Annotated in this window: 430 protein-coding genes, 2 tRNA genes, 10 pseudogenes and 1 riboswitch (2 of these 443 running past the window's edge); of the genes and pseudogenes, 192 read left to right on the top strand and 250 right to left on the bottom strand. The window is 65.7% G+C overall.

Translation table 11 applies throughout. From position 1 onward, the window contains the following. Positions 1-326 carry the 5' portion of a response regulator gene (locus CLV01_RS29635; protein ID WP_257221353.1) on the bottom strand. Its footprint begins 310 nt before the window's first position, so 326 of the gene's 636 nt are visible here — the first part of the coding sequence; it begins with the start codon at positions 324-326; its stop codon lies off the left edge, out of view. 196 nt (positions 327-522) lie between these two features. On the opposite strand from CLV01_RS29635, the gene CLV01_RS17215 reads away from it, so the two are divergent. Next, positions 523-804, top strand: a complete 282-nt coding sequence (locus CLV01_RS17215) for an H-NS family nucleoid-associated regulatory protein (RefSeq protein WP_099735309.1) — start codon at positions 523-525, stop codon at positions 802-804. Positions 805-1,034: 230 nt separating this feature from the next. After that, on the top strand, positions 1,035-1,295 hold the full coding sequence (locus CLV01_RS28845) for a hypothetical protein (protein ID WP_143290034.1): 261 nt from the start codon (positions 1,035-1,037) through the stop codon (positions 1,293-1,295). On the opposite strand, the gene CLV01_RS28840 is transcribed toward CLV01_RS28845, so the two are convergent. The 3 genes from CLV01_RS28840 to CLV01_RS17205 all read right to left on the bottom strand — a co-directional run bounded on the left by CLV01_RS28840 (position 1,285) and on the right by CLV01_RS17205 (position 3,163). Beyond that, positions 1,285-1,629, bottom strand: a complete 345-nt coding sequence (locus CLV01_RS28840) for a hypothetical protein (RefSeq protein WP_143290035.1) — start codon at positions 1,627-1,629, stop codon at positions 1,285-1,287. The genes CLV01_RS28845 and CLV01_RS28840 overlap by 11 nt on opposite strands. A 243-nt stretch (positions 1,630-1,872) precedes the next feature. After that, entirely contained in the window at positions 1,873-2,952 is a 1,080-nt protein-coding gene (locus tag CLV01_RS17210; protein ID WP_257221352.1) for a hypothetical protein, read from the bottom strand. Between the two features lie 16 nt (positions 2,953-2,968). After that, complete coding sequence (locus CLV01_RS17205) at positions 2,969-3,163, bottom strand: hypothetical protein (protein ID WP_180288417.1); 195 nt, start codon at positions 3,161-3,163, stop codon at positions 2,969-2,971. A gap of 294 nt (positions 3,164-3,457) precedes the next feature. On the opposite strand from CLV01_RS17205, the gene CLV01_RS17200 reads away from it, so the two are divergent. Beyond that, positions 3,458-6,253 carry an IPTL-CTERM sorting domain-containing protein gene (locus tag CLV01_RS17200; RefSeq protein WP_257221351.1) on the top strand — a complete coding sequence of 932 codons (2,796 nt, stop codon included), beginning with the start codon at positions 3,458-3,460 and terminating at the stop codon, positions 6,251-6,253. A gap of 50 nt (positions 6,254-6,303) precedes the next feature. Here the strand turns inward: CLV01_RS17200 and CLV01_RS29630 are convergent, their stop codons facing one another. Next, positions 6,304-6,624, bottom strand: a complete 321-nt coding sequence (locus tag CLV01_RS29630; RefSeq protein WP_257221350.1) for a hypothetical protein — start codon at positions 6,622-6,624, stop codon at positions 6,304-6,306. Between the two features lie 21 nt (positions 6,625-6,645). Next, the gene (locus CLV01_RS29625; protein WP_257221588.1) at positions 6,646-7,086 is read right to left on the bottom strand and encodes a phage terminase large subunit; all 441 of its coding nucleotides are present in this window, start codon (positions 7,084-7,086) and stop codon (positions 6,646-6,648) included. Between the two features lie 97 nt (positions 7,087-7,183). Between CLV01_RS29625 and CLV01_RS17190 the strand changes: the two genes are divergently transcribed. The 7 genes from CLV01_RS17190 to CLV01_RS17165 all read left to right on the top strand — a co-directional run bounded on the left by CLV01_RS17190 (position 7,184) and on the right by CLV01_RS17165 (position 10,946). Further along, a complete protein-coding gene (locus tag CLV01_RS17190) occupies positions 7,184-7,816 on the top strand; it encodes a hypothetical protein (protein WP_180288416.1) in 633 nt (210 codons plus the stop codon). A gap of 172 nt (positions 7,817-7,988) precedes the next feature. Beyond that, a complete protein-coding gene (locus tag CLV01_RS17185; RefSeq protein ID WP_099733701.1) occupies positions 7,989-8,282 on the top strand; it encodes an H-NS histone family protein in 294 nt (97 codons plus the stop codon). 119 nt (positions 8,283-8,401) lie between these two features. Then, complete coding sequence (locus CLV01_RS28835) at positions 8,402-9,163, top strand: hypothetical protein (RefSeq protein WP_143290036.1); 762 nt, start codon at positions 8,402-8,404, stop codon at positions 9,161-9,163. 255 nt (positions 9,164-9,418) lie between these two features. Beyond that, positions 9,419-10,060, top strand: a complete 642-nt coding sequence (locus CLV01_RS17180) for a DNA adenine methylase (RefSeq protein WP_257221349.1) — start codon at positions 9,419-9,421, stop codon at positions 10,058-10,060. 219 nt (positions 10,061-10,279) lie between these two features. Further along, positions 10,280-10,462, top strand: a complete 183-nt coding sequence (locus CLV01_RS17175) for a hypothetical protein (protein WP_099733702.1) — start codon at positions 10,280-10,282, stop codon at positions 10,460-10,462. A gap of 14 nt (positions 10,463-10,476) precedes the next feature. Further along, complete coding sequence (locus CLV01_RS17170; protein WP_099733703.1) at positions 10,477-10,701, top strand: hypothetical protein; 225 nt, start codon at positions 10,477-10,479, stop codon at positions 10,699-10,701. Further along, on the top strand, positions 10,698-10,946 hold the full coding sequence (locus tag CLV01_RS17165; RefSeq protein ID WP_099733704.1) for a pyocin activator PrtN family protein: 249 nt from the start codon (positions 10,698-10,700) through the stop codon (positions 10,944-10,946). The genes CLV01_RS17170 and CLV01_RS17165 overlap by 4 nt, the downstream gene beginning before the upstream one ends. Positions 10,947-10,962: 16 nt before the next feature. Here the strand turns inward: CLV01_RS17165 and CLV01_RS28830 are convergent, their stop codons facing one another. Genes CLV01_RS28830 through CLV01_RS17155 form a run of 3 tightly spaced genes read right to left on the bottom strand, consistent with a single transcriptional unit; the run spans position 10,963 to position 13,676 of the window. Next, positions 10,963-11,685, bottom strand: a complete 723-nt coding sequence (locus CLV01_RS28830; RefSeq protein ID WP_143290037.1) for a hypothetical protein — start codon at positions 11,683-11,685, stop codon at positions 10,963-10,965. After that, positions 11,686-12,738 carry a ParA family protein gene (locus CLV01_RS17160; RefSeq protein WP_099733705.1) on the bottom strand — a complete coding sequence of 351 codons (1,053 nt, stop codon included), beginning with the start codon at positions 12,736-12,738 and terminating at the stop codon, positions 11,686-11,688. It lies immediately after the preceding gene. Positions 12,739-12,776: 38 nt separating this feature from the next. Then, on the bottom strand, positions 12,777-13,676 hold the full coding sequence (locus tag CLV01_RS17155) for a site-specific integrase (protein WP_099733706.1): 900 nt from the start codon (positions 13,674-13,676) through the stop codon (positions 12,777-12,779). 274 nt (positions 13,677-13,950) lie between these two features. Here CLV01_RS17155 and dusA point away from each other — a divergent pair, with 274 nt between their 5' ends. From dusA to rsxB, 3 genes and pseudogenes are all read left to right on the top strand, one after another. After that, positions 13,951-14,961, top strand: coding sequence for a tRNA dihydrouridine(20/20a) synthase DusA (gene dusA, locus CLV01_RS17150; protein WP_082001451.1), 1,011 nt, complete (start codon positions 13,951-13,953; stop codon positions 14,959-14,961). A gap of 168 nt (positions 14,962-15,129) precedes the next feature. After that, positions 15,130-16,503 carry a polyhydroxyalkanoate depolymerase gene (locus CLV01_RS17145; protein WP_034393218.1) on the top strand — a complete coding sequence of 458 codons (1,374 nt, stop codon included), beginning with the start codon at positions 15,130-15,132 and terminating at the stop codon, positions 16,501-16,503. Positions 16,504-16,526: 23 nt separating this feature from the next. Then, a pseudogene (gene rsxB, locus CLV01_RS17140) lies at positions 16,527-17,242 on the top strand (electron transport complex subunit RsxB). Between the two features lie 108 nt (positions 17,243-17,350). Here the strand turns inward: rsxB and CLV01_RS17135 are convergent. After that, positions 17,351-18,889: a methyl-accepting chemotaxis protein gene (locus CLV01_RS17135; RefSeq protein ID WP_099733707.1), complete on the bottom strand. Its 1,539-nt coding sequence runs from the start codon at positions 18,887-18,889 to the stop codon at positions 17,351-17,353. Between the two features lie 188 nt (positions 18,890-19,077). Here CLV01_RS17135 and dapC point away from each other — a divergent pair, with 188 nt between their 5' ends. The 15 genes and pseudogenes from dapC to CLV01_RS17060 all read left to right on the top strand — a co-directional run bounded on the left by dapC (position 19,078) and on the right by CLV01_RS17060 (position 37,350). Beyond that, positions 19,078-20,283: a succinyldiaminopimelate transaminase gene (dapC, locus tag CLV01_RS17130; protein ID WP_013802542.1), complete on the top strand. Its 1,206-nt coding sequence runs from the start codon at positions 19,078-19,080 to the stop codon at positions 20,281-20,283. A 51-nt stretch (positions 20,284-20,334) separates the two neighbouring features. Beyond that, positions 20,335-21,159 carry a 2,3,4,5-tetrahydropyridine-2,6-dicarboxylate N-succinyltransferase gene (dapD, locus tag CLV01_RS17125; protein WP_012205450.1) on the top strand — a complete coding sequence of 275 codons (825 nt, stop codon included), beginning with the start codon at positions 20,335-20,337 and terminating at the stop codon, positions 21,157-21,159. A gap of 180 nt (positions 21,160-21,339) precedes the next feature. Beyond that, positions 21,340-22,509, top strand: a complete 1,170-nt coding sequence (locus CLV01_RS17120) for a PilT/PilU family type 4a pilus ATPase (RefSeq protein ID WP_012205449.1) — start codon at positions 21,340-21,342, stop codon at positions 22,507-22,509. Between the two features lie 86 nt (positions 22,510-22,595). Then, positions 22,596-23,756, top strand: a complete 1,161-nt coding sequence (dapE, locus tag CLV01_RS17115; RefSeq protein ID WP_034393204.1) for a succinyl-diaminopimelate desuccinylase — start codon at positions 22,596-22,598, stop codon at positions 23,754-23,756. Positions 23,757-23,776: 20 nt separating this feature from the next. Further along, positions 23,777-24,730 (top strand): annotated as a pseudogene (gene prmB, locus CLV01_RS17110) (50S ribosomal protein L3 N(5)-glutamine methyltransferase); the annotation flags it as partial. A 24-nt stretch (positions 24,731-24,754) separates the two neighbouring features. Beyond that, complete coding sequence (locus tag CLV01_RS17105; protein WP_012205446.1) at positions 24,755-25,753, top strand: LysR family transcriptional regulator; 999 nt, start codon at positions 24,755-24,757, stop codon at positions 25,751-25,753. A gap of 175 nt (positions 25,754-25,928) precedes the next feature. Beyond that, the gene (locus CLV01_RS17100; RefSeq protein ID WP_099733709.1) at positions 25,929-27,527 is read left to right on the top strand and encodes an AMP-binding protein; all 1,599 of its coding nucleotides are present in this window, start codon (positions 25,929-25,931) and stop codon (positions 27,525-27,527) included. Between the two features lies 1 nt (position 27,528). Then, entirely contained in the window at positions 27,529-28,752 is a 1,224-nt protein-coding gene (locus CLV01_RS17095) for an acyl-CoA dehydrogenase family protein (protein WP_099733710.1), read from the top strand. A 41-nt stretch (positions 28,753-28,793) separates the two neighbouring features. Beyond that, positions 28,794-29,813 (top strand): tripartite tricarboxylate transporter substrate binding protein, encoded by a 1,020-nt coding sequence (locus CLV01_RS17090; RefSeq protein ID WP_012205443.1) that lies wholly within the window; start codon positions 28,794-28,796, stop codon positions 29,811-29,813. Between the two features lie 94 nt (positions 29,814-29,907). Continuing rightward, entirely contained in the window at positions 29,908-31,971 is a 2,064-nt protein-coding gene (locus CLV01_RS17085) for an ABC-F family ATP-binding cassette domain-containing protein (RefSeq protein WP_063326238.1), read from the top strand. Between the two features lie 256 nt (positions 31,972-32,227). Beyond that, positions 32,228-33,175 (top strand): MurR/RpiR family transcriptional regulator, encoded by a 948-nt coding sequence (locus CLV01_RS17080; protein WP_257221348.1) that lies wholly within the window; start codon positions 32,228-32,230, stop codon positions 33,173-33,175. Then, complete coding sequence (locus CLV01_RS17075; protein ID WP_099733712.1) at positions 33,172-34,209, top strand: amino acid ABC transporter substrate-binding protein; 1,038 nt, start codon at positions 33,172-33,174, stop codon at positions 34,207-34,209. Before CLV01_RS17080 ends, CLV01_RS17075 begins: the two co-directional genes overlap by 4 nt. A gap of 20 nt (positions 34,210-34,229) precedes the next feature. Further along, the gene (locus CLV01_RS17070) at positions 34,230-35,279 is read left to right on the top strand and encodes an ABC transporter permease subunit (protein WP_099733713.1); all 1,050 of its coding nucleotides are present in this window, start codon (positions 34,230-34,232) and stop codon (positions 35,277-35,279) included. Positions 35,280-35,296: 17 nt separating this feature from the next. Beyond that, on the top strand, positions 35,297-36,379 hold the full coding sequence (locus CLV01_RS17065; RefSeq protein ID WP_099733714.1) for an amino acid ABC transporter permease: 1,083 nt from the start codon (positions 35,297-35,299) through the stop codon (positions 36,377-36,379). Further along, positions 36,376-37,350: an isoaspartyl peptidase/L-asparaginase family protein gene (locus CLV01_RS17060; RefSeq protein WP_099733715.1), complete on the top strand. Its 975-nt coding sequence runs from the start codon at positions 36,376-36,378 to the stop codon at positions 37,348-37,350. Before CLV01_RS17065 ends, CLV01_RS17060 begins: the two co-directional genes overlap by 4 nt. 717 nt (positions 37,351-38,067) lie before the next feature. Here the strand turns inward: CLV01_RS17060 and phbB are convergent. From phbB to CLV01_RS17045, 3 genes are all read right to left on the bottom strand, one after another. Further along, complete coding sequence (gene phbB / locus CLV01_RS17055; RefSeq protein WP_012205436.1) at positions 38,068-38,805, bottom strand: acetoacetyl-CoA reductase; 738 nt, start codon at positions 38,803-38,805, stop codon at positions 38,068-38,070. A gap of 212 nt (positions 38,806-39,017) precedes the next feature. Next, positions 39,018-40,199 carry an acetyl-CoA C-acetyltransferase gene (locus CLV01_RS17050; RefSeq protein ID WP_013802555.1) on the bottom strand — a complete coding sequence of 394 codons (1,182 nt, stop codon included), beginning with the start codon at positions 40,197-40,199 and terminating at the stop codon, positions 39,018-39,020. Positions 40,200-40,322: 123 nt separating this feature from the next. Further along, the gene (locus CLV01_RS17045; RefSeq protein WP_034393177.1) at positions 40,323-42,215 is read right to left on the bottom strand and encodes a PHA/PHB synthase family protein; all 1,893 of its coding nucleotides are present in this window, start codon (positions 42,213-42,215) and stop codon (positions 40,323-40,325) included. A gap of 141 nt (positions 42,216-42,356) precedes the next feature. Here CLV01_RS17045 and CLV01_RS17040 point away from each other — a divergent pair, with 141 nt between their 5' ends. Continuing rightward, positions 42,357-42,692 (top strand): hypothetical protein, encoded by a 336-nt coding sequence (locus CLV01_RS17040; protein WP_013802557.1) that lies wholly within the window; start codon positions 42,357-42,359, stop codon positions 42,690-42,692. On the opposite strand, the gene pgeF is transcribed toward CLV01_RS17040, so the two are convergent. Then, positions 42,612-43,469, bottom strand: coding sequence for a peptidoglycan editing factor PgeF (gene pgeF, locus CLV01_RS17035; RefSeq protein ID WP_099733716.1), 858 nt, complete (start codon positions 43,467-43,469; stop codon positions 42,612-42,614). The two genes, CLV01_RS17040 and pgeF, sit on opposite strands and share 81 nt — an antisense overlap. Further along, positions 43,466-44,131: a maleylacetoacetate isomerase gene (maiA, locus tag CLV01_RS17030; protein ID WP_013802559.1), complete on the bottom strand. Its 666-nt coding sequence runs from the start codon at positions 44,129-44,131 to the stop codon at positions 43,466-43,468. The genes pgeF and maiA overlap by 4 nt, the downstream gene beginning before the upstream one ends. A gap of 133 nt (positions 44,132-44,264) precedes the next feature. On the opposite strand from maiA, the gene CLV01_RS17025 reads away from it, so the two are divergent. The 3 genes from CLV01_RS17025 to CLV01_RS17015 all read left to right on the top strand — a co-directional run bounded on the left by CLV01_RS17025 (position 44,265) and on the right by CLV01_RS17015 (position 48,794). Further along, positions 44,265-44,960, top strand: a complete 696-nt coding sequence (locus CLV01_RS17025; RefSeq protein WP_034393172.1) for a fumarylacetoacetate hydrolase family protein — start codon at positions 44,265-44,267, stop codon at positions 44,958-44,960. A 147-nt stretch (positions 44,961-45,107) separates the two neighbouring features. After that, on the top strand, positions 45,108-45,671 hold the full coding sequence (locus CLV01_RS17020) for an NUDIX hydrolase (RefSeq protein WP_065346996.1): 564 nt from the start codon (positions 45,108-45,110) through the stop codon (positions 45,669-45,671). 252 nt (positions 45,672-45,923) lie between these two features. After that, a complete protein-coding gene (locus tag CLV01_RS17015) occupies positions 45,924-48,794 on the top strand; it encodes a chemotaxis protein CheW (protein WP_099733717.1) in 2,871 nt (956 codons plus the stop codon). A gap of 70 nt (positions 48,795-48,864) precedes the next feature. On the opposite strand, the gene CLV01_RS17010 is transcribed toward CLV01_RS17015, so the two are convergent. The 5 genes from CLV01_RS17010 to CLV01_RS16990 all read right to left on the bottom strand — a co-directional run bounded on the left by CLV01_RS17010 (position 48,865) and on the right by CLV01_RS16990 (position 60,374). Then, positions 48,865-49,872, bottom strand: coding sequence for a patatin-like phospholipase family protein (locus tag CLV01_RS17010; protein ID WP_012205427.1), 1,008 nt, complete (start codon positions 49,870-49,872; stop codon positions 48,865-48,867). Next, the gene (gene ligA, locus CLV01_RS17005) at positions 49,872-51,983 is read right to left on the bottom strand and encodes an NAD-dependent DNA ligase LigA (protein WP_099733718.1); all 2,112 of its coding nucleotides are present in this window, start codon (positions 51,981-51,983) and stop codon (positions 49,872-49,874) included. The genes CLV01_RS17010 and ligA overlap by 1 nt, the downstream gene beginning before the upstream one ends. A 47-nt stretch (positions 51,984-52,030) precedes the next feature. Then, the gene (locus CLV01_RS17000) at positions 52,031-53,377 is read right to left on the bottom strand and encodes a cell division protein ZipA C-terminal FtsZ-binding domain-containing protein (protein ID WP_065346993.1); all 1,347 of its coding nucleotides are present in this window, start codon (positions 53,375-53,377) and stop codon (positions 52,031-52,033) included. A gap of 57 nt (positions 53,378-53,434) precedes the next feature. Continuing rightward, on the bottom strand, positions 53,435-56,962 hold the full coding sequence (gene smc / locus CLV01_RS16995; protein WP_013802566.1) for a chromosome segregation protein SMC: 3,528 nt from the start codon (positions 56,960-56,962) through the stop codon (positions 53,435-53,437). 133 nt (positions 56,963-57,095) lie between these two features. Beyond that, the gene (locus CLV01_RS16990) at positions 57,096-60,374 is read right to left on the bottom strand and encodes a bifunctional diguanylate cyclase/phosphodiesterase (protein WP_099733719.1); all 3,279 of its coding nucleotides are present in this window, start codon (positions 60,372-60,374) and stop codon (positions 57,096-57,098) included. Positions 60,375-60,914: 540 nt separating this feature from the next. Between CLV01_RS16990 and CLV01_RS16985 the strand changes: the two genes are divergently transcribed. From CLV01_RS16985 to prpF, 3 genes are read left to right on the top strand one after another with little or no spacing between them, the layout of a single operon-like run. After that, on the top strand, positions 60,915-61,895 hold the full coding sequence (locus tag CLV01_RS16985; RefSeq protein ID WP_013802568.1) for a tripartite tricarboxylate transporter substrate binding protein: 981 nt from the start codon (positions 60,915-60,917) through the stop codon (positions 61,893-61,895). A gap of 49 nt (positions 61,896-61,944) precedes the next feature. Beyond that, positions 61,945-64,572: a Fe/S-dependent 2-methylisocitrate dehydratase AcnD gene (acnD, locus tag CLV01_RS16980; protein WP_099733720.1), complete on the top strand. Its 2,628-nt coding sequence runs from the start codon at positions 61,945-61,947 to the stop codon at positions 64,570-64,572. Next, entirely contained in the window at positions 64,572-65,768 is a 1,197-nt protein-coding gene (gene prpF / locus CLV01_RS16975; RefSeq protein WP_099733721.1) for a 2-methylaconitate cis-trans isomerase PrpF, read from the top strand. The genes acnD and prpF overlap by 1 nt, the downstream gene beginning before the upstream one ends. Positions 65,769-65,802: 34 nt before the next feature. Here prpF and CLV01_RS16970 read toward each other — a convergent pair whose 3' ends face one another. After that, on the bottom strand, positions 65,803-66,735 hold the full coding sequence (locus CLV01_RS16970) for a pyridoxal-phosphate dependent enzyme (protein WP_099733722.1): 933 nt from the start codon (positions 66,733-66,735) through the stop codon (positions 65,803-65,805). Between the two features lie 67 nt (positions 66,736-66,802). On the opposite strand from CLV01_RS16970, the gene CLV01_RS16965 reads away from it, so the two are divergent. Both CLV01_RS16965 and CLV01_RS16960 read left to right on the top strand, forming a co-directional pair. Beyond that, a complete protein-coding gene (locus tag CLV01_RS16965; RefSeq protein WP_099733723.1) occupies positions 66,803-67,741 on the top strand; it encodes a LysR family transcriptional regulator in 939 nt (312 codons plus the stop codon). A 109-nt stretch (positions 67,742-67,850) separates the two neighbouring features. Further along, a complete protein-coding gene (locus CLV01_RS16960) occupies positions 67,851-68,354 on the top strand; it encodes a GNAT family N-acetyltransferase (protein WP_065347807.1) in 504 nt (167 codons plus the stop codon). Positions 68,355-68,388: 34 nt separating this feature from the next. On the opposite strand, the gene CLV01_RS16955 is transcribed toward CLV01_RS16960, so the two are convergent. Together CLV01_RS16955 and prpR are read right to left on the bottom strand one after the other, a co-directional pair. Then, complete coding sequence (locus tag CLV01_RS16955) at positions 68,389-69,417, bottom strand: hypothetical protein (RefSeq protein WP_099733724.1); 1,029 nt, start codon at positions 69,415-69,417, stop codon at positions 68,389-68,391. Between the two features lie 181 nt (positions 69,418-69,598). Further along, a complete protein-coding gene (prpR, locus tag CLV01_RS16950; protein WP_373681057.1) occupies positions 69,599-71,641 on the bottom strand; it encodes a propionate catabolism operon regulatory protein PrpR in 2,043 nt (680 codons plus the stop codon). A gap of 176 nt (positions 71,642-71,817) precedes the next feature. On the opposite strand from prpR, the gene CLV01_RS16945 reads away from it, so the two are divergent. The 3 genes from CLV01_RS16945 to CLV01_RS16935 are packed head-to-tail and all read left to right on the top strand — an operon-like array spanning position 71,818 to position 74,773. Next, positions 71,818-72,813 (top strand): Bug family tripartite tricarboxylate transporter substrate binding protein, encoded by a 996-nt coding sequence (locus tag CLV01_RS16945; protein ID WP_088164875.1) that lies wholly within the window; start codon positions 71,818-71,820, stop codon positions 72,811-72,813. 44 nt (positions 72,814-72,857) lie between these two features. Then, the gene (locus CLV01_RS16940) at positions 72,858-73,868 is read left to right on the top strand and encodes a Bug family tripartite tricarboxylate transporter substrate binding protein (protein ID WP_099733726.1); all 1,011 of its coding nucleotides are present in this window, start codon (positions 72,858-72,860) and stop codon (positions 73,866-73,868) included. A gap of 44 nt (positions 73,869-73,912) precedes the next feature. Then, positions 73,913-74,773, top strand: coding sequence for an isocitrate lyase/PEP mutase family protein (locus CLV01_RS16935; protein WP_016445909.1), 861 nt, complete (start codon positions 73,913-73,915; stop codon positions 74,771-74,773). 41 nt (positions 74,774-74,814) lie between these two features. Here CLV01_RS16935 and CLV01_RS16930 read toward each other — a convergent pair whose 3' ends face one another. Next, positions 74,815-75,411, bottom strand: a complete 597-nt coding sequence (locus tag CLV01_RS16930) for a TetR/AcrR family transcriptional regulator (protein WP_099735121.1) — start codon at positions 75,409-75,411, stop codon at positions 74,815-74,817. Positions 75,412-75,533: 122 nt separating this feature from the next. On the opposite strand from CLV01_RS16930, the gene CLV01_RS16925 reads away from it, so the two are divergent. Then, the gene (locus tag CLV01_RS16925; protein ID WP_063326259.1) at positions 75,534-76,754 is read left to right on the top strand and encodes an MFS transporter; all 1,221 of its coding nucleotides are present in this window, start codon (positions 75,534-75,536) and stop codon (positions 76,752-76,754) included. Positions 76,755-76,788: 34 nt separating this feature from the next. Here CLV01_RS16925 and CLV01_RS16920 read toward each other — a convergent pair whose 3' ends face one another. Further along, a complete protein-coding gene (locus tag CLV01_RS16920) occupies positions 76,789-77,670 on the bottom strand; it encodes a LysR family transcriptional regulator (protein ID WP_034393130.1) in 882 nt (293 codons plus the stop codon). Positions 77,671-77,784: 114 nt separating this feature from the next. Between CLV01_RS16920 and CLV01_RS16915 the strand changes: the two genes are divergently transcribed. Then, positions 77,785-79,329 (top strand): MFS transporter, encoded by a 1,545-nt coding sequence (locus CLV01_RS16915; protein WP_099733727.1) that lies wholly within the window; start codon positions 77,785-77,787, stop codon positions 79,327-79,329. A 92-nt stretch (positions 79,330-79,421) separates the two neighbouring features. Here the strand turns inward: CLV01_RS16915 and CLV01_RS16910 are convergent, their stop codons facing one another. From CLV01_RS16910 to CLV01_RS28825, 3 genes are all read right to left on the bottom strand, one after another. Further along, on the bottom strand, positions 79,422-80,003 hold the full coding sequence (locus CLV01_RS16910; RefSeq protein ID WP_012205408.1) for a Fe-Mn family superoxide dismutase: 582 nt from the start codon (positions 80,001-80,003) through the stop codon (positions 79,422-79,424). Positions 80,004-80,331: 328 nt separating this feature from the next. Then, positions 80,332-81,669, bottom strand: a complete 1,338-nt coding sequence (xseA, locus tag CLV01_RS16905) for an exodeoxyribonuclease VII large subunit (RefSeq protein WP_099733728.1) — start codon at positions 81,667-81,669, stop codon at positions 80,332-80,334. After that, positions 81,666-81,917, bottom strand: a complete 252-nt coding sequence (locus CLV01_RS28825; protein ID WP_143290038.1) for a hypothetical protein — start codon at positions 81,915-81,917, stop codon at positions 81,666-81,668. The genes xseA and CLV01_RS28825 overlap by 4 nt, the downstream gene beginning before the upstream one ends. A 147-nt stretch (positions 81,918-82,064) precedes the next feature. Between CLV01_RS28825 and CLV01_RS16900 the strand changes: the two genes are divergently transcribed. From CLV01_RS16900 to adk, 6 genes are all read left to right on the top strand, one after another. Next, entirely contained in the window at positions 82,065-82,697 is a 633-nt protein-coding gene (locus CLV01_RS16900; protein WP_012205406.1) for a MotA/TolQ/ExbB proton channel family protein, read from the top strand. Positions 82,698-82,728: 31 nt separating this feature from the next. After that, positions 82,729-83,154, top strand: a complete 426-nt coding sequence (locus CLV01_RS16895; protein ID WP_012205405.1) for an ExbD/TolR family protein — start codon at positions 82,729-82,731, stop codon at positions 83,152-83,154. Positions 83,155-83,167: 13 nt separating this feature from the next. Then, on the top strand, positions 83,168-84,184 hold the full coding sequence (gene lpxK, locus CLV01_RS16890) for a tetraacyldisaccharide 4'-kinase (protein ID WP_099733729.1): 1,017 nt from the start codon (positions 83,168-83,170) through the stop codon (positions 84,182-84,184). A gap of 64 nt (positions 84,185-84,248) precedes the next feature. Further along, entirely contained in the window at positions 84,249-84,431 is a 183-nt protein-coding gene (locus CLV01_RS16885) for a Trm112 family protein (RefSeq protein WP_012205403.1), read from the top strand. A 67-nt stretch (positions 84,432-84,498) separates the two neighbouring features. Then, positions 84,499-85,296 carry a 3-deoxy-manno-octulosonate cytidylyltransferase gene (gene kdsB, locus CLV01_RS16880; RefSeq protein WP_099733730.1) on the top strand — a complete coding sequence of 266 codons (798 nt, stop codon included), beginning with the start codon at positions 84,499-84,501 and terminating at the stop codon, positions 85,294-85,296. Between the two features lie 264 nt (positions 85,297-85,560). Beyond that, the gene (gene adk, locus CLV01_RS16875) at positions 85,561-86,217 is read left to right on the top strand and encodes an adenylate kinase (protein ID WP_012205401.1); all 657 of its coding nucleotides are present in this window, start codon (positions 85,561-85,563) and stop codon (positions 86,215-86,217) included. Positions 86,218-86,309: 92 nt separating this feature from the next. Here the strand turns inward: adk and CLV01_RS16870 are convergent, their stop codons facing one another. Next, positions 86,310-87,299: an asparaginase gene (locus tag CLV01_RS16870; RefSeq protein ID WP_099735122.1), complete on the bottom strand. Its 990-nt coding sequence runs from the start codon at positions 87,297-87,299 to the stop codon at positions 86,310-86,312. Between the two features lie 98 nt (positions 87,300-87,397). On the opposite strand from CLV01_RS16870, the gene lexA reads away from it, so the two are divergent. From lexA to CLV01_RS16850, 4 genes are all read left to right on the top strand, one after another. Beyond that, a complete protein-coding gene (lexA, locus tag CLV01_RS16865; protein ID WP_012205399.1) occupies positions 87,398-88,072 on the top strand; it encodes a transcriptional repressor LexA in 675 nt (224 codons plus the stop codon). A 162-nt stretch (positions 88,073-88,234) separates the two neighbouring features. Then, positions 88,235-88,657 carry a hypothetical protein gene (locus CLV01_RS16860; RefSeq protein WP_099733731.1) on the top strand — a complete coding sequence of 141 codons (423 nt, stop codon included), beginning with the start codon at positions 88,235-88,237 and terminating at the stop codon, positions 88,655-88,657. Positions 88,658-88,913: 256 nt separating this feature from the next. Then, positions 88,914-89,390, top strand: a complete 477-nt coding sequence (locus CLV01_RS16855) for a sigma-70 family RNA polymerase sigma factor (RefSeq protein ID WP_099733732.1) — start codon at positions 88,914-88,916, stop codon at positions 89,388-89,390. A 4-nt stretch (positions 89,391-89,394) separates the two neighbouring features. Continuing rightward, on the top strand, positions 89,395-90,366 hold the full coding sequence (locus tag CLV01_RS16850) for a FecR domain-containing protein (RefSeq protein ID WP_099733733.1): 972 nt from the start codon (positions 89,395-89,397) through the stop codon (positions 90,364-90,366). Between the two features lie 47 nt (positions 90,367-90,413). On the opposite strand, the gene CLV01_RS16845 is transcribed toward CLV01_RS16850, so the two are convergent. Both CLV01_RS16845 and crcB read right to left on the bottom strand, forming a co-directional pair. Further along, positions 90,414-90,971: an AAA family ATPase gene (locus tag CLV01_RS16845; protein WP_099735123.1), complete on the bottom strand. Its 558-nt coding sequence runs from the start codon at positions 90,969-90,971 to the stop codon at positions 90,414-90,416. A 178-nt stretch (positions 90,972-91,149) separates the two neighbouring features. Continuing rightward, entirely contained in the window at positions 91,150-91,536 is a 387-nt protein-coding gene (gene crcB, locus CLV01_RS16840; protein ID WP_034393102.1) for a fluoride efflux transporter CrcB, read from the bottom strand. An 81-nt stretch (positions 91,537-91,617) separates the two neighbouring features. Continuing rightward, a riboswitch (Fluoride riboswitch) is annotated at positions 91,618-91,681 on the bottom strand. Between the two features lie 113 nt (positions 91,682-91,794). Here crcB and CLV01_RS16835 point away from each other — a divergent pair. The 3 genes from CLV01_RS16835 to CLV01_RS28820 all read left to right on the top strand — a co-directional run bounded on the left by CLV01_RS16835 (position 91,795) and on the right by CLV01_RS28820 (position 93,303). Continuing rightward, positions 91,795-91,998, top strand: a complete 204-nt coding sequence (locus CLV01_RS16835; protein ID WP_043821082.1) for a hypothetical protein — start codon at positions 91,795-91,797, stop codon at positions 91,996-91,998. 107 nt (positions 91,999-92,105) lie between these two features. Next, complete coding sequence (locus CLV01_RS16830; protein ID WP_099735124.1) at positions 92,106-92,636, top strand: DUF4124 domain-containing protein; 531 nt, start codon at positions 92,106-92,108, stop codon at positions 92,634-92,636. A 436-nt stretch (positions 92,637-93,072) separates the two neighbouring features. Next, positions 93,073-93,303, top strand: coding sequence for a hypothetical protein (locus CLV01_RS28820; RefSeq protein ID WP_143290039.1), 231 nt, complete (start codon positions 93,073-93,075; stop codon positions 93,301-93,303). Between the two features lie 72 nt (positions 93,304-93,375). On the opposite strand, the gene CLV01_RS16825 is transcribed toward CLV01_RS28820, so the two are convergent. Then, the gene (locus CLV01_RS16825; protein ID WP_306563451.1) at positions 93,376-94,029 is read right to left on the bottom strand and encodes an SOS response-associated peptidase; all 654 of its coding nucleotides are present in this window, start codon (positions 94,027-94,029) and stop codon (positions 93,376-93,378) included. A 118-nt stretch (positions 94,030-94,147) separates the two neighbouring features. Here CLV01_RS16825 and CLV01_RS16820 point away from each other — a divergent pair, with 118 nt between their 5' ends. The 5 genes from CLV01_RS16820 to CLV01_RS16800 are packed head-to-tail and all read left to right on the top strand — an operon-like array spanning position 94,148 to position 95,658. Further along, entirely contained in the window at positions 94,148-94,639 is a 492-nt protein-coding gene (locus CLV01_RS16820) for an HNH endonuclease signature motif containing protein (protein ID WP_013802144.1), read from the top strand. Positions 94,640-94,686: 47 nt separating this feature from the next. Then, complete coding sequence (locus CLV01_RS16815) at positions 94,687-94,965, top strand: hypothetical protein (protein WP_043821078.1); 279 nt, start codon at positions 94,687-94,689, stop codon at positions 94,963-94,965. A 20-nt stretch (positions 94,966-94,985) separates the two neighbouring features. After that, entirely contained in the window at positions 94,986-95,195 is a 210-nt protein-coding gene (locus tag CLV01_RS16810; RefSeq protein WP_017406858.1) for a hypothetical protein, read from the top strand. A gap of 8 nt (positions 95,196-95,203) precedes the next feature. Continuing rightward, positions 95,204-95,446, top strand: a complete 243-nt coding sequence (locus CLV01_RS16805; protein ID WP_099733735.1) for a hypothetical protein — start codon at positions 95,204-95,206, stop codon at positions 95,444-95,446. 5 nt (positions 95,447-95,451) lie between these two features. Beyond that, a complete protein-coding gene (locus tag CLV01_RS16800; RefSeq protein ID WP_043821074.1) occupies positions 95,452-95,658 on the top strand; it encodes a hypothetical protein in 207 nt (68 codons plus the stop codon). 9 nt (positions 95,659-95,667) lie between these two features. Here the strand turns inward: CLV01_RS16800 and CLV01_RS16795 are convergent. From CLV01_RS16795 to CLV01_RS16785, 3 genes and pseudogenes are all read right to left on the bottom strand, one after another. After that, positions 95,668-96,128: pseudogene (locus tag CLV01_RS16795) on the bottom strand (DUF421 domain-containing protein). 12 nt (positions 96,129-96,140) lie between these two features. Further along, entirely contained in the window at positions 96,141-96,734 is a 594-nt protein-coding gene (locus CLV01_RS16790) for a cysteine hydrolase family protein (RefSeq protein WP_099733737.1), read from the bottom strand. Further along, positions 96,734-97,342, bottom strand: coding sequence for a hypothetical protein (locus CLV01_RS16785; protein WP_099733738.1), 609 nt, complete (start codon positions 97,340-97,342; stop codon positions 96,734-96,736). The genes CLV01_RS16790 and CLV01_RS16785 overlap by 1 nt, the downstream gene beginning before the upstream one ends. Positions 97,343-97,497: 155 nt before the next feature. On the opposite strand from CLV01_RS16785, the gene CLV01_RS16780 reads away from it, so the two are divergent. Both CLV01_RS16780 and CLV01_RS28815 read left to right on the top strand, forming a co-directional pair. After that, entirely contained in the window at positions 97,498-97,701 is a 204-nt protein-coding gene (locus tag CLV01_RS16780; RefSeq protein WP_099735307.1) for a hypothetical protein, read from the top strand. 363 nt (positions 97,702-98,064) lie between these two features. Further along, on the top strand, positions 98,065-98,502 hold the full coding sequence (locus tag CLV01_RS28815) for a hypothetical protein (RefSeq protein WP_143290040.1): 438 nt from the start codon (positions 98,065-98,067) through the stop codon (positions 98,500-98,502). Between the two features lie 77 nt (positions 98,503-98,579). On the opposite strand, the gene CLV01_RS16775 is transcribed toward CLV01_RS28815, so the two are convergent. From CLV01_RS16775 to CLV01_RS16740, 8 genes are all read right to left on the bottom strand, one after another. Beyond that, complete coding sequence (locus CLV01_RS16775; RefSeq protein ID WP_099733740.1) at positions 98,580-99,107, bottom strand: DUF2514 family protein; 528 nt, start codon at positions 99,105-99,107, stop codon at positions 98,580-98,582. Next, the gene (locus CLV01_RS16770; RefSeq protein ID WP_099733741.1) at positions 99,107-99,688 is read right to left on the bottom strand and encodes a glycoside hydrolase family protein; all 582 of its coding nucleotides are present in this window, start codon (positions 99,686-99,688) and stop codon (positions 99,107-99,109) included. Before CLV01_RS16770 ends, CLV01_RS16775 begins: the two co-directional genes overlap by 1 nt. Beyond that, entirely contained in the window at positions 99,685-99,996 is a 312-nt protein-coding gene (locus CLV01_RS16765) for a hypothetical protein (protein WP_099733742.1), read from the bottom strand. The genes CLV01_RS16770 and CLV01_RS16765 overlap by 4 nt, the downstream gene beginning before the upstream one ends. A gap of 50 nt (positions 99,997-100,046) precedes the next feature. After that, complete coding sequence (locus CLV01_RS16760; protein WP_257221343.1) at positions 100,047-100,487, bottom strand: hypothetical protein; 441 nt, start codon at positions 100,485-100,487, stop codon at positions 100,047-100,049. A 244-nt stretch (positions 100,488-100,731) separates the two neighbouring features. Beyond that, entirely contained in the window at positions 100,732-101,439 is a 708-nt protein-coding gene (locus CLV01_RS29960; protein ID WP_441306978.1) for a glycine-rich domain-containing protein, read from the bottom strand. A gap of 3 nt (positions 101,440-101,442) precedes the next feature. Further along, positions 101,443-101,949 (bottom strand): hypothetical protein, encoded by a 507-nt coding sequence (locus CLV01_RS16750; protein ID WP_099733743.1) that lies wholly within the window; start codon positions 101,947-101,949, stop codon positions 101,443-101,445. Positions 101,950-101,958: 9 nt separating this feature from the next. After that, the gene (locus CLV01_RS16745; protein ID WP_143290041.1) at positions 101,959-102,459 is read right to left on the bottom strand and encodes a hypothetical protein; all 501 of its coding nucleotides are present in this window, start codon (positions 102,457-102,459) and stop codon (positions 101,959-101,961) included. Further along, on the bottom strand, positions 102,452-102,808 hold the full coding sequence (locus CLV01_RS16740; protein ID WP_099733745.1) for a hypothetical protein: 357 nt from the start codon (positions 102,806-102,808) through the stop codon (positions 102,452-102,454). Before CLV01_RS16740 ends, CLV01_RS16745 begins: the two co-directional genes overlap by 8 nt. A 65-nt stretch (positions 102,809-102,873) precedes the next feature. Between CLV01_RS16740 and CLV01_RS28810 the strand changes: the two genes are divergently transcribed. Then, positions 102,874-103,284 carry a hypothetical protein gene (locus CLV01_RS28810; RefSeq protein WP_143290042.1) on the top strand — a complete coding sequence of 137 codons (411 nt, stop codon included), beginning with the start codon at positions 102,874-102,876 and terminating at the stop codon, positions 103,282-103,284. On the opposite strand, the gene CLV01_RS16735 is transcribed toward CLV01_RS28810, so the two are convergent. Genes CLV01_RS16735 through CLV01_RS16700 form a run of 8 tightly spaced genes read right to left on the bottom strand, consistent with a single transcriptional unit; the run spans position 103,256 to position 112,059 of the window. Next, positions 103,256-104,299 carry a hypothetical protein gene (locus CLV01_RS16735; RefSeq protein WP_099733746.1) on the bottom strand — a complete coding sequence of 348 codons (1,044 nt, stop codon included), beginning with the start codon at positions 104,297-104,299 and terminating at the stop codon, positions 103,256-103,258. The genes CLV01_RS28810 and CLV01_RS16735 overlap by 29 nt on opposite strands. 2 nt (positions 104,300-104,301) lie before the next feature. Continuing rightward, complete coding sequence (locus CLV01_RS16730) at positions 104,302-105,282, bottom strand: hypothetical protein (RefSeq protein WP_099733747.1); 981 nt, start codon at positions 105,280-105,282, stop codon at positions 104,302-104,304. 2 nt (positions 105,283-105,284) lie between these two features. Next, positions 105,285-107,417 carry a hypothetical protein gene (locus CLV01_RS16725; RefSeq protein ID WP_099733748.1) on the bottom strand — a complete coding sequence of 711 codons (2,133 nt, stop codon included), beginning with the start codon at positions 107,415-107,417 and terminating at the stop codon, positions 105,285-105,287. Further along, positions 107,410-109,386: a hypothetical protein gene (locus CLV01_RS16720; protein WP_099733749.1), complete on the bottom strand. Its 1,977-nt coding sequence runs from the start codon at positions 109,384-109,386 to the stop codon at positions 107,410-107,412. The genes CLV01_RS16725 and CLV01_RS16720 overlap by 8 nt, the downstream gene beginning before the upstream one ends. Further along, positions 109,386-110,075, bottom strand: a complete 690-nt coding sequence (locus CLV01_RS16715) for a hypothetical protein (RefSeq protein ID WP_099733750.1) — start codon at positions 110,073-110,075, stop codon at positions 109,386-109,388. The genes CLV01_RS16720 and CLV01_RS16715 overlap by 1 nt, the downstream gene beginning before the upstream one ends. Positions 110,076-110,103: 28 nt before the next feature. Continuing rightward, on the bottom strand, positions 110,104-110,550 hold the full coding sequence (locus tag CLV01_RS16710; protein ID WP_143290043.1) for a hypothetical protein: 447 nt from the start codon (positions 110,548-110,550) through the stop codon (positions 110,104-110,106). A 34-nt stretch (positions 110,551-110,584) separates the two neighbouring features. Next, on the bottom strand, positions 110,585-111,115 hold the full coding sequence (locus CLV01_RS16705; RefSeq protein ID WP_099733752.1) for a hypothetical protein: 531 nt from the start codon (positions 111,113-111,115) through the stop codon (positions 110,585-110,587). Then, on the bottom strand, positions 111,112-112,059 hold the full coding sequence (locus CLV01_RS16700; protein ID WP_099735306.1) for a hypothetical protein: 948 nt from the start codon (positions 112,057-112,059) through the stop codon (positions 111,112-111,114). The genes CLV01_RS16705 and CLV01_RS16700 overlap by 4 nt, the downstream gene beginning before the upstream one ends. A 274-nt stretch (positions 112,060-112,333) precedes the next feature. On the opposite strand from CLV01_RS16700, the gene CLV01_RS16695 reads away from it, so the two are divergent. Both CLV01_RS16695 and CLV01_RS29210 read left to right on the top strand, forming a co-directional pair. Further along, positions 112,334-113,083 (top strand): discoidin domain-containing protein, encoded by a 750-nt coding sequence (locus CLV01_RS16695; RefSeq protein WP_099733754.1) that lies wholly within the window; start codon positions 112,334-112,336, stop codon positions 113,081-113,083. Positions 113,084-113,212: 129 nt separating this feature from the next. Then, the gene (locus tag CLV01_RS29210; RefSeq protein ID WP_180288415.1) at positions 113,213-113,383 is read left to right on the top strand and encodes a hypothetical protein; all 171 of its coding nucleotides are present in this window, start codon (positions 113,213-113,215) and stop codon (positions 113,381-113,383) included. On the opposite strand, the gene CLV01_RS29205 is transcribed toward CLV01_RS29210, so the two are convergent. The 7 genes from CLV01_RS29205 to CLV01_RS28800 form a co-directional block, all read right to left on the bottom strand. Beyond that, on the bottom strand, positions 113,373-119,060 hold the full coding sequence (locus CLV01_RS29205) for an LPD38 domain-containing protein (protein ID WP_180288414.1): 5,688 nt from the start codon (positions 119,058-119,060) through the stop codon (positions 113,373-113,375). The genes CLV01_RS29210 and CLV01_RS29205 overlap by 11 nt on opposite strands. Beyond that, positions 118,976-119,878, bottom strand: a complete 903-nt coding sequence (locus CLV01_RS16680) for a hypothetical protein (RefSeq protein WP_099735305.1) — start codon at positions 119,876-119,878, stop codon at positions 118,976-118,978. The genes CLV01_RS29205 and CLV01_RS16680 overlap by 85 nt, the downstream gene beginning before the upstream one ends. 304 nt (positions 119,879-120,182) lie before the next feature. Beyond that, the gene (locus CLV01_RS29620) at positions 120,183-120,356 is read right to left on the bottom strand and encodes a hypothetical protein (RefSeq protein WP_257221342.1); all 174 of its coding nucleotides are present in this window, start codon (positions 120,354-120,356) and stop codon (positions 120,183-120,185) included. 674 nt (positions 120,357-121,030) lie between these two features. Further along, positions 121,031-121,219 carry a hypothetical protein gene (locus CLV01_RS16670; protein ID WP_257221341.1) on the bottom strand — a complete coding sequence of 63 codons (189 nt, stop codon included), beginning with the start codon at positions 121,217-121,219 and terminating at the stop codon, positions 121,031-121,033. Between the two features lie 78 nt (positions 121,220-121,297). Continuing rightward, complete coding sequence (locus CLV01_RS16665; RefSeq protein ID WP_099733757.1) at positions 121,298-121,564, bottom strand: H-NS histone family protein; 267 nt, start codon at positions 121,562-121,564, stop codon at positions 121,298-121,300. A 204-nt stretch (positions 121,565-121,768) separates the two neighbouring features. Continuing rightward, entirely contained in the window at positions 121,769-122,473 is a 705-nt protein-coding gene (locus tag CLV01_RS28805) for a DUF6338 family protein (RefSeq protein ID WP_143290044.1), read from the bottom strand. Positions 122,474-122,585: 112 nt separating this feature from the next. Further along, the gene (locus tag CLV01_RS28800) at positions 122,586-123,533 is read right to left on the bottom strand and encodes a hypothetical protein (RefSeq protein WP_143290045.1); all 948 of its coding nucleotides are present in this window, start codon (positions 123,531-123,533) and stop codon (positions 122,586-122,588) included. Between the two features lie 102 nt (positions 123,534-123,635). On the opposite strand from CLV01_RS28800, the gene CLV01_RS29315 reads away from it, so the two are divergent. Next, positions 123,636-123,977 (top strand): hypothetical protein, encoded by a 342-nt coding sequence (locus tag CLV01_RS29315; protein WP_180289115.1) that lies wholly within the window; start codon positions 123,636-123,638, stop codon positions 123,975-123,977. A 5-nt stretch (positions 123,978-123,982) separates the two neighbouring features. Here the strand turns inward: CLV01_RS29315 and CLV01_RS16655 are convergent, their stop codons facing one another. Continuing rightward, entirely contained in the window at positions 123,983-125,311 is a 1,329-nt protein-coding gene (locus CLV01_RS16655) for a hypothetical protein (RefSeq protein ID WP_099733758.1), read from the bottom strand. A 98-nt stretch (positions 125,312-125,409) separates the two neighbouring features. Between CLV01_RS16655 and CLV01_RS16650 the strand changes: the two genes are divergently transcribed. Beyond that, positions 125,410-125,907 (top strand): hypothetical protein, encoded by a 498-nt coding sequence (locus CLV01_RS16650; protein ID WP_099733759.1) that lies wholly within the window; start codon positions 125,410-125,412, stop codon positions 125,905-125,907. A 16-nt stretch (positions 125,908-125,923) separates the two neighbouring features. On the opposite strand, the gene CLV01_RS16645 is transcribed toward CLV01_RS16650, so the two are convergent. From CLV01_RS16645 to CLV01_RS16565, 18 genes are all read right to left on the bottom strand, one after another. Further along, entirely contained in the window at positions 125,924-126,601 is a 678-nt protein-coding gene (locus tag CLV01_RS16645; RefSeq protein WP_099733760.1) for a phage adaptor protein, read from the bottom strand. A gap of 18 nt (positions 126,602-126,619) precedes the next feature. Then, entirely contained in the window at positions 126,620-127,075 is a 456-nt protein-coding gene (locus tag CLV01_RS16640; RefSeq protein ID WP_016449981.1) for a hypothetical protein, read from the bottom strand. 52 nt (positions 127,076-127,127) lie between these two features. Then, positions 127,128-127,484 (bottom strand): hypothetical protein, encoded by a 357-nt coding sequence (locus CLV01_RS16635; protein ID WP_016449980.1) that lies wholly within the window; start codon positions 127,482-127,484, stop codon positions 127,128-127,130. 60 nt (positions 127,485-127,544) lie between these two features. Next, entirely contained in the window at positions 127,545-128,579 is a 1,035-nt protein-coding gene (locus tag CLV01_RS16630) for a N4-gp56 family major capsid protein (protein WP_099733761.1), read from the bottom strand. 18 nt (positions 128,580-128,597) lie between these two features. Then, positions 128,598-129,557 (bottom strand): hypothetical protein, encoded by a 960-nt coding sequence (locus tag CLV01_RS16625; RefSeq protein WP_099733762.1) that lies wholly within the window; start codon positions 129,555-129,557, stop codon positions 128,598-128,600. 31 nt (positions 129,558-129,588) lie between these two features. Then, the gene (locus CLV01_RS16620) at positions 129,589-129,810 is read right to left on the bottom strand and encodes a hypothetical protein (RefSeq protein WP_046988509.1); all 222 of its coding nucleotides are present in this window, start codon (positions 129,808-129,810) and stop codon (positions 129,589-129,591) included. A gap of 50 nt (positions 129,811-129,860) precedes the next feature. Further along, entirely contained in the window at positions 129,861-132,068 is a 2,208-nt protein-coding gene (locus CLV01_RS16615; protein ID WP_099733763.1) for a portal protein, read from the bottom strand. A gap of 1 nt (position 132,069) precedes the next feature. Beyond that, entirely contained in the window at positions 132,070-133,515 is a 1,446-nt protein-coding gene (locus CLV01_RS16610) for a terminase large subunit domain-containing protein (protein WP_099733764.1), read from the bottom strand. Continuing rightward, positions 133,512-134,210 (bottom strand): hypothetical protein, encoded by a 699-nt coding sequence (locus CLV01_RS28795; protein ID WP_143290046.1) that lies wholly within the window; start codon positions 134,208-134,210, stop codon positions 133,512-133,514. The genes CLV01_RS16610 and CLV01_RS28795 overlap by 4 nt, the downstream gene beginning before the upstream one ends. Positions 134,211-134,296: 86 nt before the next feature. Then, complete coding sequence (locus CLV01_RS28790; protein ID WP_143290047.1) at positions 134,297-134,884, bottom strand: hypothetical protein; 588 nt, start codon at positions 134,882-134,884, stop codon at positions 134,297-134,299. 37 nt (positions 134,885-134,921) lie between these two features. Continuing rightward, on the bottom strand, positions 134,922-135,467 hold the full coding sequence (locus tag CLV01_RS16595; RefSeq protein WP_099735304.1) for a hypothetical protein: 546 nt from the start codon (positions 135,465-135,467) through the stop codon (positions 134,922-134,924). A gap of 89 nt (positions 135,468-135,556) precedes the next feature. After that, positions 135,557-136,018: a recombination protein NinB gene (locus CLV01_RS16590; RefSeq protein WP_099733768.1), complete on the bottom strand. Its 462-nt coding sequence runs from the start codon at positions 136,016-136,018 to the stop codon at positions 135,557-135,559. Beyond that, positions 136,015-136,479: a RusA family crossover junction endodeoxyribonuclease gene (locus CLV01_RS16585; protein WP_099733769.1), complete on the bottom strand. Its 465-nt coding sequence runs from the start codon at positions 136,477-136,479 to the stop codon at positions 136,015-136,017. Before CLV01_RS16585 ends, CLV01_RS16590 begins: the two co-directional genes overlap by 4 nt. 11 nt (positions 136,480-136,490) lie before the next feature. Beyond that, positions 136,491-137,882 carry a replicative DNA helicase gene (locus CLV01_RS16580; protein WP_099733770.1) on the bottom strand — a complete coding sequence of 464 codons (1,392 nt, stop codon included), beginning with the start codon at positions 137,880-137,882 and terminating at the stop codon, positions 136,491-136,493. Further along, positions 137,879-138,796 carry a hypothetical protein gene (locus tag CLV01_RS16575; protein ID WP_099733771.1) on the bottom strand — a complete coding sequence of 306 codons (918 nt, stop codon included), beginning with the start codon at positions 138,794-138,796 and terminating at the stop codon, positions 137,879-137,881. Before CLV01_RS16575 ends, CLV01_RS16580 begins: the two co-directional genes overlap by 4 nt. Next, positions 138,789-139,106, bottom strand: a complete 318-nt coding sequence (locus tag CLV01_RS16570; RefSeq protein ID WP_097201808.1) for a hypothetical protein — start codon at positions 139,104-139,106, stop codon at positions 138,789-138,791. The genes CLV01_RS16575 and CLV01_RS16570 overlap by 8 nt, the downstream gene beginning before the upstream one ends. Continuing rightward, positions 139,103-139,255: a hypothetical protein gene (locus CLV01_RS29200; RefSeq protein ID WP_013802091.1), complete on the bottom strand. Its 153-nt coding sequence runs from the start codon at positions 139,253-139,255 to the stop codon at positions 139,103-139,105. The genes CLV01_RS16570 and CLV01_RS29200 overlap by 4 nt, the downstream gene beginning before the upstream one ends. Continuing rightward, positions 139,248-139,775 carry a hypothetical protein gene (locus tag CLV01_RS16565; protein ID WP_143290048.1) on the bottom strand — a complete coding sequence of 176 codons (528 nt, stop codon included), beginning with the start codon at positions 139,773-139,775 and terminating at the stop codon, positions 139,248-139,250. The genes CLV01_RS29200 and CLV01_RS16565 overlap by 8 nt, the downstream gene beginning before the upstream one ends. 194 nt (positions 139,776-139,969) lie before the next feature. Here CLV01_RS16565 and CLV01_RS28785 point away from each other — a divergent pair, with 194 nt between their 5' ends. After that, positions 139,970-140,182: a hypothetical protein gene (locus tag CLV01_RS28785; RefSeq protein ID WP_141441568.1), complete on the top strand. Its 213-nt coding sequence runs from the start codon at positions 139,970-139,972 to the stop codon at positions 140,180-140,182. A gap of 130 nt (positions 140,183-140,312) precedes the next feature. On the opposite strand, the gene CLV01_RS16555 is transcribed toward CLV01_RS28785, so the two are convergent. After that, positions 140,313-140,567, bottom strand: coding sequence for a hypothetical protein (locus CLV01_RS16555; protein ID WP_096916516.1), 255 nt, complete (start codon positions 140,565-140,567; stop codon positions 140,313-140,315). A gap of 76 nt (positions 140,568-140,643) precedes the next feature. On the opposite strand from CLV01_RS16555, the gene CLV01_RS16550 reads away from it, so the two are divergent. The 3 genes from CLV01_RS16550 (at position 140,644) to CLV01_RS16540 (ending at position 142,343) form a co-directional block, all read left to right on the top strand. Next, entirely contained in the window at positions 140,644-141,024 is a 381-nt protein-coding gene (locus CLV01_RS16550) for a helix-turn-helix domain-containing protein (protein WP_143290049.1), read from the top strand. 444 nt (positions 141,025-141,468) lie between these two features. Continuing rightward, positions 141,469-141,771, top strand: a complete 303-nt coding sequence (locus CLV01_RS16545) for a hypothetical protein (RefSeq protein WP_099733775.1) — start codon at positions 141,469-141,471, stop codon at positions 141,769-141,771. Between the two features lie 275 nt (positions 141,772-142,046). Further along, positions 142,047-142,343 (top strand): excalibur calcium-binding domain-containing protein, encoded by a 297-nt coding sequence (locus tag CLV01_RS16540; RefSeq protein ID WP_099733776.1) that lies wholly within the window; start codon positions 142,047-142,049, stop codon positions 142,341-142,343. 244 nt (positions 142,344-142,587) lie between these two features. Here the strand turns inward: CLV01_RS16540 and CLV01_RS29195 are convergent, their stop codons facing one another. Further along, positions 142,588-142,725 (bottom strand): hypothetical protein, encoded by a 138-nt coding sequence (locus CLV01_RS29195; protein WP_180288413.1) that lies wholly within the window; start codon positions 142,723-142,725, stop codon positions 142,588-142,590. Positions 142,726-142,836: 111 nt separating this feature from the next. On the opposite strand from CLV01_RS29195, the gene CLV01_RS16535 reads away from it, so the two are divergent. After that, positions 142,837-143,178: a hypothetical protein gene (locus CLV01_RS16535; RefSeq protein WP_099733777.1), complete on the top strand. Its 342-nt coding sequence runs from the start codon at positions 142,837-142,839 to the stop codon at positions 143,176-143,178. A gap of 183 nt (positions 143,179-143,361) precedes the next feature. On the opposite strand, the gene CLV01_RS16525 is transcribed toward CLV01_RS16535, so the two are convergent. Further along, positions 143,362-144,021 (bottom strand): DUF4145 domain-containing protein, encoded by a 660-nt coding sequence (locus tag CLV01_RS16525; RefSeq protein WP_257221339.1) that lies wholly within the window; start codon positions 144,019-144,021, stop codon positions 143,362-143,364. A 266-nt stretch (positions 144,022-144,287) separates the two neighbouring features. On the opposite strand from CLV01_RS16525, the gene CLV01_RS16520 reads away from it, so the two are divergent. The 7 genes from CLV01_RS16520 to CLV01_RS16495 all read left to right on the top strand — a co-directional run bounded on the left by CLV01_RS16520 (position 144,288) and on the right by CLV01_RS16495 (position 148,047). After that, complete coding sequence (locus CLV01_RS16520) at positions 144,288-144,593, top strand: hypothetical protein (protein ID WP_099733780.1); 306 nt, start codon at positions 144,288-144,290, stop codon at positions 144,591-144,593. Then, positions 144,590-144,751 (top strand): hypothetical protein, encoded by a 162-nt coding sequence (locus tag CLV01_RS29190; RefSeq protein ID WP_016449947.1) that lies wholly within the window; start codon positions 144,590-144,592, stop codon positions 144,749-144,751. Before CLV01_RS16520 ends, CLV01_RS29190 begins: the two co-directional genes overlap by 4 nt. A gap of 108 nt (positions 144,752-144,859) precedes the next feature. After that, positions 144,860-145,816, top strand: coding sequence for a YqaJ viral recombinase family nuclease (locus CLV01_RS16515; protein ID WP_099733781.1), 957 nt, complete (start codon positions 144,860-144,862; stop codon positions 145,814-145,816). Between the two features lie 3 nt (positions 145,817-145,819). Next, complete coding sequence (gene recT / locus CLV01_RS16510) at positions 145,820-146,854, top strand: recombination protein RecT (RefSeq protein WP_099733782.1); 1,035 nt, start codon at positions 145,820-145,822, stop codon at positions 146,852-146,854. Further along, complete coding sequence (locus tag CLV01_RS16505) at positions 146,851-147,072, top strand: hypothetical protein (RefSeq protein WP_099733783.1); 222 nt, start codon at positions 146,851-146,853, stop codon at positions 147,070-147,072. The genes recT and CLV01_RS16505 overlap by 4 nt, the downstream gene beginning before the upstream one ends. After that, positions 147,062-147,706, top strand: coding sequence for a hypothetical protein (locus tag CLV01_RS16500; RefSeq protein ID WP_099733784.1), 645 nt, complete (start codon positions 147,062-147,064; stop codon positions 147,704-147,706). The genes CLV01_RS16505 and CLV01_RS16500 overlap by 11 nt, the downstream gene beginning before the upstream one ends. Positions 147,707-147,765: 59 nt before the next feature. Further along, entirely contained in the window at positions 147,766-148,047 is a 282-nt protein-coding gene (locus CLV01_RS16495) for an H-NS histone family protein (protein ID WP_099733785.1), read from the top strand. 52 nt (positions 148,048-148,099) lie between these two features. On the opposite strand, the gene CLV01_RS28780 is transcribed toward CLV01_RS16495, so the two are convergent. Then, entirely contained in the window at positions 148,100-148,675 is a 576-nt protein-coding gene (locus CLV01_RS28780; RefSeq protein ID WP_143344290.1) for a hypothetical protein, read from the bottom strand. Between the two features lie 164 nt (positions 148,676-148,839). Here CLV01_RS28780 and CLV01_RS16490 point away from each other — a divergent pair, with 164 nt between their 5' ends. Beyond that, complete coding sequence (locus CLV01_RS16490; protein ID WP_099733786.1) at positions 148,840-149,700, top strand: DNA adenine methylase; 861 nt, start codon at positions 148,840-148,842, stop codon at positions 149,698-149,700. A 166-nt stretch (positions 149,701-149,866) separates the two neighbouring features. Here the strand turns inward: CLV01_RS16490 and CLV01_RS28775 are convergent, their stop codons facing one another. Further along, positions 149,867-150,343, bottom strand: a complete 477-nt coding sequence (locus tag CLV01_RS28775; protein WP_143290051.1) for a hypothetical protein — start codon at positions 150,341-150,343, stop codon at positions 149,867-149,869. Then, entirely contained in the window at positions 150,340-151,374 is a 1,035-nt protein-coding gene (locus CLV01_RS16485) for an HNH endonuclease (RefSeq protein ID WP_257221337.1), read from the bottom strand. The genes CLV01_RS28775 and CLV01_RS16485 overlap by 4 nt, the downstream gene beginning before the upstream one ends. 224 nt (positions 151,375-151,598) lie before the next feature. On the opposite strand from CLV01_RS16485, the gene CLV01_RS16480 reads away from it, so the two are divergent. After that, on the top strand, positions 151,599-151,844 hold the full coding sequence (locus tag CLV01_RS16480; RefSeq protein WP_013802617.1) for a helix-turn-helix transcriptional regulator: 246 nt from the start codon (positions 151,599-151,601) through the stop codon (positions 151,842-151,844). On the opposite strand, the gene CLV01_RS16475 is transcribed toward CLV01_RS16480, so the two are convergent. After that, complete coding sequence (locus CLV01_RS16475) at positions 151,831-153,105, bottom strand: tyrosine-type recombinase/integrase (RefSeq protein WP_099733787.1); 1,275 nt, start codon at positions 153,103-153,105, stop codon at positions 151,831-151,833. The two genes, CLV01_RS16480 and CLV01_RS16475, sit on opposite strands and share 14 nt — an antisense overlap. A 188-nt stretch (positions 153,106-153,293) precedes the next feature. Here CLV01_RS16475 and CLV01_RS16470 point away from each other — a divergent pair, with 188 nt between their 5' ends. After that, complete coding sequence (locus CLV01_RS16470; RefSeq protein ID WP_013802619.1) at positions 153,294-154,310, top strand: D-2-hydroxyacid dehydrogenase family protein; 1,017 nt, start codon at positions 153,294-153,296, stop codon at positions 154,308-154,310. Between the two features lie 46 nt (positions 154,311-154,356). Here the strand turns inward: CLV01_RS16470 and CLV01_RS16465 are convergent, their stop codons facing one another. From CLV01_RS16465 to CLV01_RS16455, 3 genes are read right to left on the bottom strand one after another with little or no spacing between them, the layout of a single operon-like run. Further along, positions 154,357-155,208, bottom strand: coding sequence for a hypothetical protein (locus CLV01_RS16465; protein WP_099733788.1), 852 nt, complete (start codon positions 155,206-155,208; stop codon positions 154,357-154,359). Positions 155,209-155,211: 3 nt separating this feature from the next. After that, entirely contained in the window at positions 155,212-155,643 is a 432-nt protein-coding gene (locus tag CLV01_RS16460) for a DNA polymerase III subunit chi (RefSeq protein ID WP_099733789.1), read from the bottom strand. Between the two features lie 45 nt (positions 155,644-155,688). Further along, complete coding sequence (locus CLV01_RS16455; RefSeq protein WP_099733790.1) at positions 155,689-157,266, bottom strand: leucyl aminopeptidase; 1,578 nt, start codon at positions 157,264-157,266, stop codon at positions 155,689-155,691. A 23-nt stretch (positions 157,267-157,289) separates the two neighbouring features. Here CLV01_RS16455 and lptF point away from each other — a divergent pair, with 23 nt between their 5' ends. The 7 genes from lptF (at position 157,290) to fauA (ending at position 165,524) form a co-directional block, all read left to right on the top strand. Continuing rightward, positions 157,290-158,417 carry an LPS export ABC transporter permease LptF gene (gene lptF, locus CLV01_RS16450; RefSeq protein ID WP_099733791.1) on the top strand — a complete coding sequence of 376 codons (1,128 nt, stop codon included), beginning with the start codon at positions 157,290-157,292 and terminating at the stop codon, positions 158,415-158,417. Next, entirely contained in the window at positions 158,417-159,526 is a 1,110-nt protein-coding gene (gene lptG, locus CLV01_RS16445; protein ID WP_099733792.1) for an LPS export ABC transporter permease LptG, read from the top strand. The genes lptF and lptG overlap by 1 nt, the downstream gene beginning before the upstream one ends. A gap of 10 nt (positions 159,527-159,536) precedes the next feature. Continuing rightward, on the top strand, positions 159,537-159,950 hold the full coding sequence (locus CLV01_RS16440; RefSeq protein ID WP_099733793.1) for a sirohydrochlorin chelatase: 414 nt from the start codon (positions 159,537-159,539) through the stop codon (positions 159,948-159,950). Positions 159,951-160,014: 64 nt separating this feature from the next. After that, positions 160,015-160,956, top strand: a complete 942-nt coding sequence (locus CLV01_RS16435) for a CysB family HTH-type transcriptional regulator (RefSeq protein WP_034398475.1) — start codon at positions 160,015-160,017, stop codon at positions 160,954-160,956. A 58-nt stretch (positions 160,957-161,014) separates the two neighbouring features. Continuing rightward, the gene (locus tag CLV01_RS16430) at positions 161,015-162,181 is read left to right on the top strand and encodes a pyridoxal phosphate-dependent aminotransferase (protein ID WP_099733794.1); all 1,167 of its coding nucleotides are present in this window, start codon (positions 161,015-161,017) and stop codon (positions 162,179-162,181) included. An 83-nt stretch (positions 162,182-162,264) separates the two neighbouring features. Then, complete coding sequence (locus tag CLV01_RS16425) at positions 162,265-163,227, top strand: helix-turn-helix transcriptional regulator (protein ID WP_099733795.1); 963 nt, start codon at positions 162,265-162,267, stop codon at positions 163,225-163,227. A gap of 77 nt (positions 163,228-163,304) precedes the next feature. Next, positions 163,305-165,524, top strand: a complete 2,220-nt coding sequence (gene fauA / locus CLV01_RS16420; RefSeq protein WP_257221336.1) for a TonB-dependent alcaligin siderophore receptor FauA — start codon at positions 163,305-163,307, stop codon at positions 165,522-165,524. On the opposite strand, the gene CLV01_RS16415 is transcribed toward fauA, so the two are convergent. The 4 genes from CLV01_RS16415 to CLV01_RS16400 form a co-directional block, all read right to left on the bottom strand. After that, the gene (locus CLV01_RS16415; protein WP_071955622.1) at positions 165,521-166,792 is read right to left on the bottom strand and encodes a RhtX/FptX family siderophore transporter; all 1,272 of its coding nucleotides are present in this window, start codon (positions 166,790-166,792) and stop codon (positions 165,521-165,523) included. The two genes, fauA and CLV01_RS16415, sit on opposite strands and share 4 nt — an antisense overlap. A 35-nt stretch (positions 166,793-166,827) precedes the next feature. Next, positions 166,828-167,238: a cupin domain-containing protein gene (locus tag CLV01_RS16410; protein ID WP_013802629.1), complete on the bottom strand. Its 411-nt coding sequence runs from the start codon at positions 167,236-167,238 to the stop codon at positions 166,828-166,830. Between the two features lie 30 nt (positions 167,239-167,268). Next, positions 167,269-169,437, bottom strand: coding sequence for a TonB-dependent siderophore receptor (locus tag CLV01_RS16405; RefSeq protein WP_099733796.1), 2,169 nt, complete (start codon positions 169,435-169,437; stop codon positions 167,269-167,271). Between the two features lie 172 nt (positions 169,438-169,609). Beyond that, positions 169,610-170,497, bottom strand: a complete 888-nt coding sequence (locus CLV01_RS16400; protein ID WP_013802631.1) for a helix-turn-helix domain-containing protein — start codon at positions 170,495-170,497, stop codon at positions 169,610-169,612. Positions 170,498-170,730: 233 nt separating this feature from the next. Here CLV01_RS16400 and CLV01_RS16395 point away from each other — a divergent pair, with 233 nt between their 5' ends. Further along, positions 170,731-171,723, top strand: coding sequence for a Bug family tripartite tricarboxylate transporter substrate binding protein (locus CLV01_RS16395; protein WP_088164895.1), 993 nt, complete (start codon positions 170,731-170,733; stop codon positions 171,721-171,723). Here CLV01_RS16395 and CLV01_RS16390 read toward each other — a convergent pair. The 9 genes from CLV01_RS16390 to CLV01_RS16350 all read right to left on the bottom strand — a co-directional run bounded on the left by CLV01_RS16390 (position 171,659) and on the right by CLV01_RS16350 (position 181,872). Further along, positions 171,659-172,888, bottom strand: coding sequence for an FAD-dependent monooxygenase (locus tag CLV01_RS16390; protein WP_099735129.1), 1,230 nt, complete (start codon positions 172,886-172,888; stop codon positions 171,659-171,661). The genes CLV01_RS16395 and CLV01_RS16390 overlap by 65 nt on opposite strands. Positions 172,889-172,897: 9 nt before the next feature. Then, positions 172,898-174,799: a LodA/GoxA family CTQ-dependent oxidase gene (locus CLV01_RS16385; protein ID WP_099733797.1), complete on the bottom strand. Its 1,902-nt coding sequence runs from the start codon at positions 174,797-174,799 to the stop codon at positions 172,898-172,900. A 179-nt stretch (positions 174,800-174,978) separates the two neighbouring features. Further along, on the bottom strand, positions 174,979-176,466 hold the full coding sequence (gene rng, locus CLV01_RS16380) for a ribonuclease G (protein WP_013802635.1): 1,488 nt from the start codon (positions 176,464-176,466) through the stop codon (positions 174,979-174,981). 161 nt (positions 176,467-176,627) lie between these two features. Then, positions 176,628-177,242, bottom strand: a complete 615-nt coding sequence (locus CLV01_RS16375; RefSeq protein ID WP_012205362.1) for a Maf family protein — start codon at positions 177,240-177,242, stop codon at positions 176,628-176,630. Between the two features lie 127 nt (positions 177,243-177,369). Continuing rightward, on the bottom strand, positions 177,370-177,837 hold the full coding sequence (gene rlmH / locus CLV01_RS16370) for a 23S rRNA (pseudouridine(1915)-N(3))-methyltransferase RlmH (RefSeq protein WP_012205361.1): 468 nt from the start codon (positions 177,835-177,837) through the stop codon (positions 177,370-177,372). 21 nt (positions 177,838-177,858) lie between these two features. Beyond that, the gene (gene rsfS, locus CLV01_RS16365; RefSeq protein ID WP_013802637.1) at positions 177,859-178,644 is read right to left on the bottom strand and encodes a ribosome silencing factor; all 786 of its coding nucleotides are present in this window, start codon (positions 178,642-178,644) and stop codon (positions 177,859-177,861) included. Between the two features lie 249 nt (positions 178,645-178,893). After that, positions 178,894-179,868: an oxygen-dependent coproporphyrinogen oxidase gene (hemF, locus tag CLV01_RS16360; RefSeq protein WP_099733798.1), complete on the bottom strand. Its 975-nt coding sequence runs from the start codon at positions 179,866-179,868 to the stop codon at positions 178,894-178,896. 4 nt (positions 179,869-179,872) lie between these two features. Beyond that, on the bottom strand, positions 179,873-181,156 hold the full coding sequence (purD, locus tag CLV01_RS16355) for a phosphoribosylamine--glycine ligase (protein WP_012205358.1): 1,284 nt from the start codon (positions 181,154-181,156) through the stop codon (positions 179,873-179,875). Beyond that, positions 181,153-181,872 carry a YebC/PmpR family DNA-binding transcriptional regulator gene (locus tag CLV01_RS16350; RefSeq protein ID WP_012205357.1) on the bottom strand — a complete coding sequence of 240 codons (720 nt, stop codon included), beginning with the start codon at positions 181,870-181,872 and terminating at the stop codon, positions 181,153-181,155. Before CLV01_RS16350 ends, purD begins: the two co-directional genes overlap by 4 nt. Before the next feature lie 78 nt (positions 181,873-181,950). On the opposite strand from CLV01_RS16350, the gene CLV01_RS16345 reads away from it, so the two are divergent. The 3 genes from CLV01_RS16345 (at position 181,951) to upp (ending at position 185,288) form a co-directional block, all read left to right on the top strand. Further along, a complete protein-coding gene (locus tag CLV01_RS16345; RefSeq protein ID WP_099733799.1) occupies positions 181,951-183,477 on the top strand; it encodes a helicase HerA-like domain-containing protein in 1,527 nt (508 codons plus the stop codon). Positions 183,478-183,624: 147 nt separating this feature from the next. Further along, the gene (locus CLV01_RS16340; RefSeq protein ID WP_034398468.1) at positions 183,625-184,602 is read left to right on the top strand and encodes a threo-3-hydroxy-L-aspartate ammonia-lyase; all 978 of its coding nucleotides are present in this window, start codon (positions 183,625-183,627) and stop codon (positions 184,600-184,602) included. Between the two features lie 56 nt (positions 184,603-184,658). Further along, positions 184,659-185,288, top strand: coding sequence for a uracil phosphoribosyltransferase (gene upp / locus CLV01_RS16335; RefSeq protein ID WP_012205354.1), 630 nt, complete (start codon positions 184,659-184,661; stop codon positions 185,286-185,288). A gap of 72 nt (positions 185,289-185,360) precedes the next feature. Here the strand turns inward: upp and CLV01_RS16330 are convergent, their stop codons facing one another. Further along, positions 185,361-186,062, bottom strand: coding sequence for a YebC/PmpR family DNA-binding transcriptional regulator (locus tag CLV01_RS16330; protein WP_012205353.1), 702 nt, complete (start codon positions 186,060-186,062; stop codon positions 185,361-185,363). Between the two features lie 170 nt (positions 186,063-186,232). Between CLV01_RS16330 and CLV01_RS29615 the strand changes: the two genes are divergently transcribed. After that, entirely contained in the window at positions 186,233-186,466 is a 234-nt protein-coding gene (locus CLV01_RS29615; RefSeq protein WP_306563449.1) for a PQQ-dependent sugar dehydrogenase, read from the top strand. A gap of 20 nt (positions 186,467-186,486) precedes the next feature. Here the strand turns inward: CLV01_RS29615 and CLV01_RS16320 are convergent, their stop codons facing one another. The 5 genes from CLV01_RS16320 to CLV01_RS16300 form a co-directional block, all read right to left on the bottom strand. Further along, positions 186,487-187,479 (bottom strand): tripartite tricarboxylate transporter substrate binding protein, encoded by a 993-nt coding sequence (locus tag CLV01_RS16320; RefSeq protein ID WP_097202503.1) that lies wholly within the window; start codon positions 187,477-187,479, stop codon positions 186,487-186,489. A gap of 63 nt (positions 187,480-187,542) precedes the next feature. Next, entirely contained in the window at positions 187,543-188,376 is an 834-nt protein-coding gene (locus CLV01_RS16315; protein WP_099733800.1) for an amidohydrolase family protein, read from the bottom strand. Then, a complete protein-coding gene (locus CLV01_RS16310) occupies positions 188,376-189,539 on the bottom strand; it encodes a CoA transferase (protein ID WP_065345714.1) in 1,164 nt (387 codons plus the stop codon). Before CLV01_RS16310 ends, CLV01_RS16315 begins: the two co-directional genes overlap by 1 nt. 58 nt (positions 189,540-189,597) lie before the next feature. Further along, positions 189,598-190,602, bottom strand: coding sequence for a tripartite tricarboxylate transporter substrate binding protein (locus CLV01_RS16305; RefSeq protein WP_034393042.1), 1,005 nt, complete (start codon positions 190,600-190,602; stop codon positions 189,598-189,600). An 81-nt stretch (positions 190,603-190,683) separates the two neighbouring features. After that, on the bottom strand, positions 190,684-191,553 hold the full coding sequence (locus CLV01_RS16300) for an HpcH/HpaI aldolase/citrate lyase family protein (RefSeq protein WP_099733801.1): 870 nt from the start codon (positions 191,551-191,553) through the stop codon (positions 190,684-190,686). Positions 191,554-191,628: 75 nt separating this feature from the next. On the opposite strand from CLV01_RS16300, the gene CLV01_RS16295 reads away from it, so the two are divergent. Continuing rightward, a complete protein-coding gene (locus tag CLV01_RS16295; protein WP_099733802.1) occupies positions 191,629-192,546 on the top strand; it encodes a LysR family transcriptional regulator in 918 nt (305 codons plus the stop codon). A gap of 9 nt (positions 192,547-192,555) precedes the next feature. Here CLV01_RS16295 and CLV01_RS16290 read toward each other — a convergent pair whose 3' ends face one another. Further along, positions 192,556-193,464, bottom strand: a complete 909-nt coding sequence (locus CLV01_RS16290; RefSeq protein WP_218968185.1) for a LysR family transcriptional regulator — start codon at positions 193,462-193,464, stop codon at positions 192,556-192,558. Positions 193,465-193,571: 107 nt separating this feature from the next. Between CLV01_RS16290 and tam the strand changes: the two are divergent. Next, positions 193,572-194,344, top strand: a pseudogene (gene tam / locus CLV01_RS16285) (trans-aconitate 2-methyltransferase). 19 nt (positions 194,345-194,363) lie between these two features. On the opposite strand, the gene CLV01_RS16280 reads toward tam, so the two are convergent. Next, positions 194,364-194,759, bottom strand: coding sequence for a VOC family protein (locus tag CLV01_RS16280; protein ID WP_013802649.1), 396 nt, complete (start codon positions 194,757-194,759; stop codon positions 194,364-194,366). A gap of 148 nt (positions 194,760-194,907) precedes the next feature. Between CLV01_RS16280 and CLV01_RS16275 the strand changes: the two genes are divergently transcribed. From CLV01_RS16275 to CLV01_RS16265, 3 genes are read left to right on the top strand one after another with little or no spacing between them, the layout of a single operon-like run. Beyond that, complete coding sequence (locus tag CLV01_RS16275; RefSeq protein WP_099733805.1) at positions 194,908-196,137, top strand: nucleoside recognition domain-containing protein; 1,230 nt, start codon at positions 194,908-194,910, stop codon at positions 196,135-196,137. Between the two features lie 53 nt (positions 196,138-196,190). Beyond that, the gene (locus CLV01_RS16270; RefSeq protein WP_013802651.1) at positions 196,191-196,481 is read left to right on the top strand and encodes a nucleotidyltransferase family protein; all 291 of its coding nucleotides are present in this window, start codon (positions 196,191-196,193) and stop codon (positions 196,479-196,481) included. Further along, on the top strand, positions 196,478-196,867 hold the full coding sequence (locus CLV01_RS16265; protein WP_099733806.1) for a HepT-like ribonuclease domain-containing protein: 390 nt from the start codon (positions 196,478-196,480) through the stop codon (positions 196,865-196,867). Before CLV01_RS16270 ends, CLV01_RS16265 begins: the two co-directional genes overlap by 4 nt. Positions 196,868-196,942: 75 nt before the next feature. On the opposite strand, the pseudogene sbcB reads toward CLV01_RS16265, so the two are convergent. The 5 genes and pseudogenes from sbcB to dnaE all read right to left on the bottom strand — a co-directional run bounded on the left by sbcB (position 196,943) and on the right by dnaE (position 206,400). Then, positions 196,943-198,381: pseudogene (sbcB, locus tag CLV01_RS16260) on the bottom strand (exodeoxyribonuclease I). Positions 198,382-198,418: 37 nt separating this feature from the next. After that, entirely contained in the window at positions 198,419-199,873 is a 1,455-nt protein-coding gene (gene cls / locus CLV01_RS16255; RefSeq protein WP_012205340.1) for a cardiolipin synthase, read from the bottom strand. 83 nt (positions 199,874-199,956) lie between these two features. Further along, positions 199,957-202,293 carry an ATP-dependent Clp protease ATP-binding subunit ClpA gene (clpA, locus tag CLV01_RS16250; RefSeq protein WP_099733808.1) on the bottom strand — a complete coding sequence of 779 codons (2,337 nt, stop codon included), beginning with the start codon at positions 202,291-202,293 and terminating at the stop codon, positions 199,957-199,959. 63 nt (positions 202,294-202,356) lie between these two features. Further along, positions 202,357-202,733: pseudogene (clpS, locus tag CLV01_RS16245) on the bottom strand (ATP-dependent Clp protease adapter ClpS). A gap of 133 nt (positions 202,734-202,866) precedes the next feature. Next, a complete protein-coding gene (gene dnaE, locus CLV01_RS16240; RefSeq protein WP_099733809.1) occupies positions 202,867-206,400 on the bottom strand; it encodes a DNA polymerase III subunit alpha in 3,534 nt (1,177 codons plus the stop codon). A gap of 212 nt (positions 206,401-206,612) precedes the next feature. Here dnaE and CLV01_RS16235 point away from each other — a divergent pair, with 212 nt between their 5' ends. Then, on the top strand, positions 206,613-207,404 hold the full coding sequence (locus CLV01_RS16235; RefSeq protein WP_099733810.1) for an outer membrane protein assembly factor BamD: 792 nt from the start codon (positions 206,613-206,615) through the stop codon (positions 207,402-207,404). Here CLV01_RS16235 and CLV01_RS16230 read toward each other — a convergent pair. Next, entirely contained in the window at positions 207,367-209,565 is a 2,199-nt protein-coding gene (locus CLV01_RS16230; protein ID WP_099733811.1) for an ATP-dependent DNA helicase, read from the bottom strand. The two genes, CLV01_RS16235 and CLV01_RS16230, sit on opposite strands and share 38 nt — an antisense overlap. Before the next feature lie 136 nt (positions 209,566-209,701). Here CLV01_RS16230 and CLV01_RS16225 point away from each other — a divergent pair, with 136 nt between their 5' ends. Further along, entirely contained in the window at positions 209,702-210,475 is a 774-nt protein-coding gene (locus CLV01_RS16225) for a PP2C family protein-serine/threonine phosphatase (protein WP_034393013.1), read from the top strand. A 9-nt stretch (positions 210,476-210,484) separates the two neighbouring features. Here CLV01_RS16225 and CLV01_RS16220 read toward each other — a convergent pair whose 3' ends face one another. The 5 genes from CLV01_RS16220 to CLV01_RS16200 all read right to left on the bottom strand — a co-directional run bounded on the left by CLV01_RS16220 (position 210,485) and on the right by CLV01_RS16200 (position 218,166). Beyond that, entirely contained in the window at positions 210,485-211,207 is a 723-nt protein-coding gene (locus tag CLV01_RS16220) for a hypothetical protein (protein ID WP_099733812.1), read from the bottom strand. Between the two features lie 40 nt (positions 211,208-211,247). Then, positions 211,248-212,351, bottom strand: a complete 1,104-nt coding sequence (gene zapE / locus CLV01_RS16215) for a cell division protein ZapE (RefSeq protein ID WP_013802657.1) — start codon at positions 212,349-212,351, stop codon at positions 211,248-211,250. 97 nt (positions 212,352-212,448) lie between these two features. Then, complete coding sequence (gene lpdA, locus CLV01_RS16210) at positions 212,449-213,876, bottom strand: dihydrolipoyl dehydrogenase (RefSeq protein ID WP_013802658.1); 1,428 nt, start codon at positions 213,874-213,876, stop codon at positions 212,449-212,451. A 90-nt stretch (positions 213,877-213,966) separates the two neighbouring features. Then, entirely contained in the window at positions 213,967-215,232 is a 1,266-nt protein-coding gene (gene odhB / locus CLV01_RS16205; protein ID WP_013802659.1) for a 2-oxoglutarate dehydrogenase complex dihydrolipoyllysine-residue succinyltransferase, read from the bottom strand. A 54-nt stretch (positions 215,233-215,286) separates the two neighbouring features. After that, on the bottom strand, positions 215,287-218,166 hold the full coding sequence (locus tag CLV01_RS16200) for a 2-oxoglutarate dehydrogenase E1 component (protein WP_013802660.1): 2,880 nt from the start codon (positions 218,164-218,166) through the stop codon (positions 215,287-215,289). Between the two features lie 231 nt (positions 218,167-218,397). On the opposite strand from CLV01_RS16200, the gene CLV01_RS16195 reads away from it, so the two are divergent. The 8 genes from CLV01_RS16195 (at position 218,398) to CLV01_RS16160 (ending at position 229,441) form a co-directional block, all read left to right on the top strand. Then, entirely contained in the window at positions 218,398-219,561 is a 1,164-nt protein-coding gene (locus CLV01_RS16195; protein ID WP_034393000.1) for an AI-2E family transporter, read from the top strand. Positions 219,562-219,919: 358 nt separating this feature from the next. Next, the gene (fdnG, locus tag CLV01_RS16190) at positions 219,920-222,985 is read left to right on the top strand and encodes a formate dehydrogenase-N subunit alpha (protein WP_080518199.1); all 3,066 of its coding nucleotides are present in this window, start codon (positions 219,920-219,922) and stop codon (positions 222,983-222,985) included. A gap of 10 nt (positions 222,986-222,995) precedes the next feature. Further along, on the top strand, positions 222,996-223,925 hold the full coding sequence (gene fdxH, locus CLV01_RS16185; protein WP_012205325.1) for a formate dehydrogenase subunit beta: 930 nt from the start codon (positions 222,996-222,998) through the stop codon (positions 223,923-223,925). Beyond that, a complete protein-coding gene (locus CLV01_RS16180; protein ID WP_012205324.1) occupies positions 223,922-224,548 on the top strand; it encodes a formate dehydrogenase subunit gamma in 627 nt (208 codons plus the stop codon). Before fdxH ends, CLV01_RS16180 begins: the two co-directional genes overlap by 4 nt. 206 nt (positions 224,549-224,754) lie before the next feature. Continuing rightward, on the top strand, positions 224,755-225,729 hold the full coding sequence (fdhE, locus tag CLV01_RS16175) for a formate dehydrogenase accessory protein FdhE (RefSeq protein WP_099733813.1): 975 nt from the start codon (positions 224,755-224,757) through the stop codon (positions 225,727-225,729). 14 nt (positions 225,730-225,743) lie between these two features. Continuing rightward, positions 225,744-227,210, top strand: a complete 1,467-nt coding sequence (gene selA / locus CLV01_RS16170) for an L-seryl-tRNA(Sec) selenium transferase (protein WP_099733814.1) — start codon at positions 225,744-225,746, stop codon at positions 227,208-227,210. 10 nt (positions 227,211-227,220) lie between these two features. Next, a complete protein-coding gene (gene selB / locus CLV01_RS16165; protein WP_099733815.1) occupies positions 227,221-229,152 on the top strand; it encodes a selenocysteine-specific translation elongation factor in 1,932 nt (643 codons plus the stop codon). 193 nt (positions 229,153-229,345) lie between these two features. Beyond that, positions 229,346-229,441: transfer RNA gene (locus CLV01_RS16160), tRNA-Sec, on the top strand. Between the two features lie 33 nt (positions 229,442-229,474). On the opposite strand, the gene CLV01_RS16155 is transcribed toward CLV01_RS16160, so the two are convergent. From CLV01_RS16155 to CLV01_RS16140, 4 genes are all read right to left on the bottom strand, one after another. Continuing rightward, complete coding sequence (locus CLV01_RS16155; RefSeq protein ID WP_013802666.1) at positions 229,475-229,981, bottom strand: OmpA family protein; 507 nt, start codon at positions 229,979-229,981, stop codon at positions 229,475-229,477. Position 229,982: 1 nt separating this feature from the next. Continuing rightward, a complete protein-coding gene (locus tag CLV01_RS16150) occupies positions 229,983-231,212 on the bottom strand; it encodes a sensor domain-containing diguanylate cyclase (protein WP_013802667.1) in 1,230 nt (409 codons plus the stop codon). Then, positions 231,209-231,766 (bottom strand): YfiR family protein, encoded by a 558-nt coding sequence (locus CLV01_RS16145; RefSeq protein ID WP_013802668.1) that lies wholly within the window; start codon positions 231,764-231,766, stop codon positions 231,209-231,211. The genes CLV01_RS16150 and CLV01_RS16145 overlap by 4 nt, the downstream gene beginning before the upstream one ends. 182 nt (positions 231,767-231,948) lie before the next feature. Beyond that, entirely contained in the window at positions 231,949-232,770 is an 822-nt protein-coding gene (locus CLV01_RS16140; protein ID WP_373681054.1) for a GNAT family N-acetyltransferase, read from the bottom strand. Between the two features lie 114 nt (positions 232,771-232,884). On the opposite strand from CLV01_RS16140, the gene selD reads away from it, so the two are divergent. Further along, positions 232,885-233,943 carry a selenide, water dikinase SelD gene (gene selD / locus CLV01_RS16135; RefSeq protein ID WP_099733817.1) on the top strand — a complete coding sequence of 353 codons (1,059 nt, stop codon included), beginning with the start codon at positions 232,885-232,887 and terminating at the stop codon, positions 233,941-233,943. Between the two features lie 106 nt (positions 233,944-234,049). Here the strand turns inward: selD and CLV01_RS16130 are convergent, their stop codons facing one another. Both CLV01_RS16130 and CLV01_RS16125 read right to left on the bottom strand, forming a co-directional pair. After that, entirely contained in the window at positions 234,050-236,500 is a 2,451-nt protein-coding gene (locus tag CLV01_RS16130; protein WP_099733818.1) for a penicillin acylase family protein, read from the bottom strand. 157 nt (positions 236,501-236,657) lie between these two features. Further along, complete coding sequence (locus CLV01_RS16125; protein ID WP_099733819.1) at positions 236,658-237,137, bottom strand: Lrp/AsnC family transcriptional regulator; 480 nt, start codon at positions 237,135-237,137, stop codon at positions 236,658-236,660. Positions 237,138-237,798: 661 nt separating this feature from the next. On the opposite strand from CLV01_RS16125, the gene CLV01_RS16120 reads away from it, so the two are divergent. Further along, positions 237,799-239,289 (top strand): GGDEF domain-containing protein, encoded by a 1,491-nt coding sequence (locus tag CLV01_RS16120; RefSeq protein WP_099733820.1) that lies wholly within the window; start codon positions 237,799-237,801, stop codon positions 239,287-239,289. A gap of 32 nt (positions 239,290-239,321) precedes the next feature. On the opposite strand, the gene CLV01_RS16115 is transcribed toward CLV01_RS16120, so the two are convergent. Continuing rightward, positions 239,322-241,142, bottom strand: coding sequence for a methyl-accepting chemotaxis protein (locus CLV01_RS16115; protein WP_013802673.1), 1,821 nt, complete (start codon positions 241,140-241,142; stop codon positions 239,322-239,324). Positions 241,143-241,942: 800 nt separating this feature from the next. Between CLV01_RS16115 and CLV01_RS16110 the strand changes: the two genes are divergently transcribed. Next, on the top strand, positions 241,943-242,236 hold the full coding sequence (locus CLV01_RS16110; RefSeq protein WP_012205312.1) for an H-NS histone family protein: 294 nt from the start codon (positions 241,943-241,945) through the stop codon (positions 242,234-242,236). Between the two features lie 486 nt (positions 242,237-242,722). On the opposite strand, the gene CLV01_RS16105 is transcribed toward CLV01_RS16110, so the two are convergent. Next, positions 242,723-244,285: a methyl-accepting chemotaxis protein gene (locus tag CLV01_RS16105; protein ID WP_099733821.1), complete on the bottom strand. Its 1,563-nt coding sequence runs from the start codon at positions 244,283-244,285 to the stop codon at positions 242,723-242,725. Next, a complete protein-coding gene (locus CLV01_RS28770; protein WP_143290052.1) occupies positions 244,275-244,568 on the bottom strand; it encodes a hypothetical protein in 294 nt (97 codons plus the stop codon). Before CLV01_RS28770 ends, CLV01_RS16105 begins: the two co-directional genes overlap by 11 nt. A gap of 62 nt (positions 244,569-244,630) precedes the next feature. Here CLV01_RS28770 and CLV01_RS16100 point away from each other — a divergent pair, with 62 nt between their 5' ends. After that, entirely contained in the window at positions 244,631-245,806 is a 1,176-nt protein-coding gene (locus tag CLV01_RS16100) for a GGDEF domain-containing protein (protein WP_232240334.1), read from the top strand. A 109-nt stretch (positions 245,807-245,915) separates the two neighbouring features. On the opposite strand, the gene CLV01_RS16095 is transcribed toward CLV01_RS16100, so the two are convergent. Both CLV01_RS16095 and CLV01_RS16090 read right to left on the bottom strand, forming a co-directional pair. After that, positions 245,916-246,095: a CsbD family protein gene (locus CLV01_RS16095; RefSeq protein ID WP_012205309.1), complete on the bottom strand. Its 180-nt coding sequence runs from the start codon at positions 246,093-246,095 to the stop codon at positions 245,916-245,918. Between the two features lie 131 nt (positions 246,096-246,226). Beyond that, entirely contained in the window at positions 246,227-246,631 is a 405-nt protein-coding gene (locus CLV01_RS16090) for an Arc family DNA-binding protein (RefSeq protein ID WP_043820919.1), read from the bottom strand. A 182-nt stretch (positions 246,632-246,813) separates the two neighbouring features. On the opposite strand from CLV01_RS16090, the gene CLV01_RS16085 reads away from it, so the two are divergent. Further along, positions 246,814-247,206 (top strand): hypothetical protein, encoded by a 393-nt coding sequence (locus tag CLV01_RS16085; RefSeq protein WP_034392958.1) that lies wholly within the window; start codon positions 246,814-246,816, stop codon positions 247,204-247,206. 24 nt (positions 247,207-247,230) lie between these two features. Here the strand turns inward: CLV01_RS16085 and CLV01_RS16080 are convergent, their stop codons facing one another. Both CLV01_RS16080 and CLV01_RS16075 read right to left on the bottom strand, forming a co-directional pair. Then, positions 247,231-248,532, bottom strand: coding sequence for a UDP-N-acetylglucosamine 1-carboxyvinyltransferase (locus CLV01_RS16080; RefSeq protein ID WP_013802678.1), 1,302 nt, complete (start codon positions 248,530-248,532; stop codon positions 247,231-247,233). Between the two features lie 141 nt (positions 248,533-248,673). Then, positions 248,674-249,150, bottom strand: a complete 477-nt coding sequence (locus tag CLV01_RS16075; RefSeq protein WP_099733822.1) for a GNAT family N-acetyltransferase — start codon at positions 249,148-249,150, stop codon at positions 248,674-248,676. A gap of 271 nt (positions 249,151-249,421) precedes the next feature. Here CLV01_RS16075 and CLV01_RS16070 point away from each other — a divergent pair, with 271 nt between their 5' ends. The 3 genes from CLV01_RS16070 to CLV01_RS29835 all read left to right on the top strand — a co-directional run bounded on the left by CLV01_RS16070 (position 249,422) and on the right by CLV01_RS29835 (position 252,389). Beyond that, entirely contained in the window at positions 249,422-249,625 is a 204-nt protein-coding gene (locus CLV01_RS16070; RefSeq protein ID WP_099733823.1) for a hypothetical protein, read from the top strand. 272 nt (positions 249,626-249,897) lie between these two features. Next, a complete protein-coding gene (locus CLV01_RS16065) occupies positions 249,898-250,950 on the top strand; it encodes a linear amide C-N hydrolase (RefSeq protein ID WP_257221585.1) in 1,053 nt (350 codons plus the stop codon). 542 nt (positions 250,951-251,492) lie between these two features. Then, positions 251,493-252,389, top strand: coding sequence for an IPTL-CTERM sorting domain-containing protein (locus tag CLV01_RS29835; RefSeq protein ID WP_306563448.1), 897 nt, complete (start codon positions 251,493-251,495; stop codon positions 252,387-252,389). Positions 252,390-252,469: 80 nt separating this feature from the next. Here the strand turns inward: CLV01_RS29835 and CLV01_RS16055 are convergent, their stop codons facing one another. After that, a complete protein-coding gene (locus CLV01_RS16055; RefSeq protein ID WP_099733826.1) occupies positions 252,470-252,748 on the bottom strand; it encodes a hypothetical protein in 279 nt (92 codons plus the stop codon). 310 nt (positions 252,749-253,058) lie between these two features. On the opposite strand from CLV01_RS16055, the gene CLV01_RS16050 reads away from it, so the two are divergent. Next, positions 253,059-253,478, top strand: a complete 420-nt coding sequence (locus tag CLV01_RS16050; protein WP_099735130.1) for a hypothetical protein — start codon at positions 253,059-253,061, stop codon at positions 253,476-253,478. A gap of 46 nt (positions 253,479-253,524) precedes the next feature. Next, entirely contained in the window at positions 253,525-254,049 is a 525-nt protein-coding gene (locus CLV01_RS16045) for a phospholipase D family nuclease (RefSeq protein WP_043821141.1), read from the top strand. Between the two features lie 397 nt (positions 254,050-254,446). Here the strand turns inward: CLV01_RS16045 and CLV01_RS29185 are convergent, their stop codons facing one another. The 5 genes from CLV01_RS29185 to CLV01_RS29915 all read right to left on the bottom strand — a co-directional run bounded on the left by CLV01_RS29185 (position 254,447) and on the right by CLV01_RS29915 (position 257,199). Continuing rightward, positions 254,447-254,668, bottom strand: a complete 222-nt coding sequence (locus tag CLV01_RS29185; RefSeq protein WP_180288412.1) for a hypothetical protein — start codon at positions 254,666-254,668, stop codon at positions 254,447-254,449. A gap of 294 nt (positions 254,669-254,962) precedes the next feature. Beyond that, positions 254,963-256,102, bottom strand: a complete 1,140-nt coding sequence (locus tag CLV01_RS16030; protein WP_257221331.1) for a hypothetical protein — start codon at positions 256,100-256,102, stop codon at positions 254,963-254,965. A gap of 331 nt (positions 256,103-256,433) precedes the next feature. Further along, complete coding sequence (locus tag CLV01_RS29600) at positions 256,434-256,559, bottom strand: hypothetical protein (RefSeq protein WP_257221330.1); 126 nt, start codon at positions 256,557-256,559, stop codon at positions 256,434-256,436. Then, positions 256,556-256,951: a hypothetical protein gene (locus tag CLV01_RS16025; RefSeq protein WP_143290053.1), complete on the bottom strand. Its 396-nt coding sequence runs from the start codon at positions 256,949-256,951 to the stop codon at positions 256,556-256,558. Before CLV01_RS16025 ends, CLV01_RS29600 begins: the two co-directional genes overlap by 4 nt. Further along, positions 256,876-257,199 carry a phage tail assembly chaperone gene (locus tag CLV01_RS29915; protein ID WP_180288411.1) on the bottom strand — a complete coding sequence of 108 codons (324 nt, stop codon included), beginning with the start codon at positions 257,197-257,199 and terminating at the stop codon, positions 256,876-256,878. Before CLV01_RS29915 ends, CLV01_RS16025 begins: the two co-directional genes overlap by 76 nt. 45 nt (positions 257,200-257,244) lie before the next feature. Between CLV01_RS29915 and CLV01_RS29175 the strand changes: the two genes are divergently transcribed. Then, positions 257,245-257,418 carry a hypothetical protein gene (locus CLV01_RS29175; protein WP_180288410.1) on the top strand — a complete coding sequence of 58 codons (174 nt, stop codon included), beginning with the start codon at positions 257,245-257,247 and terminating at the stop codon, positions 257,416-257,418. 6 nt (positions 257,419-257,424) lie between these two features. Further along, positions 257,425-257,616, top strand: coding sequence for a hypothetical protein (locus CLV01_RS29170; RefSeq protein ID WP_180288409.1), 192 nt, complete (start codon positions 257,425-257,427; stop codon positions 257,614-257,616). A gap of 327 nt (positions 257,617-257,943) precedes the next feature. Here the strand turns inward: CLV01_RS29170 and CLV01_RS29165 are convergent, their stop codons facing one another. Beyond that, positions 257,944-258,108 (bottom strand): hypothetical protein, encoded by a 165-nt coding sequence (locus tag CLV01_RS29165; protein WP_180288408.1) that lies wholly within the window; start codon positions 258,106-258,108, stop codon positions 257,944-257,946. A gap of 108 nt (positions 258,109-258,216) precedes the next feature. Here CLV01_RS29165 and CLV01_RS29595 point away from each other — a divergent pair, with 108 nt between their 5' ends. Both CLV01_RS29595 and CLV01_RS29590 read left to right on the top strand, forming a co-directional pair. After that, positions 258,217-258,705 (top strand): site-specific integrase, encoded by a 489-nt coding sequence (locus tag CLV01_RS29595; RefSeq protein ID WP_257221329.1) that lies wholly within the window; start codon positions 258,217-258,219, stop codon positions 258,703-258,705. Continuing rightward, positions 258,693-258,854: a hypothetical protein gene (locus CLV01_RS29590; RefSeq protein WP_257221328.1), complete on the top strand. Its 162-nt coding sequence runs from the start codon at positions 258,693-258,695 to the stop codon at positions 258,852-258,854. The genes CLV01_RS29595 and CLV01_RS29590 overlap by 13 nt, the downstream gene beginning before the upstream one ends. Positions 258,855-259,064: 210 nt before the next feature. On the opposite strand, the gene CLV01_RS16005 is transcribed toward CLV01_RS29590, so the two are convergent. Together CLV01_RS16005 and CLV01_RS16000 are read right to left on the bottom strand one after the other, a co-directional pair. Then, a complete protein-coding gene (locus tag CLV01_RS16005; RefSeq protein WP_099733833.1) occupies positions 259,065-259,334 on the bottom strand; it encodes a hypothetical protein in 270 nt (89 codons plus the stop codon). Then, the gene (locus tag CLV01_RS16000) at positions 259,331-259,609 is read right to left on the bottom strand and encodes a hypothetical protein (RefSeq protein WP_099733834.1); all 279 of its coding nucleotides are present in this window, start codon (positions 259,607-259,609) and stop codon (positions 259,331-259,333) included. The genes CLV01_RS16005 and CLV01_RS16000 overlap by 4 nt, the downstream gene beginning before the upstream one ends. A 111-nt stretch (positions 259,610-259,720) precedes the next feature. Between CLV01_RS16000 and CLV01_RS28765 the strand changes: the two genes are divergently transcribed. Then, the gene (locus CLV01_RS28765) at positions 259,721-260,257 is read left to right on the top strand and encodes a hypothetical protein (protein WP_143290055.1); all 537 of its coding nucleotides are present in this window, start codon (positions 259,721-259,723) and stop codon (positions 260,255-260,257) included. Between the two features lie 138 nt (positions 260,258-260,395). On the opposite strand, the gene CLV01_RS28760 is transcribed toward CLV01_RS28765, so the two are convergent. From CLV01_RS28760 to CLV01_RS15905, 21 genes are all read right to left on the bottom strand, one after another. Next, positions 260,396-260,833: a hypothetical protein gene (locus tag CLV01_RS28760; RefSeq protein ID WP_143290056.1), complete on the bottom strand. Its 438-nt coding sequence runs from the start codon at positions 260,831-260,833 to the stop codon at positions 260,396-260,398. A gap of 73 nt (positions 260,834-260,906) precedes the next feature. Next, a complete protein-coding gene (locus CLV01_RS15995) occupies positions 260,907-261,413 on the bottom strand; it encodes a hypothetical protein (protein WP_099733835.1) in 507 nt (168 codons plus the stop codon). Then, on the bottom strand, positions 261,410-261,880 hold the full coding sequence (locus tag CLV01_RS15990; protein ID WP_099733836.1) for a lysozyme: 471 nt from the start codon (positions 261,878-261,880) through the stop codon (positions 261,410-261,412). Before CLV01_RS15990 ends, CLV01_RS15995 begins: the two co-directional genes overlap by 4 nt. Then, positions 261,877-262,173: a hypothetical protein gene (locus tag CLV01_RS15985; protein WP_034363937.1), complete on the bottom strand. Its 297-nt coding sequence runs from the start codon at positions 262,171-262,173 to the stop codon at positions 261,877-261,879. Before CLV01_RS15985 ends, CLV01_RS15990 begins: the two co-directional genes overlap by 4 nt. A gap of 68 nt (positions 262,174-262,241) precedes the next feature. After that, complete coding sequence (locus tag CLV01_RS15980) at positions 262,242-262,613, bottom strand: hypothetical protein (protein ID WP_099733837.1); 372 nt, start codon at positions 262,611-262,613, stop codon at positions 262,242-262,244. An 883-nt stretch (positions 262,614-263,496) separates the two neighbouring features. Further along, positions 263,497-264,534: a hypothetical protein gene (locus tag CLV01_RS29160; RefSeq protein WP_180288407.1), complete on the bottom strand. Its 1,038-nt coding sequence runs from the start codon at positions 264,532-264,534 to the stop codon at positions 263,497-263,499. Beyond that, complete coding sequence (locus tag CLV01_RS15970) at positions 264,534-265,475, bottom strand: hypothetical protein (protein WP_099733838.1); 942 nt, start codon at positions 265,473-265,475, stop codon at positions 264,534-264,536. Before CLV01_RS15970 ends, CLV01_RS29160 begins: the two co-directional genes overlap by 1 nt. Continuing rightward, positions 265,472-270,433, bottom strand: a complete 4,962-nt coding sequence (locus CLV01_RS15965; RefSeq protein ID WP_180288406.1) for a phage tail length tape measure family protein — start codon at positions 270,431-270,433, stop codon at positions 265,472-265,474. The genes CLV01_RS15970 and CLV01_RS15965 overlap by 4 nt, the downstream gene beginning before the upstream one ends. A 104-nt stretch (positions 270,434-270,537) precedes the next feature. Further along, positions 270,538-270,864 carry a hypothetical protein gene (locus CLV01_RS15960; protein ID WP_099733840.1) on the bottom strand — a complete coding sequence of 109 codons (327 nt, stop codon included), beginning with the start codon at positions 270,862-270,864 and terminating at the stop codon, positions 270,538-270,540. 83 nt (positions 270,865-270,947) lie between these two features. Further along, complete coding sequence (locus CLV01_RS15955) at positions 270,948-271,427, bottom strand: hypothetical protein (RefSeq protein ID WP_099733841.1); 480 nt, start codon at positions 271,425-271,427, stop codon at positions 270,948-270,950. Positions 271,428-271,540: 113 nt separating this feature from the next. Next, positions 271,541-272,011 carry a phage tail tube protein gene (locus CLV01_RS15950; RefSeq protein ID WP_099733842.1) on the bottom strand — a complete coding sequence of 157 codons (471 nt, stop codon included), beginning with the start codon at positions 272,009-272,011 and terminating at the stop codon, positions 271,541-271,543. Between the two features lie 65 nt (positions 272,012-272,076). After that, a complete protein-coding gene (gene gp17, locus CLV01_RS15945) occupies positions 272,077-272,421 on the bottom strand; it encodes a tail completion protein gp17 (protein ID WP_180288405.1) in 345 nt (114 codons plus the stop codon). A gap of 22 nt (positions 272,422-272,443) precedes the next feature. Further along, positions 272,444-272,998: a hypothetical protein gene (locus tag CLV01_RS15940; protein WP_099733844.1), complete on the bottom strand. Its 555-nt coding sequence runs from the start codon at positions 272,996-272,998 to the stop codon at positions 272,444-272,446. Between the two features lie 9 nt (positions 272,999-273,007). Then, positions 273,008-273,340 (bottom strand): phage head closure protein, encoded by a 333-nt coding sequence (locus tag CLV01_RS15935; RefSeq protein ID WP_099733845.1) that lies wholly within the window; start codon positions 273,338-273,340, stop codon positions 273,008-273,010. Next, the gene (locus CLV01_RS15930; protein WP_099733846.1) at positions 273,337-273,678 is read right to left on the bottom strand and encodes a head-tail connector protein; all 342 of its coding nucleotides are present in this window, start codon (positions 273,676-273,678) and stop codon (positions 273,337-273,339) included. The genes CLV01_RS15935 and CLV01_RS15930 overlap by 4 nt, the downstream gene beginning before the upstream one ends. Before the next feature lies 1 nt (position 273,679). Beyond that, positions 273,680-273,844, bottom strand: a complete 165-nt coding sequence (locus tag CLV01_RS29155; RefSeq protein ID WP_180288404.1) for a hypothetical protein — start codon at positions 273,842-273,844, stop codon at positions 273,680-273,682. A 43-nt stretch (positions 273,845-273,887) separates the two neighbouring features. Next, the gene (locus CLV01_RS15925) at positions 273,888-275,129 is read right to left on the bottom strand and encodes a phage major capsid protein (protein ID WP_099733847.1); all 1,242 of its coding nucleotides are present in this window, start codon (positions 275,127-275,129) and stop codon (positions 273,888-273,890) included. Between the two features lie 68 nt (positions 275,130-275,197). Next, complete coding sequence (locus CLV01_RS15920; protein ID WP_034392898.1) at positions 275,198-276,043, bottom strand: head maturation protease, ClpP-related; 846 nt, start codon at positions 276,041-276,043, stop codon at positions 275,198-275,200. Beyond that, positions 276,021-277,262: a phage portal protein gene (locus CLV01_RS15915; RefSeq protein ID WP_257221327.1), complete on the bottom strand. Its 1,242-nt coding sequence runs from the start codon at positions 277,260-277,262 to the stop codon at positions 276,021-276,023. Before CLV01_RS15915 ends, CLV01_RS15920 begins: the two co-directional genes overlap by 23 nt. Before the next feature lie 11 nt (positions 277,263-277,273). Then, a complete protein-coding gene (locus CLV01_RS15910; RefSeq protein ID WP_099733848.1) occupies positions 277,274-278,983 on the bottom strand; it encodes a terminase large subunit in 1,710 nt (569 codons plus the stop codon). A 10-nt stretch (positions 278,984-278,993) separates the two neighbouring features. After that, the gene (locus tag CLV01_RS15905; protein ID WP_047327690.1) at positions 278,994-279,290 is read right to left on the bottom strand and encodes a hypothetical protein; all 297 of its coding nucleotides are present in this window, start codon (positions 279,288-279,290) and stop codon (positions 278,994-278,996) included. Between the two features lie 245 nt (positions 279,291-279,535). Here CLV01_RS15905 and CLV01_RS15900 point away from each other — a divergent pair, with 245 nt between their 5' ends. Beyond that, entirely contained in the window at positions 279,536-279,817 is a 282-nt protein-coding gene (locus CLV01_RS15900) for a hypothetical protein (RefSeq protein WP_099733849.1), read from the top strand. Here the strand turns inward: CLV01_RS15900 and CLV01_RS15895 are convergent. The 5 genes from CLV01_RS15895 to CLV01_RS28755 all read right to left on the bottom strand — a co-directional run bounded on the left by CLV01_RS15895 (position 279,812) and on the right by CLV01_RS28755 (position 282,020). After that, positions 279,812-280,150 carry an HNH endonuclease signature motif containing protein gene (locus tag CLV01_RS15895; RefSeq protein ID WP_099733850.1) on the bottom strand — a complete coding sequence of 113 codons (339 nt, stop codon included), beginning with the start codon at positions 280,148-280,150 and terminating at the stop codon, positions 279,812-279,814. The genes CLV01_RS15900 and CLV01_RS15895 overlap by 6 nt on opposite strands. 57 nt (positions 280,151-280,207) lie before the next feature. Then, a complete protein-coding gene (locus tag CLV01_RS15890; protein ID WP_143290057.1) occupies positions 280,208-280,423 on the bottom strand; it encodes a hypothetical protein in 216 nt (71 codons plus the stop codon). Between the two features lie 194 nt (positions 280,424-280,617). Then, the gene (locus tag CLV01_RS15885; protein ID WP_099733852.1) at positions 280,618-281,115 is read right to left on the bottom strand and encodes a hypothetical protein; all 498 of its coding nucleotides are present in this window, start codon (positions 281,113-281,115) and stop codon (positions 280,618-280,620) included. Positions 281,116-281,160: 45 nt separating this feature from the next. Then, on the bottom strand, positions 281,161-281,403 hold the full coding sequence (locus CLV01_RS15880) for a hypothetical protein (RefSeq protein WP_143290058.1): 243 nt from the start codon (positions 281,401-281,403) through the stop codon (positions 281,161-281,163). A 170-nt stretch (positions 281,404-281,573) separates the two neighbouring features. Further along, positions 281,574-282,020, bottom strand: a complete 447-nt coding sequence (locus CLV01_RS28755) for a hypothetical protein (RefSeq protein WP_143290059.1) — start codon at positions 282,018-282,020, stop codon at positions 281,574-281,576. 453 nt (positions 282,021-282,473) lie between these two features. Between CLV01_RS28755 and CLV01_RS29910 the strand changes: the two genes are divergently transcribed. Further along, positions 282,474-283,166 (top strand): IPTL-CTERM sorting domain-containing protein, encoded by a 693-nt coding sequence (locus CLV01_RS29910; RefSeq protein WP_099733854.1) that lies wholly within the window; start codon positions 282,474-282,476, stop codon positions 283,164-283,166. Positions 283,167-283,334: 168 nt separating this feature from the next. On the opposite strand, the gene CLV01_RS15870 is transcribed toward CLV01_RS29910, so the two are convergent. From CLV01_RS15870 to CLV01_RS15850, 5 genes are read right to left on the bottom strand one after another with little or no spacing between them, the layout of a single operon-like run. Continuing rightward, entirely contained in the window at positions 283,335-284,009 is a 675-nt protein-coding gene (locus tag CLV01_RS15870; protein ID WP_099733855.1) for a hypothetical protein, read from the bottom strand. A 13-nt stretch (positions 284,010-284,022) separates the two neighbouring features. Next, positions 284,023-284,280 carry a hypothetical protein gene (locus CLV01_RS15865; RefSeq protein WP_099733856.1) on the bottom strand — a complete coding sequence of 86 codons (258 nt, stop codon included), beginning with the start codon at positions 284,278-284,280 and terminating at the stop codon, positions 284,023-284,025. Continuing rightward, a complete protein-coding gene (locus CLV01_RS15860) occupies positions 284,258-286,057 on the bottom strand; it encodes a toprim domain-containing protein (RefSeq protein ID WP_099733857.1) in 1,800 nt (599 codons plus the stop codon). The genes CLV01_RS15865 and CLV01_RS15860 overlap by 23 nt, the downstream gene beginning before the upstream one ends. Further along, a complete protein-coding gene (locus CLV01_RS15855; protein ID WP_099733858.1) occupies positions 286,054-287,031 on the bottom strand; it encodes a hypothetical protein in 978 nt (325 codons plus the stop codon). Before CLV01_RS15855 ends, CLV01_RS15860 begins: the two co-directional genes overlap by 4 nt. 2 nt (positions 287,032-287,033) lie before the next feature. Next, on the bottom strand, positions 287,034-287,531 hold the full coding sequence (locus tag CLV01_RS15850; protein WP_099733859.1) for a phage regulatory CII family protein: 498 nt from the start codon (positions 287,529-287,531) through the stop codon (positions 287,034-287,036). 93 nt (positions 287,532-287,624) lie between these two features. Between CLV01_RS15850 and CLV01_RS28750 the strand changes: the two genes are divergently transcribed. Further along, entirely contained in the window at positions 287,625-287,843 is a 219-nt protein-coding gene (locus CLV01_RS28750) for a hypothetical protein (protein WP_143290060.1), read from the top strand. 14 nt (positions 287,844-287,857) lie between these two features. Here the strand turns inward: CLV01_RS28750 and CLV01_RS15840 are convergent, their stop codons facing one another. Beyond that, the gene (locus CLV01_RS15840) at positions 287,858-288,064 is read right to left on the bottom strand and encodes a Cro/CI family transcriptional regulator (protein WP_099733861.1); all 207 of its coding nucleotides are present in this window, start codon (positions 288,062-288,064) and stop codon (positions 287,858-287,860) included. Between the two features lie 69 nt (positions 288,065-288,133). Here CLV01_RS15840 and CLV01_RS15835 point away from each other — a divergent pair, with 69 nt between their 5' ends. The 4 genes from CLV01_RS15835 to CLV01_RS15825 all read left to right on the top strand — a co-directional run bounded on the left by CLV01_RS15835 (position 288,134) and on the right by CLV01_RS15825 (position 290,999). After that, entirely contained in the window at positions 288,134-288,808 is a 675-nt protein-coding gene (locus CLV01_RS15835; protein WP_099733862.1) for a LexA family transcriptional regulator, read from the top strand. A 249-nt stretch (positions 288,809-289,057) separates the two neighbouring features. Then, complete coding sequence (locus CLV01_RS29150) at positions 289,058-289,519, top strand: hypothetical protein (RefSeq protein ID WP_180288403.1); 462 nt, start codon at positions 289,058-289,060, stop codon at positions 289,517-289,519. A 24-nt stretch (positions 289,520-289,543) separates the two neighbouring features. Continuing rightward, positions 289,544-290,830 carry a hypothetical protein gene (locus CLV01_RS28745; protein WP_143290061.1) on the top strand — a complete coding sequence of 429 codons (1,287 nt, stop codon included), beginning with the start codon at positions 289,544-289,546 and terminating at the stop codon, positions 290,828-290,830. Between the two features lie 46 nt (positions 290,831-290,876). Further along, entirely contained in the window at positions 290,877-290,999 is a 123-nt protein-coding gene (locus CLV01_RS15825; RefSeq protein ID WP_257221325.1) for a hypothetical protein, read from the top strand. 543 nt (positions 291,000-291,542) lie between these two features. Here CLV01_RS15825 and CLV01_RS15820 read toward each other — a convergent pair. Further along, positions 291,543-291,773: a hypothetical protein gene (locus CLV01_RS15820; protein WP_034392866.1), complete on the bottom strand. Its 231-nt coding sequence runs from the start codon at positions 291,771-291,773 to the stop codon at positions 291,543-291,545. Between the two features lie 351 nt (positions 291,774-292,124). On the opposite strand from CLV01_RS15820, the gene CLV01_RS15815 reads away from it, so the two are divergent. After that, positions 292,125-292,538 (top strand): hypothetical protein, encoded by a 414-nt coding sequence (locus tag CLV01_RS15815; RefSeq protein WP_257221324.1) that lies wholly within the window; start codon positions 292,125-292,127, stop codon positions 292,536-292,538. Between the two features lie 276 nt (positions 292,539-292,814). On the opposite strand, the gene CLV01_RS15810 is transcribed toward CLV01_RS15815, so the two are convergent. Continuing rightward, positions 292,815-293,252, bottom strand: coding sequence for an Arc family DNA-binding protein (locus CLV01_RS15810; RefSeq protein WP_099733863.1), 438 nt, complete (start codon positions 293,250-293,252; stop codon positions 292,815-292,817). 84 nt (positions 293,253-293,336) lie between these two features. Between CLV01_RS15810 and CLV01_RS15805 the strand changes: the two genes are divergently transcribed. The 8 genes from CLV01_RS15805 to CLV01_RS15775 all read left to right on the top strand — a co-directional run bounded on the left by CLV01_RS15805 (position 293,337) and on the right by CLV01_RS15775 (position 298,333). After that, positions 293,337-293,525 carry an Arc family DNA-binding protein gene (locus CLV01_RS15805; protein ID WP_099733864.1) on the top strand — a complete coding sequence of 63 codons (189 nt, stop codon included), beginning with the start codon at positions 293,337-293,339 and terminating at the stop codon, positions 293,523-293,525. A 14-nt stretch (positions 293,526-293,539) separates the two neighbouring features. Beyond that, on the top strand, positions 293,540-293,785 hold the full coding sequence (locus CLV01_RS15800; protein WP_257221323.1) for a hypothetical protein: 246 nt from the start codon (positions 293,540-293,542) through the stop codon (positions 293,783-293,785). Next, complete coding sequence (locus CLV01_RS15795; protein ID WP_099733866.1) at positions 293,782-294,591, top strand: BRO-N domain-containing protein; 810 nt, start codon at positions 293,782-293,784, stop codon at positions 294,589-294,591. The genes CLV01_RS15800 and CLV01_RS15795 overlap by 4 nt, the downstream gene beginning before the upstream one ends. 226 nt (positions 294,592-294,817) lie before the next feature. After that, positions 294,818-295,843 (top strand): hypothetical protein, encoded by a 1,026-nt coding sequence (locus CLV01_RS15790; RefSeq protein ID WP_099733867.1) that lies wholly within the window; start codon positions 294,818-294,820, stop codon positions 295,841-295,843. Further along, positions 295,836-296,540: a hypothetical protein gene (locus CLV01_RS15785; protein WP_099733868.1), complete on the top strand. Its 705-nt coding sequence runs from the start codon at positions 295,836-295,838 to the stop codon at positions 296,538-296,540. Before CLV01_RS15790 ends, CLV01_RS15785 begins: the two co-directional genes overlap by 8 nt. Before the next feature lie 70 nt (positions 296,541-296,610). Beyond that, positions 296,611-297,063 carry a helix-turn-helix domain-containing protein gene (locus CLV01_RS29905; RefSeq protein ID WP_099733869.1) on the top strand — a complete coding sequence of 151 codons (453 nt, stop codon included), beginning with the start codon at positions 296,611-296,613 and terminating at the stop codon, positions 297,061-297,063. After that, a complete protein-coding gene (locus CLV01_RS28740) occupies positions 297,060-297,296 on the top strand; it encodes a hypothetical protein (protein WP_143290062.1) in 237 nt (78 codons plus the stop codon). The genes CLV01_RS29905 and CLV01_RS28740 overlap by 4 nt, the downstream gene beginning before the upstream one ends. Before the next feature lie 98 nt (positions 297,297-297,394). Continuing rightward, positions 297,395-298,333, top strand: coding sequence for a tyrosine-type recombinase/integrase (locus CLV01_RS15775; protein WP_257221322.1), 939 nt, complete (start codon positions 297,395-297,397; stop codon positions 298,331-298,333). 72 nt (positions 298,334-298,405) lie between these two features. Here CLV01_RS15775 and CLV01_RS15770 read toward each other — a convergent pair. From CLV01_RS15770 to tolB, 5 genes are all read right to left on the bottom strand, one after another. Then, a tRNA-Lys gene (locus CLV01_RS15770) sits at positions 298,406-298,481 on the bottom strand. Positions 298,482-298,549: 68 nt separating this feature from the next. Further along, positions 298,550-299,377, bottom strand: a complete 828-nt coding sequence (locus tag CLV01_RS15765; protein ID WP_099733872.1) for a tRNA threonylcarbamoyladenosine dehydratase — start codon at positions 299,375-299,377, stop codon at positions 298,550-298,552. Next, a complete protein-coding gene (ybgF, locus tag CLV01_RS15760; protein ID WP_012205234.1) occupies positions 299,377-300,159 on the bottom strand; it encodes a tol-pal system protein YbgF in 783 nt (260 codons plus the stop codon). Before ybgF ends, CLV01_RS15765 begins: the two co-directional genes overlap by 1 nt. Further along, on the bottom strand, positions 300,156-300,701 hold the full coding sequence (gene pal, locus CLV01_RS15755) for a peptidoglycan-associated lipoprotein Pal (RefSeq protein ID WP_099733873.1): 546 nt from the start codon (positions 300,699-300,701) through the stop codon (positions 300,156-300,158). The genes ybgF and pal overlap by 4 nt, the downstream gene beginning before the upstream one ends. A gap of 77 nt (positions 300,702-300,778) precedes the next feature. Beyond that, on the bottom strand, positions 300,779-302,098 hold the full coding sequence (tolB, locus tag CLV01_RS15750) for a Tol-Pal system beta propeller repeat protein TolB (RefSeq protein WP_013802697.1): 1,320 nt from the start codon (positions 302,096-302,098) through the stop codon (positions 300,779-300,781). 189 nt (positions 302,099-302,287) lie between these two features. On the opposite strand from tolB, the gene msbA reads away from it, so the two are divergent. Beyond that, positions 302,288-304,105: a lipid A export permease/ATP-binding protein MsbA gene (msbA, locus tag CLV01_RS15745; protein WP_013802698.1), complete on the top strand. Its 1,818-nt coding sequence runs from the start codon at positions 302,288-302,290 to the stop codon at positions 304,103-304,105. Between the two features lie 45 nt (positions 304,106-304,150). Here the strand turns inward: msbA and CLV01_RS15740 are convergent, their stop codons facing one another. The 6 genes from CLV01_RS15740 to mltG all read right to left on the bottom strand — a co-directional run bounded on the left by CLV01_RS15740 (position 304,151) and on the right by mltG (position 309,088). Next, a complete protein-coding gene (locus tag CLV01_RS15740) occupies positions 304,151-304,894 on the bottom strand; it encodes an ankyrin repeat domain-containing protein (protein ID WP_097202529.1) in 744 nt (247 codons plus the stop codon). Further along, entirely contained in the window at positions 304,885-305,697 is an 813-nt protein-coding gene (locus CLV01_RS15735) for a TatD family hydrolase (RefSeq protein WP_063326318.1), read from the bottom strand. The genes CLV01_RS15740 and CLV01_RS15735 overlap by 10 nt, the downstream gene beginning before the upstream one ends. 83 nt (positions 305,698-305,780) lie before the next feature. Then, complete coding sequence (locus CLV01_RS15730; protein WP_012205228.1) at positions 305,781-306,140, bottom strand: PilZ domain-containing protein; 360 nt, start codon at positions 306,138-306,140, stop codon at positions 305,781-305,783. Between the two features lie 144 nt (positions 306,141-306,284). Continuing rightward, positions 306,285-307,334, bottom strand: a complete 1,050-nt coding sequence (locus CLV01_RS15725; RefSeq protein ID WP_099733874.1) for a DNA polymerase III subunit delta' — start codon at positions 307,332-307,334, stop codon at positions 306,285-306,287. Further along, complete coding sequence (gene tmk, locus CLV01_RS15720; protein WP_012205226.1) at positions 307,331-308,017, bottom strand: dTMP kinase; 687 nt, start codon at positions 308,015-308,017, stop codon at positions 307,331-307,333. The genes CLV01_RS15725 and tmk overlap by 4 nt, the downstream gene beginning before the upstream one ends. A 57-nt stretch (positions 308,018-308,074) precedes the next feature. Continuing rightward, positions 308,075-309,088, bottom strand: coding sequence for an endolytic transglycosylase MltG (gene mltG, locus CLV01_RS15715; protein ID WP_080736847.1), 1,014 nt, complete (start codon positions 309,086-309,088; stop codon positions 308,075-308,077). A 46-nt stretch (positions 309,089-309,134) separates the two neighbouring features. Here mltG and ygfZ point away from each other — a divergent pair, with 46 nt between their 5' ends. Then, positions 309,135-310,082, top strand: a complete 948-nt coding sequence (gene ygfZ / locus CLV01_RS15710; protein WP_099733875.1) for a CAF17-like 4Fe-4S cluster assembly/insertion protein YgfZ — start codon at positions 309,135-309,137, stop codon at positions 310,080-310,082. A gap of 35 nt (positions 310,083-310,117) precedes the next feature. Here ygfZ and CLV01_RS15705 read toward each other — a convergent pair whose 3' ends face one another. Next, complete coding sequence (locus CLV01_RS15705; protein ID WP_063326323.1) at positions 310,118-310,981, bottom strand: YbgC/FadM family acyl-CoA thioesterase; 864 nt, start codon at positions 310,979-310,981, stop codon at positions 310,118-310,120. 70 nt (positions 310,982-311,051) lie between these two features. Beyond that, the gene (locus tag CLV01_RS15700; protein ID WP_099733876.1) at positions 311,052-312,056 is read right to left on the bottom strand and encodes an alpha/beta hydrolase; all 1,005 of its coding nucleotides are present in this window, start codon (positions 312,054-312,056) and stop codon (positions 311,052-311,054) included. A gap of 263 nt (positions 312,057-312,319) precedes the next feature. On the opposite strand from CLV01_RS15700, the gene CLV01_RS15695 reads away from it, so the two are divergent. After that, on the top strand, positions 312,320-313,456 hold the full coding sequence (locus tag CLV01_RS15695; RefSeq protein ID WP_099733877.1) for an iron-containing alcohol dehydrogenase: 1,137 nt from the start codon (positions 312,320-312,322) through the stop codon (positions 313,454-313,456). Between the two features lie 7 nt (positions 313,457-313,463). On the opposite strand, the gene CLV01_RS15690 is transcribed toward CLV01_RS15695, so the two are convergent. The 3 genes from CLV01_RS15690 to CLV01_RS15680 all read right to left on the bottom strand — a co-directional run bounded on the left by CLV01_RS15690 (position 313,464) and on the right by CLV01_RS15680 (position 318,048). Next, a complete protein-coding gene (locus tag CLV01_RS15690; RefSeq protein WP_099733878.1) occupies positions 313,464-316,091 on the bottom strand; it encodes an AI-2E family transporter in 2,628 nt (875 codons plus the stop codon). A 145-nt stretch (positions 316,092-316,236) separates the two neighbouring features. Next, positions 316,237-317,193: a sensor histidine kinase gene (locus CLV01_RS15685; RefSeq protein ID WP_257221321.1), complete on the bottom strand. Its 957-nt coding sequence runs from the start codon at positions 317,191-317,193 to the stop codon at positions 316,237-316,239. Between the two features lie 75 nt (positions 317,194-317,268). Continuing rightward, the gene (locus tag CLV01_RS15680) at positions 317,269-318,048 is read right to left on the bottom strand and encodes a LuxR C-terminal-related transcriptional regulator (protein WP_012205218.1); all 780 of its coding nucleotides are present in this window, start codon (positions 318,046-318,048) and stop codon (positions 317,269-317,271) included. A 658-nt stretch (positions 318,049-318,706) separates the two neighbouring features. On the opposite strand from CLV01_RS15680, the gene CLV01_RS15675 reads away from it, so the two are divergent. The 4 genes from CLV01_RS15675 (at position 318,707) to CLV01_RS15660 (ending at position 322,862) form a co-directional block, all read left to right on the top strand. Continuing rightward, the gene (locus CLV01_RS15675) at positions 318,707-319,192 is read left to right on the top strand and encodes a hypothetical protein (RefSeq protein WP_012205217.1); all 486 of its coding nucleotides are present in this window, start codon (positions 318,707-318,709) and stop codon (positions 319,190-319,192) included. Positions 319,193-319,290: 98 nt separating this feature from the next. Beyond that, a complete protein-coding gene (locus CLV01_RS15670; RefSeq protein WP_012205216.1) occupies positions 319,291-319,713 on the top strand; it encodes a hypothetical protein in 423 nt (140 codons plus the stop codon). 239 nt (positions 319,714-319,952) lie between these two features. Further along, complete coding sequence (locus CLV01_RS15665) at positions 319,953-321,590, top strand: DUF4384 domain-containing protein (RefSeq protein WP_034392811.1); 1,638 nt, start codon at positions 319,953-319,955, stop codon at positions 321,588-321,590. 39 nt (positions 321,591-321,629) lie between these two features. Beyond that, on the top strand, positions 321,630-322,862 hold the full coding sequence (locus tag CLV01_RS15660; RefSeq protein ID WP_099733880.1) for an SEL1-like repeat protein: 1,233 nt from the start codon (positions 321,630-321,632) through the stop codon (positions 322,860-322,862). A 20-nt stretch (positions 322,863-322,882) separates the two neighbouring features. Here CLV01_RS15660 and CLV01_RS15655 read toward each other — a convergent pair whose 3' ends face one another. From CLV01_RS15655 to CLV01_RS29580, 5 genes and pseudogenes are all read right to left on the bottom strand, one after another. After that, positions 322,883-323,722, bottom strand: a complete 840-nt coding sequence (locus CLV01_RS15655) for an HDOD domain-containing protein (RefSeq protein WP_043820881.1) — start codon at positions 323,720-323,722, stop codon at positions 322,883-322,885. 28 nt (positions 323,723-323,750) lie between these two features. Beyond that, positions 323,751-326,111: a Tex family protein gene (locus CLV01_RS15650; protein WP_043820880.1), complete on the bottom strand. Its 2,361-nt coding sequence runs from the start codon at positions 326,109-326,111 to the stop codon at positions 323,751-323,753. Positions 326,112-326,288: 177 nt separating this feature from the next. After that, positions 326,289-328,025: a multicopper oxidase family protein gene (locus tag CLV01_RS15645; RefSeq protein WP_099733881.1), complete on the bottom strand. Its 1,737-nt coding sequence runs from the start codon at positions 328,023-328,025 to the stop codon at positions 326,289-326,291. A 23-nt stretch (positions 328,026-328,048) separates the two neighbouring features. After that, positions 328,049-328,636: pseudogene (locus tag CLV01_RS29585) on the bottom strand (RCC1 domain-containing protein); the annotation flags it as partial. Between the two features lie 12 nt (positions 328,637-328,648). Further along, a complete protein-coding gene (locus CLV01_RS29580; protein ID WP_257221319.1) occupies positions 328,649-329,176 on the bottom strand; it encodes a hypothetical protein in 528 nt (175 codons plus the stop codon). A 288-nt stretch (positions 329,177-329,464) separates the two neighbouring features. Here CLV01_RS29580 and CLV01_RS15635 point away from each other — a divergent pair, with 288 nt between their 5' ends. Further along, complete coding sequence (locus CLV01_RS15635) at positions 329,465-330,577, top strand: DUF72 domain-containing protein (protein ID WP_099733882.1); 1,113 nt, start codon at positions 329,465-329,467, stop codon at positions 330,575-330,577. Here CLV01_RS15635 and CLV01_RS15630 read toward each other — a convergent pair. The 6 genes from CLV01_RS15630 to CLV01_RS15605 all read right to left on the bottom strand — a co-directional run bounded on the left by CLV01_RS15630 (position 330,562) and on the right by CLV01_RS15605 (position 339,808). Further along, on the bottom strand, positions 330,562-330,891 hold the full coding sequence (locus tag CLV01_RS15630; protein WP_016446802.1) for an antibiotic biosynthesis monooxygenase family protein: 330 nt from the start codon (positions 330,889-330,891) through the stop codon (positions 330,562-330,564). The genes CLV01_RS15635 and CLV01_RS15630 overlap by 16 nt on opposite strands. A 50-nt stretch (positions 330,892-330,941) precedes the next feature. Further along, positions 330,942-332,411 carry an efflux transporter outer membrane subunit gene (locus tag CLV01_RS15625; protein WP_099733883.1) on the bottom strand — a complete coding sequence of 490 codons (1,470 nt, stop codon included), beginning with the start codon at positions 332,409-332,411 and terminating at the stop codon, positions 330,942-330,944. Then, positions 332,408-335,605, bottom strand: coding sequence for an efflux RND transporter permease subunit (locus CLV01_RS15620; RefSeq protein WP_097202537.1), 3,198 nt, complete (start codon positions 335,603-335,605; stop codon positions 332,408-332,410). The genes CLV01_RS15625 and CLV01_RS15620 overlap by 4 nt, the downstream gene beginning before the upstream one ends. Positions 335,606-335,623: 18 nt before the next feature. Further along, the gene (locus tag CLV01_RS15615) at positions 335,624-336,985 is read right to left on the bottom strand and encodes an efflux RND transporter periplasmic adaptor subunit (RefSeq protein ID WP_099735132.1); all 1,362 of its coding nucleotides are present in this window, start codon (positions 336,983-336,985) and stop codon (positions 335,624-335,626) included. 166 nt (positions 336,986-337,151) lie between these two features. Continuing rightward, positions 337,152-338,576, bottom strand: a complete 1,425-nt coding sequence (locus tag CLV01_RS15610) for an MFS transporter (RefSeq protein ID WP_034392786.1) — start codon at positions 338,574-338,576, stop codon at positions 337,152-337,154. Then, complete coding sequence (locus CLV01_RS15605; protein ID WP_013802722.1) at positions 338,573-339,808, bottom strand: multidrug effflux MFS transporter; 1,236 nt, start codon at positions 339,806-339,808, stop codon at positions 338,573-338,575. The genes CLV01_RS15610 and CLV01_RS15605 overlap by 4 nt, the downstream gene beginning before the upstream one ends. A 221-nt stretch (positions 339,809-340,029) precedes the next feature. Here CLV01_RS15605 and CLV01_RS15600 point away from each other — a divergent pair, with 221 nt between their 5' ends. Continuing rightward, entirely contained in the window at positions 340,030-340,740 is a 711-nt protein-coding gene (locus tag CLV01_RS15600; RefSeq protein WP_043820868.1) for an Lcl C-terminal domain-containing protein, read from the top strand. 3 nt (positions 340,741-340,743) lie between these two features. Here the strand turns inward: CLV01_RS15600 and CLV01_RS15595 are convergent, their stop codons facing one another. The 5 genes from CLV01_RS15595 to CLV01_RS15575 form a co-directional block, all read right to left on the bottom strand. Beyond that, entirely contained in the window at positions 340,744-341,649 is a 906-nt protein-coding gene (locus tag CLV01_RS15595; RefSeq protein WP_099733884.1) for an SDR family oxidoreductase, read from the bottom strand. 28 nt (positions 341,650-341,677) lie between these two features. Then, positions 341,678-342,694 (bottom strand): NADP-dependent oxidoreductase, encoded by a 1,017-nt coding sequence (locus CLV01_RS15590; protein ID WP_013802725.1) that lies wholly within the window; start codon positions 342,692-342,694, stop codon positions 341,678-341,680. A gap of 98 nt (positions 342,695-342,792) precedes the next feature. Continuing rightward, complete coding sequence (locus tag CLV01_RS15585; protein WP_016446794.1) at positions 342,793-343,215, bottom strand: PaaI family thioesterase; 423 nt, start codon at positions 343,213-343,215, stop codon at positions 342,793-342,795. Positions 343,216-343,333: 118 nt separating this feature from the next. Then, entirely contained in the window at positions 343,334-344,125 is a 792-nt protein-coding gene (locus CLV01_RS15580) for an SDR family oxidoreductase (RefSeq protein ID WP_012205198.1), read from the bottom strand. Positions 344,126-344,262: 137 nt separating this feature from the next. Beyond that, a complete protein-coding gene (locus tag CLV01_RS15575) occupies positions 344,263-344,982 on the bottom strand; it encodes a methylated-DNA--[protein]-cysteine S-methyltransferase (RefSeq protein ID WP_099735133.1) in 720 nt (239 codons plus the stop codon). Between the two features lie 163 nt (positions 344,983-345,145). Between CLV01_RS15575 and CLV01_RS15570 the strand changes: the two genes are divergently transcribed. Beyond that, positions 345,146-345,460 carry a hypothetical protein gene (locus CLV01_RS15570; protein WP_013802728.1) on the top strand — a complete coding sequence of 105 codons (315 nt, stop codon included), beginning with the start codon at positions 345,146-345,148 and terminating at the stop codon, positions 345,458-345,460. Between the two features lie 176 nt (positions 345,461-345,636). Next, positions 345,637-346,596 carry a class I SAM-dependent methyltransferase gene (locus CLV01_RS15565; RefSeq protein WP_043820865.1) on the top strand — a complete coding sequence of 320 codons (960 nt, stop codon included), beginning with the start codon at positions 345,637-345,639 and terminating at the stop codon, positions 346,594-346,596. On the opposite strand, the gene eno is transcribed toward CLV01_RS15565, so the two are convergent. Further along, complete coding sequence (gene eno, locus CLV01_RS15560; RefSeq protein WP_099733885.1) at positions 346,551-347,876, bottom strand: phosphopyruvate hydratase; 1,326 nt, start codon at positions 347,874-347,876, stop codon at positions 346,551-346,553. The genes CLV01_RS15565 and eno overlap by 46 nt on opposite strands. Between eno and CLV01_RS29145 the strand changes: the two genes are divergently transcribed. Together CLV01_RS29145 and CLV01_RS15555 are read left to right on the top strand one after the other, a co-directional pair. After that, positions 347,875-348,015 (top strand): hypothetical protein, encoded by a 141-nt coding sequence (locus CLV01_RS29145; RefSeq protein ID WP_180288401.1) that lies wholly within the window; start codon positions 347,875-347,877, stop codon positions 348,013-348,015. The two genes, eno and CLV01_RS29145, sit on opposite strands and share 2 nt — an antisense overlap. Continuing rightward, positions 347,981-348,898: a LysR substrate-binding domain-containing protein gene (locus CLV01_RS15555; protein WP_099733886.1), complete on the top strand. Its 918-nt coding sequence runs from the start codon at positions 347,981-347,983 to the stop codon at positions 348,896-348,898. Before CLV01_RS29145 ends, CLV01_RS15555 begins: the two co-directional genes overlap by 35 nt. A gap of 10 nt (positions 348,899-348,908) precedes the next feature. Here CLV01_RS15555 and CLV01_RS15550 read toward each other — a convergent pair whose 3' ends face one another. Beyond that, positions 348,909-350,075 carry a helix-turn-helix domain-containing protein gene (locus tag CLV01_RS15550; protein WP_257221316.1) on the bottom strand — a complete coding sequence of 389 codons (1,167 nt, stop codon included), beginning with the start codon at positions 350,073-350,075 and terminating at the stop codon, positions 348,909-348,911. A 125-nt stretch (positions 350,076-350,200) separates the two neighbouring features. On the opposite strand from CLV01_RS15550, the gene CLV01_RS15545 reads away from it, so the two are divergent. The 5 genes from CLV01_RS15545 to CLV01_RS15525 all read left to right on the top strand — a co-directional run bounded on the left by CLV01_RS15545 (position 350,201) and on the right by CLV01_RS15525 (position 358,947). Then, positions 350,201-352,411, top strand: a complete 2,211-nt coding sequence (locus CLV01_RS15545) for a TonB-dependent receptor domain-containing protein (protein WP_099733888.1) — start codon at positions 350,201-350,203, stop codon at positions 352,409-352,411. A 142-nt stretch (positions 352,412-352,553) separates the two neighbouring features. Then, the gene (locus CLV01_RS15540; RefSeq protein WP_099733889.1) at positions 352,554-354,677 is read left to right on the top strand and encodes a PQQ-dependent dehydrogenase, methanol/ethanol family; all 2,124 of its coding nucleotides are present in this window, start codon (positions 352,554-352,556) and stop codon (positions 354,675-354,677) included. A gap of 122 nt (positions 354,678-354,799) precedes the next feature. Further along, on the top strand, positions 354,800-355,681 hold the full coding sequence (locus CLV01_RS15535) for a transporter (RefSeq protein WP_099733890.1): 882 nt from the start codon (positions 354,800-354,802) through the stop codon (positions 355,679-355,681). A 41-nt stretch (positions 355,682-355,722) separates the two neighbouring features. Continuing rightward, positions 355,723-357,231 carry an aldehyde dehydrogenase family protein gene (locus CLV01_RS15530; protein WP_063326341.1) on the top strand — a complete coding sequence of 503 codons (1,509 nt, stop codon included), beginning with the start codon at positions 355,723-355,725 and terminating at the stop codon, positions 357,229-357,231. Between the two features lie 162 nt (positions 357,232-357,393). After that, on the top strand, positions 357,394-358,947 hold the full coding sequence (locus CLV01_RS15525; protein WP_257221315.1) for a S41 family peptidase: 1,554 nt from the start codon (positions 357,394-357,396) through the stop codon (positions 358,945-358,947). A 192-nt stretch (positions 358,948-359,139) separates the two neighbouring features. Here CLV01_RS15525 and dld read toward each other — a convergent pair whose 3' ends face one another. The 4 genes from dld to lldP form a co-directional block, all read right to left on the bottom strand. Continuing rightward, positions 359,140-360,894 (bottom strand): D-lactate dehydrogenase, encoded by a 1,755-nt coding sequence (gene dld, locus CLV01_RS15515; protein ID WP_099733892.1) that lies wholly within the window; start codon positions 360,892-360,894, stop codon positions 359,140-359,142. After that, a complete protein-coding gene (gene lldD / locus CLV01_RS15510) occupies positions 360,891-362,030 on the bottom strand; it encodes an FMN-dependent L-lactate dehydrogenase LldD (RefSeq protein ID WP_012205184.1) in 1,140 nt (379 codons plus the stop codon). The genes dld and lldD overlap by 4 nt, the downstream gene beginning before the upstream one ends. A 10-nt stretch (positions 362,031-362,040) precedes the next feature. Beyond that, positions 362,041-362,847: a transcriptional regulator LldR gene (gene lldR, locus CLV01_RS15505; RefSeq protein WP_063326343.1), complete on the bottom strand. Its 807-nt coding sequence runs from the start codon at positions 362,845-362,847 to the stop codon at positions 362,041-362,043. Positions 362,848-363,032: 185 nt separating this feature from the next. Next, a complete protein-coding gene (gene lldP, locus CLV01_RS15500) occupies positions 363,033-364,715 on the bottom strand; it encodes an L-lactate permease (RefSeq protein ID WP_063326344.1) in 1,683 nt (560 codons plus the stop codon). A 583-nt stretch (positions 364,716-365,298) separates the two neighbouring features. On the opposite strand from lldP, the gene CLV01_RS15495 reads away from it, so the two are divergent. Genes CLV01_RS15495 through CLV01_RS15485 form a run of 3 tightly spaced genes read left to right on the top strand, consistent with a single transcriptional unit; the run spans position 365,299 to position 368,583 of the window. Then, positions 365,299-366,183 carry a putative selenate ABC transporter substrate-binding protein gene (locus CLV01_RS15495; RefSeq protein WP_043820849.1) on the top strand — a complete coding sequence of 295 codons (885 nt, stop codon included), beginning with the start codon at positions 365,299-365,301 and terminating at the stop codon, positions 366,181-366,183. Positions 366,184-366,202: 19 nt separating this feature from the next. Then, entirely contained in the window at positions 366,203-367,027 is an 825-nt protein-coding gene (locus CLV01_RS15490) for a phosphonate ABC transporter ATP-binding protein (RefSeq protein WP_099733893.1), read from the top strand. Beyond that, positions 367,018-368,583, top strand: coding sequence for a PhnE/PtxC family ABC transporter permease (locus CLV01_RS15485; RefSeq protein ID WP_099733894.1), 1,566 nt, complete (start codon positions 367,018-367,020; stop codon positions 368,581-368,583). The genes CLV01_RS15490 and CLV01_RS15485 overlap by 10 nt, the downstream gene beginning before the upstream one ends. Here the strand turns inward: CLV01_RS15485 and CLV01_RS15480 are convergent. Then, positions 368,580-369,503: a LysR family transcriptional regulator gene (locus CLV01_RS15480; protein ID WP_099733895.1), complete on the bottom strand. Its 924-nt coding sequence runs from the start codon at positions 369,501-369,503 to the stop codon at positions 368,580-368,582. The genes CLV01_RS15485 and CLV01_RS15480 overlap by 4 nt on opposite strands. 145 nt (positions 369,504-369,648) lie before the next feature. Between CLV01_RS15480 and CLV01_RS15475 the strand changes: the two genes are divergently transcribed. The 4 genes from CLV01_RS15475 to CLV01_RS15460 all read left to right on the top strand — a co-directional run bounded on the left by CLV01_RS15475 (position 369,649) and on the right by CLV01_RS15460 (position 373,236). Continuing rightward, on the top strand, positions 369,649-370,596 hold the full coding sequence (locus tag CLV01_RS15475) for a DMT family transporter (protein ID WP_099733896.1): 948 nt from the start codon (positions 369,649-369,651) through the stop codon (positions 370,594-370,596). 211 nt (positions 370,597-370,807) lie between these two features. Beyond that, a complete protein-coding gene (locus CLV01_RS15470) occupies positions 370,808-371,416 on the top strand; it encodes a peptidoglycan recognition protein family protein (protein ID WP_013802750.1) in 609 nt (202 codons plus the stop codon). A 3-nt stretch (positions 371,417-371,419) separates the two neighbouring features. After that, positions 371,420-371,887, top strand: coding sequence for a hypothetical protein (locus tag CLV01_RS15465; protein WP_099733897.1), 468 nt, complete (start codon positions 371,420-371,422; stop codon positions 371,885-371,887). 116 nt (positions 371,888-372,003) lie between these two features. Next, complete coding sequence (locus tag CLV01_RS15460; RefSeq protein WP_099733898.1) at positions 372,004-373,236, top strand: hypothetical protein; 1,233 nt, start codon at positions 372,004-372,006, stop codon at positions 373,234-373,236. A 58-nt stretch (positions 373,237-373,294) separates the two neighbouring features. On the opposite strand, the gene CLV01_RS15455 is transcribed toward CLV01_RS15460, so the two are convergent. Together CLV01_RS15455 and CLV01_RS15450 are read right to left on the bottom strand one after the other, a co-directional pair. Beyond that, positions 373,295-373,798 carry a flavodoxin family protein gene (locus tag CLV01_RS15455; RefSeq protein ID WP_013802753.1) on the bottom strand — a complete coding sequence of 168 codons (504 nt, stop codon included), beginning with the start codon at positions 373,796-373,798 and terminating at the stop codon, positions 373,295-373,297. A 55-nt stretch (positions 373,799-373,853) separates the two neighbouring features. Then, a complete protein-coding gene (locus CLV01_RS15450) occupies positions 373,854-374,825 on the bottom strand; it encodes a LysR family transcriptional regulator (protein ID WP_099733899.1) in 972 nt (323 codons plus the stop codon). Between the two features lie 99 nt (positions 374,826-374,924). Here CLV01_RS15450 and CLV01_RS15445 point away from each other — a divergent pair, with 99 nt between their 5' ends. Further along, positions 374,925-376,466 carry an MFS transporter gene (locus CLV01_RS15445; RefSeq protein WP_099733900.1) on the top strand — a complete coding sequence of 514 codons (1,542 nt, stop codon included), beginning with the start codon at positions 374,925-374,927 and terminating at the stop codon, positions 376,464-376,466. 24 nt (positions 376,467-376,490) lie between these two features. Here the strand turns inward: CLV01_RS15445 and CLV01_RS15440 are convergent, their stop codons facing one another. Then, complete coding sequence (locus CLV01_RS15440) at positions 376,491-378,824, bottom strand: TonB-dependent receptor (protein ID WP_257221314.1); 2,334 nt, start codon at positions 378,822-378,824, stop codon at positions 376,491-376,493. A gap of 180 nt (positions 378,825-379,004) precedes the next feature. Continuing rightward, entirely contained in the window at positions 379,005-380,339 is a 1,335-nt protein-coding gene (locus tag CLV01_RS15435) for a sigma-70 family RNA polymerase sigma factor (protein WP_099733902.1), read from the bottom strand. Positions 380,340-380,466: 127 nt separating this feature from the next. On the opposite strand from CLV01_RS15435, the gene CLV01_RS15430 reads away from it, so the two are divergent. Both CLV01_RS15430 and CLV01_RS15425 read left to right on the top strand, forming a co-directional pair. After that, entirely contained in the window at positions 380,467-380,712 is a 246-nt protein-coding gene (locus CLV01_RS15430) for a hypothetical protein (protein ID WP_099735134.1), read from the top strand. A gap of 168 nt (positions 380,713-380,880) precedes the next feature. Then, on the top strand, positions 380,881-381,552 hold the full coding sequence (locus CLV01_RS15425; protein ID WP_257221584.1) for an META domain-containing protein: 672 nt from the start codon (positions 380,881-380,883) through the stop codon (positions 381,550-381,552). Positions 381,553-381,718: 166 nt separating this feature from the next. On the opposite strand, the gene CLV01_RS15420 is transcribed toward CLV01_RS15425, so the two are convergent. Next, positions 381,719-382,618, bottom strand: a complete 900-nt coding sequence (locus CLV01_RS15420; RefSeq protein WP_099733904.1) for a LysR family transcriptional regulator — start codon at positions 382,616-382,618, stop codon at positions 381,719-381,721. 201 nt (positions 382,619-382,819) lie between these two features. Here CLV01_RS15420 and CLV01_RS15415 point away from each other — a divergent pair, with 201 nt between their 5' ends. The 7 genes and pseudogenes from CLV01_RS15415 to CLV01_RS29570 all read left to right on the top strand — a co-directional run bounded on the left by CLV01_RS15415 (position 382,820) and on the right by CLV01_RS29570 (position 389,195). Beyond that, entirely contained in the window at positions 382,820-383,431 is a 612-nt protein-coding gene (locus CLV01_RS15415; protein WP_099733905.1) for a glutathione S-transferase family protein, read from the top strand. A gap of 46 nt (positions 383,432-383,477) precedes the next feature. After that, a pseudogene (locus CLV01_RS15410) lies at positions 383,478-385,552 on the top strand (FAD-binding oxidoreductase). A gap of 57 nt (positions 385,553-385,609) precedes the next feature. Next, on the top strand, positions 385,610-386,308 hold the full coding sequence (locus CLV01_RS15405; protein ID WP_099733907.1) for a hypothetical protein: 699 nt from the start codon (positions 385,610-385,612) through the stop codon (positions 386,306-386,308). 15 nt (positions 386,309-386,323) lie between these two features. Beyond that, positions 386,324-386,557 (top strand): hypothetical protein, encoded by a 234-nt coding sequence (locus CLV01_RS15400; protein WP_099733908.1) that lies wholly within the window; start codon positions 386,324-386,326, stop codon positions 386,555-386,557. 167 nt (positions 386,558-386,724) lie between these two features. Beyond that, a complete protein-coding gene (locus CLV01_RS15395; RefSeq protein ID WP_099733909.1) occupies positions 386,725-387,189 on the top strand; it encodes a GNAT family N-acetyltransferase in 465 nt (154 codons plus the stop codon). 554 nt (positions 387,190-387,743) lie between these two features. After that, positions 387,744-388,676 carry a hypothetical protein gene (locus CLV01_RS15390; RefSeq protein WP_099733910.1) on the top strand — a complete coding sequence of 311 codons (933 nt, stop codon included), beginning with the start codon at positions 387,744-387,746 and terminating at the stop codon, positions 388,674-388,676. A 15-nt stretch (positions 388,677-388,691) separates the two neighbouring features. Next, positions 388,692-389,195, top strand: a complete 504-nt coding sequence (locus CLV01_RS29570; RefSeq protein WP_257221313.1) for a hypothetical protein — start codon at positions 388,692-388,694, stop codon at positions 389,193-389,195. Positions 389,196-389,265: 70 nt separating this feature from the next. Here the strand turns inward: CLV01_RS29570 and CLV01_RS15380 are convergent, their stop codons facing one another. From CLV01_RS15380 to CLV01_RS15325, 12 genes and pseudogenes are all read right to left on the bottom strand, one after another. Continuing rightward, a complete protein-coding gene (locus CLV01_RS15380) occupies positions 389,266-391,110 on the bottom strand; it encodes an acyl-CoA dehydrogenase (protein WP_099735136.1) in 1,845 nt (614 codons plus the stop codon). Between the two features lie 114 nt (positions 391,111-391,224). After that, a complete protein-coding gene (locus CLV01_RS15375; protein ID WP_013802768.1) occupies positions 391,225-392,400 on the bottom strand; it encodes an acetyl-CoA C-acyltransferase in 1,176 nt (391 codons plus the stop codon). Positions 392,401-392,459: 59 nt separating this feature from the next. Further along, the gene (locus CLV01_RS15370; RefSeq protein ID WP_099733911.1) at positions 392,460-394,559 is read right to left on the bottom strand and encodes a 3-hydroxyacyl-CoA dehydrogenase NAD-binding domain-containing protein; all 2,100 of its coding nucleotides are present in this window, start codon (positions 394,557-394,559) and stop codon (positions 392,460-392,462) included. A 150-nt stretch (positions 394,560-394,709) separates the two neighbouring features. Beyond that, positions 394,710-395,405 carry an ABC transporter ATP-binding protein gene (locus tag CLV01_RS15365; RefSeq protein ID WP_012205150.1) on the bottom strand — a complete coding sequence of 232 codons (696 nt, stop codon included), beginning with the start codon at positions 395,403-395,405 and terminating at the stop codon, positions 394,710-394,712. A gap of 10 nt (positions 395,406-395,415) precedes the next feature. Continuing rightward, entirely contained in the window at positions 395,416-396,243 is an 828-nt protein-coding gene (locus CLV01_RS15360) for an ABC transporter ATP-binding protein (protein ID WP_051940671.1), read from the bottom strand. Between the two features lie 3 nt (positions 396,244-396,246). Continuing rightward, positions 396,247-397,611: a branched-chain amino acid ABC transporter permease gene (locus CLV01_RS15355; protein ID WP_013802771.1), complete on the bottom strand. Its 1,365-nt coding sequence runs from the start codon at positions 397,609-397,611 to the stop codon at positions 396,247-396,249. Between the two features lie 4 nt (positions 397,612-397,615). Next, on the bottom strand, positions 397,616-398,569 hold the full coding sequence (locus CLV01_RS15350) for a branched-chain amino acid ABC transporter permease (protein WP_013802772.1): 954 nt from the start codon (positions 398,567-398,569) through the stop codon (positions 397,616-397,618). Positions 398,570-398,621: 52 nt separating this feature from the next. Then, positions 398,622-399,857: a branched-chain amino acid ABC transporter substrate-binding protein gene (locus tag CLV01_RS15345; RefSeq protein WP_012205146.1), complete on the bottom strand. Its 1,236-nt coding sequence runs from the start codon at positions 399,855-399,857 to the stop codon at positions 398,622-398,624. Between the two features lie 241 nt (positions 399,858-400,098). Beyond that, entirely contained in the window at positions 400,099-401,334 is a 1,236-nt protein-coding gene (locus CLV01_RS15340) for a branched-chain amino acid ABC transporter substrate-binding protein (RefSeq protein WP_013802774.1), read from the bottom strand. A 169-nt stretch (positions 401,335-401,503) separates the two neighbouring features. Continuing rightward, positions 401,504-403,141, bottom strand: coding sequence for a 3-(methylthio)propionyl-CoA ligase (locus CLV01_RS15335; RefSeq protein ID WP_099733912.1), 1,638 nt, complete (start codon positions 403,139-403,141; stop codon positions 401,504-401,506). Positions 403,142-403,252: 111 nt separating this feature from the next. Then, positions 403,253-405,087, bottom strand: a pseudogene (locus tag CLV01_RS15330) (CocE/NonD family hydrolase). Between the two features lie 78 nt (positions 405,088-405,165). Beyond that, positions 405,166-406,877 (bottom strand): annotated as a pseudogene (locus tag CLV01_RS15325) (carboxylesterase/lipase family protein). A 190-nt stretch (positions 406,878-407,067) separates the two neighbouring features. Here CLV01_RS15325 and CLV01_RS15320 point away from each other — a divergent pair. The 6 genes from CLV01_RS15320 (at position 407,068) to CLV01_RS15295 (ending at position 411,973) form a co-directional block, all read left to right on the top strand. Then, entirely contained in the window at positions 407,068-408,084 is a 1,017-nt protein-coding gene (locus CLV01_RS15320) for an AraC family transcriptional regulator (RefSeq protein ID WP_012205141.1), read from the top strand. Positions 408,085-408,153: 69 nt separating this feature from the next. Further along, positions 408,154-409,692 (top strand): protein adenylyltransferase SelO, encoded by a 1,539-nt coding sequence (locus CLV01_RS15315; protein WP_099733914.1) that lies wholly within the window; start codon positions 408,154-408,156, stop codon positions 409,690-409,692. Then, the gene (msrB, locus tag CLV01_RS15310) at positions 409,689-410,102 is read left to right on the top strand and encodes a peptide-methionine (R)-S-oxide reductase MsrB (RefSeq protein WP_012205139.1); all 414 of its coding nucleotides are present in this window, start codon (positions 409,689-409,691) and stop codon (positions 410,100-410,102) included. The genes CLV01_RS15315 and msrB overlap by 4 nt, the downstream gene beginning before the upstream one ends. 126 nt (positions 410,103-410,228) lie before the next feature. Then, the gene (locus CLV01_RS15305) at positions 410,229-410,828 is read left to right on the top strand and encodes a septation protein A (RefSeq protein WP_043822747.1); all 600 of its coding nucleotides are present in this window, start codon (positions 410,229-410,231) and stop codon (positions 410,826-410,828) included. Continuing rightward, positions 410,825-411,106, top strand: a complete 282-nt coding sequence (locus CLV01_RS15300; RefSeq protein WP_013802780.1) for a BolA family protein — start codon at positions 410,825-410,827, stop codon at positions 411,104-411,106. Before CLV01_RS15305 ends, CLV01_RS15300 begins: the two co-directional genes overlap by 4 nt. Positions 411,107-411,187: 81 nt before the next feature. Then, positions 411,188-411,973, top strand: a complete 786-nt coding sequence (locus CLV01_RS15295; RefSeq protein ID WP_012205136.1) for a foldase protein PrsA — start codon at positions 411,188-411,190, stop codon at positions 411,971-411,973. Between the two features lie 175 nt (positions 411,974-412,148). On the opposite strand, the gene CLV01_RS15290 is transcribed toward CLV01_RS15295, so the two are convergent. Both CLV01_RS15290 and CLV01_RS15285 read right to left on the bottom strand, forming a co-directional pair. Next, complete coding sequence (locus CLV01_RS15290) at positions 412,149-414,350, bottom strand: TonB-dependent receptor (RefSeq protein WP_099733915.1); 2,202 nt, start codon at positions 414,348-414,350, stop codon at positions 412,149-412,151. 115 nt (positions 414,351-414,465) lie between these two features. Further along, entirely contained in the window at positions 414,466-415,230 is a 765-nt protein-coding gene (locus CLV01_RS15285; RefSeq protein ID WP_099733916.1) for an ankyrin repeat domain-containing protein, read from the bottom strand. Between the two features lie 201 nt (positions 415,231-415,431). On the opposite strand from CLV01_RS15285, the gene CLV01_RS15280 reads away from it, so the two are divergent. Further along, on the top strand, positions 415,432-415,908 hold the full coding sequence (locus tag CLV01_RS15280; RefSeq protein ID WP_034392657.1) for an SH3 domain-containing protein: 477 nt from the start codon (positions 415,432-415,434) through the stop codon (positions 415,906-415,908). A gap of 33 nt (positions 415,909-415,941) precedes the next feature. Here the strand turns inward: CLV01_RS15280 and thiD are convergent, their stop codons facing one another. Beyond that, complete coding sequence (thiD, locus tag CLV01_RS15275; RefSeq protein ID WP_043822751.1) at positions 415,942-416,823, bottom strand: bifunctional hydroxymethylpyrimidine kinase/phosphomethylpyrimidine kinase; 882 nt, start codon at positions 416,821-416,823, stop codon at positions 415,942-415,944. 354 nt (positions 416,824-417,177) lie between these two features. Between thiD and CLV01_RS15270 the strand changes: the two genes are divergently transcribed. From CLV01_RS15270 to thiE, 4 genes are all read left to right on the top strand, one after another. Continuing rightward, complete coding sequence (locus CLV01_RS15270) at positions 417,178-418,296, top strand: FAD-dependent oxidoreductase (protein WP_099735137.1); 1,119 nt, start codon at positions 417,178-417,180, stop codon at positions 418,294-418,296. Between the two features lie 119 nt (positions 418,297-418,415). Further along, entirely contained in the window at positions 418,416-418,613 is a 198-nt protein-coding gene (gene thiS / locus CLV01_RS15265; RefSeq protein WP_012205130.1) for a sulfur carrier protein ThiS, read from the top strand. Positions 418,614-418,645: 32 nt separating this feature from the next. Further along, positions 418,646-419,455, top strand: a complete 810-nt coding sequence (locus CLV01_RS15260) for a thiazole synthase (protein WP_016446735.1) — start codon at positions 418,646-418,648, stop codon at positions 419,453-419,455. 11 nt (positions 419,456-419,466) lie between these two features. Then, complete coding sequence (gene thiE / locus CLV01_RS15255; RefSeq protein WP_099733917.1) at positions 419,467-420,390, top strand: thiamine phosphate synthase; 924 nt, start codon at positions 419,467-419,469, stop codon at positions 420,388-420,390. Positions 420,391-420,447: 57 nt separating this feature from the next. On the opposite strand, the gene CLV01_RS15250 is transcribed toward thiE, so the two are convergent. Next, positions 420,448-423,171, bottom strand: a complete 2,724-nt coding sequence (locus CLV01_RS15250) for a type IV pilus assembly protein FimV (protein ID WP_099733918.1) — start codon at positions 423,169-423,171, stop codon at positions 420,448-420,450. A gap of 100 nt (positions 423,172-423,271) precedes the next feature. On the opposite strand from CLV01_RS15250, the gene CLV01_RS15245 reads away from it, so the two are divergent. The 4 genes from CLV01_RS15245 (at position 423,272) to CLV01_RS15230 (ending at position 428,290) form a co-directional block, all read left to right on the top strand. Further along, complete coding sequence (locus tag CLV01_RS15245) at positions 423,272-424,810, top strand: 3-hydroxyacyl-CoA dehydrogenase (protein WP_099733919.1); 1,539 nt, start codon at positions 423,272-423,274, stop codon at positions 424,808-424,810. A 170-nt stretch (positions 424,811-424,980) separates the two neighbouring features. Beyond that, the gene (locus CLV01_RS15240; protein ID WP_012205125.1) at positions 424,981-425,700 is read left to right on the top strand and encodes a Crp/Fnr family transcriptional regulator; all 720 of its coding nucleotides are present in this window, start codon (positions 424,981-424,983) and stop codon (positions 425,698-425,700) included. A gap of 151 nt (positions 425,701-425,851) precedes the next feature. Beyond that, positions 425,852-426,937: a phosphotransferase gene (locus tag CLV01_RS15235; protein ID WP_013802790.1), complete on the top strand. Its 1,086-nt coding sequence runs from the start codon at positions 425,852-425,854 to the stop codon at positions 426,935-426,937. A gap of 78 nt (positions 426,938-427,015) precedes the next feature. Continuing rightward, positions 427,016-428,290: an acyl-CoA dehydrogenase family protein gene (locus tag CLV01_RS15230; protein ID WP_012205123.1), complete on the top strand. Its 1,275-nt coding sequence runs from the start codon at positions 427,016-427,018 to the stop codon at positions 428,288-428,290. 70 nt (positions 428,291-428,360) lie between these two features. Here the strand turns inward: CLV01_RS15230 and CLV01_RS15225 are convergent, their stop codons facing one another. From CLV01_RS15225 to CLV01_RS15190, 8 genes are all read right to left on the bottom strand, one after another. After that, the gene (locus CLV01_RS15225) at positions 428,361-429,818 is read right to left on the bottom strand and encodes an efflux transporter outer membrane subunit (RefSeq protein ID WP_099733920.1); all 1,458 of its coding nucleotides are present in this window, start codon (positions 429,816-429,818) and stop codon (positions 428,361-428,363) included. Position 429,819: 1 nt separating this feature from the next. Further along, the gene (locus tag CLV01_RS15220; protein WP_099735138.1) at positions 429,820-431,814 is read right to left on the bottom strand and encodes an ABC transporter permease; all 1,995 of its coding nucleotides are present in this window, start codon (positions 431,812-431,814) and stop codon (positions 429,820-429,822) included. Beyond that, positions 431,814-433,055: an efflux RND transporter periplasmic adaptor subunit gene (locus tag CLV01_RS15215; protein ID WP_088165029.1), complete on the bottom strand. Its 1,242-nt coding sequence runs from the start codon at positions 433,053-433,055 to the stop codon at positions 431,814-431,816. The genes CLV01_RS15220 and CLV01_RS15215 overlap by 1 nt, the downstream gene beginning before the upstream one ends. 49 nt (positions 433,056-433,104) lie before the next feature. Beyond that, positions 433,105-433,482: a DUF3325 domain-containing protein gene (locus CLV01_RS15210; protein WP_063326381.1), complete on the bottom strand. Its 378-nt coding sequence runs from the start codon at positions 433,480-433,482 to the stop codon at positions 433,105-433,107. Next, positions 433,479-435,194 (bottom strand): PepSY-associated TM helix domain-containing protein, encoded by a 1,716-nt coding sequence (locus CLV01_RS15205; RefSeq protein WP_099733921.1) that lies wholly within the window; start codon positions 435,192-435,194, stop codon positions 433,479-433,481. Before CLV01_RS15205 ends, CLV01_RS15210 begins: the two co-directional genes overlap by 4 nt. A gap of 1 nt (position 435,195) precedes the next feature. After that, positions 435,196-435,531 (bottom strand): DUF3649 domain-containing protein, encoded by a 336-nt coding sequence (locus tag CLV01_RS15200; protein WP_180288400.1) that lies wholly within the window; start codon positions 435,529-435,531, stop codon positions 435,196-435,198. Positions 435,532-435,735: 204 nt separating this feature from the next. Continuing rightward, positions 435,736-438,231 carry a TonB-dependent siderophore receptor gene (locus CLV01_RS15195; RefSeq protein WP_047473137.1) on the bottom strand — a complete coding sequence of 832 codons (2,496 nt, stop codon included), beginning with the start codon at positions 438,229-438,231 and terminating at the stop codon, positions 435,736-435,738. A 132-nt stretch (positions 438,232-438,363) separates the two neighbouring features. Beyond that, the gene (locus tag CLV01_RS15190; protein WP_099733922.1) at positions 438,364-439,719 is read right to left on the bottom strand and encodes a sigma-70 family RNA polymerase sigma factor; all 1,356 of its coding nucleotides are present in this window, start codon (positions 439,717-439,719) and stop codon (positions 438,364-438,366) included. Positions 439,720-440,207: 488 nt separating this feature from the next. On the opposite strand from CLV01_RS15190, the gene CLV01_RS15185 reads away from it, so the two are divergent. Beyond that, on the top strand, positions 440,208-440,579 hold the full coding sequence (locus CLV01_RS15185) for a hypothetical protein (RefSeq protein WP_099733923.1): 372 nt from the start codon (positions 440,208-440,210) through the stop codon (positions 440,577-440,579). Between the two features lie 3 nt (positions 440,580-440,582). Continuing rightward, the gene (locus CLV01_RS15180; RefSeq protein ID WP_099733924.1) at positions 440,583-440,840 is read left to right on the top strand and encodes a hypothetical protein; all 258 of its coding nucleotides are present in this window, start codon (positions 440,583-440,585) and stop codon (positions 440,838-440,840) included. Positions 440,841-440,896: 56 nt separating this feature from the next. On the opposite strand, the gene CLV01_RS15175 is transcribed toward CLV01_RS15180, so the two are convergent. The 7 genes from CLV01_RS15175 to CLV01_RS15145 form a co-directional block, all read right to left on the bottom strand. Next, a complete protein-coding gene (locus CLV01_RS15175) occupies positions 440,897-443,443 on the bottom strand; it encodes a TonB-dependent siderophore receptor (RefSeq protein WP_099733925.1) in 2,547 nt (848 codons plus the stop codon). A gap of 168 nt (positions 443,444-443,611) precedes the next feature. Then, positions 443,612-444,622, bottom strand: a complete 1,011-nt coding sequence (locus CLV01_RS15170) for a FecR domain-containing protein (protein WP_099733926.1) — start codon at positions 444,620-444,622, stop codon at positions 443,612-443,614. Further along, positions 444,619-445,128 (bottom strand): sigma-70 family RNA polymerase sigma factor, encoded by a 510-nt coding sequence (locus tag CLV01_RS15165; protein ID WP_047470604.1) that lies wholly within the window; start codon positions 445,126-445,128, stop codon positions 444,619-444,621. Before CLV01_RS15165 ends, CLV01_RS15170 begins: the two co-directional genes overlap by 4 nt. Before the next feature lie 105 nt (positions 445,129-445,233). After that, entirely contained in the window at positions 445,234-447,768 is a 2,535-nt protein-coding gene (fhuE, locus tag CLV01_RS15160; RefSeq protein WP_099733927.1) for a ferric-rhodotorulic acid/ferric-coprogen receptor FhuE, read from the bottom strand. Positions 447,769-447,909: 141 nt separating this feature from the next. After that, a complete protein-coding gene (locus CLV01_RS15155; protein WP_099733928.1) occupies positions 447,910-448,893 on the bottom strand; it encodes a FecR domain-containing protein in 984 nt (327 codons plus the stop codon). A gap of 5 nt (positions 448,894-448,898) precedes the next feature. Further along, a complete protein-coding gene (locus CLV01_RS15150) occupies positions 448,899-449,402 on the bottom strand; it encodes a sigma-70 family RNA polymerase sigma factor (protein ID WP_013802807.1) in 504 nt (167 codons plus the stop codon). 88 nt (positions 449,403-449,490) lie between these two features. Continuing rightward, on the bottom strand, positions 449,491-451,267 hold the 3' portion of the coding sequence (locus CLV01_RS15145; RefSeq protein WP_099733929.1) for a TonB-dependent siderophore receptor. It continues 668 nt past the right edge of the window; only the last 1,777 of its 2,445 coding nucleotides appear in the window; its start codon lies off the right edge, out of view; its stop codon occupies positions 449,491-449,493.

The raw sequence follows: 451,267 nt of genomic DNA, 5'->3' as shown, positions 1-451,267 counted from the left end.
ATCAAACGACCAATGCCTTTCGGAATCACAGTTCTGCCGTATTCCGAAAGAAAAATCACAAACAGGTCAGGGAACTGTCCGACAATACTCTCTAACCACTGTCCGCCATCCTTGTCAATCACATGCGTATTGCATATCAACAAGTCAATTCGTCCACCAGAAAACTCCGCCAATGCTTCTGGCGAGCTTGCTGCCATCCGCAGATCATATCCAGCCTGACCAAGCAACAGGTTTAACCCTGCAACGTCCTCTACCTCCGGGTCAATCAACAATGCCTGCAACCGCGATTGCTGTGCAAATGATTCTTGTTTCTCTTCAGCATTCATTTGGCATGCCTCCAATTGCATTATTCGATGCGTCGATCGATGAGTCTCAAGAATATGACATCGAAAGGCATCGGTGAACATAGTAATTCTTTACTAGCATCACGCAATTGAAGATCAAATTCATTTGAATCCTCTCATTCACGCACACACAGTTACAACAACCAGCCGCGCGCAATGGATGATTTTTGCGTAAGTGATGCCACTCGCTTGGAAGGCCGAGCCGGATGCACGCATCGCGAAAATGATGGAAACAGAAAAAGCCGGTGCGGTGGAAGAGGTTCGCGCCCTGGTTCAAGACTGCCAGTTGACCGAGCAGAACGTGTCCCCTGCCAGCGGCTCCAAGGCGAAGAGCTTCGTGGCCATGCCCAGATTCCGCGCCCCCGAGACAGGTGCTACCCGGATCGGCCGCAGCAAGCCGCCGAACTGGATCAACGGCAAGAACGGCAGGCAATTCCTGATCGAAAAGGCCAAAAGTTAGGCGGCGTGCAGCCGATACACCAAGCAAGGAGGTGCGCGCCAAGTCTAGGCGGCGCCTCAAGCCCCCGGGGTGCGTGCGCGCCAGGGGCTTTTTCTTTGGAGATTGACCCTTCCGAACTGGACAGTGAGCTTGAAGGCCTGGAGGTGAGCTAGCGAGCCGCCTGCCCGCTTGTGTGCGGTGATGATTCCCATTGAGTGCTCAGAGTTGAAAAAACAGGAAAACGGAGTTGGTTGGCGAAGAATCAGGCAACGACGCCAGAGCAAAAATCAAATCAGATCAATGACAAACGTAGAAAATCAAGCACCGGCCAGCATGTGGCGCATGTCCGTTGCGCCCATGATGACTGGATACATTTTTATAAAAATCTCTTATACAGCAACAACTTAGCATCATCATCCAGCCATCATGTAGCAATTTTGCTGCACCCGACAGCTGACCCAGGCTTTACAGGTGTACCGGCGGTCGACCGTTCCAAGCGCTTCACCGAATGAAGTTATTGCTACAGACCGGGCATCCAAGACGCCAGACGTACAGTGAATGAATCGTGCAGTAGGGAGCGCTGTCCATTGGGAGAAAGCTGGTGACGGTCAGGCGAGCGCTTCCAGCCTCCACGAATGCCGGTAGTTGCCCAAGTTCCGTTTGAGCATCTTTCCAGCCAAGGTGCTTGAGCAGCTCAATATGACGCCCCTCCTCGACTGCACTGCCAAGCCGGCTGTAGACGTCAATTTCTCGCCAACCGGTTTTTCCTGCCATCCACTTGCGGAACTCTCGCTTGTCGGCGGGCCTTACCTTCGCCCAAATCGCGAAGTCTGCAATTTCAGTCATGCTCCTGCCTCATTTCTTGAGTCACCTCAACTCCGAGAGCGTCCTTTGTGGCAAGCAGCAATCTCTCGCCCTTGGCTCGACCTACTCCGAAAGCTATGGTGGCACCCATTTTGACCACCTGACTCATGCATTGCATGTCCGCGCAATATTTTCCTCAATATGGAAGCGCCAAAAACCTACTCGGCACCCTTCTGAGTACCGAGGAGTCTTTGTTTGGGCTGGACTCGGTGCTGCGAGCTGGAGTCAGCGACGTGCCTGGCCCAGCACCTCCGTGGCTTGGTTCAGCCTATGCATAGAAGCCTCAATCTCCGCATTGACCTCCTTCAACAGCTCGCGCTTGTTCGGCGGTTCGCTCGCCTGGATCCTCCGGCGCATCTTCATCAGTTCGGAGATGTGCTTGTCCAACAAGCCAGCAGATCCACGCAGTTGGGCCAGCAGCACCGCATCGGCATCCTGCCCTCGCTCCACCCGCCCATTCGCCTCGGCCATCATCAGGTAGCCCGCCATGGCCGACACCATGCCCAGGGCCATCCCTCCCATCATGACCTTTCGCCCCGCCGGCCCCGTCAGCGTCTCCAGCATGCGCTTGTCGCCCTGAATCGCCGCGTTCAGCAAAGCGAAGTGCGCGCCGGTCAAGGGCATGTTCCGTCCCTTGCGGTTGAAGTTCACCGTGATGTTCTTGGCGATGCTCGCGACCTCTTGGCGGCGATGCCCTGGTCCAGCGCAGCCTTGTAGACGCCAGGCGCGTTGTGGCTTCCAGGGTCTCATGGAAGCCCGACAGCCAGGCCAGCAGTGCGCGGCCGTTGCCAACCACCTTGCGCCCACCTGGTCCAGCGCCCTCTGCAGTGCCTTGGCGCAGTCCTTGGGATCGGCGTGCAGGTCACGGTAGCGGGTGGTGCCGCCGCCCAGCTGCAGATGCTCCCACAACTTGGCCCATTCGCTTGTGCCGGCGCTCTCCTCCCTGCGCTCGCGGCGCAGATCCTTGTAGATGGAGCGGGTGTTGCGCCGGCTGTTGCGGAACACCTCGGCCTGCTTGCCAGCCAGCGGCGTGGTGGACAGCTGCAGCATGGCGCCCTGCAGGTCGCGCGCCAGGTTCATGACGCCGAACACCGGGTTGTACTGAGTGTTGACGGATGCGAACCAGCACGTAATCCAGGCCGCGCCCCCCGTGAACCTGTCCAACTCCATGGCGTCCATGTTCTTCATGGCCATGGCCAGGCGCACGGCTTTCTCGTTGCGCTCGTTGAGCACGATGTACTGGTCTTTGCCGCCTATGCGCACGGACACGACATTGGCGCGCAGCTTCGCCGCGTGGTCCACCATCGTGCGCACCAGGCCGTTAGCCGGACATGCCGTTGCCCGCGTCAGCTGCGTCGTCGTTGCTCTCTTCCTCCACTTCCGCATCGAGAGGGAAGCGACCCAGGGCCGCCAGCGCTGCTGCGTTGTCGGTGTCAGGGTCGTACTTGCCGTCGTCTTCCATGGCCTCGCGCTCGGCGTCGGACAGGAGGCGCAGGTTGTCGTCGTTCAAGCTCATGTGTGCGTCCTTACGTGGTTTGAATCACGGCAGGTTGGCAGGCTTGGTACGAGTGGGGAACATCGTGAAAAATCCACCGACAACCATCCTTACCCAACGACGCTGGCCATTTGCACAGAGAAATGAGTGATAGGAAAATATACTTTTTATTACTAAAATCACTGAGCGATACTCTAGCCATTGACAGCAACGAATGCATTCAAGCCATGTCCTTTCGCGACTTGATCCCAACCATCGAGAAGAAATTCTCAATAGCAAAAACATTCTTCCAAACCTAAAACCAGGTAATTAGCAATGGCCTACATGATTAAAATTCAGCAAAAAAAAGGGCTCTTACCTTGGTTTTCTCGAGGGATCGCCGTTTTTTTTCTGCAGTTGTTCTTGCTGCTGACTTGCGCGCATGCCGCAGCTCCGGTTATCACGAACCCAGCCTCAGGAAGCACGCTACCGACCATCGCCGTAGGACAGTCCATGAGCATCACCATATCGTCCATAGGGGGCACAATGCCTTTGGACATGTGGGTAGAGTGTGACGCAGAGGATCCAAGCTATGACGGAGTGACGCCTTGCCTCCCGCCAGGGCTCATACTGGACGCTTCGCCAGGCTCGGCGACCACGCTCTTGCATGGCACCCCCACCACAGCCGGCGCGTATACCTTCAGCATCACTCTGAATGACGGCCACAACGACGGTGGTGTGGCCACGTATCACCTGTTGGTCACCAGTTCCGCTGTGCCCATGCTGACGAACGTCTCCCCCAACAGCGGCAGTACCACCGGCAGCACCTCGGTCACGCTCACCGGTAACAATCTGACGGGCGCCACTGCAGTCAGCTTCGGAGGTACAGCTGCCTTGGGCTACACCGTCAACAACGCCACCACAATTACGGCCACCACGCCGGCCCACGCTGCAGGCGCTGTGAATGTTGCGGTCATTACGCCTGGCGGTTCGGCCACTCTTACCAATGGATATACCTACAACGTGCCAGCGCCTGTTGCAGGGGCAGTGAGCGCCACGGTCGCAGCCAACAGCAGCGCCAACCCCATCACACTGAGCCTCAGTGGCGGCACCGCCACCAGCGTGGCAGTCGCCAGCGCAGCCAGCCACGGCACTGCCACGGCCAGCGGAACCAGCGTCACTTACACACCCACGGCTGGTTACTCGGGCCCGGACAGCTTCACCTATACCGCCACCAATACCACAGGCACCTCCAGCCCGCCCACGGTGTCCATCACGGTCAGTGCCCCGATCCTTGCCATAGCCCCGGCCAGCCTGCCCAACGGCTTCGTCAATTTCCCCTACAACGCCACCGTTTCGGCATCAGGGGGGACCGCGCCCTACACCTATGCCATTACCGCTGGAAGTCTTGTTCCCGGACTGGCCCTGAATACCTCCACCGGATTGATCAGCGGCACGCCCTTCGCCAGTGGCACCGCCAACCTGACCATTACCGCCACAGATGCCAACAGTGCCACGGGATCAAGAGCCTACACATTCGTGATCGCACCCCAGGCGCCTGTCGCTGGACCAGTAAGCGCCACAGTAGCCGCCAACAGCAGTTCCAATCCCATCACGCTTAATCTCAGCGGCGGCGCTGCTGTCAGTGTGGCGGTCGCAAGCGCAGCCAGCCACGGCACTGCCACGGCCAGCGGGACCAGCATCACTTACACACCCACGGCAGGCTACTCAGGCCCGGACAGCTTCACCTATTCCGCCACCAATGCCACAGGCACTTCCAGCCCGGCCACGGTATCCGTCACCGTCAGCGCTCCGACAATTGCGCTAACTCCCACCAGCCTGCCCAACGGCACGACCGGCTCAAGCTACAGCACCACCTTGTCTGCCTCCGGTGGGATGGCGCCCTACACCTACACCATTACCGCTGGCACTCTTCCCATCGGGCTGAGCCTGACCGTCTCTACCGGACTGATCAGCGGTACGCCCTCCTCCAGTGGTACCACCAACCTGACCATCACGGCAACAGATGCCAACGGTGCCACGGGATCAAGAGCCTACACATTTGCAATCAATGCCCAAGCGCCCGTCGCCGGCGCCGTCAGCGCCACGGTTGCTGCCAACAGCAGTGCCAACCCCATCACACTGAACCTTAGCGGCGGCGCAGCCACTAGCGTGGCCATCGCCAGCGCAGCCAGCCACGGCACTGCCACGGCCAGCGGGACCAGCGTCACTTACACACCGACAACCGGTTACTCAGGCCCTGACAGCTTCACCTACACCGCCACCAATGCCAGCGGCACTTCCAGCCCGGCCACGGTATCCATCACCGTCAGTGCCCCGACCTTGGCTGTGGCGCCGGCTTCCCTGAACGCAGGGCTCCAAGGCACCACATATAGCGCCACGATCAGCGCGTCGGGTGGCACCGCTCCCTATAGCTACACCATCAGTTCAGGCAGCCTTCCAGCAGGTATGTCCCTCAATACATCGACGGGCACCATCAGCGGAACCCCTTCCTCCAGCGGCACCAGCAGCTTTACAGTGACGGCCACGGATGCCAACGGTGCCACAGGCTCACGGGCCTATTCAGTAGCTGTGACAGCACCGGTCGCCGAAACCGTACCGCTGCCCGGCAACGCAGGCAATGCGTCCGTACTGGTCACCAGCACCCAGGCGGGTTGCACGGTGTCCCCCGGAACCCTTCGCATCAGTGCGTCGGGCATTCCCAGTGCACCGGCGAATGCATCCTTCCCAGTGGGTGCGCTGTTCTTCAGTACCACTGGCTGCGCAGGCGCCAAGCTACAGGTTCAGGTGGACTACCCGGCCGGCAGCCTGGCGGGTTTGACGATGCAAAAATATGGCCCCCACGGCCAGCCGCCCATGCAGGTCGGCTGGTTCACGCCGCCGGACCTGGCTGTCAATGGCAATTCGGTGAGCTACAGCGTCACGGATGACGGCGAGGGCGACAACGAGACCACCGTGCCGGGCGTGATCACGGATCCTTTCGCGCCCATGTTGCTGGCGTCACCTGCAGCCTCGCACGCAATTCCCACGATTTCTGAGTGGGGCCTCATCGTGTTGTCGGCGCTGATGTCAATGTTCGGACTGGCAAGGATGCGGCGACGACAAGTCTGAGACACAAGCCACCTCCGGGTGGCTTTTCCTTTTGCCCGCCCGCGCGCTGGTCAACGCGACGTGTTGGGCCAGGAATCACTCATCAGGGCTGCATCAGCTGCATGCCCATCAGCCTTTGCTGCCATAACCGACTCCAGGCCCGCGCGCTCCAGCACCTCCGCCTGGCGGCCCATGTCCTCCAGGATCTGCTGGGCCGTCTGCCCGGTCTTGAAGTCGCCGTGGGCGCCGTCGTGCGGCAGGAAGTCCGTGCCCCAGCGGTAGGGAAGCTTTTCCATCTGCTCCACGTACCATTCGAGCGTCTTCTGGTTGTCCTGCATGAAGTCGATGACGCGGAAATCCATGGCCGTGCGCTGCACGAATGCGATGGCCATGTTGTCGGCCGAGCCCAGGTCTCAGACCGTGTGCACGGGCAGCTTGGGGTTGTAGGGCACCAGGCACACGCGGTCGTCGTTGTACAGGCGCTCCACCTCCTTGGCATAGATCGCGCCCGCCACGGTACGCTTGGGCTGGCCCTCCCACACGTTCCAGTAGGTGTCCGGGTCGCGCTTGAAGTGCCGGCGGCGCTCCTTCGCCAGCACCTCTGGAAACCAGGGGTTGTCTCGCCAGTTGATTTCGCACAGCCAGGTGTCGCTGTCGGCGGCCTCGATAAACCGCGCATAGGTGGCATCCGTGGCCAGGTCCGGGTTGAGCGTGAGCCAGATCTCCGAACCAGGCCAGCGGATCGTCGGCACCAGCACCTCCCAGCTGCGCGCGCTGACGCTCTGGGCCTCTTCCACCCACACGATGTCGATGGCCTCATAGGACTTGATCGAGTCCACCGTGTGGCTCTGCAGGCTCGCGAACAGGATCAGCGTGCCATTGGCGCCGCGGATCCCCGCATTCGTGCGCGACTGCGAGGACTCGCTGTATGCATGGCAGATGCGCGGCTAAATGCGCCTGTGGGACGTGGACCGCTGGGAGGTCAACTACGCCATGGTCAACACGCCCGAGGAACTGCTGGGCCAGTACGAGCCGCAGCAGCTTCACCTGGTCGAGCACATCCCCGAGCACATGCGCCTGACCACCTGGGCCATCGAGCGCGACCGCGCGCTGGAGGCTCAGATGGACGTGAAGCTTGAACTGGCCCGAACCTACTACGCGCAGTGCGTTGCGGAATTCACGGCCACACACCCGGAGCCGGCGCCTGCAGCCAGCGCCGAGGCGTCGCCGCAACCCGAGCTGATCGGCTTCGACCTGGCTTCGCAGCCCGAGCTGCATGCCGAAACGATAAGCCCACCACTGCCTGCGCCAGAGCCCGCGCGGCCAGCCGCAACCCAGCCTGCCGCGCTGGACCAGCTGCAGTTGCAGGAACTGGTGGCTAGCGGCCAGACGTTGAAGCTGGGCCAGATCAACGCGCGCCTGGGCATTTTCGAGATCAGCGCCACGACCGCCAACGCGGTGGGCGTCCAGACCGTCAAGGACCGGGGCGCCGTGCACATGCCTGCCACCAGTTTCGCGGCGCTCTGCGATGGCCTGATCGCCCATATCGCCGACGTGCGCGATAGCTTCCAAGCTCAGCCATGAGCCTTCGCAGCGTTTTCCTTGGCCTCGCGGGCATGAGCCTGCTGGCCGGCAGCACTGGCTTTGCCGGTGCATTCCTCCTGGCTCCCGCAATTGCGGCATGACCAGAACTTTTAATCCATGGCCCTACCAAAAGAAGGGCCCCACTTTTCGAAACCCTACTGGAGAAAAAACAATGAGCGAATACAAAACCCTGCTGCAGCAAAAGGCCGAGCTGGATGCACGCATCGCTGAAGTGATGAAGACGGAGAAGGCAGGCGCGGTAGCTCAGGCTCGTGACCTAATTCATCATTATCAGCTGACCGAGCAAGACGTGTTCCCCGCCTCCGGCTCCAAGGCGAAGGGCTCGGTGGGCGCGCCCAAGTTCCGTGACCCTGAGACCGACGCGACCTGGACTGGCCGGGGCAAGCCCCCGAACTGGATCAACGGCAAAGACCGGGCACCGTTCCAGATCAACCTCACAGCCTGATCGAGGGATGAGCACAGCGCGCGCCAAAGCTGCGCGCTGTTCTGATAATTTCATCGGGATACAGACCTGGAATAACTCATCGATTACTATTTATCCGCCGTCAAAGAGCGCATGAAACCATGGCACACAAAATTGACAAACCAAAGCAAATAACACTTAATCAGCACGTTATTTCCGGATCAATCTTACGAAGATTTATGGAGCGCAAGAGTGGCAAGATTCAAATTTTTGACAAGCCATCAGGCAGTATAAAATCCATTGGAATTAATAGCCCGCCATTCACAACCAATAGATCTTGGGATCAAAGATCAGAAAGCGGTGCGTTTTTTGCTGAAGTTGAGAGAAATTTTGGAATCATTGCCACTAAAATTCTTCAGCGAAACGCTAAGAATTTAGACAGTAATTCAAATCGAGTCATTACAAATATGTTCGCTATTTGGCGAAACAGACACTCAATAGCGATAAATCCGATAAAAGATACTTTTCTTGGGATACCTGATCGCGAGATACCCAAGGATGCCATGGACCAGGGTGAGCATCACGGGCTTATAACAACACTTCCTAATGGATTTTTGCCAGGAAGAATGCTTGCTGGACCGATTATGCAACTAAGAATAGGTGATCTGGCGCACGATTTGAGTGGAGTCAAGTGGGGAGTAATTAGAGCAACAGTAGGTGAATTTATATTACCAGACACTTATGGTGAATATCTAATAATGCCATTAAGTCCGAAATACTGCCTTATCGCAAACGAAGAAGACGCGGACGCCCCAGCGGAGGCTGTTGCAGAGTTAAATTCGGCCGCCATTAATAATTCGCTACTTTATTTCGCTGCCCGCGCATTTGAACTGTGCCCTGTGCGCGACAACAACTTTAAATAGCCCAAGCCCGCACGTAGCAGGTTTCTTTATCCCCCAAAGCCCTCCCGGTGAATGCCGCGAGGGCTTTTCTGATTCCTAGAGCCTCCCATGAACCCAACCCCTCTCCATCGCTCGCCAGTCGTGCTGCGTCGCTGGTTCAACGCCAGCCTGCAGCGCACGGCCGCACGGATGGTGAAGGCAGTCAGCACATGAACGAAATCAAACGCCCTGCCCTTCGCTATCACGGCGGCAAGTACCGACTCGCCCCGTGGATCATTGAGCACTTTCCCAAACCGCATCTACACGGAGCCGTTCGGCGGCGCGGCGAGCGTGCTGCTGCGCAAACTACGCGCCACGCTGGTCGAGGTCAACAACGACCTGGACCGGGAAATCGTCAGCCTTTTCGAGGTGTTGCGCGATACCGATCTGTCCCAGCAGCTCGCCGTGGCCCTGCAGTTCACACCGTTCGCGCGAGAGGAATTCGCCCTGGCCTACGAGCCCACCGAAGACGTGATCGAACAGGCGCGGCGCACCGTGTCCCGTTCGTTCATGGGCTTCGGCAGTTGCTCTGCCAGCGGCACAAAGAGCGGATTCCGAGCGAACGGAAATAGGCAATCAGGCCATCCGGCACGCGACTGGACCAACTACCCGGTGGCAGTGGCCACCTTCTGCGAACGGCTGCAGGGCGTCGTGATCGAGAACCGCGACGCCATCGACTTGATGCTTCAGCACGACAGCCCGCAGACCTTGCACTACTGCGACCCGCCGTACGTTCACGAGACGCACTCGGCGCATGTAGTGCGCCCGGGAAAAGGCTACCGCCACGAGATGACCGACGACGACCACTGCCGGCTGGCGGGCACCCTCAACGAACTGCGGGGCATGGTGATCGTTTCTGGCTACCACTGCGACCTGTAAGCCGAGCTATACGAAGGGTGGGAGGTGCGCGAGCGCGCGGCCCTGGCCGATGGTGGACGCGAGCGCGTGGAAGTGCTTTGGCTCAACCACGCATGCACCGCTGCGCTGCTGCATGCGCCTGGCGATCTTTTTGACTGAATACATCCGGCTGCCCAGCCAGCTTGTCCATCTCTGCCCCCATGGCCCGCCCAGTGCGGGCCGCTTCATTTATGCATCGACATGTCCAAGACCACACCCCAGAAGCCCTACACCCCTCCCAGCAACTGCTACCAGGGCACGGAGCTGAAACCGCATCCAGGCCTGCCGGCTTCGCGCTTCTATGCATTCACGCTGCCCAGTCGCGTAGGCGGACACCTTTACTACCCGGCGCCCGCGCGCCGCATCGAGCCCTTTCCCTCCTAACTTGGTCTCCTGCCATGACGATGATCAACACCCCTCTCGTGCTACTGGCGCAGCAGTGCGGCGGCACCTTCCACACGCCAAGCCCGATGCGCGCAATCCGCGGTATGTATTTCACCTTCGATCAGTTGGACGCGCTGGCCGAGAGGCTGCGCTCAACCGATGCCTCCACCCAAACGCGTCTCCAAAGCGAGGCTCCTCAAGAGCCCGTTGCCGGACATAGGAGCGACGAGACGCAATGAACACCTTTTTTGCACTTATGGCGGAATACGGAACCGCTCACATACCGGTTGAGAAGTGCGCCAACCTATTTGGAATGTCTCCTAAGAAAGCTTGCGAGCTTGCGGGACGACAGGCTCTTCCCGTCCCAGCTTTTCGAATTGGATCACAGAAGAGTCCATGGCTTATCGATGCCCAAAAGCTTTCCGATTATTTAGACAGGGCGAAAAACAAGGCTCAGAATGATTGGGATAAGATGCAAAATTAATCGTCAGTCATAATAATCAATCACTGATTGATGATTTGGAAATCGCAGAAGTCCCGTTAAAAATAAACCTCGGCCGACTAAAATTAGTATTCAGTACAGAGTCAGAATACGCAGCAAGCCAAACACCTTTCTCTTTAACAGAAGCATTTGTACTGTCAACCAAATCTCTAGTAACAATCTCTATTGCTTCGATCAAATGTTTTGGTTTTTTATTTTTAGTCATACCAATATAGTCTATAAAAAACAACCCATCATCCTCTTCAATAAGCTGTTTAGGCGCTTTTTTACCGTTAGGAAAAACCAAATCTAGAACTTCTTTTGATACAACTACACGAGGATATCTCGCCGACTTACTCTCCACTCTGTAAGCATCAATTAGCCCCGCACTAAAAGTAAATGTACCATTGGAAAAATGCTTATTCACAGCTATTCCCCCACGACACACCAAATGCTCATCCAGCAAGAATCTCTGATAATCTGCCACCCTCTTCATAAACCAAACAAACTTTTCAGCACTATAGGGCATTGAAATGACAATCGAATCAGAAAATTGCACTATTGAACATTCAACATCATCTCTAAATATTGAGCTAGCACTTTGATGACATCTAAATAACTTCTTCAAATTCTCTTGCTTACTTCCTTTTGAATCTTGATTTACCATTTCAGTGAAACCAAGCACGTCTAAAAATGCAACATAGTAAGGCCTAAGATTCACGCCAGTTAAGCTATCAGCCATTTACAGGGACTCCAACTGGTCAGCCAACTTTTTGAACAAATCTTTGTAATGAGCCATTCTTGTAGAAGCCTGAGCCCAGTTATTACCTTTCCAAGGCTCCCCGCTTTCAGTAATTCTCGCAGTATCTGCCTTGGAAATATTAAAAACAGCCTTCCCTACTTCCTGCATTAATGGAGCAAGCTGATTAAAATCAGGAACCTCAATCGCAATCGGCTTGGTTGCACTTGGCAAATACAGTTCTTTAAGGCTTCCATGTTTTTTCATCACAGGCTTTAAGGAGTTTCTAATCTCCTCCGGAAGCCGTGTCATCCAAAGCTTATATCCCGGCTTCGCCTTTCCAGCATACAATTTAAATGCCTGCACGACAGCCCCCAGAAATGCCGGCTTACCATGCCTTATAGGCAAACCAAGATCTTTATATTGATTTGCGACCTGTGCATGCTCCGTCATCCAACGATCAATTATCGTGGACAACGTTCCAATAGCTTGAACATTAAACCTATCCGGTGCAGCAGGTATATAAAAAACATCACATGCCAAGAAGAAGGCACGCGTTAACGCGCCCGAACTTGGGCCAACATCCACAAAAATATAATCATAGCCCTCCTTTTGCGCCAATCTTTCGAAGAAATCCCCTATAGCAACATATGTACGCATTAAATTTGTACGCATGCTCGCCCGCTGAATATAAGCCTCCGCTAAGTCGTCTTCAATTGAACTCAGATCAACAGACCCCCTCAATAAATCTAAGTTTTTCGAAATCTCATTAACTTTTATCTTAGATATATCGATTATTGCAGTATCACCCTTAATCCGCTGATTCAATGCATCCAGAATGCTAGTTCCAGGCAAGTCCTTAATTTTTGCAGTCGTTGATGTTTGATCAAGATCTTCAATTAATTTCACCAATGCAATTTCTGTAAGATTGCATTGGGGATCTGCATCCACCATCAATACCTTTCGTCCAATACTAGCCAAATAAGAGGCCAAATTGAAAGTAGTCGTTGTCTTCGACACCCCGCCTTTATGATTATACAAAGTAACAATTTTCACAAATATTCCTTTTAAATAAAGAACAATTCATTTTAAAATTAACGCTCAACCACCATCTCCGGTCGTAAGTGCGTGTAACGCTTTAATGTAGCCCAACTTTCATGGAGCGTGAACTGCGCCACTTCCTGAATACTGTAGCCCTTCTCAAACAGCCTACTCGTTGCCTCATGACGCAAGTCATGGAAGTGGAGATCCTCGATACCAAGGACATTACAGGCTCTGGTGAATGCGGCCCCCACTGATCTGTTGTTGAATGGAAAGACAAATTCCGCACTACCTTGGCGTGGCTGGCGCATCATCAGCTCTGCCGCAGCTTTGAGCACCCGAAAGCACCGCCTGTTGCCTTTCTTCATGCGGGGGTGCTTCACGTCATCCAGCCACTCAACCCCCTTCTCGAAATCCACATCGTCCCAACGCAGACGGCATATCTCTTCCTGGCGACGCGCCGTGAGCAGCGCGAACTGCATGATGTCGCGCGTGGGGATCGACGCCCGGCCGTCGCGGCTGGCGAAGTGCTCCAGCAGCCTGGCCTCTTCCTCGGGCAGCAGCCGGCGCGAGCGCTGGGCTGGCTTGGCGATCACCCGCGTGCGCAGCAGCTCGGACTTGGCACGGTCCAGCACCTGCAGCGGCGCATCGACGCCGCGCGCGGCCGAAGCATGCAGGAAGACCTGGCGCAACCACACCATGTCATTGAGCGCGGTGGCGGGGCCGGCCTCGCCTTCCTTGCGCCGCTTCTTGGTGTAGCCCATCAGATTCTGCACTGTGAGCTTGGTGGCCTGTAGGTCGGCCCGACCAGAGGCCTGCAGGCGTGCGATGTCGGCCTTTTTGCTACGGCCCCACTCAGTCACGTATTCGGCCGCACTGACATAATCCCGCAGTGGCTCCCCCACTGAAATTTTCTTGTGCATAGCCTGGCAGGAAGCGCGCTCCTGGTCCATTTCGTACTCGCGCCTGCGCAGCCACTCGTTGGCCCGCACTTTCCGACGGTAGGTCTGGCTTTCGGTGGACGAACGTACCGTTCTCCATCAGCCGGATCTGTGCGGTGCAGGCAAGCGAGTAAGCAAGCCGTGTGCGCGCTTGCGTGAAGTGATGCTCCCATCTGTTTTGCTACAGGTGAAGGATGTAGCAAAGCCAGCGAGAAAATCAGCAAAAACGGGGTTGAATGGCGAAGAATCAGGTAATGACGCCAGAGAAAAAAACCCAATCAGATCAATGACAAACGTAGAAAATCAAGCACCTGCCAGCATGTGGCGCATGTCCGTTGCGCCCATGATGGACTGGACCGACAAACACTGCCGCTACCTGCACCGGCTTCTGAGCCGCCACACCTTGCTCTACACAGAGATGGTGACGACGGGCGCGTTGCTGCACGGTGATGTGCCGCGGCATCTGCGTTTCGAGGCCGAGGAGCATCCGGTGGCGCTGCAGCTCGGTGGCAGCGAGCCTTCCGATCTGGCGCAGGCCGCGCGGCTGGGGGCGCAGTGGGGGTATGACGAGATCAACCTCAATTGCGGCTGCCCCAGCGAGCGCGTGCAGCGCGGCGCATTTGGCGCCTGCCTGATGAACGAGGCGCCGCTGGTGGCCGATTGCGTGAAGGCGATGGTGGATGTGGTGGATGTACCCGTCACGGTGAAGCACCGCATTGGCATCGACAAGGATGAGAGCTACGAGTTCGTGCGCGATTTCGTGGGCACGGTGGCGGATGCGGGCTGCCGCGTGTTCATCGTTCACGCGCGTAATGCCTGGCTCAAGGGCCTGTCTCCCAAGGAAAACCGCGAGATCCCGCCGCTGCGCTACGAGATCGTGGCCCGGCTCAAGCAGGATTTTCCGGAACTGACCATTGCCATCAACGGCGGCATCAAGGCCGATGCCACGGTGCAGGAACTGCTGCAGCAGGTCGATGGCGTGATGGTGGGCCGCGAGGCCTATCACAACCCCTGGTGGCTGGCCTCGTGGGATGCGCTGTACTACGGCGATGCGAGCATGGAGCACACACGCGAGTCCATCGAGGAGCAGATGGTGGCGTATATGGAGCGCGAGGCGCGCACGCATGGCACGCACTGGTACTCCATCGCACGGCATATGTTGGGGTTGCGCAACGGGCTGGCGGGGGCGCGCCGCTGGCGCCAGGTGTGGAGCAATCACCAGCTCAAGCAATTGCCGCCTTCAGAGGTGATGCGGCTTGCGCGCACCAAACCGGCCGAGGCGGCGCTTGCCGCCTAGCGCGGGGGACTGCATTGCAGGATGGCCAGGGCTGAGGCGGCCGGTCGCCCAGGCCTATCGGTAAAAACTATCACTTACGCGACAGCATCAAAGGGGTTTTACTACCAATTTTCTTAGCTTGCTGCTGATATATTGCACTGCAACATATCCAAACAACCCCTTGTATCCATGCTCTATCAGCTCTACGAAATCCAGCGCGCCATGGTCGAGCCCTTTGCCGATTTCGCGCAAGCTGCAGCCAAGCTCTACAGCAACCCCCACTCGTTGCTGAGCCAAGGTCCGATGTCCCAGCGCATGGCCGCCGGGTTCGATCTGTTCTACCGCCTTGGCAAGGATTACGAGAAGCCCGAATTCAACCTGCACAGTGTGGATGTGGGCGGCGTTGACGTGACCATCCGCGAGCGCGTCGAAGTGGACAAGCCGTTTTGCGAGCTGCGCCGCTTCAAGCGCTTCTCCGACGACACCGATACGCTGCAGACCATGCTGAGCCAGCCCGTGGTGCTGATCGTGGCGCCGCTGTCGGGCCACTACGCCACGCTGCTGCGCGATACGGTGCAAAGCATGCTGGGCGGCCACAAGGTCTACATCACCGACTGGAAGAACGCCCGCCTGGTGCCCCTGGCCGATGGCGAGTTCCACCTCGACGACTACGTGAACTATGTGCAGGAGTTCATCCGCTACCTGCAGGGCAAGTACGGCCAGTGCCACGTGGTCAGCGTGTGCCAGCCCACGGTGCCGGTGCTGGCAGCGGTGTCGCTGATGGCCAGCCGTGGCGAGACGCCCCCGCTGTCCATGACCATGATGGGCGGCCCCATCGACGCGCGCCGTTCGCCGACCTCGGTGAACAACCTGGCGCAGAACCGCAGCTTCGAGTGGTTCGAGAACAACGTGATCTACCGCGTGCCCGAAGGCTATCCGGGCGTAGGCCGCCGCGTGTACCCGGGCTTCCTGCAGTACTCGGGCTTCGTGGCCATGAATCCGGACCGCCACGCCAATAGCCACTACGACTACTTCAAGGACCTGATCAAGGGTGACGACGCCAGCGCCGAGCACCATCGCAAGTTCTATGACGAGTACAACGCCGTGCTCGACATGGATGCCGACTACTACCTCGAGACCATCGCCACGGTGTTCCAGGACTACAAGCTGGTCCATGGCACCTGGGAAGTGCGTTCGCCCGAAGGGCAGGCCGAGCTGGTGCGCCCGCAGGACATCAAGGGCAGCGCCCTGCTGACTGTCGAAGGCGAGCTCGACGACATCTCCGGCTCGGGCCAGACGCGCGCAGCGCACGATCTGTGCACGGGCATCGCGGCCGATCAGCGCAAGCACCTTGAAGTGCCGGGCGCCGGCCACTACGGGATTTTCAGCGGCAGGCGCTGGAGAGAGATCGTCTACCCGCAGGTGCGCGAATTCATCAGTGCCCACCAGCCCGAAAGCGCCACGGCCGCCAGCGCGGCAGGTCACACCAGCAGCCTGAGCGATGACGCGCCCTCGGCCACCGAGCAGCCGCGCAAGCGCGGTGCCAAGGTGCAGGCAGGCTGAGCACCGAGCAAGCCCGGCACGCCATGTCCGCCTTCGCAATCCTTGCCCGCGACGATCTGGCAGCACGCATAGACGCGGCGCTGCCGCAGACGCAGTGCACGCGTTGCGGCTACCCCGACTGCGCCAGCTATGCCCAGGCCGTGGCCTCGGGCGAGGCCGGCATCAACCAGTGCCCCCCCGGGGGCGCTGCGGGAGTGGAGAGGCTGGCTGCACTGACGGGCCGGCCCGCTGTCCCACTGAGCGCCGAGCACGGCACGGAAGCCCCGCGCACCGTGGCCGTGATCGACGAGGCATGGTGCATCGGTTGCACCCTGTGCATCAAGGCCTGCCCCACGGATGCCATCCTGGGCGCCAACAAGTTCATGCATACGGTGATCGCCGCCCACTGCACGGGCTGCGAACTCTGCATTCCCGTGTGTCCGGTCGATTGCATCGAACTGCACAACGCCAGCGGCCCGGCCACAGGCTGGTCTGCCTGGAGCCCCCAGCAGGCCGAGCATGCGCGCCAGCGCTATGTGCTGCGCCGAGAGCGTGAACAGGAGCGCGAACGCCTGGGTGCCGCCCGGGCGCAGATGCCTCTTGCATTGGGTGAGCAGGAAATGGCCGACGACGCCAGCCCTTCCACGCCCTGCCCGGCACCCCCCTGGCGACCGACAGCAAGCAAGCCACCATCGCAGCCATCCTGGCCCGCGCACGCGCCCAGCGTGCGGGTGGCGCCTCAACGCCCAACGGGCATTGAGTGGATGCGGGCGGGCAGCGAGACCCGCCTACGCCCGCCAGTACAGGCCTATGGATGCCCATCGATGGTCATAGACCGCCATAGGCACCCACGCAGGCCGTGGCAGGCCTACGCAGCCAGCGCCAGGCTCTTGTAGACCCCGCAACCCCAGTACAGCCCGCCATGCTTGCAGACGAAGGACATCTTGGTCTGTACCTGTTGCGTGGCAGGGTTTCTGAAGTCGTACTCCACCCAGCCTGGGCCGCGCTCGGCCTGGGCAATGATGTCGGCCAGCAACTGCTCACCCCGCACGCCTGGCAGCTCCTGCACGCGCACGCCCACACGCGCAGGGTTGCCGCCGAAGGCGCGGTAGCTGCCGTCGGCGGCCAGGGCGAACACGTACATATCGCGGTCATGGAAGGGCTGGCCGGGGTCGTTCACGGCGGCCAGCAGTGCCTCGGTGGCCACGCCGCGCCGCGCTAGGCCCAGGGCCGACTCGACCAGGGCCACGGCTTCCTCCGCCGTGCCCTGCTGCAGGCGAAAGCGCGACACCGCCCCTGACAGCATCTGCGCGCGCTGCTGCAGCGCGCGTGCCTGGTCCAGCGCGTGGCCCACCATCTGCGCGTTGTGCTGGGTGATCTCGTCGATCTGGTGCACGGCGCGGCTGATCTCGGCCAGGCCCGTGCTCTGGCTGCCGGTCGATTGCGAGAGCTCGCCCATGTGCTCGGCCACCTGGCGGATGCCTTCGGTCACGCGCTCCATGCCACGTCCGGCCGTGCGGATCAACTCGGTGCTGTGCTCCACCTGGGTCAAGGCATCGCCAATCAGGTGGCGAATCTCGCGCGCCGCCTCCGCCGAGCGGCCGGCCAGGGAGCGCACCTCGCTGGCCACCACAGCAAAGCCCCGGCCCTGCTCGCCAGCCCGTGCGGCCTCCACGGCGGCATTGAGCGCGAGGATATTGGTCTGGAAAGCAATGCCGTCGATCACGCCGATGATCTCCCGCATGCGCCCGGCGCTGTTCTCAATGGTCTCCACCGACTCCACGGCGCGGCCCATGGCCACCACGCCTTCATCGGCGGCGCCGCGCACGGCGCTGGCCTGGTGATGGACCACGCCCACCACATCGGCGTTGTGCTGCACGGCGCTGCTCAACTGCTCCACGCTGACCACGGTCTGGGCCAGGTTGGTGGCCTGCAGCTCGGTGCGATCGGACAGCGCCTGGTGCTCGTTCACCAATTGCTGCCCGGCCTGCGCCACCAGGGCCGCATTGCTGCGCACATCGGCCACCATGCCCGACAGCGAGGTGACCATGCCTCCCAGCAGCGCCTTGGGCGTCTGGACAGCACCGGCGCCCTCCTGCGAGGCGGCCGCCTCCACGGTCACGCGCTGGCTCAGGTCGCCCTGGGCGATGCCCTGCATGGCCTGCTGCAGCAATTCGCGCTCGCCGATCACCCGCGACCAAAGCCTGTACATGCCGCCCAGCAGCAGCCCGGCCCACAGCAGCAAGGCACCCCAAACCCAGGGCCCCAAGCCCGCCGAACCGGCCACCAGCGCCAGCGGCGGCCCCGCCAATGCCCACACGGCGCATACAAGGAAGCCGGCCCCAGGGCCGGATGTATGCTTACGATGCCTGTTTCCCACTTTTTCCATGCCAGCGCCTGCCTGCATAGCTGATTGCCTCTCTAGTCATTGGTATCTGGAATTCACCGTTCACGAAGCCCCGCCACACGAGATGGCATGGCCCCAGTCGAGACCATGCCAGAATAGGTAACAGAATGCAAAAAAGCCAGCGTGCAGACCCGCAGTCCCCTGTGACAACGGCATGCCGAAAGCGCATCAATCCATAATGCGAGCCCATGAATCCCCTGCTCTCCCGACTCCAGCCCTACCCGTTTGAGCGTCTTCGCAAACTGTTCGCCGGGGTCCAGCCACCGGCGGGCGTGCGCCCCATCAGCCTTGGCATCGGAGAGCCCCGCCATGCCACGCCGGCGTTCATCGAACAGGCACTGAGCGCCGACCTCGGCGGCCTGGCCAAGTACCCCGCCACAGCCGGCGAGCCCGCGCTGCGCGAGGCCTGCGCCCAATGGGCTCGCCAGCGCTATGGCATTGCCCTGGACGCCGCCACCCAGGTGCTGCCCGTCAACGGCTCGCGCGAGGCACTGTTTGCCTTCACCCAGGTGGTGGTGGATGCCAGCCAGGACGGCGCGCGCGTGATCTGCCCCAACCCGTTCTATCAAATCTACGAAGGCGCCACCCTGCTGGCCGGCGCCCAGCCGTACTACGCGCCCAGCGACGCCGCACGCAACTTCGCGGTGGACTGGGACAGCGTGCCCGCCGACGTGTGGGAAAAGACCCAGCTGATCTTCGTGTGCTCGCCCGGCAACCCCACGGGCGCGGTGATGCCGCTGGCCGAGTGGGAAAAGCTGTTTGCGCTGTCCGACCGCTACGGCTTCGTGATTGCCAGCGACGAGTGCTACAGCGAGATCTATTTCGACGGCACCGCCCCCCTGGGCGGCCTGGAAGCCGCACAGCGCCTGGGCCGCACGGACTACAAAAACCTGCTGATGTTCACCAGCCTGTCCAAGCGCAGCAATGTGCCTGGCCTGCGCAGCGGTTTCGTGGCGGGCGATGCGGCCCTGATCAAGGCCTTCCTGCTGTACCGCACCTACCACGGCGGTGCCATGAGCCCCGTGGTGCAGACGGCCAGCATGGCGGCCTGGGCCGACGAGGCCCATGTCGAGGAAAACCGCCGCCTGTACCGCGAGAAGTTCAACCAGGTCACGCCCGTGCTGGCGCGCGTGATGGATGTGCGCCTGCCCGACGCAAGCTTCTACCTGTGGGCCGGCATTCCCGAATCGCTGGGCCTGGACGACGCCGACTTTGCACGCGAGCTGTATGCCGCCACCGGCGTGACCGTGCTGCCCGGCAGCTACCTGGCGCGCGAGGCCAATGGCCGCAACCCCGGCGCCGGGCGCGTGCGCATGGCCCTGGTGGCCGAGACCGCAGAATGCCTGGAAGCCGCCCAGCGCATTGCACAGTTCATAGAATCGCGCCAGCGCTGAGACAGCCCTGCGCTCCCCTTTCCTCACAAACCCTTTGATCACCAAAGCCATATGACGCAACAGCTGCAATCCATCATCGACACCGCCTGGGACAACCGTGCCAGCCTCTCCCCCGCTGCCGCCCCCAAGGAAGTGACCGAGGCCGTGGACCACGTGATCGAAGCCCTGAACAACGGCCAGCTGCGCGTGGCCACGCGCGAAGGCGTGGGCCAGTGGACCGTGCACCAGTGGATCAAGAAGGCCGTGCTGCTGTCCTTCCGCCTCAAGGACAACGTGCTGATGCAGTCCGGCGACCTGAACTTCTTCGACAAGGTCCCCACCAAGTTCGCCGGCATGACCGAGGCCGAGATCGCCGCCACCGGCGTGCGCGTGGTGCCCCCGGCCGTGGCCCGCCGCGGCAGCTTCGTGGCCAAGGGCGCGATCCTGATGCCTTCCTACGTGAACATCGGCGCCTATGTGGACGAAGGCACCATGGTCGACACCTGGGCCACCGTGGGCTCCTGCGCCCAGGTCGGCAAGAACGTGCACCTGTCCGGCGGCGTGGGCCTGGGCGGCGTGCTGGAGCCGCTGCAGGCCAACCCGACCATCATCGAGGACAACTGCTTCATCGGCGCGCGTTCCGAGATCGTCGAAGGCGTGATCGTGGAAGAGAACTCCGTGATCTCCATGGGCGTGTACATCGGCCAGTCCACCCCCATCTATGACCGTGCGACCGGCGAGACCAGCTATGGCCGCGTGCCTGCCGGCTCGGTGGTGGTGTCGGGCAACCTGCCCAAGGACAACGGCCGCTACAGCATGTACGCCGCCATCATCGTCAAGAAGGTCGATGCCAAGACACGCTCCACCACGAGCCTGAACGACCTGCTGCGCGATTGATCCGCATCCGCACCGCGCCAAAGGCGTGGTTGCGGCGCCAAAACATCCCCTGTTCAGGGGATGGAGCAAGGCATACTCTCGAGGGCGTCCCCGGCCACCAGGCAGCGGACGCCCGTTTCACGTCACAAGAGCGTGCAGACGATCCAAGAACAGCGGCAGTACACGAATTTGGGGGAAAACATGGGCACGATGGAGAGGATTTTGCGCCTGATGGGCGAGAAGCAGGCGTCCGACGTCTACCTGGCGGTCAACGCGCCGGCGCTGATCAAGATCAACGGCGAATGCGTGCCCATCAACAACCAGCTGCTGCCGCCCGACGCGCCGCGCAGCCTGCTGGCCGAGATCGTGCCGGCCGAGCGCCTGCAGGAGCTGGACGAAACGGGCGAGCTCAACATGGGCGTGCCGCTGCGCGGCGTGGGGCGTTTTCGCGTCAGCGCCATGCACCAGCGCGGCAGCTGCGCCGTGGTGATCCGCTTCATCGCCCAGCACATTCCGGCCATGGACACGCTGAACCTGCCGCCCGTGCTGGGCGAGCTGATCATGCAAAAGCGCGGCCTGCTGCTGGTCGTGGGCTCCACGGGCTCGGGCAAGAGCACGACGCTGGCCTCGATGATCGATGCGCGCAACGAAAAGCTCACGGGCCACATCCTCACCATCGAGGACCCCATCGAATACCAGTTCCGCAACAAGCGCTCCATCGTCAACCAGCGCGAAGTGGGCTCGGACACGGCATCGCTGCAGATCGCGCTCAAGAATGCGCTGCGCCAGGCCCCTGACGTGATCCTGATCGGCGAAATCCGCGACCGCGAGACCATGTCCTCGGCCATGGGCTTTGCGCAGTCGGGCCACCTGTGCCTGGCCACGCTGCACGCCAACAACAGCTACCACGCGCTCAACCGCATCCTGTCCTTCTTCCCCGAGGAAATCCGTCCCACCATGCTGGGCGAGCTGTCGGCTGCACTCAAGGGCGTGATCTCCCAGCGCCTGGTGCGCACCGTGGACGGCGGCCGCATGCCGGCCGTCGAGGTCATGCTCAATACCAAGCTGATCGCCGACCTGATCGAGCGCGGCAACTTCTCGGGCGTCAAGGAGGCCATGGAAAAATCCATGGCCGAAGGCTCGCAGACCTTTGAAGAGGCGCTGGCGCAGCTGGTCCGCTCCGGCCGCATCGACCGCGCCGAAGCCCTGGCCTTCGCCGATTCGCCCACCAACCTGATGTGGCGCCTGGAAAACGACGTGGTCAAGGCCAGCCATGCCGCGCCGTCCAGCCAGTTCGCCGAACTGGCCACGCCCGGCGAGGACGACATGCCCTCGTTCACGGAAATCATGCTGGAAGTCAAGCCGAACTGATCGGCCAGCCCCGCAGCGTTCACAATGTCGGAGCACGCTGGCGGCAGCCGGCCCTCCGACTTTTTTGTTTTTTGATTCCACCCACCATGTCCCGCACCCTGCAACTGACCGAGCAGCTGATCAGCCTGCCCTCCGTCACTCCCGAAGACGCCGGCTGCCTCGAACTCCTGGCCGATGCCCTGCAGCCCATGGGCTTTGCCTGCGAGCGCATCGACAGCGGCCCCGACAGCTTTCGCGTGCGCAACCTCTGGGCCCGGCGCTCCGGGACAGGCGCCGACCGGCCCGTGCTGGTCTTTGCCGGTCATACCGACGTGGTGCCCACCGGCCCGCTGGAGCAGTGGAGCAGCCCGCCCTTCGTGCCCACGCACCGCGACGGCAAGCTGTACGGCCGCGGCGCCAGTGACATGAAGACCTCCATCGCCGCCTTCGTCGTGGCGCTGGAGGAATTCCTGGCCGAGACACCGGCCCCCTCGTTCGACATTGCCCTGCTGCTCACCAGCGACGAGGAAGGCCCCTCGGTGGACGGCACCAAGGTCGTGGTCGAGCTGCTGCGCGAGCGCGGCGAGCGCCTGGACTGGTGCATCGTCGGCGAGCCCACATCGGTGGAGCGCACGGGCGACATGATCAAGAACGGCCGCCGGGGCACCATGAGCGGGCGCCTCACGGTCAAGGGCATCCAGGGCCACATCGCCTACCCGCAGCTGGCGCGCAACCCCATCCACCAGGCCCTGCCGGCCCTGGCTGAGCTGGCCGCCACGCGCTGGGACGAGGGCAATGCCTTCTTCCCGCCCACCAGCTGGCAGATCAGCAACATGCATGGCGGCACGGGCGCATCCAACGTCATTCCCGGCCATGTGACCATCGACTTCAACTTCCGCTTCTGCACCGAGTCCACGGCCGAATCGCTGCAGCAGCGCGTGCACGCCGTGCTGGACCGCCACGGGCTGGAGTACGAGCTGGCCTGGACCATTGGCGGCCAGCCCTTCCTGACCACGCCGGGCACGCTGGTGAATGCCGTGCAGGCCGCCATCCGCGCCGAGACCGGCCTGGAGACCGAGCTGTCCACCACGGGCGGCACCAGCGACGGCCGCTTCATCGCCCAGATCTGCAGCCAGGTCGTGGAAGTGGGTCCGCCCAACGCCAGCATCCACAAGATCGACGAGCACATCGTGGTGGCCGACATCGAGCCCATCAAAAACATTTACCGCCGCACGCTCCAGGAGCTGCAGCGACAGCAGGCCGTCTGAACGCGACCAAGGAGCCGACGATGACATCCGCCCCCACCCCTGCCAATATTCCCGCCATCTCGGGCAGCACCATCGCCGACCTCGTGGCCTCCGGGGCCGCGGCGCTCACGGCGGCCGGCGTGGCCTTTGGCCACGGCACGGCCACGGCCGAAGACGAAGCGGCCTGGCTCACGCTGTGGAAGCTGGGCCTGCCGCTGGACAGCGAACTGGCGCCTGGCGCGCCCGAATCCCTGGCTGACCAGGCCGTCAGCGCCCAGCAGCAGACCGAAGTGGCCGAGCTGTTTGCAGAGCGCATCCGAACGCGCAAGCCCGCCGCCTACCTTACGCGCGAGGCCTGGCTGCAGGGCGTGCCCTTCTACGTGGACGAGCGCGCCATCGTGCCGCGCAGCTTCATTGCCGAGCTGCTGGCCGACGGCAGCATCGACGGCTGGCTGTCCGACCGCACGCGCCGCGTGCTGGACCTGTGCACGGGCAACGGCAGCCTGGCCTGCCTGGCCGCCATGGCCTGGCCCGAGGTCGAGGTCACGGGCGCCGACATCTCGGCAGACGCGCTGGCCGTGGCGCGCATCAACGTGGACCGCCATGAACTCGCCGAGCGCGTGCAGCTGCTGGAAAGCGATGGCCTGGCCGCCTTGCCCGGCCCTTGGGACCTGGTGCTGTGCAACCCGCCCTATGTGAATGCCGACAGCATGTCGCGCCTGCCCGCCGAATACCAGGCCGAGCCCGAACTGGCGCTGGCCGGCGGCGCCGACGGCATGGACTTCATCCGCCGCCTGCTGCTGGACCTGCCGTCGCGTCTGGCCAAGGAAGGCGTGGTCGTGCTGGAAATCGGCAATGAAAAGGACTTCTTCGAAGCCGCCTTCCCCGACCTGCCCGTGTTCTGGCTGGACACCAGCTCGGGCGACGAGCAGGTGCTGCTGATCACCCAGGAGGCACTGCGCGCCTGGACCGAAGGCGACATCGAGGCCCTGCGCCCCACCTACCGCCCCTGGGCTGAGATGGACCTGCGGGCGCTGCGCTACTTCATCGCGGTGCTGGAGGCGGGCAGCCTCTCGCGCGCCGCGCACTCGCTGTACGTGGCCCAGCCCGCGCTCACGGCGCAGATCAAGAAGCTGGAAGGCGAGCTGGGCGCCCAGTTGCTGGAGCGCAGCCACGCCGGCGTGACTCCCACGCCGGCCGGCGCCCAACTGTACGAGGACGCACGCCGGCTGCTGTCCGACGCCGATGCGATGCGCGAGCGCATACAGCGCCTGCCGCAGGGCCCCGAAGGCTCGGTCACCATCGCCCTGCCCTTTTTGCTGACCAGCCTGCTGGCCGGCCCCGTGATCGCCAGCCTGCGCAACAGCCACCCGCGCATACGCATCTTCGTGCTTGACGACCTCAGCCTCATGGTGCAAAAGGCCATGCTGGACCGGCGCGCAGACCTGGCCATTCTTGTGGACACGGCCAGCCTGCACGACATGCAGGTGCAGCCCATGGCCGAGGAATCCATCTACGTCTGCGGCCAGGACGTCGATGGCAGCGTGGCCCCGCTGCTGCGCCCCGCGCCGGACGGCGGCCTGCCTCACATGGACTTTGCCCACGCCTGCCAGCTGCCGCTGGTGCTGCAGTCGCGCCGCTTTTCCATCCGCCAGACCGTGGAGGCCGCGGCCGACGCACGGGACCTGCGGCTGAACATCGTCCACGAACACGATTCCGCCCGCGTCATCCGCTCGCTCTACCACTGCGGCGCAGGCTTCACCTTCACGCCCGCCTGCTCGCTGAGCGATGCGCCCGCCTGGCTGCGCGAGGAAGCCAAGGCTGCGCCCACGGCCATCCAGCACGGCTGGATCGTGGCCCAGGTCACGGCGCCCGAACTGCTGCGCCGCTACTTCCTGGCCGTGCAGGCCAACCGCAGCAGCGACCCGGCGCTGCAGGTGGTCCAGCAGGCGCTGATGGCACAGGCCCGGCAACTGATCACGGCCGGCATCTGGCAGGCACGCTGGCAGCAGGCATGACGGCATGACCGCAGGGGTCTGGCCACGGGCCATCAGCAAATACCGCAAGGGTTGATCTGGACATCAATTTTTCTGATGCGCCTGAATCACTAAACGGTATTTCCCCGCTCCAGGCCTCTTCTGGAACAGTGCATGGCACGCCGCGCAAAACGCGCGGCTTCAGCCAAGGAATGCCATGCACGAAACATCCCGGCCCACCGCAGGCCACCCCCATTCCCACTCCCTTCCCATTCCCAATGTCGGCGAACTGGTCGCGCGCAGTTGCAGGGCCCACGGCGCGCAGCCGGCCGTGACCAGCGCCGCGCGCAGCATCAGCTATGCCGAGCTGGAGCAGCGCTCCAACCGCCTGGCGAACGCCCTGCTTGCCCAGGGCCTGTCCCGTGGCGACCGCGTGGGCATCTACCTGCCCAACTGCGTGGAAATCGTGGAGATCGAGATCGCCTGCTACAAGGCAGGGCTCATCAAGGCGCCCTTCAACGCACGCCTTTCGCCGCGCGAAGTGGGCGATATCGCGGCCAACAGCGATGCCGCCGTCATCGTGACCACCGCAGCGCGCGCCGAGGCCTTCAAGCCGCACCTGCAGTCCGCCGACGTGCGCCTGCTGCTGCTGGACGGCCCCGCCGGCGAAAGCTACGAGGCCCTGCTCGCCCGCGCCAGCGACCGCTTCCAGCCCGTGGCCGTGCACGAGCACGAGGTGGCCGTGCTGCACTACACCTCGGGCTCCTCGGGCGTGCTCAAGGCCGCCATGCAGACCTTCGGCAACCGCCTGGCCCAGCTGCGCAAATTCCTGATGCGCGGCGAGGGCATGCAGGCCGGCCACGTGCTGGGACTGGTCGGTCCGGTCACGCACGCCTCGGGCATGCAGATGGTGCCGGCGCTGTGCACGGGCGCCACCATCCACTTGTTCTCAGGCTTCGAGCCGGGCGCCTTCATGGCCGAGATGCAGGCGCGGCGCGTGACCCATACCTTCATGGTGCCCACCATGATCAACATGCTGCTGGCCGAGATCGGCGGCCGCTACCGCCCCCTGCCCGACCTGCTGCGCCTGGGTTACGGCGCAGCGCCCATGGCGCCCGCACGCATCCTGCAGGCCATGGACGTGTTCGGCCCCATCCTGTCCCAGGGCTATGGCGCGGGCGAGACCACCTCCGGTGTCTGCGGCCTGACGGTGCAGGACCACCTGCAGGCGCGCGCATCGCGCCCAGAGCGGCTGGCTTCCTGCGGCCGGCCCTTCCTGGAATCCCTGGTCGAAGTGCTGGACGACGAGGGCCGCCCGGTGCCCGAGGGCGAGATCGGCGAAATCGTGGTCAGCGGCGCCGATGTCTTTGCGGGCTACTGGCGCGCGCCGGAGCTGACGGCCGAGGTGCTCAAGAACGGCCGCTACCACACGGGCGATCTGGCCCGCATGGACGAGCAGGGCTTTGTCTACATCGTGGACCGCAAGAAGGACATGGTCATCAGCGGAGGCTTCAACGTCTATCCGTCCGAGGTGGAGTCGGTGCTCTACGAACATGCCTCGGTGGCCGATGCCTGCGTGTTCGCCATCCCCGACGACAAATGGGGCGAGGCCGTGGCCGCCCACATCGTGCTCAAGCCCGGCCTGGCCGGCGACAGCGCCGCGCTGGACAGCTTCTGCGCGGAGCGCCTGGGCGGCTTCAAGCGCCCGCGCCACATCGAATTTGTGCAGCAGCTGCCCAAGAACCCCAACGGCAAGGTCATGCGCCGCGCCGTGCAGGCGCCCTACTGGGCCAACCACGCCCGCAAGGTGAACTGAGATGAACGCCAAAGACACACTCCCCGCCGCCAACGCTGCCCTGCTGGAAATGCCTTTTGAAGGCTCGGAGCGCGCAGCCGGCCTGATCGACGCGCTCAACGCCTTCATCCACGGCGAACTGGCCGACCTCGCCCGCGCGCATGGCGTGGACCATGAAAACAGCGCCTCCACCGAACTGCTGCGCCAGGTCTGGAAGCTGTCGCATGTGCGCGGCTTCTACGGCATGACCCTGCCCGAGGCCATGGGCGGCGCCGGCCTGTCCGTGCTCGACCAGGTGCTGGTCAAGGAGGCCATCTACGCCACGGGCTCGCCCTTCGCGCCCCATGTGCTGGGCGAACTCAGCGGCCCGCCGCGCATAGGCGCGCTGATCCGCAAGGCCACGCCGCTGCAGATGGAGCAGTTCATCCTGCCCGTGGCGCGCGCCGAGAAATCCATCTGCTTTGCGCTGACCGAGGCCGCGGCCGGCTCGGACGCGGGCGCGCTGGAGACGCGCGCCGTGCTGGAGGGCGACCACTACGTGCTGCACGGCCGCAAGCGCTTCATTTCGGGCTCGCCGTTTGCCGACTTCGCCGTGCTCATGGCCTCGACCGCGCCCGAGGGCAGCCCGCAGCGCGAGATCAGCGCCTTCTTCGTAGACCTGCATGCCCCGGGCGTGCAGGTGGTCAGCGGCTACAAGACCATGGCCGGTCAATCGAGCACGGGCGACATCGTGCTCGACGGCTGCCGCGTGCCCGCTGCCCAGTTGATCGGCGAGCCGGGCCGGGGCCTGGCCCTGGCGCTGGGCCGCATCACCGTCAACCGCCTGCTGCACTGCCCGGCCATGCTGGGCCTGGCCCAGGTGGCGCTGCGCGATGCGCGCGACTATGCGCTGGGGCGCCAGCAATTCGGCCGCAGCATTGCCCAGTTCCAATCCATACAGCACATGCTGGCCGACATGGCCACCGAATGGATGGCGGCGCGCGCACTGATGGTGCAGACGGCCCGCGCCATCGACGCCGGCATCGATGCGCGCGCCCAGGCCTCGATGAGCAAGCTGTTCTGCTCGGAGACGGCGTTCCGCATTGCCGACCGCGCCGTGCAGATCCATGGCGGCGAAGGCATCGTCCAGGGCCGGCGCGTGGAATTCCTGTTCCGCATGCTGCGCATGTACCGCGTGCTCACGGGCACCAGCGAGATACAGCGCAACACCATCGCCAAGGAACTGCTGGAGCGGGCCGGCGCCTGAGGCTGGCCGGCATGAAAGCGAAAAGACAAGGAGACAACGCCATGCAAGACAATCCATCCCAAAGGCCGGACCGACGCCGATTCCTGCGCGCTGCGGGCGCCGCATCGCTTGCCGCAGGCCTGCCCTGGGCCACCACAGCCGCCACAGCCACCACACACGACAGCGCCTGGCCCACGCGCCCCATCAAATGGGTGGTGCCCTACCTGGCCGGCACCAGCCCCGACACGGCCGCGCGCATCGTGGCCGAGGCGCTGTCGGCCCAGTTGGGCCAGCCCGTGGTGATAGACAACCGCGCCGGCGCAGGCGGCAACATCGGCGCACGCCAGGTGGCCAAGGCGCCGGCGGACGGCTACACCCTGCTGTATTCGGGCTCGCCCATGGCCGCCGCCATGCGCATGTACAAAAGCCCGGGCTACGACGTGTTCAAGGACTTCCGCCATGTGCTGGGCATGTCGCGCTCGGACATCCTGGTCGTCGTGCATGCCGACTCTGGCATGCGCACGCTGGACGACTTGGCCGCGCGTGCCAAGGCCAGGCCGGGGGCGCTGGACTATGCCTCGGGCGGCGTGGGCACGCCATCGCACCTGGGCGTGGAGATGCTGGCCTCCAGCATGGGCCTGCAGGTCAACCATGTGCCCTACAAGGGCGCGTCCGAGCTGGTCAATGCCGTGCTGGGCCAGCAGGTGGCCTTCGGCGCCCCGCTGTTTTCCGTGGCCTATCCCCAGGTGCTGGCCGGCAAGCTGGTGCCGCTGGCCATTGCCGGCCCGCAGCGCAACGCCAAGCTGCCCCAGGTGCAGACCCTGGCCGAGCTGGGCGTGCCCAATGTCAACCTCACGTCCTGGGGCGGCGTGTCCGTGCCGGCCGCCACGCCCGAGCCCATCGTCCAGCGGCTGCGCACGGCGCTGGAGGAAGTGCTCAGGCAGCCCAGGGTCATCGCCTTGCTGGAGCAGGAAGGCGGCAAGGTCGCCATCACCAGCGCCGACGCCTATGCCAAGGGCTTCGAGCGCGAGATCCAGTTCACCCAGTCCATGATGCAGCGCGTGGGCATACAGCCGATCTAGGGCTTGGTACCAGGGCTTTGCACCGTGGCCGGGCACGGGCATGGCGGGCGGCAATCCTGCCCTGGCGCAATCGCTGGGATAATCCTGCCCATTCATGATCAGCCTTCGCAACATTACCCTGCGCCGCGGCACCCGCGTGCTGCTGGACAGCACCTCCGTCTCCATCAACCCCGGTGAAAAAGTCGGCCTTGTCGGACGCAATGGCGCCGGCAAGTCCAGCCTGTTCGCCCTGCTCAACGGCAGCCTGGCCGAGGACGGTGGAGAGTTCTCCATCCCTTCGCAATGGCGCCTGGGCCAGGTCGCGCAGAACATGCCCGAGACCTCGGAGACGGCCACCCAGTTCGTGCTGGACGGCGACACCCGCCTGAGCGAGCTCAACGCCCAGCTCGCGGCCGCCGAGGCCAGCGAGGACGGCATGGCCATCGCCCACGCCCACGTGGACCTGGCCGATGCCGGCGCGCACGACGCCGTGCCGCGCGCCCAGGCCCTTATCCTGGGCCTGGGCTTCAAGGTCTCCGAGCTGGAGCACCCCGTCAACAGCTTCTCCGGCGGCTGGCGCATGCGCCTGCAGCTGGCGCGCGCGCTGATGTGCCCCTCCGACCTGCTGCTGCTGGACGAGCCCACCAACCACTTGGACCTGGACGCCCTGGTCTGGCTGGAAGCCTGGCTCAAGCGCTACCCCGGCACCCTGGTCGTGATCAGCCATGACCGCGAATTCCTGGACGCCATCACCAACACCACGCTGCACATAGAAAACGCGCAGGTCACGCGCTATGGCGGCAACTACAGCAAGTTCGAGGAACTGCGCGCCCAGCAGATCCTGCTGCAACAGGCCTCGTTCGAGCGCCAGCAGGACAAGATCGCCCACCTGCAGAAGTTCATCGACCGCTTCAAGGCCAAGGCCTCCAAGGCCAAGCAGGCGCAAAGCCGCGTCAAGCAGATCGAGCGCATGGAAAAGGTCGCACCCATGCTGGCCAGCGCCGATTTCACCTTCGAGTTCAAGCCGCCGGCCAACCTGCCCAACCCCATGCTGGCGATCACGGACGCCGCATTCGGCTACCTGGACGACGAAGGCCAGGCGACCACCATCCTGCGCGGCGTCAACCGCTCGGTGCTGGCGGGCCAGCGCATCGGCATCCTGGGCGCCAACGGTCAGGGCAAGTCCACCCTGGTCAAGACCATTGCGCGCGAGATGAAGGCCCTGGCCGGCACCGTGACCGAAGGCAAGGGCCTGAACATCGGCTACTTCGCCCAGCAGGAACTGGACGTGCTGCGCCCCGGCGAGAACCCGATGGAGCACATGATCCGCCTGGCACGGGACACCGGCGCCACCGGCCCGCAGGCCCGCGAACAGGACCTGCGCAGCTACCTGGGTACGTTCAACTTCAGCGGCGACATGGTCAAGCAGGCCGTGGGCAGCATGAGCGGCGGCGAAAAGGCCCGCCTGGTGCTGGCCATGATCGTCTGGCAGCGCCCCAACCTGCTGCTGCTGGACGAGCCCACCAACCACCTGGACCTGGCCACGCGCGAGGCCCTGGCCATGGCCATCAACGACTTCGACGGCACCGTCATGCTGGTCAGCCACGACCGCGCGCTGCTGCGCTCGGTCTGCGAGGACTTCTGGCTGGTCGGCCGTGGCGTGGTCGGCCCCTTCGACGGCGACCTGGACGACTACCAGCGCTACCTGCTGGAAGAATCCCGCCGCCTGCGCGAAGAGGCCCGCAAGGCCGAACAGGCAGCTGCTGCCACCAGCAAGGCGGCAGCGCAGGTGGAGCCCGCAGCACATGCAGCACCTGCAGTGCAGGCCCCCGTGGCTGCTGCGCTGGCCCCGGCCCCCGCTGCCCCGTCCACGCCTCCGGCCGCCAGTGCCGGAGACCAGCGCGAGCAACGGCGCCTGGCGGCCCTGGCCCGCCAGCAGATGGCCGAAAAGACCCGGCCGTTCAAGAAGGAACTGGAACAGCTGGACAAGCGCCTGCCCCAGCTGCAGGCCGAGCGCACGCGGCTCGAGGGCCTGCTGAGCCAGCCCATCTCGCCCGCCGACATGGCCGAGACGGGCCGCAGCCTCAAGGCCTGCAACGACGAGATCGACAGCCTGGAAGAGCGCTGGCTGGAACTGAGCGAGCAGATCGAGCAGCTGTCGGCCGCGATTTCCGACTGATTCCAGTCGTTCTCGAAAATCAGGCGGTCCCATGGGACCGCCTGCCACAAGCGTCGTCCCGCGTGAAGACGGCGCGCCACTTCGGCTCCGCCCAAGTGCGCCCCTGAGGCCTCGCCCTCCCCCACTCCCCTCACGCCCCCGCACTTCCCCGCAGCCAGCGGAACGCATGGATCGTTTGATTCAGGGTTTCTCCTGAATGAAAGATTTCATTCTTAAAAAATAATGAATGAAAGAGACCATTCACTTTCATTCATTCATGGAACTCCACCCCCACCCCGCCGTACAGGAACTGCTGCGCGCCAGCGTCGATGGCTCGCCCGCCGTCGCCCGGGTCGGCCGCTGGATGGCCGCGCATCCGGTGCTGGCCGTCACGTTGAGCGCCGAGGAAGTGGCCAATGCCTGCGGCGGCTCCCTGGCCGCCGTCAATCGCTTCGCCAAGCATGCCGGCTACGAAGGCTTTGCCGATTTGCGCCTGCACCTGGGCCGCCAGCTGCAGCAGGCCCTGGAGCCCGTGAACAAGCTGCGCGCGGCGCATGGGCCCGAAGCCGCCACGGCAGGCGCCGTGGGCACCATGGGCGAGCAGGCTTTCGGGCACACGCAGCGCAACCTGCAGGCGGCTGCGCAGGCCTGCGACCCCGGCCTGCTCGACCAACTGGCCCAGCGCATCTGCCGCGCACGCCGTGTGCTCTTCATGGGGTTCGGCAGCTCCCACCATGTGGCGGCCTTTGGCGCCGACGTGCTGCAACCCTATCTGCAGCAGGTGGTGGAAGTGACCTCCGCAGGCGGATCGGAACAGGCGGTACGCCGCATGACAGGGCTGACGGAGCAGGACGTGCTGATCGCCATTTCCCTGCCGCGCTACTCGCGCGAAGCCGTCGCGCTGACGGGGCACGCACGCCAGCGGGGCGCCCTGACCATCGCCATCACCGACGAGGCCACGAGTCCGCTGGCCCGCGAGGCCGACTACACGCTGCTGGCGCCCGCCTCGCATCCCCTGCTGCCTTCATCGCCAATGGCGGCCATGGCCATGGTCGAGGCACTGGCCACCCAGGTCATCCGCGCCACGCCCCAGGCCGTGCGCAGCCTGGTCGAACTGTCCGAGTCGGTGCTTCCCTACCTGACTCCGGACGCCGATACCGCTTCGCCGGCGGCAGGCAAGCCGCAACCCCAGGCCCCTCATCCCGCTGGAAAGGATTCACCATGAACACCCCTGCCCGTCTGCGCCTTGCGCTTGCATCGATCGCCGCCCTCCTCACACTCGCTGCCGCGCCCGCCCACGCCGGCAAGACACTGGACGGCATCAAGCAGCGCGGCGCCGTGGCCTGCGGCGTGCACACGGGGCGCGCAGGCTTTGCGCTCGCCGACGGCAGCGGCAACTGGTCCGGGCTGGACGTGGATCTGTGCCGTGCCGTGGCTGCAGCCACCCTGGGCGACGCCAGCAAGGTCAAGTTCATTCCCACCAGCGGCCAGACACGCATCACGGCGCTGCAGTCCGGCGAGATCGATCTGCTGGCACGCAACACCACCTGGACCTTCACGCGCGACAACGGCCTGGGCCTGATGTGGGCGGGCATCAATTTCCACGACGGCCAGGGCTTCATGGCCAGGAAGAAGCCCGGCCTGAACAGCGTCAAGCAGCTCTCTGGCGCCACCATCTGCGTGATCAGCGGATCCACCACGGAAAAGACCCTGTCGGAGTACTTTCGCGCCCACAAGCTCAACTACAAGGCGGTGGTGTTCGACAACCCCGAAGCCGCCCTGCAGGCCTTCAGCAGCGGACGCTGCCAGGCCTATACAGGCGACCTCGGCGCCCTGGCCGTGCTGCGCGGCAAGGAGCTGGCCAACCCCGACGACTACGTGATCCTGCCCGAAGTCATCTCCAAGGAGCCGGCGGGCCCGGCCGTGCGCCGCGGTGACGACGAATGGTTCGCCGTCGTGCGCTGGACACTCAACGCCATGATCGAGGCCGAGGAACTGGGCATCACCCAGGCCAATGCCGACGAGCTCAAGACCCGCTCCGACAGCATCCAGGTCAAGCGTTTCCTGGGCCAGAGCGACGACCTGGGCAAGCAGCTGGGGCTGGACAAGGAATGGGCGCTGCGCATCGTCAAGGCCGTGGGCAACTATGGCGAGAGCTATGAGCGCAACCTGGGCGCCAGGTCCGGATTGAACGTGCCGCGCGGCAAGAACGCGCTGTTCACCAAGGGCGGCCTGATGATGTCGCCGCCGATGAACTGACGCGCCGAAGGCACCCTGCCATGAACGCCGCGAACGCCGTGAATGCTGCGAAAGCCGTGAATGCCATCGACGCCGGGGCACGGCAGCCGCCGGCCCCCACCCGGCCACGCTGGGGCCGGCTGACCTTGCAGCTCGCCATCGGCTGGCTGCTGATATTGCTGCTGGGCTGGCTGGCGCACAACGCCAGCCGCAACATGGCCGCGCGCGGCATTGCCGGGGGCTTCGGCTTTCTGGAGCAGACGGCCGGCTTTTCCATCTCCGAAGGGCTGCTGCCCTACGAGCCCGGCGACAGCTACCTGCGTGCGGTCGCAGCCGGCGTGGCCAACACGGTGCGCGCCGCCGTGCCCGCGCTCGTGCTGGCCACCGTGCTGGGCCTGCTGCTGGGCGTGGCCGCCGTGGCAAGGCATCCGCTGCTGCGCGGCGCCGTGCGCCTTTATGTCGATGTGGCGCGCAACATCCCGTTGCTGGTGCAGGTGCTGCTGTGGTATTTCGCGCTGACTTCGCTGCTGCCCGACGTGGACCGCCCTCTGGCCATCGGCCCCCTGGGCTTTCTGAGCAAGGCGGGGCTGGCCCTGCCCGGCCCGGTCTACGACAGCGCGGCGGGCTGGCACTGGAGCTCGCCGCAGCCGGGCATATTCGGCATCGACGGAGGACTGGCACTGACGCCGGAATTCCTGGCCCTGGTGGGAGCCCTGGGCCTGTATGCCGCCGCCTATTGCGCTGAAATCGTGCGCGCCGGTCTGCAGGCCGTGCCTCGCGGGCAATGGAATGCCGCCTCGGCCCTGGGCATGCGCCGCGGCCAGCAGTTGCGCCTGATCGTGCTGCCGCAGGCCCTGCGGGTGATCATTCCCCCCTATACCAACCTGGCGCTCAGCACCATCAAGAACTCCTCGCTGGCCGTGGCCATCGGCTACCCCGACGTGGTGATGGTCGCCAACACCGCCATGAGCCAGACCGGCCAGGCCATCGAGTGCGTGACCATCATCGCGGTGGTCTACCTGGCCATCAACCTGCTGACCTCGCTGGCTTTGAATGCCTTCAACCAGCGCAGTGCCTTCACCACACGCTAGCCGGGAAAGACCTGCCCATGAGTGCCGTACTCCGCGCACCGGCCCTGCCGGTGGCCCCGCCCCGGGTTCCGCTGGCACAGCGCCTGCGCGCCAGCCTGTTTCCGGATGCGCTCTCCGGGCTCATCACCGCCACGCTGCTGCTGGCCGCGCTGTGGGCGGGCTGGAAGCTGCTGGCCTGGGGCCTGCTCCACGCCGAAACCGCTGCCAACCCCGACACATGCCGCGCTGCGGCCGGCGCCTGCTGGGGCGTGGTGCGCGACAAGTACCGTCTGGTGTTCCTGGGGCGCTACCCCATGGCCGAACAGTGGCGCCCCGTCGCCGCCAGCCTGCTGCTGCTGGGCAGCGTGGGGGTGGCGGCACTGCCGCGCTTCTTCGGCCGCGCCGGCATGGCAATGCTGCTGGCCGGGTTGACCGGCTTTGGCGTGCTGATGGCGGGCGGTGTGGCCGGCCTGGCACCCGTGCCCAGCGATCTGTGGGGTGGCCTGCCGCTGACCCTGTTCCTTGCCGTGATCGCCTGCCTGGCCGGCGTTCCGCTGGGCATTCTGCTGGCGCTGGGCCGGCGCTCCAGCCTGCCTTTGCTGCGCGTGCTCTGCACGTTGTTCATCGAAGCGGTGCGCGGTGTGCCCCTTATCACACTGCTGTTCTTCGGGGCCTTCGTGCTGCCCATTCTGGTGCCCGCGCAATGGCGGGTGGACCCCATGGTCCGCATCGCCATCTGCCTGGCGGCCTTCAGCGCCGCCTATCTGGCCGAGGTGTTTCGCGGCGGGCTGCAGGCCGTGCCCCAGGGCCAGGTCATGGCGGCCCAGGCCATGGGCTTCACCAGGGTGCAGGTGTTGCGCCACGTGGTCCTGCCGCAGGCACTGCGCGTGACCATCGCGCCCACGGTGAGCAACTTCATCGGCGCGGTGAAGGACACCTCCCTGGTGGCGATCGTGAATATCTACGACATCACCGGCTCCCTGAAGATGGCCATGAGCGACCCCCACTGGATTGCGTACTTCGTGGAGATGTACATGGTGGTCTGTGCCGTCTACCTGCTCATCGGCCTGGGCATCGCCCGCTATGGCCGCTTCCTGGAATCGCGCTACGCACTCCAATGAACATGTCCCAGAACTCCCGAAAATTTTCCATTGCCGTGCACGGCGGCGCAGGCACCGTCATCCAGGGCCAGGCCGACGAGGCCCCCTACCACGCCGCCCTGGCCCAGGCGCTGGAGGCGGGCGCCGCCCTGCTGCGGCGCGGCGCCAGCGCGCTGGACGCCGTTCAGGCCGCGTGCCAGTCCCTGGAAGACTGCCCGCTGTTCAATGCCGGGCGCGGCTCCGTGTACACGCGCGACGCGCGCCACGAGATGGACGCCGGCCTGATGGACGGCAGCAACCTGCGGGCCGGCGCAGTCGCCTCCGTCAGCCAGGTGCGCAATCCGATTGCGCTGGCGCGGCATGTTCTTGACGACGGCCAGTGCGTGCTCCTGGTCGGCGAAGGGGCGCAACGGTTTGCCGATGAACGCGGGCTGGCGCGGATGGATGCAGGCTACTTCGACTCTGCCGAGCGCCTGGCACAGCTGCGCCGGGTGCAGGCGCAATCCGGCCAGACCGCGCTGCTGGACCACGACGCCAGCGGACTGGTGGCGCACCCGGCTCCGCTGAACGAGAACGGCAAGATGGGCACGGTCGGCGCCGTGGCGCGCGATGTGCATGGCAACCTGGCCGCCGCGGCATCCACCGGCGGGCTGACCAACAAGCGCCCCGGGCGCGTGGGCGACACGCCCGTGGTGGGCGCAGGTTTCTACGCCGACAGCACCACCTGCGCCGTGGCGGCCACCGGAACCGGCGAGCATTTCCTTCGCGCAGCCATCGCGCACGACATCCATGCGCGCATGCGCTACCTGGGGCAAAGCCTGGAACTCGCAGCCGACGCCGCAGTGCGGGGCACGCTGACACACATCGGTGGCCAGGGCGGCGTGGTGGCCGTGGACAGCCAGGGACGCGTGCACTGCCCCTTCAACAGCGCCGGCATGTACCGCGGCTACATCGTGGACGACGCGCCTGCCGTGACCCTGATTTTTGCCTGATGGACGTTTTCGCCCCGGGTTGACCTGTGCCCACGCATTGCGGGCAACGAGGCGTAACAGCATCGGCATCGGCCCACTACACCCGTAAGCCTCTGTCAGGAAACGGATTTTTTCTCACCGCGCCAGAAATCTGTCTTCAAACTGACAGATCACCACCTCCGGGCTTGCAATTGCTTGCGTCCTGGGGCAATCCCTGAGTCAACCTGCAGCCACTTGCCCGCGTTGAGCACGCAACAAAGGAGTGATTGCACATGACCGACATCTTTTCCCACACCGCCCTGCAGACCCGCTTTGCAGCCGCTGCGCTGGCCCAAGCTGTCTGGCCATGGGATGACCGTGACCGCAAGCGCGGCCCCCGCAACGCCTGAAAACCGGGTCACAAAAAAGTTTCGACTTCCTTCGAAAATTTTTTAAAAACCTGTCAACCAGCTGAATCTGGCCCGCGTTAAGAGAGCAATACAGGAGAAAGTTTCCATGCAAACGACTGCCATCATGTCCATCTGGCCCGAAGACGAACGCGATCGCAAGCGCTGAGGCGCTGGCTGGCGCACACGGTGCCCCAGTCTCTGACACCACCGGTCTGACGGCCTTCCGTGCAGACCCCCTCTTCCACAGAACCCGCTTCAGCGGGTTTTGTCATTTCTGGGACATTTGCAGCGGGGCTGCCCAACAAAAAAGGAGCCCGGAGGCTCCTTTGCAGCGCGAACCCTTGCAGGTTCAATGCATGTGCAGGCCACCGTTGACCGAAAAATCGGCGCCGGTGGAGTAGCCGCCTTCCTCCGAAGCCAGCCAGGCGATGATCGATGCGATCTCGCTGGGCTCGCCCAGGCGCTTGACGGGGATGGTGCCCACGATCTTCTCCAGCACGTCGGGACGGATGGCCTTGACCATGTCGGTGCCGATGTAGCCGGGGCTCACGGTGTTCACGGTCACGCCCTTAGTGGCCATCTCCTGCGCCAGCGCCATGGTGAAGCCGTGCATGCCCGCCTTGGCGGCCGAGTAATTGGTCTGCCCGGCCTGGCCCTTGGCGCCATTGACCGAGCTGATGTTGATGATGCGGCCCCAGCCCTTTTCCACCATGTCGCCCACGACCTGCTTGGTCACGTTGAACATGGAGTTGAGGTTGGTCTCGATGACGGCCTGCCAGTCTTCCGGCGTCATCTTGATGAACATGCGGTCACGCGTGATGCCGGCATTGTTGACCAGCACATCGATGCTGCCGTGCTCGGCCTTGGTCTTGCTGAAGGCCTCGACGGTGGAAGCCCAGTCGCCCACATTGCCGACCGATGCATGGAAGTTGTATCCCAGCGCCTTTTGCTCGTCCAGCCACTTCTGGAAGTCGCGCGACGGACCGCAACCTGCGATGACCTTGAAGCCTTCCTTGTGCAGACGCTGGCAGATAGCCGTTCCGATGCCTCCCATTCCCCCTGTGACATACGCTACTTTTTGAGCCATTCTTCTCTCCTGTCAATCAATGGTTGCTTCAGATCAATCTATCCACGACAACCGGGGCATTGACTCCGGTTATCACCAAGGGTGCCTGAACCTCTGGGTCCGGCACCCCCGTATGGCTAGTATGCAGCGCGTGCGCTGCGCCTCTCTTCGGGCAGGCCCTAGGCAGGCCTAGGATCTACCCTGAAAGCTTGCTAACGTTTTCCCTGAGCCCTTCAGACGCGCTCCACCGCCATGGCCACGCCCATGCCGCCGCCGATGCACAGGCCGGCCAGGCCCTTCTTGGCGCCGCTGCGCTGCATCTCGTGCAGCAGGGTCACCAGGATGCGGGCGCCCGATGCGCCGATGGGGTGGCCGATGGCAATGGCGCCGCCGTTGACGTTGACCTTGGCCGGGTCGATGCCCAGCTCCTGGTTCACCGCACAGGCCTGGGCCGCGAAGGCTTCGTTCAGCTCGAACAGGTCCACGTCCTGCGCGGTCCAGCCTGCACGCTCCAGCGCCTTGCGCGAGGCGAACACCGGGCCCAGGCCCATGGTGGCGGGGTCCAGGCCGCTGGTGGCGTAGGAGACGATGCGCGCCAGCGGCGTCAGGCCCAGGGCCTTGGCCTTGGAGGCGCTCATCACCACCACGGCGGCCGCGCCATCGTTCAGGCCCGAGGCGTTGCCGGCCGTCACCGAGCCGGCCTTGTCGAAGGCCGGGCGCAGGCCTGCCAGGGCGTCGGCATTGGTCTTGCGGTTGATGTACTCATCGGCCGCGAACACCACGGGATCGCCCTTGCGCTGGGGAATGCTGACGGGAACGATTTCGTCCACGAACTTGCCTGCGTCCTGTGCGGCCGTGGCCTTTTGCTGGCTGGCCAGGGCCAGGGCATCCTGCTGCTCGCGGCTGACGCTCTTTTCCTTGGCCACGTTCTCGGCCGTGATACCCATGTGGTACTGGTTGTAGACGTCCCACAGGCCGTCCACGATCATGGTGTCGGCCATCTTCCAGTCGCCCATGCGCTGGCCGTCGCGCGAGCCCGGCAGCACGTGGGGCGACAGGCTCATGTTCTCCTGGCCGCCGGCCACGACGATCTCGCTGTCGCCCGTGGCAACGGCCTGGGCTGCCAGCATCACGGCCTTCAGGCCCGAGCCGCAGACGGCGTTGATGGTGAGGGCCGGGGTTTCCTTGGCAACGCCGGCCTTCATCATGGCCTGGCGTGCGGGGTTCTGGCCTGCGCCAGCGGCCAGCACCTGGCCCATGATGACTTCACCGACCTGGTCGGTGCCGACCTTGGCGCGGTTCAGTGCCTCGCGGATCACGATGGAGCCCAGTTCGGTGGCGGGGATCTTTGCAAGGGTGCCGCCAAACTTGCCAACGGCAGTACGGACAGCGGAAACGATGACGATGTCTTCCATGATGACGGACCTTTCTTTGGACTCTTGAAGGGATGCCCGGGCGCACATTGCCGCGGTCGCGGCAACGGCACCCTGCATTCAAGCCGCAGCGTTATTGCACTGCAGCATCGAAACGATTGTGCCTCAGGCCTTGACCAGTACGTAGCGGCCCGGGGCCGGCTCGATGGCCGTGTATTCCCTGCCTTTGCCGTACTGCTTGGGCGCTGCGACCAGCTTGCCGCCGTGCTCGGCCAGCCAGGGGCTCCAGTCGGCCCACCAGCTGCCCGGGTACTCGTCAGCGCCGGCCTGCCACTCCTTGAGCGTGGGCGGCAACTGGCCGTCCTCGCGCAGCCAGTAGCTGCGCTTTTTCTTGGCTGGCGGATTGATCACGCCCGCGATGTGGCCCGACGCGCCCATCACAAAACGCTTGTCGCCGCCCAGCACCTGGGTGGACGCATAGGAGCCGCCCACGGGCACGATGTGGTCCTCGCGCGAGCCGTAGATATAGGCCGGCAGGCGCAGCTGGTGCATGTCGATGCGCTCGCCGCAGACGGTCAGCGCGCCGGGCTGGGCCAGCTTGTTTTCCAGGTAGAGGTTGCGCAGATACCAAGCGTAGTACGGGCCGGGCAGGTTGGTGGAGTCGCTGTTCCAGTACAGCAGGTCGAACGGCGGGGGCGTCTCGCCCTTGAGGTAGTTGCCCACCACGTAGTTCCAGACCAGGTCGTTGGGCCGCAGAAAGCTGAAGGTGGACGCCAGGTCCTGGCCCTTCATGAGACCGCCCTCGCCCATCTGCATCTCACGGAAGCGCACCACGGATTCGTCGATGAAGACATCGAGGATGCCGGTGTCGCTGAAGTCGATGAAGGTGGTCAGCAGCGTGACGCTGGCCACGGGAAACGGCACGCCGGCTGGCGCCGTGGCGCGGGCTGTGGATGTGCGGGCGGCGCTGCGGCTGCCAGCTGCGCGTTTGGCCGCAGGCGCCTTGGCCGCCGGAGCGGCAACTGCGCCATGCTCGCGGTCGTGGCGTGCCTGCAGCACCGCCAGCGCGGTGGACAGCATGGTGCCGCCCACGCAAAAGCCCAGCACATTGATCTGCTCGGCTCCTGCGATCTCGCGCGCCACGCGGATGCCGGTGAGCACGCCGTCCTCGATGTAGTTGTCCCAGGTCTTGCGCGCCAGGCTTTCGTCGGGGTTGCGCCAGCTCATCACGAAGGTGCGATGTCCCTGGCTGACGGCGTAGCGGATCAGCGAGTTGTCGGGCTGCAGGTCCAGGATGTAGAACTTGTTGATGCAGGGCGGCACCATGAGGAAGGGCCGCTCGTGTACCTTGTCCGTCAGCGGCTTGTATTCGATGAGCTGGAACAGCTCGTTCTCGAACACCACGGCGCCTTCGGTGGTGGCGACGTTCTTGCCCACGGTGAACAGGCTCTCGTCGGTCATGGACACATGGCCCTGGCGCATGTCGGCCAGCAGGTTGGCCACGCCCTGGGCCAGGCTCTCGCCCTGGGTTTCGATGGCTTTCTTCTGGGCCTCGGCATTGAGTGCCAGGAAGTTGCTGGGCGCCATGGCCGCCAGCCATTGCTCGATGGCGAAGCGCACGCGGTTGCGCGTCTTGTCATCGGCCTGCACGGCATCGGCCAGGCCCATGAGCATGCGGCTGTTGAGCAGATAGGTCGCGGCCGTGGCCGCCGTCAGCGGATTGCCGGCCCACGACTCGGTGTTGAAGCGCTTGTCCTTGGCCAGCAGCGCCTGGGCGCCGCCCTGTTCGGCCATGGCCTTGGCACCATCCAGGTACTGGCGCTGCAGCTCCAGCAGCTTTTCGGGGTCCAGCGACAGCGCGTTCTCGGGCAGGGCGCCGGGTTCGGGGACCGCCGCTTTCCAGGCCTGGGCCATGTCCGGCATGCCTGGCATGCCCTGGGTTCCCGGAAGGCCTGGTTGCCCCAGCTGCTGCAGTGTCTGCAGCGTGCGGCTCCATTGCTCGTTCCAGAATTGCTGGACGGATTGGCCTGACAGGCCAGCGAGTGGGTCAAAATTCATGCTGCATCCTTGTTCGTGGATGCCATGCAATAGCCTGGGGCTTGCGGGGCATCCGTTTTGATTGTGACCCAGGCGAGCCCCGCCTTGCCCGGCACAGACCTCCACGAAAACCCGTGCCTCGCTCGTTTTTTTGGTTCGACCATGTATCTCGTTGTTATCGCCTGGCTGTATGTCACTCTGATGATGGCAGTGGCCGAGGCCGCCAGCCCCACGGGCAGCATACTCGGCGCCGTGATCACGTTCGCACTCTATGGACTGCTGCCGCTGTCCATCGTGATCTACATCATGGGCACGCCCGCGCGCAAGCGAAAACGCCATGCACGCGAATTGGCCGAGCGCGAGGCCTGGCTGGCGCAGCAGCAGGCCTCGCAGAGCGGCCCCGGCACGCAGGCGCGCTCAGTCCTTCCAGATGCAGGCGGCGAACCGCCCGCTGCTGCCCAGGCGGGCAGCGTCGCGCCGGTGCGAAAAGAACCGTGAGCCGTTGAGCACCGTGCACCATGCGTCGCCGCCGTCATTGCCGTAGATGGCGGTGATGCCCAGCGCCGCCAGGCGCTGGCGCGCAAGCCCGGCCAGGTTGGCCAGGTACTTGGGTGCGCTCCCGCCCTCTTGCGGCACGGCGGTGAAATGCGCCCCGGCCGCCGCGTCATGCGCGATGAAGGCCGCGCGCACCTCGGCTCCCACTTCGAAGGAGCGCGGACCGATGCAGGGTCCGAGCCAGGCCAGGGTCTGCTGCGCCGCTTGTCCGGGCGGTGTCTGGATCTGGCCAGCAAAGCGCTCGAACAGCGTCTCCAGCACCCCGCCCGCCAGCCCGCGCCAGCCCGCATGGGCCGCGCCCACCACGGTACCGCTGCGATGGGCCAGCAGCACGGGCAGGCAGTCGGCCACCATGATGGTGCAGACCACGCCCGAGGCGCTGGTCACGCAGGCATCGAAGGCCTGGCCCTGCGCGCTGCCTGCATCCAGGGCCACGACATCCACGCCATGCACCTGCTGCAGGAACACCGCGCAGGCGCCCGGCGTATGGTCACGCACGATCTCCTGCAGCCGCTGGCGGTTGGTGCGCACGGCCTGCGGGTCATCGCCCACATGGTCGCCCAGGTTCAGGCTGCCCCAGGGCGCCGTGCTGACGCCGCCTTCGCGCGAAGTGCACAGCGCGTGCACGCCGGGCGGCGCGGGCCACTCGGGCACCAGCCAGGATGCGGGGATGGTGCCGGGGAGGTTGCCGGGGATGGAGTCAGGCCGGGCCGCGCTCATTCCGCGTCGGGGCAGGCCGAGGGATGGGCCTTCTGGAAGGCCGGCAGCGCCTCGCAGCGATCGACGATGGCCGCCAGGCGCGGCAGGCCGTCCAGGCTCACGTTGAAGCGGCGGCCGTTGAAGATCTGCGGCACCAGGCAGCAGTCGGCCAGCGTGGGCGTGTCGCCCCAGCAAAACAGCGAAGGCGCCAGGCCTGCGGCCTCGCGCTCGGCGGCCAGCAGGTCCAGCTGGCGTTCGAAGGCTTCCAGGCCGGAGCGCACCCAATGCACGTACCAGCCGCTCTTGGCCTCGTCGGAGACACCCAGGTTGCGCACCAGGTACTTGAGCACGCGCAGGTTGTTGAGCGGATGGATCTCGCAGGCCACCATCTGGGCCAGCGCGCGCACATGGGCACGGCCCAGGGCGTCGCGCGGCAGCAGCGGTATTTCGGCATGGGTCTCATCGAGATATTCGATGATGGCCATGGACTGGGTCAGCCAGTGGCCGTCCTCGGTTTCCAGCGCCGGCACCAGCGCATCGCCGACATGCTGGGCATAGGCCGGCGCCCTGTGGTCGCCGCGCAGCAGGTGCACGGGTACGGATTCATAGTCCAGGCCCTTGATCTGCAGCGCAATGCGCACGCGGTAGGAGGCCGACGAGCGGAAGTAGGTGTGGAGCTTCATAGACCGCAAAGCATACCGTGCGGCCCGGGGTCTGTTCCGGCTCATCCGGCCATCGCGTTGCCCCGCTGCGGGGCCACAGGCATGGCACACTTGCGACGGCGCCCACGAGACAAGGCGCCAGAGGAACACCGACATGAGCTACGTTTTCAACCCGCCCGCCGTGGCCAGCGTACCCGTCCTGGGCCGCCCCGAGCGTTTTCCCGTGCACCGCATCTACTGCGTGGGCCGCAACTACGAAGAGCACGCCAAGGAGATGGGCTTCACCGGCCGCGAGCCGCCCTTCTTCTTCCTCAAGCCTGCCGACGCCATCGTGCCCGTCGAGGCCGGCACCACGGGCACCATGCCCTACCCCACGCTGACCTCCAACCTGCACCACGAGATCGAGCTCGTCGTGGCCATCGGCAAGGCGGGCAAGAACATCCTGGCCGCCGACGCGCTGGACTACATCTGGGGCTACGCCGTGGGCCTGGACATGACGCGCCGCGACCTGCAGAACGACATGAAGAAACAGGGCCGCCCCTGGTGCATCGGCAAGGCCTTCGAACATGCCGCGCCCATCGGCCCCATCACCCCGGCAGCCGAGGCCGGCGACATCGCCAAGGCCACGATCTCGCTGCAGGTCAATGGCGCCGATCGCCAGCGCAGCGACATCGGCAAGCTGATCTGGAACATTGCCGAGACCATCGAGCACCTGTCGGCCGCCTGGGAACTGCAGCCCGGCGACCTGATCATGACGGGCACGCCCGAAGGCGTGGCCGCCGTGGTGCGCGGTGACCTGCTGGAAGGCCGCATCGATGGCCTGAGCCCCTTGAGCGTCAAGATCGCCTGAGATCCGTCTGCCTGGCGACAGGCCGGCAAGGCAGCGGGGAGCGCGCTCCCTGGCCTGCCGGCCTTCGTTTTTCTGAACCCACAGTCCGCCGCACGGAAAGCCTTCCTGCCTTCCGTCCGGCGGCGCTTTCACTTCCATGGTGTCGGCATGATTTTTCGCAGCCCCATCAAGTTCTGCCGAGCCTGCGGCACGGCCGTGGTCTACCGCATTCCCGACGATGGCGACACGCGCGAACGCGCCGTGTGCCCGCACTGCCACACCATCCACTACGAGAATCCGCTGAACGTGGTCGGCACCATCCCCGTCACCGACGACGGCCGCGTGCTGCTGTGCAAGCGCAACATCGAGCCGCGCCGGGGCCTGTGGACCCTGCCTGCCGGCTTCATGGAACTGGCCGAGACCACGGCGCGCGGCGCCCAGCGCGAGACCGATGAGGAAGCCGGTGCCGACATCGAGATGGGGCCGCTGTTTTCCATCGTTGACGTGCCCAAGGTCAGCCAGGTCCACCTGTTCTACCGCGCCCGCCTGCGCAGCGAGCAGTTCTATCCAGGCCCCGAGACCATGGAGGCCCGCCTCTTTTCCGAGGCCGAGATTCCCTGGGAGGAACTGGCCTTTCGCACCGTGCGCGTGACGTTGGAGCGCTACTTCGAGGACCGTGCGGCGGGCCTGCTTGACGCGCACCGCGTGCACTCCATCGACCTGAGCCTGTAGGCGCATTCACCGCCGTCCGGCACTACCGTGCTGCACGGCAGTGCCGGGCGCACCCCGGTGACGCCAGGCCATGCCCCGGCGTGGCGCCGATGGAGCTGCGGGTGGGGCTGTGGATGGGGGGCTGTCATCCCTGTGTCACCTTGCAGACACATTTAGTCACAAGCTGGCCTCCTTCTTGCTCGTTGCATCAGGCTTTTCCCTGATCGGGGAAAGCGGGTTTCACCCAGCCTGAACCTGACTGCGGAGCGCTCCATGGCCACATCCCTGCCAACCGACCTGATTCTTCCCCACCTGCGGGAACTCAACCGCAATGCCGCCGACCTGCGCGAAATACGGCTCATGTGGCGGCTCATCGAAGCCTCGGCCCGCATGCAGGCCTCGCAGCAGGGGCAGGCCCTGGTGTCCATGCTCACCGACACGCGCCAGGGACTGGAGCAGCTGGAGCAAGGCCTGCTGCAGTCGCAGCTGGCGCAGTCCGCGCAGGAGGCCATGGCCCAGCTGGGCATGCAGTCCGCCCATGCCATCGATCTGCTGGTGCGAAGCCTGTACGAGCGCACGGCCGATGTCGGCTTTCTCGCCGCCGATACCGTGCTGTGCGAGGCCATGGCCCGGCTTGACGATGGCGATGGCGATGACTGCGGCCTGCCCGACATGGCGGCCGGCGGTCTGCGCGCATGGCAGGCACCGCTGCAGGCGCACTTGCAGGCCCACCTCCAGAGCTACCGAGCCAAGTACACGGTGTATGACGACATCCTGCTGCTGGACACGCAGGGCCAGGTCTGCGCACGTGCCCAGGCGCAGGCAGGCCGCAAGCCGCTACCGCCCTGTGCCGAGGCCTGGTTCCAGCAGTCCCTGCAGCAGGCCGGCCATGTCAGCCATTTCGGCGCCAGTTGCGTGCTGCCGGGCGCTGACCGCCTGATCTACGCGCAGCGCCTGCTGCACCCACGCACCATGGCGGTGCTCGGCGTGCTGTGCCTGAGCTTCGACTTCGCCGCCGAGATGCAGGCCATCTTTGCCTCGGGCGGGCCGCGTGCCCAGGTGGGGCTGCTGCTGGACGAGGGCGGACTGGTCATCGCCAGCAGCGATGCCCACTGGATAGCCCCCGGCAGCCGCGTGCCCATGCACCATGGTGATGCCGTGCAGCCGCTGATCCATGCAGGCCGCACCTACCTGGTGCGCACGGCGCGCGCCCTGCCCTACCAGGGCTACGCGGGGCCGCAGGGCTGGCAGACCCAGGTGATGGCACCGCTGGACCTGGCCTTCGCCGCGCAGCAAAGACCGCAGGTGCTGCAGGCGCTGGAGCCGGCCATTGCCGAGGGGCTGATGGCCCAGGCGCGCGGCTTTTGTCCGCCGCTGCACGCCATGGCCCGCGCGGCCGACGACATTCGCCGCGTGGTCTGGAATGGCCAGGTGCTGGCTGCCAGCCAGGCGCCGGAGTCCCCGGTGCAGGGCACGGCCCACCCGGACCCGCTGCAGGCCGTGCTGGAGCAGATGGGCGAGACCGGCGACCTGACCCATGCCGTGTTCACACGCGCCATTCACGGCCTGCACGAGACCGCGCTGTCCACCCGGCTGCAGGAGCACAGCACGCTGAACCGGCTGCTGATGGACCTGCTGGAGCGCAATCTCTATGAACGTGCCAACGACTGCCGCTGGTGGGCCCTGACGCCCGGCCTGCAAAAGGTGCTGGAGGACAACAGCGGCTGCCTGGCCCTGTCGGTACAGGCCCACGACAGCGCGCAGCGGCTGCTGGAGCAGCTCAATGCGCTGTACACCGTCTATGCGCGCATTGCGCTGTACGACGCCCAGGGCCTGGTGCTGGCCTGCAGCCATGAGAGCGAGGCCGGCCTGCCCCTGGCTCCCGGCACGCGCGTGCAGGCATCGGCCCTGCAAGCCACTGTGCTGCTGCGCGATGCCCAGGCCTACCACGTGCAGGAGATGGACGACGGAGGCCTGCCCGTCCATGTCTACCATGCCGCGCTGCGCGCGCCATCGCCTGGGAGTGAACAGGCGCACGGACATGCGCACGGCGGCGATCAGGGCCCCGTCATCGGCGGCATCGCCCTGCTGTTTCACACGCGGCGGGAGCTGCAGGCCATGCTGCAGGCCGCAGCGCCAGAGCAGGCAGCAACGGCAGAGCACGCTGCAGCCACCGATCCCGAAGACAGCGGCCTGCCGCGCCTGCCGATGGAAGCCTTCTACGTGGCGCGTGACGGGCGCATCGTCGCCGCCAGCCATGGCGGGCGCCCGCTGGGCAGTTGCATCGCAGGCGTGGCCGGCCTGGCATCGCTGGCCGATGGCGAAGTGCGCAGCAGCATCGAGGAGATCGAAGGCCACTACTGCATCGTCGGCATGGCCGCCGGGCGCGGCTACCGCGAGTTCCGGCTGGACCAGGGCGCGGCACGCGATGCAAAAGAAAGCGCAACGGACGACACACTGGCAGGCCTCGTCAGCCTGAGCCTGCAGCGGCTGGGCCCCGTGCATGCCGATGCGCGCAACCGCGCGCTGCGCCTGGCGTCGGCCACCCGGCTGGATGGCGCCCGGCCCGCTACGCACGGGCACGGGCACGGGCACGGGCACGGGCGCGCCGCGCATGGCAGCGGCGACGCGCCTGTGGAACTGGCCAGCTTCTACGTGGGCGCCAGCCTGCTGGCCCTGCGCGCGGGCGATGTCTGCGAGGCCCTGCCCGCCAGCGCCATCTCGCCCGTGGCGGCAGGACGGCTGCCGTTTTGCGTGGGTGCGCTGGCACGGCGCAGCCAGGGCAGCGTCAGCGGCTATGTCTGGGTGTTCGACCTGGCCGCGCTGCTGCAGGGCCAGCCCGGCGTGGTCACCGAGCAGTCACAGGTCATCGTGGTCCAGCATGGCGGCCTGCGCGTGGGCCTGCTGGTCAGCACGCTGCAGGGCGTGCACCGGCTGCCAGCCAGCGCGCTGGTGGATTCGCCCATGCTGAACGCGGCCGACACCGCGACGGCCCTGGTGCGCAAGCTGGTGCATGCCGACTCGGGCCTGCCGCTGATCCAGTGCCTGGACCCCGCCGCGCTGATGCGAAGGCTGCAGCCTTCGCGCGTTGCCGCGGCCAATGCCGACCGCAATGCAGCCAGCGTGGAAAGAGAGGCGGCGTAGCCCGGGCTTGTCGGGCCTATGGGCATGTCGGGCGCGCCGGGCCTGTCGGGTGTGCCGCGCCTTTAGCGCCTCAAAGGCCCCAGTGGCGCAGGCCCGGCAACGCGGCCTGCGCTGCCTCGTAGCCTTCGTCGATGGCCTCGCGCGCGCGGTGGAAGTCCAGCAGGCCCAGGTGGGACAGGCGCGGCGCGATCACCAGCTCGGGCGGGTCGCCCGCCATGCGGCTGCGCGTGATGCGCATCTGCATGATGTTGACGCTGGTCATCACCACGTCCAGCAGCGAGGGCGGCCGGGGCGGCGGCTCGGTCTCGCGGCCTGCCTCGTCGCGGTGGTGGCCAGGCATCCAACCCATCACGCCGCGCTGCAGCCTGCGCACCCAGGCCGTGCCGGCCACGGCACTGGCCTGGCCCGCCAGGTCTTCGGGCGCCACGCCCTGCTCCACGGCGGGCGGGGCTTCCTCCAGTGGCGGCGCGGCAGCCATGGCGGCGGAGGGAACCAGCGGCCGCATGTGGCGCCGCATGATGTCGGCATTGAGATCGACCGCGATCACGATGTCCGCGCCCATGGCGCGCGCCAGCGAGGCGGGCACGGGGTTGACGATGCCGCCATCGACCAGCAGCCGCCCCTCGCGCTGCACGGGCGTGAACAGGCCGGGCAGCGCGATGGAGGCACGCACGGCATCGGCGATGGAGCCCTTGCGCAGCCAGACCTCGGCGCCCGAATGCAGGTCGGTGGCCACGGCGCCGAAGGGAATCTTCAGGTCCTCGATGGCCGAGTCCACGAAGTGCTCGCGCCAGAACGCGATCAGCTTCTCGCCCTTGAGCATGCCGCCCGTGATGTTGAAGTCCATGAAACCGAACACCTTGCGCATGCCCAGGCCCAGCACCCATTCCTCGAAGCGCTGCATCTCGCCAGCCGCATAGGAGGCACCGACCAGGGCGCCGATGGATGAGCCGCAGATAATGTCGGGCCTCAGGCCCGCATCCTCCAGCGCGCGCAGCACGCCGAAATGCGCCCAGCCGCGCGCCGACCCGCTGCCCAGCGCCAGGCCGACCACGGGTTTGCGCGGACTCAGCGCCATCAGCGGTCCCCGCCTGCCAGCAGCGCCAGCATGCCGGCCTCGTCCAGCACGGTCACGCCCAGTTCCTCGGCCTTGGCCAGCTTGCTGCCGGCCTCGGCACCGGCCACCACATAGCTGGTCTTCTTGCTGACCGAGCCGGAGACCTTGGCACCCGCGGCCTCCAGCATCTCCTTGGCCTGGTCGCGGCCCAGCGTGGGCAGCGTGCCCGTGAGCACCACGGTCATGCCGGCCAGCGGCTGGGCGGTCTGCTCGCGCGCCGCGCCCTCTTCCCAGTGCACGCCGCAGGCACGCAGTTGCTCGACCACCTCGCGGTTGTGGGGCTGGGCGAAGAAGGTGTGGATGCTTTCGGCCACGATGGGCCCCACGTCGCGCACCTGCAGCAGTTGCTCGACGCTGGCGTCCATGATGGCGTCCAGCTGGCCGAAGTGGCGGGCCAGGTCCTTGGCCGTGGACTCGCCGACCTGGCGGATGCCCAGGCCGAAGAGGAACCGCGCCAGCGTGGTCTTCTTGGATTTTTCCAGCGCGTCCAGCACGTTCTGGGCCGACTTCTCGGCCATGCGGTCCAGCGATGCCAGGGCCACCAGGCCCAGGCGGTAGAGGTCGGGCAGCGTGCGCACCACGTGGCCGTCCACCAACTGGTCCACGAGCTTGTCGCCCAGGCCCTCGATGTCCATGGCGCGCCGCGCGGCAAAGTGCAGGATGGCCTCCTTGCGCTGCGCCGGGCAGAACAGGCCGCCCGTGCAGCGGTGGTTGGCCTCGCCCTTGGGCCGCGCCACGGCGCTGCCGCAGATGGGGCATGCAGCGGGCATGCGGAAGTTGGGCACATAGGCCGGCCGGTCGCCGGGCACGCGGCCCACGACCTCGGGGATCACGTCACCGGCGCGGCGCACGACCACGGTGTCGCCCGTGCGCACGCGCTTCTTGCGGATCTCGAACAGGTTGTGCAGCGTGGCATTGGTGACGATGACGCCGCCCACCGCCACGGGGGCCAGGCGCGCCACGGGCGTGAGCTTGCCCGTGCGGCCGACCTGTATGTCGATGCCTTCCATGCGCGTGGGCATTTCCTCGGCCGGGTACTTGTGGGCCACGGCCCAGCGCGGCTCGCGCGAGACAAAGCCCAGCTGGCGCTGCTGGGCCAGGCTGTTGACCTTATAAACCACGCCGTCGATCTCGTAGGGCAGCGTGGCGCGCTCGGCGCCCATGCGCTGGTGGAAGGCCACCAGCTCGGCCGCGCCCTTGGCGATGCAGACCTGGGGCGCCACCGGAAAGCCCCAGTCGCGCAGCGTCTGCAGCATGGCGTAGTGGGTGACGAAGTCGGGGCCGCCCTGGGCAGCCGGCGTGATCTCGCCCAGGCCATAGGCGAAGAAGGACAGCGGGCGCTGCGCCGCAATGCCCGAGTCCAGCTGGCGCACCGAGCCTGCCGCCGCATTGCGCGGATTGGCAAAGCTCTTGCCGCCGGCGGCCTGCTGGCGCTCGTTGAGCTTGACGAAGTCGGCGCGGCCCATGTAGACCTCGCCGCGCACCTCGACCACGGGCGGCACGCCCTTGCCTTCGGACAGGGACAGCGGAATCTTGCGGATGGTGCGGATGTTGTGGGTGACATCCTCGCCCACCTCGCCGTCGCCGCGCGTGGTGGCCTGCACCAGGCGGCCGTTCTCGTAGCGCAGGTTCATGGCCAGGCCGTCGAACTTGGGCTCGGCCACGTACTCCACGGGCGGCGCGCCTTCGGCCAGTTCCAGCTCCTTGCGGATGCGTGCGTCGAAGGCCTCGGCCCCCGTGGCCTCGTTGTCGGTCTCGGTACGGATGCTGAGCATGGGCACGGCATGGCGCACGGGCATCAGGCCGTCGAGCACGGCGCCGATCACGCGCTGCGTGGGCGAGTCCGGGGTGACCAGTTCGGGGTAGGCACCCTCCAGCGCCTGCAGTTGCTGGAAGACGCGGTCGTACTCGCCGTCGGGCACGGTGGGCGTGTCCAGCACGTAGTACTCATGCGCCCATTGGTTGAGCTGGGCGCGCAGAGCCTGCACCTTGGCCAGCACCTTGTCGGGGGCGGCCCCGGACTCCGGCGCTGCGGGGGCTGCGCCGGAGAAAAGATCCAGATTGTCATTCATGGGGTTGAGGCCAGGAGCCTGTTGTGCACCAGGGGCACCGCGCCGCGTCAGCTGAACAGTCGCCGCGCCAGCATGGAGCCCGCCGACAGCTCGCGGCTGTCGAGCTTGTCATAGAGATGTTCCAGGTCGTGCTGGATGGGGTCCAGCGCCATGGCCGGCAGCAGGTAGCCGTTCTGGTCGCAAAGCACGCCGTCCATGGTCTGGCACAGGCGCTCGGCCACCTGGCGCAACTGCACGAAGGCCTGCTCGCCGCGCGGCACCTGGGGCACGTCCAGGCTCAACAGGAACTCGCGCACCACCGAGGTGTCCAGGTCGTCGGCCATGGCCGCCTGCGGGTCGTAGTTGAGCACCAGCACCGGCGGCATGCCGGGCGTGGGCGAAGGCAGGGCCATGCGCCCGGGCATGGAGCCCGGCAGAAAGCCCTGGCGCGATGCGTTCTGCTGCACGTAGCCCGCGCTCCAGGAGGCCTGGCGTGCACGCAGCATGAAGGTGAGCTGGGCGTCGTGCTCGCTGGCGAACTGGTCGAGCTCGCGCGCACGCGCCACTTCCTGCAGCATGTCGGGCACGTCGGGCGTGGCGCCCAGCGCGTCGGCAAAGCGCTGCACCTTGGCAACGAACTCGGAGAACTCGATCTCGTTGAGCGCACCCGTGCGGTTGGCCAGCTGCACGCCGGCCTGGAAGCCCAGGTAGCGCTGGCCGGGCTGCAGCGGCTCCCACTGGTGGGTGGACTGGTTCATGCCCTCGATCGCAAAGGGCTTGTTGCCCGCGCGCCGCGTGGCGGGCTGGGCCTGCAGCGCCAGTTCGCCAGGCACGGCCTGGCCGACCTGCACGGGGGCAATGGCGTCGATCAGCGCATCCAGACCCGGGCGGCTGGCGGCCGCGCTGGTCAGGGCCGCGTCGTTGAGGGAAGGCTCGATGGACTGCGGTGCCGACGGGGACGCCGCAGGCGCGGACACAGATTCAGATGCGGGTGCCGAAGCGCTGGCGTCTTCGCCCGCCTGCAGGGCATGGGCTGCCTGCGCGGACTGCACTGCCTGGGCGGCCTTGGCCGCCAGCGCAGCCTGGGCCGCGGCCTGGCGCTGCTGCTCTTCGAGCTGGACCAGATGGGCCAGCTCGGCGTCGGTTTCGGCAAAGCGGTCTGCGGAGGCAGGGCTCTGGCCCGGCGCGGCGGTGCCGAAGTCGCCCAGCACGGGCTCGCGCAGGCTGTGCGTCAGGTCCGGGCCGTGGCCCACGGTGTCCATGCCGGGCTCATGGCGCGAGGGATCGCGCTGCGCTTCATCGACGGGGTCGGCGCGCTTGGGTGCATTGCGGCGCGCGGACCAGCTGTTGTAGGCAAGGATCAGGGCCAGCACCACAAAGCCCAGGACGGCCAGACTGATTTGCAGGTTACTCATGGAATGAAGGAATGAAACGTCGTTCCAGCAAAGGGGTTTGAAAGGTTGCGGACATGCTCAGGATAGCTCAGCCATGGACAGCGCGGACTCCATGTCCACGGCCACGATGCGGGACACGCCCTGCTCCTGCATGGTCACGCCGATGAGCTGCTGGGCCATTTCCATGGCGATCTTGTTGTGGCTGATGAACAGGAACTGCGTGCTCTTGCTCATGCTGGCCACCAGCTTGGCATAGCGCTCGGTGTTGGCATCGTCCAGCGGCGCATCCACCTCGTCCAGCAGACAGAACGGGGCCGGGTTGAGCTGGAAGATGGCGAAGACCAGGGCAATCGCCGTCAGCGCCTTCTCGCCACCGGACAGCAGGTGAATCGTCTGGTTCTTCTTGCCGGGCGGCTGCGCGATCACCTGCACGCCCGAGTCCAGGATTTCATCGCCGGTGATGACCAGCTTGGCCTGCCCGCCGCCGAACAGCTCGGGGAACATGCGCCCGAAGTGCCCGTTCACGGTCTCGAAGGTGCCCGACAGCAGCTCGCGCGTCTCGGCATCGATCTTGCGGATGGCATCTTCCAGCGTGTTCATGGCCTGGGTCAGGTCCTCGGTCTGCGCGTCGAGGAAGGTCTTGCGCTCGCGCGCCAGCTTCAGCTCGTCCAGCGCCGCCAGGTTGACCGCGCCCAGGGCCGCGATCTCGCGGTGCAGGCGGTCGATCTCGCCCTGCAGGCCGTGCATGCGCACATTGGCCTCGGCAATGGACTGGGAGACGGCGGCCAGGTCGGCGCCCGCCTCTTCCAGCAAGGTGGAGTACTGCTCCAGGCCCAGGCGCGCGGCCTGCTCCTTGAGCTGGAATTCGGTGATGCGCTGGCGCAGCGGGTCCAGCGCCTTTTCCAGCTGCTGGCGGCGTTCGTCGCTGGCGCGCAGCTTGTTGGTCAGGTCGTCATATTCGCTGCGGCGCGCGGCCACGGCCTGCTCGCGCTGCATCTTCAAATCCAGCGCATCCTGCAGGCCGCCCTGGGCCGCGGCATCGGTCAGGCGCGTGAGCTCGTCCTGCGCGCGCTGCTGCTCGTCGGCCAGGGAGCGGGCCTGCTGGCTGGCGGTCTCTATGGTGCGGCTGAGTTCGCCCCGGCGCGCCTCCAGGCTGCGGCGCGAGAACGTGGCCTCCTGGGCCTGGCGTTCCAGCGTGCGCAGCTGCTCGCGCGATTCGTTCAGGCGCCGCTCGGACTCCAGCACCTTGTCGCCGAGCTGGGCATGGCGCTCCTGGCTGTCGGCCAGTTGCATGTCCAGTTCCTCGAAGCGGGCCTCGGCCGCCACGCGGCGCTCCTCGATGTCGGACAGCTGGGCCTCGACCTCGGCCAGGTCGGCGCTGATCTGGGCATTGCGCGCACGGGCCTGCTCGGCCAGCTGCGACAGGCGCAGCGTCTCGACCTGCAGCTCATGGGCACGGCTTTGCGATTCGCTGGCCTCGCGCCGGGCGCTGACCAGGCGCTGCGAGGCCTCGGCATAGGCGCTTTCGGCACGCACCAGGGCCGTGCGCGATTCGTCGGAGATCAGCGCCTGGGCGCGCACTTCCTTTTCAAGGTGCTCGATTTCCTGGGCGCGTGCCAGCAGGCCGGATTGCTCCGAGTCCTGCGCATAAAAGCTCACGCTGTGGCTGCTGACGGCATGGCCCGTGGGCACGTAGACGGTTTCACCGGGCCGCAGTTCGCTGCGGCGCGACAGCGCCTCTTCCAGCGTGGGCGCCGTGTAGCAGTCCTGCAGCCAATCGCCGAGCACGGCGCGCAGGCCGGCATCGTTCACGCGCAGCAGGTCCGACAGGTGCTGCCAGCGGCCGGCGGCCGGCGCGGGAGCGCCCTGCGGCGGGCTGAAGAAGGCCAGGCGTGCGGGCGGCGCATCGTGCCCGCCTGAGCCCAGAAAGCCACGCACCATGTCGAGCCGGCCCACTTCCAGCGCGCCCAGGCGCTCGCGCAGCGCGGCCTCCAGCGCGTTTTCCCAGCCGGGCTCGATGGCAATGCGGCTCCACAGGCCCTGCATGCCGTCCAGGCCGTGCTTGGCCAGCCAGGGCTGGAGCTTGCCGTCTGTCTTGACCTTTTCCTGCAGGGCCTTGAGCGCTTCCAGCCGCGCCGACAGGTCCGCGTGGCGCGCGGCCTCGGCGTTGACGGCCTGCTGGCGCGTGCGGCGGTCCTCGTCGAGCTGGGGCACGGAGTCCTGCAGCTCGTTGAGCACGGCATCGGCCATTTCAGCCAGTTCGCGCGCCTCTTCCAGCTGGGACTGCAGATTGTTCAGGCGGGCCTCGTCGGGCGTCTCCAGGGCGTTGCGGTCGGCGCGCAGGCGCTCGAAGCGGGTCTCGAACTGGCGGCGCTGCTCGTCCAGGCTGCGCTGCTCGGCGGCCAGCACCTGGATCTGCTGCTGCACCTGGACCACGCTGGCGCGCTGGTCGGTGTCAGCCTTCTGGGCATTGCGCAGGGCGTCCTCCAGGTCGGGCAGGCGCATGCTTTGCTCCTCGACCTGGGCGGCCAGCATCTCGGCCTGTTCCTCGGCGTCCATGCCGGCGCCTTCGAGGTTCTCGATCTCGGCTTCGGCTTCCTCGCGGCGGCTGTTCCACAGCAGCACCTGCTCGGACAGCTGCTGCAGCCGCTGCTGCACGCGCTGGCGGCCTTCGAGCACGTAGCGGATCTCGGCCTCCAGCTTGCCGACTTCGGCCGTGGATTCGTAGAGCTTGGCCTGGGCCTGGTTGACCTGGTCGCTGGCGTCGTAGTGCGCCTGGCGCAGGGTTTCGAGCCCGCTTTCGTTGTTGCGGATGTCGGCCATGCGCTCTTCGAGCTCGTTGACGGCCTGCAGACCCTCCACGCGCACGCGGTCCTGCTCGGCCTCGGCCTCGGCGCGCTTGAGGAACCACAGCTGCTGCTGCTTGAGCGTGACCTGGGACTGCAGCGCGTTGTACTGGGCCGCCACCTCGGCCTGCTTTTCCAGCCGGTCGAGGTTGTTGTTGAGCTCGCGCAGGATGTCTTCCACGCGCGTGAGGTTCTCGGTGGTGGCCGAGAGCCGGTTCTCGGTCTCGCGCCGGCGCTCCTTGTACTTGGACACGCCTGCGGCCTCTTCCAGGAACAGGCGCAGTTCCTCGGGGCGCGACTCGATGATGCGGCTGATCGTGCCCTGCCCGATGATGGCGTAGGCGCGCGGGCCCAGGCCCGTGCCCAGGAACACGTCCTGCACATCACGGCGGCGCACGGCCTGGTTGTTGATGAAGTAGCTGCTGTTGCCCTCGCGCGTGAGCACGCGCTTGACGGCGATCTCGCCGAACTGGCCCCACTGGCCGCCCGCGCGGTGGTCACTGTTGTCGAACACCAGCTCCACGCTGGAGCGGCTGGCCGGCTTGCGGTGCGTGGTGCCGTTGAAGATCACGTCCTGCATGGACTCGCCGCGCAGCTCGCTGGCCTTGCTCTCGCCCAGCACCCAGCGCACCGCATCCATGATGTTGGACTTGCCGCAGCCGTTGGGGCCCACCACGCCCACCAGTTGCCCCGGCAGCATGAAGTTGGTGGGCTCGGCGAAGGACTTGAAGCCGGACAGCTTGATGGAATTCAGGCGCACGATGCAGGCAGATGGCGGTCCGCGGCGAACGGACGAATGAGGACGTGGGGGAACAACAGGGAAGCTCGGAATGATACCGCGCGCCACCCCTGCTCAAGAATGGAAAGCGGCCCGCGCGGGGCCGTGTCGAATGTCAAGAATGGTTTGAGGGGGCGTCCGGCACCGCGCTGCCATCCGTGCACTCCACCACCTGGGGCCGGTCCTGCGCCTGCTGCGGCAGGTTCGCCGGGCTCAGGGCCGGAGGGCGCGACACGATGGCCTGGCGCACCAGTGCCTCGAAGCTGCGCACGGGCACGGGCGGGCTGAGCAGGTAGCCCTGCCAGGCATGGCAGTGCTGGTCTTCGAGGAACTGGCGCTGCGCCTCGGTCTCCACACCCTCGGCGATGACCTGCAGGCCCAGGCTGGTGCCCAGGGCGACGATGGTGCGCGCAATGGCCGCGTCGTTGGGGTCGCTGAGCACGTCGCGCACGAAGCTGCGGTCGATCTTGAGCTGGTCCAGCGGCAGGCGCTTGAGATAGGCCAGCGAGGAGTAGCCGGTGCCGAAGTCGTCCAGCGAGAACCCCACGCCGTGTGCCTTGAGCGTGGCCATCTTGGCTGCCGTGTCGTCCACGTCGGCCAGCAGCAGGCTTTCGGTCAGCTCCAGCTTGAGCAGGCGCGGGTTGGCACCGTGCTCCTTGAGCGCCTGCAGCACCTGCTCCACGAAGCGCGCCTGGTGGAACTGGCGCGGGCTGACGTTGACGGCCAGCATCAGGCAGGCCATGTCCGGCTCCGCCGCCCATTGCGCCAGTTGCCGGCAGGCCTCGCCCAGCACCCATTCGCCCAGTTGCTGGATCAGGCCCGTTTCCTCGGCCAGCGAGACGAAGAGCGACGGCGGCACCAGCCCTTCGCGCGGGTGGTTCCAGCGCAGCAGGCCCTCGGCGCCGACGATGCGCCCGTTCGCCACCTGCGGTTGGTAGTACAGGACGAATTGCGAGCGCACCAGGCCCTCGCGCATTTCCTGCTCCATGGCCGTGCGCGATCTGAGCACGGCCTGCAGTTGCGGATCGAAGAACTGCAGCGTGTTGCGCCCCATGCCCTTGGCCTGGTACATGGCCATCTCGGCACGGCGCAGGACCTCGTCGGCACTGAGTTCCTGCTCGCCGAACAGGCTGGCGCCTATGCTCAGCGTGATGTGGCAGGACTGGCCACTCAGTTGCAGCGGTTGCAGCAGCAGCGAACGCATGCGCTGGACCTCGCCTTCGAGCTTGGAGGCGGCGTGCATGGAGTCCTTGCCCAGGTCCTCCAGCAGCACGACGAAGTCATCACCGCTGTGGCGGGCCAGCGTGGCCTCGCGGCCCAGGGACTGTGCCAGTCGCTCGGCAATCATGCGCAGCAGCACGTCGCCCAGTTCCAGCCCCAGGCTGTCGTTGAAGGCCTTGAAGTTGTCCACGTCCAGCAGCATGACGGCGCCACAGCGTCCGCGACGGCGGCTGGAAGCCAGCGCCTGCTGCAGCCGGTCCACCAGCAGGCGGCGGTTGGGCAGGCCGGTGAGCGCATCGTAGAAGGCCAGGCGGCGAATTTCTTCTTCGGCGGTCTTGCGCTGGCTCTGGTCCTGCAGGATCAGCAGGCAGCCTTCGTCCAGCAGCATGCCGCCGATGGATACGGAGCGCGCGCAGCCGTCGCTGCCTATGAGCTGGTACTCCTCGGAGTTGAGGGTGCCGCAGCTGTCGGACTCGCTGCCATGGGGGCTTTGGGCAACGCGCGCCCGCGCCTGCGCGGCTTCGAAGCGGCGCTGCATGCGCTGGCGGCGGGCTTCATCCGGGCACATGTTGCGCCACCAGCCGTCGCCATCCATGCCGGCCGTGGCGCCATGGCCTGCCAGGCGCATGAATTCCTCGTTCCAGTAGGCGAAGCGGCCATCCTCCTGCAGCATGGCCAGGCCCAGGGGCAGGCGCTGGATGACCATGCGCAGGTGGCGCGATCCGTCGCGCTGCATTTGCTGCAAGTGGCGGCGCGCGCTGATGTCCTGCACCAGGGCCATCAGCCGCAGCGATGGGCCGTGGCCCAGCGCGGAGATGTGCAGTTCCACCCAGACCAGGCTGCCGTCGCTGCGCCGCAACTGCCGCTCGATCTGCAGGGCGCGGCGCTGGCCCGCAGCCAGCTCCTGCAGCAGCAGCCTGTCGCCCTCCACCGTTTCGGCGGCCACCAGGGCCAGCAGGGGGCGCTGGCACAGCTGCTGTGCCTCGTGGCCGGTGATGTCGCAATACCTGCGGTTCACATGCAGGACATTGCCGTTGGCCGCGTCGATCTGCACCACGCCCACGGCGGCCTGCTCGAACAGTGCCTGAAAGCGGGCATCGCTCTCGCGCATGCTGCGGGAAGAGGCACGCAGCTGCGCCCAGCTGGACGGATGGCGCCGCCACCAGGCTGCCGCCAGCGAGGCCAGCAGGACTGACACCAGCATGCCCAGAGCAAACAGCACCAGGGGCTGGGCGCGCTCGGTCCAGGACAGGGCCGTGCTCACGGGAATGAAGTTCAGCCGCCACAGCCGGTCCTGGGCCTGCAGCGTCTGCTCCAGCACCACCTGGCCGGTATCGCCCAGGCCTACCGCTTCCTGCCCGCGCTCGGGCCAGGCAGCACCCAGATACAGCGGCAGCGGCGATACGCCGGCTGGCGGCAGGGGCGAGACCGGGCCTGCGTCATGCATGGCCAGCGCAAGCCGGCCCAGGAAGCCGCGCTCATGCAGGTCCTGCACCAGGTCGTGCACACGAATGCTGACGTCGGCCGTTCCCAGGAACAGCGGATGCGCGGCCGTGCCATCCGGAGACTGGTGGTCCGCCAGCGCAAAGACGGGCGCGCGCACCAGCACGGCGGTGGCATGCTCGCCGGGCTGCTTCATGGCAAACGGCGCCGAGACCACGGCGGCCGCGCTGTCCCGGCTGCGCAGCATGCTGGCCATGAGGCTGGGGCGGTCGTGCATGTCCAGGCCGGCGATGGATTCATTGCCTTCCACCGGCCAGAGATAGTCGATGAAGAAATAGTGGGGATCGGGCCTGAACGAGGCCGACGGATCCTGGCTGGCCTGAGCGCGCTCCGTTGCGGCCCGCGTAAAGGTCAGCGCCTGCATGCCGGGCTGTATCTGTATGCGCAGCGCCTGCGCAATGCGCGCGAAGGCCTGCTGCCCCATCTCGGGAGAGGCGGCCAGCTGGTTGGCCACATGCTGGACCATGACGGCATAGGCATCCAGGCGCATCTCCAGCGCCTGGCGGGCAGACTGGGCCTGTTGCGTATGGCGCTGCAGGTCGATGCGCTCCAGCGCCCGCTGCTGCTGCAGGGCGAGCGCGGCGCTCAGGCACATGCCCACCGCCATGACGGTGGCGGCTGGCCAGGCGGTCCGGATGGCTACAAGCGTGCGCTGGGCAAAAGCTGACATGGAGCGGCTAAGGCTGAATAGGCAGTCACGGGGAATCGGTCCAGGAGCACGGAACCACTCGTTGCCAGCCCCATGGCCAGCCACCCGAAAAGGCCGGGCAGGCCATGTGGAGCAGAGAGCGAGGATAAATGGATTTCGGCACCCGGCAGGCAAATCATATGTAAGACAAATCCTACAAACGCCTTTGCTCTATCGTCGGAATGCGCTCTTGCTGAAGACCTCCACGGGCAAACCCTAGACTGCAGGCAGCAAGGTGCTTGCACCCGGCTCCCTGTGCCCGAGCCCGCCGGGCCTGCCAGGCCTTGCCGGGCACCAGGGGTGGAGGGCGAGGCATTGCACAAGCCTTCATCCATGAAATCAGAGGCGGCAGTTTTGAAACATCAATGAAACGGATGGCGCGGCAGCAGGTGGCGCTGCAGCCCTTCAGCCTCTGACAGCAGGTTGTGATGCTTGCACGGGTTTCCCCTTGAGTCGGATGGCATGCCGCTTGCAACAAGCCTGGTGCACTGCCAACCATAACTCTGCAGGAGACACCAACCCATGAGCATCAACCGCCGCCGCTTTTGCGCCGCCCTGCCCGCCCCGCTGGCCGGCCTTGCGCTGCCGCACCAGGGCCTGGCCCAGGAGGCCTTTCCCAGCAAGTCGCTGAAGATCGTCTGCCCCTTCGCACCCGGCGGCGGTTCGGACTTCATTGCGCGCGTGGCCTCCAACGTGCTCAACGACAGGCTGGGCCAGCCCGTGGTGGTGGAGAACCGGCCGGGCGCCGGTGGCACGCTGGGCACCGAGTACGCGCTGCGCTCGGCGGCCGATGGCTACACGCTGCTGCTGGTGGCGGGCAGCTATACGGTCAACCCTTCGCTGTACAAGCTGCGCTTCGACCCCGTGGCCGACATGACGCCCGTGATCCAGCTGTCCAAAGGCGCCTACGTGGTCTGCGTGAGCCCCCGCGTGCCCGCCAGAAACCTGCAGGAATTGCTGACCTATGCGCGTGAGAACCCGGGCAAGCTGACCTTTGCCTCGGCCGGCAATGGCAGCCATCTTCACATCGTCACCGAGTACCTGTTCGGCATGGCCAAGGTCAAGGCCACGCATGTGCCCTATCGCGGCACGGGCCCGGCCGTGACCGATCTGCTGTCAGGCAACGTGGACATGCTGGTGGCCGGCACCGAGGCGCTGATGCAGCACGTCAAGAGCGGCAAGCTGCACGCCCTGGCCGTGACCACGGCCCAGCGCCTGCCTGCCTATCCCGAGATTCCGTCGGTGGCCGAAAGCGGCCTGCCGGACTATGACGTGGTGGCCTGGCACGGCCTGCTCGCGCCCAAGGGCCTGCCGCCCGCCGTGCTGTCGCGCATCAATGCGGCGTTGGACACCGGCCTCAAGGCGCCGGCACTGCTGGCCCAGCTGGAGCCCACGGGCGTGTCCCCGGCAGGCGGCACACCGGCCCAGTTCGGCGCCCTGATCCAGTCCGAGATTCCCCGCTACGCCAAGGTGGTGAAAGACAACGAAATCCGCGCACAGTAATCGGCGCACAGCAATCGGCCCACGCAGGCCCGAGAATCCATCCGCCCCCATGACCTCCCGCTACAAGAAACCCCTGCCCGGCACCACGCTGCACTACATCGACGCCCGCGCCGCCGTCGATGCCCTCTCGCCCGGCGCCTGGGCACGCCTGCCCTACACCGCCCGCGTCCACGCCGAGAACCTCGTGCGCCGCGCCGATCCCGCGCAGCTGGACGGCTACCTGCTGCAGCTCATCGAACGCCGGCGCGACATCGACTTTCCCTGGTACCCCGTGCGCGTGGTCTGCCACGACATCCTGGGCCAGACCGCCCTGGTGGACCTGGCCGGTCTGCGCGACGCCATCGCGGCCGAAGGCGGCGACCCCGCCCAGGTCAACCCCGTCGTGCCCGTGCAGCTCATCGTGGACCACTCGCTGGCCGTGGAGTGCGGCGGCTTCGATCCCGATGCCTTCGTGAAGAACCGCGCCATCGAGGACCGCCGCAACGAGGACCGCTTTCACTTCATCGAGTGGACGAAGAAGGCCTTCGCCAACGTGGATGTGATCCCCGCAGGGAACGGGATCATGCACCAGATCAATCTGGAGAAGATGTCCCCCGTGGTGACCGTGCAGGATGGCCTGGCCTTCCCGGACACCTGTGTCGGCACCGACTCGCACACGCCCCATGTGGACGCCCTGGGCGTGATCGCCGTGGGCGTGGGCGGGCTGGAGGCCGAGAACGTGATGCTGGGCCGCGCCTGCTGGATGCGCCTGCCCGAGATCGTGGGCGTGCGCCTCACGGGCCGGCGCCAGGCGGGCATCACCGCCACCGACATCGTGCTGGCCCTGACCGAATTCCTGCGCCAGCAAAAAGTTGTCGGGGCCTATGTGGAATTCTTTGGCGAGGGCGCCAACAGCCTGAGCATTGGCGACCGCGCCACCATCTCCAACATGTGCCCCGAATACGGCGCCACGGCGGCCATGTTCTCCATTGATGACCAGACCCTGGCCTACCTGCGCCTGACCGGCCGCGACGAGGCCCAGGTGCGCCTGGTCGAAGCCTATGCGCGCACCGCAGGTTTCTGGAGCGACAGCCTGGCCGATGCCCAGTACGAGCGCCTGCTGCAGTTCGACCTGTCAACCGTGGTGCGCAACATGGCCGGCCCCTCGAATCCGCACCGGCGCCTGCCCACCTCGGCCCTGGCCGAGCGCGGCATTGCCGATGCCGCAAAACTGCAGGCCGCCCGCGCCCAGGAGACGCAAGGCCTGATGCCCGATGGGGCCGTCATCATTGCCGCCATCACCAGCTGCACCAACACCAGCAACCCGCGCAACGTCATCGCCGCCGCCTTGCTGGCGCGCAACGCCAACCGTCTTGGATTGGTGCGCAAGCCCTGGGTCAAGACCTCGCTGGCGCCGGGCTCCAAGGCCGTGGAACTGTATCTGAAGGAGGCCGGGCTGCTCAGCGAGCTGGAGCAGCTGGGCTTTGGCATCGTCGCCTTTGCCTGCACCACCTGCAACGGCATGAGCGGCGCGCTGGACCCCGCCATCCAGCAGGAAATCATCGAGCGCGACCTCTACGCCACGGCCGTGCTCTCGGGCAACCGCAACTTCGACGGGCGCATCCATCCCCAGGCCAAACAAGCCTTCCTGGCCTCGCCGCCGCTGGTCGTGGCCTATGCGCTGGCGGGCACGGTGCGCTTCGACATCGAGCAGGACGTGCTGGGTGTGGTGGACGGCCGCGAGATCCGCCTCAAGGACCTGTGGCCCTCCGACGAGGAGATCGACGCCATCGTTGACCAAGCGGTCAAACCTGCGCAATTCCGCGCCGTCTACGAACCCATGTTCGCCATCCGCAAGGACGACGGAAACAAGGCCTCGCCCCAGTACGACTGGCGCCCCCAGTCCACCTACATCCGCCGCCCGCCGTACTGGGACACCGAAGGCGTGGGCGCGCTGGCGGCCTTCCCGCGCACGCTGCGCAACATGCGGCCACTGGCGCTGCTGCCCGACAACATCACCACCGACCACCTGTCGCCCTCCAACGCCATCCTGGCCGACAGCGCGGCGGGCGAATACCTGGCGCGCATGGGCCTGCCCGAGGAGGACTTCAACTCCTACGCCACCCATCGCGGCGACCACCTGACGGCCATGCGCGCCACCTTCGCCAACCCGCAGCTGGTCAACGAAATGGCCGTCATCGACGGCGTGCAGCACAAGGGCTCGCTGGCGCGCATCGAGCCCGAAGGCCGCGTGGTGCGCATGTGGGAGGCCATGGAAACCTACCTGAACCGCCGCCAGCCGCTGATCATCATCGCGGGCGCCGACTACGGCCAGGGCTCCAGCCGCGACTGGGCCGCCAAGGGCGTGCGCCTGGCGGGCGTGGAGGCGGTGGTGGCCGAGGGCTTCGAGCGCATCCACCGCACCAACCTCATCGGCATGGGCGTGCTGCCGCTGCAGTTCCTGCCGGGCACCGACCGCAGGACCCTGGGGTTGGACGGCACGGAGGTCTATGGCGTGGAAGGCGAGCGCACGCCGGGCACCCAACTCACTCTGGTGGTCGAGCGCCGCAACGGCCAGACGCTGCGCGTGCCGGTGACCTGCCGACTGGACACGGCCGAGGAGGTATCGGTCTACGAGGCGGGCGGCGTGCTGCAGCGCTTTGCCCAGGACTTTCTTGCACAGACACAGGACGCTTGATGAACACCACACCCCAGATCCGCATTCCCGCCACCTACCTGCGCGGCGGCACCAGCAAGGGCGTGTTCTTTCGCCTGCAAGACCTTCCGGAGGCTGCGCAACAGCCGGGCGCCGTGCGCGACGCCATCCTGCTGCGCGCCCTGGGCAGCCCCGACCCTTACGGCAAGCAGATCGACGGCATGGGCAATGCATCGTCGAGCACCAGCAAGGGCGTGATCCTCTCGGCCAGCACGCGCGAAGGCCATGACGTGGACTACCTGTTCGGCCAGGTCTCCATCGACCGGCCCTTCGTGGACTGGAGCGGCAACTGCGGCAATCTCTCGGCCGCCGTGGGGCCCTGCGCCATCCACATGGGATTGATAGCCCCTGCGCGCATTCCACGCAACGGCACGGTCACCCTCCGCATCTGGCAGGCCAATATCGGCAAGACCATCGTGGCCCATGTGCCCATCACGAACGGACAGGTGCAGGAGACGGGCGACTTCGAGCTCGATGGCGTGACCTTTCCTGCGGCCGAGGTGGCGCTGGAGTTCCTGGACCCTGCCGATGAGGGAGAGGATGGGGGCGCCATGTTCCCCACGGGCCATCTCGTGGATCGCCTGGATGTGCCTGGCGTGGGCAGCTTTGCAGCCACGCTGATCAATGCGGGCATTCCGACCATCTTCCTGAACGCAAAGGACCTGGGCTACACGGGCTGCGAGCTGCAGGACGCCATCAACGGCGATGCCGAGGCGCTGGCGCGCTTCGAGGCCATACGCGCCCACGGCGCCCTGCAGATGGGCCTGATCCAGGAACTGTCCGAAGCCGCCAGGCGCCAGCACACGCCAAAAATCGCCTTTGTGGCATCGCCGGCGCCCTACACGGCCTCCAGCGGCAAACGCATCGAGGCAGGCGATGTGGACCTGCTGGTGCGCGCCCTGTCCATGGGCAAGCTGCACCACGCCATGATGGGCACGGCGGCGGTGGCCATCGGCACGGCGGCAGCGGTGCCGGGCACGCTGGTGAATCTTGCGGCGGGCGGCGGCGAACGCGGCGCCGTTCGCTTCGGCCATCCCTCCGGCACGCTGCGCGTGGGCGCCGAGGCCCGGTTGGTGAATGGCCAGTGGCAGGTGACCAAGGCCTTGATGAGCCGCAGCGCGCGCATCCTGATGGAAGGCTGGATCAGGGTGCCTGGCGAAGTGTTGAACGCCGCGTGAATGCGCAGGGCCCGGCTTCAGGCCTGGGCCGTGCTCACGCCTGGCCGGTCAGCGCCGCTGCGTGCCACGTCTGCAGTTGCTCCAGCGTGTTCGTCGTGCCGCCGCAGGCCACCACCAGCACGCGCTTGAAGCCCTGCAGCGCAGGTGCGCCTGCGTAGGCCAGGGCCAGCGCGGCACCGCAGGCGGGCTCCACATGCAGGCGATGGTCATCAATGAAGCACAGGCAGGCGTCCAGCGCCTGCGCATCCGTCACCACGGCGCTGCGCACGGGGTGCACCTGCGCCAGATCGAAGGCCCGCTGGCAGACCTGGCGCGCGCCCAGCGAGGTGGCCACGCTGGTGATGCGGTCCAGCAGCACGCGGCGGCCCTGGGCCAGCGACTGCGCCAGGGAGTCCGCGCCGGCCGTCTCCGCAGCAATCACGGGCACATCGGTCCAGCCATGGCGCTCCAGGCCCTGCACCACGCCGGCCAGCAGGCCGCCGCCGCCCACGGCCAGCACCACGGCGTCGGGCTTGAAGTCGGCAGCGGCCAGCTCATCGACCAGGGTGGAATGCCCCGCCCACAGCAGCGGGTCGTCAAACGGATGGACAAAGGCATCTTCGGCGCCCAACAGGGACTGAGCCAGGGCATTGGCCTCGTCCCAGACAGCGCCATGCACGATCAGCTCGGCGCCCTGGGCACGGATCAGTGCCCGCGCATGCTCGGTCGTGGTTTGCGGTACGACCACGGTGACGGGCATGGACAGCTGCCGCCCGGCATAGGCCACGGCAATGCCGGCATTGCCGCCCGACGAAGCCACAAAGCGCTTCTTGCCCTGGCGTGCCAGGGTCTCGCAGGCATGGCCTATGCCGCGCAGCTTGAATGATCCGCAGGGTTGCAGCGCATCCAGCTTGAGCCAGATTTCAGGACCACCGGCGTGGCTCAGGGCATGGGACGGGATAAGGGGAGTGAAGGTGTGCAAAGGCATGGGGTGGCAGTGTAGGACTGGCGTTCAGCCGCGATAATCCCTTGGCTTTTCAAATATTCTTTGCGCCATGAGCACAAATCAAGCCCTGCCCCTGTTCGGGGAAATGGCCATCTTCGTCAAGGTGGTGGACACGGGCAGCTTCTCCGAGGCCGCGCGTCAGCTGGGCAGCACGCCATCGGCCACCAGCCGGGGCGTGGCGCGGCTGGAAAGGGCTCTGGGCCTGCGCCTGCTGGAACGCACCACGCGCAAGCTGCGCCTGAGCGAGGCGGGCCGCGAGGTGCATGCGCGCTGCCTGGACATGGTGGGCGCCGCCCAGGCCGTCATGGCCGCGTCCCTGCTGCAGGACGCGCAGCCGCGCGGCCTGGTGCGCATCAGCGTGCCCAAGGCCGTGGGCCGTACCGTGGTCCATCCCCACATGCCCGACTTCCTGGCCCTGTATCCCGAGGTCGATGTGCAGATGCGGCTGGAAGACCGCTACATGGACCTGATCGACGACCCGGTGGACCTGGCCATACGCATCACCAACCACCCGCCACCGGGCCTCATGGGTCGCCACCTGATGGACATCGACCATCTGCTGTGCGCCTCGCCCCAGTACCTGGCCCGGCACGGCACGCCCGTGCATCCACTGGAGCTCAAGGCCCACAGCTGCATCTACCTGGGCGAGGAGCCCGGCGACGCGCACTGGAAGCTGCGCAGCCATGGCAAGACCGTCACCGTGGCCGTGCGCGGGCGCTATGCCGCCAACCACACCGGTGTGCGGCTGGACGCCGTGCTGCAGCACATCGGCATCGCCAGCCTGCCCCGCTTCACGGCACGCGAGGCCCTGGCGGACGGGCGCATCGTGCAGGTGCTGCCGGACTGGAGCTTTCTGCCGAACTACAGCGGCCAGCTGTGGATTCTTCACCCGCCCACGCGCCACCTGCCACTCAAGCTGCGCGTGCTGATGGATTTCCTGGCCGAGCGGCTGGGTGGGGCTGGTGGGATGCCGATCCAGCGTGGCTAGCACCACAGCGGCAAGCGCTTGACAAACCTGTGGGGTGGCCGCGAGGCGTTGCCCGGCGGCGCACGCACCTGCGTCGATACACTTTCGGCTTCACATCTGAGGGACGGTCATGGACACGAACATCTATGTTTCGGAGCTGACAGCGGATCTGGAAACGGAGTTCATCAAAGGTGCCAGCCAAAGCCGCAAACTGCACGCGCCATGGGTGTCGCCCCCCAGCACGCCGCAGGAATTTCAGAGCTACCTAGCACGCGTGCAGGAGCCGGCTGGGGCCGCCTTTGTGATCTGGGAGTGGCACAGCGACGGTTTTGCCGGAATCGTGCAGATCACGAACATCGTGATGGACCCGTTCCGCTGTGGCCTGATCGATTTCTATGCGTTCTCGGGCTTTGAGGGAAAGGGCCTGATGAAGGAAGGCCTCGCGCATGTCGTGAAGCAGGCTTTCAGGACACTGAAGCTGCATCGGCTGGAAGCCAACATCCAGCCTGAGAACAAGGCAGCCATTGCACTGGCCAAGTCATGCGGCTTCAAGCTGGAGGGCTTCTCGCCGGCGTTCATGAAGGTTGGAACCCGCTGGCGAGACCATGAGCGCTGGGCGCTGCTGGCCGCTTAGGTTGTGCCGCGCGATCTTGGTTGCTTGTGGAATGTCAGCGGGGCAAGCTGCGAGATCTCAGTTTTGGCTCGTCGCTCCAGGGGTTTCGCACGGCAATGCCATCGTTTTTGGCCAGTTTGACCAAGGCTTGGAAGGACTCCGAGAATTGTCTCTCTGTCAACAATGCCCGCATCCGCCGCACAAAGCGCGTGCGCGGACTTTCGTCGGGCTCGTTGTCAAGGTCGAACTGGAAGATCCGGTACAGACCAATCAGCACAGGCTCCAGCCACTTCCCCTCGGGGGCCGCTGACTTGGCAACATCCTGGTACCAGAGATCCAGGGGCCTCTCGTACTGAAAGATCATGTCGTTGTAGCCCTTGCTGGATGTGGCAGGAAATGCCAGCCATTGGCCCATGGTCCATAGGTCAAACAGTGCAAAACGGAAGGCTCTCAACGGGAGCTCTTCGTGGTCCCACGGAAAGTATCTGGGTGCTCTGCTGACGTAAGTGTCTCGGGTCACTGGCAGCTGCACAGTGTCTTGAGACAGGTCTGGAAGCATCAGGTTGAACAGCCGTTCGTTGTGCCCGTTCGTATGTATGTCCACAATTTTGCAATGTGCATAGGGCGCAGGGGCGTCAGGAAGCTGAGACACAGCGAGGGGCAACTCTTTTTCCAACTCGGACGTGCTGACCAGGCGCGTGCCTCCGGAAGATGCATGGCCCTGCCCGATGCTGAAGAGCAAAGTGAAACCTCCGAGGCGATCTCCCGGCAGCGCCTGAGGGTGCTCCATGAACTGGTCTCGCAATGAGCGCAGCACCGTCTCGTCCTGGCAAGGGTGCAGGTACAGGAACAGCAGCAGATTCAAATGGCGCACCGTGGAATCACGGTCCCAGTCGTGGAGCTTTTTCCAATGGGGGAGGGAGCCTTTGAGGAAGTACCTCTTGACGATCCCCCGGCCCTTCTTGGTCATTTCCAGCGCATAGAGCATCTGCTCGATCTCCGGCCACTGCTTCTCGCGCTCCTTCATCCAAGACTTGTCGTCGGTTTTCCAGTGACTGGTGTCGAAATTCTCCAGGGGATTCAAGGAACTCACTCTATTTCACTCCCAATGCTTCATGCTTGTGGGGGGCGATGATAGACAGCCCGCAGCGATCGGTACTGGACAAAATGATCAACCCACGATGCTGGGCACGCCCCGTTGTGATCCCGAGGCCATGCAGGTGGACCCTGCCCTGCAGCGGGAATAGCAGGACGCAAGCGCGCGATCAACGGCTGTCACGCAGCCTGCGCCACAGCGTGGCCCGGCTGATACCCAGGATCTCGCAGGCGCGGCGCTGGTCGCCCTGCACCTGCTCCAGTACTTCGCGCATGCGCTGGCGCTCGGCATCGCGCCGGGCCTCGCGCAACTGCAGTTGCCGCTGCTGTGCGGGCAGGGCCTGAACGGTACCCTGCCCAGCCCCGTCGCATTCAGGAAACAGCTCCCGCAACCGGCCCATGTCCACGCGGCCCGCGCTGTCACGCAGGTCGTGGCGGCAGGCCAGCAGGCGTTCCACCCAGTTGTCCAGCTCTCGCGCATTGCCGGGCCAGCGGTGAGCGGCGGCCAAATCCAGCAAGGCTTCCAGCAAGGGCTCCAGTGAAGAGGCCTCGGCCTGCAGCGACTGCGTGCGCAAACGTCGCGCAAGCATGGTGCGGGCCAGAGCCTGGACATCGCCCTGTCCCCGTTCGTGCAGTCCGGGCATGGCCAGGCGCAGCACGGCCAGGCGGTAGAACAGGTCACGCCGGAATTCACCGCGCTCGACCAGGGCCGCCAGATCGGCATGCGTGGCGGCGATGACGCGCAGGTCCACGGGCACGGACGTAGTGGAGCCCACGCGCAGCACTTCGCGCTCCTGCAGCACGCGCAGCAGGCGGGATTGCAGGGCCAGCGGCATGTCCCCGATCTCGTCCAGGAACAAGGTGCCCGTATGGGCTGCCTCGATCAGCCCGGTCTTGCCGCCGCGCCGCGCGCCGGTGAAAGCGCCTTCGTCGTAGCCGAAGAGTTCGCTCTCCAGCAGGCTTTCCCCCAGGGCCGCGCAGTTGACGGCCAGAAAGGGCTGGGCGGCGCGCCGGCTGGCGCGGTGCATGCCCTGTGCCAACAACTCCTTGCCCGTGCCACTGTCGCCCTGGATGAGCACGGTGGCATCGCTGGTCGCGAACTGGCGCGCCAGGCGGCGCACGCGCTGGGCGGGTTCGCTGTCGCCCGCGTAGTCTTCGATGCGCCAGCGCACGCCCGCGCCGCGCAGGCTGCGGTTGGCGCGCAGGTGGCGGTCGGCGCGCTGGATGGTGGCGGGGTCGCGGCAGACCAGCAAGGCGCCCGTGAGCTGGCCGTTTTCCACGATGGGCGCGCGCCGTACCACCAGGGTGCGCATGGCCAGTTGGACCACGTCTTCACTGCCTTCGGGCTCCAGGGACTGCGACTGCAGCGCCTGCGCCAGTGCCAGCGCGGGCGCCACCTCGTCCAGCAGCCGGCCATGCAGCGCCTTGGCGGGCGCTCCCAGCAGGGCCGCCATGGTGGGGTTCAGTGCCTGGATGCAGCCTTGCGTGTCCACGGCGACCACGCCGTCCTGCAACTGGCCGAGCACGGTTTCCAGCCGCTGGTGGCGGGCGCGCTCGGCATGGCGGTGGCGGGCCAGCAGCACCGCGTCGCGCAGGGCCTGCAGCACGGCGCCATCGGAGTACAGCAGCACGCTGGGAATGCCGGCCTGCTCGGCCAGATCGGCAACCAGCCCAGGCGCGACCACGGCACCCACGCCTGCGGCCTGCAGCGCACGCACGCAGGCCTGGGCATCCTCGGGCCCGTGGTAGCTGAACTGGGCAATGCCGGCGCCGAACAGCGCGTCGAACTGGGCCAGGTGCGGCGAGGGATGGTCAAACGACACCAGCCCGATGCGCGGCGTGCCGCCCGCCTGCGCCAACTCCCGCGCGCTGGCCAGCGCCTGCAGCAGATCGAAGCCGCGCACCTCGATCATGACCACGGGAATGTCGACATGCTCGCGCACCCAGGCACCACTGGCGCCGGCGGCCACCAGGGCGTCTATGGGCTCGACCGCCTGCAGCGCGCGCACGGCCTGCACAGCGTCGTCAAAGGCCGCGCTGACATGCTCCACACGCACCTGGTCGCCCACCGCCAGGGACATGCGCTCCAGCACGCGGCCGATGCGATGGCGGCCTATGGTGACGACACGGGGCCATGCCACGCGGGGGGCGGACGGGGTTCCAGGGACAGGGGCCACGACTGATTCATTCATGCAACCGATTATTTCATTCATGCAACATCGCGCCGCATGAATCCAGCAGCAGGTTCCGCCTCATCCTCTTGTGAACTGAAAAATGCATTCAGATCAATGGCTTGCAATAACAAGGGTTTACCCTTTATTGCCATGGCATGCAGCTTGCAAACAAGGCCGGCGTTTCAATCATTTCAAGTATTTCCAGGAGACTCCCCATGCACCAGCCATCCCGCCTGCCCCGCCGCACCGCCCTGGCCGCCCTGCTTGCCACCGTGCTGCCGCTGGCCGGCGTGTCGTTTGCCGCGCCTGCCGCCGATGCCTGGCCCACCCGCCCCATCCGCCTGGTGGTGCCGTTCTCCGCAGGCGGCGCCAACGACCTGATGGCCCGCTCTGCCGCCGAAGGTGCGTCCAAAATCCTGGGCCAGCCGGTGGTCATCGACAACCGCGCAGGCGCGGGCGGCACCGTGGGCGCCGACATCGTGGCCAAGGCCCAGCCAGACGGCTACACCCTGCTGGTGAGCGCGGCCGGCGTGATCTCCAACAGCATGATCAAGAAGACCATGCCGTTCAAGGACGATGCGCTGGTGCCCGTGGCCATGATCGGACTGGCGCCTTCGGTGATCGTGGTTCCCAAGAACGCGCCCTACCAGAACCTGCGAGATTTCGTCGAGGCATCGAAGAAGGGCCAGGGCTTCAATTTCGCCACGGCCGGCACGGGCAGCACGCCGCATTTCGTGGCCGAGATGCTGAACGTGAAATACGGCGCACAGCTGCAGCCCGTGCCCTACAAGAGCGGATCGGAAAGCACGACGGCCGTGCTGGGCGGCCAGGTGGAGGGCACGTCGGAGGCCAGCATCATCGCCCTGCCCCACATCCTCAATGAGGGCAAGTTCAAGGCCCTGGCCACCACCTGGACGCAGCGCATCTCCGCCTATCCGCAACTGTCCACCGCCGTGGAGCAGGGCTTTGCCGAACTGCAGATAGCGCACTGGGCCGGCATCCACGCGCCCAAGGGAACGCCGGCCGCCATCCTGGACAAGCTGGCCGCCGCCGTGGACCAGGCCATGAAGGAGCCGGCCACCGTGGAGAAGCTCAAGGGTCTGGGCATCGAGCCCATCGGCGGCACGCGCGCCGAGTTCGTGAAATTCACCGATGCCGAGCGCAAGCGCCTGGGCGAGATCGTCAAGGCCGCGAAGATGCAGGAAAAGTGAGCCGCTCCCGCCACAACCACGGATCCCAACCGAGACAAGACACCATGAATACCCGCCGCAATACCCTCCGCCTGAGCCTGGGGCTGGCCCTGAGCGCCACCGCCGCCGCTGCGGCCCTGCTCGCCGCCCCCGCCACCGCCGTGGCCCAGGGCGCAGATGCCTGGCCCTCGCGCCCCATCAAGCTCATCGTGCCCTATGCGGCCGGCGGCTTTGCCGATACGCGGGCCCGCAAGATCGCCGACAAGATAGGCCAGAGCCTGGGCCAGCCCATCGTGATCGACAACCGCGGCGGCGCGGGCGGCGTGACGGGCACGGATGCCATTGCCAAGGCCACGGACGGCCATACCTTCGGCTTCGGCTCGCCAGGTCCGCTGGTGACCAATCCCATGCTGATGAAAAAGCTGCCCTACAACGCCACACGCGACCTGCAGCCCATCATCCTGATCGAAGAGGCGCCGCTGATCCTGACCACGGCGCCCAACCAACCGTTCAAGACCGTGGCCGAGCTGGTGGCTGCAGCCAAGGCCAAGCCGGGCACGCTGACCTATGGATCGTCGGGCGTGGGCGGTGCCCACCACCTGTCGGGCGAGCTGCTGGCCTTCCAGACGCGCACGGACATGGTCCATGTGCCCTACAAGGGCGGCGCGCTGGCAGCCACCGACCTGATGGGCGGGCACCTGGCCTTCATGTTCGAGATGGGCTATGCGGCCCTGCCCGCCATCCAGGGCGACAAGGTCAAGGCGCTGGCCGTGTCCAGCAAGCAGCGACTGAAGGTGCTGCCCAGCGTGCCCACGCTGGATGAGGCGGGCATCAAGGGCTTCGAGTCGTACAACTGGCTGGGCATGATCGCTCCGGCCAGCACGCCGCCGGCCGTGATCGAGCGCCTGAACAAGGCCGTGAACGAGGCACTCAAGGACGCCGAGGTGCGCGCCATGATCGAGAACACGGGCGGCATGGTCATGGGCGGCACGCCCCAGGCCTACGGCAAGTTCATCGAGGCCGAGCGCGCCAAGTGGGGCCCGGTGATCAAGAACGCCAACATCACGCTGGACTGAGCGCCAGCCCGCGCATCGCTTTTTCCCATTCGACACCACCATCCATGAACACCAAGCAACAACTCAAGGCCCTGGCCGAAGCGCGCCGCGGCGTGCTCGTGCCCGGCGCATTCAACGCGCTGTCCGCGCGCGTCGTGGCCGATCTCGGCTTCGAGGCCATCTATGTGACCGGAGCCGGCGTGACCAATATGTGGTTCGGCCTGCCCGACCAGGCCTTCATGGGCCTGACCGACATCGCCGACCACACGGCCCGCATCCGCGACGCCGTGGATCTGCCGCTGATCGTCGATGCCGACACCGGCTTTGGCAACGCGCTCAACACCTACCATGCGGTGCGCACGCTGGAGCGCGCAGGCGCCGACTGCATCCAGATCGAGGACCAGATCAGCCCCAAGCGCTGCGGCCATTTCAATGGCAAGGAAGTGATTTCCACCGAGGAAATGCTGGGCAAGATCAAGGCCGCCGTGGACGCACGCCGCGACCAGGGCACGCTGATCATGGCGCGCACCGATGCCTGCGCCACGCAGGGCTTCGAGGCCGCCGTGGAGCGCGCCCAGCGCTTTGCCGAGGCGGGAGCCGACATCCTTTTTGTCGAGGCCGTGACCCAGGCCGAAGAAATCCGCGCCCTGCCCCAGCGCCTGTCCACGCCGCAGCTGATGAACATGGTGATCGGAGGCAAGACGCCCATTACCGACGCGGGCGAGCTGGCAGACCTGGGCTATGGCCTGGTGCTGTATGCCAATGCCGCGCTGCAAGGCGCCGTGGCCGGCATGCAAAAGGCGCTGGGCCAGCTGCGCAACGAGCGCAGGGTGGACGAGAACCCCGCGGTGGTCGCCCCCTTTGCCGAGCGCCAGCGCCTGGTCAACAAGCCGTTCTGGGACGCGCTGGAAAAGAAGTACGAGTGAAGCACGAGCGAGGGCGGGCTGGCGCAGCACCGCTCAGCCGCTCAGCCCCTCGCCGACGCCTTCCACCCCTTGAGCGTCAACTCCAGCGCCTGCAGCGCCTGCGGCAAGCGTTCGGGGGGCGCCCCTTCCTCGGCAATCCAGAACGCGGATTCCACCAGGCAGCCATTGAGCAAGCGCGACATGGCCAGAGGATTGGCGCGCACGATCACGCCGCGCTCCATGAGCTGCTCCAGGTAGCCGGCCACGAAGGCAATGCAGGCGCGGTGCTGCTCGCCCTGGTCCGTGCCGGTGAGCACGGCGCGCGCATCCTGCAGCACGATGCGGCGTATCTCGCCCTCCTGCGCCATGGCCAGGTAGGCGCGGCAGTAGGCCAGGAACCCCTCCCAGGGGTCGGTATGGTCGGCCAGCACCTGCTCCAGGCGTGCGTCCATCTCGGCATCCATCTGCGCCACCACGGCGGCCAGCAAGCCCGGCTTGCCACCGAAATGGTGGTACAGCGCGCCGCGCGTCAGGCCGGCATTGGCCGTCAATTCGTCCATGGAGGCCTGGGAATAGCCCTGGCTGCCAAAGGCCTCGCGCGCAGCCTCGATGAGCTTGGCGCGTGTCTCCTCGATCATGCTGGCCCGGCTTTTGCGCATGGCGCACTCCATTCACATACAAAACGTATGCCAATGATACGGCGCGTCACGGGCAACCCGTAGAATCGCTGACATACGCCGCGTATGTGATTGCAGCGGCCTGTCCGTTTTCCGAGGTTTCCATGTTCCACGCCTACCGCCAGCTGTTCACCCGGCCCGGCACGGCCGCCTTTGTGCTGGCCGGTCTCCTGGCCCGCCTGCCCCTGTCGATGACGGGCATCGGCCTGATCACCATGCTGTCCCAGCAGCGCGGCGCCTACACGCTGGCCGGCGCGGTCGCGGCCTGCTTTGCGCTGTCCATTGCGGTGCTGGCGCCCCGCATCTCGGCCCTGGTGGACCGCCATGGCCAGCGCAAGGTCCTGCCCTGGGCAGCGGCCGTGAGTGCCGCCGCCATGTTCGCGCTGCTGGCCTGCGCGCATTGGCAGGGGCCGGATTGGCTGCTGCTGGTGCTGGCAGCGCTGGTGGGCGCCCTGCCCAGCATGCCGGCCATGGTGCGCGCACGCTGGACCGTGCTGCTGCGCGGCACGCCCCAGCTGCAGACGGCCTATGCGCTGGAGGCCGTGCTGGACGATGTCTGCTTCATCGTCGGCCCGCCGCTGTCGGTAGGCCTGAGCATGGTGCTGTTCCCCGAGGCGGGGCCGCTGGCCGCCTCCTTGCTGCTGCTGGTGGGCGTGGCGCTGTTCGTGGCCCAGCGCCGCACAGAGCCGCCCGTGGACACATCGCAGCAGCGCACGCGCCAGCAGTCGCTGGCCCGCCATCCCGTGGTGCGCACGCTGGCGCTGTTCATGCTGGCCCAGGGCATCATCGTGGGCACCATCGACGTGGCCAGCGTGGCCTTTGCCACGCAGCAGGGCCAGCCAGCGGCGGCCAGCATCGTGCTGTCGTTCTACGCGCTGGGGTCCTGCGTGATGGGACTGGTCTTCGGCACGCTGCGCCTGAAGGCGCCGCTGCACCGCCAGATTGCCTGGGTGGGCGCCTCGGTCTGCATCACCGCCGTGCCCCTGCTGCTGGCCACCAATGTGTTCACGCTGACCCTGGCCGTGTTGCTGGCCGGCATTACCTTCGGGCCGACCATCACCGTGGCCATGGGCCTGGTGGAGCAGCAGGTGCCGCACCAGCGCCTGACCGAAGGCATGACCTGGCTGCTGACCGGAATTGCCATGGGCGTGGCCCTGGGCGCGGCCGCCGCAGGCTGGGCCACCGACCTGTGGGGCGCACGCATTTCCTTCGTGGTGGCGCTGCTGGCCGGTGTCGCCATGTGGTCCCTGGGCGTGCTGGCCGCACGCCAGGCACGAGCGAAAGAGAGCCCGCCTGCCGAAGACGCAGCCGCTGCCTGCACCTGAACACGGCCCCAACGCCCGCGCCAGCCCAGACTGCTCAGGCCGTGGCCATCAAGGCCAGCAGCTCGGCCAGGCGCTGGCGCATCCACAGCGCTTCGGCCCCGGGCGCCAGCCCTTCCAGCCAGAGCATGCGCACGGTCAGCGGCGGCAGCGCGAGCCCCTCGCAGGCGCGTTGCCGCAGATGCGGGCGCAGATCGCCGAACTCGGCAATATTGACCGGCAGGATGGCCCAGCCCAGGCCGTCGGCCACCATGTCGGCAATCACATAGAAGCTGTTGGAGCGCCAGACGGCGGGACTGAGCACGGTGTCCTCCACGCCCTCGATGTGCATCAGCAACTGGCGGTGCGCGGCCAGCTGCCTGCGCGTGAGGGCCGCCGTGCCATCGAGCACATGGCCCTTGGCCACGCAAATGGTCTGCGGCACGCTGCCGATATGGCGCTGGGCGCAGGTGGCCGGCGCAGGCGCTCGGTCGAACTGGAAGGCGACCTGGGCACGCTGCGCCGCCACATGCTCGGCCACTTCGGAGGCCGTGCCGTTCAGCACGGTCAGCTCCATGGCCGGAAAGCGCGCCGCCAGCTCCTTGAACAGCTGGGCCAGCGGCACATAGGGCAATGCCTCGTCCAGCGCAACGGCCAGGCGTGCCTGCCCGCCTGCGGCCAATGCGCGGGCGCGGTGGTCCATGGCCTGGGCCTGGTGCAGCAGGGACCGGGCCTCCAGCAGCATCACCTCCCCTGCCGCCGTCAGCTGCACGCGGCGCCCCACGCGGTCGAACAGCTCCAGCCCCAGGTCGGCTTCCAGCAGGCCGATGGCCGTGCTCACGGCCGACTGCGCACGACCCAGGCGACGGGCAGCCTCGGTCATGGTGCCGGCTTCGGCCACCGCCACAAAATGCTTCAGCCTGTCGAGCGTCCATTCCATCCATCAATTTTATGGATGGAATCAAACTTTGATAAATCATTTCATTGATGGAAACTGTGGTTTTCATCAAGAAGGAAGCCCTGGCCCACAAGGCCCGGGGCAAACAGGTGCTTTATGGCGTTCACAACGCAAACCCAGAACCCCGTTTCGGGGCATCTTCCAAAATCCCAGGCGGCCGATCCGCGCCGCTGGCTGGTGCTGGCCATCGTCTCGGTGGCGCTGCTGCTCATCGTCATCGACATGACAGTGCTCTACACGGCGCTTCCGCGCCTCACGCATGACCTGGCGGCCACGGCCTCGGCCAAGCTATGGATCGTCAACATCTACGCGCTGGTGGTCTCCGGCCTGCTGCTGGGCATGGGCACGCTGGGCGACAGGCTCGGTCACAAGCGGCTGTTCATGGCCGGGCTGTGCGTGTTCGGCGTGGCATCGCTGTGCGCGGCCTTTGCGCCCTCGCCCGCCCTGCTGATTGCGGCGCGCGCGCTGCTGGGAGTGGGCGCGGCCATGATGATGCCGGCCACGCTGTCCCTGATCCGCCTGAGCTTTGCCGATGAGCGCGAGCGAGCTCTGGCCATCGGCATCTGGGCCTCGGTGGCCTCGGGCGGTGCGGCATTCGGGCCGGTGGTGGGCGGGCTGCTGCTCGAATACTTCTGGTGGGGCTCGGTGTTCCTGATCAATGTGCCCATCGTGCTGCTCGCCCTGCCCCTGGCCGGCTGGCTGATTCCCGCAGGCACGGCCACCTCGCAGCGGCCCTGGGACTTCATCGGCTCATTGCAGGTCATGGCAGGCTTGGTGGGCAGCACCTACGCCATCAAGGAAGCCGGCAAACAATCGCCCGACTGGGCCCTGGCCGCCGCGACCCTGGTGCTGGGCCTGGGCTTTCTCGCGCTGTTCGTGCGGCGCCAGCGCCGCAGCAGCGACCCGCTGCTGGACTTTGCGCTGTTTCGCAACCCGGCGTTTGCCACGGCCGTGGCCTCGGCCCTGGTGGCAGCGGCCGCGCTGATCGGCATGGAGCTCGTGTTCAGCCAGCGCCTGCAACTGGTGCAGGGACTGTCGCCACTGCAGGCCGGCCTGGCCGTGCTGCCGCTGCCGCTGGCCGCCTTTGTGGCCGGCACCGTGGCAGGCCACTGGCTGCCACGCCTGGGCGGCGCGCGCATGCTGCCGGCAGCGCTGCTGCTGTCGGCCCTGGGCATGGGCGGCTATCTGCTGGTCCACGACATGGGCTGGTGGCCGCAGGCGGCGGCGCTGGCCCTGCTGGGCCTGGGCATAGGCGCGGCCATGACCACGGCGTCGAGCACCATCATGCAAAGCGCTCCCGCGGACCGTGCAGGCATGGCGGCCTCGGTCGAGGAGGTGTCATACGAGCTGGGCGGCGCACTGGGCGTGACGCTGATGGGCAGCCTGCTGTCGGCCGTCTATGCAGGCTCACTGCACCTGCCGGAGGGCCTGGACCTGGCCCTGCCCGACTCCGTGCGCGACAGCCTGGACGAAGCCCTGCTCGCTGCCGATCAGCTGATGCCCCAGGCCGCGCACCAGTTGACCGAACTGGCACGCACGGCCTTCGGCCAGGGCTTCAGCGCCGTGATCGCTAGCGCCACGCTGCTGCTGTTCTGCACGGCACTGTGGACGGGCTGGCGGCTGCGCGGTCAGCGCCGCTGAGCCGTCGCCTTCCTCTCAAAAAGCAAAAAGCCCCGTCCGGGGCTTTTTGCGTTGCGTGCACATGGCGTGCACACGTCGTACCTGCGCTTCGATCAGGCGAAGTTCTGCTCGGCAAACTTCCAGTTCACCAGTTGGCCGAGGAAGGTCTCGACGAACTTGGGACGCAGGTTGCGGTAGTCGATGTAGTAGGCGTGTTCCCAGACGTCCACGGTCAGCAGGGCCTTGTCTTCCGTAGTCAGGGGCGTGCCGGCGGCGCCGGTGTTGACGATGTCCACCGAACCATCGGCCTTCTTGACCAGCCAGGTCCAGCCAGAGCCGAAGTTGCCCACGGCCGACTTCACGAAGGCTTCCTTGAAGGCGGCGTAGCTGCCCCACTTCTTGTTGATGGCGTCAGCCAGTGCGCCGGTAGGCTCGCCGCCACCGTTGGGGGCCATGCAGTTCCAGAAGAAGGTGTGGTTCCAGATCTGGGCTGCGTTGTTGTAGATGCCGCCGGAAGACTTCTTGACGATCTCTTCCAGGGTCATGTTTTCGAATTCGGTGCCCTTTTGCAGGTTGTTCAGGTTCACCACATAGGCGTTGTGGTGCTTGCCATGGTGGTACTCCAGCGTTTCCTGGCTGTAGTGGGGTGCCAGCGCGTCAATCGCATAGGGCAGAGGGGGCAAGGTATGTTCCATGGTGTTTCCTTCGTGGTTGAAATCTTTTAGGACGGGCCAGCACCTGTTGCGCAGAGCGCCTGCAGCGCCTGCCGTGACCGTCGCGCGGGGCCTGCACTGCGCGCATTGCTGCGAGCCCTGGCCCTCACGCACCCGAACGGGCATTGTAGGAACAACTTCGTGACCCTGCGGCGAAAGCGCGCGCCAAATGGCCCATCTTGGCCCATCTTGGCCCGCTGCTGCGAGGGTGGATGTGAATTGACCTTGATCCGGCCAATCGGCCTACACGGATACTGCCTGCCACCCCCCATTCCCCGCACGCCGAACGCTGCACACAGCGGGCCGCAGTTCAGAGCAGGCGCGGCTGCGTCACCACCAGGTCCAGGCTGCCGTCGGCCAGCTGTGCCTGCAAGGCCGTGCCCGGTGGCGCGCTGCGCGCCTCGGTCACGGGATGACCCTCGGCATCGGTCAGCAGGGCATAGCCGCGCTGCAGCACCAGGCGCGGGTCCAGCAGCTGCAGGCGAAGCTCCATGCGCGCCAGATGGTCCGCACGCCGGTCCAGGCCGCGACGCATGCCGGCAGGCAACTGCGCCTGCAGGCCCTGCCCCGCATGGTCCATGCGCTGCAGCCGCAACTGCATGGCATGGCGCAGTCGCTGGGCCTGGCGGCTGAGCTGCAGCCGGCTGCGGGCCAGTTGCTCGCTGGGCCGGCCCAGGCGCTGCGCTGCCAGGTCCAGGCGCTGCTGCTGGCGGTCCAGCAGCCGCTGCACACCGTCCTCCAGGCGGCCCTGCATGAGCTGCAGCGCACCCATCCAGACCTCGCGCGGCTGGCTCACCAGTTCGGCCGCCGCCGTGGGCGTGGGCGCGCGCAGGTCGGCGCAGAAGTCGGCAATGGTGAAATCGGTCTCGTGCCCCACGCCGCAGATCAGGGGCACCGGGCTTTGCACGATGGTGCGGGCCAGGCGCTCGTCATTGAAGGCCCAAAGGTCTTCAATGGAGCCGCCCCCGCGCACCAGCAAGATGGTGTCGATGGGCGGCGCGCCGGCCACCGAGCCATCAACCGAGCCCGCGCCTTCCCGCGCCAGGCCATAAAGCCTTTGCAGCGCATCGATCAGGGAGGCCGGCGCCTGCGCGCCCTGCACCAGGGCAGGCGCCAGCACCACGGGGATATGGGGCACGCGGCGGCGCAGCGCCGTGATCACGTCGTGCAGCGCAGCAGCCCCGGGCGAAGTCACCACGCCAATGCCGCGCGGCAGCGGCGGCAGGCTGCGCTTTCGGGCAGCGTCGAAAAGGCCTTCGGCCTCCAGCTGCGCCTTCAGCCGCAGGAACTGCTCGAACAGGGCGCCCTGGCCCGCACGCTGCATGCTCTCGACGACCAGTTGCAGGTCGCCACGCTGCTCGTAGACGCCCAGCCGGCCCCGCAACTCGACCAGCTCGCCGTCGCGCGGCGAAAAATCCATGAGCTGGGCCGCACGCCGGAACATGGCGCAGCGGATCTGCCCGCCCGCGTCCTTGATGCTGAAGTAGCAATGGCCGCTGGCCGCGCGGGAAAAGCCGCTGATCTCGCCGCGAACCGCCACCGGATTGAAGCGTGCCTGCAAGGCGTCGCTCACGGCGCGGCACAGCGCGCCGACTTCCCAGACCAGCGGCGCCGCTGCTGGGTTCATTGCGCCGAATGCACCACTCATGCGGCCTCCCGGTCTGCATGCAGTGCAACATTCTCCACAGGCAGGCGGATGCAGACCCGAGCAGGCATTTTGGCGGCAATTTGCAGAAGCACTCTCAAAAACACCTCGCAAGCAATTGATTCATAAAGATTTTTTTGCTGCAACAAAGAATTCACATTTGTCACAGTGTCCATTCGCCGCCGCAGCGGCGTTTGCGCAACCCGCTTGATAACAAAGTTATCCACAGAAATCTGTGCTATAGCGACCATCCAAAATCCCGAATATGGGGAGCCGCCCGTTGCCTGGATGCTGCGCCGGGTCACAGTTTTCAGGCGATCGCGGACACGAGACGCCTGGACCGGCCATATGGCTGGGCCATAATCGTCGGCTGCAGTTAAACGCGGGGGGAAAACAACTTGCTGTCGATCATACAAGCCGCAGGCTGGCCGATCTGGCCACTGATTGCCTGCTCCATCCTGGCTCTGGCCCTGGTCTTTGAACGTTTCGTGGCGCTGAAAACGGCCCGCGTAGCGCCGCCCGCCCTGCTGGGCGAGGCGATTTCCGTGTCCTCGCGCGGCCTGCCCAGCCAGGAAGTCGTGCAGCAGCTGTCCCAGAACTCCACGCTGGGCGAAGTCCTGGCAAGCGGACTGCGCGCCCTGCAGGCCCATCCGGACAGCAGCGAAGAAGAGCTTCGCGCCTCCATGGAAGGCGCCGGCCGCGCTGCTGCCCACACCCTGGAAAAGCACCTGAGCGCGCTGGCCACCATCGCCTCTGCCGCGCCTTTGCTGGGCCTGCTGGGCACGGTGATCGGCATGATCGAGATCTTCGGCTCGCAAGGCGGCGCATCGGCCACCGGCGGCGGCAACCCGGCGCAGCTGGCGGCCGGCATCTCCATCGCCCTGTACAACACGGCCTTCGGCCTGATCGTCGCCATTCCGGCGCTGATCTTCTGGCGCTACTTCCGCGCCCGCGTCGATGGCTACCTGCTGGGCATGGAGCTGGCCTCCGAACAGTTCGTGCGCCACCTGGTGCGCGTCGGCGGCAAGTGAACCCGCAGAACCCGCACGCGAGAGACCTGCCATGAACTTCCGTCCCCGCCGCCGTGACGAGCCCGAGATCAACCTGATCCCGTTCATCGATGTGCTGCTGGTGGTGCTGATCTTTCTGATGCTGTCCACCACCTACAGCAAGTTCACCGAGCTGCAGCTGACCCTTCCCGTGGCCGATGTCGAGCAGCAGCGCGACCGGCCCCGCGAAATCATCGTCGCCATCGCTGCCGACGGCCGCTACGCCATCAACAAGACCGCCGTGGAAGACCGCAGCGTCACTGGCCTGACCCAGGCACTGGCCGCAGCGGCAGTTGCCGGCAAGGACAGCGTGGTCATCATCAGCGCCGACGCCACCGCGCCGCACCAGTCCGTGGTGTCGGTGATGGAGGCCTCGCGCCGCGCCGGACTGTCCCAGATCACCTTTGCCACGCAGACCTCGGCCAGCGCCGGGCGCTGAGGGCAAGGCCTCCATGCCCGGGAATGGCCCCGCCCCCGCAGCCCGGGGGCTTCGCGCGGCCTGGCGCCACCGCGGCCCGCTGGCCTGCTCCCTCTTCCCCCTGTCCCTGCTGTACCGTGCCCTGCTGGGCCTGCATCGGTTGCCCTATGCACTGGGTTTCAGGCGTGCAGGCCAGGCCGGCATTCCGGTCATCGTCGTCGGCAACGTGATTGCGGGCGGCGCCGGAAAGACCCCCGTCACGCTCGCCCTGGCCCGCCATCTGCGGGACAGCGGCTGGAGCCCTGGCATCGTCTCGCGCGGCTATGGCCGCAGCACGGACGACTGCCGCGAAGCCCATCCTGACAGCGCCCCCGCCGATGTGGGCGACGAGCCCGCGCTGCTGGCGCGCGCCAGCGGCGTGCCGGTCTTCGTTGCCCGCAAGCGCATCGAGGCCGTCCAGGCCCTACGTGCCCGCCATCCCCAGGTGGATGTGGTCATCAGCGACGACGGCCTGCAGCACCTGGCCCTGGCCCGCGACATCGAGCTGTGCGTCTTCAACGACGACGGCATCGGCAATGGCTGGCTGCTGCCGGCCGGCCCGCTGCGCGAACCCTGGCCGCGCCCCGTCACCGCCGTGCTGCACGCGGGCACCTGCCCGCCAACGGATGCGCCCGCCTTTGCCATGCAGCGCCAACTGGCCGCTGAAGGCGTCAATGCGCACGGTGAGCGCATTCCCCTGGCGGCCCTGCGCGGACGGCCCGTGGAGGCCGTGGCCGCCGTGGCCCGGCCCGAGGCCTTTTTCTCCATGCTGGCCACTGAACAGGGTCTGGCGCTGGAGCACGCCCAGGCACTGCCGGATCACTATAATTTTGAGAGCTTCCAGCGCCTGGGACGCAATGAAGACCCGCTGGTCTGCACCGAAAAGGATGCGGTCAAGCTGTGGCGAACCCATCCCCAGGCCTGGTCCGTTGCGCTGCAATTGCAGCTGCCGCCAGATTTCTGGGCGCTGCTGGATCAGCGGCTGCAGGCGCTGCGCAGGCCACGCGCCTGACTATCATCACCGTCTTGGCTGGCCGCCACGGCCCGCCCTCCCCCTCCAAAACACAGGATCCGCCATGGACGCCAAACTTCTCGAACTGCTGGTCTGCCCCGTCACCAAGGGCCCGCTGCGCTTTGACCGCGAGCACCAGGAACTGGTCTCGCGCAGCGCGCGCCTGGCCTACCCCGTGCGCGACGGCATCCCGGTGCTGCTGGAGGCCGAAGCCCGCACGCTGGACGACGACGAGCTCGAGGACTGATCGCGCCGCAAGGCCCGATTTCCGACAACGCCCGCGCCCGCACTTTCGACCTTCTCCGCAACGCACCATGCCCACCGCGCCCTTCACGGTTCTGATTCCTGCCCGCCTTGCCTCCAGCCGCCTGCCAGGCAAGCCCCTCGCAGACATTGGAGGCCTTCCCATGGTCGTGCGCGTGGCACAGCGTGCCGGCCTCAGCGGCGCCACGCGCTGCGTGGTCGCGGCCGATGACGAAAGCATCGTCGCCGCCTGCGCCGCGCACGGCGTTGCAGCCGTGCTCACCCGCAGCGACCACGCCAGCGGCAGCGACCGCCTGGCCGAGGCCTGCGAACTGCTGGGCCTGGATGGCGACGACATCGTCGTCAACGTCCAGGGCGACGAACCGTTGATCGCTCCCGACCTCATCGATGCCGTGGCCGCCCTGCTGCCGCAGCGGCCCTCGGCCAGCATGGGCACGGCGGCACATGCCATCGACAGCCTGGCCGACTTCACCAACCCGAACGTGGTCAAGGTCGTCTGCGATGCCCAGGGCATGGCCCACTATTTCAGTCGCGCCCCCATCCCCTTTGCGCGTGAACATGCAGGCCAGGCATGGTGGGAGACGGCATCTGCAGCGGCATCGGCAGCGCCGGGCCACCCCGGCTTCGCGCCCCTGCGCCACATCGGCATCTACAGCTACCGTGCCGGTTTCCTGCGCAGCTTCCCGCAGCTTTCTCCCGCCCCTACCGAGGTGCTGGAGGCGCTGGAACAGTTGCGTGCGCTGTGGCACGGCCACCGCATCGCCGTCCACCTGACGCCCCATGCACCAGGCCCCGGCGTGGACACCCCCGAAGACCTGGAGCGGGTGCGCGCCCGGTTGTCCGCCTGAATCCGATCCCGCATACGCCAATACAGATGCGCCAATGGCGATGCCCGGCATCGCCATTCACAACACAACTGCACATGCGGTTTTGTCGGACAGCAAAACGTAGTTTTTGGAGATTGCACAGGCGACAGTTTTGCCCTCTGCGTGTAAGCCAGTGTTAGCCCTGTGCGTGCTATCCTTGCCCGCGACAAAAATATGACGCATGGACTGTCCGCCCCGGTGGGCCGATCCGGCAGACAAGAATTTCTACTCTCCTCAAGGACTTCCATGAAACTGATTTTGTTGGGCGCACCCGGCGCCGGCAAAGGCACGCAAGCCGCTTTCATCTGCCAGAAGTACGGCATCCCCCAGATTTCCACCGGTGACATGCTGCGTGCCGCCGTCAAGGCCGGAACGCCCCTGGGCCAGCAGGCCAAGGCCGTGATGGACGCCGGCCAACTGGTCAGCGACGACCTGATCATCAATCTGGTCAAGGAACGCATCGCCCAGGCCGATTGCGCCAACGGCTTCCTGTTTGATGGATTTCCCCGCACCATTCCCCAGGCAGACGCCATGAAGGCCGCTGGCGTGAAGCTGGACTATGTGCTGGAGATCGACGTGCCCTTCGACGCCATCATCGAGCGCATGAGCGGCCGCCGTTCCCACCCCGCCTCGGGCCGCACCTACCACGTCAAGTTCAATCCGCCCAAGGTCGAAGGCCAGGACGACGTGACCGGCGAGCCGCTGGTGCAGCGCGAAGACGACAAGGAAGAAACCGTCAAGAAGCGCCTGGACGTCTACAGCAGCCAGACCCGCCCCCTGGTGGACTACTACCGTGCATGGGCCGAAAAGGAAGCCGCAGCGGCGCCCAAGTACCGCGCCATCAGCGGCCTGGGCTCGGTCGAGGACATCACCCAACGCGCACTGGCTGCACTGGCTGAGTGATGCAGGCCATGTGCCGCAACGAAAAAAGCACCCGCCGGGTGCTTTTTTGTTGACCGCCAGCAACTGAAGAAATGCCGGCGTCGCCGCCCGGCTCAATCGCGCGGCTGTGCTGCCAGCGCCAGCATCATCGCAATCCGGGCCTTTGCCACGGGCAGATGCGCCAAATCGGCCTCTGCCGGGTTGGTCCCAAGGCCGGAGGCCACGGGCAGGCCTTCGGCACAGCGCGTGCCCCGCCAGATCCAGACGCCCCTGTCGCGGGCACGCTGCAAGGCCGCTTCCATGCCTTCGTGAACCGTCGCATTGCCCGTGCCAGCCACGACGATGCCACGCACGCCTGCCGCCACCAGCGCATCCACGCCGCTGGCACGCGCCAAGGCGCCGCTGAACACCACCTCGACCCAGGGCAGCTCATCCAGCGCCAGCAGATCAGATGACATGGTCGCAGGCACCATGGCCCCCGTGGACGGCGCGGCGGGGGAGGACGGCGCATCGGGCACCAGCCAGCGCACACGCCCTTCCTCCACCAACGCCTGGGGCCCGCCTTCCACGGAGCGCATTGCCTGCAGCCGGTAGGGATGGACCTTCTGCACCTGGGCTGCCGCATGCACCTCGCCGCCTGCCACCGCCCATACGCCGCTGCGCCCGCCGCTGGCAGCCACGGTCACGGCATCGCGCAGATTCTGCGGTCCGTCTGCCAACAGGGCCGTGGCCGGGCGCATGGCGCAGGTCAACACAATGGGCTTGGTGGCCGGCAGCAGGCTGTGCAGCAGCCAGGCCGTCTCTTCCAGCGTGTCCGTTCCATGCGTGATCACCACGGCGTGTGTGTCCGCATCCTCCAGTGCCTGCGTGCAGGCGCGCAGCAACGCGCGCCACACGGGCCAGTCCATATCCTTGCTGTCCACCTGCGCGATCTGCTGCGTCTGCACGGGTCCCAGCGCCTGCTGCTCCAGGTCCGGCACGGCCTCCAGCAGCGACTGCACCGTGATCTGCCCGGCCTTGTACCCCACGCCCTGCGACTGCGAATCCGCCCGGCCGGCGATGGTCCCGCCCGTGCCCAGAATCACCAACTTTGACTGCCCCACTTGCACCTCTTGGAAAACTGGTTAAAAATACAGATACTGTATAAATCATCAGATGGCCTCCCAGCCTGCCATCTGCCCTCAAGGACCGGACGCACGCCATGCTCGACCATCCCAAGCTCACCGCCCGCCAGCAACAGATCCTGGACCTGATCCAGGCCGCCATCTCCCGCACGGGCGCGCCTCCCACCCGCGCGGAAATCGCCAACACGCTGGGCTTCAAGTCCGCCAACGCTGCCGAGGAACACCTGCAGGCCCTGGCCCGCAAAGGTGTGATCGAACTGGTCAGCGGCACCTCGCGCGGCATTCGCCTGCGTACCGACACCGTGCGCAACATCAATGCCGCGCGCGGCACCAGCTTCGGACTGCCGCTGTCGGCCCTGGCACCGCTGATGCTGCCCCTGGTGGGCCGCGTTGCGGCGGGCTCGCCCATTCTCGCGCAGGAACACATCGACCAAACCTATTCCGTCGAGCCCAGCCTGTTCCAGACGCGCCCCGACTATCTGCTGCGCGTGCGCGGCATGTCCATGCGCGACGCGGGCATCATGGACGGCGACCTGCTGGCCGTGCAGTCCGCACACGAAGCCCGCAACGGCCAGATCGTCGTGGCGCGCCTGGGTGACGAAGTCACCGTCAAGCGCCTGCGCCGCACCACGCAGGGCGTGGAACTTCTGCCGGAAAACCCCGATTACCCGGTGATCCGCGTCGCCCCCGAAGAGGCCTTTGCCATTGAAGGCCTGGCCGTGGGGCTGATCCGCAACAGCATGTCCATGTAAGCCGGACTGGCGGCGCTTCTCAGGCCGCCTCACCCCATTTCACGCACCGCCCAGGTGGTAGGCGCGAAGCCTTGGAGCTTCGCCCTGGGCGGAGCTTTGCCCGTAAACCGCAATCCTGCCTGTGTCCATGCCTCTTTGAAACACGCCAACAGGAGTCGTCACATGGGATTCGCTCTGCCAACACTGTCTTCTTTTTCCTTCCTGCGCCTGGCACATGGCATCCGCCTGACTGCGACCGCCATGGAGTCGGCCATGCCACTTGCACAAGCCCCTGCTTGCCAGCCATTACCTGCTGCAGCACCCGAGCCCGCCAACGTGATCTCTTTCAGCAAGGCACGCCGGCGCAGCCAGCAGCGCCGCGGCAAGGCCGCACGCGCTGCAGACCATGGAGATGCCCAGCTGATCCTGCCCTTGCTGCCGGCGCAGCCCACCCTGCAATCCGCACCTGAGCAGCCTTCAGGCCTGCGCATCATCCAGCGGTCGCCGCAGGAGCAGCCGGAATGCCTGTTCATCTCCGGGCGAATGGCCGATGTCTGCGCCGCGCTGGAGCGCATGGAAGCGCATGGCGGACCAGCAGCCAACTGAGGCCCGATGCAAGGTGTGCGACACACCTTGCACGACACAAACCTGGGTGGCGCGGACCGCGTGCCGCACGAGGAATCGGCCTGCGCAAATCTGGTGCAGGCTGGCGGCCACCACTGCCCTGTAGCGCACATGCAACAAGTGGATGCCCTCTTTGCGGGAGGGGCGCCGGCCTGAAAGATAATTGATAAGCATTCTTATTATCTTTTGCAGCAGCGATTGCCACTGCGCGCCCGCCTCCTCCGCCCCAGCCTTCTCCGTGCACAGCCTCTACCAGAACCACCATCCCTGGCTGGAAAGCCTGCTGCGCAAACGCCTGGGCAACCGTGACGATGCCGCCGACCTGGCCCAGGACACCTTTGTGCGCCTGCTGCGCTCGCCCCTGCCGCAGCAGGACATCCGCGAACCCAGGCGCTACCTGGCCACCATCGCCCGGGGCCTGGTCGCCGACCTGTTTCGCCGCCGTACGCTGGAGCAGTCCTATCTGGACTATCTGGCCCAGTTGCCGCAATCGCTGGCGCCTTCGCCCGAAGAGCAGGCCATCATCCAGCAGACCCTGCTGGATGTGGACCGCATGCTCCAGGGTCTTCCCCCCAAGGTTCGCGAAGCCTTCGTGCTAGCCCAGTTCGAGGAACTGAGCTACCCAGAGATCGCCCAGCGCCTGGGTGTATCGCTGCGCACCGTCAGCAACTACCTGACCCGGGCGATGGAGCATTGCTGCCTGGTCCTGGCATAGCCACATGGGCGAGAGACATCTGGAAGGCAACGACCGCCGCGCCTTGCATGAGGCCGCCGCCTGGCACGTGAAACTGCGCGGCGCCTCCGCCACAGCGGGCCTGCAACAGGACTGGCAAAAATGGCATGAGGCCGATCCCGCCCACCAGCGCGCCTGGCTGCGCGTGCAATCCGTCACCGCGCAGCTGTCGCATCTGCCCGCACCACTGGCGCGCCAGGCGCTGGGCCGTCGCGCCTCGCCCACCCGCCGCTCCGTGGTGCGCGGCGTGGCGCTGGGCCTGGGCAGCGGAGCCACGGCCTGGATGGCCTGGAAAGGCGCACCACTGGAAAGCTGGCAGGCAGGGCAGCGCACAGCCACAGGCGAGCGCCGGGATCTAAAGCTACCCGACGGCTCCCTGGTGGCCCTGGATACGGCCACCGCCTTGGACACCGTTTTTGACGACCGCCAGCGCCTGCTGCGCCTGCACCGTGGCCGCATCCTCGTCGCCACCGAGCCCGACGCGCTGGGCCGCCCCTTCGGCGTGCACACCCCGCAAGGCCACGTACTAGCCCTGGGCACGCGCTTCACGGTCCATCTTGCGGACGATGGCCTGTGCCATGTCACCGTGCAGGAAAAGGCCGTGCGCCTGCAGCCTCTGGACAGCGATGCACCCTCCGCGCAATTGCAGGCCGGACAGCAAGCCGCCTTCTCGTCCAGCGCCACCCAGCCGCCCACGTCCGCAGACCCCTTTGCAGCCAGCTGGCATGAAGGCGGCCTGGTCGCACTGGACATGCCGTTGGGCCAGCTGATTGACGCCCTTGCCCGCTACCGGCCCGGCTACCTGGGCTGCTCGGCCGAGGTCGCCGGGATGCTTGTCTCGGGCGCCTTTCCCGTGGATGACACGGATCGCGCCCTGGCCGCGCTCGTCAGCCGCTTTCCTCTGCAACTGCGCAGCCGCACACGCTATTGGGTGGAGGTGCAAGCCCGATCAAGCTGAGATGATGGGATGAGGCCATGGCGAAGTCTCTCGTTCAGACCAGCACTTCAGAGCGGCGCATACGGGTGATGCACCACGTCGAAGCCCTCCTCGTCGGAGGGCGCGACAAAGTAGCTCGTGATCAGGTCGAATTGCTCATCGCTGGCCTGAAACGGATGCTCGCCTGCCGCATTGCGCGCACGCAAGCGCTGCTTGCAGACCTCGTCAGGCACATCCAGAAAATGCAGGCGGTGCGAGGCGCCCACTTTCTCGAACACGCTGCGCGCCCACCCCCTCCCCTCCAGGGTATTGGCCGGAAAATCCAGCACCACCGACACGCCAGCGTCCAGCAGCGCCTGTACATGCGCCCCCATCAACCCCTTGAGCCGCGTGCTGCAACGCACGTAATCGGCCACCGACTGCATCTCACCGGGGTACAGGCCGGCCAGCCAGGAATCCTCGCTGACCAACACCGTTCCGGGCCCGGCCGCCAATTGCCGCGCCAGCGTTGACTTGCCCGAGCCGATCTTGCCGCAGACCATGTGCAGCGTGGCAAGCCGCGCGTTGGCGGCAGGGGCATCGGCATATTCTGCGCAACGGGGCTGGGACTGTTCGGAAACCTGCATATCCATCTCCTGAAAGGCTTGAGAAAACCCCGGAGACGGAATGAAAAAACCCGCCTCCTCTGGGCGGGTTGCATGGCGCTGAAGGCCGCTGGCTAACCCACCATCCAATGGATGGTGCGAATAATCTGCGTTGCGTTCAGGCGGGCCATGGCACACAGCATAGCGCAATCACGGTGTCTCAATGGGCCACCATGCGCACCAGCCCCAACCCCGCAAACAGCGCAGCCACGCCAAGCACCAGCGAGCCCAGCGCATACAGCACGGAGGCCAGCCAGTCGCCACGCTCATACAGCATGCCGACCTCCAACGCGTACGTCGAAAACGTGGTGAAGCCACCCAGAATGCCCGTGGTGATGAACAGCCGCGCACTCTGCGGCAGCGATGTCTTGAGCGCAAACCACTCCACCACCACCCCCATCACGAAGGCACCCAGCACATTGATCGCCAATGTACCCAGTGGATACGCACTGCCCACCAGCCGCAGCGCGAGCAAGTTTGTGCCATGCCGGAGCGCAGACCCCAGGCCGCCTCCAACGAACACCAAAATGAAACCGTAGAACCCCATGACCGTCCTTTCATCGAATAACCGGGACGGGCGTGCCGGGCAGGATCAAGACATGGCCCCGCCACCGGCAGGACCCATCCCACCAAGGCAGGAGCCATCAGCCCTTCGCAGGGCGGTTTCGGGAAGCTCCATTCCCATCGTGCAGCGAGTGCTGGCTGCGGGGGCGAGTTTACTCTGGACCTGGCAAGCGGCAGAGGTGTGAGATTGCGTTGCAGACGCTGGCCGTACCCTCCAAATGACCAGCGGCACAATGCAACAATGAAATTCATCGTGCTCCTGATCATTGCAGCGGCCTTGCTGTACGGCACAGCAAGGCTTTCCAACATTCACATCGGTGAGCGCGCCGCAGGCGGCCATGACGGCACATCGACTCCGGTACAAGAACGTTTCAGGCAAGCCGAGAAGGAGGCTCAGGAGACCGCTGAAGCAGCCCGCCGCGCTGCCCTGCGGGACGCCGAGTGAAGCGGGCCATTCGAACCAAGACGAAAGTTGCCAGGCATGCGGGTCAAAGGACTATTCTTCGTCTGTAATTCGATTCCGATCAGGCCCATCAATTCATCGATATGCATATGCGACTCTTGACCACAGCAATCTTTACAGTACTTTTCGCATTGCCTGCCGCAGCCCAGGTCTTTCAATGCAAGGATGCATCTGGAAAGTCGACTTTCTCAGACAGTCCTTGCAGCAGCAATGACACTGGAGCTCTGATACAGCGCAAAAAATCGGACAATGAGATCTCCCGTGAACGGGCTGATGCAGCACAGGCGAATGAACAAAAGTATCAGCGCCAGATGAACGAAATGCAGCAGCGCCAGATCGAGAGCCAGCAGCGCGTCATCGAGCAGCAAGCCCGCCAGACAACTGCTCCTGCGCCCGAGCAGCTCGGCGCGTCCCTTCAGTGCAAGCAGGCGCGCAAGGAGCTGGAATTCGTCTCCAGCATTCGCACCATTTCCCAAGACGAAAAACGGATGCGGACCAATGCCGCGATCACGGGTGTCAATGCTGCATGCGGCTCAAATACGCCCCTGATGCAGGAGCCGCCGAAGGTGATTGGGACACCGCGAGTACCCCACTCCATTCAGCAACCAGTTTCTCAATGAGAACCAGGCACGGAACTGCCAGATATCGAGCGCAATCATGACTCCTCTCACGCCACTCACCAGCGGGGGAACATGTTCAGGCATTCTCCCAATGCCACGCAGCCTCTTCAGACCGCCGCCAACCCGGTCTTTACCGACTTCGCCAACAGGCGGCCATCCACCAAGCCTTCTCGACATCGTCGTCGCCAAGACGTTCCAGTGTGTAAGCCACTGATACGGTTGCGCGGAGTCGACCTCGGCCTGCCTGCGTTCGTTGGATGAGCCAAGGTGCGAGCGGCAAGATGCAGCTTACCATTCGGAAGCAGCCTGTGCGGCTGGCATGGTGGGCCAACGGCCGCACTTCGCCGGCTTGAGCCTTTGCATCTGCGAGACTTCTGTAACGACAGGTCCAAGATTTGGTACTGACCGAAGCCTCCAGCCCCAGGTAAGCGCAAGCTTGAACGACAATGTGTTCGCCGGGCTTCAGGGCCTTGGCTGCGCGAGTCTCATAGAACCTTCAAGCAGCCCAGCTCAGGCAAGTGCCGACGATGCCGAAGACAGAGCGCAACGACAGATTAAAGTGTTTGCCGACAACATCTTGCGCGGCAAACCGGAGATAAATCAAAGGCTTATGACAGATTCACAGGCAATGAACATCATCATTCTTGAAGAAGCCTTCTCCCTCTGATTATCAGAATGTTCTCCAAAAGCTACACAAGAACCTACACCGCATTCAGCGGGGAGCGAGTTCTGCTTCTGCTTATTCCTCAGCCTTTAGAGCGAGCAGCTGCTCGGCTGGCAGCAGCGTCTCCTCTTCTGGCTTTTCCGCTCCGCTCCGAAGCACGCCAAGCGGCGGCAGCTTGATCAGCGCGTCGGCCTGGGCGACCGTGCCGTGCAGCCAAGCATCCCAGTCGCCGGGCTCCAGCATCACGACCCCGCGCTTTTCCTTGCCGGGCCTGTGCATGAGCGACAGTACCGGGTGCCCGTCTGCGGGCTGCGTGATCATCGTGTAGTTCGGCACCAGCTCGCCGGTTTCAGGGTCCGTCCACTCGCTGTAGAGCCCGGCCAGAGCCGCCGGCTGACCGTCCGCGCGCCTGAACGACCACCACACATTGCGGCTGCCCAGGCCCCAGTACGGTTCCACCCAGCTCTCCACTGGAATCAAGCAGCGCTGTCCGGCGCGCCAGGCAGGGGCATAGGTCCATGACTTTGCTACGGTCTCGCGCCGGGCATTGTTCGTTGACATGGGAGTCCCGTCGCGGGTAGTCGGCCGGCGCGTCGGTGAGCTGCGAGGGATCATGCCCCACTGCCCGACCTCAATCTCGCCACCGGGCTTGATGTACGGCCCCAGGGCCAGTGGTGTGACGTGCGGCGTCCACCATGGCAGTGGCGCCTGCCGGCCGACCCGCCACATGCGCTCGATCTCGATCTCTCGCGGGGTGTTGTAGCGATTACAGATAGCGGCCTCCGTTTGTGATGACCCAAACTACTGCCCTTCCCAGCCTCACTCTCTACATCTCTGACATCTGACCATGACAAGCGAAGCTCTCACTGACATCCAATTGCGATCTTTGCTGAAGTACGACCCAGATACTGGCCAATTTGAGCGCCTTGTTCGCATGGGGCGCTACCAGGCCGGGACACAGGTGGGGGCAAAGATGCGAAGCGGCTACATCGCAATCCGCATCAACTTCAAGCTGTACTACGCCCATCGCTTGGCATGGCTCTACGTTCATGGGGCTTGGCCGACCGATCAAGTCGACCACATCAATGGAGCCCGGGATGACAACAGGATCGCCAACCTTCGTTTGGCGGATCGCTTTCGCAACACTCAAAACCTTCGCTCAGCCAAGGCGGGCAACAAGTCTGGACTGCTCGGCGTCTCCCCTCACCAAAACAGGTGGCGAGCTTTTCTCCATGTGCATGGCAAGACGCATCACCTCGGCCTGTACGACACCCCGGAAGAGGCTCACGCAGCCTACGTCGAAGCGAAGCGATCGATGCACGAGGGGAACACTTTGTAGAAGTGCACGCTGACTTACGCATAGTATTACTGTATATTTATACAGTCATGAAAGTCAAAGTAACCATCCTCCGCGAGGCGGGCGCACGCAGCTATCACCGTGGCCCGCTGCAGTACATCAAGGGTGAGCTGGACCTGAAGCACTACGCAGTGCCTGATCAGCGCCGGACGATCCCTGTGCTGCGCATCCTTGGAGACAGCGCCAACAACCAGCTGTTCGAGCCCAAGCTGATCTATGCATGTGCGGGAAAGATGAAGTTCAGCGGACTGGAACGCTGCGACAGAGCATGGCACGCGCAGGAATGGTCCTGCGAGTTCGACTACTGACCTCACCCAGGAGGCCCACCATGTTGCTCACATACGAGGAATTCCCCACGTTGCTCACGATGCCGCGCTGGTTCGGCACACCCGAAGTCAAAGTCATGCCGGGCAAGCCGGAGGACTATTTCATCGAACAGCTGCATCCCGACTGGTTTCTTGTCTACGACTCGGACGGCGACATGGTCTACAGCGGTGTTGGCCCCGTGTCCGTGCACCAGTCAAACGCCCCCTTCTGAGAGCCACCATGCAAAACCCCATTGAGCGCGGCGTAATCGCCAAGGTGCGTGGAGAAGAAATGTCGGCGGCACAGCGCCTGCTGCCTGTTCCAGGACGTGGGCAGCCGCAGTACGTCACCAGTGAAGTCGACACCCTACTTGCTGGGCGCGTGTGTATCACATTCGAGCTGCAGATGTATGGCCACGGGCGCCACCGCTTCTGGCATTGGGTCGGCAAGGGAGCGGTGCAACTGGAGCAGCCCGCTGGCTGAGCCAAATGGACTCGCTCATCTGGGGCGGCGCGCCCACGGCGCCTGGCTGGTATGCGGTCGTGGTGGACTACGGCCGGCGCCCCTTCCCAGCGGCGCGACGCTGGTCTGGGTCGTTCTGGGACGATGCGCGCGGCATTCTTGCCTTCGACGGGCCGCACGCCGATGCAGAGGCGGCACTGGACTGGGCCATGGAGCGCTGCCCAGAGGATTGACAGGTTCGACTACTGCTTTTTCTGCACGCTAATGGATCCGTCGGCCTCCAGGAACATGCAGCGGATTTCTGATTCCTCGCAGTCTGCCTCGCGCAGCGCCTTCTCGATATCGTTGCGCGATACCCGGTGGCTTTTACGCGCACCCTCAAAGATCTTTCCATCCCGCCCCAGCAGCACCGCCTCGCCCTCCAGCAGCTTTTCCGCACCGCGCCAGCGTGCCGTCACGAAACCCACGGCCGTATTCAACGCAATGAGGATCACGCACACCAGCAGCCCCCAGGCAGGGACTGATCGGACCCTGTCATTGAGGGCCCCGCCGCCTCGCTCACCAACATCACCACCAGCAGATCGAAAGGCGTGAACTGGCCCACGGTACGCCGCCCCGTTATACGCATCATCAACAGCAGCAGGGCATAGACCGCCAGCGCGCGTACGGCCAACTCAAACGGATGGATGTCCAGGTTCCACATACCAACGCCCCTTCAATTCCGCCCCGCCCAGGGACTACGCGCTGAGGTCCGCACTGAACACTTGAAGGCCTGCCTCAACTGCCGCAATGCCTGCTGCCGCCGCGCAGGCGTCTCGGCCGCCGTGCAATCGCTGGGCACCCAGACCTCGTAGCCCGACATGCGTGCATCCGTAGCCGTGAGCATGACGCACATGTCCGCAGCAAACCCCACGATGACCAGCCTGCGCGCCTGCATTCTGCCCAGCAGATGCAGCAGCGGCGTGGAATGAAAAGCCGAATGCTGGGGCTTGAGAATCACCAGATCCTCCGCATCGGGCGCAAGCAGCCGAGCGATCTCACCGCGCTCGCCAGCCAAACCCTGGCAGGCGGCAAGAATGTCGCTGAACTCGCTGTGCCAAGTGCCGTAGTTGTCGTTGGCGTAGATCGTAGCCACGCCCTTTTCACGAAGCCTGGCCTTGAGCCGGACAATGCGCCGGGCAGCCCGTACCGCTTCCTGCAGCAAAGGTCCGGCATTGGGAAATTGAAGCGGGTTGATGACATCCACCAGCAACAGCACCTCCGCGCTGTGAGGCACTTGCGTGGGTTCTAACCACCTCGTCCTGGGCATCACAGCATGGATTCGCGTTGCTGCTCCGCTCGAGATGCGCCGATGGCAGTTTCAACCTGCTTGACCTCTTCAGGGGGAGGCAGGACTGCTGGCATACCCAAGCTCTGGATCCACAACTCGCGGCACCAACCCTTGGTGTGATACAGGTGATGGTCTTCGTCCTTTTCCACACGAGCGTGGGCCTCCTTGAGGACCTTGCCCTTTTCACCTGTAGCCACCTCGGCGACCTTGCCCAGAAGCTCCCAGTTGGCGTGGTCCTTGGTCTCAGCGTGAACCACGCACTCGCACGCCACGAGTTGCGCAGCGGCCGCACTACCACCCCTGAGAGCCAACTCCATCGCCTTCACCAGCGATGATCCTATGTGCTTCACGACATCACGGGAAGGCGAAGCTTCGTCCGGATTGACCCCCAACAGTTCACATGTAGTGCGCACCACGTTCTGGTGGCTGAGCGTCTCTTCGAGATACTCTTCCCATTCCTTTTTTAGGTCATCGTTAAGGGCGCAGGTCAGAGCAGTTCTATACACCTGCTCACCTCCGAGTTCCGTTTCCATCATCTGCAGCAACAGATCTTTGAGTTGAGACTCGTCATATCGTGGTTTAGCCATTTGCCTACTCCGGTTTTCAGTTGCGGTCCGGCGATGGTCGGCCAACCTTGGCACTTTGCGCGTAAGCAGCAACTGAAGGGTATGTAGTGCTTCTCGAAAGTTACGTGTACGTCCAAGACCGTCAAATAATGACGGGCGGACGGCACAATGCCTGCATGAGATTCATCGCGCTACTGATCATCGTTGCAGCCCTGTTCTACGGAGCGTCTCGGATTTCCCACATACAGATCGGTGAGCGCGCTACAGGCGGCTACGACGGCGCATCAATGACGCCGCAGCAACGCGTCATCCAGGCCGAGAAAGAGGCCCGAGAGGCGGCGGACGCCGCGCGGGCAGCGGCGATGCGGCAAGCCGAGTAACGGCAGGTGCGCGGCACAATGCCGCCCATGGCAATCGATCCCACAAACACAAAACACACAGTCCACCGGCGCGTCGTCGCCGACTGATCCAGCGCCTACAGCCTGATCCGCTGCGCGCACGCCACCAGCGCCGCCCGCAGCCGCGTGAACAGATCAGCAACGTCGGCCAGAGCGACGCATGCATCGCGCTCTGCAGCCATTCCTAGGCGCGTTTGGCACAACGCGCATAGGGCCACAGTAATGCACGGACCTCACTGCAATGCCGCCGAGTCTTTTGAATATGTTATTGATAACTGCCCTGAAGACAGATTGACATGCGAAATCTGCGTACAATGCAACTTCACTTTACATATTGAAACAACCATGATCATCAAGCACGCAATTGCTATTGCCGCCCTCGCTCTTGCAACTGGTGGAGCAAACGCCTGGACACTTGTCTACGCGAATGATGCGGCCGGCAACGTCACTGCTGGATCTTTGCAGTCTCTTAGAACAGCCGTCCTCAATGGTTCATCCGTGAGGGTTGTTTCAGATGTACCAGGCAAACATGCTTGGTCTGTTCCATGCTTCCAGATGGCCGTGAAATACGATGCTCAAGGTGTCGTCTGCTTTGGAGGAAGCCCACTAGCCTCTGACAACTCGATGGGAGCACAGTTCTCTAATGTCTACAGCCCTCCGCAGATTGTGCATATCATGCTCAATACCCAGGGGCAGTATTCCCAGGCTCTTGTGCGGATTAGTGATGGTGTTTTGGCTAGCAAAACCCTCGTTTACCATCCGATGCAATGGTTTGTTCAATAAACAAACAAGCGGTCCTGAGAGCGCTCCTGCGTATTGCTCTGCCACGTACACGCCACTAGGTGGGCCGGCAGCCAGTTCTAATGAACTGACTCGATCATCGCGCTACCGGCGTCATACGCTCGCTCGCAGGCGCTGCCTCGGTGTCGGGCGTCGTCAGCAATGCGCGCCAGCGCTCCCGCTCGCTCGTCAGCGCGGCGCTGCAGCTCGGCGAGCAGATCGAGGGCTGCGGTGTCTGGCGTGCATTGTCCGGCAGCGGCGCGAGCCTGGGCGGCGGCACGGTGGGCGGTGATGTAGTCGGCGAGGTCGCCGCGCAGCCGGCCAGCAGCAGCGCGGGCAGCATCGGCATCCGCCGCAGCGCGCGCCAGGGCCAGGTCCGAGTCGCGTGCAAGAAAGTCGAGACGTTCACGGTAGGCTCCTTCCCGTTGTCGATAGCGTTCGGATGCGTGCAGCGCGGCGGTGGCAGCGGCCTGGCGGTCGGTCGCCAGATCCGTGCGTGCCTGCGCCGCATCGCGCTCGGCACCCAGCCGCGCCAGCGACTGCCAGACCAGCAGCGCCGCCAGCAGCAGGGTCAGCAGCTGCCAGGCATGGGTTTGCAGGCGGTCCATCAAGGCTGGGCCTCCATGCAGGCCGCGTGGCGCGCCTGCTGGCGTGTCCACACGCCGCGGCACACCTTGTTGCCGGGTGCCGAGCAGTCAAAGCGCCAGCGCTTCGGACGGCCGGCCGCGTCCCACTGGTAGGCGCTGTAGCCCTGCAAAGGCTGAGTGCTGGTCATGAATCGCCAGGACAGGTAGGACTGGCAGGCGCCGGCGTAGTCGCCAGCCCGTGTCTTGACCAGCATCGAGGAGCCGCGCCAGGCCCCGCAGCCGTACTGGCCCGCGAAGTCCACGGCCTGGGCAAACTCGACTTGGTGCACCCGAGTGTCGCCCAGCGAATCACGCACGCAGGCGCCGTACTGCTGCTCCAGCAGGTTGATGGCCAGCTCGCGCGCCCGTTCGCGTGTGATGGGCGGATCGGCCAGGGTCACGCGGGTTCCGTCCTCGTAGCGCGTGGCGCCATGGCCGATGGTGGGCACATCGCCCTGCACGGGAATGATGGGCGCCGCACTGAAGCCTTCTGCGGCAATCCAGGCCGCGAGAATGGCCGCGCCAATTCCTAGGCCTGCGGCTGGCATGCGGGACGTGCTCATGGCGCGCCCCAGTCGGTTTCAGCCTCGGGCTTCAGTCCTGCCAGGCGCGCGAGGCGCTGCCGCTGCTGGGCGCGCTGGTAGTCCTGGCGCCACTTCCAGATCAGATAGCCGGCCTGCAGCACGATGAAAGCAAGCGAGGCCACCACCAGCCATTCGCTGAGCGGCAGCCCCCAGACCTTGAACACCCCAGTGGCAGCAGCGCCTGGCGTGGCATGTACAGCAGCATTGGCCAGGTCCTGCCGCTGCTCGGCGCTCAGGTGCTGGTGGATACCCATCAGCGCGAGCAGGGATACGAGGTGTTTCTTCATGGCCCCGATGATTCCGGGGCCGGGCCGCGCTGGCGAACCCTACACGGGGGCTACGCGCGCTGCGCTGCGGCCCAGGCGAACAGCGTGTCCACCTGCTCCGCTGTCAGGCCCAGCACAGCAGCCACCGCCGCCACGGTCTCGCTGTCGCGCAGCCAGTCCTTGGCATCGTTGAGCACTGCGTCCACCCGGTCCAACATCTCGCCGGGCTGCAAGGTGTCGCGCCACGCCAGCACGCGCGCCAGCAGGTTGTCCTCGGGACGGGCATCGTCAGGGGCCAACAGCACCAGGGCATCCTGCTCCAGCACATGCCGCTTGAGCGCCAGGCGGCCGGCCCAACGGGGCACCTCGTGCGTAAGGCCTGCCACATCTTCCGGAGCCGGCTCAGGGGCAAGGCGCCACGCCCCGGGGTGCAGTTGCTCTGCAATCTCGATGGTTGCAAGGATGCGGTCCACGGCTTTACCCGCACCGTCCACGATTTCGATCACAGGCATCAGGACACCCCCAGGTCTGCGATGAACTCGATGCAGGCGTAGCCGTTCCCACCGCGCGCGACAACACCGGCCGAAGTGCACCCGCCGCCTCCTCCTCCGAGGCCGCCTGCACCACCAACGCCATTGCCCGCTCCGCCACCGCCACCGTTACCGCCTGCACTACCAGCGCCAGACGTACTCCCGGCGCCGCCACCGCCATTACCGCCGTTGCTTGTACCGCCCCCACTACCCCCGTAAAAACTGATCAGCCAACCGCCATCGCTGGCGTCGACATTCGCTCCCGCATTCGTCGCAAGCAGGCCCGTGGCATCTGCGCCATTGGGCATTGCACCGCCTCCTCTTGTTCCGGGAGATGGCCCTCCAGTGCCCCTCCCCCGCTATGGGCGCTGCTGCCCGATGTTGTTGCATTGTTGCCAAGACGCAGGATGTCCATGCCGGCCCCGCCCGTTCGGCCGGATGCGATAGCGCCGGGCTTCACGGATCCAGCCCCCATATCCCAACCGGTCGGGAGCGCCGGTCCGTCAGGCACAGCGGGCACTCCAGACGCAGCGTAGATGCCAGCCGGGCCACCGGGCAAGGTGTATGTAACGCCCTGCACGGTGATTGTGGTGTTGCCCCCTGCATTGCCGTTGCCAGTCGCAAGTACAGCGGCTCCACCAGCTCCGATGGTGACCGTCACAACGTCATTCTTCACAACGCGCAGCAGCTTCATTCCCCATGCGCCGGAATAGCCGCCGGTGCCAGCCGTGCCTGTGGAATTTGTGAGTGCGCCCGATCCACCTGCCGACATTGCACGCACAACAATGATGCCGTCTTGTGGCGCGGTCCAAACGCCGCTCTCGAAAAACGGCGTCTTCAGGCCAGGGCCCAAGATTCGCGCGGGCAGCACATCCCCCACTGGCAGCTCCCGCAGAGCGCCATTGATCAGAACGACAGGGCGACGTTGAGCCATGGCTTACGCGAGCACCACCGGGACGCCGGATTCGAAGTTGATGGCCGTGGCGCTGATGGCGATGCCCAGGCGCTGTACCACGTTGCCCGCTGCACTGGGGGCCGTGGCCCCTGCTGTTCCGGCCGTGGTCTGCAGGAAGACAGGGCCAGCCGTCTGGCCAGACACCTGCGTGTTGGTGCCCTCGAAGTACACCGTGGCGTTCGCGCCGCTGGTCACGGCGGCCAGCACGAAGCCGTGGGCCTCCTTGCCGGACACAGTGCCATCTGCCTTGCGGACCTTCGCGCCGGTGCTGTTCCAGATGTTCACGAAGTCGCCTGCTGCGAGGGCTTCGCTGGAGGCAATGACAGCCGTATCGGCCCCCATGCCCACCGGCATCATGCTCATGTCCAGGCGCCCGGAATCATCCAGGGAGACGATATCGCCAGCATTGGCGGCGCCTGTGGATGCCTGTACGCCAAACACCTCAGTGATGGCGTTGCCGACGAAGCGGAGAATTTTCTTTGCAGCCATGGTGGCCTCCTATGCAAGGGTGATGGGTGGGTTGATGTCGATGAGGACTCGGGTGGAAGACAGCGCCCGGCCGATGACCTGGGCGAACAGCGCGCCAGCGGGCGGAGCCTGGGCCAGTTGCCCCGACAGCCCGACCAGCACCGGGCCGGGCGTCCAGGTCCAGCCGGCGTGCTCAAGGACGTAGCCGGTCTGCACCACGGCGTCGTCGCCAGGGCTGTATGCGTCGGCCACCATGCCCAGCACGGCGCCACGGTGCGCGGGGTTGGTGGCGTCGGCTGCGACCAGTTCGCCAGCGCTGTCGCAGGCCACAACGCTGTGGCCGCTGATGGGCAGCTGGCCGACCTTGACGGTGGCGGCGCCGCCGGGCGGCCCTGGCTGACCTTGGCGGCCAGGCGGCCCCTGCTCCGCCACTGCCAGGATCTCGGTTTCCTCAACCTGCTCGACCAGAACCGAGTCCTGGGCTTCCTCGGCCAGGATCTCGGTCTCGTGCACGATCAGCACGTCAGTCACGGGTGACCTCCGGGCTCACACAGCAAGAGCCTTCGGCCAAGCGCGTGACCTCGCCACCGGGGTGCACGATCTCCAGATCAAACACCCCGCCGCTCCAAGTGATGGCCGCCGTGGTGCCCGCGTCGACCAGCAGATCCACCGTGCCGGCCGTGCCACCCAGCGCAATTCGGCCGTTCTCCGTGGTCAGTTCCAGCAGCGTGGCTGTGGATTCGATTTCCTCGCGCACCTGCATGCGGGCCGTGCAGCCCGTCAGGTCGATGGGTGTCTTGTCGGGGTTGAGCCAGCGCAGGCGCCGCCGGAATGTGGCGCCTTGGTAGATCGTGAAGTTGAGCTTGGCCGGCTTGGTCATGCCCCGCAGTGTCCCGGCCAGGGCGCGCGCAGGCGAACCCTAGCCGGGGTATGCTGGCTCAATAGGTGATCGACAATACCTCGGGTATGATTCGGCAATCAATAAAAATGGAGCCAATCGTGCATTTGTGCAAATACCCAGATCAGAAAGAAATAGCAGACAATTTTGCAGAAGAGCATCAATCACTGATTAAAAATTTAATTTCCTCGGAGGCAAAACTTGCCTGGACCATTCGAATGCTACATGAGGCAAGAAGAGAAGCCTTAGCAGTCAGCAAGGAGGAGCCAATAATCCATAACGAGGAAGAATTAAAGCTTAAAAAAGCAAATAACTCTTTTAAAGAGGCAAATGAATTAAATAAAGAACTTGTCGCCCTAGCAAGTAATCTTAATTTTCACAAACCCGAGCAAATCAAATTCTTTGAGAAATACTCACCTGAGGTAAAAACTAGCTCAACACCCCATCCCAATCCGTGATATCCCTCTCGGTACCGCTGTAGCTGCCACCCGCCCGGATCTGGTTGTTCAGCGTCGTAACCATGTTGCCCAGCATGTCCACGATCTCCTGGCCGTTGGCCATCTTGAGCTTGGCCAGGTCCACGGCCACGTCGCTGATCTCGAACGCATCGGCCGTGCTCCTGTAGTGGCGCAGCGCGGCCTCCTGGGTGAGCTGGGCCAAGCGCGCGCTGAACTGTGCGGTGACGGCGTAGCTGTTGTTGAAGCTGTCGATGACCGCATCCTGATCGCTGATCCACATGCCGCGAGCCCTGAGCTTGTCGCGGAAGGCCTGAGCGGTCTGCTGGTGCAGCTGCTTGATGCGGTCCATGCGCTGGTCCAGTTCGGCGCGCACCAGGCGCATCTTGGTCTCACGCTCTTCGCGCAGGCGGGCGGCATGGGTAGCTGCGATGGCATCGGCCGCGGCCCGGGTGCTTTCGGCGTGCAGCCGCGCGATGGCGTTGTGCGTGGCGCCCGGGGCGAAGCGGTGGCCGCTGGCGGCCGCGGCGTCGAGCAGGTCCCGCTCGCCGGCCCACGCATCCTTGCGCGCCAGCGCGAAGGCGGTGTCGCCGGCCACGCGGTCCACGCTCTCGACATAGGTCGTGCCCACAGCCGAGGCCAGGACCGACCGAATCCAGGCATCCGCGTCGGCGCCAGCGTCCAGCAGGCCCGGGAACAGGTCATCGACCACGCCCGTGTAGCCCGTGAAGAACGAGCCCACGGCCTGCTCGATGAACTGCGGCAGGGGCTGCACATGGGGCGCGCTACCCACCGCGGAAGCTGCCCCCAGCGCCGACATGGCGGCCGACAGACTGCTGCTGTGCTTGGCCTTGGCAACCTCGGGTTCGCGCGGTATGCCATCGATGATGCTCGTGATGGCGGGCACAACCTTGGACTGCATGCGGCCCTCGGCGTCCGAGATCATCTTGCCAATGCGCTCAATGGCCGTGTAGACGATGGCGGCCGAGATTCCCTGCATTGCGATGCCTGTGGCCATGGTCAGCCCTCCGCGTCCACGTTGTTGGATTCCTGTGCGCTGGAGTTCACCGTCACGCCTGCGCTGTTGAGCGCCGAGGCCGCGCGCGAGGATGCGCGGCGAAGGCGTTTGATGTGCTGCTCCACGTTCAGGCCGATGCGTGCCAACGCCCTGTCGTTCATGGCCTTGACCGTGCGCTGCGAAGCGGCGCTGCCGGCTTGGTTGATCAGCGTCTGGGAGTCCCAACGTGCAAGGTCGGAGCTGGCCACCCGCATGTGAGCGGCAAGGGCCTGCTCGTCGCGGCGCACGCGGGTCAGGTAGTCGTTGTTGCGGCCGAACACGTCGAACATCATGTTCATCTGAGCGAACACGTAGTCCATGGCGGCGTCCAGCGCGGCGTTGCGCAGGCGGGCCAGCTCGGTCACGGCGTCGACCAGCAGCCGCCGGGCCTCGGCTTGACGGTCGGCCGCCATCTGGGCAGCCAGACGCTCCTGGTACAGGCCGGTCACACCAGCGGCAACGGCCTGCAGTGCAGGCGCAGCACCGGCGGGCAGCGGCAGCGCGCGCTGGTTGAGCGATGCCAGCACCAGGGCGCCCTGCTCCTGCGCCTGGGCCAGGCGATGGTCCTGGCCCACGTAGCCGAGGCCGTCCTGCCCATGAAGGGTGGAGCGCAGCCATTGCACGGCGCCACGCCAGCCCGGGCCCACGGGGGCCACGATGTCCATCACCCCCTGGAATTCCGTGGCCCAGGCCCGGGAGACGTCTTCCAGCTGCAGTTGCACGGCGCGGTCATGCTGCGCCACCCAGGCTGCCGCGGCGCTGGTGTCGAAGCTGCCGCTGTACCTCGGTAGCTGGTAGGCACCGTCCGTTGTGGCTGGCGAGAAGCTGGCCACGGGCGATTCGATGGCCTGGGCCTCGCCGTAGCTTTGCAGCGCCATGTTCCAGGCCCGGCCCAGCAGGAAGTCGAAGAGCAGCGCCGAAGGCAGCGCGCGTCCGTTGGCCATGTTCAGTTCCTCCCGCCGATGCGGCGCTGCCCGGCCACGACGCCGAAGACGATGTTGTCCAGCTCGGCGGCGCCCTCGCCCACCAGGTCGAACGTGAAATAGTTGGCGGCCAGGCCCCGGCCCGGGTCGAAGCGCTGCACGCGCTGGGCCGCATCCACGCGCCGCGCCCGGTAGGTCCAGGTCTGCTGGCCGTCGCCGATGCGCACATACAGCTGGCCCGTGGCCGAGACACCGGCATGCACGGCAGCCAGCCGCTTGATGGCCTGGCTGCCGAAGTCGTGCTTGCCCAGGCCCGCGCCCCATGCGATGGGTAGGCCCGCGTCAGTGGCACCCCCCAGCCGGTAGAGACCATCGGCACGCACGCCGAAATGCCGGCCGCCCACGGTCATGAAGCTGTCGAAGGCATAGCCCTCGTAGCGGGTGGAAGCGCTGCTTTCCGTGTTCACTACCCAGGCATGGCCCGGGTCCATGAGCACCGGCCGACCGTCCACGACCCGGAACACCAGGGCCCGGTAGCGCTCCACGGCGCCCAGGTGCTCGAGCACACTGGCCACGATGGCGCCCGAGATCTGCGTCTCTGCCTGGCTGCCGATCTGCTCGTGCACATCCAGCATCAGGCCGGCCGCGCCCAACACCAGGGTCCCGGCCGCGCCCATGCGCTCGGCGATGACCACAGTCACGTAGCCGCTGGTCACGAGCTGCGCCCCGGCCTCCATCAGGTTCAGCGCGCGCACCAGGTGGCCCAGGGCCTCCATGTCGGCCTGGGCCCGGCCAGCAGCCAGCCGCAGCCGGCCCTCGGCATGGGCGTCCTGGGATGCCACGGTGAAGGCCGCGCCCAGGGCCATACGGTAGTCGTGGCTCTGGCCGCCGGTGATGGCCCCGAAGACCGCCGGCGGCGGCATGACCATGCTGCCGATCGAGTACCGCGGGATCCAGGCGCCGTCGCCGCCCTCCACCTGGGCGGTGCTGCGCAGGCGGGCCAGCGCCACCCGCGCCACGGCATCGCGTGCGGCATCGGAGGCACGGACCTGGGCCGGCAGCAGCTGCAGCGCGCCGCGCGGTATGGGATCGCCAGCCACGCGCACCGGCCGGAGCCGGGCCTTGGCCTGCGCCATGGGCAACTCGGAGGCGAACAGGTCCAGCGGGCGCAGGCCCAGCCGCAGCTGCAGCGGCTCCAGCGCCGTGGCGGCCGTGGACAGCGGGGCCATCATCAGCACCGACTCCTCGTTCTGCGCCACGCCATCCTTGAGCAGGGGCGCATCCACGGTGTCGTCGCCCGCGTAGAGCAGAGCATCGAGCACGAAGCCCCCCGGCATGGAGAACGGGCCCCGGTGCACCAGCACGTCGTTCACGAACCAGTCGATGCGCCCGGCGGAGATCTCCGCGCGCACAGCATCATTGCCCGTGGGCGTGCCCACTTGGCGCAGGTTGGTGTCGGCCTCGCGCACGCGGATCTGGCCGTCGCCGAACAGCAGGCCGTAGCGCGGAAAGCTCCCGCTGACGCCCCCCGGCGCGCGGCCCACGGGCGCCAGGCCCACGACAGCGCCCACATGCCGGGGCAGCCTGAACTGCACTGTGCCCACCCAGCCGGCCGGCAGCTCGCGCAGGCTGCGCGCCCCGGCATTCCAACCGAAGTGCATGTCGTAGCTGGAGCGCGCCGGCGTGCCCTTCCTGGGCGGCCGGGGCGGGACGGCGGGCTGCGCTGGGATATCGATGCGCACGTTCTCGCGCCGGATGATCCAGGCGCTGGTCCAGGTCAGCGGCGCGCGCACCCAGGACCTGTCGACCTGGACCACGCCCCAGACGTCGCTGTAGTTCGCAGCGCTCGCGCCCAGGCCGGGGTTGCCCACCATCTTGCGCAGGACATCAAGCGGCGTGGTCCAGAAGGCCTTGGCCGATGCACGAAATGCCTCTGGAACCTGCGCCAGGCTGCCGACCGAGCGGGTCTCGCCAGTGCGGTCGTACTCATAGGTGTAGTGCACGCTCATGGACGAAGCCGAGGCCTCGATGCGAACATCGCGCCATTCGTAGGTAGTGCGCGCCGGCACGGCGGGTGTCCCCGGAAAGCCAGGGTCCTCGGGCACGGCCGGGATGTACTGGACCAGCTTCTTGTCCTTGACCAGGGCGTTAGGCATACGCAGGCTCCTTCACGCGCGCATCTGCAATCCAGGGACGGCCGGGGTTCATGGGCAGCACATCGCCGCGCTCGTCGCGCACGGCCACCAGCGGGAACAGCTCGCCGCGGTTGTAGCTGTAGCGGTAGTCGGTGATGTCATAGCCGCGGCTACCGGGCAGCAGTTGCCCATCCACCCAAGCCATGGCCGGCAGCGTCATGCGCCAGGGCCGCTTCTTCCAGGTCTGGCCCCCATCCTTGGAGGCATGGACGCGGACCTGAAGCGGCCGCAGCAGGCCCGACTCATCGGCCTGGCGCTCGGCATACACGGGCACCAGCAGCTGGCCGCGGCTGGCCGAGACCACGAAGCCCACGCGCTGAGGCCAGGGCTCGGGCAGCATGCGGCGCTGCCAGCTGGCCCCGCCGTCCAGCGAGACCAGCAGCATGGGCCGCGCGTTGGGGTAGTCGATGATGTGGGGGTCGGGCCTGCGCAGGATGCCAAAGGGGTCGAACTGCATCCACAGCGCCTGGCGGGTTCCAGCCTCTGCCCGCACCTCGGCGCCCCCGCCGAAGGCCACGGGCCAGTAGCGCGGGAAACGCATGCGCCCCTCCAGCACGGTGCCCGTATCCAGCCCCGCGGAGAACACGCTGCCATCTATGCTGCCGAGGGTCGCGCCGCCCGCGCCCGAGATCTCGTGCACCACGATCATGTCCTGGTCCCAGCCGTCGGCCACCAGATCCACATTGGCCGTGAACAGCAAGGCCTTGCCATTGCGGCCAGCCATCATGCCCACGGCCGTCTGCGGCAGCCCCTTGTGCTCGGAGATGCCGGTCAGGTCCAGCCAGGCCCAGGTGGCGCCCGCATCCCCGCTCCAGAAAAACGCCCAAAACGAGCCGCCGTGCGCCCCCGCCGTGGCGATGCCGGGCGCCAGCACGGCGGCGAACAGCACCCGCAGCAGCAGCGCAGTGGGCGAGACGCGCAGCAGCTCGGTCTCGATGGCCGACCAGATGTAGGCAGGATCGGGATGGGCGGGGAAGGTGATGGTGCTGGTCTGCACCTCGCCGCGCCGGTCCGTGTAGCTGCAGCTGAGCTGCCGCAGGATGGAGGCATCGGGCCGCAGGGCATCGACGGCACGCCCGTGCACGGCCACCAGGCTCAGGAACCTGTCGGGGTGCCAGGCCGGCTCGGCCACGGCATACGAGGCGCTGGGGTCCATGCGGTAGCCGGCCTGGGTAAAGCGCCCCCACAGATGGCCGGCGCGGCCCGTGTAGACCGAATAGGCGTCGTACAGCGCCTCGCTGCCCTCGGCATCCACCACGCGCACCGCCCGGTTGCCGGGATCGAACCCCAGGCCGCTGAAGGTCTCGAACGCCATCAGTACGCCAGCCGACTTGCCCGTGTCGGCCTTGATCTTGACCAGCTCCACGCGGCTCAGGCGCGTGCGCCGCGTCGTGGCGCCGGACCGTGTCACGCCCATGAAGAAGCGCGGATCGTCCGCGTCGAAGCGTTCGCGCACCAGCAGCAGGTGCTCTCCATCGCCGAGGTGCCAAACGCGGCCGCGCCCCTCCTGCGCCGTGTGATCCACGTCATGCACCCTGTCCTCGACCTTGGTGTAGCGCGCCAGGCGCACGGTCTGCTTAAACCCGCCCACGATGTCGGGGCCGCGGTCCAGCTGCTGCTCATCGATCAGGGCCGTGAACAGGCCCGTACGGCGCACCGGCGTGTAGCCGCCGGCCCGGTCCTGGTCATCGCCCAGCAGCTGGCTGCTGCCGTCGTCGAACAGGCGCCGGGCATCGGAGGACTCGAAGACCGCGCACAGCCGCACGCCCTCGCCCACCGGGCGGCGCCGCATCTCGATGAACTCGCCCGCGCGCCGCACCTCGCTGTCCTCGCGCTGCTCCACCATGAACTCGCTGCCCACGGCCAGCAGGCCCTTGAGCGCCTGGTGCTCGGGCAGGCCTGCATCGGGCAAATCCTTGTAGATCAGCATCACAGTACCTCGCGCGCCAGCTTGAAATCCGTCCAGAACTCCGCAGGGCCGCTGCCTGCGCCATAGATCACATCGATGATGGCGTCCCCGCCGCGGGTGTGGGCCGCAGGCACGTCCGGCGCGCGATTGCGGTCGGCTGCGAAGGCCACGCCAAACATGGCCATGGGGTCGTGCTGGATGGGCGTACCGTCGGGCCAGAAGGGGTTGGTCTCCGTCAGGCTGGCCTGGATCTCGGCCACCGTGAACGCGCCCTGCACCGTGCCCGCCGCATCCAGCAGCTGGAAGTCGCCATTGAGCACCCGCAGCGTCAGCGACCCGGCCATGCCACCGGGCAGGGGCTTGTCCAGGCGCTCGCCGCTGTAGACGCGCAAGGCAATCCCGGCGCCCTCTTCCGCCACGTAATAGCTGAAGGCCAGGTTGGCGCTTTTTTGCGCTTCCCATGGCTCGATGACCTGGTTGTCCCAATGCATGATCAGCGAAGCATCCGCCGTGCCCGCTTCGACGCGCATCTCGCAACTGGGCGCCGGCTGCGGTGCATAGGGCGGGTACAGCGAGTTGGTCGCATCGCCTCCCGCGCCAATCGCCCAGGGCTGCTCGTCCAATGCGTGCACCAGCAGCATCCCGCGGCTTGTGCGCAGCACCGGCAGCTCGGTCGGCTGCAGCACGCCGTCCTTGATCAGATAGGCCATCGCCCCTCCTGCATCCTGCCCAACCCGCTCAGAACGCAGGCAGCGCGATGGAGAAGAAGTTCACCGCCTGGGGCGCGCCTGCGGTCAGCTCCACGCTGGTGATGTTCAGGTCCGCCCCCGCCCGCGCCACCGTGCCCTGCAGGCGCGCCAGCGTGGTGGACAGCGCCCCGCTGTCGGAGGGCCCCACGAAGCGAAAAAACTGCACCGTGCCCGTGTCGATGTTGGTGCCGCTCCAGGTCTGCGTGGACTTCTCGATGAAGCCGTCGGCCGCCGTGGGGCTGAGCGTCAAGCCCGCCGAGGTGCCGTCGCTGTAGATGCGCACCAGCAGCTTGTGCTGGGCCGGATCGATGGGCGCGTCCGCCGTGGCGGGCTCCGGGCCCTGGTACAGCTCCAGGAAGCCGCCATCCAGGGCCGCCTTGAGCGAGCCCGTGGCGAGCATGTGATTGCGAAGGCCGGTAGAGGCTTTGGTGGTCATGGTGGTGGTCCTCGAAAAGTCAGGAAGCTGTGGATCAGGAAACGGAGATGAACTGGAAGCCCGCCAGGATCTCCAGGTAGAAGGCGGGATCGACGGTGCGCGCCACGGGCAGGCGCACGATGGACAGCAGCGAGCCGGTGTCCGCGCCCTTGCCCGAGCTGCTGCTCACGAATACGCCGTTGACGGTCTGCATGCCGGTGAAGCTGAACCGCGCCAGGCTCAGCTCGTTGCTCACGCCGCCGGCCGAGACGTTTCCCGGCACCCAGGCCTTGCGCGTCGTGCCGTCGTACTGCGTGACCTCGGTCACCAGCGTGGGCAACGTGGCGGCCGTCTCGGTGCCGTTGGGCACATAGGAGCCGGACCACAGACCGATGAATAGGCTAGCCGGCATGGCCGTGCCCTTGAAACAGGCGTTGGCGATCAGGTCCAGGCCTTCGCCGGGCACGCGGTTGTGCAGGCGCTCGCGGTGCACCAGCGCGTCGTCGGCGCGGCGGCGCAGCGCCAGGTCGTGGGTGAAGCCGCAGGGAATGGCGTGCTTGGCGCGCTGGTCGTGGTTGGTGTTCATGGCTGGGCCTTTCGTACGAGCCGGGCCTGGGCATAGGAGCCCACGCCGGCCGAAGTGCTGGGGGATTGAGAGAGGGTGGCCACGATGGCGCGCATGCCGTCGGCCTCGCGGTACAGCGTTGCGCCCGCGCCCGAGGCCTCCATAGCGATGTGCTCGGCCTGCAGGTTGACCAGCGACCCGTCCGGCCGCGCTGAGACGATGCCGCGCGTGCTCATCCAGTGCGCGCCGTCCGTGCCGCCCATGGCCCCGAGCCGATACCCCGCCTGCTGCTGCAGCGCGCCGTACGGCAGCACCGCGCGCATGGACTGCGCCGGCAGGCCACCGGCCAGGAAATAGGTCTTGTCCGCCATCACGAACACGCCGGCCTCCACGGCCGCGATGCAGGTGATGGGCGCGGGGAAGATCTCGAAGCCCCGCGACTCGTCGCGCAGTCCTGGGGTAAAGGGCTCGCTGTAGATCAGCGCCGAGCCCACGGCCACGAGCAGCCGGCCGCCCTGGTAGGCAATGCTGCTGCCCGCCGGCATCAGGGAGAACTGCACATCGCCCACGACCTGCGGCTGCGCATTGAGCCAGCGCGGGGTTGGGCCAGGCACGGGGTGGTAGGACCCGACGCGGATGCCGTCGGTGAAGTACACGGCCTCGTTGACCTCGCAGTACACGACTGGCGTGACCCGGCCGTAGCCCGCTGCGACCTGGGTGCGCGTGGTGGCGCCCGAGGCATCCACATCGATGCGGAAGATGTCTCCGCTGTCGCAGTACAGGCCATACGAGCCGTCCAGCGGCGACCAGCCCGAATGACAGTCCAGGCCCTGCTCTGCCAGCGCATACCCGCCCCGCGTCTTGAGCGAGCCCTGGGCCGTCACATCGACGTTGAGCGCATCACGCAGCAGGTGGCCGGCGCCCTCGGGCAGCCCGAGCTTGAAGTCGGGTGCGCGGTTGTCCATTCCGAGGGGAACGGGCCGATGGGCTTGGGGTGGATGGCATGGCCCGCAGTTTCCCGGGCGTGCATCCATTGGTCGAACCCTAGCCGGGGCACGCGCTCCGCGAAAGTGTGCGACCAATTACATTTCCATTACTCAAATAGTTAGCAAAGTAATAGTTTGCTCAATAACCAATAGGTCGCAGCAATTAATCCACAGCCCAATAGGGGAAATCTAAAAATACACGAGCAAAACTCTATTAGCATGCATGACTTCAAAACTGGAGGAGTAGTTGCAAATGAAATCATTCAAGTTGGTTGCTGCGTCAATTGGAACAGCTGCTGCAATGTTCGCGGCGGGTGCATCCGCACAAAGTGGCGGCGTTTTGCTGCCTATCACGATTACCAACGCATCCGGCAACGTAGCTGACATGACCAAAGCTGCGGATGGAAATCCCAATACGATCTGGAACGCCGGCGCGGGTCCCACTCAGTGGATAGATATTGACCTGGGCTCCGAGAGAATGTTCTCTATTTTGAGGATGCTTCCCTCTCAAAATCCTGCGGGAAACACTGTGCATCATATTTGGGGAAGAAATGATGCAGGGGAATGGTTTGATTTCGGTGAAGTGTCTGGATATACCCAAGACAATCAATGGATTGAATATAAAAATCTCAAAGAAATCCCAGTGCGGACAATTGTTCTTCAAACAACCAGCAGCCCGTCTTGGGTAGCATGGAGAGAATTCCAAGTCTATGACGGAGGGGATCTCATTGAAAGCTGCCACCACAATTATCCTGCAGGGGTAGCAGTTTACCGAACTGCAAGACTGGGACGCTGCCCAGACTATACCTTCGGTGCAAGCTACTTCCTAAGGGATACACGCAACCTTCCAAAGGGCGCTGAAGTCTATGTCTGCTCAACTAACCAAATGAACGGTTGGAGTTGGCTTGCGAACTCCAATGCCCCATATTCGGGAACATTGCCGCGACAAGGGCGCTGTGGCGAGTACCAAAACGATTCCCTCTTCCTGATGCGAAAAAATTAATCTCCTCTGCGAGATAAACGTATGGGAGCAAGATTCTCCGCGTTCACAAAGGTTTAGAACTTCAGCTTGATCAAAGCATGCCATCGCCAAAGGATTGATCCTGCAATTGCTTTGTCTCACGATATTGGCATGCCCGGCATCATCTTCTGGCTGCTCGTGATCGCAGCCATCCTCTTCTTCAAACTGACCACGCCCGCCGAGCGCCGCTCGATGATCGAGACCTACTGGCTGATCATCCTCGGGCTCGGCGCCGTGGGCTTCATTTGGCAGTTCCTGCGGCAGGGCACGCTCAGTTCGTGAGCCCGGCCACGCGTTCGGCAATGGCGTTGCGGCGCTGCTCGATCTCGTTCAGGCGATCGCGCTTGGCCTCCGCCGACAGCAGGCGATCCCCGTCGATCTTCTTCGCACGCTGACCCAGTTCTGCCATCTGCTGCTTTGCGGCGTTGATGGCCATGCGGTTGCTCAGCTTCGGCCCCACCTCCTCCTGGATGCTGCGCGCCAGTTCCACGTCGCCGGACTTGATCGCAGCCTGGTAGCTGGCCCAGGCCTGCTCCACACCCTTGGCCTGCTCGTACATGGCGGTGACGTAGCGGCTGGAGCCCGTAGGCAGTTCCTCGATGAAGTTGCCGGCGACGAAGGTGTCGCGCAGGCGCATGGCCGGGCGCTCGCCCCGGTCCAGCATCGGGCGCGCAATGGTGTCTGTCGCCGTGGTGCTCACCGTGGCCAGCCAGCCGAAGTACCCGCGCAGCAGGAAATCCACCTGCTTCGGGCTCAGGCCCGAGTACTCGCCCTTGGCCAGGCGCACCGGATCGGGCAGGCCCCAGGAACCAAGCAGGCGCGCCACCTCCGAGGTGCGCTCGTTGTAGCGGTCCTGCGGGCGCAGGCGCTCGTCGGCCATGCCCTCGATGGCCCGGCCGCTGAAGCTGTCCTTGTTGGCGTAGACGTCCAGGAAGGGCTTGATGGCATGGGGCGTCGGGTCCATGGCGAAGGTGTTGAACACCATGTCGCTGATGCGCTGGCCGAAGCGCTTGCCCGTCATCTCCTCGCTCATCATCAGCTCGGCCGTGCGCTCGGCCACCGTGCCGATGGCCCCCACCTCGAAGGGCTTGGGGATGCGGAAGGCCTTGTCGCCGATCTTGAACCACCAGAAGTTGTCGCGGTCGAAATCCTCGCGCTTCTTCCAGTCGTCGTCATCGGCGTAGGCTGCCAACAGGCCCAGGCTGGCCATGGACACAGCGCCGGCCATGGCGGCAAAGCGGCGCGGGTCCTCACCGGCGGCGCGGCCCAGCTTGTACAGGCCCTGCAGGCGGGCGTTCAGAAACGGCACCGTCTGGGCCAGGAAACGCACCGTCTCCCATTTGCCGGACATGCTGAAGTCCATCAGGTCGCGAGCCTGGAAGCTGGCCTCGGCATGGCTCAGGCCCTTGGCGCGCAGGCGCTCGTACAGCGCCGTGCGGTTCACGTTCTCCGTGCGGTCGCCGAATTCCTCGTACACCTCCCACAGCGAGCGCATCTGGCCCTTGAGCTTGTCGAAGCCCTGCTTGTCCAGCATGGTGCCGCCCAGGCGCTCGATCTGCCCGCGCAGTTGGTTGGTGTTCTCCTGCGTGCCGAACTTGATGATGCCGCCACTGGCCAGCATGGAAGCGTAGGTCTGGCTGTTCTTGGCCGTGGCCCTCCATCCCTTGGCGACGTTCTCCAGCGGGTTGTAGCTCAGGTCGCTCTGGGCGATGGCCGAGAGGCTGTCGCGGATCAGGTTGCGGATCTTGAAGGTGGGGTTCACCGTCACACCGAAGGTCAGCAGGCGCTTGAAGGGCGCCATGGCCTTGACGATGCCGCCGGGGGTGTAGCTCATCGCCGAGATGGCATCGACCAGATAAGGGTCCTCGACGGCCCAGTGCTCGGCCACACCCTCGCGCATCACCTTCACGGCGCCTTTGGTGTCGGCAGGCACTTGGTAGGCCACGCCCAGCTTCTCGGCCGCGTCCATGGTCTCCAGTGAGGCGCGGTTGCGCGCGGCAGCGGCATACAGGTGGCTCCAGTTCATGAGCGTGTTCTGCAGCAGGTCGGCGTTGAGCTGCTGCGTGCCGCCCTTGAGCTTCTTCCAGGCCTGCTGGTTCACCAGCCCGGAGCTGAAGCGCGGGCCGCGCATGCCCCCGTCCTCTTCCATGAGGCGGTAGAACGGCACATAGGGCTGGTCCTTCATGAGGTCGTAGGCGGCCTGGTCGATCAGGCCCGAGTCCCGCGCCACCTTCAGGCTGGCCTCGTTGAAGGCGTTGAGCTCGCGCAGCGCCGCGGCGTACAGCGGCATGCGCGCCGTGCCGTCGGCCATGCGGCCGGCATCCAGTGAGCGCAAGGCTGTGATGTCGCGGTCGGTCAGCAGGTTCTCCTTGCCCTCGGCCTTCAGGCGCTGGGCGCGCTGGGCGGCCACCCACTGGAAGAATCGGTCGTGCTCGCCCTTGAGGCTGGCCAGCACGTTGGCGAAGCCGCCGTCCTTGATGTCCACATCGGCCACGCCGTCGCGCAGGTAGGGCTTGCCGTAGAGCAGCGCCGCTTCTACCGCCCCGTCGCTGCCCTTGGACAGGCGCGCCAGGATGTAGGCCTTCTCGCTGATCTCCTTGATGGGGGCGAACTGGTCGACCAAGCCCTGGCGCAGTCGCGTGCCGAAGTTCTGGCGCATGGCCTGCGCGCGCTCGGCCCAGGTCTGCTTCACCTGAACGCCGAAGGCATGCTCTGCTGCGCGGGCCTGCTCCGCGGTGTAGTCGCTCGCCGTGGGCGCGGCCGGCGCGGCGCGGCTGAACTGCAGCGGTTTTTTCAGCAACCTGTTGATTTCATTGGCTACCGCCTCGGACGACAACTTGCCAGCAGGTTGCTGCTGCGCTACTATCGAGCCGTCTCCTGAATTGGATGAGCCGGATCGCTCCACACCGCCCGCGGTGTCAGTCCCGGAAACTCGACGATTCAGGAGATTTTCTTTTGTGGCCACGCTGTGCAGGTACATGCGCTGGTCATTCGGATCACGGCGCACCAGCACGGTGACCACATCGTCCACACCCTTGATGCGAACTGGTGCGCTGACGTAGAAGCTCTGGCCATCGCGGCCGTGCTGGGTGGAAAGCACGACAGCGCCTTTCTCCAGCACATCCTTCACTGCGGCAAACGCCGTGTACTTGAACGGATTGGGCTTTCCATGGGCCATGGAATCGCGCACCGAGCGGCCATCCAGCGTCACCTCGCCAATTTCCGGGTTCACAGCCTTACCACCCTGCTGCCGAAATAGCTCCGTTGCCCACTGACGCACGGCCAGCATGCCGGTTTGGGGTGCTTCCTCGCCAGTGAGGGTCAGGATCGGATCCCCCTGAAGAATGCGCGCCCGCTGCTCATCTTTCCGCTCACCGGCCTGCCCAGGCATGGAGGCGGCGTCTGGCTGCTCTGGCTGGGCACTCGATTCAGCAGTCGAAGTAATGGCTCCATCCAGTTCTCCTGCATGTGCTGGGTTCTCCCGCTGCGCAATGCCGAAGGCCAGGTTCACCAGGTCCTGGCTGGCGAAGTCGCTACGGCTGCCGGCGATCTTGGCCCAGACCTGGCGCAGCACCTTGCGCACCTGGTCCAGCCAGCGCGCCACGGTGCCAGGCTTGGCCAGCGCATTGGGGCGCACGCCCATCTCCAGCGCGACCTGCACGGCGTAGGGGAACAGTTCCTGCGACGAGTAGGCTTGCGCATCTGCAACGGCCGGTTGGGAATCGCGTACGCGCGCGGCGGCCTCGTTGTAGACCTGTCGCTCCAGGCTTCCCTCCGGCGCACTGGCCCAGCCGCCGATGGCGCCATGCAGCTGGTTCCAGCCCTCCTCACCCAGCACCGCAGGCCCGTGCTTGTGCATCAGCTCGTGCGCCACCACGCCCAGCTCGTCGCCGGCCACGATGTGGTCAGAGATGACGAACACGGTCTTGGTGTTGGGGTCGTAGAAGCCCTGGGCCTTGCCGCCGCCCTCGGCTCCCATGGCCACCGGGCCGATCAGCGGCTCCCAGTTGGCGCGGATGTCATCGGAGGTCGTGACCACGATGCGGCCCAGACTGTTGGGCAGCACACCCATACCGCCCACCAGTTGGTTCACGGCCTGGCGCACAGAGGAATTCGTGGCGGCAGCCGGCGGCGGGCGCAGGCGGCGGAGCGTCCGGGCCAGTTCCTCGGGCATGCTGCGGCTGAACTGCGCGGCGGCCGCCTGCTCTACACTGGCGGCATCCCCCGCAGAGCGGATGGAAGTCAGGTCAGGGCGAGCGGCCCGGGCAGATGCGTCCACCCATTGAGCTGCGGGGGATTCTTCGTTCAAGACTCCAGCGGCCTGCTGCTGGCCAGCGCGCGCAGCATCAGCTGCATCCACCTCAGCCAGGATCTGCGCCAGCCTCTTGCCCTTGGGATCTATTCCCAGACTCCGGGCCACGCGGCCGGCAGGAAGCGCGCTGGATCGCCAGTTGGCCGGGCGGGCTGCTGCTGCCTGCGCTTGTCCTTGCGCGCCTGGCGCCGGGCCGCCTTGCGCGCCATTGTTGAGAGTCGTGGTGCTGGCATTGGTCAGCCCTTCCTGCGCTGCAGCAGCACCAGCAGCCGGCGCGCCTGGCGCTCCAGTTGCTTGCGGAGGTTGCGCGCCAGCTTGCTGGGCTTGATCGGCTTGCGGGGCAAAGGCGGCTCCTACGTTCTGGGTCAGGGGGCCAGGCCCAGCGGCTTCCAGGGCGCTGGGTCCGGTCGGGGGAATGGCTGCTGGGGCGGCCACGGCGGCAGCCTGTGCCTGGGCACCTTGGGCATTTGCGATCTCCTGGGCCTGCAGGACGGCCTGCTGGATGGCGTCGAAGCCGGCATCCACCGCCATGGCAGCGCCGCGCGACAGCGGGCCATCTGCGGGGTTGATGCCCATGCGCTCGGACGGGCGCTGCAGCGGGCGCTGGGGGATCAGCGCCTCCATGGCGGCGTTGTCTGCGAAGGGGTCCACGGCTGGCGCGCGGTCGGCTGGCAGCGGCGCAGGCTCACCCACCCCACGGAATCCCATGTAGGCATCCACCATGCGGCGCACGCGCTGCGTCTCGGCGGGGTCCAGCGGCTGCTCGTTGATGCGGGCCAAGCCCTCGTTCAGGCCGCCCAGCACCTGGGCCGAGTTCTCGGCGCCGCCATCCAGCAGGTTCTGCAGCCCGGACAAGATGCGGCCGGTGCGCACGCGGGCGTCCACGGCGGCGATGCCGGCATCCTCGCTGGCCTGCTGGAACTGGTCCTGCAGCTGCGCGGCCATGGCATCGGCTGCCTGCAGCCCAGCACCAGGAGCTGGCGCACCAGCAGGATCAGCACCCACGTTCTGGGCCAGCCATGCGTCTTCCATGGCATCGCGCACCGTGTCCACCGTCTGCTGGGTGGAGAACTGCGTGCCGCTGCGCACAGCGGCCTGGACTTCGGCGAGGTAGTCGGGGCGCTGCTGGGTTCCGTCCTGCGGGCGGCCGAGGAACTCACGCACCGCAGCGTTCTGCTCGTCCCAATCCGTGAAGGGGTCAACAGCCGGGCCAGCAGCATCAGCAGGAGCAGCACCTGGCTGCGCAGCACGCGCGCCGGCCTGCACCTGCTGGTCCCATTCCGTGTAGGGATCAGGCTCTGCCTGCGGCCTGGAAGTCACCAGGTCCTCGAAGTTGGCGGGCGCGCCCAGGTCCACGGGGTTGACCGGCTGTCCGACCAGGTTCTGGATGCTCGCCTCCTCGGCCAGCTGGTTGGCACTGGCTGCGGCGTCCTCTGCGCGCTGACGCCCCTGCTGGTCTGCCTGGCGGGCACGGCGGTTCGCCCCGCCGCTCACGTTGGCACCAGCCCCCATCACGCCACCGGCAATCGCGCCTTCCGTGCCGGCCCTGGCCACGCCCTCCATCAGCGGCTTGCCCTCGGCGTAGTTCTGCCACATCTGCTCCTGGGCCGACTGGGGCAGTTCCTGCAGCACCGCCTCGGAGACCATGCCCCTAGGATGCGGCGCTGGGCCGAGAGCGGCACCTCCGCGGTCGCGCCCGTGCCGATCTTGGCCATGGCCGTTTCGGCTGTCTCCAGGCCCAGGCGGTTGGCCACTCGGCCGGCACCGACGCCGATGGCGCCCGTCAGCGCGCCAGCGCCCAGGGCAGCCACAGCATTCCGCTGCTGGTCCTCGCCCGTGGCCTGCTCCATCTGCTGGCCGGCCGTGACCACGCCTTCACCGATACCCGCCGCCACCGGCGCGGCCCACTTCTCGCCTACGGTGCGCGCCAGCACACCGGGTGTGGCTGCGCGCGCCGCTGTGCCCGTGGCGGCGTTGGCAGCCTTGGCTGCAACTGCGCCAGCGCCCATGGCCGCACGCCCGAGGACACCGCCGGCCACCATCGACGGCAGCGACTCGGCCACCTGGTTCGCCGTGTATGCCGGATTCTTCAGGTAGGCCAGCGCGATATCGCCGGCCGAGCCGTCCTTCCAGGCCTCGTCCACGTTCTGGCGCCCGGCCTCATACGCAGGGGAGAACTTGGTCTCGTCAGCCCACTTGCCCGGCTGGAAACCCGTGGCCTCGCCCAGCGCATCGGCAGCCGCAGTGACGGGGCGCGCGCCAGTGGCCAGGGCGATAGGCAGGTCTGCCAGACCCGTGACCATGCCCGGCAACCGCTGGACGCCGGCCTTTACAGATTTGCCGAGGTCGGAGAGGGTGCTGGATTTGGCGGGCTCAGGTGTGGAGAAGGCGCCCTTCTCCCAGTCGGGCGCGCCACCCGCATTCGGTGCGGCAAAGGTGCCGCGTTCCCAGTCTGTATTTGCCATGCCTCCAGTGTTCCCACGCAGGGGATGGGGCGCGAACCCTGGGCGGGGGCGTTGGGTGGTACGCTTTGGGCACTGCCGAATAGGCAGCTCAGAAATGGACGCAGAGAACAAGGCCCTGCGGGAGCGGGTTCACTGCCGCATAGGCAGTTCAGAAACAGCGCGCGGACCGCATGCGGCTGGCCATCCTGTTCACTGCCGTATAGGCAGTTCAGAAAATGACGATCGAAGCGAAGCTCGACGAAACCAAGTCCCGTGCCGCGCAGGCAGCCAGGCCTACCCAGCGGGCCTTTTTCTTGGGCGCAGCTCACACGGGCCGCGTCCGCACCTCAGCCGTCCAGGCAGATTGCCCCCGGGGCTGCAACGAGCCCTGATCCGTTGCAGCGATGTGGAGATATTCGCCCTCTCCCAACGCGCGAGCCTGCTGCGACAGCTGCTCGCGCACGTCATTGGATTCAGCGCGAAGCTTGCTGATCACCATCTTGTTCACCTTCAGCTCGCGACAACAGCGGCAGGAAAAGTGCATCCACTTTCCATAGTCTTCGAGGTAAGCAGTGCACTGGAGGTTGCATAAGGGGCACGGGGCTTGGATGGAGTCTGGCATGGCGTCACTCCAGGGGATAACAGAGTTCGAAGAAAACGGTAAATCTGTTGTACCCCAGCCGAGAGGCGAAATCTGAAGTGCCGAGTTAGGGCTTGGCCTAGTCTGAGCAGGCACAAAGATTGCCGCCTGTACGGCCTCACAGCCTGGGCGAAGCTACATATTGGTACATGGCGAAACCACGCGTAGCATCGCTCTCCCTCCCACAAGAAAGCGCATGCTATGTACCCCCTCACCTTTGCCTTGCGCGGCGCATCCAGGCTACCGCATGGATGATGACGAGCCCCCGCAGGGATCAAGCAGCCCGGAAGAGCAACAGGACAGTTGGTCACCGCGCGGATTGCTGAGCCTGCTAATTCTTGGGACGCTGACTGTAGTCGCCGCGATCTGGCTCATCGCGAAACGGCCACACGCTGTACCTTGGCGCCCTCTGCCGACTGCTGCCGCGTCCGCAGGCATAGAAGCCGCGTTTCCTGATACAGAGGGCAGCATTCAATGCCCAAGCAACAGTGGGACCCCGGGCGAGCGAACCTGAGCGCAGGTAGTCTGGAGGCTCAGTTCTGCACCTCCAACGTCGCCACGTAAAACATGAGGTGCTCCAGAGCTACAGCGTGCGGGTCACGACCTCCCAACGGCGACTCCCTGGAAGAGTCGTCCGGAAGGAAGACCAGAAGCACGTCGCCACAGGCCTCGTAGTCTGCGGTGAACTCGATGCCGTTGTGGGTGAAGACGCATTCGTGCATGCGAGGCATTGTCACAGGTGCGAGCTCGTGGCACCAGCGCCCAGAAACGACGAGGCCCGCAAGAGGCCGAGCTCCCGCTCAGATCTCAAAGGGCTTCCGATCTCGGCCCTCGATCCACCGGGGAGCTCGGCCCCGGCCCGACCATGTCTCGCCGGTCTTGGGATTCCGGCAACGCGCGTTCTTCGGCGTGTCCAGTGCAAACAGATCGCAGACCTGGAGATCGTGTTGCTTCACCAGAGCCCGTGCTGCATCAATCGCATCGAGCCGCATGGCTCCATAGTGCTCAGCGATCTTGGCATCCAATGCAGCTTTCTCCTGCATCAGAGACTTGTACTTGCGTGACATAGGTTCGGGGCTCCGACCGGAAATGTGCAACGTTCCGGATCTGGGCTGCAGACGGAAAGTCCCTCCTCCCCGAGCCGGGCTCTTCCTGCGGAGGGGGCAAACGACGTGCCGAGCTTGAAGCTGCCCCAGAAACGACGAAGCCCGCGCGGGGCGGACTTGTTTAATTAAGATTTTTTTGATGGTGCTCGCGGCGGCATTGCGGGCCTAGATTGTATTGGAGGAGGCGGAGGATTCACGTTCGCCTGCTTGCTTCTTCCAGGCGGGGTTACTATCCTCACTGGTGCTGGTGGTTTCGAACTGGGTGACTTCGTCATAAATTGCCTCTGGTGACTTGAGAAATTCTATATACGATACTTCCGATGCGTCCAAAAGAACGCCTTCAGAGTTGCTTAGATCTTGCTCCCCTTCTTCAGTCTCCTTTACAACTTGACTAAGATAAAAGAAACCGTTTCTATCTGATGGCCATCGATCTGGCCAGCCCAGAAACCTGGTTTTATCCTTCATGTGCAGAATCACATAACAGGTCTTAGTAGCCATTGCCGCATACCATTCATTTGGGAAACCACTGCGAGTAGTAAATCCTAAATAACGCAAAAACCCATAAAGATAATCTGATTTATACAGCCACGCCATCAAAAGACCAAAAATGGCTGCGGATAAAACTGATGCAGCCAAGCTCGAATCATCGGTCCACTCCCCAATGTACCAATACTCGCCCAACAGATGAGCAACCTTCTTTATCAGAACGACTACAAGCTGAACAACAACAGTAAACAGCAGCGCCTGGACCACCCGCTCAAACTGGGATGGCTTTACATGATTCGTCAATCCGTAAAATAACCATGCAACGATAAAACCAGGCGCAAGATATTGCAATAACGCAACAACATCTTTTGACAATTCAGGCATGGAGAATTAATCAATCTATGGAATACAGATAAAAAATACCATCACCGAAATAAATACTCCGATAGATTCATCCTATTTCTTTAAAAAATCAATTCTTCTCTGCTCCAAAGCGTTAAACACTGGAAGCTTCAGAGGCGATTGAACTTTCTGCACTTGCTCCAACAGCAGCTGATTCGTCTGAATTCGGCTCGGTTCCAGAAGGCTCGGTCTTGCCAGAAATTTCAACTGGCTCAATGGGGTTTCTGAGGGTTTCAAAATAGGCATGACACTCTCCAATCGCTTGATTATTAACCAATGAATGCTCGACCTCCGAGCGTTCGTAAATCTCTTCTAGTTTTTGAATAGTAGATTCATAGAATATCAGATACGATTCATTGGGTTTAGTGACCACCACCATATCAGTCTCCTTACCAACACCGGGGGCAACTTCAGCCCTCTTTTTCGCAGCCAAAACCATGTACGCGGTAGCATCCAATCCTTGCTGAGTTCTGTGCCCAGCAAACATTAAACTGGACATTGCTTGATACATCCCAACTCCAATGGAAGCAAAGCCCGCCTCATTATGACAAGTAACACTTCCATTATCAAAAGAATATATATGTGACCTCACATAGCCATGACTAGCATCTTTACCGATAAATAATGCAGCGCATGCAGGCATTTGGAAATTGACTATTTCCCGAACCAAGTCTGAAGAAAATTTCTCACTAAAATCTGCCTGTCTTTTTAGAAAATCATCCGAATTCAGGCCAAGTGGTGACAGAAACTGGCGCTCAGCACGACGCCTCTTGGAGTCAGCATAAGCAGCCCCATAAGAGTCAGCTATGTTCTTTACTGATAACAACTCTGGATTATCAGAATACCGCTCTATAAGAGTACGTAACTCAATCAAGAGTTCAGTATGTAAAGCAACATCACCAGCAATCAAGGCCACAACCGTAGGCGTTAAATGGTGCACCTTTACGCGTGTTGTTTGATTATCCGCTGTGGATAGCATCCTGTCGGAAACCCCAATCACTGAAGCACCATCGTCGCAAAGTGCAGCAACACATACAGTCATTGCCCATCCTCCTTTGGCTGAATGCTAGCACGCAGTGGCAATTTGGCTCATCAAAGGTGCGGGCAAATTGCTCCAACAATTGGTGCCTGCTACATTCCGCCCATGCGCCCCCTCCTCATCCTTCCAGCCCTCCTCCTCGCCGCCCCCGCCCTGGCCGCAAACATGGCCACCTGCCTGCTGGACAAGCTCCCGGGCACGCAGAACGATGTCGCGGCTCAGGCCGTGTTCCAGGTCTGCAGCGCTGAGCACCCGGGCGGAATCCAGGCCGTTCCCCAGGGAGATGGCCGGGGCATGCTGGGGTTCAAGTCCGGGCCAGAGTGCACAGCGAAGAAGGCAGGCGATACGCGCAGCACCAGGGCGGCTGAGCTCATTGGGATGGCTTGTCGGCGGCTGCATGACGGCCCCGATTGGGAGCGCGGCGAGCTCTCGCCCCCGAAGAAGTAAGCGCCCTATTGCGGCACCCATTTCTGCCCATCCCAGACAGCCGTCTTCCCGCCCACGCTTGAGACAGTTCCAACGGGCCTGGTTGCAGGACTCGACAGCGGATCACCGCCTCCCTGCCCCATAGGCACCTGCTCCACCTGCCCCGTAGCCCTGTTGTGCCGGATGACGCTCCCCATGGAAGTGGAGCCGTCCAGGTTCTTGGTGGTCGGCGTCACCTTCACATCCCAATCGCTGGGGGTCTGCGCGCCCTCGATGTCCCTCATGTACTGCACCAAGCTGCGGCGCTTGGTCGGGTCCTGCTGCTGGGCCACCTGGTTGCGTGCCGCCTCCACCAGCCGGTTGGTGCGGTTCGTGTACCCCTGAGTCTCGCGGTCCATGTCCAGGCGCTGCTGGGTCAGCCCGGCCTGCATGCCGGCGCGCTGGTTCTGGCCCTGCTGCTCCATGGCGGCACGCACCAGAGCATTGCCCTGGCGCATGCCCTCTGCCTGCAGGCCTGGGGCGGCCTGCTGCAGCGCCTGGTCTGTCGCCAGCATGGCCTGGTATGTCTGCACAGCGGGGTTGTTCTCAGCGCCACGGCCGCCCCACTGCTGGGTGTTCTTGATGGAACTGGCCGACACCTCGGCATTGCGCAGCGCGTTGCGCGAGGCCCAGTCGTTGCCGCTGTGGGCGATGCCTGCGGCCTGCACGAGCGGATTGCCCAGCGACGAGGACAGTCCCGGGGCGATGCCCTGCATTTGCGATCCTGGCGTCGCTCCGCTGGGCAGCGAGTTCACCGTGCCGCCGGCGGGCTGGCCATTGATGGTGATGTCGCCGCTGATGTTGGCGGGCCCGCTGTAGCTGTTGCCCTGGCGCGTGATGTTGGCCGGGCCAGAAGGTGCTGCAGGTCCAGGCATGGGCGCAGCTGCGGCGCCAGGGGAGCCTGGAGCGCCGTGCGCACCCGCCTGCTGCTCCATCGCGGCGGCCACCAGCGGATTGGATTGGCGCGTGATCGGGCTGGCAGGTGCTGGGCTCTGCGCGCCGGCAGCAGTCGCCAGCGCAGCACCGCCGCCCACCACAGGCGCATAGGGTGCAGCAGCCTGGGCGGCTTGGCCCAGCCCCGACATGGCAGGCTGCGATGCCCCGAAGGCCCGGGCAACCAGGCCTGTACCGCGCAGCGCAGCGCCAGGGATGCCGCCGGCACTGGGCAGTGCGGCCAAGTTGCGGCCGAAGTCGTTGTTCAGGGGGTTGCTCTGGGAGCCGTCGGCAGCGGGCGCCTGCGGATTGCCGCCCACCGGGATCTGATTGATCAGCGCGTCACGCCGCTGGGCTGCTTCGAGGAGAGGGTTGGTGGCCATGAGTGTTCCTTGCGGAGTTGCTCATGGCAGTGTGCGGATATGCTGTCGGCGCGTCGAACCCCAATGGGGGTGTCCATAATCAATCAGGGAGGAATGCTATGAGCACGAGCGATTTGCTTGCTTTCTTCAACTCCGTGGTGACTCTCACGGCGGCCGTCGTCGCTGCGCTTGTCACCTACAGAATTGGAAAAGGTCAGAAAGACATTTCCGAGCGACAGGCAGAGGTCGCAGAGAGAGAGGCCAAGACTTCTTACAACAAACTCAAACTGGATCTCTTCGACCGACGTCTCTCGATCTACGACGTAGTCTGCGACATCGTTGACGAATGGACATTGCCAGAAAACCACACATCAGAGCGTAAGGCTCGGTTTGTAACGGCAATGAATAGTTCTCGCTGGATTTTTCCAGAAGAGGTTTACCAGTACCTGAAGCATGAGGTCTACCCAGAGATGAACGACCTACAGGTTATGCAACACCGAAGCGAGCTTACGGAGGAGGAAAAGAAAGACTGCCTCCGTACCGAGGCCCGTTTGATGGGCCATAGAGATCAGCGCATCGATCAGGTATTTGGGCCACATCTAACGCTTGAGGCCTGATCAACAAGCGTCATTGTCAGGCCAGCGGCCCAGGCACACCCACCTCGCGCGAGCGCACCCACTCCTCATTCCGCCCGCTGGCCTTGCGCCCGAACTCCGCTTCGAACTTGGTCAGGGCCACGGCGGCCTTGGCGTCGTTGTGCATGTCGGTGTCCTCGCGACCGTAGGCCCGGTACAGCATCCAGTGCACCAGGGCGAAGTGCAGCTCGGGCCGGATCTCGGGCTTGTCCATGCAGGCGCGCATGGGCTTGAGCGGCAGCCGCTGCACGGTCAGGCGCAGTTCGCCGTCTGCTGCAGGCCTGGGCCACAGGTGCAGCTTGCCGGTGGTCATGCCGGCCACCAGGCGCTGCGGCACGTCTTGGCGCTCTTGAAACTGCCAGCCAGGGTGGTAGCAGTCCATCTCGTCCACCGAGATCTCGCCGACCTCCTGGCCGTTGATGAAGGCGCGCAGGATGCGCACCACCCTGCTGTCCAGGTCCACCGTCTCCGCGCCGGCCAGGAACGCGATGCGGCACATGGGAGAGACCGAATCGCGCAGCAGCTGGCCACGGCGGCAGGCTTCGATCTGGGCCTCGTTGGCGTAGATGGTCAGCAGGTCATCGGTGCAGAAGACATCGGCGTCGCCACCGCCGACGGCCCGGCCCTGGTCGAGCGCGTCGGCCCGGTACTGCTTGATCAGGTCGTCGAGGGTCATGGGGGCCTCGTACTGCGATTACTGGGTTTCCGCCAGCACACCCTTCAGCCATGCACCGCCACGGGGGTTGCGGTCTTCGACGACAGTGAAGGGGTAGCGCAGGCCGTGGCGCTGACGCAGGTTGTTCATGGCCTCGCCCAGACGGTCATCCAGCTTCTGATCGAAGTCCGTGCGCTTGGCGCGTGCCAGGCGTTCCACGAACTTGCGCTTCACGGTCTGGGCCACGCCGCGGCGAAAGTATTGAGAAACGCCATTCACGCCCACCAGCACCATGTCCATGTCGTTCTCGTCGGTGGACTCATAGACCATGACCGTGACGGGCTCGTTCATGAAGGCTTCGAGCTCCAGCGCACCAGAGGGCAGCGGCTTGTCGACGACCTCGACGTCGCCCTGGCCGATCTCGCCGATCTGGACCGTGGACTCCTTGCCAAGGTATTGGTTGGTTGCATCCACTGCGGTGGTGTTGCGTGCCATGCGTTTCTCCTGAAATGAGGGGGTTGCGCCCGGCACTGGGCCGGGCTTTGGTTCAGACCTGGGCGACGTAGTACAGCGTCTGGGACGCGACCACGGCCGCCAAGGTGGCGTTCTGGGAAACGCGGAAGCCGCGCGGGTCGGTCTTCACGCCAGCCGATGCGGACAGCGTCCGTGCGCCGTCAGCGGCGGCCTTGAAGGCCGAGTTCTCGGCCATGCCTGCATACCATTCGATGCAGACGCCACTGGAGCTTTGCAGCCGCACATAGCGCGGCTTGAAGCCCACAGGGAAGAAGAGATCGTCACCGGCCACGATGGTGGTGGCGTCCAGGACGACCTTGCCCTGGGCAAAGCCAGGCGTGCCTTGGTCGTCTGAGCGGGTGCGGGTCTGGCCCGCAACGTTGTCAGCCATGATGTGCTCCTTGTCGGTTCAATGAGTTGGAAGCGGGAGCGCTTTCGCGCCCCCGTGGCTTCAGGTCAGCGCAGAGACGCCGGCCTCGGCCACCGCCATCCAGCCCTCGTTGAGCAGCGTGCAGTTCATGTAGAACCGCGTGCCCACGTAGCCGCGCTGGCCCAGCGGGTCGCTCTTGTCCTTCTGGCCGGCCGGGATGTATGTGGGGTCCAGCGCGTTGTCCCCGCGCAGAGCCACTTGGCCCCATGCGTCTTCGCCCACCACGATGAACGGGTAGACGTCCACATTGGTGCCACCCATGAGGCCGGTGCTGCCGATGGCCGCGCCAGCGTTGGCGTAGGGAGCCAGCTCTGGAGATGTGATGAAGCGGAAGTTCTCCACACTGCCCAGCTCGTACTGGCTCACTACCTTGCGGCTGCCGTACTCGGCCACGGGCGTGAACTTGGGTAGATCACGCACATCGGAGTCGGCATCGGTGTGGACGAACACCAGATACGAGGCCTCGACAGGCGACGTGCTGATGTTGGCCGACGGAGCCAGAATGCCCGTCACGCGCCTGGAGTGGTTGGCCTGCAGGTTGCGGCTGATCTTGCGCAGCAGGTTCGAGGTGATCTTCCCGCTGACCGCATTGCGCGAGGAGCCGCCCGAATAGAAGGCGTTGGCGCAGCTCTTGATCACGCCGTAGCGGATCATCTCGCGCAGCAGGCCCACACGCTCGCCGCACTGCTTCTTCATCTCGGCGGGCACGTCGTCCTCGTAGGTATCTGCCACGCGGTTGGTCAGTTGGTACAGGCAGCCGAACTCGCGCAGCTTCACCTCAATGTCCTGCGGCACCAGGGAATCTGCCGAGGGCGTCACGCCTTCTTGCAGCTCGTGCGCGTTGACGCTCACCAGAGGACGGTTGATGGTGTTGAAGTCGGCCGCCGTCGCGCCGTACGGAAGGTAACGGCGATAGACGATGGTCTGGCCCACATTGCGCGGCATGGCGCTCTGCTTGCCAGTGATACCCAGGACTTCCACGCCGACGGCATGGCCCAGGATCTCACCCTTCAGTTTGCCGATTCGCTCGGCGGGATTTCCGGTCGTGAAGGTCACGATGTTCTCCTTTAGGCCTTATCGGCCAACCACCGACTTGAAGCCGGCAATGAATGCTTCCTGTTCGGTAGGCGCGGTCTGAGGGCGCGGCGCATTGCCGCTTGGCGTCACGGCAGCCTTGAGCCGCTGCTGACCTTTCGCGGCCTTGTCGGCGGCGGCGGTGCGTGCAGCGGTCCACTGGTCGTACTTGCCGATGACGGCGCCCAGGCTGTCAGCCGTGCCCGCTTCCGCGAACTCCTGCTGCACCTGTTCTCCCTGTGCGGTGAGCCACAGGTTGAATTCCTGCGAGCCCACCTTGTCGCGCCAGCCTGTGTGCATGCGGTCCAACACGGCCAGCTCCAGCGCTGCAGGGTCATGCTCGGCCGGGGCTGTGTGCTCGCCACCCGTGGCCACGGGCTGCTGCACGGGAGCCGGCGGGGCTTCCTGGCGTTGTTGCTGGGGCGTGATGCCCAGGGCACGGACGTAGTTGGCAACGTCGGGATAGTCCTTCTCGAACTGCTGCAACTCCGGGGGCAGCTCGGGCGCCGGTGCTGGCGTCGGGGCTGGTGCAGGTGCCGGGGCCTGGATGCGGCTGTTGAGTTCGCCGATCTTGCCGTTGGCCTTGCGCAGTTGCTGTTCGAGGGAATCCACCTTGGCGGCGCTGCCCAGCAGGCGCTGCAACTCGCTGCGCTTGTAGCCCTCAAACACCACCGGGTCGTCCTCGGCGCCTCCCTGCCCCGGCTGGGCTTGCTGCCCCTCGGGAGCGGGCAGAGCGTCAGCGCCGTCCTGTGGTGCATCGCTGGCCTGAGGCGCTGCGACTGCGGGCGCAGATACGGGGGCTTCTGCAGGTGCCGGCGCGGGCGCGGCGCCAGCCTCGGCCGAGGCATCCGAAGATGCTGCGGCGGGGGCCGGCGGCGGCTCCGTTCCGGTCACGCTGGCAAAGGCCTGCTCGAAAGCTGCCCGCTCCTGCGCCTGTTCCTGCTGTTGTTGCGGATCCATGCGTCATGCACTCCTGTGTTTCATGCCAAGGTCAGTAGCTCTCGCCACCAGCGTCGGCGGGTTGTGCCTGGGCTGACGGGGCCAGCGCAAGCAGTTCTTTCCAGGCCGCGATGCGTCCACGCAGTTCGGTGGTGCGCAGCGCGTCCATGGTCGGGCTGTCGTTCTTCTTGCGCAGGGTGTCGATCTGCGCGTTGGCATGGCGCTCGATGGCGCGCCATGTCGGTGAGGTGAAGTCGATGCCCTGGTTCGTCATGGCTTGCAGTTTCCAGAGGAACGCCCATTGCGGCGAACCCTGGCCGGGGGTCAGCCCCGCGCGCCGTCTGCGGCCGGCGTCTCGATGCCCTGGCGCACGCCCAGCAGCGGGCTGTCGGGGCGCAGTGGCGTCAGCGGATCGGTGTTGTTGGGCACGGCGCCAGGGTCGGGCTGCTGCTGAGGTGTGATCCATCCGCCCTGCGGCACGATGGGTGCGGCGTCCTGGTCCTGGAAGCCAACCGACCTGGCCAAGCCATCGGCGAGCGTGGCCACGGCCGGATTCATCGAAATGAGCTGCCCGGTCTGCACGCCGCTGTACAGCGTCTCCATGCCGGTGTTGGTGGCGTCGGCATCAGCCTTGCGGGCCTGGGCGGCCAGCAGCTGGGCCTTGGCCTGCACCGTTGGGTCCTGGCCCTGCTGGGCGCGCTGAGCCTTCTGCTCGTCCGTGTACTGGAAGTTGGTGGGGTCCAGGCGCTGGCCCTTGCACAGCTCGGCCGCCAGCTTGGCCGGGTCCAGCTCGTAGACGGGATTGGCCGACACCTGCAGCAGCGTCATCAGGAACTGCTGCTGCGCGTCCCGCTCGACCAGGGCCGAACTGGCACGCACGTCGATCTGGAAGTCGCCCTTGATGCTCTCGTCGTCCGAGTAGGTCATCATCCAGTCGAAGTACCGCTGGATGTGGGGCCGGGTCATGTAGTCGTCGAAGCGCTTGGCGAGGCGCCGCAGCACGCTGGTGGCGTTGTTGTTCTGCATCTGCATGCCGCCCAGGGTGTTGGGCGCATCGCCGCGGATGCCCTGCAGCATGGCCGGCATGCCCGTGGTGTCCTCGGCCATCTTCAGCGCGAACTGAATGGTGTTCATCAGCGTGACCTGGGCGCTGGGCACTGTGAAGGCGTTGAATGCTCCGCGCACATCGGACACATCTGCATTTGCTTCGGCCCGCCAGATCTTCCCGGGCCGCAGACTCCAGACACCATCTTCCGGCGTCACACCGTTCCCAATCACCACCTGAGGCGCTGCTGACAGGCCGTTGTTGTCCATCATGGCGCGGGCTGCACCATTGAGCATGCGCTGTGCCGTGCGGACCTGCCGGCTGATGCCGACACCCCAGGGCATGCCAGGGCGGCGCTGCCAGGCCAGCACGTCATAGGGGAACTCGCCGTCCTCCTGGGGGCTGAGCACGACCTTGACCAAGCGGTCATTGATCATTACCGCCATGGTGGGCACACGGTCCTCGTCGCCCTCCTCCATCTCTACACCCATGCGCGCCAGGTGTTCGCGGGCGCAGTGGCCGTAGAAGATCCACATCTCGAACTCGTTCTCGCCCGGCCGGTAGACGGCCTCAGTGCCCTCGCGGGTGCGGGCCGGGCCTTCGCGCAGCACGGCCAGCAGTTCGGCGGTCTCGTAGCTGGGATCGGCCAGCATCTCCTTGATCTGGCGCGGGCCGATGTTCTCGCGCTCCCACGTGTAGCTGCCGTTGTGGAGGTTCTCCCCGCAGGCTGGGTCCGGGAAGAAGTTCCAGACGTCGATGCGCTTGGAGCCTGGCTTGATCTCGTCCACCTTGATGAACTCGGTCAGGCCCGTGGCCGGGTCCTTGCGCGTCATGCGTGCCGTGCGCGTGATGGGGAACGGGCCCTTGAGCACGCCAGAGCCGATGCGTGCGGAGTCCTCGATGACCTGGCGCACCTCGCCGTGCCAGTTGCTTTCCACCAGCGGGTCCTCGATGGCCTGTTGCATGCGCTCGGCGGCTTCCTTGGCCTCGGCCGCCTGGGCAGCCATCTGCGCGTGCACGGCAGCCGGGTCCGTGGCACCCATGGCCTGGGCCAGCATGGTGAGCTGGGCACCATTCAGGCGCGGCAGCGGCGTCGGCTTGATCTCCCAGGCCCTGTCATCCGTGGGCAGCAGCATGTCCGCCACGCGGGCGCTGGCCGCATCGGTGTAGGGGCGTGTGATGTTGAGGAACACCACCGACCGGGCCGGGCCCTGCTGCCTGGTCTGCCCACCGATGATGGCCGTCTTCCTGCTGCGGTACAGCTGGTTGGCGTTCTGGAAGTTGCGGTTGGCGTCGTCGATGCCCTGGTAGTGCTCTTCGTCCTCGGTCCATTCCTCCTCGATGCCCGAGCCGGCACGGCCGGCAATGGCCTCGCGGCGCTTGGACAGGAGTGTCAGGACGAACTCGGCGCGCAGGTCGCGCTGAGGCTCGCCGCTGTCGTCGTGCTGCTGGGCCAGCAGGCCCCCATGATTGGTGGTGGCTTGCATGTCAGTACCCTATCTCGTTGTCCAGTGGCTGCCAGGCCGAGGCTGCAGCGCGGGCCGGGGCTGGCCGCACGATGGCCTTGCGCTTCATCATCACGGCGTAGCGGGTGGCGCTCATCAGGTCGTCCTGCTTCTTCACGACCTTGCCGTCCTCGCGGTGGTACAGGCGGAACTCGCTGAACCAGTCCTCCAGGTGGGCAAACACCTTGAACCGGCCGGTCTGCATGCGCTGCAGCATCTCCATCAGCCCAGCCTCGACACCGTTGCTGCCGTCCTCGAAGGTGGCGCGATCCTTGAGCATCTTGAGCCCGGTCTTCGCGTACTGGACGGCCAGTTGCTCGCCGCTGCCCTTGTCGTGCTGCAGGCCGTCGTGGGGCCATGCCGTGGGCACCCATTCGCCCCAAGCCTTGATCGTTGCGGCATGCAGGATGGGCGTGGCCTCCTTCTGCCTGTGGCCCTGCGTGACATAGAGGCAGTCGCTGTCCCTGTCCCAAGCCAGCTGTACGGCAGCCGTGGGGTGGTCCCAGCCGAAGTCCAGGCCGTTGATGCGCACCCAGTGAGCAGGGATCGGGAAGGGCTGCACCTTGATGCTGTCCTCTTCCACGGGGAAGATCCGGCCGCTGCCCAGCGTCGGGATGCCCTTGGAGCGCGCCTCCCGCTCGTGCGCCGGGTAGCTGGCGACGATGGACTGCTTCTGCTCCAGCGAATAGTGGTCCACGTCCCAGATGGTCATGCTGGTGACGTGCCGGGCCTTGGCGCCGGGGTCGTCTGCCTCGGGCATCAGGAAGCGCATCACCACATCCGACATGCCCAGCAGCGGGGTGAAGGTGGTCTGCGCGAACTGGCCGCGCTGGCCGTTGTTGGTGCGGGTCAGGCCCTCGGCATAGATGTCCTGCGGCGGCTCCTCGTCGAACCAGACGCCGTCCACGGTCGGGCCCTGCCACTTCTCGCGGCCCTTCTCGTAGGACTTGAAGGCGATGATGGATTCGCCGGCCTGCACGTCGCCGCCACCACCCCAGCGGATCACGGCGCTGTCCAGCAGGTTGGCAACGCCCATGGCGCGCGTGGTGGCCTTGATGGCATCGCGCGGCACCATGCCCGTGCCCCAGGCATCCACCGTGGCCGGCGGGCCCAGCAGCATGCGCTGTGGGTTGTCGCGCGTGGCTTCGCTGGTCACGGAGCCCGCCCAGAAGGTCACCGGCTTGGCAAAGGTGGCGCCGTCCCACCAGTCCGGATACCGGCCCGTCAGGTGCATGGCCCATTCGGCGCCGCCTGCCTTCGTCTTGCCGAGCTGGTTGCCGGCCATGAACAGGCGCTCGCTGAACGACGCGCCAGCACGGTGAAACTCTCGCTGCTTGCCGTAGGGGCCGTACTGGTCCAGCTGCCGCGCCGCCAGTTCCCGCTCGATCATGGCCAGCATGGCGGCCTGCTTTTCAGGGGAGAGGTTCATGCGCGCGCCCTCACCGCATCGCGCATGGCCAGCAGCTCGGCCGTGGTCACGCTCTCCATGCCCTTGGCCGGTGGCTCGGGCATTTCATCGCGGATGCCGTAGGCCTGGCGCTCCAGCCCGATGAGCACGCGCAGGGATTCGGACAGGGAGCGCATGGTGCTGCTGCGGTTTGCCAGGCTGGAGGCCTTGCCCGCCGCCTCGGCCAGCTTGCCGCGCTGCTCCTTGGTCAGTTCCTCGGCCGGGGCGCTGCGCAGGATGGCAGCCACCTCGGCAAATAGCTCAGGGCTGGCGCTCTGCTGCTCCAGCTCGTCCATGAGGCCCATATTGATGCGCCGGCACCGCTCGATGTCCTCGCGCTGGCCGAGTCGAACCGAAGCCTGGGTGGAAGCAGCCGCCTCGACCGTCTCCCGCTCTGCCGCTGGAGACGCGTTGTTAACCGGAGTGTTAACCAGGGCCGCGTTAACCAGCGCGTCGGCCTTGGATTGAATCTTGGCAGTGAGGTCTCTCGTCCATCCCAGCTTCTTGGCGCGCTTGGAGATGTTGACGTGGCTGGTGCCAGAACCCTCGGCGATTTCGCGCAGGCTCTTGATGCCGGCCCGGTAGTCCAGCTCGATGCGCTCCCAGTCAGGGGAGCGGGGGCCGGGGGCTGCGCCCCCTGCACTGGGGACTTGATCGGGATGCGGTGAAGATGGCATGCCCGGAGTCTCCCGGGCGCGTGTCTTTTAGGCGACCCCTACTGGGGTGATATCTCCGCAACCACTTTAAACTTGCCAAATGGCATTTACTTATTTCCCTCCAATATCTCCATTATCTGTTCCGCATACTTCTTTGCATCCTCATGCCCTTTCCTATTGCGCAAATGTAGAGTTTCCAGAGTCTGTCGGTGATCGTTGTCGTATTCGTGTTGAATACCTCTGTGATCGTCATCGCTAGGACGATCTCTAAGTATTGCCTCCTGTATTTCCCTTGCCACAGCAGAATCCGCTTGAGCAACATTTACTAGAGCTGTAAGAGCAGCTAGTCGAACCGAGGTTCTACCATTTTCGAGCATCGTCTGCTGAGCCATAGTCGCCGCCTCTGCCGCTGATCTAGCCGCCTCCTTCGCATCGATCAAAGCCATTCGTTGCAATGCAACCGACTGAGTAACCCAATAAAACGCTGCAAATGCAACCAGCGGATTTAAAATCCCCCCGAAGAAATCGCCAAACGCGCCCCATTTATCCGAATTTAAATCCAGCCTCTGATTGAGAAAAACCCCAAAATACACGGCATATGCGCAAACTAAGCTCACGCCGATCCCAATCAAGCAATATTGCCAGACTTTCATTTTCCGTTGTAGCTGCAGAGCAGCATCCCCCGAATTGCTCACTTTGAATCCTCCTAACGTATGGGCAGATGCTACTGGATCATCGCCCCGCCAACAGGTCCATCTGCGGGCTGGGCTCCACTCGGCGCCCCTCCAGCGCCTTGAGCTTGCCTTCCAACTCCTTGATGCGCGCGGCCATCTCGCGCCGGGTCGCGGCCTGCTGGAGCTGGATTTCCTGGGCCAGCAGGCCGACGTCGTGCTGCAGCTGCAGGTTGCTGTGCTGCATGGCGTTGCCCTGGAGGCGGATGGCGATGTTGCGCAGTTCGCGGGGCCAGACCCGCAGTTCCTGGTCGCCAATCTCGATCAGGGTCATGCCGTCTTCCAGGTCGGTGATGGACACCGGGCGCGGCGCCCCTGGGCCCCTGACCAGCTCATACACACCATCGGTGGTCCGCCGCAGGATGCCCTCGACGTCGATCATTCGGCTGACGTGGTCGTCGATGATGTGATAGCTCTTGCCGGTCAGGTCCATGAGCCGCTGGCGGGTGATGTTCTGGCCGAGATGCGCCATCTCCAGGATGTGATCCCAGATGATTTCGCGTGTGGTGCGTTCGTCGTGCTGTGGCGTGGTGGTGCTGGTGGTCAATGGCTTCTCCCGGTAGACTATTGCTTGCTCAGGACAACAGTCCGGGGAGGCCCGCCATGTGCGGGCTTTCTTTTTTCAGGGCCAGCAATTCATCGCATCTCGTCCTCCCATGGTTTGAACACCACGCCGGCCTCGGTGCCGAAGGCATAGAGCCATTCGACGAAGCCCTTGGCCAGCTTGTTCGAGAACTTCTTCGTGGGCACGCCCAGCATCACGACCTCGCCGCGCAGGCCACGGCCCATCCGCATCTCGCCCAGGCGCACCCACTCGTCGCGAAACTGAACATCGTCCAGCGTGTCCACGCGGAAGGCACTGATCAGGATTCGCTTGGCGTCCTCCACGTTGGCCAAGTCCCCGCCCAGCTGCTTGCTGATCTGGTTGATCTGGCTGTGAAAGTGCCGGCTGTGGCGCTCCTCCCGGCACTCGGGCCGGATCTCCAGGACCAGGCGCTTTCCCTCGCGCAGCCAGCCTTTGATCTGCCGCCAGGCGCTGAGGATGGCGGTATGCCCCTGCTCGGGCGTCTTGAGCAGGACGGTCAGGTGCTCGCTCATGCCAGCGCTCCCAGCAGGTCACCCTGCTCTGCCAATTGCTCCTGCTCGCCCACGGGCTTGATCGTCACGATCACCCCGGGCGCGGCCGCGTAGCGCTTGGTCTTCACGACATCCACAACCTGCACATCGTCCTTCCAGACCACGCCGTTGATGGCGTCGTAGACGGCCTTCTCGATGTTGTCGATGTCCGGCTTGGTCGTTGGACGGATGGCGCCGGCCAGGGCCTGCTGCTGCTTCTTGTGGGACCAGCTGGCCGGCACCTGGCAGTTGATGAGCAGGTGAACGCCCATGGCGCCTTCCAGCAGCGCGCGGCCGGCCATGGCGATGCTGGCGGCGTGGGCCACCAAGCCCTCGTAGTTCACGGTCTTGGCGGGCGTGAACATGCGGGCGTGCTGGCCCACCTTGCCGATGCGGGGGCGGCCCTTGCCGACGGGTTGGCCGGGAACGGTAAAGGTGATCATGGTGGTCTCTTTCACTCGAAGTCGGCCGAACGGCCAGGGTTGGTGCTCGGCCGGGCGCCGTACCAGTTGGAGAAGGTCAGGAGCGGGCCCGTGTACTTGACGTCGATGTCGCCGGTGGCGCCGCCGCGCTGCTTGGCCACGCGGATGACGCCGTAGTAGCGCCAGGCGTCGCCCAGGCTGGGCTTGTGCTGGATGGGTCGATGCGCGAACAGCACGATGTCGGCGTCCTGCTCGATCTCGCCGCAGTCGCGCAGGTCGGACAGGATCGGCATGCCGTCCACGCGCTTCTCCACCTCACGGTTGAGCTGGGCCAGCAGCAGGATCGTGATGTCCAGTTCCTTCGCCAGCTTCTTGAGGTTGCGCGTGATCTCGCCGAGCTGGGTGGTGCGGTTGTCCTTCGGGTTCGCGCCTTCCAGCAGGCCCAGGTAGTCGATGATCAGCAGGCGCAGGCCGTGCCGGCGCTTGAGCGCGCGGGCCTTCGTGCGCACGGTGTTGATGTTGTGGCCGGTCTTGTCCGTCACGTAGAACGGCCGGGCCTTCACGCGCTCGGCTGCAGCCACGACGGCGGCACCCTCTTCGTCGGTCAGGCGCTTGGGCAGCCGGATCTTGCTGTACGAGACCTCTGCCTCTGAGGCGATCTGGCGCTCGTAGAGCTGGATGCGCGGCATCTCCAGCGAGAACATGGCGCAGGTCTGCTTGAGCTTGGAGCCGTGGCTGCCGATGCCCAGGGCCAGCGCTGTTTTGCCCATGCCAGGTCGGCCGGCGATGATGACCAGTTCCCCGGGCCGCAGGCCCCCGTCGAGCTGGTTGTCCAGGTCGGCCAAGCCTGTGGGCATGAACGGCTCCTCCACGCCGCTGGCGCGCCGGTCCAGCTCCTGCAGGAACTCGTCCATGCCTGCGGAGGCATCGACCCATTCGTCGCCAGGACCATCGGACACCAGGCCTGCCAGCTGCGCCGAAACCTGCTCTATGCGGTCACCGATGGGCAGCGCGTGGTCGCGCGCCAGCTCCCGGGCCTTGTCCACCACGCCCAGCAGCTGCCGGCTCAGCGCACGCTCCCGGACGATTTCGGCGTAGCGGCGGGCAGACGAGCCGTTGATGCTCCCGGCGTTGAACAAGGCCGTGAGGTAGCCCAGATCGACCTGGCCGCCCAGCTGCTCGTGCACCGTGATCGGGTCCACAGCCTTGGCGGCCACGGCCAGCGCGGAGATGGCGCCGTAGACCGCTCCGTGTGTCTCGTCCGCGAAGTCCTTGGCCTGCAGCAGGTCGCCGACCACGTCGTAGAGCCGGCTGTCCATCAGCAGGGAGCCCAGCACAGCGTGCTCAGCCTCGTAGCTGGCCAGCGGCATCACGGCGGTGCCGTCGAAATCTTCGTCCAGAGGGGGCATGGAGCGGGCGTTCATGCTGCGGTCCTTGTTTTTTCGATGACGTGCTTCATGCCCTTGTCGGTCAGCAGGAAGTCCAGATCGCACTGCCAGCCGGCGTGCTCGGGGCTGCGGTAGCCGCGGCCCATGAGGAAGTCGTTGTCGCGGGCACGGCCGAAGTAGTCGCGGATCCAGGCCGTGGCCTGCTCGGCGGTCTCAGCACGGGCCGTGCCGTCGGATTTCTTGCTCGTCAGGACGAAGCGCCAGAGCTTGCCCACGGCCTTGCGGCGGCCCTCGTTGAGCAGGCGAACCTTCGGCAGTTCGGGCAGGACTTCGTGGTACAGGTCGACCAGGTCCTGAACCGGGCAGTTCGGCAGTCCAGGCTTGCCAGGTGCGTTTTCGCCGGGCCGGTCGTCGGCGCTGCCGACAGAGCCGTAAGGCTCTTTCTTTTCCTGTTCCTGTTCCTGCTCTTGTTCTTGTTCTTGTTCTTGGCTTCGTAGGGTCTTGCAAGGGGGTTGCATAGCCCCTTCTTCACCCCTTCTTCCATGCAAGTGAAATGCTTCGGCGTAGCGGTCGAAGAACTCGCCCAGAAACGGGTTGTCCGGCAAGGCGTCGTAGTCCTTCTGGATGCCCTTGCAGCGCAGGTCAGACCCCTTCAGTTCAGAGGCAATCTGGTAGCTGGCCATCTCGTGCACCCACACGAATTCCGACTCATCGTCATAGGAGCAGTAACCCGCTTCGATGCACTGCTGTAGGCCCTTGCGAGCCCCTTCTTCACCAAGGCCGGTTTCGTAGGCCATGTACAGCACGGGCTGGGCATACAGGCCCAGCATGTTGGAGCTGGGCGAGGTCATCAGGTAAAGGGCCACCACAAGCCCCTCCGGGTGCTTGCGCAGGGCCTTGAAGGTCTTGCCGTGCCACATCTTGGGGACGGCTTTGGCGTAGTCACGCATTGGGAGCACCTCCCAGCACGCGCTCCATCTCGGCTTGGCGCTCGGGCGTGCGCAGCGCGATCAGGGCATACATGGCGCGCTTTGCCCGATCGGCGCATTGGCGGTGCAGAACCTTGCCGGTGCGCTGGAAGTCCAGCATGTCGGCGTGCAGCAGCAGACCCTGCGCCTGGATGCGCATCTCCAGGGCCTGCTGCTCCAGCGGCATGGATTCGGGGATCTCGGCAAAGTGCACCATCAGGACGGGTTCCGGCGCTGGCCGGCCGTCGATGCGCACCTTGCAGGCTTCGACAAAACGGATGGAGAGATTCATGCCGGCTCCTGGCCCTCGTAGGCGCGTGCGAAGGCTTGGCCAGCGGGTGTCGTGGCCGGCCAAGGGCATGCCTGTTCGATGGGTTGGCCAGCGGCGCGCGCTGCGTGCGCCAGGGCGCGGATGCGGTCGAGGCTGACGACTTCAGACATTGCCGCCCTCCTCGCCCCTGGGAGCCGATGCCACAGCGAAAGGATTCACAGGCACACGCTCGATCGTGATACTGGACTCATGCCAACGCTTCAAAGCCCAGCTGGTCAGAATCTGGCGGATCACATCGCCCCGGCTGGCATCGCTATCGCCGCTGTACAGGACATCGATGTGCGCCTGGATCACGTCCAGGGTGAACTTGCGCACCGAGGCGCGAACTTCCATGAGCTCGACCTCGGGCTGGCCGGCGCGCGGGCGGTAGGAAACGATCTCGAAGGGGTTCTCCGGCGTCAGGCGCAGGTCCATATCGGACTGGCGCCAGCGCAGGTCGGCCCACGGGTCCAGGATTTCGTTGATGACTTGGTTCACGCTGCAGCGGGGCTCGCCTGCGCGCATGCGGATCTGGACCGACGAGTCGAGCATCTTGTACGTGAACACCGGCAGGTTCATGCGCAGGTTCGTGTATTCCAGGTCTGGGTTGCGGCCCCGTGCGTGCTGGGGTGGAAGGTGGTCGTAGTTCATGTCTTTTTCCTAGCTGTGGTGGTCGTGGAGGACGAGGTCCTGGACGACGAATGGGACGTCAGCCGCAGGGTGCTGGATGCGCTGATGTACGGGCTGGCGCGGCGGCGCGGCAGCGGGCTGGAAGCGAAGGGGTGCCCGCCACCTCCCGGCGCAGAATGGGAGTTCCTACACAACCATTCCCGAGAGGGGCGGACATGAAACAAGAACTGATCGGGCCCACAGCAACTCTTGCCGGAGCAATGCTCTCGAAGATCGAGTTGGAGTACAGCGACTTCACGCGGGGCATCGTTGCCAAGACGTTCGAAGACGCTTACTACGCACTGCTGGAAGGTATTCAGCGCGTGGACACTGCAGAAGAAGCCCGGCGTGCGGCGCAGGCAGACCCCCCCTCCCAAGACGGAAGCTGACGGGCGCCGGCAACCTTCCCAGACGCGCGTCCTGCTGCGCTGCAGGGTCACAAAGAACGCCGACCCTCGGCGCCAACGCTTCCCCGAAAACCTTTTGCTCGTCGGCTGGGCCTCGCCCAAGCGGTACGGCTCAGGCATGGCCGGGCTCCTGGGCTGGGGCCGGGGCTGCGGAAGGCAGTTCAGGAAGTTTCCGTTCGCCAAGATCAACGAGGCGGAAGTAGTCCAAAAGAGGCTGGATGGTCTGCACGCCGGGGTTGTCTCGGTCGTTGCAGGCGATCTTCCGGGGCAGCGTTTTCGCCACCCCAGCATCCGCTGCAATCAACTCCCAGCGCGCGGCGCCCGCCTCGCGAAGACGACGCTTGAGGAAAGAGATGATGGGTTCCATGGGCGCCGAGCATAATCCCAAATTTGGGATACAGTCAATCCCATTCCTGGGATACAGCCTTCGGCACACTCGGAGGATGAGTTCGGAACCACGACACATCCTTGCCAAAAACGTGCGCGCGCTGATGCAGGCCAACCCTCGTCTGGGCACGATCGTGCGGCTGTCGGACGCCTCCGGCGTATCCAAGGGGGTGGTCGAGCGGATGACCAAGGCTGAGACCAACACGGGCGTTGATCACTTGGCTGGAATTGCGCGCGCCTTTCAAATACCCATATGGGCCTTGCTCTCCGAGGAGTTCGACCCGTTGAGCGGAGTGGGCACCTCACCATGGCCCTTCGAGGACATCACTCCACAGCAATTTGCCGCGCTGCCCGACCGGCGAAAAGGGATGATCGAGGCCAAAGCTATGGACGTCTATCAGGAGTGGGAAGCTTCAAAAAAGGATGGGGCTCCATAGATTCGCTGACGCTCGCCCCGAAAAATTCAAAACCGAATGCCCGCACCAGCGGGCTTTTTTGTGCCCCTGCAACAACCGATAGCACCCTGCAACACCCAATTGCGGGAAAAAATTTGCACCGAATTCCCAAATTTGGGTTGACTTGCATCCCACATTTGGGAAGAATTCATCCCAGCAGCCCACACAGCGCATCAGCGCCAGGGCAGTCACCGGCCAGATGGTCAACCGGCGTCGGAAACGATGGGAAGGCAGAAGAAGGCGAATGCCCGCTGCTGTGGTGCCATGAAGGTGAGCCCCCTTCCTAGCCCGTGATAGATCGCGGAGGGATGCACCGACGATCAAGGGGTTTGTGAGTCCTGGAGCCGGTTCGCCGGGAAGAGCCAGGACGAAAACCTCAGGGCCTTGGATCAGGGTCCTGCGGTTTCACAGCGAAGGAGATGAGAGATGAAGCTCAGCCAGAACGATTTTGAGCATCTCAAGGACAAGTTGAATCTCGGCGAGATGACGGCGGCAGAGGCGAACGTGCAGAAAGTGCGCATGCAACGAGTGCTGCTGGTGTCGCGGCTGACAGCCGATGTTCGTCGGGCACTCAATGCAGCCGTAAAGCGCGGCGACCTGGGGCACATGAAGAAAGACGGCCACAAGCCGGAAGCCTACTTCCACCCCACTTTCGACTATCTTGCGCGCCAGGAGCGCAATGCTCATGAGCGTTCTGTGCTCCGCGCCATTTCCGCCGTCTGCGGATAACCAATCCCGCGCCCCGGCCATGTGCCGGGGCCATCACGAAGGCAGATTGCGAAGCGCTCGGGAGGCGTCCCGGCTGGACTCTGGTTCACCCAGACAAATTCGCTGCAGTCTGCCCCCGTGATGGCCAATCGTGACGGGTAGTTGCCCACCCGCAAGCGGTGAGAGTCCGCCAAACCGTTGTTGAGGGAAAGCCGGGGCGAATACGGCAGGCCATCTTCATTTCCGACTGCGATACGATGCCCGCCATATCAATCACAACAAGAGAGGGGCATTCAATGCTGAGGCTCATTGTTTACGTGCTGATCGCGGTGGCGGCCTGGAAGGCATACACGTCGTATCAGGCAAAGACGGCGGGCATGACGCCCACCCTGCTGCTGACGGAGCCACGGCCTCGCAGCATCGACGTGGGCAGCAGCACATCCAGCGCGCCCAAATACACCTGCGACGGGCGCACGCACTGCTCGCAGATGACCTCCTGTGAGGAGGCAAAATTCTTCTTGCGCAATTGCCCCAACACGAAGATGGACGGGGACAACGATGGCATCCCTTGCGAGCGTCAACTCTGCAACTGATGCCAACGATCTTTTACCTCCCGTACATGTTTTCCTGATCATGTCCGGGCCATACTGAGTTCAACAGTTTCACGCCGAGCCTGGGTTCCTCCTCCCTCCCTCTCTAATTCCCAGGCACGCCTTAAAGGCATCGGCACTTTGTACCAAGGCCCGCAGCTTCAACGCTCGCGGGCCTTTTCTTTTGCGGCCCGGGATGCTGCCACGCACCGCAAAAACAAAAACCCGCCGAGGCGGGTTCTTGGTTTCAGCAGTTGCCCTTCTTGGCTTGGCCAGGCGGGCAGCCGTGGGGATGGCTTTTGTACCCATCACGGTAGCCATCGTCATACACAGCACAGCCGCCGAGAACAAAGGCCGCAACGGCCATGGCGAAAGCGATTTTCATGTGGGCGCCTTTCATAGAGTTGTGGCCGGCAGTCTATGTCGAGCACCGACAGGCCTCTGTAAACCATTGTTCCGCAGCCCGTAGAGGGCTGTTTTCTTTTGGAGAACCGTCATGCTGATGACCGCCAACCCCTGCGCGGATGCGGAGCGCTGGGAAAACGAGATGGACAGCCGCGCCGCTGCGGCTGACGAAGATAGGGCCCGCGCAATGCAGAAGCTGCAGCGCGCCGCTGCCTTCATGACGCCCACGGACTGGTTCCACGAGCGCATGCCCGGCCCCTTTGGCCTACCCATGTCGTTCGACGAGATGCTGGCCGAGGCCATTGCCGACGGCGACCACGACAGCATCACGGCGCTCGGCGCGCTGATGGTCAGCCAGCCTGCCCTGCAGCTGCGCACCGCCGTCATGGCCCACATCGCCAACCGCTACCCGGAGGGCATCAATGCCGCCTGACGCCGCAACAGCCGCCAAGCACCCGGCCGTGGCTGAGTTCCTGATCGAGCGGGTGCAGGCTGGCAACGCCGCGCTGCGGACATCCCTGTGCGACCCTTTGGCCCGGCCGGAGCCGCCGCCCGAGCTGGTGCGCGCGCGGCTGGGGTGCCTACCAATTTATTCTGAAGACTGCTCTAAAGCAATTTAGCTTAATTTAGCGTCGCTTTGCTCTCGCCGATCTCTCGCCTGCTGGATCTGATTTGGCAGGGTGTACAAATATGTTAGAAGAAAATATGTCAAATGATGCATTTGCTCTGCCATCTCTTCAGTTGCATCCGCATCTCCGTGCAAAGCCTCATTTCCATCTAATCGAAGTGAATGCGCCCATTCTTGTATATCGGGGGTTATTCTGTTATCAGCCGCTAATTTATCAATCCTTTTTTCAAGCTTCCATGCATCGATATCGGGTGCAAAATCCTTCAACGCCAATTCCATACAGCGTCGATAGCTTCCGCATGCTGCATTCCAAAGGCGTGCCTTGCGCGCTTGCACTGCTTCCACGTAATTACGTGCAACTCTATCAGGAGCGCTTGCAGGAGATGTGATTGCCTCTGATTTTGGCCAAATATTTGTATTAATCAAATTTCTTTCTTCAAGCAGATCACCATTGTAATCAACCAAATCGTTACCGGCGGAAAAATTTCCACTCCTCAAAAAGAACTTAGCCGCAACAGGCTGGTTACACGCATTGCAAAAAGCGAGTGCCGTTGAGTAATTTCTATCAATGTGCCTGGCGCCGACAGCCACATTGAATGTCATTTTCTCCGCCCCGCAATGTGGGCAAGTCATCACCATTACTGACATGAAAAAAACCTCTTCTTTGATATGTATTAACGATAGAGAAATTTCAGATGCATTGAACGGATGCCACTCATCCCGTCTTGAGCGGCTCTTCGACCTCTACCGGACATCCTATGACAAAGATGCGCTGGTTGGCACTCTAATTGCCCGACTTCTACTGGAGCACGACAGACGAAAACTCGGAGATCCACCAACAGCGATAGCTGACACCCCCAACAACACCTGAACCCGCCCCTCCCGGCGGGTTTCGCTCTTCAGGAACCACCGCAATGCAACGAGTGACCCCGGCCGAGCCCTTCAACCCCGATCCAGACGCCCGCTACCTGCGCGAGTGCTCGACCCCTGGCCCGGTACATGAGCCGGATGCAGATGGTGTGCCAGGCGGATGGCTACTCGCTGTGCTGGCCGCCCTACTCCTGCTGGCCCTCACCGGCTGCGCTGATGCCGGCGCACAGGAGCCCCAGCCCACACCACAGGAGCTGCGCATTGCGCGCGCCGCGGCCCGGGCCTGCGAGGGCCTCACCCCGGTCTGGCAAGACGGCGGCTCGCACATCTGCCTGAAGGAGCGCCCGTGATCAATCTGGCCGAACTCACCGACACCGAGAAAGTCCCGCTCCTTCTCGAATGGCTTGAAGAAGCCGCACAGAAGCTGGACAGGGCTTGGCCCGCTGGCGGCAGCCGCTACCTGGAATTCGTCAGGGAAATGCGCGGCGAACCTCTGGACCCCGAATGAACGCCCTACTCCACCTCTTCCTCTGGCTCGGCCTGAGCGCCATGTGCGCTGGCCTGGCCGCCCTCACTTCCGGCGCCTTCTGAGCGCCGTTTTCATTTGGAGGCCTCAATGGCACTGCAAACCATCGCGCCCGGCCACGACCGGGCCAAGTACCTGGGCGGCTCCGACATCGCCGCCGTGCTGGGCATCAGCCCCTGGAAGACCCCGCTGGATCTGTACCTCGACAAGATCAAGCCCAGGGCCGAGGGTGAGCGCAAGCCGGTGCTCACGCGGGGCATCCGCTGGGAGGGTGTCGTCTCGGAGATGCTGGTCGAACGCCTGGAGGCTGATGGTCACTCGGTTGAAATCGTTGGAAGCAACAACCGCTACCGTGACCCACAGCACGACTTCATGGCCGCCGAGATCGACTTCGAGGTCCGGCTCGACGGCGCCGAAGAGATCACCAATGTCGAATTGAAAACCGTGCATCCCTTCAAGATGAAGGAATGGGGCGAGTCCGACACGGACCACATGCCCACGCACTACACGGCCCAGGTCATGTGGGGCCTGGGCGTCACGGGCAGGAAGAACGGCATTCTCGCCGCGCTCTTCGGCGCCGACGAGTTGCGCGCCTATCCGGTGGACCGGGACGAGGAGACCGTGCAGGCCCTGCGCAGCCGTGGTGCTGACTTCTGGGGCAATCACGTCCGCGCTGGCGTGCCGCCTGACCCCATCAGCATCCGCGACACCGACCGCCTCTTCTATGAGGACGGCGAGGCCGACGCGCTGCAGGCCGATCCGGCCCTGTCCGAATGGCTGATGCGCATGCGCTTCATCCGCGCCGAGATCAAAGCCCGGGAGGCCGAAGCCGAGGTCCTGGAGTTCCAGATCCGCAAGGCCATGGGCACGAACACGCAAGTCCTCATGCCCAACGGCAAGGCCGCGTGCGAATGGAAGGCCCGCACAGGCACCTACATCGATGAGGCCGAGCTCAAGAAGGCCCATCCCAAGATCGCCCGCCAGTTCACGCGCAAATGGGAGAAGCGCGTGTTCAACCTCAAGCACTTCGACACCACAGGGATTTAAGCCATGTCCACCCAAGCTCTCAAGGCCGCCGCGACGGGCGGCGTGACCCGAAACACCAAGCCCCAGACGCTGGCCGACCTGATCACCGGCGACAGCATGAAAAAGCAGTTCGCCCTGGCGCTTCCCAAGCACCTGAATGCCGAACGCTTCACACGCGTGGCGCTGACCGAGCTACGCAAGGTGCCCAAGCTGATGCAGGCCGACCCGGCTTCGTTCATGGGAGCCGTCATGCAGTGCGCGCAGCTCGGCATTGAGCCAGGCGGCGCCCTGGGGCATGCCTACCTGCTGCCGTTCGACAACCGTCGTTCCGGCAAGACCGAGGTCCAGTTCATCCTCGGCTACAAGGGCATGATCGACCTGGCCCGCCGCAGCGGACAGATCGTCAGCATCGAGTCCCGGGCCGTGTACGAGCGGGACACTTTCTCCGTGAAGTTCGGCCTTGACCCGGACCTGCAGCACGAACCTGCCTGGGAAGAAGACGAGCGGGGAGCTCTCCGCGCCGTGTACGCGGTCGCCAAACTCCAAGGCGGGGGCGTCCAGTTCGAGCTGATGGGCCGCGCCGAGATCGAACGGATCATGCGCGAGTCCCAGGGCTGGAAGGCGGCCGAAGCCAGTGCGCGCAAATACGGCCGCGAGCCGAACTCGCCATGGCACACGAACTTCGATGAGATGGCGAAGAAGACAGTGCTGCGCCGGCTCTTCAAGTACCTGCCCGTCAGCATCGAATACATCGACGCTCAGGAGCGCGAGGACCGGGACAGCAGCCTGGCCGACATCGAAGTCGATGCGCACACGATCATCGACAGCGGCGCGACCGAGATCATTGACGCCCCGGCGGGTGAAGACGCACCAGCCGCGGCCCCGCCAGCAGCCATCGGCTACACCGCTCCTGAGTTGCTGGACCAGATGCTCAAGGCGAAGACCCCGGAGCGTCTGGACGAGGTGGCCAGCTTCATCGGCGACCTGCCTGTCGAGGAAGACCGCAGGAACCTGAACGCAAAGTACGAGGCCCTGCGCGCGGAGATGCCCGGCGCATGACCGCCGCCACCATCCCGGCCGCCGAGTTCGCCCAGCGGCTGGCTGGCCTGATCACGGGCCTGCCCATCGGCGCGGACAGCCTCACCCCTGAGCAGGTCTCCGGCGCCTTCTTCCGCGTCTCCCTGGAGGCCGAAAAGCTCGGCCGCGAGTACGCCGCCCAGGCCCTGGGCCAGCCCATCCCTGTTTCCACCACCACCGAGGACCACCATGGCCTTTGAAATCGAAGAGTTCACCAACGCGAAGCTCACGAACGTGAACGTGCGCAGCGAGAAAAACGGGCCGAACCAGCTGAATCCAGCTACCGACCTGTTCTTCAAGATCGATGCGCCCAACAGCATCCTGAGCCAGTTCGACGGGCACCTGCTGTCCGCCATCTACCACCGCAGCGCTGCAGCTGGCGACGGCGCGCAGCAGGCGCTGGACGGGATCGAGCAGGTCTCGGATCTGCCGAACCTGCGTTTCCCCAGCATGCGCCCCATCGAATGGAGCTGGGATCTGGACGGCTACACGCTCACCATCGGCCACGGCCTGGGCGGCGCGAGCGACATCCCGCTGTCCGACTGCAAAGTGGACCGGTTCAAGCTGACGCCGCGCGAGGGCGGCACCGTCGAGGTGAAGTTCCGCGTGCGCTGCTCCAACCACCTGACGGAAAAGGCCATGGGCAAGCTGGCCCTGCTGGTGCAAAACGAGGTGCCCATCATGCTGACCGCACCCGAGTTGGCCGGCGAGCAGCAGCCTCTGGACAACCCGTTCCCGGTCCAGGGCCGCGACGAGCCGCCCGAAGACCCGTTCCATCCGGTCAACCAGCAGACGCCTGAAGAGGCCTTCGCTGCGACCGTTGGCCAAGACTGATCCACCCCATCCACTGAACCACCCACGGCGCCCGCACGGCGTCTAACCAGGAACCATCCATGACCTCCTACACCGAACTGCTGGCCCAGAAGGCCACCCTTGACGCCCAGATCGCAGCTGCTCAAGCAGAGCGCAGAGCCGAAGGCATCGCCGCGGCCCGCGCGCTGATCGCAGAGCACGGCCTGACCGCTGCCGATGTCTTCCCGGCCCAGGGCAAGAAGCCCAAGGGCAGCGTGGGCGCCCCGAAGTACCGCGACCCCGCCACCGGCGCCACCTGGACCGGCCGGGGCAAGCCGCCGAACTGGATCAACGGCAAGGACCGGGCAGCTTTTGCCATTTAAGCAAACATGAAAAAAGGGGCGCCACGCGCCCCAAAATATTGCTGATCGTTGGTTAATTGACCTGCAGATTTTTAAAACACCGTTCAACAACTTGCCTGTTGATGGTGACAGGCCTCAATGTGCATCCTTCGCCAGCCGACCAGTCAATACCAGTGACAAAAGGATTCGTAACAGTTGTGTTTTGAGGACCAGGATTCACAGGGGTTTGAGTAGTTATTTGACACGCATCCCAGCGGCGTGGCATGTTATTGCTTTGATAATAAATCTGATATGCACCATTTGGACACAAAATTCCGGTGTGAATTGCTACGCGGCCAGACTGTGCTCCAGAAGTTTTGTCGTAAAGATCAAACATTACTGGGTAAAACTTCTTGTTGTACGCCCACATCCCACCACATCCAGGCGCATCCCAAACTTCGCATATCCAGTAATTACCAACATACATATTAGAGTAGCCCCTAACCTCTGCGTCTTTTGCAGCAACTGCTGACTCCAGAACGTCATATTGAGTCGCACCTAATTGCCATATAGGTATTGGCTCAACATAAATGGTTTTATTGTACATTTGCTGCGAATTGACTGAAGCAGCCATAAAACCCGCGAAAAGCAGCGCTATAAAATTCCTCATAATTCTCCCTAATTAATAGTATCAAGTACTTCATTGCAAAGTACGACGGCAATCGTATCATTTCTTAATGGAGCGGCATGAGCACAGCGCATAGCCGCCGTCCTGATATCCCCCACCCCTTCCAGAGCCAGCCGCCGAGCTGGCTTTTTGCGTTCTGGAGTCGCATGAGCCAAGTCACATCCCCCGCCCTGCGCTACCACGGCGCCAAGTTCCGGCTGGCGCCCTGGGTGCTTCAGCACTTCCCCGAGCACCGCTGCTACGTCGAGCCATTCGGCGGCGCGGCTGGCGTGCTGCTGCAGAAACCCCGGGCCTACGCCGAGGTCTACAACGACCTGGACGACGACATCGCCAACTTCTTCCGCGTGCTGCGCGACCCTGGCCAGTCCGAACGGCTGATCCAGCTGCTGCATCTCACACCCTACGCGCGGGCCGAGTTCGACCTGTCCTATCAGGACTGCGACGAGCCGGTGGAGCGCGCGAGGCGAACCGCCGTGCGGGCATGCATGGGCTTTGGCTCGGCCGGCGCCACCAAGGGCGTGACGGGCTTTCGCATCGACACTGCCCGGCCCTACGGCACGGCACAGCACCTCTGGAGCCGCTACCCCGGCCAGCTGCCGCCCATCATCGAGCGCCTGCAGGGCGTGCTGATCGAGAACAGGCCCGCGATCGAGGTCATGCAACAGCACGACACCGCCGACACGCTGCACTTCGTGGACCCGCCCTATGTCTTCGGCACGCGCTCACTGCGCAACGTGACCCAGGGCTGCTACCGACACGAGATGACCGACGAGCAGCACCTGGAACTGCTGACCGTGCTTCGCAGCCTGAAGGGTATGGTCGTGCTCAGCGGCTACCCATCGGAGCTGTACGAGCGCGAGCTGGCTGACTGGCAGGTCCACTCCACGGGCGCCCGCATCTCTGCCGGCCGTGGCACAGCGGTCAAGACCGAAGTGCTGTGGCTCAACCCCGCGTGCCAGCAGCGCCTGGCCGCGCCACCAGCCGTTCAGCAAGCGCTCGGGATCTAGCTCGAGCAATCCTCAAGCCAAGCCAGCTCGGGCGAGCCACGAACTGGGTCCTGGACATCAATCGGAAATGTTCCTAATTTAACAACTAATTTACCAGAACTGTTAAAAAACAATTTCGGTTAGTAGCATGGCTTTTAATTACATCAAAACCAAAATAAAATTACTCCTATTTAAATTTCACAACATACCCCAGCCATTTCAATTCATTCGTTCTCATGAATGAAAATCTTTCTCCCTCTGAGGTAACCGCTTCAGACCAATCTAACAAATTAGCCGTCCTCTTATTTTTTGCACGATAATCAATCAACCTCACCACTTCATCTGAAATGAACCTAGAATAGCCATTACCCCTATAAATTTCATTTATATATACATAATCAATTGAAAAAATCACGTTATCGTCGTATTCTTCATCAAGAAACGCAATAGCACAATATCCTATTGGGTAATCGTTTGCGCTCGTGTATATTATATGACAAAAGGAATCCGAGCTAGATTGAGATAGCCGTTTGATAGCCATCTTGCATCCAGCGCAATAGCTATTAAAATTTCTAATTCTTGATGGCCCTGAGCCATTGATATTCAACCAAATAGTCCGATCAAGACCAACATCAGTTACTCTATCATCTTCATAAAAAATCATATTAACAATGACCTCTCAAGAAATTGATTATAAAAATTAATACACGATTCTCTATGTGAGGCCAAATAATTACATTGAGACGAATTAAAAAAACCAACATTCATCTGAGGATCAAGGCCCCACACAAGCATGGCTTTCACCACCCACGCACCTGCCGTGATGATTTGCCCATCGTCCGTGAAGCTGATCAGGTGACGATCGAACAGCCGGTCCACATGAGGCGACAGCAGTAGACCGTTGTGGCCATCCAGCCGCTCCTCGTTCGTGCAGTCCTTCCAGGGCTTGATGTGGCTGGCCACCAGAAGCCGGGGGTCTGAAACTCCAGTGAGGCGGCAGCGCTTTTCAATCTGCATGAGGTTGGTGCGATAGATGCCCTGGCCACGGCGCGCTTTCACCAACTGCTCGATCTCTGTGGATGACAGCTCGGGGGAGACGCTGAGCTCCTGCTGAATCTGGTCTTCTTCCAGCTCCAGGACCTGATCATCGTAGAGCTCCAGCACCGCGTCATTGGCCTTTCCTGCCAGACCCAGGATCTTCTCGCCAAGCGCGTGCGACACCGACGCCAGATACACACCCTGGTTGCCATCGCCACTGGCACGGATTGGGGAGTACTTCTGCGGCAGATCTCCAGCCAGCACCTCCATGTGCTGCTTGGGCCGAACCGGGATTTCGAGCCGTTCCCATGCGACAGGCACCAGCCATCCATCTGCGTGCCACGCGTCGCCAGCCTTACCGAAATCGTCGGGCTTGCCCTCGTCTCGGTATCCGGACGTGGCCACGCCAATCGCTTTGATCTGGCCGTCTGCATACGAGATCACCGTGTCACCCTTCTTCACCAGACGCAGGTTCTCATAGGTCTGGTTGTAGCCGCCGTTGGCCTTGCGCTGTGGGCTCCAGATATACCCGCCTTCGATCTCGGACTTGAAAGTCTGTTTGTGATTGACCCACCAATACGCCATTGCCCTCTCCTTTTCGGCAGAGAGGGTAAGCCATTTGTCCTGCCGTCGTCCGCGAAAGCGGACCTTTTCCATATTTGCCTTCATGACCTTTACTCGACCCCCTCCCGGCGAGCTGCTGCAACACGCCGGCCACCTCATGAACGGCCCGGGCACACCTAAGTCGCCCAAGTGATAAAGGAGATCTGAATGGCCAGCAAGAAACCAAGGAACTGGCGCGACAAGCGCGCGCCGCTCCCAGACAACGACGAACCACCAACCTGGCCCGCACCCGCGGGCCTTTTTCATTGAGGACACCCATGTCCAAGAGCATCACTCTGAACTTCGCACCTGCCGTGCTCGGCCGCGAGCATGCCGCAGCCTACGTGGCGCTGAGCGTCAGTTCCTTCGAACAACTGGTACGTGAGCGCCAGATACCCCAACCCCGCCAGCTGTCTGCCAGGCGCGTTGGCTGGCTGCGCGCGGAGCTCGATGAATGGTCCGCCCGGCGGCCAGCGTCTGAACTGCTGCCACCCGAGAACACCGGTGCCCCTAAGCCCCGATGAACTCCTCCAACTTCGCATCGAGCGCCGCCAGCCAGTGGCCACGCTCGGCGTCGTACCGGTAGAGGTTGTAGTCGCCCGCCACGCCAGGGAGGACGTGGCCAAGGATCGCCTCCCCAACCTCATGCGGACAGCCCATCGACGCCAGGATGGTGCGCCCCGTCCGCCGAAGATCATGCGGTGACCAATGCGTCACGGTCAGCCGCGCCCGCTTGTGCTCGGGCTTCGTCTTGCTGTAGGGCTGCAGATAGTGCACCTTGGTCTGCATGTAGGCCTGGGTCTGCCCTTTAAGCACACCATCGCGCCCGATGCTCGGGAACAGCCATTGCCCCTCATTCGCCAGCAGACGTCGCACGATCTGCTCGGCCCGACCGAACAAAGGCACACGCAGGTCATGTGCGACCTCAACGTGCCGAATCTTCATTGCCTCCTTGGGCACGGTCCACCAGAGCACACCCCCCTCCTCCGACAACTGCTTCTTCTGCATCTGGCAGATCTCCCCGCCACGCGTGCATGTCCACAGCTGCAGCGTCAGGAAATCCTGAACCTGCTGGCTGAACATCGACAGCTCGCTGCCGATCAGCGTCTTGATCTCCGCGCCGCTCAGCACACGCTTGCTGGTGCCCTTGTGTTTGCCCTCGCGCACTGCGCCTTTGCTGCGCAGTTTGTGGGACGTGCGTTCCGCCCACCAGTTGGGCATGCCGTCCGGAATTCGCCCTGACTCCAGCCCCACGCGCCATGCAGCTGCCATCTCCGTCTTCACGGACTTGGCCAAGACGGGGCGGTCGGCCAGACCTTCAATGACGTCGTAGACAAAAGAGCGCCCCACCTCGGCCACGGATGTCGACTCCCGTCCCGAGATCGCATTGCGCAGACGCTGCTCGATGTTGCGGGCGCCCTTGGCCTCCCGGTTGACCATGAGATACCGGGCGGCATAGTCGTCCACCAGCTTGGCCAATGTGTAAACCTGTGCAACCGGTTGCGCCAAAGCCTTGCGCGCCAGCTTTCGCTCATCCGCCGGATCTCTTCCCTGCTCACGCAGGTCCCGTGCTGCCTGCCATTCGGCTGCAGCCTGGGCTGGCGACATGCCTGGCCATTGGCCGAGCTTGACCTGCTTGAGCTTTGCTGAATCCGCCAAGCTTCTGTAACGATAGGTCCAAGATTTCGTGCTGGCCGTCGCTTCGAGCCTCAGGCCTGGGCAACCTTGTACGACAATGTGTTCGCCCTGCTTTAGGGTCTTGGCTGAACGTGCGTCAAAGAACATCTGAAGCCACACCTTGAGTGCCGGAAAAACCTACACAAAACCTATACCGAGCGGTGAAGTGTAGACGAGTCCAGGCAAGTGCAGATGAAGCGCAAAGGTAAGCGCTGGAATGGAATAAATCATTTGCCGACAACATCTTACGCGGCAAACCGGAGATAAATCAAAGGCTTATGACAGATTCACAGGCAATGAACATCATCATTCTTGACGACTACCAGGACGCCGTGCGCAAGCTGGACTGTGCTCGTCTGCTGGAGCCCTTCAACGCCAAGGTCTTCACCAATACCGTCAAGGGCGTTGGCCAGCTGTCGGTGCGGTTGCGCGATGCGGACATCATCGTGCTGACCCGCGAGCGCACGCAGATCAGCCGGCAGCTGCTGGAAAAGCTTCCGCGCCTGAAGCTGATCGCGCAGACCGGCAAGGCCGGCGCCCATATCGATGTGCAGGCCTGTACCGACCAGGGCGTTGCGATTGCCGAGGGCGTGGGCTCGCCCATTGCGCCGGCAGAGCTGACCTGGTCGCTGATCATGGCGGCCACGCGGCGGCTGCCGCAGTACATCGCCAACCTCAAGCACGGCGCATGGCAGCAATCGGGCTTCAAGGCTGCGTCCATGCCTGCGAATTTCGGACTGGGCAGCGTGTTGCACGGGCGCACGCTGGGTATCTGGGGCTACGGCCGCATTGGACGGCTGGTCGCGCACTATGGCCATGCCTTCGGCATGCAGGTTCTGGTCTGGGGCAGCGAAAGCTCGCGCCAGAAGGCACAGGCCGATGGCTTTGCGGCGGCGGAATCGCGCGAGGCTTTCTTTACCGAATCCGACGTGCTGTCCATGCATCTGCGACTGCATGAGGCCACACGCGGCATCGTCACGGCGCAGGATCTGGCACGCATGAAGCCGACCGCCCTGTTCGTGAACACCTCGCGCGCGGAGCTGGTGGAGGCCGATGCCCTGCTGGGTGCGCTCAACCGAGGCCGGCCGGGCCTAGCGGCCGTGGACGTGTTCGAGAGCGAGCCCATCCTCCAGGGCCATGCGCTGCTGCGGCTGGAGAACTGCATCTGCACGCCGCACATCGGCTACGTGGAGCAGGACAGCTACGAGCTGTACTTTCGCGCTGCCTTCGACAATGTGGTGAACTTCGTTGCGGGGCAGCCCAGCAACATCCTCAATCCCGAGGTGTTCTCAGGCCCGGCCCGCGCAGGCTGACGAGCGGATCAGGCGGGGGCTTGCGCCACCCGCCCTTGCCCAGCACTCAACGGCCGCCCTGGCCGGAGTCGCCACGTGCGGCCGTGGCACGAAAGGCCAGTTCATCGGCCACCGCCTCATAGACGGCCTGGCGCACGACGGATTCCACCTCCTCGCGCAGACGCACGACGATGGACCGAGTCTGCTGCTGAACCACGGTGGCAATGGCGTCGCGCAAGCGCTGGTCCAGCACCAGGTCCACACGCTGCATGAGGCGATGGACCAGATATTCCTCGGTGACCTGCTGCGCATGGCTGTCCCAGATGGACTCCATGGTGGGGGCTGCCGGCATGGCAGGGGAAGCCGGCGTCGGCCCGGCAGCCGCCTGTGCCACGACAGCCTGCACCACCGGGACCACCAGGTCGGCAGGGACCACTTCCCCGGCCGGTGCCACGTCGCCCGCTGAAGCCACATCTGCAGCACCTGCAGCACCTGCAGCACCTGCCGCCTCAGCCGCATCAGTCACATCAGCCATTTCGGCCAGACGGCTTTCCTGGGCCAATTGCATTTCCACGGACGGGGCGCTGGGCGGCTGATAGTCCGAGGGCACAGGCTGCATTGCAAGTGTCGGGATTTCCTCAGGTGCATCCTGCTCGGCGACCATGGGCCGCTGGGGTTCCAGGTCCTGCGGCAGCGGCGGCAGGGACGCAGGCAGGGTGACCACGCCACGCCGAGGCGCCAGCATGCCTTCGCTGGCCCAGGGCGTCGCTTCGTCAGTCAGCGGCAGTTCGGACACGGGGTGTGCCAGGGGTGCCGGGGGTTCGACCGCCTGAACCGGTGCCTGCACCGCATCCACCGCAACGACATCGGTGAGCGTGGGAACAAAGCGCGGTGGGGTTTTGGAGGGAGGAGCGCTCATGGCTTACTCCTTGAGGACCAGGTCATGGCGCTTGATGGAAATACCCCGGGCCGCATAGTGCTTCCAGCGCTGCCGGGCCAGGTGGCGGTCTTCCTCGTCGGTGGCGGAAACCACTTCGACGACACGCGCAAAGCGCTCGAATCCTTCGGGCACTTCGCCGCCCAGGTTGACCAGCATGTCGTGGTGCGGCGCGCCGTCCAGCCGCTCCAGCAAAACGATGGGCGAGAAGGCCATGATGTCTGCCCCATCGCCTTCGCCGGCATGTGCCAGGAAGTCGGTGGGCGAGACACTCCACAGCCTGGGCGACAAGGCCTTGAGCAGCGGCGGCGACCCCAGCACCACCAGTTGCGTGCGGTGCCTGAGCGCCTTGCGCGCCAGGCGGCAGACATAGGCCAGCTTGTCGGGCGCGTTGAAATGGAACGCCACTTCAGTCAAGCGATGCTCCCTTCAAACAGGCCCGGGCTGACGGGGACGATGCGCTCATGCCTGCTCCGGCTGAGCGGCAACTGCAGCCTTGCGGCGGCTGGCAGGTCCTGCCTTGGGTGGCACAGGTTTCTTGGGTGCAGCAGCTTTATGGGGTGCAGCAGCCTTGGCCTGCGCCTTGCCAGCATCGACGCCGGCCAGCAGATAGTGCAGCAGCAGGCCCACGGGGCGGCCTGTACCGCCCTTGGCGGCGCCGCTCTTCCAGGCCGTGCCGGCGATGTCCAGGTGCGCCCAGGGAATGTCGCCCACAAAGCGCTGCAGGAACTTGGCTGCCGTGACCGCGCCACCCGCGCGGCCAGCCACATTGCCCATGTCGGCGAAATTGCTCTTGAGGCCTTCGCCGTACTCCTCGTCCAGCGGCATGCGCCAGCAGGGGTCCAGTGCCGCATCGCCGGCCTGCTCCAGCGCGCGGGCCAGTTCGTCGCTGGGCGAGAACATGCCGCTGCGCAGCCCGCCCAGGGCGATGACGCAGGCGCCGGTCAGCGTGGCGATGTCCACCATGGCGCGGGGCTTGAAGCGGGCGGCGTAGGTCAGCGCATCGCAGAGCACGAGACGGCCTTCGGCATCGGTGTTGAGGATTTCTATGGTTTGGCCGCTCATGCTGGTGACCACGTCGCCCGGCTTGACGGCAGCGCCGCCGGGCATGTTCTCGGACGCCGGAATGAGGCCGACGACATTGACGGCCGGCTGCAGCCGGGCCAGCGCATGGAACACGCCCAGCACGCTGGCGGCGCCGCCCATGTCGAACTTCATCTCGTCCATTTCAGCGGCAGGCTTGAGCGAGATGCCGCCGGTATCGAAAGTGATGCCCTTGCCGACCAGCACCACGGGCGCGGCGCCCTTGGTGCCGCCGTTGTAGTGCAGTTCGATGAAGCGCAGCGGCTGCTCCGAACCCTGGGCCACGGCCATGAAGGCGCCCATGCCGAGCTTGGCGACTTCGGCGGGGCCGTGGATCTTGCAGCTGATGCCGGGCAGCTTGGCCAGGGCGCGGGCCGCGTCAGCCAGCAAGGCGGGCGTGGCGTGGTTGGCGGGGCGATTGGCCCATTCGCGTGCCAGGGTCATGCCTTCGGCCTGGGCCACGGCGGTCTTGAAAGCGTCGGCAACGCCATTCTTGTCGCCCGCCTTGACGGCTGCGGCAATCACCAGCTTCTTGAGCGCCACGGGCTTGGCCTGCGGCTTGGTGTGGGTATAGCTGTAGCAGGCATCGGCCGCCGCCAGAACGGCGGCAGCCACGGCAGGACCTGCCGCATCGAAGCCAAAGCACAGCAAGGCCTTGCCAACACCGGTCGCCTTGAGCGCGGCACCTGCGCCGGCCACGGCCTGGCGGACTTCCCGTGCCGAGCCGTTGCCCGCGCCCAGCAGCACGACTCGGCGTGCAGCGACGGCTGGCAGGCCGTACAGTGCCAGCTGCTTGCCGGCTGCCGTTTCGAAATCTCCGGCCTTGACCGCGTGTGCGACCAGGGTGGACAGCGCGTCGCTGCCCGTGACCGTGGCTTCGGTCACCAGCACCAACAACAGGTCACACTTTTCACGTACTGCTGCGGCAGTCGTCAACGGCTTCAGTTCAAAGTTCATAATCGGCGTTTTCCTTTCAGCCAATGTTATTCGATTCATCCATACGCAAAGAGCTGGCCCGCAGCTTCGGTGCCACGGTCGTGGTGCTGATCACGGTCGTCATGACCATGATGCTGATCCGCACGCTGGGCCAGGCTTACAAGGGCAATGTCAGCCCTTCCGACGTTCTGCTGGTCATGGGCTATACGGTGCTTGGCCAGTTGCCCACGATTTTGGGCCTGGGGCTTTTCGTGGCCGTGGTCGGCTCGCTGTCGCGCATGTACCGCGACAGCGAGATGGTGATCTGGTTCGCCGCAGGCCAGGGGCTGGCCAGCCTGCTGCGCCCGCTGCTGCGCTTTGCCTGGCCGGTGCTGGCCGTGATCGCCGTGCTGGGCCTGGGCATCCTGCCCTGGGCCAATCAGCAGATCGAGCAGATCAAGACCCAGTTCGAGCAGCGCAGCGACATCGACCGCATCGCTCCCGGCGAGTTCCAGGAGTCTGCCGGCGGATCGCGCGTGTTCTTCATCGACAAGGACGTGCCCAGCGCCACCGCTGCCAACAATGTGTTCATCGTGGCCAATGAGCGCGGGCGCGAGTCCGTGACCTCGGCGCGCGGGGCGCGGCTGGAAGTGATCAAGGGCGAACGCATGGCCGTGCTGACCGACGGTCAGCGCATGGAAACGCAGACCAGCGACGGCTCGGTGAAGATCAGCGAGTTCAAGGAATACGGCACGCAGCTCGGCGGCGGCAACAATCTGGCCGCTGCCGAGGAAATGGCCGCTCGCAGCACGTACACGCATGAGCTGCTGCCGCGCACCGAACCCATCTACCGCGCCGAGCTGGGCTGGCGCATAGGCCTGCCGCTGGCGGCGCTGAACTTCGTGATCCTGGGCCTTGCCGTGGCCAGCGTGAACCCGCGCGCTGGTGGCAGCGGCAGCCTCATGCTCGCGCTGTTCGCCTTCATCGTGTACTACAACCTGATGACACTGGGCGAGAACTGGGTGGCCTCGGGCAAGCTGAGCATGCCCGCCATGACGGCCCTGCTGCACGGTGGAACATTGCTGCTGGCACTGCTGGTGCTGCTGGTCCGGCACAAGCGCTGGTCGCCGCGCGACCTGTGGCGCAGGCCCTGCAAGCCGGCTGCCCTGGACGACGCAAAGGCGGTGCCCTGATGAGAGTTCTGAGAAACCTGCTGTACCGCGACATCATCGCGGCCGTCAGCTATGTGACGCTGGCCTTCCTGGCGCTGTTCTTCTTCTTCGATCTGGTCGATGAGCTGCGCTGGGTCGGGCGCGGCGGCGACAACGGCTACCAGATCACGCACGCCCTGCTCTTCGTGGTGCTGCGCATCCCCAGCCACTTGTATGAGCTGATGCCCATCACCGTGCTGATCGGCACCATCTACGTGATGGCGCGCTTTGCCCAAAGCTCGGAATTCACCATCATGCGCACCAGCGGCATGGGCCCCTGGCTGGCGCTGCGCACGCTGATGGTGCTGGGCCTGGGTTTTGTGCTGGCCACCTTCGGCACGGGCGACTACCTGGCGCCGGCGGCCGAGAACGCGGGCCAGAACATCCGCGCCATCCACCTGGCCCAGCTGTCGCGCGGCGCCACGGGTGCCTGGCTCAAGGAACGCCAGGGCGATCACTCCATCGCCATCAACGTGCGCGCCATCCGCGGGCCCGGCGATTTCTCCAACGTGCGCATCTTCGACTTTGACGGCCAGGGCCGCATCTCGGCCCAGATCCATGCGCAGGCGGCGCAGGTCAGCGAGGATGGCGAATCCTGGAAGCTCCAGGGCGTTGAGGCCAGCCGCCTGAAGGCCAAGGCCGACGGAGGCATGGTGCTGCTGCGCGAGAAAGAGGACAGCCTGGTCTGGAAGACCGGCATCAGCGCCGAAATGGTCTCGGCCGCGCTGCTCAAGCCCGACCGCATGTCCACCATTTCGCTGTTCCAGTACGTGCGCCACCTGGAGGCCAACGGCCAGGCCGCGCAGAAGTACGAGATCGAGTTCTGGCGCAAGGTCTTCTACCCCATGAGTTGCCTGGTGATGGTGGTGCTGGCCCTGCCCTTTGCCTATCTGCATTTCCGCTCGGGCGGCATCGCGGCCTATGTGTTCGGCGGTGTGATGGCCGGCATCAGCTTCTTCCTGCTGAACAACGTGTTCGGCTACATCGGCACGCTGCAGACCTGGTCGCCCTGGCTGACCGCTGCGGCGCCGGGCCTGCTCTACAGCCTTCTTTCATTGACCGCCTTCACCTGGCTGGTGCTGCGCCGCTAGGTCCGTTGCCATGCAAAACGACACAAAAGCGGCCGGCATTGCCGGCCTGATCCTGCTGGCCCACGGCTCCCGCGACGCCCTGTGGCGCCAGCCCATCGAGGCCGTGCTCGGCGCCGTCCGGCAAACGCAGCCCCACGGCCTGGCTGCATGCGCCTACCTGGAAGCCTGTGCGCCCGACCTGCCCACCGCCGCGCGCGGGCTGGTCGAGGCGGGCGCCACGCGCATCACCGTGCTGCCCCTGTTCCTGGGCACGGGCAAGCATGCGCGCGAGGACATCCCGAAGCTGGTGCAGGAGATCCGCGACACCCACCCACAGGTGGCCGTGGAACTGGAGCCTGCCGTGGGCGAGCATCCGCGTGTCACGGCCCTGCTGGCAGAGCTGGCGTTGGCGGCCATGGAGCCTTCCGGCAGTTCAGGAAGCTGAAATAACGAATCGCTTCTTTATATAAATGCAGCATAATGGCGCGCTGCACCCAGCTGTCACCGCCATGAACCTGCACCAATTCCGATTCGTCCAAGAAGCGGCGCGCCGCAACCTCAACCTCACCGAGGCGGCCAAGGCCCTGCACACCTCGCAGCCCGGCGTCTCCAAGGCCATCATCGAGCTGGAGGAGGAGCTGGGCATCGACATCTTCGCGCGCCACGGCAAGCGCCTCAAGCGCATCACCGAACCCGGCCTGGAGGTGCTCAAGAGCATCGAACTCATCATGCGCGAGATCGGCAACCTCAAGCGCATCGGCGAGCAGTACAGCGCCCAGGACAGCGGCACGCTGTCGATTGCCACCACCCACACCCAGGCCCGCTACGTGCTGCCGCCCGCCGTGGCACGGCTGCGCGACCTGTATCCCAAGGTCACCATCAGCCTGCACCAGGCCACGCCGGCCGAAGTGGCGCGCATGGTCATCGACGAAATCGCCGACATCGGCATGGCCACCGAGTCCCTGGCCGACTACCCCGATCTCGTCACCCTGCCCTGCTACGAATGGCAGCATGTGCTGGTCATGCCCACGGGCCATCCGCTGGCGCAGAAAGAGCGCATCACGCTGGACGACATCGCCCATGAGTCGCTGATCACCTACCACCCCTCGTTCACCGGGCGCGGCAAGATCGACCAGGCCTTCGCCACGCGCCGGCTGCGTCCGCGCATCGTGCTGGAGGCCATTGACTCCGACGTGATCAAGACCTATGTGCGCCTGGGCCTGGGCATCGGCATCGTGGCCGAGATGGCCATGCGCGACGATCCGGTCAACGACCTCGTGGTGCGCCCCATGGGCCATCTGTTCGGCCAGAGCGTGGCGCGCGTGGCCATCAAGCGCGGCGCCTATCTGCGCAACTTCGTCTACCGCTTCGCCGAACTGCTCAGCGACCGCCTGACGCGCGACCTGATCATGCGCGCCATGAGCGGCCACGTGCACGACTACGAACTCTGATCCTCCGCCCCACCGGGCCCGCAGTGCGGGCCCGTTCCCGTTTTCCGCTGCCTCCGCCATGACCTCTGCCACGCCCCGCACGCCCGCCTTCCCCAGCCGCCTGCCCCATGTGGGCACGACCATCTTCACCACCATGTCGGCGCTGGCCGCCGAGCACCAGGCGGTGAACCTGGGCCAGGGCTTCCCCGACTTCGGCTGCGACCCCAGGCTGGTCGATGCCGTCACGGCCGCCATGCAGGCCGGCCACAACCAGTACCCGCCCATGCCCGGCCTGCCGCAGCTGCGCCAGGCCATGGCCGACAAGATGCAGGTGCTGTACGGCCGCCGCTACGACGCGGGCACCGAGATCACGGTCACGGCCGGCGCCACGCAGGCCATCCTCACCGCCATCCTGGCCACCGTGCATGCGGGCGATGAGGTCATCGTGCTCGACCCCTGCTACGACAGCTACGTGCCCAATATCGAGCTGGCCGGCGGCGTGCCCGTGCGCGTGCCGCTGACGCCGGGCAGCTTCAAGCCCGACTTCGCCAAAATTGCCGCCGCCATCACGCCGCGCACACGGCTTTTGATCATCAACAGCCCGCACAACCCCAGCGCCACCATCTGGAGCGATGCCGAGATGCTGCAATTGCAGGAGCTACTGGCGCCCACCGACGTGCTGCTGATCAGCGACGAGGTCTACGAGCACATGGTCTACGACGGCCGGCAGCACCAGAGCGCCGCGCGCTTTGCCGGCCTGGCGGCGCGCGCCTTCATCGTCTCCAGCTTCGGCAAGACCTACCATGTCACGGGCTGGAAGGTGGGCACCGTCGCCGCGCCGGCCGCGCTCACGGCCGAGTTCCGCAAGGTCCACCAGTTCAACGTCTTCACCGTCAACACGCCCATGCAGGCGGGCCTGGCCAGCTACATGGCCGACCCTGCGCCCTACCTGCAGCTGCCCGCCTTCTACCAGGCCAAGCGCGACCTGTTCTGCCAGGGCCTGGAAGGCTCGCGCCTGCGCCTGCTGCCCACGGCGGGGACCTACTTCGTCTGCGCCGACATCTCGGCCGTGTCGGACCTGGACGAAGCCGCGTTCTGCCAGTGGCTGGTCCGGGAGCATGGCGTGGCGGCCATCCCGCTGTCGGCCTTCTATGGCGACGGCTTCGACCAGCGCGTGGTGCGATTTTGCTTTGCCAAGCAGGACAGCACGCTGCGCGCGGCACTGGATCGGCTGCGCAAACTCTGAGGTTTGTGGGCGAGCGGGCCTGCAGCCCCGGATAATGAGAAGCATTCTCGAATCCGACTGCGGGCCTTCTATTCCGCTCACCCATGCCCACCTCCTCCCAGCGCTACACCACGGCGCAGCTCGACGCCATGCGCCAGCGCCACGGTTTCAGCGTGCGCTTTCTCTCTGCCGTCTCCGAAAGCGATTGCATCTTCGAGGGGCAGGTGCAGGAGCACCAGCTGCCCTCGGGCCTGCAACTGGTCAGCTCCGACATCCGCATCGACCACGGCTATGAATCCACATCCGAGCACCCGCGGCGCTTCACCGCCGTGGTCCTGCTGGACGGCCAGGCCGAGCTGCAGTTGCCGGGCGCCCGCCGTGCACTGAGCGTGACGCGCCATGCGGCGGCGGCATTCTCGTGCGGCGACACCGAGATTCTCAAGGCCACACATGCCGCAGGCCAGACGGTGCGCGGCTTCAACCTGTCCATCGAGGCACCCGAGGCCTGCGCCGATGCCGAACTGGCCGAGCTGCTGCACCATGCCCTGCGGCAGTCCGGCCCGCCGCTGCATGCCTGGTCGCTGCCCGAGCACCTGGCGGTGTCGCTGCGCCAGCTGCTCGATGGTGTCTGGAGCGGCAGCCTGGCCCGGCTGCACCGCGAAGGCATTGCGCTGCAGGTGCTGGCCTGCGCGCTGCAGGCACATGCGCAGCCGCGGCCTGCGCCCTCGCCGCGCATCCATCCCCGGGACAGGCGCGGCCTGGAGCGCGTGCGCGAGTGCATGGATGCAGCGCCGGGCCAGGCGCACAGCCTGGACGACCTGGCGCGCCTGGCATGCATGAGCCCGACCACGCTGCGCGAGAAATTCCAGGCCGCCTACGGCCAGACCGTGTTCGGCTGGCTGCGCGAGCGCCGCATGCAATTGGCGCGCGAGCGGCTCGCACAGGGCTGGAGCGTGCAGGAAGCGGCCGACTGCGTGGGCTTTCAGCACGCCAGCAATTTCGCCACGGCCTTTCGCCAGCGCTTCGGCCACGCGCCCAGCCAAGGCAGCCTGCGTCGCAAACCATAGGACTGGCGTCGCCGGGAACAGGCGGCGGCGGCGCACATTTCCCACAATCCGGGCTCACGCCCAGGACCATGGAAATGATGAGCATTCGCATTCAAAACCCCGCCCCGCGACACCTCCAAGGCGCGCGGACCCCGCTGTCACTGCTGATCTGTGCCCTGTGTGCCGCCCCTGCGCCAGCAGTCTGGGCCGCCGACGAGGACAGGCCCCCTGCCAGGAAAGGCGACACCGAACTGGGCACCGTCACCGTGCGCGCCGCCGCCGATGCGGGCACCACCGAAGGCACGGCGCGCTACACCAGCGGCTCCACGGGCACGGCCACGGGCCTGCAACTGTCGGCGCGCGAAACTCCGCAGTCGGTCAGCGTGATCACGCGCCAGCTCATGGACGATGCAGGCCAGCTCACGGTCTCGCAGACGCTGGAGGCCTCCGCGCCCGGCCTGTCGGTGAGCCGCAGCGACAGCAACCGCTACCAGTTTTCCTCGCGCGGCTTTGGCGTCAGCAACTTCCAGTTCGACGGGCTGGCCTCGCCCATCAACAGCCTGTGGAACTTCGGCGCCACCGACATGGACACGGCCTTCTACGACCGCGTGGAAATCGTGCGCGGCGCCACGGGCCTGCTCAATGGCTCGGGCGATCCGTCGGCCACGGTGAACTTCGTGCGCAAGCAGCCGCGCGAGACGGCGGGCGGCCATGCCTCGCTGACGCTGGGCCGCTGGAACCTGCGCCGCGCCGAGGCCGATCTGTCCCTGCCGCTGGACCGCGAAGGCCGCGTGCATGGCCGTGTCGTGGCCGTGCAATCGGACAGCGACAGCTACGTCAGCCACTTCGGCCAGCGCAGGCAGGGCCTGTACGCCGTGGTCAGCGCGGCCCTGACGCCCGCCACCCGGCTCGTCACCAGCCTCGAATACCAGAAGAACACCAGTCCCGGCATGGGCGCCGGCTTTCCGCTGTTCTATGCGGACGGCAGCCGCACGGACTTCGACCGCTCGGTGTCCAACAACACGCGCTGGTCGCATTTCGGCACGGAGAACACCACGGCCACGCTGGACCTGACGCACCGCCTGGACAACCGCTGGCTGCTGCGCGCCGCCTACAGCCGCAACGACGGCAACTACGACATGCGCTACGTCTACCGGGGCGGCGCGCCGGACGCCAGCACCGGCCTGGGCATGGCCAACTCCTTCATCAAATACCGGGGCGACCGCTCGCGCGACAGCCTGCACCTCACGGCCAGCGGCCCGGTCGCGCTGTTCGGGCGCCAGCATGAGATTGCCTTGGGCTGGAACCATGTGCGCGACGACATCGACATCCGCCGCTACGCACCGCTGGGCACACCGCCTGCCACGGACAACTTCCTCGACTGGCGCAACGGCAGCCTGGCCGAGCCGGGCTGGTCCGACGTCTCCAACGGCGGCGACGACAGCCGCATGCGCCAAAGCGGCGGCTATGCCGTGGGGCGTTTCTCGCTGGCCGATGGCTGGACGGTCGTGGCCGGCGCCCGCCTGAGCCGCTGGTCCACGCGCCAGAACTACTTCGGCAGCCTGCGCGACTACCGCTACAGCAACGAAATCACGCCCTACGCCGGCCTGCTGTGGGACATCGATGCCCGGCACACGGCCTACCTGAGCTACACGGAAATCTTCACGCCCCAGAACTACCGCGACAAGCAAGGCAGCATCCTGGACCCCGTCACCGGCCAGGCCTTCGAGCTGGGCCTCAAGGGCTCCTGGCTGCAGGACCGGCTGCAGGGTTCTGCCGCGCTGTTCCAGACCCGCCAGGACAACCTGGCGCAGGACACAGGCGAATTCATCGACGGCACCACGGACCAGAAGGCCTATCGCGGCGTCAAGGGCGCGCAGGTGCGCGGCATCGATCTGGAACTCAGCGGCGAGCCGGCCCGGGGCTGGCGCCTGGGCGCCAGCTACACGCACTACACAGCGCGCAGCGCCAGCGGCGCCGCCTTCAACACCACGCACCCGCGCAGCCTGGTCAAGCTCACGGCCATGCGCAGCTTCGAGGGTGCGCTGCAAGGCCTGAGCCTGGGCGGCAACCTGCGCTGGCAAAGCCGCATCTGGCAGAACGTGACCAACCCGCTGCGCCAGAGCGTGCAGGTCGGCCAGGGCAGCTACCTGGTGGTCAACCTCTCGGCCCACTACCGCATCGACCCCACCTGGTCGGCCAGCGTGCAGCTCAACAACGTGCTGGACCGCCAGTACTACAGCCAGATCGGCTTCTACAACCAGGGCTGGTGGGGCGAGCCGCGCAATCTGACGGTGAGCCTGAAGGCGGATTTCTAGGAGGACTTCGCCACCGGATCGGCGCTGGCATCGGCAACGATGCTTTGTGCTCCACCCTGGCGCCCCAGCATGCGCCAGCAGACGGCCAGCGTCACCGCCGCAGCCAGCAATCCAGCAGCAAAGCCACCGCCGTAGCCCACGGCCGCCGCCAGCGATGTCACCAGGGTGGAGGCCAGAATCTCCCCCGTGTCGCGGGCGCTTTGCACGGCTGTCATGTCGGTGCCGGCCTGCGGGCCGGCACCGGCAAAGCGCATGGCCAGCGTCATCACGGCCACCGAAGATGCACCCGTTCCAAACGCCCCCAGCGCCTGGGCCGCAAAGGCAGTGCCCATGTCCAGCGGCAGCAGGCCTGCGGCCAGGGCCATCCAGCCCAGCGCCGAGGCGGCGCAGGCCGCCAGCCCGCAGGCCAGCGCCGGCCTGGCGCCCAGCCGTGCCACCAGCCAGGCGCCCCCGCCACAGCCCAGCAGCACGGTCACCGCACCGCCCGCCATGCCCACGCGCCCCACGGCCTCGACCGGCCAGCCTGCATCCACGAGAAACAGCTTGGCCAGGCCAAAGCCGCTGACGGCCGTGATGGACGACAGCACGGCTGCCGCCACCAGCGGCCAGGCGCCGGAGCGCTGCACAAAGGCCTTGAGACGGGCTGGCGACCGGCGAACGCCCGGCCGGCTGCGCAGGCCCTGCAGCGCAGCCGGCTCACGCCACAGCGCCACCAGCAGCAGGCTGAAGGCCACGGGCAGGCACAGGGCCGCCAGCGCCAGACGCTGTCCCAGCAAGCCCGCCAGCACCATGCTGCCGGCCCCGCCCACAAAGAAGCCCACCATGGTGCCGCCCACCTGCAGCGCATTGGCGCCAGCCAGACCACGGCCCCTGAAATGCTCGGCCACCAGCCCGTCCGTGGCAATGTCCTGCGTGGCACTGGCCAGGGAACCCAGGGCCGCCAGCGCCACGATGGCCGGGGCCGTCTGCAGCGTGATGCCCAGCGCAGCCGATGCCGCCAGGCACAGCAGAACCAGGGCCTGCATGGGCAGGATCCAGCTGCGACGGCGCCCCAGGCGGGCCGACCACCGGTTGTCCACGCGTGTGGCCCACAGGAATTTCAGCACCCAGGGCAGGCCCACCAGGGGCAGGAAGGCCAACGCCCCCAGCTGGGCGCCCTCGCTGCGCAGCAGTGTGGGCACGGCGTCCATGGCCAGGCCCAGGGGCATGCCCTGGGTCAGGTACAGGCCGGCGACCATCAGCCAGGTGTGCAGGTCCGGCTGCGACATCGCAGGGGCGCTGTCCGCATCGTGCAGGGGCGGGCTCATGGCTGCACCTTCTCGTGCTCGCTGCCACGCGCGGGCGTGATGAACATCAGGCGGCCCGGCTGCACCGCTTCCAGCCGGTGCCAGCAGCCGCGCGGCACCACCAGCATCTGGCCTGCCGAGAGTTCCAGAACCGGAGCCTCCTCCCCGCGCCGCTGCGGGCGCAGCAGCACACGCACTTCGCCGTCCAGCAGGCACAGCACTTCGTCGCCGACGGGATGGCGCTCCCAGTGCCCGTCATGCAGCGAGGCACCGTCGCTGAAAGGCTTGATGCCAATGATCCAGTCGCTGGCCGGGTCCAGCTTTTCGTGCGGGCCCAGCACGCGCACCTGCGAAGGGGCGCACAGGCCGATGAGGTGGCTGGCCTGCGCCAGCGGCCGGGCGATGAGGGAATGGGCGTTCTTGTCCATGGTGTGTTCCATCGATGGTGAAGCGGGTTCTCAGAACTCGGCGCGCAGGCTGAGCGTGGCGCTGCGCGGCTCGCCATAGCGGTTGTTCCAGCCCGTGCCGGACAGGCTCTGGTAGTAGCGGCGGTCCGTCAGGTTGTCCACCTGCAGGGCCGCCGTGAGCTGGCGGTTGATGCGCCAGCCCAGGCGCAGGCTGGCCAGCGCGTAGCCGCCCTGCCGCAGCGTCACGCCCTGCGCCTGGTTGTAGAAGTCGCTTTGCGCGCGCAGGCCCAGGCCGATGCTGAAGCGGCGCTCTGCCACCGGCACCTGGTAGCTGGCCCACAGGCGCAGGATGTGACGCGGCGTGAAGCTGGCGAAGGGCAGGCCCTGGTTCTGCGCGTCCTGCAGGTACTGCGTGCGGTTCCAGGTGTAGGAGGCGCTCAGGCGCAAGTCGCGGTGGGGCTGGCCTTCGATCTCGGCCTCCAGCCCTCGGCTACGCACCTCGCCGGTGGCGATGTACCAGCAGGCATTGCCCACGCAGGGATGGGCCGGATCGGCCTGGGCACGGTTCTTCTGCCGGATCTCGAACAGCGCCAGGCCCAGGTTCAGGTGGCCGTCCAGCAGTGCGCCCTTGATGCCGGCCTCCAGGTTGTTGCCCTGTACCGGGTCCAGCAGTTCACCGGCATAGGTGTAGCTGCTCTGCGGCTGGAGGATGCGCGCATGGCTGGCATAGGCGTTCCACTGTGGGCCGAGCGCGTACACCAGGCCTGCATAGGGGGTGAACTGCGTGCCCATGCGCGTGCGCACGCGGCTGGCGGCTCCGCCTGCGCCGCCCGTCTCTTGCTCCCAGCGCGTGAAGCGCCCGCCCAGCACCAGCTTCAAGGGGTCGGCCAGCTGCAGCCGCGCCATGCCGTACAGGCCGCTTTGCCGCGTCTCGGTGGGGCCGCGCGTGGCGTAGCTGCCGACCAGGGGCATCGGCACGCCGTGCGGATTCCAGTTCCAGACATCGACCGGGCTTTGCGGCAAATTGAGGATGGAGGCGGCCCATTGCGTGCTGCGCGTGCGCTGGTGGTTGAAGCCGGCCAGCAGCTCGTGCGTGCGGCCCCACAGCTGCACCGGGCCGCTGGCAAAGGCATCCACACTGGTCTGGCTGTCGTCGAAGCGGTAGGCCGCACCCGTGAGGCGCCCGCCCAGGCCCGTGGCGGGATTGACAGCGCCGTTGGCCCCGGCATAGAGCAGCTCGGAATCGCCGGAGAGGTGATTGAGGTTGAGCCTGGCCTGCCACCCGTTGCTCCAGACATGCTCGACGCCGGCAAAGCTGCGCGTGGTGTTCCAGTCGAAGCGGTCCCAGGCCGCGTCCAGATAGGTGCTGCGCGGCAGGCCCACATCGCGGCCGTCTGCATAGAAAGGCACGCCCGCCATGTTGGTGGTGGAGCGTATGCGCTGATGGTGCACCCCGGCGTGCACCGTGGCGCCAGGCGCCAGGTCCAGCTCGGCAATGGCGTAGAGATTGCCGGTGCGCTCGCCAGCCACGTCGTAGAAGAAGTCACGCTCCTCCTGCGTGGCCACCACGCGGGCACGCAGGCTGCCCGAGGCATTGAGCGGGCCGCCGACATCGGCCTCGGCGCGACGCCGGCCCCAGCTGCCCAGGGTCAGCCCCGCGCTGCCGGCAAACTCCCGCGTGGGCCGCTTGGGCACGAGGTTGACCGTGGCGGCAGGGTTGCCCGTGCCATGCAGCAGGCCTGCGGCGCCGCGCACGATCTCCACGCGCTCGTACATGGCCATGTCCATGCGCGGGCTGGCCGTGTTGCCCATGAGAATGGGCACGCCGTCCTGCTGGAACGAATCGATCTTGAAGCCGCGCTGGTAGTAGCCCGTGGTCAGCAGCTGGAAGGGCTGCACGGTGACACCGGGGGCGTTCTGCATCACGTCGTCCAGGCTGTAGAGGTTTTGTTCGCGCATGCGCTCCTGCCCGATCACCGTGACCGACTGGGCGATTTCCTGCAGGCTCTGGCCCAGCTTGTCCACGCCCGTGCCGGTGACTGCGCTGGCGCGGACCGTGATCCCTGGCAGTGCGGCTGTTTCAGGCGCGCTGCCTGCATCAACCGCCTGCGTCTCGGCATGCAGCCGGGCCGATCCGCCCGTGGCAAAGGCCAGGCACAGAGCCAGTGGCAAGGGGCGCAACACCAGGGGCCGCGCCGCTTTCATTGACGATGAATCCATCACTCCTCCCGAATTTCAAATGAGAACCAATCTCATCCAAATTCTGAAAGACGTGGGCAGCGTCCATGCGCGATTGCGTCACGGCCTGCCGCGATCCCGGCACGATCACGGCAAAATCACGACACGACTGCAGCGCTGCAAAGCGGCTGCGGAGCCTGACCTGGGATGGAGACTATCCGCGCCGCAAGGCGCTGGGCAGCACGCCATGGTGGCGCTGGAAGACCTTGCTGAAATGCGAGGGGCTGTAGCCGCTGAGCGCGGCCGCCTGGGCCACATCCATCCGCGCAGAGGCCAGCAGCTCGTAGGCGCGCGCCATGCGCTGGGCCTGCAGCCATTCGGCCACCGTGCAGCCAAAGCACTGGCGAAAGCCCTGGGTGAGCTTGTTCACGTTAAGCCCCACCTCACGCGCCAGAGCGCGCAGGCCCGGTGGATCATCCAGGCGCTCGCGCAGCAGCTGCGCCGCACGCTCCAGTTGCTGGCGTCCGCGCCCGGACAGGTCTTCTTCCCCGGGCCGGGGCATGCACAGGGCCAGCAGCTCCAGCCCCTTGCCCGCCAGATAGAGCTGGCGCGCCGCGCCCTGCAGCGGACAGTGCAGGATCTGCTGCGCCACCGCGCGCTGGGCGGCACTGGCCTGGGCATCGCGGATGAGCGAGCCGCAGGCGCCGGATGCACCGGAATCTCCAGGAGCGCCTGCCTCCATCGCATCGGCCAGCCCCTGCGGAGTCAGGCCCAGGCTGGACGCCAGGCCCGACATGGGCAGGCTGGCCGACACGTACTCCAGATCCGAGCCCTGCTCCATGCCATGCAGCACGTCATGGGGTGCATCGCGCAGGCGCAGGTGTACGGAGGGACCGCACAGCCGCACGGGCGCCGAGCGTTCCAGCTGGTAGCTGATGCTGCCGGACAGCACCAGCACGAGCTTGACCCCGGCCTGCTCGCTCTCGCTGAACCACTGCGTGCGGTCAAAGCGCAGCCGGCCTGCCGACAGGCTGAGCATGGGCGTGGGCATTTGAACGGCGCCGCCGGGAGAAGAAGCAGGAAGGGTGCGGTCCTTTTTCATGGGCGGGTCCGGGCAGCTTGCGCCGTGGTGGCAGGGATCATGAGGGGCGCATGTTAATGCAATCCATTCTTATTTGCCGAACAAGGCCGAACAGGTCATTCGCCCGCCGCATGACGTCCTGCCAAAACATTGATTGACGTCAAGACGGCCACCGCCCAGCATTGGCCCGCCTGAAAAATCCGCCGCTGGCCCCAGCCGCTGCGCCACCAGAACATCGACAAGGAGACATCCCCATGCCCCGTACCCTTTCACGCAAGCAATTCCTGCGCGCGGCCGCGCTGCTTGGCGCCACGCTGCTGCCCCTGCCCCAGGCCTGGGCGGATGCCTATCCCACCCGGCCCGTCAAGCTGGTCGTGCCCTTCGCACCTGGCGGCAATACCGATGTGCTGGCGCGCATGGTGGCGCAGGGCCTGTCCGAATCGCTGGGCCAGCCCGTGATCGTGGAAAACATCTCCGGCGCCAACGGCTCCATCGGCGCCAGCCGCGTGGCTTCGGCGGCCAATGATGGCTACACGCTGCTGTTCGGCACGGCCGGCACCCAGGCCATCAACCAGAGCCTGTACAAGAACCTGAGCGAGAAGAACCTGGGCGATTTCGAGTACGTGGCCCTGGTGACCACCATTCCCAACGTGCTGGTCGTCAACGAGACGCGCACGCCCGCAAGGACGGTGAAGGACCTGGTGGCACGCGCCGCCGCGCAAAAGACCGGCATGAGCTATGGCTCGCCGGGCAGCGGCTCCACGGTCCACCTGTCGGGCGAGCTGTTCAAGAGCGCCACCCAGCTGGACATGGTGCATGTGCCCTACAAGGGCAGCGCGCCGGCCCTGACCGACCTGCTGGGCGGCCAGATCGATTTCATCTTCGAGAATGTGACGCCCGCCCTGCCCTTCGTGCAGTCGGGCAAGCTCAAGGCCCTGGCCGTGACCTCCGAGCAGCGCCTGCCCGCCCTGCCCGATGTACCGACCATGAAGGAAAGCGGCTACCCCACCTTCGTGACCGGCACCTGGAACGGCGTGCTGGCACCCAAGGGCACGCCGGCCGCCATCGTCAAGCGCCTGGAAGAGGCCACGCTCAAGGTGGCGGGCCATGCCGACTTCAAGTCCAAGGTGACGGCACTGGGCGGCGAAGTGCGCCTGCTGGACTCCAAGGCCTTCCGCGAATTCACGCGGGCCGAGTACCAGCGCTGGAATGCGATCGTGCAGACGGCGAAGCTGGAGCGGCAATAACGTCGGCTCCGGCCCCCACCTCCGGCGCCCGCTGGCGGCGGGCCCAGAACGGCTCGGCAGCCCAGCGCTGCTCCAGCGCGTAGTAGTGCTGGTGATGGGTACGGTACGCAGCGCGTATCGTGCCGATCCACGAACTCCAGGACGGCAGCGCATCGGCATCGCCCGCCAGGCTGCGGCGCACGGCCTTGGCGGCCTCGGCGCCCGTGACCAGGCTGTTGAGCAGACCCTGTGATGCCAGGGGATCGAAGGACAGGCCTGCATCGCCAACGGCCAGCCAGTCCGGCCCGCTGGCTGCATCCAGCCATTGTTCGTGGGCGGCGGCCACGCGCAGCGGCTCCAGCACCCGGCTGCCCCTGCTGCGCGCGCCCACCAGGGCCGTGTGATGCGCCATTTCCAACAGATCGGCCGTGCTGCGCAGGCGCCGGGCTTCAGGCAGGTCGATATCGGTCTGCCAGGCAATCACGCAACTGCCATCGGGCAGGTCGGCGCTGTACCACCAGCCTTCGGCGTCCGATTCGATCATGGTGGTGCCTGCATGCTCATGCGATGGCGGCTCCACCCAGGCGTGAAAGCAGACCAGGCGGCCACCACGGTGGACCTGGGCGCCCGCCTGCCGGGCCACGCGGGCCGCGCGGCCCGTGGCATCGACCACGATGCGGCAGGACAGCTCCAACGGGCCGTGCGCCGGGTCGCCCTGCGCCCTATCGATCAGGCAGCGCCAGCGCATGGGTGCGCCCGGTGGCTGGCGCTGCAGGCTGCGCAGCGTGGCGGGCACCAGGCAGGGCACGCCACGGCTGCGCGCAGCCTCCAGCAGCATGGCGTCGAAGCGCTTGCGGTCCAGGTGCCAGCCCGCGCCATGCGGGTCGAACAGCGCGTCCTGAAAGATGACCTCGGAGCTTCCCCACAATGACCGCCGCGACCAGGCAGGACGGTGGCCCTGTGCCGCGAACGCATCCCACACGCCCAGGTCGGACAGAATCACCCGGGCCGCAGCGGGCAGGGTTTCGCCAATGGCCCGCCCAGCCTGCACGGCGCGTCCTACCAGCGCCACGCGGCAGTGCCCTGCCAGTTGCGCGGCAACGGCCGCGCCCCCCGGCCCTGCGCCCACGACGAGCACATCCAGTTCATCCGGCAGCGGCGCGGCGGCCATGGCGTGCGACGGCATGGCCGGCACTCAGCGCGGCAGCACCGGGCCGCGCTGCGTCATGGCGCGCAACTGCTGCTCGTTGTCTGCATCGAAGGGCTCGATGCGGGGAGGCGCCTCCTGCCCGCCCGGTTGCACCGCAGTCTTGAGCATGTGCGACGGCGCCGGGGCGATGCGGTTTTCCACCTGCATCACCGGCGGGAAGTCCTTGTCGCCCCGCACGCCGGGCCGACTCTCGATGACGCCCATGTCACCGAAGTGGCTGATCATGCGATTGATCTCGCTCTCATAGCCTTCCTCACCCAGTGTGCGGAACCACGACTCGCGCCGGTTGAAGGCAGCGACACGCTGCTCGCGCGGCAGTTCGGTGTCGATGACCCTTTCATAGGCCTCCTGCGTCAGCACCTGGTTGGGCACGCGGGCCGGCCAGAAGGTGGGCAGGTAGGGGTCGTAGCGTGGGCCATAGCCGGCGTAATAGCCGCTGCGGCAGCTGGCGGTGTCGGTCTGCCATGGGACCGCCATCCAGCGCGTGAGGTCGCCGGCCACCTGCGCATACAGCGGCCCGCTCTCGGACAGAGCCACCGCAGGCGTGAGCCGGGAGCCGTAGAGTTGCAGCTCGGGCGGGTTCACTGCCGCCTCGCGGATGCGGAACGGCGCCCGGTACATGCTGGCGTGCCGCATGGGCCAGGTGATCTCGCAGCCCGGATGGAAGGCGTCGGCCAGGCAGTCGTCCATGGCGGCATGGTCGAGCATGGCCGGCTGCTCCTGCAGCGGCACGTCGGCGAGCTGGGCAGGGTACTGCTGGCCGGGCTTCCAGTCGGACAGGAAATGGCCACCGGCCCACAGGTCCAGCATCCTCAGCTGCGTGGCCGTCAGCGCCGCATGCTGGCGCGGTGTGTCGGCGGGCGGCACGGCCATGGCGTCGCCATACAGCCAGGGCCAGGGCTGGGGAGATGCGCCATCACGGTCAAAGCGGCGGAAGGCATTGGCCACCTGCTGGCGCAGCTCGGCCCAGGTCGTGCCCGGGCTGTTGAGCCTGGCGATCCACGCCTCGTCATCTGCACTGCCCGCCCCGCCCCAGCCGAACTGGGATGCAAAGCCCTTGTTCGCCCACTGCAGGCTGCTCTGGCGCTGGAGTATGGGCAGGATGTGCCGGCTGAAGGAGACGTGCAGCGGGAAGGCGGCCATGCCAGAGTGGATGTACACATCCTCCATCAGGTCCTTCATGGTGCGCACCGACTTCATCTGCGGGCCGTAGTTGGGCGGCGCAACCGTGACCCATGCCGCATCCACCGGCACGGAAACGCCAGCCACGACGACCTTGGCACGCACGGGGCCGTCGGCCACATCGTCATGCCAGCCCTCGTTGTTCGCAAACGTGGTGGCCTTGGAGCCATCCACGGAGGCAGAGACGCCACGGCCTCCCAGCACGAGAAGCTGGCCCGTCTTTTCAATGCGCAATTCGCCCAGATAAACCGGCTTGCCGCAGAAACTGCCGCTGTCGAATGCCACCGGGGCCGAGCCTTTGGCAATTCGGCGGGCTCCCGGTCGAATGGCCAGGCTTTTCCGGTCCTTCACCGTGGCATTGCGCAAAATCGTGGGATCGGCCGTTGCGGCTTCAGGCACGTCCAGCGCCAATTGGAATTGATACCAGGCAGCCTTGGTATTGGCCAGTTCGACTTCCCATTCGATCTGGTCCTGGTCGGACGTGAGTTCACGCACCACCTCGCCCGCGGCGTTGTAGCCGTAGATGCGAAAGCGCGCAGCCTGGCGCTTGAGCGCGCCCTGCGCATCACGCAGGCTGCCCGGCGCCATGGGCGGCACATGCATCAGCTCGGGGCCGACATAGTACTCATCCGGACTATTGCCAATACGCGCCACACCAATTCCCGGGTGTATGGCTGCACGCACAATGGTGGAGTCGATTCCCATTCGTCGCCCTTTCAGTTGCTGAGGCACTGATTGCAACAAACAGTATCAAAAAAGCCGAGACAAAGTTAATTATCGGGAATCAAAAATCCATAGCAACGCAAGAATGAGTTCAATTGAACCCATTCATTCATCAATAGATGAACTGCTATTGATAATGAATTAGCAGAATAAATACCGATTCACAGCAGCACAATGTCGTATTGCTCCTGTGCCATGGCTGTCTCGGCCTGCAGCGAGATGGGCTTCTTGATGAAGTCGGACAGGCCGGCCAGGTGCTGGCTTTCCTCGTCCAGAAACATCTCCACCACCTTGGGCGAGGCCACGATGCGGAACTCGCGCGGGTTGAACTGGCGCGCCTCGCGCAGGATTTCGCGCAGCACCTCGTAGCAGACGCTGCGCACGGTCTTCACATGGCCCTTGCCCTGGCAGACCGGGCAGGATTCGCACAGCATGTGGGCCAGCGATTCGCGCGTGCGCTTGCGCGTCATCTCCACCAGGCCCAACTGCGAGAAACCGCCCGCCATGGTCTTGACGCGGTCGCGCCCGAGCTGGCGCTTGAATTCGGACAGCACCTCGGCCTGGTGGTCGTCGCGCACCATGTCGATGAAGTCCACGATGATGATGCCGCCCAGGTTGCGCAGGCGCAGCTGGCGCGCGATCTGCTGGGCTGCTTCCAGGTTGGTCTTGAAGATGGTGTCGTCGAAGTTGCGCGCCCCCACGTAGCCGCCGGTGTTGACGTCCACCGTGGTCAGCGCCTCGGTCTGGTCCACGATCAGGTAGCCGCCGGACTTGAGGTCCACACGGCGGCCCAGCGCGCGGGCGATTTCCTCGTCTATGGCGAACAGGTCGAAGATGGGCCGCTCGCCGCGGTAGTGCTGCAGCTTGGGCACGGCCGCCGGCATGTATTCCTGCCCGAAGGTCATGAGCAGGGCGAACTGCTCCTTGGAGTCGATGCGGATGCTCTGCGTGCCCTCGCCCACCAGATCGCGCAGCACGCGCTGCAGCAAGTTCAGGTCCTGGTGCAGCAGCGACATGGGCGGCAGGCGCACCGAGGCGTCCTTGATGCGGCTCCAGGTCTTGCGCAGGTAGCGGATGTCGTCGGCCAGCTCGGCGTCGCTGGAATCCTCGCCATTGGTGCGCAGGATGAAGCCGCCGCCCCCGCCGGTTTCCTTGGTGCCCACCAGGCCCTGCAGGCGGGCGCGCAGCGCGTCGCGCTCGCCCTGCGGGATTTTCTGCGAGATGCCGATGTGGTCATCCTGGGGCAGCAGCACCAGCAATCGCCCCGCAATGCTGATCTGCGTGGACAGGCGCGCACCCTTGGTGCCGATCGGGTCCTTGATGACCTGCACCATGATGGTCTGGCCTTCGAAAACCTGCTTTTCGATGGGCACGACAGGCATGTCCTTGCGCGCGAACATGGGGGCCTCGCCCCCTTCCTGACGCTGCCAGACATCGGCCACGTGCAGGAAGGCTGCCCGCTCCAGGCCGATGTCGATGAAGGCCGACTGCATGCCCGGCAGCACGCGCGAGACCTTGCCCAGATAGACGTTGCCGACCAGGCCGCGCTCCAGCGGGCGCTCCATGTGCAGCTCCTGGACGGCGCCGTTCTCGATGATGGCCACGCGCGTTTCCTGTGGCGACCAATTGATCAGAATGTCTTGCTGCATGCTGTGCCTGTGGTGTGCTTTGTCGTTTGTATTTCTCGGCCATGGCGGCCCGGCAATCATTGCGCCGGTGGCCGCTTGCCACTATCTTGCCGCGCCATCCGCTGCCATCGGCGGTCTGCGCATGCCTGCACGCCCCTGCGGGCCCAGGTCGGGGAGCCGGCCTACAGTGCCCAGCCCAGCTCGCGCAGCAGCGCCGCCGTCTCGAACAGCGGCAGGCCCATGATGCCCGAGTAGCTGCCGTGCAGCCACTGCACATGGGCCGCAGCGCGGCCCTGTATGCCATAGGCGCCGGCCTTGCCCATGGGCTCGCCCGAGGCCACATACGCGTCGATCTGCTGCGCGCTCATGGCCGAGAAGCAGACCTGGGAAACCGACAGCGCAGCCAGGCGCCGCGCGCCGTGCTGTATGGCGACGGCGGTCAGCACCTCGTGCTCGCGGCCCGCAAGCGCGGTCAGCATGCGGCGGGCATCGTCGGCATCGGCAGGCTTGCCAAGAATGCGGCCATCCAGCGCCACCGTGGTGTCCGAGCACAGCACGGGCGCCACCGCCAGGGCGCGGCGCGCATGGCGGGCCATGGCGGCATCGAGCTTGAGCGCGGTGACGCGCTGCACATAGTCGCGCGCTGCCTCATCGGCCAGTTCGGCCTCTATGGCCTCGGCATCTTCGGCAATGTCGCCCTCGGCGTTGGGCAGCAAAAGCTCATGGGCCACACCGAGCTGCTCCAGCAGCTGGCGGCGGCGGGGGCTCTGGGAGGCAAGGTAGATGAATGGCGGCATGATAAGAATGAGAAATGCCTTCAGCCCTTTGTTGCAAAGCGCTGAAGGCTATCAAAATCATAGTATCACGAGATCCTCGGATCCGCGTGACAGGGCCGCTGGCAGAGGCAGGGAGCCGGGACAGGCCCTATTCCCGGTGGTAGGGATGGCCGGCGTTGACCGACCAGGCGCGGTACAGCTGCTCGATGAGCAGCACCCGCACCATGGCATGCGGCAGGGTCAGGTCCGACAGGCGGATGCGCTCGTGCGCAGCCTGCCTGAAGGCGGGGTCCAGTCCGTCCGGGCCGCCGATGATCAGGGCCACGTCGTCGCCCTCCAGCTGCCAGCCCTGCAGGCGCTGGGCCAGTGCCTTGGTGGTCAGATTGGTGCCGCGCTCATCGAGCACGACGATGCGCGTGCCACGCGGAATGGCGGCTTCGATGCGCTTGCGCTCGGCCGCGTACAGGGTCTCTACCGTCTTGGAGCCGCGCGGCTCGGTCTTGACGGCCTTGAGCTCCACCTTGAGCTCCGGGGGAAAGCGCTTGGCATAGTCGTCGTAGGCCGTCTGCGCCCAGTCGGGCACATGCTGGCCCACGGCCACGATCAACAGCTTCATGCAGCGTCAGTCCCGAACCGTTCAGGCCTTGGCGCGGGGAGCGCGCTTGGCGGCCGGCTTGGCAGCGGCACCTGCCTTGGGCTTGGCGGGAGCACGGTTGACCACCACGGTCTTGATGGCCTTGGGCGCTGCCGTCTTGCGGGCCGGCGCCTTGGCGGCGGCCGACTTCACGGCGGCAGACTTGGGAGCGGCCGACTTTGCAGCAGCCGTACGGGATGCTGCCGGCTTGGCAGCTGCGGAACGGGGTGCAGCGGCCTTGGCAGGAGCTGCCTTCTTGGCAGCGGGCTTCTTGCCTGCAGCAGGTGCGGCGGCAGAAGCGGCCTTCTTGGCTGCAGGCTTGGCGGCCGTTGCAGCAGCCTTCTTGGAAGCGGCCTTCTTGGCCTTTTCCTCGGCCTTGTCGGTGGCGGCCGAGCGCGTGGGCTTGGGAGCACCCAGCTTCAGGCGCACAGGCGTCTCGCCCCAGATCTCTTCCAGGCGGTAGTACTGGCGAATGGCTGGCTGCATGACATGGACCACGGCCTGGCCGCAGTCCACGATGATCCACTCGCCGTTTTCTTCGCCTTCCTGGCGTGGCACGGGAAAACCGGCCTGCTTGACGGCGTCGCGCACGCTGGAGGCCAGCGCCTTGGTCTGGCGGTTGGAGGTGCCCGCAGCCACGATCACGCGCTCGAACAGCGGCGAGAGCTTTTCGGTATTGAAGACCTGGATGTCTTGGGCCTTGACGTTTTCGAGGCCGTCAACAATGGCGCGTTGCAGCTTGGTCACGTCGCGCTTGGCTGCGGAATCCGATTTGGTGGAAGTGGTCATCAGGCGGTGATCAGTGGAATAGAAATGGGATCAATATAGCGCGAGCGCCGTGCGGCCCGTAGAGGGCTTGGCTGTAGCGGCGCTCCAAAATGCATGGAGTTCGCCCACAGATCGCCGGAAGATTTCGCGCCGAAGAAAGTGGAGAACGCAGCCAACGCTGCGCCTCAAGCTATTGAAATTATAGTTTTGCCGCCTATTCCCTTGCACGCGCGGATTTCGCCACGCGGCCGGAGATGGCGGCAATGGAACTCAAAGCCAGTCGCGGCGCACCAGGAATTGCTCCAGCAGCGCCCGCTCGGGCGTGCCGGGCGCGTCCTCGCGCTGGTAGCTCCAGCTCGCATGCGGGGGCATGGACAGCAAGATGGATTCCGTGCGCCCGCCGGACTGCAGGCCGAAGTGCGTTCCCCGGTCCCAGACCAGGTTGAACTCCACGTAGCGGCCGCGGCGGTAGCGCTGGAAATCGACCTGCTGCTGCCCGTAGTCCATGGCCTGGCGGCGCTCGACGATGGGCAGGTAGGACTCCAGAAAGGAATCTCCCACCGAACGCAGCATGTCGAAGCTGCGCGCCTGGCCCAGCTCAGAGAAGTCGTCGAAGAAGATGCCGCCGATGCCGCGCTGCTCGTTGCGGTGCTTCAGGCAGAAGTACTCGTCGCACCAGGTCTTGAAGCGCGGGTAGAGCGTGTCGCCAAAAGGCGCCAGCGCATCGCGGCAGACGCGGTGAAAGTGCCGTGCATCTTCCTCGAAGCCGTAGACCGGTGTCAGGTCCATGCCGCCGCCGAACCAGCAGGTGGGCTCGTTGCCCGGATGCCCTGCCGCACCTGAGCCCGCCGCGCCTGAGCCGGCCGCAATCATTCGCACATTCATGTGTACCGTAGGCACAAAAGGATTGCGCGGATGGAAGACCAGGGACACGCCCATGGCCTCGAACGGCGCACCCGCCAGTTCAGGCCGGTGCTGCGTGGCCGAGGGCGGCAGCTGCGGCCCGCGCACATGCGAGAAGCCGCAGCCCGCGCGCTCGAACACGCGGCCGCCCTCCATGATGCGGGTGATGCCATCGCCCTGCAGGCGCTCGCCGGGGCCCTTGCTCCAGGTGTCGGACAGAAAGCGTGCACCGCCCTCGCCTTCCACCTGCTCCAGCGCCTGCGTGATGCGGGCCTGCAGGCCCGTCAGGTACTCGCGCACCTGCGCCACGGGCAGCGCCTGCCCGGTCGATTGCTCTGCCATGGACTCAGTTCTTCACAGCACGGAAGCCGATGTCGCGGCGGTACTGGGCACCATCGAAATGGATGCCGCGCGCCACGTCATAGACTTTTTGCTGGGCCTGCTTGACGCTGTCGGCCAGCACGGTGACGCACAGCACGCGGCCACCGCTGGTGACGGGCACGCCGTCCTTGAGCTGGGTGCCGGCATGGAAGACCATGGCATCGGCGGCGTCCTGCGGCAGCCCGCTGATGGCATCGCCCTTGCGCGGGTCCTCGGGGTAGCCGGCCGCAGCCATGACCACGCCCAGCGCCGTGCGGCGGTCCCATTGCAGCTCGACCTGGTCGAGCTTGGCATCGGTGGCCGCCAGCATGACGTCCACCAGATCGCTCTTGAGGCGCATCATGATGGGCTGGGTCTCGGGGTCGCCCATGCGGCAGTTGAACTCCAGCGTCTTGGGATGGCCGGACGCGTCGATCATCAGGCCCGCATAGAGGAAGCCGGTGTAAGGAATGCCGTCCTTTTCCATGCCACGGATGGTCGGCAGGATGATCTCGCGCATGGCGCGGGCATGCACGTCGGCCGTGACCACGGGCGCGGGCGAGTAGGCGCCCATGCCGCCCGTGTTCGGGCCCTGGTCGCCGTCCTTCAGGCGCTTGTGGTCCTGGCTGGTTGCCAGGGCCAGGACGTTCTTGCCGTCGCACAGCACGATGAAGCTGGCTTCCTCGCCGGCGAGGAATTCCTCGATCACCACGCGGGCGCCGCCGTCGTTGTGGGCCACGCCGTACTTGTTGTCCACGAGCATGAAGTCCACGGCGTCGTGGGCTTCCTGCAGCGTTGTAGCAACGACCACGCCCTTGCCTGCGGCCAGGCCGTCGGCCTTGACCACGATGGGCGCACCCAGGCGGTCCACGTAGGCATGGGCCGCCACCGGGTCGGTGAAGGTTTCATAGAGCGCCGTGGGGATGCCGTGGCGCGCCATGAAGTCCTTGGAGAAGGCCTTGGAGCTTTCCAGCTGGGCGGCCGCCTTGGAGGGGCCGAAGATGCGCAGGCCGTGGGCGCGGAACTCATCGACCACGCCGGCAGCCAGCGGAGCCTCGGGGCCGACCACGGTCAGCGCGACCTTCTCGGCCTGCGCCCACTCGCGCAGCGCCTGCGGGTCGGTGATGTTGAGGTTCTCCACCTTGCCACCGGCCAAGCCCGTGCCACCGTTGCCGGGGGCCACATAGACCTTGGTCGATTTCGGCGATTCAGCCAGTTTCCACGCCAGGGCGTGCTCGCGGCCTCCGCCACCAATCACAAGAATTTTCATAGTTCAGCGTTGTGGTAGACGTCCTGTACGTCATCCAGGTCTTCGATCATGTCCAGCAGCTTTTGCATGCGGGCTGCGTCATCGCCTTGCAGGGCGATGGTGTTTTCCGGGCGCATGGTGACTTCAGCCACCTCCGGCGTCAGGCCCTTGGCCTGCAGCGCGTCGCGCACGGTTTCGAACTCTGCGGGTGCGGTCAGCACCTCGATGGCTCCCTCGTCATCGGTGATCACGTCCTCGGCGCCGGCCTCCAGAGCCACTTCCATGATCTGGTCCTCGTCGCTTCCGGGAGCGAAGATCAGTTGTCCGACATGCTTGAACTGGAAGGACACGGAACCCTCCGTGCCCATGTTGCCACCGTACTTGCTGAAGGCGTGACGCACATCCGCCACAGTACGCACGCGATTGTCGGTCATGGTGTCCACGATGATGGCCGCGCCGCCAATGCCATAGCCTTCGTAGCGGATTTCCTCGTAGGTCACGCCTTCGAGGTTGCCCGTGGCCTTGTCGATGTTGCGCTTGATGTTGTCGGCCGGCATGTTGGCCGCCTTGGCCTTTTCCACCGCCAGGCGCAGGCGCGGGTTGGCGCTGAGATCGCCCCCTCCCGTGCGTGCCGCCACCATGATTTCACGGATGATGCGGGTCCAGACCTTGCCACGCTTTTCGTCCTGGCGGCCTTTGCGGTGCTGGATATTGGCCCATTTACTGTGTCCTGCCACAGGCTGTCCTTTGATATTGATTTAACCTTGCGGCTGGGATTTTACTTTTGACCGCATGCTCCCCCGAGGAAACCCGAAATGGCCGCTCCACTTCTGATCGCCCGCCACTCTGCCACAGAATGCCTGCTGCTGCCCGCACTGGCCAATCGACATGGCCTGATCACGGGCGCCACCGGCACCGGCAAGACCGTGACGCTGCAGAAAATGGCCGAGGGATTCTCCGAGATCGGCGTGCCGGTGTTCATGGCCGACATCAAGGGAGACCTGTCCGGCATCAGCCAGGCTGGCAGCACGGGCGCCAAGATGGCGGCCTCCCTGCAGGAGCGCGGCATCGAGATTCCCCAGCCCCTGGCCTGCCCCACCACGCTGTGGGACGTGTTCGGCGAGCTGGGCCACCCGGTGCGCGCCACGGTCTCGGACATGGGTCCGCTGCTGATCGGCCGCATGCTGGCCCTGAACGACACGCAGATGGGCGTGCTCAACCTGGTCTTCAAGATTGCCGACGACAACGGCCTGCTGCTGCTGGACCTCAAGGACCTGCGCGCCATGCTCCAGCATGTGGGCGACAACGCCAAGCAGTTCACCACCGAGTACGGCAACATCAGCGCGGCCAGCGTGGGTGCCATACAGCGCGGGCTGGTCGCCATCGAGTCCCAGGGCGGCGACAAATTCTTTGGCGAGCCCATGCTCGACATCAACGACCTGATGCAGACCGATGCCGGCGGCAAGGGCGTGGTCAACATCCTGGCCGCCGAGAAGCTGATGAATTCGCCGCGCCTGTACTCCACCTTCCTGCTGTGGATGCTGTCCGAGCTGTTCGAGCGCCTGCCCGAGATCGGTGACCCCGACAAGCCCAAGCTGGTCTTCTTCTTCGACGAAGCCCACCTGCTGTTCAACGACGCGCCCAAGGTGCTGCTCGAACGCATCGAGCTGGTGGTTCGCCTGGTGCGCTCCAAGGGCGTGGGCGTGTATTTCGTCACGCAAAACCCCATGGACGTGCCCGACACCGTGCTGGCCCAGCTGGGAAACCGCGTGCAGCATGCGCTGCGCGCCTTCACGCCGCGCGACCAGAAGGCCGTCAAGGCCACGGCCACCACCATGCGGCCCAAGCCCGGCCTGGATATCGAGGCCGCCATCACCGAGCTGGCCGTGGGCGAGGCCCTGGTGAGCTTCCTCGACGACAAGGGACGCCCCGGCATCACCGAGCGTGCCTACGTGATCCCGCCCGGCAGCCAGATCGGCCCCATCAACGAGGAGCAGCGCAAGACCCTGCTGGCACAGTCGCTGGTGGCCGGCGTCTATGAAAAGGCGGTGGACCGCGAGTCGGCCTACGAGGTGCTGCGCGGCCGCACGGCAGCGGCCGGCGACGGCGCAGCGCCAACCGGCACGGGCCCGGCCGGTGCCACGCCTGCGGCGAGCGAAGGGGGCGCCATGATGGACGGGCTCAAGGACCTGCTGTTCGGCACCACGGGCCCGCGCGGCGGCAAGCACGACGGCCTGGTGCAGACCATGGCCAAGTCCACCATGCGCACCATGGGCAATTCGCTGGGCAAGGAGATCCTGCGCGGCGTGCTCGGCGGCATCCTCGGCAACAAGAAGCGCTGAAGCACTGACGCACCGGCACTGCGCCGCATCAAACACCATAGCACCCAGCCGTTGCCATGCAACGGCTGGCGCATTTCAGGGCTCTGAAAGCCCGCGCATGCGGCTATGATCGAAAGCGCCTCCATCCACTTTGCGGAACCGCACGCCATGACGACGAACAGCCCTCCCTCGCTGCCCACCTATGACGATGTCGCCGCCGCCGCTCGCCGGCTGGAAGGCGTGGCCCACCGCACACCCATACTGCGCAGCCGCACCGCCGACGAGTTGCTGGGCGCCCAGCTGTTCTTCAAGTGCGAGAACCTGCAGCGCACGGGCGCCTTCAAGATACGCGGCGCCTACAACGCGCTGTCGCAGTTCACGCCCGAGCAGCGCAAGCGCGGCGCACTGGCCTTCTCCTCGGGCAACCATGCCCAGGCCGTGGCCCTGGCCGCGCAGATGCTGGACATGCCCGCGCTCATCGTCATGCCCGAGGATGCCCCCGCCTCCAAGATGGCGGCCACGCGCTCCTACGGCGCCCAGGTGGTGACCTATGACCGCTTCACCGAGGACCGCGAGGCCATCTCCCGCCGCCTGGCCGACGAGCGCGGCATGACGCTGATCCCGCCGTTCAACCACCGCGACGTGATCGCCGGCCAGGGCACGGCAGCCAAGGAACTGTTCGAAGAGGTGCCCGACCTGGACTACCTCTTTGTCTGCCTGGGCGGCGGCGGCCTGCTGTCGGGCAGCCTGCTGGCGGCCGGACAACTGGCGCCGCGCTGCAAGGTCTACGGCGTCGAGCCCCAGGCCGGCGACGATGCCCGCCAGTCGCTGCGCGCAGGCCAGATCGTGCAGATCCCCACGCCCCACACCATTGCCGACGGTGCCCAGACCCAGTCCATCGGCGATATCACATTCGCCATCATCCGCGAGCATGTGGAAGATATCCTGGCCGTGGCGGACGAGCATCTGGTGCAGGCCATGCGCTTTTACGCGGAACGCAAGAAAATCGTGGTCGAACCCACGGGAGCGCTCTCGCTGGCGGGCGCCCTGCATGGCGGGGTTGCGCTGTCGGGCGCGCGCGTGGGCATTCTGATCAGCGGCGGCAATGTGGACCTGGCGCGCTACGCACGCTTTCTGCACGACTGAACCGCCCCCTGGCGCCGGCCGCAAATGCCGGCGCCCCTTTTTTCCAGAAGAAAACCATGAGTACTCTGCACCTGATCGACCACCCGCTGGTCCAACACAAGCTCACGCTGATGCGCCGCAAGGAAGCCAGCACCAACAGCTTCCGCCGCATGCTGGGCGAGCTGTCCACGCTGATGGCCTACGAGATCACGCGCGACATGCCGCTGCAGGACATCGAGATCGAAACCCCGCTGGAGACCATGACCGGCAAGGTCATCGACGGCAAGAAGCTGGTGCTGGTGTCCATCCTGCGCGCCGGCAACGGTTTCCTCGACGGCATGCTCAACGTCGTGCCCGGTGCGCGCATCGGCCACATCGGCCTGTACCGCGACCCCGAGACGCTGCAGCCAGTCGAGTACTACTTCAAGATGCCCTCCGAGATGGAAGAGCGCGACGTGCTGGTCGTCGATCCCATGCTGGCCACGGGCAACTCGGCCGCAGCCGCAGTGGCGCGCCTGAAGCAGCTGAACCCGAAGTCCATCAAGTTCATGTGCCTGCTGGCCGCGCCCGAAGGCGTGGCCACCATGCAAAAGGCCCATCCCGACGTGGACATCTACACGGCCGCCGTGGACCGCCAGCTCGACGCCCACGGCTACATCCTGCCGGGTCTGGGCGACGCGGGCGACCGCATCTTCGGCACCAAGTAGGCCTGGTGCACGCACCCACAAAAAAGCCGCACATCGTGCGGCTTTTTTGCTGGGGAGCGGGGGGCAGCGGGATCAATCCACCAGCCCCGCATAGACGTGCTGCACGTCATCATCGTTCTCGATGCCGGCCAGGAAGTCCTGCACTTCCTCCTGCTGCTCGGCCGACAGGCTGGCCATGCTGACCGGCGTCTTGGCCTTGTAGCCCAGCTTGGCCGACAGCACCTTGAAGCCCTGGGCCGGCAGCGCCTTGCTCACGGTATCCAGGTCCGTCGGGTCGGTGATGAACAGCGTCGTGCCCTCTTCCTCGCCGGGCTCGAAGTCCTGTGCGCCGGCCTCGATGGCGGCCAGCTCGGCATCGGCACCGCCTTCGGGCTCGCCCTCGATCATGCCCACATGGTCGAAGTCCCAGGCCACGGCCGTCATCTGGCCCTTGCGGAAGCACACGCGCATGTTGGGCGCCGTGCGGTTCACGTTGTCGGTCAGGCACTCGATCATCACGGGCACGCGGTTGGGGCCGTAGCCTTCATAGACCACGCGCTCGTAGTTGACGGCATCGGCACCCACGCCCGAGCCCTTCTTGATCGCACGTTCGAGCGTGTCCTTGGGCATGGAGGCCTTGCGGGCGGCTTCCACGGCCATGCGCAGGCGCGAGTTGCCTGCCGGATCGGCGCCGGCGCGCGCCGCGACGATGATTTCCTTGGCCAGCTTGCCAAACAGCTTTCCCTTGGCATCGGCGACCAGCGCCTTGCCCTTTGCTTTCCATTGCGCGCCCATGGCTGCTTTTCCCTTGCGGATTCTCTGGTGGGTAGGAGGCGCCGCCGACCGCCCCACGCAGGGACCCGGCCCGGCGCCGAAAGAGCGCTGTTTATACACCCGCGCAAGTGGCTGCGCGGGCTTTTTGCGCAGTGGTTGACAGGGCGCCGCTGGCTCTGGCCGCGTCGTGCATGATGTTTGCCAGATCAAAGCCGCCCGACTGCGCATCGTGCACGGTGACGGGCGCCTCGCGCCGGCACTGGCTGGCCTGCCCCCTGTGGACCGGCAAGGTAACGGGCAGCGAGCAGGTGCTGACGCGCCTGGGCCAGCGCGTCCGTGATGTCCGCCAGGGACCGGACGGCTGGCTTTACCTGCTGACGGATGCCCAGGACGGGCAGTTGCTGCGCGTCACCGCCACGCCCTGAGCCCCGTCACGCGCAGCGGCTCACTGCACGGTGATGCCGTTGGCCTTGACCACGGCATCCCAGCGCTTGCGCTCGGCCGCCACGAAGCCCGTGAAGGCGGCGGAGGAACTGCCCACGGGCGTCAGGCCCAGCTTTTCAAGGCTGGCGCGCGTGGCCGGCAAGGCCAGGGCTTTTTGCACCAGGTCCTGCAGCTTCTGCACGGTGTCGGGCGCGGTGCCTGCGGGCAGGAAAAAGCCGTTCCACTCCGTGACCTCGAAGCCCTTGATGCCGCTTTCCGCCACCGTGGGCACGTCGGGCAGGTCCGGCATGCGCTTGGCCGAGGACACGGCCAGCGCCTTGAGCTTGCCGCCCTTGACGTAGTTGATGCTGGAGGCTGCGTTGGCAAAGTACACATCGACCTGGCCGCCCATGACATCGACGATGGCGGGCGCCCCGCCCTTGTAGGGAACGTGGACGGCATCGAACTTGGCGTCTGCCTTGAGCAGTTCCGTCGCCATCTGGGCCAGGCTGCCCGGACCGTAGGAGGCATAGGTGAGCCTGCCGGGCTTTTGCCGTGCGGCATTCATGAAGTCGGCCAGGCTGTTGTAGGGCGAGGACGGTGCGGCCACGAGAATGTTGGGCACGCTGATGGCCTGGGACACGGCAATGAAATCCTTGGCCGGGTCATAGGGCAGCTTGCGCAACGCGGGGTTGATGGCGAAGGACGATGCGTCATACAGCACCGTATAGCCATCGGCCTTGGCGCGCGCCACGAGGGCGGCACCAATGGCGCCGCTGGCGCCGGCCTTGTTGTCCACCACCACGGTCTGGCCCGAGACCTCGCCCAGCGCCTTGGCGATGATGCGCGCCGCATTGTCCGCACCGCCGCCGGCCGAGAACGGCACGACGACCGTGATGGCCTGCGCGGCCGGATAGTCGGCCGCATGCAGCGTGCCCTGGAACAGGCCCAGCCCCGCCCCAATACCCAAGGCCAGCACCGTCATGGCGGGCTGCAGTGTCTTGATCTTCTTCACGTTTCTGTCTCCTGTTGCTCAATGGTGAAAACCTGGGCTGCGAGGCTTGCGTGCCCCGCGCCCTCAATCGAATCCGTACAGCTCGGCGGCGTTGTCCACCAGCACACGGGCGCGCAGCGCCGCATCGGGAATCCAGCGTGACAACAGCGCCAGCAGCATGGGGGTCTGCGGCGGATGGGCAACTTCGGTGACATGGGGCCAGTCGCTGCCCCAGACCAGGCGCTGCGGGGCCTCGGCCACCCAGGCCTGCGCCAGCGCGTCGCAGTCGGCATAGCCTGCGGCCAGGCCCGCCCGGCTGTTCAGATACGGCCCCGAGAGCTTGACCCAGGCCCTGCCCTGCTGCACCAGCCCACGGACCACGCCGAAGGCGGGCTGGTGCACGCCAGCGCCGTCAGCACTGTCAGCGAGCCGCGCCATGTGGTCGAACACCAGGGTGCATGGCAGCCGCTGCAGCAGCGCCGCATGGGCCTCGATCTGGCTGGCCAGCCAGTGCAGCTGCACATGCCAGCCCAGCGCGGCAATGCGCTCGGCCAACGGCTCCAGCATGTCCAGCCGCACGGCTGCATCGTGCTCGGTGTGCAGCGAAAAGCGGATGCCGCGAATGCCGCCGTCATGCAGCGCCTGCAACTGTGCGTCCGTGATATCGGGGTGCACCACGGCAATGCCGCGCGTGCTTGCAGCGCCCAGCGACTGGATGGCGTTCAGCGTGGCCCGGTTGTCCGTGCCATGCGCACGCGGCTGGACGATGACGGCCCGCTCCAGCCCCATGGCGCCGCGCAGCTGCGCATAGTCGGCAGCCGTGGCATGGGCGCCAAAACGCGTATCAAAGCGCGTACCAAAGCGCGGATCGAACACGTGCAGATGGGCGTCGCAGGCGCCAGCGGGCAGTGCCTGCATCAGCAGCCCTCTTGCGCGGCGGCCTTCAGCGCCTCGGTATGCTGGCCCAGCGTGGGGGCGGCAAAGGCCGGCGGGCCGGGCGTGCGGTCGAATTCGACGGCGCCGGCAAAGCCCCGGTAGCTGCCCAGGGTCGGGTGCTCGAAGCGGGTGACCATGCCCTCGGCCTGCACCTGCGGGTCGTCGAACATGTCTTCCACCGTGCGGGCCGCCGCGCAGGGCACTTCCTCGCCAAACAAGGCTTCCCATTCCAGTGCGCTGCGCCCCGCCAGCGCCTGGCGCAGCAGCGGCACCAGCACGTCGCGGTGCTGGGCGCGCTTGCGCACGGAGTCGTAGCGCTCGTCGCTGGCCACCTCGGGCAGATCAAGCTTGCGGCACAGCGCCGCCCAGAAATGCGCGGTGTTGGCCGAAATGTAGAGATATCCTTCACGCGTCGGGTGGATGCCCGTGATGCCGCCCGAGCGCATGTCACGCCCTACCTCGCGCGGCTCGCCCTCGGCCCAGACCATGCGTGCGGACTGCATGGTCAGCGCCGCGCGCAGCAGGGACACGCCCACATGCTGGCCCAGCCCGCTTTTCTCGCGCTCGTACAGCGCCGACGACACGCCGCCCGCCACCAGGGCCGAGGCGTAGTAGTCCACCACGGAGCCGTAGAGAATCTCGGGCGGCCCGCCTGCCTTGCCCTGCATGGCGCACATGCCGGTCATGGTCTGCAGCACCTGGTCGTAGCCCGCCTTGGCCTTGAGCGGTCCGCGGCTGCCATAGCCGGTGACGCTGCAATAGATGAGGCGTGGGTTGATGGCGGCCAGTTGCGCAAAACCGATGCCCAGCCGCTCGGGCACGCCGGGGCGGAAGTTGTGGACCAGCACATCGGCCTCGCGCACCAGGCGCAGCAGCACGGCGTGGTCGGCCTCATCCTTCAGGTCCAGCACCATGCCCCACTTGCTGCGGTTCACGCCCAGGAAGGCGCGGCTTTCCGCTTCCAGCGTGGAAGGGTACTTGCGCAGGTTGTCGCCCACGGGCGGCTCGACCTTGATCACCTCGGCGCCCTGGTCCGCCAGCAGCGAGCAGCCATACGGCCCCGCGATATAGGCGCTCAGATCCAGCACGCGCACACCGCTGAGCGGGCCTTTCGGTCCCTGGCGTTCACCGGGCACAAAACTCATTCGTTTCTCCTGATAGGGAAGCGGGAAGGCCTGGGGCGCCTCCCGCCAAAGGCCGGGTTCAATCGGCCTGGATATTGCGGTCCTTGGCGAGCTGCTTCCAGCGCGCCACGTCGCTGCGGATCACTTGTGCGAACTGCTGCGGCGTCACGGGGTTGGCAATGGCGCCTTCGCGCAGGAAGCTGGCCTGGATGGTCGGCTTGGCCAGCACCTGGTTCACGGCCTGGTTGAGGCGGTCCACGATGTCGGCGGGCGTGCCCGCAGGCGCCAGCAGCCCCCACCACAGATCGAATTCGTAGCCCGGAATGGCCGTTGCCATGGGCGTCAGGTCCGGCGCAATGGGGCTGGGCTTGAGGCTGGTGATGCCGATGGCGCGCAGCTTGCCGTTGCGCACCATGGGCAGGATGGACGGGCCGCTGGAGACCAGCATCTGCACCTGGTTGCCGATCACGTCGGTCACGGCCGGACCCTGGCCCTTGTAGGGCACATGCATGATGTCCATGCCCGGCACCATGGAGCGCATCATCTCGGTCGCGAAGTGGTTGATGCTGCCGGTGCCCGAGGTGGCGTAGTTGAACTGGCCCGGGCTGGCCTTGATGGCGCGCACCAGATCCTGCGGCGTCCTGGCCGGGAATTCATTGTTCACGGCCACCACCAGCGGGCCCTTGGCAAACATGGCCACGGGCGCCAGGTCCTTGACGGGGTCGAAGGGCATCTTGGCCTGTACCGCAGCATTCGTGGTCATGCTGGACGAGACGGCCACCAGCGTGTAGCCGTCCGCCGTCGCCTTGGCTACCGAGGCCGTGCCGGTGTTGCCGCTGGCGCCGGGCCGGTTGTCCACGATCACGGTCTGCTTGAGCAGATCGCCCATTTCCTTGGCCACCTGGCGTGCGAACACGTCGTTGGAGCCACCCGGCGGATAGGGAACCACCATGGTGATGGCCTTGGACGGGAAGGCGCCCTGCGCCATCAATCCCGGCGAAGCCAGCCCGGCCAGCGTGGCCACCGTTGTGGTGGCGGCCAGCGCCACCAGCCTGCGCCGCGCGCGGCAATGGGAAATGCTCATGTCTTTGTCTCCTGTACTGTTTCTTGTCATGGGGATGCCCGGCATGCGGGATGCCGGGGCACCGGATTGCCGGCCGCCCGTTCAGGCCGCCAGCAGCCCCTGTGCATGCGCCGCAGCCACGATGGCCTGGGCGCGCAGCACAAAGGGCTTGTCCACCATCTTTCCGTCCACCACATAGGCGCCCAGGGCGTTGGCATCTGCCTGGCGGGCCGCCTCCACCACCTTCAGGGCGTGCCCGATTTCCTGCTCGGTCGGCTGGTAGACCGCATTGGCCAGAGCGATCTGGCTGGGGTGTATGCAGGTCTTGCCCAGAAAGCCCAGGCCGCGCGACAGGCGTGCCTCGGCGCTGAAGCCCTCGCTGTCGCGGATGTCGGCAAAAGCGCCGTCGTAGGCGTAGACGCCGGCCTCGGCGGCGGCCATGCGCACGGTAAACAGCGCCTGGGCAATGGCGGCGGGCTCGCGCCGGTTCACGCCAAAGGGCTCGAACAGGTCGCCCAGCCCCATCTGCAGGCCGGCCACGCTGGCATGGGAGCCGGCCAGTTCGGCAGCGCAGCGCAGGGCGCGCGGTGTTTCTATGTTGAGCAGCAGGCCAGGCGCCTGGGCCACGCCGTTGGCATCTGCCGCCTCGGCAATGCGCTGTGCGGCCTCGCGCACCTGCTGCACTGTCTCGGGCTTGGGCAGGTTGATGAGGTGCACGCCGTCGCGCACCATCTCGGCGATGTCGGCGCCGAAATGCGGCGTATCCATGGCGTTGACGCGCACGATCAGCGTCTTGCCATGGCCCCGGCTTTCAGGGCTGAGCAGGAAGCTGCGCAGCAGGCCGCGCGCCTCGTCCTTGCGGGCCTCGGCCACCGCGTCCTCCAGGTCGAAGGACAGTGCGTCGGCTTCGCCGGCCAGGGCCTTGGCGAACAGCTCGGGACGCGATGCGGGAACAAACAGTTTGCTTCTCATGCACCGCATTGTGGGTGGCAGAAAGCCAAGAGAAACACAGGTAATATTTGTTCAAACCACACAAATTCTTTGTTTATGGAAACCAGCTACCTGCACAGCTTCCTGCTCGTGGTCGAGACGGGCTCCATGGCCGAGGCCGCGCGGCGCCTGAACATCACGGCCGCCGCCGTGGCCCAGCAGATCCGCATCCTGGAGCGCGAGTTCGACGCCCCCTTGCTGGCCCGCGCAGGCCGCACCGTGCTGCCCACGCCAGCCGGCCACCGACTGTCGCAATCGGCCCCGCTGCTGCTGCGCGAGCTGGCCAACGCCAAGACCCATGTCAACCATGAGGGCGCCGACGGCGAGCTGGTGATAGGCACCATCAACACGGCCCTGCACAGCCTGCTGCCCGACATCCTGGCGGGCTTTGTGAAGAAGTGCCCGCAGACCAAGGTGTTCCTGCGCTCGGCCACCACGCGCGAGCTGTACCAGGCCGTGCAGCAGGGCGAGCTGGATGCCGCCGTCTGTCTGCACCCCTCCTTCGCCCTGGCCAAGACCTTCGACTGGACACTGCTGCGCGAGGAGCCGCTGGTGCTTCTGGTGCCGCACCAGCTGGCGCACCTGGACCCGCACACGCTGCTGCGCACCCAGCCGCTGATCCGCTATGACCGCAGCCTGGGCGGTGGGCAAATGGTGGAGCGCTACCTGCGCGCCGCGCAGATCGCGCCGCAGGAGCGCTTTGAACTGAGCTCGCTGGTGGCCATTGCCATGATGGTGGAGCGCGGCCTGGGCGTTTCGCTGGTGCCCGACACGGCACTGAACCTGCCCGATGGCCAGGGCGTGGTGCGCCTGGCCCTGCCCGAGGAATCGCAGTCGCGGCGCTTTGGCGTGATGTGGCTGCGCTCGTCGGCACGGCTGCCGTTGATCCACAGGCTGGTGGACTGCGCACGCACCGTGGTCAAGCAGCGCGGCGGCCCGCGCGCTGCCGCGCGCTCAGCAACCAGGACACCGTAGCCCGCGCCGTCAGGACTCCGCCACGGCCGCCGTGGCAACCAGGTCCTGGAACCTGCGCAGCACGGCCGACGCATCGCCCACGCGCGTGGCCAGATGCAGGGGTGCGGCCAACCCGGGGCACTGGGACAGCGCACGGTAGACAATGCCGTCGCTGCGCAGGCGCTGCATGGAGGCCGGCACGATGGACAGCCCCAGCCCTGCCGAGACCAGGCTCAGCGTGGCCGTCATGCGCGGCGCCTCCTGCACCACGCGCGGACTGAAACCCGCCTCCAGGCAGGCCTTGAGAATGGCGTCGTACAGGCCCTGCCCTACCCTGCGCCGGTACAGCACGAAATCCTCCGAGGCGAGCTGCGGCAAAGGCACGGGCCGGCGCAATGGGCGTGCCAGCGCATGCCCTACAGGCAGGGCCAGCAGCATGGGCTCCTCCAGAATCGGCACGGCCTGCAGCCCCTGGCTGCCATGCAGGGGCGAGCGCACAAAGGCCGCGTCCAGCCGCTCGTGCAGCAGCGCATCCATGAGTTCACCCGTGCCCGCCTCCTCCAGCGCCACGGCCACGCCGGGCACCTGCTGGCGGAACATGCGCAGCACGCCGGGCACGAAGGGATGCAGCGCGGCCGAACTGGTGAAGCCCACGGCCAGCCGGCCCGTCTCACCCCGGGCGGCGCTGCGCACCACCTCGGCCAGCACGTCACAGCGCTCCAGCAGCGCCTTGGACTCTTCCAGCAGCGCCAGCCCCGCCGCCGTCGGCCGCACGCCGCGCGGCAGGCGCTGCACCAGCTCCACGCCCAATTCGTGTTCCAGGCCCTGCAGCAATCGCGTCAGCGGCGGCTGCTGCATGCCCAGGCGCTCGGCCGCACGCGTGATGTGGCCTTCCTCGGCGATGGCGACAAAGGCGCGCAGTTGGCGAAGCTCGGGCACATCAATACTTTCAAGGTATGGGAAGACTTCAATTGTGGCATTTGCAATCATGGATGGACGGATTTACGCTCGCGCCCCACAAACACACCTACATGAAAGGCAACACGATGACTTGGTCCGCAAAGCAGTACACAACGTTCGAGCAGGAGCGCACGCGCCCCGTGCGCGACCTGGTGGCCGCCATTCCCGATCTGCCTGGCCGCGCCGTGCGGCTGGCCGTGGACCTGGGCTGCGGCCCCGGCAACTCCACCGAGGTCCTGGCCCAGCGCTTCCCCGGGCCACCGTGACGGGACTGGACAATTCCGAGGACATGCTGGATGCCGCACGCAAGCGGCTGCCGGGCACGGCCTTCTCCCTGGCCGACATCGCCACCTGGCAGCCCGACCAGCCGCAGGACGTGATCCTGGCCAATGCCTCGCTACAGTGGCTGCCCGACCACCAGCAGCTTTACCCGCGCCTCGTCAGCCACCTGGCACCCGGTGGCAGCCTGGCCGTGCAGACGCCGGACAACCTGGAAGAACCGGCCCACCGGCTGGCGCGCGAAGTGGCCGCCAGCGGCCCCTGGGCGGCCAGGATTGGCGATGTGCGCCACCCCGCACGTCACAGCGCGGACTTCTACTACGCCCTGCTTCGCCCGCACTGCAGCAACGTCGATGTCTGGCGCACCACCTACTTCCACCCGCTGGCGGGCGGCCATGCCGCGGTGGTTGAGTGGTTCAAGGGTTCGGCGCTGCGTCCGTTCGTTGCGCCGCTGGACGAGGAGCAAAAGGCCGGCTTCTACGCAGCGTATCTGCAGGCCATCTCCCAGGCCTACCCCGCGCTGGACGATGGCACGGTGCTGCTGCCTTTCCCCAGGCTGTTCATCGTGGCCAGCCGCTGAAGCGGTGCGCCTTCGGCCCTCAACGCGCAGGATGCGGCTCGATGAGATCCCACAGATTGCCGTAGAGGTCTTCGAACACGGCCACGGTGCCGTGGGGCTTGCGCTGGGGGTCCTGCACAAAGCGCACGCCGCGCGAGCGGTAGGCCTCGAAGTCACGCAGGCAGTCGTCGGTCTGCAGGAACAGGAACACGCGCCCGCCCGTCTGGTTGCCCACGCGCGCGGCCTGCTCCTCATTCGTGGCGCGGGCCAGCAGCAGGCGCACACCGCCGCCACCGGGGGCCACGGTGACCCAGCGCTTGCCCTCGGACAGGGCGGTGTCCTCGATCAGCACGAAGCCCAGCGCGCCCACATAAAAGCGCAGCGCCTCGTCATAGTCGCGCACGGCGACGCTCACCTGTCCTATCACCTGGGGCATGGAATCCTTTGCAGCAATGGTGCGGTCCTCGGACCACGGGGCCGCGAGGATAACGGAGCCCTGTCAATGCCCTGCCGCCCTGGGCCGTAAGCCCTGCGGCTGGCCCCACAATGGCGGCTTGCAATTGCCTCGTGAGGGACGGGAATCCATGCTGAATGCCTTGTGGCTGGGCTTTTTTCTGGTGGCGGCCGTGGCTGCGCTGGCGCAATGGCTGGTCGGCGGCCAGGCCGGGATTTTCTCGGCCATGGTGCAGGCGCTGTTTGCCATGGCCAGGCTGTCGGTCGAGGTCATGGTGCTGCTGTTCGGCACGCTGACGCTGTGGCTGGGCTTTCTGCGCATCGCAGAGAAGGCCGGCGTGGTCGAGTGGCTGGCGCGCGTGCTGGGCCCGTTGTTCGCCAGGCTCATGCCCGAGGTGCCGCGCGGCCATCCGGCCCTGGGCCTGATCACGCTGAACTTCGCGGCCAACGGGCTGGGACTGGACAACGCGGCCACGCCCATGGGCCTGAAGGCCATGCGCTCGCTGCAGGAGCTCAATCCCCGGCCCGACACCGCCACCAATGCGCAGATCCTGTTCCTGGTGCTCAATGCGTCGTCGCTGACCTTGCTGCCCGTGACCATCTTCATGTACCGCATGCAGCAGGGTGCGCCCGATCCCACCCTGGTCTTTCTGCCGATCTTGCTGGCCACCTCGGCCTCGACCCTGGTCGGCCTGCTGGCCGTGGCCGCCGTGCAGAGGCTGCCGCTGTGGAGCCCCGTGGTGCTGGGCTATCTGCTGCCGCTGGGCCTGGCGCTGGCGGGCTTCATGGCCTTTCTGGCCACGCTGTCGGCGGCCGCGCTGGCGCAGCTGTCATCGCTGCTGGGCAACCTGACGCTGTTTGCCCTGATCGTGCTGTTCGTCACCCTGGGCGCCTGGCGCAAGGTCGCGGTCTACGACAGCTTCATCGAAGGCGCCAAGGAAGGCTTTGACGTGGCCAAGGGCCTGCTGCCCTACCTGGTGGCCATGCTCTGCGCCGTGGGCGTGTTCCGCGCATCGGGTGCGCTGGAGTACGCGCTGTCGGGCATACGCTGGGTGGTCGATGCCCTGGGCGTGGACGCCCGCTTCGTGGACGCCCTGCCCACGGCCCTGGTCAAACCCTTCTCGGGCAGCGCGGCGCGCGCCATGCTGATCGAGACCATGCAGACGCAGGGCGTGGACAGCTTCGCCGCCCTGGTGGCCGCCACCATCCAGGGCAGCACCGAAACCACCTTCTACGTCCTGGCCGTCTACTTCGGCGCCGTGGGCATACAGCGCGCCCGTCACGCCGTGCCCTGCGCCCTCATTGCCGAACTGGCCGGCGTGGTGGCGGCCATCGTGGTCTGCTACAAGTTCTTTGGCTGACAGCACAGTGGATTGCATATCATCTCAACGAGATTCGACAAGAAAGGATGCCTATGCGCCCGTCCGTTGTGCTTGACATGAAGCGAAGTGCGGTGCGCGAAGCGGTCAGCCGCTTTCGCACGGCAAACCCGCGAGTCTTCGGTTCGGTACTGCATGGCACCGACCGGGACGGGAGCGACCTCGACCTGCTGGTCGACGCGCTGCCCGGTGCCACCTTGTTGGACTTGGGTGATCTGGAAGACGAGCTGAAATTGCTGCTCGGCGTTGACGTCGATTTGCTGACGCCCGGTGACCTGCCGTCGAAGTTCCGTGCCAAGGTGCTTGCAGAGGCAAAACCGGTATGAGCGAGAACTACCGCCTGCCTGACTACCTGGACCACATCCAGCAGGCTGCGATCGATGCGCGCAGCTTCGTGGAAGGGTTGACCAGGGAGGACTTCTTCGCCGACAAGCGCTCCCAGCAAGCCGTCATCATGAGCTTCATCATCATCGGCGAGGCAGCCACGAAGGTAATGGACGGCTACGCCAAGTTCACCCAGTCGCACCCCGAGGTGCCGTGGCGCAGCATGCGCAATATGCGCAATCGCATGGCTCACGGCTATTTCGACATCAACCTTGATGTGGTGTGGGAGACAGTGCGGGAGTGGCTGCCGGCACTGCTCAGGCAGTTGCCTGCCGTGCGTCTGGATGCCGACGAAGAAGACCGCAATGACTCTGGCATGGAGCCGTGACTGACAACAGCGAGCTGCCGATGTACAGCCCCGCCTCCGTGATCGTGGTGGAACCGACCTCCTGACGCCCCAGCCTCAGACCTCCGGCATGATGGCTTCCGCATAGTCATACAGCGCCCCCAGGATTTCCTCGCCGCGCTCGTCCGTACTCTCCGATAGCTGGTCCACCATGGCAAACATCTGCTCGGCCGTGCGTGCGCCGCCCTTGCCTTCGATCAGGCAGGCCGCGCAGTGCTGCAGCCAGCGCTGGCGCTCGGCCGGGTTCAGGCTGGCGGGGAAGTTGCGGGCGCGGTAGCGGAACAGCAGTTCGGTCAGGCGGGCATCGTCGAAGCCCGTGCGGTCCAGCGCCAGCTCCTGCGCAGACAGGCTGCGCAGGTGGTTCAGGCGGCGCCGGTCCTCGTTGCCCACAAAGCCGCCGTACAGGTCCTGGTCGGCATCCAGCCCTTCCTGCGCAGGGCGATGGTGAACGGCACGCCACAGCGCGCTCATGTCGGGCAGGTCACGTGCAATGGCCGCATGGCCCATGCACTGCTCCACATCGATGCCCCATTGCGCGGCCATGGCCGGGCTCAGCGTCTTGAGGCTGCCGACCACCATGGGCGACTTGTTGACGTGGATGCTCTTGATGGGCAGGCGCTGCATGCCCTCGGGCAAGTCGGCCGCGCGCGAGAACAGGCGCAGGCGCAGCGTGTCCACGTCGATGGAGGCCAGCTCCGACGGGTCCTGCGCCAGATCCCAGCAGATGATCTCGTTCTTGTTGGTGGGGTGCGTGGCCAGCGGCCACATGACGGCGATGCAGCCGCGCTCGGGCCGTATCATGCCGCTGACGTGCAGGAAGGGCCGTGCATGCGCCGGCTCGGCCGGCAGGCCCATTTCCTGCAGCACGCGGTCCTTCTTGTGCAGCGAGAAGGCGAAGTCGAACAATCTGGGCTGGACCTTGCGGATCAGCCGCGCCAGCCCGATGGTGGCGCGCACGTCGGACAGCGCGTCGTGCGCCTTCTCGTGCAGCAGGCCGTTGGCGCGGGCCAGGTCCTCGAGCTTGAAGCTCGGAGATCCATCCTCCTTTTTCGGCCAGACAATGCCTTCGGGGCGCAGCGCATAGACCATGCGCACCACGTCGAGCAGGTCCCAGCGCCCGCAGCCGTTTTGCCATTCGCGCGCATAGGGGTCGATGAGGTTGCGCCAGAACATGAAGCGCGTGATCTCGTCGTCAAAACGGATGGTGTTGTAGCCCACGCCCACGGTGCCTGCCTGGGCCAGTTCTGCCTCGATGCGGGCGGCGAACTGGGCCTCGGGCATGCCCTGCTCCAGGCATTGCTGGGGGTGATGCCGGTGATCAGGCAGGACTGCGGATCGGGCAGGTAGTCGCCTGCCGGCTGGCAGTACCACATGACGGGTTCGCCGATTTCATTGAGTTCCGCATCGGTGCGGATGCCCGCGAATTGCGCGGGCCGGTCATAGCGCGGCTGGGCGCCGAAGGTCTCGTAGTCGTGCCAGAAGAAGGTATGGGCCATCGGGCGAGTATGCCTGCGAAAAACGGGCCACCGGCCCTCACAGCAGGGGCGAACACAGCCGCGCGCCCGAGTCGAACAGGCGCAGCGCAAAGCCCAGGTCGCGCTTGAAATGCACGCGCTGGGCCTGCTCCAGATCGGCCTCGAACTGCTTGGCCAGATCGCCGTTGAGCGCAGGCCCGTAGGCGATGGCGCAGACCTCGTAGTTCAGGAAGAAGCTGCGGTAGTCGAAGTTGGCCGTGCCGATGATGGCGATGTTGTCGTCCACCACCAGGGTCTTGGAGTGCAGCATGCGCGCCTTGTACTCGTAGACGCGCACGCCGCAGCGGATCAGCTCGTCGTAGTAGGAGCGCGCAGCCGCCGTGACCAGGGCCGAATCGGAGCGACGCGGCACCAGCAGCTGCACATCGACACCGCGCAGCGAGGCATTGGTGAGCGCTGCCAGCGCGGCCTCCGTCGGCACGAAATACGGCGTGGTCAGCCAGACACGTTCCTCGGCCGCGTTGATGGCCGCCAGATGGGCGCGGTAGATGGCCTGCAGGCCGTTGTCGGGGCCCGAGGTGATGATCTGCACGGGAAGCGGGCCCTCGGGCGCATCCGGCAGCAGCAGGTCGATGTCGGCGGGCTCGTTCTTGGGGTCCTTTTCCAGCGCATAGGCCCAGTCTTCGAGGAACACGGTCTGCAGCCAGTTGACGATGGCGCCCTCCAGGCGCAGGTGCACGTCGTGGTAGGCATCGGGCATGACACGCGCGTTCTCTTCATCGGTCACGTTGACGCCGCCCGTGAAGCCCACCTTGCCGTCGCACACCAGGATCTTGCGGTGGGTACGGAAGTTGATGACCGGGCGCAGCCGCCGGCCGATCTTGGTGCCATGGAACAGTGCGACCTCGGCACCCGCATCCTCCAGCGGCTGCAGAAAGCGCCGTCCCAGCTTCTTGGAACCCAGGGCATCCACCAGCAGGCGCACCTGTATGCCTGCGCGGGCCCGCTGTATCAGCAGGTCGCGCAGGGCCGTGCCGGTCTGGTCGGGTTCGAAGATGTAGTACTCCAGGTGGATGTGGTGGCGCGCCGCGTTCACCGCCTCGATGATGGCGTCGAAGGTGGCAGCGCCGCCCACCAGCAGCCGCAGGTCGGCGGCCGTGCTGACGGGAAAGTCGCTGGTGGCCGCCACCAGCCGCGCGACCTGGTGCAGGCGCTCCGAGCTACCCGGCATGCGCTCGCGCAGGCGCTGCACGCCTGTTCGCACACGCGATGTCTTGCGCGCACGCAGCCGCTTGATGCGCTGGCGCTTGAGCCGCTGCGGGCCGAAGAAGTAATAAATGGCCAGCCCGCCCACGGGAATCGCCGCCATGGACAGAAGCCAGCTCAGCGTGGCCACGGGTGCGCTGCGCTGCAGAAGGATCCACACCGCGACGATCACCACATAGACCGACCAGGTCACCGACAACAGCAGCAGCGCATTCTCATGGGTCAGGTACTGACGAAGCCACTCCACAAAGACTCCTTCGGGCGGATCAAAGAAAAAGCCGGCAGCCCGGGGGGCTGTCGGCTTGCGCAATGGGCATCAGGCGATGCACATCAGTCGGCAGTGGCCTCTTTGGGCTCGGCCGGCTCGGAAGCCGGGTCCTGCTTGGGCTGGGGCGTGATGTCGAGCTTGACTTCGCCCTTGTCGGCATCGTCGGCGTCGGCCACCCAGTCCACTTCCAGGCGGCCACCGTCGACCAGCTGCCCGAACAGCAGCTCGTCGGCCAGAGAACGCCGGATGGTGTCCTGGATCAGGCGCTGCATGGGGCGAGCGCCCATGAGCGGATCGAAGCCCTTCTTGGCCAGGTGCTTGCGCAGCGCATCGGTGAAGGTGACCTCCACGCGCTTTTCGGCCAGTTGCTGCTCCAGTTGCAGCAGGAACTTGTCGACCACGCGCAGGATGACCTGCTCGTCCAGGGGCTTGAAGCTGACGATGGCGTCCAGACGGTTGCGGAACTCCGGCGTGAACAGGCGCTTGATGTCGCCCATTTCGTCGCCGGCCTGGCGCGGGTTGGTGAAGCCGATCGAGGCCTTGTTGATGGTCTCGGCGCCCGCGTTCGTGGTCATGATGAGGATCACGTTGCGGAAATCGGCCTTGCGCCCGTTGTTGTCCGTCAGCGTGCCGTGGTCCATGACCTGCAGCAGCACGTTGAAGATGTCCGGATGCGCCTTCTCGATTTCGTCGAGCAGCAGCACCGAATGCGGCTTCTTGGTCACGGCCTCGGTCAGCAGACCGCCCTGGTCAAAGCCCACATAGCCCGGAGGCGCGCCGATCAGGCGGCTGACGGCATGGCGCTCCATGTACTCCGACATGTCGAAGCGGATCAGGTCCACGCCCAGGATGTAGGCCAGCTGCTTGGCCGCTTCCGTCTTGCCCACGCCCGTGGGGCCCGAGAACAGGAAGGAGCCGATCGGCTTGTCCGGCTTGCCCAGGCCCGAGCGCGCCATCTTGACCGAGGAGGCCAGCGCTTCCAGCGCCTTGTCCTGGCCGAAGACCACGCTCTTGAGATCGCGCTCCAGCGTCTGCAGCTTGCTGCGGTCGTCGTTGGACACGTTGGCGGGCGGAATGCGCGCGATCTTGGCCACGATGGCCTCGATCTCGGCCTTGTCGATGGTCTGCTTGCGCTGCTCCACCGGGATGATGCGCTGCGCGGCACCGGCCTCATCGATCACGTCGATGGCCTTGTCGGGCAGGTGGCGGTCATTGATGTACTTGGCCGACAGCTCGGCCGCAGCCTGCAGGGCGGCGGCGGCGTACTGCACGCTGTGGTGTTCCTCGAAGCGCGACTTCAGGCCCTTGAGGATGTCCACGGTCTCGGCCACGGTGGGCTCGACCACATCGACCTTCTGGAAACGCCGCGACAGCGCCGCATCCTTTTCGAAGATGCCGCGGTACTCAGTGAAGGTGGTCGCGCCGATGCACTTGAGCTGGCCGCTGGACAGCGCCGGCTTGAGCAGATTGGACGCGTCCAGCGTGCCGCCCGAGGCGGCGCCCGCGCCGATCAGCGTGTGGATTTCGTCGATGAACAGGATGGCGTTGGGCCGGTCCTTGAGCGCCTTGAGCACGCCCTTGAGGCGCTGCTCGAAATCACCACGGTACTTGGTGCCAGCCAGCAGCGCGCCCATGTCCAGCGAATAGACCACGGCTTCGGTCAGCACCTCGGGCACCTTGCCCTCGGTGATGCGCCAGGCCAGGCCTTCGGCGATCGCCGTCTTGCCCACGCCGGCCTCGCCGACCAGCAGAGGGTTGTTCTTGCGGCGGCGGCACAGGATCTGGATGGTGCGCTCGACCTCGTAGTCGCGCCCGATCAGCGGATCGATCTTGCCGTCCTTGGCCGCCTGGTTGAGGTTCAGCGTGAACTGCTCCAGGGGCGAAGCCTTTTCGTTGCGCTCGCCGCCGGCGCCCTCTTCGGACTCCGCAGGGTTTTCGGCCTTGGCGGGCTCGGGCGGTTCGCCCTTCTTGATGCCGTGGGCAATGAAATTGACCACGTCCAGGCGCGTCACGCCCTGCTGGTGCAGGTAGTAGACGGCGTGCGAATCCTTCTCGCCGAAGATGGCCACGAGCACGTTGGCGCCCGTGACTTCCTTCTTGCCGTTGCCGGTGGATTGCACATGCATGATGGCGCGCTGAATCACACGCTGGAAACCCAGCGTGGGCTGTGTGTCCACCTCATCGGAGCCTGCCACCTGGGGCGTGTTGTCCTTGATGAAGTTGGACAGGGCCGAGCGCAGGTCATCGATGTTGGCTGAGCAGGCGCGCAGCACTTCCGCTGCACTGGGGTTGTCCAGCAGGGCCAGCAGCAGGTGTTCCACGGTGATGAACTCGTGGCGCTGCTGGCGCGCTTCGACAAAGGCCATGTGCAAGCTGACTTCCAGTTCCTGGGCGATCATTGATGACTCCTTTTCGCTTGCTGGGGATTATTGACTGCAACCATAAATCAGGGCGGCCCGGGTTTATTCAACAGGCTCGAACATCGCCTGCAACGGATGGCCTGCCTTCTGGGCCGCCTGCAGCACCTGTTCGACCTTGGTGGCCGCCACATCGCGCGAGTACACGCCGCAGACGCCGCGGCCGTCGAGATGGATCTTGAGCATGATCTGGGTGGCCGTTTCGCGGTCCTTACCGAAGAGTTCCTGCAGGACGATGATGACGAATTCCATGGGCGTGAAGTCATCGTTGAGCATCACGACCTGGTACATCTGCGGCGGCTGGACGCGCTGGCGTCGCCGCTCCAGCACCACGGCACCGTCATCGTCGGACACGGGCCGCACTGTAGGGATGGCAGGAGGGATCGAAGGGGTTGGGTTGCCATGAAAATCATTCTAGCCATCGGAGCCACTGTTTTCCGGAAGGGATATGCGAGGCATGCCTGAAGAATTCAAGCGCGGTGCCCGCCCGGGCCGGCAAGCACGCACCAAAGCAGTGCCTGCTCGCCGCCATCGGGCGCTGCGCCACCTTGCGGGTTATTCGTAGACCACCTTGACCTGGGCACTGCCGGCCTGGGCGTACCAGGCCGCCAGGGCCGCATCGCTGGGATAGAAGCGGCTGGCATCGCCCAGCGCCAGCTCGCAGCTGGCCGAGCCGCGCTCGTCCTCGCAGACCAGTCCCAGGCGCACTTTCATGCCGCGTTGCAGCTCGCCGTGCTCGCCCTGCTCCACCACGGCGGGGAACTGGCGCAGCAGGCCAAGTACGTCAGGCATCTTCTCCCCCACGCTGACCTGCAGGTAGCGCGCAAAGCGGCAGCGCGCGTCCGCCAGATTCCACAGCTGCTGGGCCTTCATGCGCAGGCCGCCGCTGAAATGGTCGAGCTGCAGGCGCCCGGTGATGACGACGAATTCATCGTCCTTGAGCAGTTCGCGGTAGGTGTTGAGCGTGTTCTCGTCCACCGAGGCCTCGATCACGCCCGAGCCGTCATCGATCTTGAACAGGCCCAGCCGCCCTCGCTGGCCGTTGATGGCGCGGAAGTCGCTGATGATGCCGGCCAGCGTCTGGGGCTCGCGACTGTCGCGCAGCTCGGCCAGGGGCGTGCGCACGAAGCGGCGCACCTCTTTCTCGACCTCGTCGAACAGGTGGCCCGAGAGGTAGAAGCCCACCGCCGTCTTTTCCTGGGTCAGCCGCTCCTTCACGCCCCAGGGCAGTGCCTCGACCAGAGGCGGCTCCTGGGTGCTGGAGCCCACGGCGTCATCGCCCATCATGTCGAACAGCCCGCCTTGGTTGGCATTGGCCAGCGTCTTGTTGCCGAACTCGAAGGCATGGTCGATGGAGGCCACCAGCGACGCCCGGTTGAGCTCGATCGCGTCGAAGGCGCCGCCCTTGATCAGGGCTTCCAGCGTGCGCTTGTTCAGGCGCGTGCGGTCCACGCGCACGCAGAAGTCGGCCAGGCTCTTGAAAGGTCCCTTGTCGGCGCCGCGCGGCCCCACGCCGCGGCCTTCACGCGCCGCAACGATGGCCTCGATGGCCTGCTGGCCCGTGCCCTTGATGGCGCCCAGGCCGTAGCGGATGACCTTGTCGGTGACGGGCTCGAAACGGTACATGCCGCGGTTGACATCCGGCGGCTCGAAGCTGATGCCCATCTTGAGCGCGTCTTCGTACAACACCTTGAGCTTGTCGGTGTTGTCCATTTCCACGGTCATGTTCCCGCAGTAGAACTCGGCCGTGTAGTGCACCTTGAGCCAGGCCGTGTGGTAGGCCAGCAGCGAGTAGGCGGCGGCGTGCGACTTGTTGAAGCCGTAGCCCGCGAACTTCTCCATCAGGTCGAAGACCTCGTCGGCCTTTTCCTCGCTGATGCCCTGCTTGGCCGCGCCCTCGCGGAAGATCCCGCGGTGCATGACCATTTCCTCGACCTTCTTCTTGCCCATGGCTCGGCGCAAGAGGTCGGCGCCGCCCAGCGAGTAGCCGCCCAGCACCTGGGCGGTCTGCATCACCTGCTCCTGGTAGACCATGATGCCGTAGGTCTCGGCCAGCACCTGCTCGACCAGCGGGTGCGGGTATTCCACCACTTCCTTTCCGTGCTTGCGCGCGACGAAACTGGGGATCAGGTCCATGGGGCCCGGGCGGTACAGCGCGTTCAGTGCGATCAGGTCTTCCAGGCGGCTGGGCTTGGCGTCGCGCAGCATGCCCTGCATGCCGCGCGATTCAAACTGGAACACGGCTTCGGTCTTGCCCTCGGAGAACAGGTGGTAGGTGCGCGCATCGTCCAGCGGGATGTTCTCGAAGGCGAAGTTCTCCTGGCCCTTGTGGCGCTTGATGATGAACTCGCGCGCGATCTCCAGGATGGTCAGCGTGGCCAGGCCCAGAAAGTCGAACTTCACCAGGCCCACGGCCTCCACATCGTCCTTGTCGTACATGGCCACGGCCGAGTCGCTGCCCGGCTGCTGGTACAGCGGGCAGAAGTCGGCGAGCTTGCCCGGAGCGATCACCACGCCGCCCGCGTGCATGCCGATGTTGCGAGTCATGCCTTCGAGCTTCTGGGCCATTTCGATCAGGGTCTTGACGTCTTCTTCTTTTTCGATGCGCTCGGCCAGCATGGGCTCGGCCTCGATGGCGTAGGTGTACTTGTCGCCCTCCTTCTTCGGATTGGGCGGGTATTTGAGCGTGACGTGCAGGCCCGGCTTGTTGGGAATGAGCTTGGAGATGCCGTCGCAGAAGGTGTAGCTCATGTCCAGCACGCGGCCCACGTCGCGGATGGCCGCGCGCGCGGCCATGGTGCCGAAGGTGGCGATCTGGCTGACGGCGTCGCGGCCGTAGAGCTGCTTCACATAGTCGATGACGCGGTCGCGGTTGGCCTGGCAGAAGTCCACGTCGAAGTCGGGCATGGACACGCGCTCGGGGTTCAGGAAGCGCTCGAACAGCAGGTTGTATTCCAGCGGGTCCAGGTCCGTGATCTTGAGCACGTATGCCACCAGCGAGCCCGCGCCCGATCCGCGGCCCGGGCCCACGGGGCAGCCGTTGAGCTTGGCCCACTTGATGAAGTCGCCCACGATGAGGAAGTAGCCCGGAAAGCCCATCTTGAGGATGGTGCCGATCTCGAATTCCAGCCGTTCCACGTAGCGCGGGCGCTGCGCCTCGCGCTTGGCGGGATCGGGATACAGATGGGTCAGGCGGTCTTCCAGGCCGTTGAAGGATTCGCTGCGGAAGAACTCGTCCATGGTCATGCCGTCAGGCACGGGGAAATTGGGCAGCTGCGGCTTGCCCAGCACCAGGGTCAGGCTGCAGCGGCGCGCGATTTCCACGGTGTTGGCAATCGCGCTGGGAATGTCGGCGAACAGCGCCTGCATCTGCGCGGCGGTCTTGAAATGCTGGTCGCGCGTGAAGCGGCGCACGCGCTTGGGGTTGGCCAGGATCTCACCCTCGGCGATGCACACGCGCGCTTCGTGGGACTCGTAGTCGTCGGGGCCGAAGAACTGGATGGGGTGCGTGGCCACCACGGGCAGGTTCAGCCGCTCGGCCAGTTGCACGGCAGCCAGCACGTGCGCCTCATCGTCCTGGCGGCCGGCGCGCTGCAGTTCGATGAAGAAGCGGTGCGGGAACATGCCTGCCAGCCGCTGGGCCACGGCGGCTGCGCCGGCCTCGTCGCCGCGCATCAGCGCCTGGCCCACGGGGCCGGCCTGGGCACCGGCCAGCACGATCAGCCCCTCGCCCAGCTCCTGCAGCCAGGCCCAGGTGTGCACGGCCTGGCCCTTGACCACGTTGCGGGTCCAGCCACGGGCCAGCAGTTCGGACAGGTTGTGGTAGCCCAGCGGGCTTTGCACCAGCACGATGATGCGCGAGACGGCGGCGCCGTTCTCGCCTTCGATCTGGATTTCCGCGCCCAGCACGGGCTTGACGCCCTTGGCCCGCCCTTCGCGGTAGAACTTGACGCCGCCAAACAGGTTGTTGAAGTCTGTGACGGCCAGTGCGACCTGTCCATCCTCGGCGGCGGCCTTGACGATGGAATTGATGCGGTTGGTTCCGTCCACGACGGAGAATTCGGTGTGCAGGCGCAAATGGACAAACATATGGGCGCCATTGTAGAAAGCTCCGCAAGGCCGGGACCCGTTCACGGCCATGCCTTTGCCGCCGCCCCCGCCTGCGGGGCGGGCATCGCAGGCCGTTACAATGCTTCGGCCCGGTTGCGGGAAAATCAGGCTTTGTGCGGCCCCTCAGCGCGGCCCGCGTCCCTGCCCGCCAACCCTCTCACTGCCCTTCGATTGCCCGAGAAACGTCCACCATGCAGCGTATTCCCCTGTCCATCGTTCCCGCCATGCTGGTCGCAGGCGTTCTGACAGCCTGCTCCAGTACGCAGCAAGACCCTACTGCCAAGTGGACCCCGGACCGCATCTATACCGAGGCCCGCGACGAAGCCGCCTCCGGCGCGTTCGACAAGGCCGTTCCGCTGTTCGAGAAGCTCGAAGGCCGTGCCGCCGGCACGCCCCTGGCCCAGCAGGCCCAGCTCGACAAGGCCTATGCCCAGTACAAGAGCGGCGACAAGATCCAGGCCACCGCCACGCTGGACCGCTTCCTGAAGCTGCACCCAGCCAGCCCCGCCACCGACTACGCCCTCTACCTGAAGGGCCTGGTCAACTTCAATGACAACCTGGGCATGTTCTCCTGGCTGTCGCGCCAGGATCTGTCCGAGCGTGACCAGAAGGCCGCCAAGGACTCGTTCGAGTCCTTCCGCGAGCTGGTGACGCGCTTCCCCGAGTCGCGCTACGCCGAGGATTCGCGGCTGCGCATGCAGTACATCGTCAACTCGCTGGCGCAGTACGAAGTGCATGTGGCCCGCTACTACTACGGACGCGGCGCCTACGTGGCCGCCATCGCGCGCGCGCAGACGGCCGTCAAGGACTATCAGGGCGTGCCCGCCGTGCGCGAGGCCATGCAGATCCTGGTGAATTCATACGACGCCCTGGGCATGACGCAGTTGCGCGACGACGCGCAACGCGTGCTGTCCGCCTCCTACGGCCAGGAGTCCGACCAGGAGCTCACGGCAAAGCAGAAGTCGTGGTGGAAGCTGTGGTGATCTGCGGCGCAGGCTGCGCCAGCGCCTGCAGGGCCTGAACAAAGGCCGCCTCGTCCACCAGGGTCCGCATGGGCGGCAGCGCGGCACGCAGCCGCCGCCCGTAACCCATGGTGGCCAACCGGGAATCACAGACCACGAGCACGCCGCGATCCGTCTCACGCCGGATCAGGCGGCCAGCGCCCTGCTTGAGCGCCATGGCGGCCTCGGGCAGCATGTAGTCGGCAAAGGCCTGACGCCCCACGGATTCCAGACTGCGCGAACGCGCCTCGACCAGCGGATCGTCGGGCGGCGGAAACGGCAGCTTGTCGATGACCACCAGCTGCAGCGCATCGCCCGGCAGGTCCACCCCCTCCCAGAAAGTGGCAGAGGCCACGAGAATGCAGCCCCGCCCCGGGCGCGCCCCCGTGCCTTCCTCGCCTTGCGTGCCTTCCCTGCCTTCTCCGGCCGCAATAAAGCGCTCGATCAAGGCCAGCTTGGGCGCCTGCCCCTGGACCAGCACATCAAGTTCACCAAACAGCCCCAGCGACTGCTGCAGCGCATCGCCTATGGCGTGCAGCGCCCGCAGCGTGGTCGTCAGCACCAGCGTGCGCCCGCCCAGGCGCTGGGCAGCATCCAGCGCCAGGCGCGCCACCTCGGTGCTGTGCGTGGCACTGCCGGCCTGGGCAAAGGGCCGGGGCACGTAAAGCGCTGCCTGCCGCGCATAGTCAAAGGGACTGTCCACGCGCAGCACCTGGGCCTCGCGCAGGCCGCAGGGCTCGGTGAACCAGCTCAGGCGCTCGTCGTCACCCAGCGTGGCCGAGGTGAAGATCCACGCGGTGCCCGATGGCTGCCGAGGCAGGCCTGCAGCTTCGGGAACGGGCACGGGCGCGCCTTCTTCCTGTGCTTGTGTCTCGGGCTCGGGCTCGGGCTGTGCATCCTCTCGCTCCTGATCTGCCGATCCCTCCTGCTCCTGCGTCAACCCCAGCAGCCGCGTGCGCATGATGTGCGCAATGGTCAGCGGAGACTCCAGCATGCGCATCTGCTGGCTGCCCAGCTCCAGCCAGCGCACCGTGTCCTGCACGGCGGCTGCGGCAAAGGTGGCCAGGCGCCGCAGCAGCTCGTTGCCGCGCTCGAACAGCCTGCGCAGTTCGGGGTCGCTGACCAGCAGTTGCACCAGCGGTTCCAGCAATGCCCGCAGGCTGCGCCCCAGTGTGACCAGGGCGGTGCGCCAGCGCTGCGCGTCCAGCCCCTGCGGCGTCACGCCCTGCCAGGGCAGGCGCCCGCCCACCGGGGGCTTGCCTGCCGCCAGTCGCAGCTCGCGCAAGGCCTGCTCCACACGTGCCGAAAGCTGCATCCAGTCGGCCATGCCGCGCGCCAGTTCCTGGCCGGCGCGCAGCACATCGCGGGCATAGCCCGTCAGTTGCTGGCCCGACAGACTCTGGCCCGCGAACTGCACGCCGGTGTCGTTGAGCTGGTGGGCCTCGTCCACCACGACCACGCCCACGCTGGGCAGCAACTGGGCCACGCCCGACTCGCGCACATCCAGGTCGGCAAACATCAGGTGGTGGTTGATGACCACCACATCGGCCTCCAGCGCAGCGCGGCGGGCCACGTTGACATGGCAGTCCTGCCAATGCGGGCAGTCGGAACCCAGGCAGTTGTCGCGTGTGGAAGTGACCAGGGGCAGCGCGGGCGAGCGCTCGTCCAGCGCGGGCAACTCGCCCAGGTCGCCCGTGCGCGTGGTGCGTGCCCATCGCTCGACCAGGGCCACGCTGCGCAGCACCTGCGGGTCCTGCGGCGCCGTGCGGCCCTGGCGCACACGCTCCAGCCGCTCCATGCACAGGTAGGCGCTGCGGCCCTTGAGGCGCGCCATACGCAGCGGCATGCCCAGCGCGGCAACGAGGCGCGGCAGATCGCGGGCATACAGCTGATCCTGCAGCGCGCGCGTGGCCGTGGACACCAGCACGCGCTGGCCGCTGAGCAGGGCCGGCACCAGGTAGGCATAGGTCTTGCCCACGCCCGTGCCGGCCTCGACCACCAGGGTCTGGCGCTGCTCGATGGCCTGGGCCACGGCCAGGGCCATGCGGGTCTGCCCCTCACGCGGCAGGAACAGCGCCTCGGCGCGCGATAGCAGGCCTTGCGGCGCGAAGGCCGCCTGCACGGCGGCGGTCAGGGAATGCAAAGGGCGGGTCCGTTTGTTGAAAAAGAGAGCGCCGCCGGGGTGCGGCGGGCCAGCGCCGGGGACGGTGCTCCGATAATATGCGCCATGACATTGGTGTGCCCATCCACCGCCCCAAGAGCCCACCAAACCAGAGACCATGCAGCCAGCGTACCGACTCCAAGCCGCCACAGGCATCCATCGCGGTGACAGGCAATACCAGCAAGACCAGGTGATGCTCATGGCCCACCCCTATGTACACGGCTGCCTGCTGGGCGTGCTGGCCGACGGCATGGGCGGGCGCAGTGGCGGGCGCAAGGCCTCCGACCAGGTCATGCTCACGGCGCGCCAGCTGTTCGAGCGCTTCGAGCCGGGCAAGGAAGACTGCACGGCGCTGCTGGAGAGCATCGTCCACGAGTCGCACATGGTGATCCGGCTGACGGCCATTTCGGCAGAGCAGGAGCCGCACAGCACCATTGCCGCCTTCGTGCTGCTGCCCCAGGGCCGCTGCCACTGGGTGCATTCGGGCGATTCGCGCATCTACCACTACCAGGGCGCGACCATGGTCCACCGCACCAAGGACCACTCCTACGTCCAGTCCCTGGTGGACCGGGGAGAACTCACCGAATTCGAGGCCCATGTGCACCCCAAGTCCAACATCCTGCTGGGCTGCCTGGGCACCGAGGCCGAGCCGCCCATGAGCCACCACGTGATCGAGCACGTGCACCCGGGCACCACGCTCATGGCCTGCAGCGACGGTGTCTGGCACTACTACACGGCGGAGGAACTGGGCACCGTGCTCAACGCGCTCACGCCGCGCGAGGCCACGGAATTCCTGATCGACAAGGCACGCGTGCGCGCCCAGGGCGGGGGCGACAACCTGTCGCTGGTGGTGCTCAAGCTCGAGGCACTGGAGCAGCCGGTGACGGCGTGACCACCGAACTCAGGGCGCCGCAGGCGCGGGAGGCGCAGGCAGTGGCGCTGCCTGCGGGCCGCGTTCACGGGCGGCATCGGCGGCGCGGGCCTTGCGCTCGGCAGCCTCTTTTTGCTTGGCCTCGAACTGGGCGCGGGCGGCAGCTCGCCGCTCCTGCTCCTGCGCAGACTCGCGCTGCTCGATCTGCGCCTGGCGATCACGCTGGTGGCTGGCCTGCTGGGCTGCGCGTTGCTGTGCGTCCTGGGCACGCTGGGCCCTGATGGCCTGGGTGTCGCGCTGGGCGGCCGGTGGCCGCTCCTTGGCTTGCATGGACGAGGCGGCCTTCTGCGCCTTCTTGGCCTCGATATCCTCAAGGCGCTGGGCGGCGCGCTCTTTTCGCTCCTCGTCGTTGATCTGCAGCTCGCGTTCGCGCAGCGGCTTGTCCTGCTCACGGGCCTCCTCGCGCGCCTGCCTAAGGCAGTCTTCCACGGCAAAGCGCTGGTAGCACTCGGACTCCAGGGCCGTGCGCCGCCTGTCGATGACGGCACGCTGGGCCGCGATCTCGGCGCGTGCGGCCTTGCGCTCGGCCTGGACCTGCTTTGCAGCCTGGGCGCGTTCCTGCCGCGCATCGGCATCGGCGCCAGCATCCGCAGCCATGGCCGGGCCGGCCAGCACAAGGCAGGCCAGCGCAGCTCCCAGGGGAACGGGCAGTTTCTTCACAAGGGCGAAAGCAGAGGTAGGCAGTTTCAGCATGTACAGGTCCGGCAAACGACGCCAGCGGCCGGGACCGGCCTCAGGTCAGGCTGGTATCCACCACACGGCGCTCCAGCGCCAGGAATTCCTTGGACTGCATCTCGTTCAGGCGCGATACGGTACGGGGGAACTCATGGGCCAGCGGGCCCTCAGTGTAAAGCTGCTCGGGCGGCACGGCGGCCGAGATGACCAGCTTGACCCTGCGGTCGTACAACACGTCCACCAGCCAGGTGAATCGCCGCGCGGGCGATGCCATGTTGACCGGCATATAGGGCACGTCGGACAGCAGCACGGTGTGGAACTGGCTTGCGATCTCCAGGTAGTCGTTCTGCGAGCGCGGGCCGCCGCACAGCTCGCGGAAGTCGAACCAGACCACGCCACCGGCGCGGCGGCGCGCACGGATCTCGCGCGCCTCGATGTGCAGCACGGGGTCTTCGTCCTTGACTTCGGCCAGCTTGTCGAAGGTTTCGGTCATGGCCGCATCGGCCTGCGCACCCAGGGGCGTGTGATAGAGCCGGGCGTTTTCCAGCGTGCGGCGGCGGTAGTCCGTGCCGTTGTCCACGTTGACGACTTCCATGCGCTCGTTGAGCAGGTCGATGGCCGGCAGGATGCGGTCGCGGTGCAGGCCGCCCGGGTACAGCTCGTCGGGCTTGAAGTTGGAGGTGGTGACAAAGCCCACGCCGTTGGCGAACAGCGAGACCAGCAGCCGGTGCAGGATCATCGCGTCCGTGATGTCGGCCACGTGGAATTCGTCGAAGCAGATCAGCTTGTACTTCTTGGAGATGCGCGCACCCAGCACGTCCAGCGGGTTCTGCGTGCCCTGCAGCACGGCGAGCTCGCGGTGGACCTCGCGCATGAATTCGTGGAAATGCAGGCGCACCTTGCGCCTGAGCGGCACGGCGTTGAAGAAGCAGTCCATGAGAAAGCTCTTGCCGCGCCCCACCCCGCCGTACATGTAGACGCCGCGGGGAATCTCGGGATGGTTGATGAGCTTCTTGAAGGCGTTGGAGCGGCGCTGGCGGTAGACCGCCCAGTCGTCGGCACAGCGCTGCAGCGCCTCGACGGCGCGCAACTGCGCAGGATCACTGTGAAAGCCCTTGGCTACCAGTTCGGCCTCGTAGGCCTCTCGCACTGAAACGCTCATGCAGCATCAACCATTCGCTATGTATTCAGAAGCTGAAAACGCTTGCAGGGCAAGCGCTTTCAGGTCTTTGGCTTGGGCTAGATGGCTAGCCTGGCACTCAGAAATTCAGAGTGCGCTTGTCGACGGCCAGTGCCGCTTCCTTGGTGGCCTCGGACAGCGAGGGGTGGGCATGGCAGATGCGGGCGATGTCTTCGCTCGATGCCTTGAACTCCATGGCGACCACGGCTTCGGAGATCAGCTCCGAGACCATGGGGCCGACCATGTGCACGCCCAGGATTTCGTCGGTCTCGGCATCGGCCAGGAACTTGACCATGCCCGTGGTGTCGCCCAGGGCGCGCGCACGGCCGTTGGCCAGGAAGGGGAAGGTGCCAGCCTTGTACTTGACGCCCTGCTCCTTCAGTTGCTGCTCGGTGCGGCCCACCCATGCGATTTCGGGGCTGGTGTAGATCACCCAGGGAATGGTGCCGAAGTTCACATGGCCATGCTGGCCGGCAATGCGCTCGGCCACGGCCACGGCCTCTTCCTCGGCCTTGTGCGCCAGCATCGGGCCGCGCACCACGTCGCCCACGGCCCAGACGCCGGGCAGGCTGGTCTTGCAGTCGTCATCGACCACGACGCAGCCGCGCTCGTCCAGTGCCAGGCCCACGGCCTCGGCATTGAGGCCGGCCGTGTTGGCGGTGCGGCCGATGGAGATGATCAGCTTGTCGGCCTCCAGCGCCTGGGCTTCACCCTTGGCGTTGGTGTAGGCGATGGACACGCCCTTCTTGCCGCTCTTGATTTCGCCGATCTTCACGCCCAGCTCGATCTTCAGGCCCTGCTTGTCGAACGCCTTCTTGGCTTCCTTGGCGATCTGCTCGTCCACGGCGGACAGGAACTTGTCCATGCCTTCGAGCACGACCACTTCCGTGCCCAGGCGGCGCCAGACCGAGCCCATTTCCAGGCCGATCACGCCAGCCCCGATCAGGGCCAGCTTCTTGGGGGCCTTGCCCAGGCGCAGGGCGCCGTCGTTGGACAGGATGTTCTCTTCATCGAAGGGCACGCCGGGCAGCGCGCGGGCGCTGGAGCCCGTGGCGACCACGATCTGCTTGCCCGTCAGCACTTCCTCTTCCTTGCCGGCAACCTTGATCTCGTAGCCGCCCTCGACCGCCTTGACGAACGAGCCACGGCCGTGGAAGAAGGTGACCTTGTTCTTCTTGAACAGGTACAGGATGCCGTCGTTGTTCTGCTTCACGACCGCATCCTTGCGGGCGATCATCTTGGCCACGTCCATCTCGACCTTGCCGGTGGAGATGCCATGGTCGGCAAAGTGCAGATTGGCGTGCTCGAAGTGCTCGGACGACTGCAGCAGGGCCTTGGAGGGAATGCAGCCCACGTTGGTGCAGGTGCCGCCCGGAGCGGCGCCGCCCGCGGCGTTCTTCCACTCGTCGATACAGGCCACGTTGAAGCCCAGTTGTGCGGCACGGATGGCGGCGATGTAGCCACCAGGGCCCGCGCCGATGACGATGACGTCGAATTGCTTGCTCATTTCAGGAATCTCTTGTCTGTGATGCATGAAAAAACCCACCGCAGGGCACGCGGCCAAGGGCGGGTTTTCGTCGTGTCGAACCCTGTGGAATTACAGGTCGAACAGCAGGCGCGAAGGATCTTCCAGCGCGTCCTTCATGGCCACCAGGCCCAGCACGGCTTCGCGGCCGTCGATGATGCGGTGGTCATAGGACATGGCCAGATAGTTCATCGGGCGGACCACGACCTGGCCGTTCTCGACCATGGCGCGGTCCTTGGTGGCGTGCACGCCCAGGATGGCCGACTGGGGCGGGTTGATGATGGGGGTGGACATCATCGAGCCGAAGGTGCCGCCGTTGGAGATGGAGAAGGTGCCGCCGGTCATGTCTTCAATGCCCAGCTTGCCGTCTGCCGCCTTCTTGCCGAATTCGGCAATCTTCTTTTCGATGTCGGCGAAGCTCATCTGGTCTGCATTGCGCAGGATGGGCACCACCAGGCCACGGGGCGAACCCACGGCGATACCGATGTCGAAGTAGCCGTGGTAGACGATGTCGTTGCCGTCCACGGAAGCATTGAGCACGGGGTACTTCTTCAGGGCGTGCACTGCCGCCTTGACGAAGAAGGACATGAAGCCCAGCTTGGTGCCGTGTTCCTTGGTGAAGGCGTCCTGGAACTTCTTGCGCAGATCCATCACCGGGGCCATGTTCACTTCGTTGAACGTGGTCAGGATGGCGTTGGTGGACTGCGACTGCAGCAGGCGCTCGGCCACGCGGGCACGCAGGCGGCTCATGGGCACGCGCTGCTCAGGACGGCCGCTGAGGTCTTCCTTGGCAGCGGGAGCCGACACCTGGGGCAGCGCCTTGGTGGGCACGCCGGTGGGGATGACGGCAGCCGTGGACTGCACGCCGCCCTTGACGGCGGCCAGGGCGTCGCCCTTGGTCACGCGGCCATCCTTGCCGGAACCAGCCACGTTGGCGGCCGACAGGTTGTTCTCGGCCAGCAGCTTGGCAGCGGCGGGCATGGCGACATCGCCCTTGCTGCCGCCAGTGGCAGCAGCAGCGGCGGGAGCAGCAGCAGGCGCTGCAGCAGCGGGAGCGGCGGCTGCAGCAGGAGCGGCAGCGGCCACGCCGGCCACGCCTTCGGTGTCGATCTTGGCGATCAGCTGCTCGGCCACCACGGTGGCGCCGTCACCTTGCACGATCTCGGCCAGCACGCCAGCGGCGGGTGCGGGCACTTCGAGCACGACCTTGTCGGTTTCGATTTCGATGAGGATCTCATCGATTGCAACCGCTTCGCCGGCCTTCTTCTTCCAGGTCAGCATGGTGGCCTCAGCGATGGACTCGGACAGCTGGGGAACTTTGACTTCAACGATAGCCATTTGTGATTCTTTCCAAAAGTGTTCTGTACTGATACGTAGCGGGTGGGGGCTGCCTTACTTGTTCAGGACAAAACCCTTGAGCTTGGAGAACGCGCCTTCCACCAGAGCCTTTTGCTGCTCCTGGTGCAGGTGTGCGTAACCCACGGCGGGCGATGCCGAGGCAGCGCGACCGGAGTAGCCCAGCTTCTGGCCATCGAGCATGTTCTCGTGGATGTAGTGCTGCACGAAGAACCAGGCGCCCTGGTTCTGCGGCTCGTCCTGGCACCAGACGATCTCGGTGGCGTTGCCGAACTTCTTGAGTTCAGCGGCGAAGGCCTTGTGCGGGAAGGGGTACAGCTGTTCGACGCGGATGATGGCGACGTCCTTGCTTTCCTTCTCGGCGCGCTTCTTGACCAGGTCGTAGTAGACCTTGCCCGAGCATGCGATCACGCGCTTGACCTTGGCCGCGTTCTTCACGACGGCTTCGTCCTGCTCGGGGATCACGGTCTGGAAACCACCGCTGGTGAATTCGGACAGCGGCGAGGTCGCATCCTTGTTACGCAGCAGCGACTTGGGCGTCATGATGACCAGCGGCTTGCGCAGCGGGCGCACCATCTGGCGACGCAGCACGTGGAAGATCTGGCTGGCCGTGGTGGGCTGCACGATCTGCATGTTGGCGTCGGCGGCCAGCTGCATGAAGCGCTCCAGGCGTGCCGAGCTGTGCTCGGGGCCCTGGCCTTCGTAGCCGTGCGGCAGCATCAGCGTCAGGCCGTTGATGCGGCCCCACTTGACTTCACCAGAGGCGATGAACTGGTCGATCACCACCTGGGCGCCGTTGGCGAAGTCGCCGAACTGGGCTTCCCAGATCACCAGGGTGTTGGGATCGTTCGACGCGTAGCCGTACTCGAAGCCCAGCACGGCCTCTTCGGACAGGATGGAGTCGATGACGGTGAACGGAGCCTGGCTGTCGGCAACGTTCTGCAGCGGGATGTAGGTGCCTTCGCTCCACTTTTCACGCTTTTGGTCATGGATGACCGAGTGGCGGTGGGTGAAGGTGCCGCGGCCGCAGTCCTCGCCCGACAGGCGCACGGGGTAGCCCGATGCGACCAGCGATGCGAAGGCCATGTGCTCGCCCATGCCCCAGTCCACGTTGACATCGCCGCGGCCCATGGCTGCGCGGTCGTCATAGACCTTCTTGACCAGCGCGTGCGGGGTCACGGTCTCGGGGATGGTGGTGATGCGTTCGGCCAGGCGCTTCCATTCGGTCAGCGGGATGGCGGTGTCGCCGGCGTCGGTCCAGGTCTTGCCCAGGAACGGGCTCCAGTCCACGGCGTACTTGCTCTTGAAGTTCGTCAGCACCGGGTCCACGGTGTGGCGGCCTTCGTCCATGGCGGCACGGTAGGCCTTGGCCATGTCGTCGCCCAGCGATTCGCCCAGGCCTTGCGTGGCCAGCTTGTCGGCGTACAGCTTGCGGGTGCCGGGGTGGGCGCCGATCTTCTTGTACATCAGCGGCTGGGTCAGGGCAGGCGTGTCCTGCTCGTTGTGGCCCAGCTTGCGGAAGCAGACGATGTCCACGACCACGTCCTTGGAGAATTCCATGCGGAATTCCAGCGCCAGCTGCACGGCCAGTGCCACGGCTTCCGGATCATCGCCGTTCACGTGCAGCACGGGCGACTCGATCATCTTGACGATGTCGGTGCAGTACAGCGTGGAGCGGGTGTCGCGCGGATCGGAGGTGGTGAAGCCGATCTGGTTGTTGATGATGATGTGCACCGTGCCGCCCGTGGTGTAGCCACGGGTCTGGGCCAGCGCCAGGGTTTCCTGGTTCACGCCCTGGCCGGCAAAGGCGGCATCGCCGTGCACCAGCACGGGCAGCACTTGCTTGCCGTGCGGGTCGTCGCGGCGGTCCATGCGCGAGCGCACCGAGCCTTCGACCACGGGGTTGACGATTTCCAGGTGCGAGGGATTGAAGGCCAGCGACAGGTGGACAGGGCCGCCAGCGGTGGACACATCGGAGCTGAAGCCCTGGTGGTACTTCACGTCGCCCGAGGGCAGATCTTCGGGAGCGGTGTGATCGAACTCGGCAAACAGGTCCTTGGGCATCTTGCCCAGGGTGTTGACCAGCACGTTCAGGCGGCCGCGGTGGGCCATGCCGATCACGACTTCCTGCACGCCCTTCTGGCCGGCAGCGTTGATCAGCTCGTCCATGGCGACGATGAAGCTTTCGCCACCTTCCAGCGAGAAGCGCTTTTGGCCGACGTACTTGGTGTGCAGGTAGCGTTCCAGGCCTTCGGCAGCCGTCAGGCGGTCGAGGATGCGCTTTTTCTGGCTGGCGTCAAAGCTGGGCTTGGTACGGCTGGTTTCCAGCTTTTGTTGCCACCAGCGCTTTTGCGTCTGGTCGGTGGCATACATGTACTCGGTGCCCAGGGTGCCGCAGTAGGTCTCGCGCAGCGCGTTCATCAGCTCGCGCAGCGACATGCTTTCCTTGCCGAAGAAGGTGTTGCTCGTGTTGAACACCGTTTCCTGGTCGGCATCGGTGAAGCCGTAGAACGACGGCTCCAGCTCGGGAATTTCGGGGCGCTCGGTGCGCTTGAGGGGATCGAGATCGGCCCAGCGTGCGCCGACATTGCGGTAGGCGGCGATCAGCTGCTGGACGGCGGTGCGCTTGCGGCCCAGCTCGGAGTCGGCGCCGGAGGCCACGACCACCTTGGTGCCGCCTTGCTTGGCGCGCTCGGCGAAAGCGTTGATGACGGGCTGGTGCGGGACGTCCTTGGAGTCCGTGCCGTCGACTGCGGGCACATGTTGCAGTGCATCAAAGTACTCGCGCCAGGAATCCGGCACGCTACCGGGGTTGGCCAGGTAGTTCTCGTACATTTCTTCGACGTAGGGGGCATTGCCGCCGAAGAGGTAAGTATTGCCTTGATAGGCTTGGTAGACCGACGTCTGATCGCTCATATTGCGCTGACCTCCGCCTCCCTGAAGGAGGCATTAGCTGGTTTGTAGAACCTTCCGCGACACGGCTGTACCGATTGGCGGATGCGACTGTGGCTGGGGAAGGGCCTGGTTGCGACCGCCATTGTGCCACCGTTCAAACATCGCAGCAGGGCAGTTACCAAGCGATTACCTGGACCCTCCGGGAGTTCCCGCAGTCGCGTACATTGGCGCATCTTCCGAACGGACCGACAGATGAACCTGCTGCCCTTACACAAACGCACTTTCATGCTGCTGCTGATCGCGGCGACCATCGGCTTCGGTGCCGTGCTCTGGGAATTCATGGGGGCCATCTTCTGGGGCGTCGCCCTGGCCATCCTGTTCTCGCCGCTGCACCGGCGCCTGCTGGCGCGCATGCCCCGGCGCACCAATCTCGCCGCCCTGTCCACCCTGCTGCTGTGCCTGGTCGTGGCCATCCTGCCGCTGGCGCTGATCGGCGCCTCCCTGGTGCGCGAGGCCTCGTTGATCTATGAGCGCGTCAACAGCGGCAACCTGGACGCGGGCACCTATCTGCAACAGATCATGGACGCCCTGCCCTCCTGGGTCACACCCTGGCTGGAGAGGTTGCACCTGGGTTCGCTGGCCGAGCTGCAGGACAAGCTGTCCAGCATCGCCATGCAGGCATCCAAGCTGGCCGCCACCAAGGCGCTGGGCATAGGCCAGAACACGTTCGGCTTCCTGGTGGGCTTTTGCGTGATGCTGTACCTGCTGTTCTTCCTGCTGCGCGACGGCCGTGACCTGACCCAGCGCATCCGCATGGCGATTCCGCTGCAGGCCGACCACAAGGCCGAGCTGTCGAGCAAGTTCACCACCGTGATCCGTGCCACCGTCAAGGGGAACCTGGCCGTGGCGGCCGCCCAGGGCGCGCTGGGCGGGCTGATCTTCTGGATCCTGGGCATCCAGGGGCCCGTGCTGTGGGGCGTGGTGATGGCCTTCCTGTCGCTGCTGCCGGCCGTGGGCGCCGGCCTGATCTGGGCCCCTGTGGCCATCTACTTCCTGGCCACCGGCGCCATGGGCAAGGGCCTGATCCTGATCGCCTACGGCGTGCTGGTGATCGGACTGGTGGACAACGTGCTGCGCCCCTTGCTGGTGGGCAAGGACACGAAGATGCCCGACTACATCGTGCTGATCTCGACGCTGGGCGGCATGGCTCTCTTCGGACTGACGGGTTTTGTGATAGGCCCCGTGATTGCGGCCCTGTTCATGGCGATCTGGGACATGTTCTCGCGCATGCAAGTGCAAGATGAGGAAAAGCGCCGCCAACTTGCCCAGGCAGGTTTGGCGCATGCTGAATATCAGACATCGGATGATATGGACCTCAAGCAAGCACCGCAGGATCCGCGCCCGCCGGCACGCTGAGCCTGCTCCGGCCCCTCCCTCTGGACGGGGGCCGGAAATCCATTTTCAGGCATTCAATGGGTGCAAATGGATCGCATTCGCGCAATAGCCTGGATTCATCGACCTCATTCATCCACTCAATGAATGGCGGATTGATATAAAACAAAATGTCCGAAGCCCTGAATCCAGATAATCATTTCAACTGATGATCCCGCCGGGCGGCACCCTGGCAAGCCCCGCGCAGCAAGGCCTGGCGTGGAGCTTGCGCGCGAATGCCGCACAGGACGACTCAGGATTAAGGGTTATTTCCCGGATTGATTCCGGGGTGCACTCGTAGAATTTGCTTACAAGCGTCAATTTCTATTAGAAGGTACCCCACATGGTCCAATTCTCCAGACGCCAGTTCATGAAAGTGACTGGTTCGACTCTGGCCGGATCCAGCCTGGCGTTGATGGGCTTCTCGCCCACTGCCGCCCTGGCTGAAGTGCGCCAGTTCAAGCTGGCCGCCACCACGGTCACCCGCCAGACCTGTACCTACTGCTCGGTAGGCTGCGGCATCCTGATGTATTCGCTGAGCGACGGCGCCAAGAACGCCAAGCTGTCGGTGATCCACGTCGAGGGCGATCCGGACCACCCCGTCAACCGCGGCACGCTGTGCCCCAAGGGCGCCTCGCTGCTGGACTTCGTCCACAGCCCGCACCGCCTGAAGTACCCCGAGTACCGCGCCCCCGGCTCCAACGAGTGGAAGCGCATGTCCTGGGACGAGGCGCTGACGCGCATCACCAAGCTGCTCAAGGACGATCGCGACGCGAACTTCGTCGAGCAAAACGACAAGGGCCAGACGGTGAACCGCTGGCTGACCACCGGCATGCTGGCCGCCTCGGCCTCCAGCAACGAAGCCGGTTACGTCACACACAAGGTTGCCCGTTCCTGGGGCCTGCTCGCACTCGATAACCAAGCACGTGTCTGACACGGCCCGACGGTGGCAGGTCTTGCCCCGACGTTTGGCCGTGGAGCGATGACGAACCATTGGGTCGACATCAAGAACGCGGACGTTATCCTGATCATGGGCGGCAATGCCGCTGAAGCACATCCCTGCGGTTTCAAGTGGGTGACCGAAGCGAAGGAGCACAACGGTGCGCACTTCATGGTGGTCGATCCGCGCTTCAACCGCTCCGCCTCCGTGGCCGATTTCTACGCCCCCATCCGGTCGGGCTCGGACATCGTGTTCCTGGGTGGCGTGATCAACTATCTGCTGACGAACGACAAGATCCATCACGAATACGTGAGGAACTACACCGACTTCTCGTACATCGTGAAGGAGGAGTTTGCGTTCGACGAAGGCATCTTCTCGGGCTACGACCCGCAGACACGCAAATACGACAAGTCCAGCTGGGACTATGAGCTCGACGCCGACGGCTACGTGAAGGTGGACGCCAGCCTGCAGCATCCGCGCTGCGTGTACCAATGGCTCAAGCGCCACTACGCCAGCTACACACCCGAGAAGGTGGAGAGCGCCTGCGGCACGCCCAAGGAAAAATTCCTGCACGTGTGCGAGAAGCTGGCATCGACCGCCGTACCGGGTCGCGTCGCGACCATCCTGTACGCACTGGGCTGGACACAGCACACCACGGGCGCGCAGATCCTGCGCACGGGCGCCATGGTCCAGCTGCTGCTGGGCAATATCGGCGTGGCCGGTGGCGGCATGAACGCGCTGCGCGGGCACTCCAACATCCAGGGCCTGACGGACCTGGGCATCCTGTCGGCCTCGCTGCCCGGCTACCTGACGCTGCCCAACGAGGGCGAGCAGGACTACCAGAAGTACATCGACGCGCGCACGCCCAAGGCCATGCGCCCGGGCCAGATGAACTACTGGTCGAACACGCCCAAGTTCCACGTGAGCCTGATGAAGGCCTGGTGGGGACCGGCGGCCACGGCCGAGAACAACTGGGCCTTCAACTACCTGCCCAAGCTGGACAGGCAGTACGACATGCTGCAGGTGTTCGACCTGATGGCGCAGGGCAAGATCAACGGCTACATCGCCCAGGGCTTCAACCCGCTGGCGGCCCTTGCGAACAGCAACAATGTGCGCGAAGGCCTCAAGAAGCTGAAGTTCCTGGTGATCATGGACCCGCTGGTCACCGAGACATCGGAGTTCTGGCAGAACCACGGCGAGTTCAACGACGTGGATCCGGCATCGATCCAGACCGAGGTGTTCCGCCTGCCCACGACCTGCTTTGCCGAGGAAGACGGCGCCGTCGTCAGCTCCTCGCGCGTGCTGCAGTGGCACTGGAAGGCGGCCGAGCCCCCGGGCGAGGCCAAGACCGACATCGCCATCATGTCGGCCCTGCACCTGCGCCTGAAGCAGGCCTATGAGAAGGACGGCGGCAAGTTCCCCGAGCCGATCACCAAGCTGTGGTGGCCCTACGCCCATGCCGATCATCCGACCTCGGAAGAGATCGCCAAGGAGTACAACGGCCGCGCCCTGGTGGACCTGTTCGACCCCAAGGACCCGACCAAGCTCATCCGCAAGGCCGGCGAGCAGCTGGCCGGCTTCGGCGAGATGCGCGACGACGGCACGACGATGGGCGGCTGCTGGATCTGGGCAGGCTGCTGGACCTCGTCCGGCAACCAGATGGCCCGGCGCGACAACAGCGACCCCACGGGCATAGGCAACACGCTGAACTGGGCCTGGGCCTGGCCGGCCAACCGCCGCGTGCTCTACAACCGCGCCTCCTGCGACCGCAACGGCCAGCCGTTCGATCCCAAGCGCACGCTGATCCGCTGGAACGGTAAGGCCTGGGGCGGTGCCGACGTGCCCGACATGGGCCCGACCATGCCGCCGGAGACCACCGATCCGTTCATCATGAACCCCGAGGGCGTGGCGCGTTTCTTCGCCCGCAAGGGCATGAACGAGGGACCGTTCCCCACCCACTACGAGGCCTTTGACAACCCGCTGGGATACAACCCCATGTATCCCGACAACAAGCTGGCGGTCATCAACCCGGCCACGCGGATCTTCGACTCCGTCAAGGATTCGGCGGGCTCGCCCAGCGAGTTCCCGCACGTGGGCACGACGTACCGCCTGACCGAGCACTTCCACTACTGGACCAAGCACGTTCAGCTGAACAACATCGTTCAGCCCGAGCAGTTCGTGGAAATCGGCGAGGCGCTGGCCAAGGAACTGGGCATCGAGACCGGCCAGCATGTGAAGGTCAGCTCCAAGCGCGGCTTCGTCAAGGCAGCCGCCGTGGTGACCAAGCGCATCAAGCCCATGAAGATCGATGGCAAGACCATCCACCACGTGGGCGTGCCCATTCACTGGGGCTTCTCGTCGACGGGCCGCAAGGGCTACATGGCCAACAACCTGACGGCATCGGTGGGCGATGGCAACAGCCTTACCCCGGAATCCAAGACCTTCCTCGTGAAGGTGGAAAAGGTTTAAGGAGCAGCTGATGTCATCAACCATGTCTCTCGATATCAAGCGTCGCTCGGCCACGACGACGCCTGCTCCCAGTGCGCGCGAAACGCACAGCGGCGAGGTGGCCAAGCTCATCGATGTCTCCAAGTGCATCGGGTGCAAGGCCTGCCAGACCGCCTGCATGGAGTGGAACGACCTGCGCGACGAAATCGGAACCTGCGCGGCCGGCGTCTATGACAACCCGACCGATCTGACCGATCAGTCGTGGACCGTCATGCGCTTTACCGAGTACGAGAACGAAGCGACCGGCAACCTGGAGTGGCTGATCCGCAAGGACGGCTGCATGCACTGCGAGGACCCGGGCTGCCTGAAGGCCTGCCCCTCGCCGGGCGCCATCGTGCAGTACAGCAACGGCATCGTGGACTTCCAGCAGGACCAGTGCGTGGGCTGCGGCTACTGCGTCACGGGCTGCCCGTTCAACATCCCGCGCATCTCCAAGAAGGACCACAAGGCCTACAAGTGCACGCTGTGCTCGGACCGCGTGGCCGTCGGCCGCGAACCTGCCTGTGTCAAGACCTGCCCCACGGGCGCCATCATGTTTGGCACCAAGGAGGCGATGAAGGACCAGGCCGAGCACCGCATCGGCGACCTCAAGCGGCGCGGCTATGCCGAGGCGGGCCTGTATGACCCGCAGGGCGTGGGCGGCACCCATGTGATGTACGTGCTGCATCACGCGGACAAGCCTTCGCTGTACAAGGGCCTGCCCGACGACCCGAAGATCAGCCCCATGGTGTCCCTGTGGAAGGGCGTTGCCAAGCCGCTGGCCATGGCCGCGCTGGGTGCAGCTGCCGTCGGCAGCCTGTTCCACTACATCACCAAGGGCCCGAACGACGTGTCCAAGGAACTGGAAGACGAAATGGACCGCAAGGACCAGGAAGCCGCTGAAAAGGAGGCCCGCCGATGAAACGCAATCCACGTGACCTGGTGCGCTACAACGCATCGGAGCGTGCCAACCACTGGGTGGTCGGCATCTGCTTCATCCTGCTGGCGCTGTCGGGCCTGGCGTTCTTCCACCCGGCCTTCTTCCCGCTCACGCAGCTGTTCGGCGGCGGGCCGTGGACGCGCATCCTGCACCCCTACATCGGGGTGGTGATGGCGCTGTTCTTCATCATCATGGCGCTGCGCTTCTGGCGCCTGAACGTGGTCGAGCCGCGCGACATCGAGTGGCTCAAGAACGTCAACAAGATGATCGACGGCGACGACCACGACATGCCCGAGCAGGGCAAGTACAACGGCGGCCAGAAGCTGCTGTTCTGGGGCCTGGTCATCGGCATGCTGGCGATCACCGTGACCGGCGCGCTCATGTGGCGCGCCTGGTGGACGCTGCCCGTCAACGTGGTGCGCGCCGCCTCGGTGGTGCATGCCATTGCGGGCGTGTGGATGATCGGCCTGATCATCATGCACGTGTACGCGGCCATCTGGACCCGGGGCACCATCCGCGCCATGCTGTACGGCACGGTGACGCGGGCCTGGGCCAAGCAGCATCACCGGGGGTGGTATCGCAAGATGACCGGGGATAATGACTGACACCCCCTGAGCGGCTTACGCCGCTTCCCCCTCTCTACTCGCTGCGCGAGGGAGGGGGACGGCACCCTCGGTGCGGGGCGGCCCTTCCTCGGTGCCCCCCGCCTTGGGCCGCGCCAGTTTTCACAGACATGGCGTCATACTAGGCATCAGCCTGAGCACCCAGCCGCCCAGCGATCCGGGCGGCTGTTTTTTTGGGATTCATTCCAATGCAACGCATTCTTCAACCCGGCGATATCGAGTCGCTGGATCACACCAGTTTTCCGCGCGTGCTGCTGCCGCAGTTGCCGGGGCTGTTCAGCGAGCGCGCGGCGCGGCTGCGGCAGTTGGCCGAGGGCAATCCGATTGCCGATTACCTGCGGTTTGTGGCGCAGATCGTGGACGCGCAGGGCAAGGCGGCCGGGCAGTTGACGCTGGTCGAGCCCGAGGCGGCGCTGATCGCGCGGGCGCAGGAGCATTCGATGCCGCTGCTGCCTGCCGCCGACCATATCGATGCCGCCTGGCATGGCGTGCTGGACCGCATGCTCGATGCCCTGTCGGGCGCCGATGGCCTGCCTGCGCCGCTGCAGCCGCTGCTGCAGGAGCTGCGCGCGCTGGACACGGCCGGGCGTGACGAGATCGCGCAGCGGCTGCTGCAAAAGGAAGTGGCGGCCCGCCACGTAGGCATGGCGCCTTTTGTGATGGCTGCACTGCAAGTGGTGTTTGCCACGCGCGCCAGCGGCCTGAGCGCACGCGACGTGCCCTATACCGATCCCGCCTCGATCTGCCCCGTCTGCGCCAGCGAGCCCGTGGCCAGCGTGCTGCGCATTGGCGGCAAGGCGGCGGGCCACCGCTACCTGCACTGCGGCACCTGCTGCACGGAGTGGCACATGGTGCGCGTCAAGTGCTCGCACTGCGAGTCGACCAAGGGCGTCGAGTACCAGGGCATCGATGGCGCAGGCGATACCGTGCTGGCCGAGACCTGCGAGGAATGCGGCAGCTACCGCAAGGTGGTCAACCAGGAAAAGGACCCGATGGCCGAGCCCCTGGCCGACGACCTGGCCTCGCTGATGCTGGACCTGCTGATGGGCGAGGAGACGCGCTTTCAGCGCGCCAGCGCCAATCCCCTGCTCTACGTGGCCTTTGCCGAGGAGCAGGATGAGGCCGGCGACGCGCTGATCGACCCCGCCACGCCTGCTGCCTGACCCTTTCGCACGCCATGACCGATACCGCCGCCCCCTCTGCCGCATCCCCTGCCGCCTCCCCTGCCCCGTCCGCGCTGCGCCTGCCTGCCGTGGACAAGGTGCTGTTGAGCGCCGACATGCTCGCGCTGCGCGAGCGCCACGGCCTCGATGCCTGCACCCAGGCCGTGCGTGAATCCCTGGCGCAGATGCGAGCCGATGCGCAGGAGCGGCTGCGGTCCGGCGAGCCCGATGCAGGCGCGCCCGGCATCACCGAGGTGGTCCAGGCGGCCGGCCTGCGCCTGGCGCGGCGCTTTGCGCCCCGGCTGCGCACGGTCTTCAATCTCACCGGCACGGTGCTGCACACCAACCTGGGCCGCGCCCTGCTGCCGCAGGAGGCGGTGGACGCCGTGGTGGCCGCCATGACGGCGCCGGCCAACCTGGAGTACGACCTGGAAGACGGCGGCCGTGGCGACCGCGACGACCTGATCGAATCCCTGGTCTGCGAACTCACGGGTGCCGAGGCCTGCACCGTCGTCAACAACAACGCCGCCGCCGTGCTGCTGACCCTGGCCACGCTGGCGGCCGGGCGCGAGGTCATCGTCTCGCGCGGCGAGCTGGTGGAGATCGGCGGGGCCTTCCGCATTCCCGACGTGATGACGCGCGCAGGCGCCACCCTGGTCGAGGTGGGCACCACCAACCGCACCCATGCGCGCGACTACGAAGGCGCTGTCGGCGAACATACCGGCCTGCTCATGAAGGTGCATTGCAGCAACTACGCCATCACCGGCTTCACCAAGGCCGTGAGCGACGCGGAGGTGGCATCCATTGCCCATGCGCACGGCCTGCAGATGGTGGTGGACCTGGGCAGCGGCACCCTGGTCGATCTGCGCGAATGGGGCCTGCCCTACGAGGTCACGGTGCGCGAGACCATCGAGTCGGGCGCCGACATCGTCACCTTCAGCGGCGACAAGCTGCTGGGCGGCCCGCAGGCCGGCCTGATCGTGGGCCGCAAGGACCTGATCGCCCGCATCAAGAAACACCCGCTCAAGCGCGCACTGCGCGTGAGCAAGCTCACCCTGGCTGCGCTGGAGCCCACGCTGCGCCTGTACCTGCACCCCGAAAAGCTGGCCGAGCGCCTGACCACGCTGCGCCTGTTCACGCGGCCCCAGGCCGACATGCAGGCCCGCGCGCAGGCCCTGCAGCCGCTGGTGCAGCAGGCGCTGGGCAGCCGCTATGTGGTGGAAACCGCCGAGATGAACAGCCAGATCGGCAGCGGCGCCCTGCCCGTGGAAAACCTGCCCAGCTGGGGCCTGCGCCTGCATCCGGCCGACGGTCGCCAGGCCGGCCGCCAGCTCACCCGGCTGGAGGCAGGCCTGCGCGGCCTGCCGCGCCCCGTCATCGGCCGGCTGCATGACGACGCTCTGTGGCTGGACCTGCGCTGCCTGGAGGCAGCCGACGAGCCTGCCTTCACCGAACAGCTGCCGCTGCTGCACATCGCCTGAGGACGAACGCATGATCATCGGCACCGCCGGCCACATTGACCACGGCAAGACCACCCTGGTGCGCGCGCTCACGGGCGTGGACACCGACCGCCTCAAGGAAGAGAAGGCGCGCGGCATCTCCATCGAGTTGGGCTATGCCTACACGCCGCTGCCCAATGGCGAGGTGCTGGGCATCATCGACGTGCCCGGCCACGAAAAATTCGTGCACACCATGGCCGCAGGCGCCGTGGGTATAGACCACGCCTTGCTGGTGGTGGCCGCCGACGACGGCGTCATGCCGCAGACGCGCGAGCACCTGGACATCCTGCAGCTGCTGGGCGTGCGCGAAGCCACCGTGGCCCTGACCAAGGCCGACCGCGCCACGCCCGAGCGCCTGCAGCAGGTGCGCGCCGAGATCCAGGCCCTGCTGGCCCCCACGCCGCTGGCCGGCGCGCCGGTCTTCCCTACCGCGGCAGCCCTGCCTGACGACGCAGGCGTGGCGCAGCTGCGCGAGCACCTCATGGCGCGCGCCCAGTCCATTCCCGCGCGGGCCAGCGACGGGCTGTTCCGCCTGGCCGTGGACCGCAGCTTCACGCTACCGGGCCAGGGCACCGTGGTCACAGGCACCGTGTTCGGCGGGCAGGTGAAAGTCGGCGACACGCTGGTGCACTCGGCCTCGGGCACCGAGGTGCGCGTGCGCAGCCTGCATGCCCAGAACCAGGCCAGCGAACAGGGCCTGGCCGGACAGCGCTGCGCGCTCAACCTGTCGGGCATTGCCAAGGAAGCCATCACGCGCGGCGACTGGATCGCCGACGCACGGCTGCTGCAGGCCAGCGACCGCATCGACGTGCGCCTGCAACTGCTGGCCGATGCGCCATCACTGGCCCAATGGACGCCTGTGCATGTGCACATCGGTACGGCGCGCTGCACGGCCCACGTGGCCCTGCTGCAGGACCAGCCGCTGGGCCCGGGCGAACAGGCCATCGTCCAACTGGTGCTGGACATGCCCGTACATGCCCAACCCGGCGACCGGCTCATCGTGCGCAATGCCCAGGCCAGCCGCACCATTGCCGGCGGCAGCGTCATCGACCCCTTTGCACCCGCACGCAAGCGCCGCAGCCCCGAGCGCACGGCCTATCTGCAGGCGCTGGAATCGCTGATTGCCACCGGGGACGCCAGCGCGCTGGTGCAAGGCGCGGCGCACGGCATTGCCACGTCGCAGCTCATGCGCCTGACGGGCCGCGCATCGGTGGCCACGGATGCCCGCGTGCACCGCCTCCCCCTGGCCGAGGGCGATACGCTGCTGCTGGGCGAGGCACGCTTGCAGCAGCTGCGCAACCAGGTGCTGGACAGCATGGCGCGCTTCCACGACAAAAGCCCCGACGAGCCCGGCGTGAACGCCGCACGCCTGCGCCGCATGGCACTGTCGGGCCTGGTGCATGCAGGGCATGACGCGCTGTGGAAGGGCCTGCTGCAAGCCCTGCTGCAGGACGGCAGCCTGGCCGCCAGCGGCGCCTGGCTGCACCTGCCCGGCCACAGCGTGCAGCTGTCGGACAGTGAAACGCAGATCGCCCAGAAACTGCTGCCCGCCATTGAGGCCGGCCGCTACGACCCACCCTGGGTGCGCGACCTGGCCCGCGACAGCGCCACCGGCGAGGAAACCGTGCGCCAGCTGCTGCGCAAGCTCGCACGCCAGGGCCAATTGTTCCAAGTCACCAAGGACCTGTTCTACACGGCAGCCCGCATGGACGAACTCGCGGCCCTGGTCCGCGAACTGGCCTCCTCCACCCCCAACGCCGAAATCCAGGCCCACGCCTTCCGCGACGCCACCGGCCTGGGCCGCAAACGCGCCATCCAGATCCTCGAATTCTTCGACCGCATCGGCTACACCCGCCGCCTGCGCGACGCCCACCTGCTGCGCCCCGATGTGCAGTGGACCACTGGCGCCACAGCAAGAATCTGAGGCAAGGGGCCGCTACAATGGCCAGCTTTGCTTCGCCACGGCGCCAGCAACCGGCGCGGCCCAGGGCGAGAGACACCGAGCAAGGGCCGCCCCGCAGCAAGGGTGTCGTCCCCCTCCCCCGCGAAGCGGGTAGAGAGGCGCCGTGCAACGGGGGAAGCGGCGTAAGCCGCTCAGGGGGAGCTTCAATCCAGAAGGAAAGCATACGCACCCGGTGGTGCGCCCGGGCTTCAAACCCGGTCAGGGGCGTCAGCCGCTCCTGGGTAGGTTCGACTCCTGCTGCTTTCCGCCAATCCCCCCGACTCTGATTCCAGCCAGGTTACGGCTATTGCAAGGGCACGACGATGGCCACGCGGCGGTTCTCCGCCGCATCGCTGGGCACCACGGGCATGGCGCGGCCCAGGCCCTTGACCTCGATATCCTGGCGCGCCAGGCCAGCTTCGGCCAGCACATCGGCCACGGCCTCTGCGCGGCGCAGCGACAGGCGCATGTTGTAGGCATCGCTGCCGCGATCGTCCGTATGGCCTTCCACGCGCAGCCGCTCTATGCCCACGCCCTTGAGGGCACGGCCCAGCTCCAGCACCTTGGTACGCGCCTGGGCGCCGACTTCGGCCGAATCAAAGCCGAACAGCAGCTTGCCCGACATCTGCAGCTCCCAGCCCTGGTCTGCCTGCGCAAAGCCCTGGCTGCGCAGCAACTGCTGCTGTTCTTCGGTCAGCCCCGGCGCCTTGGCCGGCGCCTGAGGCACCGTCTGGCAACCGACCAGCGCAAGGGCCAGCACTGCGGCCGCACCTGCGCCGCACATCCGGATCCAGCTCCGTCGTTTCAACATGTCATCCTCCTGTGATTCGTTCGGCCTGGCGCATGGCCTTGGCCTGGTACATGGCCTGGTCTGCATGGCGCATCAGCGTCTCCATGCTCTGGCCATGCTTGGGAAAAAGGGCGACGCCCGCGCTGACCGAAGGCTGCAGCACCACGCCGTCGCCAACGACCAGGGGCTCGCGCATGGCGGCCTCTATCTTGTCCTGCACCATCTGCGCGTCGCCACCGCCGCCGATGGGATAGAGCAGGATGGCGAATTCGTCGCCACCCAGGCGGGCGACCAGATCGGTCTCGCGCACCTGCGAGCGCAGCCGGGCCCCCACCGCCTTGAGCAGCACATCGCCCACGGCATGGCCGTAGGCATCGTTGACCTGCTTGAAGCGGTCGTTGTCCAGAAACAGCACGGCCAGCTTCTGCCCGCTCTCCGCCGCACTGTCCAGCGCCTGCTGCAGTCGCTGCTCGAAATGCAGCCGGTTGGCCAGCCCCGTGAGGCTGTCGCGCGAAGCCTGCCGCTCCAGGGCCGAATTTTGCTGCTGCAGCCGCTCATGGCGCGTCTGCAGCTCGGCCAGCAGGGCGTTGAAGTTGTCGCCCAACTCGCGCAGCTCGGCAATGCGCGCCAGCGGCACGCGCTGGTCCATGGATCGGTCATGGCGCACGGCCCGGGCCACGCGCGCCAGCTGCTGCAGCGGCTCGGCAATGTCGCGCAGCATGCGGCGCGACTGGCGCAGGCCCACATAGCCGCTGACACCCACGCACAGCACCAGCACGATGAAACCTGCGCCCAGGAAGCGGACCAGGCCCACGCCATCGCTGGCCAGCTGCACACTGCCGACCAGCCTGCCGTCCTGGCGCACATCGGCCTCGGCGCGCGGCAGGCCAATGCCCACGGCCAGCAGCTCCCCGATGCTGGACAGCGCCGAGCCACCATGGCCCGACCACCGCACGAACGGGCGGCCCTCGGCATCGAAGACCTCGGCATGGGCCACGCCTTCGCCGCGCAGCAGCTGGTCCAGCACGCGGGCGGCCTCGTCGCGGTCACCGAAGACCAGCGATGCCTCGACCGTATAGGCCAGCGAACGGGCCACCAGATGCAGGTTGTTGGACAGGTACAGGCGCAGGGTGGCCACGCCGACGATGAGCAGCAGCGCCCCCGCCAGCGCGATGGCCACCGCCGCCATGCGCAGGTGCGCGCGGCGGATCACGTTGCGCAGGGAGGCATTGCCGGACAGGGACAACTTCATGGCAAGGTCCTGTGGCGCGCCAGTTGCAGCACCTTGGGATTGACACGCAGGCCGCTGCGGGCCACGGAGTCGAGGCTGACCTCGAAGCCCGCGCCCTCGCCACGGCGGCGCAGGCAGAACATGGCGCCGATGCGGCACAGCTCGCCCCGCTCGCTGATGGTCAGCAGCGGCCGCCCGGCCAGCTGCTCCATGAGCTTGCGCCAGGCCGCCTCATCGAGCTGGCCGGCATAGATGCCCTCGCATTCGACCAGGGCGCGCGCATCGACGGGCACCACGCGCCGTACCTCCAGCCGCTGGCTGCCCACGGTCTGCGGGGCGCCATTGAGCAGGTCGTCGGCATATTCGGTGGAGCCCACCACGCACAGCCGCAGCACGGGGCTTTCCGTGGGCCAGCGCGTGTAGCCCAGGATGCCTACGACGGTGCGGGTCACCCCCAGCTCATGCTCATCGGCCGCCGGCTCCGCATGTGCCTGCCCCACCAGCCCGGCCTGCAAGGCCAGCAGACCCACGACCAGCCAGGCCCGGGCAGACAGGCCTTTGATCCTGCAATCCATGCCCCACCTGCGGTGTGTGTGATGTATGCGATGTGTGCGAGCTGCCAACCAAGGCTCCTTGAACGGAATATCCATGCATTGCGCCACGCTGGCGCACTGAAGCATTTTTTCACATATCGACCCCATCGGGCCGACGGGACTGTCACGCCGGGGCGCCCGTGATGGGCCAATGCGGCAACACATCAAAGCGCAGAGGCAGGCAGCCGGTAGTGATAGCCGTAGAGTGCCTGAAAGCCCAGGCTTTCATACAGCCCGCGCGCCACCATGTTGGGCGCACGCACCTGCAGTTCGACCCATTGCGCTCCCTGTGTCTGCCCCCAGTGCATCAGGCCATGCACCAGCGCCCGGCCCAGTCCCTGGCCGCGCAGCGCAGGCGTGATGACGATGTCATACAGGCCCACGCAGCCGCGCTCCACGACGGCTAGGCCAAACCCGACCACCTCGCCGCCCACCTCGCCGCCCACTCCACCGCCCACTTGCAGCGAAGCAAATGCGGCGGGCCAGGCAATGGACTGCAGCATATGGTGGTGCGCCTGCCTGTGCTGCTCCGGCACGGCGCCGGCCTGGGCAAAGCCCTGCAGCCAGGCCGTGCCAGGCTGGGCTTGAATGGCAAGGGTCCAGCCCTGGTCGTTCGCTGGCGGCGCCATGTCCGTCAATGCAGCACGCATCACCAGGGAGGGGTCGGCCAGCAGGTAGCCGGCCTGCGCCAGCTGCGCATCCGCATCGGGACTTGCCAGGGGCGAGAGACGAAAGATGGCAGGCAGGCCCTGGCGCTCGTAGAAGGCCTCGATCTGCGGCAGCAAGGCGCCAAGGCGGGCGCCGGGCTGCTGGGCATTGGCCGAGTTGGCGCGCTTGGTATGGCCCTGCGCAGCGCGCAGCAGCCAGTGGCCGCAGAGCACGGTGCGCTGGGCCGGCCAGGCGTTGAAGCCGCGCTGCTCCACGCCCACCACCGTCTCGGGATCGCATTCCACGGATGCGCGGTCATGAGTGAAAGACTTGGACATGCCCGCTTGTACCATGGCCGCCCGCCGTGCCCGCCCATAATATGGCGCGCCGCCGCGCTGGCGGCAGGCACTCTTTCCCACTACTGCGATCGCCGCCGATCGCCGGATTGCTCCATGACCACAGACACCTCCCAAGCCCCCCGACTCACCTCGCTGTCCCATGGCGGCGGCTGCGGCTGCAAGATCGCGCCGGGCCTGCTGGCGGAGCTGATCGGCAAGAGCGCGCTGCCCAAGCAGTTCTTCCCGGACCTGCTGGTGGGCACGGAGACCGCCGACGACGCCGCCGTCTACCGCATCAACGACGAGCAGGCCATCGTGGCGACCACGGACTTCTTCATGCCCATCGTGGACGACCCGTATGACTTCGGCCGCATCGCCGCGACGAATGCGCTGTCCGACATCTACGCCATGGGCGGCCAGCCCCTGATGGCCCTGGCCATCGTGGGCATGCCCATCAATGTGCTGCCGCACGACACCATTGCCAAGATCCTGGAAGGTGGCGAATCGGTCTGCCGCGATGCCGGCATTCCGCTGGCCGGGGGCCACTCCATCGACTCGGTCGAGCCCATCTACGGCCTGGTCGGCATAGGCATCGTCAACCCCCGCCAGATGAAGCGCAATGCCGACGCCCGGGCCGGCGACGTGCTGATCCTGGGCAAGCCGCTGGGCGTGGGCATTCTGTCGGCCGCACTCAAGAAGAACCTGTTGGACGAGGCCGGCTACCGCGCCATGGTGGAAGCAACCACCCTGCTCAACCGCCCCGGCACGGCGCTGGGCAAGATGGACGGCGTGCACGCGCTGACCGATGTGACGGGCTTCGGCCTGCTGGGCCATGGCCTGGAACTGGCACGCGGCGCGGGCCTGACGGCACGCATCGACAGCCGCAGCCTGCCCGTGCTGCCCACGGTGCAGGGCTTTGCCGAGCAGGGCGTCATCACGGGCGCCTCGGGCCGCAACTGGGCCTCTTATGGCGCGCAGGTTGCGCTGGGCGCCGGCATCACCAATGCGCAGCGCGCGCTGCTGACCGATCCGCAGACCTCGGGCGGCCTGCTCGTGTCCTGCACGCCGGATGTTGCCGATCAGGTGCTTGCACTGTTTGCCGAGCAGGGCTTTGGCAGTGCCGCCATCGTCGGCCGCATGGAGGCGGGCGAGCCGCGCGTCATCGTGGACTGACGGCCAGCGCATTCCAAAAGCAACGGGGGCCGAGGCCCCCGTCGCTTTTTGCACTCCCGGCGAGCCGCCAGCGAACCGGCGGCCCGTCACCGGGCCACAGGTTGCTTCACTCGCTCACGGTCTGCGTCTTGTAGGCCGGGCTGGCCTGGATGGCGCTGTCGGTGAACGGCAGCTTGAGCCATTGGCGGGCGCCGTAGGCCTTGGTGTAGTCCACGTAGTGGGCCGAGGCCGGGTCGTCCGACAGCGAGAAGGTCAGGAAGGTATGGGCCTCCACACCGGCCGACGGGAAGCTCACCACCTGCATGTAGCTGTTGCCGTGCGGCTGACCGTCCATGCTGTAGCCGCCTTGCTCTATCTTGTTTTCCGAGCAGGTGATGGTGAAGTAGCCCACCTCGCCGCAGCCGCCATACAGCGCGATCTTCTCGCCGCCGCGCTGCGAGAACAGCACGGTGCCGCGCGCCGCATCCATGGCAAAGCCGCTGGCCTGCACAGCCTTCACTGCTTCGGCGAACGCCTTTTGCAGCGCCGCCTTGGCCGTGGGCTTGATGCCACGCGGCGTGTTGACGGGGTCGGCCGCATCGAAGGGCACGGCATACAGGTCGGCCGATTTGATCTGGCTGGCCACGCGCTTCCAGAACTCATCCCAGACATGGGAGCCCCTGGATGCCGCCGTGCCCGTGCCGTCCCAGGCCTGCAGCGCCGTGCAGGCAGCCGATACGTCCACCGTTTCACCCGCCGAGGACACGGGGCCTGGACAGACCTGGGCCAATGCCTCGTCCTTGAAGCGCGCGCTGTAGACACGGCTGTCCAGCACCATCTGGCGCACGATGTCGCTGGTGGCCAGCTTGCCCGGATAGCCGTCCGTGCCCGCCAGCCGCTGCAGCGCCATGGTGTGGCCCAGGCGCGTGCGCAGGCTCTGGGCCGACGAAGTGGAGCCGAAGATGGCCGGATAGCCGGTCAGCGGCGCCGAGGCATTGGACAGCCAGTAGCTGTCGTTCATGTTGCCCACGTAGTCGCTGCGCAGCAAATTGGGCATACGCGCGGGGCCGATGGCACCGGCCTGCACCGAATCCGCATCCGAACTCCAGTCGCACTGGCTGCTGCCACCGGCCAGCACCGGCACCTGGGGCAGCGCCGCGTTGATGGCGGCCGAGGCGGGCGTGGCACAGGCCTGCAATTGCGCGGGCGGCACGTTGGGCACGGCGCCGATGTCGGCATACCAGACCTGGGCATTGCCGCGCCCTGCGGCCACGGTGTTGACCCAGGGAATGGCCGACTCCTCCTTCTGGATGCGGATGAACTCGTCCAGCGACTTGGCCTGGTTCCAGCGCAGCCAGTTGCGGAAGGTGCGGTAGTTGTAGGCGTTGATGTCGCGGATGGCGAACACGCTCTGCGTGGTCCAGCCCAGCGCCGGGTCCATGGCGCCGAGGTTGACCACCGGGCCGTGCACGGTCTTGTACAGCGTGCGCGTGACCTGGTCCTGCCCGCCGGAGGCATTGCGCACGCTCACGGTGATCTTGCTGGCCTGCATGGCCTCGGTCTTGCCGTCACGCACATAGCGGGTCGGATCATTGGGCGCCAGCTGGTACATGAACAGGCCAAAGCGCCGCGCCGTGGACACGGTATGGCTCCAGGCCACGTCGTTGTTGAAGCCGATCAGCACCATCGGGATGCCCAGAAAGCTTGCGCCACTGACATCGATCTCGCCGGGAATCGTGAGCTGCGATTGATAGAAGCGGTCCGGCCCCTTCCAGTACCAGTGCGGATTGCCGAACAGCACGCTGCTGCCGCCGCCCGTGGCCTGCTGGCCAAAGCCGTACATGTTGCTGCCGATGCCCGTGGTGCCGCCCACCTGGAACGATGGCGCCACCACCTGCCCCGGCTTGAGCGCGGCCAGCTGTGTCGCGGCCGGCCGGGCCTTCGCCGGCTTGGCCGAGGCCGTTGCTGCCGCAGCCGCTGCAGGCGGCACGGCATTGGCGATCTGGGCCACGAAGTTGCTGTAGCCGCCGGCCAGATTGGCCGTGTACATGCGCCGCCAGATGTCCTGCGCGGTGATAGCCTGCACCCAAGGCTGGCCCGCGCAGGCCGCATTGGTCTTGGCCCCGGCCGGGGTCTCGCGCACCACGCGGTTGTAGCCGGCTACGAAGCCATCGACCAGTTGCTTGAGCTTGTCCGGCTGGGCCTGGATCATGGCGGCCACGGCGTCATCGGAGACGACATGGCGGAAGAAGAAGTCCGAGTCGAGATTGCGCGGCCGGTCGATGGTGCTGTCGTAGACGGCCTGGGCATCGCCGCCAAGGTAGCGCGAGCGCTCCCCGCGGTACGTCAGGAAGGAGTCGGCCATGGTGCACAGGTTGTCCTGCGCCTGGGCATAGCCGGCGCCATAGCCCAGGCCCGTCCAGTCCTTGGCCTTGATGTGCGGAATGCCCATTTCCGTGCGGCGGATCTCCGCGCTGTACTTGCTGCTGGAGCCGTCGCCCGAACCGCCGCAGGCCGCCAAGGCGGCCAGGCAAATCAATGACAGAGGCTTCCATCCACTGCGAACCGCTGGGTACATGCTTTGTCTCCTGGTGTTATGCGTACACAAAGAAAGGCCCCCTGTTTGTACGGGGGCCCACAACAGCATAGGAGGGCCGCAAGGGACTGCCTACCCGGCAGTTTCACTAGCAGATGTCAGAGACCCGACAGTGGTTGCAAGGGCTGCAGCGCGCCCCTCAGGCAGCGGATTCGCCCGGCTGGCTCAGGGCCGCCGTCGTGCGCCGGTCGATCTTGCGGCTGAGCACCACCGAGGTATAGGTCTGCTGAATGCCGTCGATCAGGCCGATGCGGTCCAGCAGCGCATCGAGCTTTTCATTGCTCTCGCAGCGCACGAACACCATGTAGTCGTACTGTCCGCTGACGGCAGAGACCTCCTCGACCTCGGTGAAGCGGTTGAGCGCCTGCATGACCGACGTGGCCGTCTTGGGCTGCACGCGGATGCCGCAATACGCCCGCACGGCAGACTGCTCCACGCGTGCGCCCAGGCGCACGCCGTAGCCGGCGATCACGCCCTCTTGCTCCAGCCTGGCAATGCGCGCCACCACCGTGGTGCGCGCCAGATTCATCTGCCGAGCCAGATGAGCGGTGGAAGCCCGTGCATTGGTCTGCAGCAGACGCAGCAGCTGGCGGTCGGTTTCATCAAGACGGTATTCCATGCGGTTCCCTGGATTTCAACGGCAAGCACCCATGGAGGCTGCCCGGATGTGGTTCCACATTTCGGCAGAGATCTCCCCCAATCCGGCGATTTTATGCGTTGCGCATCGTCGTTCTATCGACAGGAGCTGCACATTTCCTGGTACCGCGGCGGCTGGAACGCCTCTCCAACCCTCGCCGGACGGCAGCCGCCCCAGCTGGCACCACCAGCTCTTGGGATATTCATCAGAAACAAAAGTAACTAATTACAAATTCTTGATGCAATAGGACGCAGGGACCACGCAGGGACCTGACTACGGAACCGTATGAATCATTAGCATGCACCCCATCTTTCCTTCACAAAAGCTGCTCCAGGCGCACCGCTGCCACTTGCGGCAGTGCTGATCGGGCTTACCGGCGCCTGCGAAACGCTTTCATAGCTGCCGTATGCAAGATGGATCAGTACTTGCAAATACATGCATTTCCGCTAGATTGGCCCCGCAGGCGTAAATTTTGTGTACTCAAGTTACCCCGCACCTCTTGTCTGATCTGCCCCGAGGAGGATTTCCTGTTCCCGCTGCCCGCCGGGCCGCTCGTTCACCACCATGACAAGGGCATGGCCGCCATGCCCGACGAACGCGCGCAGAGTCCGGTGCCTCCATTCGGTCTCCACAGGGGAGACATATGTCACATCGCGCCGCATCCGGAGATCCGTGGAGCCTTCCACAAGCTGCAACGCCCTGGCGGGACAGCTTTGTGCTGGGCGGGGTGCTGTTCCTGTGCTCGGCCGTGGCGCTGGGCCTGCGCTCTCCGGGGCATCTGTCGTCCCTGTGGCTGTCCAACGCCCTGCTCCTGGGCTGGATGCTTCGCAGCCCTGCCTACAGCCATAGACACGGCTGGACGGCTGCCGCCATTGCCATGGCGCTGGCCGAATGGCTTTCCGGCAGTCCGCTGGACCAGACCCTGTGGCTGACCTTTGCCGACCTGGCCGCCGTGGCCTGCGGCTGGATGATGATGCGGCGCCTGCCCCAGCGGGTGCAGCAGATGCGCTCCCCTTCCTCGGTGCTGCACCTGGTGATGTGCAGCCTGCTGGTGAGCGTGGTCGGAGCCGTGCTGGGCTCGGCGGGCATGCACCATCTCATGCATTGGCCCTGGCAGCCCATGATGGCCATGTGGTTCAGCAGTGAGTTGATGCACATGACCCTGTTGCTGCCTGTGCTGCTGAGCCTTCCGGCAAAGCTGGAGCCGCTGTCCTGGCGCAGCCAGCCATTCAAACAAACGGCGCAGGCCTTGCTGCCGCTGCTTGCCCTGGCGATTTCCGAATCCATTGCCATCTACCTGGGCGGACCAGGCGCGCTGTCGCTCACCATGCCGGCCATGCTGCTGTGCGCCATGCGCTATCGGCTGTTCGTGGTCGCCCTGCTCAACCTGGTCAGCTGTGCCATCAAGCTGGCCACGTTTTCCCATGTGTTGTTCAGCTCGCCCGGCACCGAGCTGGAGACGACGTTCTCCTTCCGCCTGGGTCTGGCCATGCTGTCGATCGGCCCGCTGGCCGTGGCCTGCACGCTCATGGCTTTCAAGGACATGCTCAGCAAGCTGCGCCATGCAGTGAACCACGATGCGCTGACCGGACTGCTGGCACGCACCAGCTTTCTGGAGCGCGCACAGCGCACGCTGGAGCGCCTGCAGCGCGAGCGCCAGTCAGGCGCCATGCTGATGCTCGACCTGGACCACTTCAAGCACATCAACGACCGCCATGGCCATGCCGCCGGCGACCGGGTGCTGCAGGAAGTCTCGGCCCGCCTGTCGCAGGCGCTGCGCCCGCATGAACTCATAGGCCGCCTGGGCGGCGAGGAGTTTGCGGTGCTGCTGCCCGGTGCCGACTGCGTCACGGCCAGAGCCGTGGCCCAGCGGCTGTGCGAGGCCACGCGCGAAATTCGCATCGACATGAACGATGGCGCAGCCATCTGCCCCACGCTGAGCATTGGCATAGGCTGCACGAACATGGCCTACCCACCGCTGGGTTTGAGTGCCTTGCTGCGCATGGCCGATACGGCGCTGTACCAGGCCAAGGCCAGCGGCCGCGACCGCTACTTCGTGGCCGGCGAGCGGCCGGGCGAGGCCGACTCACCGGCCTTTGCCTGCGAGCATTCCGGGGGCGCCAAAGCGGCCTGACACCAGGCACCGCCTCGGCGTTTTGCCAGCGCTCAGCGCAGGCGGCGGGCGCCGTTTCCTTCGTCGAGCTTGAAGCCCGCCACGGCCTGCGCCAGCTGCACCGCCTGCTGCTGCAGCGACTGCGCTGCGGCCGTGACCTCCTCCACCAGGGCAGCGTTCTGCTGCGTGACCTGGTCCATCTGGCCGATGGCGCTGCCCACCTCGGCAATGCCACGGCTTTGCTCCTGGCTGGCGTTGCTGATCTCGGCCACCAGCGTGCTGAGCTTGCGCACGCCGTCCACGGCCTGGTCGATGGTGGTGCCCGCATTGCGCACCAGGCGGCTGCCCGTGTCGATCTGGCCCACGGAATCATCGATCAGCGCCTTGATCTCCCTGGCCGCCGTGGCGCTGCGTTGCGCCAGCGTGCGCACCTCGCTGGCGACCACGGCAAAGCCCCGACCCTGCTCGCCGGCGCGCGCCGCTTCCACCGCCGCGTTCAGCGCCAGGATGTTGGTCTGGAAGGCAATGGAGTCGATCACGCCGATGATGCTTTCGATCTTGCGGGCCGAGGCCTCGATGCCGCCCATGGTCTGCACCACCTGGCCGACGGCCTCTCCGCCCTGGGTGGCGATCTGCGAGGCGCTGGTGGCCAGCTCGCTGGCCTGGCGGGCATTGGCCGCGTTCTGCTGCACGGTTGCCGTGATCTGCTCCATGGCGGCTGCCGTCTGCTCCAGCGAGCTGGCCTGCTGCTCGGTGCGTGACGACAGGTCCTGGTTGCCACCCGCAATCTCTGCCGACGCCATGCGCACCGATTCCGACGACTCGCGAATGCGCAGCAGCACCGTGGCGATCTTGTCCACGAACTGGTTGAAGGACTGGCCGATCTGCGCCAGCTCATCGCGGCCGGCGGAGGTGAGGCGGCGGGTCAGATCGCCTTCGCCCGAGGCGATGTCCTGCAGCGCATCGCGTGCCACGGCCAGGCGGTTGAGCATGCGGCGCAGCGCCACGGTCAGCAGCACCGCCGCGCCCAGCACGGACAGCACGGTGATGAGGGCGGCCACCTGCAGCAGCGCCCGCACCGAATCCGTGGCCTGTGCGCGGTCGATCACCACGGCCAGCGTCCAGGGCGTGCCCTCGACCTTGGCGGCGTAGAGCATCTGCGGCTCGCCATCGAGCACCAGATCGGCGCGGCCGCCCTGCTCGGCCAGGCGCTTGATCAGCGCGGCATCGAGTTCAGGGGCAATCGCGGAAGCGGGCTTGAGCGCCAGTTCGGGCTTGGCGTAGGCCAGCAGGCGGCCTTCGCCATCAATCAGAAAGGCAAAGCTTTTTTCCTGGGGACGGATGGCGGCCACTTTCCTGGACATGGCGGCCAACCGCACATCAGTGCCGACAACGGCCGTGATGGCGCCCGAGCTGCCGACCGGATCGACAAAGCTGATGGTCAGCTCGCCGGTGCTGGCATCGACATAGGCCGGCGTCACGCCCGGCCGGCCTTCGCGCACGGCCTGCTTGAACCAGTCGCGCTGGGTGCCGTCGTAGTTCTCCGGCATGGGATGGGTGAACACGGCGCGCTTGTCGGCATGGACGAAATAGGCGTCATCGAAGCCGCCAGCCTGCTGGCCGGCCAGCAGGAAGGGGATGGGGTCCGGCTGGTCCACCGCCTTCTTCAATGAGCCGGTGATGCGCTGCTTGTCCTGAACCCAGTCGGTCAGTGTGGATGCATGGGCCCGCGTGAGCTGGCCGATGTTTTCGTCGATATCGGACAGCGTGCTGCTGCGCGCCGTCCAGAAGGTGGCCATGGACAGCGCGAACAGTGCGGCCACGGTGATTGCTACGCAGATGAGGATCAGGCGGGCACGAAGTGTTTGAAACATGATGCGTAGTGAAGGCAAAACGAGGGCTGTGAATGCCCACCGAGCCTATCCGAGACGCATCGGCCGCCAGAGCTCGAAGAGTGCGTACTTGCCCTTGTAATTGCCTGCTTCTTGCTTGCGAAGAAGCCCGCTGGCTAGCCTCTTCGTGCAGGCACTGCATTGCTGGCAGCGCCGCCCAAGCTGCAGTTGTCAGCCTTTTGCAAGAACCAGTCACAAGCTTGAAGGATGCGTGCTATAGTGTCAATTTGTAACACAGACACTTGCCGCCCTGGCTGCGGGATTTTTCTGTCGCAAACGCCAGCGCCTTGATTCCAGGACCCTGCCGTTTGCGCCGCGCACCCTGTGTTTTTCCCTCCCTCATATTTTTGGGGTGCACCACGCGGCCTTTTCTTCCCTTGCATGGACTGCCATTGATCGAGAGTGGCTTCCCATCGGGGGCCGGCAGGGAGCCGGGCAAGAAAGTGTTTCACCTTGATACAAAAATGCCGATAAGAAGGCAGATCTGTCATTCAAGGGAAGAGAAACATGAAGCGATGCATCATCAAAGTGGCCGGCGCCTGCTACACAGCCCTGTTCCCCAGCACCTGCGCCGCTGTGGCAGACGCGATGGCCCGGTTTCCATACGCTACAAAAATCAGCGTCCGACTCGCCTAGACTCGGGCAAGATGGGAATCCGTTCTCAGACAGGTTCCAGGCAATACGCCTGTCGTCGTCCGGGTGTTGCGCGGCAGTGTAGGCTCACTTTGCCAAAAGTCTCCTAAGATTCCTTTATATTGGCAGATCAACATCCATTGATATACATGACTACCGACTACAAGACACTGCTGCAGCAGAAAGCCCATCTCGAAGCCCAGATCGCCGAAGTGCTCAAGACCGAGAAGTCCGGAGCCATTGCCCAGGTGCGCACCATCATCGACCAATACGGATTGACCGAGGCCGACGTCTTCCCTTCGTCCAAAGCCAAGGCTGGTGGCGGTTTCCGCGTGGTCGGCGTCCCCAAGTACCGCGACCCGGCCACGGGCGCAACCTGGACCGGCCGTGGCAAGCAGCCCCGCTGGATCGAAGGCAAGGACCGCACTCCCTTCGCCATATGAGGTCCGGCGCAGCCCGCCCCCTGGCAGCCGCCAAGCTGCGACAGAGCCCGCCAAGTGCGGGCTTTTTGCTGCCAGAAGCAACGGGTTAACCCTATTGCTCAGAAGTTACAAATTCTTCAATGTAGTGCAGATGCGTGAACCGATGGGTGCCGGCATGTTTCGGTACCCAAGCAATCACAACAAGGGAAACAGCAGGTATCACACAGGGAACTGTCCTACAGCCCTGCTCTCCAAAATCATGTTGGCCGCGCCTTTGCAGCAAGCGCAAGCCATGTGGATGCAACCACGCAGCGACAAAGTCCAGGCGGCCACTGGAGCGATCCGCAGCCACCACGAACCATTTTCCAGCCGGGCCAGGGAGACTATCTCCTCCCTCCCCTCTCACTGACTTACCCTGGCAGGCCCGCAAGGGCACCGGCTTTTCTCTTCAAGGACCGCCCTCGGGCGGTCCTTTTTTCTGCGTGTGTTATTGCGCCTTGGTGCTGGTCAACGCAAGGCTGGCACGGCATGGCCCACCTTGAACACGGCCACCATGCCCGACAGGCGCTGCGCCTGGTCGCTGAGGGCGGCGGCCGCCGCTGCGGACTCCTCCACGAGAGCCGCGTTTTGCTGCGTCATCTGGTCCAGCTGGCTGACTGCCTGGTTGACCTGGCCAATGCCGTCGCGCTGCTCCGTGGAAGATGCCGTGATCTCGCCGATCATGTCCGAGACCTTGCGCACGCTGCCCACGATGTCATCCATCACCTGGCCAGCCTGGGCCACCTGGGCCGAGCCTTCCTGCGCGGCATCGACCGAGGTGCTGATCAGCACCTTGATCTCCTTGGCGGCCTCGGCGCTGCGATGGGCCAGGGCCCGCACTTCACCGGCCACCACGGCAAAGCCGCGGCCCTGCTCGCCTGCGCGGGCCGCTTCCACGGCAGCGTTCAGCGCCAGGATGTTGGTCTGGAAGGCAATGGAGTCGATGACACCGATGATGTCGGAGATGCGGCGCGCGCTGTCGCCGATGCGATCCATGCTGGCCACCACATGGCCCACCACGGCGCCGCCGCGCTCGGCGGCCTGGGCGGCGCTGCCGGCCAGATGATTGGCCTGGCGCGCGGTGTCGGCCGCCTGGCCAACGGTGGCGGTCAGTTGTTCCATGCTGGCGGCCGTTTCCTCCAGATTGGACGCCGTCTGCTCGGTGCGCGAAGACAGGTTGTGGTTGCCCGCGGCAATCTCGGTGGATGCGGTGGAGATGGAATGCACGCTGTCACGCACCTCCGTCACCAGCCCGCGCAGCCGCGCCGCCATGCCCGAGACCGAGCGCAGCAGGTGGCCGAACTCGTCCTTGCGACTGTCATCGGCCGACACCGTGAGGTCGCCCTGGGCGATGGCGTCCGTCAGCTGCACGGCACGTTCCAGGGGGCGGGTGATGGCTCGCGTCAGCACCAAGGCCAGCGCCAGGCCCGCCAGAAGGACCACGCCCTGGACGATCCAGGCCAGCACGCTGGCCTGCTGCCGGGCGGCCTGGGCCTGCTCGCGGGCTGCATCGCGCTGGCTGCGCTGCAGCTGCACGAAGACTTCCAGCGAGTCCACGTAGCGGCCAATGGCGCCCAGGTACTGCTGCTGGACGAACTTGCGGAATGCCGCTGCATCGCCGGTCAACTTGATCTCGCGCGCCCGCTTGTTCAGTGCCAGCACCTCGGCGCGGATGGCGGCAATGCGCTCCAGCGCCGCCTTGTCGGCATCACTGGCGCCCTTGACGATCTCGGCCTGCAGCTTGGTGATCAGTGCCGAGCCTTCCTTGACCCGGCCGTCGAGCAGGCGGGTCAGTTCCTCATCGGTGGAGGCATTGCTGGCCAGAACCCGCTCGCCCGTGGTCTCCGTTGCGCCCTTCCATTGAATGGCCAGGCTGATGCGACTCTCGTACTCGGACAGCGTCTGCATGCCGTGGTCCATGGCGCGAGCCGCCGCAAACTGTGCCCAAAGCGATACCGCAAGCATCATCGCCAGCAAGCCGCCCAGCGTGCCCCAAAGCTTGGCGGACACGCTCCATTGATCAAATTTCATTCGTAGCACTCTCGTCGGAAAAACCGAATACAGGAAAGGTGAAACAACAGGCCGCGCACATCAGCGGCGACCGTTTTCCGGCGCAACGCCTTGCCATATCGGCATAGGCCACCAATCCGGAAAAGATGACCTGCTTTTTCGTCACAAATGCCCGGGACTTGAGGCCGCCGCACGGGTAGGCCCGATATTGCCAGCCGTGCACAACGCGGAACATGCGCCATGCGGCCGCAAGCGCCGTGGCAACGGATGCAAAATGGACCGGCGCTTCGGAATGCAGCACCATTCAATGCCGCAATCGCGAAGCTGTCGCCACCCGCACCTGCAAGTGCATAACACGCTGTGGATGTGTCACTCGATACCGATCGCCTCTATGTATTGATTGCGCCGCTGAGCATTTTGCTGCTCAGTTGCACGCTGGCCGTGTGCTGGCTGGTGCAGCGGCGCCAGCGTTACCTGCTGTGGATTGCGGGCGGATACGCCCTGGTTTCTCTGGCGCTGGCCTGGCAAAGCCTTGCACCCCGGGAAGAACTTCACCACTGGGCGGTGTTCACGGGCGCCATGTATCTGTTCGGCACCTGGTGTTTCGCGCGCTGCATGGCGGGGCGCTATGGCGTCTCGGCCCATCCCTTGCTGGGGCTGCTCATAGGCGCCGTCGTCCTGGCTGCGCTGTACTACTACAGCCGGGTCCAGGTCGATCTGTGGGTGCGCGTGCACTGGCTCAACACCGGCCTGGGCCTGCTGCAGATGCTGCCAGCGCCCGCCATGCTGCGGCGCCGGCCGCCTCAGGATTGGTTGGAGAGAATGCTCTACTGGTCCTACGTGGTGTTTGCCGGCTACACCGCTGCCCGGCCGCTGCTGGTGCTGGCCCTGGGCAGCACCGATCTCAATGAGATTGCACGCTCCACCTACTGGCTGGTGACCCTGGTCAGCACGCTGTCGTTTGCGCTGCTGTTCACCCTCATGCTGCTGGCGTGCACGGTGCGCGATGTCTTCACCGCGCTGCGCGAGGAGCGCAACCACGACTCGCTGACCAACCTGCTCAACCGCCGCGCCTTCCAGGAGGCTGCCGAACTGCGCTTGGCCGATCCGCACATGGCCCCGATCTCCGTGCTGATAGGCGACATAGACCACTTCAAGCGCATCAATGACAGCTGGGGACACGACTGCGGAGACCGTGTATTGCAGGCCGTGGCCCAGACCCTGCAGCAACACGTGCGCAACGACGATCTGGTGTCACGCTTTGGCGGCGAGGAATTCGTGCTGCTGCTGATGCGCACCACGCCCCAGGAGGCCGAGCGCGTGGCCCAGCGCATACGCGCCCAGCTCAGCGCGGACGGCTATGTGCTGGCGGCCGGCCAGCGGGTGACCATCAGCTTCGGCATCGCACCCGTGGCCGCCAACACCGCCTTGACCGATGCGCTGACGCGCGCCGACGGCCTGCTGTATGCCGCCAAGCAGGCGGGCCGCGACCGCGTGCATGTGGCCACGGACCCTGGCCGCAGGGTGCCGCAGGCCGTCTGAAACAGGAAGTGCGGAGCGCCTTCTTCGCACGCCCACTCGTCGAAATCCGTGGAAAAGAAAAAGCCCGCCAGGGTGTGGCGGGCTTGTTCGCAAAGGCAGGGTGAATGCCTTATTTTTTCGCGTCCTTCAAGACTTCCTTCACATCACCCAGCTTCTTCTGGGCCGTGCCTTCGACCTGCTTGGCGATGCCTTTGGCCTGTTGCTCGGGGCTGTCGATCAACTCGCCAGCCTTTTGCTGCACCTTGCCTGCGGCATCCTTGAGCGTGCCCTTGATCTGATCCGTGTTCATAGTTGCGTCCTTTGCTGCAAGAGCCTTCAAAAAGGGATAGGTTGTTTAACACCCAACGCAACGATACGCGTGAAAAACCGGGGCGCGCGACAGCGCGCTGCAACGATACGCGTGGTCTGAGGCCTACAGCCTCAGGTCTTCTTGCTGGTGCGACGGGCGGCCTGCGCGCCATCCCCCGTGGCCTTGGGCAAAGACGCAGCCTCACCCGCTTCGGAGCGCAGGCGCTTGAGGGCTTCGGTCACCACGGCCTCCTTGTGCGCCTCGAACAGGCCTGCAGCGGCGTCCTTGTGTTCTTGCAACAAGCGGCACAGGCGCGCGATTTCCTTTTTCAACTCCGCCACATCCAGGTCCGGGCCGGCCTGGGCCGTGTCGCCGGCTTCATCCAATTCGAAGCTGCGCCGTATGCGGGCAACGATTTCGGCATTCATGGAACGGTGGCCTGCCTTTGCCACTTCCGAGATGCGATCGCGCATTCCATCCGGGAAACGGACGATGAAGCGCTCCTGGGTTTCGCTGGGAAAGGGTTTTCGTTGCATTGGGCGATGGTACCTGCCAGATGCAAATTCAGATTCATGCCTAGTTGACATGATTCCAAGTTGGCATAACATTTGAATCGACCCGACCCAGGCCTGGGCAAGCCAGCACCCATGCCTATGCCCGTGCCGATGCTCGTGCGTACGAGCACTGAACCCCAGACCTATTGCGCAAGAACAGAACCATGCCGGACACAGACATGCCCGCCTCCGCGCGCCTTGCGCAGGCCCTCGCCAGAGCGCCCGATCCGGAGAGCCTGGCGACCGATGCGCTATGCCACATCAGCGCGGCGCTGAGCGTGCTGGAAATGCATGTGGAAAGATCCAACCGCGCCATGGTGGTCGGTGTCCACGACCTGCTGCGCAGCTACCACCTCAAGGCAGACCGGGCCGCTGCAGAGCAGCCGGTCGAGGCGCTGGCCAGCAGCGTGCTGCCGCAGATGTCAGCCGACCTTCAAGGCCTGCTGGAAATCATTGACCGCGTAAACGACGACGAGATGGACGACCCCATCCTCTATGCCGTGAGCTACCTGCTCAGGGCGGCCAAGAGATTCTCGGATGCGGCGCCGCAGGCATAGCGGCCTGCGCATCGCCGCCTGACCTCACTCCTCGTTGGTCCACTCCACCCGCGCGCCCAGGCTGCGCAGGTTCTCGACAAAGTGTGGATGCGCACGGCGAATCGGCGTGGCGTTGCGGATCTCCGATCGACCCTCGATGCTGCTGGCGACCATGAACAGCGCAATCGCCACGCGGATGATGTAGGGGCTCTCCACCACGGCCGGCGTCAGCGGATTGCCGCCAAAGGTGACCACGCGGTGCGGGTCCGAAGAAAACACATGGGCACCGAACTTGGACAGCTCGCCCGTCCAGCCCAGCGCGCCATCGTAGATCTTGTTCCAGAACAGCGCATTGCCCTGCGCATGCACACCCAGCGCAATGAAGATGGGCAGCAGATCCACCGGAAAGTACGGCCAGGGAGCGGCTTCCACCTTGGTGAGCACATTGCTGGTGAACGGCGTCTGCACCTTCAGCGGCCCCGAGCGCAGCGCGCGCGACCAGCCGTTCTTGTGCTCCACCTGCACGCCAAACTTGGCGAAGGTGCGGTCGATCAGCGGAAAGTTGTCCGGAGTGCTGTTGCGCACCTCCACATCGCCGCCCGTGATCGCACCCAGCGCGAGAAAGGTGGTGATCTCGTGGAAGTCTTCCTCGAAGGTGAAATCGCCGCCGCCCAGCGGCGCACCGCCGCGCACCGTCAGCCGAGAGGTGCCGATACCGTCAATATCAGCACCCATCATCACCATGAAGCGGCAGAACTCCTGCACGTGCGGTTCGCAGGCCGCATTGGTCAGCATGGACTCGCCCTGCGCAGCCACGGCGCACAGCACGAAGTTCTCCGTGGCCGTGACCGATGCATAGTCCAGCCAGTGGCGCACGGCCTTGAGCGGCGCGGCACTGTGGATCAGCAGGGAGCCGCTGGCGCGTTCCACCTCTCCGCCAAAGGAGCGAAAGATGTCCACGTGCGGATCGATCTCGCGCACGCCCAACGTGCAGCCCTTGACGTTGTCCTCCAGCCGCGCCACGCCAAAGCGCGCCAGCAGCGGCGGCACCAGCATGATGGAAGAGCGCATTTCCTCGGGCAGGCGGTGCGAGGACGCGTCAAAGCGCGTGTCGCGGTGGTGCAGCTGCAGCGTGCGCGTGGCCTCGTCCAGCTGCACCTCGCTGCCCAGCGTGCGAAAGATGTCGAGGATCTTGCGCACATCCGTGATGTCCGGCACGCCATGCAGCCGCAGCGGCTGATCGGTCAGCAGCGTGGCGCACAGAATCGGCAGCACGGCATTCTTGTTGGCGGAGGGAACGACGCGGCCGCGCAAAGGCGTGCCGCCGTGGACGATGAGATTGGACATGGGGTGCAGCGCTAGCAGCGATAGGACAACGCATGATTCTAGGGTTGCCGGGCTGCCCGCAGGCCTTGCGGCGGCAACGCACGCCCGCTGTTTCAACAGGTTTCGTATCCAGGCCGCCTACCCGACAACAAAGCGTCAGCCTCAGCCCTGCACTTCGTGCCCGTAGACGATGAAGCCCCGGTGCTCGGCCACCTGGTCATACAGCGCGCGGCCCGCCTCGTTGGAGGACTGCGTCTGCCAGTACACGCGGCGCGCTCCTGCCTGCGCAGACTGCGCATAGACCGCACGGATAAGCGACTTGCCAATGCCCTGCTTGCGCCGCCGCGCATCGGCAAACAGATCCTGCAGATAGCACACCGGCTCCAGCCGCGTGGTGCTGCGATGAAACAGGTAGTGCGCCAGGCCGACCAGCTCACCCTCGCTCTCCGCCACGAGCGCAAACACCGGCTCCAGCGGATTGAGGAAACGCTCCCAGGTGGCCTGTGTGATGCCTTCGGGCAGCGCCGTCTCGCCAGCGCGCCCATAAAAGGCGTTGTAGCCCTGCCAGAGAGGAAGCCATTGGTGGTGGTCCGCCTGTGTGACAGGCCGGATCTGAAGCGGAGGAACAAGGGACGACATGGAACTCCTGGCAAACAAATGAAATGGGGACCAGGAATTCTAGGCACGGCAAGCCTCCGCAAAGAGGCTTGCAGGCCACTCCTTGCACCCCTGCGAGGCCTGAGGACGCAGCGCACAGCGCGTCCGCAAAACACATACACGGCGTACAGGCGCGGCCTACATGCGACCTCAGCCTTGGCCCGCACAGAAACACCGCGCAACCAATTGAAATAGAGCCCATAGGAGAGCATGTATCCAGAAGCCTCTCCAAATCATGTGACGGAGATACAAGATGAGTCGAGTCGTTCCGACAGAAAGCTTCAACCCGGACCCGGATGCCCGCTACCACCGCAGCCTGCTGGAAGCCTTTCCCATGCGCGGCAACCAGCCTTTGCTGCTGCGCATGGAGTCGCGCTCGCCCCTGGGACGCCTGTACGCGCGGGGCTTGCGCGCCTTGCGGGCCGCATTCGCCACCGAACTGCCGAGAACCTTCTGATGCGACACCTCTTCCTCGTCTTTCTGTGGTCTGCCATCTGCGCCATTTCGTTTGCCGTGGCAATGCTGGCCAGCCCCATGCTCAGCCACGCCATCTGACCGTGCTGCCAGCGCGCGTGCCGTTGCCTTCGCCACGCCCATAAAACCATCGGCCATCGCCTTGGCCGTCTCCAATGCGGCTTTATCCGACTCTGGATGCAAATGCCTGCCGCCTACACTGCGCCAGTCCATTTGCTTACAAAGGAATAGCCCGTGAAGAAAAGCACATTGCAGATTCGTCCCGTTGTGGGCGCATTGCTGGTGGGATTTGCCGGGCTTGCAGCCCTTTCCAGCGCCTGGGCCTGTACTCGCCTTGTCTATTTGGGTGCGAATGGCCAGGTCGTGACGGCACGCTCCATGGATTGGAAAAGCGACATCGTCAGCAATCTCTGGGTACTGCCGCGCGGCATGGAGCGCAGCGGCAAGGCCGGCCCCAATTCCCTGCGTTGGACTTCCAGGTACGGCAGCGTTGTCACCTCGGGCTATGACGTGTCCACCACCGATGGAGTCAATGAGGCCGGCCTGAATGCCAACCTGCTATGGCTCGTGGAATCCCAATACCCCGCTTTCGGCGCAGGCAGCAAACCCGGCCTGACCATTGCGGCCTGGGCGCAATATGTGCTGGACAACTTCGCCACCGTGAAGGAAGCCGTCGCGGCTTTGGAGAAAGAGCCCTTCACCATCGTCTCCGACAACGTTCCCGGAGAAAACCGGCTGACGACGCTGCATCTCTCGATGTCCGACGCCAGCGGCGACAGCGCGATCGTCGAGTACATCAACGGCCGGCAGGTGATACACCACGGTCGTGAATACCAGGTCATGACCAACTCGCCGACCTTCGATCAGCAACTGGCCCTGAACGCCTATTGGAAGCAAGTGGGTGGCACCACCATGCTGCCCGGCACCAACCGGGCCGCCGACCGCTTTGCCCGCGCATCGTTCTACGTCAACGCCATCCCCAAAAGCCCGGACCCCAACAAGGCGCTTGCCAGCGTCTTCAGCGTGATCCGCAACGCCTCGGTCCCCTACGGCCTGAATACGCCGGAGGAGCCCAATATCTCCTCCACCCGCTGGCGGACCGTGTTCGATCACCAGCGCAAGCTCTATTTCTTCGAGTCGGCCCTGACACCGAATACCTTCTGGGTGGACCTCAAGGCACTGGACTTCAGCAAGCAAACAGGCAAGGTGCTCAAGCTAGACCTGGGACCGGATCAGGACCACACATTCTCGGGCGATGCCACGCGGAATTTTCAGGAATCGGCACCGTTTGATTTTCTTGGGTTGTGAGAGTCAACTTCAGGCACAGGCCATGGGCTCGCGCACTGCTGCCTCAATGTTGACTTCGCGTTGTGCTTTGCATAGGAAAACCAAAAATAGCATAGCTAATTGCCGTTGATTCATACCATGACGGTTTATTGGCATTCAGCTGGAAAATAAATCCAAAAAATAAAACCCAATAATCTCAAACTCAATACATTTGAATTTTCTATTGATTGATTTATATCAATATACAAACAGCATCATAACGGCTCCTACAAGCCTAAATCAAGTAATTCATCAATAGACAATATTCAGGCCATCACATAGCATCGCGCTCGCAAAATATATTCACCAAGGGATGAGGAAAAATGCGAGCAACGACACCCAATCAACAAAGATGGATCACGCATTGGCCTGAACTGCGCAAGGGCATATTGAATGCGCGTCTTCTGGCAGCTTGCGCTGCGTGCCTGGCCCCTGCGGCCTGGGCGGCGCCCTGCGTCAGTGGAACGGTGTACACCGCCGCTGGCGGACCCCAGGTTTGCACCGTACCTGCAGGCATCACGACCATGACCGTCACCCTCATCGGCGGTGGCGGCGGGGGCGTTTTCAGCTCATCCATGGTGACAGGAGGAAACGCCGCCGTTGGCACAGGCAGCTTGGCGGTGACTCCTGCCAACAACCTCCTGATCAGCGTCGGTGGCGGAGGCGCCACAGGAGGGCCTGTCGGCGCAGGGGGCGGTGGAAGCAGCAGCATCATCGACACATCCGCCCTCACCGTTCTGGCCGTGGCGGGCGGCGGAGGCGGCGCCGGCCGCAACGACACCGCTGGAGTTTCCGGTGGCAATGCGGGAGTGGGCGCAGGTGGTGGCAACGGCAGCAACGGAGCGATGGGCAACGCGGCACAACCCGGTGGCGCAGGCGGCACGGTGGCTGGCACGGGCGGGGCCGGTGGCATCGGCACCGACGGCACGGGAGGCGCTGGCGGCAGCACCAGCAGCAGGGACGGCAGCACGGCCACAGGCAATGACGGAGGCGGCAGCGGCAGCGGTGTGGGTCCTGCAGGACCAGGAGCCAGTGGCGCCAGCGCCGGCAGCATGGGCCCCGGTTTGGGCGGTGGCGGCGCTGGCGGCGGAGGAGCCGGCGGCTACAACGCCGGTGGCGGCGGCGGCGGCTACGGGGGTGGCGGCGGCGGCGGCGGGAACGCAGGCAACGCTGGCGACATAGGCGGCGCTGGCGGTGGAGGCAGCAGCTACGGCGCCGGAATCACATTCGCAGCAGCCACCAGCGGAGCCGGCATGGGCGGCGCAGGAAATTCGAATGGTGCGGACGGGTCCGTTCTGATCACCTTCGCGCCCCCAATCGCGTCAGCCCAGGCCATCCCCACGCTTGGCGAATGGAGCTTGCTGCTGCTGTCGGGACTGCTGGCCTTGGTCGGCGTAGCGAGGACGCGGCGCCAGCACTGAGGCATGCGCCGCCAGCGTTGATGCAGCCCCGACTCAAAAAACAAGGCCCGCAACTGCGGGCCTTTTCTTCGTCTGCGTGTCTACAGGCGGCGCGCGGCGATCTGCAGGCGCTCGGCCAGCGTGGGCTTTGCAGCCAAGCGCTCTGCCGTTCCCAGCACACCATCGCGGCCCGTTACCGCCCGCGCTATCAGTGCCGTGCCCAGCGCACCACTCACAACACGGCCCATGCCACTTTCCGCCCGTCGGGCGTGGCGCAGAGCCAATAGGCCAGCACCGAGCACCAGCCAGTGCTCTCCCGTGAATCCCTTGCGAGAGTCATCCCACTTGCGCAGGTCCTGGATCTTTTCTGAAATCGCCATTCATTGCTCCTGTTTCTTCAGAGCTTGCATGGTGCCCCGTCAGCGGGATGCAGGCTGTCGGTCCCTGAGCAAGATTCCGGTGGCGAGAGTCCTACGGGCGCGTTGTGGGGGGCCAGCCCTGTAGTCCAGCTCAATGCGCTCCCACTGGGGGCTTGCTTCTGTTCCTTGCTCATCCTGCCGAACGTGGCAGGCTTGGGACGGCACCGTCATCTCTGCGAGGCGGCTCGTCGGAGGCTGTCGCACAATGCGCCCGATCGTCTGGTAGCCTGTATGTGAACGGGGCGATATGCGCCTCCTAGAAAGGACCTGCATGCTTTCCAGAATTTGCACAGCTGCATTTGTCGCCTGCCTCACAGTCGTGCAAGTGCCAGCGATGGCTCAGGCGGATGTTCCCTCTACTGCGGTGAACTTCAAGAAAGGCATGTCGAGCGCCACCGTCCAGGGCAAGCTCCAAGGCAACAAGGTGGAGGCTCGCGACTACGTGGTCCGCGCGGGCGCCGGGCAGACGATGACCGTGCAGATGGAGACAAAATCCACCTCGACCTACTTCAACGTGCTCCCACCTGGTAGCGATGAAGCGCTGTTCCGCGGCGAAATGGCAGACGGGTCCAAGTGGACCGGCGTATTGCCCGCCAGCGGTGACTACCGTGTGCGAGTCTTCCTCAATCGTGCGGCCGCCCGGCAGGGCAAGTCGTCCGCGTACACGCTCAAAATTTCAGTCGTGAATTGAAGTGGCGCCGCGCCCGCAGACAGCGCGGGCGCAGCACTATCTGCGTATGAAAAACCTTCCTCGCATTGCACTGGCGGCTCTGCTCGCTCTGCCGATCGCCTCCTTTGCCCAGTCGAGCGTGCAGGTAGGGTTCTCACCCGAAGGTTCCGCCCGCAAGTTGGTGCTGGACACAATCGCCAGCGCCAAGACAAGCATTCAGGTGCTGGCCTATGCCTTCCAGGCTCCTGACATTGCGCAGGCACTTGTGGCTGCTCATCAGCGCGGCGTAGACGTGCGCATCGTCGTGGACAAGAAACGCAATGAAGGCAAGACGAGCAAGGCCGCGATGGACCTGGTCGTGCGCGGCGGCGTACAGCTGCGCACCAACGATCATTTCCACATCCACCATGACAAAGCAATGATTGTGGATGGCGATGCAGTAGAAACCGGCTCCTTCAACTACGCGCCGTCAGCCGAGACTGCCAATTCCGAGAATGTAGTGGTCATTCGCGGCATGCCTCAGGTCTCCCTGCAGTACGTGGCGCACTGGCAGTCTCGATGGGATCTTGGCGTTCCCTACAAACCACGCTGAATGTCAGGTGGCGTGCTGCCCAGTCTTAGCCGATACCGCAGCACTGGCTTACGAGCTGGCAGCTCCGTGAGCCGGCTTTCCACCTCGCCCTCACGCACTAGGTACTGCAATGCCCAATCAATTTCCCCCTTGCTGCAGCCCAGAACCAGGACCAGCTCGGAATGGAAGACCCATCGTCCGGGGGCCTGGCCCAGAAACCGCAGCAGCACGTCAGTGCCACTGCCCGGGCGACTGACGCCTTGAGGACGCGGATTGCTGCGCCGCGTGCCCTCTTCCTGCTGCCGGCCTTCCAACTGGCCAGCCATCCAATCCATGCAGTTCAAGCGGGTCCACCTTCTTGTTTTTGCATGTCGTCGCGGCTCATCTGCGCGGCCTTGGTTTCCAAGATGGTCCTCTTTCAAAAATCCAGAATTGGCGTGGCGTTGAGCAAGCCCTGCGCCCACAGCACAGCGGCGCGGTCGCGGGCATCAATGTTGACCACCTGGGCCATCGAGCGCGACCGCGCGCTGCAGGCGCAGATGGATGTGAAGCTGGAACTAGCCAAAGCACGCAAGCGCGGGCTGCGTTGGGCCACGGTCTTCGGCGCGGGCACGACCTGGTGCTGGTCGATGACCGCCACAGTGGCTGCACGCGGCCTTGCCTCGGCCAGCGCGGGCCTCCAGGCGCTGCTCGCGCCAGCTCGTGCGCAGCGTGGGGCCCATGCCCAAGGCCACCCCACCCATCATGATCCTGCGCCCGGCCGGGCCGGCCATCGGCGGTGCTCTGGGGGGTCTGGGGCATGCATTACCTCACGGATGGAGCCCCGTCGAGGCTGTCAGGCTTGGCACGACGTGCTGATGCCCGCGAACTGAGGCTTCACACTGTCAGCTGATAGCAAAGTGCGTTCGCCTACAAGAGAAGCCTCTCAGCAACCCTACTTTGTCGCGGCCAGTTGGCTGATTCTCTGCATTGCGTTGTAGATTTCGCCAGCCATATACGAAGAAATTACTTCACTGCTCACACCAGAAACGATGGCAGCGCTTCCCTTCTCAGCGGAAGCGCTCCAATGCAGATTAAACAAAAGCTCCTTCATATCGGCAGTCTCCATTACATCAGACATCAGCCCGTGAAATTCCGCAATGACCTCCATACGTTTCTCACCATCCTTCGCCAGCTTGCAAAGCTGCTGAAACCAAGATGCTCGACGCAGATATTCTAGGAATTCAAGTACTTCCGGTTGATATACACCCTCCTGCCCATCAACCAAGAACTCTTTCCCTGGCGCAAATGTATCACGATAACGGAGAAGCTCCTGTAGCTCATCAGCATTGATGTCAAAATCCAGCGCTGCCAACTTCTTGCGCGGCACTTTTAGCCAGCGTAGTTTCACTTCATGTACATCGCTCGCAATGCGTTGCGGAACCTGGCTCACACCCTTTTCATACATCTGGATATCCTGAACAAGGAGAGGGCGTTTCCCGATCAGGGAGGTTTTTGCCTCCTCACACGCGCGGATGATCCAGTAAGATTGATCCTTGTCTTTGGCACTGAAGCTCGTGGAACTCCGGGCAATGAACTGAATATTTTCCGCCATTTCCCAAGCCACCACCGCCCAATAGCGGTGATCTGTCAGCTTCTCTCGGGAAGGCGATTCGTCATGAATATACTCGTTCCATGGCCCGCTGGGCACAGCCCCAATCGCAGTAACTACTGCGGTTTTTTCACGGTTTCCCAACCATCCATAGCCATGAGCCTTGCCCCCCTCGAAAACACACAGAGCGTAGTCTTTACTGCTCTCCTCTGATTCAAAACGGACGAAGCTTCCATCTCGTACAAAAGAAGCCAGAGCCTCAAACTGTTCGGATACCTGTTTGGTTATTTTATCAACATCAATCTCATCAATTATCAGCAGAGTTTTTTGATATTTTCCATGCCAGCCAATAGCTGCCATTGCGGCATCCAACGGCATATCCTCGGTTATCCATCCCTTGTCCTGCAGAAGCTTGGAAATCTCCTTGCCTTGCTTCTTGGCAATCTTGATGTTGATTTCAGTCTGACGAAAAGCGATGCCCATTGCCAATTTCCTCTGAATATTTATCGCAAGCCTTGACACAGCTTCAGGCGCACGCATAAAACGCCCTCCCAGGCGCATGCGTTCAAGTTACGAACGCAGCTTCCCGCAGACGAAATATAGCCTCAGAGCACCCTCCGGAAGTTGACGCTTTGTCCAGTCATCACCCACTCGCAGATCTATTCTCAAGCGAAGTCAGCTATTCAGAACCTATCACTCCTCGGGCTCGAAGGAGTTCGACAACTTGGCTCTCAGTCATGCTGTACTTCTTGGCCGTCGCGGTGATGGCTTCAGGTGACATGGCGCCCCGCACAGCCGAAGCCCGACCGGCTTTCTAGCCCCGAGTGCGCTTCACTTCTGCGGTGTTGAACTTCACCAGTCCCTCGTCCACGTCCCTGATGTTGGGGTTGTCGGCCATGAACTCCTGGAAGCGCCGCTCCTTGTCCGTGTCGCGCTTCACAGTGTCCTTTTCCCCCGGAAGACGAGCCGGGGTCGTTTCACCAATGCCTTCTGCACCTTCACCGGGTCGTAGTCGTATTTGGCCTTGGCGTTGTCGGCACCAGGGGTCGGCACGATGCCCGCGCGCACACCGGGGATCTTGGTTTCCGAGATGGATGGGGCAGCCTCTCTTACGAGGGCTTCGCGGATACTGGTCAGCTCTCGCTTCTGCTTGAGGCTCTCGGCTTTCTCCTGCATGTTGAGCCCGGGTGCTGCCGCAGCGAGTGCGTCGGCCTCGGCTGCACGCTGGTCGGCATCTTCAGCTCGGCGGTCCGCTTTCAACTGCAGCTGATTGCGAAACTCGTCCTGGCTGTATTGAAAGAGCGCGCCGGGATTCTCCAGAGACTGCAGCATGGCCAATGTCTGTGGCCCGCATCAGAAGAACATGGCCTCAGCGGACATGCCGGCGCCCAAGATGGCGCCCGCCCCTGCGCCGCTGGCGGCCTGGGACTGCTGGTAGGCATTGGGCTGCTGATGTCGCGCAGGGCCTGCCGATAGGCACGCCACGCCTCTGGCACGGGATCGCCCGTCTCCTGGGCGCGCAGCGTCACCCAGTCGCAGGCGGCCACCCGCGGCCTGGCCAGGCTGGACAGTGATGGCATCGGCCTGGTGTGTTCAACTGCCAGGGCGTTGAATCGTTCGCTGGCGTGGACGCCTGCAAGCTGGCCGAAGTCTTCGCTGCCCGTGGCCCACGCAGCTCCACACCTCTGGCAGAAGAGCTGACTGCCGCTCTCAAGCTGGCCGGCAAGTCGGACAAGAAGGACTTCGTGATCGTCTTCACCGATGCGTACCCGATGACCGTGCGGCTGCCGCCAAGGTGATCGTGGATGCAGAACGACGATGAACTGACCTTCCTGTTCGTGCAGGTGGTCCACGACCGCGCCGCGACCGACTACCTGCGCGAGCTGGACGACAACCTCAAGGGCGCCAAGTTCGACATCATGGACGCCCAGACCGTGGCGGAGGCCGAGTCCTTTGCCAGCACCGCCGACCTCGTACTGGCCGCAATTGACGGTTGACTTATGGTCGATCTCATCCTGCTGACGTTTGTCGACATATTCGCCGCCGGCTTCTGGACCGGCTTCAAGTACAAGCGGCCCTCTGAATTGCTCAAGGCCATGAAGGCCTGGTTCAACTGACTCCCGTGCCCTGGCCAACGCCAGGGCCATCATGCTGGCGCCCTGCCCCAGGACGCCGCCGCGATGGAAAACTACATGACCCTCTCCGAGATCAGTGGCGTTTCTCCAATTTACAAGTTGCAAAAAACCAAGTGACCGGGCTGTCGTTGACCATTGTTGGCCGATCAACTCTTGCGCCTACGCCTCAGAAGAAGCCAATACTGATAGTCACTTGCAAGCGAACTGGACCTCAGCACCAGCGTACGATGAACCGATCGTGGATGGCTTTGCCGAAGAGCTTTGCACAATCATCTGCTTTCCCTGCTTGGAGCAAAACGCGGCGGCTTCTTTGAGAATCTCCACCTTGGTAGCCCTACCGTTGTAGGCCGTCATGTCCTCCTTCTCATACACATAGTTGCCTCCTCCCAAGTCAACGATGCCCGAATTAGTTGCGCAGCCAGCGAGAGAAGCGAGGGCGATGACACTGAGATCCTGCTCAACATGTGCGAGAAGACGCAGTGGCTTGGACGTGCGCCCATTCTCAGCAACTACCGGGAGCCAGCGGTTCGCATTCGTTTCCTGACCCGTCAGCAGGCCCGAGCCTTCATCATGGCCTTGTCTCAGGACTGGATGCGGGACATCTGCCGCTTTGCCCTTGCCACAGGCATGCGAAGCGCAGAAATCCTCACGCTGACCTGGGACAAGGTGGACCTCAAGCGCTCGACGGCGTGGGTCAGCGCCGATGCTTCCAAATCAGGTTCCGCGCGAGTGGTTCCGCTCAACAGCGAAGCGCTCGACGTGCTGAACGCGCGCCCCAAAGGCGTCAATGTCTTCACGCGGCCTACCGGGGCACCTGTGAAGCAGGTCGATGCGCGAGAATTCTTGCCCGGGCCTTCGCCGCAGCCGGTGTCGAGAATTTCCGCTTCCACGACCTGCGGCATACCTGGGCAAGCTGACATGTCCAATCCGGCACGCCCTTGTTCGTGCTGAAGGAGCTGGGAGGCTGGAAGACGCTGGAAATGGTGAAGAAATATGCCGACCTGGCGCCGGAGCATCTGGCCCAGTACGCAAACGCGGTCATGTTTTGGTCAGAGCAGACCCCCGACGACAAGAAAAAAGCCCCTACGCTTGTGGCGTAAGGGCTTTATTTCGTTGGTATTTAGTTGGTGGGTCCTGCGAGATTCGAACTCGCGACCAACGGATTAAAAGTCAGGCTCTCAAATTATAAAAATCAACGAGTTACACGACCATTTGGGAATATTCACTGAAACTAGCGCAAGCACAGATGCGCCCTACAGAGGCTTATTCCCGCACCCACAGCCCTTGGGACCGGCCTAACGGAAGCATGCCTAATCATCGAACTGAGAATGCAGACTGACTAGCCGCTGAGCCAGCGTCTCGGCGTCGTAGCGCATGGCATAGAGCGACGTCGTGCCGATGGAGACATGGCCGTACCAGATATGGAATCCATCGAGGCCCTGCAGAGACGCCTCCGCACAGTCGCGAATAGCTTCGGAAATCGTTCCGGACTGGAACTCCTCGACTTCAGCCTGGCAATGTAGAACGCGAGCCGTGTAGAGGCCGGGCTCTTCCTTGTCTATGTGCAGTGTGAGGATCATGGCTTTCGGCCTGGCACCAGCTGGATCGAGCCCATCCCATGCTGCCGCCGCGGCGAGATCCAGTAGACCCACAGACCCCGAGCCCACGCGCCGGCATAGATGATCGACACAGCGAAGATGCCCCACTGCTCGGCCTGCCAACTGGCATAGAACCAGAACGGCTGCCCCAGCATGCCGAACACGGGCGCCCACTTGCGCGAGCCCTCTCCCCGGGCCTGAGAGAGCCAGGCCGCCAGGGCGCCCAGCAGGGCAATTGCGATCTGATCGAAGCTCATGGCTGCATGGTACGTGTTGACGCCGTCACAAGCACCTCCCCTATATGGAAGAAATCGTGCCGCACTTCCACTTTCGAGCAAAATGAGCGGATGAATCCCCTCCGTGACCCCATGAACCCAGAGTGGCTCGCCTTTGCCCAAAAACGAGCCGCATACCATGAGGCGGGCCATGCAGTAATGGCAATGGCACTTCGGTGCTATGTCGGATCAGTTTCGATCAAACAGGACATTGATGGCGGAAACACTGGGGTTATTCCTCCACAAGGCAGTTCGAAGATCTCACAAATTCAGCGAGTGCTCTTGGCGGCTGCTGGCGTCGGCGCAGAAAAGGCGTTCTTTCGTGGGAAAGATGATTCATTTGACAACGTAATCGTAGGGTTCGCGGGCGATCAGGGAAAGGCGGAAGTTGAGCTAGTAGAGCTAGGCCAAAGTGGCGCATTCGTCCTATACACTGAGTACGCATCTCAGATTCTGGGTAGTTCGAACTATTGCCAATTAGTGACCAAACTCGCGGAGGATGTCCTGCGAGAGTTTGAGATAACGGAACCGCAAAAACTCCTTGCTCTCTCGAAACGAGTGCCTCCGCTCGATGACCTGACGGTCGAGGCATGCCACATTGCAGTGGACATGGCTCGCCGATCTAGGTAGTGGGCAAAGGCCGCGTGCACACCATCAGCGCGGCCAGCAGCAGCACCTCGTAAGGCGCGACGGTTTCCGTAAAAGGGACTTGCCCATCCCCTCCGCAATCGGCCGCAAACAACAGGTCATCAACGCGGTTCTGATGCGTCAGTCAACATACCATCTCATCGGAAAGCGGAATTGGGAATTTGCTATTAATGATCCATTGCTGCGAGCAACGCCAGCTTGTGTGTATTGGCCTTGAGTATTAATTGTAAATTCGAGAGACTGCGCTGGCGTGAGTGAGTTGCCGAATTGAGTTCCTGGAATTGTATAAGTAGCCAACCCTCTATCTCCTATACAAACAACCGAATTATTTGTCTCTCTCCCAAGGGCAGTAATAGAACAACTTATCTGCCACTCATGCTCAGGAAGAATCACTCCAACTTTCACAGCGGCCCCATTTGATACAGCATTGCGCAACGCTTGCAATGATCCATCAATCGCAACTCCATTTCCGTCATGGGAATAAATGAAATTCCAAGCATAGGAATTAGTTGCAGACACAGCAACCACAAGTGGCAGAAGCAGGTTTTTAAATCTCATAACACAAATTCCAAATTATTAATAAATATACATTTTGCACCCGCAATTGTAACTTAGTACTTACAAAACCACATCAAGGCGGGCTTGTTGCACCGACGAATGTTGATATAGGGATCACGGGCCAGGCGGCGTCGAGGGTTTGGACATCAGCTGCGTGCCCTGCAGCTTTTGCTGCCATGTCCCCATACGCTGCGCGGCAGTCTTCAAATACGACTCCGAGGGCAGCGGCGTACTCAAGGACGGCAGCAGGGGGAGCGCTGGCAAGTCGGCGGGCGGCATCTGCGGATTGCTCGCGCAGGCCGTCAGCAACAGCGCGCAGCTGGTCAAGATCACGGCGCAGCAGCGCCTCGCGGTCACGGGCGGCATTGAGTGCTCCTTGGTACTTCGTGTTCATGGCCTGCTCGGCCTGGCGCACGCGGGCGTCGGCCGCGCGCTGCGCGGTGCTGGTGGCCAGCTGCTGGGTGGCGGCTTCCAGACGGGCCTCGGCCAGCTCGGTGCCCAGGCGCGCGCCCTGGAGCTGCCACACCAGCGCAGCGGCCACGGCGGCGGCACCCAGGTGGGTGTAGAGCGCGGGGATCACGACAGCCCCCTTTCGCAAAGCTGCCGCTCAGCTGCGCGGCGATTGACCAGGCCCGGCAGTTGCTTGCCACCCGCCCAGGTCCAGCGGCTCAGCTCCGCGCACGCGCCTGCCATGTCGCCAGCATTGGCCTTGCGTGCCAGCGTGCTTCCGCAGAACGCCCCATTGCCCACGTTGAACGCAAAGCTCAGGAATGCGGCCTTCTGACCGTCCGTCATGGGCTGTCGCACGCATTCCAGCGCGGCCGTGTGCTTGAGCAGATCCTTGTAGAGCATTTCCTCGCACTGCTCGCGCGTGAACGTCTGGCCCATGGCCAGCTCTGGGCCAGTGTGCCCAGTGCAGGCGGTGATGATGCCGATGGGGTCGCGGTATGTGGCCTGCACCGCGCCCTCGTACTTGGCAACCAGAGGTACAGCCAGTGCCGCAGCGGCCGCGCCAATGGCGGCGATCAGCTTTGCCTTGTTGCTCATTTCAGGTGTCCTTTCAGCGCCGCCCAGAAGCCGAGGCACGCGGCGCAGGCTGAAGCGATGTAGCCCAGCGGCTTCGCAGCCTTGCCGATCCAGTTCAGGACGCGGAAAGCGCCCTGTGCGGCCCGGAAGACCTCGACCAGGTCGGCCGTGTTCGCCCGCACCTGCTCGGTGGCCGCCGTATTCGCGGAAAGCTCCCGCTCCATGCGAGTCATTCGCGCGTCCCCCTCATCCAGTCGCGCATTGATCGCCGCAGCTGTCTGCGTGTTGATGGCATCGCCGTAGTCGTCTTGCATTGGCCCTCCTCCGGGCTGTTCGGGCATGAAAAAACCCGCCGAAGCGGGTTGGTGTTGGTAGGGGTGGATCAGAGCGTCACAGCGAGACCGAAAGCGGTATCGAGCGATTCCGGCGTGCCGCCGAGCTGCGCCCAAAGAGCGGACAGAAACGGGTTGTGCCGCTCCCAGGTGTCCGCCTCGTACTCGATCTGAGCCGCGCGCCTGTCGGCGCCATCGGGCATTGCGGCAATGGCTGCCTCTGCGGCTTCGAGCAGGCCCAGCATCAGCAGCGCGAGCCGGCCCTGGCGACGAGTGCAGGAGATGTGCGCCACCGAAGGCGTGGGCTCGTACTGCTCGGCCGCTACGCGCCAAGCGCCTTGATGCAGCTGCTCCGCAACCTCGGGCGTTGCGATGATCGTGTTTGCGACGGTGCCGTCTGTGTTGAGTATTTCGATACGCATAATCACTCCACGGGCTCGTAAATAAGATAGGCATATGCACCACCACCGATCCCGGTGAATGTCTGCGAATACCCGGCGCCTCCACCTCCGCCGTAACCGCCATGCGCCATTGCTACCTGGCTGGACTGAGGGCAATTCGCACCGCCAGCGAATGGACCGGCCTGCCAAGAACTCGCTTGCACTCCACCCTGTCCAGGACTACGACTCGCGGGTGGAGAAGGAACGATTCCAAAATCTTCAAAAGCTATATATGGGATAGAAGTCAAACCGCCATCCGATCCAACACACCCACCAGAAAATACCCCAGCAGCATTAACAGAGGCAGACCGCCCAAGACCGCAGCGAAGCACATCACTCGCCGCGCCTGCGCTGAGTGCTTGTACCGACCCCGAGCATGTTGCACTGCCCGCCCGAATGCCGGGCACCCAGAAGTCCCCGCCCGCCACTGTGGCGACTGGCACAGGCGCATCGATGGTGCCCGCAGATGTCCTGAACAACCCACCCTCACCACCCTGAGCTGTCAGGATCGTCGCTCCATTGAGTACAGCAGTCGATACCCCACCCTGATTGCCTGCAGTCGCAACCCCGCCAGTAGGCTGCGCACCACCCGCGCCAATATTGACAACCAGCGCATCGTTGGCAGCAACGCGGAAACTCTTGACGCCCCAAGGCCCAGAGTTACCGCCAGTTGCGGCAACGCCATTCGACGCCGACGCAACAGTCGCGCCACTGCCTCCAGATCCCTGCATTGCCAGCCGCACGTACCCCGCTTTTGGGAAAATTATGCTGTTAGTGGTGAAAATAGCCATTTTCCAGCCACGATACGGCGACACGCCTCCGCCAAAAAATTGACTTGCAAAACTCATTTCAACCTCTCAATTCATCAGGAAATGAAACGCCATCCAAATGGCGACTGGTACTGCAGCATGATTGGAAAATAGGGATTGTCGATAATCAGGTCTTCTGCCAGCCCCATAATCAACTGCCCGTTCCTGGCTACTACGTTGTCGCGCCGCAGGTTGTCGCAAATCACGGCAACCACATCCCCATTCACGGGAGACGCCTGCAAAGTGACTGTGGTTTTTGCCGCGTTCTGGAGCCCATAGCGCGCGCCAGGGGCTGCCGCTTGGGTGGTGCCGGTGACAGGTACGTAAACGAGCACGGATGATGTTGAGCCACCGGGTGCGGCCACACCAATCACCCAGTCGGCTTTTTCGGTCGAGCCAGCGAATGCATCGACAGACAGGGAAAGCGCCCCGGTGCCCATGTTGTAGCTCGTCACGTAGCCGCTCATCCGCGTGTTCGGATCGCTTGTGGACGTGGCCACGACGTACATGCCCACGACAAACGAGCGGCTTGCTTCAATCACAAAGCTCTTCGCTCCGGCGCCCGGCGTCACGCTTGTGGAGCTGCTGCCCTTGAGTTGTTGGGTGGCGAAGACCTCGGCCTGGTCGCGGTAGCCCTGGGCTGCATCGCGCGCAGCCTCAGCGCCAGTCTTTGCAGTGTTTGCTGCACCCGCCGAGCCGGAGGCGGCCGCGGCACTTCCCGCTGCTGCCATGGCAGATCCAGAGGCTGCTGACGCGCTGCCGGATGCGGCACCGGCCGAGCCCGAGGCGTTTGCCGCAGACAAGGCCGAGGCGTCTCGGGCGTCCTCAGCACCTTCGCGCGCCTCTACCGCTCCGTCGCGAGCCGCCTCTGCGGCCTCCTGTGCATTGCCAGACCCTTCGGCTGCATCTACCGCTTCTTGCGCGTTGTGCTGCACGCTTTCTGCAAGCGCGTTGATCTCGGGAACAAACGGGCCTGGACCACCCATATGCGTTCCGAAGCTGTAGGCCATCCCGTTGTATTCGCCGGTCGCGCGGCGCGCCAGTGACGGAAACTCTGGGATTGGCGTCAGTTTTGCGGCTTGTTGTACTGCCATCAGATATTGCCTTTGATGTTGAGAGACAAAGAAGTCACGCCCCATTCGTCCGCCTTTATCACGCCAGAGACAAATCCCAGCGTGTTGAGGTAGCCGAGTCGCGGCAAATTCGATGCCTCAAAGGGCACCGCCATATCAAGGATTTCGCCAAGCACGGCGTCTGCGTACATGGCCTCTTCATGATCCAGGACTACACGACAGGACACGTCCCTTGCATTGCCGCGTGGAACCTGGTCATAGGTGCCGTCATCGTTGTATTTGCGGTAGGTGTAGGGCTTACGCTGAGCCTCGGCACCTCGCTCCACCCCTCCCTTGTCAGCGTTCCCGATGAGCTGCCGCCAGTCGCCCAACTTGATGTCGCCCACAGCGACCGCACCATCGCCCGGTGACTGAATGGTCACGGTCACTTCGGCGTTGGGCGCAATAGGGATGTCGTCCATGGAAATTTTTTCCAGAGCCGGCAAAGGCGTGAACAACAGCTCCCATAGGCCCGCCGCTTGCGCGAACAGGTCCCCGTGCTGTTCCCGGATGACGTCCCCGCCTGGACCGTTCCGGACCACAAGCGAGTAGGTCGCGCCCTCTGGCTGATAGACACTCGCCCCGTTGATGAAACCCGGAGCGAGCACAAAGGTGATTGCGCCTTTGCCCCGGGCCTTGGTGGACGAGTAGTCATCAAATGGAGCCTTTCTATCCGTGGGTCCCTTCCGCAACCAATAGCCACGGTCTGCCTCGGGCCGCGCTGTGCGGCCCGAGTGCATACGTGTGCACGAGTACACGGAACCATTGGACGTGCGCAGATCGTCAACGGCATAAATGCCACTGGCAACCCATGCCACTTCTCCATTGGCCGTGTTCGGCTCCGGCACGGAAGTGCCGGCCACGATCATGGCGTCCGTGATCTTCACGGGCACCATGACACGCGCTGATCGGTTCTCGGTCATTCCTTCATCTCCGCAGCGATGGCTATCGCCAACTCCCTGACATTCATGATTTCGGCCCTCATGCCGTTGCCTCCTTCTGTAACGCTGTCGTGCTGGTCATACAGCCCGGTAGTGCTGTCCGCCACGCTTGCCATGCGTGCGTCAAGACGGTCCACGCTCGTCACCAGCTTTTCCAGCAATGCATCTGTGCGACCGCCTCCACCGCCATAAAACATCGATTGCGTCTGTTGAGCCGACCAATACCGGGCTGGTCCGGTAACCTCCAGTTCCGGCCCTCGCTCGCCCACCATGCGCAGGCCACCTGAATGCATCCCGCCGGCAGCGAAGCCAGGAACCCCAGCCGCACGCAATGCAGCGATCACGTCACGCTCGTAAAAGCCATAGATGTCAGCAAGGTCCTTGGCCGACGCGCCCGCAGCCGAGGCCTCGGCCCACAACCCCGCCACATCACCCGTGCCGTCATACCGCTGCTTGATCGCGTTGATGTCATCGAGATGAGAAATGCGGTCTGGGTCCGTGATCGGGTCACGCCAGGTGATGCCTCCCACGTTGTTGACACTGCCGTACTTCGATGGCGCGCCACTGCCAGCGCCGCCCTGGCCCCAGCCTGGTCGGCCGTTGCCACCGGGGACAGGCGTCTTGGAGCCGCCATCTCCCCCAGGGCTTTCCGGGAACATCAGCTTTTCCAAGGCCTTGATCGCGGCCTCAACGCTCAGAGTTGCATCGATGTGCTTTTCGTTGCCTTCGATCAGTTCGCGCCAGTAGTTCAGCGTCTTGTCCAGCCGCTCCAACTGCTCTTGCGAGTTTTTGAGCAAGCGTTCCTCAATGCTGAGCTGGGCATCACCCATGTCCGCCAGATCAGCCAACTGGCCCGCCAGAACCAAGGTGTCCCGGTCCTTCTCGAACTGAGTCGCGTAGGCCCCGCCGTTGATACCGCTGCGCGCCGCACTGATGGCGTCCGTCAGGCCCTCGTAGCTGGACAGCTTCGCGCCACCACGCACGCCGGCCAATGCCTGCTCGATATAGACCATGCCCTGCGCGGCCAGCATCTGCTGAGTCGCAGTCACTGAGCCATACAACTCGCGCGCATTGGATTTAAGCGTGGCCAGCACGGCAGACATGCTGCTGATGGCTGACTGCGCAGCCGAGGCGATGGCGCTCCAGTAGTCCTGTTCACGCTGCACGGCGGCCTCAAAGTTGGCCATCGCAGCATCCTTGGCCTTCTGCCGCGATTCGGCGAGCAGCTTCGCAGCCTCGTCCGCCGCCGTCTTCGCCGCATCGGCAGCGGTCTCTGCAGCTTTTTGGGCATAGTCAGCCGCCACTCCAAACATCTGAGCCAGGGCCAGCAGCTTCGCTGCAAGCTCCGTGTTGCCCGATGCGAGCGCGTCTTCGATGAGCTTCCTGAAGGCTTTCTTGGCTGCTTCGCCGCCTGCAGGATCGATGTCCACGCCCAGCGCCTTGAGCCCTTCCCTCACCTGGCGCTGCATGATCCCCGCCCTCTCCACTTCCGAGTAGAAGCTGGAGTAAAAGGCGTTGATGTTGTTGGACAGCGCCTCGATGCCACCCGAGAACTTCAGCAGCTCGGTCTGGGCCTTGGCCGTCAGATCTGCAAAGCCCACCAGCGTGTCGGCCCAACCACGGAATGCCGCATCGATCATTGCGATGTTGCGCAATGCCTCGTTGAGACCTTCCACGGTGATGTCCTCACCCAGCGCGTCGAACTCATCGCGCATCCAGCCCGGGATATCGGCTTTCTTGAGTTGGTCGATGACCGCCCCGCCCATGTCCGCCATGTACTGCGCCCAGGCCTTCTGAGGATCTGTTCCCAGCACACCATCCCGTGCCGTGTAGTCCTTCAGGACTTCGCCGGTGATCTTGTCGATGATCTTGAAATAGCCGTAGCTATCCTCATCGCCGTGCTTAGGGTTGGTGGCAAAGCCAGCAACGATATCGATGTCCTTGGCGCCACCTCCAGCGTAGCCCGCCAGCGATTTATAGAGCTGCACCCAGGCATCAACGGATTGCCCAAGCTGCTTGCCCAGCTCCGGACTATTGCGCTTCGTGAGGTCGTCGTACCAATCGCCGCCGGCGCGCCCAAACAGCATCTCAGCGGCCTTGTCGTTGCCGACGCCTGTGGTGCTGTATGCAGCTCCCACATGGTTTGCTCCACGCGAGCCGAAGGCCTTGTCCAGCAGACCGCCGATCCAGTTGCCAATGAAAGCGCCGATAGGGCCACCGAACCACTGGCCGACCGCCGTACCAAGGCCCGCACCCCACTTGCCATCGGCGATGTTCAAGATCGCGCTGACGTAGCTGAATGCAGCACCGGCCTTGTTGATGATTCCGGAATACTTCGTGAGCATGTCCCCGAAATCGATCAGCGAGCTGCCCACCTTCTCCAAGCCCAGGTTGTAGAGCTTGCCGCCGGCGTTGTTGACCAGGTTGCCCAGGCCCAGGCCGAAGTCCTTCATCAGCGATGAGGTGCCCAGCTTGTACATGGTGGACAGGTTGCCCAATCCCACGCCCGAACGTCCGCCCGAGCTGCCACTGGGACCGATGCCCAGCATGGACAGCACCGTGGAGGCGATATCACCCGCGATGGGCGCCACGATGGCCTGAATCACGGGCCGCAGCACCAGGGAGCGGAACAGGCCCTCGATGTACTCGGCGCCGTTCTTGCCGCCCGCCATCAGCGCATCGCTGAGCGACTGGCTGGCCTGGTCAAAGGCCTTGTTCCATTCGTCGTTGTAGGCCTTGGTCTGGGCACTGGCAACGCGCTGGTAGGAGACCACGCGCGCACGGTCGATCAGCTCATCCTTTTGCGATGTGGTCGCATCCAGCCGCTCTATCTCGGCAATCTTGCGCTTGATTTCCAGCTCGGCATCGTATTGGGCCAAGGCCACAGCCCGCGCCTGGTTGCTCATGCCGATCAGGCCAGCCTCCAGCTGCAGGCGCTCGAAGTCCTCTTTCGCCGACTTCTCGTAAGCGTCCATCGCCTGGCGCGCCGACTCCAGGGCCTTGGAGCGCTTGAGGTAGTCCTCCGTGACCTGCTTTTCAATGTCCAGCTGCTGCTGGTAAAGCGCGACGTTTTCCTTGGCCTGCGCCTTGTCCTTTTCCTGCTGCTTCCAGACCGCAATGCGCCCACGCAGATCCGCCTCATGGGCGGCCGACAGCTTGATCTTTCCTTCTTTTAGATCAGCATTGAGTTTGATCTCAGCCTTTTGGGCGTCGTTGAGCTTGCCGGACTGGGTGACCTCTGCCTTGTTGGCGTCAATCTTGGCTTGGATCGAGGCCGCAAGCTCTGCATAGGCAGACTGCTCTTTCTTCGCGCCGTCGCCGCGCGTCTTGCTCAGCGACTTGATCTTTTCGTTGATGCCGTTGATCCGGGTCTGCAGCTCATCCGCTTCCTTGGAATCGCCGCGCCCCTCATCGCGCAAGCGCTGCTGCTGCGTCTGCAGCCTGCCGAGCGTCTTGTTCAGATCCTCAACGGCATCCTTTTTCCCCTTGAATGCCTTGGTGGTGTCCAGCAGCTCGGACAGCTCCTGGTCGGCCGCGGACTTCGCACCTGTCGTGCCCCAGCCACCTGAGGCGCCGCCCGTGTTGTCGCCCCAGCTACCTGTCGTTCCGCCAGTGAAGGCAGGCTTGGGAGTGTTGTCGCCGACGATGGCCCTGTAGACCATGCCATTGAGGCCGCCCTTGAACGATTGCTCCATCCAGTCAGGCAGCTTCGCCCGGTTGAGCCACCCCACCAGTTCCGCAAAGCGGTTCACCAGCCCAGCGACCAGATCATTGGCAGCCGTCAGCGTGCCCGCGTTGGCCACGTTCGCCATGGCCTGGTCCCAGGCATCGCCAAAGTTCTTCGTGGCGGTCTGCAGCGGCGTCAGGCTGTTGTCCGCAAGGTCCTTGAGCCGAGTGCCCAAGGCATCGAGCACCACGCCCTGAGCGCCAGCTTTGTCGCCGGCCTCCACCATGGCTTCAATGGCCACCAGTTGGGACACGGTGAGGAAATTGAAGGCCTCATCCAGGACACGCGCTCCCTTGGCAGGCTCCTCCATCGCCTTGGCCAACTCCTTGGCGGCGCTGGCGGCATCCTGGCCCGTGGCCGTTGCAAAGTCTGCCGACAGCAATGCGATCTTCTGCAGCGCCTCGCCGCCCAGGGTTCGCACCTGCACCAGGTCCGCGATGATGGCCGAGGCCATGCTCTTGCTGATCCCCGGCAGCTCAATCATCTCCTTCTTGAGCTGCTTGATGGCATCGGAGTTCAGGAAGCCCGCGCGCCCTGTGGCCTCCAACTGCGCCATCAGCGTCATGTTGGTGCGCAGCGTGCTCTCCGAGTACGCCATGGCTGCGCCAAAGCCCACCACTGCAGCCGCTACAACGGTGTAGGGATTGACCAGGCCCAGCAGGGTGCTTCCCAAAGCCTTGCCAGCCGCAGCGAAGCCGCCGAACATGTCGCGCAACTGCAGGCCCTGCTGCATGAAAACGGTCATGACGGGCATGCCGCCCTGCAGGCTCACAACGATGTCGCTGATCTGGGCCGGCACCCCGCGCATTGCGGCGGATGTCGCCCGCGCAGACATGCCAACCGTCTTGAACGATTCCTCGGCCTGCTTTTCAAACAGGCGCATCTGCTGCAGGTACGGACCAAGCGCTGCCATGTCGGCGCCACGTTGCTTGGCTATGGTCTCGTAATAGGCGGCAGTGCCCTTGCCACCGGCCTGCATGGCGGCCATCTCGCGCTCCAGAGAGCTGATGATGCTGCGTGTGCTGCGGTCAATGCTGCTCGCAGCCGTCTGGCTGCTCTTGCCCATCCCGTCGAAAGCCGTACCGGCCTTGGCGCCGGCTTGGGCGGCCTCATCGCCCACGGCTTTGACATCCTGCTTGATCTCCGACAGGCCGGCCTTGGTGTTGTTGCGCACACCAAACTCAAGATTCGATTTGCGTGTGGTGTCTGTCATGCGTACCGTCCGGGCAACAAAAAAGCCCTGCGGCATTGCCGAAGGGCTTCAAATAAAAGGACCGCCGTAGCGGTCTGCTCAATGCTCGTTAAGCCGAACGCCCCTCACCCGCGGAGCACGCCCTTGATGTGAGCCGCCAGCTTTTTGGCCTGTTCTCCACCATCGGGCCGCACGATCTCGGGCGATGGACAGGCATCGTTTTTGGACAGCCGGTATTGCTCCAGATAGGCAGCCGACAGGCTGCGCAGCAGCTGCAGCTCATGTGGGCGAAATGGGCACCGCGTGGCCTGCTGCCAGGCGGCTATCTCCGGCCAGGAGATGGGCGCCAAGTCCATGCCCGCATAGGAGACCGGCCCCACCTCCATCAGCGCCGCGATGAAGTGATAGCCGTCCTCCAGCTCGGGCAAAGGCAGCTCTGCGTCATCGCCCATACGCTGCGCCCTGCTTTGGCGCGGCGCATCCTCGCTCGATCCCTTGGGCGGATCGACGGGCGCCTGCAGCCAGGCCAGCTGCTTTACGTAGCCTCGGAGCTGGATGCCGAGGTCGCGCCAAAGTTTCCCAGGCTGTCGGACTCCTCGATGATCTGAACGGCCCAGTGCGGATTGCGCTTGAGCGCGGCGCGCAGTTGGTCGGCGCTGTAGGGCTGGCGGACGCCCTCCCAGCCAGCGACACGCACCACGGCGCCCTCGATGTTCTGGGCCTCCATCTCATCGATGGTCTTGGCCTTGGGGGCCTTGCCTCGGCGCTGTGCCGCGCGCTGCTCGTTGAGGAATTTTTCCGCAACGCCGGAGTTCCAGGCGACCACCTCGGGCGCGAACGTGCCGCGCACGATGAGGGTGATGCCGGTGGACGAGCCGTCCGGGTTGCGCAGCACAAACTTGTGGCCGGCCTCGCAGGCGCTCACCAGGTCGAAGGCAGTGATGTCCACAAGTTCGGCAGCAGCGACGGCGGCGGATGTGGCCACGGCCACGGCTTGGGTGATGGTTTTGGTCATGTCGATCTTTCAGCGGAGGAGATGGAAATGCCCGCGCCCGACTGCCCGCCTCCGCTGAGAGACGAAACAGCCGGGCCGGTGCTGGGGTGGCCCGAGGGCCGAAGGAGAAAGGGTCAGGGGCCGGCAGGTGCGGGCACTTCGATGATGCCGACGCCATCCTTGGAGGTAGTCAGCTCCAGGCCGACGCTGGCCGAGTACATGCTGTCCACGCTTTCGGTGGACTTGGACCAACTGGTCACCAGGCCCGTGAAGTAGTCGATGGAGCCATCTTGGTACTCCACCTCGAAGGCATAGGCAGCATCGGAGTTGAGGGCGGCCTTGACGATGATCTGTCCCGGGTCTGCGGCGTCAACAGCGAGCTGGATGGTCTTCTGCCCCTCGTTGAACGAGCCTTTGTACTTGCGGGTGCCGCGCGTATCGATGGGGTTGTGGTTGACCACCTGATAAGTGCGGCCGTGGCTGCCGCCGTTGGTGATCTCTCCAATCTTGGAGAAGGTCAAAGCCGCATAGCCATCCTTGTCGTAGGTGGCGGGCAGTGCTGCAGAAATGCCGATCTTGGTCCCGGCAACGGTTTGTGCGCCCATGGCGTTTTCCTTTCGGACGTAAAAAAGCCCGCTGCTGCGGGCCGGGGTTGAGAAAGAGTCGGGCGCTATCGGCGCGCCCAGATTGAAAAGCTCTGCTGCATGCCGAAGATTCCGGCATCGCTGCCGCCGTCGTCGAACATGTCCAGAGGTTCATCCAGCGGCGTGCACTGGATGGCATCGGAGGCCGTCAATGCGTCCTCGATCTGGCGGATCAGGGCCGTGGCCTTCATGGGCGTTTCATCCCAGACCGTGATGCTGACGCGACCATTGCGCAGATTGCCTGTTGGCCGCTTGTCGAGGTTGCGCATCGCGCGTCCGCCAACGCGCTGCCAGATCACATAGGGCATCTTGGTTCCCCACGGGGCGACAACCGGCAAAGACCTCGGACACAGCGCCGTCAGGATGGCCACAAGGGCGGGTTCATAGCTCATGTCACTTCACCTGGTCATAACGCTTTTGCAGCTCCAGATTCGCAGCCTCAATCGCTTTCGACATTGAATCTTCAGCGCGCGCAACGAAGAAATATCCCAGCCGGTGGACGGGGCCACCGGGCCGAGGCACGTAGTACGCATCTTTCTCGGCCTGTGTGGCGCGGCGCCTCGGCCGGGGCTTGCCATGCGCCTCGGGCCGCACCCGCGTGACCCACTTGCCACCCTTGGCAATGGTCACGGCGTAGCGCTGTACCCACCCCCTCTCCAGCAAATGCCCATGGGGCGCTTTCCTGGCGTTCCAGCTGACGTGGTACTGCGCCTGCACGCCATCGATGGAGTGCTCAGGAGAAAACGCCTGGTAGACCGCACGGCCCAGGTTGCCGGTCACGCTGCCTATGGAACTGACGTTGACCTTGACCGCCTCGTAGAGCACCTGCGCGCCGGCCTGCGCAGCGGGGCGCACGGCCTGGTCGGCAGCTTCGCCCAGCGCATCCAGGAAATCACCCAGGGCCGCAGTGTCAGCACGGATGGTGAAAGAGTTGGTTCCATTCGCCATTGCCTCCCCTCACTGGATGAGCTTGCAGACGAGGTCCATGTATTCACGGGTCGGCCCGGGAAGCACTGCCTCGATGCTGTAGATGGACGACCCGAACAGCACCCGCATGCCGGCGTCCACGCCAGCGCGGCGGCGAATCCGGATGCTCGCGCGGACGATGGACACCTCGGCGTCGGCTTTTATCGTGCCCAGGCCAGACTTGTGCAGCACGTTGGCTGCGATGCGGCCCGGGGAGATGTTCTCCCAGGCCTCGGGCTCGGGCGTGCCCCAACCGTCCGTGCCGCCTGTCTTGCGCTGGATGTGGATGCGGTCTCGAAGGGTGCCGGCGCGGAACGTGGTCATAGGCCCTGCACCTTCCGATGGGGCCGCAGCAGGTCGCGCGAGCCGTTGGGCATGGCAAAGGACTGCGCACCCACCACCACGTCCTCGCGGTTGGCGAAGAGGTGGCCGCAGATCAGCAGCATCGCGGCCTTGACCGAGTAGGTGGCCACTATAGGCAGCTCACCGGCCTCACCCGCAGCCACCGCAGCGTCAAGCTCGGCCTGGTCGGCGTACACCTTGCGGCCCAGGTACTCCTGGGCGGCGTCGATGGCAGCACCGAGATACAGCTCCACCATCGCGGCGTCCTCCGGGTCAGCCCGGCAGTGGTCGATGGCCGTCTCGATGGTCAAGATGGGCATGCTACGACTTGGCCTTATCTGTACCAGCGACGGCCTTCTTTTGCTCAACCGCGCCCAGTTCGATCGCGGCGGCTTCGAGTTCGGCCGGGATCTCATCTCCCACCTCGAATACGGTGGGATAGATTTCTCCGTCCTTCACGCCTTTGAATTGCCTGGTTGCCTTCATCGTCTTCTCCTGAAATGGAGAAAGGGCCGAAGCCCCTTCTTGGTTACGCCGACACCTTCATTGCACGCAGGCACTCGGGGTTCTGCACGCCGCCGCCCACGCGCTTGGTCGTGTAGAAAAGCACGTACGGCTTCTTGGTGTAAGGGTCGCGCAGCACACGCACCCCCATGCGGTCGATGATCAGATAGCCGCGCTTGAAGTCTCCGAACAGGATCGGCACGGCATTGGCCGCCACATCGGGCATGTTCTCGTCTTCGGCAAGGCCGTATCCGTGAAACGTTGCCGGCTGACCAGCCTGCGCAGACGGTTGCCACAGGTAATTGCCCTGGCCGTCCTTGAGCTTGCGCAGCTTCGCGATGGTCAGGTTGTTGGTCAGGAAACGCGCGTTCTGGCGGTACTTCTTGGGCAGGGCATAGATCAGATCCAGCGCGGCATCGGAGCTGATGTCTGCCGCAGCGCCGCTGTTGGTTACCTTGATCGCGCCAAAGGGATGCTTGGCCGCATTGGCGCCACCGGTGACATAGGTCAGGATACCGGCAGGCTTCTTCACGCCGTCGCCACTGATAAAAGCCAGGCCTTCCTGCTCTGCGAACTCTGCCTGTACTTCGCTGGCCAGCCATGCCTCGATGTTGATCTCGCTATCGTCCAGGATCTGCTGAGTCGCAGCCGGGTTGGCATAGATTTCGCCGTGCCCGAAGCCAAGCGCCGCCAGCACGGGAGTGGCCGTCTCGGGTCGCTGGTCGGTCTCGCCAACCCAGCCGGAGCCCGTGCCACCCATGTTGAACAGCTTGGTCCAACCAGCCTTGCTGGTGGGCTGCACCTGGGCCAGCTCGCGCATGGGCGACTCGTCGCGCAGCTTGTCGGTGATGGTGCGATCCCACTCGACGGGGGTCAGGTAGCCGCCTTCTTCAGCCGTACCCTTGTTGAGGCTTGCCTGCACGTCGCCCTTGCGCATGTGCGCATCAAACGAGGCGCTGTACTCCTTGTCCCGCAGAGCAACGCCAGGCGCGCCCATTTGAGCTGCGGCGATCTTGGTGTGCGCGTCTTCGCTTTCACGCTGCAGCTTGTCGAGCGCTGCATTGATCTGCGCCAGCTTTGCCTCCTGATCGGCACCAGACTTGCCGGCCTTGATCTCCTCCAACTGCTTGGTGTGCTCTGCACGGAAAGCGGCGAATGTCTGCTGCAGGCCATCGATCAATGCCTTGACTTCGGCGTTGCTGGGAGCCTCGGCGCGGACGGCCATGATGCCGCGGGGAACGGGACGTGCTGTGTGTTGCTTTGCCATGATGTGGCCCTTTCAGAAATGACAAAGCCGCCTCAAGGGCGGCCGATTGGGTTGGTGGTTGCTGCGGTCTACACGCGCATCGTGTCCAGCAGCGATTGCAGCGAGGCTGCGACTTCAGGGCCAGCGCGCGGCGTGGCCCCAGGATCGGCAGCGCCCGGCGTGCCGTTGGAAAACAGGGCTTTGAACGCATCTCTGCGCGCATTGCGCGAGTAGCCGGCCTTGGCCATTGAGGCCTCGATCAGCGCCAGCGGCTTGCGCGCGCCAGATGCTTGGGCCGTGCGGGTTATCTCCGAGCTGGGCAGCAGGCCAGTGGCGAAGCCGTCATCGACTGCTTGTTGCGCACCGATCCAGGTTTCGCGATCCATCAGCATCGCGGCCTCAGCCTCGGTGATCCCGGAGCGGTGGGCATACAGCGCAGCCATCGCGGCATCGAACGGCGCCAGCACGGCGGCTGTGTCGGTCATGTCGTGGCGGTTTCCGACGGCCACGGCCCAGGCGTTGTGGATCATCAGGAACGAGCCATCACCCATCAGGATCTCGTCGCCGGCCATGGCAATCACCGAAGCCACCGAGGCGGCCACGCCCAGCACGCGGATGGTCACCTTTGCCTTGTGCTCGCGCAGCAGGTTGTAGATGGCCATGCCCTCGAAGAAGTCGCCGCCCGGGGAGTTGAGGTTGACCGTCACATCACGCGCGCCGATGTTGCGCAGCGCGGCGCCGATGCGCTTGGCCGTAACGCCCGTGCCCTCCCAGTTCTCGCCGATGGAGTCGTAGATGGAGATGCTCGTTTCCGCGTCGCTGGCCGAGGCTCGCACCTCGGGTTCCCATCGGTCCACAGCATCAGGGCGCAGGTCGAATCCAGCCTTGGACAGCCGGTGATCCGCGCGGATCTCAGGTAGTTGCTTGAGGCTCATTGCTTACTTTCTTCCCCGAGGGGTCGCCCAGGGTGTTGAACTTCGGGTTCGGGTCTGCCGGATACTCAGCCAGGTCGCGGACCTCATTGGCCGTGTGCCATGGCTGGTGGCCACCGGCGCCCAGCGCCTTGGCGAAGTAGTCCGCCTGGTCCTTGAGCGTGCCGCGCAGCAGCGCGCGCTCGTTGAACTTGAAGTAGTAGTGGCCGCGCTCTGCATCCGTCAGCAGCGAGCGCTCCAGTGCCTGCTCCCAGGCCGTGAAGCGCGGCGTCATCGTGAACTGCACGAAGAAGATGGCCAGTTGCTCGATGCCGGACCCCCAACTGGTGTCATCCATCATCAGCAGCGGGCGGGGCACGCCGTACAGGCGGGCCACCTCCTCGATCTGGTGATTGCGGCTTTCCAGCTGCTGGCCGTCCTTGGCCGTCGAGGTGAAGGGATTGGCCTTGGCCCCCTCCTCCGCGATCATCCATTTGTTGACGTTCTCGGAGCCACTGAGACCCTGGTCCAGCGATGCCCGCATGCGGTTGTATGCCTGGTCAGAGAGTGCATTCGGCGTCTCGATGGCGCCCCCAGCCATCACGCCAGTCTTGAAGATGTTGCCGGCCGCGCGCTGCGCCTGCTCGGCCAGCTCGAAGACCTCGGTGGACAGTTGCCGCTTGGACAGGCCCAGCACGCCGTCGAACGAGAGCTCGCGCACATGCAGGATCTCCTCCTGGTCCAGCGTGATCTGCCCGCCGTTCTCGGTCGTGCAGCGGTACTGCATGCGCCAGTTACTGCCCAGCTTGGCGTCCACCTTGCCCTTTTCGAAGGGGATCAGGTGGATCGGGCGGCCAGCGGCGCGGATGATGCGCGCGTATGCGTTGCCCTCGGTCTCCAGCAGCAGCTGCATCTGGCTCTTGAACTCCATCGGCGTCTGCCAGGGGTTCGGCTTGTAGCGCAGCAGCTTGTGCGCCGGGTGATCCTTGGCAACCTCCTTGTCGTCGCCGGCTCGGTAAAGGCTGGTGGGCAGCATGCCCAGGCCATTGCCGATCAGCGAAAGGCAGCGCAGCGCCGAGGTGTTGCGCAGCATCCGGTTCGATGCGCCCATCTGGCCGTTGCGGATGAACTCCAGCAGCGCCGGATCGTCCAGGCCCTGGAAGGTGATGCCTTCCGTACTGGCTCGCGGGCGCGACTGAGCCTCCGGCCCATCTCGCCGGAACAGCTTGTCGAATATCTTCATGTGGTCGTGCCCTATAGAAAGCGCATTCCGCGCGTCTCGTAGACGGATGGCCCTTTGGCCTGCGGATTGGTGGCCATGAGCGTGACGGCGTTCAAGGAGGCCATCAGCGGATCAATCTTCCCTGTGCCGCTGGCCTGCTTCGTGATCAGCGAGGCATTGCCCGAAGGCACCACCTTCGCATTGCCCACACACCAGGCCATGAGAGGCTGTGCCGCGTGGGTAAGACTCCCATCCTCCAGGCCCCGCTCCGCGACAGCCATGGCGCCGGTAAGCTTCCAACCCTGCGAGATGCCGATGATCATTTCCTCCGGTATCCCGGCATCAATGAGCGCTTGGTACACCACCTTGTGCGTTCGCTCAGGGTCCAGGCCGATTCGCGCCAGCAGGCCGGCGTCGTAGATCTCCTTGCAGACCGCCGCAAGCTCCTCCAGATCCTGCCCCGGGCGCTCCACCACGACCAGGTCGCCGTCGCGCTCGAAGTCTCGGTATCTCGGCTCCTCCGACTTACGCCTTTCGATGCCAATGGGGTGGATCCAAGCCTTGTTCCAGAGCGCACAGCGAGTCACGCCTCGGTATCGCCCCTCAACAGCTAGGCCCAGCAAGTCATCCAGCCCGCCACCGTCGATCCCGACCACAACGACCTCGCACTCGCGCAGGATGTATTCGAGCGAAATGCGGCGGTTCCCACGAAGCTCCCAAAACTCGGCGCCGGCCCAGCTGTTGGAACGCTGCTTCAGGCCGACCTCAACGTTGCCGTACTTGGCCAGCATGCCTTTGAGCGACTCCTTGCCCTCCTGCTGCGCCTTGCGAAACTCGCGCTCCAAGAATGGTCGGTCCACCGAGTACCCCAGATTGGGGTTCACCATGGCCAGGTTCTCCAGGAGCATGCAGCCCTCGTTCTTTACCAAGTCTGGCGGATGCTCGAACAGGATAGGCAGGAACTCGGGATCAATGATCGTGCCGTCGCGCACTCCCCTCGCGTACTCCAGCTTCTCCTTGAAAACGCCCGCAGGTTCCTCATCGCTCTGGGTGGTGATGTACAGGATGAAACCTTCGGGGCGTGCAGCCAACCCGCCGCCAGCTTCCCGCAGCATGTCCTTTGCCTTGGCGATCTTGCCGAACAGCCAAAGCTCCTCCACCAGCAGCACGGCAGACTTCTTGCCGGAAACGGTATTCGTGTCCGCTGCGATCACCTTCAGCTTCGCGCCCATGCTGCGATGGGTCAGGATCCGCTGGGTGTCCTGCACATGGATCAGTTCCGCCAACTCGCTGTAGGGCTCCTCGTCCTCGTCTTCGCTCTCCTCCAGGTACTGCACCATGTCTTTGGCGGGAGTGAAGCTGTTGTCAGCGACCTCCTTGGTTGGCGCCAGGATTGTGAACTCTGCCGACCGGCGCCAGTTGCGCACCAAGCAGGTAAGCATGATGGATGCCGCCAAGCCGGACTTGAAGTTCTTCTTCGGCAGCATCACGAACCATTCCTTGATGAGCCGGCGGCCGCTTTGGGCGTCGTAGGCACCGAAGATGGAGCCAGCCAGATCAAAGATCCACTGCCCGCAGGCGTCAGCCATGCGTGGGCTTCCCGGGGCGTCCACGATGCGCAGATCCCGCATCACGGCTAGACCCGCCTCGGCCTCCTCAGGAAAGATCGGCGGCGGGATGATTGAGCGACCCTCCCGGATCCGCTCAGCCCAGTCAACGCATGAGGTAGACCATTCAGGCATTCGCCCCTCCCTACTGCAGGTTCGGCGGCGCGGCCGATGCGTACTTCCCGCTCTTCGCCCGGGTGGCTGCAGCGCCAGCACGGGCGGCCTTCTTGCCGCCGTTCTCGCCGCGACGGACCTCTGCGGACAGCAGCGCTTTCGCGGCGTCAATCCGCAGCTTGGCTTCGGTGCCGCTGTCGTTCATCACCGCCTTTAGGAACTTGGCTGGCTCGTCGTAGGTAACGCTCAGATTCAGGTATGCGGGCTCTTTCGATGGACGGCCGGCGCCCGGACGCGCGCCGCCGCTGCGCCCTTTGACTCCGGACATAGCAACTCCATTTGAATTATTTGAATAGGGGGAAATTTCTTGCGCGTGCGGAACAGGGCGGTCTAGAGGCCGGAAGCCCATTAACTTTGCATAGCCCCTCCCCTCCAGTCACCTTGCCGATGGCCCTGGCACGCGCATAGAAGCCCTGTACAGGGCAAATGCCAGTCGGCTGACGTGCGACGGTATGCCTGCCCTATGAGCGTCCAGAGCCATCTATCATCAAGACCAATCAGAAAGGAGCATCGATGCAATACGCAATCTTCGACACAGGCCCGGGATTCTTGCAATGGATGGGAGAAGCCTCTGATCCCGTTTCTGCAATCAAAGCGCTTCACGAGGAAGCCAAAGAGTTCGGCGCGGATGATCAAGACCCGGCAGAAGCATTCATCGTTATCTACGAGCTGCAAGATCAAGAAGTCGCGAAGCTGGACGAGCTGCTCACGAAGGGTGAGCACATCTATCAGGACTTCGAAGACGAAGGCCAAGAGTTCACATTGGCAGAGGTTCGCAAGATCGCGGGTCTATAAGACTCGGCGAGCCTCCTCGCGCTGCTTGTCACGGCTGTGATGGGTGGCGCACAGGGGCTGCCAGTTGCTGCGCCGCCAGAACAGCGACTGATCCCCGCGATGCGGGGTGATGTGGTCAACAACCGTTGCCGCCTCGACCCTGCCCCGCGCCTGGCACATGAGGCACAGCGGGTGCTCGCGCAGGAACTGCTCGCGGGCCTTCTGCCACTTGTAGCCGTAGCCGCGCTGGCTGCTGGTTTGATCACTGGTGCGCCAGCTGCCGGCCTGCATTGTCTGCACGCGGCGGGTATCAAGGACTGGAAGCGTGCTCTTAAGGGTCTGTAGCTTGGACATGGCAGGCCCCCAAAATTGAAAAGCCACCCGAAGGTGGCTCTCAAAAGTGATGACGCATCAAAGCTCAAGATGCACGTCAACGGACAGATTTTCCAGTTCGACCTGATACGAAACCATGGTTACTCGGTAGCTCCGAGTGAAGTCTTCATGCTTCACAGGGAGGACCACGAACTCACCAACCCGGGGCACTACTGGCAAGCGAATCTGCAGCAGCGGCGCATCGACCAATCTATCGCCCATTTCATTCGGCCAAAACCAAACCATTACGGACATCTTGCCCTCCATGCGCCAACATCGGCGTATGGACTGTACCCGAGCACAAGATCAGACAAACGGAACAAAGCTGATCCGCCCTCCTGGCTTACGATGGGAGCTTCCACACAACCCATCGCCAGGAGGGCGGAACATGGCAACAAATCCCATTCCTCAACCAGCGCCAGAGCGCCGTGACTATCAGCCGCCACAACCTATAAATAGGCCGAACCGAGTGCCGCAACGGTAAAAACAACGGGCGTGGCAACCGCAGCACCCCTGCATCGGTCAAGCCACATTGCCACGCACCGATTCCGAAGCTCGGTCTTCTCTATCCGTTCCTGGATATTTTCCAGTTCAAAGCCGCGCAGATCTTCAAAACTGAGATTTAGCGACTTCAGCGTGTCATTTCGCAAGCTCTTTGGCTCGTTGTAAAGAACCTGAGTCTCCCGAGTGAACAGACAGTTGAAAGCCAAGACCGCTGCTACCAAAAATAGCCAGACCGATACTGAAGACATCCCCACCACCAGAGGTGAGGCTGCCGACCCCTCAAGCAACTTCACCACGTACGCTAACGATCCGCCGATACCGACCAGCAACAGGGAAAGTAGCGTGTTGGACTGCGCCAGCAGCACATCGCCAGTCGCAAGCCTCCCTCGAAGATTTTCGATCGCTGCCTTCTCCACCCAATCCAGATAGTCTTTGTTCGTCATAACGTTCTCCGATCCCGCCAACTATGCATCATTGGAACTATGTGGTCATTGGAGCCGCCCATAGCAGTGGAACAAGCAGGGCATCGACTCCAAGCCCTGGATTGCGTAGATCGAGCCGAAGCGAATGCGCTCGCCAAGGAGCCGGCCCTGGGCGTCCAGTCGCAACGGCTCGTGCCCGACCTTGGCCCAGCCAGCCCGGGTGTTCACCTCCAACACCTTGGAAAGAGTCTTTCCGGAATCCATGTCCACGACCGTGGCGCCGCGTGCATTCTGGGCGTTGTAGAGCATCACGATCTCCTTGATAGGTGCCGCCACGCAGGCCTTGCACCCCATGCGCAATGCATGCTTTGCCGGGTGCACCTGTTGGCGGCATAACACAACCTCTTGGAAACGAAAAAACCCGGCAATGCCGGGTTGATCTATGAGCAGCCATGCTGCCCTGAATCTGATCAGCTAGATCAGTTGCCCCATCCTCGGGGGTTTGCGCACTCATTAGGTCCAGGGCTCAGCTGCGCAGGGCCAAAAAGCACTACGCGAGGCGATCCACCGATTTCAAGCAACGATCCATTTCGGCGCTCGAAGTACACACGGACGTTGTGATAGCCATCAGAGAAATCCTGGCCAGGAGTTGTGTCCAGCTCTCCAGCAAAACCACGATAGGAATTTCCGCCGCACGCAGCTCCCACACCAGGTTCGCGGTAATGATTGGCGGTCAGCTTGCGAATCAGTCTTCCATCGCTGTGGTACACGAGAACGCTGCCTGTGTAGCTCGGGTCTGCTTCATCGCAAGCCCAGCCAGAAACGACGCAAATATGCGCTTGTTCCAAGTTGCCCGCAGCAAATGCGTTGGACGCTGCACCCAGTGCCGCAACTAAACCTACAGCTGCAAAAAAAGACTTCTTCATGCAAAGCTCCCTGTTCATAAGAAATGGTTTCAGCGCTAATTATTTTCATTAGCCAGAACCAAGTCTAAATAGAGTATTTATTGAAACCTGACGGATTGTTGAATATTAGCAAGACAACTAATTACTCTCATCGGGCTCACGAAAAATGCTCATGGCAGTGTGCCGTTTACTTCGCTGAGCGCCAACCGGTTGGCTGGAGGAGAAAGCAGAAAAGCCCGCGTGCGATGCATGCGGACTTGGGGCGTGTCTTTCCATCTAAGGCTCGCCGACGCACTTGGGAGCTACATTTCGAGAACCTTTGCCATACATCAAATAACACATGGCAAATAAAAATTCAACAGTACAAACACGCAGTTGTACAGAAATTACTATTAAGAAAAATCATCGATAGTCGAAGATCCTAGCTCTCAGAATCCGGCATCCGCAACAATTCTTAACATTCCTACGGCGCCCATGAAGTCAGCTCTCAAAAAGTCCGCAGCGGCAGCTGCCATGTTCTTCGCAGCCATCGGGACCGTTCACGCAGCCACCTACAGCGCGGCAACCACTGGCCACTACACGACAAAAAATGACTTCACGGTCTGTAACGGTGGCCCCTGCCAAAACTACACGACGGCCATGATCCCATCAGGCTCGTTCACAACTGCGGCACCACTTGCCGCAAATCTCTCAAACGCCCCCATTGCCGCTCAGATTACGTCATTCAGCTTCAATGACGGGATCAACACATATGCGAACACCAATCCCAATGTCAGGCTTTTTCAAGCAACCGTCTCCACATCTGCCACGGGCTCAATTACAAGTTCCAACATCTTTCTTGAACTTTGGCAAACTGGCACAGCTCCACATGCTATTGGCGACAAAATTGGATTAATGCAGATTGGCGCCACTGTCGACGCGTACAACACTCTCAATTGCACGAGTATTGGAACAGGCCCTACCGGAGCAACTGACTCGTGTGTAGCGGCCCCTTCCTTCATAGGTGCTTCGTACGCCAACGCAGCCCCTTGGTCTTGGGCTCTTATCACGCCTTCAACGCCAACAGCAACACCGGTGCCGTCTACGTCTGCCCTCGGCTTGCTCGTTCTATCTGCTCTGTTAGGCTGGGCCGGTTTAGCAATCTCAAGGCGCAATCGCAACGCTTAATCTCTGCACCTGACCCAAATGACAAAGCCCGCTGGCGAACCTAGCGGGCTTTTTCTTTGGGCGCGTTCCCCCATCGCTTCCATGTCTTGCCAGACTCACCGCCTGGGGACGTTCCCGATGGGAGGAAGGCGGTTTATTTGCGCCTGCGCTCTAGGTACGCAGTATACATCACCCTTTCCCGGCTGCAACCACTTTCAGCCCCTTCATGCGCTTGAGCGCGGCGATGGTGCCCGAGCGTGCGCGATCCACATGGGTGGCGATGTGCCGTGAGATCAGCTGGCCCTCGGCTTCGTGCGGCACCTCGCGAGTGCCGAAGCCCTTGCAGGTCTCGCAGACAGCCATCTCGCCCAGCTTGACTCCGCCGCAGCCTGGGCACTTGCTGTCGCACCACCACAGCAGCACGTCCGTCAGCTTGGCGCGGGCGTCCTTGATGCCCTGCGCCAGCACCCAGGGCAAGAAACCAGCGTGCGCATCCACCAGGCGGGTGTACTGCGGCAGGCCGCGCAGGATCTCCATGCGGCGCTCCATGTGCCAACGGCCCTCGGCCACGCGGGCGCCCACCATGTCGAGACGGCCCCGGCTCTTGCGCGGCAGCTGTTCGGCCACCCTCTGCAGTTGCTCTTCGGTCAGTGGGCGCGGCTTCTCGCGGCGGTCCCATTCGCAGATCAGCTGCTGGACCAGCCGGCCCAGGCCTGCGCGCTGGATGCCAGCGGCGATCAGGTAGTCCGCGTCGCCGCGTTTCTCCAGGTCCACGGAAAGATCGCTACTGGTGCTCGCGCTCGTCAGGCGCTCGATGACGTTGGGCCGCTCAGCAGCGAGTGTGGTTGGTGCTTCTGTTGTCATACGGTCTTCTGGATCAATGAGAGGCGGTGCCGCTGCGGCGTTCGTTGAGGACTGGCCGGAGCCGGCTTGCGGCGGCGTCGCACTCCTCGCGCGTTCCGATGGTCAGAGGCACGTAGTCCATGCAATGGTCAGCTGCGCACGCCCTGCGGTTTTTGGTCAGCATGTCCATGAGGGGCTCGATATGCAGCGCGCACTGGCTCTGACTCCACAGCAGGACATGGCCAGCCGCAAGGTTCGGGACAGCGCGATCAGGGTTGGTCAGCGAATTCATCTTTTGGCTCCTGGGTTGAGAAAGGGACGTAGTTGATGGCGCGACGCCGGCTGTTCGTGGCGAACTGCTGGGCGGCCTTGTTGAACCAGAGGTACTGGCTGTAGTGCTGCACGTCGCCGTTGCGCTGCTTCTGCAGCTCCAGCTTGGCGTCGGGCTTGTCGGGGTCGTGACCGGCGTCGTTCTCGTCCTTGCGCGCGCTCCAGACGGTGAACACGTTGTCGGCGCCGTCGGTGATCTTGGAAGACCCGGCAACGTCCAGCTTCCCGGGTCCCTTGGACTCGTCCGCACCCTTGCGCGGGTGGGCGACCAGGTGGACATGCACACCATTGCGGCGCGCGAAATCGCAGATCTTGCGGACGGCTTCCTTCTGGGCGGTCATGCTCCCTGGGCCGTCTTCGGGCACGTCCGTCATCATCAAGCTGTCGATCACGAAGTGACGCATGCCGTAACGCTTGGAGCCGTACAGGAACACGGCCAGGAGACGGTCGATGCCTGCGCTGCCCACCACGTTGAAGAACCATTGCTTGTCGTGCAGCCAGGCTCCGATGGCGTCGATGTAGGGCATGCTTGGGCGGTCCAGGCCCGCGGCCTGCTTGACGGTGCGCTTGAGCTGGCGTTCGGGTGTCATCTCGCCGGAGAACACCATCACGCGGTCTCCCTGCTGCATCAGCCCCAGCAGCACCTGAGACAGCATCAGGCTCTTGCCGTGGCCGTTGTAGCCGGTCCAGACGGTGACCTCGCCGGAGCGGAACTCGAACCAGTCCAGATCCTTGTCCAGGCGCAGCACCGGGTCGCCCTCGTCATCGTGGGCCGGATAGAACATGGACTTCACGCGGTTGATGAAGTCGCTGGCCTGGCGCATCTCCTCGGGGTCCAGGGTCTTGGCTTCCTTGGTGGCGTGCCAGAAGTCCTCGCCGCAAGCGCCCTTCTGCAGGAACTCGTTGGCGTCCTTCTCGGGCAACGTGACCAGCTTGCAGCGCTCCAGGCCCAGGCGGCGGACGATCTCCTGCGCCCCTGCCTTGCCAGCCTCATCGCTGTCGAAAAAGATCAGGATCTCGCTAAAACAGTCCAGGCGCTCCCAGTCGTTCTCCAGCCACTGGTGATTGCCAGCGCCAGCATTGACCGACAGCGCGGGGATCCCAACCTGGTGCAGCGTCATTGCATCGATCTCGCCCTCGGTGACCGCCACGGTGCGGGCCTTGGGGTCGATCAGGTGCCAGCCGAAAAGGCAAGGCTCTGCCCCGCCCTCCTGCCGCATGTCGCGCTTCTCCGCGATGTTGCGGTACTTCACGTTGACCAACTCACCATTGCGCAGGTACGGGAACACGGCGTAGGTCTTGCCACCGCGGATCTGCTCGGCCACCCGGAAGGCAGCGATGGTCTCGTCGGTGATTCCCCGGCCGTTGAGCCACTCCTTGACGCCGGCCTTGGCGGCCTGGCACTGCGGCTTTGACGGGCGCTTGAAGGTCTTCTTCTCGCGCTCGGGCATCACGTCGCGGATGCCCAGGTACTGCTTCGCCTCGCGGATGGCTTCGCCGATGGACTGGCTGCGGCAGGCGGCCCACAGGTCCAGCAGATCGCCGGCCTCACCCGATGCGAAGTCCTTCCACACGCCGGCCTTGGTGCCCGTCAGGCGGACGGAAAGCGACTGGCCCTCCTCGCCGTTGATGCTGCCGGCCACCCACTCGCCGGCCTTGCGCTTGCCGTTGGGCAGCAGGTACTGCGCAATCGCCGCGGCGTCAGAGGCCATGCGCTGGCTGAGTTCGGCGGCGTTCAAGCGGTCACCTCCGCGCGCTGGCCATCTCGGAATTGGTGGGCGTTGTGCTCACGACAACCCGCGTTTTCCGCCTCCCAGCGGTTCTCGAAACCGGCCTGCAGAGCCCAGCGGGGCCGGCTCTCGCTGTCGCCCTGCCCCGCTTGCCCCACGCCCTCTTCGTCGTCCCAACGACCCGCGTTGAGCCATGTCGCGGGATGCGGAATGAACTGGCCATCGTCACGCAGCCACTGCGTCGACCTTGCCTGGATCGTGATGGCCGCCAGCATCTTTGCCAACAGCGCTGCGTCTGGCCGGCGCTTGCCGAAAGCCTTGCGAGCAGCGTCCTTGCCGACCTTTCGGGGGTATGCCGACCAGAACTCGACAAAGCCGTCGGGCTCCTCAGCAGCATTGCGACATCTCTGCCGACCCCCGGTGGGGGGTTGGGGGGTATTCTCTTTCTCTTCTCTATTCTTCTCTTCTCTAGGCGTCACAGTGACGTTATCCGTTACGTCACCCGTGACGCAGCCAAAACCGTCACTTTGGCCGTCACTTTTTTGCCCTTGGCGCTCCCTGTAACGGCGCTGGCGTTCAGCACCCTGTGAGCGGGTTTTCTCCTCTGGAGAGACGTTGTATTCGTCGAAAAATCGGGGGAATTCGAGGCCCTCGGAGGTCTGCAAAACCCAGCCCGAAAGCGCGAGTGCAGCGCCAAAACCAGGCAGATCAGCGATGTCATCGAGCACCATCAGCGTCACGCCGTGACACACCAAATCGTCACCGTTACGCTTTCCACGCTGTCGCATCACACCCCAAACAGACACCAGCGCTCCGACCGTGACGTTACGCATAACGTTACGGGTGACGGTCATTTCACGCTGGCAGTTGTTCGTGACGTAACGCGAAAGCTCGCTGCCAGGAGCCATCAGCGCATCAGCAATGAGCGAGACCTTGGGGTCTCGGTAGAGGTCAGTCCGCATCTTGATCCAGTCCCCGGCCATACCTACTCCTTCGCGCCCTGCGCTTCGTTCATCTCACGGGGTTTGCCTGCGGCGTTGACGGCACGCGCGGCCTGGCGCAGCTTGCGAAGCACCTCCTCGGCCTCGGCGATCTCGCGCTCGATCTGCGCCAGCTCGTTGTCCGAGATCACGCCGTCTTGCATGGCCTCGATCACCGCACTGGTGATGTGCGAGGTCTCCAGCACCAGCTTGGACACCTTGTCCACAGGGCTCGACACCACCGCGCGGCAGGCCTCCATCAGCTCAAAGCGCCCCCCAGCCTCTCCCGCGACATAGGCCGCGTAGTCGTAGCAATGAGGCATGGCTGCCTCGCGTAGCAGGCTGGTGATGGCCAACGCATCGACAGCGCCGAGCTTGTGCGACGAGGCGCCAGACAGTTCCTTGCGCAGAACCTCATCGGTCTTGCCGAGACGAATGGCCACGACAGCGCGGCCACCCGGGAAGTGATCAACGCCGCGGCGCAGCGCATCGAGAGCGCTCATATCCGGCTCCTGAAAAATTGGACGTGGACGGGGAAGAAGGGAACGCCGAACATCGCGGCAATGCAAACAAACACCACACCAAAGGGAGCCGCCATGAACCTCAACACCCAGCCCTTCCACGCCAGCACCAGGACCAGCGTCAGCACCAACGTGCACCCCGAGACAAGCGCACGGGAGCAGACGTTGACGACAAGCCAGCTGGAGCTGTCATGGAGAGCGGGGGAGCTGCACATCCGCTGCCGAGCAAGCCGGGTCGTGATGTGCGTGGAGCGCGAGCTGGCGACAGCCCGCGGCGGCCAGAGAATGTCCTGATGTGACACCATAGGTCAGGCTTCCTGGTGCTTGCCCTCAACGGCCTTCTCCAGGAGCGCCTGAGAGTTGAGCCGCCGCCAGAGAGCAGCCTGCACCCGATCAGCGATCCGCTGAGGAAGTACGTCGGGCCACTGGCGTACTGCGTGGTAGGTAACGCCGACGGCCTTCGCCGCTTCAGCAATAGAACCACCGAGTTGGGCGATCGCTTCAGTCTTCTTCATGAAAGCATTGAATCATGATTCATCAACAAAAGCAATCACTATTCAGTTCATACCGCGCACATTTGAACCATGGTTGAATTTTCAGGACGCCTCAAGCAGGCGATAGACGCGCGTGGAGTCACCGTGACCGAGCTGGCCCGAGGCATGGGGGTGACGTACCAAGCCGTGAAACGGGTGCTTGACGGGCTCTCCAAGTCCTTCAGTGCGGAGAACAACGCCAAGGCGGCGGCATTCCTGCGGGTCAGCCCGGACTGGCTTGCTACCGGCTTGGGCGCAATGGAGCTCGCCCTGCCAGAGCCCATGGAAATTGATCTGGAGAACAACCCAGACTACCCATCGATCCGCCGCGTCCGGTTCAAGCTCTCCGCGGGCGTCACAGGATTCGGGGTTGACCCTATCGATGAAGAAGACAACCCTCTCGCATTTCGCAAGGATTGGTACGAGAGGCGCGGATTCAAACCAAAGGACCTACTTGCCACCACCGTCAGCAACGGCAGCATGGAGCCGGGGCTTTATGACGGCGACACAGTGATAGTGAACACTGCCCAGACACAGCCGAAGGATGGCGTCGTGTTCGCCGTCAACTATGAAGGAGAGATGGTGATCAAACGACTGATCAGAGACGATGGCCAGTGGTGGCTTTCCTCTGACAATCCGGATCAGCGTCGCTATCCCCGCAAGGTCTGCCATGAGGGAGTGAAGTTGATTGGCGAGGTTGTGCACAAGCAAAGCGAGCGTATCTGAAGAAGAAAGGGATGGACAAAGTTTTGATAGCAGCCGGGATGCCTCGGCCCACGACGAAACGACTTCAACGCGCCTATCAGCAAGGCTCTTGCGCAAAACTCAGTCAGGGGTTGCGGCGAGTCGAAGTACCGGCCGAGCAGTCAGGACAAGTGCGAATTCTTTTTTACTCCACACCACATTACCTACCTCGCGTGGAAGCCGACAGCCAAAGTAACTGGCACTCACTAGGCGGTATCAATGTCTCCCGCAATGATGCTGTTCTGGAACACTGCCACAGAGCTAAAGCAATCCAGGCAAAGTAAATCTGACGGATCAGGCGGATCGAGCGGATCGGGCGGATCGGGCGGATCGAGCGGATCGGGCGGATCGGGCGCATCGGGCGGATCGAGCGCATCGGGCGCATCAGCGGATCGAGCGCATCGGGCGGATCGGGCGCATCGGGCGGATCGGGCGCATCGGGCGCATCGGGCGGATCGAGCGCATCGGGCGCATCGGGCGGATCGAGCGGATCGAGCGGATCGGGCGCATCAGCGGATCGAGCGCATCGGGCGGATCGGGCGGATCGGGCGCATCGGGCGGATCGGGCGCATCGGGCGGATCGAGCGCATCGGGCGGATCGAGCGCATCGGGCGCATCGGGCAGATCAGCGGATCGAGCGCATCAGCGCATCAGCGGATCGAGCGGATCGGCGGATATCTGGCATATGATTGACGCGTTGTACTCTGGAGACTATAGGTGCGCGCCAATCAAGTTTTTACTCCCAACGACTATCCAACATATACCTACGTATCTAGGAATGAAGATCGACTGGAAAGTAGATTGAGAGATGCATTAGACACTCCTGGTGAGATTGTTTCTGTATCAGGCCCATCGAAATCTGGAAAAACTGTACTAGTCGAAAAAATTGCTGGTAGAGAAAACCTTATCACTGTAACTGGGGCCGGCGTTACAAGTACTGGAGAACTTTGGTCTAAAGTACTTAATAAGCTGGAAGTTCCGACATCTGAAACAGAGACAGATACTGACTCTACTGGGGATGGTACGCAGGTAGGCGGCAAAGGAACCGTCAAAGTTCCATTGATAGCAGAACTAGGAGCCGATGCGAGATACACCACAAACAACTCGACATCGCGAACAAAATCCAAAACCCATAACAGGGGCGGATTAGATCAAATTACGTCAGCCTTAGCCAATACAGAGAAAGTTCTTTTTATTGATGATTTCCATTACATGGATTCAGATATGCAAAAAAGGACAGCCCGGGAGATCAAAGAGGCTGCAAGAAATGGCGTGAAGATATGCACGGCATCAGTACCGCACAGGTCTGACGACGTCGTACGTAGCAACCCAGAGCTACGAGGACGAGTTCGCGCAGTAGACACGAAGCCTTGGTCTAAAAAGGACTTGCTGCAAATAGCAGAAATTGGATTCCCAAAGATTGGGGTAATTTTAAAAAGTGAGATAATCCAAAAGATTGCAGAAGAGGCATCTCAATCTCCCCAATTGATGCAGGCGATTTGCCTACAGCTTTGCTATACCAAATCAATAAGAGACGGGGTGGAGAGCAGAAAGTCCAGGGTTGAAGTCACTGAAGACGAGCTTAAGCAGATATTTGAGGAAACCGCGACAAAGACAGATTTCGCATCTCTTTTAAAAATCCAACACGCCGGCCCGAAGGTGCGAGGAACGGAACGGAAAGAATTTAATCTATCGGATGGCTCCCGCGGCGACGTTTATAGGGCATTACTGATAGCTATCAAGCAAGACCCCCCGCTTTTGAGTCTTCCGTGGAATGAGATATCTAAGCGAGTTCAAAGAGTTTGCAGCCCTGACACTCCGCAAGCCGCTAGCCTTTCTACAGCTTGCCTGCAGATATCGAAGATGGCAAAAGACTTATTTCCAGAGCAGCGAATTATCGATTGGGAAGGCGAGCCAACTTCGATACTTAGTATTGAGGATCCCTACTATCTTTTTTACCTTCGTTGGTCAGAGAAGTTGAAGGATATAGCAACTCCTTTGTAAACTGATAGCCCGCCTAGAGCGGGCTTTTTCATGCCACGATGGCGCCATGACTCCAGCTCCACTGCTCCAGTCCACCAGCGTAAGCACGCGCATCGTCGGCGGTAAAACGCTCATCGGGCTCACGCACATGGCCAAGACATCAGCCGACCTGCCCATCACGACTACCTAGGTGAGATGTCGCCAGAGGACGCTGAGCAGCTGATCAAGATGCTGCAAGAAACGCTGGCCTAACAGAGCCGCGAGTAGCGCCAGGCCAACTTCGGCACACTCCCCGCGCAAGGTCGGCAAAATCCGGCACAATCGGCCAACTGAGCCGCCCTCCCCGTCCCATACGAGCCCCGCACAACGGGGCTTTTTGCGTCATAACTTCACCCATTAGGAGTCGGCATCAGGCAAAGCACTGGGTGCAAGATATGACAGCGAAGAATAGGATGAGGACTCCAAAATGGTTTTCGTCGCACCCGCGGCATTCAAAGGAGGAAGTGATGGCAACGACGCGAAAGATTGGACGTGATGCGGGAAATGGTCAGTTCATTCCCGTAAAGCAAGCGGAGAGATCTAAAAACACAGCAGTGGTCGAGACAATCAAGGTGCCTGCGCCGAAGCCGGCACCACCCGCAAAGAAGAAATAGGGCCGCGCATGAGGCCTGTACCGATGCTCTGCACGGCATAGGCCTCCATCTCGCGGCCCAGACCCCTGGTTTCTTGTGCTCTACGCCCGCCAAAGGGCAGCATCAATGCTCGTGTCGCCTGCCGCGATGGACGTGCGCCACAGTGTCGCCCCAACGAGTACCAGGCCAGCCACCCGCTCCTTGTAGTGAGCCTCCTGGGGGTCCATGTCGCTGATGATCCTAGCCAGGACATTGAGCGCCTCGCCTGGCTCAACGCCAGGGCCTGTCTCCGCGAGCGCAATGATTCCATCGATGGTGTCGAGGTGGTGCATGGGTGTCTCCCGTGTGGTGCACCAATGTAGCCACCTGACTTGGCCGCCAGAGGTCAGACACTGCGCCGACCTCTTCGATGCAGCCCCGCGCGACAGGCATTTCTCGTCTACACGTCGAACCTTGCCAAGATTGAACACTTATTCAACATCAAACTGAATCATAATTGACAACACAAGTGAATCATGATTCAATGCCCCTCAACGCAATACCAAGCGCCACAACCTCGGCAAGCGATACGAAGCCGGTAAGCCCAACAGGATGCAGCGGGCAGGTTCAGGGATGAAGTCCCGCCAGCGAGGTGTTGCGAAAGGGTGCCCCAGGCATCCATTCCTCAACCGTTGGAGTGATTGATGCCGCCCTTCTCCCGCCACCTCCTCGAAGAGATCACGCTCAACAAGACGGAAGCGCTCTTGCAGGTCCGCCAAGACGCGCGCCACGGGCACAGCAGCCTCACCGAAGGCTGGATCCGGCGCATCTGCCGCGACAACGGCCTGCAGCCTCATCAAGTCCGCGCCGCCGAACGCCAAGGCCGTGAGCTGCGCGCTAAGGGCGTGCCCTGTATGTGCTCGCACTGCGGCTTCGGCGGCAATGGCCAGATCGAGGACCGCGAGCGCATCCGCATTGACTACGCCGCCGCTCGGCGCGAGCAGCTGGCAACAGCCGGCATGTCCTACGACGAGCGCGAGCAAACCATCCAGGCCGAGATCGACGCGGGCGCCGCGTTCCAGGCCCTCCCCATCACCGTCAAAAGGAGTACCTCATGAGCCAGGCCATATGCCTATTCCGTCTCTTCGCTATGCGCCGTCGCGCGGGCGGATCCCTACCGCAGTCCATGGCCTGGGCCTTGGGCCTGCTCTGGCGCAATCACCGCGCATCCCAGCGCCGAACGAGGTGTTCAGCGGAGCCTTCGGCGAGTATCAGGAGCGCCCCATGACCGAGCATCTAGTCGGAAGGGCTGTGTGATGGCTTCCCCATCAACTAACCCGATGATTGCGGGGCAGTTGGGGCCATGGCTCAAAACTGAACCATCTCCAAGAGGGTTAAGGCTTGGAGTCAGTCTTGTCGACGTTCGCCTTGCTCGCCCACCCCTCCCCCAGAAGCTCGGTAACACGATCGACCGACTGCACCAAGCCTTCAACGTACTGCAGAAAAGATGGCTTTGCGGCCGCGAGCACCTTGGCATCGTCATCGGTTTCTTTGATGGCCTTTGCCATGGCGATCATCGATTCGCGCATCGGCTCCATTACTTCTGGATGGTTCTGCTGAAGCAAAACAAACGAGGCAAGAGTTCTCAGCAAAACAACGTTGTTTTTCAAAAGCTTGATGGTGTCGTCATCTTTGTAGGAGCTTTCGAGCCTGTGCAGCAGCTCTGCATGAAGGCTGCGACCGCTTTCATTGGCGGATGCCTGGATGCGCGCCTTCAACTCATCGGGCATGCGGAGCGGGTACGAGGGGGCTTGATGTCTGTCGGTCGCCATACCTCGATTGTGGACATCAAATCGAATCTTTTCAAAGAATCTCATTGACATCCACAACCCAAGAATCTAAATTTCATCCACAACATGACCAAGACCGACCGTCATCAACTTCCTCCAACGCCCGTCCGCATCCCGGACGAGATCAAGGAACAACTCAAGGCCCAAGCCGTCGCCAACGACCGAAGCCTCAACGGCGAAATCCTGGCCCGTCTGCGCGCGTCCCTCCAGGGCGAGCACGTCCATCAACCCGCAATGAAAGGTAGCCCACAGTGAAAGAGATCCTCAACATGAACGCGACATTCTTCCTCGACGAAGACGCGCAGCAGTCTGGCCACGAAATCGCTGTGGACAGCTGGATGAGCCGAGCCAACGGCGTGAGCGTGGAGGATGCCGCAAAGGGCCTGACCTCCGAACTGATGGCGACGGGCGCCACGGAGGGCGGCACGGCCCAGGCGTCCTGCATCTATGGCGCCCTCAAGGTTCTCATCGAGATGGCCGGCATCCCCACGATCACCGATAGGGCAGCAGCATGAGCAGCATCGTTCCTCACAACTTTGAGGGGCTGAGCGTCCGCACGGTCCAGATCGAAGACAAGACCTACTTCGTGGGCAAGGATGCCGCCGAAGCCCTTGGTTACGCCGATGCAACTACGGCACTCCGCTCGCATTGCAAGGGGGCGCAGCATTTGCACCCCCTTCAGACTTCGGGAGGCATGCAGAACATGCGCATCATTGATGAGCCCGACCTGATGCGCCTGGTGGTGAACAGCACTCTGCCGTCTGCCGAGCGATTTGAGCGCTGGGTCTTCGAGGATGTACTGCCCAGCATCCGCAAGACTGGCAGCTACAGCATGGCGCCACGCTCACCAGGCGAGATCCTGATGCTTCAGGCGCAAGCCTTCTACCAACTGGAGCAGGCCCAGGCCAAGATCACCGCGGACATGCAGCGGCTGGAAACCCAGATCGAGGACTTGGCCGAGTCCCGTGTCTGGGACCGCTGCCCGCAGAACTGCGAGCCCATCTCGAAAATCCGCGCTCGCATGAACGACCGGTATGGCCTGCCTCAATGGGTGGTGGACACGGTGGTGTGGAAACTGCCGCTCAGCCCCAAGCCGCACGGCATGGTGCGCAACCAACATGAAGAGGCCAAAAGCTCGCAGTACGAGGTCTACGCGGTTGCAGACATCACACGCGTGTTTGCCCAGTTCGTGGACGAGTGTGTGCAGGAGACGGCCATGCGGGCTTCGCATCGTCACATTGACCGCATGTTCCAGTTGCTGCGCGATGGCAAGAAGCTGCGAGCGTTGAAGGCTCACGCAGAAGACGCCCAGCCCGCTTGATGTGTGTTGTAAATCTGCAAATCTCAAGCCGCCAGTTAAATGAACCGGTATCACGGGCATCGTTGACACCAGCAAATCACCCTGAAGGAAAACATGCGATCACAACAAGCGCCGCCACAAAAGGCGAAGCCGGACAAGCGCCAACCTGTCCGGCCTCTAGTGAGGAAGCTCAGCGCCAACCGAGCAGACCTCGTGACCCGAACCCCTTCTCACAAGGAAACGAATCATGTCGAATGATGCCACGTTAGCCCCCGCTCGCAAAACCGCGGCCCCGCGAGCGACTCAGAAGCCGGCGCCAGCACAACATGGCCAGGCGCCGGTGGCCGCGCCGTTGAGTCTCTCGATGATTGTGCTGAGCCTGCGCCCCAACGGCTCCAAGTTCAACGGCAACCGCATCGAGCGCGCCCAGGAAGCTGGCTTCGGTTGGATCAAGAACGCCAACCAGATCGGGTTCGCAGATCCGGACACCGGCTGCGAGATAGCGCGCCATGTCATCAACAACAGTGAGGAGTTGTTCGGCTCCTTGAAGGAGATCCAGGTCCACGTCGACCCGGAGCAGTGCGCCTGGATGTGGCGGGCGGGAACCTTCCTGATGGAGCGGCTGAAGAAGTACGCGATTCTGATCGGTGCTCGCATTTGCGATGGCGTTGGGAAGCCGCTGGATGAGGAGGCAGTCACCGCCATCGGGAAGCATATTGATGATGTGATGGCGAGGCGACGGGATGCAGACCGAGAGGCACGCACCGTCACGCTGCCCAGTGGTGAGCGCCGTGAACTGTCCGAGCTGTCCTTCGTGTACACGGTTGTGCACGAAGCTGGCTCGAAAAAGTACGCCTATCGCCAAGTTCTGTTTGACGCCCCTGCCCTGCACTACTACGAAGGCAAAGCACGGGGGATGCAAATGGCCGGCGAGATCGTGCAGTTTTACAGGAGGCATAAGGAGGAAAAGCTGCGCCTGGGCCACATGTTGCGTGACGCGATGCAGAGCAATGGAACTGGCTATGGCAACTGGGACAAGGCAGAAGTGGCCAACGTGACCTCGGGATTTTTTGAGGTCATTGAGAAGTTGATCGAGGTTGGCGCACGCCATTTAAACCCGGCATGGTTGGCGCACAACATCGAACATAACCAGCAATCGCACGTTAAGTGGTGCGAGGACCGCGCCAAGCGGAAGACAGAGTTCGTTGAGCGCATGCGACTGGCCCGTGAGGCGAAGAAGGCTGCCAAGGAAGCGGGAGCAAGCCATGGTTGAAGCACCATGCATTGATGTCGCGAAGCCCGACATCCTCCAAGAGCATGAAGCCTTGGCACGCGACGTGGCACGGCGCGTGCACAACTTGATCTTGCCTCTTGCTGACCTGCTGCCACGCATCCCTGGCCATGAAGCTATCGACACGGCTGATGCTCTGCTGATGGACGTGAACAGGGCCGATGGCACATGGCTGGGAGATGGCCCGAGGCCAGCCATGGGTGAGCTTCTAGCCATGGTCACCGACAGCTTGGACGTGGCAACAAAGGCGCTGAGCGCTGCAGAGACCGATGGCAGTGACCCCATCAACGCCGCGCGCTGCCTGCTTCGAGAAGCTCTGCCGCTGGCAGTCGATCTGTCCAGTGCCTTCCGGTCTTGCCGCCTTGCGGGAGATTCATCGGCTCTCAGGGCGCTGCAGGAGCGAAAGCAGGCCGTCTATGCGCCTGCGCGCGATCCGGGACCAGCCTCCGCCCAGGAGGAAACCAAAGAGCACCACGTTCTTAGCGCCATCGCCTTGCAGGCGAGCATCCTGCTTGATGTGGTGGACAGCGCCGGCAGAACCGCAAACATCAACGAGATCCGGGGAGTTCTTGATGCGGCCCGTTTACTGACAGCCACCATCGGCAGCCTGGCAGATGGCATGACAGGAGAGAACAAGCGCGGCGATCAATACGGCTGGCACAACGCCTGCCCAAACTAGCAATCAACATGGCAGAGCAAAATGAAAAACGCCCCCGCTTCACGCGCCAAGACGGGTCATCGCACACCGTATGCGCTCTCCTCGTGAATGCTTGGGAACCCCTTCGTCGTCAGACCACACAGCAAGGAGTTTTCTCATGAACGCAAAGGAAGCTGCAGCCATCCTTGGTGTCTCCCCACGGGCGGTCTACGCTTTAGCCGCCCCTCAGGGACCCATTCCCTGCTATCGCATCGGGCGAACGATCGTGTTTGACGAAGCCGATGTTGTGGGGTTCAAGCAATCGCAACGAGTTACCCAAGTCAAGAATCAGTTCAGAGCCTCCAGCCAAAGCCTGACTCTCAAGCTAAAGGCATCAGAGCCCGGTTCTGAATCCGCCCTAGAGAGAGCGTTCCGGAAATTTGGAGTAGTTCCCAGGCTTACGCCCCCTTCCGCAGTTGTGCCGAAGTCCAAGCCAAGCGACAAGAAGAAGGCTAGCGCGGCCTCTACCCCGCGCAAGAGAAGCACAGGAGGGCCAGCCACATGAGAGCTGAATCACCAGCCTTAAGTCCTTTCCTGACCGAAGACGAGATAAACGGCCTGTGCAAGCCCCTGAAGCAGCGCTTCGCCCAGCGCCGCTACATCGAGCGAGTACTCGGCATTGCCGTTGCCGGTGTCCGTCCCGATGGGCTTCCTCTGGTGGGCCGCACCATCGTTGAAGAGAGGCTGAACAACAAAGCGCCCTCCCCGGCTCGGCGCGGCTTCAACTGGAGTAAATGATGGGTCGCAGAAGAGAGCGAGCATCAGGCTTCGGCCTTCTGCCCCGGATGGAGGCTCGGCCGCGCAAGAACGGGCTTGTCACCTACCGATACCACCCGGTGGGCAGCAAGCCCATCAACCTGGGAACAGATCGCACCGCGGCCATACAGGCCGTGCTGGAGATGAATCACGTCCCCAACCTGCAGGGCACGATCCGCGAGCTATGGGACCTGTACCAAAAGACAGCCCGCTGGACGGCCCTGGCGGAGCGCACGAAGAAGGACTACGAGTCCTACAGTCTGAAGCTCATCGAGGTCATGGGCGAGGTGCCGGCCGCCGCAGTGCGCCCCACCGACATCGCCAGGTTCCTGCGCGTGGAGCGTGCAGACGCACCCGTGCGGGGCAATCGAGAAATCGCCCTGCTCTCCAACCTGATGAACGTGGCCATCGAGCGCGGGCTGATCGACGCCAACCCGTGCAAGCAGGTCAAGAAGAACAGCGAGCGAGCCCGGACGGAAGCGCCGGAGCCGGCCGAGCTGCGAGCCTTCCTGGACTGGCTGGAGGCCGGTAGCCCAGCGCGCAAGACCCTGGCCCTGATGGCGGAGTTTGCCGCCCTGGCTGGCTCGCGCCGCGTGGAGTTCCTGGCCCTGCAGGTGCCGCAGATCGACATGCAGGCCGGCGAGATCCGGCTGATGCGCGCCAAGCAGCACGGCGGCACCAAGCGGGCCGAGAACATCGCCATGGGCCCGGCCATGCTGGACCTGGCCAAGAGGCTGCTGCAGCTGCCGCGTCCCGAGACCTCGCTGCACGTCTTCATCAATCAGCACGGCAGCCCGCTTACGGAATCGGGCTTCACCACGGGCTGGCAGCGGGCGATGGTCGAAGCCTTGGAGACCAAGGTGATCAGCAGGCGCTTCACCTTCCACGACCTGCGGGCGTACTACACGACCCAGCACAAGGCACGGTATGGCGCCCTGCCCGAGCTTCACGCCAGCTCGGCCACCACGGCCCGGGTCTACGACCGCTCGAAGGTCTCGAAACGGCAGTCCCTGGGCTGACCTCTATTCCCAAATTGGGAATAAAACAAAAGCCGCGCTACCTTTACGATAGCGCGGCTTCCGCGTGTTTGTTGGTGGGTCCTGCGAGATTCGAACTCGCGACCAACGGATTAAAAGTCCGCTGCTCTACCGACTGAGCTAAAGACCCGAACCACGCTTTGCATGCATCAGATGCTGCTTAGCGAAGACATAGATTCTAGCACCAAAATTTACGCTTCAATTCTTGGTGCGGCTCAGTTGATCGATGACCCAGCCTGCGGCGCACTGACCGAAGGTGGCGGTGACGGCCACTACCGAGCCGTAGCCGTGGCAGTTGAGCGTGCCGTCGCCTTCGATGGCGCAAGAGGCATCGGGCGGGGCGACGGCCTCGCGGCTGAAGACGCAGGCGATGCCGATGCGCTTGCCTTCCTTGGGTGCGCCGTGCTCGCGGCGCAGGCGGTAGCGCAGTTGGGCCAGCAGCGGGTCGTGCGTGGTGGCGCTGAGGTCATCGATATCGACCTTGTGAGCCAGGCGCTTGCCGCCCGCTGCACCCACCGAGATGAAGCATTGCCGCGTGGCGCGCGCATGGGCTGCCATGGCGGTCTTGGCCTTGACCTGGTCGCAGGCGTCGATGACGGCGTCGGCGCCCGGGGGCAGCAGGCGCAGCCAGTTGTCCGGGTCAACGAAGTCGTCGATGCAGTGCACGCGGCAGGCGGGGTTGATCTGGGCGATGCGCTCGCGCATGGCTTCGATCTTGGCCTGGCCCACCGTGGTGGAGAGCGCGTGGATCTGGCGGTTGATGTTGGACTCGGCGACATGGTCCATGTCGATCAGGGTGAGCTCGCCCACACCGCTGCGCGCCAGCGCCTCGGCAGTCCAGGAGCCCACGCCGCCGATGCCCACCACGACGACGTGCGCGGCGCGAATGCGAGCGGCGCCCGGCACGCCATACAGGCGCTCCAGGCCGCCGAAGCGGCGCTGCAGGTCGGCATCAGAAAAAACAGCGCCTGCTTCAGGCGCTGTCTTGTCTTCTTCCGGAAGGGATGAAGAAGCCGTGTCGTTCATCACTTGAGGCTGGCGAGACGGTTCTTGGCCGCAGCCGTGGCTTCGGCGTTGGGATAGGCCTTGATCAGGTCTTCCAGCGTCTTGCGCGCGCCCTTGGTGTCCTTCATCTCGATCTGGCAGTTGGCGATGGACAGTGCCGCCTCCGGCGCCCGGCCGTGCATAGGGGCTGCTGCCAGCAGCGCGCGGAAGTTGGTGATCGCGTCCTTGTAGTTGCGATTGGCGTACTGCGCATTGCCCAGCCAAAAGCGTGCCGAGGGCACATAGCCGCTCTTGGGCCACTGGTTCAGGAAGGACGAGAACGCCGTGCCGGCTTCAGCAAAGCTGCCTGCGCGGAACTGCGCCAGGGCGGCTTCGAAGTCGCGCTTCTCTGCCGGGTCGGCTGCGAATTCCTGGCCGTCCACCGTCACCGTGACGGGCTCGAACTGGCGCAGGCGCTCGTCCACGCCCTTGGCGATGTCGCGCTGGCCGCGCTGCAGCTCGGCCACATCGCGCAGCAGCTGCTCGTTCTGGCCGCGCAGCTTGGCTTGCTCGGACTTGAGCTGCTCGATCTGCGACTGCAGTTCGAGCAGGCCACGGCGCGTTTGCGAGCTTTCCTCGGTCATGCGCTGCTGCGACTGCTGCATGCTGTCGACGCGCTGGCGCATTTCCAGGATGGCGCGGCGCGCCTCGTCATCGCCGAACAGTGCGGCATGGCCGCTGGCGGCGTAGCCGGCCATCAGGCCGGCCGCCAGCAGCGTGCGCAGCGCGGTGCGATGCAGGATCGGGGAGCGCTGCATGTTCACCAACGGTAGGACAGTTCAGCGCGGCGGTTTTGCGCGTAGGCGTCTTCGGAATGGCCTTCGGAGGCAGGCTTTTCCTTGCCGTAGCTCACGGCTTCCATTTGCGCATCGCTGACGCCCAGCAGGCCCAGCGAGCGGCGCACGGCTTCGGCACGCTTTTGGCCCAGGGCCAGGTTGTATTCGCGGCCGCCGCGCTCGTCGGTGTGGCCTTCGATCTGGACCTTGCGAGCGGAAGATGCCTTCAGGAAGCGTGCGTGGGCTTCGATCTGAGGCTGGGCGTCGGCCTTGACGACGTAGCTGTCGAAGTCGAAGTAGACGACGCGGCTGACGCCCTGGGGACCTGCCTTGTCGGCGGCCGAGCCGGTCAGGTCCACGCCCGAGATGCCGCTTTGCGAGGTGCTGCCGGTGCCGGCGCCGCTGCCCTGGCCCGTGCTGGTGGCGCCCGCGTCGGTGACCGGGGTTTCGTCAAGTTTGACGCCTGAGCTGCAACCTGCCATGAGTGCGGTGACTGCAAGTGCCAGGGAAAGTCGTTTGATGGTGATCATGAAAAATCTCCGTATGTCCGGGTGGACTTCGTGCTGAGTTGACTGGTTGACTGAAAAGAAATCGAGGAAGCCGGCTGTCACTGGCGCTGGAACGGACCCCAGTCGGGCTCGCGGATGTCACCGCCCTGCCCTGCCAGCCGCGCCTTGATCTTGCCGTCGAGCGTGGTGGTCATCAGGGATTCGCGTCCCTGCTGCAGGGTGGCGTAGACGATCAGGCGGCTGTTCGGAGCGAAGCTGGGGCTTTCGTCGGCCGTGGTGTCGGTGATGGCATTCACGGTGCCGGTGCCCAGGTCCATGACGTGGAGCTTGAAGCCGCCGCCCACGCGCGAGACGTAGGCAAGCCACTTTCCATCGGGGCTGACGCTGGGCGAGATGTTGTAGTTGCCGGTGAAGGTGACGCGTTCCGCGCTACCGCCCGAGGCCGGCACCTTGTAGATCTGCGGGGCGCCGCCACGGTCGCTGACGAAGTAGATGGAGCGGCCATCGCTGGAGAAGTTCGGCTCGGTGTCGATGCCGCTGCTTTGCATCAGTCGGCGCGGCTCGCCGCCCTGGGCGCTGATCAGGTACAGCTGGGAGCCGCCGTCGCGGCTGAGCGTGACGGCCAGGGAGTTGCCGTCAGGCGACCAGGCCGGTGCGCTGTTGGAGCCCCGGAAGTTGGCAACCAGGCGGCGGCGGCCACTGGCCACATCGTGCACATAGACCACGGGCTTGCGCGACTCGAAGGACACGTAGGCCAGCTGGGTGCCGGTGGGCGACCAGGCAGGCGAGATGATGGGTTCCGGGCTGGACAGGGCCGACTGGGCGTTCTCGCCATCGGCATCGGCCACCCACAGGCGGTAGTTACTGCCCGCCTTGGTCACATAGGCGATGCGCGTGGAGAACACGCCCTTCTCGCCCGTGAGTTTCTCGTAGATGTAGTCGGAGATGCGGTGGGCCACCAGGCGCAGGTCGCCGGTGGTGACGGCAAAGCCCTGGCCCCCCAGGTCCTGGCCCTTGACCACGTCCCAGAGGCGAAAGCGCACATCGTAGCGGCCATCGGCCAGGCGCGTGATGCTGCCCACGGCCAGCGAGTCAGCGCTCTTTTGGCGCCACATGGCAACGTCGGGCCGCGAGGTCTCGTCCAGCTGGACGCCGGCCGTGTCCACTGCGCGGAATTGACCGCTGCGCTCCAGGTCAGCCTGGATGATGGCCGAGATCTTCTGGGGCGCCTGCCCTTCTCCCTTGAATGCTGCAATGGCGATGGGCAACTGGGTCAGGCCCACGCCCGTCACTTCGACGCGGAACTGGGCCAGCGCGGGAATTGCGGGGGTTGAGGCGAGAGCGGCCAGCAGGGTTCGGCGCGAAGTGCGCGGCACGGCCGCCAGGGAGGAGGGAGAAAGGAGTCGGTCAATAGTCATTGGCATTCATCAATATCTACGGGAAGACCCCGGTACTTGCACAGGTGCGAATGTTACACACACTGGATGCGTCACGATGTAAGAACGTGCACTGTAGGGTCTGTCGGCCCAGGCTTTCTCGATCCCCGGCAGCCGCATCAGTTCCCCATGAGGCAGCCACAGGCAAGCCCGCCGTAAAATCCGCGCTTCATGCAAGCACCATCCTCACCGCCGCCGGCCCCTGCGCCGTCCGCCGCACCGGCGGCCCTTGATCTCGCCAGCACCCTGACCCTGTCGCAGCGCCTCAAGCGCCTGTCACCCTACTTTGGTGGCCAGCGCCTGGCCTGGACGCTGGCCGTGGCTGCCACGCTGGTGGGCGCGGTCACCGAGCCATTGATCCCTGCCCTGCTGCAGCCGCTGCTGGACAGCGGCTTCACCGACGGCACGCTGCCACTGTGGTCGGTGCCGCTGGCCATCATCGGCGTGTTCCTGGTGCGGGGCCTGTCGCAGTTCGTGGGCCAGTACGCGCTGGCGCGCATTGCCAACGAGGGCATGCTAGCGCTGCGCAAGCGCCTGTTCGAGCGGCTGCTGGCCGCCGATATGGCGCTGTTCTCGCGCCAGTCGGCCTCATCGCTGTCCAACACCGTGGTCTATGAGGTGCAGACCGGCTCCACGCTGCTGGTGCAGGCCATGCTGGGCATCTCGCGCGACGGTTTCACGCTGGTGGCGCTGCTGGGCTACCTGCTGTATCTGAACTGGCAGCTGACGCTGGTGGTGGCGGCCGTGGTGCCGGGCGTGGCCTGGATCATGAAGACGCTGTCGCGCCGCCTGTACCGCATCACCAAGATCAGCCAGGAGGCCACCGATTCCCTGGCCTATGTGGTGGAAGAGAACGTTCTGGCCCACCGCATGGTGCGCTTGCATGGCGCGCAACAGGGCCAGCAAAAGCGCTTTGGCGGCCTGAGCGGGCAGCTGCGCAAGCTGGCCATCAAGGCCACCATCGCCTCGGCGGCCATGACGCCGCTGACCCAATTGCTGGCCGCCGCCGCCCTGTCGGCCGTGATCTGCATTGCGCTGTGGCAAAGCCGGGGCACGGGCGCTGCTGCGGCCAATGTGCAGGATGTGACGGTGGGCAGCTTTGCGGCCTTCATCACGGCCATGCTGATGCTGATTGCCCCCATCCGACGCCTGGCCGATGTGGCCAACCCCATCACGCGTGGCGTGGCGGCGCTGGAGCGGGGCCTGCACCTGCTGGAGGGCTCGGGCGACGAGACCGGCGGCACGCAGGTGCCCGGCAAGGCGCGCGGCGAAATCGAGTTGCGCGACGTGTCCGTGCAGTTTGGCGAGGACAAGGCACCGGCCCTGAGCCATGTGGACCTGCGCGTGCGCCCGGGCGAGGTGGTGGCCCTGGTCGGCCCCTCCGGCGCGGGCAAGACCACGCTGGTGAACCTGCTGCCACGCTTTTTGCAGCCCACGGGCGGCCAGTTGCTGCTGGACGGCACGCCCCTGCCCGAATGGGATCTGGCCGCGCTGCGCCAGCAGTTCGCCATGGTCAGCCAGGACGTGGTGATGTTCAACGACACCATTGCCGCCAACGTGGCGCTGGGCGGGGTGGAAGACGAGGCCCAGCTGTGGGCCGCGCTGGATGCCGCCAATCTGGGCTCCCATGTGCGCGGACTGTCCAACGGCCTGCAGACGGTAGTGGGCCACAACGCCAGCCAGCTGTCGGGGGGCCAGCGCCAGCGGCTGGCGATTGCACGGGCGCTGTACAAGGATGCGCCCATCCTGATCCTGGACGAGGCCACCTCGGCCCTGGACAACGAATCCGAGCGCCTGGTGCAGGAGGCGCTGACGCGGCTGATGCAGGGCCGCACGACCCTGGTCATCGCCCACCGGCTCTCGACCATCGAGCATGCCGACCGCGTGGTGGTGATGGAGCGCGGCCGCATTGCCGAGCAGGGTACGCATGCCGAGCTGCTGGCGCGGGACGGCCTGTACGCCCGATTGAGCAGGAATCACACAACCTGAGGTGGACAGCGGCGGCACCGGCAGTGCCGCCCGCCTGGCTTGCTGCTACCAGCTTCCGCGCGAAGGCTGGGTCTTGCGCTCGGCCTTGATGGCCTTGGTGAGTTTGTCCACCATGTACTGGCGGTCCACCTGCCGGGCAAAGTCGGCCGCGGTGAAGCCACGCTGGTTGCGAAGGACGACGTCGGCGCCCTCCTTGATCAGCAGGTCCACCACGGCTTCGCTGCTGTATTGGGCGGCCAGCATCAGCGGGGTGGTGCCGTTTGGCGAGTCGGCGTCGATGTAGGCGCTGTTGTCGAGCAGCAGCTTGACGATGTCCAGCGTCTTGGGCAGGTCGGCCGAGGTGGCGTAGTGCAGCGGCGTCCAGCCGGGGCGGTTGACATCGGCGCCCCGGCGTATGAGTTCCTTTGCCAGGTCCAGGTGGCCCTTGATGCAGGCCATCATCAGCGGCGTTTCGCCCTGCTGGGAGGCCTCGTTGACCTTGATGCCCGGGGATTTGAGCAGCACGTCGAAGACACCCAGCGAGCCCTGGTGCAGGGCGGCCACCAGGCCCGGGCGGCCGCGCGTGTCGCGGGTGTTGGGGTCGAAGCCGCGAAAGATCAGGTTGACCATGGCGCGCTCGTTGTCGCTGATGATGGCGCGCACATAGTCGTCGTACTGGCTGGCATGCGCCAGCCCGCCGCTGGCTGCGGCCAGGGCCACCACGGCTTGGCCGGCCTGGGCCAGCCAGTGGCGCCGGTGCACGTCCACGCCCATGCCCACGCGGCCACTGGCCGCAGCATTCAGTCGCATGCGACAACCCCCTTGAACAGCTGGTCAAAGTTGGCACTGGTCAGGGCCGCCACGTCCTCCACGGACATGCCGCGCACCTGCGCAATCTGCTGTGCCACGTAAGGCACGTAGGACGGATTGTTGGTCTTGCCGCGATAGGGAACGGGCGCCAGGTAGGGGCTGTCGGTCTCGATCAGCAGGCGGTCGGCCGGCACGAAGGCGGCCACGTCGCGCAGGTGCTGGGCGTTCTTGAAGGTGACGATGCCTGACATGGAGATGTAGTAGCCCAGGTCCAGCGCCGCACGCGCGACCTCCATGGTCTCGGTGAAGCAGTGGAACACGCCGCCAGCCTGGCCTGCCGAGCCGTCCTCGCCTTCTTCGCGCAGGATGGCCAGCGTGTCATCAGAGGCGCTGCGCGTGTGGATGACCAGGGGCTTTTGCGTCTGGCGCGCCGCGCGGATGTGCACGCGAAAGCGCTCGCGCTGCCATTCCAGGTCGGCAATCGTGCGCCCGCCCTTGCGGTCTTCCATGCCGTAGTAGTCCAGTCCCGTTTCGCCGATGGCCACCACGCGCGCCAGGGCGGCGCGCTCGACCAGGTCGGCCACGCTGGGCTCGGTCATGTGTTCCGTATCGGGGTGCACGCCCACCGTGGCCCAGAAATTGTCGTGATCCAGCGCCAGCTGGTGCACATCGCCGAATTCCTCCATCGTGGTGCAGATGCACAGCGCACGCGTGACGCGCGCGGCCGCCATGGCCTCGCGGATCTCGGGCAGGCGGCTTTGCAGCTCGGGGAAATTCAGATGGCAGTGGGAATCGGTAAACATGGAATCTCGTGGTTCAGAAACAGGCATGCCGACCGGAGAGCATTTCCTCCGTGTCGGCATGCGGGCAGAGGCAGGCGCAGGACTCAGACCGTCTGCGTGGCCTTGTCCGATGCCAGGGCCGAACCCAGGATGTTCTCGATCTTGGCCTTGAGCTCGGCGGACTTCTCGTCCTTGGGGAACTGTATGCCTATGCCCTGCGTGCGGTTGCCCGAGGCGCGCGCAGGCGTGATCCACGCCACGCGGCCGGCCACGGGATAGCGCTGCGGCTCGTCGGGCAGGGTCAGCAGCACGTAGACATCATCGCCAAGACGGTACTCACGCTGCGTGGGCACGAAAACGCCCCCTTCGGCGAACATGGGAATGTAGGCGGCGTACAGCGCGGCCTTTTCCTTGATCGCCAGTTGCATCACGCTGGGACGGGGTGTGGTGGGTGCGGTGCTCATGGATGGTTTGCAGACATTGGTTCGGTGAGCGGCCGGCGCGATCGGCACCGGGCCCAGGGCCGTAGGTTAACAGGACGGGCTTTCATGTGGCGAAAAGCACCCAGCTGCGCTGCTGCACTGCCGCCACGCCCCGCTCCCCGCGCCTCATCCCCGGCGCTGGCGGGCAGGCTGGCCGGACATGAGCACACGCCGGGCCTCGGCGGCCAGGGCCTCGGTCATGAGCCCGGCGTTGAAGGGGTGGTCCGCCGTGCGCGCAGCCTGGGCCAGGGCGCGTGACCATTCGGCCAGCAGGCCCATGTCCAGCGGCCGCGACGGCAGGTCGGCCGGCGTGAAGTAGCGCGGCGCGGCGCCTGCGGCCAAGGCCATCAGGTCGTGGCAGATCTTCTGCAAGGCCTCCACGGCATGGGGCGGAGCATAGGCGGCCAGGGCCGCCACATCGCCCTTGGCCAGCGCGCGCGGCAACTGCGACCATGCGGCCATGTCCTTGCCGCCACCGCTGTGCGCCAATGCCAGCGCGTCGCCGGGCCGCCCGCCTGCGGCGCGCAGCGCCACGGCGGCAGCTTCCGGGGCCACGCCCTGCCCCTGCAGCCAATCCAGGGCCTCTTGCTGATCGGGCCAGGCCATGGTGTGGGTCAGGCAACGGCTGCGGATGGTGGGCAGCAGCTGGTGGGCCGCCTCGCTGGCCAGCACGAAGCGGGCATCGCCCGGCGGCTCCTCCAGCGTCTTGAGCAGCGCATTGGCCGTGATGGCGTTCATCTGCTCGGCCGGGTAGACCAGCACGGCCTTGCCGCGCCCGCGCGCGCTGGTGCGCTGGCAGAACTCCACGGCGTCGCGCATGGCCTCGACACGGATTTCCTTGCTGGGCTTGCGCTTCTTGTCGTCGATATCGGCCTGGGCCTTCTCGGGCAGCGGCCAGCCCAGCGCCATCATCTGCACCTCGGGCATGAGCACGCACAGGTCGGCATGGGTGCGCACGTCGATGGCGTGGCAGCTTCCGCAGTGGCCGCAGGCCCCCTGGGGCGACGGCGATTCGCACAGCCAGGCGCGCACCAGCGACAGCGACAGCGCGTACTGGCCCAGGCCGGAAGGCCCCTGCAGCAGCCAGGCGTGGCCGCGCTGGGCCAGCAGGCGCGTGCGTTGCCCGGCGATCCAGGCGGTGTCGGTCTCGGCCGGTTGTGGCAGGGCCTCGCTCATGCCGCACCTGCCTGTCCGCCGACCATGATGGCCAGCCAGCCCCGGCGCACCATGACCTGGGTGATCTGCTGCCAGACCGCATGCCGGCTGGCGTTGGAGTCGATGCGCGCAAAGCGCTGGGGCGCGGCGGCAGCGCGCGCCGCATAGCCCTGGGCCACGCGTGCGAAAAAGCTGCCGGGCTCGGACTCGAAGCGGTCCGGGACACGGGCCGAGGCCAGGCGCTCGGCGGCCACCTCGGCGGGCAGGTCGAACCAGAGCGTCAGGTGGGGCTCGCGCAGCAGATCCGGCTGGGGGGCGGTGCCCGTCTGCACCATGCGCTCCAGCGTGGCCAGCGGCTGCAGGTCGAAGCCCCGGCCCGCACCCTGGTAGGCAAAGGTGGCGTCGGTGAAGCGGTCGCAGAGCACGACTTCGCCGCGCGCCAGCGCGGGCTCGATCACCTGCACCAGGTGGTCGCGTCGCGCGGCAAAGGCGATCAGGGCCTCGGTCAGCGGGTCCATGGCGTCGTGCAGCATCAGCGCGCGCAGCTTTTCGGCCAGCGGCGTGCCGCCGGGCTCGCGGGTGAGCGTCACCGTGCGGCCCTGGTCACGGAAAGCCTGGGCCAGCGACGCGATGTGCGAGGACTTGCCGGCGCCATCGATGCCTTCGAAGCTGATGAACAGGCCGGCGGGAGTTGCAGTGGTCATATGGAAAGAGAGGATACGCAAGCGCTGCGCAAAGCGCAGCAGCCCTGTGGGAATATCTCAGGGCTTTTGCCCAGGGCTTTGCTGGCCGCGCTGGTAGCGGTTCACGGCGCGGTTGTGCTCGTCCAGCGAGGCACTGAAATGGCTGGTGCCGTCGCCACGCGCCACAAAGTACAGCGCCTTGGTCTGTCCGGGCTGCACGGCGGCCATGAGGGCGGCCTTGCCGGGCATGGCGATGGGCGTGGGCGGCAGGCCCGCGCGGGTGTAGGTGTTCCAGGGAGTATCGGTCTGCAGGTCGCGGCGGCGCAGGTTGCCATCGAATTTCTCGCCCAGGCCGTAGATCACGGTGGGATCGGTCTGCAGCAGCATGCCGATGCGCAGGCGGTTGCTGAAGACACCGGCAATCTGTGCGCGGTCGGCCGCGCGGCCGGTCTCCTTCTCGACGATGCTGGCCAGGATCAGCGCTTCGTCGGGCGTCTTGAGCGGCGTGTCGGCCGAGCGCAGCGCCCAGACATCGGCCAGGCGCCGGTCCATGGCGTGCAGGGCGCGGCGCAGCACGGCCAGGTCGGAGCTGCCCTTGGCATAGGTATAGGTATCGGGGAAGAAGCGGCCCTCGGGCGCCACGCCCGCGCGGCCCAGGGCCTGCATGAGGGCAGCGTCGTCCATGCCTGCGCTTTCCTGGCGCAGGAATTCCTCGCGGGCCAGGGCGGCGCGCACCTGGCGCCAGTTCCAGCCTTCCACCAGGGTCAGGGCCTTGAGCGATTCCTCGCCGCGCGCGAGTTTTTGCAGCAGCACATAGGGAGTCAGGCCCGTGGTCAGCTCATAGTTGCCGGCCTTGATCTGCCGGTCCTGCCCCGAGACGCGGAACCAGGCGTACAGCAGCCGCGCATCGGTCTGCACGCCGGCCTTGACCACTTCGCGGGCCACGCCACGCGGCGTGGTGCCGGGCTCGACCTCCAGCTCCAGCGTGGGCTGGGCCAGCGGCAGCGGCTGGTTCAGCCACCACCAGCCGGCACCGGCCAGCACGGCGGCCAGCACCAGCAACATCATCAAAGCGCGAAAGATAAAGCGCACAACCTCGGTCCAAGCAAGCAATAGAGCGGCTGATCATAATTCAGCCATGACCCAGCCTTTACTGAACGGCATTGCTTCCGTTTCCCATCTCGGCGTGATACGCGCCCTCGGCGAAGACGCCGCCCAGTTCCTGCATGGACAGCTGACCAACGACTTCGCGCTGCTGGATCTGCAGCATGCGCGTCTGGCAGCGTTCTGCACGGCCAAGGGGCGCATGCTGGCCAGCTTCATCGGCTTCAAGCGCAGCAAGGACGAGATCCTGCTGCTGTGCGACCGCAGCCTGCTGGCACCCACGCTCAAGCGCCTGTCCATGTTCGTGCTGCGCGCCAAGTGCAAGCTCAGCGACGCCACGGCCGAATTCACGCTGCACGGGCTGGCTGGCGATGCCGCCGCGCAGGCCCTGGGCCCGGCAGCCGTGCCCTGGACCAAGACCGATGACGGCGACGCCAGCCTGATCGCCCTGTACCCGGCCGCCGGCCAGCCGCGCGCCCTGCGCGTGGCGCCCGTGGGCGCGCCCCTGCCCGAAGGCCCTGCACTCAGCGAGGCCGACTGGCTCTGGAGCGAAGTCGCCAGCGGCATTGCCACGCTGTCGGCGCCTGTGGTGGATGCCTTTGTGCCGCAGATGCTCAACTACGAATCGGTGGAGGGCGTGAATTTCAAGAAGGGCTGCTACCCAGGCCAGGAAGTGGTGGCCCGCAGCCAGTTCCGGGGCACGCTCAAGCGCCGCGCCTACCTTGCCCATGCACAGCAGCCGCTGGCCACCGGCATGGAGGTCTTCACGCCCGAGGACCTGGAGCAGGCCACCGGCACCGTGGTCCAGGCCGCCCCGGCGCCCGGCGGGGGCTGGGACGCCATCGTCTCCATGCAGACCAGCTCGGCCGACCAGCCCCTGCTGGCTCATGCCGCCCTGGGCGAAGGCCAGCGCGCCGATGCCGCACAGGCCGTGGCGCTGCAGCTCAAGCCCCTGCCCTACGCGCTGCGCGAGGACATTTGAGATTTGAGCCTTGCACCGCCTGAGCTGCCTGCAGCTCAGGCGGTGAGCACTTTCCTCATGGTGATGTGGGGGATGCCGGCCTCTTCATAGGGCTCGCCTTCCGGCGTGAAGCCCGCGCGCAGGTAGAACGACTCGGCATGGCGCTGCGCATGCAGCACGACTTCGCGGTCACCGCGCTGGCGCGAGGCTTCGACCAGGCTGTCCAGCACGATGCGGCCCCAGCGGCCGCCGCGCACGCTGCGGTCCACGGCCATGCGGCCGATCCTGCCCGCGCCGGGGCTGTCGCTGACCAGGCGGCCGGTGGCGATCGGCTGGCCCAGGCCGTTGTAGACCACGGCGTGGCGGGCCACGGGGTCGAATTCGTCGATCTCGATCTCGCGCGGCACGCCCTGCTCGTGCACGAACACGGCCAGGCGCAGGCGCTCGGCGTCGCGGCCCAAGTCGTTCCAGCTGCCCGATGCCACGCGCACCACGCTCTGGCCGGCCTCATAGGCCGTGAGCACGTCGCGCAGCTGCTGCGGCACGGGCAGCGGCTGGCGCGTGGTGGCATCGGCGAACACATAGACCAGTTCCACGGTGTTGAGCAGTTCCATGCCGCGGAAGATGCCGGCTTCGAACAGCAGCGAGGTATTGCCCTGCCTGGCACAGCGTATGCCCACATGCAGCACGTCGCCCAGCGTGGCCGATGCGTGGTAGGTGGTGGTGGCCTTCTTGACGAACAGCTCGCCGCCCAGGGCCGCGAAGGACGATTCATAGGGCAGACCCAGCTGGCGCCAGTAGTCGGTGACGGCCACGTCGGCATACATCAGGTAGTGGGCGTTGAAGACGATCTTCTGGGCGTCCACTTCGGACCAGCGCACTTCGATGCGTTGCAGCGTGCGGAAATCTTGGCGTTGCATGGGGGTGTTTCTCTCCTGTTGTCTTGGGGTGTCTTGGGGTGTCTTGGGGTGTTTTGGTGCGTCTTGGCCTTCAGGCCGCGAAGGCGTCGCTCAAGGCGCGCGCCATGTCGGCATGTGCACGGCGCGCTTCGGCAATGGCGCGGCCCATCTTGACGAATTCATGGGTCACGCCCCGATAGATCTCCAGGTCCACGGGCACGCCGGACATGCGCAGCTTGTCGGCGTATTCCACGCCCTCATCCACCAGCGGGTCGCATTCGGCCAGGCCTATCCAGGCCGGGGCCACGCCGTCCACGTCAGGCGCTAGCAGCGGGGCAAAGCGCCAGTCCTCGCGGTCGGCGGGGCTGTTGAGGTACTGGGCGAAGAACCAGGTGATGGCCGGCTCGTCAATGACCAGCCCGTGGGCGAAGCGGCGGTGCGAGTCGGTGTCCTGGTTTGCCGTAGTGCCCGGGTAGATCAGCAGTTGCAGGGCCAGCTTGAGGCCGGTGTCGCGCGCATGGATGGCGCAGGCCGCGGCCAGCGTGCCGCCCGCGCTGTCGCCGCCCACGGCCAGGCGCGCAGGGTCGGCGCCCAGCGAGGCGGCCTGCGAAGCCAGCCATTGCAGCGCATCCCAGGCGTCGTTGTGGGCCGTGGGGAATTTGTGCTCTGGCGCGCGCCGATAGTCCAGCGAGACCACCATGGCGCCCGACAGATGGGCCAGCTGGCGGCACAGCACGTCGTGCGTGGCCACGCTGCCTACGGTGAAGCCGCCGCCGTGCAGGTACAGCAGCACGGGCAGGCCCGTGGCCGGCGCCTGGCTGCGCTCCACGGGCGCATAGAGCCGAGCGGGCAGCAAGGCGCCATCGCGTGCAGGAATCTGCAGATCCTCGACACGCGGCAGAACCGGCTTGGGAATTTCGAGCACGCCGGCCCCCGCCTCGTAGGCAGCACGTGCGCCCTCGGCGCCCAGCTGGTGCAGAGGCGTGCGCGCGGCGCGCTCCATGCGGCGCAGCACATCGCGCATCTGGTGGGTCAGGGACGCCGGCAGCGGCGTGGCATGGGAGGAGGATTCAGTCTGGGGCACGTTCAGGAGCACGTTCAGGGACAGGTTCGGTAGCGACTATCTGGCAAGGCAATTCGGTGCGGCCGACCAGGCACGGCGCAGCAGGCATTGTGCCGCGAGCACAAGGCCCTGGCAGCCATGCGATGGCAGCGCATGCCCGCGCTGTCGCCCCCGTGACCGCCGCAGCGCCCTCTCAGGGTTTGCTTTGTTTGCAGTGCAGCACGCGCGGTCTAGATTCGGCGCACTCCCCCTGATCCCCACCACGGGCCGCAGCGGCCCGCAACGAGTCACCGACCATGGCCTTCATCAACTACGTCACCCAGATCCAGTTTGACTTCGGCGCCGTGCGCCTGTTGCGCCAGGAGTGCGAGCGCGTGGGCATCACGCGGCCGCTGATCGTCACCGACCAGGGCGTCAAGGCCGCTGGCGTGCTGCAAAAGGCACTGGATGCGCTGGGCGGCATGCCGCATGCGGTGTTCGACCAGACGCCCTCCAACCCCACCGAGGCCGCCGTGCGCGCGGCCGCTGCGATCTACCAGGAGCAGCGCTGCGACGGCCTGATCGCCGTGGGCGGCGGCAGCGCCATCGACTGCGCCAAGGGCGTGGCGATTGCAGCCACGCACGAAGGGCCGCTATCGCACTACGCCACCATCGAGGGCGGCTCGCCGCGCATCAGCGAGCGCGTGGCCCCGCTGATCGCCGTGCCCACCACCAGCGGCACGGGCAGCGAGGTGGCGCGCGGCGCCATCATCATCTTGGACGACCACCGCAAGCTGGGCTTTCACAGCTGGCACCTGGTGCCCCGTGCCGCCATCTGCGACCCGGAACTGACCTACGGCCTGCCCGCCATGCTGACGGCCGCCACGGGCATGGACGCTATCGCCCATTGCATGGAGACCTTCATGGCGGCGGCCTTCAACCCGCCTGCCGACGGCATTGCGCTCGATGGCCTCACGCGCGGCTGGGCCCACATCGAGCGCGCCACGCGCAACGGCCAGGACGCCGAGGCGCGCCGCCAGCTGATGAGCGCCAGCATGCAGGGCGCCATGGCCTTCCAGAAAGGCCTGGGCTGCGTGCACAGCCTCAGCCACAGCCTGGGCGGCGTGAACCCGCGCCTGCACCATGGCACGCTGAACGCCATGTTCCTGCCCGCCGTGGTGCGCTTCAATGCCGAGGCCGAGAGCGTGCGCGCCGAACAGCGCCTGCAGCGCATGGCCCACGCTATGGGCCTGGACTCGGGCAGCGACATTCCCGAAGCCATACGCGACATGAACGCCCGCCTGGGCCTGCCCACGGGCCTGGCGGCCATGGGCGTGGAGCGCGCGCAGTTCGCAGCCGTGATCGGCGGCGCGCTCAAGGACCATTGCCACGGCACGAACCCGCGCCTGGCCAGCGCCGACGACTACGAGCAGATGCTGGCCACCTCGCTGTAAGCGGGACTCAGCCGCCAGCACTCGGCTGGGGTGTTGTCGATGGTGACGACGATGGTGGCTGGGGTGTCGTTTGGGATGCCACTTGCGCCGGAGTTTGTGCCGAAGTCTGCACCGGAGCCGGCGCAGCGCCAGCTTCCATCATCCGGCGCACTTCCACGTTCTGCATCAACTGCTCGGCCATGACGCCCAGCAGTTCCAGATCGGCCGCCGAGACCTCGCGCGGCGCGTCGTCCATGATGCAAAAGCTGCCCAGCACCGTGCCGTGGCGGTTCTTGAGCGGCACGCCCGCATAAAAGCGCAGCCGCATCGCCTGCAACGCGGGGTTGCCGGCAAATCGGGGGTCGCGCGCGGCGTCATGCACCACCAGGGCGTCACCGCCATGGACCACGTAGGAGCAGATGGACTGCGCACGCGGCATGCCGGCGGAAGCCGGGTCGCCCTGGTCCGCCACCAGCAGGCTGCCGGGCGTGTGCACGCGGTCGGCATCGACCCATGAGACCTGGGCCCATTTCACATCGAAGGCATTGGCGGCCTGCTGGGCTGCCTCGTGGTACAGCTGCGGCAGGCCGGGTCCGAGCACGCCGCTGTCGTGCAGCTGGCGCACGCGCTGCTCATCGTCATCGGGAATGGGCGCGGCCAGGCCCTGGCCTGCCGCGTCAGGCAGGCGCAAGGCGTCCACCCACAACTGCAGCTCGCGCAGGCCGGACACGCAGGCGGCGGCGCCGCAGCGGCGCGCGAACTCGGGGTCGGACACCACGGCCGGCGCATTCCACAGCGCCAGCACCACGCGCAGGTGCGGCCAATGGCGGCGCACGCGGCGCATCAGTTGGCGCACCACGGTCTGGGGCTGGGTGCTGAAGACGGACAGCACCAGCAACTGCGCCTCGGCCAGGGCCTGGGCTCCTGCGTGGCCTTGCGGCAGGCCGCCCTGCCCCGGTCCCAGCTGGCGCCATTGCGGGTCGGCGGCCAGGGCCCAGTCCGAGCAGCTGACCACGTGGCCGCGCAGCGCCTCGCTGTGCGCCACCATGGCGGCGGCCAGGGCATCGACCTCCCAGCGCGCCCCCACGCAATGGATGCGCAGGGCGCGCGTGGCCAGGGCCGCAGCGGGCGGCGGATGGCTTTCGCGCAGTTCCTCGATCAGGGCATCCATGCCGCTGGACAGGCGCAGCCGGTGTTCGGCCGTGGCCGATTCCAGGTGCTGCTGCGTGGCCAGGCGCAGTGCGGGGATGGCCACCTCGTCATAGAAACCGGCCACTGCGGCCGAGCGTTCGTCCGCCGAGGCCCGCGCCGGCAGCCTTGCGTCCACCAGTTCATGCGCCAGCGTGACCGCGTCTTCCACGTCGTCGGCCAGCAGGCGCTGGTACAGGCGCTGGGCCGGCCCCAGCACGGGCGAGCTGCCCAGCAGCACTTCCATGAATTGCAGCGCCGGGATGTAGCGCCCCAGCACCAGCAGGCAGACCGTCAGCGGGGTGGACAGGATCAGCCCTATCGGCCCCCACAGCGCCGTCCAGAAGGTGGCCGACACGATGATGGACAGCGTGGACAGGCCCGTGCTGCTGCCATACAGCCAGGGCTCGATCAGGTTGTTGCTGATCAGCTCCAGCGCCATGATCAGGCCCAGCGTCATCAGCAGCATCTGCCAGCCCGGGTCCACGGCAAAGGCCAGCGCCAGCGGGAAGGCGGCCGAGATCATGGCCCCCACATAGGGCACGAAACGCATGATGGCCGCCAGCACGCCCCAGAGAATGGCGCCCGGCACGCCAATGAACCACAGCCCCGCCGCCATGGGCAGTCCGTAGGTGATGTTGACGACGAACTGCATGCGCAGGTACTTGCCTATGCGCTGCGAGGCCTCGTCCAGCGCGTCGGTGGCCACGTGCAGGTTGCCGCCCATCAGGCGCAGCAGCCGGTCGCGCAGGTCATCGCGGTCCAGCAGGATGAGGATCACGAACAGCAGCACGATGCCGGCCATGGTCACGGGCTCGGCCACGCGGCCCAGCCACTGCAGCATGCGCGCCGTGGGCTTTTGCTCGGGCGACTGGATCTCCACCTTCTGCACGCGGGGCGTGGTGGCGCCGCGCGATATCTCGCGCTCCACGGTGTCATAGGTGCGCAGCGCACCGTCCCAGGCACTGGGCATGTTGGCGTTCCTGCGCAGGCTGCGCAGCTTGTCGCGGATGGTGTTCTGGTAGGTGGGCAGATCGGCGCTGAGCTGCTGCACCTGGCTGCCCAGATAGGTACCCATTCCCGCCAGTGTCGCCAGCGCCATGACCACCACCAGCAGCGTGGCCGCCATGCGCGGCATGCCCCAGCGCTTGAGCCGGGAGACGGCCGGATCCAGCAAAAAACCGAACAACAGCGCCAGCGCCAGCGGAATCAGCAGGCCCTGGCCGAAATACAGGCCGGCAATGACGATGCTGGCCACCAGCAGCCCGGTGAGCAGGCGCAGTGCGGGCACCATGTCGGCCAGCTGTGCCAGGCCCGGCAGGGCCGAACGCACGCTGCGCGCGAAATCTGCGTGGGTGGCGGCATGGGTGGCGGAATTCGCGGCTGCATTGGCAGCATTGCCGCCTTCGGCGGCGGCAGGAAGGGCCTGCCGTGAAGGCGACGGCGCAGGGTCGGAATGTGGGTTCATGGAAACGGGATGTCAGGGCTTGGATGCAGGTATGGATACTGCCTCACATCCGCATATCGGGGGATTGCACAGCGCGCCGCAGGCCTGCCCTGTCAGCGGGCACCGCAATTGCCGGAACGCCGTTGCCGCCGGCGCATCGGTCCGATCACCAGCGCACACGCACCACGGTACCCCCACCGGCCCGCGGCAGGATGTCCAGCACAGCCCCGATGGCATGGGCGCGGCGATGCATGCCTGCCAGGCCCATGCCCTGCAGGCCAGGTGGGATGGCACCCTGCGCAGGGCCAGGGCCAGGGCCAGGGCCAGGGTCGGAAGGCAGGCCGCAGCCGTCATCTTCCACGCGCAGTTCCCAGTGCAATGCACGCCGGGCATCGCGGCCAGGGCTTGCAGCATCTGCACGATCCACCGGCTCCAGCACCAGCCACAGCGTGGTGGCGCGCGCATGCTGCAGCGCATTGCTCACGGCCTCCTGGGCGATGGCCAGCAACTGCTGGGACGGCTGGCCACGCGGCAGGTCTGGCAGGTCTGGCAGGTCTGGCAGGCCTGGCAGGTCTTGCAAGACTGGCAGGTCTGGCACCCCGCGCAGCCCGGCGGCGGCATGCGGATCGGCCACGCTCCAGCAGATGCGCATGCCGCGCCGGTCCAGCACGGGCTGCAGCCGGTGGCGCAGGCGCGCCAGCCGCACGGGCAAGGCGTCTTCCATGGCGTCCATGGCATCCACCATGAGCCGCAGGTCCAGCAAGCCCTGCTCCAGCAATTCCTGCGCCTGGCGCTGGCGGGTCTCGCGCGGGTCCAGCAAGGCCATGGCATGCACCAGCAGCCCGCCCACGCCGTCGTGCAGGTCGGCGGCAATGCGCCGGCGCTCGGCCTGCACTTCGCGCGAGGGCCGGGGACTGCGCCGGCGCCGCCACAGCAGCAGCCTGTGCAGTCGCCGGGCGCCCATGGCGCACAGCAGCGCCGTGGATACCAGCAGCGCCAGGCTGGCCAGGCTCAGCCACGGCGGGGCCTGGGCGCCCGCCTGCCAGAGCCAGGCGCACAGGCCCAGCATCTGCAGCAGGCCCAGGGCCAGGCAGATGGCCAGCGTGCGAAGGGGATCTTTCATGGCCAAGCCGTGCCAGGCGCGGCCGCCATGGCCCGGGCGGCGGCAGGCCGCTGCGGGCAGGACGCCGCCCCAGAATCAGAACAGGCCGCGCAGCGATGCAAAGCGTACCGCCTGGGCGCGTGTGCGCACCTGCAGCTTGCGGTAGATGTTCTTGATGTGCGTGTTGACCGTCATGGCGCTGATCATCAGGCGCGAGCCGATCTCGGCGCTGGTGTAGCCGCTGGCGACCATGCGCAGCACCTCGCGCTCGCGGGTGGACAGGCGGTCTGCCTCGTCGGGTGTGCGGCGCTTGGGCTCGGCGCCCTGGGTCTTGTCGAAGCGCTGCAGCAACCTGCGCGCCAGGCTGGGGGTGACGGATGCGCCGCCATTGGCCACCTGCAGCACGGCCTGCGGATAGTTGCCGAACCAGGAGTTCTTGACGAGGTAGCCCGTGGCGCCCAGCTCGAAGGCGCGCAGCACCTGTTCGTCGTTTTCCATCACGGAGATGATGACGGCCTCGGCCGTGGGCCGCACGGTCTTCATCATGTCCAGCAGCTCGAAGCCCTCGCCGTCACCCAGGTTCAGGTCCACCAGCATCACGTCGAATTCATGCTGGCGGATGGCCTTGCGCCCGTCGCGCACGCTGCCGGCCTGGGCCACGACCAGAGTGCGCGGGTCGTTCATGATTTCCTGCGCAATGACCATGCGGATATGGGCATCGTCGTCCACCAGCAGCACCCGCACGGGCTTGTCGGGCTGGCCCGCCAGGTAGTCGGGCCACATGGCAGAGCTCAGACCTGTGCCCAGCATGCCCTGGGCGCGAGGGGACTCGGCGATCAGGGGACGGGCATCGGCGGGAACGTCGGATGGATTCATGCTGCTCTCCTCAAATGTCACGCCATGTGTATGACGCAACCGATCACAGACTTGCCTTTCCACATTAAGAGAAATCGCAACCGATATCCACAATCTTTGACGAAGTTTGTGAAAGATTGCGTAGATTACAAATTAACACCTTTGTGTGAGGAATCGACTACGGAGTTTCCTGAGCGCCGGTCCGGCAGATCTTGCGGATCCAGACACCGCGCACCGCGCCTTCAATCCCGCCCTGTGACAAAGGCCGATCCTGCCTTTGCTGCCGCCGCCGGCCTCAGTTGCGTGCACTTCGATACACCAGGTTGCCCAAAAGCCCCCCGCACCCGCCGAAACGGCGGCCCCAAGCAAAGCTGCAACCGTAAATTTTCTGTCGTTACACCTTGAAACTACCCAGATCCATTCATCGCGCACGGCTGCCGTTTTAACGCGATGCAGCCTGCCTGCAAACGGCTTGGGTGGGTAAGTACCCGGCAAGTGGATCAGCGCTCATGGCTACCCCGGACAAGAGATGGAATGGACGGATCTCCCCGAGCACATTGGAGTCCAGACAACGAGCAGGGGTCCAGGGAGACAAAGCCGGAAACCTCCGCAAAGTGTCTGCAAAACGGGTGCTTACACACCTCTTCCTGATAGTCCGATTCTTCATCAAGGAGCCATCATGAAATCGCTTGCAATTCTTTCCCTGAGCTTGATCGCAACAGCTGCCATGGCAGGCCCCATGGGTGGTGGCGGCGGTGGCGGCAGCGGCGGCGGCAGCAGCAGCTCCCAGATCGAAATCAATGGCCCCAGCGTTCAGGTCACCCTGCTGAACAGGAGCGGCGTGCTGAACGTGGCAACGGGTGGTGGCAAGGCCTCCCAGAACCTGGCCAGCAATGCAGGCAACGTGACCATCGATCGCAGTGGCAGCTCGCTGCAGGTCGTCGCAGCCACCGGCAGCGGCATCCTGAACAAGGCCGATGGCTATAGCGCAGTGGCCGTCAACAACCTGGCCTCCAACTATGGCGAAGTGGACGTGAAGAGCACTTCGATCCAGGTGGTGGCTGCCAAGAACTCCGGCATCATCAACTACGCCGGCAACGGTTCCATGGCAGTGCAGAACATCTCCAGCAACAACGGCTGCGTGACCTGCTACAACAACCACTGAGCCTGGCTGCCGGACGAAGGAAACTGCCGGGCGGCCCCAGGCCACCCGGCGGCACCTTCCCGGCGAAGACCCAGCTCACCGCACCAGGAGAGCCCACCATGCACACCGCCGCCCATCTCTGTTCGGCTGCCCTATTGGCCTGGCTCGCCCTCGGAGCGAACCCCCTTCATGCAGCGGCCCCCGGCGAAGACCCGGTGGTGCTGAACAAGCCCGTCGACTACCTCAGGCTGCCCACGGCCAAGCAGCCGACATCGTCGGGGCTGGACACCGTCACCGACATCCCCATCAATGTCAAGGCCAAGATCGCGCGCTACGAAGCCATGTCCATGACCAATGCGCCCGGTATCTCCACCGAGGCGAACGTGGTGACCACGACCACGACGAGCAGCACGGGCATGCAGCGCACCTGCACCCAGGACCTGGCCAGCAACACCAACGCCAGCGCATTCAACCGCTACGGGCCCCAGACCAAGGACCAGATCGTGGTCCTCAAGGGCGACCTGGTCAACGTCTGCCGCTAGCGCGACACAGGGCGGCCAGCCTTCGGGCCGCCCACCATTTCTCGATCCCCCATTTCCGGCGCCGACGCCCGTGCGCGCCTGTGCCCTGGCTCGCCGTTTTCCAGCAGAGGTCCATCATGCGCAACCGCCTTCCATCGCCAGGACTTCCCCGCCCCGATGCCGCGCTGCAGCCGGCACTCGGCGGCCATGCGGACGACCGTGGGACTTTTCGCCAGCGATGGTCCGGCAGACAGGGTTGCATGCGGGCCATTGCCTGCGCCGTCTCGGCCTCCATCGTGCTGCTGTCGGGCTGCGCGCCGCTGGATGCGCGCAAGGACGCCAAGTACCTGGACAAGGTCTATGCGGCCGACCGCCCCGTGGTGCGGCCGGTGCGCTCGATATCGAGCTTTTCCGACTCGCTGATGTGCATGGACAGGATGTTCCGCAACAGCCACATGCCCACGGTGCTGATCACCAGCAAGCAGCTGCCCGACTACTCGGGCCGCGTGGCCGTGGCCGCCAAGGAGATGGTTGTCACCGCCCTGTCCCAGATGTCGCGCGTCAGCAGTGCCTTCCGCTACGTGGACTATGAGGTGGACATCGCCCGCCAGGATACGGTGCAGAACCTCACCACCATCTTGCTCAACAACAACCAGATCCAGCTGCAGCGCCCTGCCCTGTATGTGTCGGGCGCCGTGTCCTTCATGGACCAGAACGTGCTGCGCAACAACGTGGACATAGGCACCAGCGCCTCGCGCCTGGAAACCGGCTACAGCGCCAACCGCAGCGGCGCCGTGCTCGGCATGGAGCTGCACCTGGGCGACTTCCGCACGCGCACCATCATCCCGGGCCTGGATTCGGCCAACGAGGTCGTCATCGGCAACGGCAGCCAGGGGCTGGACCTGTCCGGCCGCATCGGCACCTACGGCGTGCAGTTCAGCGTGGGCCGCGACTATGCCCAGGGCTCGGGCCCGGCCGTGCGCACCCTGGTCGAGTTGGGCATGATCGAGCTGCTGGGCAAATGGTCGCGCCTGCCCTACTGGCAGTGCCTGACGCTGGACCAGACCCACCCCGACTTCCAGCGCCAGCTGCGCGACTGGTACGAGGAAGGCGAAGCCGGCATCCACCAGGAACTGGTGCGCCAGTCGCTGATCAGCAAGGGCTATCTGCCGCCGGACGCCCCGGCCTTCACCGCAGGCAACCCGCAGTGGCGCGAGGCCATAGGGCGCTTCCAGGCCGACAGCGGCATGGTGGTCAGCGGCGTGGTGGACTTCAACACCTACGAACGCGCACTGCGCGACTTCGTGGCCGTGGGCGCCGATGGGCACATCACGCGCATTGGCTGGAACACCAAGAGCGCAGCGCCGGTCACCACCGCCTCCGAGAACGTGGCCGTGGGCACGGGCGACTACCGCTACGGCGCCCCCGCGCCCGACCGCAAGCTGGACCTGTGGGTGGAGAACATCACGCCCACGCGCACCTCCTTCGAGACGGGTGAGCAGCTCTTCCTGTCCACCACCGTGTCGCGTGCCTCCTACCTGTCGTGCTTCATGGCGGGCGCCGATGGCGAGGTCACCCGGCTGGTGCCCAACGACGTGAACCGCTCGGGCTGGATCACCGCCGCCCAGTCCGTGCGCCTGCCCGACTGGATGAGCCCCAACCCCGGCTATGTGATCAACGCCGGCCCTCCCGGCAAGGAAGGCGTGGCCTGCTTCGCCACCGAGCAGAACATGACCGACAAGCTGCCCACGCTGCTGCAGGGCAAGGCCTTCATCGCCATCCCGGGCATGCGCTCCCTGGAGGATGTCAACCAGTACATGGCCAGCTCGCTGGGCGCAGACGGGTACACCGGCTCGGCCCGCTTCTGGCAGGTGGTGCCGGCCCAGGCCAAGCGCTGATGCACGGTGCGGACCACAAGCCAACCAGAGGCACCTGCCATGCCCTCCAGCGCTCATGAAACCTCGCCGCGGCGGCGCCGCGGGCTGCGCCTGACCGCCAGGCTTGTGCTGCCCGGGCTGCTGGTGGTGCTGCCCGGTCTGGCGCCCGCCGTGCTGCCGCATGTTCAGGCGGCAGCCCGCTTCACGCCGGTCATGCCCATCCGGGTGGCGACGGCCAGCGTGTACGGCTCCCAGCCGGGCACCAGCAACATCAATTCGACCTCGGATACCGCCCAGCAACGGGCCCTGTCCCAACTGCGCAGCCGCGCCGAAGGCAAGGGCGTGAGCCCGGCCACGCAGCGCGAGGCGCAATGGGTCATGGGCCTGCTGGCACTGCATGGCATTGCCATGGCCCAGGACGGGCCACAGGCCAGGACCTGGTTCGAGCGTGCCCAGCGCGCCGGCCATCCGCTGGCAAGCGCGGGACTGGCCTGGTGCGCCATGGACGGCTGCGGCCAGCCCCCCGATCCACCGGCCGCAAGGCCCTGGATCGCCCAGCTGGCCAAGACCGACCCGGCCCGTGCGCAATACCTGGAATGGCTGCTGGCCCGGCGCCTGGCGCCGCTGTCCACGGCCGAGCCCGTGGGCGAGGCCTTGACCGTGGCAGGCACGCCCGACCAGGAACTGCTGCAGCGCGCGGCGCGTTCGGGCAGCCCCGGCGCCCAGCTGGAATGGGGCCTGGCCCTGCTCGCGCAGGAAGAGCCCGAGGCCGCCCTGCGCCAGTTCCGCGCGGCGGCGCCACGCTCATCCAGCGCGGCGACCAATGCACAGATGCTGGGCGACCGCATGCGGCCCGCGGGCCAGTTGGTGTCGGCCCAGGGCACGTCTGCCCCGCCTGCGGCGCAGGGGCCGCAACGACTGCAGCGCACGCCGGAGTTGCGGGGCTCGCCCAGCGAGCAGGACATCCAGGTGCGCCAGCCGGTCACGGCCCAGCAGCAGTGGGAGCAGGCCCAGCGCTATCACCGTGGCGAAGGCGTGCCGGCCAACTACACCGAGGCCCTGCGCCTGTACCAGCAGGCGGCGTCCCACGGCCATGTGGCATCGCGGCGCATGCTGGAGTTGATCTATTCGCGCCCCGCACAGGGCGGCGGTGTGGACATTGGCTGGATGCAGCAGCTGGCACGCATCGACCCCATGACCATGCAGCCCATGGCGCCCATCAGCCCCGCGCCCTACCGGCGCGACCCCACGCCGCTTTTCGACATGGTGCCGGCGCCCTGGCACCGGAACTGACGCTGGCCCCGGGTCCTGCCCTAAAGCAGCACATCCAGGCCCGTGTCGGCCATCCAGTCCACCGGGTCCTGGCGCAGCACCATGTCGATGTCCAGGCCCAGGGCCACCCCCACTTCGCCGGGAAAGCTCACGGCCAGCGCGCGCTCGCCCCATTGCGCCTCGCGCGATCGGGCGCGCCAGGCGGCGATGTGCAGCACGCAGGCCAGGGGATCGAAGCCGGGCTGGGCCAGCGGCGCGTGCAGGTGCTGCAGCGCGTCGGCCAGCAGCGGCGGAAGATTCCAGCGCCGGGCCAGGCCTGCGCTGACATGGCTGTATGCGTAGCCGCACAGCCGCATCTCCAGTTCGGCACGGCGCGGGTCAAGCGGACCGACCAGCTCGGAGATGGTGGCCGCGCGGCCGGGATCGATCATGTGCATGGCCAGCTCGCCCAGCCCATGCAGCAGGCCTGCCGCATAGGCCGCCGTGGGGCTGGCCTGCACCGTGCCTGCCAGCGCGCGGGCCACGCGTGCGGCATCCACGCTGTAGCGCCAGAAGGCCGGCATGGCCACGCCCGGCACGGCATGGGTGCCCACGCCCAGCGGCATGCCCCGCACGATCTGGCGCAACTGCGCGGGCGCCAGCAGGGCCAGCGCCTCCGGAATGCCGGTGACACGGCCCGCCATGCCGAAGACCGGGCCGTTGGCCTGCGCCAGCAGCCCGGCAGCGAGCGCGGGATCGGCCGCGAACAGCTGGCTCAGCCGGCGCAGGCTGGGCTGCTCGGGCACCAGCTCGCGCAGCAGCAGGGCCACAATGCGCGGCTGCGCCGGCAGGGCCAGCGTCTGGGTCAACAGCGTCTGCAGATCCAGTGCGTGCGCAGCCATCGCGTTTCCTGCCTTGCCCTGCCCGGCCTTACTTGCGGGTCTGCAGTTTGGCGAAGGCCGAGGCCATGGCCGACTGCTGCGCCGGCTCGGGCGCGCGGCGCTGGCCGCCCTGATGGCCCTGGCTGCCCCGACCTGCGCTCTCGAAGCGGTTGTCACGGGGGCCATCGCGGCGCGCGGGCGCCGCATCCAGCTTCATGGTCAGGCTGATGCGCTTGCGCGCCACATCGACCTCCAGCACCTTGACCTTGACGATCTGGCCGGTCTTGACGACCTCGCGCGCGTCCTCGATGAACTTGTGGCTCATCTGGCTGACGTGGACCAGGCCGTCCTGGTGCACGCCCAGGTCCACGAAGGCGCCGAACTGGGCCACGTTGCTGACCGTGCCCTCCAGCGTCATGCCTTCCTTGAGGTCCTTGATGTCTTCCACGCCGTCATTGAAGCGGGCGACGACGAAGTCCGGGCGCGGATCGCGGCCGGGCTTTTCCAGCTCGCCCAGGATGTCCTTGATGGTGATGGCACCGAACTGCTCGTTCACGAACTGCTCGGCCTTCAGGCCCTTGAGCACCTCGGAGCGGCCCATGAGCTGGTCCACGCTCTTGCCCGTGGTGGCAATGATGCGTTCGACCACGGGATAGGTTTCCGGGTGCACGCCCGTCATGTCCAGCGGGTTGTCGCCGCCGCGGATGCGCAGAAAGCCTGCGGACTGCTCGAAGGTCTTGGCGCCCAGGCCGGCCACGTCCATCAGCTGCTTGCGGCTCTTGAAGGAGCCATTGGCATCGCGCCAGCGCACCACCGACTTGGCCACGCTGCCCGACAGGCCCGAGACGCGCGACAGCAGCGGCGCCGAGGCCGTGTTCAGGTCCACGCCCACGGAGTTCACGCAGTCCTCGACCACGGCGTCGAGCTGGCGCGCCAGCTCGCTTTGGTTCACGTCGTGCTGGTACTGGCCCACGCCGATGCTCTTGGGGTCGATCTTGACCAGCTCGGCCAGCGGGTCCTGCAGGCGGCGCGCAATGCTGGCGGCGCCGCGCAGGCTCACGTCCACATCGGGCATTTCCTGCGAGGCGAACTCGCTGGCGGAATACACGGAAGCGCCGGCCTCGCTGACCACGACCTTCTCGATCTGGCGGTCGGCCTTGCTGGCGATCTTGATCAGGTCGGCCGCCAGCTTGTCGGTCTCGCGGCTGGCCGTGCCGTTGCCGATGGCAATCAGGTTGATCTGGTGCTTTTCGACCAGGCGGGCCAGCACGGCCAGGGAGCCGTCCCAGTCGCGGCGCGGCTCATGCGGGTAGATGGTGGTGGTGTCCACCAGCTTGCCCGTGCTGTCCACCACGGCCACCTTGACACCCGTGCGGATGCCCGGGTCCAGGCCGATGACGGCGCGCTGGCCCGCAGGCGCGGCCAGCAGCAGGTCGCGCAGGTTGTCGCCAAAGACCTTGATGGCCACCTTCTCGGCGTCTTCGCGCAGGCGCGAGAACAGGTCCCGCTCGGTGGACAGGCTCAGCTTGACGCGCCAGGTCCAGGCCACGCACTTGCGGATCAGGTCGTCGCTGGCGCGCTTGGCGTGGCTCCAGCCCAGGTGCAGGGCGATCTTGCCTTCGGCCAGGCTGGGCTGGCCGGGCTCGGGCTCCACGGGAAGAACCAGCTTGGCTTCGAGGATCTCCAGCGCGCGGCCGCGGAACACGGCCAGGGCGCGGTGCGAGGGCACGCGGCCAATGGGTTCGTCGTACTCGAAATAGTCGCGGAACTTGGCGACCTCGGGGTCGTTCTCGTTCTTGGCCTCGATCTTCTTGGAGCGCAGCAGGCCGTCTTCCCACAGCCATTCGCGCAGCTTCTGCACCAGCGCCGGGTCTTCGGCCCAGCGCTCGGACAGGATGTCGCGCACGCCATCGAGCACGGCGAAGGTGGTGGAGAAATCGGGGCCCGGCTTGCCGTCGTCCAGGGTGGTGGCGGGCTTGCAGAAGGCCTCGGCCTCCTTGTGCGGGTCCAGCGTGGGGTCGGCAAACAGCTTGTCGGCCAGCGGCTCGATGCCGAATTCCTTGGCAATCTGGCCCTTGGTGCGGCGCTTTTGCTTGAAGGGCAGGTAGATGTCCTCCAGCTCCTGCTTGGTCGGCGCATTGGCGATGGCCAGGCGCAGCGCATCGGTCAGCTTGCCCTGCTCGTCGATGGCCTTGAGCACCGTGCCCCGGCGGTCTTCCAGCTCGCGCAGATAGCCCAGGCGTTCGTCGAGCTGGCGCAATTGCGCGTCGTCCAGGCCGCCGGTCACTTCCTTGCGGTAGCGGGCGACGAACGGAACCGTGGCTCCGCCATCAAGCAATTCGACCGCAGCACCCACTTGCTGCGGCTTGACATTCAGTTCTGCGGCGATTTGGCCAATGATTTTTTGCATTCGAGAGGCGCCCCGTGGCGTGGAATCCGGAAAGCGGCCAAGTGTGCCACACGCGATTCGGGCGGGCCGCTCACGGCCCGCCCGCAAATGCAAGCATTTCTTGCAGGCCAATGAATTCAAGGGCTTGCAGATGAAGCCGGAAGGGCGCGGGAATGGCCGATCGGACAAGCCCGGCTTTCAGGGCCGCACATCCACGATCTGCATCATTCCCAGGTCCTCATGGTCCAGCGCATGGCAATGCCAGACGAACTTGCCGTGGAAATCCGCGAACCGCATGCGAAAGGTGATGCTGCCCTTGGTGACCCCCGCCGCCCCGCTGCTGCCCGTGCCCGGCGGCACGGGCAGGGTGTCGGCCCAGAACGGCGTCACCGGCGCGCCGTTGACCCTGACCACATAGCAATCGTTGACGTGGATGTGAAAGGGATGCGGGTAGCCGTTGTAGTTGTAGACCGTCCACTCCTCCACCCCATTGAAGGGCACGGTCTGCACAGGCGTGAGGCTGGAATGGATGGGCGACATGCCCAGCGGCATGGCCTCGGTGCCCACCGCAAACACCGATCGGTTGCCGCCCACCTTCAGCACCCAGCTCTCGCCGGCCGGCATGGGCGCCAGTGCCGGGTCGCGCACGCCCTTGTCCTCGTCGTCGGCCAGCACGGCCAGGCGCAGGACGCGCTGCACGCCACCATGGCTGGCCAGTTCGGCATCGGTGATGGGCGTGTAGTCGCCGGGCCGGCGCAGCAGGGCCGGGTCGGGCACGCGGGCCTGCACGGGCTCGCCCTGGACCACCACCCGGGCCAGCACCTCCTCGAAGGGCTCGTTGCCGCTTGGCCGGTGAAAGGACGGGCACGCGGCCGCGCGCAGGAAATACTCGCCCGGCGCCATCGATGCCTGCACCACCATGGACAGGCGCCCGCCCGGGTAGATGTAGTTGCCGGGCCAGTCGCGCATGTCCAGCGGCTGCCCGGCCGTCTGCCGGCTCAGCGGCCGGTAGATACCGCCGTAATGGTTGCCGTCGCGGCCATAGACATTCATCACATGCCCGTCGAGCACGGGATGCAGCGGGTAGAACGACGAAGGATTGACGATGTGCCAGTGCTGCACCTCGCCGGGCCGCATCACGATGGTGGGCTGGTAGGCGCCGTTGAGCAAAAAGGCGCCGGCCGGATTCTGCATCGAGTCTTCCAGCGTATCGGTGCGGCCCTTGGCGTTGACGGTGAGCTTGTGGGCGAACAGCACGCGCTCGCGCATGTTCACGCTGGCACGGAACGGGTCCTGCGCATCGGCCACGATGATGGCGCCGAACATGCCGCTGGAGACCTGGGCATTGGTGGCGCCGTGCAGATGCGGGTGGTACCAGTAGATGCCGCAACTGTGGTCGTCGGGCAGATGGATCTCGTGGTAGCGCGTGGCGCCGGGTGCGATGCCGGCATCCGGCCCGTCCACCACGTAGTCGCCAAACACGCCGGGCCGTATCTCGCGCGGGTCCACGTGCAGGCCGTGGAAATGCATGTTGGTGCTGTTCTGGTGGTTGAGCAGCGCCCAGTCCGAGCCCTGGGGCGAGGCCGGCAGCTGGTTGTGCACCCACATCTTCAGCGTGTCGCCGGGGCGCAGCCACAGCGTGGGCGCCGTGTATCGCCCATTGAAGCTGCGCAGCTCCAGACGCAGCCCGGGCTGCCGATCGGCCGGATAGCGGGCCCAGCGCGCAATGTCGCTGTCCGGCAGGTCCATGTCCATGGATGCATAGCCCACGTTCAGGTGCAGCTCCAGCACGCCGTTGACGGAGCGCAGCGCCTGCGGCTCGGGCAGATCGTCGCGCGGACCGCCTCCACCGCCGCAGCCGGGGAGCACGGCGCCCGCCGTCAGCAGGGCGCCCCATTGCAGCAGTGCCCTGCGGTTCAGGCCCGGGGCAGGCATTGAATGCTCCTGGTGCAGATGCTTCACAGGGCCTCCTTTGCCGTGCCGGCGAATGCGTTGGTTTCGGTCAGGTCATTGAGGGCGTGCAAGGCCAGCGCATGGGGGCGGGACTGGGCCTGGGCCCCGTCCTCGCCCTGGCAGGCGCCATGGCGGTTGTCGCCCCAGGCCCAGCAGCGCCCGCCGCGCTCCAGCGCCAGCACATGCGTGCCGCCCACGCTGATCTGCTGCACCGCCGTCAGGCCGGGCACGGTGTGAAAGCCCGCGCGGGGTGCCGCATCGCCCTGGCCCAGCTGGCCCAGGCCATTCCAGCCCCAGGCCAGCACCTGCCCGCCCTGCGTGGTCGCCGCCGAAAAATGCAGGCCCGCCGCCAGACTGCTGAGGCGCCCAGGCACGGCAATGCGCACGGGGCCGGGACTGTAGGCCGCCTGCAGCCCCTGGTCCAGCTGGCCCTGGTGGTTGGAGCCCCAGCCCCACAGCCGCCCCTTCTCATCCAGCGCCAGGCTGTGCGTGGCCCCCGCCGCCACCGCCACCACGGCCGCAGCGCCCTGCGGCAGCACCACGCGCTGCGCACGGCTGCGCTGCACCAGATCGCCCTGCCCCAGTTGGCCCGCAGCATTGGCGCCTCAGGACCAGACCTGCCCCCTGGCGTCCAGCGCCAGCGCATGGCCCATGCCCACGGACACGTTGCGCACGGAGGGCAGGCCCTGCACGCGCTGCGCACCGGGCATGGCATCCGACCATCCCCAGAGTGCGCCTTCGTGGTCCTGCACATAGGCCTGCTGCTCACCCGCCCAGATGCGCCGCACCCCGGCATCCTGCCGGCCCAAGGCCAAAGGCCTGGGCACGGCGCCCGCGGCATCGCGGACCTGGGGCGCAACGGCATAGGCCTGGCCATCCGCCCAGGCCAGCAGCGAATGGCCCGCATCCACCAGCCCCTCCCAACGCGTGCCACGGGGGCTCAGGCGCTGGGGCACGGGCTGGGAAAAGCTGCGGTGGCCGATGCGCGTGGCATCGGGCGCACAGACCTCGGCAGCATCCACGCCTTCGGGCAGGGTGCGCAACACCTCCAGATTGCCCCAGGCGAATACGCCCTCCGATGTGATGAGCACGGACCGCTGCGGGCCCGCCACTACCTGTTCTATGGTCAGCATCACCCTCTCCTTTGCGTGTTTCGCGTGTCTTGGGGCACCCCGACACGGCGGTACAGCTGCCCGTGAGGTGTCAGTGCGGATTGTTCAAAGGAAGCGGGTGGGTGGCAATCACTGAAAACTGTGATTCCTCAAGAGCGCCTTAGGCTCTGTCAATCGATCCCGCCCCAGGCCTGCGACGCGGCATTGGCCTCCAGGCACATCGCCAGTGCGGCCGGGGCCTGCGTGGCCTGAGTGCCTACGCGGGCTGCGCTGGCGCAGCGGCATCATGGACAATCCATGCTTCAGCCCATGCAAGACGATCTGTTTGGCGCGCCGCCCTCACCGCCGCCCTCCCCACCCTCTTCAGCCCCGGTCCCGCCCGCCGCCAGCGCGGCGCCTGGCGGCCGCAAGCCGGCATCCCGCAAGGCCGTCGGCGCCGTGCAGCTGGCGCCCCAGGCCCTGCAGTGGCAGGCGCTGGCGGACCAGCTTCCGCAGGGCTTGCGCATGGGGGTCTCCACCTGGTCCTACCCGGGCTGGGAAGGTTTGATCTGGGATGGCGCCTATGACAAAAGCGTGCTCGCCAAGAAGGGACTGGAGGCCTATGGCCGGCATCCGCTGATGCGAACGGTGTGCGTGGACCGCAGCTTCTGGAGGCCGTTGACGGCCAGCCAGTACCTGGCCTTCGCGGGCCAGGTGCCGGCCGATTTCCGCTTCGTGGTCAAGTGCCCTTCGGTGGTCACCGATGCGCAGGTCCGCGACGAGGATGGCAAGGGCATGTCGCTGAACCCCGTGTTCCTTCAACCCGATCTGGCCGTGACCAGCTTCGTCGAGCCCACGCTCGAAGGGCTGGGCGAGCAGCTCGGCGTGCTGGTGTTCCAGCTCAGTCCCATGACCTGGGGCCTGTTGAGCCACCCCACCGAACTGCTGGCGCGGCTGCAGGCCATGCTGGACGCGGTGCGAGCGGCGCTGGCCGCCCATCCGCTGGGCGCACAGATCATCGTCGCGGTGGAAGTGCGCGACCCGGAGCTTTTGACGCCCGAGCTGGCGGACACGCTGCGCGCTGCGGGCGCCACCTTCTGCCTGGGGCTGCACGGCAAGATGCCGCCCATCGAAGAGCAATTGGTTTTTCTGCGGCGGCTGTGGCCCAGCCCCCTGGTCTGCCGCTGGAACCTGAACCGCGAGTTCGGGGCCTACGGCTACCCCGATGCGCAAACCAAGCACGATCCCTTTGACGAGATCCGCACGCCCGATGTGCACACGCGCGCCATCCTCGCCAAGACCATTGATGGCATCACCAGCCGCGGGCTGCCCGCTTTTGTGACGGTGAGCAACGATGCCGAAGGCTGCGCGCCGCGCTCCATCGCGCTGCTGGCCGAGGCCGTGGTGCAAGCGCAGGCGGCCCGGATTCAGCGCTTGCCGTAGGCGCGCTCCACGCGGGCCACGCGCAACTCATAGTGCTCGTACCAGGCGTCCTTGCCCAGTTGCTGGGCGACCAGGTGCTCGGCATCCTGCTTCCAGCGCGCAATGGATTCGGCCGTGGACCAGTACGACACGGTGATGCCGAAACCGTCCTCGCCGCGCGTGCTTTCCGCGCCCAGGAAGCCTTGCTGCTGCGCGGCCAGGTCCACCATGCGCTGGGCCATGAGGCCGTAGCCATCATCGTCGTCCGGCGTCCTGCGCGACGAGAAGATGACGGCGTAGTAAGGCGGCTCGGGGGTGTTGGCAAAGGGGCTCATCGTGGTCGGGGCGGCATGTTCTGCGGGACCGCGCAATACACCGCCCGCGCTCAGGAATTCGCCGGTGCCGAGGCGGACGACGCCTGCACCTGCTCGCCGCCCAGCACCTTCCACAGCGTGACGCGGTTGAGCTGCTCGGACAGGCGCAGGCCGATCAGGGTCTGCTGGGCCGTGTAGAGGCTGCGCTGCGCATCCAGCACGGTCAGGTAGTTGTCCACGCCGGCCTTGAAGCGGGCCTCCGACAGGTCGAAGGCCTTTTGCGTGGCGGCGACCATGCTGGTCTGGGCGGCCAGGCGCTCATCCCACTGCGCGCGGTCGGCCAGCACGTCGGCGGTTTCGCGGAAGGCCGTCTGCACGGCCTTCTCGTACTGGGCGATGGCGATGCGCTGGTTGGCCTCGGCCACCTGCACGCCCGCACGGTTGCGGCCACCGTCGAAGATGGGCAGGCGCACCAGGGGGATGAAGCTCCAGGTGCTGCTGCTGCCGCCAAAGAGGCCATCGAGCTCGCGGCTGCCCGATCCCACGCTGGCCGTGAGGCTGATGGTGGGGAACATGGCAGCGCGTGCGGCGCCGATGTTGGCTTCCATGGCGCGCAGGTTGTTCTCGGCGGCCTGGATGTCGGGGCGCACCAGCAGCACGCTGGAGGGCAGCGGTGCAGGCACGGGCTGCAGCGCGGCCGCGGGCCGGGCATCGGCGCGCAGCGTGGCGGCGCCGGGCAGCAGGGCCTCGGGCAATGGGCCGCCCACCAGCAATTGCAGGGCGTTGCGGTCACGCTCCACCTGGGAGGTGAAGCTGGCCACATCGCCGCGCGCCGTGTCCACCGTGGTCTGGTTCTGTGCCAGCACCAGGCCCGATGTGGAGCCAATCTCGTGCATGCGCCGCGTCAGCTCGTAGGCCTTCTCGCGGCTGGCCAGGGTCTCGCGCGCCAGTTGCAGGCGGGCCTGGTCGGCCGCCAGCGTGAGCCAGCCGTTGGCCACATCGGCCACCAGGCCGATCTGCACATTGCGCCGGTTCTGCTCGCTTTGCAGGAACTGCTGCAGCGCCGCCTCGCTGAGGTTGCGCACGCGGCCCCACAGGTCGATCTCATAGCTGGCAAAGCCCAGCTGGGCCGTGTACTGGGTGCTGACCGAGGCCGCCTGGGTGGCGCTGGTCATGCCGGCGGCCGTGCGCGCACGACTGGCCTGTGCCTGGGCGGTGACGCTGGGCAGCAGGTCGGCGCGCGTGATGCCGTACTGGGCACGCGCGCGCTCAATGCTTTCCACGGCCACGCGCAGGTCGCGGTTGTTGGCCAGGGCCAGCGCAATGACCTCGCGCAGCTGCTGGGACTGCACCCAGCCCAGCGCGGCGGCAGCCTGCAGGCTGGCCTCGTCGGCCTGGGCCGGAGTTGCGGCCGTGATGCCGACAGTGTCGGGCACGGGCATGTCGGGCGTGCGGTGCTGCGGCGCGAGGTTGCAGCCAGTCAGCAGCGCCGCCAGCGCCGCCGCTGCTGCCAGTGCGGAGACATTCGTTGGGCGCCTCATGCTGCGCTCTCCTTTGCGGTATGCGGTGAATCAGGTGATCCGGCAGTGGGCTGGGGCGCGTCGTCCTCGGTGCGCGAATGGCTCTTGAACCAGCTGCGGATCAGCAGGAAGAACACGGGCACCAGGAAGATGCCCAGCACCGTGGAGGCCAGCATGCCGCCGAGCACGGCCGTGCCGATGGCATTGCGCCCGCCCGCGCCGGCCCCCGTGCCGATGGCCAGCGGAATCACGCCGAAGCCGAAGGCCAGCGAGGTCATCAAGATGGGACGCAGGCGCAGGCGCACGGCCGAGACCACCGCGTCGAAGATGCTCTTGCCCTGCTCCTGCAGCTGCACCGCAAATTCCACGATCAGGATGGCGTTCTTGGACGCCAGGCCCACCGTGGTCAGCAGGCCCACCTGGAAGTACACGTCGTTGGTCAGCCCGCGCGTGTAGGTGGCGGCCAGCGCGCCCACCACGCCCAGCGGCACGGCCAGCATCACCGACAGCGGCACGGTCCAGCTTTCGTACAGCGCCGCCAGGCACAGGAACACGAAGAGGATGGAGATGGCGTACAGCAGCGGCGCCTGGGCGCCGGACTGGCGCTCCTGCAGCGAGGCGCCGGTCCACTCGTAGCCTATGCCGGCCGGCAGGGTGCGCAGGATGTCCTCCACGATCTGCATGGCCGTGCCCGAGCTGACGCCGGAGGCGGCGCGGCCTTCCATTTCGTAGGCCGGGTTGCCGTTGTAGCGCATGAGCTGGGGCGAGCCGTAGGCCCAGTAGCTGCTGGAGAACGAACTGAACGGCACCATCTCGCCCTTGGCGTTGCGCACCGTCCATTTGGCGATGTCCTGGGGCAGCATGCGGTGCGGCGCATCGCCCTGGATGTAGACGCGCTTGACGCGCTCGTTGTTCAGGAAGTCGTTGACATAGGTGCCGCCCATGGCGCTGGACAGCACGCTGTTGATGTCGGTGTACGACAGGCCCAGTGCGGCGGCCTTGCGGTCGTCGATGTCCAGGCGCAGCTCGCTGGCGTCTTCCAGGTTGGTCATGCGCAGATTGGTGAGCTCGGGTCGCTTGCGGGCCTCGGTCAGGAATTTCTCCTTGGCCTCCAGCAGCACCTGGTGGCCCAGGCCGTTCATGTCCTTGATCATGAAGTTGAAGCCCGAGCTGGAGCCCAGGCCGCGCACGGCCGGCGGCAGCACGACCAGCACGCGCGCATCGCGGATGGCGGACAGGTCTTTGGTCGCGCGGTGCGCGATCTCGGAGGCCGACTGGCCGGGCAGCGGACGCTCCTCCCAGGTCTTCAGCCGCACGAAGGCGCGTGCCGAGGCCTGGTCGCCGTTCAGGCCCGAGACCTGGTAGAAGCTCACCACGTCGGGCTGCTTGGCAAAGTAGTCGCGCACCTCGTCGAGCACGCCCTGCAGCCGCGTATCGGCCGCGCCCGAAGGCAGGTTGATGTTGACGAAGACGAAGCCCTGGTCCTCGTCCGGCAGGAAGGAAGTGGGCAGGCGCGCCATCAGCAGCCAGACCACGCCGCAGACGGCCAGGAAGATCAGCATCATGCGCTTGGCGCGGCGCAGCGAGTAGGCCACCGTGCCCTGGTAGCGCGCAGCCGTGGCGTCGAAATGGTGGTTGAACCAGCGAAAGAACCGGTCGTTCACCCCCAGGATGCCGCTGCGGATGGGCCGGTCATGCCCTGCCCCGCCCCCTGCGGGCGGCTTGAGCAGCGTGGCGCACAGCGCAGGCGTCAGCGTCAGCGCCACGAACACCGACAGCGCCATGGCCGCGACGATGGTGATGGAGAACTGCCGGTAGATCACGCCCGTGGAGCCGCCGAAGAAGGCCATGGGCACGAACACGGCCGACAGCGTCACGCCGATGCCCACCAGGGCCGGCGTGATCTCGCGCATGGACTGGCGCGTGGCCTGCTTGGGCGACATGCCCGTCTCGTGCATCACGCGCTCGACGTTCTCCACCACGACGATGGCATCGTCCACCAGCAGGCCGATGGCCAGCACCATGGCGAACATGGTCAGCGTATTGATCGAGTACCCGGCCAGCGACAGCACGCCGAAGGTGCCCAGCAGCACCACGGGCACGGCGATGGCGGGGATCATCGTGGCGCGGAAGTTCTGCAGGAAGATGAACATCACGATGACCACGAGGATCATGGCCTCGCCAAGCGCGCTGACCACTTCCTTGATGGAGGCGCGCACGAAGGGCGTGGAGTCCGAGCTGACGAAGTAGTCGATCTCGTTGGGGAAGAACGGCTTGAGCTCGGCCAGCTTGGCGGCGATGGTGTCGGCCACCTGCATGGCATTGGCGCCATCGGCCAGCACGATGCCCATGCCCGCGCCGGGCAGTCCGTTGAGCTTGGCCTTGATGGTCAGGTTGTCGGCGCCCAGCTCCACGCGGGCCACGTCCTTCATGAGAACCACCGAGCCGTCCAGCGAGGACTTGAGCACGATATCTTCGAACTGCTCCACCGTCTTGAGCTTGGTGCGCGCCGTGATGGTGGCGTTGAGCTGCTGGTCGGAGACGGCGGGCAGCGCGCCCAGTTGGCCGGCCGAGACCTGGGCGTTCTGCGAGTTCAGCGCATTGACCAGGTCCGACGGCATCAGCGCGTACTTCTCCATCTTGGCCGGGTCCATCCAGATGCGCATCGCATAGTTGGTGCCGAAGACGTTGACATCGCCCACGCCGTCGAGGCGGCCGATCACATCGACCAGATTGCTGGTCAGGTAGTCGCCGATATCGACCGCGGTCATGGCCGGGTCCTTGGAGAAGAAGCTGTAGGTGACCAGGAAGTCCTGGCCGCCCTTGTTCACGAACACGCCCCGGCTCTTGACGGCGTCGGGCAGGCGGTTCACGGCGGACTGCAGCTTGTTTTGCACCTGCACCTGGGCCACGTCGATGTTGGTGCCCGGCGCAAAGGTCAGCGTGGTGCGCGCACGGCCCGAGGCGTCGGACGTGGAGCTCATGTAGAGCATGTTGTCGATGCCCTTGAGCTGCTGCTCGATGATCTGGGTCACCGAGTTCTCGACCGTCTCGGCCGAGGCGCCCGTGTACTGCGCGCCGATGGTCACGCGCGGCGGCGCGATGTCGGGGTATTGCTCCAGCGGCAGCGTGAAGATGGACAGCGCGCCGCCCAGCATGATGACGATGGCGATGACCCACGCGAAGATGGGCCGGTTGATGAAGAACTGAGCCATGTGACGGGTTCCTGCGGCTTAGCCGGCGGCGGGAGCAGGAGCCGCTGCCGGTGCAGGAGCTGGAGCAGGCGCCTTGTCCGCAGCGCCAGGTGCTGCCGGCCCGTCGGCCGGCTTGCCCTTGCGGGCCTGGGCCTTGGCGCGCAGGTCCACCTCCACGGCGCGCACCTTGTCGCCGGGCTTGATGCGCTGGAAGCCATCGACCACCACGCGTTCGCCGGCCGACAGGCCGTCCTGCAGCAGCCACATATTGCCCACGGCGCGGTCGATGTTCACGGGCCGGCGCTCGATCACGTCGTCGGCCTTGGCCACCAGCACGCTGGCCTTGCCGGTCAGGTCGCGCGTCACCGACTGCTGGGGCACCAGCAGCGCCTCGGGCGCCAGGCCCGTGGGCAGCAGCGCCTGCACATACATGCCGGGCATGAGAACGCCCTGCGGGTTGGGCACCACGGCGCGCAGCGTCACGCTGCCCGTGGTGGCATTGACGATCACGCCGGCAAACTGCAGCTTGCCCTGGTGGCTGTAGTCCGTGCCATCGTCCAGGCGGATGCGCACGGCCACCTTGTCGCCCTCCACCTTCTGGAAGCGCCCGGCATCCCAGTCGCGCTTGAGCTGCAGCAGCTCGCTGGTGGACTGGGTGAAGTCCACATACATGGGGTCCAGCTGCACGATGGAGGTCAGCGCCTCGGTCTGGTTGGCCGTCACCAGCGCGCCCGGCGTCACGGTGGACAGGCTGATGCGCCCGCTGATGGGCGCCTCGATGCGGCTGTACTTGAGGTTGATGCGCGCGGTCTCCAGATTGGCCTTGGCCACAGCCACGTCAGAGCGCGACTGAGCGGCAGCGGCCTGGCTTTCTTCAAACGCCTGCTGGCTGATGGCATCGATCTTGACCAGCTCGGCATTGCGCCGCGCTGTGGCCTCCAGCGTGCGGGCGCTGGCCTCGGACTTGGCCACGGCCGCCTGGGCGCTGGCCTCGGTGGCGCGCAGCGAGGCCGCGTCGATCTGGTAGAGCTGCTGGCCCTGGCGCACCAGCGCGCCCTCGGTGAACAAACGCTTTTGCACGATGCCCGATACCTGGGGCCGCACTTCGGCGGTCAGCGAGGCGCGCGTGCGGCCCGGCAGCGTGGCGTCCAGCTGCTGGCTCTGCTTTTGCAGCGTGACCACGCCCACCTCGGTCGCGGCCTTGGCCGTGGCGGCAGGTGCGGCATCCTTCTTGGAGCAGGCCGCAAGGCTTGCGGCCAGCGCCAGTGCGCACAGCACGGCGGTGCCGATGCGCCGGCCGCCGGCCGGCGAGGCGGAAGCTTGTACGTGCCCTGCGCCGGGCTGGGAATCGGAAGGCGCAGCAAGGCGCGGGCTCGGCGAAAAGGGCACGTCAGAAATCATGGGAGCAGCGAAGTCGTTGGGGGCATCGCACGATTGTGCAGTGCCCATATTTCTTGTTTGTAAAGCGGATGGCATGCCACCGAAATCTCCCGGCAAGTCCATCCAGGATGATGCATGTGTCGGAGCGCGCCGACACATGCAAGTTCAATGCCATTTACGGGCCTGTTCAGTGCTTAGGCACGGGTGCCGTGCGCACGCGCAGCAGGCTGAACACGCCCGCCATGGCCGCAAAGCAGCCCGCCACGGCCAGGGCCACGATTTCGGCATGGCCGCCATGCCCGCCCGCGAAGGTGAAGATGGTGGCCAGCACCACGGCGCCCAGGGTCTGCCCCGTGAGCCGCGCCGAACTCAGCATGCCGCCGGCCGCGCCGCTGCGCGCCAGGGGCGCCGTGGTCACGATGGTGTGGTTGTTGGGCGACTGGTACAGCGCAAAGCCGCTGCCCGCCAGCAGCATGCGCCAGACCATGTCCACGGTCGAAGGCGCATCGGGCATGGCCGCCAGCGCCCACAGCCCGCAGGCGAACATGGCCATGCCGATGCCGCCCAGCAGCCCGTCCGCATAGCGGCCGATGAGCCGGCCCGCGATGGGCGCCGTCAGCACCGTGGCCAGCGGCCAGGCCGTGATCAGCAGCCCGGCCTCGATGGGCGACATGCCGTGCGACTCCAGCAGCAGGAACGGCAGCGCCAGGTAGGCCAGCATCTGCGCGCAAAAGGCACTGACCGATCCGCACATGGACAGCGCAAACACCGGAATGCGCAGCAGGTCCACCGGCAGCAGCGGCGCTGGCAGGCGCCACTGGCGGCGCACATACCAGGCGCCCACCAGCAGGCCTGCGCCCAGCAGCCACCAGCCCGAAGGCAGGGAAGAATCGGCACCGCCGGCGCGCACGCCCAGCTGCTCGCCGCCCAGGAAGATCAGGCTGAACATGAGGATGTTGAGCAGCACATCCAGCGGTGACAGCCGCGCCCCTGCATGGCCGGCCACGGCATTGGCCGGCAGCGCGCGGCGCCCCAGCCACAGCGTGAACAGGCCCAGCGGCAGATTGGCCGCAAACAGCCAGGGCCAGCTGGCCACCGACAGAATCGCCGCTGCCACCGAGGGCCCGGCCATGGATGCCGTGGCCACCACCAGCGAATTCACGGCCATGCCCCGCCCCAGCAAGGCACGCGGATAGATCAGCCGCACCAGGGCGGCGTTCACGCTCATCACGCCCGCAGCGCCCAGGCCCTGCAGCGCCCGCGCCGCCACCAGCGTGGGCAGCGACGTGGCCAGCATGGCCGCCAGCGAGGCCACGGAAAACACCAGCATGCCCACCAGATACACACGGCGGTAGCCCAGGCGTTCGCCCAGGGCCGCCAGCGGCAGCAGCAGCACCAGGCTGGCAAGCTGGTAGGAATTGACCACCCACAGCGTATGGGCCGAGCTGGCCTGCAGCTCGCGCGCCATGGCAGGCAGTGCCAGATTGACCAGGGTGCTGTCCAGCACCGACAGCGTCAGCCCCAGGATGATAACCAGCATCGCTTGGCCGCGAGGGCCTGACGGAAGTCCATCGTGGACAGGCGCAGCCTCTGCCGCGGGTGCCAGGCTCATGAATGGTCCTTTGCGCCCACGCGATGGGCACGCGCACCACCCAGCGTGATCCAGGCCAGGGCCACACCGATCAGCGCGCCCGTGGCCATGCCCACCACCATGGGCAGGGGCTTGCCCGTGGAGAACAGGCCCACGATCTGCATGGCCGCAGCGCCCGACAGCATCTGCAGCGTACCCAGCAGCGCCGAGGCCGTGCCGGCAATGGCGCCGTGCTCCTCCAGCGCCAGCACCGAGGTCGTCGGAATCACCAGCCCCATCAGCGCGCTGGCCACGAAGTACAGGCCGATCAGCACGGCCAGCCGCTCACCGCCCAGCAGGTAGTACGACAGCAGCGACAGCATCACCAGGCCCGAGCCGGTGGCCGCCACCTTGACCACGCGCACCAGGCCGAAGCGCTGGCCCAGCCAGCCCGTGAACTGCGCCGCGCCGATGAAGGCGATGGCGTTCAGCCCGAAGGCCAGGCTGTACTGGGTGGAGCTCAGTCCGTAGTAATTGATCAGCACAAAGGGGGAGCCAGCCAGGTAGACGAAAAAGCCCGCCATGGCGCAGCCGCCGATGAAGACCAGGCCCAGGTAATGCCAGTCGCGCAGCAGCACGCCGTAGGCGCGCAGTGCGCCGGCCACGCTGCTGTCCAGCCGCGCGGCGGCCCCGCGCGTTTCCTTCAGGCCCATGAACACGGCCACCAGGCCGATCACGGCCGCCACGGCCACGGCCCAGAACACGCCGCGCCAGCTGCTGACGGCGATCACGCCGCTGCCGGCCAGCGGCGCCAGGATGGGAGAGACGCTGAACACCAGCATCAGCAGCGACATCATGCGGGCCGCCGCGTGGCCGGTGTGCAGGTCGCGCACCACGGCGCGCGGCACGGCCATTCCGGCGGCCGCGCCCAGGCCCTGGATGAAGCGCAGCACCACCAGCGTCTCGATGCTGGTGGCCATGGCGCAGCCCACGCTGGCCAGCGCGAACACAGTCAGGCCGAAGTACAGCGGCGGCTTGCGCCCCACCATGTCCGAGACCGGCCCGTACAGCAGCTGGCCCACGCCCAGCGAGAGGAAGAAGGCCGTCAGGCTGGCCTGCACCGCGCCCACCTGGGCGCCCAGGCTGCTGCCGATCTGGGGCAGCGCGGGCAGGTACATGTCGATGGCAAACGGACCGATGGCCGAGAGCAGGCCCAGGATCAGCACCAGGCGCAGTGTGTGGGAATCAGGGGAAGCGGGAGAAGAGGAAGGCATAGACGCAGACATAGACGCGCCATTGTGGCGGCAAGCGCGCGGGGCTGCAGGAGGCTGCTCACATTTCCTGGGCATGCAGCCCCGCGCACCTGGCGGTGGCGGCTTGCCGTGGCACAAATTCAGAAGCCCGCAATCCTGTTACGCTCAGATACGAGATTGCCACCCGAGAGGCCAACCCACCTTTTCATCGCTTGCAACTGCCATCGCCACTGCAACACACCATGCGCCCATCCCTGCCTTCCCTTCCACCGGCCCTGAATGCATTGCCAGGGCCCCTGCTCGCCGCCCTGCTGCTGGGTGTCTGCACGCTGGGTTCTGCCCAGGCAGCGCAGCGAGAGACACAGCAGGAGGCACAGCGCGGCCCCAGGCCCGGCGCCGCTCCTGTGCTGGAAGTATCCGAAGACGGCCGCGACGTGATCGACCGGCGCGCCCGCCTGCTGTGGCCGCGCTGCGTGGAAGGCATGCAGTGGAATGGCAAGACCTGCACGGGCCTGCCTGAGCTGTTCACGCACAAGCAGGCGCAGGCCCTGGCCGCCGAGCGGGCCAAGCAGGACGGCGTGCGCTGGCGCCTGCCGCGCGTCAACGAGATGCGCCGGCTGATCTCGCGCGATATACGGCCGCAAGGCCTGTCGCCCGAGCTGTTCCCGGGCGCGCCGCGCGGCTGGCACTGGACGGGCACTGCAGCGGTGAACGCGCGGCCCGTCAATCCCTACAACTACAGCAACATCTCGGGCAGCGCCGGTACGCAGCTGTCGGCCCAGCAGGCCTGGGCGATTGACCTCGACAGCCTGGAGACGCGACCCGACATGGGGCGCGGCAACCAGCTCATGGTGCGGCTGGTGCGGCCCCTGCCCTCCGCGCCGCCCGATGAAAAGGCCGAGGCTCCCGCCAGGCCGGCCCCCCACAGGCCGGACCCGGACGAGGAGGACTGACGCTCAGGCCGCGCGCAGCGAGGCCTTCAAGCTGGCGCCCAGTTCGGGCTTGTGCGCGAACGGGTCGGTGGGATTGCGCCCCTGCACCACATCTTCCATGCGGGTCTGGACCGAGCCCAGGGCCTGCGGATGGCTGTAGATGTAGAACTGGTTGGCCGCAATGGCGTCGAAGACCTTCTGCGCCACATCGGGGGCCGTGACCTTGCCCGAGCCCACGGCCTTCTCGCTCATGGCCTGGCCGATCTTCTGGCTGGCCGTCAGCGGCTGGGCGGCCAGATGGCTGGGCCGGTTGCGCTCGCTGTGGCTGATGCCCGTGGGAACGAAGAAGGGGCACAGCACGCTGGCGCTGATCTGGTCGGAGACCAGGGCCAGGTCCTGGTACAGCGTCTCGGTCAGGCTCACCACCGCGTGCTTGCTGACGTTGTAGATGCCCATGTTGGGCGGCGCCAGCAGGCCGGCCATGCTGGCCGTGTTGACGATGTGGCCCTCGAAGGACGGGTCGGCCTTGGCGGCCTCCAGCATCATGGGCGTGAACAGCCGCACGCCATGGATCACGCCCCAGAGGTTGACGCCCAGCACCCACTGCCAATCTTCCAGCGTGTTCTCCCAGACCAGCCCGCCCGCGCCCACGCCTGCGTTGTTGAACACGAAGTGCGGCGCGCCGAACTGCTGGCGCACCTCATCGGCCAGGGCCTGCATCTGGGCTGCGTCGGACACATCCAAGCGGCGTGCCAGCACGCGCACGCCCTGCCCTTCGAACTCGGCGGCAGCCCTGTCCAGCGCCTCCTGCTGCACATCGACCAGCACCAGGTTCATGCCCAGCTTCGCGCCAATGCGCGCGCACTCCAGGCCGAAGCCCGAGCCCGCGCCCGTCAACACCGCCGTCTTGCCCTTGAAGTTCTTGATCATTCCCTTGTCTCCTGGTTTTTGTGGTGGTTCAGATCAATTTGACGAGTTGCTTTCCGAAGTTCTTGCCCTTGAGCAGACCCAGGAAAGCGGAAGGTGCGGAAGCAATGCCTTCGGCAATGCTCTCGCGCGGGCGCAGCTTGCCGGTGCCCACCAGGCGGCCCAGTTCCTGCAGCGCCTCGGGCCAGACTTCCATGTGCTCGCTGACGATGAAGCCTTCGATGCGGATGCGGTTGATCAGGATGAGAGCGGGATTGGTCATGGGCAGCGGCGTGCCGTCGTAGCCGGCGATCATTCCGCACAGCGCGATGCGCGCAAAGGCATTGGTGCGCAGCAGCACGGCGTCGAGGATGTAGCCGCCCACGTTCTCGAAGTAGCCGTCGATGCCCTGCGGGCAGGCGTCCTTGAGCGCCTTGGCCATGGTCTTGGTGTCGGGGTGCTCGCGGTAGTCGATGCAGGCGTCGAAGCCCAGCTCCTCGGTGGCGTAGCGGCACTTCTCGGGGCCGCCCGCAATGCCCACCACGCGGCAGCCGCGTGCCTTGGCCAGGGCCGCGAAGGCGCTGCCCACGGCGCCCGTGGCGGCGCTGACCACCACGGTCTCACCGGCCTTGGGGGCGATGATCTTGACCAGGCCGTACCAGGCCGTCACGCCGGGCATGCCCACGGCGCCCAGGTAGTGCGACAGCGGCACATGGGTGGTGTCCACCTTGCGCAGCATGCCGGGCGCATCGCCATCGACCACGCTGTATTCCTGCCAGCCGCCCATGCCCACGACCTTGTCGCCAACGGCAAACTTGGGATGACGGCTTTCCACCACCTCGCCCACGGTGCCGCCGATCATCACCTCGCCCAGCGGCTGCGGCTGGGCGTAGCTCTTGCTGTCATTCATGCGGCCGCGCATGTAGGGGTCCAGGCTCAGGTAGTGGTGGCGCACCAGCACCTGGCCTTCGGCCAGCGCGGGGGTCTCGGTCTTGGCGAGGCGGAAATTGCTTTCCACGGCTTCGCCCTCGGGGCGGTTGTCGAGCAGGATCTGCTGGTTCACGGGCATGGGAAAACCTCCGGTGGCATCACAAACAATGGAACCAGTTCCCGGTGCTGCCGGGGCTGGCGTGTGGCATTGGGTATCTGGCAGATTCGCCGTGCGGATCAGTCCGTGGCGAGGGTTGTCTCGGCGGCGGCCGGCTTGGCCACGCGCGGCATGTACTTGAACGTTCCGGTCGCATGGCTGCACAGCCGGCCCGAGGCATCGAACACGCGCGCCTCGGTATAGGCCATGGAACGCGTGCGGTGCAGCACCACGCCCTTGGCCACCAGGGGGCCGCGTGCGGGCTGCATGAAGCTGGTCTTCATCTCGATGGTCACGCAGCCCATGTCGCGCTGCAGGCTGCGTGCGGCCACGGCCATGGTCACGTCCAGCAGGGTCATGGTGGCGCCGCCGTGGGTCACGTCAAAGGTGTTCAGGTGCTCGGGACGCGCCTCGAAGCGCAGTTCGGACTCCCCGTCCTCCATGCGGTGCAGGGTGAAACCCAGGTGGTCGACGAAGGGGATGGGGTGGCCAAAATCCAGCACGAAATTCTCCAGTTCAGATCGCAATGGAGGCGAGCATAAGGGCGCCCGAAGGCACCATGGCGCGCGGCGGCCCGATCTGCGGGAAAAACTGTCACCTCGGCAGCAGCGCCGCTGCGGCTCAACCGCCCACCAGGGCGCTGACGCCGCCGTCCACGGCCACCCACTGGCCCGTGATGTGCTTGCCCGCGTCGCTGGCGTACAGCAGGGTCAGGCCCTTGAGGTCCTCGTCGTCGCCCAGGCGGCGCAGCGGGGCGTGAGATTTCATTTCATCCTCGCCCAGGGTCTCGATCAGCACGCTGGCCATCTTGGTCTTGAAGAAGCCCGGGCAGATGGCGTTGACGTTGATGCCGTGCACGCCCCACTCGCCGGCCAGCGCGCGCGTGAAGTTGATGACCGCGCCCTTGGAGGTGTTGTAGGCAATGGTCTTCATGCCCAGCGGATTGCCACCCAGCCCTGCGATGGAGGCCAGGTTGATGATGCGCCCGGTCTTGCGCGGGATCATGCTGCGCCGCGCGATCTGCTGGCTCAGCAGGAAGTAGCCGCGCACGTTGAGGTTCATCACCTTGTCCCAGGCGGCCACCGGGTGCTCCTCGGCTGGCGCGCCCCAGCTGGCGCCTGCGTTGTTGATGAGGATGTCCACCTGGCCCAGGCGCTCCAGGGTCTCGGCGGCCAGGCGCTCGATGTCGGCCTCGTTGGCGCAGTCGGCGGCGATCCAGCGGGCGTCGATGCCTGCGGCCTGCAGCTCGGCAGCGGCTTCCTCCAGGTCGGCGGCCTTGCGCGAACTCAGCATGATCCTGGCGCCCGCCTCGCCCAGCGCATGGGCCATCTGCAGGCCCAGGCCGCGCGAGCCGCCGGTCACCAGGGCCGTCTTGCCGGTGAGGTCGAAAAGTTGCTGCACATTGCGAGTCATTCGTCTGTCTCCTGCGCCGGGTCTTGTGTTCCGGTCATGGTTGGAATGGAGGGCGGCCATCCCCAAGCGGAACAGCCTGCAGCGGCGATTGTGCAAGCCGCCCCGCCGTGCCGCATGTCACATGCGTGTCCGGCCCGTCAATCCCCGAACAGCGAGCGCGTGCCGCCCCAGGCCGCACCCTCGATCTCCAGCATGCGCAGCTTGGTCAGCGCGCCGCCGCCGCCCGAAAAACCGCCCGGCTGGGCGCCGGCAGCCAGCACGCGGTGGCAGGGAATCACGGGCGCAAAAGGGTTGAGGCCCAGCGCCTGTCCCACGGCGCGCGACAGGCCCACCTCGCCCAACTCGCGCGCGATCTCGCCATAGGTGCGCGTATGGCCGGGCGCAATGGCGCGCGTCAGGTCATAGACGCGGCGGTGAAAGTCCGACACACCGTGCCAGTCCAGCGCCAGCCCGGCCAGATCCGGCAGTGCCTCGCCTGCGGGCAGCATGCGCCGTGCCCTTAGATCGGGCAGCACCGGGCCGTCACGCAACTGCTGTGCGCTGGGCGCGGAAGGCTCCAAGGTCCATTCGCCATGGCCCGCCATGAGCACCTGCACGCCGGCGATGGCCTGTGCCACGCTGGCCGGCAGGTCCTCGGCCCGCGCCGCTGCGGCGTAGCTGCCCGGTCTGCGCAATTGCACGCCGCGCAGCATGCGCGTGCGCGTGGCGGCCGGGCCGTCCACCTCAGGCAACTGAAAGGCCACCAGGCCGCAGGCGCCCCAGGCCACGCCGCAGGGCCCCACGCGCGTGGCAAACAGCGCATGGCCCGTGGCTTCGGGGTCCCAGGCCGGGCTGCCCGTGGTCGATTCGTTCTTCATGGCGATGGTTTTCTCCTTGCAGGCGATTGTGGCCGCATGGCTGCAGCCGCTGCCCGGCAGCGACCCCACCGGGATAACACTGTAAAAAAACACCGGAAAATACTGGATGTGCAGCCAGTTAATACTGTATATTTCGCCAGTCATCATCCTCACCTCGTGAACCATGGACATGCAAGAAGCCGCCTTCACCGTCACCTTGTGTGACTACCCCAACCTGCCCGAGCAGGAACGCAACAAGGCCGAGGCACGCTATGCCCGCGTGCTCGAACGCCAGCTCGGCAGCGCCGAGCAGGTCAGTGAAACCCTGTACCTGGTAGAGGGCCTGGAAGACACGCCCCCTGAAGAAATCAGCGACGACGCCAAGCTCGCCTTCGCCCGCTGGATGAAGGCTGCGCGCGCCGCCACCGAGGCCGGCATGCAGGGCCTGGGCGACGGCGAATGCAGTTTCTTCGAGGTGCGGCGCGGCTGGCGGCATTGAGCCTGCCCGCAGCACCGCTGAATGGGGCCTGAAACCAGGTTTGCCCGGGTTTGCCTGGGCAAGGCCCCAAACTGCATACACTGGCAGACCTTTTCGTCACCCCCTGCCTGGAACCATACGGTTCCATACGGTTCCACCCGGCACACCCGGCGCCCCTGCCAGATCCAGCCTCTCCCATGCAAGCCCTGCTCGACGCCATCGCCCGGATGGCCCTGCCCTCCGACGCCCAACGCATCTTCCACGGCCGTGGCGGCCTGTACCCGGGCTGCGAGCATCTGGTGCTCGACGCCTTCCCGCCCGTGCTGGTGCTCACCAGCTTCCAGCCGCTGGACGATGACGCCCTGGCCGCCATCGGCACAGCGCTGTCACTGCGCTGGAGCGAACTGGCACCGGACCAGCCCCTGAACTGGGTCTACCAGCTGCGCCAGCCCGCCGCGCCCGCCGAAACGCGGCTCATGGCCGGCGAGGTGCCGGACCCCCACATCGTCACCGAGGCCGGCACGCGCTACCGCGTGCAGGTGCTGCGCGGCCAGAACCACGGCCTGTTCCTGGACATGGCCGAAGGCCGGCGCTGGGTGCACGCGCATGTCGCCAACCATCCCGAGCACCGCCACGGCATCAAGGTGCTCAACCTGTTCGCCTATACCTGCGCCTTTTCGGTGGTGGCCCTGCAGGCCGGGGCGCGCCATGTGATGAACATGGACATGGCCCAGGGCGCGCTGGCCACGGGCCAGCAGAACCACCGGCTCAACGATCTGTCGGGCGCCAGTTTCCTGGCCCACGACATCTTCAGCAGCTGGGGCAAGATCACGCGCGGCGGGCCCTACCACCTGATCGTGGTGGACCCGCCCAGCTACCAGAAGGGCAGCTTCGTCGCCACCAAGGACTATGCCCGCCTGATGCGCCGCCTGCCCGACCTGCTGCGCCCCGGCGGCCATGTGCTGCTGTGCCTGAACGCGCCGGAGATGGGCACGCAGTTCCTGACATCGCAGATGCAGGAAGTGGCGCCCGAGCTGGAATTCGTCGAGCGCCTGGCCAACCCGGCCACCTTCGCCGACATCGACGCCGAGCGCAGTCTCAAGGTGCTGGTCTACAGGGCACCCGCAACATCCGCAGCGGCCGACACGGCTTCCTGACCCGCCCGGCCCTTGAGCGCACGGCGCCCCGCATAGACGGCGGCCGAGCCCAGTTCGCGCTCGATGCGCAGCAGCCGGTTGTACTTGGCCGTGCGGTCGGCGCGCGACAGCGAGCCGGTCTTGATCATGGCGCACTGGGCGGCCACGGCCAGGTCGGCAATGCTGGTGTCCTCGGTCTCGCCCGAGCGGTGCGACATCACCACGCCGTAGCCCGCGCCATGCGCCAGGCGCAGCACGTCCCAGGTCTCGGTCAGCGTGCCGATCTGGTTGATCTTGACCAGGATGGCGTTGCCCACGCCCTGTGCAATGCCGCCCTCGAACAGGCCGGGGTTCGTGCAGAACACATCGTCACCCACCAGCTGGCAGCGTCCGCCCAGGCGCCGGCCCAGGGCCTGCCAGCCCTCGATATCGTCCTCGGCCATGCCGTCCTCGATGGAGACGATGGGGTAGTGCTCCACCAGTTGCGCCAGGTAGTCCACCTGCTGCTGGCGGCTGCGCACCAGGCCCTCGCCCGCGTAGCGGTAGCCGTCCTCGCCATGGAATTCGCTGGCGGCCGGGTCCAGCGCCAGGGCGATGTCCCTGCCGGGGCGCAGGCCGGCGCGCTCGATGGCGGCCATCAGGTGGTCCAGCGCCTCGGGCGCGCTGCGCAGGGCGGGCGCAAATCCGCCCTCGTCGCCCACGTTGACGCTGTGGCCTGCGGCCTTGAGCGCATGGCGCAGCGTGTGAAAGACCTCGGCGCCCATGCGCAGCGCCTCTCCGAAGCTGTCCGCCCCCACCGGCAGCAGCATGAACTCCTGGAAGTCCAGCGGATTGTCGGCATGGGCGCCGCCGTTGATGACATTGATCATGGGCACGGGCAGCACGCGCGCCTGGGCGCCGCCCATGTGCCGCCACAGCGGCATGCGCTGGCTGGCCGCCGCCGCGCGGGCCACGGCCAGCGACACGCCCAGCAGCGCGTTGGCGCCCAGCCGGCTTTTGCCGGGCGTGCCGTCCAGCGCCATCATGGCCGTGTCGATGCAGCCCTGGGCGTCGGCCCGCATGCCGCGCAGCAGATCGCGCAGCTCGGTGTTGACGGCCTGCACCGCCCCCAGCACGCCCTTGCCCAGATGGCGCGAGGCATCGCCGTCACGCCGCTCCAGCGCCTCATGCCGCCCCGTGGAGGCGCCCGAGGGCACCAGGGCCAGGCCGCGCGCGCCGTCCTCCAGTTCGACCTCGACCTCCACGGTGGGGTGGCCCCGGCTGTCCAGCGCCTCATGGGCCGCGATATCGGTGATCTGCATGGAAACTCCTTTTCGTCAAGAAATTGAACTATTCAAAGAGCTGGCAAGCCTGCACAACTCCAATGAACAGGCGTCCATGCTAGAAATCACGGCGATGCGGGACAATGCAGTTTTTCTGCCCATGCGTCAGCTTTTCTGACGAATTGATTGCCATGAGACAACTGCCACCGCTGGCCGCCCTGCGCGCCTTCGAGGCCATTGCCCGCACCGGCTCGGTGACCCGCGCGGCCGAGGAACTGTGCCGCGGCCACGGTGCCATCAGCCGCCACCTGCGCCTGCTGCAGGAGCATGCGGGCGCGGCGCTGTTCAAGAAAGAAGGCACGGGCCTGCGCCTGACCGAGGCCGGCGCCGCCTTCCATGCCTCGGTGCGCACGGCCTTCGACCAGCTGGAGGCCGCCTATGCCCAGCTGGCGCGCGACGCCCAGGCGCCGGGGCTGCATGTGGCCTGCAGCGCCACCTTTGCCATGCGCTGGCTGGTGCCGCAGCTGGCGGTGTTCTACCGCAGCCACCCGCATATCCGCATCCGCCTGTCCATGACCTCGGCGCGCGAGATGCGCCACGAGGGCGCCGACCTGCTCATTGCCTGGGACCTGTCCACCTATGCCGAGGCCGACCGCCGCCGCGCCATCGAACTGGCGCCCGTGCACTTCGGCGCCGTCTGCACGCCGGCCTATGCCCGGCGCCGGCCCGCCAATCGCGCGCGCATTGCACATGAGTACACGGCCAGCGCCTGGAACCAGTGGGAAGCACTCACGGGCCAGCCCGTGGCCCTGGGCGAGACGCTGGCGTTCCCGCACACCCACCTGTGCATAGAGGCGGCACTGTCGGGCCTGGGCGTTGCCCTGGTGGAGCAGCGGCTGATCGCACGCGAGCTCAAGGAGGGGCTGCTGGTGGCGCCCCATGGCTTCGTGCCCTTCGAGGGCGGCCTGCGCGCCGTGCCCGCCGCAGGGCGCACGCTGCCGGCCCAGGCGGGGGTCTTCATCGAATGGATGCGCAGCGCGCTGGCCGCCGTGCCGGCATAGGCCAGACGGCCTAGGCCCTGCCCCATTCGCGCAGGCGCCGGTACAGCAGCCCGCGCGAGACGCCCAGCATGCGGGCGGCCTGCGAGATATTGCCCTGGCAGCGGGCCAGGGCCTGCTCGATCAGCTCGCGGCTGGCCTCGCCCAGGGAAGACGGTGCCTCGGACGGCGCCTCGGCGGGCGGTGGCAGGGCCTCGATGGCCGGCAGCACCTCCTCGACCTGGGAAGATGCCTCATCCAGCTGCACCTGCATCCACAGCGTCAGCCCCGTGGGCAGCATCTGCGGGCGCGCCTGGCCGTGGTGGGCCAGCTCCAGCAACTGGTTCAGGCCCAGGCCGAAGACTTCCTCTGCCGCCAGCCCCTCGGCGGGCCGGCGCGGGCTGTCGAACAACTGGGCACCCACGCCGTTGAACCAGCGCACCATGCCGCCGCCATCCACGGCGGCCAGCCCTTCCAGCGGCGTGCCGAACATGCTGCGGCTGGACTGGAAGCGCAGCAGCAGGTGCATGCGGGCAGCGCCCACCAGCAGCCGGTTCTCGATGCAGGTGGCGTACATATGGGCCATGGCGCCCGCATCAAAGCGAAAGGGGCCCGCCTCGCTGCTCAGGTCCAGCATGGCCACGGTGCGCCCGCTGGCGTCGCGCACGGGCGCGGCCGCGCAGTGCAGCGAGGCCAGGCAGCGAAAGAAATGCTCGCCGCCACGCACATGGCAGACCTCGCCCGTGCGCACGGCCACGCCGGGTGCGCCCGTGCCCACGGCATCCTCGGCAATGTTCACGCCCACGCGCGCAGCCGTCAGCAGCAGCGGGCCGTCGCCCGGCGTGGGGCGCGAGGCGATCAGCACCACGCCCTCGCTGCAGGTGAGCATGGCGCGCGCCTGGCTGCCCGCGATCACGGTCTCGAGTTCGGCGATGGGGTCGCGCGCCGCCTCGATCAGCGCGCGGTTGCGGGTCAGCAAGGTGGCCGTGCGGATCTTGCTGACCGGGTCGAAGCTGATCTTCTCGTCGGGGCTGCGGCTTGCGCCCAGGCAGCGCGTCCAGGACTGCAGCACGGGCTCGGACACCAGGCCCGAGGGGCGCTCGCCACGCTCGAAATAGCGCTCGCGCGCCAGCGCCACCCGGTCCTGGCGCGTGGCATAGAAGGGGTTGGAGGGCAGTGGGGCGGAAGGCGGCTGTTGCATGACGGACATCAAAACTGCCGCGATTGTTGTTCCGCCACGGCACAGGACAGCACTAGGGAAATCACCCGTGTTGGAACAGGTTCCCGGGCTCGGTAACCTCGGGCATCGCCACAGGCCCGCCCGCAATGACACGCTCCCCACACAGCACAAGACACACCCGGCCCGCCCTGTCCACCCTGGGCGCCGCACTGGCCTGTACGCTGCACGCGCTGCCCGCCCACGCGGCGGACGCAGCGCAGGACTCCAGCGAGGCCCTGCTCGCCCCCGTGGTCATCACGGCCAGCCAGCCCGGCGCCGGCCCCGACCTGTGGCGTGCCACCGCCGCCATCGACAGCGTGGAAGGCGCCGTGCTGCGAGACGGGCAGATGCAGATCAACCTGTCCGAGAGCCTGGCGCGCGTGCCGGGCCTGGTGGTGCTGAACCGCCAGAACTTCGCTCAGGACCTGCAGATCTCGGTGCGCGGCTTCGGTGCGCGCTCCACCTTTGGCGTGCGCGGGCTGCGCCTGTACGTGGACGGCATTCCGGCAGGCGCGCCCGACGGCCAGGGCCAGGCCGCCAACTTCACGCTGGGCAATGCGGCACGCCTGGACGTGGTGCGCGGCCCGGCCGCCGTGCTCTACGGCAACAGCGCAGGCGGTGCACTGCTGCTGTACACCGAAGACGGCGAGGAACCCGGCCTGTGGCGCAGCGGCATGGCCGTGGGGCCGGACGGGCTGTGGCGCCTGTCCACCCAGCTGCGCGGCACTATCGGGGGCGGAAAGCCGGACCAGGCGGATGGCGGCTCCGCCCCCTGGCGCTATGCCATCCACATCGAGCGCTTCGCCACCGACGGCATGCGCCCCCAGTCGGCCGCCGACCGCAGCACGGCCCACATGAAGCTGTCACGCAAGCAGGGCGACGACCAGTGGCTGCTGCAGTACCAGGAGCAGCGCGCCAGCGCCCAGGACCCGCTGGGCCTGACACGCGCCGAGTTCGAGGCCGACCCCGGCCAGACCACGGCCAGCGCGCTGCGTTTCAATACGCGCAAAAGCGTGCGCCAGCGCCAGCTGGGCGCCGCCTGGCAGCACCAGTTCGGCGCGGGCCAGCGCCTGGAACTCATGGCCTATGCGGGTACGCGCTCCGTGCTGCAGTACCAGTCCATTCCCGTGGCCACGCAGGCGCCGCCCTCGCATTCAGGCGGCGTGATCGACCTGGACCGCGACTACGCGGGCATGAACCTGCGCTGGCGCAGCACCCATGAGGATGTGGCCGGCGGCCGGCTGGACTGGTCGGCGGGCCTGGCCTACGACTGGCAGGGCGAGACCCGGCGCGGCTACGAGAACTTCATCGGCAGCCAGCTCGGCGTGCAGGGCCGGCTGCGCCGCGACGAACGCAACCAGGCGCGCTCCGCCGACCCCTACCTGCAGGCCGAGTGGAGCACGCAGAACCTGGGCTTGAGCGCCGGCCTGCGCCAGGCGCGCGTGCGCTACCGCTCCGAGGACCACTACATCGCAGCCGGCAATGGCGACGACAGCGGCAGCATGGCTTGGCGCGGCTGGCTGCCCTCGCTGGGCCTGCGCGTGAACCTGCTGCCGGACCTGGTGGCGCACGCATCGGTGGGCCGGGGCATGGAAACGCCCACGCTCAACGAAGTGGCCTACCGGCCCGGTGGCCAAAATGGCATGAACAGCGGCCTGAACACCGGCCTGGCCGCCAGCGCCCACAACACCGTCGAGGTCGGCCTGCGCGGGCGCCACGGCAACGCGGGCTGGAACCTCACGCTGTTCGAGACCCATACCCAGCGCGAACTCACCGTGCTGTCCAACACGGGCGGGCGCGCCACCTACCAGAACGCAGGCCGCACGCTGCGCCGGGGGCTGGAATTCTCGGGCAACGCCCAATGGGGACCGCTCACGGCCAGCACCGCCCTGACCTTGCTGCAAGCCCGCTACCGCGACAGCTTCCTGACCTGCGAGGCCACGCCCTGCACCACGCCCACCGCGCCGGTGGATGCCGGCGCGCGCCTGGCCGGCACCGCGCCGCGCCGCCTGTGGAGCGAGCTGGCCTGGCAGCTGTCGCCGCAATGGACCTGGACCGTGGACATGCTGCACAGCGGCCCCGTGGCCGTGAACGACCGCAACACCGACCGCGCGGCCGGCTACACCGTCTGGGGCTCCAGCCTGCGCTGGTCACGGCAATGGCAGCAGTGGAGCGCCCAGACCTTTGTGCGGCTGGACAACCTGTTCGACCGACGCTTTGCAGGGTCGGTCATCGTCAACGAGGGCAACCAGCGGTACTTCGAGCCGGGTGCGGGACGCGGGCTGTCGGCCGGGGTCACGGTCAGCCGGACGTTCTGAGCTGTTCCACGGCGGTACAGATCCGCCCCCGGGTAAATCCGAATGTTGTGGCGCCGGGGCGCTTTTTTTATCGTCTCCCACATGGTGCCCTTGCCCCCAGCGCCATGCACGCAAAAACAAACCACACAGGAGACGAGACAACATGAAGACCCACGTGCTTTCCTCCACGCTGCTGGCCGCCGGCCTGGTGCTGGCCCTGCCGGGCGCCGCGCTGGCGCAGGCCGGCCTGCCAAGCAAAGGCTCGCCCGAGCACATACGCGCCGTCACCTCGCGCATCGACTCGCAGAGCATCCGCGACAACGCGCGCAGCTCCAAGGACTGGCCCAGCTACGGCATGGACTACAGCGAGACGCGCTTTTCCAAACTCAGGCAGCTGGACACGGCCAATGTGAAGCGGCTGGGCCTGGTCTGGTCGTATGACCTGGAATCCACGCGCGGCGTGGAGTCCACGCCCGTGGTGGTCGATGGAATCATGTACGTCACGGCCAGCTGGAGCGTGGTGCATGCGGTGGACGTGCGCACCGGCAAGCGCCTGTGGAGCTACGACCCCGGCGTGGACCGTGCCAACGGCTTCAAGGGCTGCTGCGACGTGGTCAACCGGGGCGTGGCGGTCTACAAGGGCAAGGTGTATGTGGGCGCCTTCGATGGCCGCCTGGTGGCGCTGGACGCGGCCACGGGCCAGAAGGTCTGGGAGCAGGACACCATCATCGACCGCGCCTACTCGTACACCATCACGGGTGCGCCGCGCGTCATCAAGGGCAAGGTGCTGATCGGCAACGGCGGCGCCGAGTACGGCGTGCGCGGCTATGTCACGGCCTATGACGCCGAGACCGGCGCGCAGCAATGGCGCTGGTTCACCGTGCCAGGCGACCCATCCAAGCCGTTCGAGAACGAGGCCATGGCGCGCGCCGCCAAGACCTGGGACCCGGCCGGCAAGTGGTGGGAGGCCGGTGGCGGCGGCACGGCCTGGGACACCATGGCCTATGACCCCGAGCTCAACCTCATGTACATCGGCACGGGCAACGGCTCGCCCTGGGCGCAAGCCAAGCGCAGCCCGGCCGGTGGCGACAACCTGTACCTGGCCAGCATCGTGGCGCTGAACCCCGATACGGGCGAGTACGTCTGGCACTACCAGGAAACGCCGGGCGACAGCTGGGACTTCACCTCCACACAGCCCATGGTGCTGGCCGACATCAAGGTGAGCGGCAAGCCGCGCAAGGTCATCCTGCATGCGCCCAAGAACGGCTTCTTCTTCGTGATCGACCGCACCAACGGCCAGTTCATCTCGGCCAAGAACTTCGTCGACGTGAACTGGGCCAGCGGCTACGACGCCAAGGGCCGGCCCATCGAGACGCCGATTGCGCGCAGCGGCGACCGCGCGCGCGACGTGATCCCCAGCCCCTTCGGCGCGCACAACTGGCATTCCATGTCCTACAGCCCCGACACGGGCCTGGCCTACCTGCCGGCCCAGCATGTGCCGCTGACCCTGCAGGACAACAAGAACTGGAAGTTCAACGGCGGCTCCCTGCCCGAGCCGCACAGCAATATCGGCTGGAACACGGCCACGCTGATCAACATGGAGCCGCCCAAGAGCACGCCCTTCGGCCGCCTGATCGCCTGGGACCCGGTGGCGCAGAAGGAGCGCTGGCGTGTGGAGCATGCCTCGCCCTGGAACGGCGGCACGCTGGCCACGGCGGGCAACCTGGTGTTCCAGGGCACGGCCGACGGCCGCTTCGTGGCCTATGACGCGCGCAACGGCAAGAAGCTCTGGGAAAAGCCCACGGGCACGGGCGTGGTGGCCGCACCCATCACCTATGAGGTCGATGGCCGGCAGTACGTCTCCATCGCCGTGGGCTGGGGCGGCGTCTACGGCCTGGCCGCGCGCCACACCGAGCGCAAGGGCCCGGGCACGGTCTACACCTTCGCGCTGGATGGCAAGGCCGAGGCGCCTGCCTTCGTCGCCTACCAGCAGGGCAAGCTGCTGCAGGGCGTGCCCTACGACAAGAGCCTGGTGGCCGAAGGCACGGCCCTGTACGTCAGCAACTGCGCCTTCTGCCACGGCGTGCCCGGCGTGGACCGGGGCGGCAACCTGCCCAACCTCGGCTACCTGGACCCGGCCTATATCGAGCACCTGGACAAGTTCATCTTCAAGGGCCCGGCCATGTCGCGCGGCATGCCCGACTTCACGGGCAAGCTGAGCATGGAAGACGTGGAAAAGATCAAGGCCTTCATCCAGGGCACGGCCGACGCGGTGCGGCCCAAGTAAGCGGCTCCCGCCCCGCTTCCTCTCTCTCCCCCACAACCCCCACAGGCACCTCCCCGGCCCTGCTGTCCTGCAGCAGGCCTGGGCAGGGCTTTGCCTGAAAACACCGGACCGGACTCTTCGCCATGCCATCCAAGCCCTTTACCCGCTCATCCCTGGCCCTGGCAGCCATGGCCGCATGCGCCACCTTCAATGCCCACGCCGTCGATATCGATGCAGGCGACTACACCGCCCTGCCGCCCGGCACCACGCTGGGCATGGTCTATTACCAGCACGCCACGCGCGACAGCCTCTATGCCAATGGCGACCAGGCGCCCATACGGCCGAGGCTGACCTCGGACATCGGCATAGCGCGCGGCGTGCACTTCATGAAGCTGGGCGACTATGTGATCGACCCGCAGTTCCTGCTGCCCTTCGGGCGCCTGTCGGCCTCGCGCGATATCGCGGCCATGGGCAGCAATACCGGCGTGGGCGACCTGATGCTGGCCGCCACCCTGTGGCTGACAAAGCCCGGCGACAAGGAGCACTTCGGCATCACCCCCTTTGTCTGGCTGCCCACGGGTCAGTACAACCGCAACGACCCGCTGAGCCTGGGCGAGAACCGCTGGAAGGCCGCCCTGCAGGCCGGCTGGATCAAGCCGCTGGGCAAGAGCGTGACCATGGACCTGGCGGCCGATGTCACCGTCTTCGGCAAGAACGACGACTTCGGCGCCCACAGCGCCACGCTCAAGCAAAAGGCGCAGTTCCAGTTCCAGGGCCTGCTGCGCTACCACCTGTCGGAGACCTCGGACCTGCGCCTGGGCCTGTCGCACCTGACGGGCGGCGAGACCCAGGTCAACGGCGTGTCGCAAAGCGACCGCCAGTCCACCACCAAGGTCTCTTTCGGCGGCGCGGTGTTTGTCGCGCCCAAGACGCAGCTGCTGGCCACCGTGGGCCGCGACCTGCATGTGCGCCAGGGCTTCAAGGAGAACGCCCGCATCAACCTGCGCCTGCTGCAGGTTTTCTGAATCCACACCCCTATCCCCTGTCCACCACCAAGGAGCACACCATGAACCTCAGCGACATCCAGCACCAGATCACCGAACGCGCCAGCGCCTTCCTCAACCGGGGCACGCATGACCTCTTCATCGACGGCCAATGGGTGGCGGCCCAGACCGGCCAGCGCCTGTCCACCGTCAACCCGGCCACCGAGGCCGTGATCGCCGAAGTCGCCAGCGCCGGCCCGGCCGACGTGGACCTGGCCGTGCGCGCCGCGCACCGCGCGCTGCACCTGGGCCCCTGGGGCCGCATGCGCCCCGTGGAGCGCGAGCGCCTGATGCTGCGCCTGGCCGACCTCATGGAGACCCATGCCCAGGCCCTGGCCGAGGTCGAATCGCTGGACAACGGCAAGTCCGCCGCCATTGCGCGCGCCGTGGACATCGCCATGGCCATCGACTCCATCCGCTACATGGCCGGCTGGGCCACCAAGATCGAGGGCATGACGCACGAGCACTCCGTGCCCTTCGCGCCCGAGGCCCAGATGTTCACCTACACCCGGCGCGAGCCCGTGGGCGTGGTCGCCGCCGTCGTGCCCTGGAACTTCCCCCTGCTCATGGCCACCTGGAAGCTGGCGCCCGCGCTGGCCGCAGGCTGCACCCTGGTGCTCAAGCCCGCCGAGCAGACGCCGCTGACCGCGCTGATGCTGGCCGAGCTGATCCAGGAAGCGGGCTTTCCGTCCGGCGTGTTCAACGTGGTCACGGGCGACGGCCCTGGCACCGGCGCGCCCCTGGTCTCGCACCCGCTGGTCAACAAGGTCAGCTTCACGGGATCGACCGAAGTGGGCAAGCTCATCGGCCATGCCTGCATGGACAACATGACGCGCATCACGCTGGAGCTGGGCGGCAAGTCCCCCGTCATCGTGCTGGACGACTGCGACCCCGCCACGGCTGCGGCGGGCGCGGCCAATGCCATCTTCTTCAACCACGGCCAGGTCTGCTGCGCGGGCTCGCGCCTGTACGTGCACAAGAGCATGTTCGACCGCGTGGTGGCCGACGTGGCCGACCAGGCCGCCCAGCTCACACTGGGCCATGGCCTGGACCCCAGCGCGCAGATGGGCCCGCTGGTCTCGCAGGAGCAGATGGAGCGCGTCTGCAGCTACATCGACATAGGCCGCAGCCAGGGTGCCGAGGTGGTGACGGGCGGCGCCCGCGCAGGCCAGCGCGGCTACTTCGTCCAGCCCACGGTGATGACCGGCGTGCAGCACGACCACCGCGTCGCCCGCGAGGAAATCTTCGGCCCCGTGCTCGTGGCCATGCCCTATGACGACCTCGACGAAGTCGCCGCCTGGGCCAACGACACGCCCTACGGCCTGGGCGCCAGCATCTGGTCCAACAACCTGTCCAAGGTCCACCGGCTGATCCCCAAGATCCAGTCCGGCACGGTCTGGGTCAACTGCCACAGCACCCTGGACCCGGGCATGCCCTTCGGCGGCTACAAGCAGTCCGGCATGGGCCGCGACATGGGCCGCACGGCGCTGGATGCCTATCTGGAGACCAAGTCGGTGTTCATCAATCTGTGAGGGCTGCTGCCGGCCTGCAGCTTTTGTGCAGGCCGGCAGCGGGGGCTTGTCGGAAAGCTCGGATTCAGATCATTCCGATATCTTTTCACTGCGCACCCCTGCACACTTCCCCGCTTTCCACGCCATGCCGCCTGCAGTGCGGCACAGAAAGAGAGGGAGACCATGGATCGTCGATGGATCGCAGGGCTGTCATGGCTCTTCATCGCCTGGACCTGCCAGGCGCAGGACGGGGGCAAGGCCGACAGGCCCACGCCCGAACAGGCCCGCCAGGAGGCAGCGCGCTGGAGCCACACCGCCGTGGCCGACATCCAGCGAATGCACCAGATGATCCGGGAGGCACATCCCGCCGTTCTCGACCCTGGCGCAAGTGCTTTCCACCAGTGGTTCAGCGAGGGATACGACCAGGCCATGGCGCTGGCTGGGCGCGCAGCCACGGAGCAGCAGGCCTTTGCCGCGCTGCGCTTCTACACCACCGGATACCGGGACGGCCATCTGGCCATATGGCGCAACCACCATGCCGCCACGCCTGTGCGCACGACCTGGGCAGGCTGGGCCGTGCAGCGCCAGGCAGGCCGCTACCGCGTCTCGGGCCGCGCTGCGCAATGGCCGATCGATACGCCGCAGGTGGGGGAGCAGGTACTGTCGTGCGACGGCATCCCCATCGACGATCTGCTCACCGACAAAGTGGCGCCCTTCGTGAACCGGCTCGTGCACCTGGAGGGAACGAAGTCCGATCTGGCATGGCACCTGACCCGCGAATCGCCCAGCGCCCCGCTGTGGGAGCCGCTCAGGGTGCGTCAATGCACGACCCGCTCCGCTGCAGGCGAAATCCGGAGTTTCAACCTGGCATGGCGGCCGCTGGACGACAAGGACGCCCGTGCCCTGGCGCGGCCCCGGGCACCGCGCCAGGGGATCAAGGAAGTGCGACCGGGAGTGCAGTGGGTCCAAGCGTCCAACTTCATGCCATCGTCCGAGAAGGCCATGGCCGCCTTCGAGAAAATGCTGGAGGGCATCCGGCAGGCAGGAGATGCGCAGGCCGTGGTGCTCGATGTGCGCGGCAATGGCGGGGGCAACTCCCTGCTCGGCTACCGCATCCTGATGGCCCTGCTGACAGATGCCATCACGGCAGGCGCCACGCAGCACTCCCAAGCCAGGGCTTACTGGCGTGTCTCCGCCATAGCCCTGGAGGCGTTCGAAAAGCGCAGGACACAGCTCCTGCGCACGGAAGGCGCCGGCAGCCTGGTCTACCAGTTCACACAGCAGATGGCCTCGCTGATGGGCGATGCCGCATCGCGCGGGGAAGATTTTGTCGAGCAGCCGCAGGTCGATGAAACGCACAAGGAGTTGCAGCAAGACACCGCCGCCGCACGCGCAAACCCCTTCAAGGGCAAGCTGGTGCTGGTCACGGATGTCCAATGCCAGAGCGCCTGCCTGGATTTCGTGAGTGCGGCGCTGCAGATTCCAGGCATCGTGCACGTGGGCAGCATGACCGGCACGGACACGCAGTACACCGACGTAGCCGACAAGGCACTTTCGCCCACAGTGACGTTCCGCGTCCCCCTCAAGGTCTGGAAGAACCACGGACGCCAGGACAAGGAGGGCAAGCCCTACCTGCCGCAGTTCGTCTTCGACGGCGACCTTGCCGACACCGCCGCCGTGCAGGCCTGGGTGCTGGACAGCATCCTGCCCACGGCAGGAAACATCCAGCTGGATTGAACAGAGGCAGGCTTTGAGGAGATCGGATGATGCGAAGCAGGTCCCATGACGACGTCATGGCCGAGCTGTACCGCAGCGATCCGGTCATGGCCGTCGAGACCGTCAACGCCATCCTGGCCGATGGCGACCCGGCAGAGCTGCGGATCGTGATGCGCCAGTTGGCCCTGGCGTACCCTCCCGCACAGCTTCCCCCTACTCAGAATACCCCTTGGGCCATCCCCCTGGCCGGTCGCAGCATTCCTCCCAACCCAGCTTGCGCGAGGTGTGGCCTATGCCGGGGTTGAAGGTATTGGTGGGATCCAGTTCGCGGTAGAAGCCCGCCAGGGCAGGCTTGGCCACGTACAGGTGGCCCACGTTGTGCTCGGCCGGGTACTCGGCGCGGCGCGCGTCCAGCAGTTCCCACATGCGGTGCTCCATGGCCAGCGGGTCCACGCCCTTCTTGACGATGTAGTCCTGATGGAAGACATGGCAGAAGAAGTGGCCGTAGTAGAGCTTGTGGACCATGTCGCGCTCGACCTCGGCAGGCAGCTGCTCCACCCATTCGCGGTCGTTGCGGCGCAGGGCGACATCGAGGGCGACGATGTCCTCCACCTGGGCGCGGTGCACCTCGCGGTAGCGGATGGCCGCGCCCGCGATGGCGAAGCGGTGCAGGAAGGCCTTGCGCCCCTCGTCGGCATCGCACTCGAACCAGCCGCCCGTGGTGCTGCCGCTGAAGTGCCGCGTGAGGAATTCACGCGTGGCCTCGGCCGTGTCGTTGGACACGCGCACCAGCAGGTGGTGCTCGTAGCGGTCGCGCCACTGGCGCATGCGCACGGGCAGGTGGCTGGGCAGCAGGTTGGTCAGCGCCTGGATCACGCGGTCGGTGACGCCGCGCAGGCCGAAGCGCTCGAAGAAGCCGTCCACGCGGCTCTTGAGGGCGAAGGCGGCCGGCACCCTGGCCGTGCCGAAGCGGTCGATCAGCAGGAAGGTGTCCTTGCCGTATTTCTCGCCGATGTCGTAGGCCGTGCGGTGGATGTACTCGCCCGCGATCGGCAGGCGCGGCAGCGCGGTCAGCAGCTCGCGGCGCACGGCCGTGAGGTCGTCGGGCGCATTGCTGCCTATATAGAAGACGGTGCTGGGCTCCTTGGGAAAGGTGTCCAGCCGCACGGCGAACAGGCACAGCTTGCCGGCCGATCCCGAGGCCTCGAACAGGCGCGAGGGGTCGGCGTTGAAGCGCGCGGGCGTGTCCTCGTCCACGGCGCGCACGGCCTCGGCGTAGCGCGGGTCGGAGGCGGCGCGCTGCGCATCATGGGCGATGTCGGACTCGGTGTAGTCGCCGTTTTGCAGCCGCGTGAGGATTTCCTCGGGCGTGCGGCCCAGGGCGATGCCCAGGTGGTTGACGAGTTCCAGCGAGCCGTCGTCGCAGACGCGCGCGTACAGCGCCAGCTCGGTGTAGGCCGGGCCGCGCCGCACCAGGGCACCGCCCGAGTTGTTGCAGATGCCGCCCAGCACCGAGGCGCCGATGCACGACGAGCCGATCACCGAATGCGGCTCGCGCCCCAGCGGTGCCAGCGCCTGCTCCAGCCGGTCCAGCGTGGCGCCGGGCAGGCAGACCACCTGGGCGCCGCCGCCAATGACCTGCACGCCGGTGATGCGCAAGGTGTTGATGAGCACGATCTCGCGGTCGTAGTCCGCGCCGTCGGGCGTGGAGCCGCCCGTCAGGCCCGTGTTGGCGGCCTGCATGATGACGATGCGCCCGGCCGCCACGGCGGCCTGCACCACCTTCCACTGCTCCAGCAGCGTCGCGGGCCGCACCACGGCCAGCACCGGGCCCTCGCCCGTGCGGTGGCCCTTGCGGAAGCGGCGCGTGGCCTGGTCGTCGGTGAGCACATGGGCGGCGCCCACGGCTTCGCGCAACTGCAGCAGCAGGGCCTCGCGGGAGACGACCGGAGTCTGCAGCGCGCTCATGGCTGGCGCACCAGCAGGTCGCCGGTGATGTCGGATACCTTGCTCACGCTGGTCAGCGTCATGGCCACGCGCATTTCCTTTTCCAATAGTTCCAGCAGGTGCTTGACGCCCGCCTCGCCGGAGGTGGCCAGGGCGTAGATGAAGGCGCGGCCGATCATGGCGCAGTCGGCGCCCAGGGCGATGGCGCGCACCACGTCCAGGCCGTTGCGGATGCCCGAGTCGGCCAGGATCTTGATCTGGCCCTTGACCGCATCGGCAATGGCCGGCAGCGCGCGGGCCGAGGACAGCACGCCGTCGAGCTGGCGGCCGCCATGGTTGGAGACGATGATGCCGTCGGCGCCAAAGCGCACGGCGTCCTTGGCGTCCTCGGGGTCCAGGATGCCCTTGATGACCATGGGCCCCTTCCAGAAGGCGCGTATCCATTCGAGATCCTTCCAGGAGATGGAGGGATCGAAGTTGGCGCCCAGCCAGCCGATGTAGTCGGCCAGGCCCGTGGGGCTGCCCCGGTAGGCCGAGATGTTGCCCAGGTCATGCGGGCGGCCCAGCAGGCCCACGTCCATGGACCAGGCCGGGTGCGTCACCGACTGCCAGTAGCGGCGCATGGCGGCATTCGGGCCGCTCATGCCCGAATGCGCATCGCGGTAGCGCGCGCCGGGCACGGGCATGTCCACGGTGAAGACCAGGGTGGAGCAGCCGGCCGCCTGGGCACGCTCCAGCGCGTTCTGCATGAAGCCCCGGTCCTTGAGCACGTAGAGCTGGAACCACATGGGGCGCTTGATCTTGGGCGCCACCTCTTCGATGGGGCAGACCGAGACCGTGGACATGGTGAACGGAATGCCATGGGCGTCGGCCGCGCGCGCGGCCTGCACTTCGCCGCGGCGGCGGTACATGCCCGTCAGGCCCACGGGCGACAGCGCCACGGGAATGGACAGCTTCTCGCCGAACAGCTCGATGCTGGTGTCCAGCCGGCTCATGTCCTTGAGCACGCGCTGGCGCAGCGCCACGGCGGCCAGGTCTTCCACATTGCGGCGCAGCGTCTGCTCGGCATAGGCGCCGCCGTCGATGTAGTGGAACAGGAAAGGCGGCAGGCGCTTTTGCGCCGCCGCACGGTAGTCGGAGGTGGAGGAGATGATCATGATGGGTGTCTCATGTCTTTCGTATCAGGTCTGAAGTGGGCAGCAGCGCAGGCGCGGCGTCCAGAGGCAGCCGCATGGAGCGCTCGCGCCGCGCGCGGTCCTCGTCCAGGCGCTGGATGGTGGTGCGCACATGCTCCAGGTGCTCGCCGATGCATTCGCGGGCGCGCTGCGGGTCGCCGTCCAGGATGGCCTGCATCAGGCTCTGGTGCTGCACGGTCAGCTCCTGCAGGGTCTGGGGCGCGCTCAGGCGGAACATGTCGTGGCGGTTGCGCTCCACCGTGGACAGCACCACGGTGAACAGGCTGTGCATGACCTGCACCAGCACCAGGTTGTGCGAGGCCTCGGCAATGGCCAGGTGGAACTGCGCATCGGCGCGCGCCGCCAGTTCGGCGTGACCGCTTTGCTGGTGCTGGATCATCACCTCGAAGCAGCGCTGGATATGGTCCTTGTCGCGCTCCGTGGCGCGCTGCGCGGCCAGCCAGGCCGTGCTGGTCTCCAGCGCATGGCGGGTTTCCAGCACGTCGTAGCGGTAGTGGGAGTCGGACTCCATCAGGCCGGCCAGCGGCCGCATGGCGTCCTTGAGCCAGTCCGCAGGCTCGGCAGCCGGCGCCGGCTCCTGCAGGTAGGTGCCATCGCCGCGCCGCGCCGCCAGCACGCCCTGGCTGGTGAGTTTCTGTATGGCCTCGCGCACCGAGGTGCGCGAGACACCCAGCTCGGCCGCCAGTTGCCGTTCCGCGGGCAGCCGCTGTCCGGGCTGCACTCCGCTGGCCTGCACCAGGGCAAGCAATTTCTCGACAACTTGATCGGCAACGCGCATGGGGATTCTCAGAATTGGTTTTCAGTGATTCACGGCGCTATGCGCCAGCCTCATCGCATGAAACCCGCACTGCCCAAGCCAGGGACACCGAGCAAGGGCCGCCCCGCCGCGAGGGTGTCGTCCCCCTCCCCCGCGAAGCGGGTAGAGAGGGGGAAGGCGCGCAGCGACTCAGGGGGTGTTTCATGTCAATACCCAGGAATCATCCACGTAAACACATAGGCTTGCAGCGTCGTGATCACCCCGATGATCACGGCGAACATCAGGCTGTGCTTGACCGTGAAGCGGAACAGGTCCGACTCGCGGCCTGCCAGGCCCACGGCCGCGCAGGCAATGGCGATGGACTGGGGCGAGATCATCTTGCCCGTCACGCCGCCCGTGGTGTTGGCCGCCACTGTGAGCACCTGGGGCAAGCCCAGCTGCTGCGCCGTGGTGGCCTGCAGCGCGGCGAACAGCGCGTTGGCCGAGGTGTCCGAGCCCGTGAGGAACACGCCGATCCAGCCCAGGAAGGGCGAGAAGAACGTGAACGCCTGGCCCGTGTGCGCCAGCGCCAGGGCCAGCGTGGCCGACAGGCCCGAGTAGTTGGCCACGAAGGCGAAGGCCAGCACCATGCCGATGGAGTAGATCGGCACGGCCAGTTCCCTGAAGGTCTCGCCCAGCGTGGCCACGGCCTTGGCGGGCGACAGCCGCGTGAAGGTGATGGTGATCAGCGCCGCGATCAGGATGGCCGTGCCGGTGGCCAGCAGCCAGTTGAAGGTGTAGACCGCGCCGTAGGGCGCAGCGGCGGCCACGACGGGCGGCGTCTTCTCCACCAGGTTGTGCAGGAAGGGCACGGGGATGTTGATGACGGTGGAGGCCAGCGGGCCGCCTGCGGCGAACAGCGCCTTGAAGGGCTTGATGCTCCAGATCGTCACCATGGCCGTGAGGATGATGAAGGGCGACCAGGCCTTGATGACGGCGCCTGCTGTCAGCGGTGCACCGGAGGTGATGGCCGGTGCTGCAACTGCCGCAGCCTTGCCGCCCTCGCCTTCCGTGTCGAAACGGAAGATGCGCTTGGGCTGCCAGACCTTGAGGAACAGCGTCAGCGCCACCAGCGAGACGATGGCCGAGGTGATGTCCGGCAGCTCGGGGCCGATGAAGTTGGCCGTGAGGAACTGCACCACGGCGAAGGAGCCGCCGCCCACCAGCACGGCAGGCCAGGTTTCCTTGACGCCGCGCCAGCCGTCCATGATGGCCATCAGCCAGAACAGCACCAGCACCGTCATGAAGGGCAGCTGGCGGCCGGCCATCTGGCCGATGGCGAATGCATCCACGCCCGAAACCTGCCCCGCCACGATGATGGGAATGCCCATGGCGCCGAAGGCCACGGGCGCCGTGTTGGCGATCAGGCACAGCCCGGCCGCGTACAGCGGCTTGAAGCCCAGGCCCACCAGCAGCGCGGCCGTGATGGCCACGGGCGCGCCGAAGCCGGCCGCGCCCTCCAGGAAGGCGCCGAAGCAAAAGCCCACCAGGATGAGCTGCAGCCGCTGGTCGGGCGTGACCGACAGGATGGACGAGCGGATCACGTCGAACTGCCCCGTCTTGACCGAAATCTTGTAGAGGAACACGGCCGCCACGATGATCCAGGCAATGGGCCACAGGCCGTAGAAGAAGCCGTACACGGCCGAGGCCAGTGCCGCGCTCACGGGCATCTTGTAGAACAGCAGCGCCACGCCCAGCGCCAGCGCCACGGTGACGGTGCCGGCCTGGTAGCCCTTGAGACGGAACCTGGTCAGCGCCAGGAAGAAAAAGATGATGGGAATCAGCGCGATCAGCGCCGAGATCCAGATGTTCCCGGCGGGATCGTAGTTCTGCTGCCAGATGGTTTGCATGACCGTGTCTCTAGATGATGGGGAGGGCGCGGTAAGCGCCCCTTGTCGGCCACTCCCTCTCGTCGCAGCGTTGGCATGCGGTGCGATCCGCACAGGATGTCTGCTGGCTGGCCGCAACGGTGACCGGGAGTGTTCCCCGCGCTGGCGCCTTGTGGGCCATTGGCAAATTGGTCCAACCAATTAAACCAAAATTCAGACCATTGCGCGAAGTGGTGCGATTCTCAGAGCTTTCAAGTGGGCAGATGAACAGGGTAAACACCTAAAAGAGTGCAGATAATGCACCATCATGTTTATTGGTCATACCAATTATGGATGTTTTGGTGCAACGCATGTTCAAGTCTTCGGTCAGGCAAGGCCCCAGGCGGTGCACAAACGCAGCGCACGCGGGAAAAAGATCGGCGGCAGCGCTGTGCCCGCAGGTCCGGTGCTCATGCCTGACGTCCCCAACGGAAAAGACCGCTCCCTACAATGCAGCCTCAGCGGTCGGTGTACCGCCCTTGTACCTTCGGCGCCCGGTCATCCCGGGCGCCCATTAAACCGCCGTGTATCCGGACGGCGGTGGCTGATTGAACGGAGCTCATCCATGAACCACATTCCTGCGCGCCGCTCGGCGCTGCGCCAGGCGGCTGCCTGCGTGCTGGCCGCCTCCACCCTGTCCAGCCTGCCTGCGCTGGCCGCCGAACCCGCCGTGCTGCGCGTCTCGGCCATCCCGGATGAAGCTCCCACCGAGCTGCAGCGCAAGTTCGAGCCGCTGGGCAAGTACCTTTCGGCCCAGACCGGCATGAAGGTGGTGTTCACGCCCGTGACCGACTACGCCGCCGTGGTCGAGTCGCTGGCCACGCGCAAGCTGGACCTGGCCTGGCTGGGCGGCTTCACCTTCGTGCAGGCCAAGATCCGCACCAACGGCACGGCCATCCCCATCGTGCAGCGCGAGGAAGACGCCAAGTTCACCTCCAAGTTCATCACGGCCAACCCCGCCATCAAGACCCTGGCCGACCTCAAGGGCAAGAGCTTCGCCTTTGGCGCGCCCTCGTCCACCTCGGGCAGCCTGATGCCGCGCTTTTTCCTGCAGCAGGACGGCATCAACCCCGAGAAGGACTTCAAGACCGTGGCCTTCTCCGGCGCGCATGACGCCACCGTGGCCTTCGTGGCCGCAGGCAAGGCCGAGGCCGGTGTGCTCAACGCATCGGTCTGGGACAAGCTGGTGGAGAGCAAAAAGGTCGATACCAGCAAGGTGCGCGTGTTCGCCACCACCCCGCCCTACTTCGACTACAACTGGACCGTGCGCGGCGACCTGGACCCGGCCCTGGTCAAGAAGCTGACGGACGCCTTCCTGGCGCTGGACCCGGCCAAGCCCGAGCACAAGGCCATCCTGGAGCTGCAGCGCGCCGCGCGCTTCGTGCCCACCCAGGCCTCGAACTACGAAGGCATCGAGGCTGCCGCCAAGTCGGCCGGCCTGCTCAAGTAAGCCGCAGCAGGCGCAATCCATGAGCTTTGAACTGCAAGGCGTGGGCCTGACCCACGCCGGCGGCGGCATTGCGCTGCGCGGCGTGACGCTGGCCGCACGCCAGGGCGAGGCCATTGCGCTGATCGGCCCCTCGGGCGCGGGCAAGACCACGCTGCTGTCCGTCATCGGCACGGCGCTGGCGCCCAGCCAGGGCCGGCGCAGCGTGCTGGGCGACGAGGTGCCTGCGTCCAGCGCGGGGGCTCCCCGGCTGCTGCGCGCGCGCATCGGTACGGTGCACCAGGCGCCGCCCATACCGCCGCGCCAGCGCGTGGTCACGGCCGTGCTGGCCGGGCGGCTGGGCCGGTGGCCGGCCTGGAAGGCGCTGGCCTCGCTGATCTACCCCCAGGACATTGCCGGCGCGCGCGAGGCCCTGGCCCGCGTGCAGCTGGCAGACAAGCTGTTCGCGCGCTGCGACCAGCTCTCTGGCGGGCAGCTGCAGCGCGTGGGCATTGCCCGCGTGCTCTACCAGCAGGCCGAGCTGATCCTGGCCGACGAGCCCGTGGCCGCGCTGGACCCGGCCCTGGCCCTGTCCACCGTGCAACTGCTGGTGCACGAAGCGGCCGCGCGCGGCGCCACCCTGGTCGCCAGCCTGCATGCCGTGGACCTGGCGCTGGCCTGCTTTGCGCGCATCGTGGGCATACGCGATGGCGCCATCGCCTTCGACCTGCCGGTGGCTGAAGTCACGCAAGAACATCTGCGTGCGCTGTATGGGTCCGAGCATCCTGGCGATGACCCCTCCCGCCCTGCGTGGACACCCGCGCCCGCCGCCTTTGCCGCACCGCTGTCCGCATCCGCATGCCGTTGAGTTCCGATCTGCACGCGCTGCGTGACCCCGCCGCACCCCGCCGCCTCGGCGCACTGGTGCTGGCCGCCGTCGTGCTGTGGCCGCTGTTCCAGGGCGCGGGCTTCAGCCTGGGCGCGCTGTTCGATCCCGGCAACCTGCAGGTCATCGGCCGCTTTCTGGCCACGTTTCTTCCGCCCGAGACCGGGCGCGACTTCCTCGGCTACCTGGGCCGCGCCACGCTGGAGACCCTGGCCATTGCCACGGCCGGCATGGCCCTGGCCTTTGTGCTGGCCGTGCCGCTGGCCTACCTCGTCACGGGCGCCGCGCGCGAGCGGCGGGCGCTCAACCCCGTCACGCGCGGCCTGCTCACCATCCTGCGCGGCGTGCCCGAGCTGGTCTGGGCCCTGGTCTTCGTGCGCGTCTTCGGCCTGGGGCCGGCCGCTGGCGTGCTGGCCCTGGGCCTGACCTATGGCGGCATGCTGGCCAAGGTCTATGCGGAAATCCTGGAATCGGCCGACCCCGCGCCCGCACGCGCCCTGGCGCAGGCCGGCGCGCGCCGGCCGCTGGCCATGCTCTACGGCCTGCTGCCCCAGGCAGCGCGCGAGCTGACCTCGTACACCGTCTACCGCTGGGAGTGCGCCATACGCGCCTCGGTGGTCATGGGCTTTGTGGGCGCGGGCGGCCTGGGCCAGCTCATGGACCAGGCCATGAAGATGCTCAACGGCGGCGAGGCCTCCACCATCTTGCTGACCTTCATGCTGCTGGTCTGGGGCGCCGACCTGCTCTCGCGCGGCCTGCGCCGCGCGCTGGACACGCCACCCGCCGCACGCGCCAGCGCCTGGGGCTGGCGCAGCGCCCTCGCCTGCGCCGCCCTGGCGCTGGGCGTGGCCGCCAGCTTTGCCATGCTGGAGATGGACCTGCCCTCGCTGTTCACCGGCGCGGCGGGCCGGTCCATGCTGGAATTCGTCATCAGCTTCTTCCCGCCCGACACCAGCGCCGAATGGCTGCGCAAGGTGGCCGTGGGCGTGTGGGAGACGCTGGCCATCTCCGTGGTCGGCACCTTGCTGGCGGCCGTGCTGGGCCTGCTGCTGGCGTTGCCGCGCTGGCGCGCTCCCTGGAGCCTGGTGCTCAACGTGCTGCGCTCCGTGCCCGAGCTGGTCTGGGCCACCATCACCGCCCTGGCCGTGGGCCTGGGCCCGTTCGCAGGCGCGCTGGCGCTGGCGCTGCACACGGCGGGCGTGCTGGGGCGCCTCTATGCCGAGGCCCTGCAGAACCAGCCCACCGCCCCCACCCAAGCGCTGCGCCTGTCCGGCAGCGGCCGCGCCATGGCCTTCCTCTACGCGACGCTGCCCGGTGCCGCGCCTCAATTGCTGGCCTACACGCTGTACCGCTGGGAGATGAACATCCGCATGGCCGCCATCCTGGGCTTCGTGGGCGCGGGCGGGCTGGGGCAGTTGCTGTACTTCGAGCTGTCGCTGTTCCACTACGCCCAGGCCAGCACCGTCATCATCGCCATGCTGGCGCTGTCCGTGGCCGTGGACTGGGCCAGCGCGGCGCTGCGCAGGCGCATGGGTTAGACCGAGGCACCCTCGCCTTCCATCTCGACCAGGTAGTCGATCAGCGCCCGCAGCTTCAGCGGCACATGGCGCGTGGGCGCATAGACCGCATGCACCACGCGCGGCGCGTACTTGCCGCACAGCGCCCAGCCCGGCAGCACGGGCGCCAGCTGCCCGGCCTGCAGCGCCGCCTGCGCGGCAAAGTCGGCCACCACGCCAATGCCCGGCCCCTGCTGCAGCGCGTGGATGATGCCCAGGCTGCTGGCAATGGTAATGGGCGTATTCACCAGCAGACGCGTGGCGGGCGCGGCCGCAGGGTGGAGCGGGCGCAACTCCACCTCGTTCTGGAACTGCCCGTAGCCCAGGCTGATGAAGGGATGCGCCAGAAGTTGCCCGGGCTCCGTGATCTGCGCATGCCGCGCCAGATAGCCGGGCGTGGCCACCAGCACATAGCGGATGGTCTTGAGCGGCCGCGCCACCAGCCCCGGCGCGATCTGGCCCGGCACGCTGATGCGCAGGCCCAGGTCCAGCCCCTCGGCCACCAGGTCCACCATGCGGTCCGTCATGTCCACCTGCACCTGTACCTCGGGCCAGCGCGCGCAAAAGCCCGGCAGCAGTGGCGACAGCCAGATATCGCCCAGCACGGCCGGCGCGCTGATCTTCAGCAGCCCGCGCGGCTGCTGGCGCAGCTGGCCGGCCAGCGCCTGCACGGCCTGGGCATCCTCCACCAGCCGCAGGCAGGCCTGGTGGATCTCCGCCCCCGCCTCGGTCAGCGACAGCGAGCGCGTGGTGCGCTGCAGCAGCCGCAGCCCGAAGTGCGCCTCCAGCCGCCCCACGCTGCGGCTCACGGCCGAGGTCGTCAGCCCCAGCTGCCGGGCCGCGCCCGCAAAGCTCTGGTGCTCCACCACACGGGCGAAGACCAGCATTTCATCCAGGGGCATGGCGGTATCGGGCAAGGCGCTACTCCGGTCTTTGTTGTATGACAGGCAATATTAATTTGAATGACTGGCGGATTGTTGATTGATTGCAAGGTCCGCAAGATACGGCCATGCGCTCCATACCGAAGCGCGCCCAGGAATCGACACCATGTCCCACAGCCCCAGCCTCACCTCTGCAACCTCACCCACACGGCCCCGAACCAGCCAGGGCGGCACCTGGCGCATGCTGCTGGCCATGGCGCTGTCGGGCACCATCGGCCTGCTCGTCGTGGAAAGCGCGCTGCCGCCGCTGCTGGTCGTATTCGCCCGCTGCGTGCTGGGCGCACTGGGCCTGGGCCTGTGGCTGGCCTGGCGGCGCGAATGGGTCGCCCCTCAAGGCCGTGAATGGCTGTGGCTGGCCGGGGGCGGCATCGCCCTGGTATTGAACTGGGTCGCCCTCTTCAGCGCCTACCACTACAGCTCCATCGCCGTGGCCACCGTGGTCTACCACGTGCAGCCCTTCATGCTGCTGGCTCTGTCGGCGCTGCAGGGCGAGCCCGTCGAACGCCGCAAGCTGCCCTGGCTGCTGCTGGCCCTGCTGGGCGTGGCACTGAGCAGCGGCCTGGTCGGACTGGATGGCATGGATGCATCGCATGCTGGAACAGGCGCCTGGATAGGCGTGGCCCTGGCCCTGCTGGCCGCCGCACTCTACGCAGGCACCACGGTCGCCACGCGCCGCCTAGGCCACATGCCCTCGGCCCAGATCGCCATGCTGCAGATGCTGGCGGGCGGACTGGTGCTGAGCCTGTGGGCCCTGCCCCTGCTCACCCATATCGCCGCAGCCAGCCCTCAGTTGCTGTCAGCGCGGGCCGCCTCCATGGTGCTGACCCTGGGACTGGTCCATACGGCCTTCATGTACACGGTGATGTATGCCGCATTCCAGCGGCTGCCGGCGCCCGCCATTGCGGCACTGTCCTTCGTCTACCCCGCCATGGCCTTGCTGGTGGACCTGGCCTGGTTTGGCGCTGTTCCGTCGGCGGCGCAGTGGGCGGGAATGGGCTTCATCCTCGTCGCAGTCGTGGGCCATCGCGCAGGCATTGCATTGCGCCGCCATTGAGCCCCTGTGAATTCCGGAGATTTCTGGAATTCATACATCCTTCATGAACTCCATCCAATTGTTTCAAGATATTTCCAATAAAGAGGCGCACAGTACATTTCGAATTATTTTTCCCCTTTCCGCCCGTATGCTCTCCCGGCTTTCCGCCATTCGCATTCATTCAGCCGGAATACAGAGGGAGAAATAATTGGCCACTATCGAAAAAGGATTGATGGTAGACAAAAGCGTCGAAGTCAAGACCTATCCGTCCATAGAGCACGGCGCCTTGCTGTCCGTCACATCCATCGTGCTACACCGCACTGACTCGTCCACGGCCGCCAGCGTGCTCAATGCCTACAAGAGCGGCCAGAAGACGGGGGCGCACTTTCTGATCGAGAAGGACGGGAAGATCTACCAGACGGCCAGTCTGGAAAAGATCTGCTGGCATGTGGGAATTCTTCAGCCGCGCTGCGTCAACGAGAGCACCTGCGATCCCACGGAACTCAAGAACATCAATGCCCTGCTGCACCAAAAGGGCCTGAGCTTCAGCAAGCGGGCCAAGAATGTGTCATCGCACGAGAACACAAAGGCCTATCCGTTGCGTTATCCGGCCAACAGCGACTCTGTGGGCATCGAGGTGGTGGGCCGTTTTCTGCCGTCGACCAAGGATTACGAGGCGCCCACCCAATCGCAGCTGTTCCAGACCAAATGGCTGACCCAGCAATTGGTGGACCACTACAAGCTCAAGCTTCTGTCCGATGTCTACTCCCACGGCGCCATTGCCCGCAAGGAAGCGACCGAAGGCGCCCAATTGCTGCGCTACATCTTCACGGGAGCCTGAGCCATGCCATCCAGCCAGCTTTTCAACAATCCCTCTCGCAGCCTGCGCATTGCCGCCTGGGCTGCCGTGATGCTGTGCCTGCATGCACCGGTGCAGGCCTCATCTACTTCCACATCCACGCCCACGCACAAACACGCGGCCAAGGCGGCACCCATTTCCGTCATCGGCCCGGTCACCCGTTCCGTAGGCTCGGGCGAGACCATGGGATGCGAGAAAGTCAGCCTGGACGCCGCCGACGTGGCCCGCTATTTCGCGACGGCAAAGCAAGTCTCGGCTGGCAGCTTCCATGAGGAATCCATCATCCTGCCCTGCAGTTTCAGCGGACGGCTGCTGCGTTCGGGCAAAGTCTATGAATGGAACATCAACGCCGCCGGTGCCGGCTACCTGCGCAGTGAAGATGGTGAACAGGACCTGCGCTACCTGTGCCGCAAGGCCTGCGAGAAGGCATTGCCGCAGTTGACGGGGCTTTGACCTGTTGTTCAGACATTTTCTACAAAGGCGTCTAATCACTCCGATTGAGTGATGCCCCATCCTCCTGTCAAACACAGCGGATACGATGGCGCCTCCCAAAATATTCCCAACAGACCATGGAACGACTGATTTCCCAAGGAATGCATGCCTTCAGCCAGGGCGACCACGCGCGCATGCATGCGCTATGGGCCGGCACCACGGTTTTCAGCCATCTGGACAACGAAGCGATTGCCAGCCTCTTGACCAGCATTCAGGCCACTGCCGAATCAGGCCAGGGTAGCGAATGGTCATGGCTGATGCTGTGCCTGGTGTATCTCGATTCCAGTGACCAATTCACCGAGGACCGCAGTGCGGCATTGCGCCAAGTCGGCGAATGGGCGCAGCGCGCACTGGCAATGTCACCAGGCAATGCCTATGGACACCGCTATTTGGGCAGTGCCCACTATTGGCTGGACGAACCCGAGCCCGCGCTGGCGGCCTACCGCAAGTCTCATGCCTTGCAGCCCCAGGTGGACTTGCAAGCCCGCATTTTCGAGATGGAGCATGCCGTGCCCTGGCGCAGCATCTTTTCCTATCCCGAGTTGGCTGATAGCCCGGCGGCACCCGACTACTACACGGCCGGCGTGACCGTGGGCAAGTGGAAGCGCCCCGACACGGATGCAGCGGCCCTGCAGGAAATCGAGCGCCTGCAGACCACACTCTACGAACGCTGTCTGGAGCGCTTCGCCAGCGCCGGCACGCCGGCAAACGGCCAGGAGGCCGCGCCCGCCGCGCTGGACATCCACACCTATGCCATGTGCTGCAACAATCTGGGCGTGCTGTACAACGCGCAGGAACAGTACGAGCAGGCGGCCGCCGTCCTCGAAGCCGGGCTGCAGCAGACCTGTTTCCAGGCCCTGCTGGAAAACCTGCGCCATGCCTATCGGCAACTGGGTAACCGCAAGCAAGCCACCGACCTGTCACTGCTGCTGATGGAGGACTACGCGCTTGACACCGGCCTGTATCTGGACTGCGCGCAGACCGCATGCGCCTATCTCAACGAGACCAGCCACCACCAGGACGTCCTCGACATCGTGGCCGAAGCCGAGCGCCTCTATGCGCAGCTTCCGCCGCAGCAACAGCAAGCGCAATGGGAAGTTCGCAGCATGAGCTTCGTTCATGCGCACAAGGTCACCGCCCTCAGGGCCCTGGGCCAGCTCAAGGCCTCGCACCTTCAGCCTGAACTGGTCGAGATCGCCCTGCGCCACGATCCGGACAATGCCCAGCTGCTCGGCATACGCGCTCACATGCAGGGAGCCCGTCAGCAGGTGGGTGGAAAAGGCGGATTCTGGTCGCGCCTGTTCGGCTGAACAACGCCGGGCGACCGGGCCACCAAGAAATGTAGGCCGCCCAAGATGCTGGCAACCCTCAAAAGACCCCCAGCGCCAGCCCGGCCCCCATCGCCTCCCCCAACGCCCGGCACTGCTCCAGCTCAGCTGCGGCAATCCGCTTGGGCGCCAGGATGGCTTCGGTGGTCTGGGCGTGGGTGCAGATGATCAGGGGCTCGGCCACGGGCTTGAGGCGCCAGCCGGTGGCGATGCGGGCGATCTGGCGGGCGGCGTTCTGGCCGTCGCTGCCCGCGCAGATGAGGCTGGCATAGGGCCGGCCATTGAGGTGGTCCAGCGCCGCGTAGTAGCTGCGGTCGAAGAAGTCCTTGAGCTGCCCGCTGATGGCGGCCAGATTTTCCGGGGTGGCGAAGAGGTAGCCGTCGGCGGACAGCACATCGTCGGGGCCGGCCTCGGAGGCGTGCAGCAGGCGCACCTGCACGCCCTGGCCTTCGGCCGCTGCGCCGTCGCGCGCGGCCTCGGCCATCTGGCGGGTGCCGCCAGTCATGGAGTGGTAGACGATCAGCAGGGTCTTGCTTGCGTTCATGCCGCGAGCATAGACCGATGGTGGGAGAACCGGGCTACTCCCGCCACGGTGCGGATCAGGTAACCCCCCTGCCGGCCCCATCCGTCAGCGATGCCACGGAAGGCCTGATCCATTGCGGATCATCGAGCTGCCTTTGAATGCAGTCGCGCAACCATTGATGCGCGGGATCCGCCTGATGGCGCGGATGCCAGGCCATGCGCATGGGCTGCACCTGCACGTCGATGGGCAGGGCAAACACCACCAGCCCCAGCGATGCGGCCATGCCATGCGCCGTGCGTGTCGGCACGCAGGCCACCAGGTCGGTGCGGGAGGCCGCAATCAGGGCCGAGAACGAACTGGGCACCAGCAGCGCCAGTTGCCGCTGCAGGCCCAGCGCCTCCAGGGCAACGTCCACAGGCGAGCTTTCACCCGGGCGCTGGGTGATGCCGACGTGGCGCGCGGCGGCGAACTGCGCGGCGCTCGGCCGTTGCGACTTTCTGGTGGACTTCAACAGGGGATGGCCGGCGCGAACGACGCCCACCAAGGTCTGCTCCGATATCACCAGGCTCTCGGTTTCCGGGTCCATGCTGCGAAAGCTGCCCACATCCAGGTCGATGCGGCCTTCGCGCAGGGCCCCCGGGTCGGCATGGGTTTCGGGCAGGAACTGCAGGCTGGCCAGCGGCATTTCCGCCTCCAGCGCACGCGACAGGCTGGCACCGAAGACGACGGCAATGCCTTCGGGCGCCCGCACCACGAAGCGGCGGCGCAGGCCCGCCAGTCCTCCCGCATCGACAGGGTCCTGCAGCGCCCGCGCCTGGGCCAGCAGCGCGCGCACCGGCTCCGCCAGGGCCAGGGCGCGCGGCGTGGGCACCAGGCTGCGGCCCGCACGCACCAGGATGGGATCGCCAAACGCCTCCCTGATGCGTGCCAGCGTATGGCTCATGGCGGGAGTGCTCAGGTGCATGCGCCCGGCCGCCTGCGTCACGCTGCCCGTGCTGAGCAAGGCATCCAGTGCAATCAGCAGGTTGAGGTCGTATGTGTTCGCCATGCGAAATCATACGTTCAATACATTGCACTGTACAAAACCCAAACCGCTCCCGACACTGGCGGCCGTTGCCTCAACCCAAGCCCTCGCCGCTGCACGCCCATGACGCCCATGCCCACAACCTCGCTGACTTCCCCGCCCGGTCGGCGGAACCTGCCCCGGCTTTGCTTCGCAATGCTCGTGCTGACGCTCGTCCTCGCTGCCCTGGACCAGACCATTCTTTCGACCGCCCTGCCCGTGATGGCCCGAGAACTGCCGGGCCATTGGCCGCTGGCCTGGGTGTTCTCGGCCTATCTGCTGGCGGCCACCGTGGTGATTGCGCTGTACGGGCGGCTGGCCGATGTGCTGGGCAGAAAGCCCATGCTGCTGCTGGCCATCGGCCTGTTCCTGGCCGGCTCCCTGGCCTGTGGCGCAAGCCATGACCTGCAGCAGCTGGTGTTGGCGCGTGCCCTGCAGGGCGCGGGCGGCGGCGGACTCATGACGCTGACGATGCTGACCCTTGCCGACCTGTTTGCGCCTGAACAACGGGCCCGCTACCAGGGCCTGTTGGGCGCCGCCTATGGCGTATCGACCATGATCGGCCCGCTGCTGGGCGGGGCGCTGGTGGAGCATCTGTCCTGGCACTGGGCGTTCTGGCTGAACGTGCCGCTCGCAGGGCTGGCCTGGGGGGTGCTGGCATGGGCGCTGCCCGCCAGGGCGGCTGCGCCGGAGGCCGCCACCGAACCCCTGCCCCGCCAGCGCATCGACTGGCTGGGTGCCGTTTTGCTGGCCGCAGCCCTGGTCAGCCTGCTGCTGGCCACCCAGCACAGCCATCTGAATCTGCCCGAGAAGCTGTCGCTTTGGGTGCTGCTGGCCCTGGGCGCCAAGTTCGCCCTGGCATTCTTCGTGCGCCAGCGCCGCGCCACCCATCCGCTGCTGCCCCTGTCGCTGTTTGCCCACCCGGCCTACGCAGCGGTCAGTTTCCTGGCCCTGTCCACGGGCGTTGCGCTGTATGCGGCCGTTGTCTTCCTTCCGCAGTATCTGCAGATTGGCCTGCACCTGTCGCCTACCGGCTCCGCCTGGCACCTGGCGCCACTGATGGCCGGCATCACCGCAGGGGCCATTGGCAGCGGCCGGCGCCTGCGCGCCCAGACGCCAGCCGCGTCGCTCGCCCGGGTGGCCTGCGTGCTGATGCTGCTGTCGTTCGGGCTGATCACCGCGGCCTTGCACTGGCTGCCGCAGGCACCGCTGGCCCTGTCCGCAGGACTGCTGCCGCTGGGCCTGGGACTGGGGCTGATGTTTCCCATCATCACCGTAGTGGCGCAGCGTGTGTCGCCGGCCCGGCACCTGGGCATTGCCACGGCGGCACCCGTCATGCTGCGCAGCCTGGGCGGCGCCGCCGGCGTAGCCTTGCTGGCAGCCCTGCTCACCCATTTGATGAAACAGGAGCTGGCTGCGGCCAGCCCCCTGGGGGCACACGCCGATGCCGTCACCGCCGCGCTGGGCCACGGGCTGCAGGCCATCTTCGGCTGCGCGGCGCTGGCGGTTCTGGCGGCGTTGGCTGCCTGCCGATGGCTGCCGGCACGCAAAGCCGCAGCGCGTGACGGCCAGGGAGCCCCTGCGGCGCAGAGCGCCGCCATTCGTTCGGCTACGGAAGGCGCCTAGGCCGCCAGGTGCCTCAGAAATGCCTCAGAAATCCACCGAAGCCGATACCACGAAGGTGCGCGGAATCATCGGCGAGACGGCGCCCCAGGACGTGACGCCGGCCCAGGCCTTGCGGTCGGCCACGTTCTGCACCGTGGCGCGCAGCGTGGTCTTGCGACCTGCGATGCGGGTGGCGTAGCGCAGGCCCAGGTCGGTGCGTGTCCAGCCCGGGATGCGCAGGCGGTTGGCCTGGTCCACGAACTGGGCGCCGGTGTAGGCCAGGTCGCCGACCAGGGTCAGGCCCTCAAGGGCGGGCACATCCCATTCCACGCCCAGGTTGGCCAGCAGGCGCGAGGTGCCGATGGGCCGGTTGCCCACCAGCGCAGGCGTGGCCGAGCGCGTGATCTCGGGCTTGAGCCAGGTCACGCCACCGAGCAGGCGCAGGCCGCGCGCGGCCTCGCCGTAGGCATACAGCTCCATGCCCAGGTTGCGCTGCTCGCCGTTGGTCTTGTAGACGCCCTGGTCCAGGCCGCCGCTGGGTTTTTCAATGCTGAACAGGGCGGCCGTGGCCATGAAGCTGCCGAAGTCGTACTTGCTGCCCACTTCGTACTGGCGGCTCTTGTAGGGGCGCAGCACCTCGCCGTAGTTGCTGGCCGCGGGCGGCGCGATGTCGCCCTTGCTCAGGCCTTCGATGTAGTTGGCGTAGAGGCTCCAGTTGGGCGCCTGGCGCCAGACCACGCCCACGGCGGGCGTGGTCACGCTCTCGTCGTAGACATTGGCGGTGCCGCCCGTGAGCACGTTGTAGTTGGTGGATTTGATGGCCTGGTGGCGCAGGCCCAGCGACAGTTGCAGCCGGTCCTGCAGCAGCGAGAGCGTGTCCACCAGGGCCAGGCTGGTGTTGCGGTTGTCATGAATGCGCGGAATGGCCGAAGGCCGCGCAATGCTTTGCGGCGCGTGGGCAATGGGCGCATAGATGTTGGACACCACGGTGGAGCCCGCCTGCAGCGCGCGGTGAAAATCCTCGCGGTAGCTGGCCAGCTGCAGCGTGACCGAATGCTTGACACCGGCCAGCGCAAAGCGCGAGCGCAGGCCCGCGTCGATGGTGCTGCGGTCCACGTCGAACACCGCGTAGGTGGGCGTGATGCTGGTGGCGCCCGCCGCACTGGTCAGGCGCGGGGCCGAGTCGTAGATGCGGTCCACATCGGCGCGCGACTGGCCGATGTTGGCGAACAGCGTGAGCTGCTGCGTGAGGTCCAGTTCGGTGCGCAGCAGCACGGCGCGCTCGCGGTTCTTGGACCATTCCCAGGGCTGGGTCACGTTGCGCCGGCCATCCGGCGCAGCAGGCATGGAGGTGAGCCCCGTGGGCATGATGGGCCGGCCCACGCCGTCGATGCGCTCGTCCTGCGAGAGCAGGTCCAGCGTGGCACGGAAGCGCTCCACCTCGTAGTCCAGCGCCACGGCCAGCACATGGCCGTCGGTGCTTTGATGGTCCATGGACGTATCGCCGCCGTACTTGCTGGCGTTGACGCGGATGCCGTACTGGGCCTCGTCGCCAAAGCGCCGGCCCACGTCGGCGTGGGCGCGCCAGAGGCTGTCCGAAGTCCAGCCCGTGGTCAGCCGCGCCACGTCTTCATTGGCGCGCTTGGGAGCGATGTTGATCACCCCGCCCACGGAGCCGTTGGGCGACATGCCGAACAGCAGCGCGCCGGGCCCCTTGACCACCTCGATGCGGTCCACGTACTCGGTGCGCACGCGGTAGTTGGGGGCAATGCCGTAGATGCCGTCAAAGGCGATCTCGCCCGAGTTGCCCTCCCAGATCGGAAAGCCCCGGATATAGAGGTTGTCCACGTTGCCGCCCGGCAGCACGGTGTAGCGCACGGAAGGGTCGCGGTTCACCGCCTCGGCAATGGTGCCGGCCTGCTGGTTGCGCACGGCCTCGGACGTGTAGCTGGTGGTGCTGAACGGCGCCTGCATGTTGCCGGTATTGCCCAGCACGCCCAGGCGCACGCCCTTGGCCACCTGCCCGCCGGCGTAGGGCGCGGGCAGCAGGCTCACATACTGGTCGCCGGCCGTGACGGTGATCTCGGACAGGCGGTGCGCGTTCTCCGGCGCGTTGGCGGCAGTGGGAAGCAGGGTCAGCGTACCGCCCTCGATGCGCCCCTGCAGGCCGCTGCCCTGCAGCAATGCCGCCAGGCCCTGGCGCACATCGTGGCTGCCGTTGAGCGCCGGGGCCTGCCGGCCCTGCACCAGTTCGGAGGAGTAGGTGAGCTGCAGCCCCGCCTGGCGCGCAAACTGGCTCAGCGCCTGGGCCAGCGGCTGGGCCGGCACGTCGAAGGACACTGATTGCGCGGCGGCCAACTGCAGTTGCAGGCCCAGCACCAGGCCTGCACATGCATGAAAAACCGCTGTGCGGCGGAGGCGGAGGCGGAATCGGGAGGACTTGGGAGCGGACATAAGGACTTTCTGGAAGACAGGCTCATTGCGAATCGCCGGCACAGGCAGGGCGCCCGGCCTTTCATATGCAAATACGAGTCACTCCCAAAAACCCTGAAAAAAACTTCACGGCTCCGCGCGCCCGCCGCGCCGCGCAATCCGCAGGCCGCCGTCGTCCAGCACGCTGACCTGCACCGGAGCGAACTGCGGCAGCCCGCGCAACCATCGCTCGGTCTGGGCAATGCGCACATGGCCGCTGATGGCCAGTTGCGCCGCGCCCTCCTCCACCACCAGGCGGCGCCGCGTGTAGCGGCCCAGCCGGTGGACGACGCGGCCCAGCGGTTCCTGCTCGAAGACCAGTTCGCCCTCGCGCCAGGCCGCGGGCCGTTGCTGGAGCTGCGGCTGCCAGGCAACGCCATCGGCATCTCCTGCCCCGCCGTCCAGGGGAATGCGCAGCGACTGGCTGTCCTGCAGCAACTGGCTGCGTCCGGTGGCCGCATGCTCCACCCGCACCTGGCCCGACTCCACCTGCACGCGCACCGCATCGGGCTCCAGTTCCACGCCAAAGCGCGTTCCCAGCACGGTCACGCGCAAGGGGCCGGCCTCCACCACAAAGGGCCGTGCCGCATCGCGGGCCACGGCAAAGAAGGCGGCGCCTTCCAGCAGCCTTGCCTGTCGCAGGTCGGCACGGTAGGTAAGCGCCACGCGGCTGGCGGCGTCCACGCGCAGCACGCTGCCATCGGGCAGTTCCAGGCTGCGCTGCACGCCCGTGGCGCTGGCCAGTTCACCTTGCCACAGCACGCGGCGGCTCCACATCTGCCAGGCGGGCCAGGCCGCGCTGGCCATGCCGGCCACGCCCAGCAGTGCACCCAGGGCACGCCGCCGCCGCTTTCTGGAAGAGGCCTGCAAGCCCGCCTCCACCCCGCCGCGCCAGCGCAGCAAGGCGGCTTCCAGGCAGGCATCGGCCTGCATCAGGTCGCGCTCCACGGTGTTCAGGGAGACCTGCAGGCGCTGGGCGATGTCGGCCTGCCGCTCGCCATGCAGGCGGTGGGCCAGCAAGGCGGCCTGCATGCGCTCGGGCAGGTCTGCAATCGTGCGCTCCACCACGGCCAGTGCCTGCCGGTACATGGCGCGGTCGGCCACATCGCCTTCGGCCTCAGGCTGCAATTGCGCCCAGTCGTCCATGCAGCGCTGCTGCGCACCGCGCTGGCGCAGCCTGTCTATCGCCAGATGTTTGGCCGTGGCAAACAGGTAGGCCCGCGCGGCTTCGAGCGTGGGCGAGCTGCCATCGGGCAGCTGCGGCGGCGCATCGGCCAGGCGCAGCCAGGTTTCCTGGGCCAGTTCCTGCGCCTCGTCACGGCTGCCGGTCTTGCCGGCCAGATAGGACACCAGTTGCTGCTGGCAGGCACAGAAAAGCTGGTGCCAGCGCGCAGCGGTCCAGGAAGCGGAAGGGGTGGGCATGGCCGGGGGAGGTGAGGAATCGACAACGAGAATGACTATCATTCTAGTTTTGTTTGATCCAGGCAGGCCCGGCCGCCGGGCCATCGCAGGCAAACTGTCCACCCATCAACATCCGGACCACATGCCCATGATCTTCCTGGCGATCACATCTACCGGCTTGGCACAGGCACTTCGCGCCGCCACCGAAAGCGACGCCATCTGGTGCGGCAGCGACGCGATTTCCGAAGCCGACTACGCCGCCCGACAATGGTCCAACCTCAGCCGCTTTGCCTACTCGCTGGAGGACCGCGTTTTGATCGACGATGCCGTGTCCACCATTGAGGAACACCACCCAGGGCATACGATCTGGGTCGAGGCATCTTCCCTGCGATAGCGGGTTCTCTGGTCACCACCTTGAGGGCTTCAATTGAAAGCTTTTCTGCAATTCCTGGCAGCCATACTTTTGTCCACTGCAAGCCACGGCATGGAACACATTGCCAGCCAAAGTGCGCTACCGCATCAAGACAAAGACGCGGAATATTTATCTGCCTACGAGTGAAACCTGCAGCAGGCTTTCGATGCCGTAGGCAAAGAGAAAAAGAATTGGAAAACACCAGACAGCCCCTCAATAAAGCTCTGGTTCTCCAAAGATGGAGATTTCGGCACACGGATATGCAATTTCATGAACTGGAAATATGAGATGGATGCCGATGGAAGCCTCCAGATCAAGCCCGGCATCTACACGATGGCCGGGTGTCCCGAGCCATTGATGGAACTGCAAAAATGGGCAAGTGACTTGCTGTCAAGGAAATTTCACTACACATTGACAAGGGCAATCGCCGACGCACCGCCCCATCTGCAACTACGCTTTGCCGATGGTAGCCGCTGGGGACTGAAAGGCGAACCCACACCAAAAACGAAGTACGGAAGTGAGGGCCAGCCGATTCTTCTGGAAGTCGAAGCGCAACATGTGCCATGCAATGACAACACAGCCAATGGCACCGAGTGCCTGCGCGTTCGAGAGGTCAATTGGCATGTTCGCAACGGGAAAGGCGAATTTCACAACCATGGAAAATGGCAGACTTTCAAATTGACGGCGATTGATGGCTATTCACATCCACCGGGCTGGCACGGTGTTCTGAATGTCACTCGCTTCAAGTTGAAGAATACGCCGTCCGGCGAAATGGCATTTGCCTATCTATTGCAGGGAGAAACAACCCGATTCTCCCAATAGAAACGCCATGCTTGCCTACGCGCCCAACCCCGAAGTCATTTCCCGAGCCACCTGCGCAGCCTCCCTGCGCCTGACCTCGGCCTGATCGACAAAGCCGCAATCCAGCGATTCGGCGCTGGTGCACATGGTTTGCAATGCGCGGGATATGGCTTCCCGGCAATGGCCGCTACCACCTCAACGCCGCCACCCTCAGCGCATCCACCGCCATGTCGATGAACGCCCGCACGCGGTGCGCGGCGTGCCGCCCTTCCCTGTGCACCAAATGAATCGGCAGCGGCGGCCGCTCGAAGGGCTCCAGCACCAGGCGCAGTGCGCCGTCCTGCACGGGCTTGGCGATCTGGTAGAGCGGCAGGCGCGTGATGCCCTGCCCGGCCAGGGCGCAGTCCGCCGCAGCCTCGTTGGTCATGGACATGAGGCGCGGCTGCAGGCGCACGGCCAGGGCCTTGTCGCCTTCGAGAAACCGCCATTCGGGTGTGGAGGTGAGGCCGGATGCGGTGATGGTGGTGTGCTGCGCTAGCTCCTCGGGCCGCTGGGGCACGCCGTGGCTGGCCAGGTATGCGGGCGAGGCGCACAGCACCTGCCGCACGCTGCCCACGCGGATGGCCTGCAGCGAGGAGTCGGGCAGATCGCCGATGCGCACGGCCACGTCCACGCCCTCGTCCACCAGGCTGACCACGCGGTCCACAAACCAGCAGTTGACGTCCACCTCGGGAAACCGGCCCAGGTAGTCGTGCACCACGGGCAGCACGTGCATGCGCCCGAAGTTGACCGGCGCCGTGAGCGTGAGCCGGCCGCGCGGTGCGGCATGGGCGCTGGCGGCATGCTCGTCGGCCTCTTCCAGCTCGGCCAGGATGCGGCGGCAGCTGTCGGCGTAGGCCGTGCCGGCCTCGGTCACGCGCACGAAGCGTGTGGTGCGCGTGAGCAGGCGCACGCCCAGGCGCTCCTCCAGGTCGGAGACGGCCCGCGTCACCACCGAGGGCGAGACCTTGAGCCGCCGTGCGGCCGAGGCGAAGCCGCCCGTGTCCACCACCGCGAGAAATGCCGTCATGGACTGGAAGCGATCCATCTGTGCCTGCCTTGTCTGTGTCGTGTATCTGCCCGGCTGCGAGCGGCCCGCGCAGGCCTGCCCAGGTTGGCGCCGGCGCTTTGTTCGCGTTCCGGCAAGAGTGACTTGCCGCCGCCAGGGATTCTAAAGATGCGGGCGGAGAAGGAGGATACGTCCCGTGGTGCCGACAACCGGCGCCTTCACCAACCCCAAGGAACCGCAATGAAGCTCTACCACTTTCCCCTGTCCGGCCACGCCCACCGCGCCCGCCTCTTCCTCGGCCTGCTGGGCGTGGAGCATGAGCTGGTCCATGTGGATCTGGCCAACGGCGCGCAGAAGAAGCCCGAATTCCTGGCGCTGAACCCGCTGGGCCAGGTGCCGGTGCTGGACGACAACGGCACGGTGATTGCCGACTCCAACGCCATCCTGGTCTACCTGGCGCGCAAGCTGGACCGCCAGGACTGGATGCCCCGGGGCGCACAGGCCGAGGCCGAGATCCAGAAATGGCTGAGCATCGCCGCCGGCCCCATCGCCTTCGGCCCGGCGGCGGCCCGGCTGGTCACGGTGTTCAAGGCCCCCTTCCAGGCCGAGGAAGTGATAGCCCGCGCCCACGCCATCCTCGCCAAGATCGAGGCGCAATTGACCACCCGCCCCTTCCTCACCGGCGGCACGCCCACGATTGCCGACGTGGCCCTGTACAGCTACATCGCCAGCGCGCCCGAGGGCAATGTGGACCTGCAACCCTACCGCGAAGTGCGCGCCTGGCTGGGCCGCATCGAGGCGCTGCCGGGCTTCGTGGCATTCGCCCAGACACCGGCCGGCCTGCGGGCCTGAGTGCCTGAGCCACACCTCCCCTGACCCCCCGGCAAAGGAGCGCACCATGCACCCGCAACCCCTGCAAAACCCCGCCTCGCCCTGGCATGCGGGCGAACTGGCGATCCAGCAAAGCGTTGGCGTCGTGGGCCGCATGGACATGCCGGGCCGCAAGTTCCTGCGCCCCTTCCTGCTGGACCAGCACCGCGAGTTCTATCCTCTGCTGCATTTCGTGGTGCTGGGCAGCGTGGATGCGCAAGGCGACGCCTGGGCCACGGTACGGGCAGGCGAGCCGGGCTTCCTGCACTCTCCCGACCCGCTGACACTGCATGTGGCGGCGGGCCGCGATGCGGCCGACCCGGCCGAGCCGGGCCTGGCAGACGGCCGTGCCGTGGGCCTGCTGGGCATGGACCCCATGACGCGCCGGCGCAACCGGCTCAACGGCACCGTGCGGCGCAAGACAGGCGTTGATGGGACGGGCGCCTTCGACATCAGCGTGGTCCAGAGTTTCGGCAACTGCCCGCGCTATATCCAGAACCGCAGCGTCCGGTTCGTCCGTCCTGCGGACGAGCCCACGCAGGTGCCGGCGGTCGAACTGGCATCGCTGGACCCGCGCGCGCGGGAGCTGATTGCGCAGGCGGACACGTTCTACGTGGCGTCCTACGTTGAGGACGGGGACGGCTCGCGCCAGGTCGATGTCTCCCACCGTGGCGGCAAGCCGGGCTTTGTGCGGATCGACGCCGATGGAACGCTGACCATTCCAGACTTCTCGGGCAACCTGTTCTTCATGACGTTGGGCAACTTCCTGGTCAATCCCAAGGCAGGCCTGCTGTTCATCGACTCCGAAACCGGGGAAATGCTGCAGATGACGGGCGAGGCCAGCGTCATCCTCGACTCCCCGGAAATCGCGGCTTTCGAGGGCGCCGAGCGCCTGTGGACCTTCAAGCCCCGCCGCATCGTGCGCCGGCCCGACGCCTTGCCGCTGCGCTGGAGCATGGCCGCCGACGGCTGGTCGCCCCACCTGCAGATGACCGGAAGCTGGGCCGATGTCAGCCAGCGCCTGGCCGCCGCCCGGCTGGGGCGGCAGTGGCGGCCGTTCCGGGTGGCGCAGGTCGTGGATGAGAGTTCCAACATCCGCTCGCTCTACCTGGAGCCGGCCGATGGCATGGCCACGGTGCCCCCCTGGCCGGCCAGCACCTGCCGCTGCGCCTCACACTGGCGGACGGCAGCCATCTGCAGCGCACCTATACGCTGTCGCTGGCGCCTTCGGACGGGCGCTTGCGCATCAGCGTCAAGAGGCAAGGCCGCGCATCCAGCCATCTGCATGGCCTGAAGCCCGGCGATCTGGTCGAGGCCCGCCCGCCCGCTGGCAGCTTCATCGCCGATGCGGCCCTGCGCCGCCCCGCCGTGCTGCTGGCCGCGGGCATAGGCATCACGCCCTTGCTGGCAATGCTGCGCCACATCGTCCACGAAGGCCGGCGCACCCGCAGCCTGCGGCCCACCTGGCTGTTCCAGGCGGCTCGCACGCGCAGCGAACGGGCCTTTGACACGGAGATTGCCGAACTGGTGAAGGCCGGCAATGCCGAGGTGCACTGGGTGCGAACGCTCAGCCAGCCCGGCACGGCAAAGGCCGGCCGCGACTACGACCATGAGGGCCACATCGACATGGCCCTGTTGAAAGCCACCCTGCCCTGGGACGACTACGACTTCTACCTCTGCGGCCCGGACGCCTTCATGCAGGCCACCTATGACGGCCTGCGCGAACGCAATGTGCCCGACGAGCGCATCCACGCAGAAGCCTTCGGTCCCTCGGCCCTGAAGCGCTCCATGGCCGGTGCAGCCCCCGCCGTCGAACTGCCTGCCCCCGCCACACAGCCTGTCCGCATCATCTTTGCCGACTCGGCCAAGGAAGCGCGCTGGAAGCCCGGCGACGGCAACCTGCTCGAAGTGGCCGAGGCCCGGGGGCTGGAGCCCGCCTTCGGTTGCCGAGGGGGCAGTTGCGGCGACTGCCGCACGCGTGTGCTGCAGGGCGGGGTGACCTATGCCTCGCCACCCTCCTTCGCCGTGCCAGCGGGCGAGGCGCTGATCTGCTGCGCCGTGCCTGCGCAGGAGACGGGGGAGGCTTTGCATCTGGCGTTGTGAAGGACGGCCGCCTGGCGTAGATACACTCGACGCCACCGCCGCTCTCACCCTCGTCCCATGAAGCCTGCCACTCACCTGCCGGCCCTGCTTGCCGCAATCCTCGCCTGTCAAATAGGCTTGGCCAGCGCACAGATCACCACACCATCACCGGGCACCTATGTGCGCAAAGGCGGGGGCGGCGATCTGGTGGTGCAGGCTGGCGGCAAGTTCCACATCCAGACCGTGGGCGCCAATGGTCATACCTGCGAATTGGACGGCACCATCACCAACGGCCGGGCCAGGATGGCGAATTCGGCCTGCGCCGTGGACTTCACGCCTGCAGGCCAGCGCGTCGGCGTTGACACGGCCACCGCCGAGGCATGCCGGGACTTCTGCGGCATGCGGGCCTGGTTCGGTGGCAATTACCTTCGGCCCACACCCGGCTGCACGGACAAGGCCATTGCCGCATCGCGCAGAAACTTCAAGCGCGCGTACGACGCCAAGGACTACCGCCTGGCACTGACCACGCTGGCGCCGGTGCTGCAGGACTGCGATGAGGTGCTGACCGGCGTCGCCAAAGGCTGGATACGCAACGACCTGGCGCTGGCGCAGCTTCGCTCGGGCGATGCAGCCGCCTGCCGCCAGACCCTGGCCCCGCTGGCCGAGGAAGCCGGCAAGACGGATCAGGAACTGCGCGAGGCCTATCCACCCACCGATGCCGATGTGGTGCTGCCCATGCTCAAGGCCGCGCGCACCAATCTGCGCTTGTGCAGTTGAGGCGGTGCCATCGCCATGAAAGATCCCGCATCGCCCAACGCAGGAATGTCCGGGCATTTCCGGCGTGAGGCGAAGTGGTTGCTGTGGGTGCTTGGCGTGCTGCCCTTGGCGCTTGCCTTGCTGGCAGCGTGGCTGGCGCCACTGATCCTGAACCATGTGGAGAAAGACAAATGCCTGAAAGCTGAAGCACAGATCTCCAGGCAAACCGGCAGGTGCGAAAGCACTGAACAGGCGCCCCTGAAGGAGTGACTTGCAGGCTCTCCCGTTGCCCGCCTGGCGCACGACGATGCCCTGTGCTTGGGCGTGGTGTCCATGCTGTAGCGGATCGGCGGCGGCCCGGGCGTCTTGCCCTATCCTTGTGCGCTTTCATTCCAACTGAGCAGCGCCCTTGAACAGGGCTTGACCCCTTGCCACCCATGACCGATATCCGCCCCGCCCGCTTCCCCGAAGACCTCGACGCCGTGGTCCGCATCTTCCGGGAATACGTGGCCAGCCCCACCGTGAGCCTGGACTTCCAGGACTTCGAGACCGAGTTCGCCGCCCTGCCCGGCAAGTACGCCGCGCCCGAGGGCTGCGTGCTGCTGGCCTGGAAAGACGGCCAGCCCGTGGGCTGCGCCGCCCTGCGCCAGGTGGATGCGCAGACAGGCGAAATGAAGCGCGTCTACGTGCGCCCCACGGTACGCGGCGAGAACCTGGGGCGGCGACTGGTGGAAGGCATCCTGGACGCTGCGCGCCACGCAGGCTACAGCCGCATCTGCCTGGACGTGCTGCCCGAGTTCCAGGCTGCGCAGCGGCTGTATGAGTCCCTGGGTTTTGCGGATGCAGAGCCGGTGAGCTTCAATCCCGTGCCGGGCACGCGTTATCTCGGACTGGATCTTTGAGGCATGCACCCTCCGGCAGGCGGCCTTCAGCGCCTGCACGGCTTCCGATGCGCTGACACCCGTTCCCTGAGTCCTCGTCTGCAAGCATTCAGCACGGTGAGACCGTAGCCCATACCCCGGTCCAGCAGCCTGCCCGCAAGCGCAGCGGCAGTACGGACCACCTCTCCCCGCCTCCTTCACCGCAAATGCCCGTGGCCGAGCCGGGCAGCCTGCGCTTGTGCCCCGTGAATACCGCCCATGGCGAATGGCGCTGCCTGGGACCAAACGCTCATTGGCAGCATCTCTATTCACCTGGCATTTCAAACCTGATTTTAGGAATTGTCCTAAGGATAATTCTGAAAATGATCTGTGGGCGACTTATTTGATTGACCTCGTGCAGGCCATGAAATCAAATGAGGACTCTTCGCACAGCAAACATCAGAAACCCGCCTGGACACTGACAGCGGATTATTCGCCTGCTTGCAACCACTCATTTCCGTCAAATTGCCTTTATTGATCAAGGCGCATTGGCTGGAAAACTCGATTCCGCTTCTGATCCAGCGTCTCCATACACCATGCCAGCCTCCATTGCCGCCACCTTCTATCAGATCGGCTATGCCGACATGCTTGCTCGCCAAATGGAGCAAAAACAGATCGATGCCATTGTGCTCACGCCACAGGAATATGCAGACATACTGAGCGACAAGGCGCGTAACAATCCTCGCCTGGCGGCCACGCTGCATGCCATGCTGGCCCACAGTGCGCTTGGTCGATACTGGACACACACCGCCAGCCCGAATGCAGGCAAACCCTGGGTCGCTCCCGCCTCCCTGATGGTCAGCGACGCGTACCTGATCACCAAAACGCTGATTGCATTGGGCCTGGCCGGTGCCCGCTCCTATATCAAGACAACCGCCACAGGCACCTATATCATCATCACGGGCTACGCGGGACTTCGCCGCCAGCTGCTGCAAGGCACGCGATTCCTTGCCGCCAATCCACGCATGGTCCAGATGGGCCTGGGTATTCGCGGTCTGCAGAATGTGGCCAAGGGCGGGTTTCTTCTGAGCCTGGTGGTGGGCGCCGGGATAGAGACACTGGACTTCATCTTCAATGACGAGAAGACCATGCATGATCTCGTGGGTGGGATTGGAGTGGAGGCCGTGAAAGCAGGACTGGGAACACTTGCTGGGATAGCGGCGGCCACCATAACCACTGGAATGACGACGGTGGCAGTGATGCCGCTCTTTGCCATGGCTGTAGCCGTACTCATCACCAGCTTTGCGCTCAACCAAGCCGATACATATTGGCGAGTCAAAGAAAATGTCGTAAACGCTATGAAAGCCTTACCCGAAAGAACGGCGACAGGTCTCTATAAAATCAATACACAATCCATCGCTTGGGAAAAAATTCAGAAAAATGAAAACAAACACGAAAAAGAAGATTTTTACTGCGCCCCAGCAATGGATACCAAAAATCTCCTGTGCAGCATATCTAGAGTAAAATAAAACCAATTAAAGAAAATGAAGAATCGCATAATCACAAATAGAAGAAACTCCATATGGGGAATTCCATTACTAATACTCATATTCATTGCCAATGTTCTCATTTGCATTAATGATACGTTTCCAAATATTAGTGACCTTCACAACAATGAAGCAATTGTAAAAATAGTCCCAATTACACCACTATTAATCTCTTCACTTCCAACACCAGCGATACTCTTATTAACGATGATCGCGAATGCAATTCCTTGCAAAGAAAGAGTGCTAAAAATTATGGAGCGCATTTTGATAATTATGCTTTCCATTAATTTTGCAAGCATAGCCATTTCATTTATTATATTAATTCCATTGCAGTACTATGCAATGCCAAAGCTTGGATATACCAATTGCAGCACCCTAAGGGACCACCCAACCATTTATTTCACAGACTGGGTCAAAAACCCCGAATGGTGCGTTCGCGGAAAAACCAGGGAATGGGTCAAAGAGCAGGCCAGACTCTCCGGCAACCTTGAAAATCCCTGAAATAAAAAAAAGCGCAGACCACATGGTCCGCGCTTTTTTGCATCCTACGGCAGCCGTGCTGCCAACTCCCTCAGAACGCCTCTTCACTCATCTCTGCGCAGGTCATGTCGCGCTCACGCACGACCTTGAGCCATGCGCCTATCCGGGGCAGTTCGTAACGGAAGAAATAGCGCATGGCGGCCATGCGGCCAGCGTTGGCAGGTTCGGCCAGGGCGGCGTCCTTGGCGAGCACGGCCAGGGACACGTCCAGCCAGGTCCAGGCCAGCACCGTGTGGCCAAAAGCCTGCATATACGGCACGGCATTGGCCAGGGCCTGTTGCGGGTCGTCGGTGGCCCATGCGGCCTTGGTGGTGGCGCCGACTTCCTGCAGGGCCTTGGCCAGTTCATTGGCATGGCCGGCCAGTTCGGGCCGGACCATGGCGCGCTGGATGGTGTCGTTGATGCGCGTGGCCAGCAGCTGCAGGCCCTTGCCGCCCTCCATGAGCACCTTGCGGCCCAGCAGGTCCATGGCCTGGATGCCGTGCGTGCCTTCGTGGATCATGTTCAGGCGGTTGTCGCGCCAGTACTGCTCCACGGGGAAGTCGCGCGTGTAGCCGTAGCCGCCGTGGATCTGGATGGCCAGGGAGTTGGCCTCCAGGCAGAACTCGCTGGGCCAGCTCTTGGAGATGGGGGTCAGCACTTCCAGCAGCAGCCGGGCCTCGGCCACAGATTCGGGCGTGCCGGTGTGCTGCTCATCGACCAAGCGCGCGCAGAACAGGTTCAGCGCCAGCGCGCCTTCGCAATAGGACTTCTGCGCCAGCAGCATGCGCTTGACGTCGGCGTGCTCGATGATGCGCGACTGGGGCCGCGTGGCATCCTTGCCGGCTGCACCCGGCGCCCCCTTGATCGGCCGGCCCTGCGGGCGGCTCTGCGCGTACTCCAGGCTGGCGTGGTAGCCGGCCAGGCCCAGCATGGTGGCGGCCATGCCGATGGAGATGCGGGCCTCGTTCATCATGTGGAACATGCATTTGAGGCCCTCGCCGGGCTTGCCGACCAGGTAGCCCACGGCCCCGGCGCCGCCGCGCACGGGAAAGCGCCCTTCCCCGAAGTTCAGCAGCGTGTTGGTGGTGCCGCGCCAGCCCAGCTTGTGGTTGAGGCCGGCCAGGGCCACGTCGTTGCGCTCGCCGGTGAGCTGGCCTTCGGTGTCCACGAGCTTCTTGGGCACGATGAACAGCGAGATGCCCCGCACGCCGGGCACGGGCTTGCCATCGGGGCCGGGGATCTTGGCCAGCACCAGATGGACGATGTTCTCGGTCAGCTCATGGTCGCCCGCGCTGATCCACATCTTGTTGCCCTTGAGGCGGTAGCGCGGGCCCAGTGCATCGCTCTCGAAGTCGGCGCCATCGGGCTCGGCGCGGGTGGCAATGTCGCTCAGTGACGAGCCGGCCTGGGGTTCGGACAGGCACATGGTGCCGGCCCAGCGGCCATTGAATTCATTGGTGGCGAAGACCTGTTTTTGCATGTCCGTGCCGTGGGCCATGATGGCATTGGCATTGCCCGAGGTCAGCATGTTGGAGCCGATGCTGATGGAGGCCGCCGCGAAGAAGCTGTTGGCTGCCGCCTCCACGGTGTAGGGCAGCTGCATGCCACCGATGTCGTAGTCCTGGGCGGCGCTGAGCATGCCCGAGTCGGCATAGGCCTGGCGCGCATCGTGGGTGCACTGGGGCAGGATGACTTTCTCGCCGTCGAACTGCGGCTCCTGCGTGTCCACGGTGCGGTTGAAGGGGGCGTATTTCTCGCGGGCGATGCGCTCGCAGGTGTCGAGCACGGCATCGAAGGTGTCGCGCGAATGGTCGGCAAAGCGCTCGCGCTCGCCCAGCGCATCGGCGCGCAGCCATTCATAGAGCAGGAAATCGATGGTGGAACGCAGGCGCATGGTGATGTCCGGAATCAAAAAAGAAGCCGCAGGCGCCGCCAGAGGGAGCGCGTGCGGCCAACAGGAGTAACGGGAACAGGCGGTGGCGGTGGCGGCCGCAGCCGCCACCTGCACTTACAGCACTTCGAACACGCCGGCGGCACCCATGCCGCCGCCGATGCACATGGTCACGCAGACACGCTTGGCACCGCGGCGCTTGCCTTCGATCAGGGCGTGGCCCGTCAGGCGCTGGCCCGACACGCCATAGGGATGGCCCAGGGCAATGGCGCCGCCGTTGACATTGAGGCGGTCGTTGGGGATGCCCAGCTTGTCGCGGCAGTACAGCACCTGCACGGCAAAGGCTTCATTGAGCTCCCACAGGTCGATGTCCTGCACCGTCAGGCCCAGCTTCTTGAGCACCTTGGGCACGGCGAAGACGGGGCCGATGCCCATTTCGTCGGGCTCGCAGCCGGCCACGGCAAAGCCCAGGAAGCGGCCAAGGGGCTTGAGGTTGTTGCGCGAGGCATAGTCCTCGCTCACCACCACGCAGGCGCCTGCGCCGTCGGAGAACTGGCTGGCATTGCCGGCCGAGATCACGCCGCCGGGCAGCGCGGGGCGGATGCCCGAGATGCCTTCCTTGGTCGTGCCTTCGCGCACGCCCTCGTCCTTGCTGCAGGTCACTTCCTTGGTGATCAGGCCGCGCACCTTGTCGGCCACGCCCATGGTCACGGTGATGGGGGCGATCTCGGCGTCCAGCAGGCCGGCGGCCTGGGCCGCGCAGGCCTTTTGCTGGCTGGCGGCGCCGTATTCGTCCATGGCGTCACGGCCGATGCCGTAGCGCTTGGCGACCTGTTCGGCGGTCTGCAGCATGCTCCAGTAGATCTCGGGCTTTTGCTTGGCCAGGGCCAGGTCCTGGATCATGTGCAGGTTCATTTCCTGCTGCACGCAGGAGATGGACTCCACGCCGCCGGCCACGTAGACATCGCCCTCGCCCGCGATGATGCGCTGCGATGCGGTGGCAATGGTCTGCAGGCCCGAGGAGCAGAAGCGGTTGATGGTCATGCCCGATGCGGTGATGGGCAGGCCGGCCTTGAGCGCGATCTGGCGCGCAATGTTCATGCCGGTGGCACCTTCGGGGTTGGCGCAGCCCATGATCACGTCATCGACGGCGGCAGGGTCGACGCCTGCGCGCTGCACGGCGTGCTGCACGGCATGGCCGCCCAGCGTGGCGCCATGGGTCATGTTGAAGGAGCCCTTCCAGCTTTTGGCCAGGGGCGTGCGGGCGGTGGAAACGATCACGGCGGATGTCATGGATATTCCTTGTATGGCGGGTTTGCGGTGGTTCGCAAAAAGTTCGTGCGCCGCACGTCTCAGCTGAATTGCTTGCCTTCGGCCGCCAGCTTCGCCAGCAGCGGGGCCGGCTGCCAGAAATCGGCGTCGTCGTTGGGGTTCTTGGCGAAGCGGTTCATGGCCTGGACCACGTTGAACAGCCCGACCTCACCCGCGTAGTGCATGGGGCCGCCGCGCCAGATGGGGAAGCCATAGCCGGTCAGGTAGACCATGTCGATATCGCCCGACTTGCCGGCGATGCCGTCTTCCAGGATGTGGGCGCCTTCGTTGACCAGGGCGAAGACCAGGCGCTGGACGATTTCCTCATCGGAGATCTTGCGCGGGGTGATGCCCAGCTCCTTGCGGTGGGACTCGATCATCTGGTTGACCAGCTCGGACGGGATGGCGTCGCGCTTGCCCGCCTGGTAGTCGTACCAGCCCGCGCCGGTCTTCTGGCCGAAGCGACCCAGCTCGCACAGCTTGTCGGCCGTGCGGCTGTACTTCATGTCGGCGCGCTCGACGGCGCGGCGCTTGCGGATGGCCCAGCCGATGTCGTTGCCGGCCAGGTCGCCCATGCGGAACGGTCCCATGGCGAAGCCGAACTTCTCGATGGCCTTGTCCACCTGGGCGGGCGTGGCGCCTTCGTCCAGCAGGAAGCCGGCCTGGCGCGAGTATTGCTCGATCATGCGGTTGCCGATGAAGCCATCGCACACGCCAGAGACCACAGCGGTCTTCTTGATCTTCTTGGCCAGCTTCATCACGGTGGCCAGCACGTCCTTGGCGGTGTGCTTGCCGCGCACCACTTCCAGCAGCTTCATCACATTGGCGGGGCTGAAGAAGTGCATGCCCACCACGTCCTGCGGGCGCTTGGTGAAGGCGGCGATCTTGTCCACGTCCAGCGTGGAGGTGTTGGAGGCCAGAATGGCGCCGGGCTTGGCAACCTCGTCCAGTTGTTTGAACACGATTTCCTTGACGCCCAGCTCCTCGAACACTGCCTCGATGATGAGGTCGGCATTCTTGAGCGCGTCATACGACAGCGTGGTGCTCAGCAGCGCCATGCGCTGGTCGTACTTTTCCTGGGTGAGCTTGCCTTTCTTGACCTGGGCTTCGTAGTTCTTGCGGATGGTGGCCACGCCACGGTCCAGCGCTTCCTGCTTGGTCTCCAGAATGGTCACGGGAATGCCCGCGTTCAGGAAGTTCATGGAGATGCCGCCGCCCATGGTGCCGGCACCGATGACGCCCACGGTCTTGATGTCGCGCACAGCCGTGTCCGAGGGCACGTCGGCGATCTTGGAGGCCGCGCGCTCGGCCATGAACAGGTGGCGCAGCGCGCGCGACTCGGGCGACCACATCAGTTGCATGAAGGCTTCGCGCTCCAGGGCCATGCCCTCGTCGAACTTCTTGCGCGCGGCGTTCTCCACCGTGTCCACGCAGCGGGCCGGGGCCGGGTAGTTCTTGGCCATGCCCTTGACCATGTTGCGCGCGAACTGGAAGTAGGCGTCGCCCTGGGGGTGCTTGCAGGGCAGGTCGCGCACGCGCGGCAGCGGACGTTTGTCGGCCACTTCCAGCGCAAAGGCCTTGGCCTCGTCCAGCAGGGACTCGGGCGAAGCGGCCATCTTGTCGAACAGCTTCTGGCCGGGGATGGAGGCCAGCAGCTCGCTCTTGACGGGCTCGCCGCTGACGATCATGTTCAGTGCGGTCTCCACGCCCAGCACGCGCGGCAGGCGCTGCGTGCCGCCTGCGCCGGGCAGCAGGCCCAGCTTGACTTCCGGCAGGGCCACCAGGGTGCCGGGAGCGGCCACGCGGTAGTTGCATCCCAGCGCCAGCTCCAGCCCGCCGCCCATGCAGACGGTGTGGATGGCGGCCACCACGGGCTTGCTGCCCTGGTCCAGCGAGTTGATCAGCGAGACCAGGTGCGGCTCGCGATACGCCTCTTCCTTGCCGAACTCGTTGATGTCAGCGCCGCCCGAAAAAGCCTTGCCGGCACCCGTAATGACGATGGCCTTGACGGCCGGGTCGGAATAGGCCTTGTCCAGCCCCTCGACGATGCCCCGCCGCGTGGATAGCCCCAGGCCGTTGACCGGCGGATTGTTCAAGGTGATGACGGCGATGGCACCGTCCACTTTGTATTCAGCAGTCATGCTGTTGTCCCCTATGCGATAGAAAAAGAACGATCGTGCGATTTTGATTGTAAAAAAAATGCGGGCCGGCGCCACTGCGGTTTGTCCCAAGCGGGACAAGCGCCGTGGCCCGGGCCGCCTGCCTGGCAGCATGCCCAGCCTTGTGCGGCATCAGACCTCCAGCCACTCCTTGCGCACCTTCTGATCGGCGCGCAGCCCGTCGGGCGTGCCGTCGAAGACGATGCGCCCATGGCCCATGACCAGGGCGCGGTCCGAGATGCTCATGGCAATGGTGAGCTTTTGCTCGATCAGCAGCACGGACACGCCGCGCTGCTTGATCTTTTGCAGGTACTCGCCCACCAGCTCGACGATCTTGGGAGCCAGGCCCTCGGTGGGCTCGTCGATGATGATCAGGTCGGGGTCGCCCATCAGCGTGCGGCACAGGGTCAGCATCTGCTGCTCGCCGCCCGACATCACGCCGGCCTCGGTGTGCTGACGCTCCTTCAGGCGCGGGAACATGGCGTACATGTCGTCGAAGCCCCAGCGGCTGTCCCGGCCCTTGCCCTTCTGGCCCAGCAGCAGGTTCTGGTGCACGGTGAGGTTGGGGAACACATCGCGGCTCTCGGGCACGTAGCCCACGCCCAGGTGGGCGATCTCGTAGGCCTTGCGGCCGGTCAGGCTCTGGCCCTTCCAGTCCAGCGAGCCCTCCCAGTGCACCAGGCCCATGATGGCCTTGGCCGTGGTGGAGCGGCCCGAGCCGTTGCGCCCCAGCAGCGCGACGATCTCGCCGGGCTGCACCGAGAAATCCACGCCATGCAGCACATGGCTTTTGCCGTAGTAGGCATGCAGGTTGTTGATGTTCAGCATCCGCGCTTCCTCAATGTGCACCAGCTTGTTGATCCGCCACGGACGAGCCCAGATAGGCCTCCTGCACGCGTGGATTGGCACGCACGGCCTCGGGCGTGTCGTAGGCGATGACTTCGCCGTAGACCACGACGGCGATCTTGTCGGCCAGGCCGAAGACCACGCCCATGTCGTGCTCCACGGTCAGCAGGGTCTTGCCTTCGGTGACCTTCTTGATCAGCTGGATGAAGTGGGCCGTTTCGCTGTTGCTCATGCCGGCCGTGGGTTCGTCCAGCAGGATGACGCCGGCGCCGCCGCCGATGGTGATGCCGATCTCCAGCGCACGCTGCTCGGCATAGGTCAGGTTCACCGCCAGCGTGTCGCGCTTTCTGTGCAGGCCGATCATCTCCATCAGCTCATCGGCGCGGGCATTGGCGTCGCGCAGCTTCGACAGGAAGCGCCAGCAGCTGTAGCGGTAGCCCAGGCTCCACAGCACGCTGCAGCGCAGGTTCTCGAAAACGCTGAGCTTGGGAAAGATGTTGGTGATCTGAAAGCTGCGCGACAACCCCATGCGGTTGATTTCATAGGGCTTCTTGCCGTCGATGCGCTGGCCGTTGAGCAGCACCTGCCCGCTGGTGGGCTCGAAGCGGCCACTGATCAGGTTGAACAGCGTGCTCTTGCCCGCGCCGTTGGGGCCGATGATGGCCACGCGCTCGCCCGGCTTCACGGCCAGCTGGGCGCCACGGATGATCTCGGCCTTGCCGAAGCGCTTGTACAGGTCGCGCAGCTCCAGCGCATAGGTGGCCTCGCCAGCCACGGCGGCGGCCGCGGTGCCCGGACGTTCGATTGCAATGCTGGACATGGTTCAACCCTCCCCGCGCTTGATGGCTTCTTCGATTTCTTCCTGGATGCGCTCCCAGCGGCGCAGGCACCAGCGCCTGGCCACTTCCAGCAGGCCCAGGCCCACCACGAAGATGGCAACGGCCACGGTCCAGGTCGATGCCGAGCTGGTATCGAGCTGCACGCCCATGAACGAGACCTGGGGACCCAGGGCCGCATTGAGCTGCAGGTGGTAGATCATCTCGACGATGGCCGCGCCGCCCACGATCATGACCAGTGCGCTGGCCGCGATGGCCAGGTAGGGCTGGGCCAGCCGGCGCCACTTGCCGAAGCGCGCCACGCGCAGGTTCATCATGATCAGGCTGGCAACGCCGCCGGGTGCGTACATCACCATCAGCAGGAACACCAGGCCCAGGTACAGCAGCCAGGCCTTGGTCAGCTCCGACAGCAGCACCGAGGCCAGCACCAGCAGCACGGCGCCGATGATGGGCCCGAAGAAGAAGGTGGCGCCGCCCAGGAAGGTGAACAGCAGGTACGAGCCCGAGCGCATCACGCTCACGCTGTCCATGGCCGTGATGATCTCGAAGTTGATGGCTGCAAGCCCCCCGCCCACGCCTGCGAAGAAGCCCGCGATGATGAAGGAGAAGTAGCGCACGCGCTGCGTGTTGTAGCCCACGAACTCCACGCGCTCGGGGTTGTCGCGCACGGCGTTGAGCATGCGGCCCAGCGGCGTGCCCGTGAAGGCGAACATGGCGGCCGTGCAGATGAAGCAGTAGGCGGCGATCAGGTAGTACACCTCCATGCCCGAGCCGAAGGTCAGCCCGAAGAAGGGCTTGCCATAGACGCGGTCGGTTGTGATGCCGCCCTCGCCCCCGAAGAACTCGGGGAACATCAGCGCCATGGACGCCACCAGCTCGCCGATGCCCATGGTGATCATGGCGAAGGTGGTGCCCGACTTCTTGGTGGTCACATAGCCCAGCAGGGCCGCGAAGAACATGCCGCCCAGGCCGCCGATGATGGGAATCAGCACCAGCGGAATGCCCCAGTCGCCGGAGCTGGCCCGGTTCATCGCATGGATGGCGATGAACGAACCCAGCCCCGTGTAGACCGCATGGCCGAAGCTCAGCATGCCGCCCTGCCCCAGCAGGATGTTGTAGGACAGGCAGATGATGATGAGATAGCCGATCTGGCTGAGCATGGTCAGCGCCAGGCTGCTGGTGAACACCAGCGGCGCGACGATCAGCGCCAGGGCGAAGGCGCCCCAGATCAGGATGCGGCCGATGTTGAGCGGCTGGAAGCTGTAGTGGCGCCCTGCGCCCGCAGCCCCCGAAGCGCCCGGAACGCCTTTTGCGGCAGTGGATGTCATGGTCGTTTTGGTGATCGAGGACATGGTGTCAATCTCCCCGCGTGCCCAGGAGGCCCTTGGGCCGGAAGATGAGGATCAGCACCAGGAACAGGTAGGGCAGGATGGGCGCGACCTGGGAGATGGTGAGCTTGAGCAGCGGCCAGCCAAAGGTCTGCTCGCCGACCGGGCTGCCCAGCGAGGTCAGCAGGCTGGCCAGCGACCAGTCTATGGCCACGGCAAAGGTCTGCACGACGCCGATCAGCAGCGAGGCCACGAAGGCCCCCGCCAGCGAGCCCATGCCGCCGACCACCACCACCACGAAGATGATGGAGCCGACCGACATGGCCATGGCCGGCTCGGTCACATAGGTGTTGCCGCCGATGACGCCGGCCAGCCCCGCCAGCGCGCAGCCGCCGCCGAACACCATCATGAACACGCGCGGCACGTTGTGGCCCAGCGCCTCCACCATCTCGGGGTTCTTGAGCGCGGCCTGGATGACCAGGCCGATGCGCGTGCGCGTCAGCAGCAGCCAGACGGCCACCAGCATCAGCAGCGCCAGCAGCATCACGAAGGAGCGCGAGCGCGGGAACTGCGTGCCGTACAGCGTGAACAACGGACCCTGCAGCGCGGGCGGCAGGCCGTAGGGCACGGTGCCCCGGCCCCAGACCAGCTGCACCACCTCGAGGATGAGATAGGACAGGCCGAAGGTCACGAGCAGTTCGGGCACATGGCCGTACTTGTGCACGCGGCGCAGGCTGTAGCGCTCGAACATGGCGCCCAGCGCGCCCACCAGCAGGGGCGCGACGAACAATGCGCCCCAGAAGCCGATGATGCCGCTGAGCGTGTAGCCGAAGTACGCGCCCAGCATGTAGAAGCTGGTGTGGGCGAAGTTGAGCACGCCCATCATGCTGAAGATCAGCGTCAGCCCCGAGCTGAGCATGAACAGCAGCAGTCCATAGCTCACGCCGTTGAGCAGCGATATGGTGAAGAACTCAAGCGTCATCGAAAGGCCTTGGTCTCGGTGCGTTGGGGACAGGAAGCGGTGCGGGCCGCTCTCAGGACGGGCGCTTCATCTGGCAGGAAGTGGGCGTGCTGGCCACGTAGGGCTCGTAGTACTTCACCGGGGCGAAGGTGTAGCCCGTGTTCTCTGCGTCATACGGGTTCTTGCCGCCGGCCTTTTCCCAGCGCGTGATGTACAGGCCCTGCTGCAGCTGGTGGTCGGTCTTGCGCATCTCCACTTCGCCGTTGAAGCTCTTGAGCTTCATGCCCTCCAGCGCGGCCGCCACCTTCACGGGGTCGGTGCCGCCGGTCTTGACGAAGGCCGCATCCAGCAGCGCGAACACGTGGTAGATCGAGCTTTGCGTGAGGTCGTCGTTCATCTTCTTCTTGAACTCGGCCATCAGCGGCTGGATGGGGCCGCCCATGTTGTAGTGGCCATAGCCCACGGTGTAGACCTTGCCGTCGGAGGCCGCGCCCATGGCCGTGGGCGAGCCCGAGCCGAAGGCGTAGTAGGTGTAGAACTTGACGTTGTTCAGGCCCGCGTCGTTGGCGGCCTTGAGCAGCAGCGACAGGTCCGAGCCCCAGTTGCCTGTGATCACCGTGTCGGCGCCCGATTGCTTGATCTTGGCGATGTAGGGCGCGAAGTCGCGCACCTGGGCCAGGGGCGCGAAGTCGTCGCCCACCACCTGCACATCAGGCCGCTTGGCCTTGAGCATTTCCTTGGCGTACTTGGAGACCTGCTGGCCGTGCGAGTAGTTCTGGTTGATCAGGTAGACCTTCTTGACCTCGGGCACGTCCTTCATATAGGTCGTCAGCGCTTCCATCTTCATGGAGGTGTCCGCATCCAGGCGGAAGTGCCAGTAGCTGCACTTGCTGTTGGTCAGGTCCGGGTCCACCGCCGCATAGTTGAGGTAGACGACCTCCTTGCCCTTGTTGCGCGCGTTGTGCTTTTCCAGCGCATCCATGATAGCCAGGGCCGGGCCCGAGCCGTTGCCCTGCACCACGTAGCGTGCGCCCTGGTCCATGGCCGAACGCAGCACGGCCGTGGTCTCCTGCGGGCTGAGCTTGTTGTCCAGCGGGATGATCTCGAACTTCACGCCCGAGGCATTTTTCCTGTTGAACTCCTCGGCCATCAGCTGGAAGGTCTTGAGCTGGTTCGTGCCCACGGCGGCCATCAGACCCGACAGAGGATCGATCCAGCCGATCTTCACCGTCTCGCCCTTTTGCGCCCAGGCGCCCGATGCACAGGCCAGCATGGCCGAGGCGGCCACCGAATGCACGATCCACTTCATTTTTCTGTCTCCTTTTTCCGGTTGATTCGGATATCTGTATTGGCGCCAGACTAACGCCTGAATGACAATTTCCCTCTGGGGAATGCCTTAGAAACTATCGCGCATGCGACTTGGCTGCGGCCCTGGACACATTGGCGACAGATCGCCATCGATCAGGCCAGAAAACCGTGTTTTGCCTGATTTCGGGCAAAAAAAGGGGCGCCTCGCGCCCCTTTGCGAAGTTCACTGGCCGGTCAGGCGATCAGGAAGGCCGTTTCATCTCGCATGAAGTCGGCGTGCTGGCCACATAGGGCTCGTAGTACTTCACGGGAACGAAGGTGTAGCCGGTGTTCTCCGAATCCATCGGGTACTTGCCGCCGGCCTTTTCCCAGCGTGCGATGAACAGGCCCTGCTGCAGCTGGTGATCGCTCTTGCGCATCTCCACTTCGCCGTTGAGGCTGTTGAACTTCATGCCCTCCATGGTGGCCGCCACCTTGGCCGGGTCCGTGGTCTTGGCGCGCAGGAAGGCCTGGTCCAGCATGGTCAGGCCCGAGTACAGCGAGCCCGTGTACATGTCGTCGTTGAACTTGGCCTTGTAGCCCTTGGTGATGCGGTCCAGCGGGCCGGGCAGGTTCATGTGGCCGTAGCCCACCATGTAGACCTTGTCGGCGGCGGCCGCGCCCATGGCCGTGGGCGCGCCGGTGGCGATGGCGTAGTAGGTGTAGAACTTGACGTTGTTCAGGCCCGCGTCGCTGGCGGCCTTGATCAGCAGCGCCAGGTCCGAGCCCCAGTTGCCCGTGATCACCGAGTCGGCACCCGACTGCTTGATCTTGGCGATGTAGGGTGCGAAGTCGCGCACCTGGGCCAGCGGCGAGAAGTCGTCGCCCACGATCTCCACATCGGGGCGCTTGCGCTTGAGCATCTCCTTGGCGTACTTGGAGACCTGCTGGCCGTGCGAGTAGTTCTGGTTGATCAGGTAGACCTTCTTGACCTCGGGCACGTCCTTCATGTACGTAGTCAAGGCCTCCATCTTCATGGAGGTGTCGGCATCCAGGCGGAAGTGCCAGTAGCTGCACTTGCTGTTGGTCAGGTCCGGATCCACGGCCGCGTAGTTGAGGTAGACGACTTCCTTGCCCTTGTTGCGCGCGTTGTGCTTTTCCAGCGCATCCATGATGGCCAGGGCCGGGCCCGAGCCGTTGCCCTGGAAGACGTAGCGCACGCCCTGGTCCATGGCCGAGCGCAGGGCCGCCGTGGTTTCCTGCGGGCTGAGCTTGTTGTCGATGCCGATGATTTCGAACTTCACGCCCGAGGCCGTGCCCTTGTTGAGCTCCTCGGCGATGTACTGCAGGCTCTTGAGCTGGTTGGACCCCAGCGCGGCCATGAGGCCGGACAGCGGGTCGATCCACGCAACCTTCACCGTCTCGCCCTTCTGGGCCATGGCGCCCGTGGCGCAAGCCAGGGCCAGGGATGCCGTCAATGCCTTGATCGCAAACTTCATGAAGCGTCTCCTCTTGTGGTGGTTTCTGGGCGAGGCCCAGGGTAATGGCCCCTGTGCCCTGCCCTGATCGGTGATTGCCCCTAGCGGCTATCGCCGACGAGACTCGGACCGGCCGCCCCGGCCAGGACATGCCCCCGCATGCCCTGGCCCGGTGGCCGCCCGCAACGGCTCAAAGCCCCGGCAGCCGGTAGCCGGCCAGCTGCTCGCGCAGCCGGGTCTTGAGCATTTTTCCGGTGGCGCCCAGCGGGATGGCATCGACGAAGACCACGTCGTCGGGGATCTGCCACTTGGCGGTCTTGCCCTCGTAGAACTTGAGCAGTTCCTCGCGCGTGACCTGGGCGCCGGGCTTCTTCGCCACGGCGACGATGGGGCGCTCGTCCCACTTGGGATGCGGCATGCCGATGCAGGCGGCCATGGCCACGGCCGGATGGGCCATGGCGATGTTCTCGATGTCGATGGAGCTGATCCACTCGCCGCCGGACTTGATCACGTCCTTGCTGCGGTCGGTGATCTGCATGAAGCCGTCCGGGTCGATGGTGGCCACGTCGCCCGTGGGGAACCAGCCGCGGCCCTGCGCATCCTTGACCAGCGGGCTCTCGCCCTTGAAGTAGCTGTCCACGATCCAGGGGCCGCGCACCAGCAGGTCGCCATAGCTCTTGCCGTCCCAGGGCTGGTCGGTGCCGTCGCTATCGACGATGCGCATGTCCACGCCGTAGATGGCGCGGCCCTGCTTTTGCAGGATCTTCATCTGCTCGTCCTTGGGCAGCTGCAGCTGCTTGTTCTTGAGCGTGCACAGCGTGCCCAGCGGGCTCATCTCGGTCATTCCCCAGGCATGCAGCACCTCCACGCCGAACTCGTCCTGGAAGGCCGTGATCATGGCCGGCGGGCAGGCGGAGCCGCCGATCACCGTGCGCTTGAGCGTGGAAAACCGCAGGCCGCCCGGCCTGATGTGGCCCAGCAGCATCTGCCAGACCGTGGGCACGCCGGCCGCGTAGGTGACGCCTTCGGCCTCGATCAGCTCGTACAGCGACTTGCCGTCCAGCGCCGGGCCCGGGAACACCAGCTTGCAGCCCGTGAGCGCGGCCGAGTAGGGAATGCCCCAGGCGTTGACGTGGAACATGGGCACGACGGGCAGCACCGAGTCGCGCGCCGATATGCACATCACATCGGGCAGCGCGGCCGCGTAGGCGTGCAGCGTGGTGGAGCGGTGGCTGTACAGCACGGCCTTCGGGTTGCCCGTGGTGCCGCTGGTGTAGCACATGCTGGAGGCCGTGTTCTCGTCGAATTCGGGCCACTGGTACTGGTCGGGCTGGCCGCCAATCCAGTCCTCGTAGCTGACCAGGCCCGGAATGCCGCTGTCGGCGGGCAGGCGGTCCGCATCGCACAGCGCCACCCACTGGCGCACCGTGGGGCACTTGGCATGCACGGCCTGGATGATGGGAAGGAAGGTCAGGTCAAAGCACATGACGCGGTCTTCCGCGTGGTTGATGATCCACGCCACCTGGTCGGGGTGCAGGCGAGGATTGACCGTGTGCAGCACGCGGCCCGAGCCGCTGACGCCGAAGTACATCTCCATGTGGCGGTAGCCGTTCCAGGCCAGCGAGGCCACGCGGTCGCCGGGCTGCAGGCCCAGGCCGTCCAGCGTGTTCGCCAGCTGGCGCGAACGCCGTGCCAGGTCGCGGTACGTATAGCGATGGATATCGCCCTCCACCCTGCGCGAGACGATCTCCGCATCGCCATGGTGGCGGTCGGCGAAGTCGATCAGCGACGAGATCAACAGTGGTTGGCTTTGCATCAGACCCAGCATCTATAGGCTCCTAAGGTGATTGAACTTCGTGAACGTCGTGAACTGCGGACCGCGGATTCGCGCAAGGCCAAGGCCCTGGTGCGCGATGCCGCTGCCCGCATGGAGGGTGGCTCAGGCCGGCGCCCTGGGGCCGATCCCGGCAGGGACAGGCGCATCGTTTTTCCGGCATGGTTGACGCATTGTCTTGTCGCAACTCGGCAGCGTCTTCGCATGCTCGTATGGGATATACCCTAGGACGATGCTGGAGGCATGCGCCGCGTCATGCCACAGCGTGTTCGTGGACGGCGTCTTGTCGTTGCCGAAGATCCAGTATCCGGTCTGCGATGGCGAATCCACTGTCACGCGAATGCTTGAACCGGCGCGGAACACATGCGCGAATTTCTGGATCTCCACCCGCATCAACTGGGGCTGGCCGGCGACCAGTGGCACATCCTTGTCCCGTGTGTAGGCACCCCAGGGACGCAGCGCCGTGGATCGGCTCTCATCGAGCGCACGCTTGGACGCACGCAGCCAGCCGCGCTGCACGAACATCTCCTGCCCGTCCGGCCGCACCTCGGACACGGTGACCTGGATGTCGGTATTGGCGGCCGTGGCGCTGAGCCACAGGTCGGCCGAGCCTTCGCCATAGAAGCTCAGGTCCTGCGGCAGGGCCGCCGTGGTGAAGACCAGTTGGCCATCCTTTTCCGACGCGGGCACGGCGGGCCAGCCTTCGGCCGCCGGGTTGTTCACCTGCGGACTCAGGGCCGGATAGCGGTAGCTGGACGAAGCCGTGCCTGAGGCGGGTGCGCTGTCGCCCAGCGCCTGGCCGGGCTGCATCCACAGGCGCAGGGGCTTGACCTGGACAGGCAGCCGGTCAAACCGTGCCTCGCCCGTGGGCATGAGCTTGGCGCCGCCATTGAGGGCCTTGGCGTCCGTGGTCTGCATCTCCTGCAGCAGGCGCACGCGCGGCTCCTTGTCGAAGCCGTTGTCCTCGCCCTTGACGAAGCGCGCCAGGAAGCGCTTCAGCGTCTGGTCGATATGGTCCGAGGTGATGTTCGTGTGGTGGTCGCCGTTGGAGCTGACCAGCCACATCCTGTCGGGCGCAATGGTGTCCTCGTAGTAGCCCGAGCGCGGGCCGATCTGCTCGTCCTGCCAGGACTGCGTGCCCAGCGTGGGGATATTGATCTTGCCGCTTTGCAGCATGGCGCTGCGCTCCAGGTACAGGCCATCGGCATAGGGGTTGTCCAGCCACTTGATCAGGTCCAGCTCGGGCCGCTTGATCTTCTCGATGTTGTCGGCCACGGTCTTGGCGCATTCCGTGTCGCCACCGTTCTTCACCGCCAGGTCGGCGGCCGTGCGCCAGATGCGCGGGAAGCCGTTCCACCACTGCGCCGGAAAGCCGATGTTGGCAATGCCGCCCGGATAGCCCACGTCTCGGTAGGGATCGCCCACATTCTTGCTGGGCGTGATCGCCAGCAGCCCCTTGGGCCGGTGCGCAGCCACCCACAGCTGGTTGTAGCCCGAGTACGAGTAGCCGATCATGCCGATGCGGCCATTGGACCAGGCCTGCCGCCCGGCCCATTCGATGGCAAAGGCCCCAGCCGCACCTACGCTGGCGTCAAACACCTTGTCATCCCCCGTGGAGCAGCCCGTGCCCGGCACGTTCAGCCCCATGACCGCATAGCCTTCCTTGGTCCAGGGACTGCTGATGTTGGGGTACGAGCCCGAGATATAGCCGTCGTACTCGACCAGCAGCGGAAACGGGCCCTGCCCCTCGGGCAGCAGCAGCGAGTAGCGCATCTTGCTGCCGTCCGGCAGGGTGATATAGCCCGATTGCTGGCCCGGCCCCATGGGCGCGGGCATGCCCGACGATCCCCTCCGCAGGCGGCCAGGCCCACGGCGGCGGCGGCAATGGCCCCCGCCAGCGGCCAGCGCCAGGCATGTGTGAAAACGGTCTTGACTGTCATGGGTACTTGTCTCCTTCGTTGTTGTTGGCTATCTCGTGGGGCTTGCCGCGGCAAGCCCCTGCTCGCTCATCTACTCGCTCACTGCAGCCGGATGCTGGTCGCGCCCGGCTCGGCGTCGAAGATCAGGCTGGACGGCCAGGGCTTCCATGTCTGGCCCAGGGCCGCGTTCTGCGGATTGCCCGTCTGCATGAAGGCCTTGAGGCTGGCCATCATGGCGTTCGACAGCGCCAGCCGGCCCGGGGCATTCGCCGTGCTGTTGGTCACGCGGGAGAACACGGACGGCCCGAAGTTGCCGAAGAGAAAAGGCAGATCGAAGGCATGGGCCGCGCCGTAGACCGTGTTCCAGGGCGCGGGCTGGCGTGCCCAGTCGAAGCGGTAGCTCCAGACCTCGGCCTGCCGGGTGCGCAGCGTGTTGAGCAACTGGTCGCGGCTGGGGTCGGCGAACAGATGGGTCAGTTGCGCCATGCGGGCGTTGTAGCCGGTGACCGGCGTATCGACGGGCAGGTAGGCGGCATCGATGATGTCGGCCAGGCCCGGCGCGTTGGGCGACTGCGCATCGAAGGACTGCATCATGCGAAAGCGCGCCGCATCATCGATCCTGAAGCCCGGCTTGCCGCCCAGCGCCGCCAGCAGGGGCGCGAACAGCTTGCCCTCCTCGGCCGTGTAGCCGGCCATCACGGGCATGCGGTTGTATTGGCCCGCAGCCAGCGCGGCCATGGGATCGGTGGGCAGCAGCAGGCCGTCGGGAATCGGTCCCGCGCCCGTCAGGCCCTTGGCCACCAGGGTCTGCAGCAGCACGCGCGCATCCTTGCCGCGCAGGTAGGCCGCAATCTGCGCCGGTGTCCAGCCGGCAGCCACCGTGGCCGCAGCCGCCACATCGGCAGCCAGCCCATCGGCCACCATCAGATGGGCCAGCAGCAGCGCGGACTGGGTGGCGTAGGCCGAAGCCGGCTTGAGCGTGGCCAGCACGCCGGCCGGCAGGTTGGATGGAAGCGACAGCCCGCCGCTGATGGGCACCAGCCTGTGGAACAGGCCGCGCGCCGACTCGGCCGCCAGCAGCGCCAGCACATTGGTGGCACCTGCCGACTGGCCCATGAGCGTGACATTGCCCGGATCGCCGCCAAAGCCCGCGATATTGCGCTGCACAAAGCGCAGCGCCTGCAGGTTGTCCAGCAGCGCGAAGTTGCCCGTGGCCGGCGCGCCGGCCTGCATCTGCGGCATGTGCATGTAGCCCAGGATGTCCAGCCGGTAGTTGGCCGTCACCACCACGGCATTGGCGGCGCGCGCCAGGGCCGCGCCGTCATACAGCGGATCGGCCGTATAGCCCGAGATGGCGCTGCCGCCGTGGATGAACACCAGCACCGGCAGCTTCTCGGCACCGCTGGCCGGGCGCCAGATGTTGAGCGTCAGGCAGTCCTCGCTGCCCACGGGCTGGCCCAGGGTGGAGGCAATGGTGTCGTCGAAGCGGTTGTTGGCTCCCGGGCCGTACATGCGCCCGATCTGCAGGCAGGCATTGCCGAACTGGCGCGCCTCGCGCACGCCTTCCCAGGCCTTGGGCTCGGCCGGCGGCTGCCAGCGCAGCGCGCCCACGGGCGCCTGGGCAAAGGGCACACCCTTCCAGTAATAGGTGCCCGTGGCGGCGCCGTCGTCCACGCCGCGCAAGGGCCGTAGGCCGTCTCGCGCAGTTCGGGACCTCCGCCGCCCGAGCCGCCGCAGGCCGCGAGCCACAAAGCCATTGAAGCCACGGCCAGGCGTATGCCGCCAGCCATCCACCGCTGTCCTGTGCGCATGCTTGTCTCCTGAATGGTTTTTGGGGTTTCCCGTATGGGCCGCGCCGGGCCCATGGGTCACACTGCGCAGTCGTTCGCCGCGCTGCAAAAATTCTAGGAACAGCGCGGCAAAACGCCGCTATCGCAACCACGCCAAAACAGTGACTTCAGAACGCAAACAGCGCCCCGAATGGCCCAGGAAAACCCGGTCATGACAACGCAGCGCAGCAGCTCCGCCGCCTGGGTGCGCGGCATCCTGGACATGATGGCCACCGAAGGGCTGGCCCCGCAAAGCCTGTGCGCCGCAGCCGATATCGACCTTGCCGCACTGCAGCATTCGCAGGCCCGTACCGATGTGGACCGCGTGAGCCGGCTCTGGGAGCTGGCCGTGGCCCAGTCCGCCAATCCCACGCTGGGGCTGGACCGGCAACTGGCCGCGCGCCACGGCAACATCGATCTGGTCGGCTACTCGCTGGCTTCGGGCCCGCACCTGCTGGCCGGCTTCCGCGACCTGGAACGCCACATGGCCGTGATCTCGGACGCAACGTCCTTCACGCTGGAGCGCGATGCGCGCGGCTACTGGTTGTCCATACATCACATCGGCGCCACACGGCCCGTGCCGCGCCAGCGCGTGGAATTCGCCGTGCTCACGCTGCTGGTGCTGTGCAACTGGCTGACGCGGCGCGATGTCCGGCCGCTGGCCGTGGAATTCATGGCCGAGGCGCCCGCCCCCTCACACGAGGCCGCCTACCGCGCGGCCTTCGGCCTGCTGCCGCGCTTCGGCGAGGACGCGAACCGCTTCCTGCTGTCCGAGGCCGACCTGCTCGCCCCCATTCCCACACACAACCCCGAACTGCTGGCACTGCACGAAAAGCTGGTCGAAACCGAACTCGACCACCTGGGCCAGGCCGGCGTGGGCGCGCGCGTGCGCCACGAGATCGCGCGCCTGCTGCCCCAGGGCGAGCCGCGCCGCGAAGACGTGGCCAGCCTGCTGGGCCTGACCGACCGCACCTTGCAGCGCCGCCTGCAGGCCGAAGACACCAGCTACCAGCAACTGCTGGACGAAACCCGGCGCGAGCTGGCCCTGCAGTACCTGGGCGAGCCGCGCCGCAGCCTGGCCGAGGTGGCCGACCTGCTGGGCTTTGTGGACCAGAGCAACCTCTTTCGCGCCTGCCGCCGCTGGTTTGGCATGCCGCCGGGCCAGTACCGGCAGCAACTGCGTGCGTGAATGAATGGGGTGAATGCGCGCATGAACCTTGCGCCCCACGGGGCATAGGCGCTGGGGGACAATTCCCGCATGAACCTGCATGCTGCCGCCGAAGGCCAGGCTCCGGCGACCTCCCCACGCCCTCCCATCTCCTGGCAAGACGGCTTCGCCGCCCTGGGCCCGGACTTCTTTACCCATCTGCGCCCCACGCCGCTGCCCGAGCCGCACTGGATTGCCACCAGCACCGGCACCGCCGAGCTGCTGGGCCTGGACCCGCAGTGGCTGGCCTCCGATGAGGCCCTGCAGGCGCTCACCGGCAATGCCGTGCTGCCCGGCAGCCATCCGCTGGCCAGCGTCTACAGCGGCCACCAGTTCGGCGTCTGGGCCGGCCAGCTTGGCGACGGCCGTGCCATCTTGCTGGGTGAGACCGCCTCGGGCCACGAGATTCAGCTCAAGGGCGCGGGCCGCACGCCCTACTCGCGCATGGGCGACGGGCGCGCCGTGCTGCGCTCGTCCATCCGCGAGTTCCTGTGCAGCGAGGCCATGCACGCCCTGGGCATTCCCACCACGCGCGCGCTGAGCCTCACCGGATCGCCCGCCCCCATTCGCCGCGAAGAGATCGAGACCGCCGCCGTGGTGGCACGCGTGGCGCCCAGCTTCATACGCTTCGGCCACTTCGAGCACTTTGCGGCGCGCGACCAGATAGCGCCTCTGCGCCAGCTGGCCGACTACGTGATCGACCGCTACTACCCCGAATGCCGCACGGCCGAGGCACTGGCCGGCAACGCCTACGCCAACTTCCTGCAGGCCGTGAGCGAGCGCACGGCGCGGCTGCTGGCGCACTGGCAGGCCGTGGGCTTTTGCCATGGCGTGATGAACACCGACAACATGAGCGTCCTGGGCCTGACCATCGACTACGGGCCCTTCCAGTTCCTCGATGCCTTCAACCCCGGCCACATCTGCAACCACAGTGACACCCAGGGCCGCTACGCCTTCAACCGCCAGCCCCAGGTGGCCTACTGGAACCTGTACTGCCTGGGCCAGGCCCTGCTGCCGCTGATCGGCCAAGAGGAACTGACCATTGCAGCGCTGGAGTCATACAAGCAGGTGTTTCCGCAGGCCTATGGCACCCTCATGCTGCGCAAGCTGGGCCTGCCCGAAGATGCGCCAGGTATGCCGCCCGCCGAGGGGCGCTTTGCCGCCCTGGTGAACCCGCTGCTGCAGCTCATGGCCGACAACGCGGTGGACTACACCATCTTCTTCAGCCGCCTGACCGATGCGGTGGTTGCAGGTGCCGGTGCCGGCACGGACCTCGACCTCGAGCCCGTGCGCGACCTGGTGCTGGACCGCGAGGCCTTCGACCGCTGGGCAGCCCTGTACGCACGGCACCTGGCAGGCACGGATGCCGCGGCGGCCGCCGCTTTGATGCAAGAATCGAATCCGCGCTTCGTGCTGCGCAACCACCTGGGCGAGATGACCATCCGCGCCGCAAAGGCCGGTGACTTCGCTCCCGTGCGCCAATTGCTGGCCGTGCTGCAGACTCCGTTCGACCCCCACGCCGAGCATGCCGAATGGGCAGGCTTCCCGCCCGACTGGGCTTCCTCCATCGAGATCAGCTGTTCATCATGAGCTTTCCCATCCACAAGACCGAACAGGAATGGCAGGCCGAGCTGCAGGCCAAGGGCGCCGAACCTGCCGCCTTCCAGGTGACACGCCATGCAGCCACCGAGCGCCCGTTCACCGGCCGCTATGAGCAGTTCTGGGCCGATGGCAGCTACCACTGCATCTGCTGCGGCAGCAAGCTGTTCGACTCCGACACCAAGTTCGACGCCGGCTGCGGCTGGCCCAGCTTCGACCGCGCCATCCCCGGCGCCATCACCGAAATCGTGGACCGCAGCCACGGCATGGTGCGCACCGAAACCGTCTGCAGCCAGTGCGGCGCCCACCTGGGGCATGTGTTCCCCGACGGCCCCTCCGACACAGGACTGCGCTACTGCATGAATTCCGCATCGCTGGAATTCGAGCCGCCCAAGGCCTAGGCTCCAGGCACGCAAAAACCCCAGGCCACGCGGCCCTGCACCGATGCCGGGCCGCGCCGGCTGCGCCACAATGCGCCTGCCAAGCTCAGGCCCCATGCCTGACTCCAAGCCCATCGAAACCTTCCAATGAAGTTACTGATCGACTTTTTCCCCATCATCCTGTTCTTCGTCGCCTTCAAGGTCTGGGGCATCTACACGGCAACGGCCGTGGCCATCGTCGCCACCATTGCCCAGATCGCCTATCTGCGCGTGCGCCACGGCAAGGTCGAGCCCATGCAATGGGTGAGCCTGGGCGTGATCGTGCTGTTCGGCGGCGCCACCTTGCTGGCCCACAACGACACCTTCATCAAGTGGAAGCCCACCGTGCTGTACTGGCTCATGGGCAGCGCCCTGTTGATAGGCCAGCTGGTGTTCCGCAAGAACCTGCTGCGCTCGGTCATGGGCGCGCAGCTGCAACTGCCGGACGACGCATGGCGCACCCTGAACTGGAGCTGGGCGGCGTTCTTCGCGGTCATGGGCGCGCTCAACCTGGTCATCGCCTACCGCTTCGACACCGACACCTGGGTCAACTTCAAGCTGTTCGGCGGAATGGGGCTGATGCTGGTCTTCGTGATCGGCCAGGCCATCTACATGAGCCGCTTCATGCAGGAAGACAAGGGCGAGGCAGCAGCCGCCACGCCCGACGCCCTGCCCCCGTCTGGCGTGCAGCAGGACAAGCAGCCATGAGCGCGCCCGCCCATCCGCTGCCCATCACCGCCGAAGCCATGCAGGCCGTGCTGCGCGAGCGCCTCGCCCCCGATCACCTGGAAGTGATCGACGAGAGCCACCAGCACGCCGGCCATGTGGGCGCCAACGGCACCGGCTTCGGCACGCATTTCCGCGTGCGCATTGCGTCACCTTTGTTTCAAGGCAAGCCACGCGTGGCACGCCATCGCCTTGTGTATGATGCGCTGCAAGAATTCATTGACCAGGGCGCACACGCCATCGCCATCGAGGTTCTTTGAACTTTTACAGGCTCCGACGATTCGGAGCCTGTTGCGTATCCGCGCTATAGAATCAATTTTTCCTTCATATCTGGAATTCGCATGAAAAAACAGCTTCTGACCAGCCTGGTGACTGCCGCCGTGCTGAGCACCGCGGCCCTGTCCGCCTCGGCCCAGAACATCGCCGTCGTCAACGGCAAGGCTGTGCCCAAGGCACGCGCCGAAGCGCTCAAGCAACAGATCGAGCAAAGCGGCCGCCCCGTGACGCCCGAGCTGGAAGGGCAGATCAAGGAAGAAGTCATCGCCCGCGAGATCTTCATGCAGGAAGCCAACAAGCGCAGCCTGGCCAACAGCGAAGCCTACAAGCAGCAGATGGAACTGGCCCGCCAGACCATCCTGATCCGCGCGCTGTTCGAGGACTTCCAGAAGAAGAACCCCGTGACCGACGCCGAAGCCAAGGCCGAGTACGACAAGGCCGTCGCTGCCAACAGCGGCAAGGAATACAAGGCCAGCCACATCCTGGTCGAGTCGGAAGACCGCGCCAAGGCCATCATTGCCGAGATCAAGGCCGGCAAGAAGTTTGAAGACATCGCCAAGAAGGAGTCCAAGGACCCCGGATCCGGCGCCCGTGGCGGTGACCTCGACTGGGCCAACCCCGGCAACTACGTGCCCGAGTTCTCCGAAGCCCTGATCAAGCTCGAAAAGGGTGGCATGACCCAGGAGCCGGTCAAGACCCAGTTCGGCTACCACATCATCCGCCTGGACGACGCACGTCAGGCCGAACTGCCCAAGTTCGAGGAAGTCAAGCCCCAGATCGTGCAGCAGCTGCAACAGCAAAAGCTGGCGCAATTCCAGGAATCGCTGCGCGAAAAGGCCAAGATCCAGTAAGATGCGTACGAGTCGGCGGTTTTTGCCGCCGGCCTGACCATCACCAGCCCGCCTTGTGCGGGCTCTTTTTTTGTCCGACGACTCCATCAAAAACAAAAGCTGCCCTCTGGGGCAGCTTGCACGCATTGTTGCCTGCGGCCGACTCTGAGCGTCGGGCCCCAGGCAATCCGGCACTTCAGAACTGATAGGTTGCCGTTACCCTGGCCGTGCGGCCTTCGCCGTATTCAACGGCCGAGGAGCGCGACTGCTCGCCCAGGCGCTGGCGCACGCCGGCCACATAGGCCTTGTTGCCGATGTTTTCGAGATTGAGCCTGAGCTTCCATTGCCGGTTGAGTTCATAGCCGACCATGGCGCTGTGCACCCAATAGGCAGAGAGTTTCCCATCGCCTGCCGAGGTGACATTGCGCGTGCCCACGAAGCGCACCCCATAGCCCACCGTCCAGCCTTGGGGCAATGCATAGGTGGTCCACAGGTTCAGCGAATGGCGGGGCGTATTGCCCAGCGCCTGGCCCACACGCGCAGGCTCGTTCAATGACTTGAGGGTCTTGCTGGCCATGAAGGTGTAGTTGGCGAAGACATCCCATTGCGGCATCACCTTGCCTGCGGCACCGAGCTCCAGCCCGCGCACGCGCTGCTCTCCGGCCAGCAGATAGCTGCCATCGGCCATCTGCTCGCGGGCATTGGTCTTGTCCACCTGGAACAGGGCGCCGGTCAGCGCCAACTGGCGGTCCAGCACATCCCACTTGGTTCCCAGTTCCAGGCTGGTGTTCTTCTCGGGTGCCAGCGAGGCCGTGGCCGCATCCAGGCCCGAGCCCGTGGAGACAAGGAATTCGGCGGAAGGGTTGAAGGCCGTGCCGTAGGCCAGGTAGATGCGGCCGTTGTCGGCGGGCTTGAAGCTCAGGGCCGTGCGGCCGCTGAGCCGGCCGGCGGAGCTGTCCACCGAGGTGCGCACGCCAGCGGCCGTTGTGGCGTTGGAGCGCCCGTCGATCCAGTCATAGCGCAGGCCCAGGTTCAGATCCCAGCGCGGACCCAGCGCAATGGAGTCGGTGGCATACAGCGCGCGGGTGTCCAGGCTGGTTTCGTTCCTTCCGCTGTTTTGCAAGTCCGTCGTGCCCGTCCAGTATCCGGGCGGACGGGCCAGCGGATAGCCGCCCGCCGGGAACTGCCGGTTGATGTTGTAGGAAGAGGTGGTGCGGTCATAGGTCTCGCGCGCGATCTCGAAGCCCGTGATCAGCGTATGCCCCAGCACGCCTGTGTCGAAGCGCTGTGTCAGGTTGGTCTGGTTGATCCACAGGGTGGTGGCCGCATCGCGGCCATAGGCCTGGGGCCCTGCGGGCCGGTAGTAGCCAGGCTGCATGCCCCGGAGATCGACATGCGAGGCAGAGATCACGGTATCGCGGCTCAGCCGCGAGTAGCGCGAGAGGTTCTGCAGCTTGGCGCCCGAGGCGAAGTCATGCTCAATCTTCGCGGTCAGGGCATCCTGGCTGATCTTTTCCCGGTCAAGGTTGCGCCAGCCGAAATAGGCATTGCGCGAGACGCCATCGAGCATCTTGCCACGAAAGGCCGGCACGCCGAAGTCGGGAAGATTGTCATCGTTCTGGTGGAAGAAGCTGAGAGTCACGCGCGTGGGCGAATTCAATCCCAGAGCCAGCGAGGGCGCCACACCCCAGCGCCGCTTGAAGATGGTGTCGCGCCCGGCCACGTCGCTGTCATGGCCCATGAGGTTCAGGCGCATGGCGGCCTTGCCGCCAGCCAGCACCCGGTTGGTGTCGAGCGTGAGGCGCCGGTAGCTGGCCGTGCCCAGGCCCGCGTCGGCCTCGGTGAAGTCATGGGCCTTGGGCTGCTTGCTGATCATGTTGATGCTGCCGCCCGAGGTGCCTGCCCCGCCGAAGACCGAGTTCGGGCCCTTGATGACTTCGACAGACTCCGTGTTGAAGAGGTCGCTGCGGTTGTTCTGCCCACTGTCGCGCAGCCCGTCGATCTGCAGGTTGGCGTTGGCGCTGAAGCCGCGGATGTTGATGCTGTCGCCCGAGCCCGCACCGCCCTCGCCCGCATTGAAGGTGATGCCCGACACATTGGACAGCGCCTGCTGCAGGCTCAGGGCGTTCTGTTCCTGGAGCACCTGCCCCGGTACCACCGTAATGGTCTGGGGCACGTCCAGCAGCGGCTTGGCGTACTTGACCGAGTCGGATGCCTCGGTGCGCGAGCCGGTGGTGCGCGGTCCCGAAACGGTGACCGGCGCCAGCTGGACCTGGCGATCCTCAGGGGGCACAGCCTGCGCGTATGCGGGTGTGACCAGCGCCGCAGCGAAGACCGAATAAAGGCATGACTGGGGGCCGGAGACGAAAGGTCGGGAACGGCAATCTGAAGTGCGCATGGCAAGGGCCTTTGTTGAAAATGGAAATCATTTGCAACAAGACCTTTCCATAGCAATCAGATCCGTCTGATTCCGGTGTTCAGACCTCGATTTCAGTCGTTTTCGCTTGCGTCGATCAGCGCGCTCCCGCCTCCTGCAGCAGCCGCTCCACCTCATGCTGGCTGCGCTGGCGGGCGTGGGCCAGGGCCGTGACGCCGTCCTTGTCGGGCAGGCTGAGGTCCGCCTTCGCCGTGATCAGCTGGCGCACGATGTCCTGGTAGCGCGGGCCACCATCGCCCAGCAAAACGGCTTCGAGCAGGCAGGTCCAGCCCAGCCGGTTCACATGGTCGGCCCGTACACCGGCAGCCAGCAAGGCCTGCACGGTATCGACGTGGCCGCGCTCGCAGGCGGGGATCAGCGCCGTGCCGCCATAGCGGTTGACGCTTTGCAGGTCCGCACCATAGGACAGTGTCATGCGCAGGATTTCCAGCCGGCCCAGGGCACCGGCCAGCAGATAGGCGCTGTCCTGCAGGTCGTTCTTGAGATTGGGATTGGCCCCGTGGACCAGCAAGGAGCGTGCGACCTCGACATGGTTGCCGCGCACGGCCAGCAGCAGCGGCGTGTTGCCCTGCGGATCACGCACATCCACCGGCGCGCCGCGCTTGAGCCAGTCGCGCACCTGCAGCGCTTCGCCCGCCTGGGCGGCCGCCAGCAGCGCGGGGCCGAATTCGGGGCGGTTCACCACACCCTCCTGCGCCTTGGCCGCGTCGCGGCCCTCGGCGGCTGCGGCAACGGCCTGGGCCTCCTGCGCCTGGGCATCCGCCAGTCCTGCCGCAAGGCAGGCCGTCAGAATCGCCGCGTGCCGGCCCTGCGCGCCGGATCGGGAAACAGCATGGTGCATACAAGCCCTCCTGGAAAACACTGTGGTGCGGCAAGCGTACGGCAAGCCCGGGCGATTGCAGGCGAACCCGGGGTACCGCCCGTCAGTTTCATTCAGGAACTATAGCGGCATCGCCTGATCCCACGCGCTTTCCCTGGGCTCGGCCCGCGCTGGAAAGTCTCCGCGCGCCAGCCGACCTCGAACGAAAGGAGACCCGTTCCCGTGCCTTGCAATCAACGCCGTGCCGCCCGCTGGCTGGCCGCAGCCGCCACCGCCCTCGCCGTCCTCACCACCACCCTGGCTCCGGCCGTCGCCCATGCGCGCGAGTTCGTCAGCGTCAAGGGCGCCAGCGTCAATGTGCGGCAGCAGCCCACCACGCGCTCGGCCACGCTGTGGGAACTGGGCAAGGGCTATCCGCTGCAGGTGGTGCAGCGCAAGGGCCAGTGGCTGCGCGTCAGGGACAACGAGAGCACGCTGGGCTGGGTGCATGCGCCGCTGACCGGCAAGACCCCGCACATGGTGGTGACCGGGCGCACCGCCAACCTGCGCGCCGGCCCGGGCCAGAACCATCGCGTGGTGGGCAAGCTGGCTGAAATGGAAGTGGTGCGCACGCTCAGGAAACAGGGCTCCTGGGCCCAGGTCCAGCGCGACAACGGCCAAAAGGGCTGGGTGGCGCGCAGCCTGACCTGGGGCTGGTGACGTGGGCTGATTACCTGGACGTCTGGCTGACGTTCAGCCGTTGACCACGACCTGCGCGCGCGGCGCATAGCCGTGGTTCAGCGGGCCATGGCCGGCGCCCGTGAACACATCGGCGCCGGCCGCAATCGCGCCCAGGATGTAATCGCGCGCCTGGGCCACGGCCGCCTCCAGCGGCAGGCCCAGCGCCAGGTGAGAGGCAATCGCCGAAGACAGCGTGCAGCCCGTGCCGTGCCCGTTGTGCGTGGCAATGCGCTGCGACTGCAGGCGCAGCCGCTGGCCGTTGCCATGGCCCAGCAGGTCCACCACCAGATCGCCCGACAAGTGCCCGCCCTTGAGCAAGGCGGCAGGCGCGCCCAGCGCCAGGAGTTCCTGCACAGCGCCGTCCAGTGCGTCTATGCCCTCAATGGAGTGGCCCAGCAGCAGCGCGGCCTCGTCCAGATTGGGCGTGACCACGGTGGCCAGGGGGAACAGTTCGCGCACCAGCACGGAGGCGGTTTCCGGGGCAATCAGCCGGTCGCCGCTGGTGGCCACCATCACGGGGTCCAGCACCACGTTGCGCAGCTGGTGGCGGCGGATGGCATCGGCCACCACCTGCACCACCTCGGGCGTGGCCAGCATGCCGATCTTGACGGCGTCGGCGCCGATGTCCTCGACCACCGCATCGATCTGGCCGCGCAGTATGTCCACGGGAATGCCGTGGATGCCGCTGACGCCCAGCGTGTTCTGCACGGTGATGGCCGTGATGGCCGTCATGCCGTAGCAGCCCAGGGCGCTGCAGGTCTTGAGGTCGGCCTGTATGCCGGCGCCGCCGCCGCTGTCGGAGCCCGCGATGATGAGCACGCGGGCATAGCGCTTGCGCGCGGCGGGAGCCGGTTCGGGGGATGCGGCGGTCGAAGGGGAGTGGTCGGCAGTCATGGGCGAAAATTATCACCCATGCGCATGGTCAATACCGGCAGCTGCGGGATGTGCTGTAATGCCTGCTGACGGACGAAACAGGGGTGTCCCGTCGGTGAAACAGGGCCTGGCCCGCCTCACCGATGCGTGACTGAGAAACACCCTGGGGCCCCGGGGCGACCAGCCCCCTGCCGCACAAGCCTGCACCACAGGCACCTTGCCGCGCAGCGCCCCTGCACCCGATCCAGGTCATGCTGGCGTGGGGAGTTTCAATCAATCGGGGTGGTACGCCGCGTTTTGTCCAGCACATGCCCTGTGCGCGGACAGCCGGCCGGCAGTCCCACGGGCATGGGCGCACTTGACCACCAGATGCACATGTCCGTTCTACAAGCTTCTTCCCGCATCGCCATTCTGGGCGGCGGCCTCATGGGCCGGCTGCTGGCATTGGCGCTGGCCCGTCGCGGCCACGGCATTGCCGTATACGACGCCCACGGCCCCGAAGGCGATGGCGCCGCGGCCCGCGTGGCAGCCGCCATGCTCGCGCCCCTGGCCGAATCGGCCATCACCGAGCCCGGCGTGGTGCGCATGGGCCAGCACGGCCTGACGCGCTGGCCCGAACTGCTGGCCCAGCTCGATGCGCCCGTGTTCTTCCAGCAAAACGGCACCCTCATCCTCTGGCACCGCCAGGACGCGGGCGATGCCCAGCGCTTCTTCGGCCTGCTGGAGAAAAACCGCCGCATCAACCCCAGCCTTCCCGCGCTGCAGCCGCTGGCCGACCAGGCCCTGCACGACTGCGAGCCCGCGCTTGAGCGGCGCTTTGCCCAGGCCATGTACCTGCAGGGCGAGGGCCAATTGGACAACCGCCAGCTGCTGGCCGCACTCCACGCCACGCTGACCCGCCTGGGCGTGGAGCAGCACTGGAACCAGCCGCGCGAGCTGGCCGACTTCCAACCCGGCACGCCGGGCCAGCCCGACTGGGTGCTGGACTGCCGGGGCCTGGGCGCACGCGGCCAGTGGCCTGCGCTGCGCGGCGTGCGCGGCGAGGTGGTGCGCATCCACGCGCCCGAGGTCACGCTGCAGCGGCCCACGCGCCTGATCCATCCGCGCTACCCGATCTACATTGCGCCCAAGGAGGACCACCTCTTCGTCATCGGCGCCACCGAGATCGAGTCCGACGACATGTCGCCGGCCAGCGTGCGCTCCACGCTGGAGCTGCTGAGCGCCGCCTACACCGTGCATCCGGGTTTTGCCGAGGGCCGCATCGTCGAGATAGCCACCCAGTGCCGCCCCACCCTGCCCGACAATCTGCCGGCCGTGCGCTGGAGCGCGCCGCGCGTGATGGAGGTCAACGGCCTGTACCGCCATGGCTTCATGATCGCGCCGGCCATGCTGGACGTGGTGCTGCAGCTGCTCGACAGCGGCGATTCCGAACTGGCCCGCCGCTTCGATGTCGCCGTCGAGAATGCGCCATCGCAGCACAAGGCAGCCGCCTGAACGGCACGCACGGCACTTTCACGCACAACAGACCGGACATGCATGCAGGGTCGCCAGGCCCGGCCCTGCCTAAGATCGAACAAGCCCCCGTACCCGCCTTTCGTTTCCCCCCAGCCGCCATGAACATCACCATCAACCAGCAAGCGACCGAACTGAGCGACGGAGCCACCGTGGCCGACGCGCTGGCCCAGCTTGCGCCGCGCCCGCCCTTTGCCGTGGCCATCAATACCGTCTTCGTACCCAAGGCCCGCTATGCCGAGCAGGCGCTGAACGACGGCGACCGCCTCGAAGTGATCTCGCCGGTGACCGGCGGCTGATGCCCCATCCGACTCTCCCATTGCCTCACGCCATGACGACTTCCGCCTCTTCCTCCGACGACAGCCTGGTCCTGTACGGCCAGCGCTTTGACAGCCGCCTGCTGCTGGGCACCTCCCGCTACCCCTCGCCCGCCGTGCTCGAAGCTGCCGTGCAGCGCGCGCGCCCTGCCATGGTCACGGCCTCGCTGCGCCGCCAGGGCAGCAATGCCGCCGAGACCGGCGCCAGCTTCTGGGAACTGCTCAGAAAGCTCAACGTGCCTGTGCTGCCCAACACCGCCGGCTGCATGACCGTGCAGGAAGCCGTGACCACGGCCCAGATGGCGCGCGAAGTCTTCGAGACGCCCTGGATCAAGCTGGAGCTGATCGGCGACGACTACACCCTGCAGCCCGACACGCTGAACCTGGTCGAGGCCGCCTCCATCCTCATCAAGGACGGCTTCCAGGTCCTGCCCTACACCACCGAGGATCTGGTGCTGTGCCAGCGCCTCGTGGATGTGGGCTGCCAGGCCGTCATGCCCTGGGCGGCGCCCATCGGCACGGGCCGCGGCCCCGTCAACCCCTATGCCATGCAGACGCTGCGCGAACGCCTGAAGGTGCCGCTGATCGTGGATGCGGGCCTGGGCCGGCCCTCGCATGCCTGCCAGGTCATGGAATGGGGCTATGACGCCGTGCTGCTGAACACGGCCGTGGCCCTGTCCGAAGACCCGGTGGCCATGGCCGGCGCCTTTGCCGATGCCGTGAACGCCGGCCACGCCGCCCACCGCGCCGGCGCCATGGCCGAGCAATCTGCCGCCCAGCCCAGCACGCCCGTGCTGGGCACGCCGTTCTGGCACCACGGCTGAGGAGACCGGCCATGAGCAACGACTCCATCCAATCCTGGGCAGATGCCATCGTGCGCCTGCACGGCGCCACCTTCGCCCCTGAAGGCTCCGCCCTGCCCTCCCAGCCCGTGCCTCAGGCACAGCGCCAGGAGCCGGCCTATCTTGCGGCGCTGCAGGCCTGCAGCGCGCTGGGCTTCATCGCCATCGACGCCGAGACGCTGGCCTGCGCCTGGCAGGCGCAGACGCTGCGCAGGGGCCGCTTCGAGGCCACGCTATGGCCCGACGATCCGCGCGACTTCGGCCTGGAGGGCGCCGATCCCGCACTGGCCTTCCCGGAGTGCCCAAGGTCCCTGGGCCTGTACGGCGTGCTGCCCGACGCGCAATGGGTGGGACGCATGGCCCGCGCCGGTGTGCCCACCGTGCAATTGCGCCTCAAGTCCGAGGACCGCGACGCCATCGCCCGCGAAGTGCGCGCCGCCGTGGCCGCCGTGGAAGGCACGGACGCCCTGCTCTTCATCAACGACCACTGGCGCGAGGCCATCGATGCCGGCGCCTATGGCGTGCATGTGGGCCAGGAAGACCTGGACACGCTGGCCGGCGCCGACCTGCAAGCCATCCACGCCTCGGGCCTGCGCCTGGGCGTGAGCACGCATGGCTATGCCGAAATGGTGCGCGCCCATGCGGTGCAGCCCAGCTACATCGCGCTGGGCGCCGTCTTCCCCACAACGCTCAAGAAGATGGCCACGGCTCCACAGGGCCTGGCGCGCCTGAGCGCCTATGTGCGCCTGATGCAGCGCTATCCGCTGGTGGCCATCGGCGGCATCTCGGCCGACCAGTTCCCGGCCGTGCGCGCCACGGGCGTAGGCTCGGTGGCCGTGGTGCGGGCACTGGTCAATGCCGAGGATCCTGAAGCGGCGGCGCAGCAGTTGCTCGCCAGCATGCACGCTGCCGACTGAGTTCTTGCTGGGCACCCAACAAAAAAGGGAGCAGATGCTCCCTTTTTTTTCACTGCCTCAGCCCTTGGGCGGACCCTTGTCGTCTGCCTGCGGCGACGGAGCCTGTGGTGAGCTACGAAAGGCCGGGTCGGTCTCGCGCGACAGCAGCATGTCCACCGAGCGGCTCAGCGGCTCGTCCAGGCCACGGTGCTCACGCACGGTGTCGGGCGGTTCCAGCTCCCACTTGTCCAGCGCCAGGTCCATGTCCAGCGGCGCCTTGAGATTGTGGCTGCTGAAACCCACGGCACCCGAGCCGGGCACCGACAGCGTCACGGGCGGAAAGCGCGAGGGCACATCGACATGCGGCAGCTCGTTCTCGCCCAGGTCCGTGAGGTCTATGTCCAGCAGCGGTGCCGACTCATCGTGGATGAAGGAAGGCGCCTCGCCCAGGGGCACGGCGCGCACCTGGCCTGCGGGCAGCTGGCCGGCCTGATCCAGATCGAAGTTCAGGGGCTGCAGCTCGAAGTGCAGCGGTGCGGACAACGAGTCCGGTGCGCTGCTCGCAGGCTTGTCGCCGCCACCGACAGCACCCGTGGACAGTGGCAGCGTGTCCATGGGGGTGAACTCCAGGCCCGGCTCCAGCGGCGTCACCGAGGCCGGCTGCGGCTGTGCAGGTTCTATCGGCGGCTGCAGCTCTGCCATCCAGTCCACGCCCGTGGCCGCGGATGCAGGAGCCTGCGCCGGCGTGGCTTCTGCAGCCGCTGTGAAGGCAGCCGCGCCGGCCGTGGCTGCGCCGGCTGCGGCCGTGCCCGTGACCATGCGCGGCGTGGTGCGCTCGCGCGGGCCGGGTTCGCCGCGGGTTCCGGCAGGTGAGGTGCGCGCAATGGACAGCAGCAGCAGCAGGTCGTCGAAGGCCGCCAGGTCGAAGGGGGCCGGCGCATCGGGGTCGGGTGCACCGTCCTGCTTGAACAGGTAGTGCGCCAGGCAAGTTTCGACTTCGTCCACGGGCCACAGGGCCTCGATGCGTGCCAGTTGCTCGGGATAGCCCTGCAGCAGGCTGCTGCCCTTGTCGGTGAAGCCCGGCATGGCCGGCACACGGGCGTTGAAATGCCTGGCGAAGCGGGCGCGCAGCTGGTCGAAATCGTCGCGGCGGCTCAGCGTGTAGTACAGGTGCAGCAGCTCCAGATAGGCCAGCGGCGAGGAATCCTCATGCGTGTCGATATGCGAGCGCAGCAGCTCGATGGCCTGCTGGTGCTCGCCCACCGAGATGAAGAATTCCGCCTGCTGCTGCACGTCGAACAGTTCGCCGGGCTGCACCATGCGCCTGGCCTTGATGGCCTCGGGCCCGGATGTGCGCACAGGTGCCGGGGCCTGCGGCGCAGGCTCGGTTTCCAGCTCGGCATGCACGGACACAGGCACGGGAATGGTGGCCGGGCCGAAGTCGCCAGGGTCCACATCCTCATGCAGCTCATAGGTCACGCCGGGGCGCATCTGGGCGCCGCGCTGCACATAGGGCGAAGCCAGGGTATCCGGTCCCCGGCGGTCATCCTGCTGCGGTGCCGCAGGCCGGTGCTCACGCAGGCTGGGGGCCATGGGCCGCGTGGGCCTATGGGGATCCAGGGAATGCGGCAGGGTGTGGATCTCGTCATCGCGCACATGGGGCGGGGTCGACGGCACGGGGTCCTGCGACGAACGCTCCACCGATTCCCGCCAAGCGTTTTGCTCGCGCGAGAACAGCGAAGCACCCGAGCGCATGCGCCAGGCCATCCAGCCGATCACGGCCACGGCGGCAATCAGGGCCAGCAGCAGCGCATTGAACAGCCAGGATGAGCCGCCGGACTCCTGGCGCATTGCGTCCAGCTCGGCCCGCAGCTGGGCCAGTTGCCCACGGTCCACGCCGTCGCGCTTCTTGAAGGCCGCCATCTCGGCCTCCAGCGCCTGCACGCGCTTGTTGGCCTCGGCCAGCTGCTCGCTGCCGGCATCGAACATGGGAGCCGCAGATGCGGCGCCGCCTTCGGGTGTTCCGGGTGTTCCGGGTGTTCCGGGTGTTCCGGGTGTTCCGGCTGCTCCAGCGGCGCCCGGGGTGCCGCCCGTTCCCAGCCACTCCTCCACCGGCTCCATGCGCAGGCGCGGTTCGATGCGCAGGCCCGCCTGCAGCTGCCCGGCCTGGGCCTGGGCGGTCACACCCACGGGAGGCTTGGACTTTTCGGCCGCGGCCTTGGGTTTCGGCTTGGGCTTTGGTTTGGGCTGGGGCTGCGCCTCCTTGGGAGCGGACGCCGTGGCAGGCCGGGCATCCGACCGGGCACTGCGGGCAGCGGCCGCGCGGGAGGGTGTCGAAGAAGATTCAGAAGCGGTGCCAGCCACACCGGCTGCACCAGCGCCAGCGCCAGCTGCTGCAGCGGCGCCCACGGTCGGCAGCGCAGGCTGCGCTGCTGCCAGTTCACGCACATTGATGGGCTGGTTGCCTGAGGCGTCCACCGAATCTGGCAGCTGCGCCAGCAGCGTATAGCTGCGGCTGATGCCGCCACCTTCGCAGCCCGCCCACAGCTTGAGCGTCACGATGGGCTCGTCCACCGTATAGCGGGCCTGCACCCGCACGGCCTTGCCCGACGAGGTCGGGCTGACACTGACGCGCGAGGATTCGATGGGCCTGTCACCGGCCAGCAGCTCGGCGCGCACACAGGAGCTGCCGGCGTCGTTTCCGCTATCGGGCTGCAAGCCCACCACCAGGTCGAACGGAGCGCCCAGCACCACGTTGCCCCGAGGACTGCCCAACGACAATGCGGACGCGTTCCAGGCCATGGAGGACAGGGCGACGCCGAGAATGGTGCTACAAATTCTCACATCAGCCTTTCTTTGAACGCTTGCATTTTTGCATAGACACCTGTAGGACACCTCCTCTATGTATATGATCCAAAACAACATTTCTCCTATCAGAAACGTCGGATTGATAGGCGCAGGCATCATGGGGCAAGGCATTGCCCAGTTGGCCGCCCAGGCAGGCGTCAGGGTGCTGTTGCAGGATGCCCGTCCCGGTGCTGCCGCACAAGCGCAACAACAGCTGCTTGCGCTGTGGGACACGCTGCAGAAGAAACAAAAAATAACAAGTGAGCAAGCCGCAGATTGCAAGGCCCGGCTGACGGTGGTGGACAGTCTCGATGCCTTCAGGAACTGCGATCTGGTGATAGAGGCCATCGTCGAGCGCATGGATGCCAAGCAGGCGCTGCTGCGCGAGCTGGAGGCCATCGTTGCGCCCGGGACCCTCATCGCCAGCAATACCTCGGCCCTGTCCATCACCACGCTGGCCACGGCGCTCAAGCATCCGCAGCGCTTTGCCGGCTTTCACTTCTTCAACCCGGCGCCGCTGATGAAGGTGGTGGAGATCGTGCGCGGCCTGGCCACGGACGAGGCCACCTGCGCCGCGCTGGCACAGTTCGCGCGCAGCTTCGGCCACACGCCCGTGCGTGCGCAGGACACGCCGGGCTTTCTGGTCAACCACCTGGGCCGAGGCTATGTGACCGAGGCGCTGCGCATCGTGCAGGAAGGCATTGCCGACTTCGCCACCATCGACCGCATCCTGCGCGAGCAGGTGGGATTCAAGCTCGGCCCGTTCGAGCTGATGGATCTCACCGGCCTGGATGTCACCCATGCCGTGATGGAGCACATCTACCACCAGTACTACCAGGAGCCGCGCTACCGCCCCAGCCCCATTGCAGCGCAGCGCGTGGCGGCCGGCCTGCTGGGCCGCAAGACCGGCCAGGGCTTTTACCGCTATACCGAAGGCCGCGCCGAGCAGCCTGCCGAGCCTGCCGTGCCGCAGGTGCAGACGCTGCCACCGGTCTGGGTGTCCGCACGCGCGGCCCGGCGCAACGAGATCTACCAGTTGCTCAAGAGCCTGGGCGCACGCATTGAAACCGCGCAGGCACCGACCGAGCAGGCCTTGATCCTGGTGGCGCCGCTGGGCCTGGACGTGACCACGGTGGCTGCCGTGGAGCGGCTGGACTGCACGCGCACCATGGGCATCGACATGCTGATCGCCGACGCCGACACGCGCCGCCGCGTGCTGGCCACCACGCCGGCCACGCGCACCGACATGCGCGATGCGGCCCATGCGCTCTTTGCCAGCGACGGAAAGGCCGTGAGCGTGATCCGCGACAGCGGCGGCTTCGTCACGCAGCGCGTGGTGGGCTCCATCGTCAACATCGCCAGCGACATCTGCCAGCAGGGCATCGGCAGCCCGGCCGATCTGGAAAAGGCCGTAACCCTGGGCCTGGGCTATCCCATGGGCCCGCTGGCCATGGGCGACCGCTGGGGCCCCACCAACATGCTGGAGGTCCTGTTCAACCTGCAGACCGTGTATGGCGACCCGCGCTACCGCCCCAGCCCCTGGCTGCGTCGCCGTGGCGCGCTGGGGCTGAGCCTCACGCACGAGGAGCCATAAGCCCTGCAAAGCCGGCGACCCGATGCAAGACGGGTCGCCTTTTTTTCGCCGCCCTGCCCCGTTTTCGGCAGGCCCAGACACCGAAGTGACAGGCCCGCCGGCGGCATGCTGCGCCGCGGCGGTCCCACACGCGACAATGTGACCGTCATCAGTCACGCAAAAGACAGGCCATGGACGACCCGATTCTTACCATCGAAGAACGTGAAGCGATCAATTCCGGTCGCTGGTTTTCATCACTTTCTCCATCGCTTCGGCACGACATTCTTCGATGCGCTTACGTCAAACGGTTCAAAGATGGCACGCTCATCTGCGCACGCGGAGAACCGCCCGAGGAATGGATCGCCTGCGCCCGCGGTGCGGTGCGCGTGAGCTCGACCTCGATCACGGGCAAGCAGATCACGCTGGACTACGTGGAGCCGGGCATCTGGTTCGGCGACGTGGCCATCCTGGACGGGGACAAGCGCACGCACGATGCCTATGCGCACGGCGAGACCACGCTGCTGTGCGTGTCCAAGACCGACTTCAAGAAAATCCTGTCCATGCATGTGGAGTTCTCGGAAGCCATGCTGCGCCTGCATGCACGGCGCATCCGCCAGCTCTACGGCCTGGTCGAGGACCTCAACACCCTGCCGCTGCGCGCGCGCCTGGCCAAGCAGCTGCTGCACCTGGTGCGCAGCTATGGCGTGACCAGCCTGTCGGATGGCAGCGAGATCCGCATCGGCCTGCACCTGGCGCAGGAGGAACTGGCCCAGTTGCTGGGCGCCTCGCGCCAGCGCGTGAACCAGGAACTCAAGGCCATGGAGCGCGAGAACGCCATCCGCATCGAGCCGGGTGGCCTGGTGGTCTGCGACCGCGACACGCTGCTGCGCATCGCCGCGCCCGACGCCTGAACCTGCGCGGCCCCCACCGCGCCGCGTACACACAACCCTTTCCTTCACCGACCGGACGCTCGCGCCGGCCGGTGCCTTGCCGCGCCCGTGCCGCGCGGCTGCTCCCCTTTCTAGAACCGGTTTCCGAACCGATCACAGGACTGACTGCCCCATGAGCACTTTCGACCATTTCGTAGGCACGCGCCCCGTCTCCGACCAGCACGCATTCGACGTGCCCGCGCTCACCGCCTGGATGCAGGGCCATGTGCAGGGCTTTGCCGGCCCGCTGCAGGTGGAGATGTTCAAGGGCGGCCAGTCCAACCCCACCTACAAGCTCATCACGCCCGGCCGCAGCTACGTGATGCGCTCCAAGCCCGGCCCCGTGGCCAAGCTGCTGCCCTCGGCCCATGCCATCGAGCGCGAGTTCCGCGTGATGAAGGGCCTGGCCGGCACCGACGTGCCCGTGCCCCACATGTATGCGCTGTGCGAGGACGAGTCCATCATCGGCCGCGCCTTCTACATCATGGAGTGCATGGAAGGCCGCGTGCTCTGGGACCAGTCCCTGCCCGGCATGGAGCCGGCCCAGCGCGCCGCCATCTACGACGAGATGAACCGCGTGATCTCGGCCCTGCACACCGTGGACTTCGCGGCCCAGGGCCTGGCCGACTACGGCAAGAGCGGCAACTACTTCGAGCGCCAGATCGGCCGCTGGAGCAAGCAGTACGTGGCCTCGGTCACCCAGCCCATCCCCGAGATGGACCAGCTCATGCAGTGGCTGCCCGCCCACATGCCGGCCAGCGCGCTGGATGCCTCGCGCGTGTCCATCGTGCACGGCGACTTCCGCCTGGACAACCTGATGTTCCACCCCACCGAGCCGCGCGTCATTGCCGTGCTGGACTGGGAGCTGTCCACCCTGGGCCACCCGCTGGCCGATTTCAGCTACCACTGCATGAGCTGGCACATCCCGGCCACGCTGGGCCGGGGCATCGCAGGCAAGGACCTGGCGGCCCTGGGCATTCCCGGCGAAGAGGAATACATCCGCCGCTACTGCGAGCGCACGGGCCTCAAGGACGTGGACACGCTGCGCGCCGACTGGAACTTCTACATGGCCTACAACATGTTCCGCATCGCGGCCATCCTGCAAGGCATTGCCAAGCGCGTGGAAGCCGGCACGGCCTCCAGCGCCCAGGCCAAGGCCTCGGGCGACACCGCCCGGCCCATGGCCGAGCTGGCCTGGTCCTTTGCCCAGCGCAGCTGAGCCATCCAGACCGCCCCCATCACTCACCGATCACCCCGTTTCCACCACAAGCGACAAGCCAAGAGAAGGAGCGCATCCATGGACTTTGAATATTCGCCCAAGACCAAGGACCTGCAGGAACGCCTGCTGAAGTTCATGGACGAGCACATCTATCCCGGCGAAAAGGACTATGCCGCCGAGATGGAAGCCAACACCGCCGCAGGCAAGCGCTGGACGCCGCTGCAGACCATCGAGAAGCTCAAGGTCAAGGCCCGGGAGCAAGGCCTGTGGAACCTCTTCCTGCCCGTGGACAGCGCCGAGGCCGCAGGCTACAAGGGCGGCGGCCTGACCAACCAGGAATACGCGCCGCTGGCCGAGATCATGGGCCGCGTGCCATGGTCCAGCGAGGTGTTCAACTGCTCGGCGCCCGACACCGGCAACATGGAAACCATTGCGCGCTACGGCAGCACCGAACTCAAGGAGCGCTGGCTCAAGCCGCTGCTGGAGGGCAAGATCCGCTCGGCCTTCGCCATGACCGAGCCCGAGGTGGCCTCCTCCGACGCCACCAACATCTGCACCCGCATCGAGCGCCAGGGCGACGAGTACGTGATCAACGGCCACAAGTGGTGGATCTCGGGTGCCGGCGATCCGCGCTGCCAGGTCTTCATCACCATGGGCAAGACCGACCCCGATGCGCCCAAGCACTCGCAGCAAAGCATGATCATCGTGCCCGGCGACGCGCCCGGCATCCGCATCGTGCGTCCGCTCAACGTCATGGGCTATGACGATGCGCCGCACGGCCACATGGAGATGTACTTCGAGAACGTGCGCGTTCCCGTGGGCAACATCCTGCTGGGCGAGGGCCGTGGCTTCGAGATCGCCCAGGGCCGCCTTGGCCCCGGCCGCATCCACCACTGCATGCGCCTGATCGGCCTGGCCGAGCGCGCGCTGGAGCTGATGTGCAAGCGCGCCAGCTCGCGCATCGCCTTCGGCAAGAGCGTGGCCCAGCAGACCGTGACGCAGGAACGCATCGCCGAGGCACGCTGCCGCATCGACATGGCGCGCCTGCTCACGCTCAAGGCCGCCTGGCTGATGGACATTGCCGGCAACAAGGTGGCGCGCAGCGAGATCGCCATGATCAAGGTCGTGGCCCCCAGCATGGCCTGCCAGGTCATCGACTGGGCCATGCAGGTGCACGGCGGCGGCGGCATGAGCGACGACTTCCCGCTGGCCAGCGCCTACGCCCACGCGCGCACGCTGCGCTTTGCCGACGGCCCGGACGAAGTGCACCGCAACGCCATCGCCAAGTGGGAGCTGGGCAAGTACGGCGCCTACGGCAAGGATGCCGGCGTGCCCATCACGCGCGGCAGCTGAGCAGGCTTCAAGCCTGAGGCCTCAGGCCGCACACCCGACAGGACCGGGTGGCGGCCCTGGCCCTTCCCTCTCAGCCAGGTGGCAATGCCTCCTGGCTTTTTTGTGCCTGCCTTTCCGGCATTTCAGCGCCCATGGCAGGCGCCTCCCATCCCCCGCCCAGCGCCCGGTACAGCGCCACGCGCGCCTGCAGCTGCAGCAGGCGCTGCAGCACGGCATCGTCCTGGGCCGCGTACAGCGTGGTCTGGGCCTGCAGCAGGGACAGCAGGCTTTCCGCCCCGGCCTTGTAGCGCAGCTCGGCCAGCGACACGGCCTGGCGGGCCTGGGCCAGCACCTCGGCCTGAGCCTCGGACTGGGCCTTGAGGCCGTGGACGGCGTTGAGCGCCAGGTCCACATCGCCATAGGCCGCGACGATGGCCTTGTGGTAGCCGGCCAGCAGCTCCTCGCGCCGGGCCTGGGCGCCATCGCGCTCGGCCGCCAGACGGCCGCCGTCGAAGATGGGGCCGGCCAGTCCGGCCAGCAGCGAATAGACCGGCTCGCGCAGCCAGTCGCTGGCGCGGCCCGCGCTGGTGCCCGCGCTGCCTGTGAGGGTCAGCCGGGGCCACAGCGCCGCACGGGCCGCCTGCAGGTTGGCGCTGGCGGCGGCCAGCTGTGCTTCCGCATTGGCAATGTCGGGCCGGCGCTGCAGCAGTTGCGTGGGCAGGCCTGCGCCGATCTCGGGCAGCTGCAGGGCCTGCAGCGAATCCGTGGCCAGCGCGGGGCGCCGGGCCTGGCCCAGCAGCACGGCCAGCGTAGCATCGGCATCCTCGCCCTGGCGGCGCAGCGTGGCCAGGGCCTGGCGCTGGCTGGCCACCAGGCCGCGCTGCTGGGCCAACTCCAGCTGGGTGGCGGCGCCTGCGCGCGCGCGGGACTCCACCAGGCCCAGCAGCCGCTCGGCATTGGCCACATTGCGCGCCGCAATGGCCTGGCGCTCACGCAGCGCCACGGCCTGCAGCCAGCCATGGGCCACCTGGGCGGTGACCGTGAGGCGCACCGTGTCCTGGTCGAACCGGCTGGCCTGCCAGGCCGCCGCCGCCGCATCGCGCGTGGCGCGGTTGCGGCCCCAGAAGTCCACCTCATACGAAGCCGTCAGCGCGGCGCCGTAGACGCTGGCCTGCCCGCCCGCCACCTGTGCATGGTTCATGCGCTGGGCGCGCAGCTCGCCATTGAGCGAGGGCAGCAGCGCCGCGCCTGCCTGGCGCGTGGCCGCCTCGGCCTGGCGCACGCGGGCCATGGCGGCAGCCATGTCCAGGCTCTGGTCCTGGGCAGCCTGCACCATGCCGCCCAGCTCCGCACTGCCAAAGGCCTGCCACCACTGCGGTGAAACAGAGGCAGGGAGGACTTCGCCCTGCTGCTTCCAGGAAGCGGCCAGCGCAGGCGCCTCCCGGTCCGGCATCGTCTGCTGCGCGGCGCAACCGCCCAGCGCAGCCAGGGCCAGGGCGATGCAGCCCAGGCGCGCATTTCCCAGCGTCTTGTCGTTCATGTCTTTCATCTCACTCTCCCGCCAGCGCGCGCACCGGGTCCAGCCGCGCCGCCGTCTTGGCAGGCATGTAGCCGAACACCAGGCCCGTCACCACGGCGCAGGCAAAGGCGCCCAGCATGGCGCGCACCGAAAACACCACGGGCACGCCCGCCACGATGAGCACCACGCCCACGGCCAGCCCGGCCAGCAGGCCCACCGTGCCGCCCACAAAGGTGACCAGGCTGGCCTCGGTCAGGAACTGGCGCAGGATGTCGCGCTGGCGTGCGCCCGTGGCCATGCGGATGCCGATCTCGCGCGTGCGCTCGCGCACCGTCATCAGCATCACGTTCATCACGCCGATGCCGCCCACCACCAGGGAGACGGCGGCAATCAGGCCCAGCATCACCGCCATGCTCTGGCGCGTGGCGGCCTCGGCCTGGATGCGCGCGGCCGCGTTGCCGATGCCGAAGTCCTCGCGCCCGCCGTGGCGCGCCAGCAGCAGCTTGCGCATGGCCTCCTCTGCCTCGTGCACCACGTCGGAGGACATGGCCTCGATCACCACATAGTCGGGCTGGGTCTGCGACTGGTAGACGCGCGCCCGGCCCGAGCGGTAGGGAATGAAGACCATGTCGTCATAGTTCTGCGCGCCCGAGTCCGCGCCGCGCTCGCTCATCACGCCGATGACCTCGAAGGCCGATGTGCCGATGATCAGCTGGCGGCCCAGCGGGTTGGGCGTGTCGGGGAAGAAGTGCTGGTGCGCCTTGTGGCCCAGGACCACCAGGGGCGCCAGGTCGCGGTCCTCGGCCTCGGTGTAGTAGCGGCCCTGGGCCAGCTTCCAGTGGTGCACCAGGGGCATCTCCTCGCTGGCCGCGAACACGTAGATCTGCTTGTCGGCCTTGCCGTAGCGCACGGTGATGGGGTCGCCGATCACGGGCATCACGCGCCGTATCTCGGGCAGTTCGCGCACGGCGGCCAGGTCTTCCTCGGTCATCTGCCCGGCCGGCCCGCCCGTGGCCGGCGGCTTGCTGCCCATGTAGAGGATGGCCGTTCCCATGGTCCCCATCTGCTCGACCACCTTGCGCCGCGCGCCCTCGCCAATGGCCAGCATCACGATGACCGAGGCCACGCCGATGACGATGCCCAGCAAGGTCAGGCTGGTGCGCACGCGGTTCATGCGCATGCCGCGCCAGGCGCTGCGCGCGGCCTCGAACAGCTCGGCCAGCCAGGGCGCGCCGGCGCTGCCGCGCTGCGGCGTGAGCGGCAGGGCAGCGGCGCCCGCATTCACCCCGTTTGCGGCATCGTCGCGCTGGCTGTCGCTGGTGATGCGGCCGTCGCTGATCTCGATCACGCGGCGCGCCTGGGCGGCCACAGTGCGGTCGTGGGTGATGAGGATGATGGTGTGGCCCGCGTCGGCCAGCTCGCGCAGCAGGGCCATGACCTCGGCGCCGCTGTGCGAGTCCAGCGCGCCCGTGGGTTCGTCGGCCAGGATGATCTGGCCGCCGTTCATCAGCGCACGCGCAATCGACACACGCTGCTGCTGCCCGCCCGACAGCTGGTTGGGCCGGTTGCCCAGGCGCGAGCCCAGGCCCAGGCGCTCCAGCAGCGCACGGGCGCGCCGCACGCGCTCTTCCTTGGGCAGGCCCGCGTAGATGGCGGGCATTTCCACGTTCTCGCTGGCGCTTTCGCTGGCGATCAGGTGGTAGCCCTGGAAGACGAAGCCGAAGGCCTCGCGCCGCAGCCAGGCCAGCGCGTCCGAGTCCAGCGTGGCCACGTCCTGGCCCTGGAAGTGGTAGCTGCCCTCGCTGGGCCGGTCCAGGCAGCCCAGGATGTTCATCAGCGTGGACTTGCCCGAACCCGAGCTGCCCACCACGGCCACGAACTCGCCCGCACGTATCTCCAGGTCGATGCCGTGCAGCACGGTGACGGCGGGCTGGCCGCTGTCGCCGCCGCCGTAGTGCTTGGTGATGCCGCGCAGCTCTATCAGCGGTGCGGTCAGCGGCGCGCCGGCCTGCATGCCCTGCGCCATCACCATTGCAGCCACCGCGGGCCACGGTCCAGAGGCGTCTCGCCGACGATGACGCGCTCGCCTTCCTGCAGGCCCTCCAGCACCTCGGCCTGGTGGCGGCTGCGCACGCCCAGGCGCACGGTGCGCTGCTCGGGCTGGCCCTTGGCGTCCAGCACGCGCACGGTCTGCGTGCTGCCGGCCTTCTCGGCCTTCTCGGCGTTCTCTGCCTTTTCCGCCTTGTCAGTCGTTCCCGCCTTGTCGGCCACGGCCATCAGCGGCACGGTCAGCGCCTGCGCGGCCTGTCCGGTGACGAAGACCACCTGGGCCGTCATCTGGGGCATCAGCTCGGCGTCCTCGTTGTCCACATCGAACAGCACGGTATAGGCCACGGCCTTGGTGGCGGGCGCAGGCGCCTGGCCCGCATTGCCGCCGGCCGGCGCCTGGCTGGTAGAGGGCGAAGGCAGCACCTGGCGCACCTTGCTGGACCAGCGCCGGGGCCTGGCCTGGTCGGCGCCGCCCAGCGTGGTGAAGTACACCGGCATGTCGTCGCGCACGCGGCGCACGTCGGCCTCGGACACTTCGGTCCACACCGTCATGGCCGACAGGTCGGCAATGCGCAGGATGTTGGGCGTCTGGTAGGTGGCGTTCAGCGTCTGGCCCTCGCGCGCCTCCACCGACACCACGGTGCCCGCCATGGGCGCGTAGATGCGCGTATAGCCCAGGCGCGCCTCGTCGGCCTTGAGCGTGGCCTGGGTCTGGTCGATCTGGGCCTTCAGATGCTCCATGCGGGCGCCGGCGGCGGCCAGGTTGGCTTCTGCGGTCTGCAGGTCTTCCTCGCGCGTGGCCCCGTCGCGGGCCAGCTGGCGCTGGCGTGTGAGCTGCTGCTCGGCCAGCTTGCGCAGCGCCTGCTGCTCGGCCAGCTGTGCGCGCAGGCCGGCCAGCGAGGCACGTCCCGCATCCACCGTGGCGCGCTGCACGCTGGGGTCGATCTCCACCAGCAGCGCGCCCTTCTCCACCTGGGCGCCGGGCTCCACGCGCAGCCGGGTGACCTGGCCCGACACCTGGGCGCCCACGTCCACATAGCGGCGCGGCTGCAGCGTGCCGATGGCCGTGACGGTGGACTCGATATCGGTGCGCGCCACGGTCTCGGTCTGGTAGGCCACGGCAGGCCGGCTGGACCACCAGGCGGCCGCGCCCCCGGCCGCCGCCAACAGGACCACCGCCACGGCGATGGCTTTCCAGCGTTGCTGCGTGCGCGTCATGCTTGCCTCCCGACCACACACACCCCGAACTGGAACGAAAGCAGGAAACTCATCTGAAAAACCCCGTAGTACCGAAACTGAAAACAATCCACGCCAAATCCGCCACGGCAAGCACGCCAGCCAACCAGGCCAGCCGCGCCGCCCAGCGCGCATGGGCGCTGATCAGGGCCACGGCCATCAGCGCGCCGGCGGACACAAAGCCCAGCCAGGCCACCGAGCCCACCGTGCCGCCCCAGCCCGAGACAACGGGCACAAGGGCCAGCGCCAGCAGCGCCGTGCCCAGGCCGCGCAACTGCGGGCCACGGCGGGCCGGCAGCTCGCGCGCGCCGGTCAATTGTTCGTAGTGGCGGTCCATGGCAAAGGCCAGGGCCGCCATGCCTGCAAAGGCCAGGGCCAGTGCGGCCAGGGATGCGTGCAACGTGCTCATGCCTGCACCTCCGAGGGGCCGGCCACGGCGGTCTGGCCCTTGGCCGTCCTTGCCTTGGCGGCGGCACCCGCGCCGCGCCGCGCCAGCCAGCGCCACGCCCAGGCGGCCGCCAGCCCCATGGCCAGGCAGAACAGCTCCACCCCGGCGCTTTCCCAGTCGCCCTCCAGCATGTGGGCCGACAGCGGCTCGCCCACGGTGATCCAGTTGAGCAGCGGCAGCAGCAGGCACAGCATGGCCAGCAGGCCCATCTGCTGGCGCCAGGCCGTGGCTGGCGCGCAGGCCAGCGCATGGACCAGCGCCAGGCCCCACAGCCCGAAGAACACGGCCAGCTCCCAGTCATCGCGGTGCGCCAGGCCCACGGGCACCAGGCGGTTGGCCCACAGATAGCCGATGCAGCCCAGGCCCAGCCCGGCGATGGCCCCCACGTTCAGGCCCTCGATCAGCCGGTACACGCGCGCCGTGGCGCTGCCGAACTCGCCCTGGTGGCGGCTGCGGCGCTTGACCATGAAGAGAATGGCGCCCGTGGCCATCATGGCCGCGCCCGCCAGGCCGCACAGGAAGTACAGCCACTTCATGGCCAGCCCGCCGAACTTGACCATGTGCAGCCCGCCCATGACCGCCTGGGCCAGCGAGGGGGTGCCGCCGTCGGCGCCGCCGGGCAGGCGTACCTGCAGCACCTCGCCCGTGGCGGCCGAGAACATGGCCATGCCCGAATTGGGGCTCAGGCGCTGATGCGCACGGTCATCGCTGTTCCAGCCGTAGACGCCGATGCGTGCCGATGCATCGCCGGGATGGTTGACGACCACCGCGCGCACCGCCTGGCCCATCAGCTCCTGGCCGCGCCGCACAAAGGGCTCCAGATCGGGCACCGCCAGGGGCTTGCCGGACAGCGCGGGCGGCCCGGCCTCGTTCATGTCGGCGATGAAGGCCGTGCGGGCGGCCTGGTCCGTGCCATAGACCGTCCAGACGCCAACGGGCATGAAGCTCAGGCTGGAGATGGCGATGCCGGTATAGGCAATCATGAACTGGAAGGGCAGCGTCAGCACCGCCACGGCGTTGTGCGCGTCCAGCCAGCTGCGCTGGCCCTTGCGTGCGCGAAAGGTGAAGAAGTCCTTGAAGATGCGCTTGTGCGTGATCACGCCGCTGACCAGGGCCACCAGCATGGCCATGGCGGCAATGCCGATCACCCACAGCCCCACCTGCCCTGCATGCAGTTCATAGTGGAAGTCCACGAAATGGTTGCCGCCCATGGTGGCGCGCGCGGCGCCGTGGCCGTGGCCGGCCGTCATTTCCTCGCCCGTGGCGGTGTCCAGCTCGGCATCGGCGTACTGGCGGTTGGCGTCGAACCAGTAGACACGCAGGTCGCCACCGCCCTTGTCGTCGGCCGGCCAGATCTCCCACATCTGCGCGCCCTGGTGGTGCTTTTGCATGTAGGCCGCGCCCCAGGCCAGGCGCTGGCCCAGGTCCGCACCCTGCCCGGCCGGCGCGGCGGCGCGCGCTGCCGCCTCGGCCGCTTCCTCGGCATGGTGCTCGGGCGTCATCCAGTGCGTGATGGCTTCCTGGAACACGGCCAGCGAACCCGTGAGGAACACCGCGAACAGCAGCCACGAAAACCACAGCCCGCACCAGGTATGCAGCCAGGCCTGGGCCTGGCGGAAACCGCCCGTGGCAGCGCCGCTGCCGGGGACCTTGCTGATCTGCGCCTTGGCCATCTCAAACGCCCCCGCCATTGCGCGCCAGCAGCAGCGCGGCGCCGCCCATCAGGGCCGCAGGCACCAGCAACCCCAGCCAGACCCGGCCCGCCGAAACCGGCGAGAACGCCCAGATCACCGCCAGCGCGTGCAGCGCAAAGCTCCACTGCATGCCGGCAATCACGGCATCGACACGCGCGCCGGGCAGCGCAGCGGCCAGGAAGGCCGCCAGCGCGCCGGCCAGCGCATAGCCGCCGAAGACGGCGGCCAGCAGGCGGGACAGGACAAGCAGGCCCGGATGGACGGGCCTGTCGGCCTGGGTGATATCTGCACGATCAGCGGGTTGGGATTGGGGCATGTAATGGGTATTCGGATAAGCACAGGAACGCACGAATGCGTGCAAACAAGGGGCCAAAACGGATGCCGTGATGCGGCGGCCTTCAAGGCCCTCCTCATACATGACAAACGAGATCGAAAAAAGGCCAGCCGCAATGGTTTTCGCCATTGCGGCCAGTGGCCTGGGTCGGACTGGGGCGGGCCCTCCTGGACCCCGCCCCGGCCCTCAGAAGGTGCCGCGCAGCGTCAGCACCGCATTGCGCGGCTTTCCATAGAAATTGCCGCCGCTCGCATAGCCCACGGTCTGGTAGTACGTCTTGTCAAAGATATTGTTGAGATTCAGGGAAACCGTCCAGCGCGGATCGATCCGGTACTGCACCATCGCATTGATGACCGAATAGCCGCCCTGGGTGAAGTTGTAGCGGCCGACTTCATTCCAGTCGGCGTCATACAGCGTATCGCGCACATGGTGCTTGCTCTGGATATGGGCGCTGCCGCCAATCTTCCAGCGCGACAGCTCGCCCGGCAGCACATAGGCCGTGGACAGCTTGAGCAGATGGCGCGGCGTGATGCTGCTGTAGGGCGCATCCTCGGTCTTGTCGCGCGTGGTGGTGTAGGTGTAGCCGGCCGCAATCTGCCAGCCGGGGCGCAGCTCGCCGCCGATCTCGGCGTCAAAGCCGCGGCTGGTCACCTTGCCCTGCGGCAGAAAGCAGCAATTGCCCGACCATTCCTCGTGATTGCTCGGATAGCGCGTATCCGTCACCGCCGTGCCCGTGCGTACCACGTTGAAAAGGCTGAATGTGGCATTGAGCCGGCCATCGGCCAATTCGCCCTTGAAACCGGCCTCATAGCTCTTGCCCTTGACCGGGTCCAGCGAATTGCCCGGAGGAGGCCCCGACTTGGACAGCGCCTGCGGCTTGAGAATCGAGGAATAGCTCAGATAGGCCGACCATTGGTTGTTCAGGTCATAGATCACCCCGCCATACGGCGTGAACTTGGCCGGCTCGGAAAAGCGGCTGCCCGATGCCAATTCCCACTGGCCCGCCGCATTCAGCGACTCATAGACCTGGTTGAAGCGGTACTTGGCATAGCGCGCGCCCACGATCACATGCAGGCGGTCCGTCGGATGCAGGCGCAATACGCCATAGCCGCCCGACTGGTCCTGGCCCCAGGGGTTGTAGCGGCGCGAGATCTCGCCGGCCGGCGCGGGGCGCCAGGCGCCGGGGTTGTAGACATCGATGGGCTCCACGCCCGTGGCATCGGTGGAATAGCCCACGTTCCAGAAGCTCTCCACCTTCTGTCGGTCCATGCCCAGCAGGATTTCGTGCGTGCGCCCGCCCAGGTCGAAGCTGCCGGCCAGGCTGGCGTCCAGCACGGTCTGCCGGTTCTCGTACAGGTAGTGGCCGCCGCCGTTCCAGTTCACGCCCAGGCCGGTTGCGGGGTCCAGCGCACCGTAGCCGAACACCGTGGAGCCGTCATAGCTGGACTTGCTGCGGGTCAGGTTGAGCTTGCCCTTCCAGCGTGCGGAAAAACGGTGCTCCAGCGCGCCGAACAGCTCGCTGTTGTCCTTGCGGCCCGTGGCCCAGGGCTGGGTGAAGCTGGTATGGCGCGGCAGGCCGATATCGCTGCCGTCGCTGTAGCGCGGCACGTCGCCGCCGCCATCGCCGCGCGTGCGGATCTTGCTGCGGCTCATGCCCACGGTCAGCAGGGTGTCGGGCGTCAGGTCCGCCTCGACCACGCCGTAGAACTGGGGAGCGCGCGTGTGCTTGATGTCCACGAACTGGTCCGTGTCCTGGTAGGACAGCACGGCCCGGCCGCGCACCCGGCCATCAAGGGCCAGCGGCCCCGTGGCATCCACCATGGTCTGGTAGTTGTTCCAGCTGCCGATGGACTGCTGCACCACGAAGCGCGGCTCGGCCAGCGGCTTCTTGCGCACGATGTTGATGATGCCGCCCGGGTCGCCCACGCCGCCCAGCAGGCCCGAGGCACCGCGCATCACCTCCACGCGGTCGTAGAAGTCCATGCTCTGGTTGACGCTGTAGGTGTACTGGGCGATGTTCAGCGGCGCGCCGCCGTCGATCTGCATGCTGTCGATCTGGAAGCCGCGCGAATAGAAATAGGTGGAGTCGAAATTGATCTGGCTGGTGGTGATGCCGGGCGTGGCGGCCAGCGCGTCGCGGATGTCGGTCATGCGGCGGTCGTCGAGCTGCTGGCGCGTGATCACCGACACCGATTGCGGGATCTCGCGGAACGACTGGTCCGTCTTGGAGGCGATGCTGGTCACGCGGCTGGTGTACGAGCCCGTGCCCTCGGTCGTGCCGTCGATGGCCCGGCGCGCGCTCACCCGCACTTCGGCCAGCGTCTTTTCGATGGCGGCGACGGGCTGCACAGTCAGCGTGCCCTCTTGCACATGGCCCTGCAGGCCGCTGCCGGCCAGCAAATCATCCAGCGCCTGGCGCAGCGGCAGCTCGCCCCGTACGGCCGGCGCCTGCCGCTGGGCGGCCAGCGAGGGCGTGAACACCAGCTGCAGTCCGGCCTGCCGCGCGAACTGGTCCAGCGCGCTGGCCAGCGGCTGCGCCGCTATGTCGAAGCGCAGCGTCTGTGCGGCGGGCTGGGCCAGCGCCGCCTGCAGCGGCATGGCCAGGCCCAGGCAGAGCACGGCATGGGCCAGCGGATGGAGGGCGGCGCGGCAGGCGCCCGAAGAAGGGAAAAGCGGATGCATGGAAATCGTCCTTGGCAGTGATGGAAGGGACCCACAGGGATCACTGCCATGACGACTGGCCAGGAAAACTCCTGAAAAACAATGTGCGCCCCGCTGCCGTGCGCATGCAGTTGCTCTTGCCACCGTCACGCCTCAGCCCGCCGTGGCCACCAGCAGGCCGCCATCGGCCTGCCTGCGCACCTGTACCGGCAGCGCATGGGGCAGCGCCCGCACCCAGGCATGGGCCTTGGCGATGCGCACGCGCCCGCTCAGGGGCAGGCGCGCGGCCTCGGGCGTGGCCTGCAGGTCGAACGGCGCATAGCGTGACAGCCGCGCCAGGGCCTCGCCCAGCGTGGCATCGGCAAACACCAGCTCGCCATGCCGCCAGGAGGCCGCCTGCCCGGCATCGCCCCGGGTCTGCGTGGCCACCGTGCCTTCCATGCGCAGGCCCTGCCCTGCAGACAATTCATAGAAGCGCCCGCCATCCGCATCCGATTGCACGCGCACACGCCCCGACTCCACCTGCACCGTGACCCGCTCCTGCCCCTGGGCGCCCGTGGCCAGTTCCACGCCGAAGCGCGTGCCCAGCACGGTGACGCGCACGCCGCCGGCCTGCACGGTGAAGGGCCGGTCCTCGTCCCGCTCCACCTCGAAGAAGGCCGCGCCCTGCGTCAGCTGCACCACGCGCCGCGTGGCGAAATACTCCACCTGCGCGCTGCTGAGCGCGTCCAGCAGCAGGCTGGAGCCATCGGGCAGGCCATGGCGCACCTGCTGGCCGCGCAGGCTGGACCAGCCGGCCTGCCACTGCACATGCGTGTCGCGGTAGTGCCGCCATTGCTGCCAGCCCAGGCTGCCGCCCAGGCTGAAACCGGCCACGCCCAGCAGCGCGGCCAGGCTGCGCCGCCGACCCGCATGTCGCGCAACGGCGCTGCCGGGCCGCGTACCGCGCCAGCGGTGCAGCGCATCCTCTATGCAGGCACTGGCCTGGATCAGGTCGCGCTCCACGGTGTTGAGGCTGACGCCCAGGCGCTCGGCAATCTCCGGCTGGCGCTCGCCCTGCACGCGGTGGGCGATGAAGGCGGCCCGGCAGCGCTCGGGCAGGCTGTGCAAGGCGGACTCCAGCACGGCCAGCGCCTGGCGGTACATGACGGAATCGGCCACATCGGGCGCATGGCTGGGCGCCAGTTGTTCATGGACTGCCGCCTCGCCCAGGTAGCGGGCATGGCGCTGGCGGCGGCGGTGCGCATCCAGCGCCATGTGCTGGGCCATCACGGCCAGATAGGCCGTGGCGTCGCGTGGCATCTGGGCCGGATTCGCGGCCCCGGCCAGGTCTGCGGCCTCGGCCGGGGCGCTGCGCGCGTGTTCCGCCAGCCGCAGCCAGGTGTCGTGCACCAGGTCGCCCGCCTCCTCGCGGCTGCCCGTGCTGCGCGTGGCGGCACGCACCAGGTCGGCATAGGCCCGGTCAAAGCCGGAAAGCAGAGCGCGGGTGAAGGAGGCGGACAAATCCATGGGGCTGGATCATAACCGCGCAAAGAAGAATCATTCTCAATAAACGCAATGCATGCCGGGCTCTTTCAGCGGTCCCTGGGCCATCCCTGAAAGGGCGCGATCGCAAGGTGCAACGGGCCGCGAAGCGACTTTGCGCACGCCGCACGCGCTATCATCCGCACCAGCCCCCTGTCACGGGGCCGGTGCTTCAAAACACCCATTAGCAAGCGGTGCTGCCTCCCCGAAAGCGAGGCCTTGTCACGTCTGGATTCCGGGCTGTGGACGCTCGTCCACGCCCCTGCGGTTTCGGGCGGGATGGGGCTACCCGTAAGGGCGTCCGCACACCTTGCTGTGTGTTTTGAACATCCCGTCCACCTGTTTCGTGCTTCAAAACGCGGAGTCGGTGGCTTCAGTCTCAGTAAGGAGCACGGAAACATGACTGCCGTTTCTCTGGCACTCGCCTGCGCGCCCTCTTTTGGCGCCGCCCTTTCCACACGGAGGGCCCAGGCATGAACCCCGCCCAGCCCACCCCCGCCACGGATAGCCACAGCCCCCGTCAACTGTCCAATGCCCTCACCCAGGTGGACCACCTCGTGCAGCAAGGCTGTGCAGAGATCTCCTCCATCGCCCAGCTGGCCCTGGCATGGCTGGAGACGCCCAAGGGCCATCGCCACATGGATGTGGTGGCCCGCGCCCTGCAAAGCATCCGCGACAGCGCCGAGACGCTGGCCGACTACGCCGGCACCGAGGCCCAGGCCATGGGCTGCGGATTCGAAGACGCGGCCGAGATGCGCCGCGCCGAAGCGGCCGAGGCAGCTGCCAAAGCCATGGCGCACCTGCTCGACTGCCGCACCCAAGAGCCGGTGCGCCCGCAGGGCTGAGGCATGGCCATGGACAAGGACGCCCTCAGGACACAGCCACCCAGCCTGCACCAGTTGACCAGCGCCATCACCGAGATCCACGGCAGCGTGCAGGAAAACTGCACCGAGATCTCGGCCCTGGCGCAACTGGCCCTGGCGGCAGTGCATGCACCGCAGGAGCACCACAGCCAGCAGGCCCTGGCCCATGCGCTGCGCGCCATCCGCGACAGCGCCGACCTGCTGGCCGGCCATGTGAAGGTGGAGGCCCGGCGCGTGGTGTGATCCCCCGCAAGGCCGCTGGCTGCACAACGGCGGCCCGAACGCCTGCGCCGCCGTCCTCAGAAGCTGCCGCGCAGCGTGAGCATGGCGTGGCGCGGTGCGCCATACAGGTTGTTGCTGAACGTTGTGCCCAGGGTCTGGTAGTAGGTCTTGTCGAGCAGGTTGTTGATGTTCAGCGTGACCGTCCAGCGCGGGTCGATGCGGTACTGCACCATGGCATTCCACAGCGCGTAGCCGCCCTGCGTGAAGTCAAAGGGCACGGACGTGCCCGCCGCCGACAGCGCCGTGCCGCTGACGTAGTGCGTGCTCTGGATCTGGGCGCTGCCGCCCACTTTCCAGCGCGACAGCTCGCCCGGCAGCGTATAGGCCGTGGACAGCTTGAACAGGTGGCGCGGCGTGATGCTGCTGTAGGTCTTTTCGGTGCTGCGGTCGCGGGTGTTGTTGAAGGTGTAGCCCGCTGCCAGCTGCCAGCCGGGCTGCAGCTCGCCGCCCAGCTCCATGTCGAAGCCCCGGCTGGTGACCTTGCCCTGTGCCAGGTAGCAGCAGTTGCCGCTCCAGCGGCTGTTGCTGGTCTCGTAGCGCGGGTCCACCACGGCCGTGCCCGTGCGCTCCACATTGAAGAGGCTGAAGGTGGCGTTCAGCCGTCCGTCCATCAGCTCGCCCTTGAGGCCGGCCTCGTAGCTGGCGCCCTTGACCGGCGGCAGCGAGGTGCCCGGCGCCGGGCCGGCCATGCTCAGCGCCTGCGGCTTGAAGATGGACGAATAGCTGGCATAGGCCGACCACTGGCTGTTCAGGTCATAGATCACCCCGCCATAGGGCGTGATCTTGGTGGGTTCCTTGAACGGCGTGTTCGACCAGGGCGTGCGGTTGCCCTGCGCATCCAGGTTCCAGATCGACTGCTGGAAGTCGTAGCGGCTGGCGCGCGCACCCAGGATGAGGTGCAGCCTGTCCGTGGGATGCAGGCGCAGCACGCCATAGCCGCCCATCTGCTTTTGGCCCCAGGGGCCGTAGCGGGTGTTGAAGTAGGTTTCCGTGGGCGGCGTCCAGATGCTGGGAGCAAACGGATTGCTGGCCACGGTGCCGCTGCCCGTGAAATTGGCGCTTTGCCAGAAGCTTTCCACGCGCTGCCAGTCCGCGCCCAGCAGCAATTCATGCGTGCGGCCCATGAGCTGGAAGGGACCGCCCAGGCTCAGGTCCACCACCTCCTGCGTATTGCCGGACTGGATGTGGCCGCCGCGCCAGACCGCACCCGCCAGGGTCTGCGGGTTGATGGCGCCGCCCATGTAGACCCAGAAGCGGTCCAGCTCGGTCTCCACGCGCGAGACGTTGAGCTTGGCCTTCCAGCGGTTGTCGAACTTGTGCTCGAGCTGGGCGAACAGCTCCTTGGTCTCGTAGTCGTAATAGGCCCAGGGCTGGGTGAAGTTGGTGTGGCGCGGCAGGCCCAGGCTGCTGCCGTCGGCAAAGCGCGGCAGGCCGGCATAGTCGCCGTTCTCATGGGTCTTTCCGTAGCTGCCGCCCACGGTCAGCAGGGTGTCTGGCGTGAGGTCGGCCTCCAGCACGCCGTAGAGCGACGGCTTTTCGCTGCTGCGCAGGTCCATGTAGGAGTCGCCCTTGTGGTAGGACAGCACGGCGCGGCCGCGCACGCGGCCGTCGTCGGCCAGCGGCGCGCTGGCATCGAGCTCCACGCCGCGCCGGCTCCAGGAACCGGCCGACAGCGCGGCCTTGAACTGCCGCTGGGCCAGCGGCTTCTTGCGCACCAGGTTGATGATGCCGCCCGGATCGCCCACGCCGCCCAGCAGGCCCGAGGCGCCGCGCATGACTTCGACGCGGTCGTAGAAGGCCATGTCCTGCTGCGGCGAATAGGTGTAGGCGCCCAAAGCCAGCGGCGCGCCGCCGTCGATCTGCATGCTGGTGATCTGAAAGCCCCGCGAATAGAAGTCGCCCACGGTATTGGCCACGACCACGCCGGGCGTGAGCTTGAGGGCCTCGGTCACATCGGTCACGCGCTGGTCGTCGAGCTGTTCGCGTGTGACCACCGATACCGACTGCGCAATCTCGCGGAACGACTGGTCCGTCTTGGAGGCAATGCTGGTCACGCGGCTGGTGTAGGAGCCCGTGCCTTCGGTCGTGCCGTCACCGGCCCGGCGCGCGGCCACGCGCACCTCGGCCAGCGACACCGCGCGCGGGGCAACGTCTGGCGCCCGGGCATCGGGCACGGCGCGCTGGCGCAGCACATAGCCGCCTTGCGGCTGCACCGCCGCCTCCAGCCCCGTGCCCTGCAGCAGCGCGGCCAGGCCGGCCTGCGCGGTGTGGCTGCCCTGCAGCCCCGGGCTGCGCAGGCCCTGGACCTGTTCCTGGGTGAAGGACAGCAGCAAACCCGAGTCGCGCCCGAATCGGTTGAGCGCGTCCTCCAGCGTGCCCGCCGGAATCTGGTAGATGCGTTTGGCTGCTGTGGCGGCCGTGGTGTTGACGGACGGCGAAGGCGCCTGCGCCCACAGGTTGCTGCCCAGCCCCGCGCAGGCCAATGCCAGCAACAGGCCACGGGACGGGACGACAGAGGGGCGCAAGGCGCAGGGAAAGCGCCGGGGCGCTGAGGGATATGCCATGGTGTGCGAAGGACGGGGCCTGGAAGGAAAAGAGAAACGGATGAATGGACGAATCGATGGGCGGGCCTAGCCCGGCATGGCAAGCCCCCCTCTTCCTCCATGTCCCGCGAGTTCTCGAAACAGACCACCCCGGGCGCAGATTTCTTCAAAAAAACTGCGCAGACCCCTTCAAGCCCCTGCCGATTTCTTGCCCACCACCACCTCGCGCCGGCCCCACCAGCGCGTCATGGAGCGCAGCTCCAGTCCCGGCAGCGCACCGATCACGGCCAGCACGCGCGGCACGTCGGCCAGCGGATAGGTGCCGGAGATGCGCAGGTTGGCCACTTCGGGCTCGCAGGCCAGGGCCGCATCGCTGTACGGCTGCAGCGCCTGCAGCATCCGGGCCAGCGGCATGCCGCGCGCCACCAGCATGCCCTCGGTCCAGGCGGTGCTGTCCTCATGCACGGCGGTGGCTGGCGAGACTCCATCGGCCCGCAGCGTGGCCTGCTCGCCCGCCCTGAGCACCAGCACACTGTGACCGGCCAGCCGGGGGGTCAGGCGCACGGCACCCTCGAACACACCCACCTGGAAATCACCATCCGCGAGCGCACGCACGGAAAACCGCGTCCCCAGGGCCAGCGCCTCGCCCGCAGTGGTCTGCACGGCAAAGGGCCGGGCGGGCTGCTCGGTGTCCTTGGCCGTGGTGACCAGCACCTCGCCCTGCAGCAGGCGCAGGCGGCGGTGCCGCCGGCTGTATTCGATGTCCAGCGCGCTGGCGCCGTTGAGCACGATCTGCGTGCCGTCCGGCAACGCCATCTGCCGACGCTCGCCCCGCGCCGTGCGTGCATCGGCCACCCAGCCCTGCCAGGGCAGGCGCTGCTCCAGCTGCCAGGCAATGCCGGCACCAAAGGCCGCAACGGCCAGGGACCGGATCACGCGCCGGCGAGCGGAACCACGCGGGGCCAGCGCAGCCCGGGCTATCGGTGATTGCGGCGGCGCCACCAGCCCAGCCAGCCGCTGGTTGACGGCAGCGATGCGCTGCCAGGCCTGCTCGTGCAGCGGATCGGCCGCGCGCCAGGCCTGCCAGGCTTGCCATTCGCGGGCCAACTCATCGGACAGCTGGCCATCCTGGTGCTTCAGCCACCACTCGATGGCGCTGCGCGCTACCTCGGGCGGCAGGCCGGCTCCCGGCGCCGTCATGCATCCACCGCGAAATAGCAGTGCATGCCGGCCTGCACCAGGTAGCGCTTGACGGTGGTCAGCGACAGGCCCAGCTCGCGCGCAATGTCGGCCTGCTTCATGCCGTCCAGCTGGGCCATCAGAAAGGCCCGCCGCACGGGGGCAGGCAGGCCGTCGAGCATGCGGTCGATCTCGTCCAGCGCCTCCAGCAGCAGCGCGCGCTCCTCGGGCGAGATGGCAAAGGACTGCGGCGCCTGGGCCAGCGCCTCCAGATACGCGCGCTCCAGTTGCTGGCGCCGATAGTGGTTGGCCAGCACGCGCTGCGCCACCGTGGTCAGAAAGGCGCGCGGCTCACGCGCCTGCACAGGCTCGTCGCGCGCCAGCAGGCGCACAAAGGTGTCGTGCGCCAGATCGGCCGCCTGGTGCACATCGCCCAGCTTCTTGCGCAGCCAGCCCTGCAGCCAGCCGTGGTGGTCGGTGTAGAGCGTGGCGACTTCGCGGTGAAGGGAGGTTTCGGCGGCAGGCATGGCGCGGGACGAGGAATGCGTGGGCGGCTGGCCCAAAATATGAGATCAATTCTCATTTGCATTCTAACGGTTGGCCTGCGCTGTTGCCCCCGCCGCCCTGTCCACTCAGAACTTGTAGTTCAGCACCGCCATGGCCTGGCGCGGCGTGCCGAACTGGCCCTGGCCGTCGATGTTGACGTAGTACTTCTTGTTGAAGAGGTTGTTCAGGTTCAGCTGCAGCGAAAGCTTGGGGCTGAAGGCATAGCGCGCCATGAGGCTGGCGGTGGCGAAGGATTTCTGCTCGAAGACCAGGTCATTGCCCGCCACGAAGACGCTGGCGCGGGTGCGGCTTTGCCATTGCAGGCCGCCGCCCACGGTGAGCTGATTCCATCCACCGGGCAGGCGGTAGGAAGTGAACAGCTGGGCCTGGGTCTTGGGCGCCCAGGCGTTGATGGACAGGCCCTGGGCGTCACGCGCGACGGTGTGGGCAATGCCGGCCGACAGGTTCCAGCCCGTGACCAGCTCGCCCGAGACCTGGGCCTCGAAGCCCTTGCTGGTCACGCCCTTGGCGCCGTAGTAGGCGAAGTCGGTGGTGCCGGGCACGACCTGGCCTTCGTCCAGCTGGGCCACGTTGTCCTGCTGGATGCGGAAGACGGACAGCGAGCTGTTGAGCCTGCCGTCCAGGTGCTCGCCCTTGATGCCGATCTCGAAGCTCTTGCCCGCCACGGGGTCCAGGTAGCTGCCGCCGCGGTCGCGGTAGTTCTGGGGCTGGAAGATGTCGGTGTAGCTGGCATAGGCAGAGAAGCCTTCGCTCAGGTCCAGCACCAGGCCTGCGTAGGGGATGAAGACGTTGTGGTCGCGCACCTCGCTGAGGCTGCGCACCTTCCAGCTGCTCTGGCGCCCGCCCACGATGAGCTTGACCGGATCGGCCAGCGACAGGCGCAGCGCGCCGTACAGCGCGTCCTGGCGCGTGTGGTCCAGGCTGCTGGTGGTCAGCGGCCCCCAGGTGGGCTCGGCATAGGAGCCGTCCCATTGGTAGTAGTTGCCCACGTCCTGCAGCGGGCTGGTGCGCGCATGGCCGGCCTTGTGCTCGCGGGCACGGCTGCTGGTCAGGCCGACAACGGCCTCATGGCGGCGCCCGCCCAGTTCCCAGCCGCCCGTCGCCTGCAGGTCGGCGCTGTTTTGCTGGAAGCTGTATTCGGAGTAGTTGGGCAGGGCCGCCATGCCCAGGCCGGTGGTGATGTCGGGCTGGCGCATGAGGTACAGCAGCTTGGCGTCGTAGGCGCTGTCGCGGTGCACGAAGTTGGCCTTGAGCTTCCAGTCGTTGCCGAAGCGGTGCTGCAGGTTGGCGAAGATGTTTTTGTTGGTGCTGTTCCAGCGCGTCCAGTTCGCGGCCGTGGTCTTGGAGGTGCTCCAGTCGGCCGGCATGCCGTTCGTGAAGACCAGCGGCAGGCCGCCCCAGGTCGAGCCGGTGGGCCGGTTGGACTGGTAGTCGGCGCCCACGCTGAGCGTGGTGTCGGGCGTGAGGTCGGCATCGATCACGCCGTAGAAGACCTGCTTGCGCGCGTGGTAGAGATCCACATGGGAGTCGCGCTCTTCGGCCATGCCTGCGACGCGTGCGCGGATGCGGCCGTCCTGCGTCAGCGGCATGGACAGGTCCACCGTGCCGCGATGGTGGTTCCACGAGCCCACGCTGGCCGAGGCCGAGCCCGTGAACACCTTGCTGTTGGCGTGCTTGCGCACCATGTTGATGGAGGCCGACGGATTGCCCGCTCCCGTGAGCAGGCCCGTGGCGCCGCGCACCACTTCGACGCGGTCATAGATGGTGGTATCGGTGCCCGAGTCACCGTAGAACGACAGGCCGATGGAGGTGGGCACGCCGTCGTACTGCAGGTTGTCCACGTAGAAGCCGCGCGAGTAGAAGTCCGAGCGGTCGCTGTCCGAGCTGACGACATGGATGCCGGTGACGCTGCGCATGGCGTCGTTGAGCGAGAGCAGGCCCTGGTCCTCGATCTGCTGGCGCGTGAGCACGCTGACGGACTGCGGCGTGTCGCGCAGCGACAGGCTCAGGCCCGTGGCGGCCGCCGTGGCCGGCGTGGTGTAGGAGCCCGAGCCTTCAGTGGTGGGGCTGGCCTGGGCCGAGGCCGTGACCAGCACGGTCCTGAGTGTCTGGGAGGACCCCGCGCCTGCCGCACCCGCAGCACCCGCCGCGCCGGAGGCGGCCGGCACCACGGGCATCTCGCGCAGGGTGTAGCCGCCACCGGCCGAGCGCACGGCCGCCAGCGGCGTGCCCAGCAAGGCGCGGTCCAGCGCCTGCTCCACGGTGAAGCGCCCGCTCACGCCGCCGCTGCGCAAGCCTTCGGTGACGGCCGAGCCGAAGGTGACCAGCACTCCGGCCTCGCGCCCGAGCTGGTTGAGCACGCTTTCCAGCGGGCCGGCTGCAATGTCGTACTGGCGTTGCTGCGAAGCACCGGCAGCCGGCTGCGCCCAGGCCTGTGCCGGAGCCAGGGCGCCCGCGGCGGCCAGCCCCGCCAGCGTGCCAGCGCACAGCACCTGCAGCGCCAGCGCCACCGGACGTAATGCCGGGGCCGCCGGGGATGGGCGGACGGTGGAGGCGGCAGTCTGCCGCATGGAGTTCTGGCGCATGGTCTGAGGGCGCATGGAAAGGCCTTGTTGCAATGGTTGTAGAGAAGCGTTGGCGCACGCTGTGGTGCGCTCCTGTCTCTGTTGACAGCCATCGCCGGCAAATCAGCTCAAATTTTTTTCAGGAAAGTGCGAAGGCCTTCATGCAGGCCGTGCCGCTCATGCCTTGCCCGCCCCGGCAGGCCGCACCATCACCCAGTAGCGCGAGAAGGAGTGGATTTCCACGGGCAGCGACGAGGTCAGCGCGGCCAGCACGCGGTCGGTGTCGGCCAGCGGATAGGCGCCGGAGACGTGCAGGCCGGCCACGGCCGGGTCGCAGCCCAGGCGCCCGCGCCGGTAGCGGCCCAGCTCGGCCAGGAAATCCTCCAGCCGCATGCGCGAGGCCACCAGCATGCCTTCAGCCCAGGCGCTGGCCGCCGTGTCCAGCGCGCCGGAGTGCACGGCCTGCTGGGCCGTGAACGTGCCCTGCTCTCCCGCATCGATGCGCTGCGCGGCATGCGGGGCATGCGCAGGCCGCAGTTGCACGGCGCCTTGCAGCACGCCCACTTCAACGCCGGACTCGCGCTCGCGCACCGTGAAGCGCGTGCCCAGGGCCTGAACAGCGCCCATGGCGGTCTGCACGATGAAGGGACGGTGCAGGCTGTCCGGCGCGGTCTGCACGAGGATTTCGCCACGCACCAGCTCCAGCACGCGCTCGGCCGCGCCGTAGCGCAGGTTGAGGGCGCTGCCGGTGTTGAGCACCACGCTGCCGCCGTCGGGCAGCGGCAGCCGGCGCTGCTCGCCCACGGCAGCCACCTGGTCGGCCGTCCAGCCGCGCCAGGCCTGCGAGCGCACGACGGCAGCGGAGCCCGCGCCCGAGACCAGCAGCACGGCCAGCGCCTGCACCGCACGGCGCCTGCCGGCCGAGCCGGGTGCGGCCAATGCGGCCCGCGCCAGCGGCATGGGAATGCCGGCCATCTGGCTGCCCATGGATTCGATGCGCTGCCAGGCGGCCTCATGCTCGGGGCTGGCCGCACGCCAGCGCTGCAGGCCATCGTGCTGCCGGGCCTGGGCCTTGCCGGAGTTCAGTTGCAGCCACCATTGCACGGCCTGGCGGGCCACTTCGGCAGAAATGGGGGAAGAAGCGGAAGGGAACGCCTGCATGCCGCCTACTCCGGGAAGAAGCAGCGCATGGCCGCCTTGGCCAGATGCCGCTTGACGGTGGAGACGGAAATCCCCAGCTCGGCCGCGATCTCGCCATGGCCAAGCCCTTCGAGCTGGGCCAGCAGGAAGGCCTGCTTGGCCAGCGCGGGCAGGCGGCCCAGGCGGCGGTCTATCTCGACCAGGGTCTCCAGCACCATGAGCCGGACCTCGGGCGGCGGCGCCACGGGCTCGGGCATGGCGGCCAGGGCATCGAGATAGGCCTGCTCGATGGCGCGGCGCCGCACCTGGTTGATCAGCAGGTTGCGCGCAATGGTGGTCAGGTAGGCGCGCGGCTCCTGGAGCTGGTCCAGGCCCTTGGCGCCCAGGACCTTGAGGAAGGTGCTCTGCGCCAGATCGGCCGCGTCGAAGGCATTGCCCACCTTCTTGCGCAGCCAGCCCTGCAGCCAGCCGTGGTGGGCCAGGTACAGGGCTGTGACTTCTCGGTACTGGGGGGCGGAGGCGGATGGCATGGCAGGTCCCGATTCCCTTGGGGGCGGGGCCCACAATCAAACAAGAATCATTCTTATTCGATTGTATCCATGCCAACCTGTCTCTGTTTCAGAAGCGGTAGCGCGCCGTCAGCAGCACATTGCGCGGCGCCCCGAAATGGTTGTTGTCCTGGGTGCTGCCAATGGCCTGGTAGTAGTACTTGTCCGTGAGGTTGTTGATGTTCAGCCGTATATCCAGCTGCCGGCTGAATTGGTAGCTCGCCATGAGGTCCACCAGCGTATAGCCCCCCTGGCGCACGCCGTAGCCGGCCGAGCGAGTCTCGCTGCGCATGCGCACGGATCCGCCCAGGGACCAGCGCTGCCAGGCGCCCGGCAGCTGGTAGCGGGCCGACAGCTTGAGCAGATGGCGCGGGGTCTGGGTGTCATAGGGCGTGCCGGCCTTGGCGACGTCCGAGTCGCGGACATGCTGCGCCCTGTTGTAGGTGTAGCCGGCCATCAGCTGCAGGGAGGGCGTGACGGCACCCGCCAGCTCGAACTCCACCCCCCTGCTACGCACCTCTCCGGTCTGCGCATAGCAGGACGCCACATTGGGACTGCACTGCGATTGCGGCAGTTGCAGCGGCAGATTCTTCTGGTTGATCTGGAACAGCGCCGCGCTGGCCTGCAGCCGGCCCTGGGCGTACTCGCCCTTGATGCCAAGCTCGAGGTTGCGTCCCGTCACCGGGTCCAGCAGCGCGCCTCTGGCGCCCTGGTTGCTCTGGGGCTGGAACACGCCGGTCCAGCTGGCATAGGCGGAATGCCGGCTGTCCAGCGCATAGACCAGGCCTGCATAGGGCGTGATGCGGTCATGGACCCGGTACCTGCTGGAATCGCTCCATTCCCCCGAGCGCGTGAGCATGTCGTAGGAGTAGGAATCCACGCGCGCGCCCAGCAGCGCGGTCAGGGGCTGCGCGACGCTCAACCGCAGTGTTCCGTAGGCACCCAGCTGCCGCTGGTGGCCGCGCCGCGACCATAGGGTGTTGATGGCCGGCCGGGCAACGGAGCCCGGATCCCAGGTCATGGGGTCCACGATCTGCTGGTAGTCCGACGGCCACCCGCCAGGTCCGTCGTCGTCGCTGTTTTGCCTCACGCTGGCGCCGAAGACCATTTCATGGGTACGGCCCAACCATTGCCAGGGCCCCTGCGCGAAGGCGTCGAGACTGTATTGGGTCTTCTTGTAGGCATAGGCTCCCACGCCCTGGCCGAAGTCGGCGGAATCTTCCAGCGGATACAGGTAGGTCCCCAGCATGTCCATCTTCGCCTGCAGCACGCGTGCGGTCAGTTGGGTCTTCCAGCCGTTGCCCAGGCCATGCTCCAGTTCAGCGAAGAGGCTGGCGTTTTCCTTGTTCCAGTAGGCCCAGTCAGGCGTCACGCGCGCCGATCTCGGCAGCGGGTAGAAGCTGCCGTCACGCCGCGTGGGCAGGCCGTTCCAGTCGGCGCCGGGGTTATCTTCCCTGTTGTAGTAGCCGCCCAGGCTCAGCCGCGTGCGCGGGGCGATATCGGCCTCCAGCGTGCCGTAGACCAGTTGGCGCTCATGGCGGTACGCCCGCTTGAAGGTGTCCGTATCCTGCAGGGCCACCACGGCGCGGCCTCGCAGCGTACCGGCCGCATTGAGCGGGCCGGACGCGTCGATTTCGCCGCGCAGGTTGTTCCAGGAGCCCAGGCTGCCCGTCAGCGAGACCTGAGGGGCATCCGTGGGGCGCTTGCGCACGAGGTTGATGGTGCCGGACGGATTGCCCGTGCCCGTCATCAGTCCGGCAGCGCCGCGCAGCACCTCCACGCGGTCGTACATGGCCATGGTGGCCAGGCCCTGCGTGTCGTAGTCGAAGGCCAGCGGCACGCCATCG

The sequence above is a fragment of the Delftia sp. 60 genome, from assembly GCF_002754395.1.
Lineage (GTDB): Bacteria > Pseudomonadota > Gammaproteobacteria > Burkholderiales > Burkholderiaceae_C > Comamonas > Comamonas acidovorans.
The sequence above is the reverse complement of the archived record's forward strand: the minus strand, read 5'-3'. Positions and strand labels throughout refer to the sequence as shown.

Coding starts and splice junctions, on each gene's coding strand:
- CLV01_RS17215 (WP_099735309.1), top strand. CDS start 523: ATGCCACTCGCTTGGAAGGCCGAGCCGGATGCACGCATCGCGAAAATG.
- CLV01_RS28840 (WP_143290035.1), bottom strand. CDS start 1,629: ATGACTGAAATTGCAGACTTCGCGATTTGGGCGAAGGTAAGGCCCGCC.
- CLV01_RS17210 (WP_257221352.1), bottom strand. CDS start 2,952: ATGGTGGACCACGCGGCGAAGCTGCGCGCCAATGTCGTGTCCGTGCGC.
- CLV01_RS17205 (WP_180288417.1), bottom strand. CDS start 3,163: ATGAGCTTGAACGACGACAACCTGCGCCTCCTGTCCGACGCCGAGCGC.
- CLV01_RS17200 (WP_257221351.1), top strand. CDS start 3,458: ATGGCCTACATGATTAAAATTCAGCAAAAAAAAGGGCTCTTACCTTGG.
- CLV01_RS29630 (WP_257221350.1), bottom strand. CDS start 6,624: ATGGCCATCGCATTCGTGCAGCGCACGGCCATGGATTTCCGCGTCATC.
- CLV01_RS17190 (WP_180288416.1), top strand. CDS start 7,184: ATGCGCCTGTGGGACGTGGACCGCTGGGAGGTCAACTACGCCATGGTC.
- CLV01_RS17185 (WP_099733701.1), top strand. CDS start 7,989: ATGAGCGAATACAAAACCCTGCTGCAGCAAAAGGCCGAGCTGGATGCA.
- CLV01_RS28835 (WP_143290036.1), top strand. CDS start 8,402: ATGGCACACAAAATTGACAAACCAAAGCAAATAACACTTAATCAGCAC.
- CLV01_RS17175 (WP_099733702.1), top strand. CDS start 10,280: ATGTCCAAGACCACACCCCAGAAGCCCTACACCCCTCCCAGCAACTGC.
- CLV01_RS17170 (WP_099733703.1), top strand. CDS start 10,477: ATGACGATGATCAACACCCCTCTCGTGCTACTGGCGCAGCAGTGCGGC.
- CLV01_RS17165 (WP_099733704.1), top strand. CDS start 10,698: ATGAACACCTTTTTTGCACTTATGGCGGAATACGGAACCGCTCACATA.
- CLV01_RS28830 (WP_143290037.1), bottom strand. CDS start 11,685: ATGGCTGATAGCTTAACTGGCGTGAATCTTAGGCCTTACTATGTTGCA.
- CLV01_RS17155 (WP_099733706.1), bottom strand. CDS start 13,676: ATGGACCAGGAGCGCGCTTCCTGCCAGGCTATGCACAAGAAAATTTCA.
- dusA (WP_082001451.1), top strand. CDS start 13,951: ATGACAAACGTAGAAAATCAAGCACCTGCCAGCATGTGGCGCATGTCC.
- CLV01_RS17145 (WP_034393218.1), top strand. CDS start 15,130: ATGCTCTATCAGCTCTACGAAATCCAGCGCGCCATGGTCGAGCCCTTT.
- CLV01_RS17135 (WP_099733707.1), bottom strand. CDS start 18,889: ATGCAGGCAGGCGCTGGCATGGAAAAAGTGGGAAACAGGCATCGTAAG.
- dapC (WP_013802542.1), top strand. CDS start 19,078: ATGAATCCCCTGCTCTCCCGACTCCAGCCCTACCCGTTTGAGCGTCTT.
- dapD (WP_012205450.1), top strand. CDS start 20,335: ATGACGCAACAGCTGCAATCCATCATCGACACCGCCTGGGACAACCGT.
- CLV01_RS17120 (WP_012205449.1), top strand. CDS start 21,340: ATGGGCACGATGGAGAGGATTTTGCGCCTGATGGGCGAGAAGCAGGCG.
- dapE (WP_034393204.1), top strand. CDS start 22,596: ATGTCCCGCACCCTGCAACTGACCGAGCAGCTGATCAGCCTGCCCTCC.
- CLV01_RS17105 (WP_012205446.1), top strand. CDS start 24,755: ATGGACCTGCGGGCGCTGCGCTACTTCATCGCGGTGCTGGAGGCGGGC.
- CLV01_RS17100 (WP_099733709.1), top strand. CDS start 25,929: ATGCACGAAACATCCCGGCCCACCGCAGGCCACCCCCATTCCCACTCC.
- CLV01_RS17095 (WP_099733710.1), top strand. CDS start 27,529: ATGAACGCCAAAGACACACTCCCCGCCGCCAACGCTGCCCTGCTGGAA.
- CLV01_RS17090 (WP_012205443.1), top strand. CDS start 28,794: ATGCAAGACAATCCATCCCAAAGGCCGGACCGACGCCGATTCCTGCGC.
- CLV01_RS17085 (WP_063326238.1), top strand. CDS start 29,908: ATGATCAGCCTTCGCAACATTACCCTGCGCCGCGGCACCCGCGTGCTG.
- CLV01_RS17080 (WP_257221348.1), top strand. CDS start 32,228: ATGGAACTCCACCCCCACCCCGCCGTACAGGAACTGCTGCGCGCCAGC.
- CLV01_RS17075 (WP_099733712.1), top strand. CDS start 33,172: ATGAACACCCCTGCCCGTCTGCGCCTTGCGCTTGCATCGATCGCCGCC.
- CLV01_RS17070 (WP_099733713.1), top strand. CDS start 34,230: ATGAACGCCGCGAACGCCGTGAATGCTGCGAAAGCCGTGAATGCCATC.
- CLV01_RS17065 (WP_099733714.1), top strand. CDS start 35,297: ATGAGTGCCGTACTCCGCGCACCGGCCCTGCCGGTGGCCCCGCCCCGG.
- CLV01_RS17060 (WP_099733715.1), top strand. CDS start 36,376: ATGAACATGTCCCAGAACTCCCGAAAATTTTCCATTGCCGTGCACGGC.
- phbB (WP_012205436.1), bottom strand. CDS start 38,805: ATGGCTCAAAAAGTAGCGTATGTCACAGGGGGAATGGGAGGCATCGGA.
- CLV01_RS17050 (WP_013802555.1), bottom strand. CDS start 40,199: ATGGAAGACATCGTCATCGTTTCCGCTGTCCGTACTGCCGTTGGCAAG.
- CLV01_RS17045 (WP_034393177.1), bottom strand. CDS start 42,215: ATGAATTTTGACCCACTCGCTGGCCTGTCAGGCCAATCCGTCCAGCAA.
- CLV01_RS17040 (WP_013802557.1), top strand. CDS start 42,357: ATGTATCTCGTTGTTATCGCCTGGCTGTATGTCACTCTGATGATGGCA.
- pgeF (WP_099733716.1), bottom strand. CDS start 43,469: ATGAGCGCGGCCCGGCCTGACTCCATCCCCGGCAACCTCCCCGGCACC.
- maiA (WP_013802559.1), bottom strand. CDS start 44,131: ATGAAGCTCCACACCTACTTCCGCTCGTCGGCCTCCTACCGCGTGCGC.
- CLV01_RS17025 (WP_034393172.1), top strand. CDS start 44,265: ATGAGCTACGTTTTCAACCCGCCCGCCGTGGCCAGCGTACCCGTCCTG.
- CLV01_RS17020 (WP_065346996.1), top strand. CDS start 45,108: ATGATTTTTCGCAGCCCCATCAAGTTCTGCCGAGCCTGCGGCACGGCC.
- CLV01_RS17015 (WP_099733717.1), top strand. CDS start 45,924: ATGGCCACATCCCTGCCAACCGACCTGATTCTTCCCCACCTGCGGGAA.
- CLV01_RS17010 (WP_012205427.1), bottom strand. CDS start 49,872: ATGGCGCTGAGTCCGCGCAAACCCGTGGTCGGCCTGGCGCTGGGCAGC.
- ligA (WP_099733718.1), bottom strand. CDS start 51,983: ATGAATGACAATCTGGATCTTTTCTCCGGCGCAGCCCCCGCAGCGCCG.
- CLV01_RS17000 (WP_065346993.1), bottom strand. CDS start 53,377: ATGAGTAACCTGCAAATCAGTCTGGCCGTCCTGGGCTTTGTGGTGCTG.
- CLV01_RS16990 (WP_099733719.1), bottom strand. CDS start 60,374: ATGTCAGCTTTTGCCCAGCGCACGCTTGTAGCCATCCGGACCGCCTGG.
- CLV01_RS16985 (WP_013802568.1), top strand. CDS start 60,915: ATGAGCATCAACCGCCGCCGCTTTTGCGCCGCCCTGCCCGCCCCGCTG.
- acnD (WP_099733720.1), top strand. CDS start 61,945: ATGACCTCCCGCTACAAGAAACCCCTGCCCGGCACCACGCTGCACTAC.
- prpF (WP_099733721.1), top strand. CDS start 64,572: ATGAACACCACACCCCAGATCCGCATTCCCGCCACCTACCTGCGCGGC.
- CLV01_RS16970 (WP_099733722.1), bottom strand. CDS start 66,735: ATGCCTTTGCACACCTTCACTCCCCTTATCCCGTCCCATGCCCTGAGC.
- CLV01_RS16965 (WP_099733723.1), top strand. CDS start 66,803: ATGAGCACAAATCAAGCCCTGCCCCTGTTCGGGGAAATGGCCATCTTC.
- CLV01_RS16960 (WP_065347807.1), top strand. CDS start 67,851: ATGGACACGAACATCTATGTTTCGGAGCTGACAGCGGATCTGGAAACG.
- prpR (WP_373681057.1), bottom strand. CDS start 71,641: ATGAATGAAATAATCGGTTGCATGAATGAATCAGTCGTGGCCCCTGTC.
- CLV01_RS16945 (WP_088164875.1), top strand. CDS start 71,818: ATGCACCAGCCATCCCGCCTGCCCCGCCGCACCGCCCTGGCCGCCCTG.
- CLV01_RS16940 (WP_099733726.1), top strand. CDS start 72,858: ATGAATACCCGCCGCAATACCCTCCGCCTGAGCCTGGGGCTGGCCCTG.
- CLV01_RS16935 (WP_016445909.1), top strand. CDS start 73,913: ATGAACACCAAGCAACAACTCAAGGCCCTGGCCGAAGCGCGCCGCGGC.
- CLV01_RS16930 (WP_099735121.1), bottom strand. CDS start 75,411: ATGCGCAAAAGCCGGGCCAGCATGATCGAGGAGACACGCGCCAAGCTC.
- CLV01_RS16925 (WP_063326259.1), top strand. CDS start 75,534: ATGTTCCACGCCTACCGCCAGCTGTTCACCCGGCCCGGCACGGCCGCC.
- CLV01_RS16920 (WP_034393130.1), bottom strand. CDS start 77,670: ATGGAATGGACGCTCGACAGGCTGAAGCATTTTGTGGCGGTGGCCGAA.
- CLV01_RS16915 (WP_099733727.1), top strand. CDS start 77,785: ATGGCGTTCACAACGCAAACCCAGAACCCCGTTTCGGGGCATCTTCCA.
- CLV01_RS16910 (WP_012205408.1), bottom strand. CDS start 80,003: ATGGAACATACCTTGCCCCCTCTGCCCTATGCGATTGACGCGCTGGCA.
- xseA (WP_099733728.1), bottom strand. CDS start 81,669: ATGAGTGGTGCATTCGGCGCAATGAACCCAGCAGCGGCGCCGCTGGTC.
- CLV01_RS28825 (WP_143290038.1), bottom strand. CDS start 81,917: ATGGTCGCTATAGCACAGATTTCTGTGGATAACTTTGTTATCAAGCGG.
- CLV01_RS16895 (WP_012205405.1), top strand. CDS start 82,729: ATGAACTTCCGTCCCCGCCGCCGTGACGAGCCCGAGATCAACCTGATC.
- lpxK (WP_099733729.1), top strand. CDS start 83,168: ATGCCCGGGAATGGCCCCGCCCCCGCAGCCCGGGGGCTTCGCGCGGCC.
- CLV01_RS16885 (WP_012205403.1), top strand. CDS start 84,249: ATGGACGCCAAACTTCTCGAACTGCTGGTCTGCCCCGTCACCAAGGGC.
- kdsB (WP_099733730.1), top strand. CDS start 84,499: ATGCCCACCGCGCCCTTCACGGTTCTGATTCCTGCCCGCCTTGCCTCC.
- adk (WP_012205401.1), top strand. CDS start 85,561: ATGAAACTGATTTTGTTGGGCGCACCCGGCGCCGGCAAAGGCACGCAA.
- lexA (WP_012205399.1), top strand. CDS start 87,398: ATGCTCGACCATCCCAAGCTCACCGCCCGCCAGCAACAGATCCTGGAC.
- CLV01_RS16860 (WP_099733731.1), top strand. CDS start 88,235: ATGGGATTCGCTCTGCCAACACTGTCTTCTTTTTCCTTCCTGCGCCTG.
- CLV01_RS16850 (WP_099733733.1), top strand. CDS start 89,395: ATGGGCGAGAGACATCTGGAAGGCAACGACCGCCGCGCCTTGCATGAG.
- CLV01_RS16845 (WP_099735123.1), bottom strand. CDS start 90,971: ATGCAGGTTTCCGAACAGTCCCAGCCCCGTTGCGCAGAATATGCCGAT.
- crcB (WP_034393102.1), bottom strand. CDS start 91,536: ATGGGGTTCTACGGTTTCATTTTGGTGTTCGTTGGAGGCGGCCTGGGG.
- CLV01_RS16835 (WP_043821082.1), top strand. CDS start 91,795: ATGAAATTCATCGTGCTCCTGATCATTGCAGCGGCCTTGCTGTACGGC.
- CLV01_RS16830 (WP_099735124.1), top strand. CDS start 92,106: ATGCGACTCTTGACCACAGCAATCTTTACAGTACTTTTCGCATTGCCT.
- CLV01_RS16825 (WP_306563451.1), bottom strand. CDS start 94,029: ATGTGGCGGGTCGGCCGGCAGGCGCCACTGCCATGGTGGACGCCGCAC.
- CLV01_RS16820 (WP_013802144.1), top strand. CDS start 94,148: ATGACAAGCGAAGCTCTCACTGACATCCAATTGCGATCTTTGCTGAAG.
- CLV01_RS16815 (WP_043821078.1), top strand. CDS start 94,687: ATGAAAGTCAAAGTAACCATCCTCCGCGAGGCGGGCGCACGCAGCTAT.
- CLV01_RS16810 (WP_017406858.1), top strand. CDS start 94,986: ATGTTGCTCACATACGAGGAATTCCCCACGTTGCTCACGATGCCGCGC.
- CLV01_RS16805 (WP_099733735.1), top strand. CDS start 95,204: ATGCAAAACCCCATTGAGCGCGGCGTAATCGCCAAGGTGCGTGGAGAA.
- CLV01_RS16800 (WP_043821074.1), top strand. CDS start 95,452: ATGGACTCGCTCATCTGGGGCGGCGCGCCCACGGCGCCTGGCTGGTAT.
- CLV01_RS16790 (WP_099733737.1), bottom strand. CDS start 96,734: ATGCCCAGGACGAGGTGGTTAGAACCCACGCAAGTGCCTCACAGCGCG.
- CLV01_RS16785 (WP_099733738.1), bottom strand. CDS start 97,342: ATGGCTAAACCACGATATGACGAGTCTCAACTCAAAGATCTGTTGCTG.
- CLV01_RS16780 (WP_099735307.1), top strand. CDS start 97,498: ATGAGATTCATCGCGCTACTGATCATCGTTGCAGCCCTGTTCTACGGA.
- CLV01_RS28815 (WP_143290040.1), top strand. CDS start 98,065: ATGATCATCAAGCACGCAATTGCTATTGCCGCCCTCGCTCTTGCAACT.
- CLV01_RS16775 (WP_099733740.1), bottom strand. CDS start 99,107: ATGGACCGCCTGCAAACCCATGCCTGGCAGCTGCTGACCCTGCTGCTG.
- CLV01_RS16770 (WP_099733741.1), bottom strand. CDS start 99,688: ATGAGCACGTCCCGCATGCCAGCCGCAGGCCTAGGAATTGGCGCGGCC.
- CLV01_RS16765 (WP_099733742.1), bottom strand. CDS start 99,996: ATGAAGAAACACCTCGTATCCCTGCTCGCGCTGATGGGTATCCACCAG.
- CLV01_RS16760 (WP_257221343.1), bottom strand. CDS start 100,487: ATGCCTGTGATCGAAATCGTGGACGGTGCGGGTAAAGCCGTGGACCGC.
- CLV01_RS29960 (WP_441306978.1), bottom strand. CDS start 101,439: ATGGCTCAACGTCGCCCTGTCGTTCTGATCAATGGCGCTCTGCGGGAG.
- CLV01_RS16750 (WP_099733743.1), bottom strand. CDS start 101,949: ATGGCTGCAAAGAAAATTCTCCGCTTCGTCGGCAACGCCATCACTGAG.
- CLV01_RS16740 (WP_099733745.1), bottom strand. CDS start 102,808: ATGACCAAGCCGGCCAAGCTCAACTTCACGATCTACCAAGGCGCCACA.
- CLV01_RS16735 (WP_099733746.1), bottom strand. CDS start 104,299: ATGGCCACAGGCATCGCAATGCAGGGAATCTCGGCCGCCATCGTCTAC.
- CLV01_RS16730 (WP_099733747.1), bottom strand. CDS start 105,282: ATGGCCAACGGACGCGCGCTGCCTTCGGCGCTGCTCTTCGACTTCCTG.
- CLV01_RS16725 (WP_099733748.1), bottom strand. CDS start 107,417: ATGCCTAACGCCCTGGTCAAGGACAAGAAGCTGGTCCAGTACATCCCG.
- CLV01_RS16720 (WP_099733749.1), bottom strand. CDS start 109,386: ATGCTGATCTACAAGGATTTGCCCGATGCAGGCCTGCCCGAGCACCAG.
- CLV01_RS16715 (WP_099733750.1), bottom strand. CDS start 110,075: ATGGCCTATCTGATCAAGGACGGCGTGCTGCAGCCGACCGAGCTGCCG.
- CLV01_RS16710 (WP_143290043.1), bottom strand. CDS start 110,550: ATGACCACCAAAGCCTCTACCGGCCTTCGCAATCACATGCTCGCCACG.
- CLV01_RS16705 (WP_099733752.1), bottom strand. CDS start 111,115: ATGAACACCAACCACGACCAGCGCGCCAAGCACGCCATTCCCTGCGGC.
- CLV01_RS16700 (WP_099735306.1), bottom strand. CDS start 112,059: ATGGACAACCGCGCACCCGACTTCAAGCTCGGGCTGCCCGAGGGCGCC.
- CLV01_RS16695 (WP_099733754.1), top strand. CDS start 112,334: ATGAAATCATTCAAGTTGGTTGCTGCGTCAATTGGAACAGCTGCTGCA.
- CLV01_RS29210 (WP_180288415.1), top strand. CDS start 113,213: ATGCCCGGCATCATCTTCTGGCTGCTCGTGATCGCAGCCATCCTCTTC.
- CLV01_RS29205 (WP_180288414.1), bottom strand. CDS start 119,060: ATGGTCTCCGAGGCGGTGCTGCAGGAACTGCCCCAGTCGGCCCAGGAG.
- CLV01_RS16680 (WP_099735305.1), bottom strand. CDS start 119,878: ATGGCAAATACAGACTGGGAACGCGGCACCTTTGCCGCACCGAATGCG.
- CLV01_RS29620 (WP_257221342.1), bottom strand. CDS start 120,356: ATGGTGATCAGCAAGCTTCGCGCTGAATCCAATGACGTGCGCGAGCAG.
- CLV01_RS16670 (WP_257221341.1), bottom strand. CDS start 121,219: ATGCACGAATGCGTCTTCACCCACAACGGCATCGAGTTCACCGCAGAC.
- CLV01_RS16665 (WP_099733757.1), bottom strand. CDS start 121,564: ATGTCACGCAAGTACAAGTCTCTGATGCAGGAGAAAGCTGCATTGGAT.
- CLV01_RS28805 (WP_143290044.1), bottom strand. CDS start 122,473: ATGCCTGAATTGTCAAAAGATGTTGTTGCGTTATTGCAATATCTTGCG.
- CLV01_RS28800 (WP_143290045.1), bottom strand. CDS start 123,533: ATGACTGTATGTGTTGCTGCACTTTGCGACGATGGTGCTTCAGTGATT.
- CLV01_RS29315 (WP_180289115.1), top strand. CDS start 123,636: ATGCGCCCCCTCCTCATCCTTCCAGCCCTCCTCCTCGCCGCCCCCGCC.
- CLV01_RS16655 (WP_099733758.1), bottom strand. CDS start 125,311: ATGGCCACCAACCCTCTCCTCGAAGCAGCCCAGCGGCGTGACGCGCTG.
- CLV01_RS16650 (WP_099733759.1), top strand. CDS start 125,410: ATGAGCACGAGCGATTTGCTTGCTTTCTTCAACTCCGTGGTGACTCTC.
- CLV01_RS16645 (WP_099733760.1), bottom strand. CDS start 126,601: ATGACCCTCGACGACCTGATCAAGCAGTACCGGGCCGACGCGCTCGAC.
- CLV01_RS16640 (WP_016449981.1), bottom strand. CDS start 127,075: ATGGCACGCAACACCACCGCAGTGGATGCAACCAACCAATACCTTGGC.
- CLV01_RS16635 (WP_016449980.1), bottom strand. CDS start 127,484: ATGGCTGACAACGTTGCGGGCCAGACCCGCACCCGCTCAGACGACCAA.
- CLV01_RS16625 (WP_099733762.1), bottom strand. CDS start 129,557: ATGGATCCGCAACAACAGCAGGAACAGGCGCAGGAGCGGGCAGCTTTC.
- CLV01_RS16620 (WP_046988509.1), bottom strand. CDS start 129,810: ATGACGAACCAGGGCATCGACTTCACCTCACCGACATGGCGCGCCATC.
- CLV01_RS16615 (WP_099733763.1), bottom strand. CDS start 132,068: ATGCAAGCCACCACCAATCATGGGGGCCTGCTGGCCCAGCAGCACGAC.
- CLV01_RS16610 (WP_099733764.1), bottom strand. CDS start 133,515: ATGAACCTCTCCCCTGAAAAGCAGGCCGCCATGCTGGCCATGATCGAG.
- CLV01_RS28795 (WP_143290046.1), bottom strand. CDS start 134,210: ATGCCATCTTCACCGCATCCCGATCAAGTCCCCAGTGCAGGGGGCGCA.
- CLV01_RS16590 (WP_099733768.1), bottom strand. CDS start 136,018: ATGAGCGAGCACCTGACCGTCCTGCTCAAGACGCCCGAGCAGGGGCAT.
- CLV01_RS16585 (WP_099733769.1), bottom strand. CDS start 136,479: ATGATCACCTTTACCGTTCCCGGCCAACCCGTCGGCAAGGGCCGCCCC.
- CLV01_RS16580 (WP_099733770.1), bottom strand. CDS start 137,882: ATGAACGCCCGCTCCATGCCCCCTCTGGACGAAGATTTCGACGGCACC.
- CLV01_RS16575 (WP_099733771.1), bottom strand. CDS start 138,796: ATGCGTGACTACGCCAAAGCCGTCCCCAAGATGTGGCACGGCAAGACC.
- CLV01_RS16570 (WP_097201808.1), bottom strand. CDS start 139,106: ATGAATCTCTCCATCCGTTTTGTCGAAGCCTGCAAGGTGCGCATCGAC.
- CLV01_RS29200 (WP_013802091.1), bottom strand. CDS start 139,255: ATGTCTGAAGTCGTCAGCCTCGACCGCATCCGCGCCCTGGCGCACGCA.
- CLV01_RS16565 (WP_143290048.1), bottom strand. CDS start 139,775: ATGAACTACGACCACCTTCCACCCCAGCACGCACGGGGCCGCAACCCA.
- CLV01_RS28785 (WP_141441568.1), top strand. CDS start 139,970: ATGAAACAAGAACTGATCGGGCCCACAGCAACTCTTGCCGGAGCAATG.
- CLV01_RS16555 (WP_096916516.1), bottom strand. CDS start 140,567: ATGGAACCCATCATCTCTTTCCTCAAGCGTCGTCTTCGCGAGGCGGGC.
- CLV01_RS16550 (WP_143290049.1), top strand. CDS start 140,644: ATGAGTTCGGAACCACGACACATCCTTGCCAAAAACGTGCGCGCGCTG.
- CLV01_RS16545 (WP_099733775.1), top strand. CDS start 141,469: ATGAAGCTCAGCCAGAACGATTTTGAGCATCTCAAGGACAAGTTGAAT.
- CLV01_RS16540 (WP_099733776.1), top strand. CDS start 142,047: ATGCTGAGGCTCATTGTTTACGTGCTGATCGCGGTGGCGGCCTGGAAG.
- CLV01_RS29195 (WP_180288413.1), bottom strand. CDS start 142,725: ATGAAAATCGCTTTCGCCATGGCCGTTGCGGCCTTTGTTCTCGGCGGC.
- CLV01_RS16535 (WP_099733777.1), top strand. CDS start 142,837: ATGCTGATGACCGCCAACCCCTGCGCGGATGCGGAGCGCTGGGAAAAC.
- CLV01_RS16525 (WP_257221339.1), bottom strand. CDS start 144,021: ATGTCAGTAATGGTGATGACTTGCCCACATTGCGGGGCGGAGAAAATG.
- CLV01_RS16520 (WP_099733780.1), top strand. CDS start 144,288: ATGCAACGAGTGACCCCGGCCGAGCCCTTCAACCCCGATCCAGACGCC.
- CLV01_RS16515 (WP_099733781.1), top strand. CDS start 144,860: ATGGCACTGCAAACCATCGCGCCCGGCCACGACCGGGCCAAGTACCTG.
- recT (WP_099733782.1), top strand. CDS start 145,820: ATGTCCACCCAAGCTCTCAAGGCCGCCGCGACGGGCGGCGTGACCCGA.
- CLV01_RS16505 (WP_099733783.1), top strand. CDS start 146,851: ATGACCGCCGCCACCATCCCGGCCGCCGAGTTCGCCCAGCGGCTGGCT.
- CLV01_RS16500 (WP_099733784.1), top strand. CDS start 147,062: ATGGCCTTTGAAATCGAAGAGTTCACCAACGCGAAGCTCACGAACGTG.
- CLV01_RS16495 (WP_099733785.1), top strand. CDS start 147,766: ATGACCTCCTACACCGAACTGCTGGCCCAGAAGGCCACCCTTGACGCC.
- CLV01_RS28780 (WP_143344290.1), bottom strand. CDS start 148,675: ATGAGGAATTTTATAGCGCTGCTTTTCGCGGGTTTTATGGCTGCTTCA.
- CLV01_RS16490 (WP_099733786.1), top strand. CDS start 148,840: ATGAGCCAAGTCACATCCCCCGCCCTGCGCTACCACGGCGCCAAGTTC.
- CLV01_RS28775 (WP_143290051.1), bottom strand. CDS start 150,343: ATGATTTTTTATGAAGATGATAGAGTAACTGATGTTGGTCTTGATCGG.
- CLV01_RS16485 (WP_257221337.1), bottom strand. CDS start 151,374: ATGGAAAAGGTCCGCTTTCGCGGACGACGGCAGGACAAATGGCTTACC.
- CLV01_RS16480 (WP_013802617.1), top strand. CDS start 151,599: ATGTCCAAGAGCATCACTCTGAACTTCGCACCTGCCGTGCTCGGCCGC.
- CLV01_RS16475 (WP_099733787.1), bottom strand. CDS start 153,105: ATGTTCTTTGACGCACGTTCAGCCAAGACCCTAAAGCAGGGCGAACAC.
- CLV01_RS16470 (WP_013802619.1), top strand. CDS start 153,294: ATGAACATCATCATTCTTGACGACTACCAGGACGCCGTGCGCAAGCTG.
- CLV01_RS16465 (WP_099733788.1), bottom strand. CDS start 155,208: ATGAGCGCTCCTCCCTCCAAAACCCCACCGCGCTTTGTTCCCACGCTC.
- CLV01_RS16455 (WP_099733790.1), bottom strand. CDS start 157,266: ATGAACTTTGAACTGAAGCCGTTGACGACTGCCGCAGCAGTACGTGAA.
- lptF (WP_099733791.1), top strand. CDS start 157,290: ATGTTATTCGATTCATCCATACGCAAAGAGCTGGCCCGCAGCTTCGGT.
- lptG (WP_099733792.1), top strand. CDS start 158,417: ATGAGAGTTCTGAGAAACCTGCTGTACCGCGACATCATCGCGGCCGTC.
- CLV01_RS16440 (WP_099733793.1), top strand. CDS start 159,537: ATGCAAAACGACACAAAAGCGGCCGGCATTGCCGGCCTGATCCTGCTG.
- CLV01_RS16435 (WP_034398475.1), top strand. CDS start 160,015: ATGAACCTGCACCAATTCCGATTCGTCCAAGAAGCGGCGCGCCGCAAC.
- CLV01_RS16430 (WP_099733794.1), top strand. CDS start 161,015: ATGACCTCTGCCACGCCCCGCACGCCCGCCTTCCCCAGCCGCCTGCCC.
- CLV01_RS16425 (WP_099733795.1), top strand. CDS start 162,265: ATGCCCACCTCCTCCCAGCGCTACACCACGGCGCAGCTCGACGCCATG.
- fauA (WP_257221336.1), top strand. CDS start 163,305: ATGAGCATTCGCATTCAAAACCCCGCCCCGCGACACCTCCAAGGCGCG.
- CLV01_RS16415 (WP_071955622.1), bottom strand. CDS start 166,792: ATGTCGCAGCCGGACCTGCACACCTGGCTGATGGTCGCCGGCCTGTAC.
- CLV01_RS16410 (WP_013802629.1), bottom strand. CDS start 167,238: ATGGACAAGAACGCCCATTCCCTCATCGCCCGGCCGCTGGCGCAGGCC.
- CLV01_RS16405 (WP_099733796.1), bottom strand. CDS start 169,437: ATGGATTCATCGTCAATGAAAGCGGCGCGGCCCCTGGTGTTGCGCCCC.
- CLV01_RS16400 (WP_013802631.1), bottom strand. CDS start 170,497: ATGAAAAAGGACCGCACCCTTCCTGCTTCTTCTCCCGGCGGCGCCGTT.
- CLV01_RS16395 (WP_088164895.1), top strand. CDS start 170,731: ATGCCCCGTACCCTTTCACGCAAGCAATTCCTGCGCGCGGCCGCGCTG.
- CLV01_RS16390 (WP_099735129.1), bottom strand. CDS start 172,888: ATGCCGTCGCACGCCATGGCCGCCGCGCCGCTGCCGGATGAACTGGAT.
- CLV01_RS16385 (WP_099733797.1), bottom strand. CDS start 174,799: ATGGGAATCGACTCCACCATTGTGCGTGCAGCCATACACCCGGGAATT.
- rng (WP_013802635.1), bottom strand. CDS start 176,466: ATGCAGCAAGACATTCTGATCAATTGGTCGCCACAGGAAACGCGCGTG.
- CLV01_RS16375 (WP_012205362.1), bottom strand. CDS start 177,242: ATGCCGCCATTCATCTACCTTGCCTCCCAGAGCCCCCGCCGCCGCCAG.
- rlmH (WP_012205361.1), bottom strand. CDS start 177,837: ATGAAGCTGTTGATCGTGGCCGTGGGCCAGCATGTGCCCGACTGGGCG.
- rsfS (WP_013802637.1), bottom strand. CDS start 178,644: ATGACCACTTCCACCAAATCGGATTCCGCAGCCAAGCGCGACGTGACC.
- hemF (WP_099733798.1), bottom strand. CDS start 179,868: ATGGCAGAGCAATCGACCGGGCAGGCGCTGCCCGTGGCGCAGGTGCGC.
- purD (WP_012205358.1), bottom strand. CDS start 181,156: ATGAAAATTCTTGTGATTGGTGGCGGAGGCCGCGAGCACGCCCTGGCG.
- CLV01_RS16345 (WP_099733799.1), top strand. CDS start 181,951: ATGGCCGCTCCACTTCTGATCGCCCGCCACTCTGCCACAGAATGCCTG.
- CLV01_RS16340 (WP_034398468.1), top strand. CDS start 183,625: ATGACGACGAACAGCCCTCCCTCGCTGCCCACCTATGACGATGTCGCC.
- upp (WP_012205354.1), top strand. CDS start 184,659: ATGAGTACTCTGCACCTGATCGACCACCCGCTGGTCCAACACAAGCTC.
- CLV01_RS16330 (WP_012205353.1), bottom strand. CDS start 186,062: ATGGGCGCGCAATGGAAAGCAAAGGGCAAGGCGCTGGTCGCCGATGCC.
- CLV01_RS29615 (WP_306563449.1), top strand. CDS start 186,233: ATGATGTTTGCCAGATCAAAGCCGCCCGACTGCGCATCGTGCACGGTG.
- CLV01_RS16315 (WP_099733800.1), bottom strand. CDS start 188,376: ATGCAGGCACTGCCCGCTGGCGCCTGCGACGCCCATCTGCACGTGTTC.
- CLV01_RS16310 (WP_065345714.1), bottom strand. CDS start 189,539: ATGAGTTTTGTGCCCGGTGAACGCCAGGGACCGAAAGGCCCGCTCAGC.
- CLV01_RS16305 (WP_034393042.1), bottom strand. CDS start 190,602: ATGAGCATTTCCCATTGCCGCGCGCGGCGCAGGCTGGTGGCGCTGGCC.
- CLV01_RS16300 (WP_099733801.1), bottom strand. CDS start 191,553: ATGAGAAGCAAACTGTTTGTTCCCGCATCGCGTCCCGAGCTGTTCGCC.
- CLV01_RS16295 (WP_099733802.1), top strand. CDS start 191,629: ATGGAAACCAGCTACCTGCACAGCTTCCTGCTCGTGGTCGAGACGGGC.
- CLV01_RS16280 (WP_013802649.1), bottom strand. CDS start 194,759: ATGCCCCAGGTGATAGGACAGGTGAGCGTCGCCGTGCGCGACTATGAC.
- CLV01_RS16275 (WP_099733805.1), top strand. CDS start 194,908: ATGCTGAATGCCTTGTGGCTGGGCTTTTTTCTGGTGGCGGCCGTGGCT.
- CLV01_RS16270 (WP_013802651.1), top strand. CDS start 196,191: ATGCGCCCGTCCGTTGTGCTTGACATGAAGCGAAGTGCGGTGCGCGAA.
- CLV01_RS16265 (WP_099733806.1), top strand. CDS start 196,478: ATGAGCGAGAACTACCGCCTGCCTGACTACCTGGACCACATCCAGCAG.
- clpA (WP_099733808.1), bottom strand. CDS start 202,293: ATGATCGCCCAGGAACTGGAAGTCAGCTTGCACATGGCCTTTGTCGAA.
- dnaE (WP_099733809.1), bottom strand. CDS start 206,400: ATGTTTGTCCATTTGCGCCTGCACACCGAATTCTCCGTCGTGGACGGA.
- CLV01_RS16235 (WP_099733810.1), top strand. CDS start 206,613: ATGCAGCGTATTCCCCTGTCCATCGTTCCCGCCATGCTGGTCGCAGGC.
- CLV01_RS16225 (WP_034393013.1), top strand. CDS start 209,702: ATGCAGCCAGCGTACCGACTCCAAGCCGCCACAGGCATCCATCGCGGT.
- CLV01_RS16220 (WP_099733812.1), bottom strand. CDS start 211,207: ATGCTGAAACTGCCTACCTCTGCTTTCGCCCTTGTGAAGAAACTGCCC.
- zapE (WP_013802657.1), bottom strand. CDS start 212,351: ATGAGCGTTTCAGTGCGAGAGGCCTACGAGGCCGAACTGGTAGCCAAG.
- lpdA (WP_013802658.1), bottom strand. CDS start 213,876: ATGAGCAAGCAATTCGACGTCATCGTCATCGGCGCGGGCCCTGGTGGC.
- odhB (WP_013802659.1), bottom strand. CDS start 215,232: ATGGCTATCGTTGAAGTCAAAGTTCCCCAGCTGTCCGAGTCCATCGCT.
- CLV01_RS16200 (WP_013802660.1), bottom strand. CDS start 218,166: ATGAGCGATCAGACGTCGGTCTACCAAGCCTATCAAGGCAATACTTAC.
- CLV01_RS16195 (WP_034393000.1), top strand. CDS start 218,398: ATGAACCTGCTGCCCTTACACAAACGCACTTTCATGCTGCTGCTGATC.
- fdxH (WP_012205325.1), top strand. CDS start 222,996: ATGTCATCAACCATGTCTCTCGATATCAAGCGTCGCTCGGCCACGACG.
- CLV01_RS16180 (WP_012205324.1), top strand. CDS start 223,922: ATGAAACGCAATCCACGTGACCTGGTGCGCTACAACGCATCGGAGCGT.
- fdhE (WP_099733813.1), top strand. CDS start 224,755: ATGCAACGCATTCTTCAACCCGGCGATATCGAGTCGCTGGATCACACC.
- selA (WP_099733814.1), top strand. CDS start 225,744: ATGACCGATACCGCCGCCCCCTCTGCCGCATCCCCTGCCGCCTCCCCT.
- selB (WP_099733815.1), top strand. CDS start 227,221: ATGATCATCGGCACCGCCGGCCACATTGACCACGGCAAGACCACCCTG.
- CLV01_RS16155 (WP_013802666.1), bottom strand. CDS start 229,981: ATGTTGAAACGACGGAGCTGGATCCGGATGTGCGGCGCAGGTGCGGCC.
- CLV01_RS16150 (WP_013802667.1), bottom strand. CDS start 231,212: ATGAAGTTGTCCCTGTCCGGCAATGCCTCCCTGCGCAACGTGATCCGC.
- CLV01_RS16145 (WP_013802668.1), bottom strand. CDS start 231,766: ATGGATTGCAGGATCAAAGGCCTGTCTGCCCGGGCCTGGCTGGTCGTG.
- CLV01_RS16140 (WP_373681054.1), bottom strand. CDS start 232,770: ATGTCCAAGTCTTTCACTCATGACCGCGCATCCGTGGAATGCGATCCC.
- selD (WP_099733817.1), top strand. CDS start 232,885: ATGACCACAGACACCTCCCAAGCCCCCCGACTCACCTCGCTGTCCCAT.
- CLV01_RS16130 (WP_099733818.1), bottom strand. CDS start 236,500: ATGTACCCAGCGGTTCGCAGTGGATGGAAGCCTCTGTCATTGATTTGC.
- CLV01_RS16125 (WP_099733819.1), bottom strand. CDS start 237,137: ATGGAATACCGTCTTGATGAAACCGACCGCCAGCTGCTGCGTCTGCTG.
- CLV01_RS16120 (WP_099733820.1), top strand. CDS start 237,799: ATGTCACATCGCGCCGCATCCGGAGATCCGTGGAGCCTTCCACAAGCT.
- CLV01_RS16115 (WP_013802673.1), bottom strand. CDS start 241,142: ATGTTTCAAACACTTCGTGCCCGCCTGATCCTCATCTGCGTAGCAATC.
- CLV01_RS16110 (WP_012205312.1), top strand. CDS start 241,943: ATGACTACCGACTACAAGACACTGCTGCAGCAGAAAGCCCATCTCGAA.
- CLV01_RS16105 (WP_099733821.1), bottom strand. CDS start 244,285: ATGAAATTTGATCAATGGAGCGTGTCCGCCAAGCTTTGGGGCACGCTG.
- CLV01_RS28770 (WP_143290052.1), bottom strand. CDS start 244,568: ATGGTGCTGCATTCCGAAGCGCCGGTCCATTTTGCATCCGTTGCCACG.
- CLV01_RS16095 (WP_012205309.1), bottom strand. CDS start 246,095: ATGAACACGGATCAGATCAAGGGCACGCTCAAGGATGCCGCAGGCAAG.
- CLV01_RS16090 (WP_043820919.1), bottom strand. CDS start 246,631: ATGCAACGAAAACCCTTTCCCAGCGAAACCCAGGAGCGCTTCATCGTC.
- CLV01_RS16085 (WP_034392958.1), top strand. CDS start 246,814: ATGCCGGACACAGACATGCCCGCCTCCGCGCGCCTTGCGCAGGCCCTC.
- CLV01_RS16080 (WP_013802678.1), bottom strand. CDS start 248,532: ATGTCCAATCTCATCGTCCACGGCGGCACGCCTTTGCGCGGCCGCGTC.
- CLV01_RS16075 (WP_099733822.1), bottom strand. CDS start 249,150: ATGTCGTCCCTTGTTCCTCCGCTTCAGATCCGGCCTGTCACACAGGCG.
- CLV01_RS16070 (WP_099733823.1), top strand. CDS start 249,422: ATGAGTCGAGTCGTTCCGACAGAAAGCTTCAACCCGGACCCGGATGCC.
- CLV01_RS29835 (WP_306563448.1), top strand. CDS start 251,493: ATGACCGTCACCCTCATCGGCGGTGGCGGCGGGGGCGTTTTCAGCTCA.
- CLV01_RS16055 (WP_099733826.1), bottom strand. CDS start 252,748: ATGGCGATTTCAGAAAAGATCCAGGACCTGCGCAAGTGGGATGACTCT.
- CLV01_RS16050 (WP_099735130.1), top strand. CDS start 253,059: ATGCTTTCCAGAATTTGCACAGCTGCATTTGTCGCCTGCCTCACAGTC.
- CLV01_RS16045 (WP_043821141.1), top strand. CDS start 253,525: ATGAAAAACCTTCCTCGCATTGCACTGGCGGCTCTGCTCGCTCTGCCG.
- CLV01_RS16030 (WP_257221331.1), bottom strand. CDS start 256,102: ATGGGCATCGCTTTTCGTCAGACTGAAATCAACATCAAGATTGCCAAG.
- CLV01_RS16025 (WP_143290053.1), bottom strand. CDS start 256,951: ATGCTGCAGTCTCTGGAGAATCCCGGCGCGCTCTTTCAATACAGCCAG.
- CLV01_RS29915 (WP_180288411.1), bottom strand. CDS start 257,199: ATGCCATCACTGTCCAGCCTGGCCAGGCCGCGGGTGGCCGCCTGCGAC.
- CLV01_RS29170 (WP_180288409.1), top strand. CDS start 257,425: ATGCAGAACGACGATGAACTGACCTTCCTGTTCGTGCAGGTGGTCCAC.
- CLV01_RS29165 (WP_180288408.1), bottom strand. CDS start 258,108: ATGACGGCCTACAACGGTAGGGCTACCAAGGTGGAGATTCTCAAAGAA.
- CLV01_RS29595 (WP_257221329.1), top strand. CDS start 258,217: ATGTGCGAGAAGACGCAGTGGCTTGGACGTGCGCCCATTCTCAGCAAC.
- CLV01_RS16005 (WP_099733833.1), bottom strand. CDS start 259,334: ATGATCCTCACACTGCACATAGACAAGGAAGAGCCCGGCCTCTACACG.
- CLV01_RS16000 (WP_099733834.1), bottom strand. CDS start 259,609: ATGAGCTTCGATCAGATCGCAATTGCCCTGCTGGGCGCCCTGGCGGCC.
- CLV01_RS28765 (WP_143290055.1), top strand. CDS start 259,721: ATGAACCCAGAGTGGCTCGCCTTTGCCCAAAAACGAGCCGCATACCAT.
- CLV01_RS28760 (WP_143290056.1), bottom strand. CDS start 260,833: ATGAGATTTAAAAACCTGCTTCTGCCACTTGTGGTTGCTGTGTCTGCA.
- CLV01_RS15990 (WP_099733836.1), bottom strand. CDS start 261,880: ATGAGCAACAAGGCAAAGCTGATCGCCGCCATTGGCGCGGCCGCTGCG.
- CLV01_RS15985 (WP_034363937.1), bottom strand. CDS start 262,173: ATGCAAGACGACTACGGCGATGCCATCAACACGCAGACAGCTGCGGCG.
- CLV01_RS15980 (WP_099733837.1), bottom strand. CDS start 262,613: ATGCGTATCGAAATACTCAACACAGACGGCACCGTCGCAAACACGATC.
- CLV01_RS29160 (WP_180288407.1), bottom strand. CDS start 264,534: ATGGCAGTACAACAAGCCGCAAAACTGACGCCAATCCCAGAGTTTCCG.
- CLV01_RS15970 (WP_099733838.1), bottom strand. CDS start 265,475: ATGACCGAGAACCGATCAGCGCGTGTCATGGTGCCCGTGAAGATCACG.
- CLV01_RS15965 (WP_180288406.1), bottom strand. CDS start 270,433: ATGACAGACACCACACGCAAATCGAATCTTGAGTTTGGTGTGCGCAAC.
- CLV01_RS15960 (WP_099733840.1), bottom strand. CDS start 270,864: ATGGGCGATGACGCAGAGCTGCCTTTGCCCGAGCTGGAGGACGGCTAT.
- CLV01_RS15955 (WP_099733841.1), bottom strand. CDS start 271,427: ATGACCAAAACCATCACCCAAGCCGTGGCCGTGGCCACATCCGCCGCC.
- CLV01_RS15950 (WP_099733842.1), bottom strand. CDS start 272,011: ATGGGCGCACAAACCGTTGCCGGGACCAAGATCGGCATTTCTGCAGCA.
- CLV01_RS15940 (WP_099733844.1), bottom strand. CDS start 272,998: ATGGCGAATGGAACCAACTCTTTCACCATCCGTGCTGACACTGCGGCC.
- CLV01_RS15935 (WP_099733845.1), bottom strand. CDS start 273,340: ATGACCACGTTCCGCGCCGGCACCCTTCGAGACCGCATCCACATCCAG.
- CLV01_RS15930 (WP_099733846.1), bottom strand. CDS start 273,678: ATGCCCATCTTGACCATCGAGACGGCCATCGACCACTGCCGGGCTGAC.
- CLV01_RS29155 (WP_180288404.1), bottom strand. CDS start 273,844: ATGAAGGCAACCAGGCAATTCAAAGGCGTGAAGGACGGAGAAATCTAT.
- CLV01_RS15925 (WP_099733847.1), bottom strand. CDS start 275,129: ATGGCAAAGCAACACACAGCACGTCCCGTTCCCCGCGGCATCATGGCC.
- CLV01_RS15920 (WP_034392898.1), bottom strand. CDS start 276,043: ATGAGCCTCAAGCAACTACCTGAGATCCGCGCGGATCACCGGCTGTCC.
- CLV01_RS15915 (WP_257221327.1), bottom strand. CDS start 277,262: ATGAAGATATTCGACAAGCTGTTCCGGCGAGATGGGCCGGAGGCTCAG.
- CLV01_RS15910 (WP_099733848.1), bottom strand. CDS start 278,983: ATGCCTGAATGGTCTACCTCATGCGTTGACTGGGCTGAGCGGATCCGG.
- CLV01_RS15905 (WP_047327690.1), bottom strand. CDS start 279,290: ATGTCCGGAGTCAAAGGGCGCAGCGGCGGCGCGCGTCCGGGCGCCGGC.
- CLV01_RS15900 (WP_099733849.1), top strand. CDS start 279,536: ATGCAATACGCAATCTTCGACACAGGCCCGGGATTCTTGCAATGGATG.
- CLV01_RS15895 (WP_099733850.1), bottom strand. CDS start 280,150: ATGTCCAAGCTACAGACCCTTAAGAGCACGCTTCCAGTCCTTGATACC.
- CLV01_RS15890 (WP_143290057.1), bottom strand. CDS start 280,423: ATGTCCGTAATGGTTTGGTTTTGGCCGAATGAAATGGGCGATAGATTG.
- CLV01_RS15885 (WP_099733852.1), bottom strand. CDS start 281,115: ATGACGAACAAAGACTATCTGGATTGGGTGGAGAAGGCAGCGATCGAA.
- CLV01_RS15880 (WP_143290058.1), bottom strand. CDS start 281,403: ATGCTCTACAACGCCCAGAATGCACGCGGCGCCACGGTCGTGGACATG.
- CLV01_RS28755 (WP_143290059.1), bottom strand. CDS start 282,020: ATGAAGAAGTCTTTTTTTGCAGCTGTAGGTTTAGTTGCGGCACTGGGT.
- CLV01_RS29910 (WP_099733854.1), top strand. CDS start 282,474: ATGAAGTCAGCTCTCAAAAAGTCCGCAGCGGCAGCTGCCATGTTCTTC.
- CLV01_RS15870 (WP_099733855.1), bottom strand. CDS start 284,009: ATGACAACAGAAGCACCAACCACACTCGCTGCTGAGCGGCCCAACGTC.
- CLV01_RS15865 (WP_099733856.1), bottom strand. CDS start 284,280: ATGAATTCGCTGACCAACCCTGATCGCGCTGTCCCGAACCTTGCGGCT.
- CLV01_RS15855 (WP_099733858.1), bottom strand. CDS start 287,031: ATGGCCGGGGACTGGATCAAGATGCGGACTGACCTCTACCGAGACCCC.
- CLV01_RS15850 (WP_099733859.1), bottom strand. CDS start 287,531: ATGAGCGCTCTCGATGCGCTGCGCCGCGGCGTTGATCACTTCCCGGGT.
- CLV01_RS28750 (WP_143290060.1), top strand. CDS start 287,625: ATGAACCTCAACACCCAGCCCTTCCACGCCAGCACCAGGACCAGCGTC.
- CLV01_RS15840 (WP_099733861.1), bottom strand. CDS start 288,064: ATGAAGAAGACTGAAGCGATCGCCCAACTCGGTGGTTCTATTGCTGAA.
- CLV01_RS15835 (WP_099733862.1), top strand. CDS start 288,134: ATGGTTGAATTTTCAGGACGCCTCAAGCAGGCGATAGACGCGCGTGGA.
- CLV01_RS29150 (WP_180288403.1), top strand. CDS start 289,058: ATGATGCTGTTCTGGAACACTGCCACAGAGCTAAAGCAATCCAGGCAA.
- CLV01_RS15825 (WP_257221325.1), top strand. CDS start 290,877: ATGACTCCAGCTCCACTGCTCCAGTCCACCAGCGTAAGCACGCGCATC.
- CLV01_RS15820 (WP_034392866.1), bottom strand. CDS start 291,773: ATGCACCACCTCGACACCATCGATGGAATCATTGCGCTCGCGGAGACA.
- CLV01_RS15815 (WP_257221324.1), top strand. CDS start 292,125: ATGCCGCCCTTCTCCCGCCACCTCCTCGAAGAGATCACGCTCAACAAG.
- CLV01_RS15810 (WP_099733863.1), bottom strand. CDS start 293,252: ATGGCGACCGACAGACATCAAGCCCCCTCGTACCCGCTCCGCATGCCC.
- CLV01_RS15805 (WP_099733864.1), top strand. CDS start 293,337: ATGACCAAGACCGACCGTCATCAACTTCCTCCAACGCCCGTCCGCATC.
- CLV01_RS15800 (WP_257221323.1), top strand. CDS start 293,540: ATGAACGCGACATTCTTCCTCGACGAAGACGCGCAGCAGTCTGGCCAC.
- CLV01_RS15795 (WP_099733866.1), top strand. CDS start 293,782: ATGAGCAGCATCGTTCCTCACAACTTTGAGGGGCTGAGCGTCCGCACG.
- CLV01_RS15790 (WP_099733867.1), top strand. CDS start 294,818: ATGTCGAATGATGCCACGTTAGCCCCCGCTCGCAAAACCGCGGCCCCG.
- CLV01_RS15785 (WP_099733868.1), top strand. CDS start 295,836: ATGGTTGAAGCACCATGCATTGATGTCGCGAAGCCCGACATCCTCCAA.
- CLV01_RS29905 (WP_099733869.1), top strand. CDS start 296,611: ATGCGCTCTCCTCGTGAATGCTTGGGAACCCCTTCGTCGTCAGACCAC.
- CLV01_RS28740 (WP_143290062.1), top strand. CDS start 297,060: ATGAGAGCTGAATCACCAGCCTTAAGTCCTTTCCTGACCGAAGACGAG.
- CLV01_RS15765 (WP_099733872.1), bottom strand. CDS start 299,377: ATGAACGACACGGCTTCTTCATCCCTTCCGGAAGAAGACAAGACAGCG.
- pal (WP_099733873.1), bottom strand. CDS start 300,701: ATGATCACCATCAAACGACTTTCCCTGGCACTTGCAGTCACCGCACTC.
- tolB (WP_013802697.1), bottom strand. CDS start 302,098: ATGACTATTGACCGACTCCTTTCTCCCTCCTCCCTGGCGGCCGTGCCG.
- msbA (WP_013802698.1), top strand. CDS start 302,288: ATGCAAGCACCATCCTCACCGCCGCCGGCCCCTGCGCCGTCCGCCGCA.
- CLV01_RS15740 (WP_097202529.1), bottom strand. CDS start 304,894: ATGCGACTGAATGCTGCGGCCAGTGGCCGCGTGGGCATGGGCGTGGAC.
- CLV01_RS15735 (WP_063326318.1), bottom strand. CDS start 305,697: ATGTTTACCGATTCCCACTGCCATCTGAATTTCCCCGAGCTGCAAAGC.
- CLV01_RS15730 (WP_012205228.1), bottom strand. CDS start 306,140: ATGAGCACCGCACCCACCACACCCCGTCCCAGCGTGATGCAACTGGCG.
- CLV01_RS15725 (WP_099733874.1), bottom strand. CDS start 307,334: ATGAGCGAGGCCCTGCCACAACCGGCCGAGACCGACACCGCCTGGATC.
- tmk (WP_012205226.1), bottom strand. CDS start 308,017: ATGACCACTGCAACTCCCGCCGGCCTGTTCATCAGCTTCGAAGGCATC.
- ygfZ (WP_099733875.1), top strand. CDS start 309,135: ATGACCCAGCCTTTACTGAACGGCATTGCTTCCGTTTCCCATCTCGGC.
- CLV01_RS15705 (WP_063326323.1), bottom strand. CDS start 310,981: ATGCAACGCCAAGATTTCCGCACGCTGCAACGCATCGAAGTGCGCTGG.
- CLV01_RS15695 (WP_099733877.1), top strand. CDS start 312,320: ATGGCCTTCATCAACTACGTCACCCAGATCCAGTTTGACTTCGGCGCC.
- CLV01_RS15690 (WP_099733878.1), bottom strand. CDS start 316,091: ATGAACCCACATTCCGACCCTGCGCCGTCGCCTTCACGGCAGGCCCTT.
- CLV01_RS15685 (WP_257221321.1), bottom strand. CDS start 317,193: ATGAAAGATCCCCTTCGCACGCTGGCCATCTGCCTGGCCCTGGGCCTG.
- CLV01_RS15680 (WP_012205218.1), bottom strand. CDS start 318,048: ATGAATCCATCCGACGTTCCCGCCGATGCCCGTCCCCTGATCGCCGAG.
- CLV01_RS15675 (WP_012205217.1), top strand. CDS start 318,707: ATGAAATCGCTTGCAATTCTTTCCCTGAGCTTGATCGCAACAGCTGCC.
- CLV01_RS15670 (WP_012205216.1), top strand. CDS start 319,291: ATGCACACCGCCGCCCATCTCTGTTCGGCTGCCCTATTGGCCTGGCTC.
- CLV01_RS15665 (WP_034392811.1), top strand. CDS start 319,953: ATGCGGGCCATTGCCTGCGCCGTCTCGGCCTCCATCGTGCTGCTGTCG.
- CLV01_RS15660 (WP_099733880.1), top strand. CDS start 321,630: ATGCCCTCCAGCGCTCATGAAACCTCGCCGCGGCGGCGCCGCGGGCTG.
- CLV01_RS15655 (WP_043820881.1), bottom strand. CDS start 323,722: ATGGCTGCGCACGCACTGGATCTGCAGACGCTGTTGACCCAGACGCTG.
- CLV01_RS15650 (WP_043820880.1), bottom strand. CDS start 326,111: ATGCAAAAAATCATTGGCCAAATCGCCGCAGAACTGAATGTCAAGCCG.
- CLV01_RS15645 (WP_099733881.1), bottom strand. CDS start 328,025: ATGCCTGCCCCGGGCCTGAACCGCAGGGCACTGCTGCAATGGGGCGCC.
- CLV01_RS29580 (WP_257221319.1), bottom strand. CDS start 329,176: ATGCTGACCATAGAACAGGTAGTGGCGGGCCCGCAGCGGTCCGTGCTC.
- CLV01_RS15635 (WP_099733882.1), top strand. CDS start 329,465: ATGCAAGACGATCTGTTTGGCGCGCCGCCCTCACCGCCGCCCTCCCCA.
- CLV01_RS15630 (WP_016446802.1), bottom strand. CDS start 330,891: ATGAGCCCCTTTGCCAACACCCCCGAGCCGCCTTACTACGCCGTCATC.
- CLV01_RS15625 (WP_099733883.1), bottom strand. CDS start 332,411: ATGAGGCGCCCAACGAATGTCTCCGCACTGGCAGCAGCGGCGGCGCTG.
- CLV01_RS15620 (WP_097202537.1), bottom strand. CDS start 335,605: ATGGCTCAGTTCTTCATCAACCGGCCCATCTTCGCGTGGGTCATCGCC.
- CLV01_RS15615 (WP_099735132.1), bottom strand. CDS start 336,985: ATGATTTCTGACGTGCCCTTTTCGCCGAGCCCGCGCCTTGCTGCGCCT.
- CLV01_RS15610 (WP_034392786.1), bottom strand. CDS start 338,576: ATGAGCCTGGCACCCGCGGCAGAGGCTGCGCCTGTCCACGATGGACTT.
- CLV01_RS15605 (WP_013802722.1), bottom strand. CDS start 339,808: ATGCCTTCCTCTTCTCCCGCTTCCCCTGATTCCCACACACTGCGCCTG.
- CLV01_RS15600 (WP_043820868.1), top strand. CDS start 340,030: ATGCGCCCATCCCTGCCTTCCCTTCCACCGGCCCTGAATGCATTGCCA.
- CLV01_RS15595 (WP_099733884.1), bottom strand. CDS start 341,649: ATGATCAAGAACTTCAAGGGCAAGACGGCGGTGTTGACGGGCGCGGGC.
- CLV01_RS15590 (WP_013802725.1), bottom strand. CDS start 342,694: ATGCCCGTGAACCAGCAGATCCTGCTCGACAACCGCCCCGAGGGCGAA.
- CLV01_RS15580 (WP_012205198.1), bottom strand. CDS start 344,125: ATGACTCGCAATGTGCAGCAACTTTTCGACCTCACCGGCAAGACGGCC.
- CLV01_RS15575 (WP_099735133.1), bottom strand. CDS start 344,982: ATGAAGAACGAATCGACCACGGGCAGCCCGGCCTGGGACCCCGAAGCC.
- CLV01_RS15570 (WP_013802728.1), top strand. CDS start 345,146: ATGGACATGCAAGAAGCCGCCTTCACCGTCACCTTGTGTGACTACCCC.
- CLV01_RS15565 (WP_043820865.1), top strand. CDS start 345,637: ATGCAAGCCCTGCTCGACGCCATCGCCCGGATGGCCCTGCCCTCCGAC.
- CLV01_RS29145 (WP_180288401.1), top strand. CDS start 347,875: ATGGAAACTCCTTTTCGTCAAGAAATTGAACTATTCAAAGAGCTGGCA.
- eno (WP_099733885.1), bottom strand. CDS start 347,876: ATGCAGATCACCGATATCGCGGCCCATGAGGCGCTGGACAGCCGGGGC.
- CLV01_RS15555 (WP_099733886.1), top strand. CDS start 347,981: ATGCAGTTTTTCTGCCCATGCGTCAGCTTTTCTGACGAATTGATTGCC.
- CLV01_RS15550 (WP_257221316.1), bottom strand. CDS start 350,075: ATGCAACAGCCGCCTTCCGCCCCACTGCCCTCCAACCCCTTCTATGCC.
- CLV01_RS15545 (WP_099733888.1), top strand. CDS start 350,201: ATGACACGCTCCCCACACAGCACAAGACACACCCGGCCCGCCCTGTCC.
- CLV01_RS15540 (WP_099733889.1), top strand. CDS start 352,554: ATGAAGACCCACGTGCTTTCCTCCACGCTGCTGGCCGCCGGCCTGGTG.
- CLV01_RS15535 (WP_099733890.1), top strand. CDS start 354,800: ATGCCATCCAAGCCCTTTACCCGCTCATCCCTGGCCCTGGCAGCCATG.
- CLV01_RS15530 (WP_063326341.1), top strand. CDS start 355,723: ATGAACCTCAGCGACATCCAGCACCAGATCACCGAACGCGCCAGCGCC.
- CLV01_RS15525 (WP_257221315.1), top strand. CDS start 357,394: ATGGATCGTCGATGGATCGCAGGGCTGTCATGGCTCTTCATCGCCTGG.
- dld (WP_099733892.1), bottom strand. CDS start 360,894: ATGAGCGCGCTGCAGACTCCGGTCGTCTCCCGCGAGGCCCTGCTGCTG.
- lldD (WP_012205184.1), bottom strand. CDS start 362,030: ATGATCATCTCCTCCACCTCCGACTACCGTGCGGCGGCGCAAAAGCGC.
- lldR (WP_063326343.1), bottom strand. CDS start 362,847: ATGCGCGTTGCCGATCAAGTTGTCGAGAAATTGCTTGCCCTGGTGCAG.
- lldP (WP_063326344.1), bottom strand. CDS start 364,715: ATGCAAACCATCTGGCAGCAGAACTACGATCCCGCCGGGAACATCTGG.
- CLV01_RS15495 (WP_043820849.1), top strand. CDS start 365,299: ATGAACCACATTCCTGCGCGCCGCTCGGCGCTGCGCCAGGCGGCTGCC.
- CLV01_RS15490 (WP_099733893.1), top strand. CDS start 366,203: ATGAGCTTTGAACTGCAAGGCGTGGGCCTGACCCACGCCGGCGGCGGC.
- CLV01_RS15485 (WP_099733894.1), top strand. CDS start 367,018: ATGCCGTTGAGTTCCGATCTGCACGCGCTGCGTGACCCCGCCGCACCC.
- CLV01_RS15480 (WP_099733895.1), bottom strand. CDS start 369,503: ATGCCCCTGGATGAAATGCTGGTCTTCGCCCGTGTGGTGGAGCACCAG.
- CLV01_RS15475 (WP_099733896.1), top strand. CDS start 369,649: ATGTCCCACAGCCCCAGCCTCACCTCTGCAACCTCACCCACACGGCCC.
- CLV01_RS15470 (WP_013802750.1), top strand. CDS start 370,808: ATGGTAGACAAAAGCGTCGAAGTCAAGACCTATCCGTCCATAGAGCAC.
- CLV01_RS15465 (WP_099733897.1), top strand. CDS start 371,420: ATGCCATCCAGCCAGCTTTTCAACAATCCCTCTCGCAGCCTGCGCATT.
- CLV01_RS15460 (WP_099733898.1), top strand. CDS start 372,004: ATGGAACGACTGATTTCCCAAGGAATGCATGCCTTCAGCCAGGGCGAC.
- CLV01_RS15455 (WP_013802753.1), bottom strand. CDS start 373,798: ATGAACGCAAGCAAGACCCTGCTGATCGTCTACCACTCCATGACTGGC.
- CLV01_RS15450 (WP_099733899.1), bottom strand. CDS start 374,825: ATGGCGAACACATACGACCTCAACCTGCTGATTGCACTGGATGCCTTG.
- CLV01_RS15445 (WP_099733900.1), top strand. CDS start 374,925: ATGACGCCCATGCCCACAACCTCGCTGACTTCCCCGCCCGGTCGGCGG.
- CLV01_RS15435 (WP_099733902.1), bottom strand. CDS start 380,339: ATGCCCACCCCTTCCGCTTCCTGGACCGCTGCGCGCTGGCACCAGCTT.
- CLV01_RS15430 (WP_099735134.1), top strand. CDS start 380,467: ATGATCTTCCTGGCGATCACATCTACCGGCTTGGCACAGGCACTTCGC.
- CLV01_RS15420 (WP_099733904.1), bottom strand. CDS start 382,618: ATGGATCGCTTCCAGTCCATGACGGCATTTCTCGCGGTGGTGGACACG.
- CLV01_RS15415 (WP_099733905.1), top strand. CDS start 382,820: ATGAAGCTCTACCACTTTCCCCTGTCCGGCCACGCCCACCGCGCCCGC.
- CLV01_RS15405 (WP_099733907.1), top strand. CDS start 385,610: ATGAAGCCTGCCACTCACCTGCCGGCCCTGCTTGCCGCAATCCTCGCC.
- CLV01_RS15400 (WP_099733908.1), top strand. CDS start 386,324: ATGAAAGATCCCGCATCGCCCAACGCAGGAATGTCCGGGCATTTCCGG.
- CLV01_RS15395 (WP_099733909.1), top strand. CDS start 386,725: ATGACCGATATCCGCCCCGCCCGCTTCCCCGAAGACCTCGACGCCGTG.
- CLV01_RS15390 (WP_099733910.1), top strand. CDS start 387,744: ATGCCAGCCTCCATTGCCGCCACCTTCTATCAGATCGGCTATGCCGAC.
- CLV01_RS29570 (WP_257221313.1), top strand. CDS start 388,692: ATGAAGAATCGCATAATCACAAATAGAAGAAACTCCATATGGGGAATT.
- CLV01_RS15380 (WP_099735136.1), bottom strand. CDS start 391,110: ATGCGCCTGCGTTCCACCATCGATTTCCTGCTCTATGAATGGCTGCGC.
- CLV01_RS15375 (WP_013802768.1), bottom strand. CDS start 392,400: ATGACATCCGCCGTGATCGTTTCCACCGCCCGCACGCCCCTGGCCAAA.
- CLV01_RS15370 (WP_099733911.1), bottom strand. CDS start 394,559: ATGACTGCTGAATACAAAGTGGACGGTGCCATCGCCGTCATCACCTTG.
- CLV01_RS15365 (WP_012205150.1), bottom strand. CDS start 395,405: ATGCTGAACATCAACAACCTGCATGCCTACTACGGCAAAAGCCATGTG.
- CLV01_RS15360 (WP_051940671.1), bottom strand. CDS start 396,243: ATGTCCAGCATTGCAATCGAACGTCCGGGCACCGCGGCCGCCGCCGTG.
- CLV01_RS15355 (WP_013802771.1), bottom strand. CDS start 397,611: ATGTCCTCGATCACCAAAACGACCATGACATCCACTGCCGCAAAAGGC.
- CLV01_RS15350 (WP_013802772.1), bottom strand. CDS start 398,569: ATGACGCTTGAGTTCTTCACCATATCGCTGCTCAACGGCGTGAGCTAT.
- CLV01_RS15345 (WP_012205146.1), bottom strand. CDS start 399,857: ATGAAGTGGATCGTGCATTCGGTGGCCGCCTCGGCCATGCTGGCCTGT.
- CLV01_RS15340 (WP_013802774.1), bottom strand. CDS start 401,334: ATGAAGTTTGCGATCAAGGCATTGACGGCATCCCTGGCCCTGGCTTGC.
- CLV01_RS15335 (WP_099733912.1), bottom strand. CDS start 403,141: ATGCTGGGTCTGATGCAAAGCCAACCACTGTTGATCTCGTCGCTGATC.
- CLV01_RS15320 (WP_012205141.1), top strand. CDS start 407,068: ATGACAACGCAGCGCAGCAGCTCCGCCGCCTGGGTGCGCGGCATCCTG.
- CLV01_RS15315 (WP_099733914.1), top strand. CDS start 408,154: ATGAACCTGCATGCTGCCGCCGAAGGCCAGGCTCCGGCGACCTCCCCA.
- msrB (WP_012205139.1), top strand. CDS start 409,689: ATGAGCTTTCCCATCCACAAGACCGAACAGGAATGGCAGGCCGAGCTG.
- CLV01_RS15305 (WP_043822747.1), top strand. CDS start 410,229: ATGAAGTTACTGATCGACTTTTTCCCCATCATCCTGTTCTTCGTCGCC.
- CLV01_RS15300 (WP_013802780.1), top strand. CDS start 410,825: ATGAGCGCGCCCGCCCATCCGCTGCCCATCACCGCCGAAGCCATGCAG.
- CLV01_RS15295 (WP_012205136.1), top strand. CDS start 411,188: ATGAAAAAACAGCTTCTGACCAGCCTGGTGACTGCCGCCGTGCTGAGC.
- CLV01_RS15290 (WP_099733915.1), bottom strand. CDS start 414,350: ATGCGCACTTCAGATTGCCGTTCCCGACCTTTCGTCTCCGGCCCCCAG.
- CLV01_RS15285 (WP_099733916.1), bottom strand. CDS start 415,230: ATGCACCATGCTGTTTCCCGATCCGGCGCGCAGGGCCGGCACGCGGCG.
- thiD (WP_043822751.1), bottom strand. CDS start 416,823: ATGACTGCCGACCACTCCCCTTCGACCGCCGCATCCCCCGAACCGGCT.
- CLV01_RS15270 (WP_099735137.1), top strand. CDS start 417,178: ATGTCCGTTCTACAAGCTTCTTCCCGCATCGCCATTCTGGGCGGCGGC.
- thiS (WP_012205130.1), top strand. CDS start 418,416: ATGAACATCACCATCAACCAGCAAGCGACCGAACTGAGCGACGGAGCC.
- CLV01_RS15260 (WP_016446735.1), top strand. CDS start 418,646: ATGACGACTTCCGCCTCTTCCTCCGACGACAGCCTGGTCCTGTACGGC.
- thiE (WP_099733917.1), top strand. CDS start 419,467: ATGAGCAACGACTCCATCCAATCCTGGGCAGATGCCATCGTGCGCCTG.
- CLV01_RS15250 (WP_099733918.1), bottom strand. CDS start 423,171: ATGGCCTGGAACGCGTCCGCATTGTCGTTGGGCAGTCCTCGGGGCAAC.
- CLV01_RS15245 (WP_099733919.1), top strand. CDS start 423,272: ATGTATATGATCCAAAACAACATTTCTCCTATCAGAAACGTCGGATTG.
- CLV01_RS15240 (WP_012205125.1), top strand. CDS start 424,981: ATGGACGACCCGATTCTTACCATCGAAGAACGTGAAGCGATCAATTCC.
- CLV01_RS15235 (WP_013802790.1), top strand. CDS start 425,852: ATGAGCACTTTCGACCATTTCGTAGGCACGCGCCCCGTCTCCGACCAG.
- CLV01_RS15230 (WP_012205123.1), top strand. CDS start 427,016: ATGGACTTTGAATATTCGCCCAAGACCAAGGACCTGCAGGAACGCCTG.
- CLV01_RS15225 (WP_099733920.1), bottom strand. CDS start 429,818: ATGAAAGACATGAACGACAAGACGCTGGGAAATGCGCGCCTGGGCTGC.
- CLV01_RS15220 (WP_099735138.1), bottom strand. CDS start 431,814: ATGGCGCAGGGCATGCAGGCCGGCGCGCCGCTGACCGCACCGCTGATA.
- CLV01_RS15215 (WP_088165029.1), bottom strand. CDS start 433,055: ATGACGCGCACGCAGCAACGCTGGAAAGCCATCGCCGTGGCGGTGGTC.
- CLV01_RS15210 (WP_063326381.1), bottom strand. CDS start 433,482: ATGAGCACGTTGCACGCATCCCTGGCCGCACTGGCCCTGGCCTTTGCA.
- CLV01_RS15205 (WP_099733921.1), bottom strand. CDS start 435,194: ATGGCCAAGGCGCAGATCAGCAAGGTCCCCGGCAGCGGCGCTGCCACG.
- CLV01_RS15200 (WP_180288400.1), bottom strand. CDS start 435,531: ATGCCCCAATCCCAACCCGCTGATCGTGCAGATATCACCCAGGCCGAC.
- CLV01_RS15195 (WP_047473137.1), bottom strand. CDS start 438,231: ATGCATCCGCTTTTCCCTTCTTCGGGCGCCTGCCGCGCCGCCCTCCAT.
- CLV01_RS15190 (WP_099733922.1), bottom strand. CDS start 439,719: ATGGATTTGTCCGCCTCCTTCACCCGCGCTCTGCTTTCCGGCTTTGAC.
- CLV01_RS15185 (WP_099733923.1), top strand. CDS start 440,208: ATGAACCCCGCCCAGCCCACCCCCGCCACGGATAGCCACAGCCCCCGT.
- CLV01_RS15180 (WP_099733924.1), top strand. CDS start 440,583: ATGGCCATGGACAAGGACGCCCTCAGGACACAGCCACCCAGCCTGCAC.
- CLV01_RS15175 (WP_099733925.1), bottom strand. CDS start 443,443: ATGGCATATCCCTCAGCGCCCCGGCGCTTTCCCTGCGCCTTGCGCCCC.
- CLV01_RS15170 (WP_099733926.1), bottom strand. CDS start 444,622: ATGACGGCGCCGGGAGCCGGCCTGCCGCCCGAGGTAGCGCGCAGCGCC.
- CLV01_RS15165 (WP_047470604.1), bottom strand. CDS start 445,128: ATGCCTGCCGCCGAAACCTCCCTTCACCGCGAAGTCGCCACGCTCTAC.
- fhuE (WP_099733927.1), bottom strand. CDS start 447,768: ATGCGCCCTCAGACCATGCGCCAGAACTCCATGCGGCAGACTGCCGCC.
- CLV01_RS15155 (WP_099733928.1), bottom strand. CDS start 448,893: ATGCAGGCGTTCCCTTCCGCTTCTTCCCCCATTTCTGCCGAAGTGGCC.
- CLV01_RS15150 (WP_013802807.1), bottom strand. CDS start 449,402: ATGCCATCCGCCTCCGCCCCCCAGTACCGAGAAGTCACAGCCCTGTAC.